Origin of the sequence: Streptomyces sp. LHD-70 (assembly GCF_031157275.1) — a bacterium.
Taxonomy (GTDB): domain Bacteria; phylum Actinomycetota; class Actinomycetes; order Streptomycetales; family Streptomycetaceae; genus Streptomyces.
Genome location: NZ_JAVIFW010000006.1, coordinates 57,672 through 430,599 on the forward strand (window position 1 = coordinate 57,672; position 372,928 = coordinate 430,599).

The following is a 372,928-nucleotide window of genomic DNA, read 5'->3' on the forward strand; positions in this document are numbered from 1 at the left end:
GCGGCGTCCTTGGTCACTGATACTTCGGCCATGGGGGTTCTGGCTCCATCCTCCTCGGTTGAAGAGGACAGTAGTAATGCCGTACGACCAGCGTCATTACATCTGAGGGGAAATTGAGCATAACGATCCGGCCGCAACCGGACACTCCGCGTGAAGAGGGCGCCCCAGCTCCGTACCGGCTGCATAACGGAACCCGGCCGTGACCCGAAGGCTCTTGACGCCGTCCTTATCCATCAGCGTGACTGCCTTGGTGCGTCTCGCGTGCGCGCGCAGGCTGTGCGCGCGCAGACTGCCCGTGCCGACGGAACGACCGATGAACCGAAGGGAGCCGGAATGAGGCTGTTGCTCGTCGAGGACGACAACCATGTCGCCGCCGCGCTCTCGGCGGTGCTCGCCCGGCACGGCTTCGAGGTCGTGCATGCGCGGAGCGGCGAGGAGGCGCTGCGGGCGCTGCTTCCGCCCGATGCGGACGATCCCGACAGATCCGCCAAGTCCGGCTTCGGGGTGGTGCTGTTGGACCTCGGACTGCCCGACCAGGACGGCTACGAGGTCTGCGGCAAGATCCGCAAGCGCACCACCACACCCGTGATCATGGTGACCGCCCGCGCCGACGTCCGCAGCCGCATACACGGCCTGAATCTCGGCGCCGACGACTACGTGACCAAGCCGTACGACACCGGTGAGCTCCTTGCCCGGATCCACGCCGTCAGCCGCCGCACCGTGCCCGAGGAGGCCGGTGCTCCCGCCGACGACTCGCTGAGCCTCGGCCCCGTACGCATCGAACTGCCCACCCGGCAGGTGAGCGTGGCCGGGCAGAGCGTCCAGCTGACCCGCAAGGAGTTCGACCTGCTCGCGCTGCTCGCGCAGCGGCCCGGTGTGGTGTTCCGCCGGGAGCAGATCATCAGCGAGGTGTGGCGCACGAGTTGGGAGGGGACGGGCCGGACCCTTGAGGTCCATGTCGCCTCGCTCCGCTCCAAGCTGCGCAGCCCCGCGCTGATCGAGACGGTGCGCGGGGTCGGCTACCGCCTCGTCGCCCCCGCCCAGGCCTAGGCGTTCGGTGCGGACCCGTCTCCTCCCGCTGCTCATCGTCCTCATGGCGGGTGTGCTGCTCGCGCTCGGCTTTCCGCTCGCGGTCAGCCTCGCCGCGGCGCAGCAGCAGAAGGTGGTCATCGACCGCATCGACGACACCGCCCGGTTCGCCGGACTCGCGCAGTACGTCACGGAGCGCCCGACCGGCTCGCGGCGCGCGCAGAAGGACGAGCGGCTCGCCACCCTTGAGAACCAGCTCGTCCGGTACCACGACGTGTACGGCATCAGGGCAGGCGTCTTCTACCGCAACGGCGACGTCATGGCCAGCGCGGACCACTTCCAGGTCCCGGAGAGCGGTGAGGGCGACGAGGCCTTCCGGGAGGCGCTCGCCGGGCGCGGCAGCCACGACCCGAAGCAGGTCTGGCCCTGGCAGGACCGCCGGTTGTACGTGGCGTCCTCGGTGATCCGGGACGGAGACGTCGTCGCCGTCGTCGTCACCGACTCGCCCACGGAGAAGATGCGGTCCGAGACACGGCACGGCTGGTGGCTCATCGGCGCGGGCGAGGCGGCGGCGATGCTGCTCGCGATCGGCGCGGCGCTGCGGCTGACCGGCTGGGTCCTGAAGCCCGTACGCGTACTCGACGCGACGACGCACGACATCGCGACCGGACGCCTGAAGTCACGTGTCGCGGCGGCGGGCGGCCCGCCCGAACTGCAACGCCTGGCACGGTCGTTCAACGAGATGGCCGACCACGTGGAGGACGTGCTCGAACAGCAGCGGGCGTTCGTCGCGGACGCCTCGCACCAGCTGCGCAATCCGCTGGCGGCGCTGCTCCTGCGCATCGAGTTGCTCGCGCTCGAACTCCCCGACGGCAACGAGGAGATCGCGTCCGTACGCACCGAGGGCAAGCGGCTCGCACAGGTCCTCGACGACCTGCTCGACCTGGCCCTCGCCGAGCACGCCCCCGCGGATCTGCGGCTCACGGACATCGGGGAGCTGGCCGCCGAACGCGTCGACGCGTGGCGGCCGCTGGCGCAGGACCGCGGGGTGGAGCTGCGCTACGAGGGCCTGGCTGCGGCGACCGCGTGGGCCGACCCGGTCGCGCTCTCCAGCGCCCTGGACGCGGTGGTCGACAACGCGCTGAAGTTCACGCCGGCGGGGGAGTCGGTGACGGTGACCGTCGCGTCCAACGGCTCCTCCGCGACGATCGTCGTGGCCGACGGCGGGCCGGGGCTCACGGAGGACGAGCTGGAGCGGGTCGGGGATCGGTTCTGGCGGAGTGGGCGGCACCAGAATGTGAAGGGGTCGGGGCTCGGGTTGTCGATCACTCGGGCGTTGTTGGCGGCGGGTGGGGGGTCCATCGCGTACGCACCCAATGAGCCGCGCGGGCTGCGGGTGACGGTCACGGTGCCGCGCACGGGTGGGTAACTGGGGGCTCCGCCCCCAGACCCCTGCTCCTCAATCGCCGGAGGGGCTGAAAGATCCGCCCCTCCGGCGTTCGAGGGGAGAACTCAGCGAGCGAAACGCAGCGTCACCAGCTCGAACGGCCGTAGCGAGAGCCTCACTTGACCGTCGTCGAGCTCGTACCCCGACGCCCCCTCCAGCGGACGCTCAAGCAGGTCCGTAGCCGTCACCGAACCGGCCGGGAAGCCGAGGCGCAGGCTCGTAAGGGCACGCCCGCCCGCAGCCTCGTACAGCCGTACCACCACATCCCCCGAACCGTCGTCCGCCAACTTCACAGCGCTGAGTACGACCTCGTCGAGGTCCACCGACACCAGCGGTCCGACCGGCCCCGACCCGAGCACCCGCCGTTCCGGCACGTTGATCGCGTAGCCCTCACGGACCGCGTCCGTGACCGTCGCGCCCGGGGCGAGCGCGTAGCCGAAGCGGTGGACGCCCTGGTCGGTCTGCGGGTCGGGGAAGCGCGGGGCGCGAAGGAGGGAGAGGCGGACGGTCGTCGTCGTACCGGGGTTGCCCGTCGCGGCGGGGCGGACCGTGCGGGTCACGTCGTGGCCGTACGTCGAGTCGGTGACCAGGCCCACGCCCCAGTGCGGCTCCGCCACGTGCACGAAGCGGTGGTTGCACGCCTCGAACTTGGCGGCCTCCCAGCTGGTGTTGGTGTGCGTGGGGCGGTACAGATGCCCGAACTGCGTCTCCGCCGCGTACCGCTCCGCGTGCACATCGAGCGGGAAGGCCGCCTTGAGGAACTTCTCCGTCTCGTGCCAGTCGACCTCGGTGTCGATGTCGAGGCGCTTCGCGTCAGAGGGCAGCGACAGCGTCTGCCGCACCCGGCTGTCGCCGAAGCTGCGCGTCACCGTGACCGAACTCCCCTCCACCGTGAGGGAGTCGACCTGTGTGAGGTCCGTGACCACATTGCGGTAGAACGCGTCGACGTCCCACGCGTCCCACATGTTCGGGAAGTCCGGGTGGATCTGCAGCAGGTTGGCCGCCTCGCCCGGAGCGACCGTCTCGCGGTCCGCCGCGATGTCGTACGCCGAGACGACCAGACCGCGCTCGTCGATCTCCACCCGCAGCAGGCCGTTGTCCAGGACGTGACCGCCGTCCGGGCGGGCAGTGACCGTGACCGAGCTGGTCTCCACCAGCGGACCCGCCGCACCCGCCGCCACCCCGCCGCGCGTGTGCGCCGCCGCGTTGAAGACCAGCTCCGTGTCGCCGTCCCCGGCCAGCGCGCGCTGCGCCGCCTCGACGATCCCGGTCAGCTCCTCGGCGACCGCCGCGTACGTCTGCGCCGCCTCGCGGTGCACCCAGGCGATGGACGAGCCGGGCAGGATGTCATGGAACTGGTGCAACAACACCGTCTTCCAGATGCGGTCCAACTGCTCGTAGGGATAGGCGAATCCGGTGCGGACCGCCGCCGTCGCCGCCCAGATTTCCGCCTCGCGCAGCAGGTGCTCGCTGCGGCGGTTGCCCTGCTTGGTCTTCGCCTGGCTGGTGAGGGTCGCGCGGTGCAGCTCCAGGTACAGCTCGCCGACCCAGACCGGCGGCTCCGGATACTCCGCCTCGGCCTTGCGGAAGAACTCGGCGGGCTTCTCCCACTCGACCGTCGCCGAGCCTTCAAGCGACCTCATCCGGCGGGACTTCGCGATCATCTCGCGGGTCGCGCCGCCACCGCCGTCGCCCCAGCCGGTCGGCGCGAGCGAGTGCCGGGCGACGCCCTTGTCCTTGAAGTTCCGTGCCGCGTGGGCGATCTCGCTGCCCTTCATGGAGCAGTTGTACGTGTCGACCGGCGGGAAGTGCGTGAAGATCCGGGTGCCGTCGATGCCCTCCCACTGGAAGGTGTGGTGCGGGAACTTGTTGATCTGCGACCAGGAGATCTTCTGGGTGAGCAGCCACTTGGAGCCCGCCGCCTTGATGATCTGCGGCAGGCCCGCGGCGAAGCCGAAGGTGTCGGGGAGCCACGCCTCCTCGTTCTCGACGCCGAACTCCTCGATGAAGAACCGCTTCCCGTGCACGAACTGCCGCGCCATCGCCTCCGAGCCCGGCATGTTGGTGTCCGACTCCACCCACATGCCACCGGACGGTACGAAGCGGCCTTCGGCGACCGCCTTCTTGACCTTCGCGTAGACCTCCGGGCGGTGCTCCTTGATCCAGGCGAACTGCTGGGCCTGGGACATGGCGAAGACGAACTCGTCCTCGCTCTCCAGGAGGTTGGTCATGTTGGACGTCGTCCGCGCCACCTTGCGGACCGTCTCCCGCAGTGGCCACAGCCACGCCGAGTCGATGTGCGCGTGCCCGACCGCGCTGATCCGGTGCGCGGAGGCGTCGGCCGGAGCTTCGAGCACCCGCTTGAGGTGTGAACGGGCCGCGACCGCCGAACCGCCCACGTCCTGCAGGTCCACCGCGTCCAGGCAGCGGCCGACCGCGCGCAGCAGCTCCCAGCGCCGGCCGTTCTCGACCGGCAGCTCGTGCATCAGCTCGCCGACGACCTCCAGGTCCTGGATCAGCTCCCACACGTCCCGGTCGAAGACCGCGAGGTCCATCCGCGTCAGGACGTAACACGGCTCGTCGCCCGCCGTGTCCCTGTCGCCCAGGTCGGTCGGCCGGAACGGGTTGTCGCCGAGGATCACCGGGTTGGACGCCGCCTCCAGGCGCCACTCGACGCGCTCCCCACCCGCGACCGGGTCGCCCACGCGCACCCACTGATTGCGCGGGTTGACCGCCTTGAGGGGCTCGCCGTCCGGCGTGTAGACGAGCGCCTCGCACTGGAAGCCCGGCATCCGCTCGTCGAAGCCCAGGTCGAGCACCGCCTCCACGGTCTTCCCGGCCCACTCGGCGGGCACCTCGCCGGTCACCTTGAACCAGGTCGTCGCCCACGGCGCCCCCCACCGCGTACCGACCTCGATCGGCGTGTGCGAGGCGGCCAGGCCCTCGGCCACCGGCACCGGCTCGCCCGGCGCGACCCAGGCCTCGACCGCGAGCGGCACCGACTCGGGGTACACGGCGGGGCGGATGCGCTCGTCGAGCACACGCTTGAGGCGGGCCTCTACGAGGGCGCGGTCGTCATGCATGGGGGCTCCGTATCTGTTCGACGTATCTGTTCGACTCTGTCCGGCGGACTCACTCGGTGTCGGGGATGTACGAGGAGGGGTTACCAGGGGTGGGCGACCGCAACCGTCTCGGAGGCGGTGAACAGCTCTCCCACCGCACACAGTTCGAACCGCACCGCGCTCTCGCCCTGCTCGGCCCTGAGTCCCCGCACGTACGCGGCCCGCGCGCACGTGCCGGTGAGGAAGCGGCGGGCGCCGTCGGGCAGGACGCGGTGGAGTTCGTAATGGCGTACGGGACCGGGCGCGGGCTTCCAGGAGAGGCGGAACTGGCCGTCGCCGGACGACTGGTCGACCTTCAGGCCGGAGGGCGCCGCGATCTCCTCCTGCGCGTCCCGGACGGCGAGCGCGCCGAGCCGCCACGTGACGGGACCGCCGGACGAGGTGAGGCGTACGGCAAGTCCGTGCACCGTGCCGCTGCCGCCGAGCGAGCCAAGCCGCACCTCGGCCTCGGACCAGCCGCCGGAGTCGGGCTTCCCCACGGGCAGGAACGCGTACGGGAGCGGATCGCCGGCCTGGTCCGGCTCCCGCAGGGCCACGCCGAGCTCGACCGTCACGGGGCCGCCGGACTCCACCCGCTGGGCGAGGCGGACGACGGTCGACGGGCTCAACGGGAGCCGGGTGGCGTGCAGTTCGACCGTGGTGGGCGCGTCCAGGGTGCCGTCGACGCGCAGGCTGGAGCCGCCGCGCCAGGCGTCCGCGAAGTCCAGGGCGACCTTCGGGCGGGCGCCCTCGGTGCGGACCACCCAGCGGCGTCCGGGCAGCCGGTCCTGGAGGCCGAGCTGGTTCCAGGCGGTGTCCGAGCGGACCTGGCCGTCCTCGTACCACTTCAGTCCGTGGCCGGTGTTGAAGGAGCAGGCGAAGGGGAGGCCGGTGACCGTCGAGCGGTCGGCGACGGCGGACGCGGGGGCGCGCCAACTGCCGCCCGGGCGCGCGGGGTCGAGGGACTCGCCGGTCCAGAAGCGGTCGTCGGCGGCGTGGAACTGCTCGGGCGTGCGGTCCTCGGGCAGATGGTTCCGGGTCCACTCGGGCCGGTAGAAGCCGTACGACACGACCGGGTCGGCGTCCGGCGGGAGGACCGCGTCCCAGTCGACGGAGGTGTTCCAGCCGCCGGACTCGACGTCGACGCCCGCCCACAGCTCGTAGCGGTCGCGGTCCAGGTCCTGGGCGAGGCGGCCGGAGGCGGCGAGCTTCCCGGTGTTCCAGTTGAAGTTGACGAACATCGAGTCCGAGGCGAGGAAGAAGTCCTGGTTGGCGGCGTTCAGCTCGTCCTGCCAGTCGACGGAGCCGTTCCTCGTCATCGCGTCGTACCAGGTGATCCGCAGCCCGTGCGGCTCACCGAGGCGCTTCAACTCCTCCAGGAACGCCAGCATCCGGGCGCCGAGCTCGGCGTCGCCGCCCCCCGTCTCGGCGTTGACGAACCAGCCGTCGAAGCCGTACGCGGTGGCCACCCGCACCATCTGCTCAGCCACCGGGAAGCGGCCGGACGCGTCCCGCTGCACCAGCTCACGCGTCCACCGCAGCTGACCGCCGTACGCGGCCGGGGGCAGGAAGACGTTGCCGAGCACGGGGACGCCGTTGCGGTGGGCGGCGTCCACGACCGGGGCGTTGGGGGCGAGCACGATGCCCTCGGCCGAGGACCCGCCCCAGAACACCAGCTCGTCGATGTACGCCCAGTGGGTCAGGGCGTAGTGGTCGGCGGTGGCGGCGCCCTGCGCGGGGTTGCCCGCGGTCGGGTGGAACGACACCAGGGAGGCGATCCGGGCCCGGTCGGCGCGGGCCGAGGTGTTCACCGGAACGGGCGTGAAGCGCTGCGCGAGCGGCACCGTCGAGCGGTTGAACGCCAGGTCCGCGTCGCCCTGAGGGGTCCAGTCGAGCAGGGAGCGCCAGACGACGCCCTCGCCCGGGCTGCCGGACGGGAGCGAGTCGGGGAACCAGTAGGACGCGTACGGCTGCAGGTCGTCGGCGGAGGCGGGCCGTCCCGTCGCGGCCGTCGCCCGGGTCGCGGGCGTGAGCAGCGCGGCGGCAGCGGCGGCCGAGGTCAGGACGACGGTGCGGCGGGTGGGGTGGTTGCGGGTCATGGCCGGGGCTCCTCGGTGGGGGAGAGTTCAGACGACCTCGTCGGGGGTGACCGTCGCGGTGATGCCGCGCGCGGCCAGGTGTTCCTTGTCGTGCGTGTACTCGGCGAGGACCACGGCGGGCCGTACGCCCTGCGCGGTGAGGGCGGCCCAGGCCTCGAAGAACGCACCGCCGGGCGCGCACACCGAGCGGTCGGGGGCGGTCACCGGGTCGGTGTCCAGGACCAGCGCGGTCGTACGGGGAGCGGGCCGGTGTTCGCGGCCGCGCCACTCCTCGACGATGCCGGCGATAGCCTTGCCCGCGGGTTTCACGGCCCGGTCGACCGTCAACAGGCCGAGCGAGTACTCCAGTTCGGGGAAGTCGGCGAGCCCGCGCGAGACATCGTGCGAGCACCACCAGGTGACGCCCCACACGTGCGCGCAGTCCAGGGCGTTGGCGACCGTCGCCTCGGTGAAGTGCGCGGCGTGCTCGGCCGGGATGTGCGGCGCGGGCGCCCCGACCTCCTGCAGCCACACCGGCCGGTGCGGATCGGTGTGCCAGGCACGGGCCAGCTCGATCAGGTACGCGGCATGGTGCTCGGTGGCCGTGCCGGTGCGGCCGTGCCGCTGCGCCGTGCCGTTGAACACCCAGGAGTGCACGGCCGTCGCACCGCCGATCCGGGCGGCCTGCGCGGGCGTGAAGGGGTGCCCGTCCTGGTACCAGGCGGCGTCGTACTCGGCGTGCAGATGCAGCCTGCCGGGCGCCCCGGCCTCGCAGGCGGCCAGCATCCGCTCCAGCCAACTCGCCGCCTGCTCAGGGGAGATGCGGTCCGGGTCCGGATGCGGATCGTACGAGAACTGGTTGACCTCGTTGCCGACGGTCATGCCGAGGAAGTTCGGCCGGTCGGCGAGCGCGGCGGCCAGGGTGCGCAGGTACTCCTCCTGCCCGGCGACGACGTCCGGGTCGGTGAAGAGGTTCCGCCGGTGCCAGGTCCGGGTCCACGCGGGCAGGAAGTCGAAGCTGGACAGGTGGCCCTGGAGCCCGTCGACGTTCACGTCGAGCCCGCGCTCGGCGGCCGCGTCGGCCAGGGCGACCAGCTGCTCGACGGCGCGGGGGCGGATCAGGGTGCGGTTCGGCTGGAACAGCGGCCACAGCGGGAAGACCCTGATGTGGTCGAGCCCGAGCTGCGCGATCGAGTCGAGGTCGGCCCGTACGGCATCGAGATCGAAGTCGAGCCAGTGGTGGAACCAGCCTTGCGTGGGCGTGTAGTTGGCGCCGAAGCGGGGGGAGGCGGCGTGCGTCATGGAGCCCCTAGTTCGAAGGTGTACATGGAAGGGGGCCGAGGCGGTCGGTCAGCCCTTGACCGCCCCCTCACCGACCCCCCGGAAGAAGAACCGCTGGAGGCAGGCGAACATCACGATCAGCGGGAGTACGGCGATGATGGTCCCGGCCGCGACCAGGCGCTGGTCGTGGGCGAACGTGCCGTGCAGATAGTTCAGGCCGATGGTGAGCGTGAAGTTGGACTGGTCGCTCAGCACGATCAGCGGCCACAGGAAGTCGTCCCAGGCACCCATGAACGCGAAGATCGCGACGACCGCGAGAGTGCCCTTCACCGAGGGCAGCGCGATCCGCCAGAACCGCTGCCAGGCGTTGGCCCCGTCCACGTACGCGGCCTCCTCGACCTCGTACGGCAGGTTGGCGAACGCGTTCCGCATCAGCAGGACGTTCATCGCGCCGATGCAGGCGGGCAGCACCACACCGAGCAGGGTGTTGTTGAGCTGCAGCTCCCGCATCGTCATGAACTGGGCGATGATGATCGACTCGACGGGCACCAGCATCGCCATCACGAACACGACGAGCGCGGCCCTGCGGCCCCGGAAGCGCATCCTGGCCAGGGCGTATCCGGCGAGTGCGGCGCCCGCGCAGTTGGTCAGGACATTGGCCGTGGCCACCTTCAGGGAGTTCAGGGCGAAGTCCCAGACGGGGATGAGGTCGGCGACCTTCGCGTAGTTGTCGAGCGTCGGGTCGCCGGGGAGCAGCTTCGGCGGGTAGCTGTAGATGTCCTCCGCCGGGCCTTTCAGGGACGTCGACAGCTGCCACAGGAACGGGCCGACCATCAGCGCGAACACCGCGAGCAGCAGGGCGTACCGCAGCACCAACTGCCCTGCGGGCAACCGGCGTCCGCTCTGCCGCTGCTTCTCGTCGAGCCGCTCGCGGCGGCGCTCCTCGCGGCGGCGGCCCCCGCGGCGGTCCTCGCGTCGCGTCGGGGGCCGCGAGGCGGTGAGCGTACTCATGCGTCCTCCTTGCGGTTGGCGCGCAGCACCAGCAGCATCAGGCCGAGGGTGATCACGAAGACCACCACGGAGATCGCCGAGGCGTAGCCGACCCGGCCGCTGAGGCCCGTGCCGACCTGCTGCACCAGCATCACGAGCGTGGTGTCCGCGCCGCCGGGGCCGCCGCCGGGGCCGGCGAGCAGATACACCTCGGAGAAGACCTTGAAGGCGTTGACCGAGGACAGCGCGGCGACCAGGACCATCGTCGAGCGGACCGCCGGGACGGTCACGGTGAAGAACCGGCGCACGGCTCCTGCTCCGTCCACGGCACAGGCCTCGTGCAGCTCGCGGGGCACGTTGGTGAGCGCCGCCAAGTAAATGATCATGTAGTAGCCGAGGCCCTTCCAGACCGTCACCAGCATCGCGCTGAGCAGCAGCAGCCACTGGTCGCTGAGGAAGGACACCCTGCCGAGACCGAGCGCCCCGAGCACGGAGTTGACCAGGCCGCGGTCGTCGAGCATCCACACCCAGATCAGGCCGACGACCACCACGGACGCGACCACGGGCGTGTAGAACGCCGAACGGAAGAACGTGATGCCGGGCAGGTGCCGCTGCACCAGGAGCGCGAGCAGCAGCGGCAGGACCACGAGCAGCGGCACGGCGCCCAGGACGCTATTGCGCAGCCCGGTCCAGAACATGTCGTCGTGGATCAGCTCCTGGTAGTTGGCGCCGCCCACGTACTGCCCGTCGATCAGCGTGCGCTCGTCCGTGAAGGAGCTGATCACCGTAGAGACGAACGGATACAGGCTGAACCCGCCGACGATCAGCAGGCCGGGGCCGAGGAACAGCCAGGGGCTGGAGGGGAGATGGGTGCGGATACGGCGGCTGGAGGGGAGATGGGTGCGGATACGGCTGCTGGAGGGGAGATGGGTGCGGATAAGGCGGCTCATCTGCGGTACGTCCCGTCTCAGCCCGCGCTCTTCAGGAGCCGGTCGCACTCGGCCACGGCGTCGTCCAGGGCCTGCCGCGGGGACTTCTCGCCCTGCATGGCCTTGGCGACCTCGTTGCGCAGGACCGTCTTCATCTGGTCGCTGAACAGCACCGGGGTGTAATTCACCGCGGTCTTCAGGGACTTGGCGGCCGCGACCCGCACCCGCGTCTCGTCCGTGCCGTCCTCCTCGGTGAAGAACGGGTCGTCCAGGCTGCCCTCGGTGGACGGGAAGACCGTGACCTCGTGCGCGAAGTCCATCTGGTTCTCGGCGTTGGTCAGGAAGTGCGCGAACGCGACGGCCGCCGGCTTGACCTCGCTCCGGGCGTTCACCATCACGCCCTGCACGTACATGTTGTCCTTGCCGGTGTTGCTCACCGCGGGCGTGATGCCGATGTTCTTGTAGAGGCTCGGCGCCTCCTTCTTGAACTTGCCCAGGTCGAGGGCGCTGCCCGGGTTCATGGCGATGGACTGCTGCTGGAACTTGCGGCCCGTCGCCTCGGCCTCGTTGGTCAGGGCCTGCGAGTCGAGCGCGCCCGCGTCGTACAACTCCTTGTACTTCTTGAGGAGTTCGACGCCCTTCGCGTCGTCGAAGGTGAACTTCGTGCCCTGCTCGTCCATGAGCGGGACGCCGTAGCGGCCGAAGTCCTCGATCGCCGGGGCGTTGCCGAGCATCGCGATCCTGCCCTTGCTCCGGTCCGCCATCTCCTTGGCGTCCTCGAAGAGCCGGTCGTACGTCGTCGGCGGCTTCTCGGGGTCGAGGCCCGCCTCCTTGAAAAGCTTCTTGTTGTAGAACATCGGGCCGGTGTTCAGATACCAGGGAAAGGCGTACGTGCCCTCCATGCCCGGGATCCGGTGGCTCTTCCAGGCGCCGTCGAGGTATTCGTCCCTGTACTGGCCCGCCGCCTTGTCCAGGTCCAGGGCGAGGCCCGCCTTGGCGAGCGGGACGGCGAGGTCGGGGGAGACGTTCACGACGTCGGGCAGGGTGCCGCCGGCGGCGTCGGCGCTGAGCTTGTCGGCGTAGTTCTCGGCGGGCTGGTCGATCCACTCGACCTTCGTGCCCGGGTGCTTCTGCTCGAAGTCGGCGATGAGGCCCTCGAAGTACTTCTTGAAGTTGGTCCTGAGGTTCCAGGTCTGGAACTTGACCGTGCCCTCGACCTTGCCGGACGCGCTGTCCGAGCCGGCACCGCCGGACGCCCCGCAGGCCGTCGTGAGCAGTGCGCACGCCGTGGCGATCGCGGTCGCGGTGGCGGCACGGCGGGCCGTATGGCGCTCTTGTCGACGGGATATGCGCATGGCTTGCGGCTCCTCTGGTCGGACCGGAAACAACTTGTATGCGCGCAACCGAAGTTCTACTAATGCGGTTTAGCGGTGTCAATGGGTCTGGCTCAACCGGCGTTTTCCTGCTGGTTGTTGACCGGGCCTGAGGTGAGACAGGGCTTGAGGACCTAATGCGGTTTAGCTTAAATTGCGCGCACCGGTGATCCCGCCGCGACGTAGAGCAAGAAGCACGAGGAGCCCACGACATGACGCGTCGCCCCACCATCAAGGACATCGCGCGCCGGGCAGGGGTCTCGGAGAGCGCCGTCTCCTTCGCGCTCAACGGCAGGCCGGGGGTCTCCCAGGGCACCAGGGACCGCGTCCAGCGCGTCGCCGAAGAGCTCGGCTGGCAGCCCAACAGCGCCGCCCGCGCCCTGTCGGGGCTGCGCGCCGGATGCGTCGGCCTCGTGCTCGCGCGGCCCGCGCACACCCTGGGCGTCGAGTCGTTCTTCCTCCAACTCGTCTCCGGCGTACAGGAAGTGCTCGCCTCCCGGAACGTGGCGCTCCTGTTCCAGGTGGTCGAGGACATCGACGCCGAGTGCGCGGTGCACCGCCGCTGGTGGGCCGAGAAGCGGGTCGACGGCGTGCTCGTCGTGGACCCGCGCGCGCACGATCCGCGGCCCGCGCTGCTCGCCTCGCTCGGCCTGCCCGCCGTGGTCATCGGCGCGCCCGCGTCGGGTTCGGGCTCCGCCGAGCTGTCCACGGTGTGGGCCGACGACTCCGCCGCCATGGCCTCCGTACTCGCGCACCTCCACGAACTCGGACACCGCCGCGTCGTGCACGTCGCCGGACTGCCCGGCCTCGCCCACACCGAACGCCGGATCAGCTCACTGCGTACGGAGGCCGCCCGGCTCGGCCTCACCGCCGCCCGCTCGGTGACCACCGACTACTCCGACGCGGAGGGCGCCGAGGCCACCCGGCGCATCCTCGACGAGGCGGAGCCGCCGACCGCGATCATCTACGACAACGACGTGATGGCCGTCGCGGGCGCCTCCGTAGCGGCCGAGCGCGGCACCGCCGTACCGGCCGAACTGTCCATCGTGGCCTGGGACGACTCGGCCCTGTGCCGCGTCACGCACCCCCGCCTGACGGCACTCGTCCGGGACACTTCGGGCTTCGGCCGACTGGCCGCGCAGGAACTTCTCGACCGGCTCGACGGGGGGCCGGTGCGCAGCATCCAGGCGGAACTCCCACGCCTGGAACCGAGGGAGAGCACGGGGCGGCCCCGATAGGGGCGCGGGGCTGTGACATGTGCGGCTCCGCCGCGGGGCGCGACCAGCCACGACGGCGCAGCAGCCGAACGACAGAGCGGGGGCCCGGGGGCGCAGCCCCCGAGAGCTGTCCGCAGGACTTTCGGGAAGGGGCGGGGAGGGGAGAAAGGCCGGCGCCGCGGTTACGGCTTCACCGACCGGTAATACCGCCGAGCGCCGTCGTGCAACGACAACGGATCCGTGTAGATCGCCGTGCGCAGATCCACCAGCTGGGCCGCGTGGACCTTGGAGCCGATGTGGTCGCGGCTGTCGATCACCGTACGGGTCAGACGCTCGGTCAGGGCCTCGTCCGCGCGGTCGGTGGTGACCAGGAGGTTGGCGACCGCGATCGTCGGCACCGCGGTGTTCTCCCGCATGCCCGGGTACGCGTCGGCGGGCATCACCGCGGCCCGGTAGTACCGCGAGGCGCCGCCCTGCTTGTGCAGGCCCTTGACGAGGTCGTCCAGGCGGACCAGGCGGATGTCGGCGCGCTCCGACAGCTCCCGCACGATCGTCGTGGGCAGCCCGCCGGACCAGAAGAACGCCTCGATCTCGCCCTTCTCCAGCTGCTCCGGAGCCTTGTTTATGCCGCTCGGCTCGGCCTCGACGTCCCTCGCAGGGTCGAGCCCCGCCGCCCGCAGGACCCGCTCCGCGATCAGCCGTACGCCCGAGCCCTCCTGCCCGACGGCGACCCGCTTGCCGCGCAGATCGGCGGCGCGCGTCACGGTCGAGTCGTGCTTCACGACAAGCTGGACGTAGTCGTCGTAGAGCCGTGCGCAGCCGCGCAGGCGCTGCCAGCCGGGGCCGTTCTCCTGGAGGTACTTCTCCACCGCGTCGGCCGCCGCGATCGTGTAGTCGGCCTTGCCCGTGGCCACCCGCGCCACGTTCGTCTGCGAGCCCTCGCTCTGCATCAGCTCCAGGTCGAGGTCGGGCAGATCGTCGGCGGCGGCCGCCTGGAGGAGCTGCCCGTACCGCTGGTAGACGCCCGACTGCACGCCCGTACTGAAGACCACCTTCCCGCCCGGCGACGACTCGCCGAGCGGCAGCAGCCACCAGAGCAGCAGCCCGAAGATCACCAGGGCGGCCGCGGAGCCCTGCAGGGCGCGGCGCCTGCTGATCCGGGGGAGTGCCTGCGACATGACCGCGATCCTGCCAGCTCACCCCACCCGCCGACCAGGGCTCCCTCACGCTTCCGACCCTGATCCCGCCTCTCGTCCCGACGCTCCCCCAGGCCCCCTTACCCTTGTCCGTATGACCAGCGTGGGCCGGAGTGAGACCGTGGACGACAAGCAGGCACAGGACGTAGCCGTTCCGAAGAGCTATGAGGTGCGGACCTACGGGTGCCAGATGAACGTCCACGACTCGGAGCGGCTCTCCGGCCTCCTCGAGGACGCCGGCTATGTGCGCGCGCCCGAGGGCGCCGACGGTGACGCCGACGTCGTCGTGTTCAACACCTGCGCGGTCCGCGAGAACGCCGACAACCGGCTCTACGGCAACCTCGGCCGGCTCGCCCCGATGAAGACCAGGCGGCCCGGCATGCAGATCGCCGTCGGCGGCTGCCTCGCGCAGAAGGACCGCGAGACGATCGTCAAGAAGGCCCCCTGGGTCGACGTCGTCTTCGGCACGCACAACATCGGCAAGCTCCCCGTCCTCCTGGAGCGCGCCCGCGTCCAGGAAGAGGCGCAGGTCGAGATCGCCGAGTCGCTTGAGGCCTTCCCGTCCACGCTGCCGACGCGGCGCGAGAGCGCGTACGCCGCGTGGGTGTCGATCTCCGTGGGCTGCAACAACACCTGCACCTTCTGCATCGTGCCCGCGCTGCGCGGCAAGGAGAAGGACCGCAGGACCGGCGACATCCTCGCGGAGATCGAGGCCCTGGTCGCCGAGGGCGTCTCCGAGATCACGCTGCTCGGCCAGAACGTCAACGCGTACGGCTCCGACATCGGGGACCGCGAGGCCTTCAGCAAGCTGCTCCGCGCGTGCGGCCGGATCGAGGGCCTGGAGCGCGTCCGCTTCACGTCCCCGCACCCGCGCGACTTCACGGACGACGTGATCGCCGCCATGGCAGAGACGCCGAACGTGATGCCCCAGCTGCACATGCCGCTGCAGTCCGGCTCCGACCCGGTCCTGAAGGCGATGCGCCGCTCGTACCGCCAGGAGCGCTTCCTCGGCATCATCGAGAAGGTCCGCGCCGCCATGCCGGACGCGGCGATCTCCACCGACATCATCGTGGGCTTCCCCGGCGAGACCGAGGAGGACTTCGAGCAGACGATGCACGCCGTCCGCGAGGCCCGTTTCGCGAACGCCTTCACCTTCCAGTACTCCAAGCGCCCCGGCACGCCCGCCGCCGAGATGGACGGCCAGATCCCCAAGGAGGTCGTGCAGAAGCGGTACGAGCGCCTCGTCGCCCTCCAGGAGGAGATCTCCTGGTCGGAGAACAAGAAGCAGGTCGGCCGCACGCTCGACCTGATGGTCGCCGAGGGCGAGGGCCGCAAGGACGGCACGACGCACCGCCTCTCCGGCCGCGCCCCCGACAACCGCCTGGTGCACTTCACCAAGCCGGACGCCGAGGTCCGCCCCGGCGACGTCGTCACGGTCGAGATCACCTACGCCGCCCCGCACCACCTGCTCGCCGAGGGCCCTGTCCTCGACGTGCGCCGCACCCGCGCGGGCGACGCCTGGGCGAAGCGCAACGCCGCCGAGGCCGCGAAGCCCGCCGGCGTCATGCTGGGCCTGCCCACCATCGGCGCCCCCGCCCCGCAGGCCACCCCGGCCCCCTCGGGCTGCGGCTGCGACTGACCTTCCCGGACCTGCCGTACGGGCTCCTGCCGGCGGTGCCCGTACGGGCTGCGGCAGACCGCGCCAGCTACCCTGCCGATCATGCTCGTTGCCGCAGCCGTCTGCCCCTGTCCACCGCTCCTCGTGCCGGAGGTCGCCGCAGGCGCCGCCGGTGAACTGGCCGAGGCCCGCGCCGCCTGTGCCGACGCGGTTGCCGTGCTCGCCGCCGCCCGCCCGGACCGGCTGATCGTGGTCGGCCCGGCCGAGCAGAGCCGCCGCGGCACGCATCCGCAGGGCGCCCGCGGCAGTTTCCGCGGCTTCGGCGTGGACCTCGACGTCCACCTCGGCCCGGCCGACCCGGCCGCACCCGCCGACCGGGAACTCCCCGCGTCCCTAGCCGTCGGCGCCTGGCTCCTGGAGCGCGCCGCCTGGTCGTCCGCGCCCGTCACCGGACTCGGCGTGGGCGAGCCCCTGTCGACCGAGCGCTGCGTCGAGGCGGGACGCGAACTCGCCGCCCAGGGCGAGCGCGTGGCCCTCCTCGTCATGGGCGACGCCAGCGCCTGCCGCACCCTCAAGTCCCCCGGCTACCTCGACGAACGCGCCGTCGCCTTCGACGCGGAGGCCGCCCGCGCACTCGGCGCCGCCGACCTCGCCGCGCTCACGTCCCTCGACACGGAACTCGCGTACGAGCTGAAGGCGGCGGGTCGGGCGCCCTGGCAGGTCCTCGCGGGCGCAGCCGAGGGCGCCGGCCTCAGCGGAGCGCTCCTCTACGACGAAGCGCCTTACGGGGTGGGGTACTTGGTGGCCGCCTGGTCCTAGGCAGCTTTTAGGCAGCTCGTAGGCAGTTTTTAGGCAGGACCGCCCGCGCCCGGCGGCGGCGGAGGAGGAGTGCCCGTACCACCAGGGCCCTGCGTCCCGCCCGGGCCGGGCGCGCCACCCGGGCCGGGCGTATCCCCCGGACCCTGCGTGCCGTCGCCCTTGTCTGCGAACCGGTGGAGCCCCTCCTTCGCCTTGCCCGTACCGTGCTGGATCTTGTCGCTGTACTTGCCCTTGGTCCGCTGGTCGACCGTCCGCGCGACCTTGTCCAGGCCGTGGTCGATCTTGTCCCCGTGCTCCTTGGCGAGGCCCGCGGCCTTCTCCTTCGCCGGGGCGATCTTGTCCTTCAGTTTGTTCAGGAAGCTCATGGCTCCACCTCTCCCGCCATAACCGGTCCGATCACTCCAAACGTACTCGTACCGGCGAAAATGCGCGTAGGCCGGAGCAGCGGACTGTCCCGCCCGTGGAACCGGCACACGCCCGGGTTTGGGAGACTGGGGCGGTGAGCAGCGCACCAGACACCCCCCGGGTCATCGCCGTCGTCGGCCCCACCGCGGCCGGCAAGTCCGATCTCGGCGTCTTCCTCGCCGGGCAGCTCGGCGGAGAGGTCGTCAACGCCGACTCGATGCAGCTGTACCGGGGGATGGACATCGGCACCGCCAAGCTCACCCCCGAGGAGCGCGGCGGCATCCCGCACCACCTGCTCGACATCTGGGGCGTCACGGTCGCGGCCAGCGTCGCCGAGTACCAGAAGCTCGCCCGCGCCGAGATCGACCGGCTGCTCGCCGAGGGCCGCTGGCCGATCCTCGTCGGCGGCTCCGGGCTCTACGTCCGGGGCGCCGTCGACCAGTTGGAGTTCCCCGGCACCGACCCGGACGTCCGCGCCGCCCTCGAGGAAGAGCTGACCCTGCGCGGCTCCGGCGCCCTGCACGCCCGGCTCGCCGCCGCCGACCCGGAGGCCGCCAAGGCGATCCTGCCGAGCAACGGCCGCCGCATCGTCCGCGCCCTGGAGGTCATCGAGATCACCGGCCGCCCCTTCACCGCCAACCTCCCCGGCCACGACTCCGTCTACGACACCGTGCAGATCGGCGTCGACGTGGCGCGGCCCGAGCTCGATGAGCGGATCGCCGTCCGCGTCGACCGGATGTGGGCGGACGGCCTCGTCGACGAGGTGCGCACCCTGGAGCGCCAGGGCCTGCGCGAGGGGCGCACCGCCTCCCGCGCGCTCGGCTACCAGCAGGTGCTCGCGGCGCTCGCGGGGGAGTGCACCGAGGACGAGGCGCGCGCCGAGACGATCCGCGCCACCAAGCGCTTCGCGCGCCGCCAGGACTCCTGGTTCCGACGGGATCCGCGGGTGCACTGGCTCAGCGGCGCCGCCGCGGACCGGGGGGAACTCCGAGGCAGTGCCCTGGCGTTGGTCGAACGAGCGGTTACAGCCTGATCACGTGATGGCATCGGGACGCTCCGGCGGTCATCCGGGCTCCCGGGGGCGTGCCATCATCAAGCTTCGATCGAGCCAGTGGAGCCGAGTTGGGAGGGCGCGTGGCTATGGAGGCCGGCCCTCGCGACACCGCACACGAGGAACCGGGACAGCTCAGTCCCGACGGTCCTGACGCTTCCCGCACGCCTGCCGACAGCCCTCGTGCGACCCCGGACGGCGTCGTCGCGGACGGCCCCGACGAGCTGGACGAGCACGTGCCCGACGGCGTGACCGGCTCCGAGGTCGAGGTCGAGCTGCGGCCCCGGCGCAGGCTGCGGCTCTGGCAGCTCGCCCCCATCGTGATCCTCGCCGCCACCGGCTCCCTGATGTTCGCCTTCCCGCTCGCCTTCGCGTTCGGCGAGGGCGGCCCGGTCGTCGCCATGCTCGGCCTGCTCCTGTGCAGCTGCGCCGCGGGCTGGGGCCTGATGGCCGCCCGCCGCGTCGGCCACACCTGGCCCGGCCTGCCGGCGCGGGGTTCCGGCGCCCGCCCCGACTGGCGCGTGATCGCCCTGTACGCCGTGGTCGTCGCCGGTCTCGCGGTGCTCGCGGTCTGGCGCGTGGCCCGGCTGCGCTGACTCCGTCGTACGGGGCCTGCCTTCTCGTACGCTGCCTCCCCTCTCGTACGGTGCCTCCCCTCTCGTACGCTGCCTCCCCGTCCGTACGGTGCCCTGCCTGCCCTTACGGTCCCGCGGGCCCTGCTTCCGTACGGCCCGCCGGGTAAGCGGAATCACGGTTATCCACAGGCCGGGCGAGGGCTTCGTGCGGCAGGCCGTAACATCGAGGAATGAGCACGCGGATCGCCTTCCTCAAGGGCCACGGCACCGAGAACGACTTCGTGATCGTGCCCGACCCGGACAACGCCGTCGAGCTGACCGCCACGGCGGTCGCCGCGCTGTGCGACCGGCGCGCGGGCATCGGCGGGGACGGCCTGCTGCACGTCGTGCGCTCCGCCGCCCACCCCGAGGCCCGGCACATGGCGGACGAGGCCGAGTGGTTCATGGACTACCGCAACGCCGACGGCTCCATCGCCGAGATGTGCGGCAACGGCGTCCGCGTCTTCGCCCGCCACCTCCAGCGCGCCGGTCATGTGGAGGCCGGTGACCTCGCCATCGCCACCCGCGGCGGCGTGAAGAAGGCGCACATCGCCAAGCCCGACGCCCAGGGCGAGGCCGCCGTCACCGTCTCCATGGGCCGCGCCGAGCTCCCCGCCGAGCAGGCCACGGTCACGGTCGGCGAGCGCAGCTGGCCCGCCCTGAACGTGAACATGGGCAACCCGCACGCCGTCGCCTTCGTGGACGACCTGGCCCACGCCGGTGCCCTCCATGCCGCGCCGGACACGACCCCGGCCACGGTCTACCCGGACGGGGTGAACGTGGAATTCGTGGTCGACCGGGGCCCCGGCCACGTGGCGATGCGGGTGCATGAGCGCGGGTCCGGCGAGACCCGCTCCTGCGGCACCGGCGCCTGCGCGGTCGCCGTGGCCGCGGCCCGCCGGGACGGCCGGAGCCCGTCCGACACCGGCGAGCCGGCGACGTACAGAGTGGATCTGCCCGGTGGCACCCTCGTGATCACCGAGCGGACCGACGGAGGGATCGAGATGACCGGACCAGCGGTGATCGTGGCCGAGGGCGAGATCACTCCCGAGTGGATCGAAACCCGAATTGCGTGAGCGTTCGCTCGAATGGGTGATCCGTTTCACGCTGAGCGAGAGCGGGTGAGCGACGCGTGATGGGCTCGATAGCATCAAGCACCGGCAACGGGGGGACCCGCCGCCCCGCCCCCGACCGCCGGCCGAGCTGCCGGAGGTTCCCATGAGTGCGGACGGATCGAGGACTGCGGCGCGAACCGCCCCGGACGGCGGCGAGGCCGTGCACGAGCACGTCACCGCGCCGCCGCCCACGCCCGCCCCGGCAGCCCCCGCACCCCCCGCGAGCCCCCGCAGACGCGGTCGCGCCCGCATCGATCTGCGCCGCCTCGGCCTGGCCGCGCTCCTCGGTTCGACCTCCCGCGGCCGCCTCCCGGACGCGATCGGCCATGTGGCCGAAGCCCACCGCGCCCACCACCCCGAGGCCGACCTCGAGCCGCTGCGCCGCGCCTATCTCCTCGCCGAGTCCTCGCACCGCGGCCAGATGCGCAAGAGCGGCGAGCCCTACATCACGCACCCCCTCGCCGTCACGCTGATCCTCGCCGAACTCGGCGCCGAGACAACGACGTTGACGGCCTCGCTGCTCCACGACACGGTCGAGGACACCGAGGTGACGCTCGATCAGGTACGCGAGGAGTTCGGCGAAGAGGTCTGCTTCATCGTCGACGGCGTCACCAAGCTGGAGAAGGTGGACTACGGCGCGGCGGCCGAGCCCGAGACCTTCCGCAAGATGCTCGTCGCCACCGGCAACGACGTCCGCGTGATGTCCATCAAGCTCGCCGACCGCCTGCACAACATGCGCACGCTCGGCGTGATGCGCCCCGAGAAGCAGGCCCGCATCGCCAAGGTCACCCGGGACGTCCTCATCCCGCTCGCCGAACGCCTCGGCGTCCAGGCCCTGAAGTCCGAGCTGGAGGACCTGGTCTTCGCGATCCTCCACCCCGAGGAGTACGCACAGACCCGCACCCTCATCACCGAGAACGCCGCGGCCGGCAACCCGCTCGGCGAGTTCGCCGAGGAGTTCCGCGCCGTGCTCCGCGAGGCCGGCATCGCCGCCGAAGTCCACATCAGGCCACGGCACTTCGTCTCCGTGCACCGCTCCCGGATCAAACGCGGCGAGCTGCGCGGCGCCGACTTCGGCCGCCTCCTGGTCCTCGTCAACGAGGACGCGGACTGCTACGGCGTCCTGGGCGAACTGCACACCTGCTTCACGCCGGTGATCTCCGAGTTCAAGGACTTCATTGCCACCCCGAAGTTCAACCTCTACCAATCGCTGCACACCGCGGTCACCCGTCAGGACGGCGAGGTCGCCGAAGTCCTCATCCGCACCCACCAGATGCACAAGGTCGCCGAGGCCGGAGTCGTCGCCCTCGGCAATCCCTACGACGCGGGCTCGGACGAGGACAGCGGCGAGGGCGAGCGCGTCGACCCCACCCGCCCCGGCTGGCTCTCCCGCCTCCTCGACTGGCAGCGCTCCGCCCCCGACCCGGACACGTTCTGGAGCTCGCTGCGCGAAGAGCTCGCCCAGGACCGAGAGATCACCGTCTACCGCACCGGCGGCGGCACGCTGAACCTCCCCGCGGGCGCCAGCTGCGTCGACGCCGCCTACGCGCAGTACGGCGAGGAGGCCCACGCCTGCATCGGCGCCCGGGTCAACGGCCGCCTGGTGACGCTCAGTACGGTCCTGCGGGACGGCGACACCGTGCATGTGCTGCTCGCCCCGCCGGAGACCGGCTCGGGCCCCGACGCGGAGTGGCTCGACCACACGCGTACGCCGGCCGCCCGCATCGCCATCGGCCGCTGGCTCAGCTCGCACCCCGAAGGCCCGGTCGTCGCGGCCGCCGCCCCCCGGCCCCAGCTGACCGTCGAGGCGATGCGGCCCACCGCGGCCAACGCCGTCGTCGACCTGCCGAACGCCACGGTCCGCCTCGCCGGCTGCTGCACCCCGGTCCCGCCCGACGCCGTCACCGGCTTCACCGTGCGCGGCGGCGCCGTCACCGTGCACCGCGTGGAGTGTCCCGCGGTCGAGCGGATGTCGGCCTCGGGTCGCGCGCCGGTCGCGGTGCACTGGGCGCAGCTGGACGAGGGCGCCGAGTGCCGGGTCACGCTGATCGCCGAGTCCTTCGGCCGCCCGCACCTCCTCGCCGACCTCACCGAGGCCATCGCCCTGGAGGGCGCCGCCATCATCTCGGCCACCGTCGAGCCCCCGGTCGAGGGCCGCGTCCGGCACTCGTACACGCTCCAACTCCCCGACGCCGCCCAGCTCCCCGGCCTGATGCGGGCGATGCGCAAGGTGCCGGGGGTGTACGACGTGGGGCGCGGCAAGGAGCCCGCGGCGGCCACGTCCTGAACCGGCGCGGCCGATGGAACACCCCGTTCGGGTGGGCCGGTCGCGCGTCGGCACGGCAACCAAGGCCCGTGCTGATAGCGGTGGTTCATGTTGCTCTCGCGCCGCATCAGGGCCGCACTCCTCGCCACCGCCAGCTCCGCCGTGTCCGTCTCGCTGCTCGCAGCGAGCGCGCCCTCGCCGGTCGCCCCGCGCGGCATCGGCGACCGCCTCTTCCCGCACCTCGGCAACCCCGGGTACGACGTCACCGCGTACGACATCTCGCTCCGCTACCGGGGCGACAACAGCAAGCCGTTGGACGCCGTCACCGTCGTGAAGGCGCGGGCCACGGACCACCTGAAGCAGATCAACCTCGACTTCACCCAGGGCAAGGTCCGCTCCGTGGAGGTCAACGGGGCCCGCGCGCGGTTCGCGAGCACCGGCGAGGACCTCGTCGTCACGCCCGCCCGGCCCGTCTTCCAGGGCAGCCCGCTGCGGATCACCGTGCGGCACACCAGCGACCCGGCGGGCAAGGCCGACGGCGGCTGGGTGCGTACGGGCGACGGGCTCGCCATGGCCAACCAGGCCGACGCCGCCCACCGCGTCTTCCCCGGCAACGATCACCCCTCCGACAAGGCGTACTTCACCTTCCGGATCACCGCCCCCAAGCAGCTGACCGCCGTCGCCAACGGACTGCCGACCGGCCGCCGCGCGGGCGCGAAGAGCACCACGTGGACGTACCGCACCCACCACCCCATGGCCACCGAGCTCGCGCAGGTCAGCATCGGCCGCTCCGCCGTCCTGCACCGCAAGGGCCCGCACGGGCTGCCCGTCCGGGACGTCGTACCGAGCAAGGACCGCAAGAAGCTCGAACCGTGGCTCAAGAAGACGCCGGGCCAGATCGCCTGGATGGAGAAGAAGGTCGGCCGCTACCCCTTCGAGACGTACGGCGTCCTTGCCGCCGACGCCACCACCGGCTTCGCCCTCGAGACCCAGACCCTGTCGCTGTTCGAGCGCCGGCTCTTCACACAGCCCGAGTACCCGAGCTGGTACGTCGACTCGATCATGGTCCATGAGCTGGCCCACCAGTGGTTCGGCAACAGTGTCACCCCCCGCACCTGGTCCGACCTGTGGCTCAACGAGGGGCACGCGACCTGGTACGAGGCCCTCTACGCGGAGGAGCGCGCCAAGCAGCCCCTGCAGAAGCGGATGAAGCAGGCCTACCGCCTCTCCGACCGCTGGCGCGCCGCCGGCGGCCCGCCCGCCGCGCCCAAGGCCCCCGAACCCGGCCAGAAGATCAGCCTGTTCCGCCCGGTCGTCTACGACGGCAGCGCCCTCGTCCTGTACGCGCTGCGCCAGGAGATCGGCCACGCGGCCTTCGAGCGCCTGGAGCGCGCCTGGGTCCGGCGGCACGTGGACTCCACGGCGACCACCGCCGACTTCACCCGCCTCGCCTCGGGCATCGCGGGCCGCGACCTGAGCACCTTCTTCAAGGCCTGGCTGTACGGGAAGAAGACGCCGCCCATGCCCGGCCACCCCGACTGGAAGGCCGACGCTCCGAAGGCCAAGGGCAAGCCCGGAACTCGTACGGTCACGCCCGCGCACTCCCACGGCGCCCCCGGACACTCCCACGGCCACGCCGGACACTCCCACGGCCACGCCGGATGAGCCGAGCCCTGCCCGAGCCGGAACCGGACCGTTCGTACGCACCGAATAATTCGGGTGCCGAGACGGGGCGTATCGTGAGACCATCGACAGGTCGACGGTGCGGTAGGCCGGGAATCTCCGGGGCCGGGCGCACGTTGACCGATACGAGGACCGCCCCTGTCGGGTGGCTCCCCCTTCCCAACGACGTAAGGATCCAATGACCTCCTCTTCTTCCCCTTCCCAGGACGCGCAGGACAGCCAGAGCCAGAGCACCGCGCAGAACCTCCCCGAAGGACTTCGGGCCGATGCCCTGATGGAAGAGGACGTCGCCTGGAGCCACGAGGTCGACGGAGCGCGGGACGGCGACCAGCTGGACCGCTCCGAGCGCGCGGCTCTGCGCCGTGTGGCGGGCCTCTCCACCGAGCTCGAGGACGTCACCGAGGTCGAGTACCGACAGCTCCGCCTGGAGCGGGTCGTGCTCGTCGGCGTGTGGACCACGGGCACGCTGCAGGACGCGGAGAACTCCCTGGCGGAACTCGCCGCGCTCGCCGAGACGGCGGGCGCCCTGGTGCTCGACGGTGTCTTCCAGCGCCGCGACAAGCCCGACCCGGCGACCTACATCGGTTCCGGCAAGGCTCTGGAGCTGCGCGACATCGTCCTCGAGACCGGAGCCGACACGGTCGTCTGTGACGGTGAGCTCAGCCCCGGCCAGCTCATCCACCTCGAAGACGTCGTCAAGGTCAAGGTGGTGGACCGCACCGCCCTGATCCTCGACATCTTCGCCCAGCACGCCAAGTCCCGAGAGGGCAAGGCACAGGTGGCCCTCGCGCAGATGCAGTACATGCTGCCGAGGCTCCGCGGCTGGGGTCAGTCGCTCTCCCGGCAGATGGGTGGCGGCGGCGGTGGCGGCATGGCCACCCGTGGTCCCGGTGAGACCAAGATCGAGACCGACCGGCGTCGGATCCGCGAGAAGATGGCGAAGATGCGCCGGGAGATCGCGGCGATGAAGACCGGCCGCGACATCAAGCGCCAGGAGCGGCGCAGGAACAAGGTGCCTTCGGTCGCCATCGCCGGTTACACCAACGCCGGCAAGTCCTCGCTGCTCAACCGCCTGACGGGCGCGGGCGTCCTGGTGGAGAACGCGCTGTTCGCCACCCTCGACCCCACCGTCCGCCGCGCGGAGACCCCGAGCGGGCGGCTCTACACCCTGGCCGACACGGTCGGGTTCGTGCGCCACCTGCCGCACCACCTGGTCGAGGCGTTCCGCTCCACGATGGAGGAGGTCGGCGACTCCGACCTGATCCTGCACGTGGTGGACGGCTCGCACCCCGTGCCGGAGGAGCAGCTGGCCGCCGTGCGCGAGGTGATCAGGGACGTCGGCGCGACGGACGTCCCCGAGATCGTCGTGGTCAACAAGGCGGACGCGGCCGACCCGTTGGTGCTGCAGCGCCTGCTGCGCGCCGAGCGGCACGCGATCGTGGTCTCGGCCCGCACGGGCGACGGCATCGAGGAGCTGCTCGCGCTCATCGACGCCGAACTGCCCCGCCCCGAGATCGAGATCGAGGCGCTGCTTCCGTACACGCAGGGCGGGCTCGTCGCCCGTGCGCACGCCGAGGGCGAGGTGATCTCCGAGGAGCACCTCCCGGAGGGCACGCTGCTCAAGGCGCGGGTGCACGGCGAACTCGCCGCGGACCTGGCCCGGTTCGTCCCCGCGGAGCACTGAGCCACACCGCGAAGCAGTACGTACGAAGGCCCGCCCCCTCCAGCCGGAGGGGGCGGGCCTTTGCGTGTCGTAAGCGCCTACTGGCTGCCGTACTTCTCGCTCATCGTGTCGAAGACGCGCTTCGCGCCGTCGCCCAGCTGCGGGCCTGCGAGCCAGCCGTTCGAACCGGCCGGGCCGATCGAGGTGTTGGAGACCAGGGCGAGCTTGCCGCCGCCGGTCTCACGGAACCAGCCGCCGCCGGAGGAGCCGGCGGTCATGGTGCAGCCGATGCGGTACATCGTCGGCGAGGACGGGGTCAGCGAGAGCCGGCCGGGCCGGTCGATGCACTTGTGCATCAGCGCACCGTCGTACGGCGGGGCCTGCGGGTAGCCCCAAGCACCCATCGCGTCCACGGACTTGGGGGACGGCGAGGAGAAGTCCACGGGCAGCGCCGCGCCGACGGTCTCCTCCAGGGACTTGGTGCCACGCTCCGGCTTCACGTGCAGCACCGCGTAGTCGTACTCGTACGAGCCGCCCTCGGGGTCCGCGGCCGTGGTGCCGTCGATCCACTCGTTGGAGGTGGAGATCCAGTCCGCCCAGAACTGGCCGTACGGGGCGCGGTCCTGCGGCCCCGCGCTCTCCAGGGCGCGGGCGGAGAGGCCCTTGTGGTTGTAGGCCGGGGTGAAGACGATGTTCCGGTACCAGCCGCCCTTCTGGCCGGCGTGCACGCAGTGACCCGCGGTCCACACGAGGTTGGACTTGCCGGGGTTGCGCGGGTCCTTCACGACGGTGCCGGAGCAGACCGCGGTGCCCTCGGGGGTGTCGAAGAAGATCTTGCCGACCGGCGCCGCGTACTTGTGGTACGGCGTGCGCTCCGGCTCGGCGCGGACCGGGCGCGGCTCCGGGTCGGTGACGCCCTCGTTGCTGGCGGCGGCCTTGCTGGAGATGGTCTGGCTGGGGGACTTCGCGGTCTTCATCCGGTCCGCGTCCCACAGACCCTCGATGACCGGGTTGGCGAAGTCCTTCGCCTCACGCAGCCACTTGTCCTTGTCCCAGTTCTTCCACTCGCCGTTCTTCCACTTGTCGACGTCGATGCCGTGCTCCTTGAGCCGGTCGGCGATGCCGTCGAGGTCGTCGGGAAGCTGGGCCTCGTCCGCGCCCGAACCGCCTTCCTTCGCGGCGGAGTTGGTGGGCTTGGCGTCGGCCTTGGGGTCGCCGCCCGACTCGCAGGCGGTGGCGGTCAGGGCCAGGGCCACGGCAAGCGAGGCCGCGGCGAGCGCCGGACGTATGGATCGCATGGTGAGGAAACCCCCGATGGGTGTGTAAGCGGTGGTGATGGGGATGGGGAGAGCGGTTCCGGGCGGCAGGCGCCCGAACGGTGCTGCTACGGGCGGCAGGCGCCCGAACGGTGTTGCTACGGGCACGGTTCCGGGCGGCGGGTGCCCGAACAGTGCTGCTATGGGCGGCTGGCGCCCGAACGGTGCCGCCCCCGGGATGGGCCCGGGAACGGCACCGTGGTTCAGAGAGAGGTCAACTGCCCTGCGCGGGCGTTCAGTTGGTGGACTTCTTGCTGACCTCGTCGTAGATGCCCTGGGCTTCCTTGCCGAAGCGCGGGCCCGCGAGCCAGCCGGCGGTGACCGGGCCGATGGAGGTGTTGGAGACCAGGGCGGGCTTGCCGTCCTGGCCCTTGGCGACCCAGCCGCCGCCGGAGGAGCCGGCGGTCATGGTGCAGCCGATGCGGTACATCGTCGGCTGGGACGCGGACAGCGAGAGCCGGCCGGGCTTGTCGGTGCAGGAGAACTCGAGCTCGCCGTCGAACGGCGGAGCCGCCGGGTAGCCGGTCGCCTTGATCGAGGCGATCTTCGGCACGGCCGGGGCGTTGAACTCGACCGGCATCGCCGCGCCGACGGTCTCCTCCAGGGACTTGCCGGCGGCGCCCTTCTCGGGCGTCACCTCCATCACGGCGAAGTCGTACGGAGCACCGGCGCCGCCGGACTGGGCGCCCTGCGCGATCCACTGGTCCGAGGTCCTCGCCTGCTTGCTCCACCAGACGCCGTACGGAGCGAGCTCCTCCTTCGTGGCCTTCTGGTCGGCGGGCTTGCCCTCGTTGTTGTACGACGGGACGAAGACGAGGTTGCGGTACCAGCCGCCCTCCTTGCCCGCGTGCACACAGTGGCCGGCCGTCCAGACCATGTTGGACTTCCCGGGGTTGGCCGGGTCCTTCACCACGGTGGCCGAGCACTGCGCGGAGCCCTCGGGGGTCTCGAAGAAGAGCTTGCCCGCGGCCGGGGCGTTGTCGTGGTACGGCGTCGCCACCTGCTGGGCGTCGACCGGCTCTGGGATCGGGTCCGTCTTGCCCTGGTCGCCGGAGATGTCGTTGTCGACGGGCTTCTCCGGGTGCTTGTCGGTGTCGCGCAGCCGGTCAGAGTCCCAGAAGTCCTCGATGATCGGGTTGACGAAGTCCTCGGCCTCGCGCAGCCACTTGTCCTTGTCCCAGTTCTTCCACTCACCGTTCCGCCACTGGTCGACATCGATCCCGTGCTCCTTGAGCCGGTCCTTGATGTCGTCCGGAATCTCGATCTTGTCCCCGCCGCCGCTGCCACCGGCGCTGCCGCCATCGGCCGTCGCGGACGCGGTGGGCTTGGCGTCGGCGTTGTCCTCGCCGGGGCCGCAGGCCGTGGCCGTCAGTGCGAGCGCGGCCGAGACCGCGAGCACGGAGGAGGTGGTGCGGCGCACACTCCTCCCTCGACGAGCGGCGAAGAGCGGACGTATGGGTCGCATGGCGAGAATCCCCCTGTTTTGACTTTGTCGGACTTGGTGAACTCCTCCCGGCCGCGGCCGACGGGCCTGTGCGGACCGGAAGTTGCAGTTCACCTGTGCAGTTGTGGCATCGCGCGGAGCGGCAGCGCGACGATCGAGCACCCCACGATATGCCGGTGCGATCGGCGACGACCCACGGGGCCGCAACGGTTCTGTCACGGCCCGGTTCCTCCGGCGCGATCCGCACGCCAGGTCACGGGGAGGTTGATGGGGAACTTCCGGTTGATGGTGGTTCCGTACGCACGCACCGGTGGTCAAGCCAAGGTTTTCGTTTGGCAAGGATCTCCGCGCCGGGCGTGATCCCCCGCATCCGGCGTCGTTGGTACGTACGGGGGACACGCGTCCGGCACCGGACCCCCAGGGGGCGTACCGCCCAACTCACCGACGTACAGCGGGAGGACACACAGTCGTGGCCGTCACCGAGCCTGCGCCGCCGCGAGCCGCGCTGCCCGCGTCCGCTCCGCCCGCCCGCAGGGGGCCCGGCCCCGCGGGCATCCTGCGGCGCCAGTCGCTGCGCGAGTCGGCCCGTACGTACGCCAGGTCACTCCCGATCGTGCCGGTCAGGGCGCGCGGCCTGACCATCGAAGGGGCCGACGGGCGGCGCTACTTGGACTGCCTGTCCGGGGGCGGGTCCCTCGCGCTCGGCCACAACCACCCCGTCGTCCTGGAAGCGATCAGGAAGGTCCTGGACTCCGGCGCGCCGCTGCACGTCATGGACCTCGCCACGCCCCTCAAGGACGCCTTCGTCACCGAGCTCTTCGCGACGCTCCCGCCCGCCCTCGCGTCCCGCGCCCGCGTGCGGTTCTGCGGACCGGCCGGGGCGGACGCGGTCGAGGCGGCCGTGGAACTCGTACGGACGGCGACGGGGCGGGACGGACTGCTCGCGTGCACGGGCGCGTCCCACGGCGTGACCGAGGAGCCCCGGGCCACCGGTGACCTGCGCGTGACGCGGCTCCCGTACCCGCAGGACTACCGCTGCCCCTTCGGCACCGGCGGCCCCGAGGGTGCCGAACTGGCCGCCCGCCGGGCCGAGTTGCTGCTCGCCGACGCGGGGTCCGGGGTGCCGCTGCCCGCCGGACTGATCGTCGAGCCGGTGCAGGGCGAGGGCGACGTGCTGCCCGCACCGGACGTCTGGCTGCGCCGGATGCGGGAGATCACCGAGGCGCGCTCGATCCCGCTGATCGCCGACGAGGTGCAGACCGGCGTCGGCCGGACCGGTGCCTTCTGGGCCGTGGAGCACAGCGGGATCGTGCCCGACGTGATGGTGCTGTCCAAGGCCGTCGGCGGCAGCCTCCCGCTCGCCGTCGTGGTCTACCGCGACGACCTCGACGCCGGGGAGCCCGGCGCCCACGCCGGTACCTTCCGGGGCAATCAGCTCGCCATGGCCGCGGGCGCCGCGACCCTCGCCCACGTGCGCCGCCACCGTCTCGCCGAGCGCGCCGCCGAACTCGGCACGCGCATGCTCGACCACCTGCGCGCCGTGGCCGCGGACCATCCGCAGATCGGGGAGGTGCGGGGGAGAGGGCTGATGATCGGCGTCGAACTGGTCGACCCGGAGGGGCCGGGGGCCGGACCACCGCCCCCCGCGCCCCGGCTCGCGGCCGCCGTGCAGCGCGCCTGCCTGGACCGCGGCCTGATCGTCGACCTCTGCGGCCGCCGGTCGAGCGTCGTCCGCCTGCTGCCCCCGCTGACCCTCACCGACGACCAGGCCGCCGCGGTGCTCGACCGGCTCTCGGACGCGCTGGCCCGGGTACTGAAGCCCGGTCGGCCGGAATCCGACCGGCCGTAGCGCGTGTCTGATCGACTTGATCCCGTGCCCTGCCCTCAACTCCCGTCCCTCCAGAGGAACATGAGCCACATTCTCCGTACACCGTCTCGAAGTGGGAGAGTCCCCGTGCCGCACGCCCCGCACGCCCCCGCGTCCGTACCGCCCGAGCTCAGCCCGGAGGCCTGGGCGCGCTCCGCCCGACGGCTCCTCGCGAAAATGCTCGGCGAGTTCGCCTACGAGGAGATCCTCAGCCCGGAGCCCAGGGACGGCTCGTACGTCCTCGCGCTCGACGACGGCGCCCGGCTCAGCTTCCGCGCCCGCCGTGCGGCGTACGGGAGCTGGAGGGTCGAGCCGGACTCGCCGACCCTGCGTGAGGCGGACGGGGCCGAGGCGCCGTTCGGCGACCCGTTCGCGTTCCTCGCGCGGGCCCGGCGGCTGCTCGGCCTCGACGGGGACACACTGGGCCACGTCGTACGCGAGCTGAACAGCACCCTCGCCGCCGACGCCCGCCTCGACCACACCGGACTGACCGCCGCCGAGCTCGCCGCCCTCCCGTACGCCGAACTGGAGGGTCACCAGACCGGGCACCCCTGGCTCGTCCTCAACAAGGGGCGGCTCGGCTTCTCGGCCGCCGACGCCGCCCGCTGGGCCCCGGAAGCGCGCGTTCCGGTACGCCTGCCGTGGATCGCGGTGAGCGACGCGCTGGCCGCGTACCGGGGTGTGCGGCACTTGGCCGCCCCGGAGCGGCTCTACGGGCACGAGCTGGACGCCGCCACCCTCGACACCTTCGCGCACGCCCTCCGCGCATGTGGCCTCGATCCGCGCCGGTACCTCTACCTGCCCGTGCACCCCTGGCAGTGGGACGAGATCGTGCTCCCGCTGTTCGCCCCGTCCGTCGCCGCCGGGGACATCGTGCCGCTCCCCGCCGACCCGGACGAGCGCCTTCCGCAGCAGTCCATCCGTACGTTCCTCAACACGTCACGGCCCGACCGGCACACCGTCAAGCTGCCGCTCTCGATCCTCAACACCCTTGTCTGGCGCGGCCTTCCGACCGAACGCACCCTCGCCGCGCCCGCCGTCACCGCCTGGGTGCACGCGCTGCGGGACGCCGACCCGTTCCTGCGCGACGAGTGCCGCGTCGTCCTCCTCGGCGAGGTCGCCTCGGTCACCGTCCGCCACCCGGTCTACGACGAGCTCCCGGACGTTCCCTACCAGTACAAGGAACTCCTCGGCGCGATCTGGCGCGAACCCCTGGAGCACAGCCTCGACCCCGGCGAACGCGCCCGTACGCTCGCCTCCCTGCTGCACACCGACCGTGACGGCCGGGCCTTCACCGCCGAGCTGGTCGAGCGCTCCGGACTCGACCCGAAGGTCTGGCTGCGCCGCCTCTTCGCCGCCCTGCTGCCGCCGCTGCTGCACTTCCTCTACCGCTACGGCACCGTCTTCTCGCCGCACGGGGAGAACGCCATCGTGGTCTTCGACGCGGCGGACGTGCCGGTCAGGCTCGCGGTGAAGGACTTCGTCGACGACGTGAACGTCAGCGCGCAGCCCGTGCCCGAGCACGCCTCGATGCCGGACGACGTGCGCGAGATCCTGCTCACCGAGCCGCCCGCCTTCCTCACCCAGTTCATCCACTCCGGCCTGTTCGTCGGCGTCTTCCGCTACCTCGCCCCGCTCTGCGAGGACCAACTCGGCGTGCCCGAGGGCGAGTTCTGGACACTCGTACGCGAGGAGATCCTCCGCCACCAGGCCCGGTTCCCCGAGCTGAAGGACCGCTTCGAGCTCTTCGACCTGCTCACGCCACGGATCGAGCGCCTCTGCCTCAACCGGAACCGGCTCCACCTCGACGGCTACCGGGACCGCCCCGAGCGGCCGCACGCCGCCGTCCACGGGACCGTGCCGAACCCGCTGCACGCGGGGCCGCAGCCGTGATCGCGGGATTGTCAGTGGGGCACCGTAGGCTGGTCGAGCTATGACGAAGCCCTCCCTCCCCGAACTCCTGCACGCCGCCGTCGAAGCCGTAGGCGGCACGGAGCGCCCCGGCCAGGTGACCATGGCCGAGTCCGTCGCCGAGGCCATCGACGGCGGCTCCCACCTGCTCGTCCAGGCAGGCACGGGCACCGGAAAGTCCCTCGGCTATCTGGTGCCCGCGCTCGCCCACGGGGAGCCCGTGGTGGTCGCTACGGCCACGCTCGCCCTCCAGCGCCAGCTGGTCGAGCGCGACCTTCCGCGCACGGTCGAGGCGCTGCATCCGCTGCTGCGCCGCCGCCCCCAGTTCGCCATGCTCAAGGGGCGGTCGAACTACCTGTGCCTGCACCGCCTCCACGAGGGCGTCCCGCAGGAAGCAGACGAGGGTCTTTTTGACCAGTTCGAGGCGGCGGCCCCCACCAGCAAGCTGGGCCAGGACCTGCTGCGCCTGCGCGACTGGTCGGACGAGACGGAGACGGGCGACCGGGACGACCTCACGCCCGGCGTCTCCGACCGCGCCTGGTCGCAGGTCTCGGTCTCCTCGCGCGAGTGCCTGGGCGCCTCGAAGTGCGCTTACGGCGCGGAGTGCTTCGCCGAGTCCGCCCGGGAGCGCGCGAAGCTCGCCGAGGTGATCGTCACCAACCACGCGCTGCTCGCCATCGACGCCATCGAGGGCGCGCCGGTGCTGCCGCAGCACGAGGTCCTGATCGTCGACGAGGCCCACGAACTGGTCTCCCGCGTCACCGGCGTCGCCACCGGCGAGCTCAGCCCCGGCCAGGTCAACCGCGCGGTGCGACGCTCCGCGAAGCTGGTCAACGAGAAGATCGCGGACCAGCTGCAGACCGCCGCCGAGACCTTCGAGCGGATCATGGAGCTGGCCCTCCCCGGGCGCCTGGAGGAGATCCCCGAGGACCTGGGTTACGCCCTCCTCGCGCTCCGTGACGCCGCCCGCAACACGATCTCCGCGATCGGCGCCACGCGCGACAAGTCCGTCCAGGACGAGGACGCGGTCCGCAAGCAGGCCCTGGCCGCGGTGGAGAGCGTCCACGACGTCGCGGAGCGCATCACCAACGGCTCGGAGTGGGACGTCGTCTGGTACGAGCGGCAGGACCACCGCGGCGGAGCCGCCCAGCGATTCAGCGGGGCGTCCCTGCGCGTCGCCCCCATGTCGGTCTCCGGGCTGCTCCGGGAGAAGCTCTTCACCGACCGGTCGGTCGTCCTCGCCTCGGCCACGCTCAAGCTGGGCGGCGATTTCAACGGCGTCGGGGCCTCCCTCGGCCTCGCCCCGGAGGGCATCGCCGGCACGGAGGGCGAGGCGGAGGAGCTGCCCGTCTGGAAGGGCATCGACGTCGGCTCCCCCTTCGACTACGGCAAGCAGGGCATCCTCTACGTCGCGAAGCATCTGGCCCGCCCGTCCCGTGACGGCACGCGCGGCGACATGCTGGACGAGCTGACGGAGCTGATCCAGGCGAGCGGCGGACGCACGCTCGGCCTGTTCTCCTCGATGCGGGCCGCCCAGTCCGCCGCCGAGGAACTCCGTTCCCGTATCCCGGAGTTCCCGATCCTGTTGCAGGGCGAGGAGACCCTCGGCGAGCTGATCAAGAACTTCGCGGCGGACCCGAAGACCTGCCTGTTCGGCACGCTCTCGCTCTGGCAGGGGGTCGACGTCCCGGGCGCCGGCTGCCAGCTGGTCGTGATGGACAAGATCCCGTTCCCGCGCCCGGACGACCCGCTGATGAGCGCCCGCCAGAAGGCCGTGGAGGACAACGGCGGCAACGGCTTCATGGCCGTCGCCGCCACGCACGCCGCCCTGCTGATGGCCCAGGGCGCGGGCCGTCTCGTCCGCGCGTCGGGCGACCGCGGCGTGGTCGCGGTCCTGGACCCCCGCCTGGCCACGGCCCGCTACGGCAGCTACCTGAAGGCCTCACTCCCCGAGTTCTGGTACACCACGGATCGCAACCAGGTCCGCCGCTCCCTGGCGGCGATCGATGCGGCGGCGAAGCAGACGGAGGGCTGAGGCGAGGCCTTTTTGCGGGGCGTCGGCCCGAGGTGGGCGCCCCGCTAGGGGCGCGGGGAACTGCGCGCTCAGCCACAGCGAACCAGCAGTCGCCGGGATCGGCGCAGCCCCGCGGCGCGTAGGCGAAAACACAGGGCCCCGGAACCGGCGCAGTTGGTTCCGGGGCCCGGACTAGGGGGCGCGGGGGTCCTACACCCGACTCACACCCGCCGCAGCACCGCCACGACCTTGCCGAGGATCGTCGCCTCGTCACCGGGAATCGGTTGGTACGCGGAGTTGTGCGGCAGCAGCCACACATGACCGTCCTCGCGCTTGAACCGCTTGACCGTCGCCTCGCCGTCCAGCATGGCGGCCACGATGTCGCCGTTCTCCGCGACGGGCTGACGGCGGACGGTGACCCAGTCCCCGTCGCAGATCGCGGCCTCGATCATCGAGTCACCGACGACCTTGAGGACGAACAGCTCACCGTCACCGACCAGCTGGCGCGGCAGCGGGAAGACGTCCTCGACCGACTCCTCGGCGAGGATCGGGCCACCGGCGGCGATCCGGCCGACCAGCGGGACGTACGACGCGGCGGGCTTGCCCGTGGTGTCCGTGGGCTGGCTGCTGGGCTGGTCCGAGCCACGCACCTCGTACGCACGGGGCCGGTGCGGATCGCGGCGCAGGAAGCCCTTGCGCTCCAGGGCCATCAGCTGGTGCGCGACGGAGGACGTGCTGGACAGGCCCACCGCCTGGCCGATCTCGCGCATCGACGGCGGGTATCCGCGCCGCTGCACGGAGTCCCTGATCACCTCGATGACGCGGCGCTGGCGATCTGTGAGCCCTGTGCTGTCCGCCCTGATTCCTGGAGGTCGCCCGGGAAGCGAGCGTGTGGGCTTGGGCCCCTCCGGGTTCGTGGCTCCGTCATTCATGGCATGCACCGGCTCGAGTCGGCCCTGGGCGCGGTCCTGGGCGGTGATGGTGGCGCTGTCTGCGGTGGTGGTCACGGCGGCCCCTCTCGAGATGTTCTCCCTAGCTGGACAACGGTAGTAGCTTTCGAAAGGTTGCGCCAAACACACGTTCGAGTGAAAAATCGCGGACTGCCTGACGTGATCATGAGTCCGGGTGTATGGCTGACGCTCGAACGAACGGCGCTTCGGCTCATCACGGTACGCTGCGCCGCCGGTGCTGAGCGCCCCGCAGTGATGCCTCCCAGTGTGCCATCCGAGCCCTCCGAGGCAGGCCTCCGCCCCCTTCGCGTACCCTCGTCGACGGCTCCTGCTCGACCCCGTGCCCACCCTGTCTCCTCGACACGCGATGGCGTCGAAGATGGAGCCAAACCCCAGATCTAGTGGTTGGATTGGCGAAGCCGCCCAGAAGTTGTGGTCCCTGGTCCTCCCGGGCCTCGACCATCGCCTATGCTTGGGGCTGCTTCGAGGGGCTCAAGGCCCTCTTCGAGGCCATTCAGTCGTGCTGTGAAGGAGGGTTGGGAGTTATGCACTGCCCCTTCTGCAGGCACCCCGACAGCCGCGTCGTCGACAGTCGCACCACGGACGACGGCACGTCGATCCGCAGACGCCGTCAGTGCCCGGACTGCTCCCGTCGTTTCACGACCGTGGAGACCTGCTCGCTGATGGTGATCAAGCGCAGCGGGGTGACCGAACCTTTCAGCCGTACCAAGGTCATCAATGGCGTGCGCAAGGCATGCCAGGGGCGACCGGTGACCGAGGACGCTCTCGCCCAGCTCGGCCAGCGGGTCGAGGAGGCGGTGCGCGCCACCGGCAGCGCCGAGCTGACCACCCACGACGTGGGCCTGGCCATACTCGGACCGCTGCGTGAGCTCGACCTCGTCGCCTACCTGCGATTCGCGTCCGTGTACCGGGCGTTCGACTCGCTCGAGGACTTCGAGAGCGCCATCGCGGAACTCAGGGAGCAGCGCGGCTCCGCGAGCGGCGAGGACGACGGCCGAGAGGCCGGGAGCGGGACCGGGGGGACTGTCGAAGTCCCCGTGCCCGCCACTGCCGCCGACTGACGGCGGACCGGTGCGGACCGCGTAGGACCGCACCCGGCCGATCAGCGGCGACCGAGACCCGTCATGGGTGCCCTTCGTGGTGCCCACGACACCAGACACACACCGTGCCATGGGAAGAACGTGGCACTTCAGGGCGTTTTAGCCCGATACAGGGAGGCGGCATGACAGAGACGGCGAGCGGCCCGGCACGAGGTTCCCGTTCCAAGGGTTCCAAGAGCAAGGGTCTGCGCATCGAGCGCATTCACACCACTCCGGGCGTGCACCCGTATGACGAGGTGGAGTGGGAGCGTCGTGACGTCGTCATGACCAACTGGCGCGACGGCTCGGTCAATTTCGAGCAGCGTGGCGTCGAGTTCCCCGACTTCTGGTCGGTGAACGCGGTCAACATCGTCACCAGCAAGTACTTCCGCGGGGCCGTCGGCACTCCGCAGCGCGAGACCGGTCTGAAGCAGCTGATCGACCGGATCGTGAAGACGTACCGCAAGGCCGGCGAGGAGCACAGCTACTTCGCCTCTCCCGCGGACGCCGAGATCTTCGAGCACGAGCTGGCCTACGCCCTCCTGCACCAGATCTTCAGCTTCAACTCCCCGGTGTGGTTCAACGTCGGCACGCCGCAGCCGCAGCAGGTCTCCGCCTGCTTCATCCTCTCCGTCGACGACTCCATGGAGTCGATCCTGGAGTGGTACAAGGAAGAGGGAATGATCTTCAAGGGCGGCTCCGGCGCCGGCCTGAACCTCTCCCGGATCCGCTCCTCCAAGGAGCTGCTCTCCTCCGGCGGCAACGCCTCGGGTCCCGTCTCCTTCATGCGCGGTGCCGACGCCTCCGCAGGAACGATCAAGTCCGGTGGCGCCACGCGCCGCGCGGCCAAGATGGTCATCCTCGACGTCGACCACCCCGACATCGAGTCCTTCATCGAGACCAAGGTGAAGGAGGAGGAGAAGATCCGCGCCCTGCGTGACGCGGGCTTCGACATGGACCTGGGCGGCGACGACATCACGTCCGTCCAGTACCAGAACGCCAACAACTCGGTCCGCGTGAACGACGAGTTCATGAAGGCCGTGGAGGCCGGCGGCAACTTCGGCCTGCGCTCCCGTATGAGCGGTGACGTCATCGAAGAGGTCGAGGCCAAGTCCCTCTTCCGCAAGATGGCCGAGGCCGCCTGGGCCTGCGCCGACCCCGGCATCCAGTACGACGACACCATCAACGCCTGGCACACCTGCCCGGAGTCCGGCCGCATCAACGGCTCGAACCCGTGCAGTGAGTACATGCACCTGGACAACACCTCGTGCAACCTCGCCTCGCTGAACCTGATGAAGTTCCTCAAGGACGACGGCGAGGGCAACCAGTCCTTCCAGTCCGAGCAGTTCGCCAAGGTCGTCGAGCTGGTCATCACCGCGATGGACATCTCCATCTGCTTCGCGGACTTCCCGACCCAGAAGATCGGCGAGAACACCCGCGCGTTCCGCCAGCTCGGCATCGGCTACGCCAACCTCGGCGCCCTGCTGATGGCGACCGGCCACGCCTACGACTCCGACGGCGGCCGTGCGCTCGCCGGCGCCATCACCTCCCTGATGACGGGCACGTCGTACAAGCGCTCCGCCGAACTCGCCGCCGTGGTCGGCCCGTACGACGGCTATGCGAAGAACGCGACGCCGCACAAGCGCGTCATGAAGCAGCACGCCGACGCCAACGCCAAGGCCGTCCGCATGGACGACCTGGACACCCCGGTCTGGGCCGCCGCCACGGAGGCCTGGCAGGACGTCGTCCGCCTCGGTGAGAAGAACGGGTTCCGCAACTCGCAGGCCTCGGTCATCGCCCCGACCGGCACCATCGGTCTCGCGATGTCCTGCGACACCACGGGACTTGAGCCCGACCTCGCGCTGGTCAAGTTCAAGAAGCTCGTCGGCGGCGGTTCGATGCAGATCGTCAACGGCACCGTGCCGCAGGCGCTGCGCCGCCTCGGCTACCAGCCGGAGCAGGTCGAGGCGATCGTCGCCCACATCGCCGACCACGGCAATGTGATCGACGCCCCGGCCCTGAAGACCGAGCACTACGAGGTCTTCGACTGCGCCATGGGTGAGCGTTCCATCTCCGCGATGGGTCACGTCCGCATGATGGCCGCGATCCAGCCGTGGATCTCCGGCGCCCTCTCCAAGACGGTCAACCTGCCGGAGACGGCGACCGTCGAGGACGTCGAAGAGGTCTACTTCGAGGCCTGGAAGATGGGCGTCAAGGCGCTCGCCATCTACCGCGACAACTGCAAGGTCGGCCAGCCCCTCTCCGCGAAGAAGAAGGAGCAGGAGAAGGCCGAGGTGACCGAGAAGACCGAGGCGACGATCCGCGAGGCCGTCGAGAAGGTCGTCGAGTACCGCCCGGTCCGCAAGCGTCTCCCGAAGGGCCGTCCCGGCATCACCACCTCCTTCACGGTGGGTGGCGCCGAGGGCTACATGACCGCCAACTCCTACCCGGACGACGGTCTCGGCGAGGTCTTCCTGAAGATGTCCAAGCAGGGCTCCACCCTCGCGGGCATGATGGACGCCTTCTCCATCGCCGTCTCCGTGGGTCTGCAGTACGGCGTTCCGCTGGAGACGTACGTCTCGAAGTTCACCAACATGCGCTTCGAGCCGGCCGGCATGACGGACGACCCGGACGTGCGGATGGCGCAGTCGATCGTCGACTACATCTTCCGCCGCCTGGCGCTCGACTTCCTGCCCTTCGAGACCCGCTCCGCGCTCGGCATCCACTCCGCCGAGGAGCGTCAGCGTCACCTGGAGACCGGTTCGTACGAGCAGTCCGCCGACGAGGACGAGCTGGACGTCGAGTCCCTGGCCCAGTCCGCCCCGCGGGCCCAGGAGTTGCTGAAGGCGGTGACCGCGCAGTCCGAGGCGGTGGCCCCCAAGGAGGCGCACACCTCCGCGGAGCTCGTCGAGATGCAGCTGGGCATCCAGGCCGACGCCCCGCTCTGCTTCTCCTGCGGTACGAAGATGCAGCGGGCAGGCTCCTGCTACATCTGCGAGGGCTGCGGCTCGACCAGCGGCTGCAGCTGAGCGACTGAGCGACGGACCGGCTGAGCGACTGATTCGCTGAGCGACGGACCAGCTCAGGAGTTGACGTCCCAGGGGCGGTGGACCGGATTCCGGTTCGCCGCCCCTCGGCGTTGCGTGGTCGCCGGTGGGATCAGGTCAGCGCGCTCAACTGGGCCGTGAACGACGTGGGATCGGCGTCGAAGCCGCGGATCGTGCTGCGGAACTCCCAGGCGCCGGTCTCGTCCCGGGTGAACTCGGCGAGCGTGGAAGCCGTACCGCCCGCGGCCTCGCCGAGGTCGCTCGTCGCCAACTCCGTGTATCCCTCGGCGATGCGCACGCCCGTGTTGGTGATGTCGCCGAAGGTCTTCCGGCCGTCGTTCTGCTGTATCACCACACCGACCACGACCCGGGTGTACGTGTCCGCCAGGCGGTCGAACTCCAGGGTCATGACCTCGTCGTAGCCGAAGCCCTGGCCCGTGCGGCTGTCGCGGTTGAGGGTGATCGTGCCGTCCGGGGAGCGGCTGCCGAAGTGCACCACGTACTCCGGATCGGCGTAACCGGCGCCCGTCGTGTACGTCGCCGCGACGAGGTCCAGGTCGTGCTCCGGCTCTCCCATCGGGCTCGGGTCCCACCTCAGGGCCACCTCGACCTTGCCGAGGCCCTTCTTCACGCTGCTCACTGGACTCCCCCTCCTGGACGGCGAGTTGATGTTCCCTCACATGGCCATGTGCGATGAGACACGTTACGGCCTGCCACTGACAAGCGGGCGATCGGTTGTCCACAGGCAGTGACCGTCGGCACGCTCTGCGGCATAGGATGGCGCGGTGCTGGTCAAGTGGATTCGCTGCACCGTGGTGGACCGCCGGGGGTTCGAGCGGGGGCAGCGAAAGTGGGCGGGGCTTCTGGGAGAGCCGGGGTTTCGAGGACAGGGCGGTGGTTGGAGCCGTCGGCGGCCGGACACCGTGCACGTCATATCGTTCTGGGAGAGCCGCGCGTTCTACGACTCCTTCATGGCCCGCTCGCACAACCGGCTGCACGCCTCCCAGGCCGGTACGTACAAAGACCTGCAGGTCAAGCTCTTCGACCACCGGTTCGACGTGAAGACGGGCTTCGAACCGCACTTCACCGATGCCGACGTGGTGCGGCTCGCGCACTGCAAGGTGCGGGCGGACCGCGTCGACCACTTCGCGCTCGTACAGGAGAAGATCTGGAACCCGGCGATGGCCGGTTCCCCCGGCATGGTGCGGGGCCTCTTCGGTGAGGCGCCGGAGAACGAGTTCCTGGTGCTCTCCATGTGGCAGTCGACCGCCGAGTACGGCAAGTACCAGGTCGAGCGGGTGGAGCGGCTCACCCTGCGGGCGCAGACCGAGGCCGATGTGGCGGCGCTGAACGGGGACGTGGTGCAGCTCGAACCCTCGTGGATCGTCTGAACGACCGTGGATCGGCTGGACGACCTAGGGTTTCCGCATGGCACGTCCTCGGCGCATCGTCCTCGTCCGGCACGGAGAGTCGGAAGGCAATGCCGACGACACCGTCTATGAGCGCGAGCCCGACCACGCCCTGCGCCTCACCGACACCGGCCGGCGCCAGGCCGAGGCCACCGGCGCCCACCTGCGGGAACTCTTCGGCCAGGAGCGCGTCAGCGTGTACGTCTCGCCGTACCGCCGCACGCTGGAGACCCTGCGCGTCTTCGATCTCGACCCCGCCCTGATCCGTGTGCGGGAAGAGTCGCGGCTGCGTGAGCAGGACTGGGGCAACTGGCAGGACCGCGAAGACGTACGCCTGCAGAAGGCCTACCGCGACGCCTACGGGCACTTCTTCTACCGCTTCGCGCAGGGTGAGTCCGGGGCCGATGTGTACGACCGGGTCGGCGCGTTCCTGGAGAGCCTGTACCGCAGCTTCGAGGCGCCGGACCACCCGCCGAACGTTCTCCTCGTCACCCACGGGCTGACCATGCGGCTGTTCTGCATGCGCTGGTTCCACTGGTCGGTCGCCGAGTTCGAGTGCCTGTCCAACCCCGGAAACGCCGAGGTCCGCTCCCTGATTCTCGGCGCAGACGGGCGCTACACCCTGGACCGGCCGTTCGTACGGTGGCGGGAGCCGGAGACGTACGACCAGATCCGGTAGCCAACCGTCCCCTGCCGGGTCGGCGGGGCTGTCACAGCTCGCGGGCGGCCGGTGTCTTGAGGTCGAACCCCCTGGGAACTGCGCCCGGGGCCGGACCTAGGGAACGGAGGAGCCATGGCTCGGAACACCGGTACGGCGGCGACGACCGATGTGGTCGTGATCGGTGGCGGCTACGCGGGCGTGATGGCCGCCAACCGCCTCACCCAGCGCGGCGATGTGTCCGTGACGCTGATCAACCCGCGCCCGGACTTCGTCGACCGGATCCGTCTGCACCAGCTGGTCGGCGGAACCCACGACGCGGTCGTCGACTACCGCAGGCTCCTGGCCGGGCGCGTACGCCTGGTCGTCGACACCGTCACGCGCATCGATGCGCCCGCGCGCAGCCTGACCCTGGCGAGCGGCGGCACCCTCGACTACGACCACCTGATCTACGCGGTGGGCAGCGGCAGCGCCGAGCCCGATGTGCCCGGAGCTGCCGCGTACGCCTACCCGATCGCCACGCTGGAGGAAGCACAGCGGCTGCGGCCGGTCGTCGAGGCCGCGCCGATGGCGGCCCCGGTGACGGTGGTCGGCGCCGGTCCGACCGGCATCGAGACCGCCGCGGAGCTGGCCGAGGAGGGGCGGACGGTGACGCTGGTCTGCGGCGGGGAGCTCGGGCCGTATCTGCATCCGCGGGGGCGGCGCTCGGTGGCCGGGCGGCTTGCCGCGCTCGGCGTGACGGTTGTCGACGGACCCGAGACGAACGTGACGGCCGTGACCGCCGATTCCGTACGCCTCGCCGACGGCCGTGAACTGCCGAGCGAAGTCACCGTCTGGACCGCCGGATTCGGCGTGCCGGAGCTGGCGCGCCGCAGCGGACTGAGCACCGACGAGCTGGGCCGCCTGCGCACGGACGAGACGCTGACCAGCGTGGATGACGTACGCATCGTCGCGACCGGGGATGCCGCGGCGCCCTCGGACCTGCCGTACCGGATGAGCTGCCAGGCCGCCGTCCAGCTCGGCCCGCAGGCCGCAGAGACCGTGCTGCGCCGGATCGCGGGGGAGCGGCCGCGGGCGGTCGAGGTCGCGTTCGTCAGCCAGTGCGTGAGCCTGGGCCGGCGCGCCGGGATCTTCCAGACCGCGTCGAAGAACGACATCGCCAGGCCGTACTACTTCGCCGGCCGGCCGGGCGCGAAGATCAAGGAGTTCATCTGCCGGGGCATCGTCTGGCAACTGCGCTTCGAGGCACGGCGTCCCGGCGCGGTCGACTGGTGGATGAAGGACCGCAATCGGGGAGCGGCCGTGGCTGAATCCGGCCGGCGAGGCGAGACCTCGGCCGTGCGGTGACGGGGAGGGACGGAAGAGGATGGGGTCGCGGGTCGCGGGACGCGCACGAGTACCGGGAGAGGCATGAGTACCGGTAGAGACATCAACGACCAGGCCGTTGACGACGGGGCGGGCGAGCCCTTCGACGAAGCGACCGAGGCCTTCGACGAAGCCACCCAGCCCTACGACGAAGCCACCGAGGCCTTCGTGGCCCACCGGAACCTGCTCTTCACCGTCGCCTACGAGATGCTCGGCTCGGCCGCCGACGCCGAGGACGTGCTCCAGGAGACCTGGCTGCGCTGGGTCAAGGTGGACCTGCGGCAGGTCCGCGACCAGCGCGCCTACCTGGTCCGCACGACCACCCGGCAGGCCCTCAACCGGCTGCGCACGCTCAAGCGCCGCAAGGAGTCGTACGTCGGGCCCTGGCTGCCCGAGCCGATGCTCACCGCGCCCGACGTGGCCGAGGACGCGCTGCTGGCGGAGAGCGTGTCGATGGCCCTGATGCTCGTCCTGGAAACGCTCTCGCCGACCGAACGGGCCGTCTTCGTCCTCCGGGAGGCCTTCGACCTTGGCTACGACGAGATCGCGGACGCCGTCGACAAGAGCCCCGCCGCCGTACGACAGATCGCCCACCGGGCGCGCAAGCACGTGGACGCGCGCCGTCCGCGCCAGACGGTGTCGGCCGACGAGACGCGGGCCGCGCTGGCTTCCTTCCGGAGCGTGCTCGAGACCGGTGACCTGCAGGGACTCATGGACGTGCTCGCGCCGGAAGTCGTCCTCGTCAGCGACGGCGGCGGCATCAGGCAGGCGGCGCCGCGGCCGATCAACGGCTCCGACAAGGTGGCCCGCTTCATGATCGGCGGACTCGGCAAGAACCAGCTCCCGATCACCCTGACCCCGACCGTGGTCAACGGAAACCCGGCCCTCGTCGTCCATCTCGACGGCGAGCTGGACGGCGTCATGGCGGTGGCTGTCGAAGGCGGGCGCATCAGCGGCCTGTACTACGTCCGCAACCCGGAGAAGCTGTCCCGGGTGGAGTCGGAGACGGTGCTCACGCGGGAGGGGCTGGGGCGGTGATCGCCGCTGATCGTCGAGGCCGAAATCCGGCGGCGTGGTGCTGGACCTTGAGGCCGGAATCCGGCGGGGTGGTGACGGGCCCTGAGACTGGAATCCGGCCGCGTGGTGCTGGACCGGGGGTCGCCGCATTAGAGTGGCAGAGCCATGATCGCTGACTCCTCTTCCCAGCAGCGCCTGGAGCGCGCACTCGCCGCCCTGCGCGGACTCGCGGTGGGGGACGCCCTCGGCTCCCAGTTCTTCGTCCCCGCGAACTACCCGCTCCTCAAGCGTCGAGAAGTGCCGCAAGGAACCTGGCAGTGGACCGACGACACCGAGATGGCCTGCTCCGTGCTCGCCGTCCTGGTGGCGCACGGGCGCATCGATCAGGACGCGCTCGCCGAGTCCTTCGCCGAGCACCACGACTTCGACCGCGGCTACGGGCCCGCCGTGAACCGGCTGCTCCGCCTCATCCGCGAGGGCGGCGACTGGCGCGAGCTCGCGTCGGCACTGTTCAAGGGCCAGGGCTCGTGGGGCAACGGCGCGGCCATGCGGATCGCGCCCCTCGGTGCCTGGTACGCCGACGATCCCGAACAGGCCACGCACCAGGCGGAGATCTCCGCCTACCCGACGCACCAGCACCGGGAAGCCGTCGTCGGCGCGATGGCGGTCGCCGCGGCCGCGGCGCTCGCCGCCGACCCCGCCGGGCCGCCCTCGCCCGCGGCCCTGCTCGACGGCGTCGTCGCGCTCGTACCGCGCAGTGCGGTGGGCGCGGGCCTGCGGCGGGCCCGGGACATGCTCGACTACAGCGACGCCACCACCGTGGCCGCAGTCCTCGGCTGCGGCCGTCGCACCACCGCCCACGACACCGTGCCGTTCGCGCTCTGGTCGGCGGCCCGCTCCCTCGGAGACTTCGAGCGGGCCTTCTGGACCACGGCGCAGGTCGGCGGCGACATGGACACGACCTGCGCGATCGTCGGCGGGGTCGTGGCGTCCGGCGCCAAGACGGCGCCTCCGCAGTCTTGGCTGGAGCAAACCGAGGCACTTCCTTCCTGGGTTCCTGTTTCAGGCTGAGGCTGGTTTCGGGGTGCGAGCGGGGTTGTGGCCGACGTGCGCCTCGTCTCCTCGTTTCCTCGTTTCCTTGTTCTCCAGGGTGTTTGCCCGTCTGCCCGTCGTAGAGGCGTACTCGATTGCCGGTGATGATCGGCCCCTTGTTGACCCCTCGGTGTCTGATGACTCCTCGCGGCGTAGCATTGCTAATGCAATGTCCGGGCTCGGTTGGAGCCCATGATTCCCACGCCTCGGACGCTCGATCGCCTGCTCGCAGGAAATCGATCTCCCTGTTCCGGGAACCGGGGTGTCGCACCGCCCACCAGGCGGCGTAACCTGTCTGGCGCCATGCCGTACGAAGCACCCACCCACACAGTCGAGCGTTCCCTTCGGGCAACCACCGGAGCGAAGCTCGTCGCCGGGGTCGACGAAGTGGGACGGGGTGCCTGGGCCGGACCCGTCACCGTTTGCGCGGCGGTCACCGGACTGCGGCGGCCACCCGCCGGACTCACGGACTCCAAGCTCCTCACCGTCAAACGACGCGACGAGCTGGCAGTGGTGCTGCGGGACTGGGTCACCGCCTACGCGCTCGGGCACTCCTCTCCGGAGGAGATCGACGAGCTCGGCATGACCGCAGCGCTCCGCCTCGCCGCGGTGCGCGCCCTCGAGGCTCTGCCGGTCCGCCCGGACGCGGTGATCCTCGACGGCAAGCACGACTACCTCGGCTCCCCCTGGAAGGTTCGTACGGTCATCAAGGGGGACCAGTCCTGCGTCGCCGTCGCCGCGGCCTCGGTCATCGCCAAGGTCAGCCGCGACGCCATGATGGCCGAACTGGACGCCGAACACGCAGACTTCGCCTTCGGCGCCAACGCGGGTTACCCCTCGCCGGTGCACAAGGCGGCGCTTGAGGTACGGGGTCCGACCCCGTACCACCGGCTCTCGTGGTCCTATCTCGACGCGCTGCCCCAGTGGCGGCACCTCAAGAAGAACCGCGTGCCGGTACTCAGCGGCGGCACTCCGGAAATCGAGGGGCAACTCGGCTTCGATTTCTGACACCATGCCGGTCGCACTCATGTGCCACCCGCCGGTGCGGTGCGCACCGGCGTTTGATAGACAACCACTCATGCCTCTCCTTCCCGAGGAGCCTCAGATTCACGAGAGCGCCCAGGGTCCCCGCGCAACTTCGGCCAACGGCCGTACCGCGCCGACCCCTCGTCCCGTACCCGGCCCCCGCCCCGCGGCACCGCCGCGACCGGGACGCCCGGGTCCCCCCAGGCCCACGCCTCCCGCGCAGCGCACCCCGGCCAAGCCCGGCCCGGCTGCTTCTACTGCCACCCCGGCCGCCAAGCCGGCTCCCGCTACGCCCGCTACCCCTTCGCCCGCTACCGGTTCGCCTGCTCCCGCTTCGGCCGCGGCACGTGCTGCTGCGAGCGAGCCGGTCGGCACTCCGCAGGTCCAGCTGATCCCGGCCTCCGCCGAGGGCGCGCTGGACGCCGCGGAGGAAGCGGTCGACCTGCTGCTCGACACCGGTCGTGCGCCCGGCGAGATCCTGGTGATCACCACGGGCGACCCGCACCCGTGGGCGGCTCACGAGCTGTCCTTCGGCGCGGACGCCTACTGGGCCCAGCACGATGCCGGTGACGACGTGTTCTACGCCGCCGCCGCGGACATCGCCCGAGCGGGCAGCCGCCCCGTGGTCGTGGTCGCCGTGAACGGTGCCTCCGACAACGAAGCGGCCACCGCTCTGCCGCTCGCGCTCAGCCGTGCCGGTGCGCTGCTGATCGTCTGCGGCGACCCGCAGCGCATCAACTCGGCCCTGGGTGCCGGGGTCTGACACCCCGATATCCGGGTCTGTCGCCTCGATCCGGCGCGGGGCGCCGGCGGCCACCGGCCGTTCGGCACCCCGGCCGCCCTGTCGGTCCTCCAGGCCGTCGGGGTATGCCCGCCCCTTCGGGTACGTGAACGCCTGAACCTGACGGTCCGCGCCCACCGCGCGGGCCTCAGGCCGGTTCGCGGTGCTGGTGCTGGTGCTGGTGCTGGTGCTGGTGCTGGTGCGCTGGCGTGGGTGGCTGTGCTGGTCGCTGCGCCTTCTGCTGTGCCCGTTGGGGCGCGCTCCTTTGCCGTACTCGTTCGCGAGTGGGCCTATGGCCGGTCGTGGGTGGGAAGTTGGGGTCGTGGGCGGCTAGGCCGATGGTGCGTGTGGTGGGTACGGTCGGGCTTCTTGAGGTCTGCCCAGCCCTTCCTCCCGGTCGGCTCAGCGGGCCGCGCCTCGTCGCTCTCTCGCCGCCCCTCCGCCTCCGGAGCTGATCCTTGGCTGTGGCTGTGGCTGTGGCTGTGGCTGTGGCTGTGGGCGGGGGTGTGGCTGTGGCAATGCTGCGGTGCCGTTGGCTCGCAGTCTCTCTTCTATCGACGGCGGTCGCTCCTTCAACCGCCGCAGCTGCTCCTGCTCCTCCTCCTTCCTCGCGGTACGCCCTTCGCCGCCCCTCTCAGCGACCTTCTCGTCGGTCTCTTCAGCGACCTTCTCGTCGGTCTGCTCAAGGTGCCAGCCGCCCTCGAAGTGCCCTGGCGACCAACCGATGTTCGGCCGTCTCCCGCCGCGCCCTTCGCCGAACACCTGCCAGCCGGCCCGCGTCAGCGTGATGTACGCCCCGCACCTCAGACCGTGCAATGTGCAGGCGTCCCGCAGCCCCCACATCCACGCGCCGTCCTCCTGAGTCCACTGCGCGTCCCCTTCACGGCAGTACAGCAACACCGCTGTGCGGACCGGAGTGCGGCGCCGCAGGTCGTGCGGGATGACCCGGCGCAGCTGTGCCAGCAGGGCGTTGCGGTTCACCCAGCCGTCCGCGCCCGTCGCGCGCCGGGAGAACGAGGCGCTCGCCCGCAGGCGCTCGTCCTGGTCGAGCACCGCCACCACCGCGGTCTCCGGCGTGGGCAGATGCCGTAGGTGCAGGCCACTGACGACCTCACGCGGATCACGTAGCAGCGGGATTCCCGCCGCTGCCCATTCGGCCGGTTCCAGTACGCGGGCCAGTTCGTTGCTGGTGGAGTCGGACATCTCAGTGGGCTGCGATGCGCCCGGCTTCGATGCCGTTGCGGACGGAGCGAATCCGAAGGTCACGGTCCTCCCTTCGGCTACGCGCCCACACCTGCGGGCGGGGTCGGACGGTCGGGAGCGCACCGCGGCACAGCACTGCCGGACCACGGGCGAGCCGTGCGGGGAGCGGGTTCCAATTCTCGCCCGCCCACCGGCGCCAGGCAACGAGAAGTTGGAGCCGTTGACCGTAATCAGCGGGTGCGCCGTCTATATCCCTTCCCCCTTAGCATCGTTCGACGCGTGGCTCACGCCTGGATGGCCAGTACCAGCGGCAACACCCCCTCCGCCGAGGCCCGTCGGAGCATCCGGGCGGCCACCGCGAGCGTCCAGCCGGTCTCCGTGAAGTCGTCGACCAACAGCACCGGTCCGCCGCCGGTCTGCCGGAGCTGCTCGGCCAACTCCTCGGGAATCGTCAACGTGCCGTCCAGAGCGCGTAGTCGCTGCGCGCTGTTGCTGCGCGGCGGGCTCGACTGGTCGGCCCCCGGGACATAGGCGAGCGAACCGAGCAGCGGCATTCGGCCGACCGCGGCGATGTGGCCGGCCAGGGACTGGATGAGCTGCGGCCGGGCCCGGGACGGCATGGCCACAACCCCGACCGGTCTGCGGAGCGCGTCAGGCTCGCCCGATGCCCAACCACCCGGTCCCTTCGCCCAGTCGGCCAGAACGTCTACCACCGCGCGCGCCACATCGTCCGGAATCGGGCCGTCCGGGGACTGTGGGGTGAGCATGGGGCGCAGCCGGTTGCCCCAGCCGATGTCGGAGAGTCGTCCCAGCGCGCGTCCGGTGGCGGCGAGTTGGTCGGCAGGGATCCGCCCCTTGAGGTCCATCCCCACGGCCGCGAGTCCGGTCGGCCACATCTTGCGTGGCTCCACCTCGACGCCCGCCCTGCCGAGTTCACCCTTGGCCGCATCGAGCGCAGCGGCGGACACCTTGGTGTCGAATCGAGGGCCCGCGCAGTTGTCGCAACGCCCGCACGGCGCCGCCTCCTCGTCGTCCAACTGGTGCCGCAGGAACTCCATACGGCACTCCGACGTCGTGGCGTAGTTCCGCATCGCCTGCTGCTCGGCCTCGCGTTGGTGGGCGACCCAGGCGTATCGCTCCGCGTCGTACACCCACGGTTGTCCGGTGGAGATCCATCCGCCCTTGACCCGGCGTACGGCCCCGTCCACGTCCAGGACCTTGAGCATCGTCTCGAGCCGGGTCCTGCGCAGTTCGACGAGCGGTTCGAGGGCGGGCAGGGAGAGGGGCCTGCCCGCGTTCGCCAAGGTGTCCAGGGTGAGGCGCACTTGTGACTCCGGCGGGAAGGCCACCGAGGCGAAGTACCGCCAGATCGCCTCGTCCTCCTTGCCGGGCAGCAGCAGCACTTCCGCGTGTTCGACCCCACGACCGGCACGGCCCACCTGCTGGTAGTAGGCGATGGGGGAGGAGGGGGATCCGAGGTGGACCACGAATCCGAGGTCCGGCTTGTCGAAGCCCATGCCGAGGGCGGACGTGGCCACCAGAGCCTTCACACGGTTGGCGAGCAGATCCTCCTCGGCCTGCTGGCGGTCAGCGTTCTCGGTCTTTCCCGTGTACGAGGAGACGGTGTGCCCGCACTGACGGAGGAACGCGGTGACTTCCTCGGCTGCCGCCACCGTCAGGGTGTAGATGATCCCGGAGCCTGGCAGCTCGCCCAGGTGCTCGCCGAGCCAGGCCAACCGCCCGGGCGCATCGGAGAGTTCGAGCACTCCGAGGCTCAGACTCTCGCGGTCCAGCGGGCCGCGGAGCACCAGGGCATCGGAACCGGACCCTCCACCTGTGCCGAGCTGCTCGGCGACATCCGCGGTGACGCGTGAGTTCGCCGTGGCGGTGGTTGCGAGGACGGGCACTCCGGACGGCAGGTCCGCCAGCATGGTGCGGAGTCGTCGGTAGTCGGGCCGGAAGTCGTGGCCCCAGTCGGAGATGCAGTGCGCCTCGTCGACCACGAGCAGGCCGGTGGCCGCGGCCAAGCGGGGGAGCACCTCGTCACGGAAGTCGGGGTTGTTGAGGCGCTCGGGGCTCACCAGAAGGACATCGACCTGGCCGGCCGCCACCTCGGCCTGGACGGTTTCCCATTCCTCGGTGTTGGAGGAGTTGATCGTGCGCGCGTGGATGCCCGCACGCGCGGCTGCCTCCACCTGGTTCCGCATCAGAGCGAGCAGCGGCGAGACGATCACGGTGGGGCCGCCGCCCCGGGCGCGCAGCAATGCGGTCGCGACGAAGTACACCGCGGACTTGCCCCAGCCCGTGCGCTGCACGACGAGAGCCCGGCGCTTGTCGGCGACGAGCGCCTCGATCGCCCGCCACTGATCCTCGCGCAGCCGGGCACGGCCGGTCTGATCGCCGACGAGGCGGGCGAGTACGGCGTCGGCCTCCGTGCGGAGTTCTTCGTTGGTCATGCGTCCATGCAACCCGATGGCTCTGACATTCGGCGAATGCGTCCGCCGGCCTGTGGACAACTTCTGACGTGTCCACGGCCAGGGTTATCCACAGGGAAACCGGAGTGCAGCAATCCGCGACATGGTCTTCGCATGACGAATCACTACGAAGCCGCAGACGGCTCGAACAAGCCGATGTCGACGATGTCCAGCCCGGCCGAACTCGCCGACGCTCTCCCCTACTTGATGGGCTTCCATCCCGACGACAGCGTGGTCCTGGTGGCGAAACACGGCATGGGGCACGGCTTCGGAGGCCGGGTGCGCCTGGGCATCCCCGATGAGACGGAGGACTGGCCGCTCATCGCCGAACAGCTGGTCGCCTGCCTGGTGACCGGCAGCGAGCGGCACCTGGTCCGACCGGCCGGCGTCGTGATCTACCTCTGCCAGGATCCGCGCGGCGGCGAGGCGCCGCAGCAGGTCATGGAGCGACTGCGTCCGCTGGCCGAAGCCCTCCTCGTCGCCTGCGGGAGCCAAGGAGTCACGGTCGAGGAAGCCCTCTGCCTCTCCGCGGGTCGCTACTGGTCGTACGTATGCGTCGACGCCCGCTGCTGTCCGCCCGCAGGGACCCCCATGGCCTTGCCGGGCACGTCCGTCGCCGCGGCAGCCGCAACGTACGCGGGGCTTCACATGCATGGCAGCCTGCGCCAGATGGAGGCCCGCTTCGCGCCCCCGCGCGGGGCCGGCGCGGCGAGCTTGAAGAGCGCCCTGGACGCGGCGGCGTCGGCGCTCGTGCCGCGCATGGTGTTGGACGACGAGGGCGACCAGGTCGCAGAAGAGACCCTGGCGGCCGCGGCTCGCGTCATGGAGAGGCTTCGTGAGGCGCCTCCCTCGGGCGGAGCGGTGGAGTCCGACCGACGGGACGATCAGCTGATCGGGGACCGTGAGGGCGCCGACCTCCTCCTCGGCCTGCAAGTGCGCGAGACCCGTGACAGGGCAGCCGAGTGGATGGAGGGCGAGGAGGCCGCCCTCGCGCTGCGCCTCTGGCGGGCACTGGCGCGGCGCTGCGTCGCACCGTACATGGAGTTCGCCACGGCGCCTCTGTCCCTTGCGGGTTGGGTCGCGTGGTCGCTGGACGACGAACCCGAGGCCAGGGTCGCCCTCGGCCTCGCCCTCGACCTCGACCCCGTCTACACCTTCGCGCAACTCCTGCACCGCGCCTGCAATCAAGGGCTGGACGTCGAGGAGGTTCGCCGCTGCCTGCGCGACGAACTGCACGGGGCCCACGGTCCGGCGCACAAGGCCCTTTCGAAGAACGCGGCCCAAGCTCCTGCGTGTGGTCGGGGAACTCAACTCGCCCTCCCACACGAGCAGTCGAGCTCTCGTGAGAGGAAGCAGGGCTGCGCACACCGGCGTTCGACGAAGGAATCCCCGGGAGCCGCGCCCGACTCGACGGGAGCACCCGCAGACCCGACAGCTTCCGGCCAACCCCAGGAGTTCTCGGCCGACCAGGCCTCGCCCAGGACCGAGAGTGCCGAGGCCGCCAATCCCTCCACCCGCAGGCCGCACCCCCTGCCGCGCGCCGTGCAGGGTCAGTCACCGCGCCCGGCGGTCGGATCGAGGGCCCGCCGCAGGGGGCGCCCCCGGCCCGTGGACCGCATCAGCCCCCAGCTCCCCAGGCAGCTGCGCCGAAACCTCTGCATGCCACCGACGGCCAAACCGACGAAGAGCACCGGTGGACCCCAGGGGCGCACCCGGCGCGACGGCGGGCGCCCGCAGCGCAGCCCGGTACGCGGATCGGACCGCTCCCGGGCCCCGAAGGGCGGTGGTCGGCAGAACGGGCGGCGGTGAGGCATGCGAGCCAAGCTCGGCCGGATGATCTCTGAGGAAGTAGCGAAGGGAGTGTTTATCGTCAGGCAGACGACTATGATCGCGGCATGTCGCCCTACGACCCGTCGGCCTTCCCGCCCTTTGCTGTCACCGTCGACCTGGTGGTGCTGACCGTGCGTCGGCATTCCCTCTGCGCGTTGGCGGTCCGGCGAGGTGAAGCGCCGTTCCAGGGGCGCTGGGCACTGCCCGGAGGATTCGTGCGGGACGACGAGGACCTGGCGACGGCTGCCGCTCGGGAGCTGGAGGAGGAGACCGGCCTGTGCGCGCACGACCCCGGAACGCTTGCTGCTCCGGGCAACGGCGCGCACCTCGAACAGCTCGCCACGTATGGAGACCCGAAGCGTGACCCTCGCATGAGGGTTGTGAGCGTCGCGCATCTCGCCCTCGCGCCCGACCTGCCCGCTCCCAAGGCGGGCGGGGACGCGCACAGTGCGCGGTGGGCGCCGGTCGAGACGTTCCTCGAGCCGGAGGACGAGGAGACCGGGGCGCTCGCCTTCGACCACTCGCAGATCCTCGCGGACGGCGTGGAGCGGGCCCGGTCGAAGATCGAGTACTCCTCACTGGCCACGGCGTTCTGCCCGCCGGAGTTCACCGTGGGTGAGCTGCGCAGGGTGTACGAGGCAGTGTGGGGCGTCGCTCTCGACCCGCGGAACTTCCACCGCAAGGTGACCGGTACGCCGGGCTTCCTGGTGCCCACGGGCGGGACCACCACGCGCCAGGGCGGTCGCCCCGCCCAGCTGTTCAGGGCGGGCGGAGCAACGCTCCTCAACCCGCCGATGCTGCGACCCGAGGTCTGATGCTGCGTCTCGAGCTCTGACCTTGAGCTCGATCTCGTCGCGTACCGACCTGACCCCCACCCACCACTCCTCCGTTCTCAACTCCCCAGGATCAGCAGCGGGGGATGTCTTCATCGCGCCCACGGGCCGCTGAGCCATGCGCTCATGAGTTGTCGCGCCATGCCCCGCGCGCTGTGCGAATTGAGCCGTACACATGGGCGAACTGCTGTGCGTGCAGCACCAGCTGAGGGTGGTGATGGGCACACCCGGGACTTCGTATCTGACCGAAAAGCCGGAAATAGAGGGTTATCTTGCTGACGTACTCACGGGGTCTGTCCGTCCCCGAACAGGCGGACTGCCCACCGGCCGCCGAGCGGTCGCCACTTTCCGCGAGAGAAGCGATGATCCAGGCAACCGGACTGACCAGCAATCCCCGTCGGGGCCTGCCACCCGCCGTCGACGACGTGTCCTTCGAGGCGCGGGCCGGCCGGGTCACGGCCCTGCTCGGCCGCACCGACGCCGGCATGAGTGTGGTCCTACGACTGATGCTCGAACTGCAACCCGGCCGCGGTGTCACGTACTTCAGGGGACGACCTCTGCACCGCATCGCGCATCCCGCACGCGAAGTCGGCGTTCTGCTCGGCGAGGTGCCGGGGCACCCCGGGCGCTCGGTGCGCGGTCAACTGCGCATGCTGTGCGCGGCCGCAGGGGTGCCCGTGTCCAGGGCCGACGAGGTGCTGGAGGTCGTCGGCCTCGTCAGCCTGCGCGATCAACGCCTCGGCACGCTGTCGCGCGGCATGGACCGCCGACTCGGCCTGGCATGCGCGCTCCTCGCCGATCCGCACACCCTGGTGCTCGACTCGCCCGCCGATGGCCTCTCCGCCCGTGAAGGCGGCTGGGTGCACACCATGCTTCGAGCGCACGCCGACCAGGGCGGCACCGTGTTGTTCACGACCGGCGACGCGAAGGAGGCCGCCCGAGTCGCCGACCAGGTCGTCACGGTCGAGCAGGGCAAGCTGGTGGCGGACCAGAAGGCCGGGGACTTCGCCCGTACCCGGCTCCGTCCTCGCGTCGCCGTCCGTTCCCCGCATGCCGCGAGGCTCGGTGTGCTGCTCACCAAGGAGGCGAGGGCGGGCAAGCGTTCACTGGAAGTCGTCCGCGAGGACGGCAACAGGCTTTCGGTGTACGGAAGCAATTGCGCCGAAGTGGGGGAGACGGCTTTCCGGCACGGTGTGCTGATTCACCAACTCGCAGATGAGGAGGGTGACTTGGTCCCCACCAAACCCTCCTTGAGCAGAGCCTCAAGTTCGGGATCGGGATCGGCCGAACTCGCAAGCCGCCCCGAGCCCTCCACTCCACCCAGCCCAGCCATCCCGTCCATCCCGTCCAGGCCGTCCAGCCCGCGGGAGGCCTATCTCGGGCGAAGCGCGGACGTGTCACGCGGTGGCGCCGCCGTCGAGTCCATCACCGAGGCGCACGTCCCAGATGCCACGCCGACAACCGCTCTCAGAAGAGTCAGAAGGCTCGCAGCAGTCACAACTCGGGCCTCCAGAAAGGAACTTCCCCTCCTCCCTCCGCCCATCACGGCCCGCCCGGCCCGCAGCCCTCTGCGGCCCCTGCGCTACGAGGTGCGGAGGGCCGCCGGGATCCGAACGGGCTATGTGACGGCCTTCCTGGTGGTCGCCGTCTCGACCGTGATGGCTCTCTACCTCGCGCGCGCCGGCCACACCCCGCTGCCTCGCCTGCTCGCGGCCTGGCCCTACGAACTCCCGCTGGCCCCAGCCGCGATGGGGGCCGGTCTGCTCGGTGCGCTGTCCTTCGGGGACGAGTTCCGGCACCCCGCCCTCGCCGCCGACCGCGGATCGGTACCGCGAAGACTCGGCCTGCTCGTCGCCAAGCTCGTGGTCTGCGCGGGCACCGCGGTGTTGCTCGCCGTGGCGACGGTCGTGACCGACGGGCTGGTGCTGCACGTCGTGTACGGCGAAGAAGTGACACGCCTGCCGGTGGACTGGCCTGATATGGCGGCGAGTTGGCTCGCTCTCAGTGTCGCCTGCTCCTGGGCCGGGCTGCTCGCGGCGGGCGTCTTCCGGTCCACAACGGCGGGGTTGGCGGCGCTGCTCGCCGTACCCGTCGTGCTCGTACCCGTCGTGGAGAAGCTCCTTGCAGAGCCTTCGGCGCGGTCGGCGGTGGGACTGCCGGGGCGGTTGCGCGAGGTGACGCTCGTGCAATGGCCCGCGAAGGGCGATCGGTTCATCGCCGGGCTGGTGCACATGATCGCCCAACCTGTCGGCAGCGCATTGGTGTTGAGCCTGGCCGCACTGCTGTGCGCCTATCTGCTGACAGGGCTGCGAAGCAGAGCGAGATAGTGCCGTGCCGCGCTGTCCCTTGCAGGGCTTGAGCGCAACTGCCCGCAGGATTACGGGAGGAGAGTCGTTTCTGTCGGATAAGGCGTCAATTGCGGCGGGGTAGGCGATCACCCTTTCGTGTGCTTTTCACCAAAGACCTCAAGGGGGTTGAGCGCTGAGCCGACAAAAGATCCGTGAGTACCCTTGCGCACACCATGATGACCGCCGCCCGCTCCGCCGACACCGGCCTCGCAGGACCGGGCGAACTCGACCGCTACCCCTACGCGGAGGCCCCCTCGACCGGCCGTGTCGGCGTTCCCTCCTGGGAGAGTTCGGATCCCGATCTGAACCGCGCCGGCCGGCGCGCGGCGGGCAGCCGAGGCCGCGGGCTGCACGGCCAACTCGTCCAGCAGCTCGGCCAGATGATCGTTTCCGGCGACCTGGGGGCGGACCGCCCGCTGGTTCCCGAGGAGATCGGTCAGCGATTCGAGGTCTCCCGCACTGTCGTCCGCGAATCGCTCCGCGTGCTAGAGGCCAAGGGGCTGGTCAGTGCCCGCCCCAACGTCGGCACGCGCGTGCGACCGGTCAGCGACTGGAACCTGCTCGACCCGGACATCATCGAGTGGCGCGCCTTCGGCCCGCAGCGGGACGACCAGCGTCGCGAACTGAGTGAGCTGCGCTGGACGATCGAGCCGCTGGCCGCCCGGCTCGCGGCCGGTCACGGTCGTGAGGACGTCCAGCAGCGCCTGGTCGACATGGTCGAGATCATGGGCCACGCCCTCGGGCAGGGAGACTCCGTCACGTTCTCCCGCGCCGACGCCGAGTTCCACTCCCTGCTCATCCAGGTCGCGGGCAACCGCATGCTGGAACACCTCTCGGGGATCGTCTCGGCCGCGCTGCAGGTGTCCGGAGGCCCGGTGACCGGCTGCGACCGCCCCACCGAGTCGGCCGTCGCGCACCACGCGCGCATCGTCGAGGCGCTCGGTGCCGCGGACGGCGTCGGCGCCGAGACCGCGATGCGCCAACTGCTCACCGTCCACCCGGACGTGGAGCGTGTGGTCCCGGCCCCCCGCGAGCACTGAACTGCCCGCGCTCCGCCCGCGCCGCCAGGTGTGTACGGCGGACTCGAGGGCGACCGCGTACGCCTTCTTCGCTCACGGTCCGTGCTTCGTCGTGCGTGCCCGGTCATGCGCCTGGGGCGAGGATTGCACGGCCGCCAGGCGCGTCGCCCGCGTCGGCAGCGTCGGCGGGCCGTTCGTGTCGGCGGTCGGCGGTCGGTGGTGGCGGAGTCGCCGGGACCCGGCCGGGCCCGGCGGCCCGCGTGCGTGAAGCCGTCCTCCACCCGGCTTCGGGGTGAAACAGGAGTGCGGCGCTCGGCTTTGGGCACACGTAATTGAGGGCGTATGTCCCATAGCCACTGTTATCGATGGTTACGGGGTGTGACTCGGGCCACGCAGATTGGGCGTAACGCTCCACCGGGTAGCGCGATGACCTAAGAGGTGACAGCCGAGGAGGGAATACAGCCGCCGCATGCGGCGCTGTGCAGCTCTGACGCCCCGCCCGCGCCGTCGGCCAATTCCCAGCCGTCGGCAGTCGGCTCCGGTCCACAGTGGACGGGGCCGGAAGCCGTTTCCATCGTTCCGAGAGGTTGTTCGTGTCGGCCAGCACATCCCGTACGCTCCCGCCGGAGATCGCCGAGTCCGAGTCTGTGATGGCGCTCATCGAGCGGGGAAAGGCCGAGGGGCAGATCGCCGGCGATGACGTGCGTCGGGCCTTCGAAGCTGACCAGATTCCGGCCACTCAGTGGAAGAACGTTCTGCGCAGCCTCAACCAGATCCTCGAGGAAGAGGGTGTGACGCTGATGGTCAGTGCCGCGGAGTCGCCGAAGCGCCCCCGCAAGAGCGTCGCAGCGAAGAGTCCGGCCAAGCGCACCGCCACCAAGACCGTGGCGGCCAAGACGGCGACCGCGAAGAAGGCCACGGCCACTACCGCCGCGACTGTCTCCGCAGCCGCAGAGACGACGGCCGAAGAGGCCGCCCCCGCGAAGAAGGCCGCCGCCAAGAAGACGGTGGCGAAGAAGACCGCGGCGAAGAAGACCACCGCCAAGAAGACGGCGGCGAAGAAGACCGCGGCAAAGAAGGACGACGACCTGCTCGTCGCCGACGAGCCGATCGAGGAGACCCCGGCCGCGGCCAAGCCCGGTGAGGAAGAGGAGGAGACCGGCGGCGAGGCCAAGGGCTTCGTCCTCTCCGACGACGACGAGGACGACGCTCCTGCCCAGCAGGTCGCCGTCGCCGGCGCCACCGCCGACCCGGTCAAGGACTACCTCAAGCAGATCGGTAAGGTCCCGCTGCTCAACGCCGAGCAGGAGGTGGAGCTCGCCAAGCGCATCGAGGCCGGTCTGTTCGCCGAGGACAAGTTGGCCAACGCCGACAAGCTCGCCCCCAAGCTCAAGCGCGAGCTGGAGATCATCGCCGAGGACGGCCGCCGCGCCAAGAACCACCTCCTGGAGGCCAACCTCCGTCTGGTGGTCTCCCTGGCGAAGCGCTACACCGGCCGCGGCATGCTCTTCCTGGACCTGATCCAGGAGGGCAACCTCGGTCTGATCCGCGCGGTCGAGAAGTTCGACTACACCAAGGGCTACAAGTTCTCCACGTACGCGACGTGGTGGATCCGTCAGGCCATCACCCGCGCCATGGCCGACCAGGCACGCACCATCCGTATCCCGGTGCACATGGTCGAGGTCATCAACAAGCTCGCGCGTGTGCAGCGCCAGATGCTCCAGGACCTGGGCCGTGAGCCCACCCCGGAGGAGCTGGCCAAGGAACTCGACATGACCCCCGAGAAGGTCATCGAGGTTCAGAAGTACGGCCGCGAGCCCATCTCCCTGCACACCCCGCTGGGCGAGGACGGCGACAGCGAGTTCGGTGACCTCATCGAGGACTCCGAGGCCGTCGTCCCGGCCGACGCGGTCAGCTTCACGCTCCTCCAGGAGCAGCTGCACTCCGTGCTCGACACCCTGTCCGAGCGCGAAGCGGGCGTCGTCTCCATGCGGTTCGGTCTCACCGACGGTCAGCCGAAGACCCTCGACGAGATCGGCAAGGTGTACGGCGTGACGCGTGAGCGCATCCGCCAGATCGAGTCGAAGACCATGTCGAAGCTCCGTCACCCGTCGCGCTCCCAGGTGCTGCGCGACTACCTCGACTAGGTCGCAGGCAGTTCGTACGAGGCAAGGGCCCGGATTCCAGGAGGAGTCCGGGCCCTTTGTCGTGCGCCTTCGCGCCGTCTGTGCACCCGTGCGCGGGTGCGGCGCGCGCGTCGGTGGTCGACGCTGAGCGAGTAATGAGCAACTCAGCGTCAGGAGAGCGTATGCGCCGTGGTCCCTTCGTCAGAGCGCTGTCGGGTTTACTCGCCCCGCTGGCGGCGGCAGTTGTGCTGCCTCTGACGGTGCCTGCTCCGGCGGTTGCCGACTCGGTGGTCGTCGGCGGTCAGCCGGTCCAGGTGGCCGAGCATCCCTGGGTGGTGGCGATCGCCAGTCGTGACCGGTTCGGAGGTACGCGGTCGGGGCAGTTCTGCGGCGGTGCCGTAGTGGACCGGCGCACCGTGCTGACGGCCGCCCACTGCATGAGCGAGGACGTGCTCGGGGTCCCGCCGAGCGAAGTGCCCGACCTGAAAGTCATCGCGGGCCGCGGCGATCTGCGGACGAACGAGGGCCGCGAAGTCACCGTGCGTCGAGTGTGGGTGAACAAGGAGTACGACAGCGTCACCAACTCCGGGGACGTCGCGGTGCTCACCCTCGCCAAGTCGCTGCCCGAGTCGTCCGTGGTCCCCATGGCACGCGAGGGGAACGCCGCGTACGAACCGGGGACGGTGGCCTCGGTGTACGGCTGGGGTGACACGACCGGTGCCGGTGACTACGCGCGTACGCTGCGTGCCGCCCGCGTACGGGTGTTGTCCGACAGCGTCTGCGAACGGGCCTACCCGGGCAGTGTCGACGGAAGGTACATGGCCAACTCCATGCTGTGCGCGGGGGAGCCAAAGGGTGGCCGGGACGCCTGCCAGGGGGACAGCGGTGGGCCGTTGCTGGCCCGAGGGCGGCTGATCGGCCTGGTCTCGTGGGGTGACGGCTGTGGCGAGCCGGGCAATCCGGGTGTCTATACGCGGATCTCCGAGGTGCTGCCGTTGGTGTCGAAGGCGCAGGGCGCGGCGGGAGGCTCGCGCCGCTGAGTAGCCGTCAGAGGCGCTGCGGGGGTCTCTGGGGCTCCCGCAGCGCTCTATGCGGTGCCGCAGTGCGGTAGTTGTACGCGACGCCGTGAGAGGTACGAGAGCGGGCGGTCACCCTGGTCGGGGTGGCCGCCCGCTGTGCCGGCCCTGGGCCGGTGCTGGCTCGTCGTGATGCGAAGTGTCAGCGATCCTCGTCAGTGACGTTTGCCGGGACGGCGGTCAGCCGCTCCGTCTCGTCCTGTATCTCAGCGGCGATCTTCTTGAGTTCCGGCTCGAACTTGCGACCGTGGTGGGCGCAGAAGAGCAGTTCACCGCCGCTCATCAGGACGACGCGCAGGTATGCCTGGGCGCCGCAGCGGTCGCAGCGATCAGCGGCCGTCAGGGGGCTCGCGGGGGTCAGAACAGTAGTCACGTCGCCTCTTCTCTAGCTCGACGAGCTGTCGTACCAGGGTCAACATCCAACCAGGCCGAAAACGTTCCCGATCTTGGCTTTTCCTCGAAATTTTCTTCCGAGGCGGCTGTCTGCTGCCGGTTGGCGGCGAATGTGCCGTATTACGTCTTCTACGGTTTTCGCGTGGGTTTGCAGAGTCTTACTTGCCGTCTTCAGTTGTGGTCCAGCTCTGTCCTCCCCGGCCCAAGGTGTGGCCGGTTGTTCATGAGGACGTGCCCGGAGCCTAAATGGTTCATGCCTGCTTGGGAACGTGATGTGAGCATCACCCCATCGAGGGATCGAACATCCATACGGCCCTGGACTAGGGTGGCGTCAGTCGAGGGTGGCGTTACATCGGCTCTACCAGGCCTCGGTACCCTCTGAGCGGCGACCGATGCCGACCCCCTCTCCAGGGGGTCCCAACAGAAATTCAGCGAGGAGCGAAACGCGTGACCGCCGAGACGTCCGTGTCGTCCACAGAGCTGCTTTCCGGGGCAGACCGGGACGGTTCCAACTACACCGCGCGGCACCTGCTCGTCCTCGAGGGGCTCGAAGCGGTTCGCAAGCGTCCGGGTATGTACATCGGCTCGACCGACAGCCGCGGTCTGATGCACTGCCTCTGGGAGATCATCGACAACTCCGTGGACGAGGCCCTGGGCGGGCACTGCGACCACATCGACGTGATCCTCCACGAGGACGGTTCGGTGGAGGTGCGGGACAACGGCCGCGGCATCCCCGTGGACGTCGAGCCCAAGACCGGCATCTCCGGTGTCGAGGTCGTCATGACCAAGCTGCATGCCGGCGGAAAGTTCGGCGGCGGCTCCTACGCGGCCTCCGGCGGTCTGCACGGTGTGGGTGCTTCCGTGGTGAACGCACTGTCGGCCCGCCTCGACGTCGAGGTCGACCGCAGCACCGTGCACTCCATCAGCTTCCGGCGTGGTGTCCCCGGCTCCTTCCACGGCGAGGGACCCGATGCCGAGTTCACCCCGGGCAGCGGCCTGACCAAGGGCAAGCGCGTTCCCAAGGGGCGCACGGGAACCCGCGTCCGCTACTGGTCGGACGCGCAGATCTTCCTCAAGGACGCCAAGCTCTCCCTGGAGCACCTGCACCAGCGCGCCCGTCAGACCGCGTTCCTCGTCCCGGGCCTGACCATCGTCGTGAGCGACGAGCGGGATCTGGACGGGATCGGCAAGAGCGAGGAGACCTTCCGCTTCGACGGCGGCATCAGCGAGTTCTGCGAGTTCCTCGCCACGGACAAGCCGATCTGCGACGTCGTGCGCCTCTCCGGGCAGGGCTCCTTCAAGGAGACCGTGCCGGTCCTCGACGACCGCGGGCACATGACACCCACCGAAGTCACCCGGGAACTCGGCGTGGACATCGCGCTGCGCTGGGGCACGGGGTACGACAGCACGATCAAGTCGTTCGTGAACATCATCGCGACGCCCAAGGGCGGCACCCACGTCACCGGCTTCGAACGCTCCGTGACCAAGACGGTCAACGAAGTCCTGCGTACGCAGAAACTGCTGCGCGTCGCCGAGGACGACATCGTCAAGGACGACGCCCTGGAGGGCCTCACCGCGGTCGTCACCGTGAGGCTCGCCGAGCCGCAGTTCGAGGGGCAGACCAAGGAGGTGCTCGGCACCTCGGCGGCCAACCGGATCGTGTCCAATGTCGTGGCCAAGGAGCTCAAGACCTTCCTGGCGTCCACCAAGCGGGACGCGAAGGCGCAGGCGCGGGCCGTCCTGGAGAAGACGGTCGCCGCCGCGCGTACGCGGATCGCGGCCCGTCAGCACAAGGAGGCGCAGCGTCGGAAGACCGCCCTCGAGTCCTCCACGCTGCCCGCGAAGCTCGCGGACTGCCGCAGCGACGACGTGGACCGCAGCGAGCTGTTCATCGTCGAGGGTGACTCCGCGCTCGGCACGGCCAAGCTCGCCCGCAACTCCGAGTTCCAGGCGCTGCTTCCGATCCGCGGCAAGATCCTCAACGTTCAGAAGGCGTCCGTCTCGGACATGCTGAAGAACGCCGAGTGCGGCGCGATCATCCAGGTCATAGGAGCGGGGTCCGGGCGGACCTTCGACATCGACGCCGCGCGCTACGGCAAGATCATCCTGCTGGTCGACGCCGATGTGGACGGCGCCCACATCCGCGTCCTGCTACTCACGCTCTTCCAGCGGTACATGCGGCCGATGGTGGAGGCCGGCCGGGTCTTCGCCGCCGTGCCGCCGCTGCACCGCATCGAGCTGGTCCAGCCCAAGAAGGGCCAGGACAAGTACGTCTACACCTACTCGGACAACGAACTGCGGTCCACGCTCCTGGAGTTCGAGCGCAAGGGTGTGCGCTACAAGGACTCGATCCAGCGGTACAAGGGCCTCGGCGAGATGGATGCGGACCAGCTCGCGGAGACCACCATGGACCCGCGGTACCGCACTCTGCGCCGTATCAACATCAGCGACCTGGAGTCCTCGGAGAAGGTCTTCGACCTCCTCATGGGCAACGAGGTGGCGCCGCGCAAGGAGTTCATCACCAGCTCGGCCGCCACGCTTGACCGCTCGCGTATCGACGCCTGAGGGCGCCCGGACCGACCGGCCTTGTCGGGCCCGCCTCTCCGCCTGCGGGTGGAAGGCGGGCCCGACCCGTACCCGCTGGGCTTCCGCAGGCTTGCCCGGCAAGCGCCCGGTCACCTGATGGGGTGAAGCGGGGGGATTGAAGTGTCGGGATCTTCACGTTCTGCCCATCCTTGGGCACGCGGCCGAAGTGCGCCGCGGACGAGGAGAGTTCGGGTGGACAAGCACGAAGATCGCGACGCCGGGAAGGTCCGGCTCAGCGATCCCGGTGAGCTCGACGACCCCTGGCAGGACGCACTCGCCTCGGGATGGGGCGAGTTGGAGACCGCCGGGCCGCCCGCCTCACCCGTACCGCAGGCGCGGGGGCCGGCGCAGGACGGGCCGGGCACGCCCACCGTGAGCGCGGCCGACATCTACCTCGAAGTGCAGCGGAGCCCCGCGTTCCAGGAAGTCCGCCGCAGGTACCGGCGGTTCGTCGTGCCGGCCTGTATCGCCTTCTTCGTCTGGTACGTGGCGTACGTGGTGGCGGCGACCACCGCGCCCGAGCTGATGGCGCGGCCGGTGGCGGGCTCGGTGAACGTGGCGATGGTCGCGGGGCTCGGACAGTTCCTGTCCACGTTCCTGCTGACCTGGGCGTACGCCCGGCATGCGCGGCTGCGCCGGGACCGGCTCGCGCTCGAACTGCGCTGGGAAACCCAGGAGTTGACCAGGGGGGCCGAGCGGTGAGCGGGGATCACCAGACCCTGGCGGTCGTCCTGTTCAGCGTGTTCGTCGCCGTGACGCTGGTGATCACCACCTGGGCGAGCCGGAAACGGCACGGCACGGCCGAGGAGTTCTATGCGGGCGGACGGCTGTTCACGCCGATGGAGAACGGTTTCGCCATCGCCGGTGACTACATGTCGGCGGCCTCCTTCCTCGGCATCGCCGGACTGATCGCGCTCTACGGCTACGACGGACTGCTGTACTCCGTGGGCTTCCTCGTCGCCTGGCTCGTCGTGCTGTTCCTGGTGGCTGAACTCGTGCGCAACTGCGGCCGGTTCACGCTCGCCGATGTCGTGGCGGCGCGGATGAAAGAACGGCCCGTGCGGATCGCGGCGGGAACTTCTTCCGTGACCGTGTCCGTTCTCTATCTGGTGGCGCAGATGGTGGGGGCGGGCAGCCTGGTCGCGCTGCTGCTCGGCGGGACGAGCGGGGCGGCACGGAACTGGACGGTCGTCGGTGTCGGCGCGCTCATGGTCGTCTATGTGTCGTTGGGAGGGATGCGGGCCACCACGTGGATCCAGATCGTCAAGGCAGTGCTGCTGATGGGCGGGGCGATCGCGCTCACCGTGCTCGTCCTGGTGCGCTTCCACGGCGACTTCAACCAGCTGCTCAGTACGGCGGCGGAGCGCAGCGGGCACGGGGAGAGGTTCCTCGGCCCCGGCCTGAAGTACGGCGGGAGTTGGACGGCCCGGTTCGACTTCATCAGCCTGGGTCTCGCGCTCGTGCTCGGCACGGCGGGGCTGCCGCACATCCTGTCGCGCTTCTACACCGTGCCCACGGCGCGTGCCGCGCGGTGTTCGGTGGTCTGGTCGATCGGGCTGATCGGCGGCTTCTACCTGATGACGGTGGTGCTCGGGTTCGGGGCCGCGGCGATCGTCGGCTCGGCGGAGGTGCGGCGCTCCAACCCGGCCGGAAACACAGCGGTTTCACTGCTCTCGCTCGACCTCGGCGGGGGCGCGGACTCCACCGGAGGGACGATCCTGTTCGCGATCGTCGCCGCCGTCGCATTCGCCACGATCCTGGCGGTCGTCGCGGGCATCACGCTCGCCTCGTCGGCGTCCGTCGCGCACGACCTGTGCGCATCGCTGCGCAGCCGTCGTAAGCCCGTCAAGCCGCGCAGCGAGGTCGCCGTGGCGCGGGTCGCGGCCGTGGGCATCGGGGCGGTCGCGATCGCGCTCGGACTGCTCGCGCGCGACCTGAATGTCGCGTTCCTCGTCGGCCTCGCCTTCGCCGTCGCGGCCTCCGCCAACCTGCCGGTGCTGCTGTACTCGCTGTTCTGGCGCGGCTTCACGACGCGCGGCGCGGTCTGGTCGGTGTACGGCGGTCTGGTGCCCGCCCTGGTCCTGGTCGTGCTGTCGCCGGTGGTCTCCGGCAGCCCCGCATCGATCTTCCCCGGCGTCGACTTCCAGCTGTTCCCGCTGCGGAACCCCGGCCTCGTCTCGATCCCGCTCGGCTTCCTCGCGGGCTGGATCGGCACCGTGACGTCGAAGGAGTCGCCGGACGAGGCCAAGCACGCGGAGACCGAGGTGCGCTCCCTCACCGGAGCCGGGGCGGTGTGAGAAGCGGAGGGAGTCAGTCCGCCGCGCCGCCCGACTTCGCCCACGCATACCGGTGTTCGGGCCGGCCCGTGTCCCCGTACTTGAGGGAGAGGCGGACTCGGCCGGAGCGTTCCAGGAGCTTGAGGTAGCGCTGGGCGGTCTGGCGGCTGAGGCCGGTGCGGTCCGCGAGCTCCTGGGCGGAGAGCGGGCCGTCGGCGGCCATCATCGCGCGCCGGACCAGCTCGGCGGTGCTCGGCGAGTGGCCCTTGGGAAGTGATGGCTCGGGCGTGGCCGAGAGAGCGCCGAAGATCCGGTCCACCTCGGCCTGTTCGGCCTCGCCGCCGCTGTCGAGGGTGCGCCGCAGATTCGCGTACGCCTCCAGCTTCGCGCGCAGGCCGCCGAAGGTGAACGGCTTGACCAGGTACTGCAGCGCGCCGTGCCGCATCGCGGCCTGGACGGTGGCCACGTCGCGTGCCGCGGTCACCATGATCACGTCGGTCTGGTGGCCGCGCTCGCGCAGCAGCCGTACGACGTCGAGGCCGGTGCGGTCCGGCAGGTAGTGGTCGAGCAGCACCAGGTCGATGGCCGTGTCGCCGGACACCGACTCCTCGACCAGGCGCAGCGCTTCGGCCCCGGTGTGCGCCTGGCCAGCGACGTGGAAGCCGGGGACCTTCGCGACATAGGCGGCGTTGACCCCGGCCACGCGGACGTCGTCGTCGACCACCAGCACATTGATCTCGCTCAAGAGTGCTCCTCCGCGTGCGCGAGCTCCGGTTCGGTGAGGGCCTCCGGCAGGACGACGGTGAACTCCGCGCCGCCGCCCGGGGCTTCGTCCACATGGGCGCTGCCGCCCTGGCGCTCGGCGAGCCTGCGCACCAGGGCGAGGCCGATGCCGCGCTTGCCGTGGGCGGGCGGCTCCTTCGTCGACCAGCCCTCCGTGAAGATCAACTGCCGTTGTTCGGGGGCCACTCCGGACCCCGAGTCCCGTACCCGCAGCTCCACCGCGCGGCCCTCGGCGCGCAGCGAGACCTCCACCCGCGGATCCCGGCTGCCGACCGCGGCGTCCAGGGCGTTGTCGACGAGGTTGCCCGCGACCGTCACCAGGCCCTGCGGGTCGATCAGCCGGTCCGGCAGCCGCGTGTCGGCGGAGAGTCCCAGCGAGACCCCGCGCTCCGCCGCGACCGCGACCTTGCCGACCATGAGCGCCGCGAGCAGCGGGTCGTGCACCTTCTCCGTGACCTGCTCGGCGGTGGCCCGGTGAGAGCCGACCGTCTCGCCGACGAACTCCACGGCGTCCTCGTACATCTCCAGTTCGAGCAGGCCGAGCAGTGTGTGCAGATGGTTGGCGTGCTCGTGGTCCTTGGCGCGCAGGGCGTCGATCAGGCCGCGCGTGGAGTCCAGCTCGCGGCCAAGGCGCTCCAGCTCGGTGCGGTCGCGGAGGGTGGCGACGGCGCCGCCGTCGTCCGTGGGCATGCGGTTGGCGACCAGGACGCGCTGGCCGCGCACCGTCAGCAGGTCGGTGCCGGTGGCACGGCCCGCGAGCACATCGGTCGTACGGCCTGCGCCGAGCGCCTCGTCCAGGGGCTTGCCGATGGCCTCGGGGCCGAGCGTGAGCAGCCGTTGCGCCTCGTCGTTGAGCAGCCGGATGCGGCCGTTCCGGTCGAGCGCGACGACGCCCTCACGGATGCTGTGCAGCATCGCCTCGCGTTCCGCGAGCAGCGCCGAGATATCGGAGAAGGCCAGGTCACGGGTCTGCTTCTGGACTCGCCGCGCGATCAGATAGGCGGCAAGGGCGCCGACGGCCAGGGCTCCGCCCGCGTACGCGAAGAGCCCGGGGATGGAGTGGATCAGGCGGTCGCGGACGCTGTCGTACTCGATGCCGACCGAGACCGCGCCGACGATGTCTCCGTCCGCCTCGCGCAGCGGCACCTTGCCGCGGGCGGAGCGGCCGAGGGTGCCGTCGTCGATCTCCATGACGTCGCGTCCGGCGAGCGCCTCGCTGGGGTCGGTGGAGACGACCTTGCCGACCTCGGCCGGGTTGGAGTGCGACCAGCGCACTCCGCGCTCGTTCATGATCACGATGTACTCGGCACCGGTCGCCTTCCGGATCCGTTCGGCCTCGGCCTGGACGGGGCCGTCCGGGCTTGGCCGGCTCCCGGTCAGGTCCTCGGCGACCTGCGGATGCGCCGCCGTGGTCTGCGCGATGGCGAGGGCGCGGCGCATCGCCTGGTCGTCGAGCTGATCGCTCAGCGGCGCCAGGAACAGGCCGGTGGCGAGCACCGCGACGCCCGCGGCGATCGCCAGCTGCATCATCAGCACCTGCGAGAAGACCCGCCGCGGCAGGCCGATGCGCATCCTGCGCCCACCGCTCACGGCGACGGCGCCTTCCGGCCCGGACCCCGGGGGAGTACTGCGTTCATGCAGAAACGGTACGGCGTCGAGCGGGTCAGCGGTCAAAGCCCGTCCAGGTCACGGACAGGGGCGCCGCGCGCTGAGCCTGCCGGGTGCCGGTCGGGGCGGCGGCCTGTGCCGCTGCGCCGCCGGTCGTCGAGGGGCCCGGTCCGTCCGGTACGGGCTCCGGTCGTACGGCGATCACGTCCATGCGGCCCGGTGTGCCGAGTGCGGCGCCGCAGCTCTCCTGGCGCGGGGGCAGCGAGGCGCCCTGGGCGACCGTGACCCGCCAGTGGCGCCCGTCCACATGTGCCACGACCACATCCCAGCGCGGCGCGGCCCCCGGCGTACGGGCGTCGTCACCGGCGTCCGTGGTACGGACCACGGACAGCACCCCCGCCCGGTCCTCGCCACTCGCTCTGCGCACCGCGAGCTCCGCCGCCTGCCCCGGCCGCTCCCAGGCGGAGCCGCCCCGGCACCCGTCCAGGACGACGCGTCCTTCGCGGGCCGCCGCGAGCGCCCGGCGCACCTCGTCGGTGCCGACCCGCCCGTACGCGTATCCGTACGGCAGCACGAGCAGCGTGGGGGAGAAGCGGTGGCCGCCGAGGTGCGTGACCTCCCAGGCGCCGGGCTCGCCGACGGCGGTCAGCTCGGCGGCGAGCGGGCGGCCGAGCAGGGCGCAGCAGCGGTCCCGCTTGCCGTTGGTGCAGACGAGGGCGAGGGGTGCGCCGGTGTGCGGCGCGGCGTCGAGGGCCCGGTCGAAGCTGTGGTGGTCGCCCTTGCCGAGGGCGGTGAAGTCCAGCCGGAGCAGCCGCGCCGGGTCGTCGATGACCGCGCTGTGCAGCCAGGTGCTCGCGGAGCGGGGGTCGACGTGGGCCGCGTACACCTGCCGGCGGGCCGCTGTGTGGAAGTCCGCGTGGCGGCCGGGGCGGCGGATCAGGGCGACGCGTACGCCGGTGCCCTCGGCGGCGGCTTCCAGGGCGCGGCCCAGTTCCGGGTCCAGGTGGCTGGAGGTGAGGGCCTTGGCGCCCCAGGGGCCGGACTGTTCGAGGAGGAGCCAGGTCCTCGCGGTGGCGGCGGTGCCGGCGACGGGTTCGTTCAGGTCCCGGGAGATGGTGGCGCACGTACTCACGCAGGTGAGCCTAGCCTGAGGTGGGGAGCGGGGCGTCGAGGCCAGGGGGTACACGGGCCGGTCTCGTAACGCGTTCCGTGGATCGGTTCTTACGGCTCCGGTCACGATCCGTACGGCCGGTCAAGATCCGTAAGGCCGGTCGAGATCCGTAAGGCACCGGTCAAGATCCGTACGGCTCCGATGAGTTCGCACAAGTTCGCACAATCCCGCAAAAAGAACGCAAGACTTTCGCTAATCTTGCATTCATGACGCGACGACTTGCTCAGGTGGCCAAGAAGGTCGGGGTCAGCGAGGCCACGGTCAGTCGGGTGCTCAACAACAAGCCCGGCGTCTCGGAGGCCACCCGCGAGTCCGTGCTCTCCGCGCTCGACGTGCTGGGGTACGAGCGTCCGACGCAGTTGCGGGGGGAGCGCGCCCGGCTCGTCGGCCTGGTTCTTCCGGAGCTGCAGAACCCGATCTTCCCGGCGTTCGCCGAGGTCATCGGCGGCGCCCTCGCTCAGCAGGGCCTCACCCCGGTCCTGTGCACGCAGACCAAGGGGGGCGTGTCCGAGGCGGACTATGTGCAGCTGCTGCTCCAACAGCAGGTGTCCGGCGTGGTGTTCGCGGGCGGGCTCTACGCGCAGGCGGACGCCCCGCACGACCACTACCGCCTGCTCGCCGACCGCAAGATCCCGGTCGTCCTGGTCAACGCGGCCATCGAGCACCTCGGGTTTCCCGGCGTCTCCTGCGACGACGCGGTCGCGGTCGAGCAGTCCTGGCGGCATCTGTCCTCGCTCGGCCACGAGCGCATCGGCCTGGTCCTCGGCCCCGCCGACCACCAGCCGTCCCAGCGCAAGCTCGCGGCCGCGCGGGCGGCGGCGGAGGCGGGCGGCGGGCAGCTGCCGGACGAGTACGTGGCGCGGGCGATGTTCTCCCTGGAGGGTGGACAGGCCGCGGCCGCAAGGCTGTTGGAGCGCGGCGTCACCGGGGTCATCTGCGCCAGCGACCCGATCGCGCTCGGTGCGGTGCGCGCGGCGCGACGGCGCGGCCTCGACGTACCCGGCGAGGTGTCCGTGGTCGGCTTCGACGACTCGGCGTTCATGAACTGCACCGAGCCCCCGCTGACCACGGTGCGCCAGCCCATCGAGGCGATGGGCCGCGCGGCGGTCGAGCTGCTCGCCCTGCAGATCGCCGGAAGCGCGGTACCGGCCGAAGAGCTGCTGTTCGAGCCGGAGTTGGTGGTGCGCGGGTCTACGGGGCAGGTGCGGCGCGGGTGACCTGGCAGGACCCGTGCCGGTGAGGGGCACCCGCAGGGCATCAGCCCCAGTTGCGTTCCTGACGCCTGCTTGTTGAGGAATTGCACCATAAGCGCGCCGGAGTGACGCTGGTCGGGCTTGCCGGGTCCTCGGCGCGCTGTTTCTCGGCGTCAGGCCTCGGGAATGTCCGCCTTCGCCCGCACCAGCGTCTCCCGGCTGATCACCACGATCCGCTCGTGGTCGGCACGCGCGGCGTCGGCGGGAAGTTCGGCGTCGAGTGCCGCTGTGGCCTCCGTACCGATGACGGCGAAGTTCCCGTCGCTCAGCTCGAAGATGTCCGGACAGGTCTCGCCGGAGAGGCTGCCGCGCTCACGAGGAGACGCGCCGATGCGACGCACGATCTTCAAGGGGATCCCCGGTCCTTGGAGTTGAGGTAAGGGCGGGGAAAGGTTAGCCCCTGGGAGCTCGTGTCATCGACGCGTTGTAGTCCAAGTGGGGGGCGCAGGTAGGGGCCTCAACTTCCGCTATTCCACCGGCGGTTCCCCCACCACCCACCACTCGTCCGTCTCCGCCTCCTCAAGATCGTGGATGAGGTCGTCCACCATGCGTCCTACCTTCGCCTCGTCCGACGAGGCCTTGAGGCTGGCGCGCTGCTGGCGGGTGGCCGCCCAGTAGTCCCGGAAGATGCTGTTCTGGCAGGTCACCCGCAGATGGCCGTGGAGACCTTCGAGGCTGACGTTGCCGACGCGGTACGCGTGCAGGGCGTTCGTGTAGATCGCGTTGGCGAACAGGTACTGGCGGCGGGTCGTCGGCGGTGCGTCGATGGTGCTGAGGACGGCGGCGAGATCCGGATCGCTCATGGCGGTGGTGAGCAGTTCGAGCTGGAGCCGGTGCTGGTTCGTGAGGTCGGTGTGGTGCTGGCGGCGTTCCGCCTGCTCCAGGCGTTCGAGCCGCTGCCGCAGTTCGGCGTACTGCCGCTCCGCGTACCGCAGTTCGGCGTTGCGCAGCTCCGTGTGCCGTCGTTCCGCGAGGCGAAGCTCTCTGACGGTGAGGGCTACGAGCGCGCCCACGGCGAGGGCGCGCGCGGCCGTGGAGCCGATGCTGCGCGTTCCGGATTTCTGTGTGGCCATGTCAACCCCCGAGTCGGGCGACCGTCCGCCGGGCGTCGGGTGTGCGGGTCGACGGGGGAGCTGGACCGGCGAGCGGTGGGCGGCGCGCTTGCCGCCTCCCAGGATGCCGAGCGGCGTTGATCGGCTGGAGGCGGAGCAGAGAGGTGGTGGCGCACGGAGGCGTGCGAATGTCCTTACAACCGGCGCCGTTCCCCATGTGTGCCCCGCGTACGCCGCTAACAATCGTTCACATTGCGCCCCCGGGGGCGTACGGGCCGTGGTTTCCGTGCCACTCGGGAGCGCATCGAGGGGCGCACTTATCCTGGCCGGGGCCCGGTCGGTGTCCGCTCGGCCCATGCCGGGACCGAGTAGAGGTCCGCGCCGGGGCCGCGCCGGGGCCGCGCCGGGGCCGGGTCGGGGCCAGCGAGGTCAGGTGCAGTTCTGTACGAAAGGCGCAGTGTGAGCAAGCAGCAGATCCCCGTCGTCGTCCTCGCGGGGTTTCTGGGGTCCGGCAAGACGACCCTCCTCAACCAGCTCCTGAAGCACAGCGGCGGCAACCGCATCGGCGTCGTCGTCAATGACTTCGGAGCCATCGAGATCGACGCCATGTCGGTCGCCGGGCAGGTGGGTTCCACCGTCTCGCTCGGCAACGGCTGCCTGTGCTGTGCCGTCGACGGCAGTGAACTCGACGCGTACCTGGAGAAGTTGACCCGCCCCTCCGTAGGCCTCGACGTGATCGTCATCGAGGCGAGCGGCCTGGCCGAGCCGCAGGAACTGGTGCGCATGCTGCTCGCCAGCGACAACCCGAACATCGTGTACGGCGGTCTCGTCGAGGTCGTCGACGCCGCCGAGTTCGACGCCACCAGGGAGAAGCACCCCGAGATCGAGCGGCATCTCGCGCTCGCCGACCTCGTCGTCCTCAACAAGACCGACCGGGTCGAGGCCGCTGACCTGTCACGGCTGCGCGCGAGCGTGGAGGGCTTCGCGGACGGGGCCGCGGTCGTCGAGTCGACGTATGGGCGGATCGACCCGGAGCTGCTCTTCGACGGCAAGCCCAAGGGGGAGCGCTTCGGGCAGCTGTCCTTCGACGACCTGCCCGACGAGGGTGGTCTCCCCGACGAGGACCTGCGCGACAACGACCTGCCCGACGAGGGCGTTCTCCCCGACGAGGACGGTCTCCACGGGGAGCACCGCCACGTCCACCTGCACGCCGCCTACGACAGCGTCTCCTTCACCACCGACGTCGCCCTGCACCCCCGCCGTCTCCTCGACTTCCTCGACGAGCGACCCGAGGGGCTCTACCGCATCAAGGGATTTGTCGACTTCGGCCCGCACGACCCGCGCAACCGCTACACCCTGCACGCCGTCGGCCGCTTCCTGCGCTTCTACCCGGAGCCGTGGCCCCGCGACGCCGAGCGCGGCACACAGCTCGTCCTCATCGGCTCCGGCGTCGACGGCCCCGCCCTGCACACCGCCCTGGAGCACTGCCGCGACGACGAACCGCAGGACGCCGGCCTCGAAGAGGTCATGTGGGGCGTCCTGCGGTACGTGGACGAACGCGAGCCCGAGCCCGAGCCCCAGACCGAGAGCCTGGAGCCCGAACCGGCGGAGTAGGCCTACACCGGGCTCGCGACCGCGGCGACCGGCTTGGCGAGCGAGACGCCCGAGCCGTCCCGGCGCGGGTCGACCTCCGGCAGCTCCGCCGGGGAGCCGTTGCGCTGCGCCGCGAGTGCAGGCACCAGCCCTGCCCACCCGAACGACAGGCAGTCCTCGCCCTTCAGGAACCGCTGGCAGCGCACACCGCCCGTGGCCCGGCCCTTGCGCGGGTACTGGTCGAACGGCGTGATCTTCGCCGTGGTCTGCACCGAGTCGTCCAGCGTGCCGCGCGATCCCGCGACCGTGAACACCATCGCGTCCGCCGCCGGGTCCACCGCGGTGAACGAGATCACCTTCGCGCCCTGCGCCAGCTTGACGCCCGCCATGCCGCCCGCGGGCCGGCCCTGCGGACGGACCTGCGACGCCTGGTACCGCAGCAGCTGGGCGTCGTCCGTGATGAAGACCAGGTCCTCCTCGCCGGTGCGCAGCTCGGCCGCGCCGACGATGCGGTCCCCGTCCCTCAGGGTGATGACCTCCAACTCGTCCTTGTGGGACGGGTAGTCGGGCACGACTCTCTTCACCACGCCCTGCGCAGTGCCGAGCGCGAGGCCCGGCGAGGACTCGTCGAGCGTCATCAGGCAGACCAGCTCCTCACCCGCCTCCAGGCTCAGGAACTCCGCCACCGGCGCCCCGCCCGAGAGGTTGGGCGCGGCGGCCGTCTCCGGGAGCTGCGGCAGATCGATGACGTTGAGCCGGAGCAGCCGGCCCGAGGAGAGGACCGCGCCGACCTCGCCGCGCTGGGTGGCCGGCACCGCCGAGACGATCACGTCGTGCTTGACGCGCTTGGCCTCGGTGTCGAAGGCGACCTCGCCCGTGGCCGTACGCGCGAGGAGTCCCGTCGACGAGAGGAGGACGCGGCACGGGTCGTCGGCGACCTCGAGCGGCACCGCCGTGGCCGGAGCGCCCGAGGACTCCAGGAGGACCGTACGCCGGTCGGTGCCGAACTTCTTCGCCACCGAGGCCAGTTCGGACGAGACCAGCTTGCGCAGCTCCGTGTCCGAATCGAGGATGCGGCTCAGCTCCTCGATCTCGGCCTTCAGCTTGTCCCGCTCCGACTCCAGCTCGATGCGGTCGTACTTGGTGAGGCGGCGCAGCGGGGTGTCCAGGATGTACTGCGTCTGGATCTCGCTCAGCGAGAAGTGCTCCATCAGGCGCTGCTTGGCCTGCGCGGAGTTCTCGCTGGAGCGGATGAGGCGGATCACCTCGTCGATGTCGAGCAGCGCGACGAGCAGGCCCTCGACCAGGTGGAGGCGGTCGCGCTTCTTGCCGCGGCGGAACTCGCTGCGGCGGCGCACCACGTTGAACCGGTGGTCGAGGTAGACCTCCAGGAGCTCCTTCAGGCCGAGCGTGAGCGGCTGGCCGTCCACCAGGGCCACGTTGTTGATGCCGAAGGACTCCTCCATCGGCGTCAGTTTGTAGAGCTGCTCCAGGACGGCCTCCGGGATGAAGCCGTTCTTGATCTCGATGACCAGGCGCAGGCCGTGGTTGCGGTCGGTGAGATCCTTGACGTCGGCGATGCCCTGGAGCTTCTTGTTCCCGACCAGGTCCTTGATCTTGGAGATGACCTTCTCGGGGCCGACGGTGAAGGGGAGTTCGGTGACGATCAGGCCCTTGCGGCGCGGCGTCACGTTCTCCACTGCGACCGTCGCGCGGATCTTGAACGTGCCGCGGCCCGATTCGTACGCGTCCCGGATGCCGGAGAGGCCGACGATGCGGCCGCCCGTGGGCAGGTCGGGCCCCGGGATGTACTTCATCAGCGTCTCGAGGTCGGCGCCCGGGTGCTTGATGAGGTGCCGGGCGGCCGCGACGACCTCGCCGAGGTTGTGCGGCGGCATGTTCGTGGCCATGCCTACGGCGATCCCCGACGAGCCGTTGACCAGCAGGTTCGGGTACGCCGCGGGGAGCGCGACCGGCTCGTGCTCCTGGCCGTCGTAGTTCGGCGTGAAGTCGACGGTGTCCTCGTCGATCGACTCCGTCATCAGCGAGGTGGCCGTGGCCATCCGCGCCTCGGTGTACCGCATCGCGGCGGGCGGGTCGTCGTTGCCGAGCGAGCCGAAGTTGCCGTGGCCGTCGACCAGCGGGACGCGCATGGAGAAGGGCTGCGCCATGCGGACCATCGCGTCGTAGATCGACGCGTCGCCGTGCGGGTGCAACTTACCCATGACCTCGCCGACGACGCGGGCGCACTTCACGAAGCCGCGGTCGGGGCGCAGGCCCATCTCGTTCATCTGGTAGACGATGCGGCGCTGCACCGGCTTCAGTCCGTCCCGGGCGTCCGGCAGGGCCCGGGAGTAGATGACCGAATACGCGTACTCGAGGAAGGAGCCCTGCATCTCGTCGACGACGTCGATGTCGAGGATCTTCTCCTCGTACGCGTCGTCGGGCGGCGGGGTCTTCGTGCTGCGGCGGGCCATCGCTGCTGCGGCTCCTTCACGTTCCTGTGCGGGGCAATCTCCAGTTCTGACGCCGACCATTGTGGACCGCGCCACTGACAACGCGGACCGCGACCCGTCCAATCCCCGTTCCCGGCCCGTTCATCAGACCGCCGAACCAACGCCGACGATCGCTGAGAGCGGAGCCGGAACGGGAACTTCGCCAGATGTCCGCACGCTTGCATACAGTGACAGCACTTGCCCCGGCGACCGCGTGCACCGCCCCTCATCCGGCACGTCACCGCCCGCCGTCGACAGGTCAGTCAAGGACGACATCTCGCGATCGAAGGGATCTACATGCCCATGGGTCACACGGCCACGGCCGAGGCCGGCTCCGGCGGCCTGACAGCGACCGAGCACCGCCTCGCCAACGGCCTGCGCGTGGTGCTCTCCGAGGACCACCTGACCCCGGTCGCCGCGGTCTGCCTGTGGTACGACGTCGGCTCGCGCCACGAGGTCAAGGGCCGTACGGGCCTGGCCCACCTCTTCGAGCACCTGATGTTCCAGGGCTCCCAGCAGGTCAAGGACAACGGCCACTTCGAGCTGGTGCAGGGCGCGGGCGGCTCGCTCAACGGCACGACCAGCTTCGAGCGGACCAACTACTTCGAGACGATGCCCGCCCACCAGCTGGAGCTCGCCCTCTGGCTGGAGGCCGACCGCATGGGCTCGCTCCTCACGGTCCTCGACGACGAGTCGATGGAAAACCAGCGCAGTGTGGTGAAGAACGAGCGCCGCCAGCGGTACGACAACGTCCCTTACGGCACGGCCTTCGAGAAGCTCTTCGCGCTCGCGTACCCGGAGGGCCACCCGTACCACCACACGCCGATCGGCTCCATGGCGGACCTCGACGCGGCCACGCTCGAGGACGCCCGCGAGTTCTTCCGTACGTACTACGCACCGAACAACGCCGTCCTGTCCGTCGTCGGCGACATCGACCCGGAGCAGACGCTCGCCTGGATCGAGAAGTACTTCGGCACCATTGCGGCGCACGACGGAAAGCGGCCCCCGCGCGACGGCTCGCTGCCCGAGATCATCGGGGAGGAGAAGCGCCGGCTCGTCGAGGCCGAGGTGCCCTCCCGCGCGCTGATGGCCGCCTACCGCCTGCCGCACGACGGCACGCGCGCGTGCGACGCGGCCGATGTCGCGCTGACCGTCCTCGGCGGCGGCGAGTCCTCGCGGCTCTACAACCGCCTGGTGCGCCGCGACCGTACGGCGGTGACGGCCGGGTTCGGCATGCTGCGCCTGTCCGGCGCCCCGTCGGTCGGCTGGCTGGACGTGAAGACGTCGCACGAGGCGGAGGTGCCCGACATCGAGGCCGCCGTCGACGAGGAGCTCGCCCGGTTCGCCGAGGAGGGCCCCACGGACGAGGAAATGGAGCGCGCCCAGGCCCAGTTGGAGCGCGAGTGGCTGGACCGCCTCGGCACGGTCGCGGGCCGCGCGGACGAACTCTGCAAGTACGCCGTCCTGTTCGGGGACCCGCAGCTCGCCCTGACCGCCGTCGGCCGGGTCCTGTCGATCACCGCGGACGAGGTCAAGGAGGTCGCCCAGGCGCGGCTGCGCCCCGACAACCGCGCGGTGCTCGTCTACGAGCCGATCGCGCCGGAACAGGCCCCCGACGCCCCGGACACCGATGTGAACGAGGCCGCCGAGATCGAGGTTCAGGAAGAGGAGGCGGCGAAGTGACCGAGCAGCTCGCCACCATGGAGTTCCACCCGCAGCCGCAGCCGGGCACCGCGAAGCCCTGGGCGTTCCCCGCCCCCGAGCGCGGCACCCTGCCCAACGGTCTCACCGTGCTGCGCTGCCACCGCCCCGGCCAGCAGATCGTCGCCGTGGACGTCGTCCTTCAGGCCCCGCTCGACACCGAGCCCGAGGGGCTCGACGGCGTCTCCACGATCATGGCGCGGGCCTTCACCGAGGGCACCGACAAGCACTCCGCCGAGGAGTTCGCCGCAGAGCTGGAGCGCTGCGGCGCCACCCTCGACGCGCACGCGGACCACCCCGGTCTGCGCATCTCCCTCGAAGTGCCGGTCTCCCGGCTCCCGAAGGGCCTCGCGCTGCTCGCCGACGCGCTGCGCGCCCCCGCCTTCGAGGACAGCGAGATCAAGCGCCTCGTACGCAACCGCCTGGACGAGATCCCGCATGAGACGGCCAACCCGGCGCGGCGTGCGGCCAAGGAGCTCTACAAGCAGCTGTTCCCGGCCGAGGCGCGCATGTCGCGGCCGCGGCAGGGCTCGGAGGAGACCGTCGCGCGCATCGACGCGGCAGCGGTCCGCGCCTTCTACGACGCCCATGTCCGCCCGGCCACCGCGACCGCCGTCGTCGTGGGTGACCTGGAGGGCGCCGACCTGGACGCGATGCTCGACGAGACCCTGGGGGAGTGGACCGGCAACACCGCGCAGCCGCGCTCCGCGGCGCCGGTGACCGCCGACGACACCGGCCGTGTCTTCATCGTGGACCGGCCGGGAGCGGTGCAGACGCAGCTCCTCATCGGCCGTATCGGTGGGGACCGGCACGATCAGGTGTGGCCGGCGCAGGTCCTCGGCACGTACTGCCTGGGTGGCACCCTGACGTCCCGTCTGGACCGGGTGCTGCGCGAGGAGAAGGGCTACACCTACGGTGTGCGCGCCTTTGGGCAGGTGCTGCGGTCGGCGTCGGACGGCAGCGGTGCGGCGATGCTCGCGATCAGCGGTTCGGTGGACACGCCCAACACCGGTCCGGCACTTGACGACCTGTGGAAGGTGCTGCGGACCCTCGCCGCCGAGGGGCTTGACGACGCCGAGCGGGACGTCGCCGTGCAGAACCTCGTAGGCGTGGCGCCGCTGCGGTACGAGACGGCGGCGGCGGTCTCGTCCACCCTCGCCGACCAGGTCGAGCAGGAGCTGCCGGACGACTTCCAGGCGCAGCTGTACCGCCGCCTCTCGGAGACCGGCACGGTGGAGGCGACAGCGGCCGTCGTGAACGCCTTCCCCGAGGGCCGTCTCGTCACGGTCCTGGTGGGGGACGCGGAGCAGATCGAGGAGCCCGTGAAGGCGCTCGGTATCGGCGAAGTGACCGTCGTCACCGGCTAGTCGGGCCGGAACGGACGACCGGAACCGACACAGGGCCCCGGTGGCGCACTCGCGCCGCCGGGGCCTCTGCCGTCCGCCCCCCTTACCGCACAATGTCCGATTAGAGCTGAAATTTCAGAGTGGTTGGTGATCTGCCCTGTGGCGTGCACTACAAAAGCCCTGATCCGTTTGTTGATTGAAAGATGTCCCGTTTAGCGTCGGTCCGGCTGTTCGCCAGCTATGCCGCGCCCGCGGCACCGGACAGTCATCGCCGAGTCCCCGTACGGCGCGAGCCAGGGGAGCCGGGGACCCACACGCAGTCCCTGGGGTGAATCGGGCTCCCTCCGCGCGGAGGGGGACCGTAGGAGACCTTCCTGCTCCGAACCCGTCAGCTAACCCGGTAGGCGAGAAGGAAGGAAAGGACACCGCCACTCCATGGCCTTCGCCCGTGCCACCGGGAAGCATCGCCGCCCCAGCCGTCTGACGCGCAGGGGCGCCACCATCGCGGGCGTCGCCGCCCTCACCACCTCGGGCGTCGTCGGCACCCTGTCCGCCCCCGCGATGGCTGCCGAGAGCTCCGCGGCCGTCGACGACACCGGCATCAATCAGGCCGTCTCCGTGGGCGACACCCTCGCCGAGCGCATCGCCGCCCAGGCCGCCGCCCAGCAGGAGGCCGCCGAGCAGGCCGCCGCCAAGAAGAAGGCCGAGGAGCGCGCCGAGGCCGCCCGCAAGGCCGAGGCCAAGCGCAAGGCCGAGGCCAAGGCCAAGAAGGAGCGCGAGGCCAAGGAGCGCGCCGCCCGCGAGGCCGAGCGCAAGCGTCTCAACAGCTACAGCTCGCCGATCCCCGGCAGCTCCGTCTCCACCGGCTACCAGACCGGCGGCGCCCTCTGGTCCTCCGGCAGCCACAGCGGCGTCGACTTCCACGCCGCCTCCGGCACCGCCGTGCACGCGGTCGGCTCCGGCACCGTCGTCGAGGCCGGCTGGGGCGGCGCGTACGGCAACAACATCGTGATCAAGATGAACGACGGCACGTACACGCAGTACGGCCACCTCTCGTCCCTCGGCGTCACGGTCGGCCAGTCCGTCACCCCCGGCCAGCAGATAGGCCTCTCCGGCTCGACCGGCAACTCCACGGGCCCGCACCTGCACTTCGAGGCACGTACGTCCCCCGACTACGGCTCGGACATCGACCCGGTCGCGTACCTGCGCTCGCACGGCGTGAACGTCTGACGCGACCTACCGCACCGCGCACCGCTTCCCGAAGGCCCCGGCACCCCGCCGGGGCCTTCGGCGCATCCGCGACCGGTTGACCGCCGGACCCGAGGGCGCCGAGGCGCGAACGCCCGGGGCGATCCGATTCGGCCGGTTTCGGTCGGGCCCAGGCCAAGAGAAGTTCATGAATTCTCGTAGGCCGTCTGAAATTCAGGTGTGCTGGATTAGAGTCGGTCAACGCGTATTTCACAGGTGGAGGTCCGGTCATGCGCATTCCGGCGCACTCGGTATGCACGGCGATTCGCGACGACATCGTCGCGGGCGTCTTCGAACGCGGAAGCCGGCTCACCGAAGAGGTCCTCGCCCGGCGGTACGGCGTCTCCCGCGTCCCGGTCCGCGAGGCGATGCGCACCCTGGAGGCGGAGGGGTTCGTGAGCACCCGCAGGCACGCGGGCGCGTGCGTCGCCGAGCCCACCGCGCAGGAGGCCGCCGACCTGCTCGAGGTCCGGCTGCTGCTCGAACCGCTGGGCGCCGCGCGTGCCGCACAGCGCCGCACCGAGGCTCACCTCAAGGTGCTGCGCGGCCTTGTGCGCCTCGGCCAGGAGCGCGCCCGCGCCGGTCACAGCGACGATCTGCGCTCCCTGGACGGCTGGTTCCACGAGACGCTCGCCCAGGCCTCCGGCAGCGCGGGCCTGACCGCCCTGCTCACCCAGCTGCGGCAGAAGATCGCCTGGATGTACGCGGTCGAGCCGGCCGCCAAGCCCGTCGAGTCCTGGGCCGAGCACGGCGCGATCGTCGACGCGGTGGCGCGCGGCGACGCCGAACGCGCCCGCACGCTCACCGCTCAGCACACCGAGCGCTCCACGTCCGCCCACCGGCTCCGCTTCCCCGGGGACGGCGGCAGGGCCGGCCGGGTCGTCGCGGTGAGGACTTCGCAACATTCCGTAAACATGGCGAGCGGCCGCAATTAACGGACGCCGTATACGAATGAGGCGGGCGGGTCGAATTAATTGGCCGGCCTGTTCAAGGCTGCCCATTTCCTCGGGGCCGCCTATTTCGCGCTGCTTTTGTTCTTGCTTTGTTCTTGCCGATAAACACGGAAGCCCCGCAGACCTCATCGGGTCTGCGGGGCTTCCGTGGCAGTGGTGCGCCTGATCGGGTCAGGCCGGGGCCGGAACCCCGTAAGTCGGAGCCGGGGCTCAGACGGTCTCCGGGAGCTCCTCGAGACCCTCGGAGACGAGCTTCGACAGACGGTCCAGGGCGACGTCCGCACCCTCGGCGTCGGACGTGAGCACGATCTCCTCGCCGCCCTGAGCGCCCAGGCCGAGCACCGCGAGCATGGAGGCGGCGTTGACCGGGTTGCCGTCGGCCTTGGCGATCGTCACGGGGACGCCGGCGGCCGTGGCCGCGCGGACGAAGATGGAAGCGGGACGGGCGTGGAGACCCTCGGCCCAACCGACGTTGACGCGGCGCTCAGCCATGTGATGCTGCCCTTCAGGTTTCGCTCAAGCACTTGTCTAGACCACTGTCTCATACCGCGGCGGGTGCTCCGAAAGGCCGTAAGTCCTGAGGCCGGCCGCCGTACGGCCCTCCTACCTTGCCTCGCGCGGGGCGGCCACGCGACCCGTACTCAGTGGGTGAGATAGCCCCGGACAACAGGCCCCGAGGGTTGTCCACAGGGCCCGCCCACACTGGCCGAGCGCGTTGTCCACAGGCCCTGTCCGATGGCCCGCTTCGCCGTACTCTGGGCCGCATGCAGACGCCTGCCGAAGACGCGGAACCCACCCAGGACACCGCCGCCTACCCCGCCCACTGGGAGGCGGATGTGGTGCTGCGTGACGGCGGCACCGCACGGATGAGGCCGATCACCACCGAGGACGCGGACCGCCTGACCAACTTCTACGAACAGGTCTCCGACGAGTCGAAGTACTACCGCTTCTTCGCCCCGTACCCCCGTCTGTCCGACAAGGACGTGCACCGCTTCACCCACCACGACTACGTGGACCGCGTCGGCCTCGCGGTCACGGTCGGCGGCGAGTTCATCGCCACCGTGCGGTACGACAGGATCGACGAGCAGGGCCGCCCCGCCTCCGCCCCCGCGGACGAGGCCGAGGTCGCCTTCCTGGTGCAGGACGCCCACCAGGGCCGCGGCGTCGCCTCCACGCTGCTCGAACACATCGCGGCGGTCGCCCGTGAGCGCGGCATCCGCCGCTTCGCCGCCGAGGTGCTGCCCGCCAACAACAAGATGATCAAAGTCTTCCGGGACGCGGGGTACGAACAGAAGCGCAGCTTCGAAGACGGCGTCGTCCGCCTGGAGTTCGACCTCGAACCCACCGAGGCCTCCCTCGCCGTGCAGCGCGCCCGCGAACAGCGCGCCGAGGCCCGCTCCGTGCAGCGCCTCCTCACCCCCGGCTCGGTCGCCGTCATCGGCACCGGCCGCCGCCCCGGCGGCATCGGCCGCACGGTCCTGCACAGCCTCGTCCACTCCGGCTACACCGGCCGGGCGTACGCGGTGAACAGCGCCTTCGACACAGAGTGGAAGGAGGTCGACGGCGTGCCCGCGCACCGCTCCGTGCGGGACATCGAGGAGCCGGTCGACCTCGCCGTCGTCGCCGTCCCCGCCGAACGCGTCCCCGAGGTGGTGGCCGAATGCGGCGAGCGCGGCGTGCAGGGCCTGGTCGTGCTCTCCGCGGGGTACGCCGAGTCGGGGCCCGAAGGGCTCGCCCGGCAGCGGGAGTTGGTCCGCCAGGCCCGTTCGTACGGGATGCGGATCATCGGCCCCAACGCCTTCGGCGTCATCAACACCGCCCCGCAGATCCGGCTCAACGCCTCACTCGCGCCGACCCTGCCCGCCACCGGACGCGTCGGCCTGTTCACCCAGTCCGGGGCCATCGGCATCGCCCTGCTCGCCGGACTCCACCGCCGCGGCACGGGCCTGTCCACCTTCGTCAGCGCCGGCAACCGGGCCGACGTCTCGGGCAACGACGTCCTGCAGTTCTGGTACGACGACCCAGAGACCGAGGTCGCCCTCATGTACCTCGAATCCATCGGCAACCCAAGGAAGTTCACCCGCCTCGCCCGCCGTACCGCCGCCGTCAAGCCCGTCGTCGTGGTCAAGGGCGCCCGGCACTCCGGCGCCCCCATCGGCCACGCGGTGCCCGCCACCCGCATCCCGCACGAGACGGTCTCCGCGCTCCTGCGCCAGGCCGGCGTGATCCGGGTGGACACGGTCACCGAACTCGTCGACGCCGGCCTGCTCCTCGCCGGACAACCCCTGCCCGCCGGGCCCCGCGTCGCGATCCTCGGCAACTCCGAATCGGTCGGCGTTCTCGCGTACGACGCCTGCCTCGCGGAGGGCCTCAGGCCACAGCGGCCGCTCGACCTCACCACCCAGGCCACGCCGGCCGACTTCCGGGCCGCGCTCGGCGCCGCCCTCGCCGACGAGAGCTGTGACGCCGTCGTCGTCACGGCGATCCCCTGGGTCGGCGACTCGGCACCGCAGTCCCCGTCCGCCCTGGCGGCCGCGCTCCGCGAGGCGGTCGCCGCGGGACCTGCCAAGCCGGTCGTCGTGGTCGTCGTCGAACTGGGCCAGCTCGCCGAAGCCCTCTCCGCCGCGTCCCGCACCGCCCCACCCGCCGAGGGCACCCCGCGCACCCAGCCAGCCCCGGACCAGACGGCCCGCGCCACCGAACCGGCCACCGGGCCCCCCACCGAAGCAGCCACTGAACCCGCCACCGGGCCAGCCACCGGGCCCTCGACCGAACCAGCCACCGGGCCAGCCACTGAACCCGCCACCGGGCCCTCGACCGAAGCAGCGACCGAAGCAGCGACGGAACAGGCGGCCGAACCGGCAGCCGATCCCGCCACCGAACCCCCAACCGAAGCAGCCACGGAACCGGCGACCGATCCAACGACCAATCCCGCCACCGAAGCAGCGACGGAACCGGCAGCCGAACCAACGACCGGTCCAACGACCGGTCCAACGACCGGTCCAACGACCGATCCCGCCACCGATCCCGCCACCGAACCCGCGCCCAAGCCCTCACCCCAGCCCCCAGCCACGCCCACAGCCCAGCCCCCAGCCGAGCCCGCCCCCGCCACCCCCGCCGCCCGCATCCCCGCCTACCCCGCAGCTGAGCGGGCCGCCCGTGCCCTCGGCGAAGCCGTCAAGTACGCCCAGTGGCGGCGCGAGAACGCCGACCACCCCGGCCGCGTCCCGCAGTACGACGACATCGACGAGCGCGGTGCCGCCGAGCGGATCGACGCCCTCCTGGCCGACGCCGACACCGAGCGCGGCTTCGACCTCGCTCCCGAGGACGCCCACGACCTGCTGCGCCGGTACGGCATCCGCGTCCACCGCACCCTGCCCGCACCCGACGCGGACGCGGCGGCCCACGCCGCCCGCGTCCTCGGCTACCCGGTCGCCCTCAAGACCACCGCTCCGCACCTGCGCCACCGCGCCGACCTCGGCGGCGTCCGCCTCGACCTCGCGGGCGAGGGCCAACTGCGCACCGCCTACGCCGAGTTGACCGAGGCGCTCGGCAAACCTGAGGAGCTGCGCCCGGTGGTGCAGGCGATGGTGCCGCGCGGCGTCGACACCGTCGTACGCGCCACGATCGACCCGGCCGCCGGAGCCGTCCTCTCCTTCGGCCTCGCCGGGGCGCCGTCCGAACTCCTCGGCGACACCGCGCACCGGCTCGTGCCGGTCACCGACAGAGACGCCTCCGGACTCATCAGATCCATCAGAACCGCGCCGCTCCTCTTCGGCTGGCGCGGCTCGTCCCCGGTGGACACCGCCGCCCTGGAGGAGGTGCTGCTCCGGGTCTCCCGGCTCGTCGACGACCACCCCGAGATCGTCTCCGTCACACTCGAACCCGTGGTCGTCGGGCAGTACGGCGCCGCCGTCCTCAGCGCCACGGTCCGCCTCGCCCCACCCCCGGCCCGCGACGACCTGGGCCCCCGCACCCTGCCCGCCTACTGAGCCCGCCCGCCCCGCGCGCGCCGGGCCCCTCCCGGCGCCCCTGCCCCGCCCCCGCTCCACCCTTGCCCCGGCCCGACCGTGCGTGCCACAGCGGTCTCCGTACCCCCGTAGGATGGGCGCATGGCGAAGACCGGTACGACGACCCAGGGGCTGCGCACGGCGATCGAGCGCAGCGGCTACTACCCGGCTCTCGTGGCCGAGGCGGTGGAGGCCGCCGTCGGCGGCGAGTCGATCGCGTCGTACCTGGTGCACCAGGAGACCACGTTCGACGCCAACGAGGTCCGCCGCCACGTCACGGTCCTCGTCCTCACCGGCACCCGCTTCATCGTCAGCCACACCGACGAGCAGGCCGCCGACTCCACCTCGCCGACGCCGTACGCGACCACCTCCACCGAGTCCGTGAAGCTCGGCCGGATCTCCTCGGTCGTGGTCAGCAGGGTCGTCGCGAACCCGGAGCGGTACCAGCCCGGCAGCCTGCCCCGCGAGGTCCTGCTCACCATCGGCTGGGGCGCCGTCTCCCGTATCGACCTCGAGCCCGCGGCCTGCGGCGACCCCAACTGCGAGGCCGACCACGGGTACACCGGCAGCTCCACGGCGGACGACCTGAGCCTGCGCGTCAGCGAGGCGGGCGACGGCCCGGACACTGTGCGCCAGACCCTGGCCTTCGCCCAGGCACTCTCCGAAGCGACCGCGGCCACCGCCGCGAGCACCCGCTGATGTCCCACCCGTCTCCCCCCTCCGCCCATGACCGAGGTCGCTACGCGCCCGCCCCTCCGGATTCGTACTGGCCGGACGGCCCCGCGGAGTTCCTCTCCGTCCACTCCGCTCCGGTACCCGCGTACGGCACGGGATCCCTCGCCGATCTGCTGCCCACCCTCGTCACCGGCATGGACGTGCAGGTGCCCGGCTCGCACGCGCAGATCCCGGAGCTCACCGCCGCCGACCGCAACTGCGTCTTCCTCATCGACGGCCTGGGCTGGGAGCAACTGCTCGCCCACCCCGACGAGGCCCCGTTCCTGACCTCCCTGATCGGCAGCTCCCGCGGTGGCACCGGGCGCCCCATCACCGTGGGCTTCCCCGCGACCACCGCGACCTCGCTCGCCTCGGTCGGCACCGGACTGCCGCCCGCCGCACACGGCCTGCCCGGCTACACGGTGCGCAACCCGGAGACCGACGCGCTGATGAACCAGCTGCGCTGGAACCCCTGGACCCCGCCGCACCTCTGGCAGCCGTATCCGACGGTCTTCCAGATCGCCCACGAGGCCGGAGTGCACACCGCCCAGGTGTCGTCGCCCGCCTTCGCGCAGACCCCGCTCACCAAGATCGCCCTCAGCGGCGGCACCTTCCACGGCAGGCTCTCCGGCGAGGAGCGGATGGACCTCGCGGCGGAGCAACTCGCCGCGGGGGACCGGTCGTTGGTCTACACGTACTACTCCGAGGTGGACGGCAAGGGCCACCGCTTCGGTGTCGACTCGGACGCCTGGCGCGGCCAGCTGATGTATGTCGACCGCCTGGTGCAGCGCCTCGCCGAGCAGCTGCCGCCCCGCTCCGCGCTGTACGTGACCGCCGACCACGGCATGATCGACATCCCCTTCGACGAGCAGCACCGCATCGACTTCGACGAGGACTGGGAGCTGCGCGCGGGCGTCGCCCTGCTCGGCGGCGAAGGCCGTGCCCGGCACGTCTACGCCGTCCCCGGCGCCGAGGGCGACGTGCTGACCTGCTGGCGCGAGGTGCTCGGCGAGCAGTTCTGGGTGGCGAGCCGCGAGGAGGCCATCGCCGCGGGCTGGTTCGGCCCGCCGGGGAGCTGCGACGAGCGGGTGTACGGCAGGCTCGGCGACGTGATCGCCGCAGCGCGCGACGACGTCCTGATCATCGCCTCGGAGCGGGAGCCCAACGAGTCCGCGATGGTCGGCAACCACGGCTCCATGACGGCGATCGAGCAGCTGGTGCCGCTCCTCGAAGTCCGCACCTGAACACCACAGCCGCGCCCCACCCCCCACGTACGTACCGAAAGGTCCTCAACTCCCCATGCCCGAGATGGTGTTCTTCTCCGGAACCATGGACTGCGGCAAGAGCACCCTTGCACTCCAGATCGGGCACAACCGGTCGGCGCGGGGACTGCGGGGCGTGATCTTCACCCGGGACGACCGGGCGGGCGAGGGCAAGCTGTCCTCCCGGCTCGGCCTGGTCACGGAGGCCGTCGAGGCGGCACCGGGCCTCGATCTGTACGGGTACCTGGTGGAGCTGATGTCGCAGGGTGAGCGGGTGGACTACGTGATCGTGGACGAGGCGCAGTTCCTCGCGCCCGAGCAGATCGACCAGCTGGCCCGGGTCGTGGACGACCTGGACATGGACGTCTTCGCGTTCGGCATCACCACGGACTTCCGCACCAAGCTCTTCCCCGGCTCGCAGCGCCTGATCGAACTCGCCGACCGCATAGAGACGTTGCAGGTCGAGGCGATGTGCTGGTGCGGCGCCCGGGCCACGCACAACGCCCGTACGGTCGGCGGCGCGATGGTCGTCGAGGGCGAGCAGGTCGTCGTCGGCGATGTGGACCGCCCGGCCGAGGAGGTCGGGTACGAGGTGCTGTGCCGCCGCCATCACCGCCGCCGCATGACGAGCGCCTCGTCCCGGGCGGCGGCGGTGTCGCCGGACGTGCTGCCGGTGACGTCGGCCTGACCTCTGACTGGTGCGTAACCCCGGGGCTACGGCGTCGCCGGGCAGGAAGCTGTGCCGGTGTCGACCGGTACGGACCTCGTCTGCTTCGACGGCACCTTGAGGATGCCGTCCCCGTCCGTGTCCCAGAGCAGGTACTGACCGTCCGACGAGCCGAAACTGAGGTACGGGCGCTCCGGGCGCAGTCTGCCTCCGTCTTCGTTGAGCTTCTCGGGATCTGTGGTGGGCTCGATGCAGACCCACTCTGGTTCGACCCCGAACATAGGCCGCGCAGACATACAGCGGCGCGTACCAGACGAACATGCGCAACAGCGTGCGTGCCAGATCCTCTTCATGCTCTACGGAGCGTCTTTGGCGGCCGAGATATACGCCCGGCGCACTGAACTGCTGCACCACCCGCCGGTTGAGGGCGCCGAAGAGTCGCACCTCTACGCAGTAGAACTTCGCCCCCACCTCCGGTCTGACGACCCCGGATGCCAGAGAGGTCTCGCCGTCCGCCTCGACGACGGGCCATCCTCCATCCGTGAACGAGCCTTCAGCCCTCGCCCACTCCCGTGGCCCGCCCCGGACCTCGACGTGAACCAACACCCCGTGGTCGTACCGCAATTGATCGTGCCCTCCCCGTGCCGCCAGTCGATATCGAACGGAGGAGACACGTTTTCGCGGACTCTGGTTCCGCCGAGTCGATCTCCGGTATCGGGCAAGTTTCCGAAGCACCTGACGGTCTGTCGAACGACCCATACGCTGAGCGCAGATGATGTTGATGGCGCCGGTGTGGTGGGGCTCGGAGCAGGGGGAAGGGTGACGTCGATCTTCGTCGACCGTGTGGAGACGCTGGACGTGCTCGGCGGGGTGGCCGAGAGGCTGGCCCGGGGAGACGGCAGTTTTCTGGTTCTCGAAGCCGAGACCGGTATGGGCAAGTCCGCGTCCCTGGAGGAGTTTCGTGATCGCTCCGAGGGCGGGCCGTGCCGAGTGGTCCTGGTGAGAGGCACGCCGGGGATCGGCACGCGTCGTCCGTACGGACCCTTCGTCGACGCCGTCAGCGAACTCCATGTGTCCGACGAACGGGGAGCACGGCGCTCATGGTGGGCCCGGTTGATGGGGCAAGGCGCCATGGCCGCGGCCCCCGACGTGCTCTCCGCGATGGTCCCGGGTCTCGGTGCGGCGTTCGCCGCCGGTCGTTCGGTGGCGCAGGCTGCGGTCTCCACCGGCTCCATCCCCGGCGACAGCCTGCTTCCCCTGCAGAGCGCCCTCAGCCTGCGCTGGATGGAGGTGCTCCTGGAGAAGGCACGTGAGGGGGCGCCGCTGCTGCTGATCATCGATGACTTCCAGCGGTGCGACGAGGCGAGTCTGGAGGTCCTCGACCTGCTGTTGTCGCGCCTGGAGGGCGAACCGCTCGGGATCGTCCTGGGACTTGGGACGTACGCGTCGGAGTCCGGCAACGGCAAAGTGGTGGAGAACCTCCTCGACGTATGGCAGGCGCGGTACCCGCAGCTGATGGACCGGCATTCGCTTCCGGCGCTTCCCGGTTGGGCGGTGGGCGAGCTGGTGCAGGCTCGCCTCGGTGGCCACGTGGTGCCGGACGGCTTCGCCGAGCGCCTGGCAGACGTGACCGGTGGGCGGCCGGTCTTCGTCGAGCAGTGCCTCAGGCTGTGGCGTCCCGGGTACGGAACCGAAGTACCGCTGCCGGACGAGCTGCCCGCGGCCGTGGAAGATCGGCTGCAACGGCTCGGCCCGCAGGAACGGGAACTGTTGACGGTCGGGGCAACGATGGGTGAGTTCTTCTTCTCCCACACCCTGGCGGAGGTGACCGGCCTGCCCCTGACTCAGGTTCAGGACCTGCTGCACCGGATCCAGCACGAGCACGGCCTGGTGCGCGAGCGGTCCCGCCGCGATATGCCGGGCTGGGCTGCCGCACTGCACGTCGACTGGTTCGACTTCGAGCATCGCGTTCTTCAACACGGCATCCGTGCCGGGCAGTCGGAAGGAGCACGGCTCGGCCGTCACGCACGGATTGCCGGAGCCCTCGCCGCCCTCCCCAGAGATGCGCTGACGAGCCTGCCGCGCGAAGTGCAGGTGATGATCGCCGATCAGCTTCGTGCGGCCGGACCGGCATGTGCCGCACAAAGTGCCGCCGCCCACTTCGAGTTGGCCCGCTCCTGCGCCGTGGAGGACTTGGCGTTCGCCCAGGCCGAGCAGTACTGCCGTACGGCCATCGACGCGGCACGCCAGCTTCCGGAACAGCACTCCGACCGGGACCGTCGCCTGGTCGAGGCCATCGAGCTGCTGCTCAGCCTCACCGAGGTCCGTTGGCGGGGCCACAGCGCACAGGACGACCCCTCGGGCATCGACGCCCTGGCGACCGAGGCCGAGGGAGCTGCCCGGCGTCTTGGTGACAGGTTGCTCATCGCCCGTACGACGCTGTTGCGCGGCAAGACACTCATGGCCGTGCGTGGCCTGCGACCCTCGCTCGACAAGCTCGAAGAGGCCGTCGCCCGAGCCCGGGAGTGCGGGGAGGGAGGCGTCACGACGCTCTTCGTCGCCCTGGTCGAGTACGGTCGCCAACTGCCGAAACTCAACCTGCGGGACGGGCTGCGCATCCTGTTCGAGGCAGAGCAGCTCTATGCGTCCGCCCCGCAACTGGGCGAGACCGGCAACCCGGTTCTGCAGCACGCCCGCAACCTCAACGAGATGCAGATCGGCGTCAACCTCTACGACTCCGGCCGGTTCACCGAAGCCCTCCACCGCCTCGAACACTGCGTCGACCGGCTGGACAGCGACACACCACAAGCCGAACTGCCCATCGCGCTCAACTACTTGGCTCAGCTCCACCTCGCCATGGGCGCGTACGAGGAAGCGCGTGCCGTGCTTCTGCGGGCTCTCGAAGTGGAGGGGGACAGCAGCGCCCGCAGCGGCTGGTACGCCTACAACAGCGCCTTGCTTGCCCTCCTCGTCGCCCGTGTCCCGGAGCGGGCCGACGAAGCTCTCCAGCGGATGCGGGACGCATGGACGCAGACCCAGGAATCCTCACTGGCCAACCTGGTTCCCATCGTGCGCAACCTCTACGTCGAGGTGCTCTTGGAGACCGGCCGCGACCTGCGTCTGGCCGAGCAGCTCGCCCGCGACACCCTGGTGGAGACCGAGACCACTGCCATGGTGCGCAGCACCATCGCCGCGCACGGCCTGCGGAGCCGTATTCACCTCGCCACCGGAGACACCGGCAGGGCAGCCGACGACGCCCGACGGGCTCTGGCTCTCCTCGAACAGTACGGAGAGATGCCGGCGCTGCGCACCGAGGAGGTGCTCCACGACGCGGCTCGCGCTCTCGCCGCGCACGGCGAAGGAGTCGAGGCCGCGGATCTGTTCGAGCGCGCCCGGGAGGAGGTGCTCCGCAAGGCGAACGGCATCGCCGACGAGCAACGACGTGCCCACTACCTCACCGCGGTACCTCTCAACCGTGCCCTGTTCCGGGACGCGCCCAGCCATCCGGATACAGTGCGTGACCAGGGTCGGACGGGCCAGGAACAGGAATAGGGAGAGGAGCGGAACCGTGTTCACCATCACCAAGGAGTTCCACTTCTCCGCCAGCCATGTGCTGGACCGCCTGCCGTCCTGGCACCCCTGTGCACGCATGCACGGCCACAACTACATCGTCGTTCTCGAGCTCAGCGCCGCAGACGACGCGCGCACCGAGAACGGCTTCGTGCGGGACTATCGAGAGCTCGGAGCGTTCAAGGAATGGATGGACGCCACACTCGACCACCGGCACTTGAACGAATCGATGGGGGGGGGTGCGCCACCCTCGGCAGAGAATCTGGCGAAATGGATCTTCGACACCTGGCGCGCAGAGATTCCTGAACTGAGCGCCGTGAGGATCTCGGAAACCCCCAAGACCTGGGCCATCTATCGGCCTTGACATGACGGTTCACCCCTCTGCCGGGCCCGCCCCGCTCAGCCCGCCGAGCGCACGACGCTGAATACGGCTCCCTCCGGGTCCGCGACCGTCGCGAGCCGTCCGTTTGCGCTGTCGCACGGGGCGCGCAGCAGGTCCCCGCCGAGCTCGGTGATCCGTACGACCGCCTCGTCCACGTCCTCGACCTCGAAGTACGTCATCCAGTGCGGTCCGTGCTCGCGCGGCAGTACGTCCCCGACGCCATGGATGCCGGCCACCGCGCGCCCGTCCAACTGCAGGGTCACGTAGTCGAAGTCGGCCGAGACGACCGGCTCCTCTTGGTACTCGAAGAGGCACGAGTAGAACTTGCCGACCGAGGCCGTCTCGTGGGTGATCAGTTCGTTCCAGACCGGAGTGCCCGGCCTGCCCGCGCCGGAGACACCGCTGTGCTCGGCGGCCTGCCAGACGCCGAAGACGGCGCCCACGGAGTCGGAGCCGATCGCCATGCGGCCCGCCTCACCGGCGTCGAGCGGCCCCACGCCGACGGTGCCGCCGCAGTGCCGGATGGTCTCCGCCGTGGTGTCCGCGTCGTCCGTCGCCAGATACGGGGTCCATGCGACGGGCAGATGGCGGTCGGCCGGAAGTTGGCCGATTCCCGCCACCTCGTGATCGTCGAGCAGCGCCCGGACGTACGGCCCCAACTGCTCCGGCCCGGGGCGGAACTCCCAGCCGAACAGGGCGCCGTAGAACTCCTGGGTCGCGCCCAGGCCGTGCACCATCAGACTCACCCAGCAAGGCGTGCCAGGGGTGTGCCGAGCTGTGGACTCGGTCATCGTGACTCGTCTCCTCGGACCGTCATGGTGATCCACCGGGCGCCGGACGGAAGCCGGCACCCTCTCCTTGCACCCTGCGCTCAGGCCGCGCCGCGGTCCACGGGATCTTGGGGAGGATGCCCGGATTACCGCTGCTCATCCGCTTCCGCGCGGTTTCCCTCGGATGTCGATCCACGGAACGGCCGGCGGTGCAGGGTAGTCGTCCCTGGGCGGGGCGACCAGACTTTGCGCAAGGATGTGCCCCATGACAGCCATCATCTCTGGATCCGAACTTGCGAGCGACCTGACCGGCGAGAACCCGCCGGTGCTCCTCGACGTCCGCTGGCAGCTCACCGCGGCCAAGGCGCCGGGTGAGCCCGCCTTCGACGGCCGTGCCGAGTACGCGGCCGGTCATCTACCGGGTGCCGTCTTCGTGGACCTCGACGCGGAGCTGGCAGGACCGCCCGGCCCTGGCGGCCGCCATCCGCTGCCGGACCTGGACGTCTTCGGCGCGGCGATGCGCACGGTCGGGGTGTCCGCGGACCGTGACGTGGTCGTGTACGACGGCGGCCAGGGCTGGGCGGCCGCACGCGCCTGGTGGCTGCTGCGCTGGACGGGGCACCCCTCGGTGCGCGTCCTCGACGGCGGCCTCGCGGCGTGGCAGGGCGAGCTGTCCACGCGTACGCCCGATCCCGAACCCGGCGACTTCGTGCCGAAGCCGGGGGAGACGGGTGCCGTGGACGCGGACGGCGCGGCCGCGCTCGCCCGCTCCGGCCTGCTCCTGGACGCCCGCGCGGCGGAGCGCTACCGGGGCGACGTCGAGCCCATCGACCGGGTCGGCGGCCACATCCCGGGCGCGGTCTCGGCGCCGACGACGGACAACGTCGGCCCGGACGGCCGCTTCCTGCCGCGCGAGCAACTGGCCGATCGTTTCAGGTCACTTGGGGCCGTGAGCGGCACGGAGGTCGGCGTCTACTGCGGCTCGGGCGTCTCGGGCGCCCACGAGGTGCTCGCCCTCGCGGTCGCGGGCATCCCGGCGGTGCTCTACCCGGGCTCCTGGTCGGAATGGTCCGGCGACACGTCCCGCCCGGTGGCGACGGGCCCTGACCCGCAGTGAGTGGGTCTACGTACCCAGCGCACGTGCCCACGGTGAGTGTGCGTACGTAGACGCGGTGACTGTGCGTACGTACCCGCGGCGACTGAACGTTCCGCGGCGAGGACGCGAGGAGGGGCCCGAGCCGAAGATCCGGCTCGGGCCCCTCCTCATGCGCAGTCGGTACGGGCGCCTCAGTCCTGCTTCTTGCGGCGCGTGCCGAAGACGATCTCGTCCCAGCTCGGCACCGCGGCGCGGCGGCCCGGACGGACGCCGTCGGCCTCGGCCTGCCGGTCGGTGGTGCCGACCAGCCGGTCGCGGTGTCCGGCGACCGCGCGCGGCATCAGCACGTCCGCGTACGCGGAGCCGGCGGACGCCGCCGGGGCCGGGGGTTCCTCGGCCTCGGGCTCCTGCTCGGGCTCCTCGACGGTGGGCCGCTCCGTCGTGGAGGTGGAGTTGGCGCTCGCCGCGGGTGCGGCGGACGGACCGGTGGCGGGCGGTGCGGGGCGCTCGGGCACGACCAGGTCGCCCCGGAAGCTGGGCACCGCTTCCAGGAGGCTGGTCAGCGAGTCCCGCTCGTCCTCGCTCTCCTCGTCCGGCTCGGGGGTGGGCGAGGGGATGCTCGGGCGTTCCAACTGCCGGTCCAGGGCGCGGTCGAGCGGCCGGTCCCGGGGCAGGCGGGCGATCCGCGGCACGAACGGGAAGCTCGGCTCGGGCGGCGCGATGTCGTCGGCCTCACCGATCAGCGAGCGTGCCTCGTCGTCCACGGCCTGGACGAGCCGCCGGGGCGGGTCGTACGTCCAGCTCGCGGTGTGCGCCTCGGTCGCGACGTGGTAGGCGAGCAGCACTTCCCAGGTGCCGTCGTCCCGGCGCCAGGAGTCCCACTGCACGGATTCCTTGTCGGCGCCGCGGATCAACAGCCGTTCCTGGACGGCCTCGCCGAGCTGGGGGCCGGTGTTCTCGCCGGGCCGACGGACAGGCGTCTTGCGGGCCCGCTCGGCCATGAACGCGCGCTCGGCGAGGACGGGGCCCTCGAAGCGGCGCACGCGGTCGACGGGGATGCCGGCGAACTGGGCGACCTCTTCGGCGGAGGCACCGGCCCGTATCCGGGCCTGGATGTCGCGGGGGCGGAGATGGCTCTCCACCTCGATCTCGATCTGGCCGAGGCGTGGGCGATCGCCGCGCACTGCCGCGCGCAGCCGTTCATCGATCGGAAGCGTGTACTCCGTCGAGTCCGCAGCCTTCAGCACCAGCCGTGTGCCGTCGTTGCTGACAGCCACGACACGCAGTTCGGGCATGGGAACCTCCCGGGTGGTGCCTGCCGACGTCACGTGCGTAACGCTGCTTCCGCTAGTCGAGTGTGGCCTGCCCGGGTGCAGCCTGCCACAACCTTGCCGAGTTGCCCGGCGTGTCGGGCATGGGCCCTGGATCGCCGTTATGGCACGGTTACCTATTCGCAACTCTAAGTGACCGACTTCGTCACTCTGTGCAGCGAGCCCCCTCCCGGAGATGCTGAAAGCGCTCCCGGGCACCCAGGTTGGAGACCGGACCCAGGGCTCGCAACAGTACTCCATTCGGGCCACTCGAGTGGACCGCCGCGCCGCCGAACTTCTCACAGGGCAAGGCAGTTGGGAGTTGTGGATCACAAACCCGCTGCTTACAGAGGTGTCCTGCTTCACAGAATCCTCAAAAACGGAACTATTCGCTTCGCCCAAATGTCACTTGAGAGTGCAGTCAGGAGAGAACGGCAATCAAGGGACGGGGATGGCGAACAAGGTCGATACCGGCAAAAACAGGAAGACCGCGACAGACGGGGCGTCCGACGCGCAGCCGAGGCGCAAGAGGATCGACCTGAACGTGCCGCAGGTCGCGGGCAGCGCCGTCGCCGCGGTCGTGGCGGCCAAGCTCGCCTCCAGCTTCGGTGTCTACGGCACGATCCTCGGCGCCGGCCTGGTCAGCGTGATCGCGACCTGTGGCGGCTCGGTCTTCCAGCACTTCTTCTCGCGTACGGGCGAGCAGGTGCGCGAGGCCGCGGAGAAGGCCAAGCCCCGGGCGCGCCAGGTGCCGCGCACGGCGGACGGCCGCCCGGTCCCGGCCACGTTCCGCGCCGAGCCGGTCACCACCGGCACCGGCACGGTGGGCGCCCGGACCGCCACCACCGGCCCGGTGACCACGAGTTGGCGCCCCGGTGTCGTGACCGCCGAGGGCGACGCGACGACGGCCCTGCCCGCCACGAGCGCCGGCGCCGGTGACCGTACGCAGCTGCTCAGCTCCGTCGACGGCGCGGACAGCGACCGTACGCAGTTGCTCGCCTCCGTAGACACGCACCCGCTCGCCTCCGTCAACGGCAGCGACGGCGACCGTACGCAGCTCCTCACCAAGGTCGACGCCGCACGCACTCAACTCCTCACGCCCGTACGCCCTTCCGAGGCGGACGCCGACGCGACCTCCGTGCTGTCGCGGGCCGACGCCACGATGCTGCTGCGTGCGACGGACACCGGCGGACCCCACGAGGCCGCCGATCAGGAGACCCGACTGCTCGGCACCGCCCTCCCGCAGGGGCACTCCAGTGAGCCCGTCCCCGTCCAGGGCAGGCGGATCAGGAGTTGGAAGCGGCCGCTGCTCGGTGCCGCCCTGATCTTCGGCGTGACCATGGCGGGCATCTCCACGTACGAACTCGTCTCGGGGAACAGCTTCAGCGGCAACGACTCGCGGGTGCTGCGGCCCGGTTCGTGGGGCGGCTCCTCGTCCGCCGGTGAGCACAGGAGCACCCCGGACGACAGCCCTTCGCAGTCGACGCCCACCGAGGGCGGCAGTGACGGCGGCGGTGAGCGGACCCCGGCCACCGACCCCGCGGCCACGCCCGGCGGCGGCTCCGGTGACACCGCCACGAACCCCGAGCCCAGCCCCTCGCAGTCGTCGTCCGACACGGACCCGACGCCCGAGCCGAGCCCGTCGGAGTCCGAGACGGACCCGACACCGGACCCGTCGACCCCGACCCCGACCCCGACCGACGGCGCCACCGACCCCGGCCAGGACCGCGGTGCCACGTCTGCCGAGTGAGGCTCAGCCGCCGAGCACCCGGCGCAGATAGTCGTTGCCGAAGAGGCGGTCCGGGTCCAGGCGGTCGCGCAGCGCGGTGAACTCGCCGAAGCGCGGATAGACGGAGGAGAGGTACTCCGCGTCCCGCGTGTGGATCTTGCCCCAGTGCGGGCGGCCCGCGTGCTCGGTGAAGATCCTCTCGGCGGCCGTGAAGTACGCCTGGTGCGGCGTGCCCTTGTACATATGGACCGCGATGTACGCGCTGTCGCGGCCCGAGGCCGTCGAGAGAGCGATGTCGTCGGCGGGTGCCGTACGGACCTCGACCGGGAAGCTGATGCGCAGGGGCGAGCGGTCGACCATGGCCTTCAGTTCGCGGAGCGCGGGCACGAGGGCCTCGCGCGGCACCGCGTACTCCATCTCCAGGAAGCGCACCCGGCGCGGAGATGTGAAGACCTTGTACGGGATGTCCGTGTAGGTGCGGGCGGAGAGCGCCCGGCTGGAGATCTTGGCGACCGAGGGGATCGTCGCCGGGAAGGCGCGGCCCAGTGAATTGACTGCCTGGAAGAGGCCGTTGGAGAGGAGCTCGTCCTCGAACCAGCCGCTCAGCGCGCTCACCGGGTTCTCCGGGCCCGCGCTGCGGTTGTTGCGCTTGGTGCTGCAGTTGCCGGTGTGCGGGAACCAGTAGAACTCGAAGTGCTCGTTCTCCGCGAAGAGTTGGTCGAACTCGGCGGTGACCTTGTCGAAGCTCATCGGCTCCTCGCGGGCCGTGAGCAGGAAGACCGGCTCCACCGCGAAGGTGATCGCCGTGACCACGCCGAGCGCGCCGATGCCGATCCGGGCGGCCGCGAAGACCTCCGGATTCTCCTTCTCCGAGCAGCTGAGGACCGTGCCGTCGGCGGTGACCAGCTCAAGTGCCGTGATCTGGGCGGATATCGAGCCGGAATCGCGGCCCGTGCCGTGCGTGCCGGTGCTGGTCGCGCCCGCGACGGTCTGCTCCATGATGTCGCCCATGTTCGTGAGCGACAGTCCCTCACGGGCCAGGGCCAGGTTCAGCCGCTTCAGCGGAGTGCCCGCCTCCACGGTGACGGTGCCCGCCTCGCGGTCGATCTTGCGGATGCCGGTGAGCAGGTCCGGCCGGATCAGGACGCCGTCGGTCGCGGCGGCCGCGGTGAAGGAGTGGCCCGCACCGACCGGCTTCACGCGCTCGCCGCGCTCGGCGGCCGTACGCAGGGCCGCGGCCAGCTCGTCCACGGAGGCGGGGGTCACCTCCCGCGCCGGGCGCGAGACGACGTTGCCCGCCCAGTTACGCCACGGGCTCCGCCGCTGCGTCCGTGACCCGTTCCGGCCGTTCGCCTGCGCTGTGTGCTGCGTGTTCATGGGCCCCTCCCCGCTGCGGCACCGGCCGCTTCAGCCGGCGATACCCGAGGAACGCGACCGCGACCGCGGCGATGCCGGCGATGCCCGGCACCGCGTACCCCGCGCGCGCCCCGGCCGCGTCGATCACCCAGCCGGAGGCCGACGAGCCGAGCGCGATGCCGACCGCGAGCCCGGTGGACGTCCAGGTCATGCCCTCGGTCAGTTTCGCGCGTGGTACGTGCTGCTCGACCAGGGCCATCGTGGTCACCATCGTCGGCGCGATGGACAGGCCCGCGACAAACAGCGCCACGGCCAGAAACGGAAGGTTCCCGACCAGTTGAAGCGGGATCATACTCACGGCCATCGCACAGACACCCAGCAGCCACCGCCGGGCGGCCGCGCCCTTCAGCTGAAGCAGCCCGAAGACCACACCGGCGAGGCAGGACCCGAGCGCGTACACCGCGAGCACCAGACTGGCCGCCGACTTGTGCCCCTCGGCCTCCGCGAAGGCGACCGTCACCACGTCGACCGCGCCGAAGATCGTGCCCGTGGCCACGAAGGTCAGCACCAGGACCTGCAGCCCCGGTGACTTCAGCGCGGAGCCCTTGGCGTGGTGCTCGCGCGGATGCGGTACGGGTTCGGTGGCGCGCTGCCCGGTCAGCCAGAACGTGCCCACGGCGAGGAAGAGCGCGGCGAGCAGCGGGCCCGCCTCCGGGAACCAGGCCGTGGAGAGCCCGATGGAGACGATCGGCCCGAAGATGAAGCAGACCTCGTCCATCACGGACTCGAAGGAGTACGCGGTGTGCAGTTTGTGCGGATCGGTCTGGTACACCCACACCCACCGCGAGCGGATCATCGAGCCGAGGCTCGGCACACAGCCCACTCCGGCCGCGAACAGGAACAGCGTCCAGTCGGCCAGCTCCAGCTTCGCCGCGACGAGCAGCCCGGTCACCGCGAACAGCGCGACGAGCGTCGCCGGCCGCAGCACCCTGCGCTGACCGTGCCGGTCGACGAGCCGGGAGATCTGCGGGCCGATCACTGCGGCCGACAGCGCGACGGTGGCCGACAGCGCGCCGGCGAGGCCGTACCGCCCCGTGAGCTGGGAGATCATCGTGACGATGCCGATGCCCATCATGGCGAGCGGCAGGCGGCCGAGGAAGCCGGCGGCGGAGAACGCCCGGGTGCCGGGGGCGTCGAAGATGGCGCGGTAGGGGCTGGGCAAGGAGGGCTCCGCTGGCGGCGTTCGGTAAGGCGTGTAGATGGCCCATACAGCTTACGGCCCGGGAAACCCGGGACGCACCGCGTTTTCCGGCGCTCGGCGGGGGTGGCAGGATCGGAACCATGCCAGAAGCGCTTGACTCCACCCCTTATGACGCCCTGCTGCTGCTCTCCTTCGGCGGCCCCGAGGGCCCCGACGACGTCGTGCCGTTCCTGGAGAACGTGACGAAGGGCCGCGGCATCCCCAAGGAGCGGCTCAAGGAGGTGGGGCAGCACTACTTCCTGTTCGGCGGGGTCAGCCCGATCAACGACCAGAACCGCGCGCTGCTCGACGCCCTGCGCAAGGACTTCGCCGACCACGGCCTGGACCTGCCGGTCTACTGGGGCAACCGCAACTGGGCGCCGTACCTGACGGACACCCTGCGCGAGCTGGTGAACGACGGACACCGCCGCATCCTGACCCTCGCCACCAGCGCGTACGCCTCGTACTCAGGCTGCCGCCAGTACCGCGAGAACCTTGCCGAGTCCCTGGACGCCCTGGAGGCCGAGGGCCTGGAGCTGCCGCGGATCGACAAGCTGCGGCACTACTTCAATCACCCGGGCTTCGTGCGGCCCATGATCGACGGCGTGCTGCAGTCGCTGGCCCAACTCCCCGAGGACGTACGGGAGTCCGCGCACCTCGACTTCACCACGCACTCCATCCCGACCGCCGCCGCGGACACCTCCGGGACCGTCGAGGAGCACGGCGACGGCGGCGCGTACGTCAAGCAGCACCTGGACGTCGCCCGGCTGATCGCGGACGCGGTGGCCGAGGAGACCGGCGTCGCCGACCGGCCCTGGCAGCTCGTGTACCAGTCCCGCTCCGGCGCCCCGCACATCCCGTGGCTGGAGCCGGACATCTGCGACCACCTGGAGGAGCGGCACGAGGCCGGGGTGCCCGCCGTCGTGATGGTCCCCATCGGCTTCGTCTCCGACCACATGGAGGTCCTCTACGACCTCGACACCGAGGCCACCGCCAAGGCCGCCGAGCTCGGTCTGCCCGTGGCCCGCTCCGCGACGGTCGGCGCCGACCCGCGCTTCGCCGCCGCGATCCGCGACCTTGTCCTGGAGCGCGCCGGGTCCGAACGCGGCGAGGACGTCCGCCCCTGCGCCCTCGGCTCGCTCGGCCCGAGCCACGACCTGTGCCCCGTCGGCTGCTGCCCCGCGCGGACGCCCAAGCCCGCCGCGGCCGGCGCCGACAGCCCCTACGCGTAAGGAACTCCCCATCGTGACCCAGCAGTTGCAGGCCGAACTCCTCGAGCTGGCCGTCGCCGCCGCCGAGCGCGCGGGCGCGTTTCTGCGCGACGGCCGCCCCGCGGACCTGGGCGTGGCCGCCACCAAGACCAGCGTCGTCGATGTCGTCACCGAGATGGACATCGCCTCCGAGAAGCTGATCACCGGCTTCCTCGGCGACCACAGGCCCGACGACGGCTTCCTCGGCGAGGAGGGCGCCAGCGTCGAGGGCAGCAGCGGCATCCAGTGGGTCATCGACCCCATCGACGGCACGGTCAACTACCTCTACGGACGCCCCGCCTGGGCCGTCTCCATCGCCGCCCGCAAGGACGGCGAGACCGTCGTGGGCGTCGTGCACGTGCCGATGCAGGCCGAGACCTTCCGGGCCTCGCTCGGCGAGGGCGCGTACGTCGGTGAGCAGCAGCTGAAGGTGGGCGCCGCGCCCTCCTTCGAGCAGGCCCTGCTCGGCACCGGCTTCGGCTACCGCGAGGAGCGCCGGATCCGCCAGGCCGAGGTGGTCGGCCGGCTGATCCCGCAGGTCCGGGACATCCGCCGGGGCGGCTCCGCGGCCATCGACCTGTGCGACGTCGCGTACGGCCGCCTCGACGCGTACTACGAGCGCGGCCTCAACCCCTGGGACTACGCGGCCGGCGACCTCATCGCCCGGGAGGCGGGTGCCCTCGTCGGTGGCCGGCCCGGCGAGGAGCTGTCGACCGAGCTGACCGTGGCCGCGCCTCCCGGACTCTTCGAGACCCTGCAGGGCAAGCTGGAGGAGCTCGGCGCCTGGCACGACTGAGCGGCCCGCACACAGCGGAGAGCCCCGGCATCTGGGAGGTGCCGGGGCTCTTCGCTGTGTGCGGAACGGCTTCGCGAGCGGTTTCGCGAGCGCCTTCGCGTACGGAACGGCTTCGCGTACGGAACGGGTGGAACGGCCTCAGGCGACCTGCACGCCGTGCTCGGCCGCGAGGCGGCGCAGGTCGTCGAGCTCGGCCTCCTCGACCTCCACGAGAAAGTCGTCGCCGTCCTCGCGAGCCTGCGAAAGGTCGGACTCGGTGGTCTTTATGCGGTGCAGGAGCCCTGCGGTGAATGCGTCCATGTTTGCGCCCCCTCGTCGTGGGTCGTGGTCGGTGGCACGGGGGTGTGCCCTCGGGAAGGGGCGATCACGTCTGTCGCAGCCTGCGGGAGCTGCGCCGTGGCGTGCCACATGCAAAGAGTGATCGCGGGTGTGGAGTCGTCCTCCCCAGGCCCGGTTCGGCAGAAACCTCAACTCGCGCCCGAATCCCGGAATTCCACGTTCGTGCGACCGCCTTACGGCCGGTTTATGGCCTAAAGAGGCAGGATGGAGGGGCTCACCACTCGTGATCAAGCCTGCCCGGCAAGGGCCAAGCGGAAGGACTGAAGACGTGCGCGTACTCGTCGTCGAGGACGAGCAGCTGCTCGCCGATGCGGTGGCCACCGGACTGCGCCGGGAGGCCATGGCGGTCGACGTCGTGTACGACGGCGCGGCCGCCCTCGAACGCATCGGCGTCAACGACTACGACGTCGTGGTGCTCGACCGCGACCTCCCGCTGGTGCACGGGGACGATGTCTGCCGCAAGATCGTCGAGCTCGGCATGCCCACCCGCGTCCTGATGCTCACCGCCTCGGGCGACGTCAGCGACCGCGTGGAGGGCCTGGAGCTGGGCGCCGACGACTACCTCCCCAAGCCCTTCGCGTTCACCGAGCTCACCGCCCGCGTCCGCGCCCTCGGGCGGCGTACGACGGTGGCGCTCCCACCCGTCCTCGAGCGCTCCGGCATCAAGCTGGACCCCAACCGCCGCGAGGTCTTCCGCGACGGCAAGGAGATCCAGCTCGCGCCGAAGGAGTTCGCGGTCCTGGAGGTGCTGATGCGCAGCGAGGGCGCCGTCGTCTCGGCCGAGCAGCTCCTGGAGAAGGCCTGGGACGAGAACACCGACCCGTTCACCAACGTGGTGCGCGTGACCGTGATGACGCTGCGCCGCAAGCTCGGCGAGCCCGCCGTCATCGTCACCGTGCCCGGCTCCGGATACCGGATCTGATCCCTCCATGGCCTCGACCCCGGCGCCGCCGACCGCGCCTCCGAAACCGACGTATGCCCCGGACCGCCCGGAGCCCCCGTTCCCCTGGCTGCGGCCGACGATCCGGATAAGGCTCACGCTGCTGTACGGCGGCATGTTCCTGATCGCCGGGATTCTGCTGCTGTCGATCATCTACCTGCTCGCGGCCCAGGCCGTGAACGTGGGCAACGAGCTGCCGTTCAAGATCATGGAAGGCAGCGAGGTCAAGGTCTACAGCGAGGCGTGCCCCAACCTTCCCGCGGCCGCCGGCAGCCAGGACCAGTTCAACACCGCGCTGAACGCCTGCCTGAACCACCAGCGCCAGAAGGCCCTCGACGACCTGCTCAGCCGCTCGCTGCTCGCCCTGCTCGGCCTCAGCGTGATCGCGTTCGCCTTCGGGTACGCGATGGCCGGCCGGGTGCTCTCGCCGCTCGGCCGGATCACCCGCACCGCCCGCCGCGTGGCCGGCTCGGACCTGTCCCGGCGCATCGAACTCGACGGCCCTGACGACGAGTTGAAGGAGCTCGCGGACACGTTCGACGAGATGCTGGACCGCCTGGAGCGCGCCTTCTCGGCCCAGCAGCGCTTCGTCGCCAACGCCTCGCACGAGCTCCGTACGCCCCTGGCGATCAACCGCACGCTCCTGGAGGTGCACCTGTCCGACCCGGGTGCGCCCCCCGAGCTGCAGCAGCTCGGCAGGACGCTGCTCTCCACCAACGAGCGCAGCGAGCAGCTCGTGGAGGGGCTGTTGCTGCTCGCCCGCAGCGACAACCAGATCGTGGAGCGCAAGCCCGTGGACGTCGCCGAGGTCGCCTCCCGCGCCATCGATCAGGTGCGGGCTGAGGCCGAGGAGAAGGGCGTGGAGATCCGGGGCGAGCGCGGCCTCGCGGTCGTGCAGGGCAACGGCGTCCTGCTCGAGCGGATCGCCCTGAACCTGGTCCAGAACGCGGTGCGGTACAACGTGGAGGGGGGCTGGGTCGAGGTCAGGACGGAGATCAAGGACGGCCAGGCGGTCCTGGTCGTCTCGAACACCGGCCCCGTGGTCCCGGCGTACGAGATCGACAACCTCTTCGAGCCCTTCCGGCGGCTGCGCACGGAGCGGACCGGGAGCGACAAGGGGGTGGGTCTCGGCCTGTCCATCGCCCGCTCGGTGGCCCGCGCGCACGGAGGCCGTATCATCGCCGAGCCGCGCGAGGGGGGTGGTCTCGTGATGCGAGTCACCCTGCCCGTCTGAGATGCTGCCGCGGATTCGCCTTGTTCGCTTTAAGCGGAATTTTCGGGACCTGAGCCCCGGAGGTCCGTGTGGAATCGATCACAGGGGCGATTCTCCGGCCATCTACTCTCCGTGATCGCTCTGACCACCGGAAAGCCTGGAAAATCCGGGTTTTCGGGGGTACGGATCACGGGAAGTACACGGGGTGGCACCTGTGTAGTGCGACAACCGGACCGTGTACGGTCCCGATCGCCATCCAAGCCGGTCGCCCCTTCAGGGGTGCGGTTGGGTGTCGATTGAGTAACAGACCTTGATGTGAGGCAAAATCTCCGCCTCGGGTCGGGCACAAGTCCGGCCTCTCACGCGTTACGTGCGCTGGAGACACCCGCAGACACCCAGAGGGGGAGAGCGACAATGGCAACGGATTACGACACTCCACGCAAGACCGACGACGACGTCGACTCGGACAGCCTTGAAGAACTGAAGGCTCGCCGGAACGACAAGTCGACCTCGTCTGTCGACGTAGACGAGTTCGAGGCCGCGGAGGGCATGGAACTGCCCGGCGCGGACCTCTCCAACGAGGAGCTGGCCGTTCGCGTCCTGCCCAAGCAGCAGGACGAGTTCACCTGCATGAGCTGCTTCCTCGTACACCACCGCAGTCAGCTGGCCCGGGAGAAGAACGGCCAGCCGATCTGCCGCGACTGCGACTGAGGCGGGGGTCGGCCGTGACAGGCTCGACCCCGCCCCGGAAGCGGTTCTTCCGGAAGCGGTCCGCAACCGGTGGCCCGACCACCGGCGGCAGCCCGCTCGACCGCGCACGTGACGACGAGCGAGGCCCCCAGGCCTCGCTCGAAGCAACGGACGCGACGGACGCAAGCGACGCCGTGGACGCGACGGACGCCGACGAACCGAGCGGTCGGCGCGACGGCGACGGCGCGGCCGTCGAACGAGCGCCCCGCCAGGGCGACACCCCGGCCAACGCCGGACGCCTCTCCGTCATCAAGGACGGGGCACGCAAGGGCGGCCAGAGCGCCAGGGCAGGCCTGGCCAAGGGCGGCCAGAGCGCCAAGGCCGGCATCGGCTACCTCGCCGACCGGATGATCGAGAACGCACCGCGTGTCCCGGTGCGCGATCTGGCGACCTTGCGCAAGCAGTTCCCGGGCCTCGGGCCCGAGCAGATCGCCGACAAGCTGGTGGCGGGCGCCCGCAACGCCACCTCGACCGTCGGAGCGGGAGTGGGCGCGGCCGCGATGCTGCCCGTACCGCCCGCGATGCCCGCCGAACTGGCCGCCGAGATCACCGGTGTGGCCGCGATCGAGCTGAAGCTGGTCGCCGAGCTGCACGAGGTCTACGGCCTGCGCCCGCCGGGCAGCCTCAAGGACCGCAGCACGGCCTATCTGCACTCCTGGTCGGACGAGCGCGGGATCGACGTGGCCAAGCCGCTGACGATCAACGCCGCGCTCGGCGGCCAGCTGAAGCGCGAGCTGCGCCAGCAGATCACGAAGCGGATGGTCAAGAACCTTCCGAACCTGATGCCGTTCATGGTCGGCGCCGCCGTGGGTGCGGTCATGAACCGCCGTGAGACCAGCAGGCTCGCCGAGAAGATCCGCAAGGACCTGCGCAAGCAGCAGGTTCCGTGGGACGCCCTCGAGGACCTTCCGCGTCTTGAGCTGCCGAAGCCGGAGGAGCAGCCGAAGGAGCTCGGCAGCTAGGGATGCTGCTTCGGGGCCGTCGGCTCGGGCGCCGTCGATCGCCCTCCGGGCTCGTCCTCAATCTCCCCCGGACTACGGCCGGGAGGCGCCCCCGGACGGGCTCACCTGGAGCGCAGCAGCCAGCCCCTCAGGGTTCCGCGTCGACAGATACAGATACGGCGTCGGGTCCTGCTCGTCCGCCACCGGGACGCGTACCGCCGTCGGCACGTAGCTGCGCAGCAGCATGAAGGCGCGCGGGTCGGCCTTGTGGGAGCGCCAGGCGCGGGCCTCCGCCGGGTCCAGGGCCTCCGGGGTGCCGAGCGCCGACAGCGGCAGCCGGGCGTCACCCGCGACCAGCGAGTCCGCCACCACGCGGATCCGCGCCGAACCGTACGAGGAGACCGCCACCGCCGCGAGGGCGGCCGCGCCGATCAGGCCGCCGAGCATCGGAAGCGGGCCGAGCGGCAGAAGGATCAGGCCGCCCGCGATCCCGATCAGGCCGGTGATGACCCACCAGGAACGGGGTGCGGTGAGGCGTTCGTCGTAGATTTCGGCGGAGAGCTGCATACCGCCAAGCTTGGCACGGTGCCCGCGTTCTCAGGCCGCGCGGGTAAGGTCTGCGCCTGTGAGTGGACGTACCCCTTCGTTGACGCCCCCGGACGACGCTTCCCGGCCGGTGCGGCACCCCGATGCCCCGGCGCCCGGCGAGCTGCTCGGCGCGCACTACGAGTACTGCTTCGGCTGCGGGCACGGGCAGCCGCACGGCCTGCACCTGGAGGCGCGGGCGGGCGGTGATCCGGACACCGTGGCGATCACCGCGGAGTTCACGGTCAAGCCCGAGCACCAGGGCGCACCCGGGCTCGCGCACGGCGGCGTCCTCGCCACCGCCCTCGACGAGACGCTCGGCTCCCTGAACTGGCTGCTGCGGGTGATCGCCGTGACCGGGCGGCTCGAGACCGACTTCGTGCGGCCGGTCCCGGTCGGCACGGTGCTGCACCTCGACGCCGAGGTGACCGCCGTCGCCGGGCGCAAGATCTACTCGACGGCCACCGGCCGGATCGGCGGCCCGGACGGGCCGGTCGCGGTCCGCGCGGACGCGCTGTTCATCGAGGTGAAGGTCGACCACTTCATCGACAACGGCCGGCCCGAGGAGATCAAGGCCGCCATGGAGGACCCGGACCAGGTCCGGCGCGCACGTGCCTTCGAGGTGAACCCGTGACCCACGTACCCGGCGCGACCCGCGCTCCCGTCGACGTGCTGCTGCGGCGCCTGGACCCGGACGTACCGCTTCCGAGCTATGCGCAGCCCGGGGACGCCGGCGCCGATCTGTGCACCACCCAGGCCGTCGAACTCGGCCCGGGGGAGCGGGCGGTGCTGCCCACCGGGGTGTCCGTCGCGCTGCCCGAGGGGTACGCGGCGTTCGTGCACCCGCGATCGGGGCTTGCCGCACGCTGCGGTGTCGCTCTGGTGAATGCCCCGGGGACGGTTGATGCCGGGTACCGTGGGGAGATCAAGGTGATCGTCGTGAACCTCGATCCGCGCGAGCCCGTGCGGTTCGAACGCTTCGACCGGATTGCCCAACTCGTCGTCCAGCAGGTCGAGAAGGTCCGCTTCCACGAGGTCGCGGAGCTTCCCGCATCGGCGCGGGCCGAGGGGGGCTTCGGGTCCACCGGGGGGCATGCCGCAGTGGACGGCAACACGGGTGGGCAACAGGGCGGGAATCGATACGCTTCGGTCGTATCCGACCGGGAAGGACAGTGACGTGTTCGGACGTCGCAAGAAGAGTGATGCCGCCGACGGCGCGGCCGGCGAGGCCGAGCAGGTCGCCGAGGGCGTGAGCTCCGAGGACGGGACGGCACAGCCCGAGACGGCGCAGGACGAGCCGAAGCGGGCGAGCCTGCCCCCGGCCCCGCGCCCCGACGGACCCTGGGACATCTCCGAGGTGCGCGAGCCCGGCGAGGGCCGGGTCGACCTGGGCGGCATCTTCGTGCCCGGCGTCGAGGGCATGGAGCTGCGCGTGGAGGTCGCGGGTGACGCGATCGTCGCGGCCACCGTGGTCCTGCGCGACAGCGCCGTACAGCTGCAGGCCTTCGCCGCCCCCAAGCGGGAGGGCATCTGGGGCGAGGTCCGCGAGGAGATCGCCTCCGGCATCACCCAGCAGGGCGGAGTCATCGACGAGGTCGAGGGCCCCCTCGGCTGGGAGCTGCGCGCGCAGGTCCCGGTGCAGCTGCCGGACGGTACGGGCGGCGTGCAGGTCGTCCGCTTCGTGGGTGTCGACGGGCCGCGCTGGTTCCTGCGCGGCGTGATCTCCGGCCAGGGCGCGGTGCAGCCCGAGGCCGCGGGCCTGCTCGAGCAGGTCGTCCGGGACACCGTGATCGTGCGCGGTGACGGCCCGATGGCGCCCCGCGACCCGATCGTCCTGAAGCTGCCGGACGATGCGCAGATGGTGGCCGAGGGCGGCGTGAAGGAGGAGAACCAGGAGGAGTCCCGGTTCTCCGGCGGGATGGGCCAGCTTGCCCGTGGCCCGGAGATCACCGAGGTTCGCTGAGGATTCCCTCCGGAACAGGGCTCGCACCGTCGACTCGGTGCCGCAGTCGCCCTGCGGGCTCGTCCTCGAACTCCCCCAGCCTCCGGCCGGGAGGTGCCCCCGGACGGGCTGAAATTCGCTTGGCCTGGGCCGCATCCCCCGCTCTGGGGGTGCGGCCCTTGCCATGTCCCCGCGCGTCAGAATCGCGTCAAATGCGGGCCGTACGACCTCCTCGGGGCCGTTGTCCGGAAATCCTGGCCGTAAGGTCGACGCGGCGTAAGCAGCGGATTTCGGAAGACAATGAGGCCATGGGACGCGGCAAGCTACGGATATACCTCGGTGCGGCACCGGGCGTGGGCAAGACCTACGCGATGCTGTCCGAGGCCCACCGTCGCGTGGAGCGCGGCACGGACTGCGTGGTGGCCCACGTCGAGCACCACGAGCGGCCGCGCACCGAGGCCCTGCTCCGGGGCCTGGAGCAGGTGCCGGGCCGTGTCGTCGAGCACGGCGCCACCGAGATGGACGTCGACGCCGTCCTCGCCAGGCGCCCCGCGGTCGCCCTCGTCGACGAGCTGGCGCACACCAACGCCCCCGGCTCCCGCTACGCCAAGCGCTGGCGGGACGTCGAGGAACTGCTTGCCGCGGGCATCGACGTCGTGTCCACCGTCAACATCAAGGACCTGGAGTCACTCGGCGATGTCGTCGAGTCGATAACGGGCGTACGACAGCACGAGACCCTGCCCGACGAAGTGGTGCGCAGGGCCGACCAGATCGAGCTGGTCGACATGTCGCCCGAGGCGCTGCGGCGGCGCATGGCGCACGGCAACATCTACAAGCCCGACCGCATCGACGCCTCCCTCGCCAACTACTTCCGGCCCGGAAACCTCACCGCCCTGCGGGAGTTGGCGCTCCTCTGGACCGCCGACCGGGTCGACGAGTACCTCCAGCAGTACCGCGGCGAGCACAACATCCGCTCCACCTGGCAGGCCCGCGAACGCATCGTCGTCGGCCTCACCGGCGGGCCCGAGGGCCGCACCCTGATCCGCCGCGCCGCCCGCATGGCCGCCAAGGGCTCGGGCAGCGAGATCCTCGCCGTCTACATCGCCCGCAGCGACGGCCTGACCTCCGCGTCCCCGAAGGAACTCGCCGTCCAGCGCACCCTCGTCGAGGACCTGGGCGGTACCTTCCACCACGTCATCGGCGACGACGTGCCCGGCTCGCTCCTGGAGTTCGCGCGCGGAGTCAACGCCACCCAGATCGTCCTCGGCTCCAGCCGCCGCAAGACCTGGCAGTACGTGTTCGGGCCGGGCGTCGGCGCGACCGTGGCCCGGGAGTCGGGGCCCGACCTGGACGTGCACATCGTCACGCACGACGAGGTCGCCAAGGGCCGGGGGCTGCCGGTGGCCCGGGGCGCGCGGCTCGGCCGGTCGCGGCTGCTGTCCGGCTGGCTGGTCGGCGTGGTCGGTCCGGTCCTGCTGACGCTGCTGCTCAGCAATATCGACGCCGACCTCGGCCTCGCCAACAACATGCTGCTGTTCCTGTCCCTCACGGTGGCCTCGGCGCTGCTCGGGGGACTGCTGCCGGCGCTCGCCTCGGCGGCGTTCGGCTCGCTGCTCCTGAACTACTACTTCACGCCGCCGCTGCACCTGTGGACCATCTCCGACAACCGCAACATCGTGGCCATCGTGGTGTTCGTGGGCGTCGCCGTGGCCGTGGCCTCGGTGGTGGACCTCGCGGCGCGGCGCACCCACCAGGCGGCCCGGCTGCGCGCCGAGTCGGAGATCCTGTCGTTCCTCGCGGGCAGCGTGCTGCGCGGCGAGACCACCCTGGACGCCCTCCTGGAACGGGTCCGCGAGACCTTCAACATGGAGTCCGTCGCCCTCCTGGAACGCGCCGGCGACCGCGACCCCTGGACCTGCGCCGGCAGCGTCGGGCGCACCGAGCTCGACCGGCCCGAGGACGCCGACGTGGACATGCCGGTCGGCGGCAGCAACGGTCACATGATGCTCGCCCTGACCGGACGGGTGCTCCCGGCCGAGGACCGGCGCGTGCTCGCCGCGTTCGCCGCGCAGGCCGCCGTCGTCCTCGACCGCCAGCGCCTCCAGGACGAGGCGGACCGGGCCCGCGCCCTCGCCGAGGGCAACCGCATCCGTACCGCCCTGCTCGCCGCCGTCAGCCATGACCTGCGCACCCCGCTCGCCGGGATCAAGGCCTCCGTGACCTCGCTGCGCTCCGACGACGTGGAGTGGTCCGAGGAGGACCGCGCCGAGCTGCTCGAAGGGATCGAGGACGGCGCCGACCGCCTCGACCACCTGGTCGGCAACCTGCTCGACATGTCGCGCCTGCAGACCGGCACCGTGATGCCGCTGATCCGCGCCGTCGACCTGGACGAGGTCGTGCCGATGGCGCTCGGCGGTGTCCCCGAGGGCAGCGTCGACCTGGACATCCCCGAGACCCTGCCGATGGTCGAGGTGGACAAGGGGCTCCTGGAGCGGGCCGTCGCCAACATCGTGGAGAACGCCGTCAAGTACAGCCCCGACGGCAAGCCCGTCACCGTCTCCGGCAGCGCCCTCGGCAACCGGGTCGAGGTGCGCGTCGTGGACCGCGGACCCGGCGTCCCCGACGACGCCAAGCACCGCATATTCGAACCGTTCCAGCGGTACGGCGACGCTCCGCGCGGCGCGGGGGTCGGCCTCGGCCTGGCCGTCGCCCGCGGCTTCGTCGAGGCGATGGGCGGCACCCTCAACGCGGAGGACACCCCGGGAGGCGGCCTCAGCATGGTGCTCACCGTGCGCGCGGCCCCGGCCCGTGAACCCGCCGCCCCCGAACTCTCCGCGCGGGCCACCCCGTGACCCGCGCGCCCCACGCCGGCGGCGAGCGCCGCACCACCGCAGAAAGGCAGGACCAGATGACCCGGGTGCTCGTGGTCGACGACGAGCCGCAGATCGTACGCGCCCTCGTGATCAACCTGAAGGCGCGCAAGTACGAGGTCGACTCCGCCGCCGACGGCGCCACCGCCCTCCAGGTCGCCGCCGACCGCCACCCCGACGTGGTCGTGCTCGACCTCGGCCTGCCCGACATGGACGGCGTCGATGTGATCAAGGGCCTGCGCGGCTGGACGCGGGTGCCGATCCTGGTGCTCTCCGCCCGGCACAGCTCCGACGAGAAGGTCGAGGCGCTCGACGCGGGCGCGGACGACTACGTCACCAAGCCGTTCGGCATGGACGAGCTGCTCGCCCGCCTCCGGGCCGCCGTACGCCGGGCCGAGCCCGCCGCCGACGGCACGGGCGAGCACGCGGCGATCGTGGAGGCGGGGGACTTCACCGTCGATCTCGCGGCGAAGAAGGTCCACCGCGGCGACCGCGACGTACGGCTGACGCCCACGGAGTGGCACCTCCTGGAGGTCCTCGTCCACAATACGGGCCGTCTCGTCAGCCAGAAGCAGCTCCTCCAGGAGGTCTGGGGCCCGTCCTACGGCACCGAGACCAACTACCTGCGGGTCTACATGGCCCAGCTGCGCCGGAAGCTGGAGGCCGACCCCTCCCACCCCAAGCACTTCATCACCGAGCCCGGAATGGGATATCGGTTCGAACGGTGACACGGCGGGCTGTGGCGGAAGCCGCCCGCCACCGGCCTTGAAGCGGTGTCGGTGCGCCCCGGTACGCTTCCTGTATGAGTGCTGTTCCTCGTTCAGAAAAGCCGGCAGGCCGGTTCCGCCGGATGCTGGACCGGCTGTCCTCGTCCCAGGAGGAGCTGGATTCGGAGGAGCTCCGCGAGGATTCGGAGACGACCGGCTGTATCCGCATCGGCGACTGCCAGGACCGCCAGATAGTGACGGTTACTGGTACGTTGCGCACGGTCACGCTGCGCCCCCGGGCCGGCGTCCCCGCCCTGGAGGCCGAGCTGTTCGACGGCTCCGCCGCTCTGGACGTGGTGTGGCTGGGCCGACGCTCCATCGTGGGCATCGAGCCGGGGCGCAGACTCATCGCATCAGGCCGGATCTCGATGAGCCGGGGCCGCCGGGTGCTCTTCAACCCGAAATACGAACTCAGACCGCTCGGACGGGAGTAGCCGGTGACGTCTGTCGACAAGCCGACCGACCACACCACCACGGGTCAGGCCGACCCCGACAGCAACACGAAGGCTGTGACCGAGGCCGCTCTCTTCGAGGCGTTCGGCGGTCTCCGCGGCATGCTCGAGACGGTCCTGCCCGGCCTGCTCTTCGTGACCATCTACACGGTCGACAAAGACCTGAAGATGTCGGCGATCGCCGCGCTCGGCGTCTCCCTGCTGCTCGTCGTGGTCCGCCTCGCCATGCGGGACACGGTCAAGCACGCCTTCAGCGGCGTCTTCGGCGTGGGCTTCGGTGTGGTCTTCGCGATGATGACTGGCAACGCCAAGGACTTCTACCTGCCGGGCATGCTCTACACCCTCGGCCTGGCCCTCGCGTACATCGTGACGACGCTCGCCGGGGTCCCGCTGATCGGACTGATCCTCGGCCCGGTCTTCAAGGAGAACCTCTCCTGGCGCACCCGCAACCCCGGCCGCAAGAAGGCGTACGCGAAGGCGAGTTACGCCTGGGGCTGCATCCTGCTCGCCAAGTGCGCGATCCTCTTCCCGCTCTACTGGTGGGCGGACACCACGCAGCTCGGCTGGATCCTGGTCGCCCTGAAGATCCCGCCGTTCCTGCTCGCCGTCTGGCTGACCTGGGTCTTCCTGGCGAAGGCCCCCGCGCCGATCGACGTGTTCGCGGAGATGGAAGCGGAGGAGGCCGCGCGGGCCGAGGCGGAGCGTACGTCGCCCTGACCTTGCCGGTACGAACAAGGGGCCCGGAACCTGGCGCAGGTTCCGGGCCCTTCGTCGTACGCGTACGACCGCTAGCTCTCCTTGCGGACCGAGAGCAGGTCCTCCAGCTGCTCCTCACGGGCCTGGGCCGCGACGAACAGGAGCTCGTCGCCCGCCTCCAGGGAGTCCTCCGAGGTCGGGGCCAGGACGCGGGTGCCGCGGATGATCGTCACCAGGGACGTGTCCTGCGGCCACGCGATGTCGCCGATCGTGGTGCCCGCGAGCGCGGACTCCGGCGGCAGGGTCAGCTCGACCAGGTTGGCGTCGCCGTGGCTGAAGCGCAGAAGCCGCACCAGGTCGCCGACGCTGACGGCCTCCTCGACCAGGGCCGACATCAGACGCGGCGTGGAGACCGCGACGTCGACGCCCCAGGACTCGTTGAACAGCCACTCGTTCTTCGGGTTGTTGACCCGGGCGACGACGCGCGGAACCCCGTACTCCGTCTTCGCGAGGAGGGAGACGACGAGGTTGACCTTGTCGTCACCGGTCGCCGCGATCACGACGTTGCAGCGCTGCAGGGCCGCCTCGTCCAGGGACGTGATCTCGCAGGCGTCGGCGAGCAGCCACTCGGCCTGCGGCACCCGCTCCACCGAGATGGCGGTGGGGGCCTTGTCGATCAGGAGCACCTCGTGCCCGTTCTCCAGGAGCTCGCCCGCGATGGAACGACCCACCGCGCCTGCTCCGGCAATGGCGACGCGCATCAGTGACCGTCCTCCTCAGGGCCCTCGGCGAACGCCGCCTCGATCTTCGCGACCTCGTCGGTGCGCATCATCACGTGCACCAAGTCGCCCTCCTGCAGCACCGTCTGCGAGGACGGCAGGACCGCCTCGCCCAGGCGGGTGAGGAACGCGACGCGGACGCCGGTCTCCTCCTGCAGCTTGCTGATCTTGTGTCCGACCCAGGCGCTGGACGCGTGCACCTCCGCGAGCTGCACCCCGCCGGTGGGGTCGCGCCACAGCGGTTCGGCGCCGGACGGAAGGAGCCGGCGCAGCATCTGGTCGGCGGTCCAGCGGACCGTCGCGACGGTCGGGATGCCGAGGCGCTGGTAGACCTCGGCGCGGCGCGGGTCGTAGATACGGGCCGCGACGTTCTCGATGCCGAACATCTCGCGGGCCACCCGGGCCGCGATGATGTTGGAGTTGTCGCCGCTGCTCACGGCGGCGAAGGCGCCGGCGTCCTCGATACCGGCCTCGCGCAGGGTGTCCTGGTCGAAGCCGACGCCGGTGACGCGGCGCCCGCCGAAGCCGGAGCCGAGCCGGCGAAAAGCCGTGGGGTCCTGGTCGACCACCGCGACCGTATGCCCCTGCTGCTCCAGGGTCTGCGCGAGTGCGGCGCCCACCCGTCCGCAGCCCATGATGACGATGTGCACGACCGTCCTTCCGGCTGGCGTATTTCCTACGTCAGGAATGCGTTAGGAATGCGTTAGCAACTCTGCGGCTGCTACTTACTGCTGAGGCCTCGAAGGCTTCCTGGGCTCAGGATTAACAGGGTCTCAGACAGACGCACAAGCTACACAGCCGCCGAGAGGCGGGTGGGCGGCCCCCCTTTCGAACGCTTACGATCCTCACCGTGTCCAAACTGACCGACGTGCCCAAACGGATTCTCATCGGGCGCGCACTGCGCAGCGACCGGCTGGGAGAAACGCTCCTTCCCAAGCGCATCGCACTTCCCGTCTTCGCCTCCGACCCGCTGTCGTCGGTGGCGTACGCGCCCGGAGAAGTGCTCCTCGTGCTGTCCATCGCGGGGCTCTCGGCGTACCACTTCAGCCCGTGGATCGCGGTCGCCGTCGTCGTGCTGATGTTCACGGTCGTGGCGTCGTACCGGCAGAACGTGCACGCCTATCCGAGCGGTGGCGGTGACTACGAGGTCGCCAACACCAACCTCGGGCCGAAGGCCGGACTCACCGTCGCGAGCGCGCTGCTCGTCGACTACGTCCTGACCGTCGCCGTGTCGATCTCCTCCGGCATCGAGAACCTGGGCTCCGCGATCCCGTTCGTCGTCGAGCACAAGGTGCTCTGCGCCGTCGCCGTGATCGTGCTCCTCACGCTGATGAACCTGCGCGGCGTCAAGGAGTCCGGAAAGCTCTTCGCGATCCCCACGTACGTCTTCGTGACCGGCGTCTTCCTGATGCTGGTGTGGGGCGCCTTCCGCAGCTTCGTCCTCGGCGACGAGATGAAGGCACCGACCGCCGACCTCGTCATCAAGCCGGAGCACGAGGGCCTCGCGGGCCTCGCGCTCGTCTTCCTGCTGCTGCGCGCCTTCTCCTCCGGCTGTGCGGCGCTCACCGGCGTCGAGGCGATCAGCAACGGCGTGCCCGCGTTCCGCAAGCCCAAGTCGAAGAACGCGGCCACCACGCTCGCCCTGATGGGCGGCCTGGCCGTCACCATGTTCTGCGGCATCATCGTGCTCGCCATGGCCACCGACGTCCGGATGGCCGAACGGCCCGCGCACGATCTTTTCCTCAACGGGCAGCCCGTCGGCGCGGACTACGTCCAGAACCCGGTGATCTCGCAGGTCGCCGAGGCCGTCTTCGGACACGGCTCGATCCTCTTCATCATCCTGGCCGCGGCCACCGCGCTCGTCCTGTTCCTCGCGGCCAACACCGCGTACAACGGCTTCCCGCTGCTCGGCTCGATCCTCGCGCAGGACCGCTATCTGCCGCGCCAGCTGCACACCCGCGGCGACCGGCTCGCGTTCTCCAACGGCATCGTGCTGCTCGCCGGCGCCGCCGCGCTCCTCGTCGTCATCTACGGGGCCGACTCCACCCGCCTCATCCAGCTCTACATCGTCGGCGTCTTCGTCTCGTTCACGCTCAGCCAGATCGGCATGGTCCGGCACTGGAACCGGCACCTGCGGACCGAGAAGGACCCCGCCAAGCGGCGGCGCATGATCCGCTCCCGCGCCATCAACACCTTCGGCGCGTTCTTCACCGGGCTCGTCCTGGTCGTCGTCCTCGTCACCAAGTTCACCCACGGCGCCTGGGTCGCCCTCCTCGGCATGGTGATCTTCTACGCGACCATGAGCGCGATCCGCCGCCACTACGACCGCGTCGCCGAGGAGATCGCCGCCCCCGAGGGCCCCTCCGACGACAGCGTGCGCCCCTCCCGCGTGCACTCCATCGTCCTGGTCTCCAAGGTCCACCGGCCCACCCTGCGCGCCGTCGCCTACGCCAAGCTGATGCGCTCCGACACCCTCGAGGCCGTCAGCATCAACGTCGACCCGGACGAGACCAAGGCGCTCAAGGACGAGTGGGAACGGCGCGGCATCTCCGTACCGCTGAAGATCCTCGACTCCCCGTACCGCGAGATCACCCGCCCGATCATCGAGTACGTGAAGAACCTGCGCCGCGAGTCCCCGCGGGACGCGGTCAGCGTGATCATTCCCGAGTACGTGGTGGGCCACTGGTACGAGCATCTGCTGCACAACCAGAGCGCCCTGCGGCTCAAGGGCCGGCTCCTGTTCACGCCCGGCGTGATGGTCACCTCCGTGCCGTACCAGCTGGAGTCCTCCGAGGCCGCCAAGCAGCGGGCCCGCAGGCGCCAGGAGTGGAACGCCCCCGGCGCGGTCCGGCGCGGCCCGGTCGAGCAGCGCAAGCCGAAGGCGGCGAGCAACAGCGGCAACAAGGGAAGCGGCAACGGGGTCGGCAACGGGGTCGGCAACGGCAAGAGCTGAGTCGTTCTCCGTGTGGTGAGCGGCCGGGCGCGGTCCACGTAGACTGGTGGGCTGTTGTCCGGCCTTCCCCCTTTTCGCATCTGGAGCCACCCCGCCATGCAGGCAGAACCGAAGACATCGCTGGTGGGAGAGGAGTACGAGGTCGAGGTCGGCCCCGTCGCCCACGGCGGCCACTGCATCGCCCGTACGTCCGAGGGCCGGGTGCTCTTCGTGCGGCACACGCTGCCCGGCGAGCGGGTCGTGGCTCGCGTCACCGAGGGCGAGGAGGACTCCCGCTTTCTGCGTGCCGACGCGGTGGAGATCCTCGCCCCCTCCAAGGACCGCATCGAGGCGCCCTGTCCGTACGCCGGTCCCGGCCGTTGCGGTGGCTGCGACTGGCAGCACGCCAAGCCGGGCGCGCAGCGCCGACTCAAGGGCGAGGTGCTCGCCGAGCAGCTGCAGCGGCTCGCCGGACTGACCCCCGAAGAGGCCGGCTGGGACGGCACGGTGATGCCCGCCGAGGGCGACAAGCTGCCCGCCGGCGAGGTGCCGCAGTGGCGCACGCGCGTGCAGTACGCGGTCGACCCCGATACGGGCAAGGCCGGTCTGCGGCGCCACCGTTCGCACGAGGTCGAGCCGATCGAGCACTGCATGATCGCCGCCGAGGGCGTCAGCGAACTCGGCATCGAGCAGCGCGACTGGTCGGGCATGGCCTCCGTCGACGCGATCGCCGCGACCGGCTCCCAGGACCGCCAGGTGATCCTCACCCCGCGCCCGGGCATGCGGCTGCCGATCGTCGAACTCGACCGTCCGGTCTCGGTGATGCGGGTCGGGGAGAAGGACGGGGGCGTGCACCGCGTCCACGGGCGCCCGTTCGTCCGCGAGCGCGCCGACGGCCGTACGTACCGCGTGGGCAACGGCGGCTTCTGGCAGGTCCACCCGAAGGCCGCCGACACCCTCGTCCTCGCCGTCATGCAGGGCCTGCTCCCGCGCAAGGGCGAGACGGCCCTCGACCTGTACTGCGGCGTCGGCCTCTTCGCCGGCGCGATCGCCGACCGGGTGGGCGAGCAGGGTGCGGTCCTCGGAATCGAGTCCGGCAAGCGGGCGGTCGAGGACGCGCGGCACAACCTGGAGTCCTTCGACCGCGTCCGCATCGAGCAGGGCAAGGTCGAGTCGGTCCTGCCCCGCACGGGCATCACGGACGTCGACCTGATCGTCCTGGACCCGCCCCGCGCGGGCGCCGGCAAGCAGACGGTCCGTCATCTGGCGGGCCTGGGCGCCCGCCGCATCGCCTACGTGGCCTGCGACCCGGCGGCACTGGCCCGGGACCTGGGGTACTTCGGGGAGGCGGGGTATCGGGTTCGGGTGCTGCGGGCGTTCGATCTGTTTCCGATGACTCATCATGTGGAGTGCGTTGCGGTGCTTGAGCCGGCCACGAAGGGCTCCTGAACTGCGGTTTCTTGCGTGCGCATTATGCGCGGTGTAGGAGTTACGGCCGATATCTTGACGCTGAAATGACGCTTGTGACGCTCATTTGACGCTTGCCCTGATGGGTCGTCAGGCGCTTTGCGTAATGGCCTTGCGAGCCACTGGGTCCCGCTCGTACTGCTCTTGGTGGCCTCGTTTCGGTCGGGGTTGGGGGGGCTCGGCTCCGCTTGTGGCTGCGAGTGTGTGCGTACTCCCGCAGGCGTGTAGGGGCTGTATCTGCACGTTCGTGTGCGTGCAGAGGTGCCCCGCTTCCAGGAGGCGTGCTGGCCGCGGCTTGCTGGCTCCTGCCGGTGGAAGATTCGGCGTATCGAGGGCGAGCCTCTGTGGCTCGTCGGTCGGTGTTCGTGCGCTGGAAGCCAGCTGACTTTGCCAGGCTGCTAGTAACCGCTTGCGGATGGCGACGGTCGCGCTGCCGAGACGGTACACAGTGAACTACTTGTCTGCGTAGCGCTGCAGGCGGCCAAGCGAGTGGGCGACCATGCTCGGGTCGAAGCTTGAATATCCGCAGGTCAGGGTGTTGTCCTCGGGAGGTCCCGCATCTCTGTGAGCCGTTGCCCACGCCTGTCTCCGGCTGGTTATGGCGCGGTAGCGGCGAGGTCGTTGAGTGTGGCGTTGACCAGGGGCCAACACATGTCCACTGTGTCCCTATTAGGGCGGTGGCCGGTTCGCTTCTCCAGATGGGGATGGACCGAGTTGCGGTAGTGGCGGACGAGTTCGAAGGCCATCTTCGCGTCAGGCTCGATCCAGCCGTTGGTGTGCGCGAATTGCACGAGGTCCTGCAGCCCCATGTTCTTGGCCGGTTTCGGCAGAGGGCTCTGGGCGGTGCGGGATGTCGCGGCGTGTAGTAGGACGCCTTCGAGCAGGCTGCCCAGCATGATCACGGCCGAGACGTATGCGCCGTGCTCGTAGCAAACGTGGGCCTCGTTGAGCCGAGTCTGCACCGAGTCCGCCAGCGCCGGGTCGTCGACCACGTCTTGGATCGACACCTGCAACTCGACCCGAGTCAGTCGTCGTGCGCCGTCGCCGTCGGGGTCCAGCTCGGTGAGGACGGGTTTGTTGCTGCTGAGCTCAACCTGCAGCCCTTCCAGATGCAGCAGCTCGTTGAGGCGTTCCAGGGTGGCCTCGAACTCCCGCTTCTGCCCGTGAAACTCGCGGGGGTCGGCCAGGCGAAGGACGGCGTGCTCGATGTCCTCGGGGTTGCGCTCGCGGCGGTCGAGCAGGAGCTGGGTGGTCCACGAGTGACGTGGACTGCCGTCGTGATCGGGGACGTGCTGCCACCCCGCGCGGCGGAAGAACCCTGGCAGTTCCCAGCCGCGCAGGTAGCGCACGGGGCCGTCATCACCGCAGATCAGGCGGGCGATCTCGGTCAGTGTGTTCTCGTCGAGTGGGCCGGCCATGTCAGGCTCCTGCTTCGTGATCGATGCCGCCGGTGGTGTCGTCTTCTGCGTCCGCGTCTGTGTAGGCGCCTGTGCCGTAACCGTTGCCCTCCTGGCCCGTGTCGGGTTGATTCGCGTAGTCCTCACTGTCCGGCGCGTTCTCGTCGAGCTCGACTGGCGTCCAGGTTTCCGGTGCTTCGCCGCCCGCGAACTCCTCCGTAGTCCCTGGCTGGATGCCCATGAGTTCCAGGCGCTCCCACAGTGGGGCGAGTGCCTCTTCGGGGTCCAGGGCGAAGGTGCTGCTGCGTACTCGCCAGAAGTTCCAGCCGGCCCGGCGTAGCTCGCGCTCGCGTTCGTAGTCCTCTTGGATCTGCCGGGAGGTCCAGTGGTGCGGACTCCCGTCGCATTCGACGGCAAGCCGGGCGTGCTCGCCGGTGACCACCAGGTCGATGCGTTTCTCGCCCACGCGCCACTGAGGGACGACGTGGTATCCGTGTTCTCCGATCTTCCGGAAGACGCGTTGCTCGAAGAGTGAGTCGAAGGGGTCGCGCTTCTCGTTGTCGGGTACGGCGTCCAGCTCCGGTGGCGGTTGATGGGTGGGGGCGGGGGACCGCATGTGGGTGATGAGCGTGTGCCGCAGGTCGTCGCTGGGAAGTTGGTCGGTGGTGACCGAGGTGAACAGCCACATCTGGTCGCGTGCACGGCTCGCGGCGACGTTGAACCGGCGGCCGTCGGGGAGGCTGCGGATCTTGCGGATGTGATCGCCGTCGACCACCGTCGACAGCAGCATCACGTCCCGCTCGTCGCCTTGGAAGTCTGTGGCGACGCCGACCCGGATGCGGTGCCGTTCGCGTACGTCGGGCTCGATCTCGTTGTCGATGAGGTCGTCGATGAGCCGTGCCGGGGCGCCGGAACGCAGTGGGATGACGCCGAATGTCCGCTCCGCGTAGGCGGGATCCTGCGTCAGCTCCTTGAGTTTGGCGACGAGCCGCTCCGCCTCCGGCCGGTTGACCAGACGGTCCCCGAACCCTTCGCAGTGGCCTTCGGGAACGTGTACGACCTGGAGGGGACGCAGCCGGTCGGCACCATATTGGCGCAGCGGTACCAGGTCCTTGCCGTAGAACTGGTGCGAGGACCACTGGATGATCTCCGGCATGCAGCGGAAGTGTTCCGTCAGCATGATCACTTCGGTGTATCGGGACCGCAGCAGGGCGTACAGGTTCGAGCCGTTGGGATCCAGGGCGTCGCGTTGCCAGTCGCCCAGGTCGGGCAGCAGGTCGTCGAGGCGGCGCCGCAGTCGTTCGTGGTTGCTGGGCAGGAAGGCCGGCACGCACTGCCGGTCATCGCCGACGATGATGACGCGCGGGGCTAGCCACAGCAGCATCAGGCCGTCGAGGCCGACCTGGCTGGCCTCATCGACGATCACCACGTCGAAGGAGTCCGGCTCCGGCGGAAGGGTCGCGGCGGCCTGCTTCACCGGCATGACCCAGGCAGGTACGGCTCCCATGGCGTCGCGCATCGCCGAACGGGCGTTGCGCAGATGGCGCCGGGCGGAGGGCGAGGTACGGGACCCGGCGCGGGCCATTGCGTCGGCGTAGGAGCTGAGGGCCTGTTTCTGGCGGATCGTCAGCCGGTCCAGGCAGTGCCACAGGGCGCGGGTGGCCGCCAGCTGCTCCACGGTCTCCTTGAGGCGGCCCTCCACCTCGGCCAGTTCCCCGTCGAGGCGTCCCTCTCTGCCTTCGTCGAGCATGCGTTCGGTGAAGGCGTGAGACTGCCGCCAAGACCAAGCCTCGGCGAGCGCGGGCAGACGGGTGTTCCAGTGGGGTGCGGTTGGGGTGGACGTCAGCTGGCGGGCCAGTTCCGAATGGCCTTCGGCGAGGCGGCCGAGCAGCTTGCGGGCCTCCCGGCGGTCGGCCTCCCGAAGATATGCCGCGTCGAGCGCCGCCAGGGCCTCCTCGTACGCCGCCACATCGCGGGCGGCCAGGGCCCGGTGGGCCTCTGCCAGCTCGGGGCCACCGCGCGGACCGGGCTGCGGAAGAGTGTCGGCCAGTCCCCGGAGCGTGCGTTCCGCCGCGGCAGCGGTGAGCGCACGTTCAGCGCGGGTGACAGCGACGCGCAGGGCCTCCCAGTCATTGGGGGTGCGCACCGCCGCTTGCACCGCGGCAAGGAGCAGCTCATCGTGGGCGGCCCGGCCGGCCACGGTGAATGCGTCTACGGCAGCCAAGTCACGGTTCCGGTCCAGGAGTTCGGCCAAGGCGACGTGGGCTGAGCCGCTGACGCCGGGGGCGCCGACGTCTTGCCAGCGGTTGTTCAGCTCCATGACGACGTGCTCGGCACGCAGCTGCGTGAGGATCGCGGCGAGGTCCTCTGCATTGTCCGGACGATGTCCGTCGACCCGGCACTCCTCCAGCAGCCTCCGCCCCGCACGCCGGATCCGCCAAGCCCCGAAGCTCCGGAGCTTGCCGCCGTCGTCCACGAACGACCACAGTGTCTGTCCGGTCGCGATCATGGCAACGCGTTCCTCGGTGGTGAGGGACGGGACCTCGACGTGCCGGTGGCTCAGGGCGATCAGCGAGCGCTGCACTTCCTCGGCTTCGGCACTGGCCTGCCGCACCACATCCCACAGGCCCCGCTTCTGACCGGCAAGTCCGTGCCGCAGCGCTTTGGTGTGCCACTCGGCAGGATCCCAGTGCGAGACGTCCTGGCTGAGCCCTGCGCGCTGCAAGGCAGCGGATGCCGTGTGCAGGTGCTTGTGCAGGGCCGCGACGAGTTCGGGTCCGTGCGCAGCGAGAGCGTCGGCGAGCGGGTCAAGGGCGTCGTCGAGGCGGGCGCGCTCGGCCGCGGCAAGGGTGTGCAGGGCATCCGCGAGCTGCGCGGTGGAGGGAAGCTGCGCGGGGTCGGGACAGAGGGTGCCGTGTTCGTCGAGGACTCCTGGACCGTGGCGCTCGATCAATGCCATCAGGCGCCGGGCCTCATCGCCGTCGATCGGAGGAACCTCCGCGGCGCTGATGGGCAGCGTGGGAAGCCAGTCGTATCGGTCTTGACCTGCCGACACGGCTTCGACGACCTGGACGAGCTGTCCCTGATATCCCTCTGGAAGCTGGGTGTACTCACGCCACTCGACTTCACGTAGATCGCGGAGTTCATTTCGCAGCAGGGCGCGACGCTCACCGAGTTCCGTGCGTTGCGCGTCCAGTTCCTTGGCTCGCTCGGTAAGCCGCTCGGGCGTGGTGGTCGCGTGCAGTCGGGACAGGGCGCGAATCGATTTGTCCAGTTCCTCGTTCCCGCCGCGTCGCGGGTCGCCCTGTAGCACGCACAGGCCCCGCAACGCGGGTGGGAGCTTGTCCCTGAGCACCCGCAGAGCCTGGTCCTTCTCGCTGGTCACCAGGACGCGTTTGCCGTCTGCGAGCAGGGCGCACGTCAGGTTGGCGATGGTGTGCGTCTTGCCCGTACCCGGCGGACCCTGCACGACGACGCCGGTGTCGCGCTGCAGGCGGGCGAGCACGTCACGCTGCGCGGCGTTCGTCGCCAAAGGGAAGAGCGGATCCGGCCCGAGTGCGGGAGCCGCGGCGCGGCCGTACGCGGCACTCCAACCGTCGCTCTCCTGCACCTCTGGCGGCACAATGAGCCGTGCGAGCCCCAGCGGAGCCTTCGCCCCGGATTTGGCGAGCCGTTCGGCGATCTTCTCGTAGAAGCCGACGAGTGCACCGCGTCCTCGCTCGCGCAGCAGCACCGCGGGTGCGGGCCGCAGGGAGAATCCGGGCCCTTCGCGAACCTCTGGCGGCTCCCACGCGGGATCGAAACGCACTGCGGCATGCTCGCCCAGCGCCTGATCAGCCCAGTCGACGAGCAGTTGATCCACCTCCCGGGAAAGCGGATGGGGGATCTCTCCGGACTCAAGACGCTCGCGCAGCCCAGACAGCAGCTCAGTGCTGTAGCCGTCGCTCTCTTCCAGGAAATCTGTGTCCTCAAGGCGAAGTCCGGCACCCGCTGCCAGGGAGACGGTGATCTCGTTGCTCCGGCTGTCGACTGCGACGGACAGCGGAGCGGTGAACAGATGCCTGCGCACCTTCTCCTGGCGTTCGTCGCCCCCATGCGCCAGCATGCCGATGCCCAGCACCACTTCATACACATCCCCTTCATCGCGTAGCTGGCGGTCCATGCGGCGCAGTCGGCGATGCAGCTTGCGATATGGCTCGGCGGCGAGCTCGGCATTCGCCCAGCGGCGCCAGGCCGCCAGCCACCGGCGGTACGTCTGCCGGACCTGTGGCGCGTCCTCGATGGCGATCTCGGTGATCTCCACCGGGTCGCCGTTTTCGTCCTCCGTCCAACCGCTGCCGGGACCGATGGCCGCCAGTGGCGGGTCCTGTCGTGACGCCTTCGCTGTGATGTCGGAGGAGATCCACCCCACCAATTCGGCGGGGAGCGGGGGAGCGGCCGTCCGGCGCAAGTGCTGCACCTTAAGCAGCGTGCTGCTGCGGGTATCCCGGGCCGACGTCACTCCAGTCGGAAGAGAGGACAGCCACAGCCTGTCCTGGTACTGCCCGCAATCGCGGACCGGCCGATGGGTTGCCCGCACGATCTCCCGTACGTACTCGATGAGGTTGCGGGTCTGTCGGACGATGGCTGCATCGTCCGCGCCGGGCGCGTGCTGCGCCATGAGTCCCCCGTGATCCTTTGGCGGTGATGAACGGATCAGGATGAGGGTGTGGCAGATGTCAAGCAAGGGAGTCATCGGTGGATTGGCGTGAACTCGCTCGAAGATCCAGCTGGTTCTCAATACGTGAAATGTGGGCATCGCAGCTGTTTCCTAGGTGAGGTCCCGTCGGAATAGGTGAGCCGAAGGCGTAGCTGCTGGATGGCAATTGATCACCGGTCGAGGGAAGCCACGCAGCAGCGCGCCCCGCTGCTACATCCAGAGGACTGGAAATCGACGGTTCTCGGCGGAATAGGGTGCAAGGAGTTGCCTCCGGGCGATGCAGGGCCGCAGCGTCGGCCAACGGAGGGAGGGCCGCGTTCTTCGAGCCGTCGACGGTCACGGCCCCGGCAAGCGGAATGTTGGGTCGCACGGCGACTACCTCCGCGGCGACTGGGGGACCGAGGCGAAGGAAGTCGCCCGCTACGTCACGCTCGACAGCCCCGACGCCTGAGCCAACGTCAGCCCGACCAACGTCGCCCTGCACGGACTCAGCGCGGCTGTCGCCTTGGGCATGCGGGCGTCACCCTGGTGACCGCCCGCCCGCTCATGCGTCGGCACATCACCGTCCCCGAGAGCCGTGCCGCCCTGTGATCGAGGCCAGCCGCGCCTACGGCCAGCAGGGACGACTAAGCGGTGCGCATCGAGGTTTACCTGTGGTGGGCCGGCGCCGATGTGGACTGCGACGGCGTTGTGCGCGTTGGGGTCTTGCTGCGGTCGCCCGGACCGCTGGCCAGTGCCAGCAGAAGGAGGATCAGCAGGATGAGCCCGCCTCCGCTGCCCGCCGCCACGGCGACAGTACGGGGCCTGGTAGCGCGGTTGTGCCCGCGCACGCGGGTGCCGTCTGCCCGGTAGTAGGTGGAGACGTAGGTTGTGGGTCCGATGTGGATGGGGCGGGGCCGCGGCACGGGAGTGCGGTGAGGGGCGGTGCGTGGGGGTGCCGTCCGCGGCGCGGCGGTGCGGGGGCGTTGACGACGGTAGTGGCCTTTGACGGGTGTTCCGTCGTGGCGGGTGTGAGGGCGTACGTAGGTCACAGATCCTCGCTGGTGAAGGCGGGGGCGGATGCGGCACCCCCGAAGCGGGGCCGGGTGTTCCTCGGCACAACATTCGACAGTACCGACGGCCACTGACAATCCATGGCGGTCAACACCTCGACTGTGTGCGGGCGTTGAGTGTTGGGTGGTGATTTTCGGTTCTTGGTGATCTTGGAAATCGTCCTGCCCTTCGCTCGCCACTCGGTTGAGCAATCAATGAGGCCGGGTCACCCGCCCCGCGCATGCGGCACCGTGGCTCACCGTGCGCCGCTACGCTCGCCTCGTGAGGGAGATCGTGGTGGTACGTGATGGCTCTGGGGCGGAGGTCCTGCTTGTGCATGGCGGTGCAGGCCCGCGGAAGACGTGGGGCCCTGTCGTCCACTGGCCGACCGGTGGACGCCTGGACTTGGCGCCGCTGCTCGTCGCCGCCCGCACGTTGTCGCCCACTCCTACGGCGTCCTCAGGACATTGACCGCAGCCGCTGTTGCACCGGGCAGCGTGCGCTCACTCACTCTGATCGAGCCGCCGCTCAACTACCTTGTCCGTGACGATCCCGAAGTGGCACGGCTCGAGCGCCCCGCGCCTCTCAAGCGCCGCAGCCGTATGGATGGCCTCTGGCTGGAGAACCACGGCCTCAGAAGCAGCCGCGCTCTCTCGAGCATCGCGGCCTGCTTCTCCGATAACGCGTACTTCACGGCCCAGGACTCCGCTCGGCTCACTGCAAAGAGGGCGTCACGATAGGCGGCAGAGGCGCAGGGTGCTGCCGGGTCTCATAGCCCGTCGGGGTGGCTGGGGCCGTCTGAGGGGCCGGACGTGATCAGTCCATGTCCGGATGATCGGCCTCTTCCAAGAGCCGGGTCGCGAGGTCCTCAGCCCACTCCACAGCCCAAGCGCGGAGCAAGGTGATAGTGGCGTCGCTGAGGCCATACGCGGCGAAGGCTTCGTCGTCGGTCCACTCGGCGCCCGTGAGGTTCGCCTGCAGGTCCTCGCGCTCGAAGCGGCCACGGGCGTGGCGGCGGCCGAACTCCTCGAGTTCGGCATTGGTCCAGCGGCGCGAGGCGGCGAACACGTCGATCAGGTCGCGGGGTGCTCCGCGGTCGGCGAGGGCGCGGACCTTGGTGCCGATCACGTCTTCTTCGGCGAGGACGGGTCCGTACAGACTCTGGGCGAGGGGCCGCCAGAAGATCTCCTTGAGGATGTCTACCTCGCACTCCTGCCCGGTGATCGGGTCGGTCACGGTGAAGCGAGCGGACAGCGGGGCGGTCTCCAGCGCCCGTACTGCCCAGCCGCGGGCTTCCAGACCGCTGCGGAGCGTGGCCGCGATCTCGGTCATGGGCGCCGGGTTCTCGGTGGCGACATCAAGGTCCTGGCTGGGGCGGTCGACGAGATGGTGAGCCCGAACGGCGTATCCGCCGGTGAGGACCAGAGGGTACGGGGAGCCGAGCGCGATCACGTCCGCCAGGAGTCGCGTGTGCAGCTCCGGCATGTCCGTCACGCGGCCACCCGGGCGCGGGAGGCCAGCTGGGGGAAGGCGTCTTCCCATACGGCGCGCACGGTGCGGCCGACGAGCATGCGCAGGACCGGCCACAGCTGGAGAAGCAGGTCCTGGTTGAGATAGCGCGGCAGGTCCTCGCGCAGGCCCTCGTGCAGGACGGTGCGGTACAGGCCCATGCGCTGGCGAGGGTTGCGCATGTCGTACGAGGTCAACCCGGACCAAGCGATGTGCAAAGGCAGCTCGATGACCCCTTGGGTGGGGCCGTGCAGGTCGTCCAGTGACTCCGGCAGACGTAGCCGGAACTTTTCTCGGTACATCGCGAGGTCCTCGGCGACCAGGCCCGAGAGGTCGCCGGACTCGGGAGCGGCGTGCTGCGGACTGGAGGACATGCCCCCATTATGGCGGCCAGGGAAGCGGAGCGTGGGCCGACGGACGAGCCGTCACGTGGGTATGGCTTGCATCGCTGCAGAGGCTTCGTGTGGGGAGGCTGCCAAGCGGTGTTCGGCACCGTCGCCGAAGCGCTGCCCGCTAAAGCCTCCGACGTGCGCCTCGGCTGTTGTTGTCGTCAGCCGTGACGCTCGTTTGACGCTCATGCCCCCAGAGAGGTCGTTGATAGGACAGGAAACCTGCCTTGACCTGCGGGTTTTTCTGCTGTGGTCCAGGCTGACACGATTCCGATGACGCATCACCTGGAGTGCGTCGCGATTCTGGAGCCGGTCGACAAGGGCCGTTGATGGGTCTTGATGGGTCTTGATGGGTCTTGATGGGCGGTGGACGGGCCGTTGATCTGCGGGCCCCCGAGTGCGCGCCAGGTCCGGCGCAGGCCCGTGGCGCGTGCTCGGTGGGATCGGGTCCGGTGTGGTCAGCGGGCGGTGATCTCGCGTTTGAGGATCTTGCCGGTCGCGCCCTTGGGCAGGGCTTCCGTGATCCGTACGACGCGCGGGTACTTGTACGGGGCCACGCGTTCCCTGACGAAGTCCCGGATGTGCTCCGGGGTGGCCTGGGCGCCGGCGCGGAGCACGACGACCGCCGTGACCTCCTCGCCGAGCGACGCGTGCGGCATGCCTACGACGGCCGCCTCGCTCACCGCCGGGTGCTCGTACAGGACCTCCTCGATCTCCCGGGGGTAGACGTTGTAGCCACCGCGGATGATCAGGTCTTTCTTGCGGTCGACGATGAAGAAGTACCCGTCCTCGTCGACGCGCGCCAGGTCGCCGCTGTGGAACCAGCCGGCTCGGACGGCCTCCGCTGTGGCCTCCGGCCGGTTCCAGTAGCCCTTCATGACGTTCTCGCCGCGGATGACGATCTCGCCGACCTCGCCCGGTTCGGTCGGGGCTCCGTCGTCCGTGACGAGGCGGACGTCGACGCCGCGGACGGGGACCCCGATGGAGCCGGGCTTCCGGGGCCGGTCCGGAGGGTTGAACACCGCGACGGGCGAGGTCTCCGAGAGGCCGTAGCCCTCAAGCACGGTGACGCCGAAGGTGCGCTCGAACTCGTGCAGTACCTCCACGGGCAGCGAGGCGCCGCCGGACACGGCCGTACGAAGCCGCGTCAGATCGGCCTCCGGGTCCACCCCGGCACGGACCAGCGCCGTGTACATGGTGGGGACGCCGAGGAACACGCTCACCCGGTCGCGGTCCAGGATGCGCAGGGCCTCGGCGGGCTCGAAGCGGGGCAGCAGGGTGAGCGTGGCGCCCGCGGTGACGGCGGCGTTCAGGGCGCAGGTCTGCCCGAACGCGTGGAACAGCGGGAGCGCGCCGAGCAGGACGTCGCCGGGCGCGATGCGGATCAGCGTCTCCGCCACGGTCGCCGCGTTGCTCACCAGGTTGCGGTGGGTCAGTTCGGCGCCCTTCGGGGTACCCGTGGTTCCCGAGGTGTAGAGGATCACGGCGGTGTCTTCCGGCGCTTGCTCGACGAGTTCGGTCATCGGCGGTGTCTCGCGCAGTGCGGCGGGCCCCTCCTCTCCGTCCGCGATCAGACACACCGCACCGGCCTCGGCCGCCGCGGGCGCCGCCTCGGGTTCCACCGCAGGCGCGGCCACCACGACCCGCGCCCCTGAGTCCCGGAGCACGAAGGCGATCTCGCGGGCCTTCAGCAACGGATTCATCGGTACGACGACGGCGCCGGCGCGGAGAATCCCGTAGTACGCGACGGGGAAGGACGCGACGTTGGGCAGGGCGAGCGCGACCCGGTCGCCGGGCCGGACCCCCTGCTTCCGCAGCAGCGAGGCCAACCGGGCGCTGGCGTCGGCGAGTTGGGCGTAGGTGAGGGTGGTTCCGTCCTGGCGTACGGCGATCCGGTGGCCGTGGGTGGCGGTAGACGCCGCCAGAACTGCCGCGAGGTTGCTCATTCGGCTTCCGTTCTGTGCGCGTTGTTTCGACGGCCCGGTGGCGTCGGTTGGGTGGATGGCTCGGTTGGGTCGAGGGCCCGCTGCCTCGGTGGTCACGCGGCCGCGCCGATGACATCGCGGGGTGCGACGCCGCCGCGGCCCCGTCCCGCCGCCGACTCGTCCCAGAAGCCCGGTGGCAGGAGCCGCTGTTGATGGGGCGTCAACCACAGTCGCAGGACATGGCGTTTGAGCGCGGGCTCGGCGGAGTCCTCGTACGCCGTGCGGGAGTGCAGCACCGCGTGGTTGTTGACGAGGAGCAGGTCGCCCGCCGCGAAGTCGAGGTCGAGTCGCAGCTGCGGGGAGTCGGCCAACGCGTCGATCAGGTCGAAGAGTTCGCGGTCGGCGGCTTCGAGTCGGGGCACGTCGGGGAAGCGCTGCGCGGACTCCAGGTAGCGCCGGTGGTAGCGCAGGCTGAGCCTGTCCGCGTGCCATGCGGCGAGGGGCACCGCGTGGTACGGGCGTTCGCCGGGGCCGTGTTCCTCGCGGCGGTCCACGAAGTGCGTGCGGTACAGCCGGTCCACGAGGTCGGGGCGCTGGGCGAGCACTCCGTTGTGGACACTCGCCGAGGCGGCGAGGGAGATCTGCCCACCGGAGCCCGCGGCTCGCACGCACAGCAGGCCGAGCAGGTCGCAGTGGTCGGTGTGGAACGGCAGGTGTTCCCTGGTCTGGTAGCCGCGCGCCGAGGCGGAGTTCAGGCTCCGGCCGGTGTCGCGGACGTGGCCGAGCAGATGCCCGGCGGCGTTCTGTGACACGGGCACTCCGAGATGCAGGCCGAGCCCCCAGAACAGTGTGCTCACCGCCGCCGGGCCGTAACGGTCGACCGGGAACCCTCTGATCAGGGCGAAGCCGCGGCCGTTCTCCAGGGCGTCGGCGATCCGGGTCAACTCCGATGCCAGCGTGGGCAGGGGGAAGTCGCGCGGCCGCACCCGCAGCAGGGGTGTGCCCCGCAGCCGTACCGAACGCAGGGCGGACTCGATCTCGCCGAGCTGGGCCCGGGACAGGTGCAGGATCCCGTCCGTGGCCGGGGCGAGATCCGGTCCGGTCCAGGCTGAGGGCCCGGTGAGAAGGTGTCGCAGCATCGCGGTGTGTCCTCTCGCTCGCGAACGGTTCACACGCTAGGCCAGTGCTCGACGTATCTCTTGACGGCACGGGACATGTGACTTATCAGTTGGGGACAGAGTCAGGGAGTGCGCCCATGAAGCCCCTCGTCCGTAATGCCAGCCTGAGCGGCTATGTGGAGCTGAGCAGATCTCTGGGCATCGACCCGCGTGCCCTCATGAAGCGGGTCGGCCTGGATCCCGTCGGACTCACGGTGCAGGACCGGTGGATCTCCGGCGCGGCCGTCGTCCGGCTTCTCGAACTCTCGGCGGCGGCCGCGCACCGGGAGGACTTCGGGCTCCTGCTCGCCGAGCGCCGGCGCTTCTCCAACCTCGGTCCGATCAGCCTGGTTCTCCGCGAGGAGACCGACGTGCGCAGCGCGATCGCGTTCCTGGTGCGCTACGAGCACATGTACAACGAGATGCTCCACAACCGGCTCACCGAGGCGGACGGCCTGGCGACGCTCAAGGTCGGCTTCGAACTGACCGAGCCGATGTCGGCCCGCCAGGCGGTGGAACTCGCCGTGGGCGCCTTCCACCAGGTGCTGCGGGAGTTCCTGGGCGCCCGGTGGCAGCCGCTCTCCGTGTGCTTCACCCATCCCGCGCCCACGGATCCGTCCTCGCACCGGCGGTTCTTCGGGCCCGTCGTGGAGTTCGACCAGGAATTCAACGGCATCGTCTTCTACAGCAGCGACCTGGACGTACCCAACGCCATGTCCGACCCGCTGCTGCGGACGTACGCGCGGCAGTACTTCGAGTCCATCGCCGTGGCCAGGGACACCTCCGAGCCGGACCGGGTACGGGAGTTGATCGGCGCCCTGCTGCCGACCGGACGGTGCTCCGTCGAGCAGGTCGCGGCCAGCCTCGGCGTCGACCGCCGCACCGTCCACCGGCACCTGGCGGCGTCCGGCGAGACGTTCTCCTCGCTCCTGAACGCGACCCGCGAGGAACTGGCGCGGCAACTCGTGGCGAACCCGCGCCGCTCCCTGACCGACATCTCCGGGCTCCTGGGCTTCTCGGCGCCGAGCGCCTTCTCGCGCTGGTTCCGCGAACGCTTCGGGTGCAGCGCGCGGGAATGGCGGACCCGGCAGGTGGCGGAGCAGTACGTCGTGGAGTAGGGCGTCTCGCGGCGATGAACCTTGGTGGCGCCAGCCGCCCCCCTGTCCCCAAAAGGTAATTCTCCTGTCCCCTGTGGTGCAGCGCGCCCCTGAATCGCGGCCTAACGTGGCCTTACCGATGGGGCAATAACCGGGGCGACACCCCCGACAACCACCCCCTGGCCCCCGCACAACCGCAGCGTCGCGCGACAACCGCCGCGACCGCCAACTCCCCCTTCTTTCACGCAAGCCGGTCCGCTTTACGCAAGCTTCCGCACGTTTACGCAAGCTTCCGCAAGCTCCGCGAGTCGATCCGCACCGCCGTGCGGCGACCGCGGCTGCCCAGGAGCGGACGACCGGTGAGCGTTCACCGTCGACAAAGGAGAACGGCCATGCACTTCCTCGACGACTCCCTCTACCCGGAGAACCAGGAGAAGCTGGTCATCCAGGCAGCGCCGTACGGACCGGAATGGCTGCCCGGAGACGCCGACGACCTTCCGGTCACCATGGACGAGCACGTCCAGGCCGCGGTCGACTGCTACAACGCCGGCGCCACCGTGCTGCACATCCACGTCCGCGAGCTGGACGGACACGGCTCCAAGCGCATGTCCATGTTCAACGAGCTGATGGCCCGGCTGCGCGAAGCCGTTCCCGACATGGTCCTGCAGATCGGCGGCTCCATCTCCTTCGCCCCCGAGGACGAGGGCGCGGACGCCAAGTGGCTCAGCTACGACACCCGGCACATGCTGGCCGAGATCGACCCACGCCCCGACCAGGTGACGATCGCCATCGGCACCAGCCAGATGAACATCGTGGAGCTCTTCGACGACGAGGACATCGAGGGCACCTCCATCGCGAAGCCCGCCATGCACAAGGCGTACCGCGACATGGTCGTCGAGGCCGGACCCGACTTCTACCTGGAGCACCTGAAGCGGCTCCGCGCGAACGACATCCAGCCGCACTTCCAACTCGCCCACCTGGCACAGCTGGAGACCGTCGAGCGGATGATCCGCCGGGGGATCTACAGCGGGCCGCTCGTGCTCAACTACGTGGCCATCGGCGGCGGATTCGCCGGACGGCACCCCGCCGACCTGGTGGAGTTCATCCGCCGTGTCCCGGACGGTGCGGTCCTCACCATCGAGGCGTCCATGCGCGCGGTGGCCCCGATGAACACCGTCGGCATCGCCCTCGGCGCGCACGTCCGCGTCGGCAACGAGGACAACCTGTGGCGCCGCAAGGGCGAGCGCATGTCCTCCGTGCAGCAGGTCGAGCAGATGGTCCAGATCGCCGAGGCCGTGGGACGTGACATCGCGTCGGGCCCCGAAGCGCGGGAGATCTACAAGCTCGGCGAGTGGTACGCGGACACCGACGCGACCCTGGCCCACCTCGGCATGGTGCCCAACCGCCGCCCCGGCCGCCGCGGCTCCATGCTGCGCGACGTCACGTCCTGACCCGCGTCATCCCGTACGACTTCTGCGTACGGCCTGACCCGCGTCATCCCGTACGACACCTGCGTACGCCCCCACACACCCGGAACCGAGCAGACGGAGCAGAGCCGTGGCACATGCCATTCGAATCGAGGAGACCGGAAAACCCGAGGTCATGCGGTGGCAGGAGGTCACGGTCGGGGAACCGGGGCCCGGCGAGGTGCGCATCCGGCACGACGCCGTCGGCCTGAACTTCGCCGACACCTACTTCCGCACCGGCCTCTACCCCGTACCGCTGCCCAACGGGCTCGGTGTCGAGGCGGCCGGAGTGATCGAGGCCGTGGGTGACGGAGTCACCCACGTCGGCGCGGGCGACCGCGTGACCTACACGGGCAGCCCGCTCGGCGCGTACAGCACCGAACGCGTCATGCCGGCGGATTCGCTGATCAAGCTGCCCGACGCGATCAGCTGCGAGACCGCGGCCGCCATGACGATGCGCGGACTCACCGCCGCGTACCTGCTGCGCCGCATCCACCCGCTCAAGCGCGGCGACACGGTGCTGCTGCATGCGGCTGCCGGCGGCGTGGGCCTCATCTTCGCGCAGTGGGCGAAGCTGCTCGGCATCACCGTCATCGGCACCGTCTCCAGCGAGGAGAAGGCCGCGGTCGCCAAGGCCCACGGCTGCGCGCACACCATCCTGTACCGGCACGAGGACGTGGCCCGGCGGGTCCGCGAACTGACCGACGGCAAGGGCGTCCCCGTCGTGTTCGACAGCGTCGGCAAGGACACCGTCGCCGCGTCCATGGCATCGCTGCAGCGCCGCGGGCTTCTGGTCTGCTTCGGCACCGCCTCCGGAGTGCCGCCCCTGGACGCCATGCAACTCGCCGTGCACGGCTCCCTGTTCGCGACCCGGCCCGCACTCGCCGACTACATCGCCGACCCGGCCGAGCGGGACGCCCTGGCCACGGAGCTGTTCCAGCACGTCGCCTCGGGCCGCATCGACATCCGGATCAATCAGCGGTACGCCCTTCCGGACGCGGTGACCGCCCACCACGACCTGGAGGCGGGCTGGACGACCGGGTCCTCCGTCTTCACCGTCTGAGCACCTTGGGCACCCCTGAGCACCTTGGGCACCCTTGAGCACCTTGGGCACCTCTGAGTACCTCTGAGCACCTCTCAGCACCACCTCAGCCACGCGTCGGGCGCCGGACGCGCCCGACGCGCAACTCCTCAGGAGCGACGACCCATGACCAAGACCGCCCGGACGAAGGAGTCCGCGCCCGCCCTGGTGCGCCCGAGCGCCCTGCGTCCGTCCCTCACCGCCGAGCCGCTGACCTGCACCATCGGCGCCGAACTCCGCGGCGTGCAGCTGGGCGACGCCGCACGCGACGACGACCTGTTCACCGCGATCGAGCAACTGCTCCTGCGGTACAAGGTCCTGTTCCTGCGCGACCAGGACCTCACACGCGCCGAGCACGTCGCCTTCGCGTCGCGCTTCGGCGCTCTGGAGGACCACCCCGTGGTCGGCAGCGACCCCGAGCACCCGGGGCTCGTGCGGATCTACAAGGACCTCGACAGCGAGCCGGAGCACTACGAGAACTCCCTGCACTGCGACGGGACTTGGCGCACGACCCCCTCCATGGGCGCCGTCCTGCGCTGCGTCGAGACGCCGGCCGTGGGCGGGGACACCATCTGGATCAACATGGCCGAGGCCCACCGCCGCCTCCCGGAACACGTCAAGGACCAGATCGCGGACCTCCGCGCCCGGCACAGCATCGAGTCGAGCTTCGGCGCCGTACTCCCGGCCGAGGAGCGCCGCGCACTCGCCGCCAAGTACCCCGACGCCGAGCACCCCGTGGTCCGCACCCACCCGGTGACCGGCGAGCAGATCCTCTTCGTCAACAGCTTCACCACGCATTTCGTCAACTACCACCGGCCCGAGCGCGTGCGCTTCGGCCAGGACTACGCGCCCGGCGCGAGCAACCTCCTCGACTACCTGCGCAGCCAGGCAGCGGTCCCCGAGTACCAGGTCCGCTGGCGCTGGACGGAGAACAGCGTGGCCATCTGGGACAACCGCTCCACACAGCACTACGCCGTCCAGGACTACTGGCCCGCCGTCCGCAGGATGGAGCGCGCGGGAATCGTCGGAGACCGGCCCTTCTGAGCAGCAGACGTCCGTGACCAGAGAGGTGGCATCCATGGGAACACCTACGGCCGACGCGGCCGTACCGGAAACCTCCCGCACCCGCCCGGCCGTGCCGCGCCGCTACCCGTGGCTGGTCTTCGCCCTGAGTTTCGCTCTCCTGCTCTCCGACTACATGTCGCGGCAGGTCCTCAACGCGGTCTTCCCGATGCTGAAGGCCGAATGGCTGCTCTCCGACGCCCAGTTGGGCTCGCTCAGCGGCATCGTGGCCCTGATGGTGGGCCTGCTCACCTTCCCCCTCTCCCTCGTCGCGGACCGCTGGGGCCGGGTACGCAGCCTCGTCGCCGCCGCGGTCGTGTGGAGCCTGGCCACGCTGGGCTGCGCGGTCTCCGCGAGTTACGGCGAGATGTTCCTGGGGCGCTTCATGGTCGGCGTGGGCGAGGCCGCGTACGGCAGTGTCGGGATCGCGGTGGTGCTCAGCGTGTTCCCGGTGCGGCTGCGTGCCACGCTCTCCGGAGCGTTCATCGCCGGCGGCTCCTTCGGGTCGGTGCTCGGCGTCGCCATCGGCGGCACCATCGCCCAGGCGCACGGCTGGCGTTGGGCCTTCGGCGCGATGGGCTTCCTCGGGCTCGCCCTGGCCGCGGTGTACGGAGTCCTGATCACGGAACGCAGACTCGCCGCCGCCGCCCGGGTGCACGCGCCGGAAAAGGGGTCGTCGGAGCGGGCTCCGCTGCGCACCCTGCTGCCGCGCCTGTTCTCCTCGGTCTCCGTGGCCTGCGCCTACGTCGGCAGCGGACTGCAGATGTTCATCGCCATGGCGCTGCTCGCCTGGACCCCGAGCTTCTTCCACCGCTACTACGGGATGGAGACGGCGGACGCCGGCTACGCCGCCAGTGCGTTCGCGCTGCTCGGCGGCACGGGGATGATCCTGGGCGGCATCGTGGCCGACCGCCTCAGCCGGAACGCAGCGGTCCGCAAGTGGACCGTGGCGGTCACCTGCAGCCTCGCCTCGTTCGTCCTGCTGATGACCGGCTTCCAGCTGCCGACCGGACCGGCACAGGTGGTGCTCATCGCCCTGGGCAGCCTCGTCGCCAGCGGCACGGCCGGCCCCGCCGCCGCCATGGTGGCGAACCTGACCCCACCGGCCGTCGCGGCCACCGCCATGGCCACCCTCACCCTGGCCAACAGCCTGCTCGGCCTTGCACCAGGGCCCGCCGTCACCGGCATGCTCGCCGACCGCACCGGACTGCTCGGTGCCCTGCAACTCATCCCCTGGGTCGCCGTGGTGAGCGGCGCCGCCTTCGCCCTCGGCAAGGCCACCTACACAAGAGACCTGCGCCGCCTGGGACTTCTGCCCGACACGGCGCTCGTACCTCCGGAGCCACGCAAATGAACTCATCGCAAGCGAACCCCACGCAAAAGAACCCCACCGCACCCCCGACCGTCGTGATCGTCCCAGGGCTGCGCGACCACGTGCCGCACCACTGGCAGACCCTGCTCGCCGAACGACTCGACACCGTCCGGCTGCTGCCGCCGCTGCAGACGGGACGGCTGAACCGCGACGCGCAGGTCGCAGCCCTGGAGCGCACCCTCGGCGAGATCTCCGGCCCCGTCGTCCTGGTCGCCCACAGCGCCGGAGTCGTCACCGTCGTCCACTGGGCGCAACAGCACCAGCACACCGTCCGGGGCGCCCTGCTCGCCACACCACCGGACTTCGCCGCCCCGCTCGGGGAGGGCCACCCCTCCCCGGACGACCTGAGCGAGAACGGCTGGACGCCCGTCCCCATGAAGCCGCTGCCCTTCCCCAGCATCGTGGCGGCCAGCACGGACGACCCCCTGGCCGCGTACGACCGCGTCGCGGAGATGGCCGACGCGTGGGGCAGCCGCCTCGTGAACCTGGGCCCGGTAGGACACCTCAACCCGGCCTCCGGGTACGGGGAATGGCCGCGCGCCGATGAGTTCGTACGGGAACTGAGCTGAGCCGGTCCTTCGCACCGTACCGACCCCTGGAGGTCCGTTGAACACCGATCCGAACCTGCTGTGGGCCCCGACCGCCGCGCGGGCCGAGCAGTCCGACGTCGCCGCCTTCATGCGCATGCTCGACCGGACCCGAGGTCTCCGGTTCGCCGACTACGCCGAGCTCTGGCGGTGGAGCACGACCGACCCGAACGCGTTCTGGGCGGCGGTGTGGGAGTACTACGGCCTCGATGCCGTCAGTGCCTACGACACCGTCCTCGACGATCCGCGCATGCCGGGCGCGCGCTGGTTCCCGGGCGCCCGGATCAACTTCGCCGAGCGGTGCCTGGCCCGGACACCCGACGGGCGCACCGCCCTGATCGAGGTGCCCGAGAGCGGCCCTCCGGTGGAGACGTCGTGGCGGCAGCTGCGGCGCGATGTCGCGGCCCTGGCCGCCTCCTTGCGCGCCATGGGTGTGGAGCCGGGCGACTGCGTGGCGGGCTTTCTCCCCAACACGGCGGCAGCGGTGGTCGCCCTGCTGGCCAGCGCGGCGGTCGGCGCGGTGTGGACGGTGTGTTCCCCCGAGTTCGGTACGGCGGGGGTGGCCGCCCGGCTGCGGCAGGCCGAGCCGAAGGTGCTGGTGGCCGCCGACGGCTACCGCTACGCGGGCAAGGAGTTCGACCGGCGCTCCGCGGTCGCCGAGATCCTGGACGAACTGCCCACCGTCCGGCACGTGATCGCCGTGGACCTCCTCACCGAGTCCCGGGCAGGGTCCGGAACGGGGTCCGGAGGGCCGGGCCGCTCAGGCGTGGCGCGGCACTCCTGGTCCGACGCCGTCGCCGACGAGGCGGAACTCCGCTTCGCCGACGTCCCGTTCGACCATCCCCTGTGGATCCTCTGGTCATCGGGCACCACCGGTCCGCCCAAGGGCATGGTGCAGGGCCACGGCGGCATCGTCGTGGAGCTGCTCAAGGCCCTCGGGCTCGGCGCCGACGTACGGCCCGACGACCGCTGCCTCTTCCACACGTCCACCGCCTGGATGCTGTGGAACTTCATGGTCGGCTGTCTGCTGCACGGCGCCACCCTGGTCCTGTACGACGGCAGCCCCACCCATCCCGACGTGAACGGTGTCTGGCGCGTGGCGGAAGTCAGCCGCGCGACGGTGGTCGGGGTCGGCGCCGCCTATCTCACGGCCGGTGAGAACGCGGACGCCCACCCGGCCTCCGCGCACGACCTGAGCAGGGTGCGCTCCGTGCTGCAGACCGGTTCGGCCCTTCCCGACAGCACCTGGCGGTGGGTGTACGACCGGGTCTCCGACGATGTGTGGCTGCAGTCGATCTGCGGGGGCACGGACGTGTGCTCCGTACTCGCCGGGGGTTCGGCACTGCTGCCGGTACGGGCCGGACGCATCCAGTGCCCGGCGCTCGGAGTCGCCCTGGCGGCGTGGGACAGCGACGGGCGTCCGGTCGAGGACCAGCAGGGCGAACTGGTCGTCACCGCGCCCCTGCCCTCGATGCCCTTGTATTTCCTCGGTGACCCGGACGGCGAGCGGTACCGGTCGAGCTACTTCGACACGTATCCCGGGGTGTGGCGCCACGGAGACTGGGTCTCGGTGGCGAACGACCTGTCCGTGGTGGTGGCCGGGCGCTCGGACGCGACCCTCAACCGCATGGGCATCCGCATGGGTTCGGCGGAACTGTACGCCGTCGTCGAGGCGCTGCCGGAGATCGCCGACAGCCTGGTCGTCGGCGTGGAGGCGCCGGACGGCACGTACAGCATGCCGCTCTTCGTGGTGCCGGCCTCCGGTGCGGAGGTCGACGAGCGACTGAAGGCCCGAGTCGCCGGAGAGATCAAGCAGCGGCTCTCGCCCCGGCACGTCCCGGACGCCATCGTGCCGGTGGCCGCCGTCCCGAGAACCCTGACAGGCAAGAAGCTGGAGGTCCCGGTCAAACGCATCCTCCAGGGGGCGCCCGTGGCCGAGGTGCGTGCCGAGGGGACGATCTCGCACCCGGAGATGCTGGCGTGGTTCGCCGACTTCGCCGCCGGGAGGGGGAGTCCGGGACCGGGGTGACAGTCCGGCGCGCAGCAACTGCCCGCGCCCTGGGGCGTGCCGGAGTGCGCCGGAGTGTGCCGGAGAGCGCCGGACGGTGGCCGAGGCGTGCGCGTGGATCAGGAGGTGCCCCCCGGCGTATCCGCGCGCCCCCCTCGCCCCGGGTGTGAACTGTTTGTTCCGGATCGGCAGTTGGGCAAGCTTGACGGTGGCGGTACGACCACACCGACCACACATCCCGAACGGCGAGGTGGCACTGATGCCCGACACGAGTCCGGAACCGATCGCGACCTTCTGCGGCAAATGCGACTGCGGCTGCCCGCAGTTGTTCGTCGACGTCGACGCGCCCGCGGACAAGCGCGTGCGTATCACCGACGACTTCGGTCAGCAGGTGCAGATGAGCGAGGAGCAGTTCGCCGACCTGGTGGCCCAGGCCAAGGGCGGCGAACTCGACCGCCTGGTCGCGGCTTCCGCCTGAGGCGGGGGCTTCGGCGGCCTGCCTCCGTAGCGGGAAGCAGGCCGCCGATGCCCGAAGCCAGCGCAGACCTCAGGTGACCTCCACCACTGCCCGAACCACCCGGCAGGCCGCCGGGATCGGACCGATCACCGGGATCGGAAAGCGGTCGCGGAGGGATTCTGCGGCCTCGCCCAAGGGGCCGCCGCCGATGATGACCGCTTCGGCGCCGTCCTGCGCACGGCAGGCCTCGACCGCCTCGGCCAGGCGCTCCGTCAACTCCTCGGGGGCAGCGGACAGTTGGCGCGGGTCGCCCTGGGTGAGGCGGATGCCGGTGTACTGCCCGGACCAGCCGAGGTGGGCGACGCGGGCGGCGATCGCGGCGGTCAGGCCCGGGGTGGTCGTGGCGATGCCGAAGCGGCGGCCCGACGACGCGGCCTCCGCCAGGGCCGCCTCGGCGATGCCCACGACGGGGAGGGAGGTGCGGGACCGCAGTTCCTCGACGCCGGGGTCGCCGAACGCGCCCACCACGAACGCCCCGATGCGCGGACCGTCCGGCCCGGCGAGGGCCCGCTGTGCGGCTCGTACGACCTGGGGTTCCGCGGCGCGCAGGGCGACCTCGTCAAGGAGCATGGCGGGGCCTTCGGCGACGGTGAGTCCGAGCACCTCGTAGCCGTCATCGGGGCGCAGGGTGCGGCGGGCGATCGTGGCCATCATCTCGGTCGTGGCCTGCGAGGTGTTGGGGTTGATCAGGGCTACGGCTGTCGCGGTCACAGGCTTATCGTCGCTCACGTCGTCCCCCGTGCAGTCCGTCGGCGGAACCGCGACTCGGCACCCGGGCCGGGGGCCCTGTCCGGCGCCGCGGGCGCGCTCACCCCCGGAGCGACGACCAGCGGCGCGGGCGGTGGCCGCAGCGCGGGGACGGCGGGGGTGTGGTGAGGAGGCGGCGGACCTGTTCGCCGGCCTCCACCGCGTTGCGGGCCGTGGCCGGGAAGAGGAGGCGGAGGTCGCAGTGGCCTTCGCGGTACTCGCAGCGCAGCGTGAGGCCGTGGCGGTCGACGGCGAGGGGGAGGGTCCGCTGCACGCCGTACGGGAGGCTGGTGCCGCTGCGCAGGAGGAGGTCGGTGACCATGTCGTCGTGGGCGTCGGCGAGATGGGTCAGCATCGCCGCCTCCTCGACGGCGAGCGGGTCGGCCTGCGCGAGGGCGTACTCGTCAAGGCCCACCTCGTAAGTGCCGGTCGCCGTGCGGAGGGTGACGCGGGCGAGGTCGAGGCGGAGCGCTTCGCTGTCGCCGGACGGGGCGAGCCAGCCGGAGATGGTGACGCGGGCCCGGACGCGGTCGCGGAGCGCCGTCGGGGCGATGTCCGTGAACTCCAGGAGCGCGGCGAGGCTGCCGCGCGGGGCGGTGGCGACCTGGGCGACGAGCGGGGTGTCGGCCTGGGGGTGCAGGGTGATCTGGCCCTTGCTGCCGACGGAGTGCATACCGATGAGGTCGTAGTCCTGCCCGTGGGTGGTGAGGGACAGGGAGACCGCCTGGGCCAGGAGGGAGCGCACACGCTCCGCGGCGGTCTGCTCGGGCAGGTCGAGTTCTGCGGCGGCGCTCAAGGGGGACTCCTTGCGGGGAGGGCGGGGCGGGGTGCGACAGTGACGCGGACTCACTGAGGTAAGGCTAACCTAACTGCCCCGCGCTCCGTCCGCTACCCTCCTCGATCTCCCCCAGCTACCGCTGGGAGGTGCCCCCGGAGGGGCTCAATTTCGAGCCCCTCCGGCGATGCCGGTCCACCGAACCCCTAGCCCCCGACCGGGTCCCCCGCCCCCGGCGCGTCCAGCGGCGTGAGTCCCGTCGCCCACACCCGTCCGTACACCGACAGGTCCCGCAGGTGGGCCGTGATCTGCTCCGCGGTGTAGCCCGTGTCCGTCTCCACCCACCAGGACAGGAGCGCGATCAGCTCGCCGGTCCAGGCGCGGGCGACCACGTCGAGCGGGACGCGGGGGGTGACGCCGAGCTGCTCCGTGCGCTCGCGGAAGAGGCTCTCCGCCTTGGCCCGGATCAGGTCGGTGAACTCGCGCAGGGCGCGCCCGTCGCCCTCGCCGCGGAGGATCACCTGGTAGACGGGGCGCTCCTGTTCGGCGTGCTGGAAGATGTAGAGCACCGGGAGGCCCGTGAAGCCCTGTTCCCTGGCCTGTTCGACGGCGGGCAGCAGGCGTTCGCGGTCGTGGGCGAGGTCCTGGACGATCCCGATGAGCAGGTCCTCCTTGTCGCGGTAGTGCGCGTAGAAGGTGGCCCGGCCGATGTCCGCGCGCTCGGTGATCTCCTCGACCGTGATCGCGTGGAACCCCTTCTCCAGGACCAGTCCGACCAGGGCCGTGCGCAGGGCGGCACGGGTCCTGCGTACGCGGCGGTCGCCGATGGACTTGCCCGTCCCGGCCCCTGTCCCGGGCGGGGTGGCGGTGGCGGGGCGGCCCTCTTCGGCTGCGCGGTTCATCTGCACGTCGTTCCCTCTGTCGATTCCGCTTCGGTGTCCCAGTCGTTGGCCCGACCCTAACGCCGGGCTTATGTTGCCACACGCCAAGCTTGTTACGAGATGGTTTGTTCGGTAACTCGATGAGCGGGATGGTCGTGTGCGCGAGGGCGGCGTTCCCGTGCGTGGGCGCTCTGGCGTCCCTACTTGCCTGGGGGTCGGGCTGCCAAAGAAGGCGGCGCGCTGAAATCCCGTACGGCCGGTGGTGCCCGACTCGCCCTGGAATACTGGCAGTTGACCACGGACCGGCGGACCGGTCGGCCCGGGCGCGGCAAAGGGGCGTGAGCATCGGTGACCTTACCGGCGGCGGAGCCGGGCGACAGCGTGGGTGTGCGGGGCGGCGGGCGGCACGCCGTCGTCGTCGGCGGGAGTCTGGCGGGGCTGCTCGCGGCGCGGGTGCTCGTCGAGCACGCCGAGCGCGTGACCGTGATCGAGCGGGACCGCTTCGCCGCCGAGGCCGGACCGCGGCCCGGGGTCCCGCAGGGCCGGCACACGCACGTCCTGCTCGACGGCGGCCAGCGCGCCCTGGACGAGGTGCTGCCCGGCTTCATGGACGAGCTGCGGGCCGCGGGTTCACCGCGCGTCGGCATGCCGGACGACGTGGTGCAGTTGCAGGGCGGCCGCTGGTTCCGGCGCACCCCGGCGTCGACCTATCTGCACACCGGTACGCGGCCCCAGCTCGAACACCTCGTACGGCAGCGGGTGTTGGCGCATCCGGCGATCGAGGTGGCCGAGGGCGCCGAGGCCGTCGGACTCCTGGGGGACGCCGCGCGCGTACGCGGGGTGCTGCTGCGGGAGCGCGGGGACGAGGCGCGGGACGGTCAGGGTGGGCAGGACGCGCGGGGCGTTCGGGGCACGCCGGGCGTTCGGGGCGTTCGGGCGGAGGCGCGGCCGCTCGCCGCCGATCTGGTCGTGGACGCCTCCGGGCGCGGCACGAAGGCCGCGCGGTGGCTCGCCCGGATCGGGGCCGACGCCCCGCCCGAGGAGACCATCGAGACCGGCCTCGCCTACGCCTCCCGCGTCTACCGCGACCGCGACGGCCGGCTCGGCGGACAGGCCCTCGGCTTCAATATCGTCGCCGACCCCGCCCAGACGTACGGCTGTGTCGTCCTGCCCCTGGAGGACGGCACCTGCATCGTCACGTTCTCCGGCCTGCGCGGCGACGAACCGCCCACGGGCGACGAGGAGTTCGCCGCCTTCGCGAAGCGGCTACCGCACCCGGTCGTGCACCAGTGGCTGCGCGCCGCCGAACCGCTCACCCCCGCGTACGGCTTCCGGCAGACCGCGAACGTCCGGCGCCGCTACGACCTGCCCGGCCGCCGCCCCGCCGGATTCCTCGCCACGGGTGACGCGCTGTGCACGTTCAACCCGATCTACGGCCAGGGCATGGCCGTCGCGGCGCGCAACGCCGTCGCCCTGCGCGACGCGCTCGCCGACAGCCGCCGCACCCCGACCACGCGCCGCGTCCAGGCCGCGATCCTCGCCTCGTCCGGGCAGGCCTGGGACATCTCGGCGGGATCCGACAAGAAGATGCCGGGCGCCACGGGCAACGCGGTGGCCTCCAGTGCTCTCGAACGGCCCGTCGGCTGGTATCTGGAACGCGTCCTGGAGCGGTACGCCACCGACCCCGTCGTCGGCGACGCCTTCCGCTCCGTCCTCACGCTCACCGCCCCGCTCACGTCGCTGTTCGCTCCGCGAGTGGCCGGGCGAGTGCTGTTCGGAGCGGTCGGGGCCGCGCCCGTGGAGCCGCCGAGGGAGCGGGAGGGCGCGGCACCCGTGTCGCAGTTGGGCCGAACGGGTGAGTTGGCGTAAGAATTGGCCGGTACAGACGACGAGTGCGAGCCCGGACGGGGTGTGGGGCAGTGAACAGCTACCGGCGCGACGCCACTGATGAACAGTGGGAGGGGCTCGCCCAGGTCGTGCCGCTGCGCAGCGGCGACGAGTGGCCGTCCTGGCCGGGCCACCGGGCGATGGCGGAGACCGGGTACGACAGCCGGCGCCAGTTCGTCGTGCACCGGGTGAACGTCTTCGCGGACGCCCGCGAGGTCGCCGAGACCCTGATGGCCGAGATCCCGGTGCTGCTCGACCTGTCCGGCGCGGAGGGCGAAGTCGCCAAGCGCGTACTGGACTTCAGCAGCGGCGTCGTCATGGGCCTCGGCAGCGGCATGCACCGGGTCGACCGGAACGTCTTCCTGCTCACTCCGCCCGGCACCGAGGTCCAGGGCCTCGTGGAGGACGGGGCGACGGCGCCCCGCGGCTGATGTCGGACCCGGGTGGTACACCTGGGGGCGTGACCGACCTGGACGTGAAGGAATTGCAGCGCCGCCTCGCGGAGTTCGCCGCGGCGCGTGACTGGCAGCAGTACCACACCCCGAAGAACCTGGTCTCGGCGCTCAGCGTGGAGGCGGCCGAACTGGTCGAGATCTTCCAGTGGTTGACGCCCGAGCAGTCCGCCTCGGTGATGGACGACCCCGAGTCGGCCCACCGGGTGACCGACGAGGTCGCCGACGTACTGGCGTATCTGCTGCAGCTCTGCGAGGTGCTCGGGATCGACGCGTTGGCCGCTCTGGCTGCGAAGATCGAGCGCAACGAGCAGCGTTTCCCGGTGGGTTCGGCCGAACCTAAGATCCCTCGTCGTCACTCTGCGGAGTGATCGACAGGGTCTGATTCGAGTTTCTGTCCAGAGATTTCCGTATTCCCCTGGTCTTTTGGTCTGATTACCTTCACTCTGGGTAGTGGAGTGGAAGAGTGCGACTGAGACTGACCGGCCGAACTGCCCCGAGCGGTCCGGCAGTTGGGCGGTCGCACCACGGCGAACGGGGACGGCAGATGGACGCGGTGGAACTCATCAGGGAGAGCAGAGGAGCTCTCGCGCGCGGACACGACGCGGCGTCCGTGCTGACGGAAGCCTGGCAGGCCGAGGCCCTCGCCCAGGCGATAGGCAGCCGCCTCGCGGTGGGCGGCCCGCCCGCGCTGCGCGGCGAGGCCCTGGCCCTGAGCGAAGTGAGCGGCCGCGGCTGCGGCGTCCTCGCCGCCGCCCACCCCGGCACGGCGGCGATACGCGCGGCCCTCCTCACCGAGATCCGCGACCCGAGAGCCACCCTGGTCGGCCTCGGCGGACTCCTCGGCGAGGTGGGCATCGCGCTGGTCGGCGTCTCCTGCTCGGCCGAGGGCGAAGTCCACTACTGGACCTGCGTGGAGGCCATCGACGCCGCGGACGAGTCCCGCGACCGCGTCCTGGAGATGCTGCGCCGGCTGGCGCTGAGCGATGAGCGGGGGGAGGGGTTGTCGGCACCGGACTCCAGGGCGGGGCCTCCTTGAGCAGGTCCCACTCGTGACCGGACCCCAGCCGCGGCGTGCGGTGTGAGGGCGTTGAGTGAGCTCTGTGAAGGCGGCATCGGCGGCCGACCGCGCCTGGTGCCCTGGCGGTGCAGGCCGGACGGACACGGTGTGAGGTTCCGCGTGACAGGCGGACCGCGCGAGCTTCCGTCGCTCTCGGGCCGGGTCGTTGAGGGGGAATCGGTGGGCCGAGTATTTCTGCGTCTGATGTTGGCGGTCTGCGTGACGTCGGCCTTGCTGCTGTTGCCCGGTGGTCTGACGACCGAGGCGAGAGCGGTGACCGCCGACACGGTTCGGGATGACGACGGTGATCTCCTGGCGCTCGCCCAGTTCTATCCAGGCCTCGAGTATTGGCACAAACAGGGCAAGCCCGGCCCTGGAGTCAACGCCTTCCGCGTTCTTGACTTCTGCGGTGACGGCAAGCGGGCCGGCGTGTCCTGGAAGGTCGACGGCGCCACATACAGCAAGGACGTCTCCGACGCCTGCGAGAGCTCGCTGGTCCGGCTGCGCAGTCACACCGTCAAGACCGGCTTCGCGGAGAAGCACATGAAGCGGATGAGCTGGTACGTCTGGACGGAGGACAAGCACGGCAACCGGCAGTACGGCAGGGAGTTCCAGGACGACTGGATGGGCTCGTACTCGTACGAGAAGAACTCCAAGTGGTTCGCCCACTCCAGCGTCTACCGCACGGAGTTCACCAAGGAAGAGCCCCGCACCGTCACCGTGACCCTGCTGCCCAGCGCGGATGCGGTGGTGCACACCGGGGCCCGCACCAAGCAGGTGTGGGAGGAGCTGGAGGAGCGCACTCCGCTCCCGGACGGACTGACGCAGGACCAACGGGACTCGCTGTACAAGCAGTTGTGGTGCCACATGCAGTACGCCGTACCCCCCGACATCGGCGGCCCGACCTGGGACCTGGAGGCGGGCCATCCGAACATCCCCTGGGACGAGGTCACCGGGCCGAACGACGTTGCCCGGCACCATTGCAACTGGGGTTACGACGACGAGTACTCGTGGAACGTCCCGCCAGGAGACGGCGGTCCGCCAGCCGACCTGGCTCCCCTGGTCGACGCCGGGCCCGACGTGAAGGGCGCCGAGGGCGCGAAGGTCAAGCTCGGGGGCGTCGCCCAGGACGACGGTGGCCGACCCGAGACCACATGGTCCTACGAGCCGGTCAAGGGGGTCGACGCGGGTACGACGTGCCGGTTCACCCACAAGTCCAGGCCTGACTCCGGGTTCAGCTGCACCGACGACGGGACCTTCGAGGTGACGTTGACCGCAGACGACGGGGTGAACAGGTCCGTGAGCGACAGCGCCGTGGTGACGCTGAAGAACGTCGCACCCCGACTGAAGCTGACGAGCCCCGACGACTGGGACGTGCACCGCGTCGAGGACACGGTCACCGTCCACGCGCCATTCACCGACCCCGGAACGAACGACATGCACACCTGCACCGTCCGCTGGGACGACGGTAAGAAGTCCACCGCTGCGGCGGAGAACGGCAGTTGCGACCTCAGCCATGTCTTCCGGCACGCGGGGATGAACACGATCCAGGTCGAGGTCACCGACGACGACAAGGGCTCCGACCGCGCCGAGAGCATGGTCGTCGTCTACGACCCACGGGCCGGGCTGCTGACCGGCGCCGCCGAGGTGGACGGCCTGGGCTTCGGGGTGGCCGCGAAGTACCCTGCCGCGGACTCCACCGTGCCCGCCGGGGCCGTGGCCCTGTCCGTCCCGTCGGCGGACGGCCCGCGAAAGATGGTGTCCACCGCGCTGGACTGGTTGGTCATCAACCCGGAGGGCCGGGCCGCCGTCAAGGGGAGGACCGCCGACCACGGCTTCCTCGGCTATGTGGAGTCAGGGAAGTTCCGAGGGGTCGTCTGGCCGCTGTCGCACGGGAACACGCCCCCTGACACGCCGCTCCACGACACCAGCCCGGGAGCCGACTGGGACATGGACCGGGCACGGCCCAAGCCAGTTTCCGCCGGTGTCACCGTGATCGACTCCGGCTGGCTGCCGGGACTGCCGCCCCTACCCGAACCCCTGGGCCTGGGGCCCTACTTGGACCGGCTTCCGAAGGCCGCAGTGGAGGTGTCCGGCTCGGGCGAGTCCCGCCCGGCCGCCCCCGCCGAGGACGGGCCGGCCGAGGGCGGTGCCGTGGCGGGGCTGCGCGACAGGGTCGACGGGATCGTGCGCGAGCAGGACGGCGTCATCGGCTGAGCCTTCTCAGTGCGCCTCCGCCTCCACAGGCTTCGGAATCAAAAACGACGTAGCGAACGCCGCCGCAAGGAGGACGACGCCGGCGATCATGCCCGCCGTATAACCCGCCGCCGAGGTCGGATCGTCCGGCTTGGTCGCCGTCTGGACCGCGTACAGGACGGCGAAGCTGAGGCCCGCGCCCAGGTTGAACGCGCCCGCGTTCAGGCCCGGCAGGAAGCCCGGGTTCTCGCGCGGGGAGAGCACGATGCCGAGGCCGTTGAGGACGATGTTGCCGATGCCCGCGTACGTGATGCCGATGAGGATCGACGACGCGAGCAGCATCGCCCGCGAGTCGCCCTGCAGCGTGACGATCATCAGGCCCACCATCGCGGCGGCCCCGATCAGGCCGATGCGCAGGATCCGCCCGTAGCCGAAGGACGCCGCGAGACGCCCGGCGATCGGGCCCATGGCGAGGCCCGCGAGGGCGTACGGCGTGAGCGTCCACCAGGCCGAGGCCTCGGCGGTCATGCCGAATCCGGCCTCGGCGTCCTGCGCGAAGGCGGGGATCAGGCCGTTCATCACGGCGAACACACCGGTCATGGTGAGCACGGTCGTAAGCAGCAGCGCCCACGTGGAGCGGCGGCGCAGATGCCGGGTGGCGACCAGCGGGTGCGGGCTGCGGTTCTCCGTACGCCAGAACAGCGCGAAGGCGAGCGCGGAGAGCACGAGGAGACCGGTGACGAGCGCCCAGTTGGCGGCCGCCAGCTTGCCCGCCTCGTTGAGCGCGATCAGGGTCGAGCCGACCGACACGACGAGCAGCGCCACTCCGGGCCAGTCCATCCGCGGTACGTCGACGTCGGCGCGCGAGGCCACCGACTCCGGGGTGAGCGTGGCGACGAGGAGCGCGGCGAGGGCGGCGACGACGGCCATCACCCAGAACACCGACTGGAAGCCGAAGTGGTCGGCGAGCCAGCCGCCCGCGATCGAGTCGACGCCCGCGATACCGCCGTTGACGGCCGTGATGACGCCGAGCAGCAGCCCGTACCGCTTCGGGTCGTGGACCTCGCCCCGCAGCATGATCAGGCAGAGCGGCACGGTCGGCCCGGAGATGCCCTGCACGACCCGGCCGGTGAACAGCATCGGCACGTTCGTCGCGAGGGCCGCGATCACACAGCCGACGACCATCAGGGCCATCATCCCGGTGAGCACCTTGCGGCGGCCGATGAGGTCGCCGAGGCGCGGCAGGAACAGCGAGAACAGCGCGGCCGAGGTGAAGAACGCCGTCTGCGTCAGGCCGACTTCGGCGGCGGTCGCGCCCAGCGACTCCTCGACGTTCTTCAGGGCGGGGCTGAGCATGCTCGCGTTCAGCTGGAACGCGAAGCAGGCCGCGAGCAGCGCGGTGACGAGGACGACGATCCGGGTGCCGCGCCCTCCGCCCGTACCCGTAGCCGCGGTTGCCGAGGAGGCGGCGCTCATACGGTCACCTCGCCGATCCGCTCCAGGGCGTCCACGACCAGGTCCCAGAAACGCTGGTGGTCGAGGTCCACGGCGACCTGCGTACGGCAGTCGGCGGGCGCCGGGGCGCGGAAGTCCGTCACGGTCATGCCGAGCGTGAGCGTGCCGGTCAGCTCGATGTCCACGGGCGCCTTGCGGACCGTCATCACCTGCGGGTCGATGACGTACGCGACCGCGCACGGGTCGTGCACCGGCGGGTGGGCGAAGCCCTGCGCCTCCAGGTACATGGCGCCGAAGAAGTCCAGGAGTTCGCCCACGAACGTCGCGGGCCCCGTGCCGACCTTCGCGATCCGCTCGACCACCTCGGGGGTGGCCAGGGCCTGGTGGGTGAGGTCGAGGCCGACCATCGTGACGGGCCAGCGCTCGTTGAAGACGATGTGCGCCGCCTCCGGGTCGATCTTGATGTTGAACTCGGCGACCGGGCTCCAGTTGCCCTCGTGGTAGCCGCCGCCCATCAGGACGACCTCGCGGACCCGCTCGGCGATGCGCGGCTCCTTGCGTACGGCGAGGGCGATGTTGGTGAGTCCGGCGGTCGGTACGAGGGTGATCTCGCCGGGCTCGTGGCTCATCACGGTGTCGATGATGAGGTCGACGGCGTGCCGCTCGTCGAGCTCCAGGACCGGCTCGGGCATGACGGGGCCGTCGATACCGGACTCGCCGTGGATGTCCGGCGCCGTCTCGACCTCGCGCACCAGCGGCCGGGGGCAGCCGGCGGCGAAGGGGACGCCGGTGATGTTCGCGATGCGGGCCACCGAGAGGGCGTTGCGGGTGACCTTCTCCAAGGTCTGGTTGCCGACGACGGTGGTGACGGCGACGAGCTCGACGTCCGGGTTGCCGTGCGCGAGAAGCATGGCGATGGCGTCGTCGTGCCCGGGGTCGCAGTCGAGAATGATCTTTCGGGGCATCGCGGAACCTCTTTGTCCAGCTGAACTGCCGATCGTGGGCAGCGTTGGGAAAACGTTCTCCCGAGAGAATGAGCAGACGTCCGAATTATGTCAATGGCAGTCCAGGGAGGCCTGTCGAGATGATCAGTGAACGGGCACGTCAGAGGAGTCGAAGAGGCGGTGGTCGTTGGGGGCGGCTGCTGATAACGTTTTCCAAAACTCTGGCGGAGTGAGGCGGCCGGGGTGGGCTCGGTCGGCCGATCGGCGGGGCCCGGACACAGGGATGAAGCAGATGAAAAGGCAGGAGTCGGGCGTGACCGATGCAACGCTGCGCGACGTGGCCCGTGCCTCGGGCTGCTCCGTCGCCACCGTCTCCCGCGTCCTGGCCGGCACCCGCCCCGTCGGCGCCGAGACCGCCGAGCGCGTCCGCGCCGCCGCCGAGCAGCTCGGCTACCGCCCCAACCACGCCGCCCGCGCGCTCCGCAGCCGCGCCACCGGCACCGTCGGCCTGGTCCTGCCGCAGATCACCAACCCCTTCTACCCCACCCTCGTCCGCGAGTTGACGCACGCCCTGCACGCCGACGGCCGCGCCGTGCTCCTCGCCGACTGCGACGACGACCCCGAGGCGGAGGCCGAGCGCATCGCCGATCTGCTCGCCCGCCGCGTCGACGCCCTCCTCGTCATCCCGGCCCACGAGCGGCGCAGCCGCGAGGCGGTGGCCGCGGCGGCGGAACGCGTCCCGCTCGTCCTGATGGACCGCGGCTGCGGTACGGGCGTCGCGGACTCGGTCGCCGTCGACAACGCCACCGGCATGGCCCTCGTCCTCGACCACCTCGCCGCGGCCGGCCGCCGCCGCGTCTGCTTCATCGGCGCCGCCGGTACGGCCTCCGCGGCGGCCGAGCGACGCCTCGCGTACGAGTCCGGGGCCGCCGCCCTCGACCCGGGCGCCCCGGACCGGGTGCTCCTCGGCGACTTCTCCGTGGAGTGGGGCCGGGCGGCGGTCGACGAGCTGTGGGAGAGCGGGCCGCGGGACGGCGAGCCCGGGCCCGAGGGCGAACCCGGCCGACGCGCGCCGAGCGGGGGCGGGCTCCCCGACGCGCTGGTGTGCGCCAACGACCTGATCGCCATCGGCGCCCTGCAGCGGTTGCAGCAGCGCGGCGTGGACGTGCCGGGACAGGTCGCGGTCACCGGCTTCGACGACATCCCGATGGCCGCCCTGTCCGCACCCGGCATCACCACGGTCCGCCAGCCGGTGTCCGAACTCGCCGCGGAGGCCGCCCGGTTGCTCAGCCGCCCCCCGAAGGACGGCACCCGCCCGCACCGCACGATACGGCTCGCGCCGGACCTCGTCGTAAGGGAATCCAGCGCGGCGCGGCAGCAGAGTGGGCACAGTGCCAGGAACGAGCAGGACATGACCGCAAGGCCGGAGGAAACGCAGTGATCGCCGTCGTCGGAAGTCTCAACCTGGATCTCATCGCCCCGGTGCCGCACCACCCCGTCCCCGGGGAGACCGTCCTCGGCGGTGACATCGTGCAGCACCCCGGCGGCAAGGGCGCCAACCAGGCCGTGGCCGCGGCCCGGCTCGGCGGCGACGTCGCGTTCGTCGGGCGCGTGGGCGACGACGACGCGGCCGACGTCCTCGTGGGCGCCGCCCGCGCGCAGGGTGTGGACACCAGCCACATCCTGCGGACGGAGAGTGTGCCCACCGGCCGTGCGCTCATCGCCGTGAACCCGGACGGCGAGAACTCCATCATCGTGAGCCCCGGCGCCAACTCCCGCCTGACGGCCGCCGATTGCGAGAAGGCCGCGGGCCCGCTCGCCGCCGCCAAGGTCACCGTCCTCCAGCAGGAGGTGCCGGACACGGCCAACCACGCCGCGGCGCGCCTCGCGGGCGGCCTCGTCCTCTACAACCCGGCCCCCGCGGTCGAGGGCGCCGTACCGCCCTCGAAGGTGGACCTGCTCGTACCGAACCGCACCGAACTCGCCGCGCTCACCGGCACCCCGGAGGCCCGGACCATCGACGAGATCATCGCCGCGGCAAGGAAGTTGACGGGCGCGGGCGCGGTGGTCGTCACCCTCGGCGGCGACGGCGTGCTGCTCCTCGAAGGTACGTCGAGCCTGCACATCCCCGCGTTCCGCGTGACCCCGACCGACACGACCGGAGCGGGCGACTCCTTCTGCGGCGCCCTGGCCGTCGCGCTCGCGGAGGACCGTACGTTGGAGCAGGCGGCACGCTGGGCGTGCGCGGCGGCGGCGATCAGCACGACGCGCACCGGAGCCCAGCCGTCCGCGCCGTCGCGCGACGAGGTGGAGGAGTTCCTCGCGGCCCGGAGCTGAGCCGGGCGGAGCCGAGCCGGGCGGAGCCGCGCCGGGCCCGGTTGAGCCGAGCCGGGCCCGGTTGAGCAGAGCCGGGCCCGGTTGAGCAGAGCCCAGCCGGGCCGAGGCGGCTCCGTGGCGGGTGCAGGATGCAGGATGGACCCCATGGATCTGCGCATCTTCACCGAGCCCCAGCAGGGGGCCACCTACGACACGCTGCTCACCGTCGCGAAGGCCACCGAGGACCTGGGCTTCGACGCCTTCTTCCGGTCCGACCACTATCTGCGGATGGGATCGAGCGACGGCCTGCCCGGCCCGACCGACGCCTGGATCACCCTGGCCGGTCTCGCCCGCGAGACCCGCCGGATCCGGCTCGGCACCCTCATGACGGCCGGTACGTTCCGGCTGCCCGGCGTGCTCGCCATCCAGGTCGCGCAGATCGACCAGATGTCCGGCGGCCGTGTCGAACTGGGCCTGGGCGCGGGCTGGTTCGAGGAGGAGCACACCGCGTACGGCATTCCGTTCCCGAAGGAGAAGTTCGCCCGCCTGGAGGAGCAGCTGGCGATCGTCACGGGCCTGTGGGGCACGAAGGCCGGCGAGACCTTCGACTTCGACGGCAGGCACTACCGCCTCGCCGACTCGCCCGCCCTTCCCAAGCCCGTCCAGCGGAAGATCCCGGTGCTGATCGGCGGCCACGGCGCGACCCGCACACCGCGTCTGGCCGCGCAGTACGCGGACGAGTTCAACATTCCCTTCGCCTCGATCGAGGACAGCGAGCGCCAGTTCGGCCGGGTCCGCGCGGCCGCCGAGGAGTTCGGCCGGGCGCCCGACGCGCTGGTGTACTCCAACGCCCTGGTCGTCTGCGTCGGCAAGGACGAGGCGGAGGTGGCCCGGCGCGCCCAGGCCATCGGCCGCGATGTGACCGAGCTGCGCGCCAACGGCCTGGCCGGTTCGCCCGCCGAGGTCGTCGACAAGCTCGGCCGGTACGCGGAGATCGGCTCGCGCCGCGTGTACCTGCAGATTCTCGACCTGGACGATCTGGAGCACCTGGAGCTGATCTCGTCGCAGGTGCAGTCCCAGCTGTCCTGAACGCGGGACCGGCCGACGGCCTCAAGGGATCCCTGGCTGGTCTCCGGCTGGTCTCTGGCTGGTCTCTGGCTCGTCTCTGGCTGATCCCCGGGTGATCCCCGGGTGATCCCCGGGTGATCCCTCTCGCCCCCGTTCGCCAGGGTGTCGCGCCGTACGAGCCCGGCGGCACACGGGGCGAGGGGGACCGGGCATGCCCGGTGGGCGCAAGGGGACACGTGAACAAGGTGCGCGGCGGCAGTGCCGCGGCCTGGATACACGCGGTGGCGAGCCTCTCTGTCGGGGCGGCGGCGCTCCTGACGCTCGGCGTGAACGGGTTCGACGCCACCACCGAGGGCGTCGTCGCGATCGCCGTGGCCCTGGTCGGCCTGGTCCGCGAGGCGCAGCACGGAGACCGCTCCCGCCGCCGCCACGTCCACCTCGCGGGCCTGCTCCTGGGCCTGGCCGCGGCCTGCGTCGGCCAACTGGCGTCCGGATTGCTCGGGTTGCTCACCCTCTGATCCGCCGTACCTCATCCGTACGATCGCGACTTCTCCATACGATCGCGCCCCGCGCCCCGGGTCCCTAGGATTCGAGTGTGGCTGAGATCTCCGATGAACTGATCAGGCTGGAACGCTTCGCGGAGGAAGAGCGGGCGAAGCTCGCGGGCCTTTCCGGCGAGGCGTACGAGGCACAGCGCGAGCGATGGCGCCGGGCCTCGGCGGACGTGCAGTCCGCGATCGCCCGGCACGCGGAGGCGACGGGCCGGAGCCGGGAAGCCGTCGAGGGGGACGTGCTGAAGGAGGCCCGCCGCGCGGACGAGGACCCGGCGGAGTAACCGGCGGAGCAAACGGCGGAGCAAACGGCGGAGCAAACGGCGGAGCAAACGGCTCAGGTTTCTTCCGTACGTACGGGCAGCAGGAGCGGTCGCTTCGCCGTGCGGCCGTCGCCGGACGAGCGGCCGGTGAGGCGGCGGCGCAGCCAGGGGCCGAGGAAACCGGCGGCCCAGCGCAGTTCGGCGGCGAGGGGTTGCCAGGCACCACCTGGGGCGCCGCCGCGTCCGACGGAGGCCTGGTCCGGCAGGGGGCGCGTCCAGCTGTCGTCGCTGTCCGGCAGGTCGAGGGCGTGCGCGAGGGCGGACGCGATGCGCAGATGGCCGAGCGGGCTCGCGTGCAGCCGGTCGGGGCTCCACAGGCGCGGGTCCATGACCACCGGATGGCGGTGCGTCTCGGCGACGACGACCCCGTGCCGCCGCGCCGCCCGGCGGACCCGGTCGTTGAGTGCGGCGATCCGCGGGCTCAGCGGACGCGCGAGCGGGGTGAGCCGCGCCGGGTCGGGGAACGTCACGGTGGCGACGCGGGCGCCCTGCGCGGTGAGCGCGGCGAACATCGCCTCCAGGTGACCGGCCACGGCATCGGCGTCGAACGACGGCCGCAGCACGTCGTTCACCCCGGCGACCACGGTGGCCAGATCGGGCCGCAGGGCGAGCGCGGGGTCGAGCTGCTCGGCGCGCACCTGCCCGGCGAGCCGGCCGCGCACGGCGAGGTTCGCGTACGTCAACTCCGGGCTGTGGACAGCCAGTTGCTCGGCGAGGCGGTCGGCGAAGCCGCGCAGCCCTGAGGTGTCGTCGCCGTCGCCGAGCCCTTCGGTCTGGCTGTCGCCGAGGGCCACGTAGCGGGCGTACGTCCGGTGCCCTTCGCGGGGGGTGAGGTCCTGGTCAGGCATCGGTGGCCGCCTGTCGGTCGCGCAGGACGGTGATCGCGCGCTCGCACCAGTCGACGTTGCCCCGCTCGAAGGCGAGGCCGCGCAGGCAGGTCAGATACGGGCCGATCGGCCGGCCGTGGCGCAGAAACTCCTCCTCGCCGCGCTCGCCGCGCATGGTCCGCAGGAGGCGCTCGAAGAGGTCGACCTTGTCCTGCGCGAAGCCGATGCGCTCGGTGAGCTGGGCGATCAGGGTGTCGGTGTCGACGCGGTCGGCGGCCTGCACCTTGACCATCAGATCGTCGCGGAGGACGGACGGTTTGGCGGTGGCGGCCGTGAACTTCTCCAGCTCGGCGAGGCCGGTGCCGGTGACGGTGAACATCCGCTTGTTGGGGCGGCCTTCCTGGACCACCTCGCGGCCGGAGATCAGGCCGCCCTGTTCGAGCCGGGCCAGTTCGGCGTAGAGCTGCTGCGGCTTCGCATACCAGAAGTTGGCCACGCCCAGGTCGAAGGCCTTGGCCAGCTGGTACCCGCTCCGCTCCTCGTCGAGCAGCGCGGCGAGAACGGCGTGGCGCAGCGTCATGGGTGGACTCCTCGGTGCCTGTCGGGGCCTGTTCGCGCCTGTCGGTGCGGTCGGTTCCTGCGGTCGGTTCCTGCGGTCTGGTCAGCGACGCACACCCATGATACTCAAGAAACTGACTAGTCAAATTCATGACTATGTGAGGATGGGGAGCGGGCAATGGCAACGACAGACCACACGACGGACCGCACGACCGGCACCACGACCGGCACGACGACCGGCACCACGACAGACCGCTTCCAGGAAGCCGTGGAGAAGGGTGAACTCGGCTCCCTGGACGAGCTGTTCACCGACAACATCCGCCTCTACAGCCCCGTGAAGTTCACGCCCTTCGAGGGCAAGGCGATGGTCCTCGGCCTCTTCGGGGTCCTGCTGCGCACCTTCGAGGAGTTCCGCTACGTGGGCCGGTACGCGGGCACGGCCGAGACCAGCGCGGACGGCCGTGCGTGTCCGTCGACCGTGCTGGTGTTCCGGGCGCGCGTGAACGGCCGGGAGATCCACGGCATCGACCTGCTGCACTTCGACCCCGAGGGGCGGATCAAGGAGTTCACGGTGATGGTGCGGCCGCAGTCCGCCGTGCACGCACTGGGGGAAGCGGTGTTGGCGGGCCTGGTGGCGGACGGCCTGGCCCCGGATCCGGCGGCCGGTCCGTGAGGCGGCTCCGTAAGGCAGGTTCGTGAGGCCGCTCCGTAAGGCAGGTTCGTGAGGCCGGTACGTGAGGCCGGTCCGTACGTCCTGAGTGGCGGGCTGCCCCGCTCCGGAAAAGACTGGACGCCGGACCGCGACCGGACGTCAGGACGTAAGGACCACGACATGGGCTTCCTCAACCGCAAGGATCTCGGCCTGCTCGCCATCCGCCTCGGCACGGGCGGTGTGCTCGTCGCACACGGCACGCAGAAGCTGTTCGGCTGGTTCGGCGGTGGCGGGATCGACGGTACGGCGCAGGGGATGGAGGCGATGGGCTTCCGCCCCGCCCGGCCCAGTGCGGTCGCCGCGGGGCTGGGTGAGGCGGGCGGCGGCGCGCTGCTCGCCCTCGGCGCGGCCACGCCGGCGGCGGGTGCGGCGGCCGCCGGGGCCATGGCGGGCGCGGTCGCGGTGCACAGCCGGGCCGGCTTCTTCGCCATGCAGGGCGGCTACGAGTACCCGGCCTACCTGGGGTTCGTCGCCGCGGGCCTCGGCCTGTCGGGACCCGGCCGCTACTCCCTCGACCACGTCACCCGCCACCGCCTCGACCAGCCCGTCACCCTCGTCCTCGCCTTCGCGGCGAGCGCCGCCGCGGCGGCCGTCGTGGTGGGCCGCAGGGAGCGGGCGCTGGCCGAGCAGAAGGAGACCGAGTAGGCCCGCCGCGCCCCGGGTCGTACGGTGACGGCCATGGGTGAGGACGGGGAGCGGCAGCTCGGCGACGTACAGCGGACGCACTGGCAGCAGACGTACCGCGCGCACCCCGGGATGTACGGCGAAGTGCCCTCCGCCCCGGCGCGGCACGCGATGGCGGTGTTCCGCGCGGCGGGCGCGGAGCGCGTACTGGAACTGGGCGCGGGACACGGCCGCGACAGCCTCGCCTTCGCCCGTGCGGGATTCGCCGTAGGGGCCACGGACTTCAGCCCCGTCGGCCTCGAGCAGCTGCGCGAGGCGGCGGGCGCTGCGGGGCTCGCGGAGCGGGTGACCACGGCCGTGCACGACGTACGCGAGCCGCTGCCGCTGCCGGACGCGTCCGTGGACGCGGTGTTCGCGCACATGCTGCTGTGCATGGCGCTGTCGACGGAGGAGATCCACGCGGCGGTCGCGGAGATCCGCCGCGTGCTGCGGCCGGGCGGCGTTCTCGTCTACACCGTGCGCCACACCGGCGACGCCCACTACGGCACGGGCACAGCCCACGGCGACGACATCTGGGAACACGGCGGCTTCGCCGTCCACTTCTTCCCCCGCACGCTGGTCGACGCCCTGGCCGAGGGCTGGACCCTGACCGAGATCCACCCCTTCGAGGAGGGCGAACTACCGCGCAGGCTGTGGCGGGTCACGCAGTCGGTGGCGGGGTGAGTTCGGGGACCGGCTAGAGGAACACGAGGTCCACGTTCTTGTCGACACAGACCCGCAGGACGAGCGTGAGCCGCTGGATGTGCTCGATGCGGGGCAGGAGCGGCGTACGGGGGGCTGGAGTGAGGTCGGGCCCTGCGTTGTCGGGGTGATCGAGCAGTGGCTCCAGAACGGTGGACACGTCGGTCCAGGTGCCTTGGGGACGGCGACGGTCACCGTAACGAGGAGCAGGAGCAGGAGCAGGAGCGGCCCGATGTCCGGTGTGGGTGGAGGGCGAGGGCAAGTGTCAGTGGTGGCACGTAGGTTGGGGGAGGTCGGCGGTCATGGGACGGGGGCGTCGACGGGGCGATGGGAAACGGGGGAGTGCACGCGATGGCGAAAGCGGTGCGGGCTGCGCTGAATGATGTCCGGTTCACCTGCCGGGTCTGCGAGGGGGGACTCTTCCGGCGGCGTGAGGTGTTGCTGAACGCAGCGGCATGGAGTTCATGAAGATGGCCTGGGCGAACGAGAGCGCCCTGGGCCTGATCTGCTGGAGCTGTGGGTACGTCCACCTGTTCACCGGCGGGGGCATCAAGACGTATCCGGCCGAGGAGTGACCAGGGCGTCACCCCGTACCGATGGGAAAATGCCGCCACAGCAAGAGAAGGGCAGGGCGCGTGGGGCGGGATGAGCGGGCTGTGGTCGCACGGGGTGTGCGGCTGTACGAGGCGGTGCGGGCGCTGGTCGGCGATCACGCGCGGGCCGTCGAAGCGGTGCGGGGCGCGCTGAAGCCGATCCAGGACGCGGAGGTCGCGCGCGAGCTCGGCACCATTCCCGTCGCCCGGCTCCAGGAACTCACCGAGGGTCGGCTGCGCCTCGGCAGCGTCGAGAACGGCGGGTTCCGTACGGTCGGCGAGATCGTCGAAGCCGGCCCGTACCGGCTGCGGCAGCTCCCCGGCGTGGGCCAGCGCACCGTCGACCAGATCTTCGCCGCCACCCGGCGCCTGACCGAGGCGGCGCACGAGACCGTCGCCGTGCACATCGACGTCGACCACCCCGAGCCCCGTACGACCGCACTCGTCACCGCCCTGCACGTGCTGGTCGAGGCGGGGCCTCAGGCGCGGCGTGCCGTCGACACCGCGACCGGGCTCGCCGCCCGCCTCGAACCGCTGCTCACCGACGCGCGGCCCGCCGCCGGACGGTTCCGGATGCTGCTCGCCGGGCTCACCGGGCGCGAGAAGAAGGCCCGCGCCCTCGCCGCGGTCGCCGAGCTGCGGACACTCGTCGACGAGGCCGAACAGGCAGGCGTGCCCGGCATGTTGGCGCAGGCCTCCGTGGACCTGCTGCGCGGCCCCGACTCCGACATCGCCGCCTGGGTGGACTTCGAGCTGCGCTCCGCCGAGTACTACAGCCTGCTCGCCGAGGTCACTGGACGCGTCCCGGACGCCGCCGCCTCCGAGGGGTTCCTGCCGGACGAGATCGCCGAACAGGTCCGGGCACAGGGACTCGACGACACCCACCGGAGGGTCTCGCTCCGCGGCTACCAGGCCTTCGGCGCACGGTTCGCGCTCGCCCGCCGGAAGGTGCTCCTCGGGGACGAGATGGGTCTGGGCAAGACCATCCAGGCCATCGCCGCCCTCGCCCACCTGGCCGCCGAGGGCAGGAGCCACTTCCTGGTCGTCTGCCCCGCCAGCGTCCTCGTCAACTGGACCCGCGAGATCGAGGCGCGCTCCACCTTGCGCCCCACCGTCCTGCACGGCCCGGACCGGCACGAGGCGTTCGACGACTGGAAGGGCCGCGGCGGAGTGGCCGTGACCACCTTCGACGCGCTGCGCGGCTTCCCCGTGCCGGGCGGCGGCGAGGTCGACATGCTCGTCGTCGACGAGGCGCACACCGTGAAGAACCCGAAGGCCCTGCGGTCCCAGTCGGTCGCCCGCTGGACGGAGCGCTGCGAGCGCACGCTCTTCATGTCCGGTACGCCGATGGAGAACCGCCCCGCCGAATTCCGCAACCTGGTCCGGATGCTCGACGGCGGCGTCGCGGACTCCCTCGGCGAGCGGGACGCCCTGGTCGGCTCGGTCGCCTTCCGCAAGGCCGTCGCCCCGGTCTACCTGCGGCGCAACCAGGACGACGTACTGACCGAGCTGCCCAGCCTCCAGCAGACCGACGAGTGGGAGACGCCCAGCGCGGCCGACGAGGACGCGTACCGCGAGGCCGTGATCGACGGCAACTTCATGGCGATGCGCAGAGCCGCCTACGCACGCCCGGAGAAGTCGGCCAAGCTCGGCCGGCTCCGGGAGATCGTCCAGGAGGCCGACGCGAACGGGCAGAAGACGGTGGTCTTCTCGTACTTCAAGGACGTCCTGGCCGTGATCCGCGAGGCGCTCGCCGAGGATGCGGACACCCCGGACGGCGCACCCGTGTTCGGGCCGCTCACCGGGGGCGTGGCGGCCGGACGGCGGCAGCAGATCGTCGACGAGTTCGCCGCCGTCCGGGGCCCGGCGGTGCTCCTCGCGCAGATCCAGGCGGCGGGCGTCGGGCTCAATATGCAGGCCGCGTCCGTCGTCGTGCTCTGCGAACCCCAGATCAAGCCGACCATCGAGCACCAGGCCGTGGCCCGCTCCCACCGCATGGGCCAGGCCCGGCCGGTGCACGTGCACCGCCTCCTCACGACCGGCGGCGTCGACGAGCGGATGGTGCGGATGCTGGCCGACAAGACCCGCCTCTTCGACGCGTACGCCCGCCGCAGCGCCGTCGCGGAGTCCACACCGGACGCGATCGACGTCACGGACGCGGAGCTGGCGCGCCGCATCGTCGAGGAGGAACAGGCCCGCCTCGGCGTCATCCTCAGCAAGCCGGAACCCGTACGGGACTCAGGGAACCTCACCAGACCCGAGCCTGAGCCCGAGCCCGTACCGGACCCGTCTGACGCCGACTGCCCCTAACCAGCGTCCGTCGCCACCTCATAGCAACTCCGCGACACATAGCTGCTGATCTCCTCCTTGCGCAACGCGCACAGGTCCCCCTTCAGCTGCCGTGCCCGCACGACATGCGGGTCGTCGCCCGGTGCCAGGGCGAGGAGGTCGATGACGTGCAGGGCGTCCTGGATCCGGCCCGTGTCGCGGAGGCGGGTCGCTGTGTCGAGGACCGCCTGCCGGTCGGTGATCGCCTCGGCGCGTATGGCGGCGGCGTCGGCCGGGCGCGCGGGGTGCAGGTGGGTGGGGTTGCCGTCCCACCAGCCGGTCTCGGAACGGGCGATGTCCCGCACGATGTACTCGCGGTGGCCGTAGTTCTCCCGCATCCATGGCACGTCGAACAGCTCGGCGGGGTAGTCGAGGTCGTGCACGATGTCGTCGACGCCCCTGCCCTGGTTGAGCCGTTCGACGACCGCCTGCCGCAGCCAGCGCAACGCGGCCGCGGTCGCGGTCAGTTGACCGGCCGCGCCCTCCCGGATCACCGGCCCGAACTCCGGGATCACGAGCGCCGGGCGGAGCGCGGCCAGCCGGTCCAGGGTGTCGGCCCAGCGGACCGGGTCGCGCAGGGTGCGCATCGGCGTACCGATGTTGGGGATGCCGCTGATCACGGCGGCGCTCGCGTACAGGATCCGCTCCCGCGGCAGCCACACCGCCGTCACGTCGTCCGTCTCGGAGGGCGCCCACAGCAGCCGGACGGTGCGGCCCGTGGAGCCCAGGGTGAGGGACTCGGTGTACGTCTGGTCGGGGAAGGTCAGCGGCGGAGTCCTCGGGAAGTCCGCGCGGGGGCGGCGGAACTGGCGGGCGTTGATGTGGTTCTGCAGGCCCGCCGTCTCCAGGTAGCGGCGGTATCGGTGGACGACGTTGGCGTGCGCGATCACCGTCGGCCTGGGTTCGCCCCGCTCGGCGGCGGCGTCGAGGAAGCCGGGCACGCCGTAGTTGTAGCCGAGGTGGCCGTGGCTGTAGACGATCCAGCGGACGCTCTTCCCGGTCTGCTCCCGGAGCTGGTCGAGCACGGGGCGGACCAGGTGCGGGGACGGGCCGGAGTCGACGATCAGCAGGCCCTCGTCGGTCTCCACGGCCAGGCTGTTGCCCTGCAGCCCGACGGTGTGGACACCGGGTGCGACGGACTCCAGGGCCCGGGAGCCGAGCAGCGGACTGGACTCGACGTTGGTGGCCAGCATGGACGAACCTCCTTGAGTAAAAGGTGAGTTGAGGAAGAAGCCTTGACTACTGGCGGTGTACGGGCGGCAGCACGTACTCCCCGCGGAGCATCTCGGCGCGCGGCTCGTAGAAGCGCAGCGTCAGCTCGAAGGGTCCTGGCGGCACGGGCAGCCAGTTGGCGGTGCCCTCGGCGGGCGCTTCGTGCTGGACGTACAGGTCGAGCGAGCCGTCCGGCCCGTACCGCAGGCCGGGCGTGCGGTCGCCGAGCGCGTACCGGTCGAGCTTGTTGTCGACCAGGAAGTTCTCCTCGTCGTAGGCGGTCAGGGACCAGAAGGCCGAGACGGGCGGGAGGCGGTCGGCGGGGAAGTGCAGGCGGTAGGTGTGCTCGCCGGTGAGCGGGCGGGCGGCGGCGTCGCGCCGGGTCGTGGCGTAGACGGCCTCTTCGGCGGTGAGGGCGCCGAGGCCGTGCCGGGCGACGATCGCGCGCAGCAGATGGTTCTGCCCGTAGGCACCGATGTCCAGGTCGTACGACCAGCCGGTCCCGGTCCGGTCGGCCTGCTCCCTGCCCCGCACGGAATCCCTGCTCCGCACGGAATCCCTGCCCCGCACGGAATCCCTGGCCTCCAGGAGCGCCGCGCCGAACGTCACGGCCTGCTCCAGGGCGAGTCGGGTCACGCCGTCGGGGGCGTCCTGTGCGGGGCGGAGCCCGGGGCCGATGCCCACGCCGGCGAAGCGCTTCAGGAGGGCGGAGTCGGAGGCGGGCGGCGGGTCGGCCTCCAGGGCGCGGCCCAACTCGTCGAAGAACGCGATGCCGGCGGTCCCGATGGTGTGCGGGGACGGGACCGGGCCCGTCGACCACGCGGCCGTCTCGTCGACGCGGTCCTCGGGGCGGAGCGGAGTGAGCCGGTACTGCCGCATGACCTTGCTCGCGGCCGATACGTCCTCCTCACCGTCGACGAGGGTGCGCCCGATCAGCCACACGGTGTCGGTCGGCGACCGCAGCACGGCCGCCCCGTCCGGGCCCTCGTCGTTCGAGCCGTTCGAGCCGGGCCCGACGATCAGGTGCCGCCCCGCCTGCGTGCCCGTTGTCCGACTGCCCACGTACGCCCAGGTGTTGGTGTACGCGTCCAGGAACTGGAAGCTGTAGTAGCGGCCGTCGACGTCCGGGACCTCCAGGAGCAGCGGTCCGCGCGCCAGGTCGAGCCAGGCGATGGAGTACAGCGTGTCGTTGTTCGGCTTGACGATCTCGCGGTCGCGCGGTGCGGCGAGCCGGGCGCGGTGCCTGAGCGTGTTGACGGGGGCGCTGCCCCGGTGGTCGCGGTGCGTGAGCAGCCTGCGGGTGCGGTCCATGAGGACCAGCGGGTAGCCCCATAGGTACGCCTCGACGGCGGTCGTGAAGGTGTCCGTGGCGCGCTGGGCGATCCTGGGCGTGTCGTCAGACATGGGTGTCCCTCGGTTCGTCGCGTCGGTGACTGTGAACTTCCGTGCAAAGCGCGGGAGTTGGCGGTCAGGAGTGTTCGGGTGTGTCGTCCGCCGACAGCACGAGCAGCGAGTCGACGGCCACCAGAGAGCCGTCGGGGCGGACGAGCAGCGGATTGATGTCGAGCTCGGCCAGGCTCGGCGCCTGCTCGACCAACTCGGCGATCAGGAAGAGGACTTGGGTCACGACAGGTCCGTGCAGCGCCGGGTGGCGGGCGGCGACGGAATCGGCGACACGCTCCACCGCCCCCGGCGCGGCGGGCAGTCGCACGACATGCCGGTCCGCGCCCGCCTCCTCCGCCCGCGCGCCGCCGGGACCGACGACGAGGGCGGGCCCGTACTGCGGATCCCGCACGGCGCCGATGGACAGCTCCCCGGCCTGGGCGAGCCGCGGCTGTACGACGACCTGTGCGTCCCGCAGCCCCAAGTCCTCTGCGCGGGCCAGCAGTTCGGAGGCGATACAGGAGACGTCGGCGGCCGGAACCCCCAGTCGTACGAGGCCGAGTCGGGCGCGGTGCGGCGCGTCGGGGGAGTCGAGCTTGACGACGTACGACCCGTCGGGCGTGTCGCCTCCGGGCCCGCGTGCCGCCGCGTCCACGTCCACACACTCCACGTACGGCACGCCGAGTTCCCGCAGTAGCGGCCCGGCGGATGCCTCCGTCACCACGCCGGGTGGGCCGGGCAGGAGGGCCACGACCCGCGCCGCCGCGGCCTTGGCGTCCGACGAGGCGCCCTCGTCGGCGAGTTCGGGCTCCGGCTCCCGTACGACAGCGGGCAGCGCGCGCATCAGGCTCGCGATCGTGGGATGCACCACCCCCGGCGGCGCGCCGCTCAGCGCACCCTCGGGCGGACACGCCCAGACCAGCCAGCCCGGAGTAGTCAACTCGCCTATAGAATGCGCTAGTTCACGGTAGATCTCGACGAACTGATCGCCGAAGGTGAAGCAGCAGACGACGCCGTCGATCGCCGGGTCCCGGTCCAACGCCGCGAGCAGCGCGCCGAACGACTCGGCGCCGCGGTAGAACTGCCCGCCCAGGTCGATCGGATTGTCCAGGGCCGCCACGCCCGGCAGGTCGAGCGCGGCCACGGTGGCTCGCGTGTCCGGCGCCAGCTCGGGCACGCGCGCGCCGAGAGCCGTCAGCCGGTCGGCGATCACCGCGCCCGCGCCGCCGGACATGGAGAGCACCGCGAACCGCGGCTCGGGTGGCAGTGACACCGGCCGTTGCAGCGCGGTCACCAGGTCGGCGAACGATTCGTCGTCCTCGGCCGTCACGATGCCCGCGTCCCGGCACAGCGCCCCGAACAGCAGCGGATCGCCCGCCACCGCCGCCGTGTGCGACAGCGTGGCCCGGCCGCCCGCCTCGCTCGCCCCGGCCTTCAGGACCACGACCCGCTTGTCCAACTCCCGTGCCCGCATGCCCAGTCGGGCGAGCGCCTCCGGGTTCCGGATCTGCTCCACGTACAAGCCCAGGACCTGCACATCGGGCCGTTCGAGCAGATAGGAGCCGACGTCCGTGAGCGGCAGGCACGCCTCGTTGCCGACGCTCGCGTAGTACGAGTACGACGTGCCCTGCTGGTCGAGGAGCGCGGCGAGGACAAAGCCCATCGCGCCGCTCTGCGTGACGATCGCCACCGGTCCCGGCGCGGGCGCGGCGCGTTCCACGTAGGCGCTCGCGGTGACGACGGTCGCGGCGGGCCGACTGACGAGGCCGAGGCAGTTGGGGCCGAGGACGGGCATGTCGCCCGCGGCGGCGGCAAGGCGGGCCTGCCGCTCCCCGCCCTCCTCGCCGGCCTCGGCGAACCCGGCCGAGAACAGCACGACCGCGCCCACCCCGGCGCGCCGCGCCCGGTCCACCACGTCGACGGCGGCCTCGGCGGGTACGGCGACGACGAGCAGGTCGAGCAGCCGTCCGTCGGTCAACAGGTCGTCAAGGGACGGGAGTTCGGGGTCGTGCTCGCGCGGCTCGACGGCGTACACCTCGCCCCCGTAGCCGCCGGAACGGAGCAGGTCCACGACACGCCGGCCCCAGGTGCCCGGGCGGGGGGACACGCCGATCACGCCGATCCTGCGCGGGAAGAACAGTGCGTCAAGCGGGTCGGACATCACGTACCTCCAGGTCGAAGGGGTGCGGAGGGTCAGGTGGTGAGGCCGAAGCGGCGGGCCTCGCGCTCCGGGTTGACGAGCAGGCCGCCGATCAGACCGCCGACGATCATCAGCGCCGCGCACACCCCGAACGCCTCCTGGAACCCGGCGCTCGCGGAGCCCGAAGCGTCGATGATCCGGCCGGTGACGGCGGGCGCGGCGACTCCCGCGAGCGTTACCAGGGCGGTCTTGGTGGCCATGACCGAACCGCGGCGGCGTACGGGCAGCATCTGTGCGCCGACCAGGAAGTTGAGCGGGAACACCGCACTGGGCAGGCCGAACGCCAGCGTGAGGAGCAGCACCGCGAGACCGCCGCTCGTGTGGGGAAGGGCCAGCATGCAGAGCCCCGCCGCGACGACCACGGCGCCGCCCGTGACACCTCGTGCCAGCCGCCCGCTCACGCCACGCCGCATCCAGCGCCCGGACAGCCACGGCACGCCGAGCATCATCATCGCGCTGACGACATGCGGCACCACCACGAGGTTCCCGGCCTCGGCCGCGCTGTACCCGAGCGAACCCTCCAGGTACGAGGGGAGCCAGGCCACGGCGAGCGCAAGCGCCCAGTACGCGCCGATTCCTCCGGCGAGCGTGCCGAACCAAGTGGGGTTGAGGAACAGCCGGCGGTACGAGACGTGCGGTTCGGTACGCGCCTCGCCCGGGGCCGTGCCCCGCCCTGCGTCGTACGTGTCCAAGGGGCCCTCGCGGCCGATGAAAGCCCACGCCACGACCCAGACGAAGCCGGTGAGGGCCAGGACCACGAAGGCCGAGCGCCAGCCGTGGTTCGTGATGAAGTACACCAACGTCGGTGCGGCGACGGCGAGTCCGAGCGCGCCGCCCATCTGGGTCAGCGCGGTCGGCACCGAGCGTGAGTGCTCCGGGAACCACTTCTGTACCGCGTGCACCGCCATCGGCGCTGTCGGACCCTCGGCGGCGCCGAGCGCGATCCGGCTGGCGTACAGCGCGGGCACGCTCGCGGCGAGCAGTACGGGCAGCGCGGTCAGCGACCAGAGGACGGCGAGCGCCGCCAGGATCCAGGTCGTACGCACTCGGTCGGAGATGAAGCCGACGATCACCGCGGACAGGCTGAACAGCAGATAGAAACTGCTGGCGATCGCGCCGTACTGGCCGGCGGTGAGGTCGAACTCCTTCATGATCGGGGCGGCGGCGAGTCCGAGCACCGCCTTGTCCGCGAAGTTGATCACCATCAGTGCGACCACCATCGCGGTGACCGCCCAGGCTCGTGCGGTGCGCGGAGGGGTGGTGCGGGTGTCGCGCGCGTCGGTCGGACCGACGACCTGTGGAGCCGCCATTGCCTCTCGCCTCCTCGAAGGGGAAGGGGGCCGCACATACCAGGCGGTATGTGCGGCGCCTTCGATGAAAGCCGCTGCTTTAGCGTTCCGTCAACGGGTGTGACGGTGGGTTCTTAGCGAAGTGCTAAACGCGAAGAGGGAGCAGGCGGGCGGGAATCCTGGCTCTGACGTGCGAAGGAGGGGGTGAGTCAGTGCTTGCCCGGGTCGGCCTCGGACTTGGCCTCCGGTCCGTCCACCGCCTCCGCGAGCCGCTCGGCCAGCGCGGCCACCCGCTCGTCGAGTTCGCGTACGCCGACGCCGAACTCCTTGGCCAGACGTGAGCGGGACAGGACGTACCCGAGTGTGAGGGACTGCAGTGTGGCGTGCAGGGCGACCAGGTCCACGTCGGTGTCGATCAGGCCGGACTCCTGGTCCGTGCGCAACAGCTCCTGGGTGCGCGGCTGGTCGGGCATCAGCCGCACCTCCTTGTCCTGGTCGAGCAGGAGCAGGACCGCGAGGCGCATGGCCGAGGCGTACCGGATGCTGCCCTTGAGGACGTGCCGGGCCCGGTCCCCGAACCGCGCCGGGTGGTCCTGGATCCGGATGGCGAGGATGCGTTCGCGGACGTTGCGGCGCAGCGCGGACCGCAGGAGTTCACGGCGCGAGCCGAAGTAGTGGTAGACGAGGCCGCGGTTGACGCCCGCGTGGTCGGCGACCTCGCGCAGGTTCAACCCGCCGAGGACGCCGTCCCGTTCGAGCAGTTCGATGGCGGCGCGCTCGATCGTCTGCGCAGTGAGCTCGCTGTCCATCGACGGACCGGGGGCCGCCCCGTTCTTGCCCACACCCTCACCCACCCACGCCTCGGCAACTCGTCGCCCCATCGTAGGTTCCGGCGCGCGGGCGCGGTCGGGCGCGCCCGGCCGCGCTCACCGTCGCCGTGCTCAGGCCCGATGCACGACCTCCCCGCCCGTCATCGTCAGCGTGATCGGCCCCTCTGCCAGCTCGTCGGCAGGCGCGTCCACCGGGTCGACCGTGAATGCCGTCAGGTCCGCCCGGTATCCCGGTGCGATTCGGCCGGAGGTGTCCTGTTCGCCGGCCGCGAGGGCGGCGTGCGATGTGTAGCCCTCCAGGGCCATCAGGCCCGTCAGTGCCTGCCCGGCAAGGACCGGGGCGGTTTCCGGGCGTCCGGGGAGCCTGCGCAGCCGGGCCGTGGCGAGCACTTCGCGCGGGTCGTAGTGCGCGATCGGCCAGTCCGAGCCGAGGGCCAGGGTCGCCCCGGCGTCCCGCAGGTCGCGGCAGCGCCAGGCCCGCCCGGCCCGCTCCTCGCCGACCCGCTTCGACCACTCGTCGGTGTGGTCGGCGCGGGTGTACGCGGTGTGCGTGGGCTGCATCGACGCGGCCACGCCGAGCTGCGCGAACCGCTCCAGTTGGCCGGTGGGCACGGTCTCGATGTGCTCGATCCGGTGCAGCGACCGTTCCTGAGGGTCCGTCAACTGCACGACGGTGTCCAGGACATGGCGTACGGCGGCGTCCCCGATGGCGTGCGTGGCGGTGCGCACCCCGGCCCGCGCGAGGTGGTGCACGGCGGCGGTGTACGCGGCCGGGTCCGGCCAGAACGCCTCCGTGCCCTGGCCATGGCAGTCGGCGTGCTCCAGCCAGGCGGTGCCGCCCTCGACGGTTCCGTCCATGAAGAACTTCACGCCCCCGACCCGCCAGTGCCGACCCCGTTCACGCTGCAGCGCGACGAGGTGGTCCAGGCCCGCCGTGTCCGTGCCCGGCATGCACCACGGCGCGATCCGCAGCCGCACCGGCAGGGCCCCGGCCTCCGCCTCGCAGCCCGCGAGCAGGTCGAGCACGCCGACGCCCTGGAGGTCCATGACGTGGGCGCCGGTGAGTCCGGTCGCGGCCATGTCGCGCAGCAGCTTCAGGAGCCGGGACCGGCGTACGGAGGTGTCCTCGACCGGCAGGACCGGCTGCATGAGGTCCATCGCGGCCGGCTCGATCAGATGGCCGGTGGGCCGCCGGTCCGCGTCGCACACCACCCGCGCGCGCTGCGCGAACGCGCGCGGCCCGTCGATCCCGGCGGCCTGAAGGGCCGGGCCGCTGGCGAGCGCCGAGTGGCCGTCGTAGAGGCGGAGGAACGCCGGTACGCCGCCGAGCGCCGGGTCGATCAGGTCGTGGTGGACGGGTCGGCCGCCGAACGTGTTGTGGTCCAGGCCGTACCCGGTGACCCACGCGCCGGATGCGGCTGCGCGGGCGGCGTCGGCGAGCGCGGCGCGCAGCTCGTCCAGGTCGCGGCAGCCCGACAGGTCGAGGCCGGTGGCCATCTCCAGGCCGAGGACGGGGTGGCTGTGCCCGTCGACGAGCCCGGGGGTGAGCGTGGCGCCGCCCAGGTCGACGACCTCGGTGTGCGCGCCGCGCCAGTCCCGGACATCCGCCTCCTCGCCGACGGCGACGATCCGGCCGTCCTTGACCGCGACGGCCGTGGCCGAGGGGCGCTCGGGGTCGAGGGTGCGGATACGGCAGCCGGTCAGGACGGTGTCGGCGGCGGACAGCGGGCGCGGGGTCGGGTGGGACACGGAGGCGGTTCCTTGCGTGGTGAGGGGGCTGGTGGTTCGGGTCGTACGAGGAAGAGGAAGGGGCGCGGCCCCGTCAGTCCTCCGGCTCGGCCGCGAAGCGCGCGTACACCTCGGGGCGCGTCCGGCGGATCCGCAGGGCGACGGCGACGCCGAGGGCGAAGGCGGCCGGGACGGTGAGGACGAGCAGGGCGTTGGTGGTGAACGGGGCCGCCGTCATCAGGTCGATCTTGGCGATCACCAGCCACAGCGCGCCCACCATGAGCACGGTCGCGGCGACCGGCACGACCGCGGTGCGCCAGCGGCCCTCCTCGTGCCGGACCCGGCGGAAGAAGCAGAACACGGCGACCGCGGTGACGGCCTGGAGCGCCAACAGGCCGATCATTCCCGGGGTGTTCATCCACAGCAGGAGCTGCTGGTACGGGTCGGCGCCGGCGAGCACGAAGCCCGCGACGACCACCAGGGCGAGGGCGCTCTGCGCGAGCCCGGCGACGTACGGGGAGCGGTGGCGGGGGTGGACCCGGCCGAGCGCGGGCGGCAGCACGCCTTCCTGGGCGAGGGACAGCGCGTACCGGTTGATCGCGTTGTGGAAGGCCAGTTGCGAGGCGATGATGCTGGTCACGATGAAGACGTGCATGAGCGCGGCCGCCCAGTCGCCGACGTACTGCGAGGTGGCGGTGAAGAACAGGCCGAGCGGGTCGTCGGCGACGGCCTTCACGACCTGCGAACTGCCGAAGGCCTGGATGACGATCCACACGCTGAACGCGTAGAACAGGCCGAGGAATCCGACGGCGATGAAGGTGGCGCGCGGGATGGTGCGGCCGGGGTCGCGGGCCTCGCGCCGGTAGATGGCGGTCGACTCGAAGCCGGTGAACGCGGCGAAGGCGAAGGCGAGCACGGCGCCGGTGCCGGGCACGAGGACGTTGGACGGCGCGAACGAGTCCAGGGCGAGGCCCTCGGCACCGCCGTCCAGGAGTACCCCGCCGGCGAGCAGGACGAGGATGCCGGTCTCCGCGAGCAGCAGGACGCCGAGGACCTTCGCGCCGAACTCGATGCTGCGGTAGCCGAGGAACCAGATCACGCCCACGCCCGCGAACGCGATCACCGGCCACGGCACATCCACGCCCCACAGCGCCTTCAGGGCGTCCTGGGTGCCGGTGGCGAGCAGCCCGTACACACCGATCTGCATGCCGTTGTACGCGAGCAGGGCCAGCGTGGCCGCGCCGAAACCGGCCGGGCGGCCGAGGCCGCGGGTGATGAACGCGTAGAAGCCGCCGCCGTGCCGCACATGCCGGGTCATCGTGGTGAAGCCGACGGCGAAGAGGGCGAGCGTGGCACCCGCGATGAGGTAGCCGACGGGCGCGCCGAGGCCGCCGACGCCGATGGCGAGCGGGGCGACCCCGGCCATCACGGTCAGCGGCGCGGCGGCGGAGACGACGAAGAACGCGATGTCGGCGACGCCGAGGCGGGCCCGGCGCAGGCCGGGGGAGTGCTGCTGCGATGCGGGTGCGGGTGCGGATGCCGGTGCGGGTGCGGCGGTGCGCTGCGGCGCGACGGCTGCGGGTGCCCCTTCGCGGGAGGTGGACTCTACGTCCATGGCGCGCGGCCCTTCGTCGGGAGTCGGGAGTCGGGAGTCGGGATTCGGGATTCGGGATTCCGGAGTCGGGATTCCGGATTCGGGGAGCGTGCGGCGGGCCGTGAGCGTGCGGAGGGGTGGGACGCCGGAGGAACCGCCGAAACCTAAACCGTTTCGGTTTAGGCAATGTAGAGGGCGGCCGTACGATTCGGGAAGACCTCGCGACAGGAGAAACCACATGGGGCGGCCCCGGAAGGCCCTGCTCGACCGGGCGCGCATCGGCGCGACGGCCCTCCAACTCGTCGACGAGAAGGGCGACTTCACCGTCCCCGAGGTCGCCCGCAGGCTCGGCGTCCAGACCGCGTCGGTGTATCACCACGTGGACGGCAGGGCGGGAGTCGTCGAGCTGATCCGCGAGCGCGTGGTCGAGAAACTCGACCCGGCCACCCTCGACCTCCACCCCTGGGACACCGCCCTGGAGGCCTGGGCCCGCTCCTACCGGGCCGCCTTCGCCGCCCACCCGCGGGCGATCTCCCTCCTGATGACGTCCCCGGTGCGCGTGCCCCGCGTCATCGCGCAGTACGAGCGGGTCGCCGGGCTCCTCGCCGACGCGGGCTTCGCCCGGGACGAGGTCATGCCGGTCATCACGGGACTCGACAACCTCGTCCTCGGCTCGGCCCTGGACATGTCGGCGCCCGAGGTGATGTGGGTCGTCGAGGACGAGTCGGCGGCCCCGCGCCTGGCCGCCGCCCAGAAGGTCACGGGCCCGAACCGCGCCGACCGCGCCTTCGACCTGACGCTCGCGGGATTCCTGGCGCACTGCCGGGGGCTCGCGGGCTCGGGCGCCGGGGCCGGTACCGCATCGGGCGACGGGGCCGGTACCGCGTCGGGCGACGGGGCCGGTACCGCGTCGGGCGACGGGGCCGGTACCGCATCGGGTGCCGGGTCCCGAACGGCCTGACCGCCGGCCGACTCCGGGCCCGAAAACCCCTGACCCTCGCGGCGATCCTCCGGGTACCTTGAGGGCGTTCGCAGCTGTGTTCGCACCCCGCGTGCGCAGCTCAGGCCCTGTTTCGAGGCGTACCCACCGTGTTCCTGACGATCAGCACCACCGGCACCCACGACCGCCCCGCCACCGACCTCGGGTTCCTGCTGCACAAGCATCCCGAGAAGGCGCAGGCGTTCTCCACCTCCCACGGCCGCGCGCACGTCTTCTACCCGGAGGCGAGCGCGGAGCGCTGCACGGCGGCGCTGCTCCTGGAGGTGGACCCGGTGGCGCTGGTGCGGCGCGGCAAGGGCAAGGGCAAGGGGCGGGGCGGCGCGGCGGACGCGGCCCTCGCGCAGTACGTCAACGACCGGCCGTACGCCGCCTCCTCGCTGCTCGCCGTCGCCCTCAGCGCCGTCTTCAAGAGTGCCCTCAACGGGAGCTGCGCGGCCCGGCCCGAGCTGGTCGGCCGCCCGCTGCCGCTGCGGATCGAGGTGCCGGTGCTGCCCGCGCGCGGCGGCGCCGAGCTCGTGGAGAGGCTCTTCGGCCCGCTCGGCTGGACCGTCACCGCCGAACCGGTCGCCCTCGACGCCCGGTTCCCCGAGTGGGGCGACTCGCGGTACGTACGGCTCGTACTGGAAGGCGAGGCCCAACTCGCCGAAGCACTGCGGCAGTTGTACGTCATGCTGCCCGTGCTCGACGACACCAAGCACTACTGGGTCGCGCCCGACGAGGTCGACAAGCTGCTGCGCGCCGGTGAGGGCTGGCTCGCCGAGCACCCGCAGCAGCAGCTGATCATCAACCGCTATCTCGCGGGCCGCCGCTCCCTCACCCGCGAGGCGAACGAACGGCTGGAACTGGTCCGGCTCGCCGACGCCGACGACGTGGACGTCGAGGAGCTCGACAACGCCGTCGACGAGGACGCCGACACCGAGGAGAAGCCCGTACCGCTCGCCGTGCGGCGGCGCGAGGCGATCCTCACCGCCCTGCGCGCGTCCGGGGCGCACCGCGTGCTCGACCTCGGCTGCGGCCAGGGCCAGTTGGTGCAGGCGCTCCTCGGGGACGTGACGTTCACCGAGGTCGTCGGTGTCGACGTGTCGATGCGGGCGCTCACCGTCGCCGCGCGCCGCCTCCGCCTGGAGCGCATGGGTGAGCGGCAGGCCGAGCGCGTCACACTCCTCCAGGGCTCGCTCGCGTACACCGACAAGCGGCTCAAGGGGTACGACGCGGCCGTGCTCAGCGAGGTGATCGAGCACGTCGACCTGGACCGGCTGCCCGCCGTCGAGTACGCCGTGTTCGGCGCGGCGCGGCCCGCCGCCGTCCTCGTGACCACGCCGAACGTCGAGTACAACGTCCGCTGGGAGACCCTGCCCGCCGGGCACACCCGGCACGGCGACCACCGCTTCGAGTGGAACCGCGAGGAGTTCGGAGGCTGGGCGCGGGAGGTCGCCGAACGGCACGGCTACGACGTGGAGTTCACACCGGTCGGGCCCGACGACCCGGAGGTCGGACCGCCCACACAGATGGCCGTCTTCACGCTGCGTACGAACACGGCAAGCAGCACCACGAACCCGAAGGGAGCGAAGGCCGCATGACCACCACCGAAAGCGCCACCGCCGCGGCCGCCGCCGTGCCCCGCGAGCTGGCCGTCACCGACCTGTCCCTGGTCGTCCTCGTCGGCGCCTCCGGGTCCGGCAAGTCCTCCTTCGCGCGTCAGCACTTCAAGCCCACCGAGGTGATCTCCAGCGACTTCTGCCGCGGCCTGGTCTCCGACGACGAGAACGACCAGAGCGCCAGCCGCGACGCCTTCGACGTCCTGCACTACATCGCGGGCAAGCGGCTCGCCGCGGGCCGGCTCACCGTCGTCGACGCCACCAACGTGCAGCAGGACAGCCGCAAGCAGCTCGTCCAGCTGGCCCGGCAGCACGACGTCCTGCCCATCGCGATCGTCCTCGACGTCCCCGAGGAGGTGTGCGCCCGGCGCAACGCCGAGCGCGCCGACCGGGCCGACATGCCGCGCCGCGTCATCGAGCGCCACACCCGCGAACTCCGCCGCTCCCTGCGGCACCTGGAGCGCGAGGGCTTCCGGAAGGTGCACGTGCTGCGCGGCGCCGACGAGGTCGAGCGGGCCGTGATCCGCCTGGAGAAGCGGTACAACGACCTCAGCCACCTCACCGGCCCCTTCGACATCATCGGCGACATCCACGGCTGCCGCTCCGAGCTCGACACCCTGCTCGGCACGCTCGGCTATGTGGACGGCGCACACCCCGAGGGGCGTACGGCCGTGTTCGTCGGCGACCTCGTGGACCGCGGGCCGGACAGCCCCGGTGTGCTGCGCCGCGTCATGTCGATGGTGAAGTCCGGCAACGCGCTGTGTGTGCCCGGCAACCACGAGAACAAGTTCGGCCGCTACCTCAAGGGCCGGGGCGTCCAGCACACCCACGGACTCGCCGAGACCATCGCGCAGATGGACGGCGAGAGCGAGGAGTTCCGCACGGAGGTAAGGGAGTTCATCGACGGGCTCGTCAGCCACTACGTCCTCGACGAGGGCAAGCTCGTCGTCTGCCACGCGGGCCTGCCCGAGAAGTACCACGGCCGTACGTCCGGTCGCGTCCGCTCGCACGCCCTGTACGGCGACACCACCGGCGAGACCGACGAGTTCGGGCTGCCCGTGCGCTACCCGTGGGCCGAGGAGTACCGCGGCCGCGCGGCAGTGGTGTACGGCCACACCCCGGTGCCCAACGCGACCTGGCTGAACAACACCATCTGCCTGGACACCGGTGTGGTCTTCGGCGGCAAGATGACCGCGCTGCGCTGGCCGGAGCGCGAACTCGTCGACGTACCGGCCGAGAAGGTCTGGTACGAACCGGCCAAGCCGCTCGCCACCGAGGCGCCCGGCGGCCACGAGGGACGGCCGCTGGACCTCGCCGACGTGCACGGCCGCCGCAGCGTGGAGACCAGGACCGTCGGCCGGGTCACCGTGCGCGAGGAGAACGCGGCGGCGGCCCTGGAGGTCATGAGCCGCTTCGCGGTCGACCCGCGGCTGCTTCCCTACCTGCCGCCGACGATGGCGCCCACGGCGACCTCGCAGGTCGAGGGCTACTTGGAGCACCCGGCCGAGGCGTTCGCGCAGTACGCGGCGGACGGCGTGGAGCGCGTCGTGTGCGAGGAGAAGCACATGGGCTCGCGGGCCGTGGCCCTGGTGTGCCGGGACGAGGAGGTGGCGCGGGAGCGGTTCGGCGCCGAGGGCGTCACCGGCTCCCTCTGCACCCGCACCGGCCGGCCGTTCTTCGACGACCGGGCGGTCACCGAGGAGATCCTGCGCCGGGTCCGCGTCGCCGTCGACGAGGCCGGTCTCTGGGCCGAACTCGACACTCAATGGCTGCTGCTGGACGCCGAACTGCTGCCCTGGTCGCTCAAGGCGGGCGGGCTGCTCCGCAGCCAGTACGCGGCGGTGGGCGCCGCCTCCGGTGCCGTGTTCCCGGGCGCGCTCGCCGCGCTCGAAGCGGCCACGGCGCGCGGCGTCGACACCGGCGAACTCCTCGCCCACCAGCGCGAACGGGCCGCGGACGCGGAGGCGTTCACCCAGGCCTACCGCCGCTACTGCTGGAGCACGGAGGGCCTGGACGGCGTGCGCCTCGCCCCGTTCCAGATCCTCGCCGCGCAGGGCCGCAGCCTCGCGGGCCTCGGCCACGACGAGCAGCTGGCCCTCCTCGACCGCATGGTGGAGCACGACGGCAGCGGCCTGCTGCAGACCACCCGGCGCCTCTACGTGGACACCGGCGATCCGGCGTCCGTGCAGGCGGGCGTCGACTGGTGGCTGGAGATGACCGGGCGCGGCGGCGAGGGCATGGTCGTCAAGCCGGTCCGCGCTCTCGCCCGCGACGGCAAGGGGCACCTCGTCCAGCCCGGCATCAAGTGCCGTGGCCGCGAGTACCTGCGGATCATCTACGGTCCCGAGTACACCCGGCCGGACAACCTGCAGCGGCTGCGCAACCGCTCCCTCGGCCACAAGCGGTCCCTGGCGATCCGCGAGTACGGGCTCGGCCTGGAGGCCCTGGACCGGCTCGCGGAGGGCGAGCCGCTGTGGCGCGTGCACGAGGCGGTCTTCGCGGTCCTCGCGCTCGAATCGGAGCCGGTGGACCCGCGGTTGTAGCGGCGGCCCTGCGGGATTCGTTCACTCGTTCGTGTGTGCCCGGAGGGGAGGGGAACCCCTCCGGGCACGTGCCGCGTTGTGAGGGCAGATCGACGGATCGGAGAGGGGGGAGGGGCAGACGTGGACCGGCAGTATCCGCGAGTGACGGCACACCGCCGCCCGCTCGCCGCAGCGTTGTCCGCTCTCCTCGCGGCGGTCGCCTTCCTGCTTCTGCCGTCGTCCACGGCGGCGGCGGAGGTCCAGGCCCAACGCGCGTCCGGTGCGCCCCAGTTCGCGCACGGCTCGGCCGGGGTGCAGTTCGGCCACGGCGGCAAGGGTGGCGCGCAGCTTGCGTACGGCCACATCGGCTCGCACCCGGAGACGACACCCCCGCCCCCGTTCTTCACCCCGCGTGCCGGTGAGGCGGCAGGGCACCGGGCGCACGGCGGCCCGGACGGACGGGTCGGCCGGGACGGGCCGCCGGCCGGCCAGGACGTCGCCGCGCCGCGGCCGCGCGGGCCGCCGAGCGGGCCGGAGATACGTCAAGTGCCGGTCGCCGCCTGACCGTTGCCCGCCGTGGAGGCGGGTGCGGGTTTGGGCCGCGGTTCCGGCTGCCCGTACCCGCCCATCGATCCCCTCCCCGGGAGAACCATGTCTCGCGCGCCCATGTGGCGAGCGGTTGTCGCACTCTGCGTGATCGCCGCCTCGCTCTTCTTCGCCCTCACCCAGTCCGCCCGCCTAGGCCTCGACCTGCGCGGCGGCACTCAGATCGTCCTCCAGACCGAGGACTCGCCCACGACCCGGGCCGACGCCGAGTCGACGCAGCGCGCCCTCGAAGTGCTGCGCCAGCGCGTCGACGCCCTCGGGGTCTCCGAGCCGAGCCTGACCCGCTCGGGCGACGACCGCATCATCGTCGAACTGCCCGGCGTCCAGGACCCGCGCGAGGCCGCCGAGGTCATCGGCCGCACCGCGCAGCTCACCGTGCACCCGGTGGAAGGAGTCACCGCCAAGAAGCCGCAGGCGGACACCGGGAAACAGGACCCCGGTGCGGCCCGCACGCTGCCCGACCCCGACCAGAAGGGCGCGTATCTGAACCTCGGCAAGGCGGCGCTCACCGGTGACGGGGTGCGGGACGCGGAGGCCGTGCTCGATCAGCAGAACATGGCCGGCTGGGTCGTGAACCTCAAGTTCCGCAAGGCGGCCGGGGAGGACTGGGCCCGCGTCACCGGCGAGGCGGCTTGCGCGCCGCAGGGCGACCCGAAGCGGCGGGTCGCTATCGTCCTCGACGGGCGGGTGATCTCCGCGCCGAGTGTGAACCCGGACGTGGCCTGCCGCGTCGGCATCACCGGCGGCAACACCCAGATCACCGGCAACTTCCAGCAGCCCGAGGCCGAGGAACTGGCCGCCCTCGTCAAGGGCGGCGCCCTGCCGGTGCCCGTGGAGGTCGTCGAGCAGCGCACCGTCGGCCCCACCCTCGGCGCCGACGCCATCGCCGCGAGCGCCCAGGCCGCGATCATCGGCCTGGCCCTGACCGGCCTGTTCATCATCGTGGTCTACCGCCTCCTCGGCTTCCTCGCCACCCTCGCCCTTTCGCTGTACGGACTCATCTCGTACGCGGCGCTGGTCGCCCTCGGCGCGACGCTGACGCTGCCCGGGCTCGCCGGGTTCGTCCTCGCCGTCGGCATGGCCGTGGACGCCAACGTCCTGGTGTTCGAGCGGGCCCGCGAGGAATATCTGGGCGCCCGGACGAAGAGCGCGGCGGGCCGCCTCGACAAGCCGCTGACCACCGGCTTCGCCAAGGCGTGGAGCGCGGTCGTCGACTCCAACGTGACGACGCTGCTCGCCGCCGGGCTGCTGTTCTTCTTCGCCGTCGGTCCGGTGAAGGGCTTCGGCGTCACTCTTTCCATCGGCGTTCTCGCCTCGATGGTCTCCGCGCTCGTCATCACCCGCGTCTTCGCCGACTTCGCGATCTCACGGGGCTTCGTGCGCAAGCGGCCCGCGCTCACCGGGATCACGTCCACGGGCCGGGTGCGGTCCTGGCTCGCCCGGCGGGACCCGCGTCTGGTGCACCACCGGCGCCGCTGGCTCGGCGCCAGCGCCCTGCTCGTCGCCGTCGCGATCGGCGGCATCGCGCTGCGCGGCCTCGACTTCGGCGTGGAGTTCACCGGCGGCCGCCTCGTCGAGTACAGCACCAGCAGGCCCGTGGCCGTGGACACCGCCCGCGAGGCCGTCGCGGACGCCGGGTTCCCGCGCGCGGTGGTCCAGGAGTCCGGCGACGGCGACATCTCGGTGCGTACGGAACGCCTCAGCAACGACGAGCAGCAGACCATCAAGGAGGCCCTGGAGCGGCCCGGCGGCCAAGTGAGCGTGGAACGGGACGAGTTGATCGGCCCGAGCCTCGGCGACGAGCTGCGGCACAAGGCCCTGATCGCGCTCGGCGTGGCGGTCGCGGCCCAACTCCTTTATCTCAGCATCCGGTTCCGCTGGACGTTCGCGGCGGCCGCGGTCATGGCGATGGTGCATGACGTCCTGCTCGTCGTGGGCCTGTTCGCCTGGCTGGGCAAGCCCGTGGACAGCGTGTTCCTCGCGGCCCTGCTCACCGTGATCGGCTACTCCGTCAACGACACGGTGGTGGTCTTCGACCGGGTCCGCGAGGGCCGCCGCCGCGATCCGCGCACGAGCCTGGTCGACGTCGCCAACACGGCCGTCGTGCAGACCCTGCCGCGCACCGTGAACACCGGCATGGGCGCCCTGTTCGTCCTGGCCGCGCTGGCCGTGCTCGGCGGGGACTCGCTCGCGGACTTCTCCGTCGCGCTGATCGCGGGTGTCCTCGTCGGCATGGCGTCGACGATCGGTACGGCGGTGCCGCTGGCGGTGAGCCTGGAGCGGCGCTGGCCCACCGAGACCAAGCCCCCGTCACGCCCCCGACCGGCAGGCCGCCGTGGCGACTCGGGGGCGGTGGTCTGAGACGGCGCCGCAGCCTCGGGGCTCCGCCCCGGCCCCCGACTTCGCGGCCGTCGTTCGGCCCCTGCGCCGTTGTGGCTGGTCGCGCCCCGCGGCGGAGCCGCAAATGTCACAGCCCGCGCCCCTATCGGGGCCCCCGCTAAGCCGAAGCCGCCCCCCGCCGCCCCGACTGCAGCGCCCCCAGTCGACGTACCACCACGACCGTGAGGACGCAGGCGGCGACGGCGAAGGTGTCGCCGATGAGGAGGTCGAACAGCCCCTCGCCGATGGTCAGCACGTCGTCTCCCGCGTCCTGCACGAGCGACAGGCCGCGGGAGAGTTCGGCGGCGGTGACGACGACGGCCAGCCACCAGACCGTGAGCAGGGCGTTGCCGCGGCGCTGGTTGGGGGGCGGCGTGGAGGCGGCCCACACATCGTTGACGATCATCTTCGGTACGAAGAGGAGCCCGATGGCGCACAGACAGCTGAGCAGGAGCCAGCCGACGCCGTGCCGCTGCGGCCAATTCGGGTCCAGGATCAGGGCGTTGGCCCGCAGCCGGAAGACCCAGACCGCGAGCAGCAGCACCGCCACCGACAGGCAGGCCTCCTGCACCCCGGTGGTGTTGCCGAGCCACATGCCGGCCCGCTGATACCCGTCCGCGGTGCCGGCCTCCGCCCCCTCGGGCAGCGTCCCTAGCACGGACCGCATGTGCCACTGCGCGGCCGCGGCGGCCCCCGTCGCGACGATGCTCGCGGCGAGCGCGGCCAGCAGGACGAGCCCGAGTATGCGCGGTGGCGCGACCCCGTCCGGCGTGGGCCCGTCCGCGGTGCTGTCGGCGGGGGAGGGGGGCTCATGTGGAGTGGTCCGTTCTGCCTCGGCTGCACTGCTCGTACGTCATATCAACAGCCCTCGCGTGATATTCGGCCGGTACGGTCGATGCGTACCGCTCACCTCACCGCCGAGGAGGCCGTCCCCCGCAGGGTGCTGAGGGCGCGCGGCGTCGCCGTGCACGAGGCCGTAGGGGAGGGCTGAACCGCCGCTTTCGGCGGGTGAAGCGGGCGGCGGCGGGCCAGGATAGGCGCATGGGATTCCATGTCGACTCCGAGACCGGCCGGCTGCGCCGCGTCATCCTGCACCGGCCCGATCTGGAGCTGAAGCGCCTCACCCCGAGCAACAAGGACGCCCTGCTCTTCGACGACGTGCTGTGGGTGCGCCGGGCCCGGCAGGAGCACGACGGCTTCGCGGACGTGCTGCGCGAACGCGGCGTCGAGGTGCACCTCTTCGGTGATCTGCTGCGCGAGACCCTGGAGGTGCCGGCCGCCAAGTCCCTCGTACTGGACCGGGTCTTCGAGGAGAAGGAGTACGGGCCGCTGGCCACGGACCCGCTGCGCGCCGCGTTCGAGCAGTTGCCGCTCGCCGACCTGGAGGAGGCGCTGATCGGCGGGATGACGAAGCGGGAGTTCCTGGAGCGCAACCCGGAGCCGACCTCGGTGCGGTTCCACGCCATGGATCTGGACGACTTCCTCCTCAAGCCGCTGCCCAACCACCTCTTCACCCGCGACACCTCGGCGTGGATCTACGACGGGGTGTCGATCAACGCGATGCGCTGGCCGGCGCGGCAGCGCGAGACCGTGCACTTCGAGGCGATCTACCGGCACCACCCGCTGTTCGCGAGCGCCGAGGCAGGGGCCTTCCACCACTGGTCGGAGGGGCAGAGCGACTATCCGTCGACGATCGAGGGCGGGGACGTCCTGGTCATCGGGCGGGGTGCGGTGCTGATCGGGATGAGCGAGCGGACCACGCCGCAGGCCGTGGAGATGCTGGCGCACAAGCTGTTCGCGGCGGGCAGCGCCACCACGATCGTCGCCCTCGACATGCCGAAGCGCCGGGCCTTCATGCACCTGGACACGGTGATGACGATGGTCGACGGTGACACGTTCACGCAGTACGCCGGGCTCGGCATGCTCCGCTCGTACACCATCGAACCGGCCGACGGGGAACGGGAGTTGAAGGTCACCGACCATCCGCCGGAGCACATGCACCACGCCATCGCGGCGGCCCTCGGCCTGGACGGCATCCGGGTTCTCACGGCCGTGCAGGACGTGCACGCGGCCGAGCGGGAGCAGTGGGACGACGGCTGCAACGTGCTCGCGGTCGAGCCGGGCGTGGTCGTGGCGTACGAACGGAACTCGACCACCAATACGCATCTCCGCAAGGAGGGCATCGAGGTCATCGAGATCCGGGGCAGCGAGCTGGGGCGAGGTCGTGGCGGCCCGCGCTGCATGAGCTGTCCGGTGGAGCGGGACGCGGTTTAAGGGGGTGCGGTTCAAGGGGGTGCGGGGCGCCGGGGAGGGGCAGAGGAGGGGCTGTATAAAAATGTTGCTGGTCGTATAGACTTCCAGCATTCCGAGATCAGAGTTCCCGTCCCCGTCCCGTCAGGAGCGCTCATGGCCCCCGTACTCACCGGCCGCCCCTTCCTCAAGGAGCTGGACTTCACCGCCGAGGAGTTCCGTGCCCTGGTCGACCTCGCGGCGGAGCTGAAGGCGGCCAAGAAGGCCGGGACCGAGGAGCAGCGGCTCCAGGGCAAGAACATCGCGCTGATCTTCGAGAAGACCTCCACGCGTACGCGCTGCGCGTTCGAGGTGGCCGCCGCCGACCAGGGCGCGTCCACCACGTATCTCGACCCCTCCGGCTCGCAGATCGGGCACAAGGAGTCCGTGAAGGACACCGCGCGGGTGCTCGGCCGAATGTTCGACGGCATCGAGTACCGCGGTGACCGGCAGGCGGCCGTCGAGGAGCTCGCCGAGTTCTCCGGCGTCCCGGTGTGGAACGGCCTCACCGACGACTGGCACCCCACCCAGATGCTCGCCGACGTCCTCACGATGACCGAGCACAGCAGCAAGCCGATCGACCAGCTGGTCTTCGCCTACCTCGGCGACGCCCGCTTCAACATGGGCAACTCGTACCTGATCACCGGCGCCCTGCTCGGCATGGACGTACGGATCGTCGCGCCCGAGGCGTACTGGCCGGCCGCGGAGATCGTCACGCGGGCGAAGGCTCTCGCCGAGGTCAGCGGCGCCACGGTCACGCTGACGGAGGACGTGGCGGAGGGCGTGCGCGGGGCGGACTTCGTCGCCACCGACGTGTGGGTCTCCATGGGCGAGCCGAAGGATGTCTGGGACGAGCGGATCAAGGCGCTCGGTCCGTACGCGGTCACGATGGACGTGCTGCGGGCCACCGGCAACGCGGACGTGAAGTTCCTGCACTGCCTCCCGGCCTTCCACGACCTGGGGACGAAGGTCGGCCAGGACATCTACGAGAGCCACGGCCTGAGTGCCCTCGAGGTGACCGACGAGGTCTTCGAGTCGGAGCACTCCGTCGTCTTCGACGAGGCGGAGAACCGGCTGCACACGATCAAGGCCGTGATGGTCGCGACCCTGGTCTGACGCGCACGGGGATGCGCACGGGCGGGCTGGCTGCGTACCGGGGCACGTACGGGCGGGCTGCGTACGGTGCGCCGCCGCTCAGTGGCCCCCGCCGCGTGCCCCCAGCGTGAACCACACCGCCTTGCCCGAGGCCGTCGTGCGGTGGCCGCAGTCCTGGCTCAGGGCGCGGATGAGCAGCAGGCCGCGGCCGTGCTCCTGCCAGGGGTCCGGCTCGTCGAGCGGCGCGGCGGGGTCCAGGTCGCCGGGCGGACGCGGGTCCGCGTCGTGCACCTCGACCTGGCAGCCGGTCGGCAGCAGCTCCACGACCAGCTCGATCGGGCGCAGGCCCGCCGTGTGCTCGACGGCGTTGGCGACCAGCTCGGCGGTGAGCAGCTCGGCGGTGTCGCAGTAGGCGGGCTCGTCCAGCTCGTGCAGGGCGGTACGGACCAGGGCACGGGCCACGGGGACGGCCGCCGTGGTGTGCGGAAGCGATATCCGCCACGAGGGGGCGGGCGGGGCGAGTGACTCGTACAAGGCGGTTCCGTTCGGCTGGAGGCAGGGCGGGTCGTCCTGCTTTCAACCGTATGAATGGTAAGCGGCCCCCGGCAGAGGCGATGTGCGGGGCCTCGTGGGGGCGTACGGGCCGAGGATTCGGGACCTTCGGCGGGCGGAGCGGGGCGGAGCGGGGCGGCGCGCGCGGACGACCTGTCGCGCAGGCTTATCGCGCACCCGTGACGACAGTCACGTACGAGTGATAACTTCGGTGCAGGCTTGCAAGGCTCCCGACCGACGCCCGACCGACGACGACGGCCGACGGTGACCGACGACGGCCGAAGGAGGCCGCGCACGATGAGTCCCTTCACCGGATCCGCAGCACGCACCCCGAAGTGGCAGCACATCCGTCTCGACACGGACGACAGCGGCGTCGCCACCATCACCCTGGCCCGCCCCGACAAACTCAACGCGCTCACCTTCGGCGCCTACGCCGACCTGCGCGATCTGCTCGCCGAACTCTCCCGGGAGAAGTCCGTGCGCGCCCTCGTGCTCGCCGGGGAGGGGCGCGGCTTCTGCTCCGGCGGTGACGTCGACGAGATCATCGGCGCCACCCTCGCCATGGACACCTCCCAGCTCCTCGACTTCAACCGCATGACCGGCCAGGTCGTACGCGCCCTGCGCGAGTGCCCCTTCCCGGTGATCGCCGCCCTGCACGGTGTGGCCGCCGGAGCCGGGGCGGTGCTCGCGCTCGCCGCCGACTTCCGGATCGCCGACCCCACGGCCCGCTTCGCGTTCCTCTTCACCCGCGTCGGCCTCTCCGGCGGCGACATGGGCGCCGCGTATCTGCTGCCCCGCGTCGTCGGCCTCGGCCACGCCACGCGCCTCCTCATGCTCGGCGACACCGTGCGCGCCGCCGAGGCCGAACGCATCGGTCTCATCAGCGAGTTGACCGAGGAGGGCCACGTCGACGCCCGCGCCCAGGAACTCGCCCACCGCCTCGCCGAAGGCCCCGCCCTCGCGTACGCGCAGACCAAGGCGCTGCTCACCGCCGAGCTCGACATGCCGCTCGCCGCCGCCGTCGAGATGGACGCGGCCACCCAGGCGCATCTGATGAACGGCGCGGACTACGCCGAGTTCCACGCGGCGTTCACCGCGAAGCGCGCCCCCAAGTGGCAGGGGCGCTGACCATGGCGGCTCTGCGTGTCGCCGTCATCGGTGGCGGACCCGGCGGGCTCTACGCGGCGGCGTTGCTCAAACGCCTCGACCCGGCCCGCGAGATCACCCTGTGGGAGCGGAACGCGCCCGACGACACCTTCGGCTTCGGCGTCGTCCTCTCCGACGAGACCCTCGGCGGCATCGAGCACGCCGACCCCGCCGTCTACGCCGCGCTGCAGGCCGAGTTCGTCCGCTGGGACGACATCGACATCGTGCACCGCGGCCGGCACCACACCTCCGGCGGCCACGGCTTCGCCGCACTCGGCCGCCGCCGGCTCCTCCAACTCCTGCACGCCCGCTGCCGCGAACTCGGCGTCGAGCTCCGCTTCTCCACCGAAGCCCCGCCCGCGGAAACGCTGAGCAGCGCGTACGACCTGGTCATCGCCGCCGACGGCGTACACAGCGCGACCCGTACGGCACACGCCGAGGTGTTCCGCCCGCGGATCGAGGAGCACCACTGCCGGTACATCTGGCTGGCCGCGGACTTCGCCTTCGACGCCTTCCGCTTCGAGATCGCCGAGACCGAGCACGGCGTGATGCAGCTGCACGGCTACCCGTACGAGGCCGGATCCGCCACCGGACCGGGCTCCTCCACCGTCATCGTCGAGATGCGCGAAGAGGTCTGGCGGGCCGCCGGGTTCGACGGGCTCGGCGAGGCGGAGTCCGTCGAGCGGTGCGCGAAGTTCTTCGCCGACGCCCTCGAAGGGCGTCCGCTGCGCTCCAACAACTCCAACTGGACCACCTTCCGCACGGTCGTCAACGAGCGCTGGTCGTACGGCAATCGCGTGCTGCTCGGGGACGCCGCGCACACCGCGCACTTCTCCATCGGCTCCGGCACCAAGCTCGCCGTCGAGGACGCGCTCGCCCTCGCCGCCTGCGTCGAGGAGCAGCCCACGCTGCCCGAGGCCCTCGCCGCGTACGAGGCCGAGCGGCGCCCCGTGGTCGCCTCCACGCAGCGCGCCGCCCGCGCGAGCCTGCAGTGGTTCGAGGAGATCGGCCGGTACGTCGACCAGCCGCCGCGGCAGTTCGCCTTCAACCTGCTGACCCGCAGCCGCCGGGTCACGCACGACAACCTGCGGCTCCGGGACGCGGAGTTCACGCGCAAGGTGGAGGACGAGTTCGGCTGCCCGCCCGGGACGCCGCCCATGTTCACGCCGCTGCGGCTGGGCGCCCTCGAACTGCGCAACCGCGTCGTCGTCTCGCCGATGGACATGTACTCCGCCGTGGACGGGGTGCCCGGCGACTTCCACCTCGTCCACCTCGGCGCCCGCGCACTCGGCGGCGCCGGACTCGTCATGACCGAGATGGTGTGCGTCAGCCCCGAGGGCCGCATCACACCGGGCTGTGCCGGACTGTGGAACGCCGAACAGGCCGACGCCTGGCGCCGCATCACCGGCTTCGTCCATACTCAGGCGCCGGGCACCGCCATCGGCCTGCAGCTCGGCCACAGCGGCCGCAAGGGCTCCACCAAGCTGATGTGGGAGGGCATCGACGACCCGCTCGACGAGGGCAACTGGCCCGTGGTCGCGCCGTCCCCGCTCCCGTACCGCCCGGGCGTCAACCAGGTCCCGCGCGAGCTGACCACTGCCGAACTGCCGCTGATCCGCGAGGAGTTCACGCAGGCGGCCCGGTACGCGGCGGACGCGGGCTTCGATCTCCTCGAACTCCACTGCGCCCACGGCTACTTGCTCTCCGGCTTCCTCTCCCCGCTCACCAACCTGCGCACCGACGCGTACGGCGGCTCCCTGGAGAACCGGCTGCGCTTCCCCCTCGAAGTCTTCGACGCCGTACGGGAGGTATGGCCGGACGAGCGGCCCATGACCGTCCGGATCTCCGCCACCGACTGGGCCGAGGGCGGCACCACCGCCGAGGACGCCGTGGCCGTCGCGCGCGCCTTCGCCGCCCACGGCGCCGACGCGGTGGACGTCTCGACCGGCCAGGTCGTCGCCGACGAGCAGCCCGCGTACGGCCGCTCGTACCAGACCCCGTACGCCGACCGGATCCGCGGCGAGGCCGGAATCCCGGTGATCGCGGTCGGGGCGATCTCGTCCTGGGACGACGTCAACTCCCTGATCCTGGCGGGCCGTACGGACCTGTGCGCCCTCGCCCGGCCGCACCTCTACGACCCGCACTGGACCCTGCACGCCGCCGCGGAGCAGGGCTACACGGGGCCGGGCGTCCAGTGGCCGGCGCAGTACCGCGCGGGCAGCCGCCGCCCCCAGACCGGCCGCACGGACGGACCGAAACCACGGCTCACCCTGGACTGAACCGCGACGGCCGAACCCCCCTGACTGCCGTCGCCACCAGGCACGTTACAGTCGTCTGGCTATTTTGCAATGAGCACAACAAGCATGGGGGAACAGTCGTATGCGTACGAACACCACCGCCCGGGCGATCGCGGCGGCGGCCGTCCTGACGCTCGCTCTGACGGCGTGCAACAACGACGAGGACCCGATGGGCGCGCCCACCGCCCCGTCGAGCGAGTCCTCCGAGTCCACCACCGGCGAGGGCACGACGGGCGGCTCGGGCGGTGCCGGTGACGCGGGCGCCGCCGAGGACGACGGGCTCGCCCAGGCGATGGACCCGAGCGAGTCCGCCGAGGTGTCGTTCGAGGACGACGGCGAGTCGACGCAGCTGGAGATCAAGCCGGAGAAGACCGTCAAGGGCTCCTGGGGCGACTTCAAGAGCTTCGACCTGAAGGGCGTCGAGACCGAGGGCATGGTCCCGTACTACGTCACGATGTCCTTCACCTCGAAGGGCGGCGCCGAGCCGTGGATCCCGGCCTGGGGCAACGAGGACGACGCGCTCACCGGTCCCGGTCAGCCCGCCCAGGGCATCAACATGCTCGACGACTTCGCCAAGTGCCCCGGCGTGGACAAGAACGTCCCGTCCGGCCAGTTCAAGAAGGGCACCACGGACCGGCCCTGCGACATCTTCGTCGCACCCGAGGGCAAGCCGCTGTACGTGCGTTGGGGCGCCGACATCGAGGGCCAGAAGCCGCTGGTGTGGAAGGTCGCCGGCTGAGCCCGAGCTGACCGGGGTCCCGCGCCACCGGCGCGGGATCCGGCCTCAACTCTCCGTTTCCGCAGGGAAGTTGCAGAACGCCGCCCCCGGCTCCCGCAGCCGCGCGTCCAGGGCCGCGAAGACCCGCGCCGACCGCTCGCCCGGCCAGTGGGGCGGCAACAGCGGCGCGGGCAGGCCCGGATCGACGTACGGCAGGTGGCGCCAGGTGTCCAGGGCCAGGAGATAGTCGCGGTACGCCGCCTCCGGCGGGGTGTCGCCGTGCGACTGCCAGGCGTGCAGGACCGGCTCGTGCGCCGCGAGGAACCGCTCGTGCCGCTCGGCGAGGGCCGCGAGGTCCCACCAGCGCGCCACCGCGTCGGCCGTCGCGGCGAACCCGAGGTGCTCGCCGCGGAACAGGTCGACGTACGCGGAGAGTTGGAGCCGCTCCAGGGTGTGCCGGGTCTCCTCGTAGAGCCTGGCGGGGGCGATCCACACGCCGGGCGCGGCCGTGCCGAAGCCGAGGCCGGTGAGCCGGGAGCGCAGCACGTGCCGCTTCTGCCGCTCCGACTCCGGTACGGAGAACACCGCGAGCACCCAGCCTTCGTCGCCCCGCGGCTGCTCGTGCGGGTAGATCCGCCGGTCGCCGTCGTCCAGGAGCTGGCGGGCGTCCGCGGACAGGGCGTACCCGGCGGCGCCGTCGGCCGTGCGCTGCGGCTCCAGGAGGCCGCGCCGCTTGAGCCGGGACACCGAGGAGCGCACGGACGGCGCGTCGACGCCGACCGCACCGAGCAGCCGGATCAGTTCGGCCACCGGTACGGGACCCGGCGTGCGACGGCCGTACGCGCCGTAGTACGTGACGATCAGGGACCGTGGAGTGTGCAGCTCTGCCACGTGATCACTCTAGAACCCGGTGTTCCGGAACGGGACAGGACCCGGATCAGGGCGACCGCAGCCGGAAGCGCTGCAGCTTCCCCGTGGGCGTGCGCGGGAGCGCGTCCGGGAAGACGATCTCGCGCGGGCACTTGTACGGCACCAGCTCGGCCTTCACGAAGTCCCGCAGCAGCGCGACGGTCGCGTCCGTGCGCGGCACTCCGTCCCGCAGCACCACATGGGCGACGACGCTCTGCCCGCGCAGCTCGTCCGGCCGGCCCACCACCGCGGCCTCCACGACGTCCGGGTGGCGAAGGAGCGCGTCCTCGACCTCGGGGCCCGCGATGTTGTACCCGGCCGAGATGATCATGTCGTCCGCGCGGGCCACGTACCGGAAGTAGCCGTCCGGCTCGCGGACGTACGTGTCCCCGGTGAGGTTCCAGCCGTCGCGCACGTACTCCTGCTGGCGCGGGTCGGCGAGATAGCGGCAGCCGACCGGGCCGCGCACCGCGAGCAGACCGGGCTCGCCGTCCGGCACGGGCTTCCCCTGCCCGTCGACGATCCGCGCCTGCCAGCCCGGCACGGGAAGGCCGGTGCGGCCGGGGCGGATCGCGTCGTCGGCGGCGGAGATGAAGATGTGAAGCAGCTCCGTGGCGCCGATGCCGTTGATGATCCGCAGCCCGGTCCGCTCCCGCCACGCGTCCCAGGTCGCCTCGGGCAGGTTCTCGCCCGCCGAGACGCAGCGCCGCAGCGAGGAGATGTCGTACGCGGAGACCTCGTCGAGGATCGCGCGATACGCGGTCGGCGCCGTGAACAGGACCGACACCCGGTGCTCGGCGATCGCGGGCAACAGCTGCTTGGGGCCCGCCTGTTCGAGCAGCAGCGTCGAGGCGCCCACCCGCATCGGGAAGATCACCAGACCGCCGAGCCCGAACGTGAAGCCGAGCGGCGGGCTGCCCGCGAAGACGTCGTCCGGGGCGGGCCGCAGGACGTGCAGCGAGAAGGTGTCGGCGATCGCGAGGACGTCCCGGTGGAAGTGCATACAGCCCTTGGGCCGGCCGGTCGTGCCGCTGGTGAACGCGATCAGGGCCACGTCGTCCGCGGCCGTGTCCACCGCGGTGAAACCGCCCTCCTGCCGGGCCGCGCGCTGCCCGAGGTCGTCCGGGCCCTCACCACCGAACGGCGTGATCCGCAACCCGGGGACCTCCGCCCTGGCCAGGTCCTCGACGTGCCGGGCATCGCACAGCGCGTGCTCGACCCGGGCGATCTCGCAGACCGTGGCCAGCTCGGCGGCCCGCTGCTGCGCGAGCACGGTGACGGCGACCGCGCCCGCCTTCAGGACGGCCAGCCAGCAGGCCGCGAGCCAGGGCGTCGTCGGCCCGCGCAGGAGCACGCGGTTGCCGGGCCGCACACCGAGCTCGCCGGTGAGCACCCGCGCGATGCGGTCCACCCGGTCCTGGAGTTCGCCGTACGACCAGATCTCGCCGGTCGGCGTGCGGAACGCGGGGCGGTCCGCGCCGAGGCGGTCCACCGTGCGGTCCAGGAGTTCGGTCGCGCTGTTCAGTCGCTCCGGGTACTGCAGCTCGGGCAGTCCGAAGTCCAGGTGCGGCCACTGGTCGTGCGGGGGAAGGTGGTCGCGGGGGAAGGTGTCGGCGTGGGCCGAGGTTGTCAGCTCCATCGTGCGCCCCTCAGAAGTGCCGAGGACGGTGGTGGCGTCGCCCATCGAGCGTATCGTGTTGGTGACGACAGTCAACGCATCGCGATAACTCCGCTGCAAGGAGGCGTGCCGGTGTCAGAATTCGCGCTCGATCCGAAGGAACTCCAGTGGTGTGCCGAGCTGCGCGCCCTGGCCGCCGAGCGCCTGCGGCCGCTGGCCGAGGTCGGGGAGCCGGGCCGCATCAACCGCCCGCTGGTCCGGGCGCTCGGCGAACTCGGCCTGCTGGAACGGCTGTTCAGCTCCGGCTCACTCGAACTGTGCCTGATGCGCGAGTCCCTCGCGTACGGCTGCACGGAGGCCGAGACCGCGCTCGCGCTGCAGGGCCTGGGCGCGCACCCGGTGCACGCGCACGGCTCGCCCGCCCAGCGCGCCCGCTGGTTGCCGCAGGTCAGAGAGGGGAGCGCGGTCGCGGCCTTCGCGCTGAGCGAGCCGGACGCGGGTTCGGACGCGGCGGCGCTCGCGCTGGCGGCGGAGCGGGACACAGGGGCAGGGTCCGGGTCCGGGGCTGGGCACGGGTCCGCGGACGGCTGGCGGCTCACCGGCGAGAAGTGCTGGATCTCCAACGCCCCCGAGGCCGACTTCTACACCGTCTTCGCCCGCACCACGCCGGGCGCGGGCGCCCGAGGCGTCTCGGCCTTCCTCGTCCCCGCGGACCGCCCCGGCCTCACCGGCACCCCGCTCGACATGATCTCCCCGCACCCCATCGGCGCTCTCGCCTTCGACGGCGTGCGGGTGAGCCGCGACGACCTGATCGGCGAGGTCGACCGCGGCTTCCGCGTCGCGATGGGCACGCTCAACCTGTTCCGGCCGAGCGTCGGCGCGTTCGCGGTCGGGATGGCGCAGGCCGCCCTGGACGCGACCCTCTCCCATACGTCCCAACGCCGGGCGTTCGGCGGCACGTTGAAGGACCTGCAGTCGGTGGCCCACCAGGTCGCCGAACTCGCCACCCGCACCGAGGCGGCCCGACTCCTCGTGTACGCGGCCGCCGCCGCGTACGACCGCGGCGATCCGGATGTGCCCCGCCGTGCAGCCATGGCGAAACTCCTCGCCACCGAGACCGCACAGCAGGTCGTCGACGCGGCCGTCCAACTCCACGGCGCCCGCGCCCTGCAGCGCGGCCATCTGCTCGAACACCTCTACCGCGAGGTCCGCGCCCCGCGCATCTACGAGGGCGCCACGGAGGTCCAGCGCACCATCATCGCCAAGGAGCTGTACGCGCAGCTCGACGAGGAGGCCGCCGAGTGAGCCTGGAACGCGTCAACCCCACCGAACTCTCCCCGCCCACCGGCTTCTCCCACGCCGTCACCGCCACCGGCTCCCGCCTCGTCTTCCTCGCCGGCCAGACGGCCCTCGACCCCGACGGCAAGCCCGTACCCGGCACGCTCCCGGAGCAGTTCGAGCGCGCACTCACCAACTTGCTGGCCGCCCTCAGCGCGGCGGGCGGCACCCCCGCCGACCTGGCCCGCGTCACGGTCTACGCCACAGACGTCGCGGACTACCGCGTCCACGCCCCCGAACTCGGCCGCATCTGGCGGAGGTTGGCGGGCCGCGAGTATCCCGCGATGGCGGTCATCGGGGCGGTGCGGTTGTGGGACGAGGAGTGCTTGGTGGAGCTGGACGGGGTGGCGGTGCTGCAGTAGTGAGCGGGGGCTCCGCCCCCGGAACCCCCGCTCCTCAATCGCCGGAGGGGCTCAAATTCAGCCCAATTCAGCCCCTCGGACCCGTCAACTCGTGCTGAGCGTCAACCCATACGCCTGCAGCAACGGATTGATCGGCTGGTGGAACGTCGTACCGCCCGAGCGGCAGTTGCCCGAGCCGCCCGACGTCACCCCCTGCGCCTGGCTGCCCGAGATGTACGAGCCACCGGAGTCACCCGGCTCGGCGCACACCGAGGTGCGCGTGACCCCGCTGATCGTTCCCTCCGGGTACGTGACGCTCGTGTTGTGCTGCTGGATCGTGCCGCAGTGCCAGCCCGTGGTCGAGCCCGAACGGCAGATGGACGCGCCCACCGGCTGCTGCGTCGACCCGGTCACCCGGACGTTCGCGCCGCCCTGCCCCTTCACGTAAGGCGTCGCGGTCCACTGCGAGTTGGCCGCCACCCATGCCATGTCCCGGCCGGGGAACGTGGACGCCTGGAACGTGCCCTGTGCGACCTGGTTGTAGCCGCTGGTCGTCGTCCCCGGCCGGCCGCAGTGGCCCGCCGTGGCGAAGCCCTGCTGGCCGCCCCTGGTGACCGGGAACCCGACCGAGCAGCGCCCGCTGCCGTTCATGTAGTACGCGTCGCCGCCCCGCAGGTCGTACAGCGCGCGCGGCCGCTGCGTGGTCGAGTCGATCCGCGCCATCGAGGGCTTCACCTCCGCCGCGGCAAGCAACTTCTCGGCGGCTTCGGCCCGAACGGCCTGGACGACCACGGAGTTGGACCGCACGTCCACGTACCAGACGGGCGCGTCCCGCGTGACGCTCGCACGGGCCGCCTTGTCGAGCCTGGCCTTCGCGGCGTCCAGGTCGCCCAGCGCGTGCCGGACGACCTCGGCCCGTGCGCCCTGCGCGGTGATGGCCCGCACATCGGCGGGGTCGGTGGTCGCCACGGTCAGGCGCGCGGAGTCGGCGCCGGACACCCAGGCGCCCGCGAAGTCGCCGCCGAGGGCGGACCGCAGCCGACTCGAAGTGGCGCCCGCCTCGGCCTCGTTGACGAGCCGGTCCTCGGCCTGCGTACGGGTCAGGCCGAGGTCGCGGCTCATCGCGTCCAGTACGGCGGGGGAGGTGCGGTCGACGTTCTGGGTGTCGGCGGCGGAGGGCGCGGCGGATACCGGATCGGGCTGAGCGGTGGCCGGACCGGCGAGGGCGAGCGCGCCGACCGTGACGAGGGCGGCACACGCGGCCATGGTGTGTCTGCGGAGCATGGGGACTCTCCTCGGAATCGGTGGGGGACGTGCCGAAACCTAGGAGCCCCGGCCAAGCGCCGGGAGCTGTCAGTTGACCCTCTGCCCGGTGTTATGCCCCCGGTCCCGGCCGTCCGGGCGGGTCAGCCAGGCCGTGTAGCTGTCGCTGCGCGCGGCGGCGGTCGCATGCGCGGCGCAGGTCTGCGTGAACACCGACGAGGCGAGCTGCGCGGGCTGCGCCGCCGGATGCCAGCCGAGCAGATGCCGCCAGGTCAGCGGCGACCCGGCGAGCGGCCGCGTGACCATCCCGGGCGTGGTCGGGAACGTCGCCCGGCACAGTCCCACCGCCCGCCCGACCTGCACCAGATGCACGCAGGACGCGGTGTCCGTCTCGTACACCCCGGCGGGTGTGAACCCCGCGCGGGCGCAGGCGGCGGCGAAGCAGTCGGCGAAGCAGCCGTCGCCCGGTACGTCCGTCCAGTCCTCCGCGGCCAGCTCGGCCAGCTCGACCTCGCTCCGGCCGGCCAGCGGATGGCTCTCGGCGAGCATCACGAACACCGGGTCCACGGCCACCTCCCGCCACACCAACGTCCCGCCACCGGGCGGCGGCGCGACCCCGCAGGCCCCGATCAGCGCGAAGTCGAGCCGCCCCGCCACCACGTACTCGGCGATCTCCCGCTCCGACCACGACGTACGCGTCGACACCCGCAGCCCCGGCGCCGAGTCCGCGAGCCGGTCCACGAGCCCGCCGAGCAACGGCCCGTGCGTACCGCCGATGGTCAGCTCGCCCGGCCGGTCCCAGGTCCGCGCGAACCGCACGGCCTCCTGCTGCAGCTCGCTCACCGCGGGCAGCACGATCCGGGCCCGCGCGAGCACCAGCTCCCCGAGCGCGGTCGTCCGCACACCCTGCCGCCCACGCTCGAACAGCGGCCCGCCGAGGGCCCGTTCGATGCGTTTCAGCTGCGTACTGAGCGCGGGCTGGGCGAGCCCGAGAGCGGTGGCCGCCCGGGTGAGACTGCCCGCGTCGGCGATGGCCCGGATCGTCTTGAGGTGACGCAACTCAAGCTCCATGAGGGGAGCTTGAGGGCTGCGCCCACGCCGGGGCAAGAGTCTGGTCCAGACCTACGAAGGAAACCGGGGACGGAGAGGTCGCGCGGGGCGGAAGCACGCGTGAGGGGCGGAGCGCACCCGGCGTGCGCCCCGCCCCTCCTCGTCGAAGGCCAGGCCCTGGGGCTCAGATGTCCCGGAACGTCTCGATCTGCGCCCCCACGGAGTTGAGCCGCTCCGCCAGGTCCTCGTAGCCGCGGTTGATGACGTACACGTTGCGCAGTACCGACGTGCCCTCCGCCGCCATCATCGCGAGCAGGACGACCACGGCCGGGCGCAGGGCCGGTGGGCACATCATCTCGGCGGCGCGCCAGCGGGTCGGGCCCTCGACCAACACCCGGTGCGGGTCCAGGAGTTGGAGGCGGCCGCCGAGGCGGTTGAGGTCGGTGAGGTAGATCGCGCGGTTGTCGTAGACCCAGTCGTGGATGAGGGTCTTGCCCTGGGCGGCGGCCGCGATGGCCGCGAAGAACGGGACGTTGTCGATGTTCAGGCCCGGGAACGGCATCGGGTGGATCTTGTCGATCGGCGCCTCCAGCTTGGAGGGGCGCACGGTCAGGTCCACCAGGCGGGTGCGGCCGTTGTCGGCGGCGTACTCGGCGGAGCGGTCGGTGTCGAGGCCCATCTCCTCCAGGACCGCCAGCTCGATCTCCATGAACTCGATCGGCACGCGCCGGATGGTGAGTTCGGACTCCGTGACGACGGCGGCGGCGAGCAGGCTCATCGCCTCGACCGGGTCCTCGGAGGGGGAGTAGTCCACGTCCACGTCGATGGTGTGCACGCCGTGCACGGTCAGCGTCGTCGTGCCGATGCCCTCGACCTTGACGCCGAGTGCCTCCAGGAAGAAGCAGAGGTCCTGGACCATGTAGTTGGAGGAGGCGTTGCGGATGACGGTGACGCCGTCGTGCCGGGCCGCGGCGAGCAGCGCGTTCTCCGTCACGGTGTCGCCGCGCTCGGTCAGCACGATCGGGCGGGACGGCGAGGTGCGCTGGACCTCCGCGTGGTAGACGCCCTCGGTCGCGGTGATGTCCAGGCCGAAGCGGCGCAGGGCGATCATGTGCGGCTCGACGGTCCGCGTGCCGAGGTCGCAGCCGCCCGCGTACGGCAGCTTGAAGTGGTCCATGCGGTGCAGCAGCGGGCCGAGGAACATGATGATCGAGCGCGTACGGCGGGCCGCCTCCGCGTCGATGGCGTCCAGGTCGAGCGTGGCGGGCGGCACGATCTCCAGGTCGACGCCCTCGTTGATCCACCGGGTGCGCACGCCGATGGAGCCGAGGACCTCGAGGATCCGGAAGACCTCCTCGATACGGGCCACGCGCCGCAGCACCGTACGGCCCTTGTTGAGCAGCGAGGCGCAGAGCAGCGCGACACAGGCGTTCTTGCTCGTCTTGACGTCGATGGAGCCGGAGAGCCGGCGGCCGCCGACGACGCGCAGATGCATCGGACCGGCGTAGCCCAGAGAGACGATCTCGCTGTCGAGTGCTTCACCGATTCGAGCGATCATCTCAAGACTGATGTTTTGGTTACCGCGTTCGATGCGGTTCACAGCGCTCTGGCTGGTACCGAGTGCCTCGGCGAGCTGGGACTGTGTCCAGCCCCGATGTTGACGGGCGTCACGGATGAGCTTGCCGATGCGTACGAGGTAGTCGTCTGCCATGGCGCGACCGTATATCGGATGTGAGATAAACGAGAAACGGAGTGCGTCCATCCGGGTGACGTCGCATGTCGCGTTCGGGAGCCCGGAGGTTGACGCCGGGTCAGAGGTCGTGGGCGACCGGATGCAGCGGCTGGTACAGCGGGAGTTCGGCGCCGCTCGGCAGCCGCACCGCCGTCAGCCTGCCCCACGGCGCCTCCGCGACCGGGCGCGTGACCTCGGCGCCGCGTTCGCCGAGGCGGGCAAGCGTGGCGTCCAGGTCGTCGCACATCAGATAGAACTCGTGCTTCGGTTCGCCGTCGGTCGGATGGACGGCCACCTCGGCGGGCGGCAACTTGAAGATGAGCCAGCCGCCGCCCGCGTCGACGTGCGGGAAGCCGATGACGTCCCGGAGGAAGGCCCGGTCGGCCTCGGCGTCCTGGGAGTAGAGGATCACGTGTGAGCCGGTGAACATGGATCGATGCTCACATGTGCCGCGCACAGGCGATAGTTGGGATGAACCGGTGCGAGAGGTGCAAGGGGTGCAAGGGGCGTATCGCGTTCCCTTGGGGAACTAGGACCGGTACCGACCTCTTTCGCTCCTACTGTCACTCCTGACCGGCCGACAGCGGACGGCAGTACCGGAAGGCGGAGACCATGACCGTGAACGAGCCGAGCGAGCCGAACCAGGGCACCGTCACCGGCGAGCGGGCCGACTGGCTGGACCTGCTCGCCCACAACCGCCACTTCGTGCGCTTCACGACCCGCGATCTGACCGACGAGCAGGCCGCGCAGCGCACCACGGCCAGCGAGCTGTGCCTGGGCGGACTGGTCAAGCACGTCACCGAGGTCGAGCGCAACTGGGTGGGCTTCATCCTGAACGGCCCGTCCGGGATGGGGGACTTCGGGTCCATGACCGAGGCTCAGGTGGAGGCGTACGCCCAGGGCTTCCGGATGCTTCCCGGTGAGAGCCTGGCGGGGATCCTCGCCGAGTACGAGAAGGTGGCCGCCCGTACCGACGAGCTGATCTCGACCCTGCCCGACCTGGGGGTCTCCTGGCCGCTGCCGAAGGCGCCCTGGTTCGAGGAGGACGCCAGCTGGTCGGCGCGGCGGGTGTTGATGCACATCGCCGCCGAGACCGCGCAGCACGCAGGCCACGCCGACATCATCCGCGAGTCCCTGGACGGCGCGAAGAGCATGGGGTGACAGGGGGTTGCGCATCCAGGGAGCGAGCTCACGCGTGCGTGACGCGTGTCTCGTCCCCGGTTGTGCGACGCGCCTCGGGAAACGGGTATGTGCCCTCCGGCCGGGGCAGGGCATGACCGATCCCGCGGCATGTACTAGAGTTATCTCGACATCGAGATATCTGCCGGGGCGCACCGCAGCCGCACGCCGACATCAATCCCTCGGTAAGGGTTACCTAACTTAGCCCTACCTTAGCGGATCGGTCCAGTGTGGCGGCACCACGCGCCGTCAGGCGCATGTAGGCACAGTGCGGTGGAAAGCGCACATATATGAAGGAGACTGTCGTGTCGGCGAACAGCTTCGACGCCCGCAGCACGCTGCGCGTGGGCGACGAGTCGTACGAGATCTTCAGGCTGGACAAGGTCGAGGGCTCTGCTCGCCTTCCCTACAGCCTCAAGGTCCTTCTGGAGAACCTGCTCCGCACCGAGGACGGCGCCAACATCACCGCCGACCACATCCGTGCCCTCGGCAACTGGGACTCGCAGGCCCAGCCCTCCCAGGAGATCCAGTTCACGCCGGCCCGCGTGATCATGCAGGACTTCACGGGCGTTCCCTGTGTCGTCGACCTCGCCACCATGCGTGAGGCCGTCAAGGAGCTCGGCGGCGACCCGGCGAAGGTCAACCCGCTCTCCCCGGCCGAGCTGGTCATCGACCACTCCGTGATCGCCGACAAGTTCGGCACGGCGGACGCCTTCGGCCAGAACGTCGAGCTGGAGTACGGCCGCAACAAGGAGCGCTACCAGTTCCTGCGCTGGGGCCAGACCGCGTTCGACGACTTCAAGGTCGTCCCGCCCGGCACCGGCATCGTCCACCAGGTCAACATCGAGCACCTCGCTCGTACGGTCATGGTCCGGGGTGGCCAGGCCTACCCCGACACCCTGGTCGGCACCGACTCGCACACCACGATGGTCAACGGCCTGGGCGTCCTGGGCTGGGGCGTCGGCGGCATCGAGGCCGAGGCCGCGATGCTCGGCCAGCCGGTCTCGATGCTCATCCCGCGCGTCGTCGGCTTCAAGCTGACCGGTGAGCTGAAGCCCGGCACCACCGCCACCGACCTGGTCCTCACGATCACCGAGATGCTGCGCAAGCACGGCGTCGTCGGCAAGTTCGTCGAGTTCTACGGCGAGGGCGTGGCGGCCACGAGCCTCGCGAACCGCGCCACCATCGGCAACATGTCGCCGGAGTTCGGCTCCACCGCCGCGATCTTCCCGATCGACGGCGAGACCCTGAACTACCTGCGCCTGACCGGCCGTGACGCCCAGCAGGTCGCGCTCGTCGAGGCCTACGCCAAGGAGCAGGGCCTCTGGCTGGACCCGGCCGCCGAGCCCGACTTCTCCGAGAAGCTGGAGCTCGACCTCTCCACGGTCGTCCCGTCGATCGCCGGTCCGAAGCGCCCGCAGGACCGCATCGTCCTCGCCAACGCCGCCGAGCAGTTCAAGACGGACGTCCTGAACTACGTCGGCACCGCCGACGAGGCCGGCATCGAGTCCTTCCCGGCCTCCGACGCCCCGGCGAACCACCCCAACGGCGGCCCGTCGAAGCCGGTCACCGTGACCGCCCCCGACGGTTCGACGTACGAGATCGACCACGGCGCCGTCACCGTCGCCGCGATCACGTCCTGCACCAACACCTCGAACCCGTACGTGATGGTCGCCGCCGCGCTCGTCGCGAAGAAGGCCGTCGAGAAGGGCCTGACCCGCAAGCCGTGGGTCAAGACCACCCTCGCCCCGGGCTCGAAGGTCGTCACCGACTACTTCGACAAGGCGGGCCTGACCCCCTACCTCGACAAGGTCGGCTTCAACCTGGTCGGTTACGGCTGCACCACCTGCATCGGCAACTCCGGCCCGCTGCCGGAGGAGGTCTCCAAGGCCGTCAACGACCACGACCTCGCCGTCACCTCGGTCCTCTCCGGCAACCGGAACTTCGAGGGCCGCATCAACCCCGACGTCAAGATGAACTACCTGGCGTCCCCGCCGCTGGTCGTCGCGTACGCCCTCGCCGGTTCGATGAAGGTGAACATCACCAAGGACGCCCTCGGTGTGGACCAGGACGGCAAGCCGGTCTTCCTCGAGGACATCTGGCCGACCGAGGCCGAGGTCAACGACGTCGTGGCGAACGCCATCGGCGAGGACATGTTCAACAAGTCCTACGCCGACGTCTTCGCCGGTGACGCCCAGTGGCAGGCGCTGCCGATCCCGACCGGCAACACCTTCGAGTGGGACGCCGAGTCGACGTACGTCCGCAAGCCCCCTTACTTCGAGGGCATGACGATGGAGACCACCCCGGTCTCCGACATCTCGGGCGCCCGCGTCCTCGCCAAGCTGGGCGACTCGGTCACCACCGACCACATCTCCCCGGCCGGTGCGATCAAGGCCGACACCCCGGCCGGCAAGTACCTCACGGAGCACGGCGTCGAGCGTCGCGACTTCAACTCCTACGGCTCGCGCCGAGGCAACCACGAGGTCATGATCCGCGGCACGTTCGCCAACATCCGCCTGCGCAACCAGATCGCGCCGGGCACGGAGGGCGGCTTCACCCGCGACTTCACCCAGGGCGACGCGCCGGTTTCGTTCATCTACGACGCCTCGCGCAACTACATCGACCAGGGCATCCCGCTCGTCGTCCTGGCCGGCAAGGAGTACGGCTCCGGCTCGTCCCGTGACTGGGCCGCCAAGGGCACCGCGCTCCTCGGCGTCAAGGCCGTCATCGCCGAGTCGTACGAGCGCATCCACCGCTCGAACCTCATCGGCATGGGCGTCCTGCCGCTGCAGTACCCGGAGGGCCAGTCCGCCGAGGCCCTCGGTCTCACCGGCGAGGAGACCTTCTCCTTCGCGGGCGTCACCGAGCTGAACAACGGCAGCACGCCGTCCACGGTCAAGGTCACCACCGACACCGGTGTGGAGTTCGACGCGGTCGTCCGCATCGACACCCCCGGCGAGGCGGACTACTACCGCAACGGCGGCATCATGCAGTACGTGCTGCGCAGCCTGATCCGCAAGTAAGCGGAACCACTGGCAGCGGCCGGGCCGCATCCGCGAGAGTCACTCTCCGGGTGCGGCCCGGCCCGTTTTTCCGGAGTCCTCTTCTGAGGTGAGCGGCGCCGCGAACCGGCCCGCGTACACCCCCGAGGGCCGCATCCGGCTCTACGAACTGGTGCCCGCGCTGAGCGAGCGCCTCGGCGCGCCGGTACACGCCGAGGCGGAGGACATCGGCTCGATGCGGTTCACGACCGGTCCGCAGCGGCTCCCCGGCCCGGCCTGAGCGCCCACACACCCGCGGCGGCGACCGCCACCCCGAGCAGCGCCCACGCGAACGCCGCCCGGAATCCCGCCACTTGAGGTGCGGTCTGCGCGGCGGCCACGCCCACCAGAACCGCGAGGCCGAGCGAGCCGCCGAGCTGGTCGACCGAGCGCTGGACGCCCGCCGCCGTGCCCGCGTCCGCCTCGGTGACGTCGAGGAGCGCCGCGTTCTGCAGGGCGACCAGGCCGATGCCCATGCCCGTGGCCACGCCGAGCATGCCGGGCAGCACGTCCACCGCGAAACTCCCCTCGTCCGGCAGCCGGGTCAGCCACGCGAGTCCGGCCGCCGTCGCCCCGAGCCCGAGGAGCGCGGTGCCGCGCAGGCCGAGGGCGCCGATCAGCCGGGACACCTGCGTGAGGCCGAGGAGCAGCGCCCCGCAGAACGGCAGATACGCCAACCCGGCCTGCAGCGGGGTGAGGTGGAGCACGTTCTGCAGCTGCAGCGTGAGCAGGTAGAACGTCGTCGAGAGCGCCGCGCTGAGCAGGACCGTCGCCGCGTTGGCCACAGCACGGGCGCGGTGCGCGAAGAAGGCGAGCGGGACGAGCGGGGACTTCGTACGGGCCTCGACGGCGACGAACGCGACGAGCAGCGCGCAACCCGCCGCGAGCACCGCCCCGTTCCGCTCGATCACCCCGTGCACGACCGTCAGCGGACCGGCGGTGAGCAGCACCGCACCCGGCACGTCCAGGCGCCCGGAGCGGGGCCGCGGCCCGTCAGGTCGTACGAGCAGGGGCGTGAGGGCGAGGACGACCGCGGTGATGGGGACGTTGACGCCGAAGATCCAGCGCCAGTGCAGGAGTTGGGTGAGCGCGCCGGAGAGCAGGACGCCGACGACGAGACCGCCCGCCGAGATCGTGCCCCAGATACCGAGCGCCTTCGCCCGCTCCGCGGGCTCCGGGTAGAGCAGCGCGATCAGGGAGAGCGCGGCCGGGGAGGCGAGTGCCTCGCCGGCGCCCTGCGCGAAGCGGGCGGCGATCAGCGCCTCCAGGTTGGGCGCGAGCCCCGCGAGCAGCGAGGCCGCAGCGAAGAGGGCGGCGCCGAGCAGGAACATCCGCCGCCGCCCGAGCAGATCGGTGACCCGCCCGCCGAGCAGCAACAGGCCGCCCCCGACCAGGGTGTAGCCGGTGACGACCCAGGAGAGCGACGCGGCGTCCGCCCCGAACTCGGCGCCGATGGACGGCAGCGCGACGTTCACGACCGTGACGTCGACGGCGATCAGGAACTGGAGCAGCGAGAGGAGCGCCAGCGCGGGCGTACGGCGACGCACCGGGCTGCTGGTCCGAAAGGTGTTCATGAAGGGGTACTCCAAGTGACCCCGCGCGCACGGCGGCGGGGGTGACGGAAGTCAGGACGCTTCCGTGCCGTACGAGGACGGCACCTGGAGTCACTTGGTCACGGAGATACCCATGCGAGGCAGGTTAACAGGGCTCGCCCAGGGGGCGCGGGCGCCCGGGGCCACGCGGGGTGCGGGCGCGCGGGGTGCGGCACCCCCCCCGTACGCGCCTCACAGCATCCCCGCATGCACCCCCGCCTGCACCACCGCGGCGTGCGCCAGCTGCCACTCGCCGAGGAGGGCCAGGGACACGGACAGGAGGGCGCGGCCCCACAGCATGTCCTGGGTGCGCTTGATGTGCCGGGTGAGCTGGGCGGCGAGCACCACCAGGCCGCCGACCTGAAGCACCCGCACCAGCGTGCTGTCGGGCGCCGCCACGAACGCGCCGAGCAGCAGCGGCAGCGAGGAGAGCGGCGCCAGGACGGCCAGGACGGCGGGCGTGCGGTGCAGGCCGCCGCGGCCGCCGAGGGCGCGCGCCAGCACGACCGTGGTGACGCCGAGCAGCAGATGGCCGACGAGCAGCACCAGGGTGATGAGCAGCAGCCACAGGCCGGGGACGCGCAGGTCCGGGTAGGAGGCCGCGACCTCGGGAACCTCCCGGGTCAGCAGCGCCATCAGCACCATCTGCCCGCAGGCGGCGAGGAGTACGGCACCGGCGAGCGTCCGGCCGCGCAGTCCGCGCAGCCACTCACCGGCGTGCAGCACGGTGGTGCAGCCCCGGCGCAGGGCGCGCCCGGCACGGGTGATCAGGGGCAGCCGCGGCGGCGGGGGAGCGTCCGGCCGCGGCGGGGCTATGAGGGTCGGGGGCGCGCCCCCGGGGCCCTCCGATCCTGACCCGGAACTGCTGCTCATCGCTCTCCAACTGCCCTTCCTGTCCGCACCGTTCGCGCCGAACGGCCGTGCCGGGCCCCGACATACACGGGACCCGGCACGGGGAGCAGAGCTCGGTCACGGGATCACGAGATCAACTCCACCTCCGCAAGTGTCGCAGCTCCCTTCGGAACGAGCCGATAGTGGCGGTACGTACCGGGATCGGACACGGAGAACACCCGCGTTTGGTGGTCCCACTGGAAGGACTGCCCGTCCCGCCGGTCGAGCACCTTCCACTTGTCGCCGTCCGCCGAGCCCTCCAACACCCAGCCGTCCGGGGCCTTCGCGCGGTCCGCCGATGTCAGCGTGTACTGCACGGCACGCGTCTCACCGGAGAGCGGCAGGTTCACCGAGGCCACCTGTGCGTCGGTCTTCGAGGAGTTGTCGAAGAGCGGCCCCTCGCTCTTCGTCGCGTCCTTGCGGGGCGAGGGCACCTTGTCGTCCTGGGTGAGGGAGACCGGCGCGGCGTCCTTGCCCGTGCCCCACTTCGACGGCTTCGGGCCCATGTCGAACTCCAGGGTGCCGCCGCGCGCGATCTCCTCGTGCGGCAGGGCCGTCGACGTCCAGCGCTTGCCGTTGACCTTCAGGCCCTGCACGTAGATGTTCTCCGCGCTGTTCTTCGGGGCCTTCACGACCAGCTTCCTCCCGCCGTCCAGACGCACCGTGACCTTGGTGAACAGCGGGGAGCCGATGGCGTATTCGCCGCTGCCCATCACCAGCGGGTAGAAGCCGAGCGAGGAGAACAGATACCAGGCGCTCTGCTCGCCGTTGTCCTCGTCGCCGTGGTAGCCCTGGCCGATCTCGCTGCCGGTGTAGAGCCGGGACAGCACCTCGCGGACCTTCTCCTGCGTCTTCCACGGCTGCGAGGCCGCGTTGTACATGTACGTGGCGTGGTGCGCGACCTGGTTGCTGTGCCCGTACATGCCCATCCGCACGTCACGGGCCTCCGTCATCTCGTGGATGACCCCGCCGTACGAACCCGTGAACTCCGGGGACGCCGTCTCCGGGGTGTCGAAGTACGTGTCGAGCTTCTTGCCCAGGCCGGACCGGCCGCCGTACAGGTTCGCGAGGCCGCGCGAGTCCTGCGGAGCGGTGAAGGCGTAGCCCCAGCCGTTGGTCTCCGTGTAGTCGTAGCCCCACACGCGCGGGTCGTACTTCGACGACTCCACGCGCCAGTCGCCCTTCAGGTCACGGCCCTGGAAGAAGCCCGGACTGCCTGAACTCCCGTGCCCCGCACCGGCCTTGGCGTCGAACAGCTCGACATAGTTGCGGGCCCGGTTGAAGAAGTACTCCGACTCCTCCTTGTACCGCTTCTCACCGGTCTTCTTGTAGAGGGCCTGGCCCATCTTCCCGATGCCGTAGTCGTTGAGGTAGCCCTCCAGGGACCAGGACAGGCCCTCGTGCGTCTCCGTGGACGCGTAGCCGAGGAACGGCGAGGTCTCCATGCCCTTGCGGCCCACGCCCGAACTCGGCGGCACCACCGTCGCGTTCTTCAGCGCGGCGTCGTACGCGGACTTCTCGTCGAAGTCCACGCCCTTCACGTACGCGTCGGCGAAGGCCACGTCGGAGGACGTGCCGGTCATCAAGTCCGCGTAGCCCGGCGAGGACCAGCGGGAGATCCAGCCGCCGTCCTTGTACTGCTGCACGAACCCGTCGACCAGCTCGCCCGCCTTCTTCGGCGTGAGGAACGAGTAGGCGGGCCAGGTCGTGCGATACGTGTCCCAGAAGCCGTTGTTGACGTACACCTGGCCGTCGACGATCTTCGCCCCGGTGTGCGTCGGGGTGTCGGGCCCGGTCTGCTTCGAGAACGGGGAGGCGTACTGCGTCTTCGTGGAGCCGTCCTTCTGCACCACCTTCTCGTGGCCCGAGTTGGGGTACAGGTAGAGGCGGTAGAGGCCGGAGTACAGCGTCGTCAGCTGGTCCTCCGTGGCGCCCTCGACCTCCACCTTGCCGAGCAGCGCGTCCCACTGCGCCTGGGCCTTGGACTTGACGCGCTCGAAGGACGTGCCCGCCGGGATCTCCCGGTCCAGGTTGGCCTTCGCCTGGTCGACGGAGATGAGGGACGTGGCCAGGCGCAGGGTGACCGTACGGTCCTTGCCCGCGTCGAAGCGCAGATGGCCCTTCACGCCGCTCGCGTCACCGCTCTTCACCGGCTTGTCGAAGGCCCCGTACACGAACAGCCGCGTCGCGCCCGTCGACAGGCCGCTCTTGACGTCCGAGTAGCCGGTGACGATCCCCTTCTCCTTGTCGAGGCTCAGGCCCGCCTTGTCGTTGACGTTGTCGAACAGGACGCTCGTGTCGTCGCCGGGGTAGGTGAAGCGCATCATCGCCGCGTGGTCCGTCGGCGTCATCTCGGCCTCGATGCCGTTCTCGAACTCGACGCCGTAGTAGTGCGGGCGGGCCGTCTCGTTCTCGTGCCTGAACGCGAGCGCCCGCTTCTTGCGGTCCAGGTCGGGCGTGCCCCCGGCCGCCGACGGAAGGACCTGGAACGTCTGCCGCTCGCCCATCCACGGGCTCGGCTCATGGCTCGCGCTGAACGCCTGCAGCGTCGGCAGGTTGTCCTCGTTGTTGCCGCGCGCGTAGTCGTACAGCCAGCTCAGCGAGCCCGCGTTGGTCACCGGCGTCCAGAAGTTGAAGCCGTGCGGGACGGCCGTCGCCGGGAAGGTGTTGCCGCGCGAGAAGCCGCCGCTGGAGTTGGTGCCGCGGATCGTGGACGCGTAGTCCGAGGGGTGCGCCTTCGGCTGCGACGGCGGCACCCGCTTCAGGTTCACGTCGTCCACCCAGCCCTGGAACTTCGACGGCCCCTTCGGGGAGTCGTACGCCACCAGGATCCGGTCGACGGTCTTGCCCGCGGCGACCCGCCCGAGCTCGGAGGCGACATGGTTCCACTGGTTCACGTAGAGGCGCTTCGCCGCCGCCTGCCCCTGCGGAGTGAGCAACCCACCATGTTTGTCGGTGGCCTTGAGGTCGCTCAGATATGTGCCGTCCGTGAACGCCAGGTCCACCGAGACGTGCGTCGCCGCATAGCTCAGATCGGGCGCGGGCTCGGGCATCGCCGGGAACACGAGGTACGACAGCTCGGTGTCGCGCGCGATCTCGACGTCCACGTCGAAGACCTTGTTGTACGAGTACGCGTGGCCGTCCGCCTGGTGCGTACCGGCGTAGCGCAGCGCCCGCTTGCCCGTGAACCCGGCACCGGGCTTCGCGGTCGGCGAGCCGCTCGGGCCGCGGTGGACCGCGGAGACCATGTCCTCGGGCGCGGGCCCGCCCGTACTGCCGTCGGAGATCTGCAGGTCGGCGAGTTGAGTGGCGTCCTCCGCCCCGTTGTTGGCGGTGATGTCGAGGCGGTAGTGCGCGTACGCGGTGTCGCCCGCGACGTCGTACGTCTTCCTCTCGAAGCGCTTGCCGAAGGTTTCCCCGGAGCGGGTGTCGAGGGTCTTCCACTCCTTGCCGTCGGCGGAGCCCTTCAGGACCCAGTCCTTGGGGTCGCGCTCGGCGTGGTCGTTGGCCGAAGTCAGGGCGTACTTGCGGACCTTGACGGGCTCCGCCAGGTCGTACTCCACCCAGCTCTTCGCGGCGAACGCCAGCCACTTGGTGCTCGACTCGCCGTCGATGAGGTTTTCCTTCACCTCGCCTGAGCCGGCGTTCTCGTCGCTCGCGCGCACCTCGCTCACCCGGTCGGTGACATCGCCCGGAAACCCGCCGCTGAACGCGCCGTCCACCCCGGCGGCCTTCTTCTTGCCGTCCGGGGTGGTCTCGACGGTGTCCGTCCAGTCGGGGCGCGGCTGTCCCTCTTCGAAGGACGAGCTGAACTCCTGCTTCTTCTGCGCCGGTTGGGGTGCGGCGGTCGCGGTGCCCTGGGCGGCGGTGACGAGGAGGAGGGCGGCGACGGGAACGGTGGCGAGGGGTCTCGGCCACGGACTTCTGCCGCGCGCTCTCCGGCGCGACAGTAGGGGGCGGGGACTCTGCATGCGGGGGCCTCCAGGCGGGGCATGGCTCGGCGTCGGCGGGCGGACAACGTTGTCAGGTCGCTGCGCAGGGTCCAGTAGGGCGTCAAGTGGGGTGTGGTGTCAAGGGTGTTGAGAGGGGATCAGGGGCGCCGGTCGAGGCGCTGCGAGGGTGTGAAAACCGGTGGAGCGACGGCGTGGTGCGCCGCTACCGTGTCCCGGTCCCCCGTCGTCTCGCGAAGGACCGGCCGTTGTACACCCTGTGAGATCTCCCGAGCGCTGAACTGTCGCGCGTCGCCGTGCAGCTCTGCTGCGCCTGTGCGCCGCGCTCCTTTTTGCTGCGGATTTCCTCACTGAAACCGGTGTACTTCTGTGCTCACCAGCTGGGCGGTCATGCCCACCTGCCTGCCTCTCGTCCGTCGCCGTTGCCACGCGTGCACGTCCGACCGCTTCCGGCCGAACGGCAAGTTCCGCGTCAACGCCCACCACAAACGCATCGACGTCTGGCTCCTCGCGCTCTGCACGACGTGCGGGGCGACGGCCGACCTCACGGTTCTGGAGCGGACCCAGGTGCGTTCCGTACGACCCGAACTCCTCGACCGCCTGCACGCCAACGACCCGTCCCTGGCCGCCGAACTGCTCCAGGACCCGGCCGTACTGCGCCGCAACCGCATCGGCCTGGACTGGGCGGGGGCGTGGCGACTCGACACCGGGGGGCCGGTTCACCTGGACCGGGAGGCCCTGGACGTCTCGGTCCGCTTCGCGGCACGGATACCGGTCCGGCCCGTACGGCTGATCGCCGAAGGCTGCGGTCTCTCGCGGGCCGAGGTGGAGCGGCTGATCTCGGAGGGGCGTGCCGTCGCGGCGGTGCGGCTGACCGGAAAGCTCTCCGGCGACTTCACGTTCACACTGAAACGCTGAGGGGTCCCCTCCGGGGGGTGGGGGCGCGGAGTGTCCGACGTGGTCCCCGTCCTCACCCCCCCAATAGCGCGAGCAACTTGTTGGCCACGTCCGCGACCGGCTGACCGACCGCGCCGCCTTCCGCTCGTACTCCGCCGCCCTGGCGCCCGAACCGCAACGGCCGCAAAAGTCCAGGTGATCACCAACGAAAGTCCACGGGCCCGAGCCGAGTCTCTGAGGGAGGCTGCGACAGGGCGTCCGGGAGGTCTCAACTCGGGAAAGACTGCCGACCAAAGCTGTATTCGATCTTGCTCACCCGAAGGAGAGTGGACTATACCTGTCGGCGTCTGCGCAGCCGTTTCACGGCAGTGGGCGTGGGGGCGGATAAGGCGGGGGAGCCGGGGAAAGGGTTCCCACCGCCCATCGTTTTCGGCCGTTCCCGACAAGAGATCGCACGACCCCAGCTTCACCACACCGCGGTGCCGGGGAGGGTCCGGTTCACCGCCTGAGTCCTGGAGAAGGCGAGGACTTGAGCATGGGATCCACTTCAGCACGCAACGGCCACGACGGCGTCGGACGCCGTGATCTGATCAAGCGCTCGGCCGCGATCGGCCTGATTTCCGTGCCCGCGATGAGCTTCCTCTCGGCCTGTGCGAGCGGGGACGGGGGCGGCGGGGAACAGGTCGACAAGGGCGAGAAGACCAAGGACAACCCCCTCGCCGTCAACGAGAGCGCACCGCTCGACTTCGTCCTCTTCGACGGCGGCTTCGGCACGCAGTACGCCGAGGACGCCATCAAGGTCTACGAGGGCAAGTTCCCCAAGGCCAAGGTGAAGTTCCAGCCCACGCAGAAGATCCAGTCCACGCTGCAGCCGCGCTTCAACGGCGGCAACCCGCCGGACCTGATCGACAACTCCGGTGCCGAGCAGATGGACATGGGCGTCCTCGTCGGCAAGGACCAGCTCGCCGACCTCACCCCGCTCCTCGACGCGCCGTCCGTCGACGATCCGTCGAAGAAGGTACGCGACACCCTCCGCCCGGGCATCGTCGAGATGGGCCAGTTCGACGGCGAGAAGGTCTGGATCATGTACTACGCGTACACGGTCTACGGCGTCTGGTACTCGCGGAAGGCGCTCGAATCGCTCGACGCCGAGTACCCGGAGACCTGGGACGACATGCTCAAGGTCTGCGCCAAGGCGAAGAAGAAGGGCATCGCGCCCTGGACGTACGCGGGCAAGCACCCGTACTACATCCCGTTCTCGCTGTACCCGATGATCGCCAAGGTCGGCGGCCGCGAGGTGCTCGACGCGATCGACAACCTGGAGCCCAACGCCTGGAAGCACCCGGCCGTCAAGGCCTGCTTCGAGGCGTACTACGAGCTCTACAAGAAGGGCTACATCCTCAAGGGCACGCCGGGCCTCGACCACATCCAGTCGCAGACCGCGTGGACCCAGGGCAAGGCGCTGTTCCTGCCCAACGGCTCCTGGGTGGAGAACGAGTCGGCGAAGACCATGCCGAAGGACTTCGACCTGGCCGTGTCCGCGCCGTCCGGCCTCGACTCGTCGGACAAGCTGCCGTTCGGCACCATGTGGGCGTCCGGCGGCGAGCCGTTCATCGTGCCGTCGAAGGCCAAGAACCCGGACGGTGCGATGGAGCAGCTGCGCATCATGCTCAGCGAGGACTCCTCGAAGAACTTCACCAAGTCCGTGAAGTCGCTGACCGCGTTCGACGGCGGCACCGACGGCATCGCGCTCACCCCGGGCCTCAAGTCGGCCGTCGCGGCCCTGGAGAAGGCCGGTGAGAACATCGTCAACCCCCGTATCCAGGACTGGTACGTGGCGCTCCAGAAGGAGAAGATCGGCGTCGGCGGCCTCGGCGAGATGATGGCGGGACGCCTCACGCCGGCCGAGGCCATCAAGAAGATCCAGGGCTACGCCGACGAGGCGGCCAAGGACGACTCGATCAAGCACTACAAGCACCAATGAGCGACGCCGGGGGCTTCGGCCGGTCCGGAGCCCCCGGTTCAGTACGCACGCCACCAGCCGGGCGCCCGGCGGTGATGGCGGCACCCGCGGGGAAGATCGGGGTCGGTAGGAATGCAACACGGTAAATACCGTTTCATCGCGGGGTTCTTGGCGGCCCCGCTCGCGCTGTACGGCGTCTTCGTGATCTGGCCGTTCGTCCAGTCCATCTTCTATTCGTTCACGGACTGGAGCGGCCTGAGCCCCGAATTCCAGATGGTGGGCTTCGACAACTTCACGAAGATGTTCTCGGACACCGTCTTCTGGAAGTCCCTCCAACACAGCCTGCTCTTCGTTCTGTTGCTGCCCCTCGTCACCCTCACGCTGGCGCTGTTCTTCGCGTTCATGCTGAACGTCGGCGGGCGGCGCAGGAAGAACGCGGCTATCGCGGGCGTGCGCGGCTCGGCCTTCTACAAGGTCGTGTACTTCTTCCCGCAGGTGCTCTCCATCGCGATCGTCGCGCTGCTCTTCCAGTTCGCGTACAACCCCAACAGCGGGGCGCTCAACTCCGGGCTGAAGGCGATCGGCCTCGGCGGTATCCAGCCGGACTGGCTCGGCGATCCCGACCTCGCTCTGTGGTGTGTCTTCGCGGTCCTCGTCTGGTGCACAGTCGGCTTCTTCGTCGTGCTGTTCTCGGCGGGTATGGCGTCCATTCCGAAGGACTACTACGAGGCGGCGCTCCTTGACGGCGCCAACCGGATCACCACGTTCTTCAAGATCACACTGCCGCTGCTCTGGGACACCGTGCAGTCCGGCTGGGCCTATATGGGAATTCTGGCGCTCGGCGCGGAGTCCTTCGCGGTGGTGCAGATCATGACCGTCGGCCCGAACGGCGGCGGTCCCGACTATTCGACGACCGTCCTCCCGCTGTACGTCTACCAGAAGGCGTTCCGCGACGGTCAGGCTGCCTATGCGACGACGATCGGTGTCGCTCTCCTCGTCGTGACGCTGCTTTTCGTGGCGATCGTGATGCGGATGGGCCGGCGCGAGCGGCTGGAGTACTGATGAAGACGACCGACACCCCGCCCGCCGACGCCACCGAGCAGCGTCCCGCCGTCACCAAGTCGACGGCCACTCCGAAGCCGCTGGAGAAGACCTCCGAGGGGAAGACCCTGAACGTCTTCTCGCACGGAATGCTCATCCTCTGGGCGTTCATGGTGGTACTGCCGCTGCTGTGGGCGGTCATGACGTCCTTCAAGGACGACAAGTCCATCTTCTCGTCGCCGTGGTCCCTGCCGGACACACTGCAATTCGAGAACTGGGCGCGCGCCTGGACCCAGGCGCACATGAGCGACTATTTCCTCAACACCCTGATCGTGGTGGGGTGTTCGCTCGTCGGCACGATGCTGCTCGGCTCGATGGCGGCGTACGTCCTGGCCCGCTTCGAATTCGTCGGGAACCGCTTCATCTACTTCCTCTTCATCGGAGGAATGAGCTTCCCGATCATTCTGGCGCTCGTGCCGCTGTTCTACGTCATGCAGAACATGTCGCTCCTGAACACGCTGCCCGGACTGATCCTCGCGTACATCGCGTACTCGCTGCCGTTCACGGTGTTCTTCATGACGTCGTTCTTCCGCACGCTGCCGAGCTCGGTGGCGGAGGCGGCATTCGTGGACGGCGCCTCGCACACCCGGACGTTCTTCCAGATCATGCTGCCGATGGCCAAGCCCGGCCTGATCAGCATCACGATCTTCAACTTCCTGGGGCAGTGGAACCAGTACATGCTGCCGACGGTGCTGAACAACGACCCGGAGAACAAGGTCCTCACGCAGGGCCTGGTCCAACTCGCCGTCAGCCAGGGCTACAAGGGCGACTGGTCCGGCCTGTTCGCGGGCCTGGTCATGGCGATGCTGCCGGTGCTTGCCGCGTACATCATCTTCCAGCGGCAGGTGGTGGCGGGGCTCACCGCGGGTGCGCTGAAGTAGTGCGGCGGCGCGTGGCGTCCCGGGACGGCGTCCGGCTCGCCTGCCGCGACTGGGGCGGTACGGGGCCGGATGTCGTACTGCTGCACGGGCTCGCGGGCCATGCGGGTGAATGGGACGCGCTGGCACGGGAGTTGAGCCCCCGTTTCCGGGTGGTCGCCTTCGACCAGCGGGGGCACGGGGCGAGCGACCGGCGCCCGGAGGACGTCTCGCGCGCGGCGTTCGTCGCCGATGTCGTGGCGGTCGCCGGGCAGCTGGGGCTCGAACGCCCGGTCCTGGTCGGCCAGTCCCTCGGCGGGCACACGGCGATGCTGGTGGCGGCGGCGCACCCCGGTCTCGTACGGGCACTGGTGCTGGTCGAGTCCGGACCCGCCCGAAACCCCCGGGGCCCCGAGGAGATCGGCGCCTGGCTGGACTCCTGGCCGACCCCGTTCCGCACGCGTGCGGCCGCCGCCCGCTTCTTCGGTGGCGGGGTGGTGGGGGAGGGCTGGGCTGCGGGCCTTGAGGAGCGGGACGACGGGCTCCATCCGCGGTTCGACCGGGACGTGCTGGTCGCCTCGCTGGCCGAGAACGCCCGCCGCTCCTTCCGCGAGGAATGGCGCCGGATCGACTGTCCGACGCTCCTCGTCCTGGCCCGGTCCAGCTTCCTGCCGTCGGACGCCGTGGACGCGATGCTGCGGGAGCGTCCTGGCGTACGCGCGCTCAGCGTGCCCGGCACCGGTCATGATCTGCACCTGGAACGGCCGGAGGTGCTGGGGGCGGTGATCACGGGCTTCTGGGGGAGTTGGACCCCTCCCCGCAAGAGCCGGAGGGGCTGAATAGTCAGCCGCTCCGGCTCCTGAGGAGGCCCGTCCGCCAGGACTTCGGGAAGGCGCAAGGAGGGGAAAGGCTAGGCGGACCTGGGGAGGCCACGTACCGCGAACACGCCCAGCGCTGCATGCAGACCGCTCGCGACCACCGCCACCACATGCAGCCCCGTGACGAACGCGGACCTGGCGTCGGACGCCAACTCCCCGCCCGCGCCCGCGAGTTGCAGCGTCTCGCCGAGCGTGCCCGCGAGCCCCGGACCGTCGAGGCGGAAGATCAGCGCGGCGAGAGAGCCGAGGAGGGCGATGCCGAGGGCGTTGCCGAGCTCGTTGCTGGTCTCGGCGATCGCCGCGGCCGACCCGGCGCGCTCGGGCGGCACCGCGGCGACGGCGGTGTCGGCGACCACGCTGAACGAGATGCCGTACCCCACCCCGGTGACGACCGTGGCCGCCACGTACCAGCCGACCCCGCCCGAAGCCCCGGTCGCGAGCAGCAGAAGCAGGCCCCCGGCGATCGTGAAGTGCACGGTGACGAGCGCGGCGCGGATGCCCGTACGGGCGACCACGGCGGGCGTCACCACGCAGGTGACCGTGAGCACCGCCGCCCCCGGCAGCGCCACGAGTGCCGCGTCCAGGACCGAGAGGCCGAGGACGGACTGCAGGTAGACGCCGCCGAGGTACGCGACCGCCGACCACGCCGCCAGCGGAAGCAGCCCGGTCACGGCGGCGATCGTGAACACCCGGTCGCGGAACAGCCGGAAGTCGATCAGCGGGTGGGCCAGGGCGAATTGGCGCCGCACGAACCACACCAGCGCGCCCACGCCGACCGCGCCGAGCGCGAGCGGGCCGACGGCGAGTCCCTCGGCGGCCGTGTGCTTCACCGCGTACACCGAGAACAGCAGACCGGCAGCGGAGAGCAGCACGCTCAGGACGTCGACGCGGTCGGTGCGCCCGCTCGGCACCTCGCGAAGCAGCAGCGGCGCCAGCAGCAGGAACAGCAGGACCACGGGCAGGTTGACCAGGAAGACCGAGCCCCACCAGAAGCCGCTGAGCAACTGCCCGCCGACCACCGGGCCGATCGCGAAGCCCGCCGCGAACGTCGCCGCGAAGATGCCGATCGCGCGCGAGCGCTGCCGGGGATCGGTGAACAGCCCGCTGAGCACGGCGAGCGCCGACGGCAGCAGGGTGGCACCGGCGACGCCCATCAACGCCCGGAAGGCGATGAGGAGTTCGGGGCTCGGGGCGAAGGCCGCGCCCGCCGAGGCCAGCCCGAACAGCGCCGCTCCGGCCCTGAGCAGCCGCAGCCGCCCGTACCGGTCACCGATCGCACCGAACGCGACGAGCAGCGAGCCGACCGCGAAGCCGTACCCGTCCAGGATCCAGAGCGCCTGGTCCGCGCTCGGCGCGAGCGCGGCCGACACCGCGGGCATCGCCAGGAACAGCACCGAGCTGTCCATCGCGACGAGCAGCACAGGGCCGAGCACGACGAGCAGCCCGAGCCAGGCGCGCGAGCCGGGAGAGGGAAGGGGGGAGAGAACGGGCGAGGGAACGGGAGAGGTGGAGACGGGAGCGGGATGCGTTGCGTTCATGCCTTGCACGATGCGGCCTCGGCACGTACGGCAGACATCCCCCTCTCGTGGGTACACCTCGTGGGTTCACCCTGAGGGCGAAGGGTCACCGCTGGACGGCAGCCAGGCCCTTCTGCAGGTCCTCGGCGTTCATCACCGGGTGGAGGTCGATCTTCGCGTTGAGCTCGTTGAGCAGCGGCTCGGCGATGCGCGGCAGCTGCGAGCTGTCCTGCATGTCGAAGACGAAGGTGCAGCAGCGACAACCCTCTTCGGGGCCGAAGTAAGCCGCCTCGGGCTTGAGGATCTCGGTCAGCTGCTGCATGAGCTTCGGGAGGGTGCCGTTCTTGTACGCCTCGTTGGAGGTCTCGGTGTCCAGTCGTGCTTTGAGCATCATCCTCATGACGCACGCTCCTCGCGTACGACGGACCGGGAGCGGCTCTGTCCGCGACCGCTGGAAGCCGGTCACGTCCCTTCGAACTCTACGCGCGCGAGCACCTCCGGAACATGCCGACGGTTCATGCCCCGACCACGGATCCCGCCGAGCCGCAGCCGGACGGCCCGCCCTACGGCACCCTGGGGGTATGAGTGCGCCGATAGTCGTCCACCCGCCGCAGGGCAGCGGAGGCCGCCGCGTCACCGTGCACGGCGAGATCCTGGGCCTGGCCCGCAACGACCGCGACCTGATCGAGTTCCTCCGGCGCACCGGCCTGGAAGAACCCGACGGTCTCGTCCTGGGCGACTCCCCGCTCATCGAATGGCGCGGCGGCCGGGCCCATGAGTACGACGCGGCGTGACCGGCCGACGGGAAGCCCGACCGCGAGCCTCTGACTCCACCGGACTGCACCGGACTGCACCGGACTGCACCGGACTCCACCGGACTCCACCTGACTGCACCTGACAGGGGCACCCACGCCCCGGCCCGCCCGCCTACGCTCGACGCCATGCAGCCGGACAGCCTAGGGGCCTACCTCAAGAACCGCCGCGACCGCGTCACGCCCTCCGACGTCGGCCTGCGCACCTACGGCACCGCCCGTCGCGTACCGGGCCTGCGCCGCGAGGAGTTGGCGCAGCTCGCCGGGGTGAGCGCCGGGTACTACACGCGGCTCGAACAAGGGCAGGCCGGCACCGCGTCCCAGCAGGTGCTCGACGCCCTCGCCGGGGTGCTGCGGCTCGACCCGACCGAGACGGCCCACCTGCACAACCTCGCCCGGCAGAGCGGCAGCCGCGGCGCCCCACGGCTCGTACGGCCCCGGCCCGAGCGGCCGCACCAGCGGGTCCTGAACCTGCTCGACGCGCTCGGCGAGGCGAGCCCGGCCGTCGTGCTCGGGCGGCGCGGCGACATCCTCGCCTGGAACCGCACCGGCCACGCCCTCGTCGCCGAACACCTCGCCTTCGATTCTCCGCAGGACCCGGCCCGCCGCCCGTCCGTGCCACGGATGTTCTTCCTCGACCCGCTCGCCCGTGAACTGCACCGCAACTGGGACGAGCTGGCCCGTATCCATGTCGCGTACCTGCGGCTGACCGCGGGCCGGTACCCCACCGACGGGCGGCTCGCCGAGCTGATCGGTGAACTGACCATGCGCAGCGCGGACTTCGCGTCCCTGTGGGCCAAGGGCGACGTCGCGGACTGCACGGTCGGGCGGATGAGCCTTCAGCACCCGACGGTCGGCGGGGTCGACGTCGACTACCAGGTGTGGCTCCAGCCCGAGAGCCCCGACCACCGCCTGGAGCTCTACACCCCGGCCGACGCCGCCTCGGCGGACGCGCTGCGACTGCTCGCGGCGCAGGTCGCGGGGGTGGGGGAAGGGCCGGGGCGACGCGCGGAGCCGGCGCCGGGCGTACCCGGCGAGGAAGCTGTCTTGTGAACCTACTTCCGTCAAGGGCTTGACGGGCATTGTCCCCGGAGGCTGAGCTTAGGGTTTACAAGTTTTACTAAGCCAGGGCCTCAGAGAAGCGGCCTCGGCAAGGGAGGTCGTCGTGGAGACTCCGGGGTCGCAGTCGTCGCTGCACCGGGCCAATCTCGAACGGGTCGTGCGGGCCGTGCGGATGGCGGGATCGCTCACCCAGGCGGAGATCGCCAGGACGACCGGCCTGTCGGCGGCCACGGTCTCCAACATCGTCCGGGAGCTCAAGGACAGCGGCACCGTCGAGGTCACACCGACCTCCGCGGGCGGCCGCCGGGCCCGCAGCGTCTCGCTCAGCGGGGACGCGGGCCTGGTCGTAGGCGTCGACTTCGGGCACACGCACCTGCGCGTCGCCATCGGCAACCTGGCCCACCAGGTGCTCGCCGAGGAGGCCGAGCCGCTTGACGTCGACGCCTCCGCCGCGCAGGGCTTCGACCGGGCCGAGGAGCTGGTCAACCGGCTGATCGAGGCGAGCGGAGTGGACCGCTCCAAGGTCGCGGGCGTCGGCCTCGGCGTGCCGGGCCCCATCGACGTGGAGACGGGCACGCTCGGCTCGACGGCCATCCTGCCGGGCTGGCAGGGCACGAACCCGGGCCAGGAGCTCGCGGGCCGCCTCGGCGTCCCGGTCTACGTCGACAACGACGCCAACCTCGGCGCGCTCGGCGAGCTGGTCTGGGGCAGCGGCCGCGGCGTGAAGGACCTCGCGTACATCAAGGTGGCGAGCGGTGTCGGCGCCGGGCTCGTCATCAACGGGCAGATCTACCGCGGCCCCGGCGGCACCGCGGGCGAGATCGGGCACATCACGCTCGACGAGTCGGGCCCGGTCTGCCGCTGCGGCAACCGCGGCTGCCTGGAGACCTTCACGGCCGCCCGGTACGTGCTGCCGCTCCTGGAGTCCAGCCACGGCTCCGGGCTGACCATGGAGAAGGTGGTCGGGCTCGCGCGCGACGGCGACCCGGGCTGCCGGCGCGTGATCGCCGACGTGGGCCGGCACATCGGCAGCGGCGTCGCCAACCTGTGCAATCTGCTCAACCCCTCGCGTGTGGTGCTCGGCGGGGACCTCGCGGACTCCGGTGAGCTGGTGCTCGGGCCGATCCGCGAGTCGGTGGGGCGGTACGCGATCCCGAGCGCGGCTCGGAAGCTCTCGGTGCTGCCGGGGGCCCTCGGCGGGCGGGCCGAGGTGCTCGGCGCCCTCGCGCTCGCGTTGAGCGAGATGGGCGACTCGACCCTTCTGGACGGCGCGATGCCCGCACCCACCCCCGCCTTCACTTAGATAACGGATGGCACCGTTGTCATCTCGTTAAGGATTTACTCCTTGACGCTGCTCTCGCGGCCGAGTTGACTTCCAGCCACCTCGGCCGCAACGACGCGGCCTCGTCAGGGAGGCACCCCTTATGAACGCAATGACGCGCCGCGTCGTCATAGGCACCGCGACGGTTTCCATGGCACTGGCGATGACCGCCTGTGGCAAGGCCGGAGAAGGCGAAGAGGGCAGCGGCGGCGACAGCAAGACCATCGGTCTGCTGCTGCCGGAGAACAAGACCACGCGTTACGAGACCTTCGACCGCCCGCTCATCGAGGGCAAGATCAAGGAGCTGTGCTCCGACTGCGAGGTCAAGTACAACAACGCGGCCCAGGACACCGAGACCCAGAAGAAGCAGTTCGAGGCGCTGCTCACCGAGGGCGTCAAGGTGATCATCCTGGACTCCGTCGACTACAAGGCCACCAAGTCCTGGGTCAAGAAGGCCAAGGACCAGGGCGTGAAGGTCGTCGCGTACGACCGCCTCGCCGAGGGCCCGCTCGACGCCTACGTGTCGTACGACAACGAGAAGATCGGCCGCCTCCAGGGCGAGGGTCTGGTCAAGGCGCTCGGCGAGGACGCCGCGGACGCCAACGTCGTGATGATCAACGGCTCGCCGACCGACCCGAACGCCCCGCTGTTCAAGAAGGGCGCCCACAGCGTCCTGGACAAGCAGGTCGGCAAGATCGTGTACGAGCAGGACATCCCGGACTGGTCGCCGGACGAGGCCAACAAGAAGATGGCCGCCGCGATCGACTCCCTCGGCAAGGACGGCTTCGACGGCGTCTACTCCGCCAACGACGGCATGGCCGGCGGCATCATCACCGCCCTCGACAAGCGCGACGTGAAGGTCCCGGTCGGCGGCCAGGACGCCGAACTCGCCGGTCTGCAGCGGATCCTGAGCGACAAGCAGTCGTTCACCATCTACAAGCAGATCAAGCCGGAGGCCGAGACCACCGCCGAGATCGCCGTCCGCCTGCTGCAGGGCAAGGACATCAAGGACCTGACGCCGACGAAGGTCGACTCCATCAGCGGCGAGTTCAAGGGCACCCCGGCGAAGCTGTACGACGCCCAGATCGTAACCAAGGCGGACATCGCCGGCACGATCCTCAAGGACAAGGTGTACAAGGCGAGCGACATCTGCACGGCCGAGTTCAAGAAGGCGTGCGCCTCCGCGGGGATCAAGTAGGGGTTGTACGGCCCGAGTTCGTCGCACCGTCGGCTCGGTTGCCCTCGATCGCCCTCCGGGCTCGTCCTCAGGCTCCCCCGGCCTTCGGCCGGGAGGTGCCCCCAGACGGGCTTGATTTGCCACCCCCCTCGTATCTCGCAAGTCCCGCCCGATCAGGCGGCGAAGGAGATGATTCACGTGTCCGCTACGCCCGTGCTGGCGTTGCGCGGAGTCTCCAAGCGGTTCGGTGCCGTGCAGGCACTCACGAACGTTCACCTGGAGATCCACCCCGGTGAGGTGGTCGCCCTGGTCGGCGACAACGGCGCCGGCAAGTCGACCCTCGTCAAGACCATTTCGGGGGTCCACCCGATCGACGACGGCGCCATCGTCTGGGAGGGGCGGCCCGTCCGCGTCAACCGGCCGCAGGACGCCCAGAACCTCGGCGTCGCGACCGTCTACCAGGACCTGGCGCTCTGCGACAACCTCGATGTCGTCGCCAACCTCTTCCTCGGCAGCGAGCTGAAGCACGGCCCGGTCCTGGACGAGATCGCCATGGAGAAGCGGGCCAAGGAGCTGCTCGACACGCTCTCCATCCGCATCCCCAGCGTCCGTATCCCGGTCGCCGCGCTCTCCGGCGGGCAGCGCCAGGTCGTCGCCATCGCCCGCGCCCTCGTCGGCGACCCGAAGGTGGTCATCCTCGACGAGCCGACCGCGGCCCTCGGCGTCGAGCAGACCGCGCAGGTCCTCGACCTGGTGGAGCGGCTGCGCGAGCGCGGCCACGCGGTGATCCTCATCAGCCACAACATGGCCGACGTGCAGGCCGTCGCCGACCGCGTCGCCGTGCTGCGCCTGGGCCGCAACAACGGCGTCTTCGACGTCGCGGGCACCTCCCACGAGGAGATCATCGCCGCCATCACCGGCGCCACGGACAACGCCGTGACCCGCCGCAACGCCCGTACGAGCAACGGCGGCGGCGAGGCCGAAGCCGGCGGCACGGACGGCACGTTCACGAAGGGGGACGCGAAGTGAGCGACCTCACCAAGAAGCCCGCGCCGGACAGCGAAAAGGCCGAACCCGTCGGCAAGGGGGCGCCCGCGGCCGAGGCCAGTGCCGCCCCCGTACCGGCCGTCGACCCCCGGCTGCTCGTCCGCGAGCAGGGCCTCAAGGGCTACTGGACGGAGTTCTCGCGGAAGATCCGCGGCGGTGAGCTGGGCTCGCTGCCCGTCGTCATCGGCCTGATCGTCATCGCGATCGTCTTCCAGGCGCAGAACGACCGGTTCCTCTCCGCGAGCAGCCTCACCAACATCGCGGTCTTCACCTCCGGCCTCGGCATCATGGCCGTCGGCATCGTCTTCGTGCTGCTGCTCGGCGAGATCGACCTGTCGGTCGGCTCGGTGGCGGGCATGGGCGCCGCGGTGTGGGCGGTCCTGAACGTCAGCAACGGCTGGGGCGACTGGGCCTCGGTCCTGGTGGCCGTCCTGTGCGGACTGCTCATCGGCGCGCTGCACGGCTTCTTCTTCGCCAAGATCGGCGTACCGGCGTTCGTCGTCACCCTCGCCGGCTTCCTCGGCTGGAGCGGTCTGCAGATCTGGCTGATGGGCAAGGAAGGCAGCATCAACACGCCCACCGGCGGCATCGTCGAGAGCCTCACCGGCTACTTCTTCGAGGACAAGGCCGCCGCGTACGGCCTGGCCCTGATCGCCATAGTCGGGTACGCCGCCTCGCTGCTCCTCGACACCAAGCGCCGCAAGAGCGCCGGGCTTCCGGCTCGCCCGGTCAGCGAGATCGTGCTGCGCACCGGCGTCGTCGCGGTCATGGTCCTCGCCGCCGCGTACGTTCTGAACGAGCTGCCCGGTTCCCGCGGACTGCCGCTCGCCCTCGTGCTGTTCCTGGCCGTCCTCGTGATCGCGGACTTCGTGGCCCGGCGCACCACGTTCGGCCGCCAGGTCTTCGCGGTCGGCGGCAGCTCGGAGGCGGCGCGCCGCGCGGGTATCAACGTCGACCGGATTCGCATCACGGTCTTCGCGATCTCCGGCATGCTCGCCGCGTTCGGCGGCCTCTTCATCGCCTCGCTCTCCGGCGGCGCGACGAAGAACCTGGGCGCGGGCAACACGTTGATGCTGGTCATCGCGGCGGCCGTCATCGGCGGTACGAGCCTCTTCGGAGGCCGCGGCAAGGTCTGGTCGGCCCTCCTCGGCATGCTCGTGCTCCAGGCCATCCAGCAGGGCCTGAACCTGCTCGGCATGGCCAGCGAGATCCAGTTCATGATCACCGGCGCGGTGCTGCTCGCGGCGGTCGTGATCGACTCGGTCTCGCGCCGCACGCAGAAGACGGCGGGACGGGCTTAGGCCGTGCCCCGAAAGGGGCGCGGGGCTGTGACATGTGCGGCTCCGCCGCGGGGCGCGACCAGCCACGACGGCCCCGCAGCCGTAAGAGCGGGGGTGCCCGGCACCGACCACCCCGGTGCCGGGCACACCCCTGTCCGCCCCGCCCCGCCGCGCGGGCGACGCAACCCGGACCGGCGCGGACGCGTCTCCTCGCATACGGTCGGGTGCGTCCCGTACGGCCCGATGGGTGAACCCACCCGGCGGCGGGCAGTGTGGGCGGAACATTAGACTCGACAGACCCGGCACAGCTCGAACAGCTCGACTCGAACAGCTTGACTCGAACAGCTCGACCGAACCACAGAACCTAGGAGGCACGGGTGGGCCTGCTGACCCGTATCAAGGGGCCGCGCGATCTGGACAGGCTCAGCCACGAGCAGCTGGACGAGCTCGCGGCAGAGATCCGTGGCTTCCTCGTCGACGCGGTCTCCAAGACCGGTGGCCACCTGGGGCCGAACCTCGGCGTGGTCGAGCTCACCATCGCCATGCACCGAGTGTTCGACTCCCCGAAGGACAAGGTCCTCTTCGACACCGGCCACCAGAGCTACGTCCACAAACTGCTCACCGGCCGCCAGGACTTCTCCAAGCTCAAGATGAAGGGCGGCCTCTCCGGCTACCCCTCGCAGGCCGAGTCCGAGCACGACGTGATCGAGAACTCGCACGCCTCCACCGTCCTCGGCTGGGCCGACGGCCTCGCCAAGGCCAACGAGCTGCGGAAGAAGGACGACCACGTGGTGGCCGTCATCGGTGACGGCGCGCTCACCGGCGGCATGGCCTGGGAGGCGCTCAACAACATCGCCGCCGCCAAGGACCGCCCGCTCGTCATCGTCGTCAACGACAACGAGCGCTCGTACGCCCCGACCATCGGCGGCCTCGCCAACCACCTGGCCACCCTGCGCACCACCGACGGCTACGAGCGCTTCCTGGCCCGCGGCAAGGACCTCCTGGAGCGCACCCCGGTCGTCGGCAGGCCGCTCTACGAGACCCTGCACGGCGCCAAGAAGGGACTGAAGGACTTCATCGCCCCGCAGGGCATGTTCGAGGACCTCGGCCTGAAGTACGTCGGCCCGATCGACGGCCACGACATCGAGGCCCTGGAGTCCGCCCTGCAGCGCGCCAAGCGCTTCGGCGGCCCGGTCATCGTGCACTGCCTCACCGAGAAGGGCCGCGGGTACAAGCCCGCCCTGGACGACGAGGCGGACCGCTTCCACGCCGTCGGCAAGATCCACCCGGACACCGGCCTGCCGATCTCGTCCTCCGGCCTCGACTGGACGTCGGTCTTCGGCGAGGAGATGGTCAAGCTCGGGCACGAGCGCGAGGACATCGTCGCGATCACCGCGGCCATGCTGCAGCCGGTCGGCCTGGACAGGTTCTCCAAGGCCTTCCCCGAGCGGGTGTACGACGTCGGCATCGCCGAGCAGCACGGCGCGGTCAGCGCCGCCGGCCTCGCGCACGGCGGACTGCACCCCGTCTTCGCCGTGTACGCGACCTTCCTCAACCGCGCCTTCGACCAGCTCCTGATGGACGTGGCCCTGCACAAGTGCGGCGTCACCTTCGTCCTGGACCGGGCCGGTGTCACCGGCACCGACGGCGCCTCGCACAACGGCATGTGGGACATGTCGATCCTGCAGTGCGTGCCCGACCTGCGCATCGCCGCCCCGCGCGACGCCGACCAGGTCCGGATGCAGCTGCGCGAGGCCGTCGCCGTCGAGGACGCCCCGACCGTGGTCCGCTTCTCCAAGGGCGCCGTCGGCCCGTCCGTCAAGGCGGTCGACACCATCGGCGGCATGGACGTGCTGCGCAAGCCGGGCACCAATCGGCCCGACGTCCTGTTGGTCTCCGTCGGTGCGCTCGCGCCGATGTGCCTGGAGATCGCCGACCTCCTGAACAAGCAGGGCATCACCACCACCGTCGTCGACCCGCGCTGGGTCAAGCCCGTCGACGAGGCCCTCGCCCCGCTCGCCGAGCAGCACCGCGTCGTCGTCACCGTCGAGGACAACTCCCGTGCGGGCGGCGTTGGTTCGGCCGTGGCGCAGGCCCTGCGGGACGCCGGTGTGGACGTACCGCTGCGTGACTTCGGCATCCCGCCGCGCTTCCTCGACCACGCCTCGCGCAAGGAAGTCATGGCCGAGATCGGTCTTACGGCACCGGACATCGCCCGCCAGGTCACCGGCCTCGTCGCCAAGCTGGACGGGCGGTACGAGAACCCGGCCGCCGAGCAGAGCACGGTGGAGCCCGCCCGAGACTGATCCGAACGGCGTACGCACACCACGAACATCGGCGCCCGCAAGGCGTCATCAGGCCCGGTCCGGCCACCTCCTACGGGTGGCCGGGCCGGGCCTTTCGTGTGAAACTCCTTGCCATTCGGGCATACCGGCACACAGGCACGCCGTACCGGTTTCGATCATGGCGAGCATCGTCAGCAAGGGAGCACGCCCGTGAGCAGCAGCACACGTCCGCCCTCCGGCGGACTGTTCCGCACCAAGACCGTCGAACAGTCGATCCAGGACACCGAGGAGCCGGAGCACGCGCTCAAGAAGTCGCTGTCCGCCTGGGACCTGACGGTCTTCGGCGTCGGCGTCATCATCGGCACCGGCATCTTCGTCCTCACCGGCAAGGTGGCGAAGGAGAACGCGGGCCCGGCGACCGCGCTGGCCTTCGTCGCCGCGGGCATCGTCTGCGCCCTTGCCGCCCTGTGCTACGCGGAGTTCGCGTCGACCGTGCCCGTCGCCGGTTCGGCGTACACGTTCGCGTACGCGTCCATCGGCGAGCTGCCTGCCTGGATCATCGGCTGGGACCTCGTCCTGGAGTTCGCGCTCGGCACGGCGGTGGTCGCGGTCGGCTGGTCCGGCTATGTGCGCTCGCTGATGGACAACGCCGGCTGGCACCTACCAACGGCGCTGGAAGGGCCGGACGTGCCAGGAGGCAGCTTCGACATCCTGGCCTTCATCCTGGTTCTGGTCCTGACCGTGATCCTGGTGCTCGGCATGAAGCTGTCCGCCCGGTTCACCGCCCTGGTCGTCGCGATCAAGGTCACCGTGGTCATGATCGTCATCGTCGCCGGTCTGTTCTTCGTCGTCGGCGACAACTACAAGCCGTTCATCCCCGACCCGGTCACCCCGGAGACCGGCGGCGCCTGGGAGACCGCCCCGCTGGTCCAGCTGATGTTCGGCTACGAGCCCACCAACTTCGGCGTGATGGGCATCTTCACCGCCGCGTCCGTGGTCTTCTTCGCCTTCATCGGCTTCGACGTGGTGGCCACCGCCGCCGAGGAGACCAAGCTGCCGCAGCGCGACATGCCCCGCGGCATCCTCGGCTCGCTCCTCATCTGCACCTTCCTGTACGTGGCGGTGGCGCTGGTCGTCACCGGTATGCAGCACTACACGGAACTGTCCGTCAGCGCCCCGCTGGCCGACGCCTTCAAGTCCGTCGGGCATCCGGTCTACGCGGGCGTGATCAGCTTCGGCGCCGCCGTCGGCCTCACGACGGTCTGTCTGATCCTGCTGCTCGGCCAGACCCGGGTGTTCTTCGCGATGAGCCGGGACGGGCTGCTGCCGCGGTTCTTCGCCATCACCCACCCGAAGTTCGGCACCCCGTACCGGCCGACCATCCTGCTCGGCGTGGTCATCGCGATCGTCGCCGGCTTCACCAGCATCAACGAGCTGGCGACTCTGGTGAACATCGGCACCCTGTTCGCCTTCGTGGTGGTCGCCGCCGGTGTGCTGGTGCTCCGCCGCACCCGCCCCGACCTGCCCCGCGCCTTCCGCACCCCGTGGGTGCCGGTGCTGCCGATCCTCTCCATCGCCGCCTCGCTGTGGCTGATGCTGAACCTGCCGGGCGAGACCTGGCTCCGGTTCGGCGTCTGGATGGTCCTCGGCGTCATCGTGTACTTCCTGTACGGCCGCAGCCGCAGCAGGCTGGGACGGGAGCTGTCGGGCGGGGAGCCCCGATAGGGGCGCGGGCTCTGACATATGCGGCTCCGCCGTAGGGCGAACCGCGTCCCCCCTCAACCGCCCCCACCACAACGCCAGATACCTTGGCGCCCATGCCGGCCGAGCAGCGTTCCGACCCGCCCCCCACTACGCCGACGCTGCCGCACCAGCGCGTCAGAGGGGACGCCCGCCCCGTCCGCGCGCGGACGGGGCGGCGGACCGCGTACTGGCCCCGGCTCGTCATCGCCCTCACTCTGCTCGCCTGCGTCACCCGCATCCCGTCGTTCCGCCTCAAGCTGTGGAACCCGGACGAGGGCTATCTCGCCGTCCAGGCCCGCATGCTGGCCGACGGCGGCGCACTCTACGAGACCGTCGTCGACCGCAAACCCCCGCTCCTGCCCTGGCTTTACGAGGCCGCCTTCGCCGCGTTCGGCGACGACTCGCTGTTACCCCTGAAGGTCCTCGCCGTCCTCGCCCACCTCGCCACGGCCCTGCTCCTCGCCTCGCTCGCCCGCCGCCGCTGGGGCGACGGCGCGGGCCGCACCGCCGGCGTCCTCTACCTGTTCCTCTCCATCGGGCTCAACCCCGAGGACACGCAGGCCGCCACGTTCGAGGTGTTCATGCTCCCGGCGACCGCGGCCGCCATATGGCTCGCCGACCGGCGCCGCTGGGCCTGGTGCGGTCTCGCCGTCGCCACGGCCTTCCTCGCCAAGCAGACCGGCGGGGCCGTCCTCCTGCCCGTGCTCTGGATGCTGTGGCGCTCGGGTGCGCGGCGGGCCGACGTGCTGTGGCTCGCGGCGGGTGCCGTGCTGCCCGTGCTTGCGGCCGCCTTCGCCACCGACCCGCGGGGCTTTCTGTTCTGGACGGTCACCGGATCAGGCGCGTACGCCTCGTTCACCGGCTCCGAACTGCACGTACTGTCACGGGCGTTGACCAACACCGCGCTGCTCGCCGTCGCCTGCGCGGGGCTGATCCCGGCCGTCCTGCGGGTGCTGCGGATCGCCCGCACCGGGGCGGCCGACCTGTGGCTGTGGCTCGGCGCGTCCGCGGTCGCCGTCTGCGTCGGCTTCCACTTCTTCGGCCACTACTACCTCCAACTGGTCCCCGCCCTCGCCCTGTTGGGCACCGCCGCCCTGCAGAGCCTGCCGCGCGAGTGGACCTCGGCGACGCTCAGCACGTCCGCGCTCGCCTGCGCCCTGTTCCTCGCCTGGGGGCTGCTCGCGCCGCGCCCCGACCTCGCGCACGCCGAGCGGCTCGCGTCGGCGATCGGCCGCGCCACCGACCCCGACGACCGCGTCCTCGTCTGGGGCATGCACCCCGAGACGTACTGGCTCGCCGACCGCACCCCCGCCACCCGCTACCTCACCGCGGGCTTCCTCACGAATTACAGCGGCGGCCGCAACGGCCCCCAGGTGGGGGAGAAGTACGCCGTGAAGGGCGCCTGGGACGTGTTCCGTACGGAGATGGCCGAGAACCTGCCCGACCTGATCGTCGACGACTCCCGCGGCAAGCCCTACACCCCCGACGCCCTGCCCACGCTCCGCGCCCTCCTCGCCGCCGGGTACGAGCGCACGGCGGTCGTGGAGGGCGCGATCATCTACCGCCGCGTCGGATAGACCGTACGCGGCCCGACGCACACCGCGCCCAACTCCTCGACCCTGCGCCGCAGTTCACGGTCGGCGGTGACCACGACCGTGACCTCCGCGGCGGCCTCCGCGACCAGCTCCACGATCCGGTCGTCACCGCTCGCGGGCGCCGACTCGACCCGCACATCCGGCAGGGACTCCACGCCGCGCGCGGCGCCCTCCACGACGAGGACGACATCGAGCGGGCCGGGATGGCCGTCGATCCCCGCCTCGGCGTATGCCACGAGCCCGTCCCGCAGCCGCTCGGCCGCCCCCCTGCGGTCGCGCCACCACCCGTCTGGCACCGATCCGACGGTGTTGGCGGCGTCCACGACGAGCAGAGTGCGCATGCGCCGACTCTTTCACGCCGCGCCCCGACCGTCGTACGAGAGCCCTCGACGCACCGCTGCCCCCGACGCCGACGAGGCGTCAGGGGCAGCCGTACGAGAAAGGGCCGGACTAGGCGGGCACGCTCGCCACGCCCTGCTCCAGGAACCGCTTGCCGTTGACGCGCTCGGAGACGCCCTCACGGTCCAGGTACGGCGTGATGCCGCCCAGGTGGAAGGGCCAGCCCGCGCCGGTGATCAGGCACAGGTCGATGTCCTGGGCCTCGGCGACGACACCCTCGTCGAGCATCAGGCCGATCTCCTGGGCCACCGCGTCGAGCACGCGGTCGCGGACCTGCTCCTCCGTCAGGACGCTGTCGCCCTGCTTGAGGAGCGCCTGGACCTCGGGGTCGAGCTCCGGCTTGCCGCTGTCGTAGACGTAGAAGCCGCGCTTGCCGGCCTTGACGACCGCCGCGAGGTTCGGGGAGACCGTGAAGCGCTCCGGGAAGGCGCGGTTCAGGGTCTCGGAGACATGCAGGCCGATGGCCGGGCCGACCAGCTCCAGGAGGACCAGCGGCGACATCGGCAGGCCGAGCGGCTCGACGCCCTTCTCGGCGACGGCGACCGGGGTGCCCTCGTCGATGACGTTCTGCACCTCGCCCATGAAGCGGGTCAGGATGCGGTTCACGACGAACGCCGGGGCGTCCTTCACGAGAACCGCGGTCTTCTTCAGCTTCTTGGCGACACCGAACGCGGTGGCCAGCGAGGCGTCGTCGGTCTGCTCGCCACGCACGATCTCCAGGAGCGGCAGTACGGCGACCGGGTTGAAGAAGTGGAAGCCGACGACCCGCTCGGGGTGCTTGAGCTTCGACGCCATCTCGGTGACCGACAGCGAGGAGGTGTTGGTGGCGAAGATCGCGTGCGCGGGGGCGACGGCCTCGACCTCGGCGAACACCTGCTGCTTGACGCCGATCTCCTCGAAGACGGCCTCGATGACGAAGTCGGCGTCGGAGAAGCCCTCGGCCTTGTCGAGCACACCGGTCACCAGGGCCTTCAGGCGGTTCGCCTTGTCCTGGTTGATGCGGCCCTTGCCGAGCAGCTTGTCGATCTCGGCGTGGACGTAGCCCACACCCTTGTCGACGCGCTCCTGGTCGATGTCGGTCAGGACGACCGGCACCTCGAGGCGGCGCAGGAAGAGCAGCGCGAGCTGCGAGGCCATCAGGCCCGCACCCACGACGCCGACCTTGCTGACCGGACGCGCCAGGTCCTTCGACGGCGCGCCCGCGGGACGCTTGCCGCGCTTCTGCACCAGGTTGAACGCGTAGAGCCCGGCGCGCAGTTCGCCACCCATGATCAGGTCGGCGAGCGCCTGGTCCTCGGCGTCGAAGCCGGCCTGCAGGTCACCGCTCTTGGCGGCGGCGATGATGTCGAGCGCGCGGTACGCGGCCGGGGCGGCGCCGTGCACCTTGGAGTCGGCGATGAACCGGCCCTTGGCGACGGCCTGGTCCCAGGCCTCGCCGCGGTCGACCTCGGGGCGCTCCACCTTGACGTCGCCCTTGAGGACCTGCGCGGTCCACAGCAGCGACTGCTCCAGGAAGTCCGCACCCTCGAACAGCGCGTCGGCGATGCCGAGTTCGAAGACCTGCTTGCCCTTGAGCTGGCGGTTCTGGTTGAGCGAGTTCTCGATGATGACCTGGACGGCGTTCTCGGCACCGATCAGGTTCGGCAGCAGGGCGCAGCCGCCCCAGCCGGGCACCAGGCCGAGGAAGACCTCGGGCAGCGAGAACGCGGGCAGCGCCTTGGAGACGGTGCGGTACGTGCAGTGCAGACCGGCCTCGACACCGCCGCCCATGGCCGCGCCGTTGTAGTACGCGAAGGTCGGCACGGCGAGCGCGGAGAGGCGCTTGAAGACGTCGTGGCCGCCCTTGCCGATGGCCAGCGCGTCCGAGTGCTGCTTGAGCAGCTCGACACCCTTGAGGTCGGCGCCGACCGCGAAGATGAACGGCTTGCCGGTGAGGCCGACGCCGACGATCGAGCCCTCGGCGGCCTCCTTCTCGACCTGGCTGATGGCCACGTCGAGGTTGGCCAGGGACTGCGGCCCGAAGGTGGTCGGCTTGGTGTGGTCCAGGCCGTTGTCGAGCGTGATCAGGGCGAACTTGCCCGCCCCGTAAGGCAGTTCGAGGTGGCGTACGTGCGCCTGCGTCACTACCTCGTCGGGGAACAGCGTGGCCGCACCCTTCAGAAGCTCAGCGGTGGTGGTGCTCACTTGTCGCCTCCGGCGTCCTTGTGGTGCGGGTTCTCCCAGATGACCGTCGCGCCCATGCCGAAGCCGACGCACATGGTCGTGAGGCCGTAACGGACCTCCGGCTGCTCCTCGAACTGCCGCGCCAGCTGCGTCATCAGACGCACACCGGAGGAGGCGAGGGGGTGACCGAACGCGATGGCGCCGCCGTACTGGTTGACGCGCGCGTCGTCGTCCGCGATGCCGTAGTGCTCCAGGAACGCGAGCACCTGCACGGCGAAGGCCTCGTTGACCTCGAACAGGTTGATGTCCTCGATCGAGAGCCCGGCCTTGGCGAGGGCCTTCTCGGTCGCGGGGATCGGGCCGTAACCCATGACCTCCGGCTCGACACCCGCGAAGGCGTACGAGACGAGGCGCATCTTGACCGGGAGGTTGTTCTCCCGCGCGAAGTCCTCGGAGGCGATCAGCGAGGCGGTGGCGCCGTCGTTCAGACCCGCGGCGTTACCGGCGGTGACGCGACCGTGCGTACGGAACGGCGTCTTGAGCCCGGCCAGGTTCTCCAGGGTGGTGCCCGGACGCATCGGCTCGTCGGCGGTGGCGAGGCCCCAACCGGTCTCACCAGCCTCCTCGTTGGTCCGGCGTACGGAGATCGGCACCAGGTCGGCCTGGATCTTGCCGTCGGCGTAGGCCTTGGCGGCCTTCTCCTGCGAGCGGACCGCGTACTCGTCGGCGCGCTGCTTGGTGATGCTCGGGTAGCGGTCGTGCAGGTTCTCGGCGGTCATGCCCATGAACAGGGCGGACTCGTCGACCAGCTTCTCGCTGACGAACCGCGGGTTCGGGTCGACGCCCTCACCCATGGGGTGGCGGCCCATGTGCTCGACACCACCGGCGACGGCGACGTCGTACGCGCCGAAGGCGACACCGCCGGCCATGGCGGTCACGGCGGTCAGGGCGCCGGCGCACATGCGGTCGATGGAGTAGCCGGGGACCGACTGCGGCAGCCCGGCGAGGATGCCCGCCGTGCGGCCCAGGGTCAGGCCCTGGTCGCCGATCTGCGTGGTCGCGGCGATGGCGACCTCGTCGATCTGGGCGGGGTCGAGGTTCGGGTTGCGGCGCAGCAGCTCCCGGATGGACTTCACGACGAGATCATCGGCGCGGGTCTCGTGGTAGATGCCCTTCGGGCCCGCCTTGCCGAACGGGGTGCGGACGCCGTCGACGAAGACGACGTCCCTGATGGTACGAGGCACGATGGCTCTCCTCCAGGGGTGCGGGATCGCTGCCGCTGGGCGTGCTCCGGCGGCTACTCGGCACATGCTACTTGCCGGTAACCAAGTCGAACAGGCCCCCCGCCCGGAGCGGCGAAGGTCACACTCCGTGAGAGCAATGCGAAACGCCGGAGAGGCTGACGAATCAGCCTCTCCGGCGTTTGAGGTGGGGGCACCCCCAGCGGTAGCTGGGGGAGGGGGTCTTGGGGCGGAGCCCCGGAAGCTGCCGCAGGCTTTCGGGGCGGGGCGGCGGGAAGCCCTACCCCGCCCTGGCCGCCAGTGCGGTCACCAGGACCGGAGCCACCTGTTCCACCTGCCAAGGCCGCGCCCCGTACCCGACGAGCGCCGCGGCGACCGAGTCGGCGTCCAGGGTGGCCGGCGGCTCCCAACACACCCGCCGCACCGTGTCCGGAGTGATCAGGTTCTCCTGCGGCATGTTCAGCTCCTCCGCGAGCGCCGTCACCGCGGCCCGCGCGGCAGAGAGGCGTGCGGCCGCCGCCGGGTCGCGGTCCGCCCACGAGCGGGGCGGCGGCGGACCCGTCAACTGCTGTCCCGGCTGCGGGAGTTCACTCTCCGGCAGCGCCTTGGCGCGGTCCACCCCGGCCTGCCACTGCTCCAGCTGACGCTGGCCCATCCGGTGCCCGAAGCCGGGCAGCTGCCGCAGCGCGTGCACGTTGGGCGGCAGCGCGAGCGCGGCCTCCACGATCGCGGCGTCGCCGAGCACCTTGCCGGGCGACACGTCACGCCGCTGCGCCACCTTGTCGCGGGCCGTCCACAGCTCCCGTACGACCGCCATCTGCCGGCGTCGGCGCACCTTGTGCATGCCGGACGTACGCCGCCACGGGTCCTTGCGCGGGGGCGGCGGCGGGGCGCTGGCGATCGCGTCGAACTCCTGGTGCGCCCACTCCAGCTTGCCCTGCCGGTCGAGCTCCTTCTCCAGGCTGTCGCGCAGGTCCACGAGGAGCTCCACGTCGAGCGCGGCGTACCGCAGCCAGGGGTCGGGCAGCGGCCGCGTCGACCAGTCGACGGCGGAGTGGCCCTTCTCGAGCACGTACCCGAGCACCGACTCCACCATGGCGCCGAGGCCGACGCGCGGGAAGCCCGCGAGCCGTCCGGCCAGCTCGGTGTCGAAGATGCGGGTGGGGATCATGCCTATTTCGCGCAGGCACGGCAGGTCCTGAGTCGCGGCGTGCAGCACCCACTCGGCATCCGCGATCGCCGCTCCGAGACCCGACAGGTCGGGACAGGCGATCGGGTCGATCAGGGCACTGCCGGCACCTTCGCGGCGCAGCTGTACGAGATAGGCGCGCTGGCCGTAGCGGTAGCCGGAGGCCCGCTCGGCGTCGACGGCGACGGGTCCCCGACCGGCGGCGAAGGCGGCGACGACCTCGGCGAGCGAGTTCTCGTCGGCGATCACCTCGGGGATGCCCTCGCGCGGTTCGAGCAGCGGAATCGGCTCTCCCTCGGGGGCTGCGACGCCTTCGTCCGGAGGAGCGCCTCCGGTGGTTCGCAGTGGTCTGTCTTCTGCGGTCTCTTGGGCGTCGGTCACCGGTCAAGGGTATCTGTGCGAGCACGGCGCCCGCCGACGGAACGTTCCGTCGGCGGGCGCGGGACTGATGTGCTGGGTTATGGGTGGATATATTCCCTGGTGAGGGAGTCATGCGGGGGGTACTGCGAGGGTCCTACGAGGGTGCGGGTCAGTGGATGATGCCGGTGCGCAGGGCGACGGCGACCATTCCGGCCCGGTCGCCCGTGCCGAGCTTGCGGGCGATGCGGGCGAGGTGGCTCTTGACGGTCAGCGCCGACAGGCCCATCGAGACGCCGATGGCCTTGTTGGACTGGCCCTCCGCGACGAGCCGCAGCACCTCCACCTCGCGGCCGGACAGTTCGCGGTACCCGCCCGGGTGGCTCGGGGCACCCGGCGGGCGGCGGTGCATACGGGCCGCGGCGGCGCCGATGGGTGCGGCGCCGGGGCGGGTGGGGAGGCCGACGTTGGTCCGCGTACCGGTGACGACATAGCCCTTGACGCCGCCCGCGAGGGCGTTGCGTACGGCACCGATGTCGTCGGCGGCGGAGAGGGCGAGGCCGTTGGGCCAGCCCGCGGCGCGGGTCTCGGACAGCAGGGTCAGGCCCGAGCCGTCGGGCAGGTGGACATCGGCGACGCAGATGTCGCGCGGGTTGCCGATGCGGGGACGGGCCTCCGCGATCGAGGACGCCTCGATCACGTCGCGCACTCCGAGCGCCCAGAGGTGGCGGGTGACGGTGGAACGGACGCGCGGGTCCGCCACGACGACCATGGCGGTCGGCTTGTTCGGGCGGTAGGCGACCAGGCTTGCGGGCTGCTCGAGGAGAACGGACACCAGGCCTCCTGAAGGATGGCGGGGACGGGGCCGGCTCGGGGAAGAAGCCGGTACAACCGTGCTTTCAAGGTCACAGACGTCTTCGGCAGCAAACCGGGCCGCCTTTAGCGAATGATCACGATTTGGTGACTCGCAATTCGGGCAATTCAGACGTGTGATCGATCATCCGAAGATCGAACCGAGTCGCCCGTCGGTCAGTCGCCGGTCAACGACGGTCCCGTACCGCATCCGTTCGAAGCGTCGATGGGCCGTACGGATGACGCACTGACGGCGCGCCCCACACACGCGGACGGGCCCGGCGATCGCCGGGCCCGTCGGTTGTTCGGGGAGCGTGTTCAGTGCGTCTGCGGCCCGCGGCGCTGCGGCAGGGACACCACCGAGGCGTCCGCCGGACCGGCCGGAGGCAGCCCGGCGACCTGGCAGAGCAGATCGCACCACGCGGCCAGATGCGCCGCCGTGTCCGGCACTCCGCCCATGCCTTCGCGCGGCGTCCACGATGCCCGGATCTCGATCTGCGAGGCGGGCTGACGCGTGCCGAGCCCGCCGAAGTAGTGCGAACTGGCCCGTGTGACGGTGCCGCTGGGTTCTCCGTACGAGAGTCCGCGGCCCTGCAGTGCGCCGGTCAGCCAGGACCAGCAGACCTCGGGGAGCAGCGGGTCGGCGGCCATCTCGGGTTCGAGCTCCGCGCGGACCAGGGTCACGAGGCGGAACGTGCCCTGCCAGGCGTCGTGGCCGGCCGGGTCGTGCAGCAGGACGAGGCGGCCGTCCGCGAGGTCCTCGTCGCCCTCGACCACCGCCGCCTCCAGGGCGTACGCGTGCGGGGCGAGCCGCTTCGGCGCGCGGGTCGGGTCGATCTCGATCTCCGGCCGCAGCCGGGCCGCGCGCAGCGCGTCCACGGCGGTGCGGAACGGGAGCGGAACAGCATCGGCCGCCGCATTCCCCTCCCTACTGTCCATCCCGTCAGCATCCTCCGAGAGTCGTCCCTGCACCGCAGCCATGCGGGGAAGATTAAGGGGAACGGGCCGTTCGTGCAGGGAAGGACACCCGGTCCCGGCCGCGCAGTTCGCGGCACGTGCGAGACTTTCCGACGTGAGCGCCAACGACCTTCCCCGAGCGGGCCAGCAGCCGAACCCGAACCCGACCGCCGCCGACGCGGTCAAGGACTCCGCCTTCCTGCGGGCGTGCAGGCGGGAGCCCGTGCCGCACACCCCGGTCTGGTTCATGCGGCAGGCGGGGCGCTCGCTGCCCGAGTACCGCAAGGTGCGCGAGGGCACCACGATGCTCGACTCGTGCATGCGGCCCGAGCTCGTCACCGAGATCACGCTGCAGCCGGTGCGCCGCCACAACGTGGACGCGGCGATCTACTTCAGCGACATCGTCGTCCCCCTGAAGGCGATCGGGATCGACCTCGACATCAAGCCCGGCGTCGGCCCCGTCGTGGAGCGGCCGATCCGTTCCCGTGCCGACCTGGCGCAGCTGCGCGACCTCACCCCGGAGGACGTCTCGTACGTCACCGAGGCCATCGGCATGCTCACGGGTGAGCTGGGCGCGACGCCACTGATCGGCTTCGCCGGGGCGCCGTTCACGCTCGCCAGCTACCTCGTGGAGGGCGGCCCCAGCCGCAACCACGAGCACACCAAGGCCCTGATGTACGGCGACCCGCAGCTCTGGGCCGACCTGCTCGACCGGCTCTCCGACATCACCGCGGCCTTCCTGAAGGTGCAGATCGAGGCGGGCGCCTCGGCCGTGCAGCTCTTCGACTCCTGGGTGGGCGCCCTGTCGCCCGCCGACTACCGCCGCTCCGTGATGCCCGCCTCGCAGAAGGTCTTCGACGCCGTCTCCGGGTACGGGGTGCCGCGCATCCACTTCGGCGTCGGTACCGGTGAACTGCTCGGGCTGCTCGGCGAGGCCGGTGCGGACGTCGTCGGCGTCGACTGGCGCGTCCCGATGGACGAGGCCGCCCGCCGCGTCGGCCCCGGCAAGGCGCTCCAGGGCAACCTCGACCCGGCCGTCCTCTTCTCCACGCAGGACGCGGTGGAGGCCAAGACGGACGAGGTCCTCGCGGCGGCCAACAGCCTGGAGGGCCATGTGTTCAACCTCGGCCACGGCGTGCTCCCGACCACCGACCCGGACGCGCTCACCCGCCTCGTGGAGTACGTGCACACGCGCACCGCTCGCTGAGGAACTCCGCCGGTCCTCCGTGCGTCGTACGGGGCGTGATCGTCTTCCCCGACGGCCGCACGGCCGAGCTCTACGAGGCGTGGAGCCAGGTCCGCGCCGACAGCCCCGCAGCCGAGGCGGAACCTCTCGTCCTGGACTGCGCCCGCCGTCTCTCCGCCGATCCCGGTGGGGAGACGGCGTTCGTATGGGTGGCGGGGCTCACCGAGATGATCGAGTACCTCGTCTGGCGGCCGTCGGCGGAGGCGCGCGGGGCGGTGGTCGAGGCGCTGCTCGCCGCGGCCGCCGCGCTGGGGGAGCGGGAGTGCGGGCACGAACGGCACCCGTACGAGGAGGAGTTCGACCTTCTCGACGAGTTCGACCCGCTCTGGGGCCCGAGCGGGGGCTACCTCGTCGGTGAGCTGAGCAACCGGCCACGGCAGGAGGACGACCTGTGCCCGGGCAACGTCGCCGGGCATGCGCGTCTCGCCGCCGACGCCATCGAGCCTTTCAGCGCCGACGGGATTCCTGCGCGGGTGCCAGAGGATCACCTGGCGGATGTGGCGGGCCTGACGGACTTCCTGCACGACTACCCGTCCCACGAGCCCGGCCCGACCATCGAGTCCAACGCCTGCGGCCTGCCGGACCACCCCACGCGCGGCGCCCTCGCCGGGTTCGTCCTGACCCAGCACGTGAGCTGCTGGTACGTCATTCACCGGATCACCGAACGCCCCGTCTTCGACGCCATGATCGAGGGCCTGGAGCAGGCGCTCGGCCTGCTCGGCCCCGCCTCCGACTGCACTCATGGGGAGGGAGAACACCCGGACCCCGAGGAGCGCCACTACGAGACGCACGCGGAGTTGGGTTTCTACCTGCGCAGCCCCGGAGGGCGCGCCGAGGCCAGGGAATTCCTGGAGGACGACGGCCCGATGGACGCCTGGGTGTGCCCGGCGTTCCTGCGCGAGCAGGCGGAGGAGGCGCTGCGTGAACTGCGTTCCGCGCACGCGTCGTTGTTCGGGGAGCGGGACACGAGCGCCCTCGACGCCGAGTACGTGACCCCCGAAGGGGCCCTGGATATAGGCAGGTTGACTCGGGCCCTCGCTGAGGGCGGCGACGAGGACGGTCAGAACGTCGGCCTATGGGCCGCCCGCCGGCACGCCACCGCCGCCGACCCGCACGAGCGCCTGGTCCTTCTCCACCTCGCCCTGTGGACGGCTGGGGCGCTGGATCTGCCGTACGGGCCCGGGCGTGAAGTGCGGGCGCTGCTGCGGGAGGTCGGGGAGGAGGCGTCGGAGGAGGGCTGCACGCACGGCGTCGACGGGCACCCCGGCGAGCGCTTCCGGAACAGCTACCAGGTCGATGTGTTCAAGCGTCACCTCGACCACCTGTACGCACCGGACGCGCACCCGGCGCCCGAGGACGCCTACCCGGCAGAGGTCTGGGCCTGCCCCGGGCTGCTCGGGGCGTGGGCGGGGGAGTCGGTCGTCGAGATGGACGAGGCGTATGTCGAGATGGATCTGGAGGACGGGGATGAGCTCTCAACGCTCTTGTAATTGGCTGGAAATGAGCGCTGGGGAGCGTGCCGTTCGCCGCGCCTTGACCGCCGCCCCGCCCGCAGCCCGTCGCTGAACTCCACTCGCGGCCGCGGGAGTTGTTCCCGGAGGGGCGGCCGGGCCTAACTCCGCTCGCGTACCGCCCTCACCGCCTTTCGTGCCGCCACCAGGACCGGGTCCCAGACCGGGGAGAAGGGTGGGGCGTACCCGAGGTCCAGGGTGGTGAGCTGCTCGGCCGTCATGCGGGCCGTGAGTGCGACCGCCGCGATGTCCACGCGCTTGGCGGCGCCCTCGCGGCCGACGATCTGGACGCCGAGGAGGCGGCCCGTGCGGCGCTCGGCGAGCATCTTCACCGTCATCAGGGCGGCGCCCGGGAAGTAGCCCGCGCGGCTGGTCGACTCGATGGTGGCCGTGACGTACTGCAGGCCCGCCGCCTGGGCGTCCTTCTCGCGCAGTCCCGTACGGGCGATCTCCAGGTCGCAGACCTTGCTGACCGCCGTGCCGACGACTCCCGGGAACGTGCCGTAGTCCCCGCCGACGCCCGAACCGATGATCTGGCCGTGCTTGTTGGCGTGCGTGCCGAGGGCGATGTGGCGTTCGCGGCCGGCGACCAGGTCGAGGACCTCGACGCAGTCGCCGCCCGCCCAGATGTCGTCGTGGCCCCGCACCCGCATCGCCAAGTCCGTGAGCAGGCCGCCGTGTTCGCCGAGGGGCAGGCCGGCGTTCCGGGCCAGGTCGGTGTTCGGGCGGACGCCGATGCCGAGGATCACGATGTCCGCCGCGTACTCGGCGTCGTCCGTGGCGACCGCGCGGACCCGGCCGTCCTCGCCGGTGAGGATCTTCGTGACCTCGGCGTCGTTGACCATCTCCATGCCCATGCCGGTCATGGCCTCGCCGACCAGGGCGCCCATGTCCGCGTCGAGCGTCGCCATGGGCTGGGGGCCGCGGTTGACGACCGTGACCCGATAGCCGCGGTTCGTCAGCGCCTCCGCCATCTCCACGCCGATGTACCCGGCGCCCACCACGACCGCGCGCTCCCCGCGCGTGTGCCGCAGCGTGTCGAGCAGCGCCTGGCCGTCCTCCAGGGTCTGCACGCCGTGCACGCCCGGTGCGTCGATGCCCGGCAGCTCCGGGCGGACCGGGCGGGCGCCGGTGGCGATCACGAGCTTGTCGTACGTCGTCCACGCCTCCCCGCCCGACTCCAGGTCGCGCGAGCGGACCCGCCGCCCCTCGACGTCGATCTCCGTGACCTCGGTGCGCATCCGCAGGTCGATGGAGCGCGCCCGGTGCTCCTCGGGCGTACGCGCGATCAGCTTGTCCCGGCCGGCCACGTCACCGCCCACCCAGTACGGGATGCCGCACGCCGAGTAGGACGTGAACCGTCCCCGCTCGAACGCGACGATCTCCAGCTCGTCCGGCCCCTTCAGCCTGCGTGCCTGCGACGCCGCCGACATGCCCGCCGCGTCCGCCCCGATGACCACCAGTCGTTCGCTCATGAGGCAACGCTACGTGCGGAATACCGCGTTCCTGGGGCGCTCTGCTGACAGCGAAGCGAGGCGGAGCGAGGCCGGGGCGAGGCCGGGGCGCCCGGCCGGTCTGAGAGGCTTGCAGCATGCGCGCATCGGATGCCAGGACCAGCCAGGAACAGGGGCGATCGCCCCACACCGTCGTCGTCGGCGGCGGCATCGCCGGACTCGCCGCCGCCCACCGGCTGCTCGGCACCGGCGCTCACGTCACCGTCCTGGAGGCCGCCGACCGGCTCGGCGGCAAGCTGCACGCCGGGGAGATCGAGGGGGTCCGCGTCGACCTCGGCGCCGAGTCGATGCTGGCCCGGCGGCCCGAGGCGCTCGCCCTCGCCCGCGAAGTGGGCCTCGACCCCGCGCTGCAACCCCCCGCCGTCGCGAGCGCCGCCCTGTGGAACCGCGGACGGCTCACGCCCATGCCGAAGGGCCACGTGATGGGCGTGCCCGGCGACGCCGCCGTGCTCGCCGAGGTGCTGTCCGCCGAGGGCCTGCGCCGCGTCGAGGCCGAGCGTGACCTGCCGCCCACGGAGGCGGGCGAGATCGGCGAGGACATCGCGGTCGGCGAGTACGTCGCGTCCCGCGTCGGCCGCGAGGTCGTGGACCGCCTCGTGGAGCCGCTGCTCGGCGGGGTGTACGCGGGCGACGCGTACCGACTGTCGCTGCGTATGGCCGTGCCGCAGCTCTTCGACGTCGCGCGCTCCGGCGGCTCGCTGCTCGCCGGGGTCCGCGCGGTGCAGGAGCGGGCCGCCCGGAACCAGCAGACCGGGCCGGTGTTCATGGGCATCGAGGGCGGCATCGGCCGGCTGCCCCTCGCGGTCGCCGACGCCGTCCGCGCGAAGGGTGCCGAAATCGCCCTCCACGCGCGTGTGGACGCGGTCCGCCGCACCCCCGACGGCTGGTCGGTGCGCACCGACGGCCGTGAACTGCACGCCGACGCCGTGGTCCTGGCCGTGCCCGCCGCACAGGCTGCCCGGCTGCTCGACCCGGACGCACCCGCCGCGGCCGCCGAACTGCGCGCCGTCGAGTACGCCTCGATGGCCCTGATGACGCTCGCGTTCCGTCGCCGGGACGTGGACCTGCCCGAGGGCAGCGGTTTCCTCGTACCGCCCGTGGACGGACACACCATCAAGGCGTCCACCTTCGCCTCGCAGAAGTGGGGGTGGATCGCCGAGGAGAAACCCGAACTGGTCGTGCTGCGCACCTCCGTGGGCCGGTACGGCGAGGAGGAGGTGCTGCGGCGCGGCGACGACGAGCTCGTCGACGTGTCCCGCGCCGACCTGCGCGCCGCCGTCGGCCTGACCGCCGCGCCCGTCGCCACCCGGGTCACGCGCTGGGACGACGGACTGCCGCAGTACCCCGTCGGGCACCACGCGCGCGTGGCGCGGATCCGGGCGCATGTGGCGGAACTGCCGGGGCTCGCGGTGTGCGGCGCGGCGTACGACGGCGTCGGCATCCCGGCCTGCATCGCGAGCGCGCAATCGGCGGTGGATCAGCTCGCGGGGGACCGCACGGCGCTCGATCTGCTGAGCGCGAACCCGGTGCAGAGTCTGCACGGCGGCGGAGGAGAATAGCCGCATGAGTGACGACGCCCCCGCCAAGATCCCCAACGCCGGCAAGAAGGCCAAGGACCTCAACGAGGTCATCCGCTACACGCTGTGGTCGGTCTTCAAGCTGAAGGACGTGCTGCCGGAGGACCGCGCCGGTTACGCCGACGAGGTCCAGGACCTGTTCGACCAGCTCGCCGCCAAGGACATCACCGTCCGCGGCACGTACGACGTCTCCGGTCTGCGCGCCGACGCCGACGTCATGATCTGGTGGCACGCCGAGACCGCGGACGAGCTGCAGGAGGCGTACAACCTCTTCCGCCGCACGAAGCTGGGCCGCGCCCTCGAGCCCGTCTGGTCGAACATGGCGCTGCACCGCCCCGCCGAGTTCAACAAGGCGCACATCCCGGCGTTCCTCGCCGACGAGACCCCGCGCAACTACGTCTCGGTGTACCCCTTCGTGCGCTCGTACGACTGGTACTTGCTGCCCGACGAGGACCGCCGCCGCATGCTCGCCGATCACGGCAAGATGGCCCGCGGCTACCCGGACGTGCGCGCCAACACCGTCGCGTCCTTCTCCCTCGGGGACTACGAGTGGCTGCTCGCCTTCGAGGCGGACGAGCTGTACCGGATCGTGGACCTGATGCGGCATCTGCGGGCTTCCGAGGCGCGGATGCATGTGCGGGAGGAAGTCCCGTTCTTCACGGGGCGGCGGAAGTCTGTCGCCGACCTGGTGGCGGGGCTCGCCTGAGGCAGTTCCCTCCGGGGAGGGGCCGGGTGCGGTGTTTTCCCCACCCCGCCCCTTCCCGAAATCCTGCGGAGCCGTCACGGGGGCCAGCCCCCGGACCCCGGCTCCTCAAACGCCGGAGGGGCTGGAATTGGCCTCCGGCTCCGCGTGCGGCTCGCACTCCTCGCGGGGGGTCTGCGGGGTGCGGCCCGACAGCATGTACGTGTCCACGTGGCCGTTGACGCACTTGTTGGTGCCGCCCGCGACCCCGTGCGTCCCCGCGTCCCGCTCCGTGACGAGCGCCGACCCGGCCAGCCTGCGGTGGAGTTCGACGGCGCCCTTGTACGGAGTGGCCGCGTCCCGCTCCGCCGCGAGGATCAGCGTGGCGGGCAGCGCGCCAGGCGCCGTACGGACGTCGACGGGCTGCTGCCGGGGCGCGGGCCAGAAAGCGCAGGGCAGGTTCATCCAGGCGTTGTCCCAGGTCTCGAAGGGCGCGAGGCGGGCCAGGGCCGAGTTGTCGCGGTCCCAGGTGGCGAAGTCGCGCGGCCAGTTGCCGGAGTCGTTGCACTCGACGGCGATGTAGACCGCGTTGCCGTTCTCGTTCTCCACGGCCGCCCCCGGCTTCGGCGCGGCCTGCTCGATCAGCGGCTTCGGGTCGCCCTTCAGATACTTCGACAGGGCGGTGGCGCGGCGCGGCCAGAAGTCGTCGTGGTACCCGGCCTGCAGGAACGCCGACTGCAGCTGGCCGGGTCCGACCTTGCCGCCGGCCGGCTTCTTCGCGAGCCGGTCGCGCACCTTCTCGTAGCTGCGCTCCACCGCGCGGGGCGTCTTTCCGAGGTGGTACGTCTTGTCGTGCTTGGCGACCCAGGTGCGGAAGTCGGTCCAGCGGGCCTCGAACGCCAGGGACTGGTCGAGGTTGTTGCGGTACCAGATCTGCTCCGGGTCCGGGTTGACGGCCGAGTCGAAGACCATGCGGCGTACGTGCGAGGGGAACAGCGTGGCGTACACCGCGCCGAAGTAGGTCCCGTACGAGGCGCCCATGAAGTTGAGCTTCTTCTCGCCGAGCGCCGCGCGCAGCACGTCCAGGTCACGGGCGTTGTTCAGCGTGTTGAAGTGCCGCAGCGCCTCGCCCGCGTTCCGCGCGCAGCCCTCGGCGTACGCCTTGGCCTGGGCGATGCGCTTCCGCTTGTGCGCCTGGTCCGGGTGGGTCGGCTCGTCCGTCGGGGCCTTGGCGAACTCCTTCGGGTCCTGGCAGGACAGCGGCGCCGACCGGCCCACGCCGCGCGGCGCGTAGCCGACGAAGTCGTACGCCTTCGCGATCCGCCGCCACTCCGGGGTGCCCGCCGCCAGCGGCCAGTACATTCCGGAACCGCCCGGCCCACCCGGGTTGAAGACGAACGCGCCCTGCCGCTCGGACGCCTTGCCCTTGGCCTTGGCGCGGCTGACGGTCAGCTTGATCTTCCTGCCGTCGGGCCGCGCGTAGTCGAGGGGCACGGACACCGTCGCGCACTTCACGGAATCCGGCAGGGCCTCCTCCTTCGGGCACGCCGCCCAGTCGAGCCCGGCGGCCGCGGCGCGCTGCGCGGCCTGCGCGGTGCCGCGCGCCTCGGCGGACTGCGGGGGCGCGGGGACGCTTCCAGCGGTGGCGCTTCCCGCGGGGGCGGCGGTCAGGGTGGTGAGGGCCAGCGAACCGGCGAATCCGTACAGCAGCGGTGCACGCATCGTGCTTCGGCATCCCTTCGAGCGGCGGCAGACGGCAGCAGAACAGAAGGGATCCTTCGGCGGGCGGTTGGCGAAGTAAAGCAACGCCGCGCCCCGCTCGGGCTATTGACCCTGACGAGTACGGCCGTGCGCGAACGCGGCTCGCAGGCGCGGGTCGGAGAGCGCGTCCACGCCGCGCACCGCGACCGCCGCGAGCGGGTCCCGTCGGTCGAGCGCCGGGCCGAGCGCCCCGAGCAGCCGCCGGCCCGCGGGGGAGGCCCAGCGGGTGTACGCGTGGATCTCGGTGCGGGCGATCGCGAGCGAGCCGAGGGTCAGCGCGAGCGGCAGCGCGAACCAGGCCAGGAGCGGAAGTTCACCGCCCGCGTCCCGCGGGTGCAGGGCAAGGGCCACCGCGGCGAGCGCGAACACCGCCAGGGCCGCCGCCCGCACTTGCCGGATCGCCCCCGTGACGTGCAGCCGCGCCGCGGTCGGTACGGCGAGCCCCGCCGAGGTGAGCCGTTCGGCGAGGGCGTGCACCTGGACCGTGGCGGCGGCCGAGGCGCGGACCGGGGCGATCCGCTGCTGGCCCTCGGGCCCGATCGCGCCGATCACGCTCCGCTCCATCTCGTCCCGTCCGTCCGGGTCGACGACGGTCGCCCAGCCGGTGTGCGCGAGCAGCAGCCGTCCGGCGCCGGCCATCGAGACCAGGGTCAGATCGGCGACCCGGTGCGGGCCGCCGGCCAGGAACGCGGCCTCGTACAAGGTCAGTTCATGCCGGGCCGCCGCCCGCTGCTCGGCCGTGGGGCTTTGCGCGGCGCGGGTCGCCGCGACACACAGGCGGGCGCAGGCAAGGCCAGCGATGGCCCAGGCCGGAACGAGGAAGAGAACCCAGAACATGGCGGACATGGCGGACTTTGTATGCGAGGTGAGGGCTGGTGCGCCATGGGGCGTTCACGATGCGGACGATCGTGATCGTGATCGTGATCGTGATCGTGATCGTGATCGTGATCGTGATGGCGATGGCGATGGCGATGGCGATGGCGACGGTGGGTCGGGGAGTGGGGGCGCGTGCGGCGTACGCGGATCAGGCGCCGCCGCCCCCGCACCCCCCGCCGCCTCCGCCTCCGCCCCCGCCACCCCCACCGCAGCTGGAGCCGCCCGAGCTGCCCGACGAGCCCCCGCAGCTGGAGCCCCCCGAGCCGCCGGACGAGCCGCCGCAGCTCGACCCGCCGCAGGACGAACCCCCGCTGCCGCCGCCGCACCATGTCACCGAGGTGTCGCCGACGAACACCACCGGGGCGCCCACACCGGACGAGGCCGCCGCGCTGTTCGCCCGCATCCGGCTCGCCGTCGTCAACTGCTCGCGCATCACCGGGTCCGGCACGACGCGCGGACCGTCGCACGCCACGAGGTGCACCGGGTCCGCGCCGTTGCCCGCCGACCGGAACTGGAAGAGCGCCCGCTTGCCCGCGCCGGTCACCCGCGCACCGGTGATCCCCAGGCACACCAGCCCGATCACGAACCCGGCGCCGGTCACCGGGATCGCGACGATGACGAAGGGCACCTCGAATCCGGCACCGTCGAGGGCCGCGAACTGGACGATCGTCAGGACGACCGACAGCCAGAACGCCAGGAACGACACCAGGGTCTGCGTGCCGGACCAGCGCCGCAGTGGGCGCTGCTGCTCGGGCCGCACCAGGAGCCCGCGCAGCGCGAGGGCGTCCCCGACCGCCTGCACGGACGGGCTGCGCATCACGCCGATCCGCAGCCAGTGCAGGGCGCCGCTCGGCGCCGCCGCGTGCGCGTCCAGGACGGCCTGCTCCACCGGGTGGTACGCGACGGCCTGCCGCACGCCGACCACGCCGGGCCCGGCGAGGGCGAGCCGTCCGTCCGCGTGCATCGCCGTCAGGACCGTGTCCGCGACCCGCCCGGGACCGCCCGCGAGGAACGCCGCCTCCAGCGGGTCGGACACGTACGGATGCGTGGGCGTGCCCGCCGAGCGGGCCTTGACCACGTTGACGAGCAGCCCGATCGCACAGCCGCCGAGGCCCAGGTAGTACAGGAGCGTCAGGAAGATGTACATGGCGCTCACCGTCCGGTCAGGGTGTAGCGGGCCCGGCGTACGAAACGGGCCACCGGATGCGGGGAGACCGGCGCGGGTCCGGACCGCTCCAGCCACCAGTCGCTCAACTCCCGCCGCGCTTCCGTATCTTCGGGCCGTCCTTCGAGCAGCAGATGCTCGGCGAAGTCGAGGGCGTCGCGCCGGTAGCCGCCGGTCATCGGGCGCTTCGCGGCGTACGCGAAGAAGCTGGGGCGGTACATGTCGCCGAGGATCACCGGCAGTTCCGGGGCGACCTTCGCGATCACGTCGGCCCGCTTGCCGGTGAGCGCGCGGCTCTGCACGGCGAGCCGGTGCCGGTCGAAGCCCTCGGGCGCGGGCGTGCCCGCGACGAGCGCGGAGAGCAGCGCGGCCTGCGCGAGCGCGAGCCGCTGCCGGGCGGGGTCGGGGCCGGTCTCCGCCTCCGTGGCCGCGGAGACGGACTCGGACTCGGACTCGGACCCGGGCCCCGCCTCCGTCTCCGTGGCCGCGGAATCGGAATCGGGACCCGCCTCCGCTTCCGTGGCCGGAGGGGGCGTGCCCGTGCCGAGCGGGGCGCCGGAGGGACGGCCGACGGTGACGTGCTCGGCCGTCGTGCGCTCCGCGAGGGCCGGGGCAGGGGCGGCGGTGACCAGCTCGGCGGCCCGCTCGGGCGTGGCCGGGATCAGCCGCCGGGCGGCGCCGGCCGCGACGGTACGGCGGATCGCCTGCAGCTCCTGCTCCAGCTCCTCGGGCGCCGGGAAGTTCTCGTCCCGCTCCAGGAGCACACCGGGCGGGCTGACCCGCGAGGCGAGTTCGGTGAGCACGTCGAGCACCGGCTGCGTGACCGGGTGGGCGTGGCTGTCGTGCCACACGCCGTCCCGCTCGAACCCGCCGGCCACGTGCACGTACGCGATGGCCTCCACCGGCAGCTCGTCGAGCGCGGCGCACGGGTCCTCGCCCCGGTTGACGTGGTTGGTGTGCAGATTGGCGACGTCGATCAGGAGCCGTACGCCGGTCCGGTCCGCCAGGTCGTACAGGAACTGGCCCTCGGTCATCTCCTCGCCCGGCCAGGCGATCAGGGCGGCGATGTTCTCCAGGGCGAGCGGCACCGGCAGCGCGTCCTGCGCGATCCGGACGTGCTCGCACAGCACGTCGAGGGAGTCCTTGGTACGCGGCACCGGCAGCAGATGCCCGGCCTCCAGGCGCGGGGACGCGGTCAGCGCGCCCCCGGCCCGTACGAACGCGATGTGCTCGGTGACCAGCGGCGAACCCAGTGCCTCGGCGCGCTCCGCGAGGGCGGTGAGCCGCTCCGGGTCGGACCGCTCGGCGCCGCCGATGCCGAGGCCCACGCCGTGCGGGACGACGGTGACGCCGCGCTCGCGCAGCCGCGTCAGGGAGTCAGGGATGTGGCCGGGGCACACGTTCTCGGCGACCACCTCGACCCAGTCGAGCCCGGGCATCCGCTCCACGGCCTCGGCGATCTCCGGGCGCCAGCCCATGCCGGTCCCCAGGTGTGCTGTCTGCTGCATGTCCCCCTCCTTCGCCGCACCGATGTCTCTCGGCACCACACTGTGCGTGCAGGTGTCATGGCCCCGGCAGCGGTCGCCGAACCCATGGGCAGGGACGTTCAGAGGTTGATTTGAGGTTTCACGCCGCCGTACGCCGATCGGGTGCTCCGGCCGCGCACGGGGACCGGCCCTCTCAGTGCGGCATGTCAGGTCAGTGCGGCATGTCAGGCGGCATGTCGGAGGGTTTCGGCCGGGACGTGAACGACTGGTTGCCGCTCGGCGTCGCCGGCACCGGGTCGGTGGGCAGCGGGCCCGAGGGCGGCGGCGGTCCGGTGGGGCTCGCGGTGGCCTGGTTCGCGGCCTCGGAGGCGAGCGCGTCGAAGTCCACGAGCCCGGTGGCCTCCAGCATCGTGATGTGGTCGAGCACGGTCTGGTTGGAGTCACTGGCGAGCTGCCGGACCAGGGTGTTGCGGGTGGTGTGCCGCACCTGCGCGATCAGCGAGAACACCTTGCCGTGCGCGTTGCGCAGCAGGTTCGCGAACTTCCGCTGGTACGTCTCGCCCTGCGCCTCGGTCAACTCGTCCAGCCAGCCCTGCTGTTGCTCGCTCGGCTGGTTCGGCAGCTCGACGCCCAGCTGGGCCGCGACGGAACGCACCCGCCGGTCGAGATCGGCATGCCCGACGACCAGATGGTCACCGGCCGCCTTGATCGCCTCGCTGGGTGCCCGCTCGATCGCCTGCTGGCCGGCGGGCAGCTCCCACATCCCGGCGAGCCTGACCTTCACGATGAAATCCCGGTCGGTCGCCGACAACGGCCCCCACCGCGTGGCGACACTCGACGCGTCCAGATTGGCCTCACCGGTCCCGGACCGGTCCCCGTACGACCAGACGGGGAACGCGAGCGCCCCGAGGGTCGCCACGAGGGCCGCGATGATCAGAACCGTGCCGTTGATCCGTCGGAACAAGAGCCTCGCCTCTCACGATCGGCTTCCGCCGCGAACGCGGTTGACCCCCGCGAACGGTGTCGATCCCCCGCGAACGCTGTTGCACGGGCATACGTAGCGCAGGACGGGAGTGTTCAACAGGCCCTGGAATTCGAGTGTTTGGCTCGGCCGGGCGACGCGGCCCGGGTGACGTTAAGTTGTCGCGGACACGGTGATTTGGGGGACTTCAGGGTGAGGGCGCGGCTGCATCAGGACTTCCGGTTCCTCCACGAGCCGCTGCCCGACGGTGACCCGGCCATCCCCGTCCTCGGCCACCAGGAGCTGGTCACCACCCTGCAGACGCGGCTCACGTATGCGCACGGCGGTGCCTTCGGGGGAGTGAGCGGGCCACCGCCTACCGCACCGCCCACCCGCCTACCGCACCTCCTCCTCCGTCGCTCAGCCCCGCAGCGCCGGATGATCCGCCACCACCGTGCACGAGCCCGGAGCGATCTCCGTGAAGCCCGCGTCGCGTACGACCGGCAGGCCGCTCGTTGTCAGCGTGGGCCAGTCGGCCGGGCCGGCCGTGCGGACCGTGAGGGGGAAGTTCGCGTCGCGCCACTCCTCGCGCTGGGCGTCGGACAGTTCCCACCAGGCGAGTTGCGCGCCGTGGCCGGCCTGGGCCATCGCCTTGCCCGCCGACATGTCGAGGTCCGGGCTGAGCCAGAGCACCGGCTCGGCGCGGTCCGGGGCGGACGGGGGCTCCGGGTCGTCCAGGTCGGTGCCGGAGACCTGGAGGCGGGCCAGGTCCTTGGGCCAGCCGTCGAGCGGCACCGGCGGGTAGACCCGCACCTCCGTGGCCTTGCCGCTGACCGTGATCCCGGGCAGCGCCTGGGCCCGCCGCCACTCCGCGCCGCGCGCCCGCCGGACCACCTTGCGGATCCGGGCGTCCTGCCAGTCCCGTACGGCCTGGGCCCAGGGGCCTTCGCCGAGGGCGCGCTCGTCGGCGAGGAGGGTCAGGACGGCGCGGGCGGCGGTCTCCAGGGCGTCGGTGCGGGGCGGCGGCGCGGCCTTCTCGATGCGGACCACGAGGGGGAGGACGAACTGCGGTGCCTCGTCGGGGTCACGGGGGACGGTCTCGGGCTCGGCGGAGGGGTTCTGGCTGCTCACTCCGTCCAGTGTGCCAGCGCCCCACGGCCACCCTCCCGCCGGGCGCCGCACCGCAGTTAGAGTCGACCTTGCCCTCCCGACGCGGAGGGACGCACCGGCGCACAGACCGGTCGACAGCAGCAGAACCGGGGGTTCGGATGAAGAGCGAACTGTTCGCTTCGCAGAACATGGCACAGCCCGCCACGGCGCCGGGCATGAGCCAGCAGAACTCGAAGTCCATCAAGTACGTGGTCAACGGCGAGATGTACGCCCGGCAGGGCTCGATGATCGCCTTCCGCGGCAATCTGCAGTTCGAGCGCAAGGGGCAGGGCGTCGGCGGCATGCTCAAGCGGGCCGTCACAGGCGAGGGCCTGGCGCTGATGGCGGTGCGCGGCCAGGGCGAGGCGTGGTTCGCGCAGGAGGCGGCCAACTGCTTCATCGTCGACTTCGACCCCGGCGACTCCCTCACCATCAACGGCCGCAACGTCCTCTGCTTCGACGCCACCCTCTCGTACGACATCCAGACGGTGAAGGGCGCGGGCATGGCCGGCGGCGGGCTGTTCAACAGCGTCTTCACCGGGCAGGGCAAGCTCGCCGTCATCTGCGAGGGCGACCCGATCGTGATCCCCGTCAGCCAGCAGGCCCCGGTGTACGTGGACACCGACGCCGTCGTCGGCTGGAGCTCGCACCTGCACACCTCGCTGAACCGCTCGCAGAGCATCGGCTCGATGATCCGCGGCGGCTCCGGCGAGGCGGTCCAACTCATGCTGCAGGGCGACGGTTTCGTGATCGTGCGCCCGAGCGAGGCCGTCCCGCACAAGCCCGGCCAGAACTGACCGAGGTGACCGAGGTGCGCACCCGCCGTACGGGGCCCGCCCCCATGCGGCTCACCGGGGTCGGCCGACGGTACGGACCGGTCGGCCCCTGGGTGCTGCGCGGCGTCGACCTGGAGGTGCCGCCCGGCGCCCTGCTGCGGATCTCCGGGGCCAACGGCAGCGGCAAGTCGACGCTGCTGCGGCTGCTCGCCGGTATCGACACGCCCAGCGAGGGCCGGATCACCGGCCGCCCCCGCACCGCGTACGTACCCGAACGCTTCCCGTCCGCACTGCCGTTCACGGCGATCGGCTACCTCACGCACCTGGGCCGCGTGCACGGACTGCCCGGCCCGGTCGCCGCGGACCGCGCGACGGCCTGGCTCACGCGCTTCGGCGCGGAGGAGCACGCCGGTACGCAGCTGCGCGAGCTGTCGAAGGGCACCAGCCAGAAGGTCGCCGTCAGCCAGGCCCTGCTGGCCGAGCCGGAGCTGCTGGTCCTCGACGAGGCCTGGACCGGGCTCGACGCCGAAGCGCGCGCCGAACTCGACCTGGCCGTAGGGGAGTTGACGTCCACCGGCGCCCGTGTGGTGTACGTCGACCACGACCCCCGCCGCCTCGCGGGCAGCATGGACGCGGCCCACCGGGTCGAGGGCACGGCCCTGGTCCCCGACACCACCAGGCCCCCGGAACCCACACCCCAGGTCACGGTCCTGGCCCGCGCGCGAGCGGGCACGCCGTTGCCCGCCGCCCTCCCCGAGGGCACGCACGCCGAGGTCGACGCGGCGGGCACCGCCCGCTTCACGGTCGCGGCCGCCCACTCGGACACGCTCCTGCGCACCCTGCTGCACGCCGATCCGCCGTGGCACATCCGAGCGGTACGCGAGCCGGTGGCCGGCGCGAACACCCCCGAGGACGTACGCCGATGACCGCTCTCGTCCGCTACCAGACGGCCCTGCTGCTGCGCTCCCAGCGCTGGCTCCCGCCCGTACTGCTGTACGCCGCCCTGGTCGCCGTCGGCGCTCAGGCGGGCGACCCGGTGCTCGACTCGCTCGGCTACGCGAGCGCCGCGCTGCTCCCCGTCGCCGCCTGGCTCGCGAGGATCTGCGCCACGCAGGAACCGCCCGCGGCCCGCCAGGTCACGGCCGCCGCGGCCGGGCCCGCGCGGGCTCAGCTCGCCGCGCTGCTCACGGCGTCGGGCTGTGCGGTGGCCCTCGGGGTGGCCGGGCACGCACTGGTCGTGGCGATGAGCGACTGGCGGAACACCAGCCATCAGGTGCGGGTCGACCCGCTGCCCATGGTGGTGGCCGCGCTTCTGGCGGTCCTGGTCTGCGCGTCGGTCGGCACGGCGGTCGGGACCCTGTGCACCTGGCCGCTGCTGCGCAGCCCCGGCTGGTCGGTCACGCTCACGGCGCTGCTCGCCCTGCTGGCCGTGGTGACGGCCGGTTCACCGGCCCGCGCGGTGGTGTGGGGCCTGGTCTCCGGGTCCCGCACGGGGGCCGTGCCGGTGCTGGTGCTGCCGGTCGTGGGGGCGGTGGGGTTGGTGGGGTTGGCGATGGCGGCGTCGTGCGCGCTCAGCTCCCGCCGCGCTTGAGCTCGTCCCCGGCACGCTCGGGCTCGCCCCCGCCCCGCCCCTCACTCCCGATCAGAGCTTGAGCTGTTCCCCGCCCCGCCCCGCCCTTCCTGCCCGATCAGCTCCGACACCCGTACGAAGCGGTAGCCCCGCTTGCGCAACTCCGGGACCACCTTGCGGATCGCTCGCTCCGTCGCCGGGGCCGCGCTGCGTGTGCAGTGCAGGACGACGACCGAGCCGGGGCGGACCCCGCGCAGCACCTCCTCGGCGACCGCGTCCGCGTCCGTGGCGAACGCGTCGCCGCCGACCACGTCCCACTGCACGGCCGTCACGCCCGCCCGCGCGACGTTGCGCAGGGCGGTGCGGTCGTAACAGCCGCCGGGGAAGCGGAAGTACGGCATGGCGTTCTTGATGCCGACCTTCTTGAACGCCGTGAACGCCCGCTCCACATCGGCCGTCATCCGGTCCGGCGCGACGGTCGGCAGCCCGTAGCAGCGCGAGGTGAACGCGTAGTGGCTGTACGAGTGGTTGGCGACCTCGAACAGCGGGTCCGCGCCGATCGAGCGGGCCTGGTCGGGGTACTCCTCGGCCCACCGCCCGGTCATGAACACGGTCGCGGGCACCTTGAGGCGGCGAAGCGTGGCCAGCAGCGCCGGGTTGTCGAACCGCTCGCCCCGAGCCGCGCGCGGGCCCTGGTCGGCGGTCATGTCGGCGTCGAAGGTGAGCGCGACGGTCTTGCCGTCGGCGCGGGGCGCGCTCTTGAACACGGGCGCGAGTCCCGCCGGGCCGGGCGCGAGCGTCGGCGGCCGGGCGGCGGCGGAGGCGCTGGGCGAGGCCTTCTCGGAGGGCCGGGACGGGTCGGGTCGGGAGGTGTGGCCGGTACCGCAGCCGGTGACGACGGTACCAAGGACACAGAGGGCGGCGAGTCTGCGTACGGGAACGATCACTCGGCGACCATAACGCCATAAATAGGACTATTTACTCAGCCGCGCTGGGGTCCGGGGGTGGTCCGTTCCGGAGTGATGTCACAGTGAGACATCACTCCGGGACGTTGGGCGCCACCGAACCCGCGAACTCGCTCGCCAGGTCACAGGCGTTGTCGTACGAGTCCTCGTTCGAAGGGACCGCGTGAACCACGGCCCGTCCGAACGAGGTCGGCCAGACGATCAGGCAGCCCGCCTCGTTGCCTGAGACCTCCGCCGAGGGGACGCCGTCCACCGGGGTCGGCGTCGGCGTGGGCTCGATGGGGATCTCCTTGCCGTAGAACAGGGAGAGTTGGGTCGGGGACCCCGAGCCGTCGCCCGACATCGTCCAGGTGCAGCCGCTGAACAGGGATGCCCCGGCGTTCTCGACGTTCTCCTCGCTGCCGCTGTCGAGATTCCACTCGGCGGTGATCGCGGTGTCGACGGCCTCGCACGCGGAGGATGCGGACGGGGTGGCCGACGTGCCGGGCAGGTCGTCGATCCCGCCCGTGTCGTCGTCCGTCCACAGCCAGATCCCGCCGACGAGCGCGCCGCACAGCAGCAGGGTCGCGGCCGCGGCGATCAGCGCGCGGTGCGCCCGGCTCGGCGGTGGCGGGCGGTCCTTGTCGGGCGGCCTGGCCCACTCCTGCCGGTCCTCGTCCCACAGGTCCATGCCGGTCACCCCTATCCGCCCAGGAGTTGGGCGATCTGCTGGGCGAGCGCCGCCGTCGACGCGAGTCCGGCCGCGGCCGTCGCGCCGAGCTCCAGGCGCTCGCGCAGCCGCTGCAGCCGGTCCTGGCGCACCTGTCCGGTCGCGTCGATCTCGTCCTCGGCCTCGGCGAGCCCGGCGTCGAGCTCGGCCAGTCCTTCTTCGGAGAGGTCGCCTGGTCGTTGTGGCAGCTCGGGCCGGTCCGCTTCGCCCGCGGGCAGCAGTACCCGCAGCTGGGCGCGCAACTCCGCGATGGCGGCGCGGAGTTCGTCCGGTACGGCGACGGGGTCCGGGCCCGCCGCAGTGCGGGTCGACGCGTCCACCGCTCTGGCCCGCGGCCCGGACGCCACGGCGCCGCCGCTCATCGCGCCGATGCTGATGCCGCCCGCCGTGGGCGACGGCACCGCCGGTGCGGCGCCCGCGCCTCGGTCCTCCGGCACCGGCTCGGCGACGCGCTCCGCGCGGTCCTCCGCCGTGGCGCCGTGCCCGGCGGCGACCGCACCGCCGGACAGCTCTCCGATCGACACGCCCCCCGAACCGCCGCTCGAACCGCCCCTCGAACCGCCCCTCGAACCGACCCCCGAACCGCCCTCAGGAGAGCCCGAGTCGGCGGGCTCGTCGCCCTCCGGCTCCCGCCTCGTGGCCTCGCTCACCGCAGACCCCCTCCCGTCTCCGTCTTCGCCGCCGTACGGGAGCGACGGGAGTCGACCTGCTTGGCCAGGGCCCCCTCGCCGCTCGCGACCGCTCCGCCGCTCATCTGGCCGATGAACACGCCACCCTCGCCCACGTTGATGACGTACTTCTCGAACTCGCCCGTCTCGTAGCCCCGTACGCGCAGCGCCTCTCGTACGCCGCCCGTGATGCGGTCCTGCAGCGTCTTGACGTACCGGCTGATGTCCATTTCCTGGAACAGCGACACCTCCTGCGCGCTGCCCAGCTCCCGCACCGATCTGGCCGGGCCGTCCGGCGGGGCGAACTCCGGGATGTTCAGCCAGGCGCGGCCGATCGAGTACGCCGTCGTCAGCAGGCACACGCCCGCCGCGAAACCGGCCGACGGCGCGGTGACCAGGGCGCGCACGGCGTCGCGCAGCGGGCCGTCGTCCATGCGCTCCGCCAGGACGTCCACCGACTTGTACTCGGGCCGCACCGGCGTCAGCACATGCGGCACGACCTCCAGTACGAGCACACCGCCCTGCGTGTGGACCCGGACCAGGAGCGAGATTCCGATCTGCTCGTCCCACGCGCCGACCCGCACCCGCAGGAAGTGGCGGCGCGCCTCCGCGCCTTCGCCGACCGCGCCCTCGCGGTGGCGGCGGACGTTGTCCGGGGCGTAGTCCACGAGCTCGCGCGCGATCCCGACCGGCAGGTAGACCATCTCGTCGACCTCGAGCGAGCGCAGCCGGTCGCGGCTGGTGGCCGCCGCCGACGTCCGCAGGTCTTCGAGGCGCGGCCGGATCAGGTCGATCACGTCCCGCCCGGTCAGCGGTGCGACGCCGCCGCCCGCCGCGTCCGGCCGTAGTTGCTTGCGCGCGCCGGGCTGCAGCTCGACCACGAACGACCAGGGTTTGTACGGCTCTCCGGCGCCCACGAACGGCCGGAACGGGTCGTAGATGGCGAGGCCCGCGTACTGCTCGCGCGCGATCGCCTGGCCGATGCGGCGGTACTGCGCGGTGTCCGGCAGGCGTTCGCGCGGCGCCCGGTCGAAGGCCTGGCGGCTCAGGCCGTGGCGCATCAGGGCCGTCACCCGCTGCCGGTGCGCCCACACCGGCAGCACCATCAGGAGCGGGAGGACCACGGCCGCCCACACGTCCGCGCCGCCGAACAGGGCGATGAGCACCAGCGCCCAGTAGCCGAGCGCGGCGGCGACCGGCAGCACCGGGAGCACGGACTTCAGCCGCCCGTGCGTCGCCTCCTTCAGGACGGAGCGGCCCAGCGCGAACACGGAACCCTTGTTGCCGCGCACGCCCCACGCGAGCGCGCAGACCACGGCGTACGCCACGGCCCAGGGGATCGGAGCCGTCGCCGGGTCGGAGCCGGTCCCGGTGATCCCGAGGACGATGAACGTCACCCAGAGCGCGAGCAGCACAAGGCCGGTGCCGATCTCCTGGCGGCGGGCCCGTACGGCGTGGGCGAGCACCGGCAGGGCGTCGATGCCGAGCGACGGCGCGATCGGCCGCTCCTCGTGCTCCACCAGCTGCTCGATCACCGCACGCCGGAACTCGCCGTCGAAGTACACCCCCGCACACAGCAGCCGCGTGGCCTCGCTGCGGGCCTGCGGTGGCAGGGACTGGGCGGGCGGCACGGTGGACGCCGAGGCGCGGGTGGCGGACGGCGGGGAGGAGGGTTGTTCGGGCACGGACATGCAATCCCCGATCGTTGCCCTGATGGTCCGACTCCCCTGTTTTGTAAGGGAGTTGAAGGGGTCCATGGTGCACGCAGTATGGCCCGCGCCGACCGGGTCTCAAACGGCGCACCGAGGCACGTGGGACAGGAACCGGCCAGCAGCACGCGCCCCCGGTCGACACCGGGGCGCAGGGGGGGCGGGGGCCGGTTAGCGCTCCGGGCGGGAAGCGTCCGCATCGGTCGCCGGGGCCGGGGACCTGCTGCCACCATGGGCGGCATGTCCGGAACGCCTGCCAGGCGTCGCGGGGCTGGGGGCACCTCCCGGCCGGAGGCTGGGGGGACTTTACGGACACGGCCGTGTCAGGCCCGGCCGGGCCCGACAGACCTGACCGGAAGGCGCGCCCATGGACGAACGCGAGCTGCTCGAACGGTCCGGCGGACCCGTCACCCGCAGCCGGTTGCGCCACGACCTGACCGCGCTCGGCCTCGGGCCCGGCGACACCGTCATGTTCCACACCCGGATGTCCGCCATCGGCTACGTCGCGGGCGGCGCCGCCACCGTCATCGACGCCCTGCGGGACGCGGTCGGCCCGGCCGGCACGCTGATGGTGACCTGCGGCTGGAACGACGCCCCGCCGTACGACTTCCGCACCTGGCCACGCCCCTGGCAGGACGCGCTGCGCGCCGAACACCCCTCCTACGACCCGGAGTTCAGCGAGGCGGCCCACGACAACGGACGGCTCCCCGAAGTCCTGCGCCGCCTCCCCGGAGCGGCCCGCAGCCGGCACCCGGACGTCAGCTTCGCCGCCCTCGGCCCGGCGGCCGTCGAGTTGACCGCCGACCACCCCTGGGACGACCCGCACGGCCCCGGCACCCCGCTCGCCCGCCTGGTCGCCCGGCGCGGCCGCGTCCTGCTGCTCGGTGCCCCGCTCGACACGATGACGCTGCTGCATCACGCCGAAGCCCTCGCGGACGCGCCGGGCAAGCGGTACGTGACGTACGAACAGCCCGTCCTCGCCGAGGGGCACCGCGTCTGGCGCCGCTTCCTCGACATCGACTCGGAGCACGGCGCGTTCGACTACGCGGGCGTGGTGCGCGAGGGGCAGGACCCGTTCGAGACGATCACTCGGGCCCTGCTCGCGGCGGGCCATGGGCGCAGCGGCCCGGTGGGTGCCGCCGAGAGCCACCTCTTCGAGGCGGAACAGGTCGTCGCGTTCGCGGTGGACTGGATCGAGCGGAAATTGGGCGCGGAGTAGCACGGAGTAAGGGACTGAGCGCTGGGTAAAATGACGGTAATTATCGTCAATTGGCGCCGGCGTTTTCGGCACCGGCGTTTTCGGCACCGGCATATACGGCACATATCCGTGACTTCGACGCGCTCAGAATTGGTGCGTGCGCAATGGACCCCTGGCTGATCTGGCTGATCGTCGCCGCCGTCCTGGCCGTGGTGGAGATCCTCACGCTCACGGCCGCGCTCGGAATGCTCGGCGTGGCCGCACTCGTCACCTCGGGAACAGCGGCTCTCGGACTTCCACCGCCCCTCCAGTTCCTCGTCTTCGCCGCCGTGGCGACGGTCACGCTGCTCTTCGTACGCCCCGTCGCGATGCGGCATCTGCGTCGCCCGCAGGTGGCGCGCTTCGGCGTGGACGCGCTGGTCGGCCAGGCCGCGTATGTCGTCGCGGAGGTCTCGGCCGTGGACGGCAGGGTCCGGATAGGGGGTGAGGAGTGGACGGCCCGCGCCTATGACGAGACGCTGGTGATTCCTCGGGGCAAGACCGTCGACGTCATGGAGATCAGCGGAACCACCGCGTTCGTCTACCCCCGGGACTGAAGCCATGGATATTTCCGCGTTCCTCATCGCCGGACTGATCGTCGCGCTGTTCGCGATCTTCACGGTCGTACGCGCGGTACGCATCGTTCCGCAGGCCCGAGCCCGCAATGTGGAACGCCTGGGCCGATACCACCGCACCCTGAATCCCGGCCTCAATCTGGTGATCCCCTATATCGACCGCGTCCATCCGGTGATCGATCTGCGCGAACAGGTCGTCTCGTTCCAGCCGCAGCCGGTGATCACCGAGGACAATCTCGTCGTCGAGATCGACACGGTCCTGTATTGCCAGGTGACCGACCCGCGCGCGGCTTTCTACGAGATCGCGAATTTCCTTCAGGCCGTCGAGCAGCTGACCGTCACCACGCTGCGCAATGTCGTCGGCTCCATGGACCTGGAGAAGACCCTGACGTCCCGCGACACCATCAACAGCCAGCTGCGCGGCGTGCTCGACGAGGCCACCGGGAAGTGGGGGCTGCGCGTCAACCGGGTCGAGATCAAGGCCATCGACCCGCCGCAGAGCATCAAGGACGCGATGCAGAAGCAGATGCGGGCCGAGCGCGACAAGCGGGCCGCGATCCTCGGCGCCGAGGGCCAGCGCCAGTCGCAGATCCTCACCGCCGAGGGCGACAAGCAGGCCGCGGTGCTGCGCGCGGAGGGCAACCGGACGGCCGCGATCCTCCAGGCCGAGGGCCAGTCCCGGGCCATCGACGAGGTCTTCCAGGCCGTACACCGCAACGACCCCGACCCGAAGCTGCTCGCCTACCAGTACCTCCAGACCCTGCCCCAGCTCGCCCAGGGCCAGGGCAACAACTTCTGGGTGATCCCCAGCGAGATCACCTCGGCCCTGCAGGGCGTCTCCAAGGCCTTCAACGTCGAACTGCCCCAGTCCCCCGCGACCCGCGAGAAGCCCGCCGACGACATGGCCGCCAAGGCCGCCGACGACAAGGCCCAGGCGGCAGAAGCCGCCGCCGAGGCGGTGGCGGACGCAGCCAAGGCCGACAGCACCACCCCCACACTCCCGCCCGACCTGCAGAGCTGACCCTCGTCGCGTACGCGTGCGGCCCGCGTCCCCCCAGGCAGGGGGCGCGGGCCGCAGGCTCAGGCGCAGGGGTCAGTGGTCCCAGGGGCCGGTCACGGCGAACGTCGTGCCCGGCCTGTAGCAGTTGACGTACATCGTGTCCTCGTCGGGCGAGAACGTGACGCCCGCGAACTCGCCCCACGCGGGCTCCTCGGGCGTGCCGATGTTCTGCCGGCCGCGGGCCATCGCGTACACCTCGCCGCGCCGCGTGAGGCCGTAGACGTGCTGGGCGCCCTCGCCGTCCTCGCAGACCATCAGGCCGCCGCTGGGCGCGAGGCAGATGTTGTCCGGCTCCTCGCCGGGGAGCTGGAGGTCGGTGTCGGGGCCGAACACGATGACGAGGGTGAGGCGGCGCTCGGACGGCTCGTAGCGCCAGATCTGGCCGTAGTGGTCGGCGGCCGAGCCCTCCGCGCTCTTGGCGTAACTGGACACGAAGTACACGGACTTGCCGCCCCAGTAGCAGCCCTCAAGCTTCTGCGCGTGCGTGATGCCCTTCGACCCGAAGTCCTGGAAGCGGATGGGGGTTTCGACGGCCAGGGGGTCCGGTACGTCGACCCACTCGATGTCGTCGAAGCAGGCGCCGGTCTCCTGGATCCGGGACAGATCCGCAACGCCGGGCACGCGCATCGCCTGCAGCCTGCCGCCCGCCTGCAGCGAACCCGGACCGCCGAGCGGCTTCTCGGGCAGGAAGCGGTAGAACAGGCCGAACGGCTTCTCGAAGGCGTCCTCGGTCTCGTAGACCACGCCCCTGCGCGGGTCGATGGCGATCGCCTCGTGCTGGAAGCGGCCCATCGCGGTGAGCGGCACTGCGCCGCCGAGCCTGCGGGTGTCGGTCGGGTCCACCTCGAAGATGAAGCCGTGGTCCTTGGTGTAGCCGTTGGTGCCGGCCTTGTCCTCGGTCTCCTCGCAGGTCAGCCAGGTGCCCCAGAGAGACGGGCCGCCCGCGCAGTTGACGGCCGTACCGGCGATGGCGACATGCTCGTCCCTGACGTCGTTCCGCCCGTCGAGCGTGAGCGACGTACAGCCGCCCTTGCCCATCGGGTCGTACGTGATGCCGTCCACGACCGGCACCGGGATCTTGGCGTCGACCCGGTTCTCGTGGTTGCGGATCAGGTGGACGCCGCCTCGGCGGGCCCGGAAGGCGGCCATGCCGTCATGGTTGCTGGGGACCTTGCCCTCGCCCGAGCGCAGCCGGTCGCCCTCGCGGGACAGGACCTTGTAGCGGAAGCCCTTCGGCAGGTCGAGCAGGCCGTCGGGGTCGGGCACGAGCGGCCCGTACCCGGCCCTGCCGCGGGCGGCCGCCGTGCCGGCGAAGAGCTCCGAGAGGGCGCCGGTGAAAGCGATACCGACGCCCAACGCGCCGGTGCCCGCGAGGACTTGGCGTCTCGACGCGGAGGGTCGTGCGGTCTGTCGTGTTTCGGACATACGGGCAACTCCCTGCTGGCGGACAGGAATACGACCCGCTGTGTGTACCACGCAGCCGGAGCTGCGGGAACCACGCGCGTAGAAGCCGACACCCGTGTCGTACGCCGTCGGGAACCCGTGCGGAGCCGTCCGGAGTTGGCGCGGAGCCGTCCGGAGTCGGCCGCGGAGCCGTCCGGAGCCCGTACGGAGTCGGCGCGGGCCGGGCGGTTTCCCGTCGGCCCGCGCCCTGCCGAGCCCGTGCGGGGCGGGTCAGCCCTCCTGCGCGCCTGGGATCTTGCGGGAGTCGCGGGCCAGGGCCGTGAGGCGGGAGATCGCGCGGAAGTACTTCTTGCGGTACCCGCCGTTCAGCATCTCCTCGCTGAACAGCTGGTCGAAGGGGACCCCGGAGGCGAGCACCGGCACCTCGCGGTCGTACAGCCGGTCGGCGAGGACCACAAGGCGCAGCGCCGTCGACTGGTCGGGCACCGGCGTGACCCCGGTGAGGCAGACCGCCCGGACGCCGTCGGTCAGCGCTCCGTACCGGCTCGGGTGGACCTTCGCGAGGTGGTCGAGCAGGTGCGGGAAGTCGTCGAGCGAGGCCCCGTCGGTGGCGTACGCGACCTTCGTGACCTGCTCGTCGCCGTACGGCGGCGGGGCCTCGGGCAGGCCGCGGTGGCGGTAGTCCTCGCCGTCGATGCGCAGCGCGCGGAAGTGGGCGGACAGGCCCTGGATCTCGCGCAGGAAGTCGGCCGCCGCGAACCGGCCCTCGCCGAGCTTGCCGGGCAGCGTGTTGGAGGTGGCGGCGAGCGCCACGCCCGCGTCGACCAGCTTGCCGAGCAGGGTGGAGACGAGCACCGTGTCGCCCGGGTCGTCCAGCTCGAACTCGTCGATGCAGAGCAGCCGGTGCCCGGAGAGGGTCTTCACGGTCTGCTGGAAGCCGAGGGCACCGACCAGGTTGGTGAGCTCCACGAACGTGCCGAACGCCTTCAGCGCGGGCTCGGCCGGGGTGGCGTGCCACAGCGAGGCGAGCAGGTGGGTCTTGCCGACTCCGTACCCGCCGTCCAGGTACACGCCGCGCGGGCCCGTCGGCTTCTGCTCGGCCTTGCGGGAGAACCAGCGGCGCTTTCCCGAACCCGTGGCGTGCGCCCCGCCGAGCGTCCCCGCGAACCCGCTGAGCACCTCGACGGCCTCGGCCTGGCTGGGCTGCCCGGAGTCGGGGACGTACGTCTCGAAGCGGGCCGACTGGAAGCGCGGCGGCGGCACCATCTCCGCGACCAGACGGTCGGCGGGGACGTGCGGCTCGCGGGCACAGAGGGACAGCGGGGACGGGTCCGCTATCGGGCTCGCACCGGCTGGGACGGGGGAGGAGGCAGGGGAGGACGACACAGCTCTTAACTCTAAAGGCCGTGCGAGACTGCGGGACATGCGCAGCCTGTTCCCTGTGACCGACCAGACACCGGCAGGGGGCCCCGAGGCCGCCCCCGCCGACGACCGCGAGTGGAGTCTCGACGAGCTCGCCGACCGGTACGCCTACCCCGAGACGGACCGTCCCGTCCTGCGGGCCAACATGGTTTCCACGCTCGACGGCGCCGCCATGCACGACGGCCGCTCGCAGCCCATCTCCTGCCCCACCGACATGCGGATCTTCGGCACGCTGAGGGGGCTCGCGGACGCGGTCGTGGTGGGCGCGGAAACGGTACGCCAGGAGGGGTACCGGCCCGCCCGCGCGCGGGACGCCTTCGCCGAGCGGCGTGCGGCCGCCGGGCAGGGGCCCGCTCCGGCGATCGCGGTGATCAGCGCGAGCCTCGACCTGGACTTCTCGCTCCCGCTCTTCACCGAGCCCCTCGTGCCGACGCTGCTGCTGACCGGAGCCGCCGCCTCCGCCGAGCGCAGGGACGCCGCCGAGAAGGCGGGCGCCCGCGTCCTGATCGCCGGGGAGGGCCGGACCGTGGAGCCCCGGCAGGTGGTCGACGTGCTCGCCGAACAGGGGCTGAAGCGGCTGCTCACCGAGGGCGGGCCGACGCTGCTCGGCCAGTTCGTGGCCGCCGACGTACTGGACGAGCTCTGCCTCACCGTGTCGCCGATGCTCGCGGCCGGTGATGCCCGGCGGATCGCCGGGGGACCGCGGATGACCTTGCCTGAACGGTTCTCGCTCGCCTCGGTGCTGGAAGAGGACGGGTTCTTGTTCACCCGCTACCGCAGGCCCTGACATTCGGCGGAATTAGTCGTTCCGTTTCGCTTCCGCTGGGCACACTGAGACATGCGGCCGTCGTGCGCGCGGGGAACGCACTCCCCGCGGGTACCCGGTCAGGATGTCGGTCAGCATGTCGATCAGCATGTCGGTCAGGATGGATTCCGCAGGGGCCCCAGGCCCCCGTATGGAGAGGGCGCCCGCCGTGTCGTTCACGAGCGTTTTGATGATCGAGAAGTCCCTGTCGTCCGTGGACGTGGAGTTCGTCACCTCGTTGCACGGCGACGAGGCGGTCTCCTTCGTCGTCCTCATGCAGCCCCGCGGCGACCAGGACCGCCTCCTCCGCGCCCTCGACGACGTCGCCCTCGGCGAGCTGGAGGACGCCGTCCACGAGGGCGACGAACCCGAGGGCGAGGACGCCACCGGACCCGCCCGACTCGGCCTCGAACACTCCCTCAAGTCGCTGCGCGACGCGGGCTGCGAGGCGATCGGCCAGCTCGTCGACGACCACCCGATGCGCGTCGTGAAGAGCGTCGCCGAGGAGACCCACGCCGACGAGGTCATCGTCCTCACCGCACCGCACTACGTCGAGGAGTTCTTCCACCGCGACTGGGCCTCCCGCGCCCGCCACAAGGTCGGCGTCCCGGTGCTCAAGCTGTACGCGCACAGCGAGTAGGGCTTCCGGGCGCTTGAGCTGTACGTGCAGAGCCAGTAGGGGCGCTTGACGAGCGGTGCTGCGTACGAGGTTGCGTACGAGGTTGCGTACAGCCCGACTACGCTGGGCCTGCCCCCGACCCGGCGCGGGGGCGCGGCGACGCCGGGACACCGGCGGCCGACCGCCGGACAGCCAGCCCGCCCAGGAGACGTACATGACCCCCGGCCTGCCCCCCGCCATGGACCGACCGCACTTCATCGGCATCGGCGGCGCCGGAATGTCGGGCATCGCGAAGATCCTCGCCCAGCGCGGCGCCAAGGTCGCGGGCAGCGACGCGCGCGAGTCGGGCACCGCCGAGGCGCTGCGCGAGCGCGGCGCGACCGTGCACATCGGCCACGACGCCGCCCACCTCGCCGCGGACGCCTCCGCCGTCGTCGTCTCCTCCGCGATCCGCGAGGACAACCCCGAGCTGACCGCCGCCAAGGACCGCGGCGTCCCCGTCGTGCACCGCTCGGACGCCCTGGCCCGGCTGATGGACGGCCTGCGCCCCATCGCGGTGGCTGGCACGCACGGCAAGACCACCACCACGTCGATGCTCGCGGTGTCGCTGTCCGCCCTGGGGCTCGACCCCTCGTACGCCATCGGCGGCGACCTGGACGCGCCCGGCTCCAACGCCCACCACGGCGAGGGCGAGATCTTCGTCGCCGAGGCCGATGAATCGGACCGCAGCTTCCACAAGTACGCGCCTGAGGTCGCCATCGTCCTCAACGTCGAGCTCGACCACCACGCCAACTACGCGTCCATGGACGAGATCTACGAGTCCTTCGAGACCTTCGCCGACAAGATCGTCCCCGGCGGCACCCTCGTCATCGCCGCCGACCAGTCCGGCGCCGCCGAACTCACCCGCCGCGTCCGCGAGCGCTCCGACGTCCAGATCGTCACGTACGGCGAATCCGAGGGCGCCGACGTCCGCATCCAGAAGGTCACCCCGCGCGGACTGGCCAGCGAGGTGACCGTCCTGCTCGGCGGCAAGCTGCTCACCTTCACCGTCTCGGTCCCCGGGCGGCACTACGCGCACAACGCCGTCGCCGCCCTCGCCGCCGGAGTCGCCCTCGGCATCCCGGCCCACAACCTCGCCTCGGCCCTCGGCAAGTACACCGGAGTCAAGCGCCGCCTCCAGCTCAAGGGCGAGGCCGCCGGCGTCCAGGTCATCGACTCGTACGCGCACCACCCGACCGAGATGAACGCCGACCTGGAGGCGATCCGCGGCGCGGTCGGGGACTCCCGCATCCTGGTCGTCTTCCAGCCGCACCTCTTCTCCCGCACCCAGGAGCTGGGCGTCGAGATGGGCCAGGCGCTCGCGCTCGCCGACGCGTCCGTGGTCCTGGACATCTACCCGGCCCGCGAGGACCCGATCCCCGGCATCACCAGCGCACTCATCATCGACGCGGCCCGCACGGCCGGCGCCGACGTCACCCCTGAGCACGCCAAGGACGCCGTCCCCGAGGTGATCGCGGGAATGGCACGGCCCGGCGATCTCGTTCTCACGATGGGAGCGGGGGACGTGACGGACCTCGGCCCGAAGATCCTGGACCGCTTGTCGAACGGCTCGCTCGTGTCGAACGAGTCGAACTGAGGGGACGCGCAACCATGTCGTACGACGTCGAGAAGCCCGACGAGCAGTGGCGCGAGGAGCTGAGCCCCGCGGAGTACGCGGTCCTGCGCCAGGCCGGCACGGAGCCCGCGTTCACCGGTGAGTACACCGACACCAAGACCAAGGGCGTCTACTCCTGCCGTGCCTGCGGCGCGGAGCTGTTCACCTCCGAGACCAAGTTCGCGTCCCACTGCGGCTGGCCGTCCTTCTACGACCCGAAGCAGTCGGACGCCGTCGAATTGATCGAGGACCGCTCCCACGGCATGGTCCGCACCGAGGTCCGCTGCTCCCGCTGCGGCTCCCACCTGGGGCACGTCTTCGAGGGCGAGGGCTATCCGACGCCCACCGACCAGCGGTACTGCATCAACTCGATCTCGTTGCGGCTCGAGGCGGTAGGGGAGTAGCGGGGAGTAGCGGGCGGGGGCCTCGTACTTCCCGTCGGCTCCGGTGGTACGGCAGTGGGCACGACCTTCCGGTCGTGCCCACTGCCGTTGCCGTTGTTCCAGCCGTATCAGGACCTACTTCCCGTCCTTGCCCGGCTCCCCGCGCTTGTTGCTGAGGCGTACGGTGACGCCCTCGTCGGCGTTGTCCGCGGTGATCTCGTGCGGGCCGCTCACCCGGTCGTCGGGCAGGACGTAGCCCTCGGGGACGTCTGTCTCCTGCAGGTAGTACTCGCCGGGCGGCAGCTCGTCGAAGTCGCAACGGCCGCGTGAGTCCGTCGTGCAGCCGTTGCCGATCCGGGTGTCCCGGCGGGCGCCCGAAGTCTGCAGCCCCGCCTGCCCGTTGCTCTCCCGCCACAGCTGGAACACGGCACCACCCAGCGGCTCACCGTCGCTCTGGTCGGCCTTGACGACGTGCAGCGCACCCTCCGGGTCGGGCGCCTCCTCCGGGGTGTTGGTGGCGGTGACTTCGACGCCGTCGGTGGCGTTGGTTTCGGTGAGTGTGAGGGGGCCGAAGACTGCGGGGTCGGGGAGTTCGTAGCCTTCGGGGGCTTGGGTTTCGCGCCAGTAGTAGGTGCCGGTGGGGACGGTGTCCGTGCAGCGGCCGTCGGTGCTTGTGGTGCAGGTGTCGCCGATTTGGGTGTCGGGGTTGTCGCCGGTGGTTTGGAGGCCTTCGGTGCCGTTGGTCTCCTCCCAGAGTTCGAATTCGGCGCCGGGGAGGGGGTTTCCGGTTTCTTCGTCGGTCTTGAGGACCTCGACTTGGCCGGTCGTCACCGGGCTTCCACAGTCCGGGAGGTCGCCCTCGAACGGATAGTTGTGGAATTCCTGGCCGCCGCCCCCACCCGCGCCGGAGGTGTGGGTGAGCGAACCCGTGGTGAAGAAGCGGCCGTTCATCCCGATCACGCTGACCGTCGACGCGGACGCCTGGTTGCCGATCAGGAAGCTGCCCTGCATCTGGCCGGAGCCCGCGACGTTCACGGTCGTCGCGTCCGGGAAGTTCCAAAGCAGCCGGTCCCGCAGCTGGTTGAGCGGGTGGCCGTCGTCGAGGCTGCCGCCGTACGTGCTGAGGGTGCGGTTGTCGCCGAGGACGTTGACCAGGACCGTCGCGCCCTCGGGGATGCGCTCGAAGACGATGCCCTGGTCCCCGCCGGAGGCGGACGTCATGTCGAAGTCGACGTTGAACACCTGAAGTGAGGACGTGCCGTCGCCGGTGAAGCGGGTCTCGTAGCCGTTGTTGACGGCCGTTCCGGTGGGTGTACGGGTGCTCGTACCGCCCTCCGGGTGCCCATAGCACTGGCTGGCCTCGGTGAGATCGTCCCGCAGCCCGATGTACGGGGTCGCCGCGGCGTCGTCCTGATCCAGTTTCGAGTCGATGGTGCCGGTCGTGGTGCCCGCGTACCGGGTCACACCGCCCTCGGCGAGCAGGCGTTCGCCGTCGGCCACGGTGATGTCACCGCCCGTCGTCAGCCAGTCGGCACGCAGAGGCGGGGCCACGCGGGAGCCGACGCCCGCCTCTCCGACGTTGTAGACGGCGCTGACGCCCGGCACCTTGTCCTGGTCGAAGTCGCCGAGCGTGACCACCCGGCCCTCGGCCTCCGCCGCGCTGCCGCGCACCAGGAAGTCGTCGCCGACGTAGAGGTTGATGCCGTTGTCGCGGTACTCGATGGCGTTGTTGTTGACCGGCGGGTACGTGTCCGGACACCTGCCCGGCACGCACGGCCCGAGCCCGCCGGGCAGCGGGGCCGCGAGGGCGGCGGACGCGCGCTGTGCGGTGGGCTTGTGCGGTGCGGCGGGCGTGCGCGATGGGGCGGACGTGTGCAATGCGGCGGTTGCGCTCGGCGCGGTGGGCCGGGCGGACCTGCCGTCCTGGGCGGACTCGGCGTGCGCCGCCGCTGTCGCCGTAAGCGGCGCGCACACCAGGGCGAGGGCGCCGCACGCGGCGGCGGTGGAGCGGGCGGACAGCCGCAGCCGGGACGCACCCGACAGGACTTCCTTGGGGTGTGAAAGTGGCCACATGTCACAAAGGAGATATCTCGGGCGGTTTGCATCCCGGGGCATCGGCCAAGCGGCGCGCCACTGCCACCGGAAGCGGTGAGATCCGGACGACCGGATGGAGGGGCGGGCCGGGGCGCCGGACGCGTGGAGCCGGGGCGCCGGGGCGCGCTGGACGTGTGGAGCCGGGGCGCCGGGGCGCGCTGGACGTGTGGAGCCGGGGCGCCGGGGCGCCGGACGAGTGGAGCCGGAGTCCCGGACGCGTGGACCCGGGGGGCGGGATCTTCTCCCCCTCGCAGCGAGTCAGCGCTTCACGGCCACCCCGCCGAACATCGCCACCTCCTCCACCGCCTCGTCGGCGACGTCCGGGTGCCAGCGGTTGCAGGACACGACGCCGGGGCCGATCAGCTCCAAACCATCGAAGAACTCCGCCACTTGGGCCGGAATGCGCTGCGTCAGCTTCGGGGTGCCGTGCTCGTTCCAGAACGCGACGGCCGCGTCCACGTCCGGCATGGCGGGGCTGGTGATGGTGTGCGAGAGCACGAGGTGGCTGCCGCTGGGCAGGGCGTCCATGATGCGTCGTACGACACCACGGGCCTGCTCCTCGTCCTCGATGAATATGACGACCCCGAGCAGCACCAGCGCGACCGGCCGGCTCAGGTCCAGGGTCCTGGCCGCGTGCTCCAGGATCGTGTCCACGTCGCGCAGGTCGGCGTCGAGATACGCGGTCCTGCCCTCCGGAGTGCTGGTCAGCAGCGCACGCGCGTGCGCGAGCACCAGCGGGTCGTTGTCGACGTACACGACACGGCTCTCCGGCGCGAGCGCCTGTGCCACCTCGTGCGTGTTGTCGGCGGTGGGCAGCCCCGTACCCACGTCCAGGAACTGGCGGATGCCGACCTTGTCCACCAGGTGCCGCACGGCCGCGCCGAGGAAGCGGCGGTCCGCGCGCGCGTACTCCCCGATGCCCGGGTGCAGTTGCCGGATCTGGTCGCCGGCCGCGCGGTCCACGTCGTAGTTGTCCTTGCCGCCGAGCCAGTAGTTCCAGATCCGGGCCGTGTGCGGCTGGGAGGTGTTGATCCGGGCGCGCAGCTCTTCGGGGGCTGTCTCGGGGGCCGTCTCGGGGGTGGGTCGCTCAGACATAGGTGCCTCCTGGTGGCGCTGCTCACGGATCTTCAACAGGCAATGTAGGCCGTCGAGTTAAGGGCTGTGTGAGGTGGTCGGGGGTGGACGCGGGAGCGGGCCCCGTGTTGTGCCTGCGTACGGGCGGATCCGCCCTCGCTCTGCCGTGGGCAGATCTGCTCAGGGCAGAGAACTCTGTCCTCGTGGTGGTCGGCGGCCGACAGTGGAAGTGACCCGCTGACGTGCGGCGACGAAGACGAAGCGAACGAAGCGACGTAGCGAACGAAGCGACGAAGCGACGAAGCAACGAAGCGACGAAGTGAGGAGGACCCGATGACTACGACTTCGCTCACCACCCCTTGGGGCCGGGACGCGAGCCCACGGGCCGAGGAAGGGGACACGGTGCCCACGCGGTTCGACGACCATCTGGCCGCCCAACTCCTCGGCCAGCGCATCATCGTGCTCGGCACGCAGGTCGACGAGGTGTCCGCGAACCGGGTGTGCGCGCAGATGCTGCTGCTGTCGGCCGAGGACGCGCGTACCGACATCAGCCTCTACATCAACAGCCCTGGCGGCTCCGTGCACGCCGGCCTCGCCATCTACGACACGATGCAGCTGATCCCGAACGACGTCTCCACGCTGGCCATGGGCTTCGCCGCCAGCATGGGCCAGTTCCTGCTCGCGGTCGGCACCCCGGGGAAGCGGTACGCCCTGCCCAACGCGCGGATCATGATGCACCAACCGTCCGCCGGCATCGGGGGTGCCGTCGCCGACATCGAGATCCAGGCGGAGAACCTGGAGTTCCTGAAAGGTTCCATCGAGCGCATCACCGCCGAGCACACCGGACAGTCCGAAGAGACCATCGCGCGCGACGGCGACCGTGACCGCTGGTTCACCGCCGAACAGGCCAAGGACTACGGCATGGTCGACCACGTGGTCACCTCGATGGTCGACGTTCGGCCTGCGGCGGCCAGGCAGCGGAGGGGATTCTGAGCATGGGTACGTACACGATCCCGAACGTCGTCGAGCGCACCCCGCAGGGCGAGCGGTCCTACGACGTGTTCAGCAGGCTGCTCTCCGAGCGCATCATCTTCCTCGGCACGGAGATCGACGACGGCGTCGCCAACGTCGTCATCGCCCAACTCCTGCATTTGGAGGCGTCCAACCCGGGCCAGGAGATCGCCATCTACATCAACTCCCCGGGCGGATCGTTCACTTCACTCATGGCGATCTACGACACGATGACCTTCGTCGGCGCTCCCATCTCCACGTTCTGCGTGGGCCAGGCCGCGTCCACGGCCGCCGTGCTCCTTGCCGGGGGCGACAAGGGCAGGCGTTTCGTCCTGGACCACTCGCGCGTACTGCTCGGCCAGCCCGCGAGCGGTGGACAGCGCGGTACGGTCGCCGACCTGCGCGTCCAGGCCAAGGAGATGATCCGGATCCGCGCCCAGATCGAGGAAGTGCTCTCCCACCACACCGGGCACGCGGTGGCGACCCTGCGTCAGGACATGGACCGCGACAAGGTCTTCACGGCCCAGGAGGCAGTGGCGTACGGCCTCGCGGACGAGGTCCTGACGCGTCGGACTACGGAGGGGGTGCGGGGGGTGGGGTAGGCGGTGGGCGGTAGGCGGGGCAGGGCCGGGCCGGGGCCGCGGGCCTCTGGCGTCTGCCCTGCCCCGACCGCCGACCTCGGCTCAGGCAGCCAGTCGCATCTGGTTCCGCTGAATGCTCGCCATCGGGCCCGTGACGCGTGCACCGGAACGCCCACCGGCTCCGCTGACCGGGCCCGCGCCGGAGAGCCGGATGATCTCCGCGTGCCCCCGGGAGAGCAGATCGGTCAGGCTCAGGCCCAGGGCGCGTGCCGCAGCCGCCAGCACCTCGGACGAGGCCTCCTTACGGCCCCGCTCCAACTCCGAGAGGTACGGCATCGAGATCCGGGCGGCGTCCGCCACGTCCTTCAACGTCCGCTCCTGAACCAGCCGTTCGCGCCGCAGCACATCACCCACGATGTCCCGCCACAGGGGCTCCTTGGCGGGAGCCGTGGGAGCCGTGGGAGCCGCGGGGGCGGCGGTGGGGGTCGCGGGGGCCGTCGGGGCCGTAAGGGTTGTCGGGGGCGCGGGCGTTGAGGGCAGTGCCGAAGACTCGGGCGCCGAGAGGGCGGGCCGCAGCGGTATCACCTGGGCGTCACGGGTCTCGCCCGACTTGTGGGAGTCCTGGGCCCCGTGGCCCGCACGCGGACCCCGGACCGGGGCTACGGACCGGCCCTGGCCCGTACAGGTGACGCGGCCGTCTCGCGCCTCGAGTGCTTCGGTCGGCTCTTCGCTGCTCACCATTTCAGGGTAGGAGCGGAGGGCTGGCTGAGGGGCAGGTTCCGTTCTGCCAACAGCGAAGCGGTGCGGCGGTGAGGAGGTGGCGTGGTGAGGAGTTGCCGTGGTGCAGCGGTGAGGCGGTGGCGTGGTGATTGGTCAGGCGCTGGGGGGTGAGTGGTCAGGCGCTGGGCGGTGAGTGGTGAGTCAGCGAGGTGGTCGCGCTCCTACGGGATGTGCCCTACGCCGACTTCTCGCTCGGACCGGACTCGTCCCGTGGTACGAGCGTCGGGTTGACGTTGTCGAGCACGGTGTCGCGAGAGACGACGACACGCGCCACGTCGTCCCGGCTCGGCACCTCGTACATCACGTTCAGCAGCACCTCTTCGAGGATCGTGCGGGCCGCGCGGGCGCCCGTGCGGCGCAGCAGTGCCTGCTCGGCGATCGCCTCGACGGCCTCGTCCGTGAACTCCAGCTCCACACCGTCCATTTCGAAGAGCTTCTGGTACTGCTTCAACAGCGCGTTGCGCGGCTCGGTGAGAATGCGGACCAGGGCCGGCCCGTCCAGCGGGTCGACCGCCGCCATCATCGGCAGCCGCCCCACGATCTCCGGAATCAGGCCGAACTTCAGCAGATCCTGCGGCAGCGCCCCCGCGAACGGCCGCTCCTCGGCAGCCCCTTGCGTCGAGCCAAGCGAACCGGTGAAGCCGATGCCCTTGCCGCCCGCTCGCTGCTCGATGATCCGCTCCAGACCGGCGAACGCGCCGCCCACGATGAACAACACCTGCGACGTGTCGAACTGGATGAACTCCTGCTGCGGATGCTTCCGCCCGCCCTGCGGCGGCACCGAGGCCACCGTGCCCTCGAGGATCTTCAGGAGAGCCTGCTGCACTCCCTCGCCGGACACGTCCCGCATGATCGACGGGTTCTCGCTCTTGCGCGCCACCTTGTCGATCTCGTCGATGTAGATGATGCCGTGCTGCGCCCGCTCCACATCGTGGTCCGCCGCCTGCAACAGCTTCAGCAGGATGTTCTCGACGTCCTCGCCGACATAGCCCGCCTCGGTCAGCGCCGTCGCGTCACCGATCGCGAACGGCACCTCCAGCATGCGCGCCAGAGTCTGCACCAGATACGTCTTGCCGCAGCCCGTCGGCCCCATCAACAGGATGTTGGACTTGCCGAGTTCCACCGGCTCCGGAAGCGCCGACGATGACGACGAGCCCTGCCCACCGCCCGCCGAACCGGCCTGCGCGCCACCCTGACGTACACGCTTGTAGTGGTTGTAGACCGCCACCGACAGCGTCTTCTTGGCTTCCTCCTGCCCGATCACGTACTGCTCGAGGAACGTGAAGATCTCGCGTGGCGTGGGCAGTTCACGCGGCGTGCCCTCGGCTGCCTCCTCGGCCTCCTCGGCGATCAGCTCGTTGCACAGTCCCACGCACTCGTCGCAGATGCAGATGCCGCTCGGGCCCGCGATGAGCTTCCTCACCTGCTTCTGACTCTTGCCGCAGAACGTGCACTTCAGCAGGTTTTCGCTGTCGCCGATGCGTGCCACTCGTACCTCAAATGCCGGGATCAGATGACGTCACCATGTGAAACGAAGGTATCCTGCGCCGTGACGGACGGCAATCCATACAGGGCATCAGCGAGTGAGGGCAATGGGTCGGCTCAGCAGGGCGCAGTTGCAGCAACTCAATCGCGCCAAGGTTCTCGCGGCGGCCCGGGAGGAGTTCACCGCGCGCGGCTATCCCGGCGCGAAGGTCGACAGCATCGCCGAACGCGCGGGCCTCACTCGCGGCGCCGTCTACTCCAACTTCCCGGGAAAGAGGGCCCTTTACTTCGCGGTCCTCGCGGAGCTGGCCGAGTCCGCACCCGAAACGTCCACAGACCTGGCGGTCGACTGCACACCCCGCAGCGCCCTCGCCATGTTCGCCCGCACGTGGACAGCCCGCCTGCCACTCGCCGGGGGTCTCGCGCGGCTCGACACACACCTGATGTCCGAAGTGCTCGCCGACGAGCGAACCCGCCAACCGTACGGCCAACTCCTGAAGTTGGACGCCCTTCTGCTCGGTCTCGCCCTCGAACGGTTGCTGCTCGTCCGCGCGCCCTCCGATCAGGAAGGCCCGGCCGACGGCCCCCGCATGGTGCGCGTGGCGGAATCCGTACTGACCTCGCTCCACGGAGCACGCCAACTGGCCGATGCCGCACCCGGGTTCATCGAACCCTTCACCGTGATCCACGCCTGCGAACGGCTCGCCGACTCCACCCCGCACGACACCTGGGCACCGCCCCATCTCCCGTACGTGCCCCGAGCACGACCCGTGGACGAGCCATGGCCCCGCGCGTCGGCGCCCGAGGGTTCGCAGGCGGGCTCGCGGGCGGGCTCGCGGGTGGTGGGTGCGGACCCGGTCGCGAACCCGGCGTTCGTGGATGCCGTGCGCGGAACCCCTGCCCGCCTCGGCGCCGACGGCGTGCTCGCTGTGCTCGGCCTGCACCGCCTGGAAGCCGTGGAGGAGGCGGTACGTTCGGCGCCGCCCGGCGCCACGGTGACCGTGGCACTCGTCTCCGGCTGCCCGGACGAACTCATTCCGCTCGCGCGCCTCGCCATCGCCGACGTCGTGAGCTGCCTGCGTGCCTCCTTCCCCGTCGCGTCCTGGCCGCGACTCCAGGTGGTGTACGACGCCTCGGGCTCCCTCGCGGCCGCAGCAGGTCTTCCCGCGGTGAGCGATGGCACCGAGGCCGCCGTACGGATCGCCGGCGGCCGCATCGTCGCCCGCGCCGACGGCCGAGGCGCCTGTCACGCGGCGGCGACGGCGGGCCTGGCCGATCCCGTCCCCGCCTCCGGCTGATCGGGCCCACCGGGCGGCGCCGGGCCCGCCCGGGTCAGGAGGTCGAAGGCCGCGTCCCGGTGCCTGATGGGCGCTGTGGGACCCAGCCGGTATGTCCACCAAGGCCGCTTGCGCGGCTGGGGTCACGCCAGGGCCAGACCTCGCGCTGTGTGGCGCAGTCGGCACCGTGGCCGTGGCCGTGGCCGTGGCCGTAGCCGTAGCCCTATCTCTGGCCGGGCCGCCCTCTGCACGGCAACGATCCCTGGCGGGCCAGGCCTTCCTCGTCGCCGCTTTCGATCGGCCGGAGCAGCAGCGATACGGTGACCTTGATCGCCGAGGTCCGATGCCCCTGTCGTCCGCACTGCGGAACTCGGCTGCCGTACGTGCAGGTTGGAGGCCGTTGTGTCCAGCAACAACATGTCCGAGTCCGCTGCCCCCAAGGCCGAGCGGGCCGAGCGGGCCTTCCCCGCGCCGAACGGCGTCACCGGTGTCGGCGTCATCGTCGTCGATGATCAGGAGCGCATCCTCCTCGGGCTCGGCCACGACGACCGTTGGGAACTTCCCGGCGGGAAGGTCGACGCGGGGGAGAGCTTCGAGCAGACCGCGGCCCGCGAACTCGCCGAGGAGACCGCCCTGCCGGTGTCTCCCGAAGACGTCCAGGTCGTTGCCGTGGTCGTCGACGGCAAGCAGGGAGTCACCAGACTGTCCGCCGCGGCGGTCGTGTCGGCGCCTGCGGGAGCCGTCGCCGAGGTGACCGAACCGGACAAGATCGTGCGGTGGGCGTGGACGGGCCTCGACGCCCTCCCCGCCGATCTCTTCGAGCCCTCCGCGGGCGTGCTCGCCGCCTGGCGCAAGGATCTCGACGTACCGGCGCAGGACGCTCACTGCTATCGCATGGCCTGAGATCGCGGCGGACGGGGTGCGGCCGGTACGGGAGTGGAGGCGGCAGCAGGTTCGCGTCACCTTTTCGTGTCGAGGCCCTCGCCTGCCTCCCCATGAGTAGCTTGAGGCCTCATGGACCGCGAGAAGATCACGCTGACCGGCGCTCAGGAGACCATGCTGGCCACCCTCTACGGGCGCGCCTTGGACAGCCGTTCGCCACGCTCCGTCCTGCACGACGACGAGGCGGCCCGCGCCGTGCGGCGCATCGACTACGACTTCCGCAAGACCGGCGTCAAAGGCACCTCCGCGGTGGGCGTCGCCCTCAGAGCCCGCCAACTCGACGACTGGACCCGGGAGTTCCTCGCCGAGCAGCCCTCGGCCACTGTGCTCCACCTGGCATGTGGCCTGGACACGCGCGTGCACCGGATCGCGCCCCCGCCGAGCGTGCGCTGGATCGACGTGGACTTTCCCGAAGTGATCGAACTGCGCCGCCGGTTGCTCAGTGAACCCGACGGCGTGGACTACCGCATGATCGGCTCCTCCGTCACCGAGGAAGGCTGGCTCGAACAGATCCCTGCGGACCGCCCCACCGTGGCGGTCTTCGAGGGCCTCTCCATGTACCTGCGCGAGGCCGACGCCCGTCGTCTCATCCAGGGGATCACCGCCCGCTTCTCCAGCGGCCGCCTGCTCTTCGACGTGTACGGCACTGCAGGCATCCGGCTGCAGAAATGGGTGCCGGCCGTGCGCAACGCCGGCGCGACGCTCCACTGGGGAGTCGACGACCCCAAAGCTCTGGAGTCCTGGGCCCCGGGGCTCACCCTGCTCGACTCGGTGCGGAGCGTCGAGGTGCCCGGACTTGACCATCTGCCCCCATCGGGCCGCCTCGGCATGCGTCTGCTCGCCCATATCCCCGTGATGCGCGACGTCGGCCGCATGCTGCGGTACGGGTTCTGAACTCCGGAAGGCAGAACCCAGGCGGCGCAGCAGCGAGGGGAGTAAGAGCTCCAGGCGGGCAAGGAGTCGGTCAGGGAATCGGGAGGGGTGCCCGGAGAGGGGCGGGGCTGGCCGTCGGGGAGGGAAGGCGGGCCATCGGGAAGGGAAGCGGCATGCGGCATTCCGTGGCGGCCCGCCCGAGGCGCCACTTACCGTAGGTGCGTGATCGAGTCCTGGGATCCAGCAGCACCGGGCGTGCTGCGGCTGCCGTCGGGCCGCCTGGTGCGCGGGCGCGGCCTGCGGAAGCCGCTGCCCGACGGGCCCCTGCCCACGTACTCCGTGCTGCTGCTCGGCAAGCAGCCGACCGCGACGGAGTGGGAGTCCCGCTGGCTGCGCTGGCCCGACTTCCGGCTGCCCAGCGATCGGGCCGAGGCCGCCTCCGTGCTCCGCAACGTCTGGGAGCGCGCCGCGTCCGAGCGGGTCGAGGTTGCTTGTGGCGGCGGTCGCGGCCGCACCGGCACCGCGCTCGCCTGCCTCGCCGTCCTCGACGGCGTACCGCCCGCGGAAGCGGTGGACTTCGTGCGCCGTCACTACGACCGGCATGCCGTGGAGACGCCCTGGCAACGTCGGTACGTACGCACCTTCAGTGGGTGACTGCTTGCTGTTGTGGCCGTGATACATGGGCATGCTCGCCTTTGCTGAGTCCGGCCGCGGAGCGGCGTGATGGAGAACAGGACGGTCTGAACAGTTGGCTGCCGTGCCGATGCCGACACGCAGGGATTCAGCCGGAATGCGCGATGCGCGCAACTGATGGGTCGCTCGTGAGCGGTCGGACGCGAGGAGAGAAGCGAAGGGGGAAGCGGGGGAGGGGAGAAGCGGCGGGAGCTCGGTGGCACTCACGTGCCTTGTGTTGCTCCCGCTCCGGCTCTCCCGTCGTCCCGCTTCCGCTCGCCCGTGGATTGACGGGCTCAGCGAGTTCAGCGGATCTGCGGGCTCTCTGCCGTTGCGCGGCCGACAAGTCGAGGGGTGTCGGACCCTCGATCTGCCATGACGAAGAAGGTAACAGCCGCCACTGACAACGGACTTGGCAGCGGCCCTGACCAGGCGTTTCGACACGCGGGGTCGAGTCGGCGTCCGAGATCGCAGATAAACGCCCGTCTCCGTACGAAATGAGTCACTCTTTCGTGAATCGTTCCGTGGTCGGCCGCGGGGTAGAGCATCACGCGGAGGCGAGCCATGGAAGAGACAGTGTTGCGTCCCAAGCCGATGCCCGGCCATGCCGGCGAGGCCACAGCCGGGTGTCGGCCCCGACCCGTCCGACGGCGCGGCAGGCGGCTGTTGACCGCTCTGCTCGGCGTTCTCGTCGCCGTGATGCTCGTGCTTGCCGGGGTCGGCCTGGGCACCGTCGGGGCGACGGTCATCGGCATGAGCCGCCTCGCCGACCTGAAGCAGCAGGCGTCAGGAGGTCAACCATCGGGCCCGTCGGGAGAGCTGGGAAACCCGAGCCGGAAGGGGACCTCGCACGACTCCGGCTCGCCGTCGAGCCAGAAGCCGCAAGGCGGCCAGGAGGGGGCGGTGGGAGGCGAGGCGGCTGTGAACGCGGATGCCGCGAGCGAAACGGCGCGTGCCACGCTCGGCGTGGAGGTCGTCGACCTGCCGACAGGATCCGGCGCGCAACTCGTCGGCGTGCATGTTCCCGGGCCTGCCTACGCCGCGGGCCTGGTGCGTGGCGATGTGATCCTCGCGGTCGGCGACGTGCGGACAGTGTCTGCGGCCGGCCTCGCCGCGGCCGTGGCGAAGGCGCGCTCCGGAGCCGCCCTCACGCTGACCGTGCGAGACCGCACCGGTGAGCGCCGGTCGCTCGTCGTCACGCCCGGGGTGGCGACGTAGCCCGACCTGGGTTGTTCAGGTGGACTGCACACTCCGGAAGTGCGTGATCAGGCGCCCTTCGTCGTCAAGTACATGGAACGCGAACCCTGGGTCGGCCGCGCGGTCCGCCACCTCGGCGCTCTCCCAGGGCAGTTGCAGCGTCCACGTCACACCGGGCCCGACGACGAGCGGGCGACCCGCGAAAACCGTGGCCGCAGGAGAGTGTGCGTGGCCGGTGATGACCGCCTTGACCTGAGGTCGGCGGTCCAACAGGGCGGTGAGGTGCTGGGGTTGACGCAAGGGGTAGGCGTCCGGCAGGGGGTGGTGCACCGCCACCGGCGGATGGTGGAAGGCGAGCAGGGCGGGCATGTCGGCACCCAGGTCGTCGAGCGTCGCCTCGATCCAGGCGTACGTCTCCGCGTGGAGAAGGCCGTCGTCGCGGCCGGGGATGCTGGAGTCACACATCAACACGGCCGTGCCACCGATGCGATGGACGGTGTTCACGGGTGCGTCGGGGCGCTCTGTGGCGGTGTCGCCCAACAGGGCCTTGCGGTAGGGCGCGCGCACATCGTGGTTGCCTGGGCAGGTGAGCACGGGGAACGGCGCCTTCAGGATGCGTGCCGCCTCCTCGTACTCGTCCTCCGTGCCGTGGTCGGCGATGTCCCCGGTCACGAGGAGGGCGTCCACGCGCGTGTGCAGGCTGTTCAGCCGCTTCATGACCCGCTCGGCGCGTTCGGTCGCGCGTGGCGTGCCGTCCAGGTGCAGGTCGCTGATCTGTGCCAGTACGAGCACGGTGTGATGCCTCCCCCTGGCAGGCCGACGGTCACTTCGTGGCGCCGCGACCTGTGGTTAATGGTTGTTGATCATCTAAGCATTAGTTGTGCGGGTGGAAAACCCTTGGTGCGACGGAGTCCCGGACCTGACCATGGGCCATGTTCGGCACACTCATCGCCCTCATCGGCCCGCTCGCGCCCTCATCGCGACACGGGCGATGATGCCTGCGGGGAGAGTCCCGGAACGCCCAGGAGGCAGCCATGACATCCGCGCCCGCGCCGTTCACCGCCGACGACTACAAGGCCCGTATGGAGCGAGCCGCGCAGTCCGCGGCAGACGCCGGGCTGGCAGGCCTCCTCGTCGCCCCGGGGCCCGACCTCGTGTGGCTCACCGGCTACCAGCCCACGGCCACGACGGAGCGGCTCACCCTGCTCGTACTGGCTGCCGGGCAGGATCCGATCCTCGTCGTCCCCACCTTGGAGGCCCCGGACGCCGAGCGCGCCCCCGGAGCGCCCGCCGTCACCCTGCGGGACTGGACCGACGGCAAGGATCCGTACGCCGTCACCGCCCCGCTCCTCGACGTCGACGGCCGGTTCGGCATCAGCGACAACGCCTGGGCCATGCACCTGCTCGGCCTCCAGCAGGCACTGCCCGGCACGTCGTTTGCATCCCTCACCGAGGCCCTGCCCATGCTGCGCGCGGTCAAGGACGCTCATGAGCTGGAACGACTCGCTGCTGCGGGCGCAGCGGCGGACGCCACCTATGAGGAGATCCTCAAGGTGCGGTTCTCCGGTCGCAGGGAGCTCGATGTGGCGGCCGATCTCGCCGACCTGCTGCGGCAGTTCGGGCACTCCCAGGTCGACTTCACCGTGGTCGGTTCGGGCCCCAACGGTGCCAATCCGCACCATGAGGCGGGCGAGCGGACCATCGAGAACGGTGACATGGTCGTGCTGGATTTCGGCGGTCTCAAGCACGGCTACGGCTCGGACACTTCACGCACCGTCCACGTCGGCGAACCGAGCGCCGAGGAAAAGAAAGTGCACGATCTCGTGCGCGAGGCGCAGAACGCGGGGTGCGCTTCCGTGCAGCCGGGAGTTGCCTGCCAGGAGATCGACCGGGTCGCGCGCACAGTCATCGATGAGGCCGGCTACGGCGAGTACTTCATCCACCGCACCGGGCACGGCATCGGCGTCACCACCCACGAACCGCCCTACATGATCGAGGGCGAGGAACTGCCGCTGGTGCCCGGCATGTGCTTCTCCGTGGAGCCCGGTGTGTACCTGCCGGGCCGGTTCGGCGTACGCATCGAGGACATCGTGACCGTCACCGAAGAGGGCGGTCAGCGCCTCAACAACACGGCGCGCGAGCTGACGATCGTCGAGTAGCGCGCGCTCCGGCCGCGACCGCCTGCGCACGCTGCCCGGCGCAGATCGCACGGCCTGGGGCGGGCCCGCCCCAGGCCCCGGGGGAGCCGCCACGCCAGGCGGCCCTCCCGCGGCCCGAGGCGGCCGTTCTCACTGCAGCGGGCCGAGGACCACACACGACTCCGCGGGCAGGTGCAGGATGCCGTCCGCGGCCGGAGCCTCGATCGGTTCCCAGGAGGCGAGCACGCAGGCCTTGCCGCCCAACAGAGGGATCGCGGCAGGCTCCTTGGCGAGGTTGACGGCGATCCGCAGGTCTCCGCGCCGGAACACCAGCCACCGTGCCGCCTCGTCGTACGCGACCCGCACGGCCGCCAGGTCCGGGTCGCGCAGGTCGGACTGGCTCCGTCGTAGCGCGATCAGGGTGCGATACCAGGCCAGCACGCGCGCGTGGTGCTCGTTCTGAGGCTCGTCCCAGTTCAGACAGGAGCGGTTTCTGGTCTCCGGATCCAGCGGGTCCGGGATTTCCTGCGCCTCCCACCCCTGTGCTGCGAACTCCCGCTTGTGGGCCCGGCGTACGGCATCGACGCTCTCGGGGTCCGGGTGGTCCGTGAAGAACTGCCAGGGTGTTCCGGCAGCCCACTCTTCACCCATGAACACCATCGGCGTGCAGGGCGATGTGAGTGTGAGTGCCGCCGCGCACGCCAGCAGGCCAGGTGCGAGGGACGCTGAAAGCCGGTCTCCTTGTGCACGCTTTCCCACCTGGGCGTGGCTCTGCGCGTACCCCACGAAGCGGTGCGCGGGGGTACGCGCCCGGTCTGCAGGGCGGCCGTGACCGCGGCCCCGCGCGGTCGAATAGCCACCGTCGTGGAAGAACGCGGACGTCAGCGTCTTGCCGAGCGCCTTGAGGGGAGCCGGTGCGAAGTCGGCGTAGGGGCCCTGTTCCTCGCCGGTCAGCGCCGTGTGCAGGGCGTGGTGGAAATCCTCGTTCCACTGGGCGTGCACGCCGAGCCCGCCCTCCTGGCGCGGCGTGGTCAGACGCGGATCACGCTGCTCGGAGTCCGCGACGAGGAACAGCGGTCGCCCCAACTCGGCTGCGAGATCGTCCACTTCCCCGGACAACTCCTCCAGGAAGTGGCACGCGCGCGTGTCGCGCAGAGCGTCCACGGAATCCAGGCGGAGCCCGTCGATCCGGAAGTCCCGCAGCCAGGAGAGGGCACTGCCGATGAGATACGAGCGCACCTCGTCGGACCCCTCGGCGTCCAGGTTGACGGAGTTGCTCGGTCCGGATCCGCTCACGAAGTACGGTCCGTACGCGGCGAGTTGGGTCTTCGACGGATCCAGCTGATGGTGCACCACGTCGAGCACCACTCCGAGCCCCAGCCCGTGTGCGGTGTCGACAAAGCGCTTCAGTGCGTCGGGCCCGCCGTAGGGCTCGTGCACAGCCCACGGGGATCCGCCCTCGTACCCCCAGCCGTGCCGCCCCGGAAGCGGGCACAGGGGCATCAGCTGGACGTGCGTGGCCCCCAACTCGGCCACATGGCCCAGGCGTTGCGCAGCGGCGTCCAGAGTGCCCTCTCGGGTGAAGGTGCCGACGTGCAGCTCGTAGAGCACTGAGGCGCCCGTGAGCGGCTTTCCCGGCCACGGTGTGCGCCAGGTGTACGCCTCGTGGTCCACGACGGCGCTGAGCCCGCTCGGGCCGTCCGGCTGGCACAAGGAACGCGGGTCGGGAAGAACCACCGCTTCGCCGGATCCGGAGCCTGACCCGGAGCGGGCATGGGATCCGACGCCGGATGGGGCGTCGCCATCGCCGCCGCTGTCGCCATAGCCGTCGCTGTCGCTGTCGTCGTTACCGTCTCCGTCGACGACGTACCCGTACCGCGCGCCGTGTTCCGCCTCTGCCTCGGCCACCCACCAGTCGCGCCGTTCCGGATCACGCTCCAACGCGCGCGTACTGCCTTCCAGTTGGAGCGTAACCCGGTCCTGCGCCTGTGGTGCCCACACCTCGAACTGCACGGACGGCCCCCCGTCTGTGTTGCCGGCCGACGTGTCCGGCCGGACGCTGTCAGTGACCTCGCCCGACCATGGTGCTGCACCAGAGATCATTTCGCCGGTGAATCCAGCACAATCCAGCACATCGATGTGGCCGAAAAGGTGCGGGATCACTGGGGTCTTACTGCGGCATCGATATGGCTGGAGGCAGGCCGCTTCAGACCAGGTCGATGCGCTTCTGCGTCACCGGATAGCCCGCCTTCGCGAAATTCGCCGCCATGGGGAAGTTGCCGACATCCGTCGCCGCGACGACGCGGTCGGCGCCGCGCTCGCTGAGGAAGTGTGTCGACTCGGCCAGCAGGTCGTACGCGTACCCGTGACCGCGCTGCTCCGGCACCACACCGATGAACCCGGCGGCGAACCCCGACGGGATGCGGCATGGCAGATGCAGCCCCACCAGCTCGCCCTGCTCCGTGAAGGCCAGCTGTGGCCAGACCTCGGGGCACCAGTGGATGTACTCCAGCTCCTCCCGTGCTGCCTGTTCCACACCGCCCGCCTCCTTGGCGCGCAAGGCGTGGGCGTCGAGGGTGTCGGCGTGGATCCTGCGTAGTGCGTCGAGAAGGAGCGCGTCGTCGTGCTCCTCGCGGAACCGCAGTCGGGCGGGGCGGACCGGAAGCCCGCAGTCCGGGGTCCACGCGTACCGGAGTCGTTCCACGAGCGGCCGCTTGCCCGCCGCCTCGGCCGCCGAGATCCGCGCCTGAGCCGCTGCGGTGGCCTCCGGGCGCTCTCGCCAGTCCGAGGGCAGGATCAGCTCGTAGTCGACGTCGAAGGGCGCTTCACGCAGCAGTGTGACGGCCGCGTCGTGCTCGCCGTCGGCGAAGTCGAACCAGTTGAGGTTCAGCGGTGTCGTGTCCTGCGGTGAGCCCCACCAGGCGGCCCTGGCCACGACTTTGCCGTCGCGCAACGCCACGTAGGTCCACTCGGGCAGATAGTCGCCGCCCGCGGCCCGTGTGCGGTACTCGACGCCCATGACGGCGCGGCCCGCGAGACCGGGGTCGGAAAGGGAGTTGAACAGATGCGCGTCTTCTTCGGTGAGCGCGCGGATGACCAGATCGGTCATGGAGAGTCCTCCGGAAGTGAAACGGAACGCTCCCGTTCAGACCAGGGACGCCGCACGGACGGGGCGGGAGCGCAGTGGCAGGGTCGTGCACTTCATGGCTCTCGCCTCCTTTCCGCAGTTCGCAAGCAGTGGCGTCGCTGCGACCTTATGGGCGCCGCGCACCTCCGTCCAGTGGTTTTCGGTCGCCGCAGTGCCGGATCCGGCCGCAGCCCCGGCCCGTCAACCGGCGTACGGAACAGGGTTCGTGCTGGTCAGCGACGGGCGAAGTTCCGGGTTTTCTGGACACTCCGGCGGCCCTGTCCGACAATCGCGGACGTGACGCCCTCCTTCGAGTTCCCCACGTATCCCGCGCGGCTCTCGGACGCCGAACGCGACAAGGCGCTGCGCGCGCTGCAGGATGGCGTGGTCCAGGGGCGACTCTCGCACGACACGTACGTACGCCGCATGGAGCTCGCACTCGTCGCGCGGCGGGCCGATCAGCTGGCCGCGTTGACCGCCGATCTGCCTTCCGCGCAAGGCCGTTGGAGTGCGCTCGTGACCGGCGCGGTCAGCGCCGCGTCGGCGTTCACCGTGCGGGTGCGTCGCGCGTGGCAGTCGGAGCGGCTGCCCAAGCTGCTGCTTCCCGAGCCGGGCCCCTATCCGCTGCGTATCGGCCGCGACCCGTCCAGCGGTCTGCGGCTCAGCCACGACACCGTCTCGCGCGTGCACGCCGAGCTGCGTATGCAGGGCGGCCACTGGGTGCTGCGCGACCTGGGCTCGACCAACGGCACGACCGTCAACGGCCGCCGGGTGGTCGCTGCCGCGGTGGTGCGAGATGGCGACCATGTGAGCTTCGGCTCGATGAGTTTTCGGCTTGCTGTGCAGTGAGTTGTGACGGGTCAGGCTGTACGTGTGTGGGCGCCGGAGCTCGTTCCTGCACGCGCGTAGGTGCGGGAGTTCGCCTGCACGCGCGCGTAGGCGCGGGAATCCTCCTGCCTTACGCGCGCGTGCAGACCTGCGCTAATTCACCTTCACGCGTGCGTGCCGGGCCGCTGCGACGGCCGTGCGGGACTGGTGTTCCACCTGATGCTCCAGCGGCACCCAGCGCGCTTTGAAGTGGCTCTCGAAGGAGCTGCTCCACTGGGCGACCAGCCGCTCCAGGCGGGCCGCCGCCGGATCTCCCGCCTCGTCGAGCACCCGGAGCAGCATCGCCGCGGCCCGCAGGGGCAGCCGGCGGCCGAAGGCGTCGATGCTGGACACGTACGTCATCGTCGCGCCCTTCGGCGGTGGGCGCAGCCAGTCCTCCGCGAGGCCGGGCACGAGCCCCAACGCCCAGCGAGAGGCCCGCAGCAGCGGTCCGCACCCCTCGGGCAGCGACCGCTCCTTGGCCTCTCTGAGCCCCGTCTCCTGCAGCAGGCCCTCCACCCGCAGGGCCTGCGCTCGCAGCCTTCCGGAGACCCGCTGGAGGGCCTCGTGCGGCGCCGGGTGACGTGCCGGATCGTCGACAAGATCGCTCGCCCACATCGGGACCTCGACGATGGCCGTGCTGCCGCCGTACCGGTGCACGTGGTGCCAGGTCGACCGTGTCACGTCCTCGGGCAGGCTCGGGAACAGCGCGTCCGTGCCCGGGTCCGGCATGACGTGTACCCCAGGGCCGGCTATCGGCCAGCCTGCGGCGTCTGACGTGCTGGTCTCTATCGGGATGTGCAGCTGGGCGGCGGACTTGGCGAAGGGCTCTGCGAGGCCTGGTATGTCCTGCGTCAACTGCACCCAGCTGCCGCCCAGATCGGTGCCGTGAAGGGACACCTGGAGGTACGGCCGCAGCTCGTCGATGACGTTCAAGAGGGCGCGGGTTTCGGGCGGCCACTCGTCCGGGGGCAGCACCGACGGCGCCCACTCAGGCTGTTCGGGACCGGCGGGGCGGAAGAAGTGCCGGTGGTAGTCGAACAGCGAGCGGGGCGCGGACGCGCGGTGCAGGGCCGCGCCGTCCGGGTCGGCGCTGAGCAGGAAGTGCCAGCTGGTCCCGGACCGTAGCTGCTCCTCGTGCACCGCGCGTCGGGCCAGATGGAGGGCTGTGGGGCCACCCACGGGCTCGTTGGAGTGGGCACCCGCGACGACCAGGACGCGCTGCTCAGCCCGCCCCACGGACAGCAGGTGCAGCGGGCGCCCCGCGCGCGAGGTGCCGATCCGTCGCAACTCGCAGAGGTCGGGGCTTTCAGCCACCAAGGCCCGTGCGGACAGGACGAGTTCCGTCACACTGGGATAGTGCTGCTCCGTCAGGTGACTCACCCCCGTTGGTCCTCCCGGCGTGCGCATCCGCAGTACCCCACGCCCTGAAGCCCCTGTCAAGGCGCTGGCGCCACTGTGCGTATGCGGATGGAAGCGCTCCGCTATGCGGACGGTAGGTACTTGAGGCTGTTATGCGCTCAACATCCGTATTTGGCGCGCCATTTGAGTGACTGAGCGGAGCGGAGACTTCCCGCGCGCTCCGCAGGGGAGCGCCTGACGCTCCGGCTCCAGGCCTCCTTCAGCCCCACGGGCGCGGTACGCGCGACGCAAGTGACGGAAATCCTTACCCTGAGCGTCGAAAAGCCCGCCTACGAGTGCGGTCCGGAGCAGTGCACGGTCGTCATGCGAACCTACGTACCGCCCTGCTCCGCTTTCGTGCCATCACCGCATGCGTGCCGCGCCGACGAGGGCGATACCTTCGAACGATGCCGCAGGGGACACGGGAGCAGAGCAACGCCGAGATTCCGCTCCCGGGACGTTGCAGACGTACCGGGAGGTGATCGGGCTCTCCGGTGTGCTGCTTCCGGTGATCTCCTTCCTGGGGCGGCTGCCCACGGCGATCATCCAGATGGGCAGCGTCCTGATGGTCACCAGGACCAGCGGCTCGCTCGCCACCGGCGGCATGGTGGCCTGCGCTCTGGCTCTCGGGCAGGTGGCGATGGGGCCGTTCGTCGTCGCCTCGCGGACCGTCACGGGCAGCGTCGCGTGGTGCTGGTCTTCGCGTTGGCCAACGCGATCGCCATCAGCACGTTCACGGCGGGCGCCCTGCTGGGTGCGCCCACACCGCTGCTGGTTCTCCTCGGGGCGCTGGCAGGCGCGTCGGTGCCCGCTATCGGACCGCTGGCGCGGGCCCGCGTCCTGGCGCTCGCCCGCCGGGGCAGGGCCGACAACCGGCTCGCCGACGCGGTGATGTCCCTGGAAAGCACCATGGACGAGGTGTCCTTCGTGCTCGGGCCCGCGGCCGTGGGCCTCGCCGCGGTCGTCGGACACCCGGCGTACGCGATGCTCCTGGCGGCGCTCCTCGTGGCCGTCTGCGGAACCGGGTTCGCGCTGCACCCGACCGCGCTCACCCTGGTGCCGACGCCGGCGGAAGGCCAGTACGAGGGGCGAGCGGACGGCCAGTACAAGGGGCGACAAGAACAGCCACGCGCGCGTGCGGCGGAGGAACACGCACGCGCGCGTGGTGCGGCACGGCGCATGCCACGCCAGGTGTACGTGGTGCGGGTCGGCCTCGTACTCCTGGGTGTGCTGCTCGGCGGTTGCGGTGCCGGAATTACAGCCCTCACAGAGGAGTTGGGGCGACCGGACCAGGCGGGTCTCGTGTACGCGGCGATGGGCGTCATGAGTGCCCTCGTCGGTCTCTCCATGGCGGCGCTGCCCGGACGCATCTGCCTGCTGCTGCGCTGGCGCGTGGCGACGGCGGCTGCCGCGCTGCTCTCGCTCCCTCTGGTGTGGACGGATTCACTGGCCGGTCTGTATCTGGCAGTGACGGTTTTGGGCGCCATCTTCGCGCCCAACCTGATCACCGGATTCGGCCTTACAGAGAGGGCCGTTCCGCGTGAACGGCTGGCGGAGGGCATGACGTTCGCGTCGAGCGCGTTCGTCGGCGGTCAGGCGGTCACACTCGCTGTCGCCGGGCGCCTCGCGGAGTCGTACGGCCCCGCGGCCGCTTTCGCCGTCGGTAGTGCGGCCGCGGCGCTGGCCTTCTTCGTCGCCCTCGCGGCCCGTCCTGGGGGCGGTGGCGAGCTGTCAGTCAGAACACCCGAGCACGTGGGTCAACATGAGGTTCCACCGCATCCCCTGGGGGCGAGGACAGGAACCGATACCAGCGCATCGGCAAGGGTTCTCACGGGCCCACGTGATCTGACCGCTATGAATCCGCTCACTCCGCCGGGGCTCGCGAGCCGGAACGGCCGTGTGGGGCAAGGAGGTTGAGAAAAGAGCCTGAGCATCCGGCTGCACCGTCGACCGCTCCCGGAGTACCCTTCCTTGATCGTTGAACCGGGTCTCGACCAAGACTCCGGACCATGATCCCGAACGGGGTCCCAAGGGGGGAGCGGAAGGCGGTGCGTGGGTGAGCTCGGGCGGTCTTGAGCTGCCCCCTGGCGACGAGGGTCGCGAGGGAGGCGCCGGCGACGCCCCGCCCTCTGCGGTGTCCCTGGCGCGTCCGATGGACACGGCCGCGCAGATAGGGCCGGAACTGGACTGGGGCGCCGACGCCTGGCACGAGGTGCGCACGCGCGCCCAGCGGGCCGGCCGCGCCTACATCTGGCTGAACCTCGTCGAACAGCGACTGCGCGCCGTCGTCTCGGCGGTCGTCCGGCCCGTGTACGAGCCCGTCCACGGCGACGACTGGGTGGTGGCCGCGGCAGGGCCCGCGGGTCAGGAGTGGGTGCAGCGCGCCGTCGCCGTACGCGAAGTCAGCCGCCGCAAGGGCTACTTGCTCGACCCGGCGGACGACAACGTCCTCAGCTTTCTGACGCTGCCTCAGCTGCGCGAGCTGATGGTGCAGCACTGGCCCTGCTTCGAGCCGTACTTCGACGACCGCCGGGACGTCGAACTCGCCCTGGACGAGCTGGAAGTCGCGCGGAACGTCGTCTCCCGGAACCGCGCCCTCTCGGAGACCGTTCTCGCACAGGCGGAGCGGGCTTCGGCCCGGCTCCTGGAGATGCTCGGCGCCGACACGGACGTGCCCTCCGCGCGGAGGCTGCCCGTCGACGCGGTCGAGGACATAGTCGGCGACCGGTACGCGGACGTGGTGGGTGTGCACCCGGACCGGGTGCGACTGCTGCGCCAGTTCCCCGCCGAGGACATCTTCGGCGGGGCGCGGCGCCTCGACGCGATCGGCATAGGCCTGAACCTCCTGGCCCAGAACTTCTCCGGCCGCCGACTGGTGCGGCTCGCGGAGACCGGCAGCCGCATAAGGCTGCTCTTCCTCAACCCGGCGAGCAGTGCGGTCAAGCGCCGGGAACGTGAACTCGGCATCAAGCGGGGCGAGTTGAGTCGTTCGGTCGAGATGAACATCCTGCACATGCGGCGTGTGCGCTCCCGCCTACGCGACCCGGGCGCCTTCCAGATCCACGTCTTCGACGAAACTCCACGCTTCACCGCGTACATGGTCGATGGTGACGGATCGGACGGAGTGGCCGTCGTCCAGTCCTACCTACGGCGCACTCGCGGCATGGAGGCCCCCGTACTCGTGCTGCGCGGCGGGGGGCGCGTGGTCAAGGCGGGTGGGGGCGGCGAGCACGGGTTGTTCGAGACGTACCGCGAGGAGTTCGAGTCGGTGTGGGCGGATTCGCGCCCTGTGTCCTGACTGTCGGGCGGCGGCCTCATGTCCTGGTCGGCGTCTTCGACCATCTCGTCAGCGGGCGGACTCGGATCCCCCGTCGAGGGCCCGGGGTGGGGAGCATCTCTTCGTCCCCGCGAGCGGAGCGCCGGACTGCCGCGACGGATGCGACGCAGGTCAGAGGTCGAAGCGGAACGCGCCAGTCGGATTGTCAGTGGCGCATGCGATCGTGAAACGCACATGGGGGAGAGCACCACGAAGGAGGGCCACGGATGGGCTGGCACCAGGATCTGCTGATCGGCTTCGACCTGGAGACCACGGGCACGGACCCGTGCGAGGCGCGGATCGTCACGGGCGCGCTGATCGAGGTCAAGGGCGGGGAGTCGATGGGACGTCGCGAGTGGCTGGCCGATCCGGGAGTGCCGATACCGCAGGAGGCCGTGGACGTGCACGGCATCAGCAACGAGCGCGCCCGAGCGGAGGGCCGTCCGGCCGACCAGGTGGCCGACGAACTGGCCCGCGCCCTGACCGGGTACTGGCAGTCGGGCGTCCCGGTGGTGGCGTACAACGCCGCCTTCGACCTGACCCTGCTCTCCGCGGAACTGCACCGGTACGGACTGCCGTCCCTGCGTGAGCGGCTCGGCGGCATCGAACCGGCGCCGGTCATCGACCCGTACACCATCGACCGATCCGTCGATCGATACCGCAAGGGGAAGCGGAACCTGGAGGCCGTCTGCTCGGTGTACGGCGTCCGCCTCGACTCCGCGCACGACGCCACCGCGGACGCCCTCGCCGCCGCCCGCCTCGCCTCTGCGATAGCGGTCAGGCATCCCAAGGTCGGCAGCCTCGGCCCCGCGGAACTCCACCGTCGGCAGGTCGAGTGGTACGCGGAATGGGCGGCCGACTTCCAGAAGTTCCTGCGCAGCAAGGGAGATGAGACCGCGGTGATCGACGGGCACTGGCCGCTGCGGAGCATATCGGCCTGAATCTCGGGCTGAACGTCTCGGAATCTCAGGCTGAACGTCTCGGGCTGAACGTCTCGATCTGAACGTCTGGTCCTGAACGTTTCGGCCTGAACAGGCCTGCGAGCGGGGGAAGTCCACCGGCACCTCGCCCCACTCGGGACAGACCGACGCCGCCCGAACTCAGAACGGGTACCAGCGCACCTCGGGGTCCCCGTCCCGCAACGACGCGACGCGCCTGCGGAATTCGGCGAGGGCCTTGGGGTTGGTGGGCGCGTGCTGTGACACCCACGCGCAGCTCGCCGTCTCTCGCGCACCACGCAACACCGCGCACCCGTCCCACTCCCGTACGTCCCAGCCGTACGTCGTGACGAACGCGTCGTAGGCCTCGGGCGGAAGGCCGTACCGGTCGCGGGACAGGGCCATGACCACCAGGTCGTGCTCGCGGAGGTCCGCGGAGAACGTCTCCAGGTCCACCAGGACCGGTCCGTCGGGCCCGACATGGACGTTGCGGGGGAGGGCGTCGCCGTGGATCGGGCCCGGCGGCAGATGAGGGGTGAGCGCGGCGGCCGCGGCGGCGAAGCCGTCCCTGCGCTCACGCAGATAGTCGGCGTCGGCCGGTGAGATCACATCGCCTGCGAGACGCAGCCAGCGTTCGACGCCGCCGAGCAGTTCGCGGCGCGGCAGTTCGACCGGAGGGGAGGGAAGAGCATGCACCAGGCGGAGCAGCCCGGCCAGATCGGCCGGTTCGGCGGGCCGCAGCGCGGGACCGAGGCGATGCCACAAGGTCACCGGATGGCCGTCCACGACCCGGGGTTCGGGCTCCGCGGCCCGCACCGCGGGGACCTCGCACTCCTCGAGCCAGCGCGCGACGCCCAGTTCGCGCCGGGCACGATCGAGGAGTTCGGGCGCCGCCCGGCCGACCTTCACGACCAGGTCGCCGGTGCCGAACACCGCGTTCTCACCCAGGGCGAGGAGTTCCGAGTCCCCCGCCACCCCGGCTTCGGCCAGCACGTCCCGCGCTCGTGCCTCGTCCATGTCCTGCCTCCCGCAGCGCGCTGCGCACGAAGTGCGGCGGCGCACGCGAAACGGAGTCGCGCATACCGCCATCGAGCCCGCCGAGCACATCGCCGATCCCTGTGTACGCCGCCCAGTCTCGCAGCCGGCGCGGGCGCGTTCGCACAGGCCACAAGGCATGCGCGCACGCTTGACGTACCCACGCACCATCAGCACGATGACGGTGGCCGCCTGGGACGGGTCACGGCGCGAAGCGCTTCCAAGGAAGGGCGGTGGCGGGAGACGGGCAGGCCATCCCCATACCAACCGCCTGAAGGAGCCGATTCCGTGACATTGGCGACCGCGACGAAGCGGTCAGCGAAGCAGCAGCGCGCAAGCAGAACAGGGGACCACGCTGCCTGGTTCCTGGTGCTGCCCGCGCTGATCCCCATTCTGGTCCTGAGCGTCGGCCCGCTGCTGTACGGCATCGCGCTGTCGTTCACCGACGCCCAGTCCGGCCGGACGTCCGCAACCCAGTGGGTGGGCGGCCTCAACTTCCAGGACCTGCTGCAGGACACGCTGTTCTGGGACTCGTTCCGGATCGGCCTGCTCTGGGCGGTCGGTGTCACCGTGCCGCAGTTCTTCCTGGCGCTCGGCCTGGCCCTGCTGCTCAACCAGAACCTCCGCTTCCGCTGGCTGGCGCGGGCGCTCGCGATCATCCCGTGGGCGATGCCCGAGGTCGTCGTCGGCATCATGTGGCGGCTCGTCTACCACCCGGACGCGGGCGTGCTCAACGAGACGCTCTCCAACCTAGGCCTCGGCGAGGGCCGGGACTGGCTGACGGGCACGGCGACCGCGCTGTTCGCCGTGATCGTCGTCGGCGTGTGGGCCGGCATGCCGCAGACGACGGTCGCGCTGCTCGCCGGACTGCAGAACACCCCGCGGGAGTTGCACGAGGCCGCCGCCATGGACGGAGCGGGCGCCTGGCGCCGCTTCCGCACCGTCACCTGGCCCGCGATCAAACCGGTCGCCCTGTCCATCACGGCCCTCAACTTCATCTGGAACTTCAACTCCTTCGCCCTCGTGTACGTGCTCACGCAGGGCGGCCCGGGCGGCCGTACCCGACTGCCGATGCTGTTCGCCTACGAAGAGGCCTTCCGCTACGGCCAGTTCGGCTACGCGGCGGCGATGGGCTGCGTGATGGTCGCGGTGATCTCGGTGATCCTCGCGTTCTATCTCGTGGGCCGCCTGAAGGGAGGCGACGAGTCGTGATGCGTACCTCCAAGTCGGCGCGCGCCGCGCAGTACGTGGCGCTCGCTGCGTATCTCGTCTTCCTGGCCTTCCCGTTCGCCTGGCTGATCTCCACGGCGTTCAAGCCGGCGAAGGAGCTCGGCAGCCTCGATCCCACGTGGATCCCGCGCGACCCCACGCTGCAGAACTTCACGCAGGCCTTCGACGAACAGCCGCTGCTGCAGGCGATGACGAACTCGCTGCTCGTGGCCGTGAGCGCGGCCCTCGTCGCCGTCGTCATCGCGACGCCGATGGCGTACGTGATGGCGCGGCACCGCAACCGGCTCGCCAAGGCGGCCACGGGCTGGGTGGTGATCAGCCAGGCGTTCCCGTTCGTCCTGATCATCATCCCGCTGTTCCTGATCCTGAAGAACCTCCACCTGATCAACTCGCTGCTCGGTCTGATCATGGTGTACGTGGTGTGGGCGCTGCCGTTCGCGCTGTGGATGCTCGTCGGCTATGTCCGCGCCGTACCGCCCGAGTTGGAGGAGGCCGCGGCCGTGGACGGGGCGGGCAAGCTGCGCACGCTGGTCTCGGTGACCGCGCCACTGCTCGCGCCCGGCATCGTGGCGACCGCGATGTTCGCCTTCATCACCGCATGGAACGAGTTCTTCTTCGCGCTCGTCCTGCTCAAGACCCCGGAGAAGCAGACGTTGCCGGTCATCCTGAACCGCTTCATCGGCACCGAGGGCGTCGCCGACCTGGGACCGCTCGCCGCTGCCGCGTTCCTCGCGACCATCCCGTCGCTCGTGATCTTCGCGCTCATCCAGAAGCGCATCACCGGCGGCATGCTGGCCGGGGCGGTGAAGCACTGATGGCGCCCCGCCCGCGCGTGCGACTGCGCGCCCGACTCGTCGCCGCCGCGGCGACGGCACTCGGGCTGCTGCTCACCGGCTGCTCCGGCGAGCCCGAGGAGGACGGCGGCAGGATCACGCTGCAGTTCCAGTCCCTTGCGTGGCAGAAGGAGTCGGTGGACGCCAACAAGGAACTGGTGAAGGAGTGGAACGCCGCCCACCCGGATGTCCAGGTCAAGTATGTCCAGGGCAGTTGGGACAGCGTGCACGATCAGCTGCTCACGTCCTTCGAGGGTGGCGAGGCGCCCGACATCATCCATGACGCCTCGGACGACCTCGCGGACTTCGCGTACGGCGGATATCTCGCGGATCTAGGGGAGTTGCTGCCGGGGCGCCTGAAGTCCGATATCCCGCAGCGCAGTTGGGAGACGGCGACCTTCGGGGACGGGATCTACGGCGTTCCGTTCCTGCAGGAGCCGCGCGTCCTGATCGCCAACGCGAAGTGGCTGAAGCAGTCCGGGGTGCGCATTCCCACGCCGGACAGGCCCTGGACCTGGCAGGAGTTCCGGAAGGTCACCGACGAGCTGAGCGGGGATGCGGACGACGGGAAGTACGGGGTGGCCTGGCCGCTGAAGGAGCCGGTCTCGGCCACGCTGAATCTCTCTTTGTCGACAGGTGGCAAGGTCTTCCATCGGGGCGACGACGGGAAGGTGGAGGTCCGCTTCGACGCCGCCGACCAGGTGGTGCCGAAGACCGTGCACGACCAGGTCAACTCCGATAAGAGCGCGTCGAGTTCAACCCTGGGTATGGGCGGCTCGGACACGCTGCCGGGCTTCTTCGGCGGCAAGTACGCGATGGTGCCGCTCGGGTTCTCGTACCGGCAGCAGATCGTCCAGCAGGCGCCCGACGGCTTCGACTGGCAGGTGCTGCCCGCGCCGGCGGGGGCTGACGGGCTGACTCAGGGAGTGAGTCCCCAGACGTTGTCGATCGCGGAGGACAGCCCGCACAAGAAGGAGGCGATGGCGTTCATCGACTTCCTGCTGCAGGCCGAGAACATGGTGCGGCTCGCTCAGGGTGACTGGATGCTGCCGACCGGCACCGAGGCCCTGAAGGATCCCGCTCTGCACGCGGAGAAGAACGACTGGGCGACGGGCACGGAGCTCGCCGAGCACCTGCGGTCGGCGCCGGCGCAGTCGGTGCGGGGCTACCCGGAATGGAAGGACAAGGTGGCGACGCCTGCGCTGCAGGAGTACTACAGCGGGGCGATCAGCATGGGTGAGCTGAGGAGACGGCTGGTCGAGGACGGGAATCTGGTGCTGGCCCGGTATCAGAGATAGTGCTGGCCCGGTGTCAGAGATAGTGCTGGCCTGGTGTCAGGGATCGTGCTGGCCAGGTTTCAGAGACAGGGGGCCGCGCCGCCTGCCGCAGCCGCTGTGTGTGCTGCGGCAGAGGTGCCGCGTGCCGCGAGACGCTGCGTCTTAAAAAGCTTGCACGAGACGTATCGTCTCGCGTACTGTGCTCGTCATGACCACTCCCCAGCGTGCCCATGTCGCCATGTTCTCCATCGCCGCCCACGGGCACGTCAACCCGAGCCTCGAAGTGATCCGCGAGCTCGTCGCCCGAGGGCACCGGGTCACGTACGCGATCCCGCACATCTTCGAGGAGAAGGTGGCCGAGACCGGCGCGGAACCCGTCCTCTACACCACGACCCTTCCCTCGCCGGACGACGATCCGGAGGCCTGGGGCACCACACTGATCGACAACATCGAGCCGTTCTTCAAGGATGCGGTCAACGCCCTGCCGCAGCTCGCCAAGGCCTACGAGGGTGACGAGCCCGACCTCGTCCTTTACGACATCACGTCCTACCCGGCGCGGGTCCTCGCTCGGCGCTGGGGAGTGCCGGAGATCTCCCTGTCGCCGAACCTGGTGGCGTGGGAGGGGTACCACGAGGAGGTGGGCGAGCCCCTCTACCGGGACCTGAAGGCGAGCGAGCGCGGACAGGCGTACTTCGCGAACTTCGAGGCCTGGCTGCAGGAGAACGGCATCACCCAGGGCCACGACGCCTTCGTGGGCCGCCCGCCGCGTTCCCTCGTACTGATCCCCAAGGCGCTGCAGCCGAACGCCGACCGGGTCGACGAGAGCGTGTACACCTTCGTCGGTGCGTGCCAGGGTGACCGGTCCGCGCAGGGCGACTGGCAGCGGCCGGCCGAGGCCGAGAAGGGCGTTCTGGTCTCGCTCGGTTCGTCGTTCACCAAGCAGCCGGCGTTCTACCGGGAGTGCATCGGGGCGTTCGGTGACTTGCCGGGCTGGCACCTGGTGCTGCAGATCGGTCAGCACGTCGACGAGAGCGAGCTCGGCGAGATCCCGGCCAACGTCGAAGTGCGCCGCTGGGTGCCGCAGTTGGCGATCCTGAAGGAGGCCGACGCGTTCATCACCCACGCCGGAGCGGGCGGCAGCCAGGAGGGACTGGCCACCGCGACGCCGATGGTGGCCGTGCCGCAGGCCGTCGACCAGCCGGGCAACGCCGACATGCTGCAGGGGCTCGGCGTGGCCCGGCACATCCCGACCGAGGAGGCGACGGCGGACGTGCTCCGTCGAGTCGTGCTCGAACTCGTCGAGGACCCCGAGGTGGCGCGCCGACTGCAGGTCATCCAGGAGCAGATGGCGACCGAGGGCGGGACCCGGCGGGCCGCCGACCTGATCGAGGCCGCACTGCCTCAGCGGTAGCCGGTGACGCCCAGGAGGGCCAGAGGCTTGGAGTGGTAACGCTCAGGTAACAGGCCTCTGGTCCAGCAAGGGCATTGACTCGTCTGGGATCTACGACCCTTACCCCCGGGTAAAGGTTGTACGCATCGCTTCTTGTGCCTTGGGTAACGACCTTCTTAGCGTGAAGTGAATTCCACTCGAACGCCAGGAAGTTGACATGCGCCGAGACATACCGCCTCTCTCCGAGGTACGCCGCATCACCGAGAAGAAGCGCGACGCCTGGTGGACGGTGCTCCTGGTCGATCCGGTCGCGACGCCGCTGGTGCGGCAGACCGCGATGCGCACCCGGATCACTCCGAACCAGATCACGTGGGGCGCGTTCCTTCTCGGCCTCGTGTCCGCCGCGTGCTTCGCCATGGCCGACTGGCGCTGGATGATCGCGGGCGCCGTCGTCTACCACCTGAGCTTCATCCTCGACTGCATGGACGGCAAGGTCGCGCGCCTGACCGGTACCGGTTCGGTCTTCGGCGCCTGGCTCGACTTCGTCTTCGACCGGATCAGAGTCATGGTCTGCTCGATCGCCCTGATGGCGGGCCAGTACCAGCGGACCGGCGAGACCATCTACATCTGGCTGTCGCTCGTCGTGATCGGCCTCGACACGCTTCGGTACATCAACTCCCTCGAGATCTTCAAGATCCGCCACTCCATGCGCAAGCAGATCAAGTCGCGCATGCGCGAGGCCCGACGGGCCGAGAACCAGGCGGAACTGGCCTTCATGGAAGACCTGTTGCGCGACAACCCCGCGGCGGACATCGAGCAGGACCTTCAGGCGGCGCGCGGCGGTCTCGCGCAGCGCACGGTGGGCGTGGGCGCTGACGGGGTCGAAGGGGCTGATGGCGTCCCCGGAGCCGAAAGGGCTGACGTTGTTGCGGGAGCCGACGAGGTTGAGGGGGCGTCGGCTGAGCCCTCCGCCGCATCCCCCGCTGCGGCCCAGGCTCAAGTCATCGACCTGCACCAGGAGTTCCGCCACCGCTTTCCGTGGTACCTGCGCTGCCGTTCGTATCTCCTGAGCAAGCGGATCCGTACACACCTCGTGAGTGGGATCGAGTTCCAGATGGGCGTCTTCATGATCGGCCCGCTCTTCGACGTGGTGATTCCGGCGACGATCATCTCTGGCGCACTGCTGCTCGTCTTCGAACTCGCCATCATCTACAAGCTGTTGCTCTCCACTCGTGACTTTACGCGTACGATCGACAGCTTTGAGCAGCGAAAGCTCGCGGCTGCCGCCTGAGGTTTCCGATTCTGCGCGGCTGTCTGACCTGATGGCTCCAGCTCTGTCGTGATTTGCAACTGACCTTTCCGGCCACTTGTTTCGGCCGTTCGGGAGGGTCTCAGGGATTTCCCTGAGAGGCGCTCTGCGTTATGCGCAGAGCGCCCTATTTGTTATTACGGAACCTTGTTGAACAAGTCACAGCTGTATGTAGGTATTGATCTGCGCGCGTCAATCCGACAGGGTTTCGTCCCAACCCCCGGAGATCTTCCGGATCTACGGGGGTTGAGGCAGTAACGCTTACCCCCCACAACCCCCACACCACGAGGAGACCCCTCTTCATGGCAACTCACAAGCGTGCTCGTTCCCTCAAGCTCACCGCGGCGATAGCCACCGCTGCAACCGCAGTGGGTGTCACCGTCTTCGCGACCTCCTTCGCCGGTGCCGCGCCGGTGGCCGAGGGCAAGATCTACGGTGCGAACGCCAAGGGCGCTGTGTCCGGCAGCTACATCGTCATGCTCGACGACAAGGCCAACAAGAGCAGCAAGAAGGACCTCGCCAAGGAGTACGGCGGCACCCTCAAGCGCAACTACGACTCGGCCGTCAACGGCTTCTCCGCCTCCGGCCTTTCGGAGACCGAGGCCAAGCGCCTGGCCGCCGACCCGTCCGTGTCGAAGGTCGTGCAGAACAAGAAGTTCACGATCAACGCCACCCAGGACAACCCGCCGTCGTGGGGCCTGGACCGCATCGACCAGGCCGACACCGAGGGCGACAAGAAGTACACGTACCCCGACGCCGCCGGTGAGGGTGTCACCGCGTACGTCATCGACACCGGTGTCCGCATCAGCCACAAGGACTTCGAGGGTCGCGCCGAGCACGGCTTCGACGCCGTCGACAACGACGACAGCGCCGACGACGGCAACGGTCACGGCACGCACGTCGCCGGCACCATCGCGGGCGCCTCCCACGGTGTCGCCAAGAAGGCCAAGATCGTCGCCGTCCGCGTTCTGGATGACAACGGCTCCGGCACCACCGAGGGCGTCGTCGCCGGCATCGACTGGGTCACCGAGAACCACCAGGGCCCGTCCGTCGCCAACATGAGCCTCGGCGGCGGCGCCGACGAGGCCCTCGACGAGGCCGTCCGCAAGTCCATCGCGGCCGGTGTCACCTACGGTGTCGCCGCGGGCAACGAGTCCTCGGATGCCGGACAGGGCTCCCCGGCGCGCGTGAAGGAGGCCATCACCGTCGCCTCCTCCACCAACACCGATGAGCAGTCGGACTTCTCCAACTTCGGTGAGGTCGTGGACATCTACGCTCCGGGCTCGGACATCACGTCCGCCTGGAACACCGGTGACGACGCCACCAACACCATCTCCGGTACGTCGATGGCGACCCCGCACGTCGTGGGTGCCGCCGCCGTCTACCTCGGCGGTCACCAGGACGCCACGCCGGAGCAGGTCGCCACGGCGCTGTCCGAGGGTGCCACCCCGGACAAGATCACCAACCCGAGCGAGGGCACGCCGAACAAGCTGCTCAAGGTCGTCGAGTAACACCTCCTCGTTGTGCTGACAGCCCCTCGGCCGACCGTACTTGTGGTGCCGGTCTGGCCGAGGTGCCGAGGCGAATTCCGGCGCCCGGGTCGGGGACGACCTCCCGGACCTGGCGTCGCGACCGAACCTCACAGCGCAGTGAAGCCTCCCGGGGCCTGCTTCCCCGGGCTCCGGGAGACTTCTCAGGACCGGCGGCCGTCGTGCCAACCCCCACGGGGCACGACGGTCGCCTTTCTGCGCGTGGTCCGCGACTCGTGGGCGGGCCTGTCTAGGGTGTGGCCATGACGATGTACGCGGCGCTGCTTCGTGGGATCAATGTGGGCGGCCACAAGAAAGTCCCGATGGCCGAACTCAGGTCTCTCCTCTCGGACATGGGCTTCGGGGGCGTCCGCACCCATCTGCAGAGCGGAAACGCCGTCTTCGACAGCGGCCACGGGGACGAGGACTCTCTCGCCACCGAGATCTCCACGGCGCTCGCGGAGCACTTCGGCTTCGCCGTCGACGTCCTGGTCCGCGACGGTGACTATCTGCAGGCCGTCGTCGACGCCTGCCCCTTTCCCGCGGACAGGCTCGAACCGAAGCAGCTGCACGTCACCTACTTCTCCGAGCAGGTGCGACCCGAACAGCTCGCCTCCGTGGACCCCTTGGAGTTCGCGCCGGAGGACTACAAGCTCGGCGACCGGGCGCTGTACCTCCACGCTCCGGAGGGCCTCGGCCGCTCCAAGCTCGCCGTGGTGCTCGCCCGGCCCGCGCTGCTGAAGGGCGTCATCGCCACCAGCCGGAACTGGAACACCGTCCTCAAACTCGCGGAGCTCACCCATGACTGAGACCTCGCCCGCCGTGGAGGCCGCCATCGAGGGTGAACTGCGCCTGCTCGCTCCCGAAGTGCGCCGCTCTCCCGAGCTGCTCGGCGCACTTCTCCATCCCGAGTTCTCGGAGATCGGCGCATCCGGACGATGCTGGGACCGCGAAGGGATCATCGCCGCGCTCTCCGCGCAGGCCGAACCGGGGCACCGACCCATCACCACCTCCCGGATGCGTGGCGTCCGGCTTGCGGACGACCTGGTCCATCTGACCTTCGACACTGACGACAACGGGCGTACGGCGCATCGGAGTTCCCTGTGGCGGCTCACTCGAAAGGGTTGGCTCCTCTGGTTCCACCAGGGCACGCCGTTCGCGGGCAGTTCGGAGTAATTCGGGCTGACTCGCCCTCACTCTCATCGCGGTCGCACTCGACCGCATCTGACCAGCTGAGCGTCCGAGCGGCTGGGTGCTTGTGCCTCGTGGCGTCCGCGGTGGCGTCCGCGGTGGCGTCCGTGGTGTCGTCGGCGGGCTGTCGAAATCGCTTCGGCAGCCCGCCGACGAGTTAGCCGGACGAGTTATCCACAGGAATTGATGCTTCCGGATAGAGATCGTCGTTTCGGTCTAGCGTGGGCGATGCCTGGACGGGAGAGGCCGACGCACGGCCGTCCCGACCATCGGCGCGCGACATTCACGAAGCACGAAATTCCTTACGGGGGTGAGGAGATGCACGGGGGATTGCCGTTCATCGGCATCAGCACACTCGTCTACGGCCTGGTCGGGTTGGTCGCCTTGACGATCAGCGTCGTCCGGATGCGGATGGGAGAAGGGGAGGAGCCCGAGGCTCGGACGCGGGCGGAACCGCCTTCCGGGACAGCAGCACATACGCACCCGCGCACGCCGAGCTGGGCAGAGCCCCGGGCCAGGTCCAGGTATCGGCGGAGGAGGTCGGCCTCCAGGGCCCGGCCTTGCTCAAACGGCCCACGGCACCGGCGCAACGACGCGGCCAAGGCTCTGGCGACCACCGGGGGAGAAACACGATGAGGACGCCGCCGACGAGCCGGACAACAACAACCGAACAGTCAGGCGGGGCACTCTCCGGCCGGTCTCTGGGCGTCACCGTCGTAGTGCCCGCGCACAACGAGGAAGCAGGCCTGCCGGCAACCCTTGAGTCGCTGGCCGCGCAGACCGTGCGACCGGAGCAGGTCATCGTGGTGGACGACGCCTCGGATGACCGCACAGGCGAGGTCGCCGCGGCGTACGGAGCGAGGGTCCTGCGGCCACCCCGGAACCAGGGCAGCAAGGCCAAGGCGCAGAACTACGCCCTGCCTTACTGCACAACGGAGCTGATCCTCGCGGTCGACGCGGACACGGTCCTCGCGCCCGACTACATCGAGCGCACCATCGGCGTATTCGACGACCCCGATGTGGCGATCGCGGCCGGCAACGTCCAGACGCGGTTCACCCGCACGATCTGGGAGCGCGGCAGGTCCGTCGAGTATCTCTTCGGCTTCCACTGGCACCGGCCGATCCAGCATGCGGCGGGCAGCCCCATGGTGTGCTCCGGCTGCTGCTCGGTGTTCCGCTGGAGCGACCTGAGGACCGCGGGCGGGTTCCCGGAACGCACCATCGTCGAGGACATGGACTTCACCTGGTCCCGGCAGATCGAGGGGCGCCGCGCGGTCTACGTGAGCGATGCCGTGGCCTGGGCCGCGGACCCGGATACGCTCACGTATCTGCGCAAGCAGGTCTGGCGGTGGATGGCGGGCTTCTGCCAGAACGTCCGGCTGCACCTGCCGCGTCTGATGAAGGCGAAGCCGATGCTGGCGCTGTGGGTGCTGCTGGCTCTGGCCGAGATCATCACGGCTCCGCTGTGGCTGGCCACACCGTTCCTGGTGGCCGCGTCCGGTACGCAGTCGTTCGCCGAGGCTTTCGCCTGGTGGTTGGGCGCCGAGACGCTCCTCACGCTGCCACCGCTGGTGTACGCCGCGCGCAGACGACGGCTGTCACTGCTCGGGGTCCTGCGGAACGTGCCGTGTGTGTATGCGACGAAGGCGGTGAATCTGGTGTACGCGTGGAAGGCCCTCGTCGTCGAACTGATCCTGGTGCCTTTGAAGTTGGCGAAGGGACTCACGGTCTACGAGAAGGGGCGTCCCGTGCTCGCGGCGCCTGTCTGAGCCGTTAGCCCTCCGAGTCGCCCGAGCCGAGCCGAGCCGTCCGAGCCGACCCGGCCGAGTGGCGGCGCCGCCCGAGTCTCCTCAGGCGGACATCGCCACAGCCACCGTGGAAACCGACGCCGCCGAGTCGTACCGGGTCAGCAGCAGCCGCGCCAGCTTCGGTGCGGGGCCGAGGGCATCGGCGAGGACGTCCGCGCCGGCCTCGCGGGCGCCGCGGGCGATCCGGTCGGGCAGGAAGCCGGGCGCGATGACGTACGGCGCGACCGCCACCCGGCGGACGCCCTCGGCACGGAGCTCGCGGACGGCGTCCTCGGTGCGGGGCAGAGATGCGGAGGCGAACGCAGGCCGCACGGCACACCAACCGGTGCGCCGCCACTCCCGCGCGATTTCTGCGATCACTGCGATCGCCTCCGGGTCCGTGGAGCCCGCCGAGGCCAGGACGACCCCGGTCGAGCCCTTGTCGCCGGGCCCCAGGCCCGCCTCGTACAGCCGCTGCTCCAGTGCGTCGAGGAGCAGCGGGGAGGGGCCGAGTACGTCGGCCTGGCGTATCCGCAGCTGCGGCAGGCGGGTGGTCGCCTCGTGCAGGACGGCGGGGATGTCCGCCTTGGCGTGGAAGGCGCGGGTGAGCAGCAGCGGCAGGGCCACGACGTCACGTACTCCGTCGGCGGCGAGGCCTTCGAGGACCCCGGTCACCGAGGGGGCGTTGAAGTCCAGGAAGCCGGTCTCCACCCGGAGACCCGGGCGCAGCGACCGGACGCGGCGCACCAGGGCCTGCACGGTCGCGGCGTGGCGCGGGTCCCGGCTGCCGTGGGCGACGACGAGCAGGACGGGCGCGGACCGGCCCTGGCCTGGGCGGACGGTGTGCGGCGGAAGGCTCAGGTGGCGCATGACGGTTCAGCTCCTGCCGAGGAGACCGCGGCTGCGCAGCACGCGGCGCTCCAGGGGACTGAAGACGAGCAGATCGATGGCGATGCCCACGATGAGGATGAGGAAGATGGCGAGGAACACCATGGACATACTGCTGTTGGTGCGGCCGTTGTCGAGCAACTGGCCGAGGCCGATGCCGAGTTCGGGCGAGGACGCGATGATCTCCGCGGCCATGAGGGAGCGCCAGGAGAAGGCCCAGCCCTGCTTCAGACCGGCCAGGTATCCGGGCAGCGCCGCCGGCATCACGATGTGCCAGGTGCCGCGGGCCCCGGTGGCGCCCAGGGTGCGACCGGCCCGCAGGAACAGCGGCGGCACCTGGTCGACGCCGGCGACCAGCCCGTTGGCGATGGACGGGACGGCGCCGAGCAGGATCACTGCGTACATCATCGAGTCGTTCAGACCGAGCCAGAGCACCGCGGGCGGCACCCAGGCCACCGATGGCAGGGACTGCAGGCCGGACAGGATCGGCCCGATCGCGGCGCGCACGAACCGTACGCGGGCGACGAGCAGGCCGAGCGGCGTGCCGATGACGAGGGCGAGCAGGAAGCCGGAGACGCCGCGCCAGAGGCTGGTCCAGATGTAGTCGAACAGCGTGCCCTGCAGCCAGGCCTGCCGGACCTCGAACCAGACGGCCGAGGGGGATGGCAGCTTGTAGGGGTCGACGATCTGCGCCCAGGTCAGGGCCTGCCAGATCAGCAGAACCAGGGCGATCGCGAAGACGGGGGGAAGAACCTTCTTGCGGATGACCTCGCCGCGCGGGGTTCGCTGGTCCACCGAGGTCTCCAGGGCGTCGAGCCCGGCCTCGAGGCCCGCGAGACCCGTCAGGCCCGCGGCGTCGTCCTGGTCCTTCGGCGCGGAGGTCCCGGTGGAGGTCTTAGTGCTGGCCATGGCGGCGGATCTCCCCACGGAGTTGTTCGGTGATCTCGAGGGACAGCTCCGCGACGGCGGAGTCCTCGATGCGGCGCGGCTGGGGAATATCCACGGTCCACTCGCGGGCGATCCGCCCGGGGCGGGACGACAGCAGCACCACGCGTTGGGCGAGGCGGACGGCCTCGCGCACGTTGTGGGTCACGAAGAGTACGGAGAGGCCGGTCTCATGCCACAGCTGGGTCAGTTCGTCGTGCAGGACGTCACGGGTGATCGCGTCGAGCGCCGCGAACGGCTCGTCCATCAGGAGCAGTTGGCTGTCCTGGGCGAGCGCGCGGGCGAGGGCCACGCGCTGGCGCATGCCGCCGGACAGCTCGTGCACGCGCTTGCCGTAGGCGCCGCTGAGGCGGACCAGGCCGAGCAGACGCTCCGCCTCGTCGCGCCGCTCGTTCTTGGGCACACCGCGCAGTCGCAGGGCGAGTTCGACGTTCTTGCCCGCGGTGAGCCAGGGGAACAGCGCGTGCTCCTGGAACATCAGGGCGGGGCGTCCGGACGTCTCGATGGACCCGACGGTCGGGGCGTCGAGGCCTGCGACGAGGTTGAGCAGGGTGGACTTGCCGCAGCCCGAGGCCCCCAGGAGCGTGACGAACTCGCCCGGTGCGACATCGAGGCTGATGTCGTCGAGCACGAGCTGCTGCGCGCCGGGCCGGCCGAAGGACTTGGACACGTGCTGGATGCGTGCGGCGTGCGACACCGCCGTGCGGTCCTCAGCCTTGGTGAGGGTGCTGGTGGCCATGATCGTCACCTCCTGGGAACGGTCGGGTTGCGGTGGCTAGTCGGTGCCGAGGCCGGAGTCGTGGACGCCGGGCTGGCTCTCGTCCTGCAGCACCTGGTTGAGGAGCTCCAGGTCGTAGATGCCGCCCAGGTCGGGCCTCTTCAGCAGGCCGGCCTTGACCGCGTGCTGGGCCTGGGCGTCGAGGGTGGCGGCCAGCGGGTCGTCGGTGAACTCGATGGACTTCCAGGCGGGGTCGATGACCTTCGCGGGCAGCGCCTTGCCGGAGTCCCGCGCGAGGCGGTCGTTGGCGGCGGCCTTGGCGGCGTCCGGGTTCTCCGCGATCCACGCGTTGGTCTTCACGGTGCCGCGCAGGAAGGCCTCGACGACCTTCGGGTGCGCCTTGAGGAAGCTCTGGGACACGACGATGTTGGCGTTCACGAACTGCTCGTCCGGCCACAGATCCTTCTCGTCGAGCAGTACCTTCGCGCCCTCGTCGACCAGCTTGGACGCGGTCGGCTCGGGCACCCAGGCGCCGTCGAAGGAGCCCGACTTGTAGGCGTCCGGCATGATCTTGTTGTCGGTGCGGACGACGGACACGTCGCCCTTGCCGCTCTGCGCGTCGACCTTCCAGCCCTGCTCGGAGACCCAGTTCAGGAAGGCGACGTCCTGGGTGTTGCCCAGCTGGGGCGTGGCGATCGTCTTGCCCTTGACGTCGTCCTTGGACTGGATCTTGTCGGGGTTCACGACCAGCTTCACGCCGCCGGAAGCGGCCCCGGAGATGATGCGCAGCCCCTTGCCCGCCGACTTGGTGTAGCCGTTGATCGCCGGGGACGGGCCGATGAAGCCGATGTCGATCGACTTGGAGACCAGCGCCTCGATCTCGGCGGGCCCGGCGTTGAAGGTGGACGGCGTGATCTGCGTGCCGCCCAACTCCTTCTGCAGGATGCCCTTCTCCAGACCGACGAGGGCCGTGCCGTGGGTGAGGTTGGGGAAGTAGCCGACCTTCACCTCGGAGAGGTCGTCGATCGGCTTGCCCTTGGCGACGTTCTGCGTGTCGTCCTTGGCCTGGGAGCCGTAGCCGCAGGAGGTGGCGGCGAAGGCCAGGAGCGGCAGGACGACGGCCGCGGTGAGCGTACGCCGCAGCGTGCGGGAGCCCGGAGAACGGGCCTCGCGCGGGCGGTGACCTCGGTGCTCGGCCGGCGTGGCGGCGTCGGTCGGGCGGTTGGCAGGCACGGGAGGTGGTCCTCTCGTCGGCCCGGCCCTCACATCCCCCGAGGAGCAGTGGGGGCGGAGTCCGGGAATTCGGCAGGTCTTCGTCGATGTGACGGGACGTGTGGCGGGACGTGTGGCGGGACATGCTGCGGGGCGCGCATGCGGTGCGCGTACGTCATCGCGCACATCGCACGACTCCGCCCGAGCCCGCGCCGAGGGAGCCGCTGCCGATGCGGCCGCCCTCCTTCGCGAACGTCGCGAACACATCGCTACGCATCAGAAGTCCCAGCCCTCGTCGTCCGCTTCGGCGCTGGGCACGGTCTTGGAGGCGAACGAGTCGCCTGCCATGCCGGCGGCGAGGGTGGTGCCGTCGGCCGGGTCGATGAGGAGGAAGGAGCCGGTGCGGCGGGAGTCCTCGTAGGAGTCGAGGGCGAGCGGTTCGGCGGTGCGCACGCGGACCTGGCCGATGTCGTTGGCGACGAGCTCGCCGGGCTCGGGGTGCTGGGACAGGTCGTCCAGGGTCAGCCGCGAGGGGATTTCCTTGACGATGGCCTTGACCGTGCGGGTGGTGTGCTTGAGCAGCACCCGCTGGCCCACCGTGAGCGGGGTGTCGGCGACGTGGCAGACGGTCGCCTCGATGTCCTGGCTGGTTGCCGGGGTGTCCCCGGACGGCACGAGCAGGTCGCCGCGGGAGATGTCGATGTCGTCCTCGAGGATCAGCGTCACCGACTGCGGCGTCCACGCCACGTCCACCGGGGTGCCGAGCAGGTCGATCCCGGTGATCTTCGAGCTGCGGCCCGAGGGCAGCACGGTCACGGACTCGCCGACGCGGAAGGTGCCCGCGGCGATCTGGCCCGCGTAGCCGCGGTAGTCGGGGTGCTCGGCGGTCTGCGGCCGGATCACGTACTGCACGGGGAACCGCGCGTGGCAGGTCGCCAGGTCGTGGCTGACCGGAACGGTCTCCAGGTGTTCGAGGACGGTGGGGCCGCCGTACCAGTCCATGTTCGCGGACGGCTCCACCACGTTGTCACCGGCGAGCGCGGAGATCGGGATGGCGGTGATCTCCGGGACGCCCAACTCCAAGGCGTAGGTGGTGAATTCCTCGGCGATCTTGGCGAAGACGGGCTCGGCGTAGTCGACGAGGTCCATCTTGTTGACCGCGAGCACCACGTGCGGCACGCGCAGGAGCGCGGCCAGGGCGGCGTGCCGGCGGGTCTGCTCGACCACGCCGTTGCGGGCGTCGACGAGGATCACGGTCAGCTCGGCGGTGGAGGCGCCGGTGACCATGTTCCGGGTGTACTGCACGTGCCCGGGGGTGTCGGCGAGGATGAACCGGCGCCGCGCGGTGGCGAAGTAGCGGTAGGCGACGTCGATCGTGATGCCCTGCTCCCGCTCGGCACGCAGGCCGTCGGTGAGCAGCGCCAGGTCGGGCTCGGCGGCACCGCGGTTGCGGGACGCAAGCTCGACGGCCTCCAGCTGGTCGGTGAGGACCGACTTGGAGTCGTGCAGCAGGCGCCCGACGAGGGTGGACTTGCCGTCGTCGACGGAACCGGCCGTCGCGAAGCGCAGCAGGGTCGTCGCCGACAGATCGGCCAGTCCGCCCAACTGCGCCGCGTCGGCCGTGTGGTCGGCGGGGCCGGCGTTTTCGGCGTGCGTGCTCATTTAGAAGTACCCCTCGCGCTTGCGGTCTTCCATCGCGGCCTCGGACATCTTGTCGTCGGCGCGGGTGGCGCCCCGCTCGGTGAGCCGGGACGCGGCGATCTCGGTGATCACGGCCTGCAGGGTGCCGGCGTCGGAGTCGACGGCGCCGGTGCAGGACATGTCACCGACCGTCCGGTAGCGCACCTGGCGCTTGACGACCGGCTCGTCCTCACGCGGCCCGCCCCACTCGCCGGCGGTCAGCCACATCCCCGAGCGCTGGAACACCTCACGCTCATGCGCGAAGTAGATCTCCGGCAGTTCGATGTCCTCGCGGGCGATGTACTGCCACACGTCCAGCTCGGTCCAGTTGGACAGCGGGAAGACCCGGACGTGCTCGCCGGGGGCGTGCCGGCCGTTGTAGAGCTGCCACAGCTCGGGGCGCTGACGGCGCGGGTCCCACTGCGAGAACTCGTCACGCAGGGAGAACACCCGCTCCTTCGCGCGGGCCTTCTCCTCGTCGCGGCGGCCGCCGCCGAACACCGCGTCGAAGCGGTGCTGCTGGATGGCCTCCGTCAGCGGCACGGTCTGCAGCGGGTTGCGGGTGCCGTCGGGGCGCTCGCGCAGCTTGCCCGCGTCGATGTACTCCTGCACGGAGGCGACATGCAGCCGCAGCCCGTGCTCGGCCACCACACGGTCGCGGTAGTCGAGGACCTCGGGGAAGTTGTGCCCGGTGTCCACGTGCAGCAGCGAGAAGGGGACCGCCGCGGGGGCGAACGCCTTCAGCGCCAGGTGCAGCATGACGATGGAGTCCTTGCCACCGGAGAAAAGGATCACCGGCCGCTCGAACTCACCCGCCACCTCACGGAAGATGTGCACGGCCTCGGACTCCAGAGCGTCCAAGTGGCTGAGCGCGTAAGGGCTGTCGGTCTCCTCCGACAGCAAAGGCGCGGTGGTCGTCATGCCAGACCCCTTTCCGTGAGCAGCGCATGCAGCGCCGCCGCTGACTCCTGCACGGTCTGCTGGTGCGACTCGATCCGCAGATCTGGCGAATCGGGCGCTTCATACGGGTCGTCGACACCCGTCAGGCCGGACAGCTCACCGGCGGCCTGCTTGGCGTACAGCCCCTTCACGTCCCGCTCCGAGCACACCTCGACAGGCGTGGCGACATGCACCTCGACATACGCGGTGCCCTCGCCCTGGTGGCGCTTACGCACCGCCTCACGACTGTCGGTGTACGGGGCGATGACCGGCACGAGGGCCTTCACACCGTTGGCGGCGAGCAGTTCGGCGACGAAGCCGATGCGCTGCACATTGGTGTGCCGGTCCTCGCGGCTGAAGCCGAGACCCGCGGAGAGGAACTCGCGGATCTCATCCCCGTCGAGCACCTCGACAGCGTGGCCCTCGCTGCGCAGACGGCCCGCCAACTCGTGGGCGATGGTGGTCTTTCCGGCGCTCGGCAGACCGGTGAGCCAGATGGTGGCCCCGGTCGTGGCGGGCGCGGCGGTGGCAGCGGAGGCTGCGCCGGCGGTCACGTGTGTCTCCTGGTGGTCGGTCATCCGTGCAGCCCGCATTCCGTCTTGTTGCGGCCGGCCCAGCGGCCGGAGCGGGCGTCCTCGCCCTCCGCCACGCGGCGGGTGCAGGGCGCGCAGCCGATGGACGGATAGCCGTCCATGAGCAGCGGGTTGGTGAGTACGCCGTGTTCGGCCACGTAGGCGTCCACGTCGTCCTGGGTCCAGCGGGCGATCGGCGCGATCTTGACCTTCTGGCGCTTCTCGTCCCAGGCGACGACCGGCGTGTTCGCGCGGGTCGGCGACTCGTCCCGGCGAAGCCCGGTGGCCCAGGCGTCGTACGCGGTCAGGCCCTCTTCGAGGGGCTTGACCTTGCGCAGCGCGCAGCACAGGTCGGGGTCGCGGTCGTGCAGCTTCGGCCCGTACTCCGCGTCCTGTTCGGCGACGGTCTGGCGGGGCGTCAGGGTGATCAGGTTGACGTCGAGGACGGCGTCCACGGCGTCGGCGGTGCCGATGGTCTCGGGGAAGTGGTAGCCGGTGTCGAGGAACACCACGTCCACGCCGGGCATGGCGCGCGACGCCAGGTGGGCGACCACCGCGTCCTCCATCGACGAGGTCACGCAGAAGCGCTTGCCGAAGGTGTGCGCGGCCCACCCGAGGATCTCCAGGGGGGAGGCTTCCTCCAGTTCACGGCCGGCCCGCTCGGCGAGCTCCTTGAGTTCGTCGGCGGTACGTCGTTGAGCCTGAGCAGTCGTCATATCTCGTCCCCTCCACCGTCGTTGTGCGTGAGGCCCCGGGTGAGCAACCCGAGGAACTTCAGCTGGAAGGCCCGGTTGCAGGCCGCGCACTCCCACGCGCCGTGGCCGGACTCGTGGGGGCGAAGATCCTCGTCACCGCAGTACGGGCAGTAGAACGGCGCGGCGCGCTCGCTCACTTGAGAGCCTCCTCGGAGGCGCGGGCCGTCCAGGTGGCGAACCGCTCGCCGTCCTCGCGCTCCGATTGGAAGCGCTTGACGACGCGCTCGATGTAGTCGGGCAGCTCGTCGGCGGTCACCTTCAGGCCGCGGACCTTGCGGCCGAACCCGGCCTCGAGGCCGAGCGCGCCGCCGAGGTGCACCTGGTAGCCCTCGACCTGCTCGCCCTGGTCGTTGAGCATGAGCTGGCCCTTGAGGCCGATGTCGGCGACCTGGATACGGGCGCAGGCGTTGGGGCAGCCGTTGATGTTGATGGTGATCGGCTCGTCGAAGTCCGGGACGCGGCGCTCCAGTTCGTCGATGAGCGAGGCGCCGCGGGCCTTGGTCTCGACGATGGCGAGCTTGCAGAACTCGATGCCGGTGCAGGCCATGGTGCCGCGCCGGAACGCCGAGGGGCGCACGGTCAGGTCGAGCGATTCGAGCGCCTCGGTCAGCGGCTCGACCTGCGCCTCGTCCACGTCGAGCACGATCATCTTCTGCTCGACGGTGGTGCGCAGGCGGCCCGAGCCGTGGGCCTCGGCGATCTCCGCGATCTTGGTGAGCGTCGCGCCGTCGACCCGGCCGACGCGCGGCGCGAAGCCGACGTAGAACTTGCCGTCCTGCTGGCGGTGCACGCCGACGTGGTCGCGCCACTTGGCCACGGGCTGGGCGGGCGCGGGACCGTCGACCAGCTCGCGCTTCAGGTACTCGTCCTGAAGGACCTGGCGGAACTTCTCCGTGCCCCAGTCGGCGAGCAGGAACTTCAGGCGGGCGCGGGTGCGCAGGCGGCGGTAGCCGTAGTCGCGGAAGATCGAGATGACACCCTCGAAGACCTCCGGGACCTCGTCGAGCGGCACCCAGGCGCCGAGGCGCTGGCCGATCTTCGGGTTGGTGGAGAGTCCGCCACCCACCCAGAGGTCGAACCCGGGCCCGTGCTCGGGGTGTTCGACGCCGACGAAGGCGACGTCGTTGATCTCGTGCGCCACGTCCAGGAGCGGCGAGCCGGAGATCGCGGACTTGAACTTCCGCGGCAGGTTGGAGAAGGCCGAGTTGCCGATGACGCGGCGGTGGATCTCCTCCATGGCGGAGGTGCCGTCGATGATCTCGTCCTCGGCGATACCGGCGACGGGCGAGCCGATGATGACGCGCGGGGTGTCACCGCAGGCCTCGGTGGTGGACAGGCCGACCTCTTCGAGGCGCCGCCAGATCTCCGGCACGTCCTCGATGCGGATCCAGTGGTACTGGATGTTCTGCCGGTCGGTGATGTCCGCGGTGCCGCGGGCGAACTCCTCGGAGATCTCGCCGATCACCCGCAGCTGCTGAGTGGTGAGGCGGCCGCCGTCGATGCGCACGCGCAGCATGAAGTACTTGTCGTCCAGCTCCTCCGGCTCCAGGACCGCGGTCTTGCCGCCGTCGATCCCGGGCTTGCGCTGGGTGTAGAGGCCCCACCAGCGCATCCGGCCGCGCAGGTCGTTGGGGTCGATCGAGTCGAAACCACGCTTGGAGTAGATCGTCTCAATGCGTGTCCGCACATTGAGACCGTCGTCGTCCTTCTTGAACTGCTCGTTGCCGTTGAGCGGGGTGAAGTGCCCCACGGCCCACTGGCCCTCACCACGGTGACGGCTCGCCTTGCGTCGGGGCGCTGCTGAGACGGGCTTCTCAGGGGTTGCGGCCATGGTTGCTACGTCCTTCGGGACTACGGGAAAGCGGCTCTGACCAGCGCATACGGGCACGCGGGCGGTGCATTCGACAGATGCGCGCGCCCTTGCGCGTAAGGGGTGGGGTCAGATCAGGAAAAGGGAATGCGGCGTTGTGCTGAGAGGTCAGCGCGCCAGACAGATCGCGCTGGACATGCGGCCGAGGTCGACGTGCCGCCGACTCACCAAGGCAATTCCAGCTCGAGACATGACGGAAGCGTTGCATGGGCCTTTAGACCCAGTCCAGCTCTGTCCGCAATTTGGACGAGATCGTCTCGCATTGCGAGCGCTGTGGCCTGGGTCACTCGGCGGCCGTCGCGAGAGGTCGGGACAGGACAGGACAAGACAAGACGGGACGGGGCGGGGCGGGATCAGGCGCCCGGCCACGGCCCCGGCGTCTCGACCACCGGCTCCTCCTCGACCTTCGTGTCGAAGAGCCGGAAGCCGCGCCGCTGATAGTTGGCCATCGCGTGCTCGCCGTCCTTGCTGCAGGTGTGCAGCCAGACCCGCTTCGTCGCGGGCAGCCCCGGCCAGCGCTCGGCCAGGTCCCAGGCGCGGGCGGTCGCGTACGAGAGCAGGTGACCGCCGATGCGGCGGCCGCGGAAGGCCGGCACGAGACCGAAGTAGACGATCTCCACGGACCCCTCGTCCTGGGCCTGCAGCTCCACGTACCCGGCGGGCGTCCCCTTGTCGTACGCGACCCAGGTCTCGGTGCCGGGGCGGTCGAGCTGCTCCCGCCACTGCGCGTAGGTGAGGGAGAGCCGGTCGGTCCAGCGGATGTCGCCGCCGACCGCGGTGTAGAGGAAGCGGCTGAACTCCGGTGACGGCACCTCGGCGCGCACGATGCGCACGTCGCCCTCCGCCGCGGCGGCCGCGGCGAGGTCGTCGGGGGAGGTCTGTTCCAGGGACCAGGTGGTCACGGTGATGGTGCTCATGAGGTCAGGGAACCATGGGCGCGCGCGGCTGCCAACGGCCGACCTGTGTCGCGGACTGGTCCTCCGTCTCGTAGAACGAGACGATAGCGAGACGATCGGGTTCGGCTAATTCGGTTGCCCGCCACCCCCATAAATCGTTGTACTTGCGGTACCGGCCGCCCGGATGCCCGGCCCCGATCCGAGGAGAGCAGCAATGCGCGGAACGTTCATGTCCCACCCGAAGGGAATGCCCATCGACCCGAAGGACATGACGTTCTGTGCAAGAAGCGAAAGCGCCATCACCAGGGCAAGCCCAAGCCCCATCACCAGCACAAGCCCCAGCACACCGCACCCTGAATCTGGGAATCCTCGCGCATGTTGACGCCGGAAAGACGAGCCTGACCGAAAGGCTCCTGCATTCCGCCGGGGTGATCGACGACATCGGCAGCGTGGACGACGGAAACACGCAGACCGATTCCCTCGCCCTCGAACGCCGGCGCGGCATCACGATCAAATCGGCCGTCGTCTCGTTCGCACTGGACGACGCCACCACCGTCAACCTCATCGACACCCCCGGCCACCCCGATTTCATCGCCGAGGTGGAGCGGGTGCTCAGCGTGCTCGACGGGGCCGTGCTCGTGGTCTCCGCCGTCGAGGGCGTGCAGGCGCAGACGCGCATTCTGATGCGTACGCTGCGCCGCCTCCGTATCCCCGTCCTGATCTTCGTGAACAAGGTCGACCGCGGCGGCGCCCGGCCCGAGCGTGTGCTGCGCGAGATCGCCGCGAAGCTCACCCCCGCCGTCGTCCCCACCGGCACGGTCACGGCGCCCGGCACGCGCACCGCGACCGTCCACCCGTACGAGCCCACCGCCCCGGAATTCACCACGCGCCTCACCGAGACGCTCGCCGAGCACGACGACGAGATCCTCGCCGCGTACGTGGACGACGACGTGACGGCGCTGCCGCCCGTCCGGCTGCGCTCCGCGCTCCACGCACAGACCGCGCGGGCCCAGGCGCACCCGGTGTACTTCGGCTCGGCGATCACCGGAGCGGGCGTGGGGGCGCTCGTCGACGGCGTGCGCGAACTGCTGCCCGCCGCCACGGGGAGCCCGGACGGGCCGGTCTCCGGCACCGTCTTCAAGGTCGAACGCGGCCCGGCAGGCGAGAAGATCGGGTACGTACGGCTCTTCTCCGGGACCGTACGCGTCCGTGACGTGATCACCTTTGGCAGTGCGGGCCGCACCGCCGAGGGCAAGGTCACCGGCATCGCGGTGTTCGACCGCGGCACGGCCGAGCGGGCCGACGCGGTGACCGCGGGCCGGATCGGCAAGCTCCGGGGCCTCGGCGACCTCCGCATCGGCGACGCCGTCGGCGTACCGCCCGAGCGTGCGGCGGAGCAGCACTTCGCGCCGCCCACCCTGGAGACCGTCGTGGTCCCCGCAACTCCCGCCGACCGAGGCCCCCTCCACCTCGCCCTCACCCAGCTCGCCGAACAGGACCCGCTGATCGGCCTGCGACAGGACGATGTGCGGGGCGAGGTGTCGGTGTCGCTGTACGGAGAGGTCCAGAAGGAAGTCGTCCAGGCCACGCTGGCCGAGCAGTTCGGGGTGGAGGTCACCTTCCGGGGGACGACGACGATCTGCGTCGAACGCCCCACCGGAACGGGCCACGCCTACGAAAAGGACCTCGAACCGTTTCTCGGAACGGTCGGCCTGCGCGTCGATCCGGCACCGATCGGTTCCGGAATCCGCTTCCGCCTGGAGGTCGAACTTGGTTCCATGCCGTACGCGTTCTTCAAAGCGGTGGCGGAAACAGTCGAGGAAACCCTGAAAGAAGGCCTCTACGGCTGGCAGGTCGCCGACTGCACCGTCACCATGACGCATTCCGGATACTGGCCGCGGCAGAGCCATTCCCATGCCGTGTTCGACAAGAGCATGTCGAGCACGGCCCGCGATTTCCGCCACCTCACGCCGCTGGTCCTGATGAGCGCGCTGCAAGAGGCGGGCACCCGCGTCCACGAGCCGATGCACCGCTTCCGCATCGAGGCCCCCGACGACACTTCGGGCCCGCTTCTGACGGCACTCGCCCGCCTCGGCGCCGTACCCCGCGACCAGCGGCAGGACGGTACGGAATGGACGGTCGAAGGCGATGTGCCGGCCGCCCACGTCCACGCCCTGGAACAGCGACTGCCCGGACTGACCAGAGGAGAAGGCGTCCTGGAGACCTCCTTCTCGCACTACGCCCCGACCCGCACCACCCCACCCCCGACCCGCCCGCGCACCGACCTCGACCCGCTCGACCGGAAGGAGTATCTGCTGCGGGTGGCCCGACGGGTGCGCTAACCGAGAGCCCCCGCACCCCCACGCCCCCGCGCGCCCGCTCCCCGCCCCCGCAGCACCGCCGGAGCCAGCGAGTGGGGGAGGAGGTCGGACGGGGAGTCGGGGAGGAGGAGCCTGAGGGACGTGGATTCGCGGAAGCGGTACGGGCGGTGGTCGATGAGCCCGGACAAGTAGCGCCGTACGCGGGAGAGTTCGGCCCGGACCGTGACGGCGCGGGCCGGGTCGCCGAAGAGGTCGGCGGCCAGGTCGGCGGCGGTCCGGCCGGAGGGATGGTGGGAGGCGAGGACGTAGAGGAGTTCCGCGTGCCGGGGGGAGAGGTCGTGGGTCCACGTGCCCGCGCCGCCGGCCACGGTGAGGGTGCTGTGGTGGGTGTGGGTGAGGTCGAGGGTGACCGTCGCACCGTCGGGCGGGCCGGGGGCGCTCGCGGCCGGGTCGAGGCGGAGCAGCCAGCCGCCGCCCGGCAGTTCCTCGACCGTGCACTCGCCGACCGAGGCCAGCCAAGTGCGGCCCGCCGTGCGGGACTTGGACGTGAGGGACTTCGGCAGCGGGATCCGGTCGACGTGCGGCATGCCCGTGACCGCGGCCGTCCAGCCGTTCTCGTCGACGACCAGGGCGCGGCCCGCCATCCGCGCAAGGAGCGGCATCGCCACCGACCGCATCCGCTCCAGGGACCGCAGATGCCGGTTGCGCAGCTCCGCCTCCGCGAGCCGTGTCACCGAGTGGACCAGGGCGAGCGTCGCCGGATGCATCGTGTCCACCGGGCCGCTCACGTCCACCACGCCGATCAACCGACCGTCGCGCGGGTCCGTCAGCGGGGACCCCGCGCACGTCCAGGAGTGATGCGTACGGACGAAATGCTCGGCGGAGAAGACCTGCACCGGTCTGCGGACGACCAGCGGGGTGCCGACGCCGTTCGTGCCGACCGTGGACTCCCGCCAGTCCGCGCCCAGTTCAAAACCGTGGCCGTCCGCCTTGCGCAGCACCGAGGTGTGGCCCTCGCGCCACAGCACCCGGCCGTCGGCGTCGGCCACCACCATGATGTGCTGCGCGGCGTCCGCGAACGAGACGAGGCCCTCGCGGAGCACCGGCATGATCTCCCGCAGCGGGGACGTACGCCGGCGCTCCTCCAGGTCCTCCAGGGCGAGCAGCCCGGCCCGGAAATCGTGGTCCGGATCCACACCGCCGCGCAGCATCCGGTCCCACGACGCCTCGATCACGGGCCGTGGCTCGACCGGCGGTTCCTGCCCCGAGAGAGCGGCGTCGCGCACGCCCTTGAGCAGCCGGGCGGCGCGGACCGCGTCCATCGCCGCGAGCCGGACCAGGTCGATCGTCGAGTTCGTCACCGGTGCCTCCCCGAAACCCCAGTGAAGGGGGTGCACCCCATGGTCCCGCCGGAGCGGACGGAATGCTCGCCGTTGGCGCGAGTCGATGCAACGGTCTGCAACCCTCGCCAACAAGCGAGCAGTTGACCGAAACTCTTCCCAACGCCGCTTCTGCGGCGTTCGCGCTCCTCTTTACGGGGCCAGAGGGCAGGAGTGGTGCCGTGTCGGCGCGGCATCACTCCTGCTCCTCTCTTACGTCGTCCTGCGGCCTTGACTTGTCCGCAAGCTCCCCCGGCTACCGCTGGGACGTGCCCCCGGACGGGCTGGATTGTGGCGCCGCCCGCTCGACCACCGCCCTCAGATTCAAGCTGTGCGGCAGCGTGCCGAACGCCGACCCCCAGTCGCCACCCAACCGCGAAGCGCAGAACGCGTCCGCGACGTCCGGTGGGGCGAAGCGGACCAGGAGGGAGCCCTGGAGGACCAGGGCCAGGCGTTCCACGACGCGGCGGGCGCGGGCCTCGATGCCGTGCAGGTCGGAGAGTTCGGTGAGCAGGTCCTTGATCGCGCCGTCGAGGCGGTGGTCCGCACCGCGGGAGCGGCCGACCTCGCGCAGGAACGCGTCGAGCGCGAGCGGTTCGCGCTGCAGGGCGCGCAGCGCGTCGAGGGCCTGGACGTTGCCCGCGCCCTCCCAGATCGAGTTGAGCGGCGACTCGCGCAGCAGGCGCGGCATGCCGGACTCCTCCACGTAACCATTGCCGCCCAGGCACTCCGACGCCTCGACCGCGACCGGCGTGCACCGCTTCGTCACCCAGTACTTCGCCGCCGGAAGCGCGAGCCGCAGGAACGCCCGCTCCTGGTCGCCCCCGTCGTCGTACGCCGCCGCGAGCCGCAGCGAAAGGGTCGTCGCCGCCTCCGACTCCAGGGCCAGGTCCGCGAGGACGTTCCGCATCAGCGGCTTGTCGATCAGCGGGCCGCCGAACGCACTGCGGTACGTGGTGTGGTGCACCGCCTGCGCGACGGCCTGCCGCATGAGTGCCGCCGAGCCGAGCACGCAGTCCAGGCGGGTCGCCGCGACCATCTCGATGATGGTCCGCACCCCGCGCCCCTCCTCGCCGACCCGGCGCGCCCACGTCCCGTCGAACTCGACCTCCGCGGAGGCGTTCGAGCGGTTGCCCAGCTTGTCCTTGAGCCGCTGGATGGCGAACGCGTTGCGGGTGCCGTCGTCCAGGACGCGCGGCACGAGGAAGCAGGTCAGACCGTCCGGGGCCTGCGCGAGGACCAGGAAGCCGTCCGACATCGGCGCGGAGCAGAACCACTTGTGGCCGCGCAGCACATACGCGTCCGGCTCCGACAAGGGCTCCGCGGACGTCGTGTTGGCCCGTACGTCGCTGCCGCCCTGCTTCTCCGTCATGCCCATCCCGAGGAGCACCCCGGTCTTCTGCGCGGCGGGCCTGAGCCCCGGCTCGTACACCGTGGACGTCAGCTTCGGCTCCCACACGGCCGCCAGCGAAGGCTCGGTGCGCAGTGCGGGGACCGCCGCGTGCGTCATCGACACCGGGCAGCCGTGCCCCGCTTCCGCCTGCGTCCACACCAGGAACCCGGCGGCCCGGCGCACATGGCCGCCCGGCCGGGTCCACGCCGAGGTGAGGCCCGCGGACACGGCCCGGTCGAGGAGCCGGTGCCAGGCCGGGTGGAAGTCGACCTCGTCGATGCGGTGGCCGTAGCGGTCGTGCGTACGCAGCTTCGGCGGGTTCTCGTCGGCGCGGGCGCCCCACTCCTGGACCTCGGCCGATCCGGCGGCGGCGCCGAGCGCGCCGAGCTCCGCGCGTGCGCCGTCGAGGAGTTCCGGGTCGAGGTGCCGCTCGACCGCCTCGGTGAGGGCGCGGTCGGAGGTGAAGACGTCGTATCCCACCAGGGGTGGGGCCTGGTTGGTCACGGTGTGGGTGCTTGCTGCCATGCGGATACGGTAAGGAGGTGCACCAGGCAAACGAAACACCTGAGCAGGGCTCAGGACGGCTCCACCGCGCTCGGGTCCTCTACCGGAACATGTCGAAGCGCAAAACCGCCTGGCTGCTGCTGAAGGACACCGTCGACTCCTGCGTCGAGTACCGCATCCTCGGCCTCGCCGCCGAAGCAGCGTTCTTCACGCTCCTCTCCGTACCGCCGCTGCTGCTCAGCCTCATCGGACTCCTCGGGTACGTCGATACCTGGACCGGCGCCGACACCATCCAGTCGGTGCGCGAGAACATCCTGGAGGCCTCGCGGACCGTGCTCTCCGACCAGGGCGTCACGGAGATCGCACAGCCGATCCTCGACGACGTGATGAAGGGCGGCAGACCCGACGTCATCTCCATCGGCTTCGGGCTGTCCCTGTGGTCGGGCTCGCGGGCGGTGACGGTCTTCATCGACACGATCACCGTGATGTACGGGCTCGACGGGGTGCGCGGCATCGTCAAGACCCGGCTGCTCGCGTTCCTGCTGTTCTTGGTGGCGCTGCTGATCGGCTCGGTGGCGCTGCCGCTGATGGTGGCGGGGCCGGATGCCGTGATCAACCTGTTCTCGTGGTCCGAGAGCCTGGTGCGGTTCCTGTACTGGCCCGTGGTGATCGTGCTGAGCATCATCTTCCTGACGACGCTGTACCACGTGTCCGTGCCCGTGCGGTCGCCGTGGGTGGAGGACGTGCCCGGTGCGCTGGTGGCGCTCGGGATGTGGGTGCTCGGCAGCTTCCTGCTGCGGATCTACCTCAGCAACACCGTCGAGGGGCCGAGCGGACGACCCACGATCTACGGTTCGCTGGCCGCGCCGATCGCCGTGCTGCTGTGGATCGGCGTCGGCGCGTTCGCGGTGCTCGTGGGGGCCGCGGTGAACGCCGCGATCGACCGGGTGTGGCCGTCCGTCGCCACGGCGGCCGCGCGGGCCGCGAACGAGCGGGTACGGGAGCAGCGTGCCGCCGAGGTCGTCGCGCGGGCCAAGGCGGCGCGCGCCGCGCAGGAGGACCCGGACAACCCCGAGATGCCCTCGGAGTTCCCCGAGCGCTGGGCCCAGTTCCTCCCCCCGGAGGACGTCACGGGCCGCCTGCGCACCCACCACCACCGCAAGAACGGCGAGCCGGGCCCCCCGGAGAACCGCCCGCCGCGCGACTGATCCGGTGCGCCGGCGTTCTTCGCCGGAGGGGCTCAATTTGGCCCCCATAGGGGCGCGGGGAACTGCGCGACCAGCCACGACGGCGGGTCAGCCGATAGACAGCGCCGCAGGCTTTCGGGAAGGGGCGGGGAGGGGATGAAGACCCGGGAGTCAGCCCCGCGCCACCGGAACCACCACCGGCGACCCGTCCCCCGGGGCCCGCAGGATGTCCGCGTCGATGCCGTACAACTCCTTGACCAGGGACGCGTCGACGACCTCGCGGGAGGGGCCGTGGGCGATCACCTTGCCCGCGTTCATCGCGACGATCGTGTCGGCGTAGCGTGCCGCGCTCGCCAGGTCGTGCAGGACCATCACCACCGTGCGGCCCGCGGCGGCGACCTCGCGGACTAGTTCCAGGACCTCCACGGCGTGGCCGAGGTCGAGGGCGCTGGTCGGCTCGTCGAGCAGTACGATCGGTGTCTCCTGTGCGAGGACCATCGCGAGCCAGCAGCGCTGTCGTTGACCGCCGGACAGCTGGTCGAGGCGGCGCTCGGCGAGCTCGGTGGTGCCGGTGGCGTCGAGGGCCCCGCGCACCGCCCGCTCGTCCTCGCGGGACCACTGGCGGAACAGGCCCTGGTGCGGGTGGCGGCCGTAGCGGACCAGGCCCGCGACGGTCACGGCCTCCGGGGCCTGCGGCGACTGCGGGAGGAGCGCGATGCGATGGGCGGCGGCGCGCTGGCGCAGCTGCCAGACGTCGGCGTCCCCGGCGCGCACGCTGCCCGAACTCGGCCTGTGCAGGCGGGCCATGGCGCGAAGGAGAGTCGACTTGCCGCAGCCGTTGGGGCCGACGATCGCCACGACCTGCCCCGCGGGCACCGACAGGTCGACGCCGCGTACGGCGGTGTGGCCCGGGTAGCCCGCGGTGAGGGCCTCTACGGCGAGATGCATGAAGGTCAGGCCTTTCCGGAAGCGGGGCGAGAGGTGCCGAACAGCACCCACAGCAGGAACGGTCCGCCGAGGACGCTGGTGATGACGCCGACGGGGATCTCTACGGGCGCGACGACCCGGCCGAGCGCGTCGGCCGCTCCGATCAGCGCCGCGCCGACGAGCGCGGAGCCGATCACGGGCACGCGCGTGGGCCCGCCGAGCCGGCCCGCGATCACCGGTGCGGCGAGCGCCACGAAGGCGATCGGGCCGCCGATGCCCACGGCGACGCCCGCGAGCGCCACCGCGAGGGCGAGCGTGGTGGCCCGTACGGCGGTGAGGTTGACGCCGAGGGTGCTCGCCATGTCGTCGTCGAAGCGCAGGAGTTGGAGGCGGCTGCCGGCCACGAGGGCGAGCGGCACGAGGACGATCAGGACGGCGAGCAGGGGTGTGCCGACGGTCCAGTCGCGGCCGCTGAGGCTGCCGACCGTCCACAGGAAGACGCCGCCCGCGGTGTTGTCGTTCTCGCGGGACATGACCAGGTCGGTGACGGCGCCGATGACGGTGGAGAGGCCGATGCCGACGACGAGCAGCCGGTAGCCGCGGCTGCCCGCGCCGCCCGCGCACAGGACGACGAGGACGGCGGCGCCGACCGCGCCAAGGGGGCCGAGCCACCAGTCGCCGATCAGGCCGGTGCTGGAGCCGACGACGGAGGCGACGACGGCCGCGGTGGCACCCTCGTTGACGCCGATGACGTCGGGGGTGGCGAGCCGGTTGCCCGCGAGGGTCTGGGTGAGGCAGCCGGAGATCCCGAGGGCCGCGCCGACCATCAGGCCGACCGCGATCCGCGGCAGCCGGAAGTCCTGCACGAGCATCACGGTGGCCCGGTCACCCGTGCCCATCAGGCCCTTGAGGGTGTCTCCGAAGCCCATGCCCGTGGACGAGGCGAACGCGCCGAGCGCCGTGATCAGGGCGATCAGCACGCCGAGCCCGACCGCGACGAGCGCGCTGCGGTACGGGAACAGCCAGGAGAGGGCGCCCGCGCGGACGACGGTGGAGTCGGGCGGCGTGATGTCCCTGCCCGATCCGTGTGCGAGGGGCGACGGGGACGTCGAGGAATCGGTCGTACTCATGCCGAAGCTCCCGCCATGGACATCCGGTTGGTGCGTGCGATCCAGATGAGCAGCGGGCCGCCGATGAAGGCGAGGAGCACGCTGACCGGGGTCTCCCAGGGGCGGATCACGACGCGGGCGAGCAGGTCGGCGACGATCAGGACGTTGGCGGCGACCAGTGCGGAGAGCAGCAGTTGGGACGCGAGCCGGGGACCGCTGACCGTGCGGGCCGCGTACGGGGCGAGCAGCCCGAGGAAGGCGACGGGACCGGCGAGCGCGACCGCCGAACCGGCGAGCAGCGTCACCGCCCCGGCGACCACGAGCCGGATACGGCCCGGGTGGTGGCCGAGGGAGCGGGCGCTGTCGTCGCCGAGGGCGAGCGCGCCGAGCGGCCGGACGCAGCCGAACGCGACGAGCAGGCCGACGGCGATCAGCGGCAGCAGCGGATACGTGTCGGAGGTGTCGATGCCCGCGAGCGAACCGATGGTCCAGTAGCGGTAGGTGTCGAAGGTCGACTGGGTGCTGAGCAGGACGTACGAGGTCAGTCCGTGGAAGGTCGCGCCGAGCGCCGAGCCGGCGAGGACCAGGCGCAGCGGGGACCCCGCGGCGCGTCCGGAGGCGGCGAGCAGCAGGACGACGGCGCTCGTGGCCATGCCGCCGACGAGGGCCCAGAGGAGCATCGCGTAGGGGGAGTCGACCCCGAAGTACGTGAGACCGATCACCACGCCGAGCGCGGCGCCGGAGTTGACGCCGAGAAGTCCGGTCTCGGCGAGCGGGTTGCGTGTGACGGCCTGGAGGAGGCAGCCCGCGGCGCCGAGCGAGACGCCGACGAGGACGGCGGCGACGGTGCGCGGCAGGCGTACGTCCATGACGGCCAGGCGCACTTGGGCGTCCGCGCGGGCCGAGGGGTCGCCGAGGAGGAAGTCCCAGGCGCGGCCGACAGTGCTGGAGCCGGTGCCGATCAGGAGTGAGAGCAGGGCCAGGAGAAGCAGGAGCGCCACAAGTGCGGCCGCCGCCAGGAGAGTTGGGCGATGCATCCGTTTCGGCCTCGTTGTCGGCGGTTCGGCCTGGGCCCTGGACACCCCGCCCTCTTGCGTGATCGACATAAAGTTAGCCTAACCTAAGTAACGCAACGGGTTGATGTCCGGGGTGAATACCCCGCCATGCCCGGATTCGCCCCACCGAAGTGCCGTCCGGCACGGGAACCTGAACCTTCGGAGACGTACGCCATGTCCACTCACACCACTCCTCGCGCCCGGCTGACCGCGGTGGCCGCCGTCACCATCGCCTCCGCGCTCACGCTCGCCGCCTGTGGATCGGACAAGGCCGACACCACCGCCAACGCCGATGGCAGCGACGCCAAGAAGGTGTCGGTCACCGACGCCACCGGCAAGAAGGTCCAGGTCCCGGCCGACCCGAAGAACGTCGTCGCGCTCAGCGAGATGGACCTCGACTCCTCGCTCGCCCTCGGTGTGAAGCCCGTCGGACTCACCGCGGGCCGCGGCCAGAAGGGCGCCCCCGAGTACCTGGCAGGTGAGGCCAAGGGCATCCCCGTCGTCGGCGCCGTCACCGGACCCGACATCGAGAAGGTGCTGCAGGCCAAGCCGGACGTCATCCTCGCCGGACAGCTCGCCGACCAGCAGGTGCTCGAGCAGTTGTCCGAGATAGCCCCGACCGTCGTCACCGTCGACAGGACGAAGAGCTGGAAGAAGGCCCTCTCCCTCACCGGCCAGGTGCTCGGCAAGGAGAACGAGGCCAAGGACTTCCTCGCCGACTACGACAAGAAGACCGCCGAGCTGAAGAAGAACCTCGGCGGCAACGCCGGCGCCACCGTGTCCGTGGCCCGCTACTCCGCCAAGGGCACCGCCGTCATGCAGCAGGGCGTGTTTATCTCCGACGTCCTGGGAGACCTCGGCTTCAAGCGGCCCGGCATCCAGAACGACAAGGGCCAGGGCCACTCCACGCCGCTCAGCGACGAGGACCTGAAGCAGATCGACGCCGACTGGCTGTTCGTCGGCACCCTCGCCTCCACCGGCAAGGACGCCGACCTCTTCGGCGAGCTCAAGGACAAGGCCGCGTACCAGCAGCTCGATGCCGTCAAGGACGGTCACGTCACCGAGATCGACGGCTCCAAGTGGACCAGCCTCGGCGGCGCCAACGCGGCCGTCTCCGTGCTCGACGACATCGAGAAGGCGATGGCCAAGTGACCCCTTCCGCACCCGAACTCGCAGGCCGCACCGCGCTCGTGACCGGTGCGGGACAGGGCATCGGCGAAGCTGTGGCCCGTGCGCTCGCCGCGTGCGGCGCCCAGGTCGTGGCCGTCGACCGGGAGGCCGCCGGCGTCAAGGAACTCGCCGACGACTACCCCGACGGCCAGGTCGTCGCGCGGGAACTCGACGTCACCATCGCCCCCGCGGTCGACGAGCTCGTCGACGAGGTGGAACGTGTCATCGGCCCGCTCGACATCCTCGTCAACGTGGCCGGGGTGATGCGCCTCGCGCCCGTCGTCGAACTCACCGACACCGACTGGGCGGAGACCTTCGCGGTCAACGCCACCGGCGTCTTCCACACCTCGCGCGCCGCCGCCCGCCACATGAGCGGGCGCCGCAAGGGCTGCATCGTCACCGTCGGCTCCAACGCCGCCGGGGTGCCGCGCAGTTCGATGGCCGCGTACGCCGCGTCGAAGGCCGCCGCGACCATGTTCACCAAATGCCTCGGGCTCGAACTCGCCCGCAGCCAGGTGCGCTGCAACGTGGTCTCGCCCGGCTCCACCGACACCGCGATGCAGCGCCAGCTGTGGAGCGAGGACGCGGAGGCGTCCGAGCGGCGCGTCATCGACGGCGACCCGGAGGCGTACCGCGTCGGCATCCCGCTCGGGCGGATCGCCGCTCCCGCGGATGTCGCCGAGGCGGTGGTGTTCTTGGTGTCGGATCGGGCTCGGCACATCACGATGCATGACCTTTACGTGGACGGTGGGGCGACGCTTCGGGCCTGAACTGGTCTTACGTCGGCCGTTCGGTTCGGGTTGACCCCGTTGCCGTCGATCGGCCTGCGGCCTCGTCCTCAAACGCCGGACGGGCTGGATTTTCGGCCTTCGGCCTCGTCCTCAAACCCCGGACGGGTGGATTTCCCGCCCCGCTGTTCACCTCACCCCCCTCAGGAGCCCCCCCGTGACATCCACCCAGGACGTCGCCCCCGCCGTGCCGACGGTCGGCGCCGCGACCGCGTTGCTCGATGCCTATCGGCCCGGCACCCGGTTCTTCGCCTCGCCGACCCGTACCCTCCTCGCGCACGGCACCCGCGCCCAAGTCCCGCACGACGAAAGGCCGTTGACCGAGCGGGTCGCCGCGACGCTGCGGGAGCAGCGGGCCGCCGGGGACCCCGTGCCCGTCGTCGTCGGGGCCATCGCCTTCGACCACGAGGAGCTGTCCGCGCTCGCCGTGCCCGAGGCGGTCCGCTGGGCGCCCGCGCTGCACCGGGACCCGCTGATCGGCGTGCCCGCCGAGGCGCCCGCCGACGCCGAGTGGAACGTGCGCCAGGTGCCGGCGCCCGAGGAGTACGCCGACTCCGTCGCCCGTGCCGTGCTGCGCATGCGGGCCGGGGAGTTCAGCAAGGTCGTCCTCGCCCGCACCCTCGAACTCCGTTCGCCGCAGCCGTTGGACCTCCCCGCGCTGCTGCAGCGCCTGGCCCGCCGCGACCCGTCCGGGTACACCTTCGCGGTGCCGTCCGGGCCCGGCCGTACGCTGCTCGGCGCGAGTCCCGAACTGCTCGTGTCCCGGCGCGGCGGACAGTTCGTCGCCAACCCGCTCGCCGGGTCCACGCCGCGCAGCACCGACCTCGCCGAGGACGTGCGCCGCGCCGCCGCGCTCCTTCAGTCGCCGAAGGACCTGCACGAGCACGCCGTCGTCGTGGACGCGGTGCGGGCGGCGCTCGCCCCGTACTGCGACGACCTCGACGTGCCCGAGCGCCCGACCCTCGTCCGTACGGCCGCGATGTGGCACCTGTCCACCACCGTCACCGGGACCCTGCGCGAACCGGCCGTCTCCGCACTGGAGTTGGCGTGCGCGCTGCACCCCACCCCGGCCGTGTGCGGTACGCCCACGCCGCTGGCCCGTGAGGTCATCGGGGACCTTGAGCCGTTCGACCGGGGGATGTTCACCGGCATGGTCGGCTGGGGCGACGCCGAGGGTGACGGCGAGTGGGTCGTCACCATCCGCTGCGCCGAGGCCGCGCAGGACCGGCTGCGCCTCTACGCGGGCGCCGGGGTCGTCGCCGACTCCTCGCCCGAGGCCGAGACCGCCGAGACCGGCGCCAAGTTCCGTACCTTCCTGAACGCCGTGGGAGCCGAGCTGTGACCACCCCCGTCAGCACCGATGCGCCGACCTGGCCCGAGGAGTTCGCCGAGCGGTACCGCGCGCGCGGCTACTGGCGCGGCGAGACCTTCGGCTCCATGCTCCACGAGCGCGCCGCCGCCCACCCCGACCGCGTCGCGATCGTCGACGGCGAGCGCCGCTGGACGTACGGCGAACTCGACCGCCGCGCCGACCGGCTCGCGAACGGCTTCGCCGCGCGCGGCATCGCCAAGGGCGACCGGGTGGTCGTCCAGCTCCCCAACGTGGCCGAGTTCTTCGAGGTGATCTTCGCGCTGTTCCGGATCGGCGCCCTGCCGGTCTTCGCGCTGCCCGCACACCGCGAGACGGAGATCCGGTACTTCTGCGAGTTCACCGAGGCCGTCGCGTATGTGGTGCCCGATGTCGTCGCCGGGTTCGACCACCGTGCGCTCGCCGCCAAGGTGCAGGCCCAAGTGCCCGCCCTGCGCGAGGTGTTCGTGGTCGGCGACCCCGGTGCGGACACGGCGCACACCCCGCTCACCGAGGTGGCGCGCGACGACTTCGTGCCGTACGAGGAGCCCGAACCCTCCGAGCTCGCGTTCCTCCAGCTGTCCGGCGGCTCCACCGGCGTGCCGAAGCTGATCCCGCGCACCCACGACGACTACATGTACTCGCTGTGGGGTTCCAACGAGATCTGCGCCGTCGACGAGAAGTCGGTCTTCCTCGTCGTGCTGCCCGCCGCGCACAACTTCCCGCTCTCCTCGCCCGGTTCGCTGGGCGTGCTCTACGCGGGCGGGCGCGTCGTCCTGTGCCCGCAGCCCGACCCGGAGACCGCGTTTCCGATCATCGAGCGGGAGCGCGTCACGATCACCGGACTCGTGCCGCCGCTCGCCCTGGTGTGGACCGATGCAGGGCCGACGGCCCGGTACGACCTGTCCAGCCTCGACGTCCTCCTGGTCGGCGGCGCCAAGTTCAGCGAGGAGGCCGCCCGCCGGGTGCGCCCCGCCCTGGACTGCACGCTCCAGCAGGTCTTCGGGATGGCCGAGGGGCTCGTCAACTACACGCGCCTGGACGACCCGGTGGAGACCATCGTCACCACCCAGGGCCGCCCGATCTCCGCGCACGACGAGGTCCGCGTCGTGGACGACGAGGACCAGGATCTGGACGTCGGCGAGACCGGGCATCTGCTGACCCGCGGCCCGTACACGATCCGCGGCTACTGGCGTGCGCCCGAGCACAACAAGCGGTCCTTCACCGAGGACGGCTTCTACCGCACCGGCGACGTCGTACGGATGACGCCCACCGGGCACCTCGTCGTCGAGGGCCGCGCCAAGGACCAGATCAACCGCGGCGGCGAGAAGGTCGCCCCGGAAGAGGTCGAGAACGTGATCCTCGCCCACCCCGCCGTCCACGACGTCTCCGTCGTCGCCGTGCCCGACGCGTACCTCGGCGAGCGGACCTGCGCGTACGTCATCCTGCGCGCCGACGCCGAACCCCTGAAGCCCGTCGCGATCAAGAAGTTCGTACGGGAGCGCGGGCTCGCCGCCTTCAAGGTCCCCGACCGGGTCGAGTTCGTCGACGCGTTCCCCCAGACCGGCATCGGCAAGGTCAGCAAGAAGGGGTTGCGGGCAGCGGCGACCGGCGACGACCAGGCCCCGTAGACCACCGCACCCCTGTCGCCCTCCGGGCTCGTCCTCAAACGCCGGACGGGCTGAATTTGCAACACCGAAAGGCCATTTCATGGCACTCCCCGCCATCTCCCCGTACCCCATGCCCACCGCGGACGAACTGCCCGCGAACCGCGTGGAGTGGACCGTCGACCCGTCCCGTGCCGTGCTGCTCGTGCACGACCTGCAGAACTACTTCCTGCGCGCGTTCAAGGAGGACCGGTCGCCGGTCACCGAACTGCTCGCCAACGTAGGGAAGTTGGCGAGTCAGGCCCGTGCGCTCGGCGTGCCGGTCGTCTACTCCGCGCAGCCCGGCGGCCAGAGCCCGGCCGAGCGCGGGCTCCAGCAGGACTTCTGGGGGCCGGGGCTGCCGGACGACGCGTCCGCGAAGGCTTTTCCGCCGGCCGTCGCGCCCGAGGACGGCGACACGGTCCTCACCAAGTGGAAGTACAGCGCGTTCGTCCGCACCGACCTCGCGGAGACGATGCGTGCGCAGGGCCGCGACCAGCTGGTCATCGTCGGCGTGTACGCCCACATCGGCGTGCTGATGTCGGCCTGCGACGCCTGGATGCAGGACATCCAGGCCTTCCTCGTCGCCGACGCCGTCGCCGACTTCTCCCGCGCCGACCACGAGATGGCGCTGCGCTGGGCGGCCGCCAAGTGCGCCGTCGTCACCACGACCGGAACCACCTTCCAGGGGGCCTGAGCAGCATGGCAACGAGCACACTGACCATCGAGCGGATACGCGCGGATGTCGCCGACGCGCTCGGCGAGGACGTCGAGGACATCCCCGTCGACGAGAACCTCGTCGACTACGGCCTCGACTCGGTCCGCATCATGGCCCTCCTGGAGCGCTGGCGCCGCGACCACGGCGTCGAGGCGACCTTCGTGGACCTCGCCGAACAGCCCGCCGTCGAGGCCTGGGCGCCGCTGCTCGGAGTCACGGCATGACCGCCGTGCTGGAACCCGCCACCGAGCCCACCGCCGAGCAGCCCGTGCCGACCGCGCAGACCGGGCAGGAGGTGGCTCAACTCCCGCTCACCGCAGCCCAGTCGGGCATGTGGTTCGCGCAGGCCCTCGACCCCGACAGCCCCGCGCAGAACACCGCCGAGTGCATCGAGATCCACGGCCCCGTCGACCCGCGGCTTTTCGTGCAGGCCCTGCACCGCGTCGCCGGTGAGGCGGACGCGCTCCGGGTCCGCCTCGTCGAGACCGCCGACGGGCCCCGCCAACTCCCCCTGTCGCTGGGGCCCGTGCACGGCGGCCATGTCGACCCGCACGCGGTGCGCTTCCCGTTCAAGGCGCACGACCTGCGCGGCCTCGACGACCCGGACGGCACCGCCCGCGCCCGGATGGACGCCGCTCTCGCCGAACCCTTCGACCTCGCGGTGGGGCCGCTGTTCCAGCACGCCCTGTTCCGCGTCGCCGACGAGCGCTGGCTCTGGTTCCAGCGCGTCCACCACGCCGTGATGGACGGCTTCGGCTACTCGCTGCTCGCCCGCCGCACCGCCGAGGTCTACACCGCCCTCGCCGCAGGTGACGAGCCGGGCCCGAGCCCCTTCGGCCGGCTCACCGACCTCGTCGCCGAGGACACCGCGTACCGCACCTCCGACGCGTACGAGACCGACCGGGCGCACTGGAACGCCGCGTTCGCCGACCGGCCCGAGGCCGTGAACCTCGCCGGGCGCACCGCGCTGCCGTCCCGCACCTTCCGCCGCCGCACCGCGCACATCGGCACCGAACTCTCCGCCCGGGTCAAGGAGTTGGCCGCCGGGGTGCGCGCCACCTGGCCCGAGGTGCTGATCGCCGCGCAGGCCCTGTACCTGTCCCGCGCCACGCACTCCGAGGAGGTCGTGCTCGGCCTGCCGATGATGGGCCGCATGGGCTCGGCCGCCCTGCGCATCCCCGGCATGGTCATGAACGTCCTGCCGCTGCGCCTCACCGTCGCCCCGCAGGCCACCTTCGCCGAGCTGACCCGGCAGGTCGTCCTCGGCATCCGCGCCGCCCGCAAGCACCAGCGCTACCGGTACGAGGACGTCCGCCGCGACCTCGGCCTGCTCGGCGAGGGCCGCGCCCTGGTGGGTCCGCTCGTCAACGTCATGCCGTTCGACTACGGCCTGACCTTCGCGGGCGCCCCGACCGAGGCCCGCAACCTGTCCGCGGGCCCGGTGGACGACCTCACCGTCAACATCTACGACCGCGCCGACGGCAGCGGCCTGCGCGTCGACTACGACGGCAACCCCGCCCTGTACGAGGAGAGCGAACTCGGCGTCCACCAGCGCCGCTTCCTCGAACTCCTGGCCCGTATCGCCGCCACCGACCCGCACACCCCGCTCGCCGGACACGGCATCTGCACGAGCACGGAACGCGCCCTGGTCCTGGACGAGTTCAACGCCACCGCGCAGGACCTGCCCCCGACCACCCTCATCGGTCCCATCGAGGCCCAGGCCGTCCGCACCCCGGACGCGCCCGCCCTGGTCTTCGGCGCCGAGACCCTCACGTACGCCGAACTGAACGCCCGCGCCAACCGCCTCGCCCGGCATCTCGCCTCGCTCGGGGTGCGGCCCGGTGCGCTCGCCGCCGTCGCCGTGCCGCGCTCCCTCGACCTGGTCGTGACGCTGCTCGCAGTGGTCAAGGCGGGCGGCGCCTATCTGCCGCTCGACCCGGACTACCCGGCGGACCGGCTCGCGTACATGGTCGAGGACGCGCGGCCCGCCGTCGTCGTCACGGACACCGCCGCGCGCGTGCCCGCGAGTGTCGACGTACCCGCCGTGGTGCTCCAGGACCTCGACAACAGCGGCCAGTTGGGCATCAACCCGCCGCGCGCGCTCACCCCGCAGCACCCCGCGTACGTCATCTACACCTCGGGTTCCACCGGCCGCCCCAAGGGCGTCGTCCTGCCGCACGGGGCGATCGACAACCGGCTGCGCTGGATGCAGGCCGCGTACCCGCTCGGGCCCGGCGACCGCGTGCTGCAGAAGACGCCGTCCGGCTTCGACGTGTCCGTGTGGGAGTTCTTCTGGGCCCTGCGCGTCGGCGCCACGATCGTGATGGCCGAGCCCGGCGGTCACAAGGACCCCGCCTACCTCGCCCGCACCATCCGCGAACAGGCCGTCACCACCTGCCACTTCGTACCGTCCATGCTCCAGGTCTTCCTCGCCGAGCCGGGCGCCGCCGACTGCACGGGCCTGCGCCGCGTGTTCTGCAGCGGCGAGGCCCTGCCCCGCGAGACCGTCCAGGAGTTCGGCCGTACGCTGCCCGAGGTGGAGCTGCACAACCTGTACGGGCCGACGGAGGCCGCCGTCGACGTCACGTATCACGCGTGCGACACCCGCCCCTCCGTGACCGGACCGGTGCCGATCGGCAAGCCCGTGTGGAACACCCGCCTCTACGTCCTCGACGCGGCCCTCCAGCCGTGCCCGCCCGGCGCGCCCGGCGAACTCCACCTCGCGGGCGTCCAGTTGGCCACCGCCTACCTTGGCCGCCCCGCGCTCACCGCGTCCCGCTTCGTCGCCGACCCGTACGGACCGGGCGGCAGCCGCATGTACCGCACCGGCGACCTGGCGCGCTGGACCGAGCACGGCGAGATCGAGTACCTCGGCCGCACCGACCACCAGGTCAAGCTGCGCGGACTGCGCATCGAACTCGGCGAGATCGAGACCGAGCTGGCGGCCTGCGAGGGCATCACCGGCGCTTGTGTCCTGGTCCGCGAGGACCGGCCCGGCGACCAGCGCCTCGTCGGATACGTGACCGCCCCGGCAGACATCGACACCGAGGCCGTACGAGACCGCCTCGCCAAGTCGCTGCCCGACTACATGGTCCCCGCCGCCCTCGTCGTCCTCGACGACTTCCCGCTCAGCCCCAACGGCAAGCTGGACCGCAAGGCCCTGCCCGCCCCCGCCCAGGCGGCCACCGGCACCGGGCGCGCGCCCCGCGACCCGCGCGAGGAGACCCTCACCCGGCTCTTCGCCGAGGTCCTGGGACTGGACCAACTGGGCGTGGGCATTGACGATGGATTCTTCGACCTGGGCGGCACCTCGCTGCTCGCCGCCCGCCTGGTCCGCCGCATCCGCGACACCCTCGGCATCGAACTCGCCATCGGCGCGCTGTTCCAGGCCCCGACCCCGGCCGCGCTCGCCGCGCAGCTGGACTCCGGGCTCGGCAACGACGAGGTGCTCAGGACGCTCCTGCCGCTGCGCACCACCGGCCGTCGCACCCCGCTGTTCGTGTTCCACCCGGCGGGCGGCATCAGCTGGTGCTACTCGGGGCTCCTCTCCCGCCTCGACCCGGAGCAGCCGGTGTACGGGCTCCAGGCCCGCGGACTGCTCGGACTCGAAGCAGGCGCCGAACTCCCGGCGTCCATGGAGGAGATGGCCGCCGACTACGTCACGCGGCTGCGCTCCGTACAGCCGCACGGCCCGTACCGGCTGCTCGGCTGGTCCGTCGGCGGCGTCCTCGCGCACACGGCCGCCGTGCTGCTGCGGGAGGCGGGCGAGGAGGTCGAGCTGCTCTCGCTGCTCGACGCCTACCCCTCCGACCAGTGGCAGGACCAGGCCGTGCCCGCCGAGACCGACGCGCTCACCGCGCTCCTGCGGATGGCCGGATACGAGCGTACGGACGAGCTCACCCGGGACGACGTCCTCGGCACCCTGCACCGCGAGGGCAGTGCCCTGGCCGGGCTCAGCGACACCACGCTCCGTGCCGTCGTCGACATCGTGATCAACAACGCCCACCTGATGCGCCGCCACCGGCACCGGCGCTTCGACGGCGACGTGCTGTTCTTCACGGCCGCCGCACCCCGCCCCGAGGACTGGCTGACCCCGGACGCGTGGCGGCCGTACGTCGGTGGCACCCTGTCCGAGCACACCGTCGACTGCCTGCACCCGCAACTCACCCAGGCGCCCCACCTGGACCAGATCGTGGACGTCCTCAGCTGCCGCCTGAAGGAGCTCGACCGATGACCGCCGCCGCCGGATCCACCTCCGGACCCGCACCCGGATCCACCTCCGGACCCGCACCCGGATCCACCTCCGGACCCGCACCTGGGCCCGCCTCCGGACCCGCACCCGGGCCCTTCGACCAGCCTGCGGGGGAGCAGGCCCAGGCCCCCACGCACCTGGTGCTGCGCAACACCCGCGCCGAGCACTCATTGTGGCCCGCCCACACCCCGGCCCCGGAGGGCTGGCTGGTGGTGCACGGACCCGCCTCGTACGAGGAGTGTGCGGCGGCCATCGAGTGCGCGGCGGTCGCGGCTTGAGCGGCTTGAGCGGCTTGAGCGGGCCCGCATCGGTGGAGGCCCGGCGGCTGAACGTGCCGCCGGGCCTCCACCGCCCGTCCACGGACGTGGAGTTGTGGCTCGCGGGCGCGGGCGTCGCGGGGGAGCCCTCCCCGGACGACCTGGCGCTGCTCGACGCCGACGAACAGACCCGCGCCGCCCGCCTGCACCGCCCCGCCGACCGCCGCCTCTACGTCACGGCGCACGCCCTGCTGCGCCGCCTGCTCGGCACCCGCCTCGACCGCGACCCGGCCGCGCTGCGCTTCGTCCGCGAACCCTGCGCGGGCTGCGGCGCCCCGCACGGCCGCCCCGCACTGCCGGGCACTCCCCTCCACTTCTCGCTGTCGCACTCGGGGGAGTGCGCCCTGGTCGGCCTCGCGGACCGGCCTCTCGGCGTCGACCTCGAAGCCCTCGCGGACGACGCCCTCATCGACGACCTCTCCGCGTCCCTGCACCCACGCGAGCACACGGAACTGTCCGCCCTGCCCCCTGGCCCGCCCCGCACGACGGCGTTCGCCCGCTGCTGGACCCGGAAGGAGGCCTACCTGAAGGGCACAGGCGCGGGCCTCACAGGGGAAGGCCTCCGGGACAGCCTCGTAGGCACGGGCCCGATCCCGCACCCGCTGCCCGGCTGGGCGCTCACCGACGTGCACCTGCCGGAGGGGTACGCGGGGGCGTGCGCGGTGCGGCTCACGGCCTGACGCGCGCTGTCACTTCGCAGGGGTCACTTCGCAGGGGTCACTCCGCTGGGGTCACTTCGCTGGGGTCACTGCGCCCGGCCCAGCAACCCCACGATCCCGTCGGCCAGCTCCGTCCGCCAGCACAGCCAGTCGTGCCCGCCGTTGAACTCCCGGTACACCGCGTCCTCGTACCCCCGCTCGCGCAGCGCGTCCCGCAGGCGGCGGCTGCCCGGGACGAGGACCCACTCCTGCTCGCCCGCCGACAGCCAGAAGCGGACCGGAAGGCGCGGCGACTCCCGGACCAGGTGCGTCACCAGCTCCGACTCGGCCTCGCCCGTGGGCCACCAGAACGACCCCGACTGCGAAAGGGCGTTGCCGAAGCGGTGCGGGGCGCGCAGCGCCGCGTACGCCGCCGTCAGGCCGCCGAGGCTCTGGCCCGCGAGGACCGTGCGCGCCGGGTCCGTGGTGAGCGGCAGCAACTCCGCCGCCCAGGGCAGCAGCTCGTCCGTGAGGAAACCCACGAAGCGGTCGTCGCAGCCCAGTTCGGCCCAGCGCGTGTCCGCGTCGAGTGCCTCGGGGAGCAGCGCCGCGACCGGCGGGATGCGGCCGTCCGCGATCAGGTTGTCGAGCAGCGTGGCCACGCCGAGCGCAGGCTGCCAGGACTCGCCGTCGAAGAGGACCAGGACCGGAAGGTCTTCTTCCGGGGCGGTGCGGCCCGGCGGTTCGTAGACCCACACCCGGCGCTCGTTGCCGAGCCGCTCGCTGCGCACCGTGTGCACGCTCACCGCGCCGCACGGCACGTCCGCCCGCACCCGCCAGTCGTCCCCGCGCGGCGCCTGCGGCAGCTCCACGTACGAGATCGGCTCCGCACCCCAACGCCGTTGCAGGGAACGGGAGTTGAGCGGGTCGACACGGTGCTGTCCGCGCAGCCACCGCCCGTGCTCGGGCGTGCCGGGCTCGGCCGGTCCCTCGCCCTCGTCCACGCAGAGGCTGTACGTGGCCCGCCAGTCGTCCCGCATCCGCAGCGACCAGTGCCACACGTCCGTGCCCGGCACCCGCTCCATCCGGTTGACCGCGGGGTCGGACGGGTCCGTGACCTTGTTGGGCAGCGCGAGCACGGTCCGGGTCGCGGGGGAGCCGCGCCACAGGAACGTCACGACGGAGTGGCCGTCCGCGTCCGGGTCGGGCTCCGCGTCGGGCTCCACGAGGGGGGTGCCCTCGGCCGTGGCGGCCCGCCAGAACTCCGCCTCGTCCACTTCGCCCGCGGCGAGCGCCGCGACCCGCGCGCTCACGGCCCGCTCCACCGGGTGCGGCCGCGGGATGCGCGGCGGCCGACTGGGCTTGACGGACTCGGACATGGCTCGGCCTCCGGGCGACACAGAACAAGAGAAAGTAAGGTTCACCTTACCTACCCTTGACCGGGGTTGGGCGATGCCCCCTGCGCCATCCGTACGCGCCCGCCCGTACCGCCCCCGAGCCGGGACCCCGGAGAGACCGCCATGCCCCGCGCCTCCTGGTCTTCACCCGCACCCGCGACTACCGCCTCGCCTCCGTTCCCGCAGGCGTCACCGCGCCCACCGCACTCGCCGGACAGCACGGCTGCGCCGTCGACGCCACCGAGGCCCCGGCCGTCTTCGAGGTGGGCTGCCCGCGTGTAGGCGTACGCGTACGCTCAGGCCATGGATGCGACGGTGACGTCATGACGCAGACAGCCGCGGCCGTGCTCGCCGCCACCACCGCCGAACTCAGCCCGGACCCCGCCCACAACGCCCTCGTCGCCGAGGTCGAGCAGGGCACGGCCCGGCAGGTCGCGATCAGCACGCTCACCCTGGAGCAGCACCACGTCATCCCCAGCGACCGGCGTGCCTTCGCCCACCTCGCCGAACGCGCCGCCGCCCTCGGTGCCCCCGCGAGCGCGGCGTTCTTCGCCACCCTCGCGGAGGGTGAGCGGACCGCCGCCGACCACCTGGCCCCGCTCGCCGCGGCCTGCGGCCTCGACGCCGCCGCGATCGACGCGTACGAACCACTCCCCGGCTGCCAGGCCTACCCCTCCTACGTGGCCCGGCTCGCCCTCACCGGCCGCCCGGCCGAGGTCGTCCTCGCGCTGAGCGCCAACTTCGCGGCCTGGGGCGACAGTTGCGCCCGCATCGGCCACGGCCTGCGCGGGCACTACGGATACGACGACGACTCCTGCGCCTTCTTCGACTTCTTCGCCGCACCGGCACCGGCGCTGAGCGAACAGGCCGAGGCCGCGGTGCAGGAGGGGCTGGACCGGGTGGACTGCCTGGACGTGTCGGCGGCCTGCCGCTCGGGTCGCCTCCTGCAGAGCTACGAGCGCCTCTTCTGGGACACGCTGGCGGGGCTGGCGTAGCCGCGCGCGTCTTCTTCCCCCACCCCGCCCCATTTTGAGCCCCTCCGGCGATTGAGGAGGCCCGTCCGGCAGGCCACGCGGCGCCAGCCGCACATCGACACAGTCGGGAAGGGGCGGGGAGGGGAAGATTCAGCGGCGCGGCTCGCCCCGGTACGGCCCGAAGCACCATTTGTTGCCCTCCGGATCGGTGATCGCGAACTCCCGGTTGCCGTACGGCTGATCCACGATCTCCATCAGGATCCGCACCCCGGTGCCGGGTGCCGTGAGACGTTCGTACAGCGCGTCGACGTGGTCGGTGACGACGTACGCGCCCAGGGTGCCCGGCTCCAGCGTCCAGCCGTCCTTCTCCTCCGGGTCGTAGCTGCCGAGCATGATGCCGCCGCCCTCCGGCCAGTCGAGCTGGGCGTGGGCGACCTTCCCGTCGTCCTCGTAGACGGCGGTGCGCTCGAAGCCGACGGTGCCGACGAGGAAGTCGATCAGGGCGGGGGCGTCGTGCGCCAGGAGCGTGGGCCACACGGTGGGCGCGGGCCGGGTCTTCTCGGTGTTCTCTTCGGTGCTCTGTGTGGTGTTCATGCCTCCCACCCTTCACCGTTCATATGGCCCCCGGCTTGGATATTCCGGCACTCTTCGACCAGCCAGGCGGTCGGGCTCGCGCCCGTATAGCGGCGGAAGTCGCGCACCAGGTGGGAGTGGTCGTAGTAGCCGCAGTCCGCCGCCACCCGCGCCAGGTCGAGCGCCGTGCCCCGCACCACCGTGCGGACCACGGCCGCCTTCGCGTGCTCGAACCGCATCAGGCTCGCCGCCTGCTTCGGCGTCACCCCGGTCTCCGCGCGGAACAGCGTGGTCAGGCGGCGCGGGCTGAGCGCCACATGCCGTGCGAGCCCGTCGAGCGTGCCCGCGCCCCGGTGCCGGGCCAGCCACGCCCAGGCCTCCGCGACCTCCGGACGTACCCGCGCCGAGCGCCCGGCCGCCGCCGCGCGCGCCCGCAGATACCCGGAGAGCGTCGCGAACCGGTCCGCCCAGTCGCCCTCCTCGACCAGCCGCTGCCGCACCGCCTCGGCCCGCACGCCGAGGACGTCCGCCCCCGAGGCCACCAGCTCACCGGTCAGCTCCGCGGCGGGCACACCGAACAGCGCACGGGCCGCGAGCGGATGCACCGCGAGCTGGATGCCCGACTCCCGCTCGGGCTGCACCACGTACGCCGGGCCCTGCTGGAGCGCGCCCACGACGATGTCGGTCCGCGCGGCGTCGGGACCGCCCGCCTGCTGCGGGGTGAGCCCGGTCGTCACCGGCCCGTCGAAGGAGAAGATCAAGGTCAGATACGGGGACGGCAGCCCGATGTGCAGTCCAGGCCGCTGCCCCGACGTGCGGTACCCGACCGCCGACACGACCCCCTCGACCCTCGGCGCGGCCCGCACGAACTCCAGGGACTCGCCGTCCGCGGTCCCCTGCTCCCGTACGGCCGCCTTGCGGGACGCCATGCCTCAAGTATGGGACGCGGGAGCGGGGCGTGTCCCGGCCCGCCGATGTACCGGCCCCCCACCGGCGAGGCGCCCGAAAGACCCGGTCTGCGGGTGTTCTCCCATCCCCTGTAGGCTGCACCGGCGCGTCGCTGCGGTCGGCGCGCGGAGTACATCGGATGTGGAGACGGACGGAGGTGGTGCTGCGATGCGCGGCGAACCCCCCAGTCACCCACCGCGAGGCACCCACCCCCTCCAGAACCCGGTCCCCGGCCTGCGCTGAGCGCGCCGCGGGGCGGTGAGTGCGGTGCCCGGCGCGTCGGCGCCCACCCCGATCAGGCCCGAACTCCCTTGTCCCGCACGGGACTTGAACTTCTCTGAGGATCTGGCATGCCGCACACCTCGCTGCCCGAAGAGCCGCGCTCCGAGCGCACCGAGCCCGACGAGCGCTCCTTGCAGGACCTCGTGCAGAACCAGCAGCTGCACGCCGCCCTGGAGTGGCTGGAGAGCAACCCGCCGCACGTCATCGCCGACGAGCTGGCCCGGATGGACGCGACCGCCGCCGGTATGGCGTTCCGGCTGCTCGACAAGGACCGCGCCCTGACGGTCTTCGAGGAGCTGGAGCCGGTCGACCAGCAGCAGATCCTCCAGGGCCTGCGCGACCAGACCTTCCTGGAACTCGTCGAGGCCATGGACCCCGACGACCGCGCCCGGATGCTCCGCGAGGCCCCCGCCAAGGTCGCCAAGCGGGTCCTCGCCGGGCTCAGCTCGCACCAGCGCCGCATGACGGCCGCGCTCCTCGGCTACCCGGAGGGCTCCGTCGGCCGCTACATGACGCCCGAGGTGGTCGCTCTCGGCCAGGACCTCACCGTCGGCCAGGCCCTCGGCGTCGTCCTCGCCGAGGGCAACGAGGCGGAGACCGTCTACACGCTGCCCGTCGTCGACCACACGCGCCGCCTCACCGGCATCGTCGAGCTGCGCGAACTCGTCCTCAACCCGCCCGAGACCCTCGTCTCCGACCTCGTCGTCAGCGAGCCCGCGTACGCGTACGCCACCGACCCCGCCGAGCAGGCCGCCCGGCTGATGCGCGAGACCAACGACCTGAACCTGCCGGTCGTCGACAGCGAACAGCGCCTCGTCGGCCTGCTCACCATCGACGACGCGGTCGAGGTCATCGAGGCCGCCGACACCGAGGACGTCGCCCGCCAGTCCGGCTCCGCGCCGTGGGCCGGGCACTACATGGCCGCGTCCGTCTGGCAGTTGGCCCGCTACCGCGCGCTGTGGCTGAGCCTGCTCCTGGTCGCCGCGACCTTCACCGTCACCGTCACGCAGGCCTTCGAGGGCACCCTCGAAGAGGTCGCCTCGCTCGCGGTGTTCATCCCGATGCTGATCGGCGCGGGCGGCAACGCGGGCGCCCAGGCCGCCACCGCGTGTGTGCGTGCGCTGGCGGTCGGCGAGGTCCGCGGCTCCGACCTGCTGAAGGTGATCTGGCGCGAGTGCCGGGTCGGCCTGGTCCTCGGCGGTCTGCTCGCGATCCTCGGCCTGGTCGTCGGCACGCTCTTCGTCGGGGCGGACGTCGCGTTGGTCGTCGGCATCACGCTGATCCTGATCTGCGGCTGGGCGGCCACGATCGGCGGCACGATGCCGCTGCTCGCCAAGCGGCTGAGGATCGACCCGGCGGTGGTGTCGGCCCCGATGGTGACGACGCTGGTCGACGCGACGGGGTTGATCATCTACTTCCTTACGGCCAAGGCGGTGCTGGGGGTCTGAGCCGCGGGGGCCAGCCCCCGGACCCCGCTCTTCAATCGGGCGGTGGGGCGCCCTCGGCGGATTCTGGTGCCGGGGTCAGGCTGCGCGGGGGAGCGGTGGGGGAGGCGCCGACCTGGTCCCTGATCTGGTCCATGACCTCCTCGGGCAGCAGGTCCGTCGGCACGGCGTGCGGCGGCTCGGCCAGGGCTGCCGACGCGTCCGACTGCTGCGTGCTGCGCTCCAGGAAGCGGAGCAGCTCGACGGGGAAGGGCAGGACGAGCGTGGAGTTCTTCTCGGCCGCGACGGCCACCACGGTCTGCAGCAGCCTCAGTTGCAGGGCGGCCGGTTCGTTCGCCATCTGGTGGGCGGCCTCGGCGAGCTTCTTCGAGGCCTGGAGCTCGGCGTCGGCGTTGATGACGCGGGCGCGGCGCTCACGGTCGGCCTCGGCCTGGCGGGCCATCGACCGCTTCATGGTCTCCGGCAGGGACACGTCCTTGATCTCGACGCGGTCGATCTGCACACCCCAGCCCACGGCCGGGCTGTCGATCATCAGCTCCAGGCCCTGGTTGAGCTTCTCGCGGTTGGACAGCAGATCGTCCAGGTCGCTCTTGCCGATGATGGACCGCAGCGAGGTCTGCGCCATCTGCGAGACCGCGAAGCGGTAGTCCTCGACGTTGATGATCGCCTTGTCGGCCTCCACGACCTTGAAGTACACGACCGCGTCCACACAGACCGTGACGTTGTCGCGCGTGATGCCCTCCTGGGCCGGCACGGGCATCGTGACGATCTGCATGTTGACCTTGCGGAGGTGGTCCACCACCGGGACGATCAGCGTGAACCCGGGCTGGCGCACCTCGCGGCGCAGCCGTCCCAGGCGCAGGACCACACCTCGCTCGTACTGCCTCACGACCCGTGCCGCCGCCATGACATAAAGCACCCCGGCGGATCCGACCGCCCCGGCAGCGAGGATCAGTTCCTGAACCATGGCGACCCCCTCGGGTCCGAGCCGCTGGTGTTTAGCATGTTATGGGCGTTATGCCCAATGGTAGAGGGGCTCGCACCTGTCCGTCGCCCTCGTTCAGCGGCCGGACGGGCTTACGGAACCATGACGGCAGGGCGCGGTCCGGCCGCCGGGCCGGGCGGGCGGCATAGCGTGCGGGCATGCGTGTACTGGTCACCGGCGGAGCCGGGTTCATCGGGTCCCATGTCGTCGAGGCGCTCGCCGCGCGCGGCCACGAGCCCGTGGTCCTGGACCTCCGCGTCGACCCCGGCGCGGACGTACGGGACGGGGCAGCCGTGGCCCGCGCCCTCGCCGGGGTCGACGCGGTCTGCCACCAGGCGGCCATGGTCGGCCTCGGCACGGGCTTCGCCGACGCTCCCGACTACGCCTCGCACAACGACGTCGGCACCGCCGTCCTGCTCGCCGCGATGGCCGGCGCGGGCGTACGCCGCCTCGTCCTCGCGGGCTCGATGGTCGTGTACGGGGAGGGGCGCTACGACTGCGCACGGCACGGGCAGGTGCGCCCGGGGCCGCGGGCCGTCGAGGACCTGGACGCCGGCCGCTTCGAGCCGAGGTGCCCGGGGTGCGGGGCGTGGCTGACGCCCGGCACGGTCGGCGAGGACGCGCCGCTCGACCCGCGCAATGTGTACGCCGCGACCAAGGTGGCCCAGGAGCACCTGGCGGCGGCGTGGGCGCGGGACACCGGCGGCTCGGTCGTCTCGCTGCGCTACCACAACGTCTACGGACCCCGGATGCCCCGGGACACCCCGTACGCGGGAGTGGCCTCGTTCTTCCGCTCGGCGCTCGCGCGCGGCGAGGCGCCGACGGTGTACGAGGACGGGGCGCAGCGGCGGGACTTCGTGCACGTACGGGATGTGGCGGCGGCGAACGCGGTGGCCCTGGAGGCGGACGCGGCGGGCGGCGCGCTCACCGCGTACAACACCGGCAGCGGCGAGCCGCACACGGTCGGCGAGCTGGCCGCGGAACTGGCCACGGCTCACGGTGGCCCGGCACCGCGCGTCACGGGCGAGTACCGCCTCGGCGACGTCCGCCACATCACCGCGGACTCGTCCCGCCTGCGGTCCGCTCTCGGCTGGCACCCGGAGGTTCGCTTCGCGGAGGGGGTACGGGAGTTCGCGGGTCGGGGGGCGTAGTCCGGGCCCCCGGCCCCCGCTTCGGTGTCGTCGTTCGGCTGCCGCGCCGCCGTGGCTGGTCGCGCCCCGCGGCGGAGCCGCAGATGTCACAGCCCCGCGCCCCTATCGGGGCACGAGCCGCCAGCCGAAATCAGCCCCGCCTCAGGGCTCCGCCGTCGGCAGTGTCACCTCGAAGCGGCAGCCGCCGGTGATGTTGTGGACGGCGGCGCGGCCGCGGTGGGCCTCGACGATGCCGCGGACGATCGCGAGGCCGAGGCCCGCGCCCGCCGGTGGTGTGCGGGCGTCGGAGCCGCGCCAGCCCGTGTCGAAGACGCGGGGGAGGTCCTGCTCGGGGATGCCGCCGCAGCCGTCGGACACCGAGAGCACCGCCCCGTCCGCGCGGCGTTCGACGGCCACCTCGACCGTGCCGTCGGCCGGGGTGCGACGGATCGCGTTGACCAGGAGGTTGCCCAGGACGCGGCTCATCTCCTTGCCGTCGACCTCCACGGGCACCGCCTCGACGCGTTCGCCGACGAGCCGTACGCCCAGCTCACGGGCGAGCGGGGCCGCGCCCGCCAAGGCGTCGCCGACCAGGTCGTACAGGGAGAGCCGGGAGCGCGAGAGCGTCAGGGCGCCCGCGTGGATGCGGGAGAGCTCGAAGAGGTCGCCGACCATGTCGTTGAGGCGTTCCACATCGGTGCGCATCTGCTTGAAGTAGCGCTCCGGGTCCGCGGCCACCCCGTCCTCCAGGGCCTCCGTCATCGCGCGAAGCCCGGCCAGCGGGGTGCGCAGATCGTGCGAGATCCAGGCGACGAGCTCGCGCCGGGACGCCTCCAGGGCCCGCTCGCGGTCGCGGGACTCGGCGAGCCGGGCGCTGGTGGCCGCCAACTCGCGGCTGAGCACGGCGAGTTCATCGGGTGCGGCGCCCTGCGGTGCCGCGTACTCGCCGCCGTCGCCGAAGGAGCGGGCGGCGAGCTGGAGGGCGCGGCTGCGGGCGACGACCCAGCGGCCGAGCAGCAGCGCCGTCGCGAGCGAGACGACGGCCGCCATCGCGACGACCGTCGTGACGACGGTCAGATCGTGCGGCGACAGGAACATCGCCCACGCCACGGCCAGCGTCCCGGCGAGCATCGCGGTCACGGCGACGACGGCCACCACGGCGACGGACACGGTCAGCGAGCGGTGCCGGAGCAGCCGTAGCGCCGCCGCCCCGAGCAGCCCGGCCGCGCCCGCGCCGAGCAGGGCGAACAGGGCGATGAGCAGGATGTCGCGCATCGCTCACACCTCTTCCGCGGGTGGCGGCCCGCCGGTCGTCAGGGTCCCCGGCGGCTCGAAGCGGTAGCCCACGCCCCACACGGTCCGGATGAGCCGGGGCTCGGCCGGATCCTGCTCGACCTTGCCGCGCAGCCTGCGCACGTGCACCGTCACGGTCGACAGGTCCCCGAAGTCCCAGCCCCACACCTCGTGCATCAGCTCCTCGCGGCTGTGGGCGCGCCCCGGGTGCCGCAGGAAGTACGCGAGCAGGTCGAACTCCCGCAGTGTGAGGGCGAGTTCGGCGCCGTCCCTGGTGGCCCGGCGCGCGGCCGGGTCGACGGTGAGACCGGCCGCGCTCAACGGACGCGTGCCCTCGGCGGGCCGGGCCCGGCGCAGCACGGACGCGACCCGCAGGACCAGCTCGCGCGGGCTGAACGGCTTGGTCACGTAGTCGTCGGCGCCCACCTCGAGGCCGAGGATCCGGTCGTCCTCGTCGCCGCGCGCCGTGAGCATGACGACCGGGACGGGCCCGTGCGCGCGCAGCCGGCGGCACACCTCCAGGCCGTCCATGCCGGGCAGCATCAGGTCGAGCACCACCAGGTCGGGCCGGTGCGCGGCGGCCCGCGCGAGGGCGGCGGGCCCGTCGGCGGCGCGGTCCACGGCGTACCCGGCGCGGTCCAGGTACCCGGCGACGACCTCGGCGACCGTCGGGTCGTCGTCCACCACCAGGACCAGGGGCCGGTCGCCGGTGGCAGGGTCCGAGGTCGGTTCGTACGGCTGCTGCTCCATGGCCACAGCCTCGCACCGCGCGCGGGCGGGTGGGGCCCGCGGGGGGCGGGCGGGGGCGGACGTCCGCGTTCCGTAAGGAGCGGCTGTCCGTTTTGTCGGATACTGCTTCGTAGGGTGACATCCGTGACGACCTCATCCCCGCACCCCGACGCCCAACCGGCCGCAGGGCAGGAAGCAGGACCGGCCCCCGAAACGGCCCTCGAAACAGCCCCCGAACCGGCCCCCGACGTCGACGTGGTCCTGCCGTGTCTGAACGAGGCCGAGGCCCTGCCCTGGGTGCTCGCCCGCATCCCGGACGGCTGGCGCGCCCTCGTCGTGGACAACGGCTCCACCGACGGCTCCGCGGAGATCGCCCGCGCGCACGGCGCGACCGTGGTCCGCGAGGAGCGCCGCGGCTTCGGCGCCGCCTGCCACGCGGGCCTGACCGCCGCCACCGCCGACATCGTGTGCTTCTGCGACTGCGACGCCTCCCTCGACCCGTCGCTGCTCGTCCCGTTCGTACGCGAAGTGCGCGCGGGCCGGGCCGACTTGGTGCTCGGGCGCAGACGCCCGCGGGGCCGCAGCGCCTGGCCGCTGCACGCCCGCCTCGGCAACCTCGCCCTCGCCCGCATGCTGCACCGCCGCACCGGCCTCCGCCTGCACGACCTCGGCCCGCTGCGCGCCGCCCGCCGCACGCCCCTGCTCGGCCTCGGCCTCACCGACCGGCGCAGCGGCTACCCGCTGCAGATGGTCGTCCGCGCCGCCGACGCGGACTGGCACGTCACGGAGCACGACGTCCCGTACCTGCCGCGCACCGGCCGCTCCAAGGTCACGGGCACCTGGCGGGGGACCTGGCAGGCGGTACGGGACATGCGCGAGGTCCTGGCGGAACCGCCCCGCCGAGGCACCCACCCGAACGGAGCCCGACGGTGACCTCTCCCCCCACCCTGCTCGTCATCGCCAAGGAGCCGCTGCCCGGGCGGGTCAAGACGCGGCTCACCCCGCCGTTCACGCCCGCGCAGGCCGCGCGGCTCGCCCGGGCCGCGCTCGTCGACACCCTGCGCGCCGTCGCCGCGACCCCGGCCCGCCGCCGCGTCCTCGTCCTCGACGGGCAGCCGGGCCCTTGGCTGCCGCCCGGCTTCGACGTCGTACCGCAGTGCGCGGGCGGGCTCGACGCGCGGCTCGCCGCCGCCTTCGCCGCCTGCGTCGGGCCCGCCCTGCTCATCGGCATGGACACCCCGCAGGTCACCCCCAAGCTGCTCACCGTCGAACTCGCGGACGACGAGGCGGTGTTCGGGCCCGCCGAGGACGGCGGCTTCTGGGCGCTGGGGATGGCCGAGCCCGACCCCGCGCTCGTACGGGGAGTGCCCATGTCGGCGCCGGACACCGGGGCCGTCCAGCGCGATCGGCTCGTCGAGGCGGGGCTGCGGGTGCGGGACCTGCCGGTCCTGCGGGACGTCGACACGGCCGCCGACGCCACCGCCGTCGCCGCGAGCGCCCCGCACGGCCGCTTCGCCGCCGAACTGTCCCGGCTGCACACCGACCAGGCGCGGGCCGCCCGGCGCGGGGCGGTGTCCGGCCGATGAGCACCGTGCCGGGGCGGCGGCCCGGCCGCATGGTGGAGCGGAGCCGGAGCGCCGACCCGTACGAGGAAGGGCGCGAGGGCTCGTACGCGGAGGGGCGTGAGGGCTCGTACGCGGGGGCGCGGTCCGACCGTGCGCCGCACCGGAGTTGGGGCGCCGACCCGTACGCGGACGCGCTGCGGCTCGGATGCGGTCCGCTGTTCCTGCGGCGCCACGACGGGTGGCTGCTGCCCCTCGACGTGGAGCGCTGGTGTGCCGCCGCCGACGCCGCCGATCTGCGGCTGCTCGAACGGTGCGAGGGGGCCGTGCTCGACGTGGGCTGCGGGCCCGGCCGGCTCGTCGCGGAACTCGCCGCCCGTGGCCGGCGCGCGCTCGGCATCGACGTCAGCGAGGCCGCCGTCACCCGCACCGTCGAACTCGGCGGGCAGGCCCTGGTCCGCTCCGTCTTCGACCCGCTGCCCGCCGAGGGCCGCTGGGGCACGGCACTCCTCGTCGACGGCAACCTCGGCATCGGCGGCGACGTGCCCGCCCTGCTCGACCGCATGGCCGAACTCCTCGCCCCACGCGGCCTGTTGATGGTCGAGACGGACCCGGCGGACGTGGACGAGATCGTCGACGTCCACCTCGTGCACGCCGCCGACCCCCGCACCACCAGCGCCACCTTCCGCTGGGCCAGGCTCGGCACGCCCGCCCTGCTGCGTCGCGCCCACGCCCTCGGCTGGCGGGCCGACGCTCACTGGGAGGCCGACGGCCGCTCCTTCGTCGCCCTGCGCAACCGGGATCGCGACCGGGACCGGGACCGGGACCGCGGCAGCGACCGGGACCGGGGCAGCGACCGCACGAGCAGGAGCAGCGCCGAACCGGCGAACAGCACCGCCGTGACAAGCAGCCAGCGGGCCAGGAAGCCGTCGCCCGACAACCCGGTCGCCCCCGCGTAACGCTCCGCCACGCGCCCGCTGATCAGCGGGAACCACACGAGCAGCAGCAGCCCGGACAGCAGCGCGGGCACCCGCACGTACGCCAGCCACTCCCGTCGCCCGCAGGCGCCGAGCAGCCGGGCCAGCGAGCGGTCCGCCATCCCGTACAGCGGCACCAGCACCAGGTCGTGCAGCAGCGCCGAGCCGACGAACCAGAGCGCCACCTGCACCGTCTCGCCCGCGAGCAGCCGCACGCCCGCGTACCCGGCGAGCGCGAACGAGGCGGCGAGCAGCAGGAGTTGGAAGGGGCTGCCGCTCAGCTCGCGCAACGACCGGCGCCCACGCATCCGGAGGGGCATCACAGTTCTCCGAACTCGAGCCGGGTGACCCACTTGGTGTTCAGTACGCCGGGCGCCGCGGGCACGATGATCCGGGCCGGGCGGCCGTGGTCGGCGCTCAGCGGCTCGCCGTTGACGTCCAGGGCGAGCAGCGAGCGCGCGTCGCGGACCTGGTTGGCGCGCAGGGCCGCGCTCCGGAACGCGCCGCGCCGCTGCAGCGACCGCACGAACACGTCCGGCGGGTCGTCGTACCCGACGAGCGCGGCCAGATCCCGCAGCGGTACGCCCCGCCACCACTGGTCGGCGGTCGACCAGCCCTCCACGCAGGCGATGGGCAGCGCCGCGCTGTGCAGCCGCATCCGGCGCAGGTCGGTGAGGCTCAGCCGGACGGTGCCCGAGCGTCCGGTGACGATGAGCCGCCACGCCTCGGGGTCGGTCTCGCGCGGGTCGATCCCCACGTACGCGGCCGTCTTGTTGATCTGGAAGCCGTTCGGGCCCTCGCCGGGTTCGGGGCCGCCGTGCGGGGAGAGTACGGCGGTCTCGCGCAGCGGCCCGTCGAAGCTGCGCCCCACCGACGTACCGAACAGCAGGGCCGAGCCGCCCCCGACCATCCACAGCGCGCCACGGCGCGAGACGGTGGGCGGGTCGGGATCGGGGGCGGCCAACTCGTCGTCGTTGTCCTCCTCGTCCTCCCGCCCGGCCCGCATCTTCCGCACGTTCCGCACCGCCGCGGGCGCCTTCAGTACGACATGGGCGAGGAACGCGGCGAAGAAGACCCAGGCTCCGTAGAGGTGCAGCGGGTAGAAGGAGCCCGGGAAGGCGTAGTCCAGCTGGACGTTGAGGATGCCCGTGACGAACTCGAAGAGCGCGCCGCCCACCAGAAGCAGCAGCGAGAGCCGCTCCAAGGCGTGCGCGAGGGAGCGCACGGGCGGCAGCGCGAAGAGCCGCGGCACCACCGACCACAGCTTGGCGAGCAGCACCGGCACGAGCGCGAGCCCGAGGGTGACGTGCACGCCCTGCGTGAGCCGGTACAGCCAGTGCGGGTCGGTCGGCCACGAGAACAGGAAGAAGCCCAACAGGCCCTTGCCCGGCGTCTTGTCGTTCACCGGGGACAGGTCGGGGTTGTACGCGGCGTACGAGAGCAGCCCCGTCACGAACAGCACGGTCATCCCGGCGAGCAGCACCAGACCGAGCACCGAGGTGAACCGGGCGCCGCGCACCGGGCTGCGCCAGAACGCGGGGGAGGAGGGGAACCTGGGCATGTGCCGACGGTAGGCCGGAACCCTGCGCCGACCGGCGAAACAACGATGACGAAACGCTGACGTCGCGGCCGGTGACCGCCCGACGGGCCGCCGCCCGGCCTAGCGTTCCCCCGTGCACCGCGAACCCCGCCCCGAAGACCGTCGCCTCGGCACCCGCCGGGATCTGTACGCCGCTGCCGCCGCGATCCTGCTCGTGGCGGCCGCCATCGTGATCGGCCACTGGATCGAGGAGCGCGACGGCACGCTGCGGGTCAGCTGGCCGCCGCTGTACGCCAACTGGCTGCCGCATGTCGGCCCGGGCACACCGGCCGCGCTCGCCGTGGCGGTGCTCCTTGTCGCGTACGGGCCGCCGCTGGCCGCGCGGCTCCCGTGGCGCGGGCTGCTCGCCGCCTCCTACGCGGCCGCGTCGGCGTGGACCTGGTCGCTCGCGCTGATCGACGGCTGGCACTGGGGCATCGCGCGCCGCCTCACCACGAAGTACGAATACCTCCAGGTCATCGACCGCTTCCAGAACATCCCGGAAACCCTCAGGGAGTTCACCCGCTTCATCCTCCTCGACTCCCCGGACCACTGGCCCGCGCACATCGCCGGGCACCCGCCCGCCGCGACGGTCACCTTCGTGCTGCTCGACCGGATCGGCCTCGGCGGGGGCGCCTGGGCCGGGGTCTGGTGCCTGGTCGTCGGCGCGACGACCTGTGTGGCGGTCCTGGTCACCGTGCGGGCCCTCGCCTCGGAGCAACTGGCGCGCCGCGCCGCCCCGTTCCTCGTCCTCGCCCCCGCGTCGGTCTGGGCCGGGACGTCCGCCGACGGCTACTTCGCGGCCGTCGCCGCCTGGTCCGTGGCCCTCCTCGCTCTCGCCGTGACGTCCCGCCGCCCCTGGCCACGCCGCACGGCGGCCTGCGGCGCGGGCCTGCTGTTCGGCCTGACCTGCTACCTGTCGTACGGCCTGACGTTGTACGCGGTGATCGGTCTGACGGTGCTGCTGCTCGGGCACGGGCACGGGCACGGGCGGGAGCGGTGGCGGGTGCTGCCGTACGTGCTGGTCGGCCTTGTCGTCGTGCCCGCGGTGTTCACGGCGTACGGGTTCAACTGGTGGGAGGCGTACCGGCTGTTGGTGGAGCGCTACTACCAGGGGGCCGCGGGGGTGCGGCCCTACGCGTACTGGGTGTGGGCCAACCTCGCGTGCACGGTCCTCGTCGTCGGCCTCGCGACGGTGGCGGGGCTGCGGCGGGCGGGGGGTGTGCTGCGGGAGCGGTCCTTCCGTACGCCCCGGGCGCGGCTTGCCCTGCTCCTTGCCGGGGCGCTGCTCGCCCTTCTCATCGCCGACCTGTCCGGGATGAGCAAGGCGGAGACGGAGCGGATCTGGTTGCCGTTCGCGATGTGGCTGCTGGCGGCCGGGGCGTTCCTGCCCCGGGCCCGGCCCTGGCTGGTGGCGCAGGGGGTGCTGGCGTTGACGGTCAACCATCTGCTGCTGACGGGGTGGTGAGGGGGAGCCCCGGCTCGCGTTTCAGTGGGAGCTGAGCTGGCCCGCGAGGCGGTCGTGCATATCGGCGCTCGGCTTGTTCAGGCCGATGATGGTGACCTTCTTGCCGCGTTCCGCGTACTTGTGCTCGATGGCGTCGAGGGCGGCCACGGACGAGGCGTCCCAGATGTGCGCATCGGTGAGGTCGATGACCACGTCGTCCGGGTCGTCCTTGTAGTGGAACTGATGGACGAGGTCGTTGGACGAGGCGAAGAACAGCGCGCCCGTGACCGCGTACACGACCTGCCGGCCGTCGGGGTCGACGGCGGCGGAGACCTGCGCGAGGTGCGCGACCCGCTTCGCGAAGATGACCATCGCGGTGATCGAGCCGACCACCACACCGATGGCGAGGTTATGGGTGGCCACCACACAGGCCACGGTGACGACCATGACGGTGGTCTCGCCGACCGGCATCCGCTTCAGGGTCTTCGGCCGCACGGAGTGCCAGTCGAAGGTGCCGACGGAGACCAGGATCATCACGGCGACAAGCGCGGCCATCGGGATGTCGGAGACGACGGGCCCGAACACGATGCACAGCACCATGAGCAGCGAACCGGCCAGGAACGTGGACAGCCGGGTGCGGGCCCCGGAGGTCTTCACGTTGATCATCGTCTGGCCGATCATGGCGCAGCCGCCCATGCCGCCGAAGAAGCCGGTGACGATATTGGCGATGCCCTGGCCGATGGACTCACGGGTCTTGTTGGAGCGCGTGTCCGTGATGTCGTCGACCAGCTTGGCCGTCATCAGGGACTCCATCAGGCCGACGAGCGCGAAGGCGAAGGCGTACGGCGCGAGGGTGGCCAGCGTGTCCAGGGTGAACGGGACGTCCGGGATGCCGGGCACGGGCAGCGAGGACGGCAGCTCGCCCTTGTCGCCGACGGTCGGCACGGCGATCCCGGCGCCCACGGTGATCGCGGTGAGGATCACGATCGACACCAGCGGCCCCGGCACGGCCTTCGTGATCCGCGGGAACAGCACCATCAGGACCAGGCCGCCGACGATCAGCGGGTACACGGGCCACGGCACGTTCCGCATCTCCGGCACCTGGGCCATGAAGACCAGGATCGCGAGCGCGTTGACGAAGCCGACCATCACGCTGCGCGGCACGAACCGCAGCAGCCTGGCCACCCCGAGGGCTCCGAGCGCCACCTGGAACAGACCGCCGAGGATCACGGTGGCGATCAGATAGCCGAAGCCGTACTCGTGGTTGACCGGCGCGATGACCAGCGCGATGGCACCGGTGGCCGCCGAGATCATCGCCTTGCGGCCGCCGACGACCGAGATGACCACGGCCATCGTGAACGACGCGAACAGACCGACGCTCGGGTCGACCCCGGTGATCACCGAGAACGCGATCGACTCGGGAATCAGCGCGAGCCCGACGACAAGGCCGGCGAGCACCTCGGTACGGAACACCTTCGGCGAGGCCAACCAGTCCGGCCGGGGCAGACGCGGCTTCGGGGCAGGGGACAGCGGTGTGGACATGCAACCATTTCTCGGGGGGAATCGAACAGACTCTACCCTCGGTGAGGTGGCCGAGCGGACCGGTCCGGCGGGACCCGTAGGGCGGCCGGGCGCGGGGGCGTGTGCCGCCATCCGGGTGCCGGAGTCCGACCTGCGGCCCGGGGTTCCGGGGAGCAGCGAGGGTGATTCATACGTTTTACGGATGATTCCATCCTTTGCGCGTGCCGTCCTCGCCGGGGCCCTGGCCTCGGTGCTCGGCGCCCAACTCCTCGCCCAGGCCCCCGCATCCGCCGCAGGCCGCCGCCAGGAACCCACACCGCCGGGACCGGCGGCGGCCGCCCCGCCCTCCTGGCTGTACCGCAGCGGCACCCAGGTCCGGGCGCGGCCCTCCGCCCCCGCCCTGCCCGACGATGTCTCCGCGCTCTCCTGGCTCGTGGCCGACGCGGACAGCGGCGACGTCCTCGCCGCGAAGAACGCACACGAGCCGCTGCCGCCCGCCAGCACCATCAAGACGCTGTTCGCCCTCACCGCCCTGCCCCAGGTGCCCGGCACCACACAGCACACGGTCACCGACTCCGAGCTCGAAGGCATCGGCGAGGGCAGCAGCCTCGTCGGCGTGGACGCCGGCCGCACCTACCGGGCCGCCGACCTGTGGCGCGGCGTTTTCCTCAGCTCGGGCAACGACGCCGTGCACGTGCTCGCCGAGATGAACGGCGGCTGGCGGGCCACTGCCCGCCGCATGCAGGCCAAGGCCCGCTCCCTCGGCGCCCGGGACACCCACGTCGTCTCGCCCGACGGCTACGACGCCCCCGGCCAGGTCTCCTCCGCGTTCGACCTCGCCGTGTTCGGGCGGGCCGGACTCGCGCACCCGGAGTTCCGCCGCTACTGCTCGACCGCCCTGGCGAAGTTCCCCGAGGGCGCGTGGTCGTACGACATCCAGAACACCAACCGCCTGCTCACCGGTGCCGACGGGGTCGCCCCGTACCCCGGGATCATCGGCGTCAAGAACGGCTACACGAGCGGGGCCGGGCACACCCTGATCGCCGCCGCGAAGCGCGGCGACCGCACCCTGGTCGTCTCGGTCATGAACCCGCAGCGGGGCGGCGGTCTCGCGGTGTACGAGGAGGCGCGGGCGCTGCTCGACTGGGGCTTCGCCGCCGAGGGGCGCGTACGCCCCGTCGGCTCCCTCCAGCCCCCCGCCGCCGAGGCCGCGGCGGGCGCCGTCGCCCCGACCACCGTGGCGGCCGAGGACGAGGAGGAGGGCTGGGCCACCGCGGGAGGCGCGACCACGGGTATCGCCCTGGTCGTCCTCGCCGGGTGGGCGGCCTTCGTCGTACGGCGCCGGCGCGTGCGGCGGGAGGCCACGATGCTCGGGGAGTGGTAGCCCGCTGGCCTACGCGCCTCGCGGGGCGTAGGCCGTGAGCAGCGCCGGCGGGGTCGCCGCAGCCCACGCCTGCGGGGAGCAGGAGATCCGGTTCTGGCCGCCTCGGCGGGCAGGTACGCCTCAGCTCGTGGCGGCTCCGTGGCCCCGGTCGAGGATGCGTCGTGCTCGCTCCAGGACGGGTCTGTCGACCATCTGGCCGTCGACCGTGGTCACCGATTCACCGGCCTCCAGTACCCGGCGGGCCCAGTGCAGCTCGCTCTCGCCCGGGGTGAAACCTGCGGATACGTACGGGAGTTGGGCCGGGTGGATGCACAGTTTGCCGGTGAAGCCCAGGCGGTGGGCGTGGGTGATGTCGGCGTGGAGGGTGTCGGTGTCCCGTACTGCGGTGGTGACGCCGTCGACGGGCGGGCTGATGCCCGCTGCGGCCGAGGCGACGACCAGCCGGGAGCGGGCGTACGTCAGGGCCATGTGGTCGTCGGGGGCCACGCCGAGCTGGGTGGCGAGGTCGACGTTGCCGAACGCGAGTCGTGCCACGCCGGGAGCGGTGCTCACCTCGAAGGCGCGGGCGATGCCGCGGGCCGTCTCCACCAGGGCGATGAGCTCGCAGCGGCCGGCCGTGCGCGCCGTGATCTCCGCGAGGACGGCCGAGTCCTCGGCCTTGGGCACCATCACGGGGCAGCCGTGCGATGCGGCCACCGCGAGGTCGGGCTCGGACCAGGCGGTGCCGGGGGCGTTGACGCGCAGCACCGCCTGATGCCCGGCGGCGAGCCAGGTCGCGGCGTGGGCGCGGGCCTGTTCCTTGTCCGCGGGGGCGACAGCGTCCTCCAGGTCGACGATGACGAGGTCGGCGCCGGCCGCCACTGCCTTCGGGAAGCGGTCGGGCCGGTCCGCCGGGACGAAGAGGAGGCTGCGGGCGGCTGTGATCCGGTTGCGTACGGCGGTCATGCGAACGTCACCTCGGCCGTGGCGTGCCGGGCTTCCCGGTGTGTGGCGATGCTCAGCTCGGCGTCCGCGGCCGTGGGGGTGCCGGTGGCCAGGAGATGTTCGCCGGTGAACGCCGGTTTGCACAGCCGGTACGAGAGTGAACTCACCCTTTGCTGAGGGGAGTTGCGTCGGACCAGCTCCAGCATGAGCAGAGCGAGGAGCGGGCCGTGCACGACGAGGCCCGGGTAACCCTCCACGTCACGGCAGTACGGCGCGTCGTAGTGGATGCGGTGGGCGTTGGCGGTGAGCGCGCTGAAGCGGAAGAGGAGTCGCTCGTCCGGCTGGGACCGCAGCTGCCAGGGGGCGTCGGAGTGCGGACAGGCCCTAGTGGAGGTGTCGAGGGTGGTGGGGTGCTGGGCGGCGGCGCTGCGTCCTGCGCGGTAGACGATGTCCTGTTCCTCGACGAGGCAGGTCCGGCCGGACTGCCGGAACTCGCGGCGCTCGGTGACGAAGAGCAGTTCGCCGCTGCGGCCGCTCTTGGGGGTGACCGAGCTCAGGCTGCAGACGCGCTGCGCCGGTTCACCGACGCGCAGGGGCCCGACGGTCTCGCAGCGGCCGCCCGCGAACATCCGCTGCCGGTCGGGGATCGGTGGCAGGAAGCGGGCGTCGCTCGGGTGCCCGTCGGGGCCGAGATCGTGCTGTGCGGGCCACTCCAGGAAGTACAGCCAGTGCCACAGCGGGGGCAGCGGATCGCCGGGACCGGCGGCGGGCTCCGGCAGGTCGAGTGCCGCCGAGAGGGCCGCGGCAGGCCCGGGGGGAAGTGAGTCCTCGTCGAGAACGGCCGGAGGGCTCCAGGACTCCACGTAGGAGCCGAGGGTGGTGGCGGGGTCCATGCTCGTTCTTGCCTTCTGTGTAGGGGAGTTGGGAGGGACGGGTCAGGCGTGGGCCTTCGTGCGCGGCGAGGCTTCGGTGGTGTCCAGTTGTGAGGTGCGGGACGGTTCGCGTACGAGGAGTGTCGCCAGGAACGTCAGGCCGACGCATCCGGTGACGTACCAGAAGAACGCCGTCTCGTGGCCGTGCTGCTTGAGGGCGAGCGCGATGGGCTCGGTGAGGCCGCCGAACGTCGCGGTGACCAGGGCGTGCGGCAGGCCCACGCCCAGGGCGCGCACCTTGGTGGGGAACATCTCCGCCTTGATGATCGAGGCCAGCGCCGAGTACCCGGTGACGAAGGCGAGCGCGAGCGTCATGAGGAGGAACGCGACCCACGGGCTGTCCGTGCGTCCGAGGTAGGTCATCACGGGCACCGTGAGGACCATGCAGCCGAGGGAGAAGCCGAACATGATGGGGCGGCGGCCCACCCGGTCGGACAGCGCGCCGACGGCCGGCTGCAGCAGCATGTACACGAACAGGGCGGCGAAGCCGATGACGGTGACCGTCGACTTGGGCAGGCCCGCGGTGTTCACCAGGTACTTCTGCAGATACGTGGTGTACGTGTAGAACGCGACGGTGCCGCCGATGGCCAGGCCGAACACGGCGATCAACTGCCGTGGGTACTCGGCGATCAGAGCGGCGAGGCCCTTGCGCTCCCCGGCGGCCGAGCTGCCGTCGGCGGTCCTGGCCTGCTCCTTCTGGAAGTGCTCGGACTCCTCCATGGTGCGGCGCAGATACATCACGGTGAGTCCGGCCACCGCGCCGATCACGAACGGGATCCGCCAGCCCCAGCTCTCCAGCTGGTCGGCGGTGAGCAGTTTCTGCAGGACGATCGCCACGAGCAGGGCGGCGAGCTGGCCGAGCACGATGGACACGTACTGGAAGCTGGAGTAGAAGCCGCGCTTTCCCGGGGGCGCCACCTCGGAGAGGTACGAGGCGCTGGACCCGAACTCGCCGCCGACGGACAGCCCTTGGGCCAGGCGGGCCACGACCAGGAGGACCGGTGCCCAGAGGCCGATGACGTCGTGGCCGGGGGCGACGGCGATGGTCAGGGAGCCCGCGCTCATCAGCAGGACGGACAGGGTCAGCGCGCGGCGGCGGCCGTACCGGTCCGCGTACCCGCCGAGCAGCCAGCCGCCCAGCGGTCGCATGAGGAAGCCGACGGCGAACACGGCGGCGGTGGAGAGGAGTTGGGCCGTCTGGTCGCCCTCGGGGAAGAACACGGACGCGAAGTAGATGCTGAACGTGGCGTAGGCGAACCAGTCGTACCACTCGATGAGGTTGCCAAGACAGCCGCGCACGACGTTGGCGGTGACCCGGGACCGGGTGGCTTTGGTGGCTTCGGTGGGTACTGGGGAATGCGACATGGACGGCTCCATTGCGCTTGTCGCGGTGGGAGGGGGCTCGCGACGCCCGAGTCGCGGGAGCACCCATGGGGACGGTTCTCTTTGGTGCGCGTACGACGGTGCGTCAGCGCAGGACGAACGGATTTCCGGTGGGTGCACCGGTGTTGATTCACCCGGTCTCGGCGGACCGGCCGTACTCAGAACGTGCTCAGGCCGAGCGAGGCGCGGAAGGAGTTCTTGTTGGCCACGCCATCGCGCGGCGGCAGGGCGCGCGGCGGCTCGGACGTCGTGATCAGCACCTGCGCGTACGTGGTCGCCGAGCGCGCCTTGACCCGTCCGGCCAGGTCGTCGACCTGATCGAGAGCGGTGATGCGCAGCGCGTCGTGGATTCCGAAGCCCTGGGCGACGGCGATCAGATCGGTGCCGAGGCCGGTGTGGCTCGCCTGCATGCCGGTCTCGCCGAAGTGCGCGTTGTCCAGGACGACGAGGGTGAGGTTGGGCGGCTGCTTGGCCCCGGCGGTGCCCAACGCGCCGATTCCCATGAGGTGTTCGCCGTCGCCGGTGAGCGCGACCACGGGGCGGTCGGGCTGCGCCAGGGCGAGCCCGAGTGCCACCGGCACCGCGGCACCCATCGCGCCCCAGAGGTAGAAGTTGCCGGGCCGGTCGCCGGCCGCGTACAGGTCGTAGCTGGGCGAGCCGAGCCCGGACACCACCAGGGTGTCCTCGGGCACGCGGCCGATCAGATCGGCCACGAAACGGCGGCGTTCCAGCCGGGGTTGAGTGTCGGTGCTGCTCATCGTGTGTGCTCCCACGTCGGTCACCGGTCCCACTTCTTACGGCCGATCAGCTTCTGTCCGAGCAGCACGGCGACGCGTTCGCCCGCCTCGAAGGTCATGTCGGCGGCGGCCCCGACGGTGTCGGCGACGTCCTCGGGCACGTCGGCCCGCAGCACCGTGATGCCCATGAGTTCCAGGGCCTGTTGGGTCGTACGGCCCATGGGCCCCTGCCACGGGTTGAAGTCGGCGTACTCGCCCCGCATCGTCACGAGCGTGAGGAAGGGGAACTGGCACATCTGCAGCAGGGAGAACATGTTGACGCAGTTGCCGACGCCGCTGCTCTGCATCAGCAGCGCCGCGCGCTGCCCGCCCAGCCAGGCGCCGCTGACCACGCCCACACCCTCTTCCTCGGTGGTCAGCACCACGTCGTGGAGGTCGGGATCGCGCTGGGCTTCGTGGATGGTGTGGGAGTGGCCCGCGTCGGGAACGTAGGCGATCTGCTGGACTCCCTGCGCCTTCAAGGCCGTGAAGACGTCCTCCTGCCAGGAGGGCGCTGGGGCTTGGGTGGGTGTCATCGGTGGCGTCTCCGTGCTCGGTCGGCTCAAGACGCCACTCATCATGAGTGCTGATGTGGGCCAGCGAACAATAGAAAGTCCTGATGCCTGCATACGGCGATCGCATAACTGGCCCCCGGGGGCTTACGCGAGCTCGACCGCCTCCCGTCGTCATCTGCGCCGGGCATGCACGCATCAGAAATTGCTATTTCACAGGCGTTCACATGAGGTCGCATGATGTTGATCCAGTACCCGTCGGCCGAACCCTGGAGTTCACCGCATGACCGGAACGACCGAACCCGCCGCCGGGCGCCCCCTGTCCGGAATCACCGTCGTCAGCATCGAGCAGGCCGTGGCGGCGCCGTTCGCCACACGCCAACTGGCGGATCTCGGCGCCCGCGTGATCAAGGTCGAGCGGCCCGACGGTGGTGACTTCGCCCGCCGGTACGACACCACGGTCCACGGCGAGTCCAGCTATTTCGTGTGGCTCAACCGCTCCAAGGAGTCCCTGACCCTGGACGTGAAGTCGCCGCACGGGCGCGAGATCCTGGGCGAACTCCTCGCCGACGCGGACGTGTTCGTGCAGAACCTCGGCCCCGGAGCCGCGGCCCGCCTCGGTCTCGACCCGGGCTCCCTTGCCGAGCGGTACCCGGCGCTCATCCCCTGCACCATCTCCGGGTACGGCACCACGGGACCGTGGGCCGACCGCAAGGCGTACGACCTGCTGGTGCAGTGCCAGACCGGACTCGTCTCCCTGACCGGCACGGCGGAGGAAGCGGCACGCGTAGGGGTGTCGATCGCCGACATCGCCGCCGGCATGTACGCCTACACGGGCATCCTCACCGCCCTGTTCACCCGCGCCACCACAGGCGTGGCGCGGGCCGTGGAGGTATCGCTCTTCGAGGCGCTGGCCGAGTGGATGAACCAGCCCGCCTACTACACCCGGTACGGCGGAACCCAGCCGCCCCGGATCGGCACCCAGCACGCGACCATCGCCCCCTACGGCGCCTACACCGCCGCCGACGGCAAGCAGATCCTGCTCTCCGTGCAGAACGAACGCGAGTGGCGAGCCCTGTGCGACCACTTCCTGGAGCGCCCCGATCTGGTGGACGACCCGCGCTTCGCCACCGGCTCGGCCCGGGTCGCGCACCGGGACGAACTCAACTCGATCATCGCCGAACGGTTCCGCCGGGCCGGCAGCGGTGAACTGGCCAGGCGACTCGACGAGTTGGCGGTCGCCAACGCCGGAGTGAACGACGTCCCCGACTTCCTCGACCACCCGGCACTCGCCGGACGGGGGCGCTGGCACGAGGTCGGCACACCCGGCGGGCCGATCCAGGCCCTGCAACCCCCGGTGGACCTGTCCGGCACCGAGGCGCGTATGGAGCCGGTGCCCGCGCTCGGCGAGCACAGCGAGCGCATCCTGACCGCGCAGGGCCGGAGCGCGGCGGACATCGCAAAGCTGCGCGCGGATCGCGTGATCTGACCCGGTTCACCTGACCTGACGCCCTGACGCCCTGACGCCCTGACACCCGTCCCATCACCCGCACACCACTCATCGAGGAGATCGACCCCATGAGCACCCTGGACACCCTGGCCGCCGACGAGCGGTTCGTCGTCGAGACCGTGCACGACTTCGTCGACAAGGAGGTGAAGCCGGTGGTCCAGGAGCTGGAACACGCCAACACCTACCCCGAGGCGCTCATCGAGAAGATGAAGGAGCTGGGCATCTTCGGCCTGGCCGTCCCCGAGGAGTTCGGCGGCACCCCCGTCTCCATGCCCTGCTACGTCCTGGTCACCGAGGAGCTCGCCCGCGGCTGGATGAGCCTGGCCGGAGCGATGGGCGGGCACACCGTCGTCGCCAAGCTCCTGGCCGAGTTCGGCACCGAGGAGCAGAAGCGCCGCTACCTGCCTCGTATGGCGACCGGCGAGATCCGGGCCACCATGGCGCTGACGGAACCGGGCGGCGGCTCCGACCTTCAGGCCATGCGCACGGTGGCCCGTAGGGACGGTGAGGGAGGGTATGTGGTGAACGGGTCGAAGACCTGGATCACCAACTCCCGCCGCTCACAGCTGATCGCCCTGCTCTGCAAGACCGACCCGGATGCCACGCCCGCGCACCGCGGCATGTCGATCCTCCTGGTGGAACACGGCCCGGGCCTCACCGTCTCCCGGGATCTGCCGAAGCTCGGCTACAAGGGTGTGGAGAGCTGTGAACTCTCCTTCGAGGACTACCGCGCGTCCGGTGAGGCCGTACTCGGGGGAGCGGAGGGCAAGGGTTTCGGCCAGATGATGAAGGGCCTGGAGACCGGCCGCCTCCAGGTCGCGTCGCGTGCCCTCGGGGTGGGCCGCGCCGCCTTCGAGGACTCCCTCGCGTACGCCCAGGAGCGCGAGTCCTTCGGCCGGCCCATCTGGCAGCACCAGTCGATCGGCAACTACCTGGCCGACATGGCCACTTCGCTCACGGCGGCCCGCCAGCTCACCCTGTACGCGGCCCGCGAATACGACGCCGGCCGCCGCGTCGACACCGAGGCGGGCATGGCGAAGCTGTTCGCATCGGAGACCGCGATGGAGATCGCCCTCAACGCGGTCCGTATCCACGGCGGTTACGGCTACTCCACCGAGTTCGACGTCGAACGCTACTTCCGCGACGCCCCGTTGATGATCGTCGGTGAGGGCACCAACGAGATCCAGCGCAACGTGATCGCGGCCCAGCTCGTCAAGCGCGGGGGACTCGACGCGTAGCCGTGGCTGCCGAACGGACGGGTGCCATCGGAGAACAGGAGCTGTGTGCCCCATGAGGATTGTTGTGTGTGTGAAGTATGTGCCGGACGCGGCCGGCGGGCGGCGCTTCGCGGATGAGCTGACCGTCGACCGCGACGATGTCGACGGCCTGCTGTCGGAGCTCGATGAGTACGCGGTCGAGCAGGCCCTGCAGATCGCCGAAGACGCGGACGATGCCGAGGTCACCGTGCTGACGGTCGGTCCGGAGGACGCCAAGGACGCGCTGCGCAAGGCGTTGTCCATGGGCGCGGACAAGGCTGTGCACGTCGAGGACGAGGACCTTCACGGCACGGACGTCATGGGTACGTCGCTGGTGCTCGCCAAGGCGGTCGAGCACGTCGGCTACGACTTGGTGATCTGCGGAATGGCCTCGACCGACGGGGAGATGGGCGTTCTGCCCGCGCTGCTGTCCGAGCGTCTCGGTGTGGCGCAGGTGACGCTGCTGTCCGAGGTGTCCGTCGAGGACGGCACCGTCAAGGGCCGTCGTGACGGTGACACTGCGTCCGAGCAGTTGGAGGCGTCGCTTCCGGCTGTCGTGTCGGTGACGGACCAGTCGGGCGAGGCCCGCTACCCGTCGTTCAAGGGCATCATGGCCGCCAAGAAGAAGCCGGTGGAGTCCCTGGACCTGGACGACCTGGACATCGAGGCGGACGCAGTCGGTCTGGAGGGTGCCTGGACCAAGGTCGACGAGGCGGCCGAGCGTCCGGCCCGTACCGCAGGCACGATCGTCAAGGACGAGGACGAGGGCGGCAAGCAGCTGGCTGAGTTCTTGGCGGGCCAGAAGTTCGTCTGAATCACCGGGAGTTGAGGAATCTCATGGCTGAAGTTCTCGTCTACGTCGACCACGTGGAAGGCGCCGTCCGCAAGCCCACTCTGGAGCTGCTGACGCTGGCACGGCGGATCGGTGAACCGGTCGCGGTGGCGTTGGGCGCGGGTGCCGCAGACACGGCGGCTGCCCTGGCCGAGCACGGAGCGACCCGCGTACTGACCGCGGAGGCAACGGAGTTCACGGAGTACCTGGTCGTGCCGAAGGCGGACGCGTTGCAGGCGGCCTACGAGGCGGTCGCACCGGCCGCGGTGCTGGTGCCGTCCTCGTCCGAGGGCAAGGAGATCGCCGCGCGTCTCGCGGTCCGTATCAAGTCGGGCATCATCACGGATGCCGTGGATCTGGAGGTGGGTGTCGAGGGTCCGGTGGCGACGCAGTCGGCGTTCGCCGCGTCCTTCACCACCAAGTCCCGCATCACGCAGGGCACTCCGGTCATCACGGTCAAGCCGAACTCGGCCGCCGTGGAGGCCGCTCCGGCCGCCGGTGCGGTCGAGGCGCTGGCCGTGTCCTTCTCGGACGCCGCCACCGGTACGAAGGTCACCGCGCGCACGCCGCGTGAGTCGACGGGGCGTCCGGAGCTGACCGAGGCCGCGATCGTGGTCTCCGGTGGCCGTGGCGTCAACGGCGCGGAGAACTTCGCGATCATCGAGGCGCTGGCCGACTCGCTCGGTGCGGCCGTCGGCGCCTCGCGTGCCGCGGTGGACGCCGGCTGGTATCCGCACGCGAACCAGGTCGGCCAGACCGGCAAGAGTGTGTCCCCGCAGCTGTACATCGCGGCCGGTATCTCCGGAGCGATCCAGCACCGTGCCGGTATGCAGACCTCGAAGACGATCGTGGCGATCAACAAGGACGCCGAGGCCCCGGTCTTCGACCTGGTCGACTACGGCGTCGTAGGTGACCTCTTCGAGGTCGTCCCGCAGCTCACCGAAGAGGTCAACACCCGCAAGGGATGAGCCTGTTCGTCAAGATCGGCCCGGGAGGCCCTGTTCGAAGAATCGCCCGACCAGCGGACCGGCGGTGACCCGGCACTCCTCGAAGTAGGCGTGCCGGGCGCCGCCGAACACGTACGTCGTGGCGTCCGGGATGCGGGCGGCGAGCAGAGCCACGTTGTCGGGTGGCGTGAGACGGTCGTGGTCTCCGTGCAGGATCAGGGTCGGCGCGGAGATGAGCGGAAGTACCTCCCAGGCATCGTGCCTGTTGCTGGCGACGAGGTGGCCGCGCCGGGCATGCGGGGGCATGGCGGGGTCGCCGAGTGTGTTGTACGGGCCGGGGTGGGCGGCGCGCCAGGCCGGGGTGTACATCAGGTCGACCAGGACCCGCTCGGCGGCGGCCGGGTCGGGCGTGGCCAGCGCACGTCGCACCGAGACGTCACGCTCGACGGCGTTCGGGCCGCCCGGTGACGTGCAGCCCAGGACGAGGCGCCTGATCCGCTCGGGGTGGCGTGCGGCGATCCACTGGGCGACCCGGCCGCCCATCGAGGTGCCGTAGAGGTCGGTGCGTTCGACACCCAACGCGTCGAGAACCGAGATCACATCGTCTGCGAACTGGCCTGTGGAATAGCCCTCTTGAGGTGCGTCGCTCCCGCCCGTGCCGCGGTAGTCCATCGTGATCGTGCGGTGCGTGCGGTGGAAGTCGTCGCGCACACCGTCCCACCAGTGGTGGTTGTTGGCCTGCCCCGCGAGGAGCACGAGAGGATGGCCGGCGCCGCGGCACTGGTAGGCAAGGGCCGTGCCGTCTCCGGCGTGGGCGACGCCGTCCAGGTGAGAGTGGATGTCTGTCATGCGCTGTCCTTGGAATCGCCCGCGACCGTGGTGTCCGTGGTGTCCGTGGTGTCCGTGGCGTCCGTGGTGTCCGTGGCGTCCGCGCCGAGAAGCCGGGCCGAGGGCCAGGTGCCGTTGCTGACGGCCGAGGTGATCTGGCGGATCAACTCGTGGGCGACCACTTCCGCGGCAGGGGGAGTGCGCCCGGCCCGAGGGGTGGCGAGGACGATCGACCGCCAGATTTCGGGCTCGCACAAGGGCGCGGCACTCAACGAGCCGCCGGAGATGTCCTCGTCGATGCCGACACCGGGCAGGATGGTCCAGCCGTGCCCGGCCTGCGCCAGCCGCTTCTGCACGGTCATCGAGTTGGTCTGGACGGCCACGTCCATCTGTGTGTCCTCTCCGGCGGCGGCTGCGTCGATGAGCACGCGCAGGGCGTGCCCGGAAGCGGGCATGACGAGGGGGTGGGCGGCGGCCTCGGAGAACGGGACGGGACGGTCCGCGCTCAACCCGGCCGTGGGCGGTGCGACCGCCCAGAGACGTTCCTCGACGAGGGGGCGGACGTTGAGCGACGGCGTGCTGTCGAGGTTGTACAGCAGTGTCAGATCCAGGTCGCCGTCGTCGAGCCACCGCTGCAGATGACCCGAGTACGCCGTCATCAGGCGGAGTTCGATGCCGGGATGAGCCCGGGAGACCGCGGAGGCCAATGGCTCCGCCAACAGGTTGAGCGAACTCTCCAGGAGACCGACGGTCACGATGCCGGTCACTTGCCCCCGTGTGGGCTGCACCTCCGCACGGGCCCGCTCGAGTTCGTGCAGCGCGCGCCGGGCACGCCCCACCACGATCATCCCGGCCTCCGTGGGGCGCATGCCCTGCCGGGTACGTTCGAAGAGCGGGATCCCCAACTCTTCCTCCAGAGTGCGGATCTGCCGGGTGACCGCAGGCTGCACCAGGTGCAGCACGGCTGCGGCCCGCGTCACACTGCCCACCTCGGCCACGGTGATCAGTGCTTTCAGCTGCTTGACGTCCACTGTTCCTCGTCATCTTCGCCGGGCCCGGGAGTACCACCGGATGCTATGCAATCGGCAGTGTTCGTACGCGCGGCTTGGGGCGCCTCCCTGGTGCACTGGGCGGCCCCCTCGCGCTGTTCGCCCAGGAGCTTCCCGTCGACGAGGTCGCCACGCACACCTTCCCGTTCGCCGAGGCCCGGGCCGTCTTCGATCTCGCCCATGACCGGGCCGTCGCCTCCAAGATCCTCCTGGATCTGACCCGCGCCTGAAAGGGGAGGCGTTTTCGTGCAGGCAGGGTCAGCGGAGTTGCGGCCGCCCATGAAGGGCGGGGCGCCATGGAAATTCGCTGGCGCACGGTGTCGGGCCTGCCTATCTTTGGTCCTGTTCGCAGGGGCCGCCTCCAGGTGGCCCTCACCAGCTGTGTGGACCAGGAGGTGTGACTGATGGCTGTCGCTGCGGCGGATGCTGCCCGCGTTCAGGAGTTCATCAATGCCGCCCCCGTGGTCACCGGCTGAACCACCCACTGACACCGCACCGTTCGTGCGCAGCCGGGGCCGCCCTGTGAAGGGTTCCCCTTGACTCTCTCTTCAGCTTCCTCAGCTTCCTCCGCCTTGTCGCACGCGCTCTCCCCGTACGGCTGGGACGCCGGCCGGGAGGACGAGTTCGTCCCGTACGCCGCGCAGGGTCTCGTGCCCGGTCGGGTCGTGCGGGTCGATCGCGGCCAGTGCGATGTCGTCACCGCGGCCGGGACCGTGCGTGCCGACACCGAGTTCGTCGTGCCGCGCGACCCCGCCAAGGTCGTGTGCACGGGTGACTGGGCCGCCGTCGACCCGGACGGCGGCGACCCGAGGTACGTCCGTGCGCTGCTGCAGCGGCGTACCGCGTTCCTGCGCAACACCTCGTCCAAGCGGTCCGAGGGCCAGATCCTCGCCGCCAACGTCGACCACGCCGTGATCGCGGTCTCCCTGGCCGTCGAGCTCGACCTGGGCCGGATCGAACGGTTCCTCGCGCTCGCCTGGGAGTCCGGGGCCCAGCCCGTCGTCGTGCTCACCAAGGCCGACCTGGTGCCGGACCCCGTCACGCGCGGGCATCTCGTCGCCGACGTCGAGTCCGCCTCGCCCGGCGTGCAGGTGCTGCCCGTCAGCGCCACCGAGGGCGAGGGCACCGAAGTGCTCGCAGCCGTCGTCGCGGGCGGCACGAGCGTGCTGCTCGGCCAGTCCGGCGCCGGGAAGTCCACCCTTGCCAACGCCCTGCTCGGGGCGGACGTGATGACGGTGCAGGCTGCCCGTGACGTCGATGGCAAGGGCCGGCACACCACGACCACGCGGAACCTGCTCGTCCTGCCCGGCGGGGGCGTGCTGATCGACACCCCCGGGCTGCGCGGCGTGGGCCTGTGGGACGCCGAGTCGGGCGTCGGGCAGGTCTTCGCGGAGATCGAGGAACTGGCCGCCGACTGCCGGTTCCAGGACTGCGCGCACGACGCCGAGCCGGGCTGCGCGGTGCTCGCGGCGCTCGACGACGGCACGCTGTCGGACCGGCGGCTGCACAGCTACCGCAAGCTGCTGCGCGAGAACCGGCGGATCATCGCCAAGACGGACGCCCGCACCCGCGACGAGATCCGCCGCGAGTGGCGCGTCAAGCAGGCGCAGGGCCGGGCCGCGATGGAGGCCAAGCGCGGCCGCCGGCACTGACGGCGCGGAAGGACTTTCGGGTACGGGCGCGAAGCCCTTACCGGAAGGCTTTCGGGTACGGGGCGCGAAACCCGTACCCGAAGGGGCCGGTGCCTGGCCGGGCACCGGGGAGAGGGCCCGTCGGCCGGCTGTGGCGGCCTGGCCGACGGGCCCGTTTCACCTCTCCAGGAAGGCGTTGCCGGGCGACTACTGGACGAAGCGGTAGCTGTTCCAGGCGTCGGCCTCCGGCGCGATGTCGCCCGTGCGCTTGCTGCCGACGTACTTCGACTCGCCGGTGCAGTCCGCGCCCACGTACACGGTCATGTCCGTCATCGTGTGGTTCTCGACCTTGCCCGCGCCGCCCTTCATCACGTGGCAGCCCTTGATGCTCGGGTTGGTCTCGGAGACGCCCTCGGCCTCTTCGCCGTGACCGCCCGCAGCGGCCTCCTCGCCGTGGCCTTCCTGCGCGGCCTCCTCGCCGTGACCCTCGGCCGGCTGCTCCTCGCCGTGGCCCTCCTGCGCGGCCTCCTCGCCGTGGCCCGCCTGCTCGTCCTTCGCGGTCTCCTCGCCGTGGGAGCCCTCGCCGGCCTCTTCACCGTGGCCCGCGGCGGGCGCGGCGGCGACGGGCTGGTACGTCACGACGCCGACCGCAGCGCTGTCCTCGAAGCCGCAGGCGGTGGCGGAGAGAGCGAGCAGCGCGGTGCCCGCGCAGACGGCGGCGAGACGGCGCCGCTGGGGGCGGACGGAAGCAGACATGGCAGGTCCTGTTCTGGCAACGACTGACAACGGCTGGCAAAGCTGGTACTCACTGGCAGGGCTGGTACTCACTGGCAAGGGCTGGTACTCAGCGCCATTCAGTGTCGCCCACCGGCCTCGCCCGCACGCGCGCGGGGTCGAATCAACGCACCGGCACCCCCGAACATCGTGTCCGAATACCGCCAGCCGCCGTGCACGGCCGAGGCGCACACTGGACGGGTGATCGATGAAGAGACCGGATACGAGGCGGTGCGCAGCCGCGATGCCCGCTTCGACGGGGAGTTCTTCTTCGCCGTCGAGACCACCGGCATCTACTGCCGCCCCAGCTGCCCCGCCGTCACCCCGAAGCGGAAGAACGTCCACTTCTACCCGACGGCCGCCGCCGCCCAGGGCCAGGGCTACCGCGCCTGCCGCCGCTGCCGCCCCGACGCGGTCCCCGGCTCCGCCGAGTGGAACGTACGGGCCGACGTCGTGGGCCGCGCCATGCGCATGATCGGCGACGGCGTCGTGGACCGCGAAGGCGTCCCCGGCCTCGCCCTGCGGCTCGGCTACAGCGCGCGGCAGGTGCAGCGCCAGCTCACCGCCGAGGTGGGCGCGGGCCCGGTCGCGCTCGCCCGCGCGCAGCGCGCGCACACCGCGCGGCTGCTGCTGCAGACGACGCGGCTGCCCGTCACCGACATCGCGTTCGCGGCGGGCTTCGCGAGCGTGCGGCAGTTCAACGAGACGATCCGGCAGATCTACGCCCGCACCCCCACCGCCCTGCGCGCCGAGGCAGCCACGAAGCTGCCGCCCGCCCCGCCCGCCCCGGCCGACGCACCGCCCGCCGAGGGCCCCGGCCGCCTCGTCGGTGTGCCGCTGCGCCTCGCGTACCGCGAGCCGTACCACCGCCCGGCGATCTTCGAGCGGCTCGCGGCCGAAGTGGTCGCCGGTATCGAGGAGTTGACCGGCCCGCCGGGCGCCCGTACCTACCGGCGTACGCTGCGGCTCCCGCACGGCCAGGGCATCGTCGCCGTCGACGAGGCGGCGGCCGGGCCCTGGCTCGACGCCCGGCTGCACCTCACCGACCTGCGCGACCTCACCACCGCCGTGCAGCGCCTGCGCCGCCTGTTCGACCTGGACGCCGATCCGCAGGCCGTCGACGAACGTCTCGGCGCCGAGCCCGAGTTCGCCGCGCTCGTCGCCGCCCGCCCCGGCCTGCGCTCGCCGGGCGCCGCCGACGCGGAGGAGTGCGCCGTCCGCGCGGTCGTCGGGAGCGCGGGGGCCGCGCGGCTCGTCGCCGAGCACGGCCGACCGCTCGATGTGCCCTGTGGGGCGCTCACCCATGTCTTTCCCGAGTCGAAGGTGCTCGCGGCACACCTGCCGCTGGCGGCCGCGCTCGAGGACGGTTCCGTACGCCTCGACTCGGGCGCCGATCGCGACGACGCCGAGCAGGCGCTGCGCGCGGTGCCCGGGGTGGACGCGGCCACGGCGGCCCACATCCGGATGCGCGCCCTCGGCGACCCCGACGTGGCCGTGCCGGGCCGGCCGGCCCGCGAAGCCTGGCGCCCGTGGCGCTCGTACGCCCTCCAACACCTGTGGGCCGACGGCGAGTCGACACCGGGCCCCGCCCGCACACCCGCCTCCACTTCCGCTTCCGTTTCCGCTTCCGTTTCCGCCTCCACTTCAGCCTCCGCTTCCGCCTTCACCTCCGACCTGGAGCAGCCGTGACGACCACGTACTACACCACCCTCGACAGCCCGCTCGGCGAGCTGCTGCTCACCGGGGACGGCTCGGGCGCGCTCAGCTCGCTCTCCGTTCCCGGCCAGAAGGGCGGCCGCACGGTCCGGGCGGACTGGCGCCGCGACCCCGCCGTGTTCACTGAGGCGACGGCACAACTGCGGGCCTACTTCGCCGGGGATCTGAAGGAGTTCCACTTGACGTTCCGCACCGAGGGCACGGAGTTCAGGGAGCGCGTGTGGGCGGCCCTGGACGCGGTCCCGTACGGCGCCACGACCAGCTACGGCGCCCTCGCGGCCACGATCGGCGCCTCCCGCGCCGCGGTCCGGGCGGTCGGTGGGGCCATCGGCGCCAACCCCCTCCTCATCGTCCGCCCCTGCCACCGCGTCATCGGCGCGGACGGGTCGCTCACGGGGTACGCGGGCGGCCTGGAGCGGAAGCGGATGCTGCTGGGGTTGGAGGGCGTGCTCTGATCCGTGCCGGGCGTACGGAGCGGGAGGCGGCGGTCCTCCGAGGGGGACCTCAGCCCCAGATCAGCACCCCCACCCACGCCCCCACGCTCAGCAGGCACGCGAAGAGTTCCACCAGGACGCTCGTGCCGATGGCCCGCATCGCCGCACGGGTCGACCACCAGGCCCCGCCGTGGCTGCCGAGGCGGAGGCGTTCCGTGAGGTAGACGCCGCCGATGAAACCCGGCACCGAGCCGATCACCGGGACGACGACGAACCCCACCAGCGCGCCGAGGCCCGCGCACACCACCATGCGGCGGGTGATGCCCACGCCCTGGATGCGGCGCGGGGGCAGCCGCCAGCGGATCGCGTGCTGCAGGAGCAGCAGAAACGTCGCCCCGACGAGCACGGCCCAAGCCACCCCCGACTGGTCGAGCAGCGCCCACCACGCGACCCCGCCCCACACCAGGAGCGATCCGGGCACACCCGGGATCAGTACGCCGCAGAGGCCGAGCAGCAGCACCGCCCCGACCAGCAGCAGCTCCCACGCACCCATCTGCCCAGGGTGCAGGACGGGCTTCGCCCGCGCAGGTCAGACGGGCCGGACCGCGCGGGGGCCAGCCCTCGGACCCCTGCTCCTCAAACGCCGGAGGGGCTGACCTTTCAGCGCCGCAGGCCTGCCTACCGCGCCACCCACCCCCGCTCATACGCATGCCAGCCCAGCTGCAGCCGCGTCGTCACGCCCGCCAGTTCCATCAGGCCCTTCACGCGGCGCTGGACCGTGCGCAGGCCGAGGTCGAGCTGTTTGGCGACGCTGGCGTCCGTCAGGCCGGCCAGGAGGAGGGAGAGGATCTCCAGGTCCGTGCCGTCGGGTTCGGCCGGGCTGGTCTCCGTGACCGTGCCGCCCTCGCCCAGGCGCAGCGGCAGCGCCTGCTCCCACACCGCCTCGAAGAGCCCGGTCAGCGATTCGAGGAGCCCGCTCGCGTGCACGACCAGGGCGGCCGGTTCGGACGGACGGCCGGCCGTACGGGACGTCAGCGGCACCATCGCCAGCTGGCCGTCGGCCACCACCAGCTTCGTGGGGACGCGGTCGACGATCCGGACCTGCTCGTCCCGGCCGAGCGCCGCCGACATCTCCAGAAGCCCGTTCGGCAGCGAGAGCACGTCCCGCTCCACCACCACGCGGTACCGCACGCCGCGCTCCGCCGCCTGCTCCTCGGCATCGTTGTCAGTGCCGGTCACGACGGCCGGGCGCCCGGTGACCAGGGCGCACACCTCGCGGCTCGCGCCCAGCTGGAGTTGCAGGAAGCGCTGGGCGACGGCGCCCGCACCGGTCACCACCTCGACCAGGTCGTGCGCGCTGGGCTCGGTGGCCTGTGCGCGGTACTCCTCCGCGAGGAGCACCGCCGCCAGCTCCGCCTGCTCCAGCTCGTGCCGCTGCTGCGTGAGGAGCGCCCCGAGCGCCACCCCGGGCGGGGCCGCCACCCAGCGGCCCGCCCGCGCCGAGGACTGCGCCGCGAGCCCCTGCTGTTCGAGCCGGCGCACCGCCCGCTCCGTATCGCTCTCCCCGAGCCCGATCCTGGCGGCGAGATCGGCCACCTCGGCGGCACCGAGCGCCACCAGCGCGCGGTACGCCGTCTCCTGCACCTCGTCCAGACCTATCGCACCCAACATGGGCCGCTGCCCCTCCCCACTCCCGTACGAACCGACCGGTCGTACGACGATCGGCCGCTCGGTCACCCCGTGAGCCGGGCCCTCGGAAGGGTTCCGGCGCTGCTCGGCGGCGCGCCCCCGCCGTGGCGGAAACCGGCCACGGCGCAAACCCGCCGCCCAACATCATCCCCGTACCCCCCACCTCTCTGCCAAGGTGTCGCCACCGGTTGCCGGGGCCGGGGGCGGCTCCAAGGAGCGCAGGCCAGGGGGGTGTCCGGCAGATACCGGCGGCGTGTGTGGCCCGCCCGCCGCGACCCGGGCGCATCCGTGCCCCGGGTCTCACCGTGCGGCGGCGCGCGGCCACCACGACCGACCGGCCCGCCGGGCGTCCTTCCCGTGGGGGGTGGGGCCGCCCGGCGGGTCTCTTTCGTACGCATGTGCCCTATGGGGTAAGGGAGTTGACCCGGGCTCCCATGTGCCCCATGGGGTACGGGAGTTGACCGGGACCGTCTGGATCGGCGCCCGCCGCGGCGGTATTTCCGTCAAGCGCCGTTTTCGGGGCGCCCGTCCTGTGGACAATAAGGGCATGAGCCAGCAGGGGGACAGGCACAGAGGCAACTCCGGCCAGGGCGACGACTGGTGGGGTCAGCTGTACGACGAGGCCACCGAGGACACCGGTCCCGCCCCGGCCCCGGACACCCTGGACGACCGCTTCGCCTCCGCCACGGACACGCTCGGCGGCGGCAAGGGACGGGTGACGTCGCGCCCGTCCGACGGGACCGACGCGGCACGTCCCGGGCCCGCACCCGGCGCGGCGGGCGCCCTCGCGCCCAGGCCACCCGCCGCCGACGCCGTGCCGTACGCGCCGCTGCGCGCCCCGTGGGAACCCCCGGCGGACCCCGCGGCGGGCCCGGCGCCCGCGCCCGTGCCGACCACGTTCGGCCCGGCCCGCCGCAACACCGAACCGTCCACCGACCCTTCGGCGGACCCGAAATTGGAGGCGGGCCTGCACCCGGAGCCCGACCTGGACCTGGACCCGGACCCGGACCTGGAACCGGGCGCCGCCGCCCCGCCCGCCGTCGGCGTCCCCGCCGCCCGCACCGCGCCCGATGCCGCCGTACGGCCGGGGGTCGCGTACGTCGGGGAGGGGCCGCCGACGTACGAGGCCGACCCCACCGCCCTGCCGCCCGCCGACCCCGACGCCCTCGCCGGGCTCGTCGCGGACACCGTGCTCGACGGCGCCCGGTACGGCGCGTGCACGCTGCGCGCCGCGTCCGTACGCGGCGACTCGGCCCGCTACCGCGGCGAGCCGCGCCGCGACGCCCTGCTCACGGCCCGCTTCGGCAGCGGCGACGGCGGGCTCGTCCTCGTCGCCCTCGCCACCGGCGCCCGCACCGCGCCCGCCGCGCACCTCGCCGCCGCCGACGCCTGCCACTGGATCGGCCGCGCCGTGGGCCGCAGCCACGCCCGGCTCGCCGACGACATCCGCGCGGGCCGCCGCGGCGACCTCAAGTCCGGGCTGCACCGGCTCACCGCCCGCAGCCTCGGCAAGCTCCGCGCGGTCGCCGCCGAACAGGGCCTGGAACCCGAGGAGTACAGCGCGACGACGCTGCGCTGCCTGCTCGTACCGGCCGATCCGCGGTGCCGCACGCGGGTGTACTTCGGCGTCGGCCCAGGCGGGCTCTTCCGGCTCAGGGACGGGGCCTGGAAGGACATCGAGCCGCAGGTCACGGAGGTGGTCGGGGAAGCGGTGGTCGGCTTCGGCTCGCTGCGGGCCTCGTCCGAGGAGTCCGTGGAGGGGGACCGGCTCACGATGGACCTCGGCATCGCGACGCCGCCGAGCCCGTACGAGCGGGCGGCACGTCCCGCGCCCGAGCCCTTCCGCTTCCGGGCCTCCGTGGCCCGCCCCGGGGACCGGCTGCTGCTGTGCAGCGGGGGCCTCGCCGAACCCCTGCGCGGCGAACCGGCCCTTGCCGGGCACCTACTCCACCACTGGTCGGCCCCCGAGCCGCCGGGTCTCACGGAGTTCCTCGCGGACGTGCAGGTGCGGGTGAAGGGGTACGCGGACGACCGCACGGCCTGCGGCTTGTGGGAGGCCTGAGCCTCAATCGCCGGAGAGGCTGATTTTTCAGCCCCTCTGGGGGCACCTCCCAGCGGTAGCTGGGGGAGATTGAGGAGGCCCGTCCGGCGAGGACTTCGGGAAGGGGCGGGGAGGGGATTACAGCAGGCGCGCCCCAGCTCGGCGTGAGTGGATGGTTCACGGAAACCCGGCCCCCACCGGAGGAAGGTGCACCCTGATGCCCAAGCAGAACGTCGCCGAGCAGTTCGTCGACATCCTCGTCCGCGCGGGCGTGCGGCGCCTGTACGGAGTCGTCGGGGACAGCCTCAACCCGGTCGTGGACGCCATCCGCCGCACCGGCGACATCGACTGGGTGCAGGTGCGGCACGAGGAGACCGCCGCCTTCGCCGCGGGCGCGGAAGCCCAGATCACCGGCAAGCTCGCCGCCTGCGCGGGCTCCTGCGGCCCCGGCAACCTGCACCTGATCAACGGCCTGTACGACGCGCACCGCTCCATGGCCCCGGTCCTCGCCCTCGCCTCGCACATCCCGTCGAGCGAGATCGGCCTCAGCTTCTTCCAGGAGACCCACCCCGACCAGCTGTTCCGCGAGTGCAGCCACTACAGCGAGCTGATCTCCAGCCCGAAGCAGATGCCCCGGCTGCTGCAGACCGCGATCCAGCACGCCGTCGGCCAGGGCGGCGTCAGCGTCGTCGCGCTCCCGGGTGACGTGGCGTCCGAGCCCGCCCCGGAGAAGGCCCCCGAGCAGGCCCTCGTCACCGAGCGGCCCAGCGTGCGCCCCGGCGACTCGGAGATCGACAAGCTGGTCGACCTGATCGACGAGGCCGACCGCATCACCCTCTTCTGCGGCAGCGGCACCGCCGGCGCCCACCAGGAGGTCATGGAGTTCGCCGAGGCCGTCAAGTCCCCGGTGGGGCACGCGCTGCGCGGCAAGGAGTGGATCCAGTACGACAACCCGTACGACGTCGGCATGAGCGGACTGCTCGGCTACGGCGCCGCGTACGAGGCCACCCACGAGTGCGATCTGCTGATCCTGCTCGGCACGGACTTCCCGTACAACGCGTTCCTGCCCGACGACGTGAAGATCGTGCAGGTCGATGTGCGGCCCGAACACCTGGGCAGGCGCTCGAAGTTGGACCTCGCGGTGTGGGGCGACGTACGCGAGACGCTGCGCTGTCTGACGCCGCGGGTGAAGCCGAAGTCGGACCGGCGGTTCCTCGACAAGATGCTGAAGAAGCACGCCGAGGCGCTGGAGGGGGTCGTCAAGGCGTACACCCGCAAGGTCGACAAGCATGTCCCGATCCACCCCGAGTACGTGGCGTCCGTCCTGGACGAACTGGCCGACGACGACGCGGTGTTCACCGTAGACACCGGCATGTGCAACGTGTGGGCGGCCCGCTATCTCTCGCCCAACGGGAAGCGCCGCGTCATCGGCTCGTTCTCGCACGGCTCGATGGCCAACGCGCTGCCGCAGGCCATCGGCGCCCAGTTCGTGGACCGCGGCCGGCAGGTCGTGTCGATGTCCGGCGACGGCGGCTTCTCGATGCTGATGGGCGACTTCCTGACCCTCGTCCAGCACGACCTGCCGGTGAAGGTCGTGCTGTTCAACAACTCCTCGCTCGGGATGGTCGAGTTGGAGATGCTGGTGGCCGGACTTCCCTCGTACGGCACCGGGAACCACAACCCGGACTTCGCGGCCGTGGCGCGGGCGTGCGGGGCGTACGGCGTACGGGTGGAGAAGCCCAAGCAGCTCGCGGGCGCGCTGAAGGACGCCTTCAAGCACAAGGGGCCGGCGCTGGTGGATGTGGTGACCGATCCCAACGCGCTGTCGATCCCGCCGAAGATCAGCGCCGAGATGGTGACGGGGTTCGCCCTCTCGGCGAGCAAGATCGTCCTCGACGGCGGGGTGGGGCGGATGCTGCAGCTGGCGCGGTCCAACCTGCGCAACGTGCCGCGGCCTTAGGCGGTCGGAACCGCGGGCGTCGCGACAAGGCTCCACTTGTACGGAATCGACAGGCGTGCCGCTTTCCGGGCGGGGGCATGCATCACCGTGTACGTGTTCGACGTGAGATGTCCATGAAGGAGAAGAGCCGACAGCCTACGGGCGGGGGTCATGACAAGCCACGCACAAGAAAGCACGGTCGGGGGCGCCACGGCGGTGGGGGATCCGGCGCGGCTGCACCGCAGACTCGGGCGCGCGGACCTGCGGGCGGTGTCCGAAGTCCGGCGCGCGCTGCGGGAGTTGCTGCTGCACTGGGGCAAGCCGGAGCGCACGGACGTGGCCGAGCTGCTCACCAGCGAGATCGTCACCAACGCACTGGTGCACACCGACGACGACGCGGTCCTGACGGCCACGGTGCGCGCGCACCGGCTCCGGGTCGAGGTCAGGGACTTCGTCAGGAACAGGCCGACACCGCGGGTACCGCACGCCGACGACGGTACGGGCGGCAGAGGCCTGCTCCTCGTCCAGTCACTGGCCGACTCCTGGGGCGTGCGCACCCAGGACGGCGGAAAGGCGGTGTGGTTCGAGCTGGACGGAGGGCTCGCCTGAACCCTCCGCCCACGCAAGGATGAGACCCGCGCTCACGCTCAACCGAACTGCTGCTCCAGGTCCTTGAGCTTCTGCTCCAGGGAGTCGAGGCGCGGCAGCGTCTGTGTGTCGTCCTCCACGGTGAGGTCGACGTGCTCCGCCGCCGCGCCCGGCTCAGCCCCGTTCACGGCCTGCAGTGAGGGTCTGGATCGTACGGGCAGCTGTTCCGCCGCTATGGCAGGGTCCGCGCCGCCCGCCTGGCCGCCCTGCGTGCCCTGGCCGGCCCGCTCGCCCGTGCCCGCCGCCACCGCGGGCGGCTGGCCCTGCGCGGGGAGCACGGCCTGCGGGGACTGGCCGGTGAGCGCGGCGGCCTGGGGCTGCTGCTCGCGGGTGTCGAGCCGGCCGATCTTGCCCGTCAGGGTCCGCTGGCCCCGGCTGACCGCCTTGAGGTGGGCCCGCTCCAGCTTCTCCTGGTCGCGCCGGTGCTGCCGGTTCTCCGTCTTCTGCTTGCGCTCGTCCCGCACCTCCTCGACCGCCTCGTCCAGACTGCGTACGCCTTCGAGGAGCATCAGCGACCACGCGCCGAAGGTCTCGCGCGGCGCGCGCAGCCAGCGCACCACCCGGATCTGCGGCAACGGCCTTGGTACGAGGCCCTGTTCGCGCAGCGCGGCCCGGCGGGTCTGCTTCAGGGCGCGGTCGAAGAGGACCGCCGCGCTGAGCGACATGCCGGCGAAGAACTGCGGGGCGCCGTCGTGACCGAGGCCGCGCGGGGCGTGCACCCAGTTGAACCAGGCCGCGGCCCCCGCGAACGTCCACACGAGCAGGCGCGAGCCGAGCGCCGCGTCCCCGTGGCTGGCCTCGCGCACCGCGAGCACCGAGCAGAACATCGCGGCACCGTCCAGGCCGAACGGCACCAGGTACTCCCAGCCCCCGGAGAGGTTGAGGTTCTGCCGCCCGAAGCCCACGAGCCCGTGGAACGACAGGGCCGCGGCCACCGCCGCACAGCAGAAGAGGAGTACGTACGAGGCCGTTCCGTAGATGGCCTCCTTGCGCCTGCGGCGCTCCTCGCTGCGTTCCCAGGAGTCCTCGGCGGCCGCCTTCTCCCCGGCCCGCTTCCCACGTGCGACCACCGCCAACGCCGCGAGCAGGCCCAGGAGCAGCACGCCGCCGGGAAGCAGCCAGTCCAGCGATATGTCGGTCATTCTCATCTGGGGTCCCTTGCGTCGCATCAGCGCGTTTCGGGCGCCATATTGGCTCAACCGGAAAGTCGCCCAGGCGCTTTCGGAGCAAGAGGGGGAAATGAGGCCGCGGCACGGCGCGGATGGGGGACACGTCCTCGAACTGGCCGTCGAGCGTGCCGAGTTGAGTTCGAAGAGTCGGGTGTGCGGGGGCGGGTGCGAACGGCGCCGCCGGAGGGTGCGGCTCCGTCGTTCAGCCGGACCGCCCCACCGCCAGGCGCGTCTTGATCGACTCGCGGCGCCGCGGGCCCGGGACTACCGTCGATGGGGTGAACGCTTCCGTTCACCGCTGACATTGAGCTGCAAGCAATCCCATGGCGGACTCCGACTCCACACCCGTGCAGACGGCTGCCGAATCCCCGGAGCGGGGCCGCGGCGGTGGTGTCGCGCTACTCGTCATCGCCTCGTGTCAGCTGATGGTGGTCCTCGACATCACCATCGTGAACATCGCCCTCCCGCACATTCAGAGATCGCTGGACTTCTCCACCGAGAACCTGTCCTGGGTGGTCAACGCCTACACCCTGACCTTCGGCGGTCTCCTGCTCCTCGGCGGGCGGCTCGGCGACATCCTGGGCCGCCGGAGAGTCTTCATCGCCGGCATCCTGATCTTCGTCCTCGCCTCGCTCCTCGGCGGGCTCTCGCAGGAGTCCTGGCAACTGCTCGCGGCGCGCTCGCTGCAGGGCGTCGGTGGCGCCATCGCCTCCCCGACCTCGCTCGCCCTGATCACCACGACGTTCCGCGAAGGCCCCGAGCGGAACCGGGCGTTCGGCGTCTTCGCCGCCGTCTCGGCGGGTGGCAGCGCGATCGGTCTGCTCGCGGGCGGACTGCTCGTGCAGTGGCTCGACTGGCGCTGGGTCCTCTTCGTCAACGTGCCCATCGGCCTGCTGATCGTGCTGGCGACGCCGCGCCACATCCGGGAGTCCGAACGGCATCCGGGCCACTTCGACCTCCTCGGCGCGCTCACCTCCACCGTGGGCATGGTGTCGCTCGTCTACGGCTTCATCCGCGCCGCCTCGGACGGCTGGCGCGACGGGGTGACCCTCGCGGCCTTCGGCGCGGCCGTCGCACTCCTCGCCGCGTTCCTCGCGATCGAACGCCGGTCGAAGCAGCCGATCACGCCCCTGTGGATGTTCCGCGACCGCAACCGCGCGGGCACGTACGGGATGATGCTCAGCCTGGCCGCGGCGATGTTCGGGATGTTCTTCTTCCTGACCCTCTTCGTGCAGAACGTGCTGCACTTCAGCCCGCTACGGGCCGGTCTCGCCTTCCTGCCGGTGAGCGCGATCATCGCGATGGGCGCGGGATTCGCCTCCCAGCTGCTGCCCAAATGGGGTCCCAAGCCCTTCATGGTCGGGGGCGCGACCCTGGCGGCGGTGGGGCTCGGCTGGCTGACGCTGACCGATGTCGACAGCACCTACGCGGGGAGCCTGCTCGGTCCCATGCTGGTCTTCGGCTTCGGCATGGGGATGCAGTTCGTGTCGCTGACGCTGATGGCGGTGTCGGGTGTGGCCCCGAAGGAGGCCGGAGCCGCCTCCGGAGTCCTCAACGCCACCCAGCAGGTGGGCGGTTCGCTCGGCCTGTCCATCCTGGTCACGGTCTTCGGAACGGCCAGCCGCAACGAGGCCGCCGATCAGATCCCCCGGTTCATGGCCGAGGCGAGCCAGGCCCAGCGGCTCGCGTTCGAGAGGACCAGGGAACTCCCGGCGCCCTGGAGCGACCGCGTCCTCGCCGCGGGCGTCTCCAGCGCGTTCATCGTCGCCGCCGTCCTCGCGATCGTCGCCGCCCTGATCGCCCTCCTGGTCATCCAGGTACGAGCCGGCGACCTGGAACGCCTCCAGGGCAACGGCGCCACGCCGTTCGGAGCGTCAGGGAAGTGAGGAGTACTGCGGCTTGCGGCGGGGTGCCGGGGGGTGTCAGCTTGCGGCGGCCGCGGTCAGACGCTCCACGCGCTGCGCGTCGCAGGTGCGCGGGCAGGTGACGCAGGTGTCCTCGGGGCGCAGCGTGTAGAAGAGGCAGCAGCTGGCCCGGTCCCGGGTGGGCAGCGCCTCGCCGTTCGGCCCCGTCAGCTCACGGAACGCGGCCGCTCCGACGTACGGCTTCGTGGTGCCCGGAAGGAGCTGCTCCAGCTCCGTCATGGCGCGGTGCTCCTCGCCGAGGAGGTGCGCCACGTACCAGAGGCCCTCGACGATCTCGTCGGTCGCCATGCCCCACAGGGCGCGCGGGCCGCGCCGCATCCGCGGCCGGAAGCCGTCGAGGACCGGACCGAGGTGCTCGGCGACCGCCGCCCGGACCTCCCCGCGCAGCGCCTCCTCGTCGGCCACGACCCGGGCACCCGGTGAACCGGCGGCCGGGTCGTCCGGCAGGCAGGCGAAGTCCGTGACGCGTACGGCCATCCGGCCGAGCGAGCGCTGGAAGGTGACATTCGCCACGGGGAACCGCGGCACCCGGCGCAGCAGGAACCACGGCACGGTGATCAACAGGCAGGCCGGCCACGCGTACCGGTGCAGGCCGAAGCTGGCGATGACGTCCGGGCGGGCCTGCTGCTTGTAGTCCCGCAGGATCTGGGCGTTGTCCCACGCGAGGAACGCGTCGAGGTCGGCCCCGCCCTCCGCGAGCCGGGCCGCGGCCACCCAGCCGCCGTCCTGCGGGGCCTGCTCGTCCGCCTGGAGCTCCTGGAACCGCAGCCCCGGAAAGACCTCCGTCAGGCGGGCATACGCTTCCGCGACGGGCGAGGGGCCCGGTCGTACGGCGCCTGGGGCCAGGGCGGGCAGGAGCATGCGGGACCACCGATTTCTAGCGATCGTTTGCAGGTAAGCCTTACCTTACCCGACCGATCTGAGGTTTGAACTGCGGCCCCACCCGCATAGGGTCCCTGTCTGGCGCCCGAGCAGGCGCCCCGACCCGTACACCGCACCGAGGAGGACCCGAGTGGAGCAGGCCGGACCGCGGCCCACCGGTCGATCCCCGGTGCCGCACGGGCGCGTACCGGAGCAGGCGCGCGGAGAGGACACCCGAACGGGGACCGCACGGCAGGTGCGGCGGCACTCGGTGCGCGGGCAGGTGCTCGACGCGCTGCGGGCGGCGCTCGTGAGCGGCGAGCTGGCGCCGGGCGAGGTGTACTCGGCGCCGGTCCTCGGGGAGCGGTTCGGGGTCTCGGCGACCCCGGTGCGCGAGGCGATGCAGCAGCTCGCCCACGAGGGCGCCGTCGAGGTCGTCCCCAACCGGGGCTTCCGGGTCGCCGAGCGCAGCCCGCGCGAACTGGCCGAACTCGCCGAGATACGGGCCCTGTTGGAGGTTCCGGTGATGCTGCGCCTGGCCCGCAGCGAGCCCGCGGAGCGGTGGGCGGAGCTGCGTCCGCTCGCCGAGGAGACCTCGGTGGCCGCGGCGCGCGGCGACCTCGCGGCGTACGTCGACGCCGACCGCGCCTTCCACCGCGCGATCCTCTCGCTCGCCGGCAACCAGCAGCTCCTCGTGATCGCCGACGACCTGCACCGCCGCTCGCAGTGGCCGCTGGCCTCCGGCCCCGTGCACCGCCGCCGTGCCGACCTGGTGGCCGACGCGGCGGAACACACCGCGCTCCTCGACGCCCTGGTGGCCCAGGACCTCGCGGTGGTGGGGGAGTTGGTACGGGAGCACTTCACCCAGGCGCAGTGAGCCCGGCCGCTCCTCGCCTCCTCCGGTCTCAGTGGGGCTCCTCCAGTCTCAGTGGACGGAGAACCCGCCGTCCACGAACAGCGTCTGCCCGTGCACGTAGCGGGCCGCCTCACTCGCCAGGAACACCGCCGCCCCCGCGCAGTCCTCGGCTTCGCCGTTGCGCCCGGCGAGAGTGCGCGCCGCCAACTCCTCGGCCCGGCCCGGCACTTGGAACGCGGGCTCGCTCAGCGGCGTACGGATGAACCCCGGCGCGATGGCGTTCACGCTCACCCCGTGGGACGCCCAGGCCTCCGCCTGAGAGCGGGCCAGGGCGCAGATCGCGGCCTTGGAGACGCCGTACGCACCGCTGTTGCCGAAGGCGCGGATCGACTGCTGCGAGGCGAGGTGGACGATACGGCCCTCGGGCCCGTCTCCCCGATCTTTGCGGGCCCGCGACGCCTGGCACGGCACCTCGCCGCACGCCCGAATCACCCAAGTACGTCCAGTACGAGGGCGATCCGGGCGCACGCCGATGCACCGCACCAGACGCCGCGGGCTGATCCGCAAAG

Annotated in this window: 308 protein-coding genes, 4 pseudogenes and 1 riboswitch (1 of these 313 running past the window's edge); of the genes and pseudogenes, 180 read left to right on the forward strand and 132 right to left on the reverse strand. The window is 71.2% G+C overall.

Annotated elements, in window-relative coordinates:
- On the reverse strand, window positions 1-32 hold the beginning of the coding sequence (locus RCO28_RS13325; protein ID WP_282538203.1) for an amino acid ABC transporter ATP-binding protein. It extends 745 nt beyond the left edge of the window; only the first 32 of its 777 coding nucleotides appear in the window; it begins with the start codon at window positions 30-32; its stop codon lies beyond the left edge, outside the window.
- Between the two features lie 301 nt (window positions 33-333).
- On the opposite strand from RCO28_RS13325, the gene RCO28_RS13330 reads away from it, so the two are divergent.
- Together RCO28_RS13330 and RCO28_RS13335 are read left to right on the forward strand one after the other, a co-directional pair.
- Window positions 334-1,050 (forward strand): response regulator transcription factor, encoded by a 717-nt coding sequence (locus RCO28_RS13330; RefSeq protein ID WP_308941280.1) that lies wholly within the window; start codon window positions 334-336, stop codon window positions 1,048-1,050.
- 7 nt (window positions 1,051-1,057) lie between these two features.
- Window positions 1,058-2,458 (forward strand): HAMP domain-containing sensor histidine kinase, encoded by a 1,401-nt coding sequence (locus RCO28_RS13335; protein WP_308941281.1) that lies wholly within the window; start codon window positions 1,058-1,060, stop codon window positions 2,456-2,458.
- Window positions 2,459-2,541: 83 nt separating this feature from the next.
- Here RCO28_RS13335 and RCO28_RS13340 read toward each other — a convergent pair whose 3' ends face one another.
- The 6 genes from RCO28_RS13340 to RCO28_RS13365 all read right to left on the reverse strand — a co-directional run bounded on the left by RCO28_RS13340 (window position 2,542) and on the right by RCO28_RS13365 (window position 12,210).
- Complete coding sequence (locus RCO28_RS13340) at window positions 2,542-5,559, reverse strand: glycoside hydrolase family 38 C-terminal domain-containing protein (protein ID WP_308941282.1); 3,018 nt, start codon at window positions 5,557-5,559, stop codon at window positions 2,542-2,544.
- A gap of 80 nt (window positions 5,560-5,639) precedes the next feature.
- Window positions 5,640-7,676, reverse strand: coding sequence for an endo-beta-N-acetylglucosaminidase (locus RCO28_RS13345; protein WP_308941283.1), 2,037 nt, complete (start codon window positions 7,674-7,676; stop codon window positions 5,640-5,642).
- 27 nt (window positions 7,677-7,703) lie between these two features.
- Window positions 7,704-8,957: a glycosyl hydrolase gene (locus RCO28_RS13350; RefSeq protein ID WP_308941284.1), complete on the reverse strand. Its 1,254-nt coding sequence runs from the start codon at window positions 8,955-8,957 to the stop codon at window positions 7,704-7,706.
- 48 nt (window positions 8,958-9,005) lie between these two features.
- On the reverse strand, window positions 9,006-9,947 hold the full coding sequence (locus tag RCO28_RS13355) for a carbohydrate ABC transporter permease (protein ID WP_308941285.1): 942 nt from the start codon (window positions 9,945-9,947) through the stop codon (window positions 9,006-9,008).
- Complete coding sequence (locus RCO28_RS13360; RefSeq protein ID WP_308941286.1) at window positions 9,944-10,876, reverse strand: sugar ABC transporter permease; 933 nt, start codon at window positions 10,874-10,876, stop codon at window positions 9,944-9,946. The genes RCO28_RS13355 and RCO28_RS13360 overlap by 4 nt, the downstream gene beginning before the upstream one ends.
- Window positions 10,877-10,893: 17 nt before the next feature.
- On the reverse strand, window positions 10,894-12,210 hold the full coding sequence (locus RCO28_RS13365; RefSeq protein WP_308941287.1) for a sugar ABC transporter substrate-binding protein: 1,317 nt from the start codon (window positions 12,208-12,210) through the stop codon (window positions 10,894-10,896).
- 230 nt (window positions 12,211-12,440) lie between these two features.
- On the opposite strand from RCO28_RS13365, the gene RCO28_RS13370 reads away from it, so the two are divergent.
- Window positions 12,441-13,466, forward strand: coding sequence for a LacI family DNA-binding transcriptional regulator (locus RCO28_RS13370; RefSeq protein WP_308941288.1), 1,026 nt, complete (start codon window positions 12,441-12,443; stop codon window positions 13,464-13,466).
- 161 nt (window positions 13,467-13,627) lie between these two features.
- Here the strand turns inward: RCO28_RS13370 and RCO28_RS13375 are convergent, their stop codons facing one another.
- Window positions 13,628-14,623, reverse strand: a complete 996-nt coding sequence (locus RCO28_RS13375) for a TAXI family TRAP transporter solute-binding subunit (protein WP_308941289.1) — start codon at window positions 14,621-14,623, stop codon at window positions 13,628-13,630.
- A 112-nt stretch (window positions 14,624-14,735) separates the two neighbouring features.
- On the opposite strand from RCO28_RS13375, the gene miaB reads away from it, so the two are divergent.
- Window positions 14,736-16,280, forward strand: a complete 1,545-nt coding sequence (miaB, locus tag RCO28_RS13380; protein WP_308941290.1) for a tRNA (N6-isopentenyl adenosine(37)-C2)-methylthiotransferase MiaB — start codon at window positions 14,736-14,738, stop codon at window positions 16,278-16,280.
- An 81-nt stretch (window positions 16,281-16,361) separates the two neighbouring features.
- Window positions 16,362-17,078, forward strand: coding sequence for a class III extradiol dioxygenase subunit B-like domain-containing protein (locus RCO28_RS13385; RefSeq protein WP_308941291.1), 717 nt, complete (start codon window positions 16,362-16,364; stop codon window positions 17,076-17,078).
- A gap of 29 nt (window positions 17,079-17,107) precedes the next feature.
- Here the strand turns inward: RCO28_RS13385 and RCO28_RS13390 are convergent, their stop codons facing one another.
- Window positions 17,108-17,443, reverse strand: a complete 336-nt coding sequence (locus RCO28_RS13390) for an antitoxin (protein WP_308941292.1) — start codon at window positions 17,441-17,443, stop codon at window positions 17,108-17,110.
- A gap of 134 nt (window positions 17,444-17,577) precedes the next feature.
- On the opposite strand from RCO28_RS13390, the gene miaA reads away from it, so the two are divergent.
- From miaA to hflX, 6 genes are all read left to right on the forward strand, one after another.
- Window positions 17,578-18,516: a tRNA (adenosine(37)-N6)-dimethylallyltransferase MiaA gene (gene miaA, locus RCO28_RS13395; RefSeq protein ID WP_308941293.1), complete on the forward strand. Its 939-nt coding sequence runs from the start codon at window positions 17,578-17,580 to the stop codon at window positions 18,514-18,516.
- A 107-nt stretch (window positions 18,517-18,623) separates the two neighbouring features.
- Complete coding sequence (locus RCO28_RS13400; RefSeq protein ID WP_308941568.1) at window positions 18,624-19,130, forward strand: hypothetical protein; 507 nt, start codon at window positions 18,624-18,626, stop codon at window positions 19,128-19,130.
- Between the two features lie 209 nt (window positions 19,131-19,339).
- Entirely contained in the window at window positions 19,340-20,224 is an 885-nt protein-coding gene (gene dapF / locus RCO28_RS13405) for a diaminopimelate epimerase (RefSeq protein ID WP_308941294.1), read from the forward strand.
- Between the two features lie 142 nt (window positions 20,225-20,366).
- Window positions 20,367-22,550 carry an HD domain-containing protein gene (locus RCO28_RS13410; RefSeq protein ID WP_308941295.1) on the forward strand — a complete coding sequence of 728 codons (2,184 nt, stop codon included), beginning with the start codon at window positions 20,367-20,369 and terminating at the stop codon, window positions 22,548-22,550.
- Between the two features lie 87 nt (window positions 22,551-22,637).
- Window positions 22,638-24,194: a M1 family metallopeptidase gene (locus RCO28_RS13415; protein WP_308941296.1), complete on the forward strand. Its 1,557-nt coding sequence runs from the start codon at window positions 22,638-22,640 to the stop codon at window positions 24,192-24,194.
- A 196-nt stretch (window positions 24,195-24,390) separates the two neighbouring features.
- Window positions 24,391-25,896, forward strand: coding sequence for a GTPase HflX (gene hflX, locus RCO28_RS13420; RefSeq protein ID WP_308941297.1), 1,506 nt, complete (start codon window positions 24,391-24,393; stop codon window positions 25,894-25,896).
- A gap of 77 nt (window positions 25,897-25,973) precedes the next feature.
- Here hflX and RCO28_RS13425 read toward each other — a convergent pair whose 3' ends face one another.
- Together RCO28_RS13425 and RCO28_RS13430 are read right to left on the reverse strand one after the other, a co-directional pair.
- On the reverse strand, window positions 25,974-27,173 hold the full coding sequence (locus tag RCO28_RS13425) for a hypothetical protein (protein ID WP_308941298.1): 1,200 nt from the start codon (window positions 27,171-27,173) through the stop codon (window positions 25,974-25,976).
- 253 nt (window positions 27,174-27,426) lie between these two features.
- On the reverse strand, window positions 27,427-28,656 hold the full coding sequence (locus RCO28_RS13430; RefSeq protein WP_308941299.1) for a hypothetical protein: 1,230 nt from the start codon (window positions 28,654-28,656) through the stop codon (window positions 27,427-27,429).
- A gap of 448 nt (window positions 28,657-29,104) precedes the next feature.
- Between RCO28_RS13430 and RCO28_RS13435 the strand changes: the two genes are divergently transcribed.
- The 3 genes from RCO28_RS13435 to RCO28_RS13445 are packed head-to-tail and all read left to right on the forward strand — an operon-like array spanning window position 29,105 to window position 34,448.
- Window positions 29,105-30,484, forward strand: a complete 1,380-nt coding sequence (locus RCO28_RS13435; protein WP_308941300.1) for a diaminobutyrate--2-oxoglutarate transaminase family protein — start codon at window positions 29,105-29,107, stop codon at window positions 30,482-30,484.
- Between the two features lie 60 nt (window positions 30,485-30,544).
- Complete coding sequence (locus RCO28_RS13440) at window positions 30,545-32,395, forward strand: IucA/IucC family siderophore biosynthesis protein (protein ID WP_308941301.1); 1,851 nt, start codon at window positions 30,545-30,547, stop codon at window positions 32,393-32,395.
- A 40-nt stretch (window positions 32,396-32,435) separates the two neighbouring features.
- Window positions 32,436-34,448, forward strand: a complete 2,013-nt coding sequence (locus RCO28_RS13445) for an ATP-dependent DNA helicase (RefSeq protein ID WP_308941302.1) — start codon at window positions 32,436-32,438, stop codon at window positions 34,446-34,448.
- Between the two features lie 200 nt (window positions 34,449-34,648).
- On the opposite strand, the gene lexA is transcribed toward RCO28_RS13445, so the two are convergent.
- Window positions 34,649-35,434 carry a transcriptional repressor LexA gene (gene lexA / locus RCO28_RS13450; protein WP_282534728.1) on the reverse strand — a complete coding sequence of 262 codons (786 nt, stop codon included), beginning with the start codon at window positions 35,432-35,434 and terminating at the stop codon, window positions 34,649-34,651.
- Window positions 35,435-35,922: 488 nt separating this feature from the next.
- Here lexA and nrdR point away from each other — a divergent pair, with 488 nt between their 5' ends.
- Together nrdR and RCO28_RS13460 are read left to right on the forward strand one after the other, a co-directional pair.
- Entirely contained in the window at window positions 35,923-36,459 is a 537-nt protein-coding gene (gene nrdR / locus RCO28_RS13455) for a transcriptional regulator NrdR (RefSeq protein ID WP_308941303.1), read from the forward strand.
- Window positions 36,460-36,620: 161 nt separating this feature from the next.
- A complete protein-coding gene (locus RCO28_RS13460; RefSeq protein ID WP_308941304.1) occupies window positions 36,621-39,506 on the forward strand; it encodes a vitamin B12-dependent ribonucleotide reductase in 2,886 nt (961 codons plus the stop codon).
- A gap of 130 nt (window positions 39,507-39,636) precedes the next feature.
- Here RCO28_RS13460 and RCO28_RS13465 read toward each other — a convergent pair whose 3' ends face one another.
- Window positions 39,637-40,164, reverse strand: coding sequence for a TerD family protein (locus RCO28_RS13465; RefSeq protein ID WP_308941305.1), 528 nt, complete (start codon window positions 40,162-40,164; stop codon window positions 39,637-39,639).
- A gap of 145 nt (window positions 40,165-40,309) precedes the next feature.
- On the opposite strand from RCO28_RS13465, the gene RCO28_RS13470 reads away from it, so the two are divergent.
- The 7 genes from RCO28_RS13470 to RCO28_RS13500 all read left to right on the forward strand — a co-directional run bounded on the left by RCO28_RS13470 (window position 40,310) and on the right by RCO28_RS13500 (window position 46,854).
- Complete coding sequence (locus tag RCO28_RS13470; RefSeq protein WP_282534724.1) at window positions 40,310-40,915, forward strand: YdbC family protein; 606 nt, start codon at window positions 40,310-40,312, stop codon at window positions 40,913-40,915.
- Between the two features lie 37 nt (window positions 40,916-40,952).
- On the forward strand, window positions 40,953-41,612 hold the full coding sequence (locus tag RCO28_RS13475; RefSeq protein WP_308941306.1) for a histidine phosphatase family protein: 660 nt from the start codon (window positions 40,953-40,955) through the stop codon (window positions 41,610-41,612).
- 114 nt (window positions 41,613-41,726) lie between these two features.
- Window positions 41,727-42,938, forward strand: coding sequence for an FAD-dependent oxidoreductase (locus RCO28_RS13480; protein ID WP_308941307.1), 1,212 nt, complete (start codon window positions 41,727-41,729; stop codon window positions 42,936-42,938).
- Window positions 42,939-43,001: 63 nt separating this feature from the next.
- Window positions 43,002-43,994 (forward strand): RNA polymerase sigma-70 factor, encoded by a 993-nt coding sequence (locus RCO28_RS13485; RefSeq protein WP_308941308.1) that lies wholly within the window; start codon window positions 43,002-43,004, stop codon window positions 43,992-43,994.
- Window positions 43,995-44,138: 144 nt separating this feature from the next.
- On the forward strand, window positions 44,139-45,044 hold the full coding sequence (locus RCO28_RS13490; RefSeq protein ID WP_308941309.1) for an ADP-ribosylglycohydrolase family protein: 906 nt from the start codon (window positions 44,139-44,141) through the stop codon (window positions 45,042-45,044).
- Between the two features lie 324 nt (window positions 45,045-45,368).
- Complete coding sequence (locus tag RCO28_RS13495) at window positions 45,369-46,073, forward strand: ribonuclease HII (RefSeq protein WP_308941310.1); 705 nt, start codon at window positions 45,369-45,371, stop codon at window positions 46,071-46,073.
- A gap of 70 nt (window positions 46,074-46,143) precedes the next feature.
- On the forward strand, window positions 46,144-46,854 hold the full coding sequence (locus RCO28_RS13500) for a hypothetical protein (protein ID WP_308941311.1): 711 nt from the start codon (window positions 46,144-46,146) through the stop codon (window positions 46,852-46,854).
- 720 nt (window positions 46,855-47,574) lie between these two features.
- Here RCO28_RS13500 and RCO28_RS13505 read toward each other — a convergent pair.
- Both RCO28_RS13505 and RCO28_RS13510 read right to left on the reverse strand, forming a co-directional pair.
- A pseudogene (locus tag RCO28_RS13505) lies at window positions 47,575-48,138 on the reverse strand (hypothetical protein); the annotation flags it as partial.
- Between the two features lie 221 nt (window positions 48,139-48,359).
- Window positions 48,360-50,531, reverse strand: a complete 2,172-nt coding sequence (locus tag RCO28_RS13510; RefSeq protein ID WP_308941312.1) for a RecQ family ATP-dependent DNA helicase — start codon at window positions 50,529-50,531, stop codon at window positions 48,360-48,362.
- Window positions 50,532-50,663: 132 nt separating this feature from the next.
- Between RCO28_RS13510 and RCO28_RS13515 the strand changes: the two genes are divergently transcribed.
- The 6 genes from RCO28_RS13515 (at window position 50,664) to RCO28_RS13540 (ending at window position 59,745) form a co-directional block, all read left to right on the forward strand.
- A complete protein-coding gene (locus RCO28_RS13515) occupies window positions 50,664-52,358 on the forward strand; it encodes a DUF4192 domain-containing protein (RefSeq protein WP_308941313.1) in 1,695 nt (564 codons plus the stop codon).
- An 86-nt stretch (window positions 52,359-52,444) separates the two neighbouring features.
- Window positions 52,445-53,194: an NUDIX hydrolase gene (locus RCO28_RS13520; protein WP_308941314.1), complete on the forward strand. Its 750-nt coding sequence runs from the start codon at window positions 52,445-52,447 to the stop codon at window positions 53,192-53,194.
- Window positions 53,195-53,574: 380 nt separating this feature from the next.
- Window positions 53,575-55,539, forward strand: a complete 1,965-nt coding sequence (locus RCO28_RS13525) for an ATP-binding cassette domain-containing protein (protein WP_308941315.1) — start codon at window positions 53,575-53,577, stop codon at window positions 55,537-55,539.
- 173 nt (window positions 55,540-55,712) lie between these two features.
- Entirely contained in the window at window positions 55,713-56,600 is an 888-nt protein-coding gene (locus RCO28_RS13530) for a FadR/GntR family transcriptional regulator (RefSeq protein ID WP_308941316.1), read from the forward strand.
- Window positions 56,601-57,166: 566 nt separating this feature from the next.
- Window positions 57,167-58,726 (forward strand): RNA polymerase sigma factor, encoded by a 1,560-nt coding sequence (locus RCO28_RS13535; protein ID WP_308941317.1) that lies wholly within the window; start codon window positions 57,167-57,169, stop codon window positions 58,724-58,726.
- Window positions 58,727-58,887: 161 nt separating this feature from the next.
- The gene (locus tag RCO28_RS13540; RefSeq protein WP_308941318.1) at window positions 58,888-59,745 is read left to right on the forward strand and encodes a serine protease; all 858 of its coding nucleotides are present in this window, start codon (window positions 58,888-58,890) and stop codon (window positions 59,743-59,745) included.
- 178 nt (window positions 59,746-59,923) lie between these two features.
- Here RCO28_RS13540 and RCO28_RS13545 read toward each other — a convergent pair whose 3' ends face one another.
- Window positions 59,924-60,154 carry a hypothetical protein gene (locus RCO28_RS13545; RefSeq protein ID WP_308941319.1) on the reverse strand — a complete coding sequence of 77 codons (231 nt, stop codon included), beginning with the start codon at window positions 60,152-60,154 and terminating at the stop codon, window positions 59,924-59,926.
- 467 nt (window positions 60,155-60,621) lie between these two features.
- Here RCO28_RS13545 and RCO28_RS13550 point away from each other — a divergent pair, with 467 nt between their 5' ends.
- The 3 genes from RCO28_RS13550 to RCO28_RS13560 all read left to right on the forward strand — a co-directional run bounded on the left by RCO28_RS13550 (window position 60,622) and on the right by RCO28_RS13560 (window position 65,057).
- Window positions 60,622-62,739, forward strand: coding sequence for a DNA topoisomerase IV subunit B (locus tag RCO28_RS13550; protein ID WP_308941320.1), 2,118 nt, complete (start codon window positions 60,622-60,624; stop codon window positions 62,737-62,739).
- A 213-nt stretch (window positions 62,740-62,952) separates the two neighbouring features.
- Window positions 62,953-63,462, forward strand: coding sequence for a DUF485 domain-containing protein (locus RCO28_RS13555; RefSeq protein WP_308941321.1), 510 nt, complete (start codon window positions 62,953-62,955; stop codon window positions 63,460-63,462).
- Entirely contained in the window at window positions 63,459-65,057 is a 1,599-nt protein-coding gene (locus RCO28_RS13560) for a cation acetate symporter (RefSeq protein WP_308941322.1), read from the forward strand. The genes RCO28_RS13555 and RCO28_RS13560 overlap by 4 nt, the downstream gene beginning before the upstream one ends.
- 13 nt (window positions 65,058-65,070) lie before the next feature.
- Here the strand turns inward: RCO28_RS13560 and RCO28_RS13565 are convergent, their stop codons facing one another.
- The 3 genes from RCO28_RS13565 to RCO28_RS13575 all read right to left on the reverse strand — a co-directional run bounded on the left by RCO28_RS13565 (window position 65,071) and on the right by RCO28_RS13575 (window position 68,559).
- Window positions 65,071-65,772 carry a response regulator gene (locus tag RCO28_RS13565; protein WP_374991163.1) on the reverse strand — a complete coding sequence of 234 codons (702 nt, stop codon included), beginning with the start codon at window positions 65,770-65,772 and terminating at the stop codon, window positions 65,071-65,073.
- A 5-nt stretch (window positions 65,773-65,777) separates the two neighbouring features.
- Entirely contained in the window at window positions 65,778-67,391 is a 1,614-nt protein-coding gene (locus RCO28_RS13570; protein ID WP_308941569.1) for a sensor histidine kinase, read from the reverse strand.
- Between the two features lie 91 nt (window positions 67,392-67,482).
- The gene (locus RCO28_RS13575) at window positions 67,483-68,559 is read right to left on the reverse strand and encodes a sucrase ferredoxin (protein ID WP_308941324.1); all 1,077 of its coding nucleotides are present in this window, start codon (window positions 68,557-68,559) and stop codon (window positions 67,483-67,485) included.
- A 245-nt stretch (window positions 68,560-68,804) separates the two neighbouring features.
- On the opposite strand from RCO28_RS13575, the gene RCO28_RS13580 reads away from it, so the two are divergent.
- On the forward strand, window positions 68,805-69,815 hold the full coding sequence (locus RCO28_RS13580) for a LacI family DNA-binding transcriptional regulator (protein WP_308941325.1): 1,011 nt from the start codon (window positions 68,805-68,807) through the stop codon (window positions 69,813-69,815).
- A 149-nt stretch (window positions 69,816-69,964) separates the two neighbouring features.
- Here the strand turns inward: RCO28_RS13580 and RCO28_RS13585 are convergent, their stop codons facing one another.
- Together RCO28_RS13585 and RCO28_RS13590 are read right to left on the reverse strand one after the other, a co-directional pair.
- Complete coding sequence (locus RCO28_RS13585) at window positions 69,965-70,201, reverse strand: hypothetical protein (protein ID WP_308941326.1); 237 nt, start codon at window positions 70,199-70,201, stop codon at window positions 69,965-69,967.
- 117 nt (window positions 70,202-70,318) lie between these two features.
- Window positions 70,319-70,924, reverse strand: a complete 606-nt coding sequence (locus RCO28_RS13590; protein WP_308941327.1) for a DUF6082 family protein — start codon at window positions 70,922-70,924, stop codon at window positions 70,319-70,321.
- A gap of 438 nt (window positions 70,925-71,362) precedes the next feature.
- Here RCO28_RS13590 and RCO28_RS13595 point away from each other — a divergent pair, with 438 nt between their 5' ends.
- A complete protein-coding gene (locus tag RCO28_RS13595; RefSeq protein ID WP_308941328.1) occupies window positions 71,363-72,517 on the forward strand; it encodes a GTP-binding protein in 1,155 nt (384 codons plus the stop codon).
- 2 nt (window positions 72,518-72,519) lie between these two features.
- On the opposite strand, the gene RCO28_RS13600 is transcribed toward RCO28_RS13595, so the two are convergent.
- The gene (locus tag RCO28_RS13600) at window positions 72,520-74,973 is read right to left on the reverse strand and encodes a DNA topoisomerase IV subunit A (RefSeq protein ID WP_308941329.1); all 2,454 of its coding nucleotides are present in this window, start codon (window positions 74,971-74,973) and stop codon (window positions 72,520-72,522) included.
- A gap of 321 nt (window positions 74,974-75,294) precedes the next feature.
- On the opposite strand from RCO28_RS13600, the gene RCO28_RS13605 reads away from it, so the two are divergent.
- The 4 genes from RCO28_RS13605 to RCO28_RS13620 all read left to right on the forward strand — a co-directional run bounded on the left by RCO28_RS13605 (window position 75,295) and on the right by RCO28_RS13620 (window position 80,221).
- Window positions 75,295-76,674, forward strand: coding sequence for a M16 family metallopeptidase (locus RCO28_RS13605; RefSeq protein ID WP_374991155.1), 1,380 nt, complete (start codon window positions 75,295-75,297; stop codon window positions 76,672-76,674).
- A gap of 17 nt (window positions 76,675-76,691) precedes the next feature.
- Window positions 76,692-78,059, forward strand: coding sequence for a pitrilysin family protein (locus RCO28_RS13610; protein ID WP_308941570.1), 1,368 nt, complete (start codon window positions 76,692-76,694; stop codon window positions 78,057-78,059).
- Between the two features lie 238 nt (window positions 78,060-78,297).
- Window positions 78,298-78,459, forward strand: a riboswitch (cyclic di-AMP (ydaO/yuaA leader).
- A 14-nt stretch (window positions 78,460-78,473) separates the two neighbouring features.
- Window positions 78,474-79,268, forward strand: coding sequence for a M23 family metallopeptidase (locus RCO28_RS13615; RefSeq protein WP_308941331.1), 795 nt, complete (start codon window positions 78,474-78,476; stop codon window positions 79,266-79,268).
- A gap of 248 nt (window positions 79,269-79,516) precedes the next feature.
- A complete protein-coding gene (locus tag RCO28_RS13620; protein WP_308941332.1) occupies window positions 79,517-80,221 on the forward strand; it encodes a GntR family transcriptional regulator in 705 nt (234 codons plus the stop codon).
- 228 nt (window positions 80,222-80,449) lie between these two features.
- Here RCO28_RS13620 and RCO28_RS13625 read toward each other — a convergent pair whose 3' ends face one another.
- The gene (locus RCO28_RS13625; protein ID WP_308941333.1) at window positions 80,450-80,731 is read right to left on the reverse strand and encodes an HPr family phosphocarrier protein; all 282 of its coding nucleotides are present in this window, start codon (window positions 80,729-80,731) and stop codon (window positions 80,450-80,452) included.
- A gap of 272 nt (window positions 80,732-81,003) precedes the next feature.
- Here RCO28_RS13625 and RCO28_RS13630 point away from each other — a divergent pair, with 272 nt between their 5' ends.
- From RCO28_RS13630 to RCO28_RS13645, 4 genes are all read left to right on the forward strand, one after another.
- Entirely contained in the window at window positions 81,004-84,231 is a 3,228-nt protein-coding gene (locus RCO28_RS13630) for a GNAT family N-acetyltransferase (RefSeq protein WP_308941334.1), read from the forward strand.
- A 120-nt stretch (window positions 84,232-84,351) separates the two neighbouring features.
- A complete protein-coding gene (locus RCO28_RS13635; protein ID WP_308941335.1) occupies window positions 84,352-84,948 on the forward strand; it encodes a DUF5998 family protein in 597 nt (198 codons plus the stop codon).
- The gene (locus RCO28_RS13640) at window positions 84,948-86,207 is read left to right on the forward strand and encodes an alkaline phosphatase family protein (protein WP_308941336.1); all 1,260 of its coding nucleotides are present in this window, start codon (window positions 84,948-84,950) and stop codon (window positions 86,205-86,207) included. Before RCO28_RS13635 ends, RCO28_RS13640 begins: the two co-directional genes overlap by 1 nt.
- A 55-nt stretch (window positions 86,208-86,262) precedes the next feature.
- Window positions 86,263-86,913, forward strand: a complete 651-nt coding sequence (locus RCO28_RS13645) for a thymidine kinase (RefSeq protein WP_308941337.1) — start codon at window positions 86,263-86,265, stop codon at window positions 86,911-86,913.
- Window positions 86,914-86,939: 26 nt separating this feature from the next.
- Here RCO28_RS13645 and RCO28_RS13650 read toward each other — a convergent pair whose 3' ends face one another.
- Window positions 86,940-87,188 (reverse strand): hypothetical protein, encoded by a 249-nt coding sequence (locus tag RCO28_RS13650; RefSeq protein WP_308941338.1) that lies wholly within the window; start codon window positions 87,186-87,188, stop codon window positions 86,940-86,942.
- Between the two features lie 523 nt (window positions 87,189-87,711).
- On the opposite strand from RCO28_RS13650, the gene RCO28_RS13655 reads away from it, so the two are divergent.
- Together RCO28_RS13655 and RCO28_RS13660 are read left to right on the forward strand one after the other, a co-directional pair.
- Complete coding sequence (locus RCO28_RS13655; RefSeq protein WP_308941339.1) at window positions 87,712-90,444, forward strand: AAA family ATPase; 2,733 nt, start codon at window positions 87,712-87,714, stop codon at window positions 90,442-90,444.
- A 16-nt stretch (window positions 90,445-90,460) separates the two neighbouring features.
- On the forward strand, window positions 90,461-90,826 hold the full coding sequence (locus tag RCO28_RS13660) for a 6-carboxytetrahydropterin synthase (protein WP_308941340.1): 366 nt from the start codon (window positions 90,461-90,463) through the stop codon (window positions 90,824-90,826).
- Between the two features lie 35 nt (window positions 90,827-90,861).
- Here the strand turns inward: RCO28_RS13660 and RCO28_RS13665 are convergent, their stop codons facing one another.
- The gene (locus RCO28_RS13665; RefSeq protein WP_308941341.1) at window positions 90,862-91,635 is read right to left on the reverse strand and encodes a VOC family protein; all 774 of its coding nucleotides are present in this window, start codon (window positions 91,633-91,635) and stop codon (window positions 90,862-90,864) included.
- A 244-nt stretch (window positions 91,636-91,879) separates the two neighbouring features.
- On the opposite strand from RCO28_RS13665, the gene RCO28_RS13670 reads away from it, so the two are divergent.
- Entirely contained in the window at window positions 91,880-92,731 is an 852-nt protein-coding gene (locus tag RCO28_RS13670) for a sulfurtransferase (RefSeq protein ID WP_308941342.1), read from the forward strand.
- 170 nt (window positions 92,732-92,901) lie between these two features.
- Here RCO28_RS13670 and sepH read toward each other — a convergent pair whose 3' ends face one another.
- Window positions 92,902-94,005 carry a septation protein SepH gene (gene sepH / locus RCO28_RS13675; protein WP_308941343.1) on the reverse strand — a complete coding sequence of 368 codons (1,104 nt, stop codon included), beginning with the start codon at window positions 94,003-94,005 and terminating at the stop codon, window positions 92,902-92,904.
- 466 nt (window positions 94,006-94,471) lie between these two features.
- Between sepH and RCO28_RS13680 the strand changes: the two genes are divergently transcribed.
- Window positions 94,472-95,770 (forward strand): hypothetical protein, encoded by a 1,299-nt coding sequence (locus tag RCO28_RS13680; RefSeq protein ID WP_308941344.1) that lies wholly within the window; start codon window positions 94,472-94,474, stop codon window positions 95,768-95,770.
- A gap of 3 nt (window positions 95,771-95,773) precedes the next feature.
- Here RCO28_RS13680 and RCO28_RS13685 read toward each other — a convergent pair whose 3' ends face one another.
- Both RCO28_RS13685 and RCO28_RS13690 read right to left on the reverse strand, forming a co-directional pair.
- Window positions 95,774-97,126 carry a D-arabinono-1,4-lactone oxidase gene (locus RCO28_RS13685; RefSeq protein ID WP_308941345.1) on the reverse strand — a complete coding sequence of 451 codons (1,353 nt, stop codon included), beginning with the start codon at window positions 97,124-97,126 and terminating at the stop codon, window positions 95,774-95,776.
- Window positions 97,053-98,327 (reverse strand): MFS transporter, encoded by a 1,275-nt coding sequence (locus tag RCO28_RS13690; protein WP_308941346.1) that lies wholly within the window; start codon window positions 98,325-98,327, stop codon window positions 97,053-97,055. The genes RCO28_RS13685 and RCO28_RS13690 overlap by 74 nt, the downstream gene beginning before the upstream one ends.
- A gap of 119 nt (window positions 98,328-98,446) precedes the next feature.
- Here RCO28_RS13690 and RCO28_RS13695 point away from each other — a divergent pair, with 119 nt between their 5' ends.
- Both RCO28_RS13695 and RCO28_RS13700 read left to right on the forward strand, forming a co-directional pair.
- Window positions 98,447-99,577: a ferrochelatase gene (locus RCO28_RS13695; RefSeq protein WP_308941347.1), complete on the forward strand. Its 1,131-nt coding sequence runs from the start codon at window positions 98,447-98,449 to the stop codon at window positions 99,575-99,577.
- A 13-nt stretch (window positions 99,578-99,590) separates the two neighbouring features.
- Window positions 99,591-100,391 carry an inositol monophosphatase family protein gene (locus RCO28_RS13700; RefSeq protein ID WP_308941348.1) on the forward strand — a complete coding sequence of 267 codons (801 nt, stop codon included), beginning with the start codon at window positions 99,591-99,593 and terminating at the stop codon, window positions 100,389-100,391.
- Window positions 100,392-100,529: 138 nt separating this feature from the next.
- Here the strand turns inward: RCO28_RS13700 and RCO28_RS13705 are convergent, their stop codons facing one another.
- A complete protein-coding gene (locus RCO28_RS13705; RefSeq protein ID WP_282534672.1) occupies window positions 100,530-100,691 on the reverse strand; it encodes a hypothetical protein in 162 nt (53 codons plus the stop codon).
- Window positions 100,692-100,998: 307 nt separating this feature from the next.
- On the opposite strand from RCO28_RS13705, the gene RCO28_RS13710 reads away from it, so the two are divergent.
- The 4 genes from RCO28_RS13710 (at window position 100,999) to RCO28_RS13725 (ending at window position 104,595) form a co-directional block, all read left to right on the forward strand.
- Window positions 100,999-101,652 (forward strand): response regulator transcription factor, encoded by a 654-nt coding sequence (locus RCO28_RS13710; RefSeq protein WP_282512128.1) that lies wholly within the window; start codon window positions 100,999-101,001, stop codon window positions 101,650-101,652.
- A 7-nt stretch (window positions 101,653-101,659) separates the two neighbouring features.
- Window positions 101,660-102,904 carry a HAMP domain-containing sensor histidine kinase gene (locus RCO28_RS13715; RefSeq protein ID WP_308941349.1) on the forward strand — a complete coding sequence of 415 codons (1,245 nt, stop codon included), beginning with the start codon at window positions 101,660-101,662 and terminating at the stop codon, window positions 102,902-102,904.
- A 393-nt stretch (window positions 102,905-103,297) separates the two neighbouring features.
- The gene (locus tag RCO28_RS13720; protein WP_282512126.1) at window positions 103,298-103,594 is read left to right on the forward strand and encodes a DUF4193 domain-containing protein; all 297 of its coding nucleotides are present in this window, start codon (window positions 103,298-103,300) and stop codon (window positions 103,592-103,594) included.
- A gap of 14 nt (window positions 103,595-103,608) precedes the next feature.
- Complete coding sequence (locus RCO28_RS13725) at window positions 103,609-104,595, forward strand: hypothetical protein (RefSeq protein ID WP_308941350.1); 987 nt, start codon at window positions 103,609-103,611, stop codon at window positions 104,593-104,595.
- 72 nt (window positions 104,596-104,667) lie between these two features.
- Here RCO28_RS13725 and RCO28_RS13730 read toward each other — a convergent pair whose 3' ends face one another.
- A complete protein-coding gene (locus RCO28_RS13730) occupies window positions 104,668-105,141 on the reverse strand; it encodes a DUF3093 domain-containing protein (protein ID WP_308941351.1) in 474 nt (157 codons plus the stop codon).
- 58 nt (window positions 105,142-105,199) lie between these two features.
- On the opposite strand from RCO28_RS13730, the gene RCO28_RS13735 reads away from it, so the two are divergent.
- The 7 genes from RCO28_RS13735 to RCO28_RS13765 all read left to right on the forward strand — a co-directional run bounded on the left by RCO28_RS13735 (window position 105,200) and on the right by RCO28_RS13765 (window position 111,907).
- The gene (locus RCO28_RS13735; protein WP_308941352.1) at window positions 105,200-105,793 is read left to right on the forward strand and encodes a PaaI family thioesterase; all 594 of its coding nucleotides are present in this window, start codon (window positions 105,200-105,202) and stop codon (window positions 105,791-105,793) included.
- Entirely contained in the window at window positions 105,790-106,335 is a 546-nt protein-coding gene (gene dut / locus RCO28_RS13740) for a dUTP diphosphatase (RefSeq protein ID WP_308941353.1), read from the forward strand. Before RCO28_RS13735 ends, dut begins: the two co-directional genes overlap by 4 nt.
- A 1-nt stretch (window position 106,336) precedes the next feature.
- The gene (locus tag RCO28_RS13745; RefSeq protein WP_308941354.1) at window positions 106,337-107,122 is read left to right on the forward strand and encodes a DUF3710 domain-containing protein; all 786 of its coding nucleotides are present in this window, start codon (window positions 106,337-106,339) and stop codon (window positions 107,120-107,122) included.
- A gap of 287 nt (window positions 107,123-107,409) precedes the next feature.
- Window positions 107,410-109,953, forward strand: a complete 2,544-nt coding sequence (locus tag RCO28_RS13750) for an ATP-binding protein (protein ID WP_308941355.1) — start codon at window positions 107,410-107,412, stop codon at window positions 109,951-109,953.
- A gap of 56 nt (window positions 109,954-110,009) precedes the next feature.
- A complete protein-coding gene (locus tag RCO28_RS13755) occupies window positions 110,010-110,699 on the forward strand; it encodes a response regulator (protein WP_308941571.1) in 690 nt (229 codons plus the stop codon).
- A gap of 74 nt (window positions 110,700-110,773) precedes the next feature.
- Entirely contained in the window at window positions 110,774-111,172 is a 399-nt protein-coding gene (locus RCO28_RS13760; RefSeq protein ID WP_308941356.1) for an OB-fold nucleic acid binding domain-containing protein, read from the forward strand.
- A gap of 3 nt (window positions 111,173-111,175) precedes the next feature.
- Entirely contained in the window at window positions 111,176-111,907 is a 732-nt protein-coding gene (locus tag RCO28_RS13765; RefSeq protein WP_308941357.1) for a DUF3159 domain-containing protein, read from the forward strand.
- A 71-nt stretch (window positions 111,908-111,978) separates the two neighbouring features.
- On the opposite strand, the gene RCO28_RS13770 is transcribed toward RCO28_RS13765, so the two are convergent.
- Window positions 111,979-112,647, reverse strand: a complete 669-nt coding sequence (locus tag RCO28_RS13770) for a TrkA family potassium uptake protein (protein ID WP_308941358.1) — start codon at window positions 112,645-112,647, stop codon at window positions 111,979-111,981.
- Window positions 112,647-113,315, reverse strand: coding sequence for a TrkA family potassium uptake protein (locus RCO28_RS13775; protein ID WP_308941359.1), 669 nt, complete (start codon window positions 113,313-113,315; stop codon window positions 112,647-112,649). The genes RCO28_RS13770 and RCO28_RS13775 overlap by 1 nt, the downstream gene beginning before the upstream one ends.
- Before the next feature lie 200 nt (window positions 113,316-113,515).
- Between RCO28_RS13775 and RCO28_RS13780 the strand changes: the two genes are divergently transcribed.
- Both RCO28_RS13780 and RCO28_RS13785 read left to right on the forward strand, forming a co-directional pair.
- Entirely contained in the window at window positions 113,516-115,618 is a 2,103-nt protein-coding gene (locus tag RCO28_RS13780) for an APC family permease (protein WP_308941360.1), read from the forward strand.
- Window positions 115,619-115,714: 96 nt separating this feature from the next.
- Window positions 115,715-117,046 carry a class I SAM-dependent RNA methyltransferase gene (locus RCO28_RS13785; protein ID WP_308941361.1) on the forward strand — a complete coding sequence of 444 codons (1,332 nt, stop codon included), beginning with the start codon at window positions 115,715-115,717 and terminating at the stop codon, window positions 117,044-117,046.
- Between the two features lie 614 nt (window positions 117,047-117,660).
- Here RCO28_RS13785 and RCO28_RS13790 read toward each other — a convergent pair.
- Window positions 117,661-118,482 (reverse strand): hypothetical protein, encoded by an 822-nt coding sequence (locus tag RCO28_RS13790; RefSeq protein ID WP_308941362.1) that lies wholly within the window; start codon window positions 118,480-118,482, stop codon window positions 117,661-117,663.
- Between the two features lies 1 nt (window position 118,483).
- Complete coding sequence (locus RCO28_RS13795; RefSeq protein ID WP_308941363.1) at window positions 118,484-123,121, reverse strand: AAA domain-containing protein; 4,638 nt, start codon at window positions 123,119-123,121, stop codon at window positions 118,484-118,486.
- 427 nt (window positions 123,122-123,548) lie between these two features.
- Here RCO28_RS13795 and RCO28_RS13800 point away from each other — a divergent pair.
- Window positions 123,549-123,816, forward strand: a pseudogene (locus tag RCO28_RS13800) (transcriptional regulator); the annotation flags it as partial.
- Between the two features lie 1,192 nt (window positions 123,817-125,008).
- Here the strand turns inward: RCO28_RS13800 and RCO28_RS13805 are convergent.
- From RCO28_RS13805 to RCO28_RS13820, 4 genes are all read right to left on the reverse strand, one after another.
- Window positions 125,009-125,677 (reverse strand): nucleotidyl transferase AbiEii/AbiGii toxin family protein, encoded by a 669-nt coding sequence (locus RCO28_RS13805; RefSeq protein ID WP_308941572.1) that lies wholly within the window; start codon window positions 125,675-125,677, stop codon window positions 125,009-125,011.
- Between the two features lie 5 nt (window positions 125,678-125,682).
- A complete protein-coding gene (locus RCO28_RS13810; RefSeq protein WP_308941364.1) occupies window positions 125,683-126,075 on the reverse strand; it encodes a hypothetical protein in 393 nt (130 codons plus the stop codon).
- Between the two features lie 473 nt (window positions 126,076-126,548).
- Window positions 126,549-128,036 (reverse strand): long-chain fatty acid--CoA ligase, encoded by a 1,488-nt coding sequence (locus tag RCO28_RS13815; protein WP_308941365.1) that lies wholly within the window; start codon window positions 128,034-128,036, stop codon window positions 126,549-126,551.
- A gap of 92 nt (window positions 128,037-128,128) precedes the next feature.
- Window positions 128,129-129,154, reverse strand: a complete 1,026-nt coding sequence (locus tag RCO28_RS13820; RefSeq protein ID WP_308941366.1) for a TauD/TfdA family dioxygenase — start codon at window positions 129,152-129,154, stop codon at window positions 128,129-128,131.
- A 116-nt stretch (window positions 129,155-129,270) separates the two neighbouring features.
- On the opposite strand from RCO28_RS13820, the gene RCO28_RS13825 reads away from it, so the two are divergent.
- The 8 genes from RCO28_RS13825 (at window position 129,271) to RCO28_RS13860 (ending at window position 138,323) form a co-directional block, all read left to right on the forward strand.
- Complete coding sequence (locus RCO28_RS13825; RefSeq protein WP_308941367.1) at window positions 129,271-130,290, forward strand: AraC family transcriptional regulator; 1,020 nt, start codon at window positions 129,271-129,273, stop codon at window positions 130,288-130,290.
- A gap of 371 nt (window positions 130,291-130,661) precedes the next feature.
- Complete coding sequence (locus RCO28_RS13830) at window positions 130,662-131,720, forward strand: 3-keto-5-aminohexanoate cleavage protein (RefSeq protein ID WP_308941368.1); 1,059 nt, start codon at window positions 130,662-130,664, stop codon at window positions 131,718-131,720.
- Between the two features lie 106 nt (window positions 131,721-131,826).
- Window positions 131,827-132,798 carry a quinone oxidoreductase gene (locus RCO28_RS13835; protein WP_308941369.1) on the forward strand — a complete coding sequence of 324 codons (972 nt, stop codon included), beginning with the start codon at window positions 131,827-131,829 and terminating at the stop codon, window positions 132,796-132,798.
- Between the two features lie 144 nt (window positions 132,799-132,942).
- Window positions 132,943-133,860: a TauD/TfdA family dioxygenase gene (locus RCO28_RS13840; RefSeq protein ID WP_308941370.1), complete on the forward strand. Its 918-nt coding sequence runs from the start codon at window positions 132,943-132,945 to the stop codon at window positions 133,858-133,860.
- Window positions 133,861-133,894: 34 nt separating this feature from the next.
- Window positions 133,895-135,232 carry an MFS transporter gene (locus tag RCO28_RS13845; RefSeq protein WP_308941371.1) on the forward strand — a complete coding sequence of 446 codons (1,338 nt, stop codon included), beginning with the start codon at window positions 133,895-133,897 and terminating at the stop codon, window positions 135,230-135,232.
- Complete coding sequence (locus tag RCO28_RS13850; RefSeq protein ID WP_308941372.1) at window positions 135,229-135,819, forward strand: alpha/beta hydrolase; 591 nt, start codon at window positions 135,229-135,231, stop codon at window positions 135,817-135,819. Before RCO28_RS13845 ends, RCO28_RS13850 begins: the two co-directional genes overlap by 4 nt.
- Before the next feature lie 37 nt (window positions 135,820-135,856).
- Complete coding sequence (locus tag RCO28_RS13855) at window positions 135,857-137,866, forward strand: acetoacetate--CoA ligase (RefSeq protein ID WP_308941373.1); 2,010 nt, start codon at window positions 135,857-135,859, stop codon at window positions 137,864-137,866.
- Between the two features lie 238 nt (window positions 137,867-138,104).
- Window positions 138,105-138,323 carry a hypothetical protein gene (locus RCO28_RS13860; RefSeq protein ID WP_282534616.1) on the forward strand — a complete coding sequence of 73 codons (219 nt, stop codon included), beginning with the start codon at window positions 138,105-138,107 and terminating at the stop codon, window positions 138,321-138,323.
- Window positions 138,324-138,392: 69 nt separating this feature from the next.
- Here the strand turns inward: RCO28_RS13860 and RCO28_RS13865 are convergent, their stop codons facing one another.
- The 3 genes from RCO28_RS13865 to RCO28_RS13875 form a co-directional block, all read right to left on the reverse strand.
- Window positions 138,393-139,073, reverse strand: a complete 681-nt coding sequence (locus tag RCO28_RS13865; RefSeq protein ID WP_308941374.1) for an aspartate/glutamate racemase family protein — start codon at window positions 139,071-139,073, stop codon at window positions 138,393-138,395.
- 97 nt (window positions 139,074-139,170) lie between these two features.
- On the reverse strand, window positions 139,171-139,905 hold the full coding sequence (locus RCO28_RS13870; protein ID WP_308941375.1) for a DUF2470 domain-containing protein: 735 nt from the start codon (window positions 139,903-139,905) through the stop codon (window positions 139,171-139,173).
- Window positions 139,906-140,090: 185 nt separating this feature from the next.
- Window positions 140,091-140,786: a TetR/AcrR family transcriptional regulator gene (locus tag RCO28_RS13875; RefSeq protein ID WP_308941376.1), complete on the reverse strand. Its 696-nt coding sequence runs from the start codon at window positions 140,784-140,786 to the stop codon at window positions 140,091-140,093.
- 360 nt (window positions 140,787-141,146) lie between these two features.
- Here RCO28_RS13875 and RCO28_RS13880 point away from each other — a divergent pair, with 360 nt between their 5' ends.
- The 5 genes from RCO28_RS13880 to RCO28_RS13900 all read left to right on the forward strand — a co-directional run bounded on the left by RCO28_RS13880 (window position 141,147) and on the right by RCO28_RS13900 (window position 146,381).
- On the forward strand, window positions 141,147-142,634 hold the full coding sequence (locus RCO28_RS13880; protein WP_374991164.1) for an FAD-dependent oxidoreductase: 1,488 nt from the start codon (window positions 141,147-141,149) through the stop codon (window positions 142,632-142,634).
- Between the two features lie 50 nt (window positions 142,635-142,684).
- Window positions 142,685-143,083 (forward strand): cell division protein SepF, encoded by a 399-nt coding sequence (locus RCO28_RS13885; protein ID WP_308941377.1) that lies wholly within the window; start codon window positions 142,685-142,687, stop codon window positions 143,081-143,083.
- Window positions 143,083-143,475: a nucleotide pyrophosphohydrolase gene (locus RCO28_RS13890; protein ID WP_374991156.1), complete on the forward strand. Its 393-nt coding sequence runs from the start codon at window positions 143,083-143,085 to the stop codon at window positions 143,473-143,475. The genes RCO28_RS13885 and RCO28_RS13890 overlap by 1 nt, the downstream gene beginning before the upstream one ends.
- 176 nt (window positions 143,476-143,651) lie before the next feature.
- Window positions 143,652-144,143 (forward strand): DUF6099 family protein, encoded by a 492-nt coding sequence (locus RCO28_RS13895; RefSeq protein WP_308941379.1) that lies wholly within the window; start codon window positions 143,652-143,654, stop codon window positions 144,141-144,143.
- A gap of 201 nt (window positions 144,144-144,344) precedes the next feature.
- Window positions 144,345-146,381 carry a hypothetical protein gene (locus RCO28_RS13900; protein ID WP_308941380.1) on the forward strand — a complete coding sequence of 679 codons (2,037 nt, stop codon included), beginning with the start codon at window positions 144,345-144,347 and terminating at the stop codon, window positions 146,379-146,381.
- A 6-nt stretch (window positions 146,382-146,387) separates the two neighbouring features.
- On the opposite strand, the gene RCO28_RS13905 is transcribed toward RCO28_RS13900, so the two are convergent.
- Window positions 146,388-147,836: an MFS transporter gene (locus RCO28_RS13905; RefSeq protein WP_308941381.1), complete on the reverse strand. Its 1,449-nt coding sequence runs from the start codon at window positions 147,834-147,836 to the stop codon at window positions 146,388-146,390.
- Complete coding sequence (locus tag RCO28_RS13910; RefSeq protein ID WP_308941382.1) at window positions 147,833-148,780, reverse strand: nucleoside hydrolase; 948 nt, start codon at window positions 148,778-148,780, stop codon at window positions 147,833-147,835. The genes RCO28_RS13905 and RCO28_RS13910 overlap by 4 nt, the downstream gene beginning before the upstream one ends.
- A 292-nt stretch (window positions 148,781-149,072) precedes the next feature.
- On the opposite strand from RCO28_RS13910, the gene RCO28_RS13915 reads away from it, so the two are divergent.
- From RCO28_RS13915 to RCO28_RS13935, 5 genes are all read left to right on the forward strand, one after another.
- Complete coding sequence (locus RCO28_RS13915) at window positions 149,073-150,200, forward strand: LacI family DNA-binding transcriptional regulator (protein WP_308941383.1); 1,128 nt, start codon at window positions 149,073-149,075, stop codon at window positions 150,198-150,200.
- Window positions 150,197-151,096 carry a ribokinase gene (rbsK, locus tag RCO28_RS13920; RefSeq protein ID WP_308941384.1) on the forward strand — a complete coding sequence of 300 codons (900 nt, stop codon included), beginning with the start codon at window positions 150,197-150,199 and terminating at the stop codon, window positions 151,094-151,096. The genes RCO28_RS13915 and rbsK overlap by 4 nt, the downstream gene beginning before the upstream one ends.
- Window positions 151,097-151,240: 144 nt before the next feature.
- Window positions 151,241-152,164, forward strand: coding sequence for an LLM class F420-dependent oxidoreductase (locus RCO28_RS13925; RefSeq protein ID WP_308941385.1), 924 nt, complete (start codon window positions 151,241-151,243; stop codon window positions 152,162-152,164).
- A 215-nt stretch (window positions 152,165-152,379) separates the two neighbouring features.
- Window positions 152,380-152,661 carry a hypothetical protein gene (locus tag RCO28_RS13930; RefSeq protein ID WP_308941386.1) on the forward strand — a complete coding sequence of 94 codons (282 nt, stop codon included), beginning with the start codon at window positions 152,380-152,382 and terminating at the stop codon, window positions 152,659-152,661.
- Between the two features lie 77 nt (window positions 152,662-152,738).
- Window positions 152,739-152,978, forward strand: coding sequence for a hypothetical protein (locus RCO28_RS13935; protein WP_308941387.1), 240 nt, complete (start codon window positions 152,739-152,741; stop codon window positions 152,976-152,978).
- 53 nt (window positions 152,979-153,031) lie between these two features.
- Here RCO28_RS13935 and RCO28_RS13940 read toward each other — a convergent pair whose 3' ends face one another.
- Window positions 153,032-153,865, reverse strand: a complete 834-nt coding sequence (locus tag RCO28_RS13940; protein WP_308941388.1) for an SGNH/GDSL hydrolase family protein — start codon at window positions 153,863-153,865, stop codon at window positions 153,032-153,034.
- Entirely contained in the window at window positions 153,858-154,424 is a 567-nt protein-coding gene (locus tag RCO28_RS13945) for a PadR family transcriptional regulator (RefSeq protein WP_308941389.1), read from the reverse strand. The genes RCO28_RS13940 and RCO28_RS13945 overlap by 8 nt, the downstream gene beginning before the upstream one ends.
- A gap of 156 nt (window positions 154,425-154,580) precedes the next feature.
- On the opposite strand from RCO28_RS13945, the gene RCO28_RS13950 reads away from it, so the two are divergent.
- The 3 genes from RCO28_RS13950 to RCO28_RS13960 all read left to right on the forward strand — a co-directional run bounded on the left by RCO28_RS13950 (window position 154,581) and on the right by RCO28_RS13960 (window position 156,461).
- Window positions 154,581-155,075 (forward strand): nuclear transport factor 2 family protein, encoded by a 495-nt coding sequence (locus RCO28_RS13950; protein WP_308941390.1) that lies wholly within the window; start codon window positions 154,581-154,583, stop codon window positions 155,073-155,075.
- Window positions 155,076-155,234: 159 nt separating this feature from the next.
- On the forward strand, window positions 155,235-155,759 hold the full coding sequence (locus RCO28_RS13955) for a DoxX family membrane protein (RefSeq protein ID WP_308941574.1): 525 nt from the start codon (window positions 155,235-155,237) through the stop codon (window positions 155,757-155,759).
- Window positions 155,760-155,792: 33 nt separating this feature from the next.
- Window positions 155,793-156,461, forward strand: a complete 669-nt coding sequence (locus RCO28_RS13960; protein ID WP_308941391.1) for a class I SAM-dependent methyltransferase — start codon at window positions 155,793-155,795, stop codon at window positions 156,459-156,461.
- 13 nt (window positions 156,462-156,474) lie between these two features.
- Here RCO28_RS13960 and RCO28_RS13965 read toward each other — a convergent pair whose 3' ends face one another.
- Complete coding sequence (locus RCO28_RS13965; protein WP_308941392.1) at window positions 156,475-156,639, reverse strand: hypothetical protein; 165 nt, start codon at window positions 156,637-156,639, stop codon at window positions 156,475-156,477.
- A gap of 475 nt (window positions 156,640-157,114) precedes the next feature.
- Between RCO28_RS13965 and RCO28_RS13970 the strand changes: the two genes are divergently transcribed.
- The gene (locus RCO28_RS13970; RefSeq protein ID WP_374991157.1) at window positions 157,115-159,382 is read left to right on the forward strand and encodes a DEAD/DEAH box helicase; all 2,268 of its coding nucleotides are present in this window, start codon (window positions 157,115-157,117) and stop codon (window positions 159,380-159,382) included.
- Here RCO28_RS13970 and RCO28_RS13975 read toward each other — a convergent pair.
- The 7 genes from RCO28_RS13975 to RCO28_RS14005 all read right to left on the reverse strand — a co-directional run bounded on the left by RCO28_RS13975 (window position 159,379) and on the right by RCO28_RS14005 (window position 169,657).
- Window positions 159,379-160,593 carry an alkyl sulfatase dimerization domain-containing protein gene (locus RCO28_RS13975; protein ID WP_308941394.1) on the reverse strand — a complete coding sequence of 405 codons (1,215 nt, stop codon included), beginning with the start codon at window positions 160,591-160,593 and terminating at the stop codon, window positions 159,379-159,381. The two genes, RCO28_RS13970 and RCO28_RS13975, sit on opposite strands and share 4 nt — an antisense overlap.
- Before the next feature lie 46 nt (window positions 160,594-160,639).
- Window positions 160,640-162,016, reverse strand: coding sequence for a DUF1254 domain-containing protein (locus RCO28_RS13980; protein WP_308941395.1), 1,377 nt, complete (start codon window positions 162,014-162,016; stop codon window positions 160,640-160,642).
- 64 nt (window positions 162,017-162,080) lie between these two features.
- Entirely contained in the window at window positions 162,081-164,156 is a 2,076-nt protein-coding gene (locus RCO28_RS13985) for an acetate--CoA ligase family protein (protein ID WP_308941396.1), read from the reverse strand.
- A 32-nt stretch (window positions 164,157-164,188) separates the two neighbouring features.
- Window positions 164,189-165,505, reverse strand: a complete 1,317-nt coding sequence (locus RCO28_RS13990) for an MFS transporter (protein ID WP_308941397.1) — start codon at window positions 165,503-165,505, stop codon at window positions 164,189-164,191.
- Between the two features lie 188 nt (window positions 165,506-165,693).
- Window positions 165,694-166,365, reverse strand: coding sequence for a helix-turn-helix domain-containing protein (locus RCO28_RS13995; protein WP_308941398.1), 672 nt, complete (start codon window positions 166,363-166,365; stop codon window positions 165,694-165,696).
- A 60-nt stretch (window positions 166,366-166,425) separates the two neighbouring features.
- Window positions 166,426-168,039, reverse strand: coding sequence for an amidohydrolase (locus tag RCO28_RS14000; RefSeq protein WP_308941575.1), 1,614 nt, complete (start codon window positions 168,037-168,039; stop codon window positions 166,426-166,428).
- A 97-nt stretch (window positions 168,040-168,136) separates the two neighbouring features.
- Window positions 168,137-169,657: an APC family permease gene (locus RCO28_RS14005; RefSeq protein WP_308941399.1), complete on the reverse strand. Its 1,521-nt coding sequence runs from the start codon at window positions 169,655-169,657 to the stop codon at window positions 168,137-168,139.
- Between the two features lie 217 nt (window positions 169,658-169,874).
- Here RCO28_RS14005 and RCO28_RS14010 point away from each other — a divergent pair.
- The 5 genes and pseudogenes from RCO28_RS14010 to secD form a co-directional block, all read left to right on the forward strand.
- Window positions 169,875-170,468: pseudogene (locus RCO28_RS14010) on the forward strand (TetR/AcrR family transcriptional regulator); the annotation flags it as partial.
- 257 nt (window positions 170,469-170,725) lie between these two features.
- Complete coding sequence (locus tag RCO28_RS14015; protein WP_308941401.1) at window positions 170,726-172,216, forward strand: 3' terminal RNA ribose 2'-O-methyltransferase Hen1; 1,491 nt, start codon at window positions 170,726-170,728, stop codon at window positions 172,214-172,216.
- Complete coding sequence (locus RCO28_RS14020; RefSeq protein ID WP_308941402.1) at window positions 172,213-174,777, forward strand: polynucleotide kinase-phosphatase; 2,565 nt, start codon at window positions 172,213-172,215, stop codon at window positions 174,775-174,777. Before RCO28_RS14015 ends, RCO28_RS14020 begins: the two co-directional genes overlap by 4 nt.
- Window positions 174,778-174,918: 141 nt before the next feature.
- Window positions 174,919-175,320 (forward strand): hypothetical protein, encoded by a 402-nt coding sequence (locus RCO28_RS14025; protein ID WP_308941403.1) that lies wholly within the window; start codon window positions 174,919-174,921, stop codon window positions 175,318-175,320.
- Window positions 175,321-175,407: 87 nt separating this feature from the next.
- Window positions 175,408-177,723 (forward strand): protein translocase subunit SecD, encoded by a 2,316-nt coding sequence (gene secD, locus RCO28_RS14030; RefSeq protein ID WP_308941404.1) that lies wholly within the window; start codon window positions 175,408-175,410, stop codon window positions 177,721-177,723.
- 136 nt (window positions 177,724-177,859) lie between these two features.
- On the opposite strand, the gene RCO28_RS14035 is transcribed toward secD, so the two are convergent.
- Complete coding sequence (locus RCO28_RS14035) at window positions 177,860-178,408, reverse strand: DUF4328 domain-containing protein (protein ID WP_308941405.1); 549 nt, start codon at window positions 178,406-178,408, stop codon at window positions 177,860-177,862.
- Between the two features lie 374 nt (window positions 178,409-178,782).
- Between RCO28_RS14035 and RCO28_RS14040 the strand changes: the two genes are divergently transcribed.
- Both RCO28_RS14040 and argF read left to right on the forward strand, forming a co-directional pair.
- Entirely contained in the window at window positions 178,783-180,015 is a 1,233-nt protein-coding gene (locus tag RCO28_RS14040; protein WP_308941406.1) for an arginine deiminase, read from the forward strand.
- Window positions 180,016-180,147: 132 nt separating this feature from the next.
- Complete coding sequence (gene argF / locus RCO28_RS14045) at window positions 180,148-181,146, forward strand: ornithine carbamoyltransferase (protein ID WP_308941407.1); 999 nt, start codon at window positions 180,148-180,150, stop codon at window positions 181,144-181,146.
- Between the two features lie 78 nt (window positions 181,147-181,224).
- On the opposite strand, the gene RCO28_RS14050 is transcribed toward argF, so the two are convergent.
- Window positions 181,225-181,659, reverse strand: a complete 435-nt coding sequence (locus RCO28_RS14050; protein WP_308941408.1) for an ATP-binding protein — start codon at window positions 181,657-181,659, stop codon at window positions 181,225-181,227.
- Window positions 181,660-181,974: 315 nt separating this feature from the next.
- On the opposite strand from RCO28_RS14050, the gene RCO28_RS14055 reads away from it, so the two are divergent.
- The 3 genes from RCO28_RS14055 to RCO28_RS14065 all read left to right on the forward strand — a co-directional run bounded on the left by RCO28_RS14055 (window position 181,975) and on the right by RCO28_RS14065 (window position 185,859).
- Window positions 181,975-182,805, forward strand: a complete 831-nt coding sequence (locus tag RCO28_RS14055; protein ID WP_308941409.1) for an enoyl-CoA hydratase family protein — start codon at window positions 181,975-181,977, stop codon at window positions 182,803-182,805.
- 2 nt (window positions 182,806-182,807) lie between these two features.
- Window positions 182,808-185,102 carry a bifunctional salicylyl-CoA 5-hydroxylase/oxidoreductase gene (locus RCO28_RS14060; protein WP_308941410.1) on the forward strand — a complete coding sequence of 765 codons (2,295 nt, stop codon included), beginning with the start codon at window positions 182,808-182,810 and terminating at the stop codon, window positions 185,100-185,102.
- A gap of 100 nt (window positions 185,103-185,202) precedes the next feature.
- The gene (locus RCO28_RS14065) at window positions 185,203-185,859 is read left to right on the forward strand and encodes a hypothetical protein (protein WP_308941411.1); all 657 of its coding nucleotides are present in this window, start codon (window positions 185,203-185,205) and stop codon (window positions 185,857-185,859) included.
- Window positions 185,860-185,904: 45 nt separating this feature from the next.
- On the opposite strand, the gene RCO28_RS14070 is transcribed toward RCO28_RS14065, so the two are convergent.
- Window positions 185,905-186,729, reverse strand: a complete 825-nt coding sequence (locus tag RCO28_RS14070; protein ID WP_308941412.1) for a PaaX family transcriptional regulator C-terminal domain-containing protein — start codon at window positions 186,727-186,729, stop codon at window positions 185,905-185,907.
- Window positions 186,730-186,775: 46 nt separating this feature from the next.
- The gene (locus RCO28_RS14075) at window positions 186,776-188,386 is read right to left on the reverse strand and encodes an AMP-binding protein (RefSeq protein WP_308941576.1); all 1,611 of its coding nucleotides are present in this window, start codon (window positions 188,384-188,386) and stop codon (window positions 186,776-186,778) included.
- Window positions 188,387-188,497: 111 nt separating this feature from the next.
- Between RCO28_RS14075 and RCO28_RS14080 the strand changes: the two genes are divergently transcribed.
- Both RCO28_RS14080 and RCO28_RS14085 read left to right on the forward strand, forming a co-directional pair.
- Window positions 188,498-189,670, forward strand: a complete 1,173-nt coding sequence (locus tag RCO28_RS14080) for an acyl-CoA dehydrogenase family protein (RefSeq protein ID WP_308941413.1) — start codon at window positions 188,498-188,500, stop codon at window positions 189,668-189,670.
- Complete coding sequence (locus RCO28_RS14085) at window positions 189,667-190,065, forward strand: RidA family protein (RefSeq protein WP_308941414.1); 399 nt, start codon at window positions 189,667-189,669, stop codon at window positions 190,063-190,065. Before RCO28_RS14080 ends, RCO28_RS14085 begins: the two co-directional genes overlap by 4 nt.
- An 84-nt stretch (window positions 190,066-190,149) precedes the next feature.
- On the opposite strand, the gene RCO28_RS14090 is transcribed toward RCO28_RS14085, so the two are convergent.
- The 4 genes from RCO28_RS14090 to RCO28_RS14105 all read right to left on the reverse strand — a co-directional run bounded on the left by RCO28_RS14090 (window position 190,150) and on the right by RCO28_RS14105 (window position 194,519).
- On the reverse strand, window positions 190,150-191,328 hold the full coding sequence (locus tag RCO28_RS14090; protein ID WP_308941415.1) for a S1 family peptidase: 1,179 nt from the start codon (window positions 191,326-191,328) through the stop codon (window positions 190,150-190,152).
- A gap of 69 nt (window positions 191,329-191,397) precedes the next feature.
- Window positions 191,398-192,378: a LysR family transcriptional regulator gene (locus RCO28_RS14095; protein WP_308941416.1), complete on the reverse strand. Its 981-nt coding sequence runs from the start codon at window positions 192,376-192,378 to the stop codon at window positions 191,398-191,400.
- Window positions 192,379-192,541: 163 nt separating this feature from the next.
- A complete protein-coding gene (locus RCO28_RS14100; protein WP_308941417.1) occupies window positions 192,542-194,068 on the reverse strand; it encodes a UDP-N-acetylglucosamine 1-carboxyvinyltransferase in 1,527 nt (508 codons plus the stop codon).
- A 100-nt stretch (window positions 194,069-194,168) separates the two neighbouring features.
- Entirely contained in the window at window positions 194,169-194,519 is a 351-nt protein-coding gene (locus RCO28_RS14105) for a VOC family protein (RefSeq protein WP_308941418.1), read from the reverse strand.
- Between the two features lie 182 nt (window positions 194,520-194,701).
- On the opposite strand from RCO28_RS14105, the gene RCO28_RS14110 reads away from it, so the two are divergent.
- The 3 genes from RCO28_RS14110 to RCO28_RS14120 all read left to right on the forward strand — a co-directional run bounded on the left by RCO28_RS14110 (window position 194,702) and on the right by RCO28_RS14120 (window position 198,550).
- Window positions 194,702-195,250, forward strand: coding sequence for a DinB family protein (locus tag RCO28_RS14110; protein ID WP_308941419.1), 549 nt, complete (start codon window positions 194,702-194,704; stop codon window positions 195,248-195,250).
- Between the two features lie 323 nt (window positions 195,251-195,573).
- The gene (gene acnA, locus RCO28_RS14115) at window positions 195,574-198,291 is read left to right on the forward strand and encodes an aconitate hydratase AcnA (RefSeq protein ID WP_308941420.1); all 2,718 of its coding nucleotides are present in this window, start codon (window positions 195,574-195,576) and stop codon (window positions 198,289-198,291) included.
- Window positions 198,292-198,379: 88 nt separating this feature from the next.
- A complete protein-coding gene (locus RCO28_RS14120; protein ID WP_308941421.1) occupies window positions 198,380-198,550 on the forward strand; it encodes a hypothetical protein in 171 nt (56 codons plus the stop codon).
- Here RCO28_RS14120 and RCO28_RS14125 read toward each other — a convergent pair.
- The 3 genes from RCO28_RS14125 to RCO28_RS14135 form a co-directional block, all read right to left on the reverse strand.
- Window positions 198,513-199,883 (reverse strand): MFS transporter, encoded by a 1,371-nt coding sequence (locus tag RCO28_RS14125; protein ID WP_308941422.1) that lies wholly within the window; start codon window positions 199,881-199,883, stop codon window positions 198,513-198,515. The genes RCO28_RS14120 and RCO28_RS14125 overlap by 38 nt on opposite strands.
- 210 nt (window positions 199,884-200,093) lie before the next feature.
- Window positions 200,094-200,774: a hypothetical protein gene (locus tag RCO28_RS14130; protein WP_308941423.1), complete on the reverse strand. Its 681-nt coding sequence runs from the start codon at window positions 200,772-200,774 to the stop codon at window positions 200,094-200,096.
- Window positions 200,775-200,878: 104 nt separating this feature from the next.
- Window positions 200,879-204,763, reverse strand: a complete 3,885-nt coding sequence (locus tag RCO28_RS14135) for a GH92 family glycosyl hydrolase (RefSeq protein WP_308941424.1) — start codon at window positions 204,761-204,763, stop codon at window positions 200,879-200,881.
- Between the two features lie 348 nt (window positions 204,764-205,111).
- On the opposite strand from RCO28_RS14135, the gene RCO28_RS14140 reads away from it, so the two are divergent.
- From RCO28_RS14140 to RCO28_RS14160, 5 genes are all read left to right on the forward strand, one after another.
- A complete protein-coding gene (locus tag RCO28_RS14140; protein ID WP_308941425.1) occupies window positions 205,112-205,660 on the forward strand; it encodes a DUF1062 domain-containing protein in 549 nt (182 codons plus the stop codon).
- A 514-nt stretch (window positions 205,661-206,174) separates the two neighbouring features.
- The gene (gene ngcE, locus RCO28_RS14145; protein WP_308941426.1) at window positions 206,175-207,623 is read left to right on the forward strand and encodes an N-acetylglucosamine/diacetylchitobiose ABC transporter substrate-binding protein; all 1,449 of its coding nucleotides are present in this window, start codon (window positions 206,175-206,177) and stop codon (window positions 207,621-207,623) included.
- 111 nt (window positions 207,624-207,734) lie between these two features.
- The gene (locus tag RCO28_RS14150; protein WP_308941427.1) at window positions 207,735-208,664 is read left to right on the forward strand and encodes a sugar ABC transporter permease; all 930 of its coding nucleotides are present in this window, start codon (window positions 207,735-207,737) and stop codon (window positions 208,662-208,664) included.
- The gene (locus tag RCO28_RS14155; RefSeq protein ID WP_308941428.1) at window positions 208,664-209,584 is read left to right on the forward strand and encodes a carbohydrate ABC transporter permease; all 921 of its coding nucleotides are present in this window, start codon (window positions 208,664-208,666) and stop codon (window positions 209,582-209,584) included. The genes RCO28_RS14150 and RCO28_RS14155 overlap by 1 nt, the downstream gene beginning before the upstream one ends.
- 11 nt (window positions 209,585-209,595) lie before the next feature.
- Window positions 209,596-210,399, forward strand: a complete 804-nt coding sequence (locus tag RCO28_RS14160) for an alpha/beta hydrolase (protein WP_308941429.1) — start codon at window positions 209,596-209,598, stop codon at window positions 210,397-210,399.
- Between the two features lie 71 nt (window positions 210,400-210,470).
- Here RCO28_RS14160 and RCO28_RS14165 read toward each other — a convergent pair whose 3' ends face one another.
- Both RCO28_RS14165 and RCO28_RS14170 read right to left on the reverse strand, forming a co-directional pair.
- Entirely contained in the window at window positions 210,471-211,976 is a 1,506-nt protein-coding gene (locus RCO28_RS14165; protein ID WP_374991158.1) for an MFS transporter, read from the reverse strand.
- An 85-nt stretch (window positions 211,977-212,061) separates the two neighbouring features.
- Window positions 212,062-212,355 (reverse strand): hypothetical protein, encoded by a 294-nt coding sequence (locus RCO28_RS14170; protein ID WP_308941430.1) that lies wholly within the window; start codon window positions 212,353-212,355, stop codon window positions 212,062-212,064.
- 181 nt (window positions 212,356-212,536) lie between these two features.
- On the opposite strand from RCO28_RS14170, the gene RCO28_RS14175 reads away from it, so the two are divergent.
- The 9 genes from RCO28_RS14175 to RCO28_RS14215 all read left to right on the forward strand — a co-directional run bounded on the left by RCO28_RS14175 (window position 212,537) and on the right by RCO28_RS14215 (window position 224,259).
- The gene (locus tag RCO28_RS14175; protein ID WP_282535177.1) at window positions 212,537-212,749 is read left to right on the forward strand and encodes a hypothetical protein; all 213 of its coding nucleotides are present in this window, start codon (window positions 212,537-212,539) and stop codon (window positions 212,747-212,749) included.
- A gap of 147 nt (window positions 212,750-212,896) precedes the next feature.
- Complete coding sequence (locus RCO28_RS14180) at window positions 212,897-213,820, forward strand: helix-turn-helix transcriptional regulator (protein ID WP_308941431.1); 924 nt, start codon at window positions 212,897-212,899, stop codon at window positions 213,818-213,820.
- Between the two features lie 112 nt (window positions 213,821-213,932).
- The gene (locus RCO28_RS14185; protein WP_308941432.1) at window positions 213,933-215,132 is read left to right on the forward strand and encodes an ROK family transcriptional regulator; all 1,200 of its coding nucleotides are present in this window, start codon (window positions 213,933-213,935) and stop codon (window positions 215,130-215,132) included.
- 121 nt (window positions 215,133-215,253) lie between these two features.
- A complete protein-coding gene (locus RCO28_RS14190) occupies window positions 215,254-216,348 on the forward strand; it encodes a substrate-binding domain-containing protein (protein WP_308941433.1) in 1,095 nt (364 codons plus the stop codon).
- Between the two features lie 168 nt (window positions 216,349-216,516).
- Window positions 216,517-217,356, forward strand: coding sequence for an ATP-binding cassette domain-containing protein (locus RCO28_RS14195; protein ID WP_308941434.1), 840 nt, complete (start codon window positions 216,517-216,519; stop codon window positions 217,354-217,356).
- Window positions 217,353-218,675, forward strand: a complete 1,323-nt coding sequence (locus RCO28_RS14200) for a sugar ABC transporter permease (RefSeq protein ID WP_308941435.1) — start codon at window positions 217,353-217,355, stop codon at window positions 218,673-218,675. Before RCO28_RS14195 ends, RCO28_RS14200 begins: the two co-directional genes overlap by 4 nt.
- 356 nt (window positions 218,676-219,031) lie before the next feature.
- On the forward strand, window positions 219,032-220,960 hold the full coding sequence (gene dxs, locus RCO28_RS14205) for a 1-deoxy-D-xylulose-5-phosphate synthase (RefSeq protein WP_308941436.1): 1,929 nt from the start codon (window positions 219,032-219,034) through the stop codon (window positions 220,958-220,960).
- A 189-nt stretch (window positions 220,961-221,149) separates the two neighbouring features.
- Complete coding sequence (locus tag RCO28_RS14210; protein WP_308941437.1) at window positions 221,150-222,664, forward strand: amino acid permease; 1,515 nt, start codon at window positions 221,150-221,152, stop codon at window positions 222,662-222,664.
- A 92-nt stretch (window positions 222,665-222,756) separates the two neighbouring features.
- Window positions 222,757-224,259, forward strand: coding sequence for a glycosyltransferase family 39 protein (locus tag RCO28_RS14215; RefSeq protein ID WP_308941438.1), 1,503 nt, complete (start codon window positions 222,757-222,759; stop codon window positions 224,257-224,259).
- Here the strand turns inward: RCO28_RS14215 and RCO28_RS14220 are convergent.
- From RCO28_RS14220 to RCO28_RS14245, 6 genes are all read right to left on the reverse strand, one after another.
- A complete protein-coding gene (locus tag RCO28_RS14220) occupies window positions 224,241-224,618 on the reverse strand; it encodes an NTP pyrophosphohydrolase (protein ID WP_308941439.1) in 378 nt (125 codons plus the stop codon). The genes RCO28_RS14215 and RCO28_RS14220 overlap by 19 nt on opposite strands.
- 109 nt (window positions 224,619-224,727) lie before the next feature.
- On the reverse strand, window positions 224,728-226,860 hold the full coding sequence (locus tag RCO28_RS14225) for a 3-hydroxyacyl-CoA dehydrogenase NAD-binding domain-containing protein (protein WP_308941440.1): 2,133 nt from the start codon (window positions 226,858-226,860) through the stop codon (window positions 224,728-224,730).
- Window positions 226,857-228,083, reverse strand: a complete 1,227-nt coding sequence (locus RCO28_RS14230; RefSeq protein WP_308941441.1) for an acetyl-CoA C-acyltransferase — start codon at window positions 228,081-228,083, stop codon at window positions 226,857-226,859. The genes RCO28_RS14225 and RCO28_RS14230 overlap by 4 nt, the downstream gene beginning before the upstream one ends.
- A 277-nt stretch (window positions 228,084-228,360) precedes the next feature.
- The gene (locus RCO28_RS14235; RefSeq protein ID WP_308941442.1) at window positions 228,361-229,650 is read right to left on the reverse strand and encodes a ribonuclease D; all 1,290 of its coding nucleotides are present in this window, start codon (window positions 229,648-229,650) and stop codon (window positions 228,361-228,363) included.
- 148 nt (window positions 229,651-229,798) lie between these two features.
- Window positions 229,799-230,461, reverse strand: a complete 663-nt coding sequence (locus RCO28_RS14240; RefSeq protein ID WP_128374800.1) for a response regulator transcription factor — start codon at window positions 230,459-230,461, stop codon at window positions 229,799-229,801.
- 335 nt (window positions 230,462-230,796) lie between these two features.
- Window positions 230,797-231,459 (reverse strand): DUF3000 domain-containing protein, encoded by a 663-nt coding sequence (locus tag RCO28_RS14245; RefSeq protein WP_308941443.1) that lies wholly within the window; start codon window positions 231,457-231,459, stop codon window positions 230,797-230,799.
- A gap of 91 nt (window positions 231,460-231,550) precedes the next feature.
- Here RCO28_RS14245 and hemE point away from each other — a divergent pair, with 91 nt between their 5' ends.
- Window positions 231,551-232,642: a uroporphyrinogen decarboxylase gene (hemE, locus tag RCO28_RS14250; RefSeq protein ID WP_374991159.1), complete on the forward strand. Its 1,092-nt coding sequence runs from the start codon at window positions 231,551-231,553 to the stop codon at window positions 232,640-232,642.
- A gap of 35 nt (window positions 232,643-232,677) precedes the next feature.
- Window positions 232,678-234,171, forward strand: coding sequence for a hypothetical protein (locus RCO28_RS14255; RefSeq protein ID WP_308941444.1), 1,494 nt, complete (start codon window positions 232,678-232,680; stop codon window positions 234,169-234,171).
- Window positions 234,172-234,293: 122 nt separating this feature from the next.
- On the opposite strand, the gene RCO28_RS14260 is transcribed toward RCO28_RS14255, so the two are convergent.
- The gene (locus RCO28_RS14260; RefSeq protein WP_308941445.1) at window positions 234,294-235,667 is read right to left on the reverse strand and encodes an FAD-dependent oxidoreductase; all 1,374 of its coding nucleotides are present in this window, start codon (window positions 235,665-235,667) and stop codon (window positions 234,294-234,296) included.
- A gap of 116 nt (window positions 235,668-235,783) precedes the next feature.
- On the opposite strand from RCO28_RS14260, the gene hemG reads away from it, so the two are divergent.
- A complete protein-coding gene (gene hemG, locus RCO28_RS14265; protein ID WP_308941446.1) occupies window positions 235,784-237,265 on the forward strand; it encodes a protoporphyrinogen oxidase in 1,482 nt (493 codons plus the stop codon).
- 4 nt (window positions 237,266-237,269) lie between these two features.
- Window positions 237,270-237,989: a hydrogen peroxide-dependent heme synthase gene (gene hemQ / locus RCO28_RS14270; RefSeq protein ID WP_282515936.1), complete on the forward strand. Its 720-nt coding sequence runs from the start codon at window positions 237,270-237,272 to the stop codon at window positions 237,987-237,989.
- 105 nt (window positions 237,990-238,094) lie between these two features.
- On the opposite strand, the gene RCO28_RS14275 is transcribed toward hemQ, so the two are convergent.
- The 6 genes from RCO28_RS14275 to RCO28_RS14300 all read right to left on the reverse strand — a co-directional run bounded on the left by RCO28_RS14275 (window position 238,095) and on the right by RCO28_RS14300 (window position 245,355).
- Window positions 238,095-239,687 (reverse strand): alpha/beta hydrolase, encoded by a 1,593-nt coding sequence (locus tag RCO28_RS14275; RefSeq protein WP_308941447.1) that lies wholly within the window; start codon window positions 239,685-239,687, stop codon window positions 238,095-238,097.
- 102 nt (window positions 239,688-239,789) lie between these two features.
- Window positions 239,790-240,563, reverse strand: a complete 774-nt coding sequence (locus tag RCO28_RS14280) for a TIGR04222 domain-containing membrane protein (protein ID WP_308941579.1) — start codon at window positions 240,561-240,563, stop codon at window positions 239,790-239,792.
- Between the two features lie 187 nt (window positions 240,564-240,750).
- On the reverse strand, window positions 240,751-241,749 hold the full coding sequence (locus RCO28_RS14285; protein ID WP_308941448.1) for a TIGR04222 domain-containing membrane protein: 999 nt from the start codon (window positions 241,747-241,749) through the stop codon (window positions 240,751-240,753).
- 5 nt (window positions 241,750-241,754) lie between these two features.
- Window positions 241,755-243,275, reverse strand: a complete 1,521-nt coding sequence (locus RCO28_RS14290) for a DUF692 family multinuclear iron-containing protein (protein ID WP_308941449.1) — start codon at window positions 243,273-243,275, stop codon at window positions 241,755-241,757.
- A 190-nt stretch (window positions 243,276-243,465) separates the two neighbouring features.
- Window positions 243,466-244,218 (reverse strand): DUF4142 domain-containing protein, encoded by a 753-nt coding sequence (locus RCO28_RS14295; RefSeq protein WP_308941450.1) that lies wholly within the window; start codon window positions 244,216-244,218, stop codon window positions 243,466-243,468.
- Window positions 244,219-244,635: 417 nt separating this feature from the next.
- Window positions 244,636-245,355 carry an aminoacyl-tRNA hydrolase gene (locus tag RCO28_RS14300; protein WP_374991165.1) on the reverse strand — a complete coding sequence of 240 codons (720 nt, stop codon included), beginning with the start codon at window positions 245,353-245,355 and terminating at the stop codon, window positions 244,636-244,638.
- 128 nt (window positions 245,356-245,483) lie between these two features.
- Here RCO28_RS14300 and RCO28_RS14305 point away from each other — a divergent pair, with 128 nt between their 5' ends.
- Genes RCO28_RS14305 through RCO28_RS14315 form a run of 3 tightly spaced genes read left to right on the forward strand, consistent with a single transcriptional unit; the run spans window position 245,484 to window position 247,731 of the window.
- Window positions 245,484-246,161, forward strand: coding sequence for an AIM24 family protein (locus RCO28_RS14305; RefSeq protein ID WP_308941452.1), 678 nt, complete (start codon window positions 245,484-245,486; stop codon window positions 246,159-246,161).
- 44 nt (window positions 246,162-246,205) lie between these two features.
- Window positions 246,206-247,066 (forward strand): ATP-binding cassette domain-containing protein, encoded by an 861-nt coding sequence (locus RCO28_RS14310; RefSeq protein ID WP_308941580.1) that lies wholly within the window; start codon window positions 246,206-246,208, stop codon window positions 247,064-247,066.
- The gene (locus RCO28_RS14315) at window positions 247,063-247,731 is read left to right on the forward strand and encodes an ABC transporter (protein WP_308941453.1); all 669 of its coding nucleotides are present in this window, start codon (window positions 247,063-247,065) and stop codon (window positions 247,729-247,731) included. Before RCO28_RS14310 ends, RCO28_RS14315 begins: the two co-directional genes overlap by 4 nt.
- Window positions 247,732-247,772: 41 nt before the next feature.
- Here the strand turns inward: RCO28_RS14315 and RCO28_RS14320 are convergent, their stop codons facing one another.
- The 4 genes from RCO28_RS14320 to RCO28_RS14335 all read right to left on the reverse strand — a co-directional run bounded on the left by RCO28_RS14320 (window position 247,773) and on the right by RCO28_RS14335 (window position 251,743).
- Entirely contained in the window at window positions 247,773-248,657 is an 885-nt protein-coding gene (locus tag RCO28_RS14320; RefSeq protein ID WP_308941454.1) for a polysaccharide deacetylase family protein, read from the reverse strand.
- Window positions 248,658-248,748: 91 nt separating this feature from the next.
- Window positions 248,749-249,345 (reverse strand): hypothetical protein, encoded by a 597-nt coding sequence (locus RCO28_RS14325; RefSeq protein ID WP_308941455.1) that lies wholly within the window; start codon window positions 249,343-249,345, stop codon window positions 248,749-248,751.
- 11 nt (window positions 249,346-249,356) lie between these two features.
- Window positions 249,357-250,034: a hypothetical protein gene (locus RCO28_RS14330; protein ID WP_308941456.1), complete on the reverse strand. Its 678-nt coding sequence runs from the start codon at window positions 250,032-250,034 to the stop codon at window positions 249,357-249,359.
- Entirely contained in the window at window positions 250,031-251,743 is a 1,713-nt protein-coding gene (locus RCO28_RS14335; protein ID WP_308941457.1) for a hypothetical protein, read from the reverse strand. Before RCO28_RS14335 ends, RCO28_RS14330 begins: the two co-directional genes overlap by 4 nt.
- A 385-nt stretch (window positions 251,744-252,128) precedes the next feature.
- On the opposite strand from RCO28_RS14335, the gene aac(3) reads away from it, so the two are divergent.
- From aac(3) to RCO28_RS14350, 3 genes are all read left to right on the forward strand, one after another.
- Window positions 252,129-252,980 carry an aminoglycoside 3-N-acetyltransferase gene (gene aac(3) / locus RCO28_RS14340; protein ID WP_308941458.1) on the forward strand — a complete coding sequence of 284 codons (852 nt, stop codon included), beginning with the start codon at window positions 252,129-252,131 and terminating at the stop codon, window positions 252,978-252,980.
- 143 nt (window positions 252,981-253,123) lie between these two features.
- Window positions 253,124-253,555, forward strand: coding sequence for an NfeD family protein (locus RCO28_RS14345; protein WP_308941459.1), 432 nt, complete (start codon window positions 253,124-253,126; stop codon window positions 253,553-253,555).
- Between the two features lie 4 nt (window positions 253,556-253,559).
- Window positions 253,560-254,594 (forward strand): SPFH domain-containing protein, encoded by a 1,035-nt coding sequence (locus RCO28_RS14350; RefSeq protein WP_308941460.1) that lies wholly within the window; start codon window positions 253,560-253,562, stop codon window positions 254,592-254,594.
- 72 nt (window positions 254,595-254,666) lie between these two features.
- On the opposite strand, the gene RCO28_RS14355 is transcribed toward RCO28_RS14350, so the two are convergent.
- Together RCO28_RS14355 and zapE are read right to left on the reverse strand one after the other, a co-directional pair.
- Entirely contained in the window at window positions 254,667-256,058 is a 1,392-nt protein-coding gene (locus RCO28_RS14355; RefSeq protein ID WP_308941461.1) for an alkaline phosphatase PhoX, read from the reverse strand.
- A gap of 249 nt (window positions 256,059-256,307) precedes the next feature.
- Window positions 256,308-257,462, reverse strand: coding sequence for a cell division protein ZapE (gene zapE / locus RCO28_RS14360; RefSeq protein ID WP_374991160.1), 1,155 nt, complete (start codon window positions 257,460-257,462; stop codon window positions 256,308-256,310).
- Here zapE and RCO28_RS14365 point away from each other — a divergent pair.
- From RCO28_RS14365 to msrB, 4 genes are all read left to right on the forward strand, one after another.
- Window positions 257,461-258,246, forward strand: a complete 786-nt coding sequence (locus tag RCO28_RS14365; protein ID WP_308941463.1) for a pyrimidine reductase family protein — start codon at window positions 257,461-257,463, stop codon at window positions 258,244-258,246. The two genes, zapE and RCO28_RS14365, sit on opposite strands and share 2 nt — an antisense overlap.
- Before the next feature lie 169 nt (window positions 258,247-258,415).
- Window positions 258,416-258,904, forward strand: coding sequence for an indole-3-glycerol phosphate synthase (locus RCO28_RS14370; protein ID WP_308941464.1), 489 nt, complete (start codon window positions 258,416-258,418; stop codon window positions 258,902-258,904).
- 193 nt (window positions 258,905-259,097) lie between these two features.
- Window positions 259,098-260,519: a UDP-N-acetylmuramate--L-alanine ligase gene (murC, locus tag RCO28_RS14375; protein ID WP_308941465.1), complete on the forward strand. Its 1,422-nt coding sequence runs from the start codon at window positions 259,098-259,100 to the stop codon at window positions 260,517-260,519.
- A 14-nt stretch (window positions 260,520-260,533) separates the two neighbouring features.
- Window positions 260,534-260,941, forward strand: a complete 408-nt coding sequence (msrB, locus tag RCO28_RS14380) for a peptide-methionine (R)-S-oxide reductase MsrB (protein ID WP_308941466.1) — start codon at window positions 260,534-260,536, stop codon at window positions 260,939-260,941.
- A 114-nt stretch (window positions 260,942-261,055) separates the two neighbouring features.
- Here the strand turns inward: msrB and RCO28_RS14385 are convergent, their stop codons facing one another.
- On the reverse strand, window positions 261,056-262,993 hold the full coding sequence (locus RCO28_RS14385; RefSeq protein ID WP_308941467.1) for a choice-of-anchor A family protein: 1,938 nt from the start codon (window positions 262,991-262,993) through the stop codon (window positions 261,056-261,058).
- 279 nt (window positions 262,994-263,272) lie between these two features.
- Complete coding sequence (locus RCO28_RS14390) at window positions 263,273-264,109, reverse strand: SAM-dependent methyltransferase (RefSeq protein ID WP_308941468.1); 837 nt, start codon at window positions 264,107-264,109, stop codon at window positions 263,273-263,275.
- A 312-nt stretch (window positions 264,110-264,421) separates the two neighbouring features.
- On the opposite strand from RCO28_RS14390, the gene RCO28_RS14395 reads away from it, so the two are divergent.
- A complete protein-coding gene (locus tag RCO28_RS14395) occupies window positions 264,422-265,081 on the forward strand; it encodes an ATP-dependent Clp protease proteolytic subunit (protein WP_308941469.1) in 660 nt (219 codons plus the stop codon).
- Between the two features lie 2 nt (window positions 265,082-265,083).
- Window positions 265,084-265,701, forward strand: coding sequence for an ATP-dependent Clp protease proteolytic subunit (locus RCO28_RS14400; protein ID WP_308941470.1), 618 nt, complete (start codon window positions 265,084-265,086; stop codon window positions 265,699-265,701).
- 81 nt (window positions 265,702-265,782) lie between these two features.
- On the opposite strand, the gene RCO28_RS14405 is transcribed toward RCO28_RS14400, so the two are convergent.
- Window positions 265,783-266,220 (reverse strand): helix-turn-helix domain-containing protein, encoded by a 438-nt coding sequence (locus RCO28_RS14405; protein ID WP_374991166.1) that lies wholly within the window; start codon window positions 266,218-266,220, stop codon window positions 265,783-265,785.
- A gap of 415 nt (window positions 266,221-266,635) precedes the next feature.
- Window positions 266,636-267,949, reverse strand: a complete 1,314-nt coding sequence (gene clpX, locus RCO28_RS14410) for an ATP-dependent Clp protease ATP-binding subunit ClpX (RefSeq protein ID WP_308941471.1) — start codon at window positions 267,947-267,949, stop codon at window positions 266,636-266,638.
- 127 nt (window positions 267,950-268,076) lie between these two features.
- Here clpX and RCO28_RS14415 point away from each other — a divergent pair, with 127 nt between their 5' ends.
- The 5 genes from RCO28_RS14415 (at window position 268,077) to RCO28_RS14435 (ending at window position 272,927) form a co-directional block, all read left to right on the forward strand.
- Window positions 268,077-269,243, forward strand: a complete 1,167-nt coding sequence (locus RCO28_RS14415; RefSeq protein ID WP_308941472.1) for a helix-turn-helix domain-containing protein — start codon at window positions 268,077-268,079, stop codon at window positions 269,241-269,243.
- A 396-nt stretch (window positions 269,244-269,639) separates the two neighbouring features.
- Complete coding sequence (locus RCO28_RS14420) at window positions 269,640-270,125, forward strand: NUDIX hydrolase (protein ID WP_308941582.1); 486 nt, start codon at window positions 269,640-269,642, stop codon at window positions 270,123-270,125.
- A 111-nt stretch (window positions 270,126-270,236) separates the two neighbouring features.
- Window positions 270,237-271,058 carry a class I SAM-dependent methyltransferase gene (locus tag RCO28_RS14425; protein ID WP_308941473.1) on the forward strand — a complete coding sequence of 274 codons (822 nt, stop codon included), beginning with the start codon at window positions 270,237-270,239 and terminating at the stop codon, window positions 271,056-271,058.
- A 201-nt stretch (window positions 271,059-271,259) separates the two neighbouring features.
- Window positions 271,260-271,691 carry a protein-tyrosine phosphatase family protein gene (locus tag RCO28_RS14430; RefSeq protein WP_308941474.1) on the forward strand — a complete coding sequence of 144 codons (432 nt, stop codon included), beginning with the start codon at window positions 271,260-271,262 and terminating at the stop codon, window positions 271,689-271,691.
- Between the two features lie 582 nt (window positions 271,692-272,273).
- On the forward strand, window positions 272,274-272,927 hold the full coding sequence (locus RCO28_RS14435; RefSeq protein WP_308941475.1) for a PDZ domain-containing protein: 654 nt from the start codon (window positions 272,274-272,276) through the stop codon (window positions 272,925-272,927).
- 15 nt (window positions 272,928-272,942) lie between these two features.
- On the opposite strand, the gene RCO28_RS14440 is transcribed toward RCO28_RS14435, so the two are convergent.
- Window positions 272,943-273,698, reverse strand: a complete 756-nt coding sequence (locus RCO28_RS14440) for a phosphodiesterase (protein WP_308941476.1) — start codon at window positions 273,696-273,698, stop codon at window positions 272,943-272,945.
- A gap of 242 nt (window positions 273,699-273,940) precedes the next feature.
- On the opposite strand from RCO28_RS14440, the gene RCO28_RS14445 reads away from it, so the two are divergent.
- The gene (locus RCO28_RS14445) at window positions 273,941-275,065 is read left to right on the forward strand and encodes an aminopeptidase P family protein (RefSeq protein ID WP_308941477.1); all 1,125 of its coding nucleotides are present in this window, start codon (window positions 273,941-273,943) and stop codon (window positions 275,063-275,065) included.
- Window positions 275,066-275,194: 129 nt separating this feature from the next.
- Here RCO28_RS14445 and treZ read toward each other — a convergent pair whose 3' ends face one another.
- Window positions 275,195-277,057, reverse strand: coding sequence for a malto-oligosyltrehalose trehalohydrolase (gene treZ, locus RCO28_RS14450; protein WP_308941478.1), 1,863 nt, complete (start codon window positions 277,055-277,057; stop codon window positions 275,195-275,197).
- A 193-nt stretch (window positions 277,058-277,250) separates the two neighbouring features.
- The gene (locus tag RCO28_RS14455; protein ID WP_308941479.1) at window positions 277,251-278,153 is read right to left on the reverse strand and encodes a GNAT family N-acetyltransferase; all 903 of its coding nucleotides are present in this window, start codon (window positions 278,151-278,153) and stop codon (window positions 277,251-277,253) included.
- Window positions 278,154-278,468: 315 nt separating this feature from the next.
- Between RCO28_RS14455 and RCO28_RS14460 the strand changes: the two genes are divergently transcribed.
- Window positions 278,469-279,020: a DUF1707 and FHA domain-containing protein gene (locus RCO28_RS14460; protein WP_308941480.1), complete on the forward strand. Its 552-nt coding sequence runs from the start codon at window positions 278,469-278,471 to the stop codon at window positions 279,018-279,020.
- Between the two features lie 132 nt (window positions 279,021-279,152).
- Here the strand turns inward: RCO28_RS14460 and RCO28_RS14465 are convergent, their stop codons facing one another.
- Together RCO28_RS14465 and RCO28_RS14470 are read right to left on the reverse strand one after the other, a co-directional pair.
- On the reverse strand, window positions 279,153-280,421 hold the full coding sequence (locus RCO28_RS14465) for a M14 family zinc carboxypeptidase (protein WP_308941481.1): 1,269 nt from the start codon (window positions 280,419-280,421) through the stop codon (window positions 279,153-279,155).
- A gap of 381 nt (window positions 280,422-280,802) precedes the next feature.
- Window positions 280,803-281,036: a hypothetical protein gene (locus tag RCO28_RS14470; RefSeq protein WP_308941482.1), complete on the reverse strand. Its 234-nt coding sequence runs from the start codon at window positions 281,034-281,036 to the stop codon at window positions 280,803-280,805.
- Window positions 281,037-281,129: 93 nt separating this feature from the next.
- On the opposite strand from RCO28_RS14470, the gene RCO28_RS14475 reads away from it, so the two are divergent.
- The 3 genes from RCO28_RS14475 to RCO28_RS14485 all read left to right on the forward strand — a co-directional run bounded on the left by RCO28_RS14475 (window position 281,130) and on the right by RCO28_RS14485 (window position 284,696).
- Window positions 281,130-282,356 carry an MFS transporter gene (locus tag RCO28_RS14475; protein ID WP_308941483.1) on the forward strand — a complete coding sequence of 409 codons (1,227 nt, stop codon included), beginning with the start codon at window positions 281,130-281,132 and terminating at the stop codon, window positions 282,354-282,356.
- A gap of 139 nt (window positions 282,357-282,495) precedes the next feature.
- Complete coding sequence (locus tag RCO28_RS14480) at window positions 282,496-283,737, forward strand: SAV2148 family HEPN domain-containing protein (RefSeq protein WP_308941484.1); 1,242 nt, start codon at window positions 282,496-282,498, stop codon at window positions 283,735-283,737.
- Window positions 283,738-283,982: 245 nt separating this feature from the next.
- On the forward strand, window positions 283,983-284,696 hold the full coding sequence (locus tag RCO28_RS14485) for a 3'-5' exonuclease (RefSeq protein WP_308941485.1): 714 nt from the start codon (window positions 283,983-283,985) through the stop codon (window positions 284,694-284,696).
- Between the two features lie 159 nt (window positions 284,697-284,855).
- On the opposite strand, the gene RCO28_RS14490 is transcribed toward RCO28_RS14485, so the two are convergent.
- On the reverse strand, window positions 284,856-285,710 hold the full coding sequence (locus RCO28_RS14490; RefSeq protein WP_308941486.1) for an aminoglycoside phosphotransferase family protein: 855 nt from the start codon (window positions 285,708-285,710) through the stop codon (window positions 284,856-284,858).
- Between the two features lie 306 nt (window positions 285,711-286,016).
- Here RCO28_RS14490 and RCO28_RS14495 point away from each other — a divergent pair, with 306 nt between their 5' ends.
- From RCO28_RS14495 to RCO28_RS14535, 9 genes and pseudogenes are all read left to right on the forward strand, one after another.
- Window positions 286,017-286,940 carry a sugar ABC transporter permease gene (locus RCO28_RS14495; protein ID WP_308941487.1) on the forward strand — a complete coding sequence of 308 codons (924 nt, stop codon included), beginning with the start codon at window positions 286,017-286,019 and terminating at the stop codon, window positions 286,938-286,940.
- A complete protein-coding gene (locus tag RCO28_RS14500; protein WP_308941488.1) occupies window positions 286,940-287,773 on the forward strand; it encodes a carbohydrate ABC transporter permease in 834 nt (277 codons plus the stop codon). The genes RCO28_RS14495 and RCO28_RS14500 overlap by 1 nt, the downstream gene beginning before the upstream one ends.
- A complete protein-coding gene (locus tag RCO28_RS14505) occupies window positions 287,773-289,089 on the forward strand; it encodes a sugar ABC transporter substrate-binding protein (RefSeq protein ID WP_308941489.1) in 1,317 nt (438 codons plus the stop codon). The genes RCO28_RS14500 and RCO28_RS14505 overlap by 1 nt, the downstream gene beginning before the upstream one ends.
- A gap of 114 nt (window positions 289,090-289,203) precedes the next feature.
- Window positions 289,204-290,479, forward strand: a pseudogene (gene mgt, locus RCO28_RS14510) (macrolide-inactivating glycosyltransferase).
- A 196-nt stretch (window positions 290,480-290,675) separates the two neighbouring features.
- Window positions 290,676-291,749 carry a CDP-alcohol phosphatidyltransferase family protein gene (locus tag RCO28_RS14515; protein ID WP_308941491.1) on the forward strand — a complete coding sequence of 358 codons (1,074 nt, stop codon included), beginning with the start codon at window positions 290,676-290,678 and terminating at the stop codon, window positions 291,747-291,749.
- Window positions 291,750-292,069: 320 nt separating this feature from the next.
- Window positions 292,070-293,278, forward strand: coding sequence for a S8 family peptidase (locus RCO28_RS14520; RefSeq protein WP_308941492.1), 1,209 nt, complete (start codon window positions 292,070-292,072; stop codon window positions 293,276-293,278).
- A gap of 281 nt (window positions 293,279-293,559) precedes the next feature.
- A complete protein-coding gene (locus RCO28_RS14525) occupies window positions 293,560-294,105 on the forward strand; it encodes a DUF1697 domain-containing protein (RefSeq protein ID WP_308941493.1) in 546 nt (181 codons plus the stop codon).
- The gene (locus tag RCO28_RS14530) at window positions 294,098-294,472 is read left to right on the forward strand and encodes a nuclear transport factor 2 family protein (RefSeq protein ID WP_308941494.1); all 375 of its coding nucleotides are present in this window, start codon (window positions 294,098-294,100) and stop codon (window positions 294,470-294,472) included. Before RCO28_RS14525 ends, RCO28_RS14530 begins: the two co-directional genes overlap by 8 nt.
- Window positions 294,473-295,206: 734 nt before the next feature.
- Entirely contained in the window at window positions 295,207-296,256 is a 1,050-nt protein-coding gene (locus RCO28_RS14535; protein WP_308941495.1) for a glycosyltransferase family 2 protein, read from the forward strand.
- Between the two features lie 81 nt (window positions 296,257-296,337).
- Here RCO28_RS14535 and RCO28_RS14540 read toward each other — a convergent pair whose 3' ends face one another.
- The 11 genes from RCO28_RS14540 to RCO28_RS14590 all read right to left on the reverse strand — a co-directional run bounded on the left by RCO28_RS14540 (window position 296,338) and on the right by RCO28_RS14590 (window position 306,770).
- Window positions 296,338-297,144: a sirohydrochlorin chelatase gene (locus RCO28_RS14540; protein ID WP_308941496.1), complete on the reverse strand. Its 807-nt coding sequence runs from the start codon at window positions 297,142-297,144 to the stop codon at window positions 296,338-296,340.
- A 6-nt stretch (window positions 297,145-297,150) separates the two neighbouring features.
- Complete coding sequence (locus RCO28_RS14545; protein ID WP_308941497.1) at window positions 297,151-298,071, reverse strand: ABC transporter permease; 921 nt, start codon at window positions 298,069-298,071, stop codon at window positions 297,151-297,153.
- Complete coding sequence (locus RCO28_RS14550; protein WP_308941498.1) at window positions 298,058-298,846, reverse strand: ABC transporter ATP-binding protein; 789 nt, start codon at window positions 298,844-298,846, stop codon at window positions 298,058-298,060. The genes RCO28_RS14545 and RCO28_RS14550 overlap by 14 nt, the downstream gene beginning before the upstream one ends.
- A gap of 36 nt (window positions 298,847-298,882) precedes the next feature.
- On the reverse strand, window positions 298,883-299,968 hold the full coding sequence (locus tag RCO28_RS14555; protein WP_308941583.1) for an ABC transporter substrate-binding protein: 1,086 nt from the start codon (window positions 299,966-299,968) through the stop codon (window positions 298,883-298,885).
- Between the two features lie 345 nt (window positions 299,969-300,313).
- Window positions 300,314-301,699 carry a GTP-binding protein gene (locus RCO28_RS14560; RefSeq protein ID WP_308941499.1) on the reverse strand — a complete coding sequence of 462 codons (1,386 nt, stop codon included), beginning with the start codon at window positions 301,697-301,699 and terminating at the stop codon, window positions 300,314-300,316.
- Window positions 301,700-302,638, reverse strand: a complete 939-nt coding sequence (gene cysD / locus RCO28_RS14565; protein ID WP_308941500.1) for a sulfate adenylyltransferase subunit CysD — start codon at window positions 302,636-302,638, stop codon at window positions 301,700-301,702.
- The gene (gene cysC, locus RCO28_RS14570; protein WP_308941501.1) at window positions 302,635-303,249 is read right to left on the reverse strand and encodes an adenylyl-sulfate kinase; all 615 of its coding nucleotides are present in this window, start codon (window positions 303,247-303,249) and stop codon (window positions 302,635-302,637) included. Before cysC ends, cysD begins: the two co-directional genes overlap by 4 nt.
- Window positions 303,231-303,944: a phosphoadenylyl-sulfate reductase gene (locus RCO28_RS14575; RefSeq protein WP_308941502.1), complete on the reverse strand. Its 714-nt coding sequence runs from the start codon at window positions 303,942-303,944 to the stop codon at window positions 303,231-303,233. Before RCO28_RS14575 ends, cysC begins: the two co-directional genes overlap by 19 nt.
- Window positions 303,941-304,120, reverse strand: a complete 180-nt coding sequence (locus RCO28_RS14580; protein WP_308941503.1) for a hypothetical protein — start codon at window positions 304,118-304,120, stop codon at window positions 303,941-303,943. The genes RCO28_RS14575 and RCO28_RS14580 overlap by 4 nt, the downstream gene beginning before the upstream one ends.
- Window positions 304,117-305,814 (reverse strand): nitrite/sulfite reductase, encoded by a 1,698-nt coding sequence (locus tag RCO28_RS14585; protein ID WP_308941504.1) that lies wholly within the window; start codon window positions 305,812-305,814, stop codon window positions 304,117-304,119. The genes RCO28_RS14580 and RCO28_RS14585 overlap by 4 nt, the downstream gene beginning before the upstream one ends.
- 392 nt (window positions 305,815-306,206) lie before the next feature.
- Window positions 306,207-306,770 carry a GNAT family N-acetyltransferase gene (locus tag RCO28_RS14590; RefSeq protein ID WP_308941505.1) on the reverse strand — a complete coding sequence of 188 codons (564 nt, stop codon included), beginning with the start codon at window positions 306,768-306,770 and terminating at the stop codon, window positions 306,207-306,209.
- A gap of 332 nt (window positions 306,771-307,102) precedes the next feature.
- Between RCO28_RS14590 and RCO28_RS14595 the strand changes: the two genes are divergently transcribed.
- A complete protein-coding gene (locus tag RCO28_RS14595) occupies window positions 307,103-309,091 on the forward strand; it encodes a TetM/TetW/TetO/TetS family tetracycline resistance ribosomal protection protein (protein ID WP_308941584.1) in 1,989 nt (662 codons plus the stop codon).
- Here the strand turns inward: RCO28_RS14595 and RCO28_RS14600 are convergent.
- Together RCO28_RS14600 and RCO28_RS14605 are read right to left on the reverse strand one after the other, a co-directional pair.
- Window positions 309,088-310,431, reverse strand: a complete 1,344-nt coding sequence (locus RCO28_RS14600; protein ID WP_374991161.1) for a GAF domain-containing protein — start codon at window positions 310,429-310,431, stop codon at window positions 309,088-309,090. The genes RCO28_RS14595 and RCO28_RS14600 overlap by 4 nt on opposite strands.
- Window positions 310,432-310,705: 274 nt before the next feature.
- Complete coding sequence (locus RCO28_RS14605) at window positions 310,706-312,367, reverse strand: acyl-CoA dehydrogenase family protein (protein WP_308941506.1); 1,662 nt, start codon at window positions 312,365-312,367, stop codon at window positions 310,706-310,708.
- Between the two features lie 17 nt (window positions 312,368-312,384).
- On the opposite strand from RCO28_RS14605, the gene RCO28_RS14610 reads away from it, so the two are divergent.
- Complete coding sequence (locus RCO28_RS14610) at window positions 312,385-313,554, forward strand: YihY/virulence factor BrkB family protein (protein WP_308941507.1); 1,170 nt, start codon at window positions 312,385-312,387, stop codon at window positions 313,552-313,554.
- Window positions 313,555-313,704: 150 nt separating this feature from the next.
- Here RCO28_RS14610 and RCO28_RS14615 read toward each other — a convergent pair whose 3' ends face one another.
- Genes RCO28_RS14615 through RCO28_RS14625 form a run of 3 tightly spaced genes read right to left on the reverse strand, consistent with a single transcriptional unit; the run spans window position 313,705 to window position 316,606 of the window.
- A complete protein-coding gene (locus RCO28_RS14615) occupies window positions 313,705-314,481 on the reverse strand; it encodes an ABC transporter ATP-binding protein (RefSeq protein WP_308941508.1) in 777 nt (258 codons plus the stop codon).
- Between the two features lie 5 nt (window positions 314,482-314,486).
- A complete protein-coding gene (locus RCO28_RS14620) occupies window positions 314,487-315,590 on the reverse strand; it encodes an iron ABC transporter permease (protein WP_308941509.1) in 1,104 nt (367 codons plus the stop codon).
- Entirely contained in the window at window positions 315,587-316,606 is a 1,020-nt protein-coding gene (locus RCO28_RS14625; RefSeq protein ID WP_308941510.1) for an iron ABC transporter permease, read from the reverse strand. The genes RCO28_RS14620 and RCO28_RS14625 overlap by 4 nt, the downstream gene beginning before the upstream one ends.
- A gap of 192 nt (window positions 316,607-316,798) precedes the next feature.
- Between RCO28_RS14625 and RCO28_RS14630 the strand changes: the two genes are divergently transcribed.
- From RCO28_RS14630 to RCO28_RS14670, 9 genes are all read left to right on the forward strand, one after another.
- Window positions 316,799-317,776, forward strand: a complete 978-nt coding sequence (locus RCO28_RS14630; protein WP_308941511.1) for an iron-siderophore ABC transporter substrate-binding protein — start codon at window positions 316,799-316,801, stop codon at window positions 317,774-317,776.
- A complete protein-coding gene (locus tag RCO28_RS14635) occupies window positions 317,773-318,564 on the forward strand; it encodes a 2,3-dihydro-2,3-dihydroxybenzoate dehydrogenase (RefSeq protein WP_308941512.1) in 792 nt (263 codons plus the stop codon). Before RCO28_RS14630 ends, RCO28_RS14635 begins: the two co-directional genes overlap by 4 nt.
- Before the next feature lie 175 nt (window positions 318,565-318,739).
- Window positions 318,740-319,924 carry an isochorismate synthase DhbC gene (gene dhbC, locus RCO28_RS14640; RefSeq protein ID WP_308941513.1) on the forward strand — a complete coding sequence of 395 codons (1,185 nt, stop codon included), beginning with the start codon at window positions 318,740-318,742 and terminating at the stop codon, window positions 319,922-319,924.
- Complete coding sequence (locus RCO28_RS14645) at window positions 319,921-321,561, forward strand: (2,3-dihydroxybenzoyl)adenylate synthase (protein WP_308941514.1); 1,641 nt, start codon at window positions 319,921-319,923, stop codon at window positions 321,559-321,561. Before dhbC ends, RCO28_RS14645 begins: the two co-directional genes overlap by 4 nt.
- 79 nt (window positions 321,562-321,640) lie before the next feature.
- Complete coding sequence (locus tag RCO28_RS14650; protein WP_308941515.1) at window positions 321,641-322,273, forward strand: isochorismatase family protein; 633 nt, start codon at window positions 321,641-321,643, stop codon at window positions 322,271-322,273.
- Between the two features lie 5 nt (window positions 322,274-322,278).
- On the forward strand, window positions 322,279-322,518 hold the full coding sequence (locus RCO28_RS14655) for a phosphopantetheine-binding protein (RefSeq protein WP_308941516.1): 240 nt from the start codon (window positions 322,279-322,281) through the stop codon (window positions 322,516-322,518).
- Entirely contained in the window at window positions 322,515-326,528 is a 4,014-nt protein-coding gene (locus RCO28_RS14660) for an amino acid adenylation domain-containing protein (protein ID WP_308941517.1), read from the forward strand. Before RCO28_RS14655 ends, RCO28_RS14660 begins: the two co-directional genes overlap by 4 nt.
- Window positions 326,525-326,824 carry an MbtH family NRPS accessory protein gene (locus RCO28_RS14665; RefSeq protein ID WP_308941518.1) on the forward strand — a complete coding sequence of 100 codons (300 nt, stop codon included), beginning with the start codon at window positions 326,525-326,527 and terminating at the stop codon, window positions 326,822-326,824. Before RCO28_RS14660 ends, RCO28_RS14665 begins: the two co-directional genes overlap by 4 nt.
- A gap of 14 nt (window positions 326,825-326,838) precedes the next feature.
- Complete coding sequence (locus RCO28_RS14670; RefSeq protein ID WP_308941519.1) at window positions 326,839-327,543, forward strand: 4'-phosphopantetheinyl transferase superfamily protein; 705 nt, start codon at window positions 326,839-326,841, stop codon at window positions 327,541-327,543.
- A gap of 65 nt (window positions 327,544-327,608) precedes the next feature.
- Here RCO28_RS14670 and fes read toward each other — a convergent pair whose 3' ends face one another.
- Window positions 327,609-328,880, reverse strand: coding sequence for an enterochelin esterase (fes, locus tag RCO28_RS14675; protein ID WP_308941520.1), 1,272 nt, complete (start codon window positions 328,878-328,880; stop codon window positions 327,609-327,611).
- A gap of 56 nt (window positions 328,881-328,936) precedes the next feature.
- Here fes and RCO28_RS14680 point away from each other — a divergent pair, with 56 nt between their 5' ends.
- Window positions 328,937-329,893: a transcriptional regulator gene (locus RCO28_RS14680; protein ID WP_308941521.1), complete on the forward strand. Its 957-nt coding sequence runs from the start codon at window positions 328,937-328,939 to the stop codon at window positions 329,891-329,893.
- 129 nt (window positions 329,894-330,022) lie between these two features.
- On the opposite strand, the gene RCO28_RS14685 is transcribed toward RCO28_RS14680, so the two are convergent.
- On the reverse strand, window positions 330,023-330,466 hold the full coding sequence (locus RCO28_RS14685; RefSeq protein WP_308941522.1) for a VOC family protein: 444 nt from the start codon (window positions 330,464-330,466) through the stop codon (window positions 330,023-330,025).
- Window positions 330,463-331,374, reverse strand: coding sequence for a helix-turn-helix domain-containing protein (locus tag RCO28_RS14690; RefSeq protein WP_308941523.1), 912 nt, complete (start codon window positions 331,372-331,374; stop codon window positions 330,463-330,465). The genes RCO28_RS14685 and RCO28_RS14690 overlap by 4 nt, the downstream gene beginning before the upstream one ends.
- A gap of 369 nt (window positions 331,375-331,743) precedes the next feature.
- Here RCO28_RS14690 and mgtE point away from each other — a divergent pair, with 369 nt between their 5' ends.
- Window positions 331,744-333,123, forward strand: coding sequence for a magnesium transporter (gene mgtE / locus RCO28_RS14695; RefSeq protein ID WP_308941524.1), 1,380 nt, complete (start codon window positions 331,744-331,746; stop codon window positions 333,121-333,123).
- A 31-nt stretch (window positions 333,124-333,154) separates the two neighbouring features.
- On the opposite strand, the gene RCO28_RS14700 is transcribed toward mgtE, so the two are convergent.
- A complete protein-coding gene (locus tag RCO28_RS14700; protein WP_308941525.1) occupies window positions 333,155-334,087 on the reverse strand; it encodes a slipin family protein in 933 nt (310 codons plus the stop codon).
- 176 nt (window positions 334,088-334,263) lie between these two features.
- Between RCO28_RS14700 and RCO28_RS14705 the strand changes: the two genes are divergently transcribed.
- Window positions 334,264-335,256, forward strand: a complete 993-nt coding sequence (locus tag RCO28_RS14705) for an NAD-dependent epimerase/dehydratase family protein (RefSeq protein ID WP_308941526.1) — start codon at window positions 334,264-334,266, stop codon at window positions 335,254-335,256.
- Between the two features lie 141 nt (window positions 335,257-335,397).
- Here the strand turns inward: RCO28_RS14705 and RCO28_RS14710 are convergent, their stop codons facing one another.
- Both RCO28_RS14710 and RCO28_RS14715 read right to left on the reverse strand, forming a co-directional pair.
- The gene (locus RCO28_RS14710; RefSeq protein WP_308941527.1) at window positions 335,398-336,510 is read right to left on the reverse strand and encodes a HAMP domain-containing sensor histidine kinase; all 1,113 of its coding nucleotides are present in this window, start codon (window positions 336,508-336,510) and stop codon (window positions 335,398-335,400) included.
- Between the two features lie 3 nt (window positions 336,511-336,513).
- On the reverse strand, window positions 336,514-337,278 hold the full coding sequence (locus tag RCO28_RS14715) for a response regulator transcription factor (protein WP_308941528.1): 765 nt from the start codon (window positions 337,276-337,278) through the stop codon (window positions 336,514-336,516).
- Window positions 337,279-337,512: 234 nt separating this feature from the next.
- Here RCO28_RS14715 and RCO28_RS14720 point away from each other — a divergent pair, with 234 nt between their 5' ends.
- Genes RCO28_RS14720 through RCO28_RS14730 form a run of 3 tightly spaced genes read left to right on the forward strand, consistent with a single transcriptional unit; the run spans window position 337,513 to window position 339,778 of the window.
- Entirely contained in the window at window positions 337,513-338,190 is a 678-nt protein-coding gene (locus tag RCO28_RS14720; protein ID WP_308941586.1) for a glycosyltransferase family 2 protein, read from the forward strand.
- Complete coding sequence (locus RCO28_RS14725) at window positions 338,187-338,843, forward strand: DUF2064 domain-containing protein (RefSeq protein ID WP_308941529.1); 657 nt, start codon at window positions 338,187-338,189, stop codon at window positions 338,841-338,843. Before RCO28_RS14720 ends, RCO28_RS14725 begins: the two co-directional genes overlap by 4 nt.
- Window positions 338,840-339,778 (forward strand): methyltransferase domain-containing protein, encoded by a 939-nt coding sequence (locus RCO28_RS14730; RefSeq protein WP_308941530.1) that lies wholly within the window; start codon window positions 338,840-338,842, stop codon window positions 339,776-339,778. Before RCO28_RS14725 ends, RCO28_RS14730 begins: the two co-directional genes overlap by 4 nt.
- A gap of 337 nt (window positions 339,779-340,115) precedes the next feature.
- On the opposite strand, the gene RCO28_RS14740 is transcribed toward RCO28_RS14730, so the two are convergent.
- A complete protein-coding gene (locus tag RCO28_RS14740) occupies window positions 340,116-341,357 on the reverse strand; it encodes a molybdopterin-dependent oxidoreductase (RefSeq protein ID WP_308941531.1) in 1,242 nt (413 codons plus the stop codon).
- A 112-nt stretch (window positions 341,358-341,469) separates the two neighbouring features.
- Here RCO28_RS14740 and RCO28_RS14745 point away from each other — a divergent pair, with 112 nt between their 5' ends.
- Window positions 341,470-342,843, forward strand: coding sequence for a hypothetical protein (locus RCO28_RS14745; protein ID WP_308941532.1), 1,374 nt, complete (start codon window positions 341,470-341,472; stop codon window positions 342,841-342,843).
- A 21-nt stretch (window positions 342,844-342,864) separates the two neighbouring features.
- On the opposite strand, the gene RCO28_RS14750 is transcribed toward RCO28_RS14745, so the two are convergent.
- Window positions 342,865-344,364 carry a SulP family inorganic anion transporter gene (locus RCO28_RS14750; protein WP_308941533.1) on the reverse strand — a complete coding sequence of 500 codons (1,500 nt, stop codon included), beginning with the start codon at window positions 344,362-344,364 and terminating at the stop codon, window positions 342,865-342,867.
- Between the two features lie 181 nt (window positions 344,365-344,545).
- Here RCO28_RS14750 and RCO28_RS14755 point away from each other — a divergent pair, with 181 nt between their 5' ends.
- Window positions 344,546-345,727: a serine hydrolase gene (locus RCO28_RS14755; RefSeq protein WP_308941534.1), complete on the forward strand. Its 1,182-nt coding sequence runs from the start codon at window positions 344,546-344,548 to the stop codon at window positions 345,725-345,727.
- Between the two features lie 120 nt (window positions 345,728-345,847).
- Here RCO28_RS14755 and RCO28_RS14760 read toward each other — a convergent pair whose 3' ends face one another.
- The 5 genes from RCO28_RS14760 to RCO28_RS14780 all read right to left on the reverse strand — a co-directional run bounded on the left by RCO28_RS14760 (window position 345,848) and on the right by RCO28_RS14780 (window position 350,278).
- Complete coding sequence (locus RCO28_RS14760) at window positions 345,848-346,672, reverse strand: CoA ester lyase (RefSeq protein ID WP_308941535.1); 825 nt, start codon at window positions 346,670-346,672, stop codon at window positions 345,848-345,850.
- Window positions 346,669-347,544 carry a hypothetical protein gene (locus tag RCO28_RS14765; RefSeq protein WP_308941536.1) on the reverse strand — a complete coding sequence of 292 codons (876 nt, stop codon included), beginning with the start codon at window positions 347,542-347,544 and terminating at the stop codon, window positions 346,669-346,671. Before RCO28_RS14765 ends, RCO28_RS14760 begins: the two co-directional genes overlap by 4 nt.
- A 42-nt stretch (window positions 347,545-347,586) precedes the next feature.
- Entirely contained in the window at window positions 347,587-348,948 is a 1,362-nt protein-coding gene (locus tag RCO28_RS14770; protein WP_308941537.1) for an MFS transporter, read from the reverse strand.
- Window positions 348,949-349,124: 176 nt separating this feature from the next.
- Window positions 349,125-349,724 (reverse strand): thiamine pyrophosphate-dependent enzyme, encoded by a 600-nt coding sequence (locus tag RCO28_RS14775; RefSeq protein WP_308941538.1) that lies wholly within the window; start codon window positions 349,722-349,724, stop codon window positions 349,125-349,127.
- A gap of 20 nt (window positions 349,725-349,744) precedes the next feature.
- Window positions 349,745-350,278, reverse strand: a complete 534-nt coding sequence (locus RCO28_RS14780; protein WP_308941539.1) for a phosphonopyruvate decarboxylase — start codon at window positions 350,276-350,278, stop codon at window positions 349,745-349,747.
- Between the two features lie 259 nt (window positions 350,279-350,537).
- On the opposite strand from RCO28_RS14780, the gene RCO28_RS14785 reads away from it, so the two are divergent.
- The 4 genes from RCO28_RS14785 (at window position 350,538) to RCO28_RS14800 (ending at window position 354,820) form a co-directional block, all read left to right on the forward strand.
- Window positions 350,538-351,743, forward strand: a complete 1,206-nt coding sequence (locus RCO28_RS14785; protein ID WP_308941540.1) for a CaiB/BaiF CoA-transferase family protein — start codon at window positions 350,538-350,540, stop codon at window positions 351,741-351,743.
- Between the two features lie 89 nt (window positions 351,744-351,832).
- Window positions 351,833-353,002, forward strand: coding sequence for an acyl-CoA dehydrogenase family protein (locus RCO28_RS14790; protein ID WP_308941541.1), 1,170 nt, complete (start codon window positions 351,833-351,835; stop codon window positions 353,000-353,002).
- 52 nt (window positions 353,003-353,054) lie between these two features.
- Window positions 353,055-353,834 (forward strand): electron transfer flavoprotein subunit beta/FixA family protein, encoded by a 780-nt coding sequence (locus tag RCO28_RS14795; protein WP_308941542.1) that lies wholly within the window; start codon window positions 353,055-353,057, stop codon window positions 353,832-353,834.
- A 23-nt stretch (window positions 353,835-353,857) separates the two neighbouring features.
- A complete protein-coding gene (locus tag RCO28_RS14800; RefSeq protein ID WP_308941543.1) occupies window positions 353,858-354,820 on the forward strand; it encodes an electron transfer flavoprotein subunit alpha/FixB family protein in 963 nt (320 codons plus the stop codon).
- Window positions 354,821-354,829: 9 nt separating this feature from the next.
- Here the strand turns inward: RCO28_RS14800 and RCO28_RS14805 are convergent, their stop codons facing one another.
- Window positions 354,830-355,648, reverse strand: coding sequence for an alpha/beta fold hydrolase (locus RCO28_RS14805; protein ID WP_308941544.1), 819 nt, complete (start codon window positions 355,646-355,648; stop codon window positions 354,830-354,832).
- Entirely contained in the window at window positions 355,645-356,658 is a 1,014-nt protein-coding gene (locus RCO28_RS14810; protein WP_308941545.1) for a LysR family transcriptional regulator, read from the reverse strand. Before RCO28_RS14810 ends, RCO28_RS14805 begins: the two co-directional genes overlap by 4 nt.
- 74 nt (window positions 356,659-356,732) lie before the next feature.
- Here RCO28_RS14810 and RCO28_RS14815 point away from each other — a divergent pair, with 74 nt between their 5' ends.
- Together RCO28_RS14815 and rsgA are read left to right on the forward strand one after the other, a co-directional pair.
- The gene (locus RCO28_RS14815) at window positions 356,733-356,906 is read left to right on the forward strand and encodes a hypothetical protein (RefSeq protein ID WP_308941546.1); all 174 of its coding nucleotides are present in this window, start codon (window positions 356,733-356,735) and stop codon (window positions 356,904-356,906) included.
- 342 nt (window positions 356,907-357,248) lie between these two features.
- Window positions 357,249-358,328 (forward strand): ribosome small subunit-dependent GTPase A, encoded by a 1,080-nt coding sequence (gene rsgA, locus RCO28_RS14820; RefSeq protein ID WP_308941547.1) that lies wholly within the window; start codon window positions 357,249-357,251, stop codon window positions 358,326-358,328.
- Window positions 358,329-358,514: 186 nt separating this feature from the next.
- On the opposite strand, the gene RCO28_RS14825 is transcribed toward rsgA, so the two are convergent.
- A complete protein-coding gene (locus tag RCO28_RS14825) occupies window positions 358,515-359,063 on the reverse strand; it encodes a hypothetical protein (RefSeq protein ID WP_308941548.1) in 549 nt (182 codons plus the stop codon).
- Between the two features lie 222 nt (window positions 359,064-359,285).
- Here RCO28_RS14825 and RCO28_RS14830 point away from each other — a divergent pair, with 222 nt between their 5' ends.
- Together RCO28_RS14830 and RCO28_RS14835 are read left to right on the forward strand one after the other, a co-directional pair.
- Window positions 359,286-360,770: an AlkA N-terminal domain-containing protein gene (locus RCO28_RS14830; protein ID WP_308941587.1), complete on the forward strand. Its 1,485-nt coding sequence runs from the start codon at window positions 359,286-359,288 to the stop codon at window positions 360,768-360,770.
- The gene (locus tag RCO28_RS14835; protein ID WP_308941549.1) at window positions 360,767-361,252 is read left to right on the forward strand and encodes a methylated-DNA--[protein]-cysteine S-methyltransferase; all 486 of its coding nucleotides are present in this window, start codon (window positions 360,767-360,769) and stop codon (window positions 361,250-361,252) included. The genes RCO28_RS14830 and RCO28_RS14835 overlap by 4 nt, the downstream gene beginning before the upstream one ends.
- Window positions 361,253-361,301: 49 nt before the next feature.
- Here the strand turns inward: RCO28_RS14835 and RCO28_RS14840 are convergent, their stop codons facing one another.
- A complete protein-coding gene (locus tag RCO28_RS14840) occupies window positions 361,302-361,784 on the reverse strand; it encodes a DUF456 domain-containing protein (RefSeq protein WP_308941550.1) in 483 nt (160 codons plus the stop codon).
- A gap of 125 nt (window positions 361,785-361,909) precedes the next feature.
- Window positions 361,910-362,902 carry a helix-turn-helix domain-containing protein gene (locus RCO28_RS14845; RefSeq protein ID WP_308941551.1) on the reverse strand — a complete coding sequence of 331 codons (993 nt, stop codon included), beginning with the start codon at window positions 362,900-362,902 and terminating at the stop codon, window positions 361,910-361,912.
- A gap of 565 nt (window positions 362,903-363,467) precedes the next feature.
- Here RCO28_RS14845 and RCO28_RS14850 point away from each other — a divergent pair.
- From RCO28_RS14850 to RCO28_RS14860, 3 genes are all read left to right on the forward strand, one after another.
- Window positions 363,468-364,982: a protein phosphatase 2C domain-containing protein gene (locus tag RCO28_RS14850; RefSeq protein WP_308941552.1), complete on the forward strand. Its 1,515-nt coding sequence runs from the start codon at window positions 363,468-363,470 to the stop codon at window positions 364,980-364,982.
- A gap of 196 nt (window positions 364,983-365,178) precedes the next feature.
- The gene (locus tag RCO28_RS14855) at window positions 365,179-366,921 is read left to right on the forward strand and encodes a pyruvate dehydrogenase (RefSeq protein ID WP_308941553.1); all 1,743 of its coding nucleotides are present in this window, start codon (window positions 365,179-365,181) and stop codon (window positions 366,919-366,921) included.
- A gap of 150 nt (window positions 366,922-367,071) precedes the next feature.
- Window positions 367,072-367,509: an ATP-binding protein gene (locus tag RCO28_RS14860; RefSeq protein ID WP_308941554.1), complete on the forward strand. Its 438-nt coding sequence runs from the start codon at window positions 367,072-367,074 to the stop codon at window positions 367,507-367,509.
- Between the two features lie 38 nt (window positions 367,510-367,547).
- Here RCO28_RS14860 and RCO28_RS14865 read toward each other — a convergent pair whose 3' ends face one another.
- Window positions 367,548-368,696 (reverse strand): DUF2637 domain-containing protein, encoded by a 1,149-nt coding sequence (locus RCO28_RS14865; RefSeq protein ID WP_308941555.1) that lies wholly within the window; start codon window positions 368,694-368,696, stop codon window positions 367,548-367,550.
- A 344-nt stretch (window positions 368,697-369,040) separates the two neighbouring features.
- On the opposite strand from RCO28_RS14865, the gene RCO28_RS14870 reads away from it, so the two are divergent.
- Window positions 369,041-370,603 (forward strand): MFS transporter, encoded by a 1,563-nt coding sequence (locus tag RCO28_RS14870; protein WP_308941556.1) that lies wholly within the window; start codon window positions 369,041-369,043, stop codon window positions 370,601-370,603.
- 36 nt (window positions 370,604-370,639) lie between these two features.
- Here RCO28_RS14870 and RCO28_RS14875 read toward each other — a convergent pair whose 3' ends face one another.
- Window positions 370,640-371,503 (reverse strand): (2Fe-2S)-binding protein, encoded by an 864-nt coding sequence (locus tag RCO28_RS14875; protein WP_308941557.1) that lies wholly within the window; start codon window positions 371,501-371,503, stop codon window positions 370,640-370,642.
- Window positions 371,504-371,654: 151 nt separating this feature from the next.
- Between RCO28_RS14875 and RCO28_RS14880 the strand changes: the two genes are divergently transcribed.
- On the forward strand, window positions 371,655-372,380 hold the full coding sequence (locus RCO28_RS14880; RefSeq protein ID WP_308941558.1) for a GntR family transcriptional regulator: 726 nt from the start codon (window positions 371,655-371,657) through the stop codon (window positions 372,378-372,380).
- A gap of 48 nt (window positions 372,381-372,428) precedes the next feature.
- Here RCO28_RS14880 and RCO28_RS14885 read toward each other — a convergent pair.
- Window positions 372,429-372,928, reverse strand: a 500-nt coding sequence (locus tag RCO28_RS14885; RefSeq protein WP_308941559.1) for an SDR family oxidoreductase, incomplete at its 5' end; no start/stop codon positions are given.

Bases quoted from the DNA above. Each gene is read 5' to 3' on its own strand.
- RCO28_RS13330 (WP_308941280.1), top strand. From the start codon at position 334: ATGAGGCTGTTGCTCGTCGAGGACGACAACCATGTCGCCGCCGCGCTC.
- RCO28_RS13340 (WP_308941282.1), bottom strand. From the start codon at position 5,559: ATGCATGACGACCGCGCCCTCGTAGAGGCCCGCCTCAAGCGTGTGCTC.
- RCO28_RS13345 (WP_308941283.1), bottom strand. From the start codon at position 7,676: ATGACCCGCAACCACCCCACCCGCCGCACCGTCGTCCTGACCTCGGCC.
- RCO28_RS13350 (WP_308941284.1), bottom strand. From the start codon at position 8,957: ATGACGCACGCCGCCTCCCCCCGCTTCGGCGCCAACTACACGCCCACG.
- RCO28_RS13355 (WP_308941285.1), bottom strand. From the start codon at position 9,947: ATGAGTACGCTCACCGCCTCGCGGCCCCCGACGCGACGCGAGGACCGC.
- RCO28_RS13360 (WP_308941286.1), bottom strand. From the start codon at position 10,876: ATGAGCCGCCTTATCCGCACCCATCTCCCCTCCAGCAGCCGTATCCGC.
- RCO28_RS13365 (WP_308941287.1), bottom strand. From the start codon at position 12,210: ATGCGCATATCCCGTCGACAAGAGCGCCATACGGCCCGCCGTGCCGCC.
- RCO28_RS13370 (WP_308941288.1), top strand. From the start codon at position 12,441: ATGACGCGTCGCCCCACCATCAAGGACATCGCGCGCCGGGCAGGGGTC.
- RCO28_RS13375 (WP_308941289.1), bottom strand. From the start codon at position 14,623: ATGTCGCAGGCACTCCCCCGGATCAGCAGGCGCCGCGCCCTGCAGGGC.
- miaB (WP_308941290.1), top strand. From the start codon at position 14,736: ATGACCAGCGTGGGCCGGAGTGAGACCGTGGACGACAAGCAGGCACAG.
- RCO28_RS13385 (WP_308941291.1), top strand. From the start codon at position 16,362: ATGCTCGTTGCCGCAGCCGTCTGCCCCTGTCCACCGCTCCTCGTGCCG.
- RCO28_RS13390 (WP_308941292.1), bottom strand. From the start codon at position 17,443: ATGAGCTTCCTGAACAAACTGAAGGACAAGATCGCCCCGGCGAAGGAG.
- RCO28_RS13400 (WP_308941568.1), top strand. From the start codon at position 18,624: ATGGAGGCCGGCCCTCGCGACACCGCACACGAGGAACCGGGACAGCTC.
- dapF (WP_308941294.1), top strand. From the start codon at position 19,340: ATGAGCACGCGGATCGCCTTCCTCAAGGGCCACGGCACCGAGAACGAC.
- RCO28_RS13410 (WP_308941295.1), top strand. From the start codon at position 20,367: ATGAGTGCGGACGGATCGAGGACTGCGGCGCGAACCGCCCCGGACGGC.
- RCO28_RS13415 (WP_308941296.1), top strand. From the start codon at position 22,638: ATGTTGCTCTCGCGCCGCATCAGGGCCGCACTCCTCGCCACCGCCAGC.
- hflX (WP_308941297.1), top strand. From the start codon at position 24,391: ATGACCTCCTCTTCTTCCCCTTCCCAGGACGCGCAGGACAGCCAGAGC.
- RCO28_RS13425 (WP_308941298.1), bottom strand. From the start codon at position 27,173: ATGCGATCCATACGTCCGGCGCTCGCCGCGGCCTCGCTTGCCGTGGCC.
- RCO28_RS13430 (WP_308941299.1), bottom strand. From the start codon at position 28,656: ATGCGACCCATACGTCCGCTCTTCGCCGCTCGTCGAGGGAGGAGTGTG.
- RCO28_RS13440 (WP_308941301.1), top strand. From the start codon at position 30,545: ATGAGCCACATTCTCCGTACACCGTCTCGAAGTGGGAGAGTCCCCGTG.
- RCO28_RS13445 (WP_308941302.1), top strand. From the start codon at position 32,436: ATGACGAAGCCCTCCCTCCCCGAACTCCTGCACGCCGCCGTCGAAGCC.
- nrdR (WP_308941303.1), top strand. From the start codon at position 35,923: ATGCACTGCCCCTTCTGCAGGCACCCCGACAGCCGCGTCGTCGACAGT.
- RCO28_RS13460 (WP_308941304.1), top strand. From the start codon at position 36,621: ATGACAGAGACGGCGAGCGGCCCGGCACGAGGTTCCCGTTCCAAGGGT.
- RCO28_RS13475 (WP_308941306.1), top strand. From the start codon at position 40,953: ATGGCACGTCCTCGGCGCATCGTCCTCGTCCGGCACGGAGAGTCGGAA.
- RCO28_RS13480 (WP_308941307.1), top strand. From the start codon at position 41,727: ATGGCTCGGAACACCGGTACGGCGGCGACGACCGATGTGGTCGTGATC.
- RCO28_RS13485 (WP_308941308.1), top strand. From the start codon at position 43,002: ATGAGTACCGGTAGAGACATCAACGACCAGGCCGTTGACGACGGGGCG.
- RCO28_RS13490 (WP_308941309.1), top strand. From the start codon at position 44,139: ATGATCGCTGACTCCTCTTCCCAGCAGCGCCTGGAGCGCGCACTCGCC.
- RCO28_RS13495 (WP_308941310.1), top strand. From the start codon at position 45,369: ATGCCGTACGAAGCACCCACCCACACAGTCGAGCGTTCCCTTCGGGCA.
- RCO28_RS13500 (WP_308941311.1), top strand. From the start codon at position 46,144: ATGCCTCTCCTTCCCGAGGAGCCTCAGATTCACGAGAGCGCCCAGGGT.
- RCO28_RS13510 (WP_308941312.1), bottom strand. From the start codon at position 50,531: ATGACCAACGAAGAACTCCGCACGGAGGCCGACGCCGTACTCGCCCGC.
- RCO28_RS13515 (WP_308941313.1), top strand. From the start codon at position 50,664: ATGACGAATCACTACGAAGCCGCAGACGGCTCGAACAAGCCGATGTCG.
- RCO28_RS13520 (WP_308941314.1), top strand. From the start codon at position 52,445: ATGTCGCCCTACGACCCGTCGGCCTTCCCGCCCTTTGCTGTCACCGTC.
- RCO28_RS13525 (WP_308941315.1), top strand. From the start codon at position 53,575: ATGATCCAGGCAACCGGACTGACCAGCAATCCCCGTCGGGGCCTGCCA.
- RCO28_RS13540 (WP_308941318.1), top strand. From the start codon at position 58,888: ATGCGCCGTGGTCCCTTCGTCAGAGCGCTGTCGGGTTTACTCGCCCCG.
- RCO28_RS13570 (WP_308941569.1), bottom strand. From the start codon at position 67,391: ATGCGCATCGGCCTGCCGCGGCGGGTCTTCTCGCAGGTGCTGATGATG.
- RCO28_RS13580 (WP_308941325.1), top strand. From the start codon at position 68,805: ATGACGCGACGACTTGCTCAGGTGGCCAAGAAGGTCGGGGTCAGCGAG.
- RCO28_RS13590 (WP_308941327.1), bottom strand. From the start codon at position 70,924: ATGGCCACACAGAAATCCGGAACGCGCAGCATCGGCTCCACGGCCGCG.
- RCO28_RS13600 (WP_308941329.1), bottom strand. From the start codon at position 74,973: ATGGCCCGCCGCAGCACGAAGACCCCGCCGCCCGACGACGCGTACGAG.
- RCO28_RS13605 (WP_374991155.1), top strand. From the start codon at position 75,295: ATGGGTCACACGGCCACGGCCGAGGCCGGCTCCGGCGGCCTGACAGCG.
- RCO28_RS13610 (WP_308941570.1), top strand. From the start codon at position 76,692: ATGGAGTTCCACCCGCAGCCGCAGCCGGGCACCGCGAAGCCCTGGGCG.
- RCO28_RS13615 (WP_308941331.1), top strand. From the start codon at position 78,474: ATGGCCTTCGCCCGTGCCACCGGGAAGCATCGCCGCCCCAGCCGTCTG.
- RCO28_RS13620 (WP_308941332.1), top strand. From the start codon at position 79,517: ATGCGCATTCCGGCGCACTCGGTATGCACGGCGATTCGCGACGACATC.
- RCO28_RS13625 (WP_308941333.1), bottom strand. From the start codon at position 80,731: ATGGCTGAGCGCCGCGTCAACGTCGGTTGGGCCGAGGGTCTCCACGCC.
- RCO28_RS13630 (WP_308941334.1), top strand. From the start codon at position 81,004: ATGCAGACGCCTGCCGAAGACGCGGAACCCACCCAGGACACCGCCGCC.
- RCO28_RS13635 (WP_308941335.1), top strand. From the start codon at position 84,352: ATGGCGAAGACCGGTACGACGACCCAGGGGCTGCGCACGGCGATCGAG.
- RCO28_RS13640 (WP_308941336.1), top strand. From the start codon at position 84,948: ATGTCCCACCCGTCTCCCCCCTCCGCCCATGACCGAGGTCGCTACGCG.
- RCO28_RS13645 (WP_308941337.1), top strand. From the start codon at position 86,263: ATGCCCGAGATGGTGTTCTTCTCCGGAACCATGGACTGCGGCAAGAGC.
- RCO28_RS13650 (WP_308941338.1), bottom strand. From the start codon at position 87,188: ATGTCTGCGCGGCCTATGTTCGGGGTCGAACCAGAGTGGGTCTGCATC.
- RCO28_RS13665 (WP_308941341.1), bottom strand. From the start codon at position 91,635: ATGACCGAGTCCACAGCTCGGCACACCCCTGGCACGCCTTGCTGGGTG.
- RCO28_RS13670 (WP_308941342.1), top strand. From the start codon at position 91,880: ATGACAGCCATCATCTCTGGATCCGAACTTGCGAGCGACCTGACCGGC.
- sepH (WP_308941343.1), bottom strand. From the start codon at position 94,005: ATGCCCGAACTGCGTGTCGTGGCTGTCAGCAACGACGGCACACGGCTG.
- RCO28_RS13680 (WP_308941344.1), top strand. From the start codon at position 94,472: ATGGCGAACAAGGTCGATACCGGCAAAAACAGGAAGACCGCGACAGAC.
- RCO28_RS13685 (WP_308941345.1), bottom strand. From the start codon at position 97,126: ATGAACACGCAGCACACAGCGCAGGCGAACGGCCGGAACGGGTCACGG.
- RCO28_RS13695 (WP_308941347.1), top strand. From the start codon at position 98,447: ATGCCAGAAGCGCTTGACTCCACCCCTTATGACGCCCTGCTGCTGCTC.
- RCO28_RS13705 (WP_282534672.1), bottom strand. From the start codon at position 100,691: ATGGACGCATTCACCGCAGGGCTCCTGCACCGCATAAAGACCACCGAG.
- RCO28_RS13715 (WP_308941349.1), top strand. From the start codon at position 101,660: ATGGCCTCGACCCCGGCGCCGCCGACCGCGCCTCCGAAACCGACGTAT.
- RCO28_RS13720 (WP_282512126.1), top strand. From the start codon at position 103,298: ATGGCAACGGATTACGACACTCCACGCAAGACCGACGACGACGTCGAC.
- RCO28_RS13730 (WP_308941351.1), bottom strand. From the start codon at position 105,141: ATGCAGCTCTCCGCCGAAATCTACGACGAACGCCTCACCGCACCCCGT.
- RCO28_RS13750 (WP_308941355.1), top strand. From the start codon at position 107,410: ATGGGACGCGGCAAGCTACGGATATACCTCGGTGCGGCACCGGGCGTG.
- RCO28_RS13755 (WP_308941571.1), top strand. From the start codon at position 110,010: ATGACCCGGGTGCTCGTGGTCGACGACGAGCCGCAGATCGTACGCGCC.
- RCO28_RS13760 (WP_308941356.1), top strand. From the start codon at position 110,774: ATGAGTGCTGTTCCTCGTTCAGAAAAGCCGGCAGGCCGGTTCCGCCGG.
- RCO28_RS13770 (WP_308941358.1), bottom strand. From the start codon at position 112,647: ATGCGCGTCGCCATTGCCGGAGCAGGCGCGGTGGGTCGTTCCATCGCG.
- RCO28_RS13785 (WP_308941361.1), top strand. From the start codon at position 115,715: ATGCAGGCAGAACCGAAGACATCGCTGGTGGGAGAGGAGTACGAGGTC.
- RCO28_RS13790 (WP_308941362.1), bottom strand. From the start codon at position 118,482: ATGGCCGGCCCACTCGACGAGAACACACTGACCGAGATCGCCCGCCTG.
- RCO28_RS13795 (WP_308941363.1), bottom strand. From the start codon at position 123,121: ATGGCGCAGCACGCGCCCGGCGCGGACGATGCAGCCATCGTCCGACAG.
- RCO28_RS13805 (WP_308941572.1), bottom strand. From the start codon at position 125,677: ATGCCGGAGCTGCACACGCGACTCCTGGCGGACGTGATCGCGCTCGGC.
- RCO28_RS13810 (WP_308941364.1), bottom strand. From the start codon at position 126,075: ATGTCCTCCAGTCCGCAGCACGCCGCTCCCGAGTCCGGCGACCTCTCG.
- RCO28_RS13815 (WP_308941365.1), bottom strand. From the start codon at position 128,036: ATGAGCAACCTCGCGGCAGTTCTGGCGGCGTCTACCGCCACCCACGGC.
- RCO28_RS13820 (WP_308941366.1), bottom strand. From the start codon at position 129,154: ATGCTGCGACACCTTCTCACCGGGCCCTCAGCCTGGACCGGACCGGAT.
- RCO28_RS13825 (WP_308941367.1), top strand. From the start codon at position 129,271: ATGAAGCCCCTCGTCCGTAATGCCAGCCTGAGCGGCTATGTGGAGCTG.
- RCO28_RS13830 (WP_308941368.1), top strand. From the start codon at position 130,662: ATGCACTTCCTCGACGACTCCCTCTACCCGGAGAACCAGGAGAAGCTG.
- RCO28_RS13840 (WP_308941370.1), top strand. From the start codon at position 132,943: ATGACCAAGACCGCCCGGACGAAGGAGTCCGCGCCCGCCCTGGTGCGC.
- RCO28_RS13845 (WP_308941371.1), top strand. From the start codon at position 133,895: ATGGGAACACCTACGGCCGACGCGGCCGTACCGGAAACCTCCCGCACC.
- RCO28_RS13850 (WP_308941372.1), top strand. From the start codon at position 135,229: ATGAACTCATCGCAAGCGAACCCCACGCAAAAGAACCCCACCGCACCC.
- RCO28_RS13860 (WP_282534616.1), top strand. From the start codon at position 138,105: ATGCCCGACACGAGTCCGGAACCGATCGCGACCTTCTGCGGCAAATGC.
- RCO28_RS13875 (WP_308941376.1), bottom strand. From the start codon at position 140,786: ATGAACCGCGCAGCCGAAGAGGGCCGCCCCGCCACCGCCACCCCGCCC.
- RCO28_RS13890 (WP_374991156.1), top strand. From the start codon at position 143,083: ATGTCGGACCCGGGTGGTACACCTGGGGGCGTGACCGACCTGGACGTG.
- RCO28_RS13895 (WP_308941379.1), top strand. From the start codon at position 143,652: ATGGACGCGGTGGAACTCATCAGGGAGAGCAGAGGAGCTCTCGCGCGC.
- RCO28_RS13905 (WP_308941381.1), bottom strand. From the start codon at position 147,836: ATGAGCGCCGCCTCCTCGGCAACCGCGGCTACGGGTACGGGCGGAGGG.
- RCO28_RS13910 (WP_308941382.1), bottom strand. From the start codon at position 148,780: ATGCCCCGAAAGATCATTCTCGACTGCGACCCCGGGCACGACGACGCC.
- RCO28_RS13925 (WP_308941385.1), top strand. From the start codon at position 151,241: ATGGATCTGCGCATCTTCACCGAGCCCCAGCAGGGGGCCACCTACGAC.
- RCO28_RS13940 (WP_308941388.1), bottom strand. From the start codon at position 153,865: ATGCCTGACCAGGACCTCACCCCCCGCGAAGGGCACCGGACGTACGCC.
- RCO28_RS13945 (WP_308941389.1), bottom strand. From the start codon at position 154,424: ATGACGCTGCGCCACGCCGTTCTCGCCGCGCTGCTCGACGAGGAGCGG.
- RCO28_RS13950 (WP_308941390.1), top strand. From the start codon at position 154,581: ATGGCAACGACAGACCACACGACGGACCGCACGACCGGCACCACGACC.
- RCO28_RS13955 (WP_308941574.1), top strand. From the start codon at position 155,235: ATGGGCTTCCTCAACCGCAAGGATCTCGGCCTGCTCGCCATCCGCCTC.
- RCO28_RS13960 (WP_308941391.1), top strand. From the start codon at position 155,793: ATGGGTGAGGACGGGGAGCGGCAGCTCGGCGACGTACAGCGGACGCAC.
- RCO28_RS13975 (WP_308941394.1), bottom strand. From the start codon at position 160,593: ATGCTGGCCACCAACGTCGAGTCCAGTCCGCTGCTCGGCTCCCGGGCC.
- RCO28_RS13980 (WP_308941395.1), bottom strand. From the start codon at position 162,016: ATGTCTGACGACACGCCCAGGATCGCCCAGCGCGCCACGGACACCTTC.
- RCO28_RS13985 (WP_308941396.1), bottom strand. From the start codon at position 164,156: ATGTCCGACCCGCTTGACGCACTGTTCTTCCCGCGCAGGATCGGCGTG.
- RCO28_RS13990 (WP_308941397.1), bottom strand. From the start codon at position 165,505: ATGGCGGCTCCACAGGTCGTCGGTCCGACCGACGCGCGCGACACCCGC.
- RCO28_RS13995 (WP_308941398.1), bottom strand. From the start codon at position 166,365: ATGGGGCGACGAGTTGCCGAGGCGTGGGTGGGTGAGGGTGTGGGCAAG.
- RCO28_RS14005 (WP_308941399.1), bottom strand. From the start codon at position 169,657: ATGGACGTAGAGTCCACCTCCCGCGAAGGGGCACCCGCAGCCGTCGCG.
- RCO28_RS14020 (WP_308941402.1), top strand. From the start codon at position 172,213: ATGACCACCACCGAAAGCGCCACCGCCGCGGCCGCCGCCGTGCCCCGC.
- secD (WP_308941404.1), top strand. From the start codon at position 175,408: ATGTCTCGCGCGCCCATGTGGCGAGCGGTTGTCGCACTCTGCGTGATC.
- RCO28_RS14035 (WP_308941405.1), bottom strand. From the start codon at position 178,408: ATGCGGTCCGTGCTAGGGACGCTGCCCGAGGGGGCGGAGGCCGGCACC.
- RCO28_RS14040 (WP_308941406.1), top strand. From the start codon at position 178,783: ATGGGATTCCATGTCGACTCCGAGACCGGCCGGCTGCGCCGCGTCATC.
- argF (WP_308941407.1), top strand. From the start codon at position 180,148: ATGGCCCCCGTACTCACCGGCCGCCCCTTCCTCAAGGAGCTGGACTTC.
- RCO28_RS14055 (WP_308941409.1), top strand. From the start codon at position 181,975: ATGAGTCCCTTCACCGGATCCGCAGCACGCACCCCGAAGTGGCAGCAC.
- RCO28_RS14060 (WP_308941410.1), top strand. From the start codon at position 182,808: ATGGCGGCTCTGCGTGTCGCCGTCATCGGTGGCGGACCCGGCGGGCTC.
- RCO28_RS14065 (WP_308941411.1), top strand. From the start codon at position 185,203: ATGCGTACGAACACCACCGCCCGGGCGATCGCGGCGGCGGCCGTCCTG.
- RCO28_RS14075 (WP_308941576.1), bottom strand. From the start codon at position 188,386: ATGGAGCTGACAACCTCGGCCCACGCCGACACCTTCCCCCGCGACCAC.
- RCO28_RS14090 (WP_308941415.1), bottom strand. From the start codon at position 191,328: ATGCTCCGCAGACACACCATGGCCGCGTGTGCCGCCCTCGTCACGGTC.
- RCO28_RS14095 (WP_308941416.1), bottom strand. From the start codon at position 192,378: ATGGAGCTTGAGTTGCGTCACCTCAAGACGATCCGGGCCATCGCCGAC.
- RCO28_RS14100 (WP_308941417.1), bottom strand. From the start codon at position 194,068: ATGGCAGACGACTACCTCGTACGCATCGGCAAGCTCATCCGTGACGCC.
- RCO28_RS14105 (WP_308941418.1), bottom strand. From the start codon at position 194,519: ATGTTCACCGGCTCACACGTGATCCTCTACTCCCAGGACGCCGAGGCC.
- RCO28_RS14110 (WP_308941419.1), top strand. From the start codon at position 194,702: ATGACCGTGAACGAGCCGAGCGAGCCGAACCAGGGCACCGTCACCGGC.
- RCO28_RS14125 (WP_308941422.1), bottom strand. From the start codon at position 199,883: ATGAACACCTTTCGGACCAGCAGCCCGGTGCGTCGCCGTACGCCCGCG.
- RCO28_RS14130 (WP_308941423.1), bottom strand. From the start codon at position 200,774: ATGAGCAGCAGTTCCGGGTCAGGATCGGAGGGCCCCGGGGGCGCGCCC.
- RCO28_RS14135 (WP_308941424.1), bottom strand. From the start codon at position 204,763: ATGCAGAGTCCCCGCCCCCTACTGTCGCGCCGGAGAGCGCGCGGCAGA.
- ngcE (WP_308941426.1), top strand. From the start codon at position 206,175: ATGGGATCCACTTCAGCACGCAACGGCCACGACGGCGTCGGACGCCGT.
- RCO28_RS14150 (WP_308941427.1), top strand. From the start codon at position 207,735: ATGCAACACGGTAAATACCGTTTCATCGCGGGGTTCTTGGCGGCCCCG.
- RCO28_RS14155 (WP_308941428.1), top strand. From the start codon at position 208,664: ATGAAGACGACCGACACCCCGCCCGCCGACGCCACCGAGCAGCGTCCC.
- RCO28_RS14165 (WP_374991158.1), bottom strand. From the start codon at position 211,976: ATGAACGCAACGCATCCCGCTCCCGTCTCCACCTCTCCCGTTCCCTCG.
- RCO28_RS14170 (WP_308941430.1), bottom strand. From the start codon at position 212,355: ATGAGGATGATGCTCAAAGCACGACTGGACACCGAGACCTCCAACGAG.
- RCO28_RS14175 (WP_282535177.1), top strand. From the start codon at position 212,537: ATGAGTGCGCCGATAGTCGTCCACCCGCCGCAGGGCAGCGGAGGCCGC.
- RCO28_RS14180 (WP_308941431.1), top strand. From the start codon at position 212,897: ATGCAGCCGGACAGCCTAGGGGCCTACCTCAAGAACCGCCGCGACCGC.
- RCO28_RS14190 (WP_308941433.1), top strand. From the start codon at position 215,254: ATGAACGCAATGACGCGCCGCGTCGTCATAGGCACCGCGACGGTTTCC.
- RCO28_RS14195 (WP_308941434.1), top strand. From the start codon at position 216,517: ATGATTCACGTGTCCGCTACGCCCGTGCTGGCGTTGCGCGGAGTCTCC.
- RCO28_RS14215 (WP_308941438.1), top strand. From the start codon at position 222,757: ATGCCGGCCGAGCAGCGTTCCGACCCGCCCCCCACTACGCCGACGCTG.
- RCO28_RS14220 (WP_308941439.1), bottom strand. From the start codon at position 224,618: ATGCGCACTCTGCTCGTCGTGGACGCCGCCAACACCGTCGGATCGGTG.
- RCO28_RS14245 (WP_308941443.1), bottom strand. From the start codon at position 231,459: ATGGCTGCGGTGCAGGGACGACTCTCGGAGGATGCTGACGGGATGGAC.
- RCO28_RS14260 (WP_308941445.1), bottom strand. From the start codon at position 235,667: ATGAGCGAACGACTGGTGGTCATCGGGGCGGACGCGGCGGGCATGTCG.
- hemG (WP_308941446.1), top strand. From the start codon at position 235,784: ATGCGCGCATCGGATGCCAGGACCAGCCAGGAACAGGGGCGATCGCCC.
- hemQ (WP_282515936.1), top strand. From the start codon at position 237,270: ATGAGTGACGACGCCCCCGCCAAGATCCCCAACGCCGGCAAGAAGGCC.
- RCO28_RS14275 (WP_308941447.1), bottom strand. From the start codon at position 239,687: ATGCGTGCACCGCTGCTGTACGGATTCGCCGGTTCGCTGGCCCTCACC.
- RCO28_RS14280 (WP_308941579.1), bottom strand. From the start codon at position 240,563: ATGTTCTGGGTTCTCTTCCTCGTTCCGGCCTGGGCCATCGCTGGCCTT.
- RCO28_RS14285 (WP_308941448.1), bottom strand. From the start codon at position 241,749: ATGTACATCTTCCTGACGCTCCTGTACTACCTGGGCCTCGGCGGCTGT.
- RCO28_RS14290 (WP_308941449.1), bottom strand. From the start codon at position 243,275: ATGCAGCAGACAGCACACCTGGGGACCGGCATGGGCTGGCGCCCGGAG.
- RCO28_RS14305 (WP_308941452.1), top strand. From the start codon at position 245,484: ATGAAGAGCGAACTGTTCGCTTCGCAGAACATGGCACAGCCCGCCACG.
- RCO28_RS14310 (WP_308941580.1), top strand. From the start codon at position 246,206: ATGCGGCTCACCGGGGTCGGCCGACGGTACGGACCGGTCGGCCCCTGG.
- RCO28_RS14315 (WP_308941453.1), top strand. From the start codon at position 247,063: ATGACCGCTCTCGTCCGCTACCAGACGGCCCTGCTGCTGCGCTCCCAG.
- RCO28_RS14325 (WP_308941455.1), bottom strand. From the start codon at position 249,345: ATGGACCTGTGGGACGAGGACCGGCAGGAGTGGGCCAGGCCGCCCGAC.
- RCO28_RS14335 (WP_308941457.1), bottom strand. From the start codon at position 251,743: ATGTCCGTGCCCGAACAACCCTCCTCCCCGCCGTCCGCCACCCGCGCC.
- RCO28_RS14345 (WP_308941459.1), top strand. From the start codon at position 253,124: ATGGACCCCTGGCTGATCTGGCTGATCGTCGCCGCCGTCCTGGCCGTG.
- RCO28_RS14350 (WP_308941460.1), top strand. From the start codon at position 253,560: ATGGATATTTCCGCGTTCCTCATCGCCGGACTGATCGTCGCGCTGTTC.
- RCO28_RS14355 (WP_308941461.1), bottom strand. From the start codon at position 256,058: ATGTCCGAAACACGACAGACCGCACGACCCTCCGCGTCGAGACGCCAA.
- RCO28_RS14365 (WP_308941463.1), top strand. From the start codon at position 257,461: ATGCGCAGCCTGTTCCCTGTGACCGACCAGACACCGGCAGGGGGCCCC.
- zapE (WP_374991160.1), bottom strand. From the start codon at position 257,462: ATGTCCCGCAGTCTCGCACGGCCTTTAGAGTTAAGAGCTGTGTCGTCC.
- RCO28_RS14370 (WP_308941464.1), top strand. From the start codon at position 258,416: ATGGAGAGGGCGCCCGCCGTGTCGTTCACGAGCGTTTTGATGATCGAG.
- murC (WP_308941465.1), top strand. From the start codon at position 259,098: ATGACCCCCGGCCTGCCCCCCGCCATGGACCGACCGCACTTCATCGGC.
- msrB (WP_308941466.1), top strand. From the start codon at position 260,534: ATGTCGTACGACGTCGAGAAGCCCGACGAGCAGTGGCGCGAGGAGCTG.
- RCO28_RS14385 (WP_308941467.1), bottom strand. From the start codon at position 262,993: ATGTGGCCACTTTCACACCCCAAGGAAGTCCTGTCGGGTGCGTCCCGG.
- RCO28_RS14390 (WP_308941468.1), bottom strand. From the start codon at position 264,109: ATGTCTGAGCGACCCACCCCCGAGACGGCCCCCGAGACAGCCCCCGAA.
- RCO28_RS14395 (WP_308941469.1), top strand. From the start codon at position 264,422: ATGACTACGACTTCGCTCACCACCCCTTGGGGCCGGGACGCGAGCCCA.
- RCO28_RS14400 (WP_308941470.1), top strand. From the start codon at position 265,084: ATGGGTACGTACACGATCCCGAACGTCGTCGAGCGCACCCCGCAGGGC.
- RCO28_RS14420 (WP_308941582.1), top strand. From the start codon at position 269,640: ATGTCCGAGTCCGCTGCCCCCAAGGCCGAGCGGGCCGAGCGGGCCTTC.
- RCO28_RS14425 (WP_308941473.1), top strand. From the start codon at position 270,237: ATGGACCGCGAGAAGATCACGCTGACCGGCGCTCAGGAGACCATGCTG.
- RCO28_RS14435 (WP_308941475.1), top strand. From the start codon at position 272,274: ATGGAAGAGACAGTGTTGCGTCCCAAGCCGATGCCCGGCCATGCCGGC.
- RCO28_RS14445 (WP_308941477.1), top strand. From the start codon at position 273,941: ATGACATCCGCGCCCGCGCCGTTCACCGCCGACGACTACAAGGCCCGT.
- RCO28_RS14455 (WP_308941479.1), bottom strand. From the start codon at position 278,153: ATGACCGATCTGGTCATCCGCGCGCTCACCGAAGAAGACGCGCATCTG.
- RCO28_RS14485 (WP_308941485.1), top strand. From the start codon at position 283,983: ATGGGCTGGCACCAGGATCTGCTGATCGGCTTCGACCTGGAGACCACG.
- RCO28_RS14490 (WP_308941486.1), bottom strand. From the start codon at position 285,710: ATGGACGAGGCACGAGCGCGGGACGTGCTGGCCGAAGCCGGGGTGGCG.
- RCO28_RS14500 (WP_308941488.1), top strand. From the start codon at position 286,940: ATGCGTACCTCCAAGTCGGCGCGCGCCGCGCAGTACGTGGCGCTCGCT.
- RCO28_RS14505 (WP_308941489.1), top strand. From the start codon at position 287,773: ATGGCGCCCCGCCCGCGCGTGCGACTGCGCGCCCGACTCGTCGCCGCC.
- RCO28_RS14515 (WP_308941491.1), top strand. From the start codon at position 290,676: ATGCGCCGAGACATACCGCCTCTCTCCGAGGTACGCCGCATCACCGAG.
- RCO28_RS14520 (WP_308941492.1), top strand. From the start codon at position 292,070: ATGGCAACTCACAAGCGTGCTCGTTCCCTCAAGCTCACCGCGGCGATA.
- RCO28_RS14525 (WP_308941493.1), top strand. From the start codon at position 293,560: ATGACGATGTACGCGGCGCTGCTTCGTGGGATCAATGTGGGCGGCCAC.
- RCO28_RS14530 (WP_308941494.1), top strand. From the start codon at position 294,098: ATGACTGAGACCTCGCCCGCCGTGGAGGCCGCCATCGAGGGTGAACTG.
- RCO28_RS14540 (WP_308941496.1), bottom strand. From the start codon at position 297,144: ATGCGCCACCTGAGCCTTCCGCCGCACACCGTCCGCCCAGGCCAGGGC.
- RCO28_RS14545 (WP_308941497.1), bottom strand. From the start codon at position 298,071: ATGGCCAGCACTAAGACCTCCACCGGGACCTCCGCGCCGAAGGACCAG.
- RCO28_RS14550 (WP_308941498.1), bottom strand. From the start codon at position 298,846: ATGGCCACCAGCACCCTCACCAAGGCTGAGGACCGCACGGCGGTGTCG.
- RCO28_RS14560 (WP_308941499.1), bottom strand. From the start codon at position 301,699: ATGAGCACGCACGCCGAAAACGCCGGCCCCGCCGACCACACGGCCGAC.
- cysD (WP_308941500.1), bottom strand. From the start codon at position 302,638: ATGACGACCACCGCGCCTTTGCTGTCGGAGGAGACCGACAGCCCTTAC.
- cysC (WP_308941501.1), bottom strand. From the start codon at position 303,249: ATGCGGGCTGCACGGATGACCGACCACCAGGAGACACACGTGACCGCC.
- RCO28_RS14575 (WP_308941502.1), bottom strand. From the start codon at position 303,944: ATGACGACTGCTCAGGCTCAACGACGTACCGCCGACGAACTCAAGGAG.
- RCO28_RS14585 (WP_308941504.1), bottom strand. From the start codon at position 305,814: ATGGCCGCAACCCCTGAGAAGCCCGTCTCAGCAGCGCCCCGACGCAAG.
- RCO28_RS14590 (WP_308941505.1), bottom strand. From the start codon at position 306,770: ATGAGCACCATCACCGTGACCACCTGGTCCCTGGAACAGACCTCCCCC.
- RCO28_RS14605 (WP_308941506.1), bottom strand. From the start codon at position 312,367: ATGGCAGCAAGCACCCACACCGTGACCAACCAGGCCCCACCCCTGGTG.
- RCO28_RS14615 (WP_308941508.1), bottom strand. From the start codon at position 314,481: ATGCATCTCGCCGTAGAGGCCCTCACCGCGGGCTACCCGGGCCACACC.
- RCO28_RS14620 (WP_308941509.1), bottom strand. From the start codon at position 315,590: ATGAGTACGACCGATTCCTCGACGTCCCCGTCGCCCCTCGCACACGGA.
- RCO28_RS14625 (WP_308941510.1), bottom strand. From the start codon at position 316,606: ATGCATCGCCCAACTCTCCTGGCGGCGGCCGCACTTGTGGCGCTCCTG.
- RCO28_RS14630 (WP_308941511.1), top strand. From the start codon at position 316,799: ATGTCCACTCACACCACTCCTCGCGCCCGGCTGACCGCGGTGGCCGCC.
- RCO28_RS14650 (WP_308941515.1), top strand. From the start codon at position 321,641: ATGGCACTCCCCGCCATCTCCCCGTACCCCATGCCCACCGCGGACGAA.
- RCO28_RS14655 (WP_308941516.1), top strand. From the start codon at position 322,279: ATGGCAACGAGCACACTGACCATCGAGCGGATACGCGCGGATGTCGCC.
- RCO28_RS14660 (WP_308941517.1), top strand. From the start codon at position 322,515: ATGACCGCCGTGCTGGAACCCGCCACCGAGCCCACCGCCGAGCAGCCC.
- RCO28_RS14665 (WP_308941518.1), top strand. From the start codon at position 326,525: ATGACCGCCGCCGCCGGATCCACCTCCGGACCCGCACCCGGATCCACC.
- fes (WP_308941520.1), bottom strand. From the start codon at position 328,880: ATGTCCGAGTCCGTCAAGCCCAGTCGGCCGCCGCGCATCCCGCGGCCG.
- RCO28_RS14685 (WP_308941522.1), bottom strand. From the start codon at position 330,466: ATGAACACCACACAGAGCACCGAAGAGAACACCGAGAAGACCCGGCCC.
- RCO28_RS14690 (WP_308941523.1), bottom strand. From the start codon at position 331,374: ATGGCGTCCCGCAAGGCGGCCGTACGGGAGCAGGGGACCGCGGACGGC.
- mgtE (WP_308941524.1), top strand. From the start codon at position 331,744: ATGCCGCACACCTCGCTGCCCGAAGAGCCGCGCTCCGAGCGCACCGAG.
- RCO28_RS14700 (WP_308941525.1), bottom strand. From the start codon at position 334,087: ATGGTTCAGGAACTGATCCTCGCTGCCGGGGCGGTCGGATCCGCCGGG.
- RCO28_RS14705 (WP_308941526.1), top strand. From the start codon at position 334,264: ATGCGTGTACTGGTCACCGGCGGAGCCGGGTTCATCGGGTCCCATGTC.
- RCO28_RS14710 (WP_308941527.1), bottom strand. From the start codon at position 336,510: ATGCGCGACATCCTGCTCATCGCCCTGTTCGCCCTGCTCGGCGCGGGC.
- RCO28_RS14715 (WP_308941528.1), bottom strand. From the start codon at position 337,278: ATGGAGCAGCAGCCGTACGAACCGACCTCGGACCCTGCCACCGGCGAC.
- RCO28_RS14730 (WP_308941530.1), top strand. From the start codon at position 338,840: ATGAGCACCGTGCCGGGGCGGCGGCCCGGCCGCATGGTGGAGCGGAGC.
- RCO28_RS14740 (WP_308941531.1), bottom strand. From the start codon at position 341,357: ATGCCCAGGTTCCCCTCCTCCCCCGCGTTCTGGCGCAGCCCGGTGCGC.
- RCO28_RS14750 (WP_308941533.1), bottom strand. From the start codon at position 344,364: ATGTCCACACCGCTGTCCCCTGCCCCGAAGCCGCGTCTGCCCCGGCCG.
- RCO28_RS14755 (WP_308941534.1), top strand. From the start codon at position 344,546: ATGATTCCATCCTTTGCGCGTGCCGTCCTCGCCGGGGCCCTGGCCTCG.
- RCO28_RS14760 (WP_308941535.1), bottom strand. From the start codon at position 346,672: ATGACCGCCGTACGCAACCGGATCACAGCCGCCCGCAGCCTCCTCTTC.
- RCO28_RS14765 (WP_308941536.1), bottom strand. From the start codon at position 347,544: ATGGACCCCGCCACCACCCTCGGCTCCTACGTGGAGTCCTGGAGCCCT.
- RCO28_RS14770 (WP_308941537.1), bottom strand. From the start codon at position 348,948: ATGTCGCATTCCCCAGTACCCACCGAAGCCACCAAAGCCACCCGGTCC.
- RCO28_RS14775 (WP_308941538.1), bottom strand. From the start codon at position 349,724: ATGAGCAGCACCGACACTCAACCCCGGCTGGAACGCCGCCGTTTCGTG.
- RCO28_RS14780 (WP_308941539.1), bottom strand. From the start codon at position 350,278: ATGACACCCACCCAAGCCCCAGCGCCCTCCTGGCAGGAGGACGTCTTC.
- RCO28_RS14785 (WP_308941540.1), top strand. From the start codon at position 350,538: ATGACCGGAACGACCGAACCCGCCGCCGGGCGCCCCCTGTCCGGAATC.
- RCO28_RS14790 (WP_308941541.1), top strand. From the start codon at position 351,833: ATGAGCACCCTGGACACCCTGGCCGCCGACGAGCGGTTCGTCGTCGAG.
- RCO28_RS14795 (WP_308941542.1), top strand. From the start codon at position 353,055: ATGAGGATTGTTGTGTGTGTGAAGTATGTGCCGGACGCGGCCGGCGGG.
- RCO28_RS14800 (WP_308941543.1), top strand. From the start codon at position 353,858: ATGGCTGAAGTTCTCGTCTACGTCGACCACGTGGAAGGCGCCGTCCGC.
- RCO28_RS14805 (WP_308941544.1), bottom strand. From the start codon at position 355,648: ATGACAGACATCCACTCTCACCTGGACGGCGTCGCCCACGCCGGAGAC.
- RCO28_RS14825 (WP_308941548.1), bottom strand. From the start codon at position 359,063: ATGTCTGCTTCCGTCCGCCCCCAGCGGCGCCGTCTCGCCGCCGTCTGC.
- RCO28_RS14840 (WP_308941550.1), bottom strand. From the start codon at position 361,784: ATGGGTGCGTGGGAGCTGCTGCTGGTCGGGGCGGTGCTGCTGCTCGGC.
- RCO28_RS14845 (WP_308941551.1), bottom strand. From the start codon at position 362,902: ATGTTGGGTGCGATAGGTCTGGACGAGGTGCAGGAGACGGCGTACCGC.
- RCO28_RS14850 (WP_308941552.1), top strand. From the start codon at position 363,468: ATGAGCCAGCAGGGGGACAGGCACAGAGGCAACTCCGGCCAGGGCGAC.
- RCO28_RS14855 (WP_308941553.1), top strand. From the start codon at position 365,179: ATGCCCAAGCAGAACGTCGCCGAGCAGTTCGTCGACATCCTCGTCCGC.
- RCO28_RS14860 (WP_308941554.1), top strand. From the start codon at position 367,072: ATGACAAGCCACGCACAAGAAAGCACGGTCGGGGGCGCCACGGCGGTG.
- RCO28_RS14865 (WP_308941555.1), bottom strand. From the start codon at position 368,696: ATGAGAATGACCGACATATCGCTGGACTGGCTGCTTCCCGGCGGCGTG.
- RCO28_RS14870 (WP_308941556.1), top strand. From the start codon at position 369,041: ATGGCGGACTCCGACTCCACACCCGTGCAGACGGCTGCCGAATCCCCG.
- RCO28_RS14875 (WP_308941557.1), bottom strand. From the start codon at position 371,503: ATGCTCCTGCCCGCCCTGGCCCCAGGCGCCGTACGACCGGGCCCCTCG.